This is a genomic window from Geodermatophilus sp. FMUSA9-8 (assembly GCF_037034165.1).
GTDB lineage: Bacteria > Actinomycetota > Actinomycetes > Mycobacteriales > Geodermatophilaceae > Geodermatophilus > Geodermatophilus nigrescens.
In genome coordinates this window covers 57,672-511,374 of sequence record NZ_JBAGKE010000001.1, presented here as the reverse complement: position 1 = coordinate 511,374, position 453,703 = coordinate 57,672, and the positions used below count along the sequence as shown (strand labels likewise).

At 75.6% G+C, this 453,703-nt stretch carries 448 protein-coding genes, 1 tRNA gene, 4 pseudogenes and 1 riboswitch (2 of these 454 only partly in view); of the genes and pseudogenes, 232 read left to right on the top strand and 221 right to left on the bottom strand.

Features of this window, described 5'->3' with window-relative positions; genetic code table 11:
• Window positions 1-294: the beginning of an ATP-binding protein gene (locus tag WA616_RS02490; protein WP_336027021.1), read on the bottom strand. The gene continues 2,277 nt to the left of window position 1, outside the view; 294 of the gene's 2,571 nt are visible here — the first part of the coding sequence; it begins with the start codon at window positions 292-294; its stop codon lies off the left edge, out of view.
• 203 nt (window positions 295-497) lie between these two features.
• On the opposite strand from WA616_RS02490, the gene WA616_RS02485 reads away from it, so the two are divergent.
• From WA616_RS02485 to WA616_RS02470, 4 genes are all read left to right on the top strand, one after another.
• Entirely contained in the window at window positions 498-656 is a 159-nt protein-coding gene (locus tag WA616_RS02485; protein ID WP_336027019.1) for a hypothetical protein, read from the top strand.
• A 63-nt stretch (window positions 657-719) separates the two neighbouring features.
• Window positions 720-1,379, top strand: coding sequence for a hypothetical protein (locus WA616_RS02480; RefSeq protein ID WP_336027016.1), 660 nt, complete (start codon window positions 720-722; stop codon window positions 1,377-1,379).
• Window positions 1,376-1,651, top strand: coding sequence for a hypothetical protein (locus WA616_RS02475; protein WP_336027015.1), 276 nt, complete (start codon window positions 1,376-1,378; stop codon window positions 1,649-1,651). Before WA616_RS02480 ends, WA616_RS02475 begins: the two co-directional genes overlap by 4 nt.
• Before the next feature lie 117 nt (window positions 1,652-1,768).
• On the top strand, window positions 1,769-3,103 hold the full coding sequence (locus tag WA616_RS02470) for an NAD(P)/FAD-dependent oxidoreductase (RefSeq protein ID WP_336027013.1): 1,335 nt from the start codon (window positions 1,769-1,771) through the stop codon (window positions 3,101-3,103).
• On the opposite strand, the gene WA616_RS02465 is transcribed toward WA616_RS02470, so the two are convergent.
• Window positions 3,078-3,371 (bottom strand): hypothetical protein, encoded by a 294-nt coding sequence (locus WA616_RS02465; RefSeq protein WP_336027011.1) that lies wholly within the window; start codon window positions 3,369-3,371, stop codon window positions 3,078-3,080. The genes WA616_RS02470 and WA616_RS02465 overlap by 26 nt on opposite strands.
• Before the next feature lie 60 nt (window positions 3,372-3,431).
• Between WA616_RS02465 and WA616_RS02460 the strand changes: the two genes are divergently transcribed.
• The gene (locus WA616_RS02460; protein WP_336027008.1) at window positions 3,432-5,084 is read left to right on the top strand and encodes a bifunctional 3'-5' exonuclease/DNA polymerase; all 1,653 of its coding nucleotides are present in this window, start codon (window positions 3,432-3,434) and stop codon (window positions 5,082-5,084) included.
• Between the two features lie 57 nt (window positions 5,085-5,141).
• Complete coding sequence (locus WA616_RS02455; protein WP_336027007.1) at window positions 5,142-6,254, top strand: serine hydrolase domain-containing protein; 1,113 nt, start codon at window positions 5,142-5,144, stop codon at window positions 6,252-6,254.
• Between the two features lie 34 nt (window positions 6,255-6,288).
• Here the strand turns inward: WA616_RS02455 and WA616_RS02450 are convergent, their stop codons facing one another.
• From WA616_RS02450 to WA616_RS02440, 3 genes are read right to left on the bottom strand one after another with little or no spacing between them, the layout of a single operon-like run.
• Entirely contained in the window at window positions 6,289-7,140 is an 852-nt protein-coding gene (locus WA616_RS02450) for an SDR family NAD(P)-dependent oxidoreductase (protein WP_336027005.1), read from the bottom strand.
• Window positions 7,137-8,102 carry an alpha/beta fold hydrolase gene (locus WA616_RS02445; RefSeq protein ID WP_336027004.1) on the bottom strand — a complete coding sequence of 322 codons (966 nt, stop codon included), beginning with the start codon at window positions 8,100-8,102 and terminating at the stop codon, window positions 7,137-7,139. Before WA616_RS02445 ends, WA616_RS02450 begins: the two co-directional genes overlap by 4 nt.
• Window positions 8,099-9,622 (bottom strand): flavin-containing monooxygenase, encoded by a 1,524-nt coding sequence (locus tag WA616_RS02440; protein WP_336027001.1) that lies wholly within the window; start codon window positions 9,620-9,622, stop codon window positions 8,099-8,101. The genes WA616_RS02445 and WA616_RS02440 overlap by 4 nt, the downstream gene beginning before the upstream one ends.
• Window positions 9,623-9,738: 116 nt before the next feature.
• On the opposite strand from WA616_RS02440, the gene WA616_RS02435 reads away from it, so the two are divergent.
• A complete protein-coding gene (locus tag WA616_RS02435) occupies window positions 9,739-10,971 on the top strand; it encodes a PucR family transcriptional regulator (RefSeq protein WP_336027000.1) in 1,233 nt (410 codons plus the stop codon).
• 4 nt (window positions 10,972-10,975) lie between these two features.
• Here WA616_RS02435 and WA616_RS02430 read toward each other — a convergent pair whose 3' ends face one another.
• Entirely contained in the window at window positions 10,976-11,854 is an 879-nt protein-coding gene (locus WA616_RS02430) for a bile acid:sodium symporter family protein (protein ID WP_336026998.1), read from the bottom strand.
• Between the two features lie 264 nt (window positions 11,855-12,118).
• On the opposite strand from WA616_RS02430, the gene WA616_RS02425 reads away from it, so the two are divergent.
• The 3 genes from WA616_RS02425 to WA616_RS02415 all read left to right on the top strand — a co-directional run bounded on the left by WA616_RS02425 (window position 12,119) and on the right by WA616_RS02415 (window position 16,123).
• A complete protein-coding gene (locus tag WA616_RS02425; protein ID WP_336026997.1) occupies window positions 12,119-13,915 on the top strand; it encodes a serine/threonine-protein kinase in 1,797 nt (598 codons plus the stop codon).
• Window positions 13,916-13,940: 25 nt separating this feature from the next.
• Window positions 13,941-14,543, top strand: a complete 603-nt coding sequence (locus WA616_RS02420; protein ID WP_336026995.1) for a DNA-directed RNA polymerase subunit alpha C-terminal domain-containing protein — start codon at window positions 13,941-13,943, stop codon at window positions 14,541-14,543.
• A 176-nt stretch (window positions 14,544-14,719) separates the two neighbouring features.
• Window positions 14,720-14,861, top strand: a riboswitch (cyclic di-AMP (ydaO/yuaA leader).
• 251 nt (window positions 14,862-15,112) lie between these two features.
• Window positions 15,113-16,123: a hypothetical protein gene (locus tag WA616_RS02415; protein WP_336026994.1), complete on the top strand. Its 1,011-nt coding sequence runs from the start codon at window positions 15,113-15,115 to the stop codon at window positions 16,121-16,123.
• 18 nt (window positions 16,124-16,141) lie between these two features.
• Here WA616_RS02415 and WA616_RS02410 read toward each other — a convergent pair whose 3' ends face one another.
• Window positions 16,142-17,344, bottom strand: a complete 1,203-nt coding sequence (locus WA616_RS02410; RefSeq protein WP_336026993.1) for an ROK family transcriptional regulator — start codon at window positions 17,342-17,344, stop codon at window positions 16,142-16,144.
• Window positions 17,345-17,446: 102 nt separating this feature from the next.
• Between WA616_RS02410 and xylA the strand changes: the two genes are divergently transcribed.
• The 3 genes from xylA to WA616_RS02395 all read left to right on the top strand — a co-directional run bounded on the left by xylA (window position 17,447) and on the right by WA616_RS02395 (window position 20,865).
• The gene (gene xylA / locus WA616_RS02405) at window positions 17,447-18,634 is read left to right on the top strand and encodes a xylose isomerase (RefSeq protein WP_336026991.1); all 1,188 of its coding nucleotides are present in this window, start codon (window positions 17,447-17,449) and stop codon (window positions 18,632-18,634) included.
• Complete coding sequence (locus WA616_RS02400) at window positions 18,634-20,067, top strand: xylulokinase (protein WP_336026990.1); 1,434 nt, start codon at window positions 18,634-18,636, stop codon at window positions 20,065-20,067. Before xylA ends, WA616_RS02400 begins: the two co-directional genes overlap by 1 nt.
• Before the next feature lie 87 nt (window positions 20,068-20,154).
• Window positions 20,155-20,865, top strand: a complete 711-nt coding sequence (locus tag WA616_RS02395) for a sulfite exporter TauE/SafE family protein (RefSeq protein ID WP_336026989.1) — start codon at window positions 20,155-20,157, stop codon at window positions 20,863-20,865.
• A 40-nt stretch (window positions 20,866-20,905) separates the two neighbouring features.
• On the opposite strand, the gene WA616_RS02390 is transcribed toward WA616_RS02395, so the two are convergent.
• Both WA616_RS02390 and WA616_RS02385 read right to left on the bottom strand, forming a co-directional pair.
• Window positions 20,906-22,555, bottom strand: a complete 1,650-nt coding sequence (locus WA616_RS02390; RefSeq protein WP_336026987.1) for an AMP-binding protein — start codon at window positions 22,553-22,555, stop codon at window positions 20,906-20,908.
• Between the two features lie 7 nt (window positions 22,556-22,562).
• Window positions 22,563-23,531 (bottom strand): cyclase family protein, encoded by a 969-nt coding sequence (locus WA616_RS02385; RefSeq protein ID WP_336026985.1) that lies wholly within the window; start codon window positions 23,529-23,531, stop codon window positions 22,563-22,565.
• Window positions 23,532-23,667: 136 nt separating this feature from the next.
• On the opposite strand from WA616_RS02385, the gene WA616_RS02380 reads away from it, so the two are divergent.
• Window positions 23,668-24,942, top strand: coding sequence for a hydroxyacid-oxoacid transhydrogenase (locus WA616_RS02380; protein WP_336026983.1), 1,275 nt, complete (start codon window positions 23,668-23,670; stop codon window positions 24,940-24,942).
• Window positions 24,943-25,033: 91 nt separating this feature from the next.
• Here WA616_RS02380 and WA616_RS02375 read toward each other — a convergent pair whose 3' ends face one another.
• From WA616_RS02375 to WA616_RS24435, 3 genes are read right to left on the bottom strand one after another with little or no spacing between them, the layout of a single operon-like run.
• On the bottom strand, window positions 25,034-25,450 hold the full coding sequence (locus WA616_RS02375) for a PaaI family thioesterase (RefSeq protein WP_336026981.1): 417 nt from the start codon (window positions 25,448-25,450) through the stop codon (window positions 25,034-25,036).
• Window positions 25,447-26,016: a dienelactone hydrolase family protein gene (locus WA616_RS02370; RefSeq protein ID WP_336026979.1), complete on the bottom strand. Its 570-nt coding sequence runs from the start codon at window positions 26,014-26,016 to the stop codon at window positions 25,447-25,449. The genes WA616_RS02375 and WA616_RS02370 overlap by 4 nt, the downstream gene beginning before the upstream one ends.
• Before the next feature lie 55 nt (window positions 26,017-26,071).
• Window positions 26,072-26,482: a WhiB family transcriptional regulator gene (locus WA616_RS24435; protein WP_442901963.1), complete on the bottom strand. Its 411-nt coding sequence runs from the start codon at window positions 26,480-26,482 to the stop codon at window positions 26,072-26,074.
• Between the two features lie 310 nt (window positions 26,483-26,792).
• On the opposite strand from WA616_RS24435, the gene WA616_RS02360 reads away from it, so the two are divergent.
• Together WA616_RS02360 and WA616_RS02355 are read left to right on the top strand one after the other, a co-directional pair.
• Window positions 26,793-27,134: a YciI family protein gene (locus tag WA616_RS02360; protein WP_336026977.1), complete on the top strand. Its 342-nt coding sequence runs from the start codon at window positions 26,793-26,795 to the stop codon at window positions 27,132-27,134.
• Between the two features lie 10 nt (window positions 27,135-27,144).
• A complete protein-coding gene (locus tag WA616_RS02355; protein WP_336026975.1) occupies window positions 27,145-28,389 on the top strand; it encodes an RNA polymerase sigma factor in 1,245 nt (414 codons plus the stop codon).
• A 36-nt stretch (window positions 28,390-28,425) separates the two neighbouring features.
• Here the strand turns inward: WA616_RS02355 and WA616_RS02350 are convergent, their stop codons facing one another.
• Genes WA616_RS02350 through WA616_RS02330 form a run of 5 tightly spaced genes read right to left on the bottom strand, consistent with a single transcriptional unit; the run spans window position 28,426 to window position 31,771 of the window.
• Window positions 28,426-29,697: a D-arabinono-1,4-lactone oxidase gene (locus WA616_RS02350; protein ID WP_336026973.1), complete on the bottom strand. Its 1,272-nt coding sequence runs from the start codon at window positions 29,695-29,697 to the stop codon at window positions 28,426-28,428.
• Window positions 29,694-30,731, bottom strand: a complete 1,038-nt coding sequence (locus WA616_RS02345; RefSeq protein WP_336026971.1) for an App1 family protein — start codon at window positions 30,729-30,731, stop codon at window positions 29,694-29,696. Before WA616_RS02345 ends, WA616_RS02350 begins: the two co-directional genes overlap by 4 nt.
• Window positions 30,728-31,195 (bottom strand): heme-degrading domain-containing protein, encoded by a 468-nt coding sequence (locus WA616_RS02340; RefSeq protein ID WP_336026968.1) that lies wholly within the window; start codon window positions 31,193-31,195, stop codon window positions 30,728-30,730. The genes WA616_RS02345 and WA616_RS02340 overlap by 4 nt, the downstream gene beginning before the upstream one ends.
• A complete protein-coding gene (locus tag WA616_RS02335) occupies window positions 31,192-31,473 on the bottom strand; it encodes a YciI-like protein (RefSeq protein WP_336026966.1) in 282 nt (93 codons plus the stop codon). The genes WA616_RS02340 and WA616_RS02335 overlap by 4 nt, the downstream gene beginning before the upstream one ends.
• Before the next feature lie 19 nt (window positions 31,474-31,492).
• A complete protein-coding gene (locus WA616_RS02330; RefSeq protein ID WP_336026963.1) occupies window positions 31,493-31,771 on the bottom strand; it encodes a helix-turn-helix domain-containing protein in 279 nt (92 codons plus the stop codon).
• 65 nt (window positions 31,772-31,836) lie between these two features.
• Between WA616_RS02330 and map the strand changes: the two genes are divergently transcribed.
• The gene (map, locus tag WA616_RS02325) at window positions 31,837-32,607 is read left to right on the top strand and encodes a type I methionyl aminopeptidase (protein ID WP_336026960.1); all 771 of its coding nucleotides are present in this window, start codon (window positions 31,837-31,839) and stop codon (window positions 32,605-32,607) included.
• A 19-nt stretch (window positions 32,608-32,626) separates the two neighbouring features.
• Here map and WA616_RS02320 read toward each other — a convergent pair whose 3' ends face one another.
• Complete coding sequence (locus WA616_RS02320) at window positions 32,627-33,808, bottom strand: MFS transporter (protein ID WP_336026958.1); 1,182 nt, start codon at window positions 33,806-33,808, stop codon at window positions 32,627-32,629.
• 103 nt (window positions 33,809-33,911) lie between these two features.
• Between WA616_RS02320 and WA616_RS02315 the strand changes: the two genes are divergently transcribed.
• Together WA616_RS02315 and WA616_RS02310 are read left to right on the top strand one after the other, a co-directional pair.
• The gene (locus tag WA616_RS02315) at window positions 33,912-34,922 is read left to right on the top strand and encodes a hypothetical protein (protein ID WP_336026957.1); all 1,011 of its coding nucleotides are present in this window, start codon (window positions 33,912-33,914) and stop codon (window positions 34,920-34,922) included.
• A gap of 53 nt (window positions 34,923-34,975) precedes the next feature.
• The gene (locus WA616_RS02310) at window positions 34,976-35,461 is read left to right on the top strand and encodes a cupin domain-containing protein (RefSeq protein WP_336026956.1); all 486 of its coding nucleotides are present in this window, start codon (window positions 34,976-34,978) and stop codon (window positions 35,459-35,461) included.
• 43 nt (window positions 35,462-35,504) lie between these two features.
• Here WA616_RS02310 and WA616_RS02305 read toward each other — a convergent pair whose 3' ends face one another.
• The 3 genes from WA616_RS02305 to WA616_RS02295 all read right to left on the bottom strand — a co-directional run bounded on the left by WA616_RS02305 (window position 35,505) and on the right by WA616_RS02295 (window position 39,555).
• Window positions 35,505-36,443, bottom strand: a complete 939-nt coding sequence (locus tag WA616_RS02305) for an alpha/beta hydrolase (RefSeq protein ID WP_336026954.1) — start codon at window positions 36,441-36,443, stop codon at window positions 35,505-35,507.
• A gap of 31 nt (window positions 36,444-36,474) precedes the next feature.
• Complete coding sequence (locus WA616_RS02300; protein WP_336026952.1) at window positions 36,475-37,992, bottom strand: flavin-containing monooxygenase; 1,518 nt, start codon at window positions 37,990-37,992, stop codon at window positions 36,475-36,477.
• Window positions 37,993-38,196: 204 nt separating this feature from the next.
• A complete protein-coding gene (locus WA616_RS02295) occupies window positions 38,197-39,555 on the bottom strand; it encodes a cytochrome P450 (protein ID WP_336026951.1) in 1,359 nt (452 codons plus the stop codon).
• A 178-nt stretch (window positions 39,556-39,733) separates the two neighbouring features.
• On the opposite strand from WA616_RS02295, the gene WA616_RS02290 reads away from it, so the two are divergent.
• Window positions 39,734-40,762 carry an aldo/keto reductase gene (locus WA616_RS02290; RefSeq protein WP_336026949.1) on the top strand — a complete coding sequence of 343 codons (1,029 nt, stop codon included), beginning with the start codon at window positions 39,734-39,736 and terminating at the stop codon, window positions 40,760-40,762.
• A gap of 38 nt (window positions 40,763-40,800) precedes the next feature.
• Complete coding sequence (locus WA616_RS02285) at window positions 40,801-41,151, top strand: hypothetical protein (protein ID WP_336026947.1); 351 nt, start codon at window positions 40,801-40,803, stop codon at window positions 41,149-41,151.
• Window positions 41,152-41,155: 4 nt separating this feature from the next.
• Here the strand turns inward: WA616_RS02285 and WA616_RS02280 are convergent, their stop codons facing one another.
• On the bottom strand, window positions 41,156-41,323 hold the full coding sequence (locus tag WA616_RS02280) for a hypothetical protein (RefSeq protein ID WP_336026945.1): 168 nt from the start codon (window positions 41,321-41,323) through the stop codon (window positions 41,156-41,158).
• A gap of 71 nt (window positions 41,324-41,394) precedes the next feature.
• Window positions 41,395-42,000, bottom strand: a complete 606-nt coding sequence (locus WA616_RS02275) for a TetR/AcrR family transcriptional regulator (protein ID WP_336026944.1) — start codon at window positions 41,998-42,000, stop codon at window positions 41,395-41,397.
• Window positions 42,001-42,079: 79 nt separating this feature from the next.
• On the opposite strand from WA616_RS02275, the gene WA616_RS02270 reads away from it, so the two are divergent.
• Genes WA616_RS02270 through WA616_RS02245 form a run of 6 tightly spaced genes read left to right on the top strand, consistent with a single transcriptional unit; the run spans window position 42,080 to window position 46,259 of the window.
• Window positions 42,080-43,219 (top strand): acyl-CoA dehydrogenase family protein, encoded by a 1,140-nt coding sequence (locus tag WA616_RS02270; RefSeq protein WP_336026942.1) that lies wholly within the window; start codon window positions 42,080-42,082, stop codon window positions 43,217-43,219.
• Between the two features lie 4 nt (window positions 43,220-43,223).
• Window positions 43,224-43,592 carry a YidH family protein gene (locus tag WA616_RS02265; RefSeq protein WP_336026940.1) on the top strand — a complete coding sequence of 123 codons (369 nt, stop codon included), beginning with the start codon at window positions 43,224-43,226 and terminating at the stop codon, window positions 43,590-43,592.
• On the top strand, window positions 43,589-43,936 hold the full coding sequence (locus WA616_RS02260; RefSeq protein WP_336026938.1) for a DUF202 domain-containing protein: 348 nt from the start codon (window positions 43,589-43,591) through the stop codon (window positions 43,934-43,936). The genes WA616_RS02265 and WA616_RS02260 overlap by 4 nt, the downstream gene beginning before the upstream one ends.
• 51 nt (window positions 43,937-43,987) lie before the next feature.
• On the top strand, window positions 43,988-44,428 hold the full coding sequence (locus tag WA616_RS02255) for a universal stress protein (RefSeq protein ID WP_073419986.1): 441 nt from the start codon (window positions 43,988-43,990) through the stop codon (window positions 44,426-44,428).
• The gene (locus WA616_RS02250) at window positions 44,425-45,456 is read left to right on the top strand and encodes a zinc-dependent alcohol dehydrogenase (RefSeq protein WP_336026937.1); all 1,032 of its coding nucleotides are present in this window, start codon (window positions 44,425-44,427) and stop codon (window positions 45,454-45,456) included. The genes WA616_RS02255 and WA616_RS02250 overlap by 4 nt, the downstream gene beginning before the upstream one ends.
• Before the next feature lie 50 nt (window positions 45,457-45,506).
• Complete coding sequence (locus WA616_RS02245) at window positions 45,507-46,259, top strand: HpcH/HpaI aldolase family protein (RefSeq protein WP_336026935.1); 753 nt, start codon at window positions 45,507-45,509, stop codon at window positions 46,257-46,259.
• Window positions 46,260-46,265: 6 nt separating this feature from the next.
• Here WA616_RS02245 and WA616_RS02240 read toward each other — a convergent pair whose 3' ends face one another.
• Window positions 46,266-47,468: a hypothetical protein gene (locus tag WA616_RS02240; protein ID WP_336026933.1), complete on the bottom strand. Its 1,203-nt coding sequence runs from the start codon at window positions 47,466-47,468 to the stop codon at window positions 46,266-46,268.
• A gap of 132 nt (window positions 47,469-47,600) precedes the next feature.
• Here WA616_RS02240 and WA616_RS02235 point away from each other — a divergent pair, with 132 nt between their 5' ends.
• Complete coding sequence (locus tag WA616_RS02235; RefSeq protein WP_336026932.1) at window positions 47,601-48,578, top strand: site-specific integrase; 978 nt, start codon at window positions 47,601-47,603, stop codon at window positions 48,576-48,578.
• Window positions 48,579-48,679: 101 nt separating this feature from the next.
• The gene (gene serA, locus WA616_RS02230; protein ID WP_336026931.1) at window positions 48,680-49,888 is read left to right on the top strand and encodes a phosphoglycerate dehydrogenase; all 1,209 of its coding nucleotides are present in this window, start codon (window positions 48,680-48,682) and stop codon (window positions 49,886-49,888) included.
• Between the two features lie 55 nt (window positions 49,889-49,943).
• On the opposite strand, the gene WA616_RS02225 is transcribed toward serA, so the two are convergent.
• A complete protein-coding gene (locus WA616_RS02225) occupies window positions 49,944-50,813 on the bottom strand; it encodes an alpha/beta fold hydrolase (protein ID WP_336026928.1) in 870 nt (289 codons plus the stop codon).
• Between the two features lie 463 nt (window positions 50,814-51,276).
• Between WA616_RS02225 and WA616_RS02220 the strand changes: the two genes are divergently transcribed.
• The 3 genes from WA616_RS02220 (at window position 51,277) to WA616_RS02210 (ending at window position 54,184) form a co-directional block, all read left to right on the top strand.
• Window positions 51,277-52,188: a sugar phosphate isomerase/epimerase family protein gene (locus tag WA616_RS02220; RefSeq protein WP_336026925.1), complete on the top strand. Its 912-nt coding sequence runs from the start codon at window positions 51,277-51,279 to the stop codon at window positions 52,186-52,188.
• A gap of 87 nt (window positions 52,189-52,275) precedes the next feature.
• A complete protein-coding gene (locus WA616_RS02215; protein WP_336026923.1) occupies window positions 52,276-53,145 on the top strand; it encodes a patatin-like phospholipase family protein in 870 nt (289 codons plus the stop codon).
• 1 nt (window position 53,146) lies between these two features.
• Entirely contained in the window at window positions 53,147-54,184 is a 1,038-nt protein-coding gene (locus WA616_RS02210; RefSeq protein WP_336026921.1) for a lysophospholipid acyltransferase family protein, read from the top strand.
• 36 nt (window positions 54,185-54,220) lie between these two features.
• On the opposite strand, the gene WA616_RS02205 is transcribed toward WA616_RS02210, so the two are convergent.
• The gene (locus WA616_RS02205; protein ID WP_336026919.1) at window positions 54,221-56,359 is read right to left on the bottom strand and encodes an MMPL family transporter; all 2,139 of its coding nucleotides are present in this window, start codon (window positions 56,357-56,359) and stop codon (window positions 54,221-54,223) included.
• A gap of 312 nt (window positions 56,360-56,671) precedes the next feature.
• Between WA616_RS02205 and WA616_RS02200 the strand changes: the two genes are divergently transcribed.
• Genes WA616_RS02200 through WA616_RS02170 form a run of 7 tightly spaced genes read left to right on the top strand, consistent with a single transcriptional unit; the run spans window position 56,672 to window position 62,830 of the window.
• The gene (locus WA616_RS02200; protein WP_073419977.1) at window positions 56,672-57,730 is read left to right on the top strand and encodes an ABC transporter substrate-binding protein; all 1,059 of its coding nucleotides are present in this window, start codon (window positions 56,672-56,674) and stop codon (window positions 57,728-57,730) included.
• A gap of 23 nt (window positions 57,731-57,753) precedes the next feature.
• Window positions 57,754-58,587 (top strand): ABC transporter ATP-binding protein, encoded by an 834-nt coding sequence (locus WA616_RS02195; protein ID WP_073419976.1) that lies wholly within the window; start codon window positions 57,754-57,756, stop codon window positions 58,585-58,587.
• A complete protein-coding gene (locus WA616_RS02190) occupies window positions 58,584-59,378 on the top strand; it encodes an ABC transporter permease (protein WP_336026915.1) in 795 nt (264 codons plus the stop codon). Before WA616_RS02195 ends, WA616_RS02190 begins: the two co-directional genes overlap by 4 nt.
• Window positions 59,375-60,220, top strand: a complete 846-nt coding sequence (locus tag WA616_RS02185) for an ABC transporter permease (protein ID WP_336026912.1) — start codon at window positions 59,375-59,377, stop codon at window positions 60,218-60,220. Before WA616_RS02190 ends, WA616_RS02185 begins: the two co-directional genes overlap by 4 nt.
• A complete protein-coding gene (gene add / locus WA616_RS02180; protein ID WP_336026910.1) occupies window positions 60,217-61,302 on the top strand; it encodes an adenosine deaminase in 1,086 nt (361 codons plus the stop codon). The genes WA616_RS02185 and add overlap by 4 nt, the downstream gene beginning before the upstream one ends.
• Window positions 61,299-62,345: an isopenicillin N synthase family dioxygenase gene (locus WA616_RS02175; protein ID WP_073419974.1), complete on the top strand. Its 1,047-nt coding sequence runs from the start codon at window positions 61,299-61,301 to the stop codon at window positions 62,343-62,345. Before add ends, WA616_RS02175 begins: the two co-directional genes overlap by 4 nt.
• A gap of 29 nt (window positions 62,346-62,374) precedes the next feature.
• Complete coding sequence (locus tag WA616_RS02170) at window positions 62,375-62,830, top strand: hypothetical protein (protein WP_336026907.1); 456 nt, start codon at window positions 62,375-62,377, stop codon at window positions 62,828-62,830.
• On the opposite strand, the gene WA616_RS02165 is transcribed toward WA616_RS02170, so the two are convergent.
• The gene (locus WA616_RS02165) at window positions 62,790-63,992 is read right to left on the bottom strand and encodes an acyl-CoA dehydrogenase family protein (RefSeq protein WP_336026905.1); all 1,203 of its coding nucleotides are present in this window, start codon (window positions 63,990-63,992) and stop codon (window positions 62,790-62,792) included. The genes WA616_RS02170 and WA616_RS02165 overlap by 41 nt on opposite strands.
• Window positions 63,993-64,151: 159 nt before the next feature.
• On the opposite strand from WA616_RS02165, the gene WA616_RS02160 reads away from it, so the two are divergent.
• Window positions 64,152-64,781, top strand: coding sequence for a hypothetical protein (locus tag WA616_RS02160; RefSeq protein ID WP_336026903.1), 630 nt, complete (start codon window positions 64,152-64,154; stop codon window positions 64,779-64,781).
• Window positions 64,782-64,856: 75 nt separating this feature from the next.
• Here WA616_RS02160 and gndA read toward each other — a convergent pair whose 3' ends face one another.
• Window positions 64,857-66,308, bottom strand: a complete 1,452-nt coding sequence (gene gndA / locus WA616_RS02155; protein WP_336026901.1) for an NADP-dependent phosphogluconate dehydrogenase — start codon at window positions 66,306-66,308, stop codon at window positions 64,857-64,859.
• Window positions 66,309-66,447: 139 nt separating this feature from the next.
• Complete coding sequence (locus WA616_RS02150) at window positions 66,448-67,488, bottom strand: NAD(P)-dependent alcohol dehydrogenase (protein WP_336026900.1); 1,041 nt, start codon at window positions 67,486-67,488, stop codon at window positions 66,448-66,450.
• Between the two features lie 178 nt (window positions 67,489-67,666).
• Here WA616_RS02150 and WA616_RS02145 point away from each other — a divergent pair, with 178 nt between their 5' ends.
• A complete protein-coding gene (locus WA616_RS02145; protein ID WP_336026899.1) occupies window positions 67,667-68,449 on the top strand; it encodes a helix-turn-helix transcriptional regulator in 783 nt (260 codons plus the stop codon).
• Window positions 68,450-68,599: 150 nt separating this feature from the next.
• Here the strand turns inward: WA616_RS02145 and WA616_RS02140 are convergent, their stop codons facing one another.
• Window positions 68,600-69,481 carry a nucleoside hydrolase gene (locus WA616_RS02140; RefSeq protein ID WP_336026897.1) on the bottom strand — a complete coding sequence of 294 codons (882 nt, stop codon included), beginning with the start codon at window positions 69,479-69,481 and terminating at the stop codon, window positions 68,600-68,602.
• A gap of 379 nt (window positions 69,482-69,860) precedes the next feature.
• Between WA616_RS02140 and WA616_RS02135 the strand changes: the two genes are divergently transcribed.
• Both WA616_RS02135 and WA616_RS02130 read left to right on the top strand, forming a co-directional pair.
• Window positions 69,861-71,939: a DEAD/DEAH box helicase gene (locus WA616_RS02135; RefSeq protein WP_336026896.1), complete on the top strand. Its 2,079-nt coding sequence runs from the start codon at window positions 69,861-69,863 to the stop codon at window positions 71,937-71,939.
• 134 nt (window positions 71,940-72,073) lie between these two features.
• Window positions 72,074-73,363 carry an acyl-CoA dehydrogenase family protein gene (locus tag WA616_RS02130; protein WP_336026894.1) on the top strand — a complete coding sequence of 430 codons (1,290 nt, stop codon included), beginning with the start codon at window positions 72,074-72,076 and terminating at the stop codon, window positions 73,361-73,363.
• A 32-nt stretch (window positions 73,364-73,395) separates the two neighbouring features.
• On the opposite strand, the gene WA616_RS02125 is transcribed toward WA616_RS02130, so the two are convergent.
• Window positions 73,396-73,968, bottom strand: a complete 573-nt coding sequence (locus WA616_RS02125; protein WP_336026892.1) for a TetR family transcriptional regulator — start codon at window positions 73,966-73,968, stop codon at window positions 73,396-73,398.
• 44 nt (window positions 73,969-74,012) lie between these two features.
• Here WA616_RS02125 and WA616_RS02120 point away from each other — a divergent pair, with 44 nt between their 5' ends.
• Window positions 74,013-74,978, top strand: a complete 966-nt coding sequence (locus tag WA616_RS02120; RefSeq protein ID WP_336026890.1) for an SDR family NAD(P)-dependent oxidoreductase — start codon at window positions 74,013-74,015, stop codon at window positions 74,976-74,978.
• A 2-nt stretch (window positions 74,979-74,980) separates the two neighbouring features.
• On the opposite strand, the gene WA616_RS02115 is transcribed toward WA616_RS02120, so the two are convergent.
• Window positions 74,981-75,955 carry a zinc-binding dehydrogenase gene (locus tag WA616_RS02115; RefSeq protein WP_336026889.1) on the bottom strand — a complete coding sequence of 325 codons (975 nt, stop codon included), beginning with the start codon at window positions 75,953-75,955 and terminating at the stop codon, window positions 74,981-74,983.
• Between the two features lie 188 nt (window positions 75,956-76,143).
• Between WA616_RS02115 and WA616_RS02110 the strand changes: the two genes are divergently transcribed.
• Window positions 76,144-78,477 carry a glycoside hydrolase family 65 protein gene (locus tag WA616_RS02110; RefSeq protein ID WP_336026887.1) on the top strand — a complete coding sequence of 778 codons (2,334 nt, stop codon included), beginning with the start codon at window positions 76,144-76,146 and terminating at the stop codon, window positions 78,475-78,477.
• A gap of 6 nt (window positions 78,478-78,483) precedes the next feature.
• Here the strand turns inward: WA616_RS02110 and WA616_RS02105 are convergent, their stop codons facing one another.
• Window positions 78,484-78,723 (bottom strand): hypothetical protein, encoded by a 240-nt coding sequence (locus WA616_RS02105; RefSeq protein WP_336026885.1) that lies wholly within the window; start codon window positions 78,721-78,723, stop codon window positions 78,484-78,486.
• Window positions 78,724-78,855: 132 nt separating this feature from the next.
• Here WA616_RS02105 and WA616_RS02100 point away from each other — a divergent pair, with 132 nt between their 5' ends.
• Both WA616_RS02100 and WA616_RS02095 read left to right on the top strand, forming a co-directional pair.
• Entirely contained in the window at window positions 78,856-80,004 is a 1,149-nt protein-coding gene (locus WA616_RS02100; RefSeq protein WP_336026883.1) for an EAL domain-containing protein, read from the top strand.
• A gap of 80 nt (window positions 80,005-80,084) precedes the next feature.
• Window positions 80,085-80,258 carry a DUF1059 domain-containing protein gene (locus WA616_RS02095; RefSeq protein ID WP_336026881.1) on the top strand — a complete coding sequence of 58 codons (174 nt, stop codon included), beginning with the start codon at window positions 80,085-80,087 and terminating at the stop codon, window positions 80,256-80,258.
• Between the two features lie 114 nt (window positions 80,259-80,372).
• Here the strand turns inward: WA616_RS02095 and WA616_RS02090 are convergent, their stop codons facing one another.
• Window positions 80,373-81,215 carry an NmrA family NAD(P)-binding protein gene (locus WA616_RS02090; RefSeq protein ID WP_336026879.1) on the bottom strand — a complete coding sequence of 281 codons (843 nt, stop codon included), beginning with the start codon at window positions 81,213-81,215 and terminating at the stop codon, window positions 80,373-80,375.
• Window positions 81,216-81,301: 86 nt separating this feature from the next.
• Here WA616_RS02090 and WA616_RS02085 point away from each other — a divergent pair, with 86 nt between their 5' ends.
• Window positions 81,302-81,718: a MarR family winged helix-turn-helix transcriptional regulator gene (locus WA616_RS02085; protein ID WP_336026878.1), complete on the top strand. Its 417-nt coding sequence runs from the start codon at window positions 81,302-81,304 to the stop codon at window positions 81,716-81,718.
• Window positions 81,719-81,737: 19 nt separating this feature from the next.
• Here the strand turns inward: WA616_RS02085 and WA616_RS02080 are convergent, their stop codons facing one another.
• The 5 genes from WA616_RS02080 to WA616_RS02060 form a co-directional block, all read right to left on the bottom strand.
• The gene (locus tag WA616_RS02080; RefSeq protein WP_336026876.1) at window positions 81,738-81,941 is read right to left on the bottom strand and encodes a hypothetical protein; all 204 of its coding nucleotides are present in this window, start codon (window positions 81,939-81,941) and stop codon (window positions 81,738-81,740) included.
• Between the two features lie 64 nt (window positions 81,942-82,005).
• Window positions 82,006-82,281, bottom strand: a complete 276-nt coding sequence (locus WA616_RS02075) for an STAS domain-containing protein (protein WP_336026874.1) — start codon at window positions 82,279-82,281, stop codon at window positions 82,006-82,008.
• A 79-nt stretch (window positions 82,282-82,360) separates the two neighbouring features.
• Complete coding sequence (locus WA616_RS02070) at window positions 82,361-82,969, bottom strand: GerMN domain-containing protein (RefSeq protein WP_336026873.1); 609 nt, start codon at window positions 82,967-82,969, stop codon at window positions 82,361-82,363.
• Window positions 82,966-84,336, bottom strand: coding sequence for a sensor histidine kinase (locus WA616_RS02065; protein ID WP_336026872.1), 1,371 nt, complete (start codon window positions 84,334-84,336; stop codon window positions 82,966-82,968). Before WA616_RS02065 ends, WA616_RS02070 begins: the two co-directional genes overlap by 4 nt.
• A complete protein-coding gene (locus WA616_RS02060) occupies window positions 84,333-85,040 on the bottom strand; it encodes a response regulator transcription factor (RefSeq protein ID WP_336026871.1) in 708 nt (235 codons plus the stop codon). The genes WA616_RS02065 and WA616_RS02060 overlap by 4 nt, the downstream gene beginning before the upstream one ends.
• A 144-nt stretch (window positions 85,041-85,184) precedes the next feature.
• Here WA616_RS02060 and WA616_RS02055 point away from each other — a divergent pair, with 144 nt between their 5' ends.
• Complete coding sequence (locus WA616_RS02055) at window positions 85,185-85,541, top strand: STAS domain-containing protein (RefSeq protein WP_336026869.1); 357 nt, start codon at window positions 85,185-85,187, stop codon at window positions 85,539-85,541.
• A 59-nt stretch (window positions 85,542-85,600) separates the two neighbouring features.
• On the opposite strand, the gene WA616_RS02050 is transcribed toward WA616_RS02055, so the two are convergent.
• From WA616_RS02050 to WA616_RS02020, 7 genes are all read right to left on the bottom strand, one after another.
• Window positions 85,601-85,864, bottom strand: coding sequence for a GlsB/YeaQ/YmgE family stress response membrane protein (locus WA616_RS02050; RefSeq protein WP_336026867.1), 264 nt, complete (start codon window positions 85,862-85,864; stop codon window positions 85,601-85,603).
• A 131-nt stretch (window positions 85,865-85,995) separates the two neighbouring features.
• Entirely contained in the window at window positions 85,996-86,166 is a 171-nt protein-coding gene (locus WA616_RS02045; RefSeq protein ID WP_073419950.1) for a CsbD family protein, read from the bottom strand.
• Between the two features lie 62 nt (window positions 86,167-86,228).
• Window positions 86,229-86,675 (bottom strand): DUF5313 family protein, encoded by a 447-nt coding sequence (locus WA616_RS02040; RefSeq protein WP_336026865.1) that lies wholly within the window; start codon window positions 86,673-86,675, stop codon window positions 86,229-86,231.
• On the bottom strand, window positions 86,672-87,151 hold the full coding sequence (locus WA616_RS02035; RefSeq protein WP_336026863.1) for a MarR family winged helix-turn-helix transcriptional regulator: 480 nt from the start codon (window positions 87,149-87,151) through the stop codon (window positions 86,672-86,674). The genes WA616_RS02040 and WA616_RS02035 overlap by 4 nt, the downstream gene beginning before the upstream one ends.
• 55 nt (window positions 87,152-87,206) lie before the next feature.
• On the bottom strand, window positions 87,207-87,599 hold the full coding sequence (locus WA616_RS02030) for a DUF4326 domain-containing protein (protein ID WP_336026861.1): 393 nt from the start codon (window positions 87,597-87,599) through the stop codon (window positions 87,207-87,209).
• Window positions 87,600-87,667: 68 nt separating this feature from the next.
• Window positions 87,668-89,026 (bottom strand): circularly permuted type 2 ATP-grasp protein, encoded by a 1,359-nt coding sequence (locus tag WA616_RS02025; RefSeq protein WP_336026860.1) that lies wholly within the window; start codon window positions 89,024-89,026, stop codon window positions 87,668-87,670.
• Window positions 89,023-89,910: an ATP-grasp domain-containing protein gene (locus tag WA616_RS02020; protein WP_336026857.1), complete on the bottom strand. Its 888-nt coding sequence runs from the start codon at window positions 89,908-89,910 to the stop codon at window positions 89,023-89,025. Before WA616_RS02020 ends, WA616_RS02025 begins: the two co-directional genes overlap by 4 nt.
• A gap of 112 nt (window positions 89,911-90,022) precedes the next feature.
• On the opposite strand from WA616_RS02020, the gene WA616_RS02015 reads away from it, so the two are divergent.
• The 4 genes from WA616_RS02015 to WA616_RS02000 are packed head-to-tail and all read left to right on the top strand — an operon-like array spanning window position 90,023 to window position 94,513.
• Complete coding sequence (locus WA616_RS02015) at window positions 90,023-91,987, top strand: glucuronyl esterase domain-containing protein (protein ID WP_336026855.1); 1,965 nt, start codon at window positions 90,023-90,025, stop codon at window positions 91,985-91,987.
• A 50-nt stretch (window positions 91,988-92,037) separates the two neighbouring features.
• Window positions 92,038-92,436 (top strand): nuclear transport factor 2 family protein, encoded by a 399-nt coding sequence (locus WA616_RS02010; protein ID WP_336026853.1) that lies wholly within the window; start codon window positions 92,038-92,040, stop codon window positions 92,434-92,436.
• Between the two features lie 52 nt (window positions 92,437-92,488).
• Entirely contained in the window at window positions 92,489-93,520 is a 1,032-nt protein-coding gene (locus WA616_RS02005; RefSeq protein WP_336026851.1) for an AAA family ATPase, read from the top strand.
• A 6-nt stretch (window positions 93,521-93,526) separates the two neighbouring features.
• Window positions 93,527-94,513, top strand: a complete 987-nt coding sequence (locus WA616_RS02000) for a VWA domain-containing protein (RefSeq protein WP_336026849.1) — start codon at window positions 93,527-93,529, stop codon at window positions 94,511-94,513.
• A gap of 30 nt (window positions 94,514-94,543) precedes the next feature.
• On the opposite strand, the gene WA616_RS01995 is transcribed toward WA616_RS02000, so the two are convergent.
• Entirely contained in the window at window positions 94,544-95,749 is a 1,206-nt protein-coding gene (locus WA616_RS01995) for a homogentisate 1,2-dioxygenase (RefSeq protein WP_336026847.1), read from the bottom strand.
• A gap of 46 nt (window positions 95,750-95,795) precedes the next feature.
• Window positions 95,796-96,311: an Lrp/AsnC family transcriptional regulator gene (locus WA616_RS01990; RefSeq protein ID WP_073419938.1), complete on the bottom strand. Its 516-nt coding sequence runs from the start codon at window positions 96,309-96,311 to the stop codon at window positions 95,796-95,798.
• A gap of 162 nt (window positions 96,312-96,473) precedes the next feature.
• On the opposite strand from WA616_RS01990, the gene hppD reads away from it, so the two are divergent.
• Together hppD and WA616_RS01980 are read left to right on the top strand one after the other, a co-directional pair.
• The gene (gene hppD / locus WA616_RS01985; protein ID WP_336026846.1) at window positions 96,474-97,679 is read left to right on the top strand and encodes a 4-hydroxyphenylpyruvate dioxygenase; all 1,206 of its coding nucleotides are present in this window, start codon (window positions 96,474-96,476) and stop codon (window positions 97,677-97,679) included.
• Between the two features lie 161 nt (window positions 97,680-97,840).
• Window positions 97,841-99,517, top strand: a complete 1,677-nt coding sequence (locus tag WA616_RS01980) for a CocE/NonD family hydrolase (RefSeq protein WP_336026844.1) — start codon at window positions 97,841-97,843, stop codon at window positions 99,515-99,517.
• 4 nt (window positions 99,518-99,521) lie between these two features.
• Here the strand turns inward: WA616_RS01980 and WA616_RS01975 are convergent, their stop codons facing one another.
• Window positions 99,522-100,049: a CBS domain-containing protein gene (locus WA616_RS01975; protein WP_336026843.1), complete on the bottom strand. Its 528-nt coding sequence runs from the start codon at window positions 100,047-100,049 to the stop codon at window positions 99,522-99,524.
• Complete coding sequence (locus WA616_RS01970; protein WP_336026841.1) at window positions 100,046-102,187, bottom strand: molybdopterin-containing oxidoreductase family protein; 2,142 nt, start codon at window positions 102,185-102,187, stop codon at window positions 100,046-100,048. Before WA616_RS01970 ends, WA616_RS01975 begins: the two co-directional genes overlap by 4 nt.
• Before the next feature lie 140 nt (window positions 102,188-102,327).
• Between WA616_RS01970 and WA616_RS01965 the strand changes: the two genes are divergently transcribed.
• The 3 genes from WA616_RS01965 to WA616_RS01955 all read left to right on the top strand — a co-directional run bounded on the left by WA616_RS01965 (window position 102,328) and on the right by WA616_RS01955 (window position 105,074).
• Window positions 102,328-103,251, top strand: a complete 924-nt coding sequence (locus WA616_RS01965) for a helix-turn-helix domain-containing protein (RefSeq protein WP_336026839.1) — start codon at window positions 102,328-102,330, stop codon at window positions 103,249-103,251.
• A gap of 78 nt (window positions 103,252-103,329) precedes the next feature.
• Window positions 103,330-104,052 (top strand): HEAT repeat domain-containing protein, encoded by a 723-nt coding sequence (locus tag WA616_RS01960; protein WP_336026837.1) that lies wholly within the window; start codon window positions 103,330-103,332, stop codon window positions 104,050-104,052.
• Window positions 104,046-105,074 (top strand): MerR family DNA-binding transcriptional regulator, encoded by a 1,029-nt coding sequence (locus WA616_RS01955; RefSeq protein WP_336026835.1) that lies wholly within the window; start codon window positions 104,046-104,048, stop codon window positions 105,072-105,074. The genes WA616_RS01960 and WA616_RS01955 overlap by 7 nt, the downstream gene beginning before the upstream one ends.
• A gap of 1 nt (window position 105,075) precedes the next feature.
• On the opposite strand, the gene WA616_RS01950 is transcribed toward WA616_RS01955, so the two are convergent.
• Window positions 105,076-105,477 (bottom strand): RidA family protein, encoded by a 402-nt coding sequence (locus tag WA616_RS01950; protein ID WP_336026833.1) that lies wholly within the window; start codon window positions 105,475-105,477, stop codon window positions 105,076-105,078.
• 102 nt (window positions 105,478-105,579) lie between these two features.
• On the opposite strand from WA616_RS01950, the gene WA616_RS01945 reads away from it, so the two are divergent.
• Both WA616_RS01945 and WA616_RS01940 read left to right on the top strand, forming a co-directional pair.
• On the top strand, window positions 105,580-106,545 hold the full coding sequence (locus WA616_RS01945; protein ID WP_336026831.1) for a helix-turn-helix transcriptional regulator: 966 nt from the start codon (window positions 105,580-105,582) through the stop codon (window positions 106,543-106,545).
• 188 nt (window positions 106,546-106,733) lie between these two features.
• Window positions 106,734-107,957, top strand: coding sequence for a hypothetical protein (locus tag WA616_RS01940; protein ID WP_336026829.1), 1,224 nt, complete (start codon window positions 106,734-106,736; stop codon window positions 107,955-107,957).
• A gap of 85 nt (window positions 107,958-108,042) precedes the next feature.
• On the opposite strand, the gene WA616_RS01935 is transcribed toward WA616_RS01940, so the two are convergent.
• Both WA616_RS01935 and WA616_RS01930 read right to left on the bottom strand, forming a co-directional pair.
• On the bottom strand, window positions 108,043-108,363 hold the full coding sequence (locus tag WA616_RS01935) for a hypothetical protein (protein ID WP_336026827.1): 321 nt from the start codon (window positions 108,361-108,363) through the stop codon (window positions 108,043-108,045).
• Window positions 108,364-108,949: 586 nt separating this feature from the next.
• Window positions 108,950-109,270: a hypothetical protein gene (locus WA616_RS01930; protein WP_336026824.1), complete on the bottom strand. Its 321-nt coding sequence runs from the start codon at window positions 109,268-109,270 to the stop codon at window positions 108,950-108,952.
• Between the two features lie 57 nt (window positions 109,271-109,327).
• Between WA616_RS01930 and WA616_RS01925 the strand changes: the two genes are divergently transcribed.
• From WA616_RS01925 to WA616_RS01910, 4 genes are read left to right on the top strand one after another with little or no spacing between them, the layout of a single operon-like run.
• A complete protein-coding gene (locus WA616_RS01925; RefSeq protein ID WP_336026822.1) occupies window positions 109,328-110,269 on the top strand; it encodes an NAD(P)H-binding protein in 942 nt (313 codons plus the stop codon).
• Entirely contained in the window at window positions 110,266-111,042 is a 777-nt protein-coding gene (locus WA616_RS01920) for a CPBP family intramembrane glutamic endopeptidase (RefSeq protein WP_336026819.1), read from the top strand. Before WA616_RS01925 ends, WA616_RS01920 begins: the two co-directional genes overlap by 4 nt.
• A gap of 42 nt (window positions 111,043-111,084) precedes the next feature.
• Window positions 111,085-111,579, top strand: coding sequence for a MarR family transcriptional regulator (locus tag WA616_RS01915; protein WP_336026817.1), 495 nt, complete (start codon window positions 111,085-111,087; stop codon window positions 111,577-111,579).
• Entirely contained in the window at window positions 111,576-112,208 is a 633-nt protein-coding gene (locus tag WA616_RS01910) for a maleylpyruvate isomerase family mycothiol-dependent enzyme (protein ID WP_336026814.1), read from the top strand. Before WA616_RS01915 ends, WA616_RS01910 begins: the two co-directional genes overlap by 4 nt.
• Window positions 112,209-112,246: 38 nt before the next feature.
• On the opposite strand, the gene WA616_RS01905 is transcribed toward WA616_RS01910, so the two are convergent.
• The gene (locus tag WA616_RS01905) at window positions 112,247-113,044 is read right to left on the bottom strand and encodes a MerR family transcriptional regulator (RefSeq protein ID WP_336026812.1); all 798 of its coding nucleotides are present in this window, start codon (window positions 113,042-113,044) and stop codon (window positions 112,247-112,249) included.
• A 78-nt stretch (window positions 113,045-113,122) separates the two neighbouring features.
• Here WA616_RS01905 and WA616_RS01900 point away from each other — a divergent pair, with 78 nt between their 5' ends.
• Window positions 113,123-113,476, top strand: coding sequence for a nuclear transport factor 2 family protein (locus tag WA616_RS01900; protein ID WP_336026809.1), 354 nt, complete (start codon window positions 113,123-113,125; stop codon window positions 113,474-113,476).
• A 17-nt stretch (window positions 113,477-113,493) separates the two neighbouring features.
• Here the strand turns inward: WA616_RS01900 and WA616_RS01895 are convergent, their stop codons facing one another.
• Entirely contained in the window at window positions 113,494-114,144 is a 651-nt protein-coding gene (locus WA616_RS01895; RefSeq protein WP_336026807.1) for a GntR family transcriptional regulator, read from the bottom strand.
• A gap of 145 nt (window positions 114,145-114,289) precedes the next feature.
• On the opposite strand from WA616_RS01895, the gene WA616_RS01890 reads away from it, so the two are divergent.
• Entirely contained in the window at window positions 114,290-115,036 is a 747-nt protein-coding gene (locus tag WA616_RS01890) for an alpha/beta fold hydrolase (protein ID WP_336026805.1), read from the top strand.
• 64 nt (window positions 115,037-115,100) lie between these two features.
• Here the strand turns inward: WA616_RS01890 and WA616_RS01885 are convergent, their stop codons facing one another.
• Genes WA616_RS01885 through WA616_RS01875 form a run of 3 tightly spaced genes read right to left on the bottom strand, consistent with a single transcriptional unit; the run spans window position 115,101 to window position 119,688 of the window.
• The gene (locus WA616_RS01885; RefSeq protein WP_336026802.1) at window positions 115,101-116,075 is read right to left on the bottom strand and encodes an NAD-dependent epimerase/dehydratase family protein; all 975 of its coding nucleotides are present in this window, start codon (window positions 116,073-116,075) and stop codon (window positions 115,101-115,103) included.
• Window positions 116,072-118,705 (bottom strand): alpha/beta fold hydrolase, encoded by a 2,634-nt coding sequence (locus WA616_RS01880; protein WP_336026801.1) that lies wholly within the window; start codon window positions 118,703-118,705, stop codon window positions 116,072-116,074. The genes WA616_RS01885 and WA616_RS01880 overlap by 4 nt, the downstream gene beginning before the upstream one ends.
• Window positions 118,702-119,688, bottom strand: coding sequence for a 3-oxoacyl-ACP synthase III (locus tag WA616_RS01875; RefSeq protein WP_336026799.1), 987 nt, complete (start codon window positions 119,686-119,688; stop codon window positions 118,702-118,704). Before WA616_RS01875 ends, WA616_RS01880 begins: the two co-directional genes overlap by 4 nt.
• Before the next feature lie 186 nt (window positions 119,689-119,874).
• Between WA616_RS01875 and WA616_RS01870 the strand changes: the two genes are divergently transcribed.
• Window positions 119,875-120,783 carry an NAD-dependent epimerase/dehydratase family protein gene (locus tag WA616_RS01870; protein ID WP_336026798.1) on the top strand — a complete coding sequence of 303 codons (909 nt, stop codon included), beginning with the start codon at window positions 119,875-119,877 and terminating at the stop codon, window positions 120,781-120,783.
• Between the two features lie 7 nt (window positions 120,784-120,790).
• Here the strand turns inward: WA616_RS01870 and WA616_RS01865 are convergent, their stop codons facing one another.
• Both WA616_RS01865 and WA616_RS01860 read right to left on the bottom strand, forming a co-directional pair.
• Complete coding sequence (locus tag WA616_RS01865; protein WP_336026796.1) at window positions 120,791-121,123, bottom strand: hypothetical protein; 333 nt, start codon at window positions 121,121-121,123, stop codon at window positions 120,791-120,793.
• 230 nt (window positions 121,124-121,353) lie between these two features.
• On the bottom strand, window positions 121,354-121,872 hold the full coding sequence (locus WA616_RS01860; protein WP_336026793.1) for a single-stranded DNA-binding protein: 519 nt from the start codon (window positions 121,870-121,872) through the stop codon (window positions 121,354-121,356).
• Window positions 121,873-122,038: 166 nt separating this feature from the next.
• On the opposite strand from WA616_RS01860, the gene recD2 reads away from it, so the two are divergent.
• The 5 genes from recD2 (at window position 122,039) to WA616_RS01835 (ending at window position 127,229) form a co-directional block, all read left to right on the top strand.
• Complete coding sequence (gene recD2 / locus WA616_RS01855) at window positions 122,039-124,303, top strand: SF1B family DNA helicase RecD2 (protein ID WP_336026792.1); 2,265 nt, start codon at window positions 122,039-122,041, stop codon at window positions 124,301-124,303.
• 112 nt (window positions 124,304-124,415) lie between these two features.
• Window positions 124,416-124,907: a hypothetical protein gene (locus WA616_RS01850; protein ID WP_336026790.1), complete on the top strand. Its 492-nt coding sequence runs from the start codon at window positions 124,416-124,418 to the stop codon at window positions 124,905-124,907.
• 20 nt (window positions 124,908-124,927) lie between these two features.
• Window positions 124,928-125,887, top strand: a complete 960-nt coding sequence (locus WA616_RS01845; RefSeq protein WP_336026788.1) for a hypothetical protein — start codon at window positions 124,928-124,930, stop codon at window positions 125,885-125,887.
• Window positions 125,884-126,948, top strand: a complete 1,065-nt coding sequence (locus WA616_RS01840) for a PD-(D/E)XK nuclease family protein (RefSeq protein WP_336026787.1) — start codon at window positions 125,884-125,886, stop codon at window positions 126,946-126,948. Before WA616_RS01845 ends, WA616_RS01840 begins: the two co-directional genes overlap by 4 nt.
• The gene (locus WA616_RS01835) at window positions 126,945-127,229 is read left to right on the top strand and encodes a hypothetical protein (protein ID WP_336026786.1); all 285 of its coding nucleotides are present in this window, start codon (window positions 126,945-126,947) and stop codon (window positions 127,227-127,229) included. Before WA616_RS01840 ends, WA616_RS01835 begins: the two co-directional genes overlap by 4 nt.
• A gap of 10 nt (window positions 127,230-127,239) precedes the next feature.
• On the opposite strand, the gene WA616_RS01830 is transcribed toward WA616_RS01835, so the two are convergent.
• Window positions 127,240-127,785, bottom strand: coding sequence for a hypothetical protein (locus WA616_RS01830; RefSeq protein ID WP_336026785.1), 546 nt, complete (start codon window positions 127,783-127,785; stop codon window positions 127,240-127,242).
• A 158-nt stretch (window positions 127,786-127,943) separates the two neighbouring features.
• Here WA616_RS01830 and WA616_RS01825 point away from each other — a divergent pair, with 158 nt between their 5' ends.
• Window positions 127,944-129,131, top strand: coding sequence for a YncE family protein (locus tag WA616_RS01825; RefSeq protein WP_336026782.1), 1,188 nt, complete (start codon window positions 127,944-127,946; stop codon window positions 129,129-129,131).
• Between the two features lie 18 nt (window positions 129,132-129,149).
• On the opposite strand, the gene WA616_RS01820 is transcribed toward WA616_RS01825, so the two are convergent.
• Together WA616_RS01820 and WA616_RS01815 are read right to left on the bottom strand one after the other, a co-directional pair.
• Window positions 129,150-130,004, bottom strand: a complete 855-nt coding sequence (locus WA616_RS01820) for an enoyl-CoA hydratase (protein WP_336026781.1) — start codon at window positions 130,002-130,004, stop codon at window positions 129,150-129,152.
• A complete protein-coding gene (locus tag WA616_RS01815; RefSeq protein ID WP_336026778.1) occupies window positions 130,001-130,720 on the bottom strand; it encodes a hypothetical protein in 720 nt (239 codons plus the stop codon). The genes WA616_RS01820 and WA616_RS01815 overlap by 4 nt, the downstream gene beginning before the upstream one ends.
• 155 nt (window positions 130,721-130,875) lie before the next feature.
• Between WA616_RS01815 and WA616_RS01810 the strand changes: the two genes are divergently transcribed.
• Together WA616_RS01810 and WA616_RS01805 are read left to right on the top strand one after the other, a co-directional pair.
• Complete coding sequence (locus WA616_RS01810) at window positions 130,876-131,652, top strand: cyclase family protein (RefSeq protein ID WP_336026775.1); 777 nt, start codon at window positions 130,876-130,878, stop codon at window positions 131,650-131,652.
• Window positions 131,649-133,310 carry a thiamine pyrophosphate-binding protein gene (locus WA616_RS01805; RefSeq protein WP_336026773.1) on the top strand — a complete coding sequence of 554 codons (1,662 nt, stop codon included), beginning with the start codon at window positions 131,649-131,651 and terminating at the stop codon, window positions 133,308-133,310. Before WA616_RS01810 ends, WA616_RS01805 begins: the two co-directional genes overlap by 4 nt.
• Before the next feature lie 8 nt (window positions 133,311-133,318).
• Here the strand turns inward: WA616_RS01805 and WA616_RS01800 are convergent, their stop codons facing one another.
• Complete coding sequence (locus WA616_RS01800; protein WP_336026771.1) at window positions 133,319-134,560, bottom strand: MFS transporter; 1,242 nt, start codon at window positions 134,558-134,560, stop codon at window positions 133,319-133,321.
• Between the two features lie 151 nt (window positions 134,561-134,711).
• A complete protein-coding gene (locus tag WA616_RS01795) occupies window positions 134,712-135,053 on the bottom strand; it encodes a hypothetical protein (RefSeq protein WP_336026770.1) in 342 nt (113 codons plus the stop codon).
• Window positions 135,054-135,439: 386 nt separating this feature from the next.
• On the opposite strand from WA616_RS01795, the gene WA616_RS01790 reads away from it, so the two are divergent.
• Both WA616_RS01790 and WA616_RS01785 read left to right on the top strand, forming a co-directional pair.
• A complete protein-coding gene (locus tag WA616_RS01790; RefSeq protein WP_336026769.1) occupies window positions 135,440-135,775 on the top strand; it encodes a TraR/DksA family transcriptional regulator in 336 nt (111 codons plus the stop codon).
• A gap of 177 nt (window positions 135,776-135,952) precedes the next feature.
• Window positions 135,953-137,164 carry a PucR family transcriptional regulator gene (locus WA616_RS01785; protein WP_336026767.1) on the top strand — a complete coding sequence of 404 codons (1,212 nt, stop codon included), beginning with the start codon at window positions 135,953-135,955 and terminating at the stop codon, window positions 137,162-137,164.
• 16 nt (window positions 137,165-137,180) lie between these two features.
• Here WA616_RS01785 and WA616_RS01780 read toward each other — a convergent pair whose 3' ends face one another.
• The 3 genes from WA616_RS01780 to WA616_RS01770 form a co-directional block, all read right to left on the bottom strand.
• Complete coding sequence (locus WA616_RS01780; RefSeq protein WP_336026765.1) at window positions 137,181-137,507, bottom strand: hypothetical protein; 327 nt, start codon at window positions 137,505-137,507, stop codon at window positions 137,181-137,183.
• Between the two features lie 149 nt (window positions 137,508-137,656).
• Entirely contained in the window at window positions 137,657-138,424 is a 768-nt protein-coding gene (locus tag WA616_RS01775) for an SDR family NAD(P)-dependent oxidoreductase (protein WP_336026762.1), read from the bottom strand.
• Window positions 138,421-139,200: a crotonase/enoyl-CoA hydratase family protein gene (locus WA616_RS01770; protein ID WP_336026760.1), complete on the bottom strand. Its 780-nt coding sequence runs from the start codon at window positions 139,198-139,200 to the stop codon at window positions 138,421-138,423. The genes WA616_RS01775 and WA616_RS01770 overlap by 4 nt, the downstream gene beginning before the upstream one ends.
• A 291-nt stretch (window positions 139,201-139,491) precedes the next feature.
• On the opposite strand from WA616_RS01770, the gene WA616_RS01765 reads away from it, so the two are divergent.
• The gene (locus WA616_RS01765; protein ID WP_336026759.1) at window positions 139,492-139,710 is read left to right on the top strand and encodes a hypothetical protein; all 219 of its coding nucleotides are present in this window, start codon (window positions 139,492-139,494) and stop codon (window positions 139,708-139,710) included.
• Window positions 139,711-139,973: 263 nt separating this feature from the next.
• Here WA616_RS01765 and WA616_RS01760 read toward each other — a convergent pair whose 3' ends face one another.
• The 4 genes and pseudogenes from WA616_RS01760 to WA616_RS01750 all read right to left on the bottom strand — a co-directional run bounded on the left by WA616_RS01760 (window position 139,974) and on the right by WA616_RS01750 (window position 142,528).
• Window positions 139,974-140,900 (bottom strand): NAD(P)/FAD-dependent oxidoreductase, encoded by a 927-nt coding sequence (locus WA616_RS01760; RefSeq protein ID WP_442901968.1) that lies wholly within the window; start codon window positions 140,898-140,900, stop codon window positions 139,974-139,976.
• A 44-nt stretch (window positions 140,901-140,944) separates the two neighbouring features.
• Window positions 140,945-141,046, bottom strand: a pseudogene (locus tag WA616_RS24430) (NAD(P)-binding protein); the annotation flags it as partial.
• 136 nt (window positions 141,047-141,182) lie between these two features.
• Window positions 141,183-141,539 (bottom strand): hypothetical protein, encoded by a 357-nt coding sequence (locus tag WA616_RS01755; RefSeq protein ID WP_336026755.1) that lies wholly within the window; start codon window positions 141,537-141,539, stop codon window positions 141,183-141,185.
• A gap of 44 nt (window positions 141,540-141,583) precedes the next feature.
• Window positions 141,584-142,528 carry a helix-turn-helix transcriptional regulator gene (locus tag WA616_RS01750; RefSeq protein WP_336026754.1) on the bottom strand — a complete coding sequence of 315 codons (945 nt, stop codon included), beginning with the start codon at window positions 142,526-142,528 and terminating at the stop codon, window positions 141,584-141,586.
• A 559-nt stretch (window positions 142,529-143,087) separates the two neighbouring features.
• Here WA616_RS01750 and WA616_RS01745 point away from each other — a divergent pair.
• The 12 genes from WA616_RS01745 to WA616_RS01690 all read left to right on the top strand — a co-directional run bounded on the left by WA616_RS01745 (window position 143,088) and on the right by WA616_RS01690 (window position 152,880).
• Window positions 143,088-143,924 (top strand): AfsR/SARP family transcriptional regulator, encoded by an 837-nt coding sequence (locus WA616_RS01745; protein ID WP_336026753.1) that lies wholly within the window; start codon window positions 143,088-143,090, stop codon window positions 143,922-143,924.
• Between the two features lie 188 nt (window positions 143,925-144,112).
• Window positions 144,113-144,397: a hypothetical protein gene (locus WA616_RS01740; protein ID WP_336026751.1), complete on the top strand. Its 285-nt coding sequence runs from the start codon at window positions 144,113-144,115 to the stop codon at window positions 144,395-144,397.
• Window positions 144,398-144,536: 139 nt separating this feature from the next.
• A complete protein-coding gene (locus tag WA616_RS01735) occupies window positions 144,537-145,244 on the top strand; it encodes an AfsR/SARP family transcriptional regulator (protein ID WP_336026749.1) in 708 nt (235 codons plus the stop codon).
• A gap of 99 nt (window positions 145,245-145,343) precedes the next feature.
• Complete coding sequence (locus tag WA616_RS01730) at window positions 145,344-146,162, top strand: AfsR/SARP family transcriptional regulator (RefSeq protein ID WP_336026748.1); 819 nt, start codon at window positions 145,344-145,346, stop codon at window positions 146,160-146,162.
• A gap of 94 nt (window positions 146,163-146,256) precedes the next feature.
• Entirely contained in the window at window positions 146,257-147,384 is a 1,128-nt protein-coding gene (locus WA616_RS01725; RefSeq protein ID WP_336026745.1) for a DUF2235 domain-containing protein, read from the top strand.
• Window positions 147,385-147,508: 124 nt separating this feature from the next.
• Complete coding sequence (locus WA616_RS01720) at window positions 147,509-149,188, top strand: hypothetical protein (protein ID WP_336026743.1); 1,680 nt, start codon at window positions 147,509-147,511, stop codon at window positions 149,186-149,188.
• Between the two features lie 9 nt (window positions 149,189-149,197).
• On the top strand, window positions 149,198-149,908 hold the full coding sequence (locus WA616_RS01715; RefSeq protein ID WP_336026741.1) for a peptidoglycan-binding domain-containing protein: 711 nt from the start codon (window positions 149,198-149,200) through the stop codon (window positions 149,906-149,908).
• A 70-nt stretch (window positions 149,909-149,978) separates the two neighbouring features.
• A complete protein-coding gene (locus WA616_RS01710; RefSeq protein ID WP_336026740.1) occupies window positions 149,979-150,719 on the top strand; it encodes a peptidase in 741 nt (246 codons plus the stop codon).
• Entirely contained in the window at window positions 150,647-150,835 is a 189-nt protein-coding gene (locus tag WA616_RS01705; RefSeq protein WP_336026739.1) for a hypothetical protein, read from the top strand. The genes WA616_RS01710 and WA616_RS01705 overlap by 73 nt, the downstream gene beginning before the upstream one ends.
• A 15-nt stretch (window positions 150,836-150,850) precedes the next feature.
• Window positions 150,851-151,195 (top strand): hypothetical protein, encoded by a 345-nt coding sequence (locus WA616_RS01700; protein WP_336026738.1) that lies wholly within the window; start codon window positions 150,851-150,853, stop codon window positions 151,193-151,195.
• Window positions 151,196-151,537: 342 nt separating this feature from the next.
• Window positions 151,538-152,353, top strand: coding sequence for a DNA/RNA non-specific endonuclease (locus WA616_RS01695; protein ID WP_336026737.1), 816 nt, complete (start codon window positions 151,538-151,540; stop codon window positions 152,351-152,353).
• 128 nt (window positions 152,354-152,481) lie between these two features.
• Window positions 152,482-152,880, top strand: coding sequence for a hypothetical protein (locus WA616_RS01690; RefSeq protein ID WP_336026735.1), 399 nt, complete (start codon window positions 152,482-152,484; stop codon window positions 152,878-152,880).
• Between the two features lie 41 nt (window positions 152,881-152,921).
• On the opposite strand, the gene WA616_RS01685 is transcribed toward WA616_RS01690, so the two are convergent.
• The gene (locus WA616_RS01685) at window positions 152,922-153,248 is read right to left on the bottom strand and encodes a protealysin inhibitor emfourin (protein WP_336026733.1); all 327 of its coding nucleotides are present in this window, start codon (window positions 153,246-153,248) and stop codon (window positions 152,922-152,924) included.
• On the bottom strand, window positions 153,226-154,311 hold the full coding sequence (locus WA616_RS01680) for a M4 family metallopeptidase (RefSeq protein WP_336026731.1): 1,086 nt from the start codon (window positions 154,309-154,311) through the stop codon (window positions 153,226-153,228). Before WA616_RS01680 ends, WA616_RS01685 begins: the two co-directional genes overlap by 23 nt.
• 256 nt (window positions 154,312-154,567) lie before the next feature.
• Between WA616_RS01680 and WA616_RS01675 the strand changes: the two genes are divergently transcribed.
• On the top strand, window positions 154,568-155,611 hold the full coding sequence (locus WA616_RS01675) for a toll/interleukin-1 receptor domain-containing protein (protein ID WP_336026729.1): 1,044 nt from the start codon (window positions 154,568-154,570) through the stop codon (window positions 155,609-155,611).
• A 23-nt stretch (window positions 155,612-155,634) separates the two neighbouring features.
• Here WA616_RS01675 and WA616_RS01670 read toward each other — a convergent pair whose 3' ends face one another.
• Window positions 155,635-157,317, bottom strand: coding sequence for a patatin-like phospholipase family protein (locus WA616_RS01670; RefSeq protein ID WP_336026727.1), 1,683 nt, complete (start codon window positions 157,315-157,317; stop codon window positions 155,635-155,637).
• 204 nt (window positions 157,318-157,521) lie between these two features.
• On the opposite strand from WA616_RS01670, the gene WA616_RS01665 reads away from it, so the two are divergent.
• Window positions 157,522-158,931, top strand: coding sequence for a TRAFs-binding domain-containing protein (locus WA616_RS01665; RefSeq protein ID WP_336026724.1), 1,410 nt, complete (start codon window positions 157,522-157,524; stop codon window positions 158,929-158,931).
• Window positions 158,932-159,099: 168 nt separating this feature from the next.
• Complete coding sequence (locus WA616_RS01660; protein ID WP_336026723.1) at window positions 159,100-160,668, top strand: SH3 domain-containing protein; 1,569 nt, start codon at window positions 159,100-159,102, stop codon at window positions 160,666-160,668.
• A 19-nt stretch (window positions 160,669-160,687) separates the two neighbouring features.
• Here the strand turns inward: WA616_RS01660 and WA616_RS01655 are convergent, their stop codons facing one another.
• On the bottom strand, window positions 160,688-161,476 hold the full coding sequence (locus WA616_RS01655) for a toll/interleukin-1 receptor domain-containing protein (RefSeq protein ID WP_336026721.1): 789 nt from the start codon (window positions 161,474-161,476) through the stop codon (window positions 160,688-160,690).
• Window positions 161,477-162,089: 613 nt separating this feature from the next.
• Between WA616_RS01655 and WA616_RS01650 the strand changes: the two genes are divergently transcribed.
• Window positions 162,090-164,096, top strand: coding sequence for a cytochrome b5 domain-containing protein (locus WA616_RS01650; RefSeq protein WP_336026719.1), 2,007 nt, complete (start codon window positions 162,090-162,092; stop codon window positions 164,094-164,096).
• Window positions 164,097-164,146: 50 nt separating this feature from the next.
• On the opposite strand, the gene WA616_RS01645 is transcribed toward WA616_RS01650, so the two are convergent.
• The gene (locus WA616_RS01645) at window positions 164,147-165,544 is read right to left on the bottom strand and encodes a S8 family peptidase (RefSeq protein WP_336026716.1); all 1,398 of its coding nucleotides are present in this window, start codon (window positions 165,542-165,544) and stop codon (window positions 164,147-164,149) included.
• 47 nt (window positions 165,545-165,591) lie between these two features.
• Between WA616_RS01645 and WA616_RS01640 the strand changes: the two genes are divergently transcribed.
• Complete coding sequence (locus WA616_RS01640) at window positions 165,592-168,219, top strand: CHAT domain-containing protein (RefSeq protein WP_336026714.1); 2,628 nt, start codon at window positions 165,592-165,594, stop codon at window positions 168,217-168,219.
• A 130-nt stretch (window positions 168,220-168,349) separates the two neighbouring features.
• Window positions 168,350-168,802 (top strand): hypothetical protein, encoded by a 453-nt coding sequence (locus WA616_RS01635; protein WP_336026713.1) that lies wholly within the window; start codon window positions 168,350-168,352, stop codon window positions 168,800-168,802.
• 10 nt (window positions 168,803-168,812) lie between these two features.
• Here the strand turns inward: WA616_RS01635 and WA616_RS01630 are convergent, their stop codons facing one another.
• Window positions 168,813-169,385, bottom strand: a complete 573-nt coding sequence (locus WA616_RS01630; RefSeq protein WP_336026710.1) for an RNA polymerase sigma factor — start codon at window positions 169,383-169,385, stop codon at window positions 168,813-168,815.
• A gap of 163 nt (window positions 169,386-169,548) precedes the next feature.
• On the opposite strand from WA616_RS01630, the gene WA616_RS01625 reads away from it, so the two are divergent.
• The 4 genes from WA616_RS01625 to WA616_RS01610 all read left to right on the top strand — a co-directional run bounded on the left by WA616_RS01625 (window position 169,549) and on the right by WA616_RS01610 (window position 175,500).
• A complete protein-coding gene (locus WA616_RS01625) occupies window positions 169,549-171,531 on the top strand; it encodes an RICIN domain-containing protein (RefSeq protein ID WP_336026707.1) in 1,983 nt (660 codons plus the stop codon).
• Window positions 171,503-171,823 (top strand): hypothetical protein, encoded by a 321-nt coding sequence (locus WA616_RS01620; RefSeq protein ID WP_336026706.1) that lies wholly within the window; start codon window positions 171,503-171,505, stop codon window positions 171,821-171,823. The genes WA616_RS01625 and WA616_RS01620 overlap by 29 nt, the downstream gene beginning before the upstream one ends.
• A gap of 43 nt (window positions 171,824-171,866) precedes the next feature.
• Window positions 171,867-172,907: an alcohol dehydrogenase catalytic domain-containing protein gene (locus tag WA616_RS01615; RefSeq protein WP_336026705.1), complete on the top strand. Its 1,041-nt coding sequence runs from the start codon at window positions 171,867-171,869 to the stop codon at window positions 172,905-172,907.
• A gap of 70 nt (window positions 172,908-172,977) precedes the next feature.
• The gene (locus tag WA616_RS01610) at window positions 172,978-175,500 is read left to right on the top strand and encodes an excinuclease ABC subunit UvrA (protein WP_336026703.1); all 2,523 of its coding nucleotides are present in this window, start codon (window positions 172,978-172,980) and stop codon (window positions 175,498-175,500) included.
• Between the two features lie 16 nt (window positions 175,501-175,516).
• On the opposite strand, the gene WA616_RS01605 is transcribed toward WA616_RS01610, so the two are convergent.
• From WA616_RS01605 to WA616_RS01580, 6 genes are all read right to left on the bottom strand, one after another.
• Window positions 175,517-176,263, bottom strand: coding sequence for an alpha/beta fold hydrolase (locus WA616_RS01605; protein ID WP_336026702.1), 747 nt, complete (start codon window positions 176,261-176,263; stop codon window positions 175,517-175,519).
• Between the two features lie 127 nt (window positions 176,264-176,390).
• The gene (locus tag WA616_RS01600) at window positions 176,391-178,061 is read right to left on the bottom strand and encodes a helix-turn-helix domain-containing protein (RefSeq protein WP_336026700.1); all 1,671 of its coding nucleotides are present in this window, start codon (window positions 178,059-178,061) and stop codon (window positions 176,391-176,393) included.
• A gap of 79 nt (window positions 178,062-178,140) precedes the next feature.
• Complete coding sequence (locus tag WA616_RS01595) at window positions 178,141-179,427, bottom strand: MFS transporter (RefSeq protein WP_336026697.1); 1,287 nt, start codon at window positions 179,425-179,427, stop codon at window positions 178,141-178,143.
• Between the two features lie 188 nt (window positions 179,428-179,615).
• The gene (locus tag WA616_RS01590) at window positions 179,616-180,494 is read right to left on the bottom strand and encodes an alpha/beta fold hydrolase (RefSeq protein ID WP_336026695.1); all 879 of its coding nucleotides are present in this window, start codon (window positions 180,492-180,494) and stop codon (window positions 179,616-179,618) included.
• Window positions 180,491-181,966, bottom strand: a complete 1,476-nt coding sequence (locus tag WA616_RS01585) for an FAD-binding oxidoreductase (RefSeq protein ID WP_336026694.1) — start codon at window positions 181,964-181,966, stop codon at window positions 180,491-180,493. Before WA616_RS01585 ends, WA616_RS01590 begins: the two co-directional genes overlap by 4 nt.
• Before the next feature lie 212 nt (window positions 181,967-182,178).
• A tRNA-Leu gene (locus tag WA616_RS01580) sits at window positions 182,179-182,263 on the bottom strand.
• 112 nt (window positions 182,264-182,375) lie between these two features.
• On the opposite strand from WA616_RS01580, the gene WA616_RS01575 reads away from it, so the two are divergent.
• Entirely contained in the window at window positions 182,376-183,074 is a 699-nt protein-coding gene (locus WA616_RS01575) for an SHOCT domain-containing protein (protein WP_336026691.1), read from the top strand.
• Window positions 183,075-183,189: 115 nt separating this feature from the next.
• Entirely contained in the window at window positions 183,190-184,506 is a 1,317-nt protein-coding gene (locus tag WA616_RS01570; protein WP_336026690.1) for a M20/M25/M40 family metallo-hydrolase, read from the top strand.
• A gap of 3 nt (window positions 184,507-184,509) precedes the next feature.
• Here WA616_RS01570 and WA616_RS01565 read toward each other — a convergent pair whose 3' ends face one another.
• Window positions 184,510-185,382 carry a LysR family transcriptional regulator gene (locus WA616_RS01565; protein WP_336026689.1) on the bottom strand — a complete coding sequence of 291 codons (873 nt, stop codon included), beginning with the start codon at window positions 185,380-185,382 and terminating at the stop codon, window positions 184,510-184,512.
• Window positions 185,383-185,464: 82 nt separating this feature from the next.
• Between WA616_RS01565 and WA616_RS01560 the strand changes: the two genes are divergently transcribed.
• Genes WA616_RS01560 through WA616_RS01550 form a run of 3 tightly spaced genes read left to right on the top strand, consistent with a single transcriptional unit; the run spans window position 185,465 to window position 187,975 of the window.
• Complete coding sequence (locus WA616_RS01560) at window positions 185,465-186,199, top strand: aspartate/glutamate racemase family protein (RefSeq protein ID WP_336026687.1); 735 nt, start codon at window positions 185,465-185,467, stop codon at window positions 186,197-186,199.
• A 7-nt stretch (window positions 186,200-186,206) separates the two neighbouring features.
• Window positions 186,207-187,013: an SDR family oxidoreductase gene (locus tag WA616_RS01555; RefSeq protein WP_336026684.1), complete on the top strand. Its 807-nt coding sequence runs from the start codon at window positions 186,207-186,209 to the stop codon at window positions 187,011-187,013.
• A complete protein-coding gene (locus WA616_RS01550; protein ID WP_336026682.1) occupies window positions 187,010-187,975 on the top strand; it encodes an NADPH:quinone oxidoreductase family protein in 966 nt (321 codons plus the stop codon). The genes WA616_RS01555 and WA616_RS01550 overlap by 4 nt, the downstream gene beginning before the upstream one ends.
• Window positions 187,976-187,979: 4 nt before the next feature.
• Here WA616_RS01550 and WA616_RS01545 read toward each other — a convergent pair whose 3' ends face one another.
• A complete protein-coding gene (locus WA616_RS01545) occupies window positions 187,980-188,183 on the bottom strand; it encodes a DUF5703 family protein (protein ID WP_073419896.1) in 204 nt (67 codons plus the stop codon).
• 114 nt (window positions 188,184-188,297) lie between these two features.
• Here WA616_RS01545 and WA616_RS01540 point away from each other — a divergent pair, with 114 nt between their 5' ends.
• From WA616_RS01540 to WA616_RS01525, 4 genes are read left to right on the top strand one after another with little or no spacing between them, the layout of a single operon-like run.
• Window positions 188,298-188,558 (top strand): hypothetical protein, encoded by a 261-nt coding sequence (locus WA616_RS01540; protein WP_336026678.1) that lies wholly within the window; start codon window positions 188,298-188,300, stop codon window positions 188,556-188,558.
• 55 nt (window positions 188,559-188,613) lie between these two features.
• Window positions 188,614-189,492, top strand: a complete 879-nt coding sequence (locus WA616_RS01535) for an NmrA family NAD(P)-binding protein (RefSeq protein WP_336026675.1) — start codon at window positions 188,614-188,616, stop codon at window positions 189,490-189,492.
• Window positions 189,493-189,531: 39 nt separating this feature from the next.
• On the top strand, window positions 189,532-190,020 hold the full coding sequence (locus tag WA616_RS01530; protein WP_336026673.1) for a hypothetical protein: 489 nt from the start codon (window positions 189,532-189,534) through the stop codon (window positions 190,018-190,020).
• Window positions 190,021-190,080: 60 nt separating this feature from the next.
• Window positions 190,081-190,866, top strand: a complete 786-nt coding sequence (locus tag WA616_RS01525; RefSeq protein ID WP_336026672.1) for a DUF2470 domain-containing protein — start codon at window positions 190,081-190,083, stop codon at window positions 190,864-190,866.
• A 55-nt stretch (window positions 190,867-190,921) separates the two neighbouring features.
• Here the strand turns inward: WA616_RS01525 and WA616_RS01520 are convergent, their stop codons facing one another.
• Both WA616_RS01520 and WA616_RS01515 read right to left on the bottom strand, forming a co-directional pair.
• Window positions 190,922-192,925 (bottom strand): AAA family ATPase, encoded by a 2,004-nt coding sequence (locus WA616_RS01520; protein ID WP_336026671.1) that lies wholly within the window; start codon window positions 192,923-192,925, stop codon window positions 190,922-190,924.
• On the bottom strand, window positions 192,922-193,902 hold the full coding sequence (locus WA616_RS01515; RefSeq protein ID WP_336026669.1) for an aldo/keto reductase: 981 nt from the start codon (window positions 193,900-193,902) through the stop codon (window positions 192,922-192,924). Before WA616_RS01515 ends, WA616_RS01520 begins: the two co-directional genes overlap by 4 nt.
• A gap of 181 nt (window positions 193,903-194,083) precedes the next feature.
• Between WA616_RS01515 and WA616_RS01510 the strand changes: the two genes are divergently transcribed.
• The 5 genes from WA616_RS01510 to WA616_RS01490 all read left to right on the top strand — a co-directional run bounded on the left by WA616_RS01510 (window position 194,084) and on the right by WA616_RS01490 (window position 197,751).
• The gene (locus tag WA616_RS01510) at window positions 194,084-194,917 is read left to right on the top strand and encodes an undecaprenyl-diphosphate phosphatase (RefSeq protein ID WP_073419889.1); all 834 of its coding nucleotides are present in this window, start codon (window positions 194,084-194,086) and stop codon (window positions 194,915-194,917) included.
• Window positions 194,918-194,958: 41 nt separating this feature from the next.
• Window positions 194,959-195,663 carry a histidine phosphatase family protein gene (locus tag WA616_RS01505; protein ID WP_073419888.1) on the top strand — a complete coding sequence of 235 codons (705 nt, stop codon included), beginning with the start codon at window positions 194,959-194,961 and terminating at the stop codon, window positions 195,661-195,663.
• 40 nt (window positions 195,664-195,703) lie between these two features.
• Window positions 195,704-196,255, top strand: a complete 552-nt coding sequence (locus WA616_RS01500) for a DUF3090 family protein (RefSeq protein WP_336026665.1) — start codon at window positions 195,704-195,706, stop codon at window positions 196,253-196,255.
• A 16-nt stretch (window positions 196,256-196,271) separates the two neighbouring features.
• Window positions 196,272-197,018 (top strand): SCO1664 family protein, encoded by a 747-nt coding sequence (locus WA616_RS01495; protein WP_073419886.1) that lies wholly within the window; start codon window positions 196,272-196,274, stop codon window positions 197,016-197,018.
• Between the two features lie 325 nt (window positions 197,019-197,343).
• The gene (locus tag WA616_RS01490) at window positions 197,344-197,751 is read left to right on the top strand and encodes a VOC family protein (RefSeq protein WP_336026661.1); all 408 of its coding nucleotides are present in this window, start codon (window positions 197,344-197,346) and stop codon (window positions 197,749-197,751) included.
• On the opposite strand, the gene WA616_RS01485 is transcribed toward WA616_RS01490, so the two are convergent.
• Window positions 197,748-198,464 carry a maleylpyruvate isomerase family mycothiol-dependent enzyme gene (locus tag WA616_RS01485; protein WP_336026660.1) on the bottom strand — a complete coding sequence of 239 codons (717 nt, stop codon included), beginning with the start codon at window positions 198,462-198,464 and terminating at the stop codon, window positions 197,748-197,750. The genes WA616_RS01490 and WA616_RS01485 overlap by 4 nt on opposite strands.
• 121 nt (window positions 198,465-198,585) lie before the next feature.
• Between WA616_RS01485 and WA616_RS01480 the strand changes: the two genes are divergently transcribed.
• The 4 genes from WA616_RS01480 (at window position 198,586) to WA616_RS01465 (ending at window position 204,257) form a co-directional block, all read left to right on the top strand.
• Complete coding sequence (locus WA616_RS01480) at window positions 198,586-200,331, top strand: glycerol-3-phosphate dehydrogenase/oxidase (protein WP_336026658.1); 1,746 nt, start codon at window positions 198,586-198,588, stop codon at window positions 200,329-200,331.
• Window positions 200,332-200,357: 26 nt separating this feature from the next.
• Window positions 200,358-201,872 carry a glycerol kinase GlpK gene (gene glpK / locus WA616_RS01475; RefSeq protein WP_336026657.1) on the top strand — a complete coding sequence of 505 codons (1,515 nt, stop codon included), beginning with the start codon at window positions 200,358-200,360 and terminating at the stop codon, window positions 201,870-201,872.
• A gap of 61 nt (window positions 201,873-201,933) precedes the next feature.
• Complete coding sequence (gene mshC / locus WA616_RS01470) at window positions 201,934-203,196, top strand: cysteine--1-D-myo-inosityl 2-amino-2-deoxy-alpha-D-glucopyranoside ligase (protein WP_336026654.1); 1,263 nt, start codon at window positions 201,934-201,936, stop codon at window positions 203,194-203,196.
• The gene (locus WA616_RS01465; RefSeq protein WP_336026652.1) at window positions 203,196-204,257 is read left to right on the top strand and encodes an HD domain-containing protein; all 1,062 of its coding nucleotides are present in this window, start codon (window positions 203,196-203,198) and stop codon (window positions 204,255-204,257) included. Before mshC ends, WA616_RS01465 begins: the two co-directional genes overlap by 1 nt.
• A 452-nt stretch (window positions 204,258-204,709) precedes the next feature.
• Here the strand turns inward: WA616_RS01465 and WA616_RS01460 are convergent, their stop codons facing one another.
• On the bottom strand, window positions 204,710-205,573 hold the full coding sequence (locus WA616_RS01460) for a PAC2 family protein (RefSeq protein WP_336026650.1): 864 nt from the start codon (window positions 205,571-205,573) through the stop codon (window positions 204,710-204,712).
• 151 nt (window positions 205,574-205,724) lie between these two features.
• Here WA616_RS01460 and metH point away from each other — a divergent pair, with 151 nt between their 5' ends.
• A complete protein-coding gene (gene metH, locus WA616_RS01455) occupies window positions 205,725-209,525 on the top strand; it encodes a methionine synthase (RefSeq protein WP_336026647.1) in 3,801 nt (1,266 codons plus the stop codon).
• Between the two features lie 53 nt (window positions 209,526-209,578).
• On the opposite strand, the gene WA616_RS01450 is transcribed toward metH, so the two are convergent.
• The 3 genes from WA616_RS01450 to WA616_RS01440 all read right to left on the bottom strand — a co-directional run bounded on the left by WA616_RS01450 (window position 209,579) and on the right by WA616_RS01440 (window position 214,462).
• Complete coding sequence (locus WA616_RS01450; RefSeq protein ID WP_336026645.1) at window positions 209,579-210,778, bottom strand: acetate/propionate family kinase; 1,200 nt, start codon at window positions 210,776-210,778, stop codon at window positions 209,579-209,581.
• The gene (gene pta, locus WA616_RS01445) at window positions 210,775-212,892 is read right to left on the bottom strand and encodes a phosphate acetyltransferase (RefSeq protein ID WP_336026644.1); all 2,118 of its coding nucleotides are present in this window, start codon (window positions 212,890-212,892) and stop codon (window positions 210,775-210,777) included. The genes WA616_RS01450 and pta overlap by 4 nt, the downstream gene beginning before the upstream one ends.
• A gap of 97 nt (window positions 212,893-212,989) precedes the next feature.
• Window positions 212,990-214,462 carry a helix-turn-helix domain-containing protein gene (locus WA616_RS01440; protein ID WP_336026641.1) on the bottom strand — a complete coding sequence of 491 codons (1,473 nt, stop codon included), beginning with the start codon at window positions 214,460-214,462 and terminating at the stop codon, window positions 212,990-212,992.
• A gap of 166 nt (window positions 214,463-214,628) precedes the next feature.
• Here WA616_RS01440 and WA616_RS01435 point away from each other — a divergent pair, with 166 nt between their 5' ends.
• The 3 genes from WA616_RS01435 to WA616_RS01425 are packed head-to-tail and all read left to right on the top strand — an operon-like array spanning window position 214,629 to window position 217,465.
• Window positions 214,629-215,675 carry an amidohydrolase family protein gene (locus WA616_RS01435; RefSeq protein WP_336026640.1) on the top strand — a complete coding sequence of 349 codons (1,047 nt, stop codon included), beginning with the start codon at window positions 214,629-214,631 and terminating at the stop codon, window positions 215,673-215,675.
• Entirely contained in the window at window positions 215,675-216,439 is a 765-nt protein-coding gene (locus tag WA616_RS01430; protein WP_336026637.1) for a metal-sulfur cluster assembly factor, read from the top strand. Before WA616_RS01435 ends, WA616_RS01430 begins: the two co-directional genes overlap by 1 nt.
• Window positions 216,440-217,465 (top strand): NAD(P)-dependent alcohol dehydrogenase, encoded by a 1,026-nt coding sequence (locus WA616_RS01425; protein ID WP_336026634.1) that lies wholly within the window; start codon window positions 216,440-216,442, stop codon window positions 217,463-217,465.
• Window positions 217,466-217,501: 36 nt separating this feature from the next.
• On the opposite strand, the gene WA616_RS01420 is transcribed toward WA616_RS01425, so the two are convergent.
• Window positions 217,502-217,873: a nuclear transport factor 2 family protein gene (locus tag WA616_RS01420; RefSeq protein WP_336026632.1), complete on the bottom strand. Its 372-nt coding sequence runs from the start codon at window positions 217,871-217,873 to the stop codon at window positions 217,502-217,504.
• 87 nt (window positions 217,874-217,960) lie between these two features.
• Here WA616_RS01420 and WA616_RS01415 point away from each other — a divergent pair, with 87 nt between their 5' ends.
• From WA616_RS01415 to WA616_RS01405, 3 genes are all read left to right on the top strand, one after another.
• Window positions 217,961-220,285, top strand: coding sequence for a transketolase-like TK C-terminal-containing protein (locus WA616_RS01415; protein ID WP_336026630.1), 2,325 nt, complete (start codon window positions 217,961-217,963; stop codon window positions 220,283-220,285).
• A gap of 268 nt (window positions 220,286-220,553) precedes the next feature.
• Window positions 220,554-221,876, top strand: coding sequence for an ATP-dependent 6-phosphofructokinase (locus WA616_RS01410; RefSeq protein WP_336026629.1), 1,323 nt, complete (start codon window positions 220,554-220,556; stop codon window positions 221,874-221,876).
• A gap of 106 nt (window positions 221,877-221,982) precedes the next feature.
• Window positions 221,983-222,522: a hypothetical protein gene (locus tag WA616_RS01405; protein WP_336026628.1), complete on the top strand. Its 540-nt coding sequence runs from the start codon at window positions 221,983-221,985 to the stop codon at window positions 222,520-222,522.
• Between the two features lie 53 nt (window positions 222,523-222,575).
• On the opposite strand, the gene WA616_RS01400 is transcribed toward WA616_RS01405, so the two are convergent.
• On the bottom strand, window positions 222,576-224,603 hold the full coding sequence (locus tag WA616_RS01400) for an ATP-binding protein (protein ID WP_336026626.1): 2,028 nt from the start codon (window positions 224,601-224,603) through the stop codon (window positions 222,576-222,578).
• 184 nt (window positions 224,604-224,787) lie between these two features.
• Here WA616_RS01400 and WA616_RS01395 point away from each other — a divergent pair, with 184 nt between their 5' ends.
• Together WA616_RS01395 and WA616_RS01390 are read left to right on the top strand one after the other, a co-directional pair.
• On the top strand, window positions 224,788-225,255 hold the full coding sequence (locus tag WA616_RS01395) for a cupin domain-containing protein (RefSeq protein WP_336026624.1): 468 nt from the start codon (window positions 224,788-224,790) through the stop codon (window positions 225,253-225,255).
• 25 nt (window positions 225,256-225,280) lie between these two features.
• Window positions 225,281-226,222 (top strand): NADP-dependent oxidoreductase, encoded by a 942-nt coding sequence (locus WA616_RS01390; protein WP_336026622.1) that lies wholly within the window; start codon window positions 225,281-225,283, stop codon window positions 226,220-226,222.
• Between the two features lie 536 nt (window positions 226,223-226,758).
• Here WA616_RS01390 and WA616_RS01385 read toward each other — a convergent pair.
• Window positions 226,759-228,048: a glycosyltransferase gene (locus WA616_RS01385; RefSeq protein WP_336026620.1), complete on the bottom strand. Its 1,290-nt coding sequence runs from the start codon at window positions 228,046-228,048 to the stop codon at window positions 226,759-226,761.
• A 115-nt stretch (window positions 228,049-228,163) separates the two neighbouring features.
• Here WA616_RS01385 and WA616_RS24425 point away from each other — a divergent pair, with 115 nt between their 5' ends.
• Both WA616_RS24425 and WA616_RS01380 read left to right on the top strand, forming a co-directional pair.
• On the top strand, window positions 228,164-228,442 hold the full coding sequence (locus tag WA616_RS24425; protein ID WP_442901962.1) for a GntR family transcriptional regulator: 279 nt from the start codon (window positions 228,164-228,166) through the stop codon (window positions 228,440-228,442).
• The gene (locus tag WA616_RS01380; RefSeq protein WP_336026617.1) at window positions 228,439-228,924 is read left to right on the top strand and encodes an FCD domain-containing protein; all 486 of its coding nucleotides are present in this window, start codon (window positions 228,439-228,441) and stop codon (window positions 228,922-228,924) included. Before WA616_RS24425 ends, WA616_RS01380 begins: the two co-directional genes overlap by 4 nt.
• Window positions 228,925-229,146: 222 nt before the next feature.
• On the opposite strand, the gene WA616_RS01375 is transcribed toward WA616_RS01380, so the two are convergent.
• From WA616_RS01375 to WA616_RS01350, 7 genes are all read right to left on the bottom strand, one after another.
• A complete protein-coding gene (locus WA616_RS01375) occupies window positions 229,147-229,602 on the bottom strand; it encodes a hypothetical protein (protein WP_336026616.1) in 456 nt (151 codons plus the stop codon).
• A gap of 50 nt (window positions 229,603-229,652) precedes the next feature.
• A complete protein-coding gene (locus WA616_RS01370; RefSeq protein ID WP_336026614.1) occupies window positions 229,653-229,904 on the bottom strand; it encodes a hypothetical protein in 252 nt (83 codons plus the stop codon).
• Window positions 229,901-230,113: a hypothetical protein gene (locus WA616_RS01365; RefSeq protein WP_336026612.1), complete on the bottom strand. Its 213-nt coding sequence runs from the start codon at window positions 230,111-230,113 to the stop codon at window positions 229,901-229,903. The genes WA616_RS01370 and WA616_RS01365 overlap by 4 nt, the downstream gene beginning before the upstream one ends.
• A gap of 892 nt (window positions 230,114-231,005) precedes the next feature.
• Window positions 231,006-231,866 carry a sensor domain-containing diguanylate cyclase gene (locus WA616_RS01360; RefSeq protein WP_336026610.1) on the bottom strand — a complete coding sequence of 287 codons (861 nt, stop codon included), beginning with the start codon at window positions 231,864-231,866 and terminating at the stop codon, window positions 231,006-231,008.
• 444 nt (window positions 231,867-232,310) lie between these two features.
• The gene (locus tag WA616_RS24420; RefSeq protein ID WP_442901961.1) at window positions 232,311-232,625 is read right to left on the bottom strand and encodes an STAS domain-containing protein; all 315 of its coding nucleotides are present in this window, start codon (window positions 232,623-232,625) and stop codon (window positions 232,311-232,313) included.
• Between the two features lie 395 nt (window positions 232,626-233,020).
• The gene (locus WA616_RS01355) at window positions 233,021-234,487 is read right to left on the bottom strand and encodes a putative bifunctional diguanylate cyclase/phosphodiesterase (protein WP_336026608.1); all 1,467 of its coding nucleotides are present in this window, start codon (window positions 234,485-234,487) and stop codon (window positions 233,021-233,023) included.
• 67 nt (window positions 234,488-234,554) lie between these two features.
• Complete coding sequence (locus tag WA616_RS01350; protein WP_336026606.1) at window positions 234,555-234,944, bottom strand: hypothetical protein; 390 nt, start codon at window positions 234,942-234,944, stop codon at window positions 234,555-234,557.
• A 118-nt stretch (window positions 234,945-235,062) separates the two neighbouring features.
• On the opposite strand from WA616_RS01350, the gene WA616_RS01345 reads away from it, so the two are divergent.
• Window positions 235,063-235,620 (top strand): GGDEF domain-containing protein, encoded by a 558-nt coding sequence (locus tag WA616_RS01345; protein ID WP_336026604.1) that lies wholly within the window; start codon window positions 235,063-235,065, stop codon window positions 235,618-235,620.
• 156 nt (window positions 235,621-235,776) lie between these two features.
• Here the strand turns inward: WA616_RS01345 and WA616_RS01340 are convergent, their stop codons facing one another.
• Window positions 235,777-236,433: a TetR/AcrR family transcriptional regulator gene (locus WA616_RS01340; RefSeq protein WP_336026602.1), complete on the bottom strand. Its 657-nt coding sequence runs from the start codon at window positions 236,431-236,433 to the stop codon at window positions 235,777-235,779.
• Between the two features lie 68 nt (window positions 236,434-236,501).
• Here WA616_RS01340 and WA616_RS01335 point away from each other — a divergent pair, with 68 nt between their 5' ends.
• The 3 genes from WA616_RS01335 to WA616_RS01325 all read left to right on the top strand — a co-directional run bounded on the left by WA616_RS01335 (window position 236,502) and on the right by WA616_RS01325 (window position 239,727).
• Window positions 236,502-237,131 (top strand): QsdR family transcriptional regulator, encoded by a 630-nt coding sequence (locus tag WA616_RS01335; RefSeq protein ID WP_336026600.1) that lies wholly within the window; start codon window positions 236,502-236,504, stop codon window positions 237,129-237,131.
• Window positions 237,132-237,314: 183 nt separating this feature from the next.
• Window positions 237,315-238,871 (top strand): GAF domain-containing protein, encoded by a 1,557-nt coding sequence (locus WA616_RS01330; protein ID WP_336026598.1) that lies wholly within the window; start codon window positions 237,315-237,317, stop codon window positions 238,869-238,871.
• Window positions 238,872-239,424: 553 nt separating this feature from the next.
• On the top strand, window positions 239,425-239,727 hold the full coding sequence (locus WA616_RS01325; RefSeq protein ID WP_336026595.1) for a hypothetical protein: 303 nt from the start codon (window positions 239,425-239,427) through the stop codon (window positions 239,725-239,727).
• Between the two features lie 153 nt (window positions 239,728-239,880).
• Here WA616_RS01325 and WA616_RS01320 read toward each other — a convergent pair whose 3' ends face one another.
• The 3 genes from WA616_RS01320 to WA616_RS01315 all read right to left on the bottom strand — a co-directional run bounded on the left by WA616_RS01320 (window position 239,881) and on the right by WA616_RS01315 (window position 242,253).
• Window positions 239,881-241,164: a type II toxin-antitoxin system HipA family toxin gene (locus WA616_RS01320; protein WP_336026593.1), complete on the bottom strand. Its 1,284-nt coding sequence runs from the start codon at window positions 241,162-241,164 to the stop codon at window positions 239,881-239,883.
• Between the two features lie 76 nt (window positions 241,165-241,240).
• Complete coding sequence (locus tag WA616_RS24415) at window positions 241,241-241,534, bottom strand: helix-turn-helix transcriptional regulator (RefSeq protein WP_442901960.1); 294 nt, start codon at window positions 241,532-241,534, stop codon at window positions 241,241-241,243.
• Between the two features lie 506 nt (window positions 241,535-242,040).
• Window positions 242,041-242,253, bottom strand: a complete 213-nt coding sequence (locus WA616_RS01315; protein ID WP_336026592.1) for a hypothetical protein — start codon at window positions 242,251-242,253, stop codon at window positions 242,041-242,043.
• Window positions 242,254-242,331: 78 nt separating this feature from the next.
• Here WA616_RS01315 and WA616_RS01310 point away from each other — a divergent pair, with 78 nt between their 5' ends.
• The 3 genes from WA616_RS01310 to WA616_RS01300 all read left to right on the top strand — a co-directional run bounded on the left by WA616_RS01310 (window position 242,332) and on the right by WA616_RS01300 (window position 244,727).
• Window positions 242,332-242,940 carry a SigE family RNA polymerase sigma factor gene (locus WA616_RS01310; protein WP_336027569.1) on the top strand — a complete coding sequence of 203 codons (609 nt, stop codon included), beginning with the start codon at window positions 242,332-242,334 and terminating at the stop codon, window positions 242,938-242,940.
• On the top strand, window positions 242,892-243,638 hold the full coding sequence (locus WA616_RS01305; protein ID WP_336026591.1) for a hypothetical protein: 747 nt from the start codon (window positions 242,892-242,894) through the stop codon (window positions 243,636-243,638). The genes WA616_RS01310 and WA616_RS01305 overlap by 49 nt, the downstream gene beginning before the upstream one ends.
• Before the next feature lie 942 nt (window positions 243,639-244,580).
• On the top strand, window positions 244,581-244,727 hold the full coding sequence (locus WA616_RS01300; RefSeq protein ID WP_336026590.1) for a hypothetical protein: 147 nt from the start codon (window positions 244,581-244,583) through the stop codon (window positions 244,725-244,727).
• 104 nt (window positions 244,728-244,831) lie between these two features.
• On the opposite strand, the gene WA616_RS01295 is transcribed toward WA616_RS01300, so the two are convergent.
• The 3 genes from WA616_RS01295 to WA616_RS01285 are packed head-to-tail and all read right to left on the bottom strand — an operon-like array spanning window position 244,832 to window position 246,473.
• The gene (locus tag WA616_RS01295) at window positions 244,832-245,071 is read right to left on the bottom strand and encodes a hypothetical protein (protein WP_336026588.1); all 240 of its coding nucleotides are present in this window, start codon (window positions 245,069-245,071) and stop codon (window positions 244,832-244,834) included.
• Window positions 245,068-245,631: an RNA polymerase sigma factor gene (locus WA616_RS01290; RefSeq protein WP_336026587.1), complete on the bottom strand. Its 564-nt coding sequence runs from the start codon at window positions 245,629-245,631 to the stop codon at window positions 245,068-245,070. The genes WA616_RS01295 and WA616_RS01290 overlap by 4 nt, the downstream gene beginning before the upstream one ends.
• A complete protein-coding gene (locus WA616_RS01285; protein ID WP_336026585.1) occupies window positions 245,628-246,473 on the bottom strand; it encodes a hypothetical protein in 846 nt (281 codons plus the stop codon). The genes WA616_RS01290 and WA616_RS01285 overlap by 4 nt, the downstream gene beginning before the upstream one ends.
• A 593-nt stretch (window positions 246,474-247,066) precedes the next feature.
• On the opposite strand from WA616_RS01285, the gene WA616_RS01280 reads away from it, so the two are divergent.
• The 3 genes from WA616_RS01280 (at window position 247,067) to WA616_RS01270 (ending at window position 249,566) form a co-directional block, all read left to right on the top strand.
• Window positions 247,067-247,594 (top strand): SigE family RNA polymerase sigma factor, encoded by a 528-nt coding sequence (locus WA616_RS01280; protein ID WP_336026583.1) that lies wholly within the window; start codon window positions 247,067-247,069, stop codon window positions 247,592-247,594.
• Window positions 247,591-248,523 (top strand): hypothetical protein, encoded by a 933-nt coding sequence (locus WA616_RS01275; RefSeq protein ID WP_336026582.1) that lies wholly within the window; start codon window positions 247,591-247,593, stop codon window positions 248,521-248,523. Before WA616_RS01280 ends, WA616_RS01275 begins: the two co-directional genes overlap by 4 nt.
• Before the next feature lie 407 nt (window positions 248,524-248,930).
• Complete coding sequence (locus WA616_RS01270; RefSeq protein WP_336026580.1) at window positions 248,931-249,566, top strand: hypothetical protein; 636 nt, start codon at window positions 248,931-248,933, stop codon at window positions 249,564-249,566.
• A 154-nt stretch (window positions 249,567-249,720) separates the two neighbouring features.
• Here WA616_RS01270 and WA616_RS01265 read toward each other — a convergent pair whose 3' ends face one another.
• The 5 genes from WA616_RS01265 to WA616_RS01245 all read right to left on the bottom strand — a co-directional run bounded on the left by WA616_RS01265 (window position 249,721) and on the right by WA616_RS01245 (window position 254,183).
• Window positions 249,721-250,404 carry an O-methyltransferase gene (locus WA616_RS01265; protein WP_336026577.1) on the bottom strand — a complete coding sequence of 228 codons (684 nt, stop codon included), beginning with the start codon at window positions 250,402-250,404 and terminating at the stop codon, window positions 249,721-249,723.
• Between the two features lie 215 nt (window positions 250,405-250,619).
• A complete protein-coding gene (locus WA616_RS01260; protein ID WP_336026576.1) occupies window positions 250,620-251,525 on the bottom strand; it encodes a hypothetical protein in 906 nt (301 codons plus the stop codon).
• Window positions 251,522-252,928, bottom strand: a complete 1,407-nt coding sequence (locus WA616_RS01255; RefSeq protein WP_336026574.1) for a hypothetical protein — start codon at window positions 252,926-252,928, stop codon at window positions 251,522-251,524. Before WA616_RS01255 ends, WA616_RS01260 begins: the two co-directional genes overlap by 4 nt.
• A gap of 32 nt (window positions 252,929-252,960) precedes the next feature.
• The gene (locus WA616_RS01250) at window positions 252,961-253,635 is read right to left on the bottom strand and encodes an ABC transporter ATP-binding protein (RefSeq protein ID WP_336026572.1); all 675 of its coding nucleotides are present in this window, start codon (window positions 253,633-253,635) and stop codon (window positions 252,961-252,963) included.
• Window positions 253,632-254,183 carry a PadR family transcriptional regulator gene (locus WA616_RS01245; protein ID WP_336026570.1) on the bottom strand — a complete coding sequence of 184 codons (552 nt, stop codon included), beginning with the start codon at window positions 254,181-254,183 and terminating at the stop codon, window positions 253,632-253,634. The genes WA616_RS01250 and WA616_RS01245 overlap by 4 nt, the downstream gene beginning before the upstream one ends.
• 374 nt (window positions 254,184-254,557) lie before the next feature.
• Between WA616_RS01245 and WA616_RS01240 the strand changes: the two genes are divergently transcribed.
• Window positions 254,558-254,776, top strand: a complete 219-nt coding sequence (locus WA616_RS01240) for a hypothetical protein (protein WP_336026566.1) — start codon at window positions 254,558-254,560, stop codon at window positions 254,774-254,776.
• Between the two features lie 669 nt (window positions 254,777-255,445).
• Here WA616_RS01240 and WA616_RS01235 read toward each other — a convergent pair.
• From WA616_RS01235 to WA616_RS01225, 3 genes are all read right to left on the bottom strand, one after another.
• The gene (locus tag WA616_RS01235) at window positions 255,446-255,982 is read right to left on the bottom strand and encodes a hypothetical protein (protein WP_336026565.1); all 537 of its coding nucleotides are present in this window, start codon (window positions 255,980-255,982) and stop codon (window positions 255,446-255,448) included.
• Window positions 255,983-256,604: 622 nt separating this feature from the next.
• Window positions 256,605-257,180: a hypothetical protein gene (locus tag WA616_RS01230; RefSeq protein WP_336026564.1), complete on the bottom strand. Its 576-nt coding sequence runs from the start codon at window positions 257,178-257,180 to the stop codon at window positions 256,605-256,607.
• Window positions 257,181-257,327: 147 nt separating this feature from the next.
• A complete protein-coding gene (locus WA616_RS01225; RefSeq protein ID WP_336026563.1) occupies window positions 257,328-257,852 on the bottom strand; it encodes a hypothetical protein in 525 nt (174 codons plus the stop codon).
• 343 nt (window positions 257,853-258,195) lie between these two features.
• Here WA616_RS01225 and WA616_RS01220 point away from each other — a divergent pair, with 343 nt between their 5' ends.
• Entirely contained in the window at window positions 258,196-258,321 is a 126-nt protein-coding gene (locus WA616_RS01220; RefSeq protein WP_336026561.1) for a hypothetical protein, read from the top strand.
• A 700-nt stretch (window positions 258,322-259,021) separates the two neighbouring features.
• Here the strand turns inward: WA616_RS01220 and WA616_RS01215 are convergent.
• Complete coding sequence (locus WA616_RS01215) at window positions 259,022-260,041, bottom strand: sugar-binding transcriptional regulator (protein WP_336026559.1); 1,020 nt, start codon at window positions 260,039-260,041, stop codon at window positions 259,022-259,024.
• A gap of 165 nt (window positions 260,042-260,206) precedes the next feature.
• Between WA616_RS01215 and WA616_RS01210 the strand changes: the two genes are divergently transcribed.
• From WA616_RS01210 to glpK (WA616_RS01200), 3 genes are all read left to right on the top strand, one after another.
• Window positions 260,207-261,952, top strand: coding sequence for a glycerol-3-phosphate dehydrogenase/oxidase (locus WA616_RS01210; RefSeq protein ID WP_336026557.1), 1,746 nt, complete (start codon window positions 260,207-260,209; stop codon window positions 261,950-261,952).
• A 160-nt stretch (window positions 261,953-262,112) separates the two neighbouring features.
• On the top strand, window positions 262,113-262,838 hold the full coding sequence (locus WA616_RS01205; RefSeq protein WP_336026556.1) for an MIP/aquaporin family protein: 726 nt from the start codon (window positions 262,113-262,115) through the stop codon (window positions 262,836-262,838).
• A 38-nt stretch (window positions 262,839-262,876) separates the two neighbouring features.
• A complete protein-coding gene (gene glpK, locus WA616_RS01200) occupies window positions 262,877-264,391 on the top strand; it encodes a glycerol kinase GlpK (RefSeq protein WP_336026553.1) in 1,515 nt (504 codons plus the stop codon).
• A 16-nt stretch (window positions 264,392-264,407) separates the two neighbouring features.
• On the opposite strand, the gene lepB is transcribed toward glpK (WA616_RS01200), so the two are convergent.
• A complete protein-coding gene (lepB, locus tag WA616_RS01195) occupies window positions 264,408-265,199 on the bottom strand; it encodes a signal peptidase I (RefSeq protein WP_336026550.1) in 792 nt (263 codons plus the stop codon).
• Window positions 265,200-265,434: 235 nt separating this feature from the next.
• On the opposite strand from lepB, the gene WA616_RS01190 reads away from it, so the two are divergent.
• From WA616_RS01190 to WA616_RS01180, 3 genes are all read left to right on the top strand, one after another.
• Entirely contained in the window at window positions 265,435-266,043 is a 609-nt protein-coding gene (locus tag WA616_RS01190) for a DUF6461 domain-containing protein (RefSeq protein ID WP_336026547.1), read from the top strand.
• Between the two features lie 215 nt (window positions 266,044-266,258).
• Window positions 266,259-266,768, top strand: coding sequence for a TlpA family protein disulfide reductase (locus WA616_RS01185; protein ID WP_336027567.1), 510 nt, complete (start codon window positions 266,259-266,261; stop codon window positions 266,766-266,768).
• A 34-nt stretch (window positions 266,769-266,802) separates the two neighbouring features.
• Entirely contained in the window at window positions 266,803-267,255 is a 453-nt protein-coding gene (locus WA616_RS01180) for a hypothetical protein (RefSeq protein WP_336026544.1), read from the top strand.
• 100 nt (window positions 267,256-267,355) lie between these two features.
• On the opposite strand, the gene WA616_RS01175 is transcribed toward WA616_RS01180, so the two are convergent.
• Complete coding sequence (locus tag WA616_RS01175) at window positions 267,356-267,730, bottom strand: GntR family transcriptional regulator (RefSeq protein WP_336026542.1); 375 nt, start codon at window positions 267,728-267,730, stop codon at window positions 267,356-267,358.
• Window positions 267,731-267,734: 4 nt separating this feature from the next.
• Entirely contained in the window at window positions 267,735-268,616 is an 882-nt protein-coding gene (locus tag WA616_RS01170) for a hypothetical protein (protein WP_336026540.1), read from the bottom strand.
• Window positions 268,617-268,834: 218 nt separating this feature from the next.
• Between WA616_RS01170 and WA616_RS01165 the strand changes: the two genes are divergently transcribed.
• The 4 genes from WA616_RS01165 (at window position 268,835) to WA616_RS01150 (ending at window position 271,958) form a co-directional block, all read left to right on the top strand.
• Window positions 268,835-269,404: a SigE family RNA polymerase sigma factor gene (locus tag WA616_RS01165; RefSeq protein WP_336026539.1), complete on the top strand. Its 570-nt coding sequence runs from the start codon at window positions 268,835-268,837 to the stop codon at window positions 269,402-269,404.
• The gene (locus WA616_RS01160) at window positions 269,401-270,816 is read left to right on the top strand and encodes a hypothetical protein (RefSeq protein WP_336026538.1); all 1,416 of its coding nucleotides are present in this window, start codon (window positions 269,401-269,403) and stop codon (window positions 270,814-270,816) included. The genes WA616_RS01165 and WA616_RS01160 overlap by 4 nt, the downstream gene beginning before the upstream one ends.
• A 100-nt stretch (window positions 270,817-270,916) precedes the next feature.
• Window positions 270,917-271,165, top strand: a complete 249-nt coding sequence (locus WA616_RS01155; protein WP_336026537.1) for a hypothetical protein — start codon at window positions 270,917-270,919, stop codon at window positions 271,163-271,165.
• A 517-nt stretch (window positions 271,166-271,682) separates the two neighbouring features.
• On the top strand, window positions 271,683-271,958 hold the full coding sequence (locus tag WA616_RS01150; protein WP_336026536.1) for a hypothetical protein: 276 nt from the start codon (window positions 271,683-271,685) through the stop codon (window positions 271,956-271,958).
• A 394-nt stretch (window positions 271,959-272,352) separates the two neighbouring features.
• On the opposite strand, the gene WA616_RS01145 is transcribed toward WA616_RS01150, so the two are convergent.
• Complete coding sequence (locus tag WA616_RS01145) at window positions 272,353-272,646, bottom strand: hypothetical protein (protein ID WP_336026534.1); 294 nt, start codon at window positions 272,644-272,646, stop codon at window positions 272,353-272,355.
• Window positions 272,647-272,947: 301 nt separating this feature from the next.
• Here WA616_RS01145 and WA616_RS01140 point away from each other — a divergent pair, with 301 nt between their 5' ends.
• Complete coding sequence (locus tag WA616_RS01140; protein WP_336026532.1) at window positions 272,948-273,532, top strand: hypothetical protein; 585 nt, start codon at window positions 272,948-272,950, stop codon at window positions 273,530-273,532.
• Between the two features lie 187 nt (window positions 273,533-273,719).
• Here WA616_RS01140 and WA616_RS01135 read toward each other — a convergent pair whose 3' ends face one another.
• Window positions 273,720-275,207, bottom strand: a complete 1,488-nt coding sequence (locus WA616_RS01135; RefSeq protein ID WP_336026531.1) for a hypothetical protein — start codon at window positions 275,205-275,207, stop codon at window positions 273,720-273,722.
• Entirely contained in the window at window positions 275,204-275,815 is a 612-nt protein-coding gene (locus tag WA616_RS01130) for a SigE family RNA polymerase sigma factor (RefSeq protein WP_336026529.1), read from the bottom strand. The genes WA616_RS01135 and WA616_RS01130 overlap by 4 nt, the downstream gene beginning before the upstream one ends.
• 116 nt (window positions 275,816-275,931) lie before the next feature.
• Here WA616_RS01130 and WA616_RS01125 point away from each other — a divergent pair, with 116 nt between their 5' ends.
• The 5 genes from WA616_RS01125 (at window position 275,932) to WA616_RS01105 (ending at window position 279,990) form a co-directional block, all read left to right on the top strand.
• Window positions 275,932-276,225 (top strand): hypothetical protein, encoded by a 294-nt coding sequence (locus WA616_RS01125; RefSeq protein WP_336026527.1) that lies wholly within the window; start codon window positions 275,932-275,934, stop codon window positions 276,223-276,225.
• A gap of 487 nt (window positions 276,226-276,712) precedes the next feature.
• Entirely contained in the window at window positions 276,713-276,931 is a 219-nt protein-coding gene (locus tag WA616_RS01120; RefSeq protein ID WP_336026525.1) for a hypothetical protein, read from the top strand.
• A gap of 212 nt (window positions 276,932-277,143) precedes the next feature.
• Window positions 277,144-277,686 carry a dihydrofolate reductase family protein gene (locus WA616_RS01115; RefSeq protein WP_336026523.1) on the top strand — a complete coding sequence of 181 codons (543 nt, stop codon included), beginning with the start codon at window positions 277,144-277,146 and terminating at the stop codon, window positions 277,684-277,686.
• Between the two features lie 408 nt (window positions 277,687-278,094).
• On the top strand, window positions 278,095-278,982 hold the full coding sequence (locus tag WA616_RS01110; RefSeq protein WP_336026521.1) for an alpha/beta hydrolase: 888 nt from the start codon (window positions 278,095-278,097) through the stop codon (window positions 278,980-278,982).
• Window positions 278,983-279,552: 570 nt separating this feature from the next.
• Entirely contained in the window at window positions 279,553-279,990 is a 438-nt protein-coding gene (locus WA616_RS01105; protein WP_336026520.1) for a hypothetical protein, read from the top strand.
• A gap of 240 nt (window positions 279,991-280,230) precedes the next feature.
• On the opposite strand, the gene WA616_RS01100 is transcribed toward WA616_RS01105, so the two are convergent.
• The gene (locus WA616_RS01100) at window positions 280,231-281,289 is read right to left on the bottom strand and encodes a bacteriorhodopsin (protein WP_336026517.1); all 1,059 of its coding nucleotides are present in this window, start codon (window positions 281,287-281,289) and stop codon (window positions 280,231-280,233) included.
• A gap of 230 nt (window positions 281,290-281,519) precedes the next feature.
• Here WA616_RS01100 and WA616_RS01095 point away from each other — a divergent pair, with 230 nt between their 5' ends.
• A complete protein-coding gene (locus tag WA616_RS01095) occupies window positions 281,520-282,380 on the top strand; it encodes a hypothetical protein (RefSeq protein ID WP_336026515.1) in 861 nt (286 codons plus the stop codon).
• Window positions 282,381-282,470: 90 nt separating this feature from the next.
• On the opposite strand, the gene WA616_RS01090 is transcribed toward WA616_RS01095, so the two are convergent.
• A complete protein-coding gene (locus tag WA616_RS01090; protein ID WP_442901959.1) occupies window positions 282,471-283,148 on the bottom strand; it encodes an HPP family protein in 678 nt (225 codons plus the stop codon).
• The gene (locus tag WA616_RS01085) at window positions 283,145-284,017 is read right to left on the bottom strand and encodes a phosphatidylserine decarboxylase (RefSeq protein WP_336026512.1); all 873 of its coding nucleotides are present in this window, start codon (window positions 284,015-284,017) and stop codon (window positions 283,145-283,147) included. Before WA616_RS01085 ends, WA616_RS01090 begins: the two co-directional genes overlap by 4 nt.
• Here WA616_RS01085 and WA616_RS01080 point away from each other — a divergent pair.
• The 6 genes and pseudogenes from WA616_RS01080 to WA616_RS01060 all read left to right on the top strand — a co-directional run bounded on the left by WA616_RS01080 (window position 283,951) and on the right by WA616_RS01060 (window position 290,093).
• Window positions 283,951-284,517: a hypothetical protein gene (locus WA616_RS01080; protein ID WP_336027584.1), complete on the top strand. Its 567-nt coding sequence runs from the start codon at window positions 283,951-283,953 to the stop codon at window positions 284,515-284,517. The genes WA616_RS01085 and WA616_RS01080 overlap by 67 nt on opposite strands.
• Before the next feature lie 186 nt (window positions 284,518-284,703).
• Window positions 284,704-285,825: pseudogene (locus WA616_RS24410) on the top strand (molybdopterin-dependent oxidoreductase); the annotation flags it as partial.
• Between the two features lie 49 nt (window positions 285,826-285,874).
• Window positions 285,875-287,281: a molybdopterin oxidoreductase family protein gene (locus tag WA616_RS01075; protein ID WP_336027564.1), complete on the top strand. Its 1,407-nt coding sequence runs from the start codon at window positions 285,875-285,877 to the stop codon at window positions 287,279-287,281.
• Window positions 287,278-287,739 carry a hypothetical protein gene (locus tag WA616_RS01070; protein WP_336026510.1) on the top strand — a complete coding sequence of 154 codons (462 nt, stop codon included), beginning with the start codon at window positions 287,278-287,280 and terminating at the stop codon, window positions 287,737-287,739. The genes WA616_RS01075 and WA616_RS01070 overlap by 4 nt, the downstream gene beginning before the upstream one ends.
• Window positions 287,740-288,273: 534 nt before the next feature.
• A complete protein-coding gene (locus WA616_RS01065) occupies window positions 288,274-289,383 on the top strand; it encodes a tyrosine-type recombinase/integrase (protein ID WP_336026508.1) in 1,110 nt (369 codons plus the stop codon).
• Window positions 289,384-289,400: 17 nt separating this feature from the next.
• Window positions 289,401-290,093, top strand: a complete 693-nt coding sequence (locus WA616_RS01060) for an HAD family hydrolase (protein WP_336026506.1) — start codon at window positions 289,401-289,403, stop codon at window positions 290,091-290,093.
• A gap of 4 nt (window positions 290,094-290,097) precedes the next feature.
• Here WA616_RS01060 and WA616_RS01055 read toward each other — a convergent pair whose 3' ends face one another.
• On the bottom strand, window positions 290,098-290,853 hold the full coding sequence (locus tag WA616_RS01055) for an amidohydrolase family protein (RefSeq protein WP_336026504.1): 756 nt from the start codon (window positions 290,851-290,853) through the stop codon (window positions 290,098-290,100).
• Window positions 290,854-290,938: 85 nt separating this feature from the next.
• A pseudogene (locus WA616_RS24405) lies at window positions 290,939-291,091 on the bottom strand (hypothetical protein); the annotation flags it as partial.
• Window positions 291,092-291,095: 4 nt separating this feature from the next.
• Between WA616_RS24405 and WA616_RS01050 the strand changes: the two are divergent.
• Window positions 291,096-291,266 carry a hypothetical protein gene (locus WA616_RS01050; RefSeq protein ID WP_336026502.1) on the top strand — a complete coding sequence of 57 codons (171 nt, stop codon included), beginning with the start codon at window positions 291,096-291,098 and terminating at the stop codon, window positions 291,264-291,266.
• A 183-nt stretch (window positions 291,267-291,449) separates the two neighbouring features.
• Here the strand turns inward: WA616_RS01050 and WA616_RS01045 are convergent, their stop codons facing one another.
• Entirely contained in the window at window positions 291,450-292,046 is a 597-nt protein-coding gene (locus tag WA616_RS01045) for an ArsR/SmtB family transcription factor (RefSeq protein WP_336026500.1), read from the bottom strand.
• A gap of 64 nt (window positions 292,047-292,110) precedes the next feature.
• Here WA616_RS01045 and WA616_RS01040 point away from each other — a divergent pair, with 64 nt between their 5' ends.
• The gene (locus WA616_RS01040; RefSeq protein WP_336026497.1) at window positions 292,111-292,755 is read left to right on the top strand and encodes a hypothetical protein; all 645 of its coding nucleotides are present in this window, start codon (window positions 292,111-292,113) and stop codon (window positions 292,753-292,755) included.
• Window positions 292,752-293,537 carry an isocitrate lyase/PEP mutase family protein gene (locus tag WA616_RS01035; RefSeq protein ID WP_336026495.1) on the top strand — a complete coding sequence of 262 codons (786 nt, stop codon included), beginning with the start codon at window positions 292,752-292,754 and terminating at the stop codon, window positions 293,535-293,537. The genes WA616_RS01040 and WA616_RS01035 overlap by 4 nt, the downstream gene beginning before the upstream one ends.
• A 60-nt stretch (window positions 293,538-293,597) precedes the next feature.
• On the opposite strand, the gene WA616_RS01030 is transcribed toward WA616_RS01035, so the two are convergent.
• Window positions 293,598-294,542 carry a RecB family exonuclease gene (locus tag WA616_RS01030; protein ID WP_336026493.1) on the bottom strand — a complete coding sequence of 315 codons (945 nt, stop codon included), beginning with the start codon at window positions 294,540-294,542 and terminating at the stop codon, window positions 293,598-293,600.
• Window positions 294,543-294,628: 86 nt separating this feature from the next.
• Between WA616_RS01030 and WA616_RS01025 the strand changes: the two genes are divergently transcribed.
• The 7 genes from WA616_RS01025 (at window position 294,629) to WA616_RS00995 (ending at window position 301,959) form a co-directional block, all read left to right on the top strand.
• Complete coding sequence (locus tag WA616_RS01025) at window positions 294,629-295,564, top strand: tRNA (adenine-N1)-methyltransferase (protein WP_442901958.1); 936 nt, start codon at window positions 294,629-294,631, stop codon at window positions 295,562-295,564.
• Between the two features lie 109 nt (window positions 295,565-295,673).
• Window positions 295,674-297,455, top strand: a complete 1,782-nt coding sequence (gene arc / locus WA616_RS01020; protein WP_336026492.1) for a proteasome ATPase — start codon at window positions 295,674-295,676, stop codon at window positions 297,453-297,455.
• A 107-nt stretch (window positions 297,456-297,562) separates the two neighbouring features.
• Window positions 297,563-298,453: a septum formation family protein gene (locus WA616_RS01015; protein WP_336026490.1), complete on the top strand. Its 891-nt coding sequence runs from the start codon at window positions 297,563-297,565 to the stop codon at window positions 298,451-298,453.
• 64 nt (window positions 298,454-298,517) lie between these two features.
• The gene (gene dop, locus WA616_RS01010; RefSeq protein ID WP_336026488.1) at window positions 298,518-300,023 is read left to right on the top strand and encodes a depupylase/deamidase Dop; all 1,506 of its coding nucleotides are present in this window, start codon (window positions 298,518-298,520) and stop codon (window positions 300,021-300,023) included.
• The gene (locus WA616_RS01005; protein WP_336026487.1) at window positions 300,024-301,007 is read left to right on the top strand and encodes an acyl-CoA dehydrogenase family protein; all 984 of its coding nucleotides are present in this window, start codon (window positions 300,024-300,026) and stop codon (window positions 301,005-301,007) included.
• An 84-nt stretch (window positions 301,008-301,091) separates the two neighbouring features.
• Window positions 301,092-301,301 (top strand): ubiquitin-like protein Pup, encoded by a 210-nt coding sequence (locus WA616_RS01000; protein WP_073419843.1) that lies wholly within the window; start codon window positions 301,092-301,094, stop codon window positions 301,299-301,301.
• A gap of 337 nt (window positions 301,302-301,638) precedes the next feature.
• Window positions 301,639-301,959: an endonuclease domain-containing protein gene (locus WA616_RS00995; protein ID WP_336026483.1), complete on the top strand. Its 321-nt coding sequence runs from the start codon at window positions 301,639-301,641 to the stop codon at window positions 301,957-301,959.
• Between the two features lie 8 nt (window positions 301,960-301,967).
• On the opposite strand, the gene WA616_RS00990 is transcribed toward WA616_RS00995, so the two are convergent.
• Window positions 301,968-302,594, bottom strand: a complete 627-nt coding sequence (locus WA616_RS00990; RefSeq protein ID WP_336026482.1) for a hypothetical protein — start codon at window positions 302,592-302,594, stop codon at window positions 301,968-301,970.
• Between the two features lie 179 nt (window positions 302,595-302,773).
• Here WA616_RS00990 and prcB point away from each other — a divergent pair, with 179 nt between their 5' ends.
• Together prcB and prcA are read left to right on the top strand one after the other, a co-directional pair.
• Window positions 302,774-303,631: a proteasome subunit beta gene (prcB, locus tag WA616_RS00985; protein ID WP_336026480.1), complete on the top strand. Its 858-nt coding sequence runs from the start codon at window positions 302,774-302,776 to the stop codon at window positions 303,629-303,631.
• Between the two features lie 10 nt (window positions 303,632-303,641).
• Window positions 303,642-304,490: a proteasome subunit alpha gene (gene prcA / locus WA616_RS00980; protein WP_336027561.1), complete on the top strand. Its 849-nt coding sequence runs from the start codon at window positions 303,642-303,644 to the stop codon at window positions 304,488-304,490.
• A 21-nt stretch (window positions 304,491-304,511) separates the two neighbouring features.
• Here the strand turns inward: prcA and WA616_RS00975 are convergent, their stop codons facing one another.
• Window positions 304,512-305,753 carry an FAD-binding domain-containing protein gene (locus WA616_RS00975; protein WP_336026478.1) on the bottom strand — a complete coding sequence of 414 codons (1,242 nt, stop codon included), beginning with the start codon at window positions 305,751-305,753 and terminating at the stop codon, window positions 304,512-304,514.
• Window positions 305,754-305,846: 93 nt separating this feature from the next.
• On the opposite strand from WA616_RS00975, the gene pafA reads away from it, so the two are divergent.
• Complete coding sequence (gene pafA, locus WA616_RS00970; protein WP_073419838.1) at window positions 305,847-307,205, top strand: Pup--protein ligase; 1,359 nt, start codon at window positions 305,847-305,849, stop codon at window positions 307,203-307,205.
• Between the two features lie 72 nt (window positions 307,206-307,277).
• On the opposite strand, the gene WA616_RS00965 is transcribed toward pafA, so the two are convergent.
• Window positions 307,278-308,330: a DUF3866 family protein gene (locus WA616_RS00965; RefSeq protein WP_336026474.1), complete on the bottom strand. Its 1,053-nt coding sequence runs from the start codon at window positions 308,328-308,330 to the stop codon at window positions 307,278-307,280.
• A gap of 186 nt (window positions 308,331-308,516) precedes the next feature.
• On the opposite strand from WA616_RS00965, the gene WA616_RS00960 reads away from it, so the two are divergent.
• The 8 genes from WA616_RS00960 (at window position 308,517) to WA616_RS00925 (ending at window position 316,874) form a co-directional block, all read left to right on the top strand.
• Window positions 308,517-309,500, top strand: a complete 984-nt coding sequence (locus tag WA616_RS00960) for a helix-turn-helix transcriptional regulator (RefSeq protein WP_336026473.1) — start codon at window positions 308,517-308,519, stop codon at window positions 309,498-309,500.
• Window positions 309,497-310,462, top strand: coding sequence for a helix-turn-helix transcriptional regulator (locus WA616_RS00955; RefSeq protein ID WP_336026472.1), 966 nt, complete (start codon window positions 309,497-309,499; stop codon window positions 310,460-310,462). The genes WA616_RS00960 and WA616_RS00955 overlap by 4 nt, the downstream gene beginning before the upstream one ends.
• Before the next feature lie 99 nt (window positions 310,463-310,561).
• Entirely contained in the window at window positions 310,562-310,768 is a 207-nt protein-coding gene (locus tag WA616_RS00950) for a hypothetical protein (RefSeq protein WP_336026471.1), read from the top strand.
• Between the two features lie 85 nt (window positions 310,769-310,853).
• The gene (gene tatA / locus WA616_RS00945) at window positions 310,854-311,159 is read left to right on the top strand and encodes a Sec-independent protein translocase subunit TatA (protein ID WP_073419833.1); all 306 of its coding nucleotides are present in this window, start codon (window positions 310,854-310,856) and stop codon (window positions 311,157-311,159) included.
• Between the two features lie 83 nt (window positions 311,160-311,242).
• Window positions 311,243-312,106 carry a twin-arginine translocase subunit TatC gene (gene tatC, locus WA616_RS00940; RefSeq protein ID WP_083628502.1) on the top strand — a complete coding sequence of 288 codons (864 nt, stop codon included), beginning with the start codon at window positions 311,243-311,245 and terminating at the stop codon, window positions 312,104-312,106.
• 7 nt (window positions 312,107-312,113) lie between these two features.
• Window positions 312,114-313,001, top strand: coding sequence for a diacylglycerol kinase family protein (locus WA616_RS00935; protein WP_336026465.1), 888 nt, complete (start codon window positions 312,114-312,116; stop codon window positions 312,999-313,001).
• 215 nt (window positions 313,002-313,216) lie between these two features.
• Window positions 313,217-316,063, top strand: a complete 2,847-nt coding sequence (locus WA616_RS00930; protein WP_336026463.1) for a DEAD/DEAH box helicase — start codon at window positions 313,217-313,219, stop codon at window positions 316,061-316,063.
• A 118-nt stretch (window positions 316,064-316,181) separates the two neighbouring features.
• The gene (locus WA616_RS00925; RefSeq protein WP_336026461.1) at window positions 316,182-316,874 is read left to right on the top strand and encodes a DUF4333 domain-containing protein; all 693 of its coding nucleotides are present in this window, start codon (window positions 316,182-316,184) and stop codon (window positions 316,872-316,874) included.
• Between the two features lie 24 nt (window positions 316,875-316,898).
• Here WA616_RS00925 and WA616_RS00920 read toward each other — a convergent pair whose 3' ends face one another.
• The gene (locus WA616_RS00920; RefSeq protein WP_336027560.1) at window positions 316,899-317,816 is read right to left on the bottom strand and encodes a 5'-3' exonuclease; all 918 of its coding nucleotides are present in this window, start codon (window positions 317,814-317,816) and stop codon (window positions 316,899-316,901) included.
• A gap of 76 nt (window positions 317,817-317,892) precedes the next feature.
• Here WA616_RS00920 and WA616_RS00915 point away from each other — a divergent pair, with 76 nt between their 5' ends.
• From WA616_RS00915 to WA616_RS00905, 3 genes are all read left to right on the top strand, one after another.
• Window positions 317,893-319,032, top strand: a complete 1,140-nt coding sequence (locus WA616_RS00915) for a M24 family metallopeptidase (RefSeq protein ID WP_336026459.1) — start codon at window positions 317,893-317,895, stop codon at window positions 319,030-319,032.
• Window positions 319,007-319,486 (top strand): Lrp/AsnC family transcriptional regulator, encoded by a 480-nt coding sequence (locus tag WA616_RS00910; protein WP_073419827.1) that lies wholly within the window; start codon window positions 319,007-319,009, stop codon window positions 319,484-319,486. The genes WA616_RS00915 and WA616_RS00910 overlap by 26 nt, the downstream gene beginning before the upstream one ends.
• 153 nt (window positions 319,487-319,639) lie before the next feature.
• A complete protein-coding gene (locus tag WA616_RS00905) occupies window positions 319,640-321,826 on the top strand; it encodes an intein-containing Rv2578c family radical SAM protein (protein WP_336026456.1) in 2,187 nt (728 codons plus the stop codon).
• Between the two features lie 13 nt (window positions 321,827-321,839).
• On the opposite strand, the gene WA616_RS00900 is transcribed toward WA616_RS00905, so the two are convergent.
• On the bottom strand, window positions 321,840-322,700 hold the full coding sequence (locus tag WA616_RS00900) for a hypothetical protein (protein WP_336026455.1): 861 nt from the start codon (window positions 322,698-322,700) through the stop codon (window positions 321,840-321,842).
• A gap of 134 nt (window positions 322,701-322,834) precedes the next feature.
• Here WA616_RS00900 and WA616_RS00895 point away from each other — a divergent pair, with 134 nt between their 5' ends.
• Window positions 322,835-323,968 (top strand): carboxylate-amine ligase, encoded by a 1,134-nt coding sequence (locus tag WA616_RS00895; protein WP_336026452.1) that lies wholly within the window; start codon window positions 322,835-322,837, stop codon window positions 323,966-323,968.
• Between the two features lie 41 nt (window positions 323,969-324,009).
• The gene (locus WA616_RS00890) at window positions 324,010-324,936 is read left to right on the top strand and encodes a lysophospholipid acyltransferase family protein (RefSeq protein WP_336026450.1); all 927 of its coding nucleotides are present in this window, start codon (window positions 324,010-324,012) and stop codon (window positions 324,934-324,936) included.
• Window positions 324,937-324,940: 4 nt separating this feature from the next.
• Here the strand turns inward: WA616_RS00890 and WA616_RS00885 are convergent, their stop codons facing one another.
• Window positions 324,941-325,468 (bottom strand): GNAT family N-acetyltransferase, encoded by a 528-nt coding sequence (locus tag WA616_RS00885; RefSeq protein WP_336026449.1) that lies wholly within the window; start codon window positions 325,466-325,468, stop codon window positions 324,941-324,943.
• A gap of 100 nt (window positions 325,469-325,568) precedes the next feature.
• On the opposite strand from WA616_RS00885, the gene WA616_RS00880 reads away from it, so the two are divergent.
• The 4 genes from WA616_RS00880 (at window position 325,569) to WA616_RS00865 (ending at window position 330,218) form a co-directional block, all read left to right on the top strand.
• Window positions 325,569-327,026: an amidohydrolase gene (locus WA616_RS00880; protein ID WP_336026447.1), complete on the top strand. Its 1,458-nt coding sequence runs from the start codon at window positions 325,569-325,571 to the stop codon at window positions 327,024-327,026.
• A 186-nt stretch (window positions 327,027-327,212) separates the two neighbouring features.
• On the top strand, window positions 327,213-328,874 hold the full coding sequence (gene lnt, locus WA616_RS00875) for an apolipoprotein N-acyltransferase (RefSeq protein ID WP_336026445.1): 1,662 nt from the start codon (window positions 327,213-327,215) through the stop codon (window positions 328,872-328,874).
• Complete coding sequence (locus WA616_RS00870; RefSeq protein ID WP_336026442.1) at window positions 328,871-329,665, top strand: polyprenol monophosphomannose synthase; 795 nt, start codon at window positions 328,871-328,873, stop codon at window positions 329,663-329,665. The genes lnt and WA616_RS00870 overlap by 4 nt, the downstream gene beginning before the upstream one ends.
• A gap of 40 nt (window positions 329,666-329,705) precedes the next feature.
• A complete protein-coding gene (locus tag WA616_RS00865; protein ID WP_336026440.1) occupies window positions 329,706-330,218 on the top strand; it encodes an FxsA family protein in 513 nt (170 codons plus the stop codon).
• 87 nt (window positions 330,219-330,305) lie between these two features.
• Here WA616_RS00865 and WA616_RS00860 read toward each other — a convergent pair whose 3' ends face one another.
• From WA616_RS00860 to WA616_RS00840, 5 genes are all read right to left on the bottom strand, one after another.
• Window positions 330,306-330,650: an RNA polymerase-binding protein RbpA gene (locus WA616_RS00860; RefSeq protein WP_073419820.1), complete on the bottom strand. Its 345-nt coding sequence runs from the start codon at window positions 330,648-330,650 to the stop codon at window positions 330,306-330,308.
• A 201-nt stretch (window positions 330,651-330,851) separates the two neighbouring features.
• The gene (locus WA616_RS00855; RefSeq protein ID WP_336026437.1) at window positions 330,852-331,589 is read right to left on the bottom strand and encodes a thymidine kinase; all 738 of its coding nucleotides are present in this window, start codon (window positions 331,587-331,589) and stop codon (window positions 330,852-330,854) included.
• Window positions 331,586-332,935, bottom strand: a complete 1,350-nt coding sequence (locus WA616_RS00850; RefSeq protein WP_336026436.1) for an MFS transporter — start codon at window positions 332,933-332,935, stop codon at window positions 331,586-331,588. Before WA616_RS00850 ends, WA616_RS00855 begins: the two co-directional genes overlap by 4 nt.
• A gap of 46 nt (window positions 332,936-332,981) precedes the next feature.
• Window positions 332,982-333,869, bottom strand: a complete 888-nt coding sequence (locus tag WA616_RS00845) for a lysophospholipid acyltransferase family protein (protein ID WP_336026435.1) — start codon at window positions 333,867-333,869, stop codon at window positions 332,982-332,984.
• A complete protein-coding gene (locus WA616_RS00840; protein WP_336026433.1) occupies window positions 333,866-334,642 on the bottom strand; it encodes a glycerophosphodiester phosphodiesterase in 777 nt (258 codons plus the stop codon). Before WA616_RS00840 ends, WA616_RS00845 begins: the two co-directional genes overlap by 4 nt.
• Before the next feature lie 107 nt (window positions 334,643-334,749).
• On the opposite strand from WA616_RS00840, the gene WA616_RS00835 reads away from it, so the two are divergent.
• Window positions 334,750-335,181, top strand: coding sequence for a hypothetical protein (locus WA616_RS00835; protein ID WP_336026431.1), 432 nt, complete (start codon window positions 334,750-334,752; stop codon window positions 335,179-335,181).
• A gap of 73 nt (window positions 335,182-335,254) precedes the next feature.
• On the opposite strand, the gene WA616_RS00830 is transcribed toward WA616_RS00835, so the two are convergent.
• Window positions 335,255-335,494: a hypothetical protein gene (locus tag WA616_RS00830; RefSeq protein WP_336026430.1), complete on the bottom strand. Its 240-nt coding sequence runs from the start codon at window positions 335,492-335,494 to the stop codon at window positions 335,255-335,257.
• Between the two features lie 594 nt (window positions 335,495-336,088).
• Window positions 336,089-337,036 carry an ABC transporter permease gene (locus tag WA616_RS00825; RefSeq protein WP_336026429.1) on the bottom strand — a complete coding sequence of 316 codons (948 nt, stop codon included), beginning with the start codon at window positions 337,034-337,036 and terminating at the stop codon, window positions 336,089-336,091.
• A 70-nt stretch (window positions 337,037-337,106) separates the two neighbouring features.
• Here WA616_RS00825 and WA616_RS00820 point away from each other — a divergent pair, with 70 nt between their 5' ends.
• Window positions 337,107-337,949, top strand: coding sequence for an ABC transporter permease (locus WA616_RS00820; RefSeq protein WP_336026427.1), 843 nt, complete (start codon window positions 337,107-337,109; stop codon window positions 337,947-337,949).
• Window positions 337,950-338,038: 89 nt separating this feature from the next.
• Window positions 338,039-338,272, top strand: coding sequence for a VOC family protein (locus WA616_RS00815; RefSeq protein ID WP_336027559.1), 234 nt, complete (start codon window positions 338,039-338,041; stop codon window positions 338,270-338,272).
• 536 nt (window positions 338,273-338,808) lie between these two features.
• On the opposite strand, the gene WA616_RS00810 is transcribed toward WA616_RS00815, so the two are convergent.
• Window positions 338,809-339,405, bottom strand: a complete 597-nt coding sequence (locus WA616_RS00810) for an antibiotic biosynthesis monooxygenase (protein ID WP_336026425.1) — start codon at window positions 339,403-339,405, stop codon at window positions 338,809-338,811.
• A 185-nt stretch (window positions 339,406-339,590) separates the two neighbouring features.
• On the opposite strand from WA616_RS00810, the gene WA616_RS00805 reads away from it, so the two are divergent.
• Window positions 339,591-340,295 (top strand): M50 family metallopeptidase, encoded by a 705-nt coding sequence (locus tag WA616_RS00805; RefSeq protein WP_336026423.1) that lies wholly within the window; start codon window positions 339,591-339,593, stop codon window positions 340,293-340,295.
• Here WA616_RS00805 and WA616_RS00800 read toward each other — a convergent pair.
• Window positions 340,201-341,235, bottom strand: coding sequence for a DMT family transporter (locus WA616_RS00800; protein ID WP_336026421.1), 1,035 nt, complete (start codon window positions 341,233-341,235; stop codon window positions 340,201-340,203). The genes WA616_RS00805 and WA616_RS00800 overlap by 95 nt on opposite strands.
• 57 nt (window positions 341,236-341,292) lie before the next feature.
• On the opposite strand from WA616_RS00800, the gene pdxR reads away from it, so the two are divergent.
• Window positions 341,293-342,741: a MocR-like pyridoxine biosynthesis transcription factor PdxR gene (gene pdxR / locus WA616_RS00795; protein WP_336026417.1), complete on the top strand. Its 1,449-nt coding sequence runs from the start codon at window positions 341,293-341,295 to the stop codon at window positions 342,739-342,741.
• A gap of 3 nt (window positions 342,742-342,744) precedes the next feature.
• Here pdxR and WA616_RS00790 read toward each other — a convergent pair whose 3' ends face one another.
• Both WA616_RS00790 and WA616_RS00785 read right to left on the bottom strand, forming a co-directional pair.
• Window positions 342,745-345,117: a glycoside hydrolase family 65 protein gene (locus tag WA616_RS00790; RefSeq protein ID WP_336026415.1), complete on the bottom strand. Its 2,373-nt coding sequence runs from the start codon at window positions 345,115-345,117 to the stop codon at window positions 342,745-342,747.
• Window positions 345,114-345,848, bottom strand: coding sequence for an HAD family hydrolase (locus tag WA616_RS00785; RefSeq protein WP_336026413.1), 735 nt, complete (start codon window positions 345,846-345,848; stop codon window positions 345,114-345,116). The genes WA616_RS00790 and WA616_RS00785 overlap by 4 nt, the downstream gene beginning before the upstream one ends.
• A gap of 164 nt (window positions 345,849-346,012) precedes the next feature.
• On the opposite strand from WA616_RS00785, the gene WA616_RS00780 reads away from it, so the two are divergent.
• The gene (locus tag WA616_RS00780) at window positions 346,013-346,558 is read left to right on the top strand and encodes a YbhB/YbcL family Raf kinase inhibitor-like protein (RefSeq protein WP_336026412.1); all 546 of its coding nucleotides are present in this window, start codon (window positions 346,013-346,015) and stop codon (window positions 346,556-346,558) included.
• 75 nt (window positions 346,559-346,633) lie between these two features.
• Window positions 346,634-347,527 carry a serine hydrolase gene (locus WA616_RS00775; RefSeq protein ID WP_336026410.1) on the top strand — a complete coding sequence of 298 codons (894 nt, stop codon included), beginning with the start codon at window positions 346,634-346,636 and terminating at the stop codon, window positions 347,525-347,527.
• Window positions 347,528-347,552: 25 nt separating this feature from the next.
• Here the strand turns inward: WA616_RS00775 and WA616_RS00770 are convergent, their stop codons facing one another.
• Window positions 347,553-348,353: a GNAT family N-acetyltransferase gene (locus WA616_RS00770; protein WP_336026408.1), complete on the bottom strand. Its 801-nt coding sequence runs from the start codon at window positions 348,351-348,353 to the stop codon at window positions 347,553-347,555.
• Window positions 348,354-348,466: 113 nt separating this feature from the next.
• Here WA616_RS00770 and coaA point away from each other — a divergent pair, with 113 nt between their 5' ends.
• On the top strand, window positions 348,467-349,429 hold the full coding sequence (gene coaA / locus WA616_RS00765) for a type I pantothenate kinase (RefSeq protein WP_073420659.1): 963 nt from the start codon (window positions 348,467-348,469) through the stop codon (window positions 349,427-349,429).
• Between the two features lie 247 nt (window positions 349,430-349,676).
• Window positions 349,677-349,880: a DUF5999 family protein gene (locus tag WA616_RS00760; RefSeq protein WP_073419803.1), complete on the top strand. Its 204-nt coding sequence runs from the start codon at window positions 349,677-349,679 to the stop codon at window positions 349,878-349,880.
• Window positions 349,881-349,907: 27 nt separating this feature from the next.
• On the opposite strand, the gene WA616_RS00755 is transcribed toward WA616_RS00760, so the two are convergent.
• On the bottom strand, window positions 349,908-350,855 hold the full coding sequence (locus tag WA616_RS00755) for a hypothetical protein (RefSeq protein WP_336026406.1): 948 nt from the start codon (window positions 350,853-350,855) through the stop codon (window positions 349,908-349,910).
• Between the two features lie 113 nt (window positions 350,856-350,968).
• Between WA616_RS00755 and WA616_RS00750 the strand changes: the two genes are divergently transcribed.
• Window positions 350,969-351,622: a DUF5701 family protein gene (locus tag WA616_RS00750; protein WP_336026405.1), complete on the top strand. Its 654-nt coding sequence runs from the start codon at window positions 350,969-350,971 to the stop codon at window positions 351,620-351,622.
• Between the two features lie 67 nt (window positions 351,623-351,689).
• Here the strand turns inward: WA616_RS00750 and gcvP are convergent, their stop codons facing one another.
• The 15 genes from gcvP to WA616_RS00675 all read right to left on the bottom strand — a co-directional run bounded on the left by gcvP (window position 351,690) and on the right by WA616_RS00675 (window position 367,302).
• Complete coding sequence (gcvP, locus tag WA616_RS00745) at window positions 351,690-354,692, bottom strand: aminomethyl-transferring glycine dehydrogenase (protein ID WP_336026404.1); 3,003 nt, start codon at window positions 354,690-354,692, stop codon at window positions 351,690-351,692.
• Between the two features lie 408 nt (window positions 354,693-355,100).
• The gene (locus WA616_RS00740) at window positions 355,101-355,676 is read right to left on the bottom strand and encodes a MerR family transcriptional regulator (protein ID WP_073419799.1); all 576 of its coding nucleotides are present in this window, start codon (window positions 355,674-355,676) and stop codon (window positions 355,101-355,103) included.
• 274 nt (window positions 355,677-355,950) lie between these two features.
• Window positions 355,951-356,430 (bottom strand): bifunctional nuclease family protein, encoded by a 480-nt coding sequence (locus WA616_RS00735; RefSeq protein WP_073419798.1) that lies wholly within the window; start codon window positions 356,428-356,430, stop codon window positions 355,951-355,953.
• 90 nt (window positions 356,431-356,520) lie between these two features.
• Window positions 356,521-357,330, bottom strand: coding sequence for a transcriptional regulator FtsR (gene ftsR / locus WA616_RS00730; RefSeq protein WP_336026401.1), 810 nt, complete (start codon window positions 357,328-357,330; stop codon window positions 356,521-356,523).
• Between the two features lie 5 nt (window positions 357,331-357,335).
• The gene (odhI, locus tag WA616_RS00725; protein ID WP_175562821.1) at window positions 357,336-357,854 is read right to left on the bottom strand and encodes an oxoglutarate dehydrogenase inhibitor Odhl; all 519 of its coding nucleotides are present in this window, start codon (window positions 357,852-357,854) and stop codon (window positions 357,336-357,338) included.
• A 257-nt stretch (window positions 357,855-358,111) separates the two neighbouring features.
• On the bottom strand, window positions 358,112-358,507 hold the full coding sequence (gcvH, locus tag WA616_RS00720) for a glycine cleavage system protein GcvH (protein WP_073419796.1): 396 nt from the start codon (window positions 358,505-358,507) through the stop codon (window positions 358,112-358,114).
• Between the two features lie 42 nt (window positions 358,508-358,549).
• Complete coding sequence (locus tag WA616_RS00715; protein ID WP_336026397.1) at window positions 358,550-359,578, bottom strand: DUF881 domain-containing protein; 1,029 nt, start codon at window positions 359,576-359,578, stop codon at window positions 358,550-358,552.
• A complete protein-coding gene (locus WA616_RS00710; protein ID WP_073419795.1) occupies window positions 359,575-359,907 on the bottom strand; it encodes a small basic family protein in 333 nt (110 codons plus the stop codon). The genes WA616_RS00715 and WA616_RS00710 overlap by 4 nt, the downstream gene beginning before the upstream one ends.
• A gap of 3 nt (window positions 359,908-359,910) precedes the next feature.
• Window positions 359,911-360,843, bottom strand: a complete 933-nt coding sequence (locus WA616_RS00705; RefSeq protein WP_336026395.1) for a DUF881 domain-containing protein — start codon at window positions 360,841-360,843, stop codon at window positions 359,911-359,913.
• The gene (locus tag WA616_RS00700) at window positions 360,840-361,457 is read right to left on the bottom strand and encodes a CDP-alcohol phosphatidyltransferase family protein (protein ID WP_073420655.1); all 618 of its coding nucleotides are present in this window, start codon (window positions 361,455-361,457) and stop codon (window positions 360,840-360,842) included. Before WA616_RS00700 ends, WA616_RS00705 begins: the two co-directional genes overlap by 4 nt.
• A gap of 214 nt (window positions 361,458-361,671) precedes the next feature.
• A complete protein-coding gene (locus WA616_RS00695; protein ID WP_336026394.1) occupies window positions 361,672-362,016 on the bottom strand; it encodes a TfoX/Sxy family protein in 345 nt (114 codons plus the stop codon).
• Window positions 362,017-362,086: 70 nt separating this feature from the next.
• A complete protein-coding gene (locus tag WA616_RS00690) occupies window positions 362,087-364,153 on the bottom strand; it encodes an elongation factor G-like protein EF-G2 (RefSeq protein ID WP_336026392.1) in 2,067 nt (688 codons plus the stop codon).
• A gap of 125 nt (window positions 364,154-364,278) precedes the next feature.
• The gene (locus WA616_RS00685; protein WP_336026390.1) at window positions 364,279-365,157 is read right to left on the bottom strand and encodes a PP2C family protein-serine/threonine phosphatase; all 879 of its coding nucleotides are present in this window, start codon (window positions 365,155-365,157) and stop codon (window positions 364,279-364,281) included.
• A 99-nt stretch (window positions 365,158-365,256) separates the two neighbouring features.
• Entirely contained in the window at window positions 365,257-366,249 is a 993-nt protein-coding gene (locus WA616_RS00680; RefSeq protein WP_336026388.1) for a zinc metalloprotease, read from the bottom strand.
• A 177-nt stretch (window positions 366,250-366,426) separates the two neighbouring features.
• Window positions 366,427-367,302, bottom strand: a complete 876-nt coding sequence (locus WA616_RS00675) for an alpha/beta fold hydrolase (protein WP_336026386.1) — start codon at window positions 367,300-367,302, stop codon at window positions 366,427-366,429.
• Between the two features lie 180 nt (window positions 367,303-367,482).
• On the opposite strand from WA616_RS00675, the gene WA616_RS00670 reads away from it, so the two are divergent.
• Window positions 367,483-367,692, top strand: a complete 210-nt coding sequence (locus tag WA616_RS00670; RefSeq protein WP_336026385.1) for a hypothetical protein — start codon at window positions 367,483-367,485, stop codon at window positions 367,690-367,692.
• 91 nt (window positions 367,693-367,783) lie between these two features.
• Here the strand turns inward: WA616_RS00670 and WA616_RS00665 are convergent, their stop codons facing one another.
• Complete coding sequence (locus WA616_RS00665) at window positions 367,784-369,391, bottom strand: sensor histidine kinase (protein WP_336026382.1); 1,608 nt, start codon at window positions 369,389-369,391, stop codon at window positions 367,784-367,786.
• Between the two features lie 123 nt (window positions 369,392-369,514).
• On the opposite strand from WA616_RS00665, the gene WA616_RS00660 reads away from it, so the two are divergent.
• Window positions 369,515-372,061, top strand: a complete 2,547-nt coding sequence (locus tag WA616_RS00660; protein ID WP_336026380.1) for an HAD-IC family P-type ATPase — start codon at window positions 369,515-369,517, stop codon at window positions 372,059-372,061.
• On the opposite strand, the gene WA616_RS00655 is transcribed toward WA616_RS00660, so the two are convergent.
• From WA616_RS00655 to WA616_RS00645, 3 genes are all read right to left on the bottom strand, one after another.
• On the bottom strand, window positions 372,024-372,614 hold the full coding sequence (locus WA616_RS00655; RefSeq protein ID WP_336026378.1) for an AAA family ATPase: 591 nt from the start codon (window positions 372,612-372,614) through the stop codon (window positions 372,024-372,026). The genes WA616_RS00660 and WA616_RS00655 overlap by 38 nt on opposite strands.
• Window positions 372,615-372,806: 192 nt before the next feature.
• The gene (locus WA616_RS00650; protein WP_336026376.1) at window positions 372,807-373,406 is read right to left on the bottom strand and encodes a hypothetical protein; all 600 of its coding nucleotides are present in this window, start codon (window positions 373,404-373,406) and stop codon (window positions 372,807-372,809) included.
• 77 nt (window positions 373,407-373,483) lie between these two features.
• The gene (locus tag WA616_RS00645; protein ID WP_442901957.1) at window positions 373,484-374,377 is read right to left on the bottom strand and encodes an EamA family transporter; all 894 of its coding nucleotides are present in this window, start codon (window positions 374,375-374,377) and stop codon (window positions 373,484-373,486) included.
• A 61-nt stretch (window positions 374,378-374,438) separates the two neighbouring features.
• Between WA616_RS00645 and WA616_RS00640 the strand changes: the two genes are divergently transcribed.
• Window positions 374,439-375,296, top strand: coding sequence for a LysR family transcriptional regulator (locus tag WA616_RS00640; RefSeq protein ID WP_336026371.1), 858 nt, complete (start codon window positions 374,439-374,441; stop codon window positions 375,294-375,296).
• Between the two features lie 35 nt (window positions 375,297-375,331).
• On the opposite strand, the gene WA616_RS00635 is transcribed toward WA616_RS00640, so the two are convergent.
• Complete coding sequence (locus WA616_RS00635; RefSeq protein ID WP_073419784.1) at window positions 375,332-375,529, bottom strand: DUF1918 domain-containing protein; 198 nt, start codon at window positions 375,527-375,529, stop codon at window positions 375,332-375,334.
• A gap of 136 nt (window positions 375,530-375,665) precedes the next feature.
• Between WA616_RS00635 and WA616_RS00630 the strand changes: the two genes are divergently transcribed.
• The 3 genes from WA616_RS00630 (at window position 375,666) to WA616_RS00620 (ending at window position 378,032) form a co-directional block, all read left to right on the top strand.
• Window positions 375,666-376,646 carry a serine hydrolase gene (locus WA616_RS00630; RefSeq protein ID WP_336026368.1) on the top strand — a complete coding sequence of 327 codons (981 nt, stop codon included), beginning with the start codon at window positions 375,666-375,668 and terminating at the stop codon, window positions 376,644-376,646.
• Between the two features lie 64 nt (window positions 376,647-376,710).
• On the top strand, window positions 376,711-377,184 hold the full coding sequence (locus WA616_RS00625) for a hypothetical protein (protein WP_336026366.1): 474 nt from the start codon (window positions 376,711-376,713) through the stop codon (window positions 377,182-377,184).
• 41 nt (window positions 377,185-377,225) lie between these two features.
• A complete protein-coding gene (locus WA616_RS00620) occupies window positions 377,226-378,032 on the top strand; it encodes a PadR family transcriptional regulator (RefSeq protein WP_336026364.1) in 807 nt (268 codons plus the stop codon).
• Window positions 378,033-378,128: 96 nt separating this feature from the next.
• Here the strand turns inward: WA616_RS00620 and WA616_RS00615 are convergent, their stop codons facing one another.
• Complete coding sequence (locus WA616_RS00615) at window positions 378,129-379,016, bottom strand: alpha/beta fold hydrolase (protein ID WP_336026362.1); 888 nt, start codon at window positions 379,014-379,016, stop codon at window positions 378,129-378,131.
• Window positions 379,017-379,145: 129 nt separating this feature from the next.
• Here WA616_RS00615 and WA616_RS00610 point away from each other — a divergent pair, with 129 nt between their 5' ends.
• Window positions 379,146-379,349, top strand: a complete 204-nt coding sequence (locus WA616_RS00610; protein ID WP_336026360.1) for a hypothetical protein — start codon at window positions 379,146-379,148, stop codon at window positions 379,347-379,349.
• A 370-nt stretch (window positions 379,350-379,719) separates the two neighbouring features.
• Window positions 379,720-381,381: a CocE/NonD family hydrolase gene (locus WA616_RS00605; protein ID WP_336026358.1), complete on the top strand. Its 1,662-nt coding sequence runs from the start codon at window positions 379,720-379,722 to the stop codon at window positions 381,379-381,381.
• A gap of 130 nt (window positions 381,382-381,511) precedes the next feature.
• Here WA616_RS00605 and WA616_RS00600 read toward each other — a convergent pair whose 3' ends face one another.
• Genes WA616_RS00600 through WA616_RS00580 form a run of 5 tightly spaced genes read right to left on the bottom strand, consistent with a single transcriptional unit; the run spans window position 381,512 to window position 386,531 of the window.
• Window positions 381,512-382,759, bottom strand: a complete 1,248-nt coding sequence (locus WA616_RS00600) for an ABC transporter substrate-binding protein (RefSeq protein WP_336026356.1) — start codon at window positions 382,757-382,759, stop codon at window positions 381,512-381,514.
• On the bottom strand, window positions 382,756-383,994 hold the full coding sequence (locus WA616_RS00595; protein ID WP_336026354.1) for a branched-chain amino acid ABC transporter permease: 1,239 nt from the start codon (window positions 383,992-383,994) through the stop codon (window positions 382,756-382,758). The genes WA616_RS00600 and WA616_RS00595 overlap by 4 nt, the downstream gene beginning before the upstream one ends.
• A complete protein-coding gene (locus WA616_RS00590; RefSeq protein ID WP_336026352.1) occupies window positions 383,987-384,877 on the bottom strand; it encodes a branched-chain amino acid ABC transporter permease in 891 nt (296 codons plus the stop codon). The genes WA616_RS00595 and WA616_RS00590 overlap by 8 nt, the downstream gene beginning before the upstream one ends.
• Entirely contained in the window at window positions 384,874-385,755 is an 882-nt protein-coding gene (locus WA616_RS00585; RefSeq protein WP_336026350.1) for an ABC transporter ATP-binding protein, read from the bottom strand. Before WA616_RS00585 ends, WA616_RS00590 begins: the two co-directional genes overlap by 4 nt.
• Window positions 385,743-386,531, bottom strand: a complete 789-nt coding sequence (locus tag WA616_RS00580; protein ID WP_336026349.1) for an ABC transporter ATP-binding protein — start codon at window positions 386,529-386,531, stop codon at window positions 385,743-385,745. Before WA616_RS00580 ends, WA616_RS00585 begins: the two co-directional genes overlap by 13 nt.
• Before the next feature lie 308 nt (window positions 386,532-386,839).
• On the opposite strand from WA616_RS00580, the gene WA616_RS00575 reads away from it, so the two are divergent.
• On the top strand, window positions 386,840-388,432 hold the full coding sequence (locus WA616_RS00575; RefSeq protein ID WP_336026348.1) for an acyl-CoA synthetase: 1,593 nt from the start codon (window positions 386,840-386,842) through the stop codon (window positions 388,430-388,432).
• Between the two features lie 28 nt (window positions 388,433-388,460).
• Entirely contained in the window at window positions 388,461-388,841 is a 381-nt protein-coding gene (locus WA616_RS00570) for a hypothetical protein (protein WP_336026345.1), read from the top strand.
• Window positions 388,842-388,845: 4 nt separating this feature from the next.
• On the opposite strand, the gene WA616_RS00565 is transcribed toward WA616_RS00570, so the two are convergent.
• Window positions 388,846-389,055 (bottom strand): dodecin, encoded by a 210-nt coding sequence (locus WA616_RS00565; RefSeq protein ID WP_073420648.1) that lies wholly within the window; start codon window positions 389,053-389,055, stop codon window positions 388,846-388,848.
• Between the two features lie 207 nt (window positions 389,056-389,262).
• On the opposite strand from WA616_RS00565, the gene WA616_RS00560 reads away from it, so the two are divergent.
• From WA616_RS00560 to WA616_RS00540, 5 genes are all read left to right on the top strand, one after another.
• A complete protein-coding gene (locus WA616_RS00560) occupies window positions 389,263-389,775 on the top strand; it encodes an RNA polymerase sigma factor (RefSeq protein WP_217651188.1) in 513 nt (170 codons plus the stop codon).
• Entirely contained in the window at window positions 389,759-390,868 is a 1,110-nt protein-coding gene (locus WA616_RS00555) for a hypothetical protein (RefSeq protein WP_336026341.1), read from the top strand. Before WA616_RS00560 ends, WA616_RS00555 begins: the two co-directional genes overlap by 17 nt.
• Window positions 390,869-390,933: 65 nt before the next feature.
• Complete coding sequence (locus WA616_RS00550) at window positions 390,934-391,830, top strand: ABC transporter ATP-binding protein (RefSeq protein WP_245794443.1); 897 nt, start codon at window positions 390,934-390,936, stop codon at window positions 391,828-391,830.
• Window positions 391,827-392,672: an ABC transporter permease gene (locus tag WA616_RS00545; RefSeq protein ID WP_336026336.1), complete on the top strand. Its 846-nt coding sequence runs from the start codon at window positions 391,827-391,829 to the stop codon at window positions 392,670-392,672. The genes WA616_RS00550 and WA616_RS00545 overlap by 4 nt, the downstream gene beginning before the upstream one ends.
• A gap of 61 nt (window positions 392,673-392,733) precedes the next feature.
• Entirely contained in the window at window positions 392,734-394,047 is a 1,314-nt protein-coding gene (locus WA616_RS00540; protein WP_336026334.1) for an alpha-amylase family glycosyl hydrolase, read from the top strand.
• Here the strand turns inward: WA616_RS00540 and cydC are convergent.
• From cydC to WA616_RS00520, 4 genes are read right to left on the bottom strand one after another with little or no spacing between them, the layout of a single operon-like run.
• Entirely contained in the window at window positions 394,037-395,668 is a 1,632-nt protein-coding gene (cydC, locus tag WA616_RS00535) for a thiol reductant ABC exporter subunit CydC (protein WP_336026331.1), read from the bottom strand. The two genes, WA616_RS00540 and cydC, sit on opposite strands and share 11 nt — an antisense overlap.
• Window positions 395,665-397,326: a thiol reductant ABC exporter subunit CydD gene (gene cydD, locus WA616_RS00530; protein ID WP_336026330.1), complete on the bottom strand. Its 1,662-nt coding sequence runs from the start codon at window positions 397,324-397,326 to the stop codon at window positions 395,665-395,667. Before cydD ends, cydC begins: the two co-directional genes overlap by 4 nt.
• A 10-nt stretch (window positions 397,327-397,336) precedes the next feature.
• A complete protein-coding gene (cydB, locus tag WA616_RS00525; protein WP_336026328.1) occupies window positions 397,337-398,371 on the bottom strand; it encodes a cytochrome d ubiquinol oxidase subunit II in 1,035 nt (344 codons plus the stop codon).
• Between the two features lie 2 nt (window positions 398,372-398,373).
• A complete protein-coding gene (locus tag WA616_RS00520; protein WP_336026326.1) occupies window positions 398,374-399,798 on the bottom strand; it encodes a cytochrome ubiquinol oxidase subunit I in 1,425 nt (474 codons plus the stop codon).
• Window positions 399,799-400,049: 251 nt separating this feature from the next.
• Between WA616_RS00520 and WA616_RS00515 the strand changes: the two genes are divergently transcribed.
• Both WA616_RS00515 and WA616_RS00510 read left to right on the top strand, forming a co-directional pair.
• Window positions 400,050-401,045, top strand: a complete 996-nt coding sequence (locus WA616_RS00515; RefSeq protein ID WP_336026324.1) for an ATP-binding cassette domain-containing protein — start codon at window positions 400,050-400,052, stop codon at window positions 401,043-401,045.
• Window positions 401,042-401,884 (top strand): ABC transporter permease, encoded by an 843-nt coding sequence (locus WA616_RS00510; protein ID WP_336026321.1) that lies wholly within the window; start codon window positions 401,042-401,044, stop codon window positions 401,882-401,884. Before WA616_RS00515 ends, WA616_RS00510 begins: the two co-directional genes overlap by 4 nt.
• 8 nt (window positions 401,885-401,892) lie before the next feature.
• Here WA616_RS00510 and WA616_RS00505 read toward each other — a convergent pair whose 3' ends face one another.
• The 4 genes from WA616_RS00505 to WA616_RS00490 all read right to left on the bottom strand — a co-directional run bounded on the left by WA616_RS00505 (window position 401,893) and on the right by WA616_RS00490 (window position 404,796).
• Window positions 401,893-402,165 carry a hypothetical protein gene (locus WA616_RS00505; protein WP_336026319.1) on the bottom strand — a complete coding sequence of 91 codons (273 nt, stop codon included), beginning with the start codon at window positions 402,163-402,165 and terminating at the stop codon, window positions 401,893-401,895.
• A 26-nt stretch (window positions 402,166-402,191) separates the two neighbouring features.
• Window positions 402,192-403,157, bottom strand: coding sequence for an NADPH:quinone oxidoreductase family protein (locus WA616_RS00500; RefSeq protein ID WP_336026318.1), 966 nt, complete (start codon window positions 403,155-403,157; stop codon window positions 402,192-402,194).
• Window positions 403,158-403,249: 92 nt separating this feature from the next.
• Window positions 403,250-404,035 carry an alpha/beta hydrolase gene (locus WA616_RS00495; protein ID WP_336026315.1) on the bottom strand — a complete coding sequence of 262 codons (786 nt, stop codon included), beginning with the start codon at window positions 404,033-404,035 and terminating at the stop codon, window positions 403,250-403,252.
• Window positions 404,032-404,796 (bottom strand): GNAT family N-acetyltransferase, encoded by a 765-nt coding sequence (locus WA616_RS00490; protein WP_336026313.1) that lies wholly within the window; start codon window positions 404,794-404,796, stop codon window positions 404,032-404,034. The genes WA616_RS00495 and WA616_RS00490 overlap by 4 nt, the downstream gene beginning before the upstream one ends.
• 18 nt (window positions 404,797-404,814) lie before the next feature.
• Between WA616_RS00490 and WA616_RS00485 the strand changes: the two genes are divergently transcribed.
• The gene (locus WA616_RS00485; protein ID WP_336026311.1) at window positions 404,815-405,954 is read left to right on the top strand and encodes a glycerate kinase; all 1,140 of its coding nucleotides are present in this window, start codon (window positions 404,815-404,817) and stop codon (window positions 405,952-405,954) included.
• Here WA616_RS00485 and WA616_RS00480 read toward each other — a convergent pair.
• A complete protein-coding gene (locus tag WA616_RS00480; protein WP_336026309.1) occupies window positions 405,927-406,589 on the bottom strand; it encodes a TetR/AcrR family transcriptional regulator in 663 nt (220 codons plus the stop codon). The genes WA616_RS00485 and WA616_RS00480 overlap by 28 nt on opposite strands.
• 125 nt (window positions 406,590-406,714) lie before the next feature.
• On the opposite strand from WA616_RS00480, the gene WA616_RS00475 reads away from it, so the two are divergent.
• Window positions 406,715-407,911, top strand: coding sequence for an FAD-dependent oxidoreductase (locus tag WA616_RS00475; RefSeq protein ID WP_336026307.1), 1,197 nt, complete (start codon window positions 406,715-406,717; stop codon window positions 407,909-407,911).
• A 36-nt stretch (window positions 407,912-407,947) separates the two neighbouring features.
• Here the strand turns inward: WA616_RS00475 and WA616_RS00470 are convergent, their stop codons facing one another.
• The 12 genes from WA616_RS00470 to WA616_RS00415 all read right to left on the bottom strand — a co-directional run bounded on the left by WA616_RS00470 (window position 407,948) and on the right by WA616_RS00415 (window position 422,584).
• A complete protein-coding gene (locus WA616_RS00470) occupies window positions 407,948-409,126 on the bottom strand; it encodes an MFS transporter (protein WP_336026305.1) in 1,179 nt (392 codons plus the stop codon).
• A 94-nt stretch (window positions 409,127-409,220) separates the two neighbouring features.
• A complete protein-coding gene (locus WA616_RS00465) occupies window positions 409,221-410,159 on the bottom strand; it encodes an alpha/beta hydrolase (RefSeq protein ID WP_336026302.1) in 939 nt (312 codons plus the stop codon).
• Entirely contained in the window at window positions 410,156-411,037 is an 882-nt protein-coding gene (locus tag WA616_RS00460; protein ID WP_336026300.1) for a Gfo/Idh/MocA family protein, read from the bottom strand. The genes WA616_RS00465 and WA616_RS00460 overlap by 4 nt, the downstream gene beginning before the upstream one ends.
• Entirely contained in the window at window positions 411,034-412,539 is a 1,506-nt protein-coding gene (locus WA616_RS00455) for a glycoside hydrolase family 43 protein (RefSeq protein ID WP_336026298.1), read from the bottom strand. The genes WA616_RS00460 and WA616_RS00455 overlap by 4 nt, the downstream gene beginning before the upstream one ends.
• Window positions 412,536-413,828 (bottom strand): C-glycoside deglycosidase beta subunit domain-containing protein, encoded by a 1,293-nt coding sequence (locus WA616_RS00450; RefSeq protein ID WP_336026295.1) that lies wholly within the window; start codon window positions 413,826-413,828, stop codon window positions 412,536-412,538. Before WA616_RS00450 ends, WA616_RS00455 begins: the two co-directional genes overlap by 4 nt.
• Window positions 413,829-413,830: 2 nt before the next feature.
• A complete protein-coding gene (locus WA616_RS00445; RefSeq protein ID WP_336026293.1) occupies window positions 413,831-415,378 on the bottom strand; it encodes a GMC oxidoreductase in 1,548 nt (515 codons plus the stop codon).
• A gap of 23 nt (window positions 415,379-415,401) precedes the next feature.
• Window positions 415,402-416,481 (bottom strand): Gfo/Idh/MocA family protein, encoded by a 1,080-nt coding sequence (locus WA616_RS00440; RefSeq protein WP_336026291.1) that lies wholly within the window; start codon window positions 416,479-416,481, stop codon window positions 415,402-415,404.
• Between the two features lie 111 nt (window positions 416,482-416,592).
• Window positions 416,593-417,450, bottom strand: a complete 858-nt coding sequence (locus WA616_RS00435) for an ATP-binding cassette domain-containing protein (protein WP_336026290.1) — start codon at window positions 417,448-417,450, stop codon at window positions 416,593-416,595.
• Entirely contained in the window at window positions 417,447-419,303 is a 1,857-nt protein-coding gene (locus WA616_RS00430; protein WP_336026287.1) for a dipeptide/oligopeptide/nickel ABC transporter permease/ATP-binding protein, read from the bottom strand. Before WA616_RS00430 ends, WA616_RS00435 begins: the two co-directional genes overlap by 4 nt.
• Window positions 419,300-420,241 (bottom strand): ABC transporter permease, encoded by a 942-nt coding sequence (locus WA616_RS00425; protein ID WP_336026285.1) that lies wholly within the window; start codon window positions 420,239-420,241, stop codon window positions 419,300-419,302. The genes WA616_RS00430 and WA616_RS00425 overlap by 4 nt, the downstream gene beginning before the upstream one ends.
• A gap of 76 nt (window positions 420,242-420,317) precedes the next feature.
• Window positions 420,318-421,142 (bottom strand): hypothetical protein, encoded by an 825-nt coding sequence (locus WA616_RS00420; RefSeq protein WP_336026284.1) that lies wholly within the window; start codon window positions 421,140-421,142, stop codon window positions 420,318-420,320.
• A gap of 179 nt (window positions 421,143-421,321) precedes the next feature.
• Window positions 421,322-422,584: an ROK family protein gene (locus tag WA616_RS00415; protein ID WP_336026283.1), complete on the bottom strand. Its 1,263-nt coding sequence runs from the start codon at window positions 422,582-422,584 to the stop codon at window positions 421,322-421,324.
• 173 nt (window positions 422,585-422,757) lie between these two features.
• Between WA616_RS00415 and WA616_RS00410 the strand changes: the two genes are divergently transcribed.
• The 3 genes from WA616_RS00410 (at window position 422,758) to WA616_RS00400 (ending at window position 428,031) form a co-directional block, all read left to right on the top strand.
• A complete protein-coding gene (locus tag WA616_RS00410; protein WP_336026281.1) occupies window positions 422,758-425,649 on the top strand; it encodes an alpha-L-rhamnosidase in 2,892 nt (963 codons plus the stop codon).
• Entirely contained in the window at window positions 425,646-427,097 is a 1,452-nt protein-coding gene (locus WA616_RS00405) for an MFS transporter (protein ID WP_336026279.1), read from the top strand. The genes WA616_RS00410 and WA616_RS00405 overlap by 4 nt, the downstream gene beginning before the upstream one ends.
• Window positions 427,098-427,170: 73 nt before the next feature.
• Window positions 427,171-428,031 (top strand): helix-turn-helix transcriptional regulator, encoded by an 861-nt coding sequence (locus WA616_RS00400; RefSeq protein WP_336026277.1) that lies wholly within the window; start codon window positions 427,171-427,173, stop codon window positions 428,029-428,031.
• Between the two features lie 17 nt (window positions 428,032-428,048).
• Here WA616_RS00400 and WA616_RS00395 read toward each other — a convergent pair whose 3' ends face one another.
• Window positions 428,049-429,029, bottom strand: coding sequence for an EamA family transporter (locus tag WA616_RS00395; protein WP_336026275.1), 981 nt, complete (start codon window positions 429,027-429,029; stop codon window positions 428,049-428,051).
• Window positions 429,030-429,102: 73 nt separating this feature from the next.
• Between WA616_RS00395 and WA616_RS00390 the strand changes: the two genes are divergently transcribed.
• On the top strand, window positions 429,103-429,642 hold the full coding sequence (locus tag WA616_RS00390; protein WP_073419723.1) for a CGNR zinc finger domain-containing protein: 540 nt from the start codon (window positions 429,103-429,105) through the stop codon (window positions 429,640-429,642).
• A gap of 110 nt (window positions 429,643-429,752) precedes the next feature.
• On the opposite strand, the gene WA616_RS00385 is transcribed toward WA616_RS00390, so the two are convergent.
• The gene (locus tag WA616_RS00385) at window positions 429,753-430,511 is read right to left on the bottom strand and encodes an IclR family transcriptional regulator (RefSeq protein ID WP_336026272.1); all 759 of its coding nucleotides are present in this window, start codon (window positions 430,509-430,511) and stop codon (window positions 429,753-429,755) included.
• Window positions 430,512-430,639: 128 nt separating this feature from the next.
• Here WA616_RS00385 and WA616_RS00380 point away from each other — a divergent pair.
• Window positions 430,640-431,572: pseudogene (locus WA616_RS00380) on the top strand (PDR/VanB family oxidoreductase); the annotation flags it as partial.
• 26 nt (window positions 431,573-431,598) lie between these two features.
• Entirely contained in the window at window positions 431,599-432,804 is a 1,206-nt protein-coding gene (locus WA616_RS00375) for a cytochrome P450 (RefSeq protein WP_336026268.1), read from the top strand.
• A gap of 24 nt (window positions 432,805-432,828) precedes the next feature.
• Here the strand turns inward: WA616_RS00375 and purU are convergent, their stop codons facing one another.
• Window positions 432,829-433,701 (bottom strand): formyltetrahydrofolate deformylase, encoded by an 873-nt coding sequence (gene purU, locus WA616_RS00370; protein ID WP_073419719.1) that lies wholly within the window; start codon window positions 433,699-433,701, stop codon window positions 432,829-432,831.
• Window positions 433,702-433,951: 250 nt separating this feature from the next.
• On the opposite strand from purU, the gene WA616_RS00365 reads away from it, so the two are divergent.
• Entirely contained in the window at window positions 433,952-434,581 is a 630-nt protein-coding gene (locus WA616_RS00365; RefSeq protein ID WP_336026266.1) for a putative quinol monooxygenase, read from the top strand.
• Between the two features lie 19 nt (window positions 434,582-434,600).
• Here WA616_RS00365 and WA616_RS00360 read toward each other — a convergent pair whose 3' ends face one another.
• The 13 genes from WA616_RS00360 to WA616_RS00300 form a co-directional block, all read right to left on the bottom strand.
• Window positions 434,601-435,632 carry an amidohydrolase family protein gene (locus WA616_RS00360; protein WP_336026265.1) on the bottom strand — a complete coding sequence of 344 codons (1,032 nt, stop codon included), beginning with the start codon at window positions 435,630-435,632 and terminating at the stop codon, window positions 434,601-434,603.
• Entirely contained in the window at window positions 435,629-436,411 is a 783-nt protein-coding gene (locus WA616_RS00355; RefSeq protein WP_336026263.1) for a DUF1932 domain-containing protein, read from the bottom strand. Before WA616_RS00355 ends, WA616_RS00360 begins: the two co-directional genes overlap by 4 nt.
• Window positions 436,408-437,358 (bottom strand): VOC family protein, encoded by a 951-nt coding sequence (locus WA616_RS00350; protein WP_336026262.1) that lies wholly within the window; start codon window positions 437,356-437,358, stop codon window positions 436,408-436,410. The genes WA616_RS00355 and WA616_RS00350 overlap by 4 nt, the downstream gene beginning before the upstream one ends.
• A 41-nt stretch (window positions 437,359-437,399) precedes the next feature.
• Window positions 437,400-438,494, bottom strand: a complete 1,095-nt coding sequence (locus WA616_RS00345) for a 4-oxalomesaconate tautomerase (RefSeq protein WP_336026261.1) — start codon at window positions 438,492-438,494, stop codon at window positions 437,400-437,402.
• The gene (locus WA616_RS00340) at window positions 438,491-439,204 is read right to left on the bottom strand and encodes a 4-carboxy-4-hydroxy-2-oxoadipate aldolase/oxaloacetate decarboxylase (protein ID WP_336026260.1); all 714 of its coding nucleotides are present in this window, start codon (window positions 439,202-439,204) and stop codon (window positions 438,491-438,493) included. The genes WA616_RS00345 and WA616_RS00340 overlap by 4 nt, the downstream gene beginning before the upstream one ends.
• On the bottom strand, window positions 439,201-439,872 hold the full coding sequence (locus tag WA616_RS00335; protein ID WP_336026257.1) for a GntR family transcriptional regulator: 672 nt from the start codon (window positions 439,870-439,872) through the stop codon (window positions 439,201-439,203). The genes WA616_RS00340 and WA616_RS00335 overlap by 4 nt, the downstream gene beginning before the upstream one ends.
• A 71-nt stretch (window positions 439,873-439,943) precedes the next feature.
• Window positions 439,944-440,621, bottom strand: a complete 678-nt coding sequence (locus WA616_RS00330; protein WP_336026254.1) for a GntR family transcriptional regulator — start codon at window positions 440,619-440,621, stop codon at window positions 439,944-439,946.
• Between the two features lie 148 nt (window positions 440,622-440,769).
• A complete protein-coding gene (locus tag WA616_RS00325) occupies window positions 440,770-442,032 on the bottom strand; it encodes an ABC transporter substrate-binding protein (protein WP_073419711.1) in 1,263 nt (420 codons plus the stop codon).
• The gene (locus tag WA616_RS00320; protein ID WP_336026251.1) at window positions 442,029-443,135 is read right to left on the bottom strand and encodes a branched-chain amino acid ABC transporter permease; all 1,107 of its coding nucleotides are present in this window, start codon (window positions 443,133-443,135) and stop codon (window positions 442,029-442,031) included. Before WA616_RS00320 ends, WA616_RS00325 begins: the two co-directional genes overlap by 4 nt.
• Window positions 443,135-444,016: a branched-chain amino acid ABC transporter permease gene (locus tag WA616_RS00315; RefSeq protein ID WP_073419710.1), complete on the bottom strand. Its 882-nt coding sequence runs from the start codon at window positions 444,014-444,016 to the stop codon at window positions 443,135-443,137. The genes WA616_RS00320 and WA616_RS00315 overlap by 1 nt, the downstream gene beginning before the upstream one ends.
• Window position 444,017: 1 nt before the next feature.
• On the bottom strand, window positions 444,018-444,728 hold the full coding sequence (locus WA616_RS00310; protein ID WP_073419709.1) for an ABC transporter ATP-binding protein: 711 nt from the start codon (window positions 444,726-444,728) through the stop codon (window positions 444,018-444,020).
• Complete coding sequence (locus WA616_RS00305) at window positions 444,715-445,473, bottom strand: ABC transporter ATP-binding protein (protein ID WP_245794435.1); 759 nt, start codon at window positions 445,471-445,473, stop codon at window positions 444,715-444,717. Before WA616_RS00305 ends, WA616_RS00310 begins: the two co-directional genes overlap by 14 nt.
• 189 nt (window positions 445,474-445,662) lie before the next feature.
• Window positions 445,663-446,883, bottom strand: coding sequence for an MFS transporter (locus WA616_RS00300; RefSeq protein WP_336026246.1), 1,221 nt, complete (start codon window positions 446,881-446,883; stop codon window positions 445,663-445,665).
• A 349-nt stretch (window positions 446,884-447,232) separates the two neighbouring features.
• On the opposite strand from WA616_RS00300, the gene ligM reads away from it, so the two are divergent.
• Together ligM and WA616_RS00290 are read left to right on the top strand one after the other, a co-directional pair.
• A complete protein-coding gene (gene ligM, locus WA616_RS00295) occupies window positions 447,233-448,633 on the top strand; it encodes a vanillate/3-O-methylgallate O-demethylase (RefSeq protein WP_073419706.1) in 1,401 nt (466 codons plus the stop codon).
• A gap of 289 nt (window positions 448,634-448,922) precedes the next feature.
• Window positions 448,923-450,281 carry an aminomethyl transferase family protein gene (locus WA616_RS00290; RefSeq protein ID WP_336026244.1) on the top strand — a complete coding sequence of 453 codons (1,359 nt, stop codon included), beginning with the start codon at window positions 448,923-448,925 and terminating at the stop codon, window positions 450,279-450,281.
• A gap of 76 nt (window positions 450,282-450,357) precedes the next feature.
• Here the strand turns inward: WA616_RS00290 and WA616_RS00285 are convergent, their stop codons facing one another.
• From WA616_RS00285 to WA616_RS00260, 6 genes are all read right to left on the bottom strand, one after another.
• The gene (locus WA616_RS00285; protein WP_336026242.1) at window positions 450,358-451,215 is read right to left on the bottom strand and encodes a class III extradiol dioxygenase family protein; all 858 of its coding nucleotides are present in this window, start codon (window positions 451,213-451,215) and stop codon (window positions 450,358-450,360) included.
• Window positions 451,208-451,576 carry a protocatechuate 4,5-dioxygenase subunit alpha gene (ligA, locus tag WA616_RS00280; RefSeq protein WP_336026241.1) on the bottom strand — a complete coding sequence of 123 codons (369 nt, stop codon included), beginning with the start codon at window positions 451,574-451,576 and terminating at the stop codon, window positions 451,208-451,210. The genes WA616_RS00285 and ligA overlap by 8 nt, the downstream gene beginning before the upstream one ends.
• Window positions 451,577-451,626: 50 nt before the next feature.
• Complete coding sequence (locus WA616_RS00275; protein WP_179711352.1) at window positions 451,627-451,905, bottom strand: muconolactone Delta-isomerase family protein; 279 nt, start codon at window positions 451,903-451,905, stop codon at window positions 451,627-451,629.
• Between the two features lies 1 nt (window position 451,906).
• Window positions 451,907-452,638 carry an alpha/beta fold hydrolase gene (locus tag WA616_RS00270; RefSeq protein ID WP_336026238.1) on the bottom strand — a complete coding sequence of 244 codons (732 nt, stop codon included), beginning with the start codon at window positions 452,636-452,638 and terminating at the stop codon, window positions 451,907-451,909.
• A 177-nt stretch (window positions 452,639-452,815) separates the two neighbouring features.
• The gene (locus WA616_RS00265) at window positions 452,816-453,478 is read right to left on the bottom strand and encodes a response regulator (protein WP_073419700.1); all 663 of its coding nucleotides are present in this window, start codon (window positions 453,476-453,478) and stop codon (window positions 452,816-452,818) included.
• A protein-coding gene (locus WA616_RS00260; protein ID WP_336026234.1) for an ATP-binding protein crosses the window boundary here: on the bottom strand, window positions 453,475-453,703 show its 3' end. 1,373 nt of this gene lie beyond the right edge of the window; only the last 229 of its 1,602 coding nucleotides appear in the window; its start codon lies beyond the right edge, outside the window; it ends in the stop codon at window positions 453,475-453,477. The genes WA616_RS00265 and WA616_RS00260 overlap by 4 nt, the downstream gene beginning before the upstream one ends.

Here is a 453,703-nt window from a genome sequence, read left to right as displayed (position 1 = left end):
GAACTCGTCCTCGATCCCCGACACCGCCATCCCGGGCGCCACCCAGCCGTAGCTGTCGCCGTACAGGCCGACGAAGACGTCGCTCTGCCGCAGGTAGGCGCGGTAGAGGTCGCGCGGTGGATGCGGGCGGGCGCCCAGCTCGAACATCACCGGGGTCAGCCGCAGCGAGGTGACCGCGGCCCGGACGGCGGCCCGCTCGGCGGCGAGCTCGGTGAGCGTCGAGGACACGAAGACCCGCAGCCGGCGGTCCGGCGTGCCGATCGGTGCGGCCGGGTCGGGACCGGGCCCGGTCATGGCGCCTCCCGCGACGGGCGGCCCCGCGGCCGCTCCCGGGACCCGGAGCCTAGGGCCGGGGGCGGTCGCGCCGACAGGCCCGGCGGGGTCGCGCGTGTCCGCCCCGGCGTGGCGCGGGCGGGCGTCCGGAATGCCGGTGACAGCCGCGCGCGGCGGTGCTCCAATGGGCGCCGCACGGGGAGGCACCGACGTCGGAGGTCCTGGTGGACCCAGCCACCACCACCGTGCGCCCGGCGGCCGACCGCCGCCGCGAGCTGCTCCCCGCCATGCGCGCCCTGCTCCGGGTGTTCTGCGTGCTGACCGCGCTGGCCGTCCTCGCATTGCTCGTCCAGCCCGGCCGGACGGCGGACGTGTTCGCCTAGACCATCGCCCCGCCGGCCACCGCCGCCTTCCTCGGTGCGGGCTACGCCGCCGGGTTCACCCTGGTGCTGCTGTCGCTGCGCGACCCGGTGTGGGCGCGCAGCCGGGTGGCGGTGCTGACGATCCTGGTCTTCACGCTGCTGACCCTCGTCGCCACGCTCGTGCACCTCGACCGCCTGCACCTGCAGCCGGAGTTCGCCGACGCGCCGCTGCTCGCCCGCGGCGCCGCCTGGTTCTGGACCGGCGTCTACGTCCTCATCCCGGTGGCGATGGCCGTCGTCCTCGTGCTGCAGGAGCGCGCGCCGGGCACCGACCCGCCGCGCCGCGCGCCGGTCCCGGTCCCGCTTCGGGCCGCCCTCGGCGCGGAGTCGGTCGTGCTGCTCGCCGTGGGTGCGCTGCTGTCGGTCGCCCCCGCCGACACCACGGCGCTGTGGCCCTGGCCGCTGACCCCGTTCACCGCGCGGGTGGTCGGCGCCTGGCTGATCGCCTTCGGCGTCGCCACCGCGCTGGCCGCGCTCGCCGGCGACCTCGAGCGGCTGCGGACCGCCGCCGTCGCCTACACCGTCTTCGGCGTCCTGGTCCTGGCGGTCGTGGCGGTGCACGCCGGCGACGTCGGGTGGGACCGGCCCTCGGCGTGGGCGCTGGTCGCCGTCGCCGCCGCCATCGCGGGGACCGGCGCCGCCGGCTGGCGCCTGGCGCCCGCACCGGGGAGGCACCGGCCGTGAGCGGCGAGCGCGAGGCCTGCCTGCTCGTCGTCACCCGCGACGACGACGTCCGCGGCACCACCACCGCCGAGCTGACCCGGCGCTACGGCGGCGACTACGAGGTGCGCTCCTGCGCCTCCCCGGAGGAGGCCGCCGCGACGCTGACCGGCGACGGGCCGCCGGTCGCCGTCCTCCTCGGCGGGTTCGGCGACGCCGACCCCGACGGCCTCGCCGAGCTGCGCGCCCTGCACACGCGCACGCCGGGCGCGGTGTCGGTCGCGCTCGTCCGCTAGGGGGCGTGGGACACCGCGCGGCCGATCTTCGACGCGCTGACCGTCGGGCAGCTCGACCGCTGGCTCACCGCGCCGCAGGTCCGCGGCGACGAGGAGTTCCACCGGCTGGTCACCGAGGTGCTCGAGGAGTGGTCCTCGCGCCGGTCCGGCGGGTTCCAGGCGGTGCGGGTGATCGGCGAGCAGTGGTCGCCGCGCTCGCAGCAGCTGCGGGACAGCTTCTCCCGCAACCGCATCCCGCTCGGCTTCCTCGACGCCGGCTCCCGGGCCGGCGCCGAGGCGCTGGCCGCGCTCGGTCTCACCGAGCCGAGGCTGCCGGTGGTGAGCATCCGGTTCACCCGCGAGCCGGTCGTCCTGCAGGACCCCACCGACCTCGAGATCGCCGACGCCTTCGGCCTGTTCACGCCGCTGGACGCCGACGTCGTCTCCGACGTCCTCGTGCTCGGCTCCGGCCCGGCCGGCCTCGGCGCGAGCGTGTACGCCGCCTCGGAGGGCCTGTCGACGCTGGTGGTGGAGGGCGAGGCGATCGGCGGGCAGGCCGGCACCAGCTCGCTGATCCGCAACTACCCCGGGTTCCCCACCGGGATCAGCGGCAGCCGGCTGGCCTTCAGCGCCTACCAGCAGGCGTGGGCCTTCGGCGCCCGGTTCCACTTCATGCGCCAGGGCAGCGGGCTGGAGACCACCGCCGACGGGCTGCACCGCGTCGCGCTCAGCGACGGGACGACGGCGTGCGCGCGCACCGTGGTGGTGGCCACCGGCGCGAGCTGGCGCCGGCTCGGAGTGCCCGAGCTCGAGGCGCTCACCGGGCGGGGCGTGTTCTACGGCGCGGCGGTCACCGAGGCGCCGGCGATGCGCGGCCGGCACGTGTTCGTCGTCGGCGGGGGCAACTCCGCCGGGCAGGCGGCGGTCTACCTGGCCGGCTACGCGGACCGGGTCACCGTGCTCGTCCGGCGGGCCACGCTGACCGAGACGATGTCGGACTACCTGATCCGCGAGCTGGAGGCGCTGCCCCGCGTCGACATCCGCTACCGGGTGCAGGTGACCGGCGGCAGCGGCACCGACTTCCTCGAGTCGGTGGTGCTGCGCGACCTCGACACCGGCGAGGAGACGACGGAGGAGGGCGTGCTGTTCGTCCTCATCGGCAGCGAGCCGCGCACGGACTGGCTCGCCGGCACGCTCGCCCGGGACCGCTGGGGCTTCCTGCTCACCGGCAGCGCGCTGCTCGCCGACGGCGTCACGCCCGCCTGGCCGCTCGAGCGCCCGCCCGCGCCGCTGGAGACCAGCACGCCCGGGGTGTTCGCCGCCGGCGACGTGCGGGCCGGCTCGGTCAAGCGGGTGGCCTCGGCGGTGGGCGAGGGCGCCCTGGTGGTGACGCTCGTGCACGCGCACCTGGCGGCGATGCGGGCCGCGGAGGGGTCCGGCGCGCAGGTCAGCGCGCCGGCAGGGCGCGGCTGACCACGGGGGAGGGGCGCAGCGCCACCGGCCGGCCGGTCCACTCCGCCCGGTCGAGGGTGTCGGTGAGCAGCTCGCGGCCCGACGGCGACAGCGCGGTCACCGAGCGGGCGTCGACGACGTCGACCCGCACCGGCTCCCGGCCGTAGCAGCGCCAGAACGCCTCGACGGCGGCGGCGTCGACCTCGCCGGCGAGCACCAGGACCCGCCCGCCGGAGGTGTTGAGGAGGCGCACCACACCCCGGCGCAGGGCGGCGGGGACGGCGGGCACGCCTCCCAGTGTGCCCGCCGCCTCCCCGGCGGCGTCGGTGTCCTCGGCGAGACTGGGGCGGTGGACCGGGTGCTGCTGCGCCGCGACGGCGGGGACGCCGTCGCCGCCGACTGCGCGCCCGACGGAACCCCCGGCCACGCGACCCAGGTGCCCGCCGACGAGCTGCCGTCCTGGGTCGCCGCCCGGGAGGGCGGGGGCACGGTCCGCTGGGTCTGGGACGACACGACGCGCTGGTACCCCGCGCTGCTCGACGCCGGCGTGCGGGTGGAGCGCTGCACCGACCTGCGGCTGACCGGCGCCCTGCTGCGCCGCTCGCCGCTGGCCGACCCGGCGCTGCTCGCCGGCGACGACGCGGCGGGCTGGGCGGCGCTGGAGCCCCGCGCCGGCGGCGACCCGGCGCTGTTCCCGCTCGAGGACCCGGCCGACCGGCTCGACCCGGCCGCCGAGCTGCGCCGCCAGTCCGCCGCCCTCGCCGCGTCGGCGCACGGGGGCCGGCTCGGCCTGCTCGTCGCCGCCGAGTCCTCCGGCGCGCTGGCCGCCGCGGAGATGACCTGGGCCGGCCTGCCCTGGCGCGCCGACGAGCACGCCCGGCTGCTCACCGGCCTGCTCGGCGACCGCCCGCCGGCCGGGCTGCGGCCGCCGGTGCTGGAGCGGCTGGCCGGCGAGGTGCGCGCCGCGCTGCGCGCCCCCGACCTCAACCCCGACTCCCCGGCCGCGGTGCTGCGCGCGCTGCAGACGGCCGGCCTGCCCGTCGAGGACACCCGCTCCTGGACGCTGGAGCGCATCGACCACCCCGTGGTGCCGCCGCTGCTCGAGTACAAGCGGCTGGCCCGGCTGCTCGCGGCCAACGGCTGGGCGTGGCTGGACACCTGGGTGCGCGACGGGCGGTTCCGGCCGGTGTTCCTGCCCGGCGGGGTGGTCACCGGCCGCTGGGCCTCGCACGGCGGGGGCGCCCTGTCGGTGCCGGTGCAGGTGCGCCCCGCGGCCGTGGCCGACGACGGGTGGTCGCTGGTCGTGGCCGACGTCGCCCAGCTCGAGCCGCGGGTGCTCGCCGGGATGAGTCGCGACGCCGCGCTCGCCGAGGCGGCCCGCGACCGCGACCTCTACGCCGGGATGGTCGCCGCCGGCGTGGTCGCCACCCGCGCCGAGGCGAAGGTCGGGGTGCTCGGCGCGCTGTACGGCGGCACCCGCGGCGAGAGCGGGCGGATGATGCCGCGGCTGGCCCGCCGCTACCCGCGGGCGATCGGCCTGGTGGAGGACGCGGCGCGGGCCGGCGAGCGCGGCGCGGTCGTGCAGACGCTGCTCGGCCGCGGCTCCCCGCTGCCCGGCGCCGCGTGGGCGGAGCGCTCGGCCGACCTCGGCGAGGCGCCCGAGCCCGGCGGCCGCGACTCCGACCGGGCCCGCCGCGCGTGGGGCCGGTTCACCCGCAACTTCGTCGTCCAGGGCACCGGCGCGGAGTGGGCGCTGTGCTGGCTCGCCGACCTGCGCAACCGGCTGTGGCGCCTGGGGGAGGGGCAGGTGCACCAGCGCCCCCACCTGGTGTTCTTCCTGCACGACGAGGTGGTCGTGCACACGCCGGCGGACCTCGCCGACCGGGTGGCCGGCGAGGTCCGCGCCGCCGCGGCAACGGCCGGGCGGCTGCTGTTCGGGGACTTCCCCCTGGACTTCCCGCTCGACGTCGCGGTCGTGCGGTCCTGGGCCGACGCGGGCTGAGCCGCACCGGGTCGTCCGGCCCTCCCCGGAGGCGGCCGGCGGTCCTACCCTCGCCGCGTGCTCCGTCGAGCCGTCGCCCTGACGGCCGCGGCCGTGGTCCTCGCGGGCTGCACACCGGCGACCGGGACGCCCGAGGACGGGGCCGCGGCGACGGTCGCGTCCGGCCCGGACGACCGGCTCGCCCGGAGCGAGGCGCTGCTCGCCGACGTGCTGGACCCCGGCGAGCCGGGGTGCTCGGTGGCGGTCGGGGTCGACGGCGAGGTGGTCTGGGCGGCGGCCCGCGGCCTGGCCGACGTGCGCACGGGGCGCCCGCTCACCACCGACACCTCCTTCGACGTGGTCTCGGTGGGCAAGCAGTTCACCGCCACGGCGGTCCTCCTGCTGGAGCAGGACGGCGTCCTGGCGCTCGCGGACCCCGTGTCCCGGTGGCTGCCGGGCCTGCCGGCCTGGGCGCAGGAGGTGACGCTCGACCACCTGGTGCACCACACCAGCGGCATCCCCGACTACCTCGCCGACCTCGAGGCCGCCGGGTTCGCGGCCACGGACGTGACCACGCAGGAGCAGGCGCTGCAGGCGATCGCCGGCCACGCGGAGCTGCCGGAGGCGGAGGGCTTCGCGTACTCGAACTCGAACTACGTGCTGCTGGCCGAGGTGGTGCGCGCGGCGTCCGGGCAGTCCCTCGCGGACTTCCTCGCCGGGCGGGTGTTCGAGCCGCTCGGCCTCGCCATGGCGGTCGACCCCACCGCGGCCGCCCCCGACGCCGCGGACCCGTCGTCGGCGCGCGGCCACGTCAAGGACACCGCCACCGGGCCGTGGCGGGTCGCCGGCTCGCGGTGGCAGCAGGTGGGCGACGGCGCCGTGCGGGCGACGGCGTCGGACCTGGTGCGCTGGGCCGACGAGTACCGCACCTCCCGGCTGGGCGGTGAGGAGCTGCTGGCCGCGCGGCTCGCCGACCCCGCCCCGGTCAACGGGGAACGCGACTACGCCGCCGGCATCACCGTCACCAGCGGTGGGGCGCTCGAGCACCGCGGCGGCTGGGCCGGGTTCGCCAGCGCCTTCCGCGTCTCGGCCGACCGGCACACGGCGGTGGCCGTCACCTGCAACGGCGACGAGCCGGGGGTGGCCGACGTCGAACGCCTGTGGCGGGTCCTACCGGGCCTGTGGCTGTGAGCCCCGGCCGCCGCACGGCGGCCGGGCCCCCGGCTCAGCGGCTGCCGAACAGCTTGCGGTCGTACCAAGCCGCCAGCACCGGGTAGCGCGCCGGCAGCAGGCGCACCAGCCGGTCGACGAGCACGGCGTCCCTGCCCACCCGCACCCGCGGCTTCCCGGCCTCGACGCCGTCGACGACGATCCGCGCCGCCTGCTCGGCCGGCATCTTCAGCAGCTTCTCGTCGTACACCCGCTGGCGGGCGACCTCGGCGGCCGACAGCTCGATGCCCTGCGCCTGCGCCTCCCGGGCCGTCGACGAGGCGATGTTGGTCTTCACCCCGCCCGGGTGCACCACGGTCACCTGCACCGGGTGGCCGCCGGCGACCATCTCGGTGCGCACCACCTCGGTGAACCCGCGCACGGCGAACTTGCTCGCGCAGTACGCCGACAGCGTCGGCTGCGCCATGAACCCGTTGAGGCTCGACACGTTCACCACATGCCCGTCGCCGGACGCGACGAGGTGCGGCAGGAACGCCTTCGTGCCGTGGACGACGCCGAACAGGTTGACCCCGAGCGTGCGGTCGTAGGTCTCCCAGTCGGTGTCGAGCACCGAGCGGCCGCCGCCGGAGATGCCGGCGTTGTTGTAGACCTGGTGCACCACGCCGAAGTGGGCGGCCACCGCGTCGGCGTACGCGACCACGGCGTCCCGGTCGCTGACGTCGACGCGGGCGGTGTGCACCTCGGCGCCCAGCGCCTTCGCCCGGTCGGCGGTCTGGCCGAGGCCGAGCTCGTCGACGTCGGACAGCGCGAGGCGCGCGCCCCGCTTCGCCAGCTCGAAGGCCAGCTGCCGGCCGATGCCGGACCCGGCGCCGGTGACGACGGCGACCTTGCCGCGCACGCTGCTCATCGGTTCTCTCCCGTTCGCTGGGCGCCCGCACTCCGGGCGGTGTCGGTGCGGCCCGCTCCGCGGGCGAGGTCGGTGGTGAGCTCGACGAGCCGGTCGACGACCCCGGGCGCCAGGTGGTGGCCCATGCCGGGGATCTCCACGTGCCGGGCGCCGGCGATGGCGTCGGCGGTGGCCCGCCCGCCGCTGGGGTGGACCATCCGGTCGACGTCGCCGTGCACCACCAGCGTCGGGGCGGTGATGCCGGCGAGCTCCGGCGTGCGATCGCCGGAGGCCTGGATGGCGCCGATCTGGCGGGCCACCTCCTGCGACCGGGCGCCGCCGACGCGCTCCCACACCTCGGTGGCCCAGGCGCGCTCGAGGTCGTCGTCGGGCGGGAAGCCGGGGCCGCCGATGTGGCCCAGCATCGCCAGGTGCCGCTCGACGGACTCCTCGACGGTGCGCGGCGCGGACTTCGCGAGCCGCAGGATCGTCGAGCGGGCCGGCTGGCCCACCCGGCGGTGCCCGGTGGTGGAGAAGATCGACGTCAGGCTGGCCACCCGGTGCGGGTGCCGGGCCGCGACCACCTGGCTGATCATCCCGCCCATCGACATGCCGACCAGGTGCACACGGGCGATGCCGAGGGCGTCGAGCAGGCCGACGGTGTCGGCGGCCATGTCGGTGAGGTCGTAGGCGTCGGGTCGCGGGCGGGCCAGCAACTGGCGGGTGCGCCCGGGCGGCGGGGTGGCGATCCGGCTCGACCGGCCGGCGTCGCGGTTGTCCAGCCGGACCACGCGGAAGCCGCGGGCGGCGAACCCGTCGACCATCCGCCGCGGCCACGAGGTGAGGTCCAGCCCGAGGCCCGCGACCAGCAGCAGCGGCTCGCCGTCCTCGGGGCCGTCGAGGCGGTAGCAGATCCGCGGGCCGGCCGGCAGGTCGGCGAAGCGGTCCTCCTCGGTGGCGCGGGGCGCCTCGGTGGCGGTCACGCGCCCACCGCCGCGGCCGGCCGCGGCAGGCGGTCGCGCGAGGAGGTGAGCCGGAGCTCCGGGTCGACCACGCTGTCGGCCCGGAGCAGCTTGACGTCGTCGGAGTAGTCCATCGAGGTCAGCCACGGCATGCGGTCCCCCTGGCGGGGCAGCTGGGCGACCGCGCGCTGGATGTAGCCGGCGGCGAAGTCGAGGAAGGGCCGGGTGGGCATGCCCGGGTCGGCGAGGACCGGCCGTGCGGTGTCGAGGCCGCGCTCGTCCATGTGGCGCAGCAGCCGGACGAAGTGCTCGCAGAGCAGCCCGATCTTCAGCGTCCAGGACGAGTTGGTGTAGCCGATCGCGAAGGCCAGGTTGGGCACCCCGGACAGCATCATGCCCTTGTAGGCGACGGTGTCCGACAGCGTCACCGGCTCGCCGTCGACCGTGATCGCGACCCCGCCGAACGCCTGCACCGACAGGCCGGTCGCGGTGACGATCACGTCGGCGTCGAGGTGCCCGCCCGAGGCGAGCCGGATGCCGGTCTCGTCGAAGGTCGCGATCCGGTCGGTGACGACGTCCGCCTGCCCCTCGCGGATCGCGCGGAACAGGTCGCCGTTGGGGACGGCGCACAGCCGCTGGTCCCACGGGTCGTAGGGCGGGTTGAAGTGCGTGTCGACGTCGAAGCCCGCGGGGAGCTGCTTGGTGTTGACCCACCGGATCGCCTTGCGGGCGGCCTTCGGGTGCTTCTGCGCGAACCGGTAGATGGCGCGCTGCTGGGCGATGTTCTTGCGGCGGACGAGCGCGTGCGCGCGCTCGTCGCCGAACCAGCGCCGCAGCCGCGCCGCGATCGGGTCCTCGCGGGGGACGGGCAGCACGTAGGTGGGCGTGCGCTGCAGCATCGTCACGTGCGCGGCGGTGCCCGCGATGGCCGGCACGATCGTCACGGCGGTCGCGCCGCTGCCGACGACGACGACCCGCTTGCCGGTCAGGTCGAGGTCCTCGGGCCAGAACTGCGGGTGCACGATCTCGCCGCGGAACCGGTCCCGGCCCTCGAACACCGGCGTGAAGCCCTCGTCGTAGCGGTAGTAGCCGCCGGCGCAGAACACCCAGCCGGCGGTCAGCCGCAGCCGCTCGCCGGTGTCGGTGCGCTCGACGTCGACCGTCCACCGGGCGTCGGCGCTCGACCAGGACACCGCCAGCACCCGGTGGTGGTAGCGGATCCGCTCGTCGAGGCCGTTCTCGGTGGCCGTCTCGCGCAGGTAGGCGAGGATCTTGGGGGCGTCGGCGATCGACTGCCGGTCGCGCCACGGCTTGAACTCGTATCCGAACGTCGACAGGTCGGAGTCCGAGCGGATGCCGGGGTAGCGGAACAGGTCCCAGGTGCCGCCCGAGGCGCCGCGCGCCTCCAGGATCGCGAAGCTCTTCGCCGGCAGCTCCGTGGTCAGGTACCGGCCGGCGCCGATCCCGGAGATCCCGGCGCCGACGATCAGCACGTCGAGGTGCTCGACCGGCGTCTGCAGCGGTGGCTGGCTGGTGGTCATGCGGTGGCTCTCCCCGGGGACGGTCGTGTGCCTGTCCCCGACGATCCGTGGCGCAGGCCACTGCCCGCTAGGACGACGTGCACCCTGTCACTACCCGCGTGGTGCACGATGCACCGGTGAGCGACGACTGGCCCCGGGTGTCCGAGCGCACCCGGGAGCTCTTCCGGCGGGGCGCGGAGGCGGCGCTGGACCCCCGGGCCGAGTGGATCGAGGAGCTGCACGCGGCGGCGCTGGGCAGCGACCGGATGCGCCCGGTGGCCGAGGACCCGGTGCTCGCCGAGGCGACCCGGCGGGCGAACCTGGCCAACCTGCTGCACTGGGCGGCGGCCAACGTGCAGCACCCGGGCCGCCGGGTGCCGGCCAACCTCGGCCCGGAGGTGCTCGAGGCCTCCCGCGACCTGGTGCGCCGCGGGCTGGACCAGAGCGGGCTGGACGCCTACCGGACCGCCCAGGGGGTGGCCTGGCGGCGGTGGATGGAGATCTGCTTCCAGCTCACCGCCGACCCCGCGGAGCTGCGCGAGCTGCTCGACGTCTCGGCGCTGTCGATCACCGCGTTCATCGACGACACGGTCGCCGCCGTCTCCGAGCGGATGGTCGCCGAGCGCGCCGAGCTCACCCGCGGCGGGCACGCCGAGCGCCGGGCCACGGTGGCGCTGCTGCTGGAGGGCGCCCCGATCGCCCGCGCCCGCGCGGAGGCCCAGCTCGGCTACGGGCTCACCGGCCCGCACACCGCCGCCGTCGTCTGGTCGGGATCCGGCACCGCCGGGCCCGAGGACCTGGAGGCCGCGGCCGAGGCGCTCACCCGCGCGGCCGGGGCGCCGCGGCGGCTGACGGTGGTGGCCAGCGCCGCGGCGCTGTGGGTGTGGCTGCCGGTGGGCACAGCGCCGCGGGTGGCCGACCTGACGGCGTCGCTGGCGGGGACGCCGGGCGTGCGGGTCGCCGTCGGCCGGCCCGGCCGCGACGTCGAGGGCTTCCGGCGCAGCCACCTCGACGCCGCGACCACCCAGCGGATGCTCGCCCGGCTGACCTCGCCGCAGCAGGCCGCCCGCTACGAGGACGTGCAGCTCGTCGCGCTGCTCACCGCCGAGCCGGCCGCCGTCGACGAGTTCCTCGCCGACACCCTCGGCGGGCTGCTCACCGCCGACGCCGAGGTGCGCCGGACGGTGCACACCTACGTGCAGGAGCTGGGCAACGCCTCCCGCACCGCCGAGCGGCTGTGGACCCACCGCAACACCGTGCTGCGCCGGCTGGCGCGCGCCGAGGAGCTCCTGCCCCGCCCGCTGGCCGACAACGTCCTCGGCGTCGCGGCGGCGCTGGAGGTGCTGCGCTGGCGCGGCCCGGGGGGCTGACCGCTCAGGCCGGCTGCGCCTCCCGGTCGGGTACCCGTCGGCTGACCAGCCAGCCGACCAGCGCCGCCACCGGGAACATCAGCACCCCGTAGACGGCGGCCGGGATCGCCAGCTCCACGCTGCCCAGCACGCTGATCGCCACCGCGATGGCCAGCGTGCTGTTGTGCACGCCGATCTCGAAGCAGCACGCGACCGCCTGGCGGTGGCCGATGCCCAGCGCCCGCGGCACGGCGAACCCGAGCAGCAGGCTCAGCAGGCAGAAGGCGAGCGCCACGAGGCCGACCTGGCGCAGGTAGTCCGCGACGTCCTCCCGCTCGGCCAGCACGGTGCCGACGATGACGAGGGCGAGCACCACGGCCGACAGGACGCGCACCAGGCGGTCCATGCGGTCGGCGAAGGCCGGGGCGGCGCGCCGCACGAGCATGCCCAGCGCCACCGGCACCAGGACGACGGCGAACACCTGCAGCGTCTTGCCGAACTGCAGGCCGATCGAGTCCGCGCCGGCCGGGTCGAAGACGGTGACCGCGAGGTTGGTCAGCAGCGGCAGCGTGACGACGGCGAGCAGCGAGTTGACCGCCGTCAGCGAGACGTTGAGCGCGACGTCGCCGCGGAACAGGTGGCTGAACAGGTTGGCCGTCGTGCCGCCGGGGGAGGCGGCGAGCAGCACCATGCCGACGGCGAGCACCGGCTCCAGCCCGGCGAGCGCCACCAGCCCGAAGCACAGCGCGGGCAGCACGACCACCTGCAGCCCCAGGGCGACGACGGCCGCCTTCGGGCGGCGGGTGACCCGGGCGAAGTCGTCGACGGTCAGCGACAGCCCGAGGCCGAACATGATCACCGCCAGCGCGGCGGGCAGGGCGACGGTGCCGAGTGCCGAGTCCATGGGCGACCTCCGGGACGGCCGCGGCGCCGTTGCCGCGGAACTGTGCGGATCGTGGCCGACGGGAGGCCCTGAGGCGAGCCCCCTCCCGTTCGGGCCACCCGGGTGGTCGAGGCCTGTGACCGGGGTCGGTGGTTGGGGACGGTGCCGTCCGGGCACCCCTGCTGGAGCGCTCGCGGCGGCTCAGCCGTCGCCGGGCCGCTCCCGGGGGGAGTCGACGGAGGCGGGCAGCCGGCCCGCGCACGCGGACGGGACGGAGCACGGGACGTGACCTCGCTGGGCACCGGGCGGCAGACGCTGGGGGACCGCTACCAGCTGCAGGAGCCGATCGCCAGCGGCGGCATGGGCCAGGTGTGGCGCGGCCGCGACGTGCTGCTGGAGCGGCCGGTCGCGGTCAAGGTCCTGCGCAGCGAGTACGCCGACGACCCGGTGTTCCTCGAGCGCTTCCGCTGCGAGGCCCGGCACGCCGCCGCGCTGAGCCACCCGAACATCGCCGCGGTCCTCGACTACGGGGAGACCCGCGACGCCGACACCGGCGAGTCCCTCGCCTACCTGGTGATGGAGCTGGTCGAGGGGGCGCCGCTGTCGGCGCTGCTGTCGGCCGACGGCCCGCTGGAGCCCGGCGCCGCCCTGTCGGTGCTCGAGCAGACGGCGGCCGGTCTCGCCGAGGCGCACCGCGCGGGCCTCGTGCACCGCGACGTCAAGCCGGCCAACATCCTCGTGCGCCCCGACGGCGGGGTGAAGCTCACCGACTTCGGCATCGCCTGGTCGGCCGAGAGCGTGCCGCTCACCGGCACCGGGCAGGTCATCGGCACCGCGCGCTACATGTCGCCGGAGCAGGCCGCCGGCGGGCGGGTGAGCCCGGCCAGCGACGTCTACGCGCTCGGCCTGGTCGGCTACGAGTCGCTCACCGGCCACGCGCCCTTCGAGGGCACCAACCCGGTCGCCGTGGCGCTCAAGCAGGTGCGCGAGCAGCCCGAGCCGCTGCCCGAGGACGTGCCGCCGGTCGTGCGCTCCCTCATCGGCGCGGCGCTGGTGAAGGACCCTGCCGAGCGGCCGGCCGACGCCGACGCCTTCCTCACCGCGGTCCAGGAGACCATCGAGGAGACCTCCGGCCCGACCGCCGTCGGGGCGGGCCCGCCGACCGGCCCGGTGCCCGCCCTCCTGCCGGTCGGCGACGACGTGCGGGAGCCGCCCGCCCGGCGCCGCGGCGTCCTGCTGCTGGCGCCGGTCCTCGCGCTGGTGCTCGCCGGCCTGCTCGCCGTGGTGCTGTGGCCCGGCGGCTCGGGCGGCGGGCAGGCCCCGGCGCAGGCCGCCGAGTCCTCGACGCCGTCGGGCGGGAGCGCCGCCGCGGCGTCGTCCGTCGTGCTGACCGCCGGCGACCACGTGGGCCGGCCGGTCGAGGACGTCGCCGCCGACCTCGCCGCCCTCGGCCTCACCGTCGCCCGGGAGACCGAGCAGACGACGGCGGTCGCGCCGGGCACCGTCGCGGCGCTCGACCCCGTCGGCGTCCCGCTGCGGGCCGGCGACCGCGTGACCCTGTCCGTCGCGGCCGCGCCGCCCGCCGCCGGGTCCCCGGCCGGGCCGGTGCCCGCCGAGGACACCGCACCGGCGCGGGAGCCGGCGCCGTCGGACACCGCCGCCCCGGGCAGCGGGTCGGCGACCGCGCCGGCCGCCCCGTCCGCGACCACGCCGCCGGGGCCCGCCCCGTCACAGCCGGCGGACACCGGGGCCGCGCCGTCGGGGGCGGGTGAGTCCGCGCCGGCCGGGTCGGCGCCGGGGGAGTCGGCGCCCGCGCCGGAGGAGTCCGCTCCCGCGCCCTCGGACCCGGTGGAGCCCTCGCCGACGGAGCCGGAGGACTCGGCACCGACGGCCCCGGAGTCGTCCGAGCCGGTGGAGCCCGAGCCGGTGGAGCCCGCGCCGTCGGAGCCCGCGCCGTCGGAGCCGGAGGCCCCCGCGTCGGGGTCGCCGGGGTCCCCGGGCTCGTCGTCCGCCCCGTCGGCGGGCTCGTCCGGTCCGGCGTCGGCGGGTGCGCCCGGCCCGGACGCCGGTGCGGGCGGCTGACCGGCGCCGACTAGGGTCCTCCGCCATGCCGACCAGGTCGCCGGGCGCGCCGGCGGGGACGATCGCGACGCTGGACCTGCCCACCCGCGCGGTCACCGCGCTGACCCGCGCCGGCATCACCGACGTCGTCGCGCTCGCCGGCCTGTCCCGCCGGGAACTGGCCGCCGTCCCGGGCCTCGGGCCGGGACTGGTGACGGCCATCCGCCGGGTCGTGCCCGAGCCGCCGGCGCAGCTGCCGCTGCCCTCCGAGGACGACGGCGGGCCCGCCTCGCCGGAGATCCCGTCCTTCGCCTCGCTGCGCGACCCCCGCCGGCGCACCGCCTTCGACCTGCTGGTGCCCGAGGCCCAGGTCGAGGCCCCGGCCGAGGCCCTCCTCGCGACCGGGGAGGACGCCGGGGCCGCGGGCGCCCCGGAGGACGACGCGGACCCCGGCGACGACGAGCCCGAGCCGGCCCCCGCGTCCCCGCGCGCGACGACCCCCCGGGCGACGGCGCCCCGCCCGGCCGAGTACGCCGACCTGCTCGCCTTTGGCGTCCGGGTGGCCCGGTCCGCCGTCACGCTGCCCGCCCGGCTGGCCGTCTGGTCGGTGCGCACCCAGGCCGACCTCCTGCGCCGCCTGCTGGGCTGACCCGGCACGGCGCGGGCCCACGGCGCAGTCGCACGGGGAACCGGCGACACGCCGACGGCGCGCGCGACGCTCGTCACGCCGGACCGGCGCGAGATTGTCACGGGGCGATAACGACGTCTACCGTGGCGCCGTCCGACCGGTCGTCACGTCCCCGTCCGGGGAGTCCGGGCGGACGCCGCCGAGTCGCCCTCCGGGGCGAGCCGGGGACCCACCGCACCACTGGGGTGAATCCCGCGGGGCCGGACACCGTCCGCCCGCAGGTAGGGCTGCTTCCCGCCCGAACCCGTCAGCTGACCCGGTAGGCGGCCATCGGGAGAACGGAGAGCCGCCGGATGGCGCGCGCCCTCAGCACGACCGCACCACCCCCGCGCCGGCTCCGCCGCACCGGGGTGCGCCCCCGGATCTGACCGCCCCGGCCGTCCCCGACGCCGGTCCCGCGACCGCCCGGCCCCGCCCGGACGCCGGTCGCCGGCCGACCGCGTCCCGCGGACCGCCGGAGCCGCCCGCACATCCGCCCCGCCGTGCCCGCCACCGGGCCGCGAGGCCGCACCCCTGGAGCACAGCCCCGCATGGACGCCCCCACCGCCGAGATCCGCACGCCGGAGCCGGCCGCCCCCACCGCGGAGATCGCCGTCCCCGCCGCGCCCCGCGGCGCCGCCCGGACCGCCCGCCGCGCCGCCCGCCCCGCCCGACCGGCCGCCCGCCGCTCCGCCGTCCGCCGCCCCGGGCTGCTGCTCGGCGTCGCCGCGGCCGGCGCGCTGGCCGCCAACCTGCTGCTCACGCCCGACCCGGCCGCCGAGGCGCAGGCCGGCACGTCGGAGTCGTTGAGCGTCGCCCAGGCGCTGGGGCTGTCGGCCGCGACCGGTCCCGCCGCCACCGAGCCGCAGGCGGTGCAGCCGCAGGACATCGCGGAGCTCGGCCAGGTCGCCGCGAGCCGCGGCAGCCGCGAGGCCGCCGAGACCGCCGCCCAGCAGGCGCAGGCCGGCGCCGACCAGGCCGTCCGCGACGCCCAGGCCGCCGAGGCCGCCCGGCTCGCCGCCGAGGCCGAGGCCGCCCGCGTCGCCGCCGAGGCCGCCGCCGCCGCGGAGGCCGCGGCTGCCGAGGCGGCCGCCGCCGCGGAGGCAGAGCAGGAGTCCGCCGCCGCGTCGTCGTCCGGGTCCTCGTCGTCCGCCTCGTCGTCGGCGTCGTCGTCCGCCACCGGGACGACGGCCTCCCGGGTGGCCCGGATCAGCAACACCTCCGGCCCGGTGCGCTCGGTGGTGCAGGCCGCGGCCGACGCCGTGGTGAGCAACGTGCCCGGCGCCGCCTCGATCACCCTCGGCGGCACCCGGCCCAGCGCGGCCGACCCGGGCGGGCACCCGTCGGGCCTGGCGCTGGACTACATGGTCCTGTCCGACGCCGCCCTCGGCGACGCGATCGTGCAGTACCACATCGACCACTGGTCCGAGCTCGGCGTCGACTACCTCATCTGGGAGCAGCGGATGCTGTCCTCGCCGGGCGGCTCGTGGTCGCGCATGGAGGACCGCGGCGGCGTGACCGCCAACCACTACGACCACGTGCACGTCAACTACCAGGGCTGAGACCCGGAGCCGGTCCGCTCAGGCCGGCAGCCAGCGCACCGGGTCCTCGAGCACCGCGTCGAGGGCCCGGAGCGCCGCGCCCGTGGCCCCCGCGGCCGGCACCGCACCGCCGGCGTCGACCACCGGCCGCCGCCAGCGGGCCGACAGCACCCGGCGGGCCAGGTGCTCCTCCAGGCGCGGGCGCAGCAGGCCGGTGAGCTCGGCGAGGTGCCCGCCGAGCACGACGGTCGGGATGTCGAGGACGTTCACCACCCCGGCCAGGGCCACGCCCAGCGCCCACGCGGCGCCGTCGACCGCCGCCCGCGCGGCCGGGTCGCCGGCCTCCGCGCGGGTGCGCAGCTCGCCGGGGCCGGCGTCGGCGGGCACCCCGGCCGCGGCGAGCAGCGCCAGCCGGCCGGCGTAGCGCTCCAGGCAGCCGGTGGACCCGCACGGGCACGCCGGTCCGGCGGGGTCGACGCAGACGTGCCCGATCTCGCCGGCCCAGCCCGAGCTGCCGGTCATCACCCGCCCACCCAGCACCGCGGCGCCGCCGATGCCGATCTGGCCAGACAGGTAGACGAAGTCGCGGTGCGGCCCGGGGCGCCCCGGCGCGTCCTCGGCGACGCTGCGCGCGGCCAGGTCGGCCTCGTTGCCCAGCGCCGGCACCAGGTCCGCGGGGAGGGCGCCGGCCAGCAGCTCGGCCGGGCACACCCGCGACCAGCGCAGGTTCGGCGCGCGCAGCAGCAGCCCGCGGCCGGCGTCGACCAGGCCGGGCAGCGCCAGCCCCGCCCCGACGACGCGGGTGCCTGCGGGCAGCGCGCCCAGCACGTCGGCGGCCAGCCCGCCCAGCAGCGACAGCGCGGCGGCCGGGTCGCTGTCGCGCAGGTCCTCCTCGCGCAGCCGCTCCGCGAGCACCCGGCCGCGCAGGTCGAGCACCCGGACGGCGACCAGGCCGGCGTCGACCTGCATGCCCAGGCCCGCCGGCCGCGAGCCGGGCGCCAGCGGGGTGGCGGGGCGGCCGCGGCGGGCGGCGGGCCCGCGCTCCACCTCGTCGAGCAGGCCGCCGGCGACGAGGTCGTCGACCAGCCGGGCCGCCGTCCCGCGGGTGGCGCCGAGTGCCGCGGCGACGCCGGCCCGGGACAGCTCGCCGGGGTCCGCGCAGACGGCGCGCAGGACCAGCCCCAGGTTGGTCGCGCGCAGGGTCGACTGCCGGGCACCGCTGGGGGTACGGCCGTCGGACACGGGTTGAGGCTAGCGGCGTCCGTCGTTTATGTTCTACGGCAGCACAAAAGCGGTGGCCCACGTCACCCGGACGAGCACCCCGTGCCCAGCGGAAGGAACCCCATGGCGAACCAGCCCACCCGCGAGGACAAGTTCAGCTTCGGTCTGTGGACCGTGGGCTGGAATGCCCGCGACCCGTTCGGCGAGGCCACCCGCCCGGCGATCGACCCGGTGGAGAGCGTCGAGAAGCTGGCCGAGATGGGCGCCTACGGCGTCACCTTCCACGACGACGACCTGATCCCCTTCGGCACCGGCGACGCCGAGCGCACGAAGATCATCGAGCGGTTCAAGCAGGCGCTGGCCGACACCGGCCTCGTCGTGCCGATGGCCACCACCAACCTGTTCACCCACCCGGTGTTCAAGGAGGGCGGCCTCACCGCCAACGACCGCGGCGTCCGCCGGTTCGCGCTGCGCAAGATCATGCGCAACATGGACCTGGCCGCCGAGCTCGGCGCCAAGACCTACGTCCTGTGGGGCGGTCGCGAGGGCGCCGAGGTCGACGGGGCCAAGGACCTGTCGGCGGCGCTGGACCGCTACCGCGAGGGCATCGACACCCTGGCCCAGTACTCCGAGGACCGCGGCTACGGCCTGCGCTTCGCCCTGGAGCCCAAGCCCAACGAGCCCCGCGGCGACATCTTCCTGCCCACCATCGGGCACGCGATCGCCTTCATCACCACCCTGCAGCACGCCGACCTGGTGGGTGTGAACCCCGAGGTCGGGCACGAGCAGATGGCCGGCCTGAACTACACGCACGGCATCGCGCAGGCGCTGTGGCAGGGCAAGCTCTTCCACATCGACCTCAACGGCCAGCACGGCATCAAGTACGACCAGGACCTGGTCTTCGGCCACGGCGACGTGCTCAGCGCCTTCGCCACCGTCGACCTGCTCGAGCACGGCGGCCCGAACGGCGGCCCTGCCTACGACGGCCCCCGCCACTTCGACTACAAGCCGCTGCGCACCGAGGACCTCACGGGCGTCTGGGAGTCGGCCGCGGCCAACATGCGCACCTACCTGCTGCTCAAGGAGCGGGCCGCCGCGTTCCGCGCCGACCCGGAGGTGCAGGAGGCCCTCGCCGACGCCGCCGTGCCGGAGCTCGCGCAGCCGACCCTCGGCGACGGCGAGTCCTACGAGCAGCTGCTCGCCGACCGCTCGGCGTTCGAGGACTTCGACGCCGACGCCGCCGGTGCGCGCCGCGGCGGCCAGGTCCGCCTGTCGCAGCTGGCCGTCGAGCACCTCCTCGGCGCCCGCTGATGCCTCTGGTCGCGGGGGTCGACACCTCGACCCAGGCCTGCAAGGTCGTCGTCCGGGACGCCGACTCCGGCACCCTCGTCCGCGAGGGCCGGGCGCCGCACCCCGAGGGCACCGAGGTGGCCCCCGCGGCCTGGGCGGCCGCGCTGGAGCAGGCGGTGGCGCAGGCCGGCGGTCTCGACGACGTCGCCGCGGTCGCCGTCGGCGGCCAGCAGCACGGCATGGTCTGCCTCGACGAGGACGGCTCGGTCGTGCGGGACGCCCTGCTCTGGAACGACACCCGCTCCGCCGGCGCGGCCGCCGACCTCACCCGTGAGCTCGGCGGCCCGCAGGCGTGGGCCGACGCCGTCGGCCTTGTGCCGGTGGCGTCGTTCACCGTCACCAAGCTGCGCTGGCTGGCCGAGCACGAGCCGGCCAACGCGGAGCGCACCGCCGCGGTCTGCCTGCCGCACGACTGGCTGACCTGGGTGCTGGCCGGGGGGCAGTGGGGCGGGTCGGCGGGTGGCAGGCAGAGCCTCGACGCCCTGGTCACCGACCGCGGCGACGCGAGCGGCACCGGCTACTGGTCGGCGGCGACGGGGGAGTACCGCCCCGACCTGCTGGAGCGCGCCTTCGGCCGCACCCCGGCGCTGCCGCGGGTGCTCGGGCCCGCGGAGTCCGCGGGCACGTCCACCACCGGCGCGCAGCTCGGCCCGGGTACCGGCGACAACGCCGCCGCGGCCCTCGGTCTCGCCGCCGAGCCCGGCGACGTCGTCCTGTCGGTGGGCACCTCCGGCGTCGTGTCGATCGTGTCGGAGGTCCCCGCCGCCGACGCGACCGGCGCGGTCGCCGGGTTCGCCGACGCCACCGGCCGCTACCTGCCGCTGGTGGCCACGCTCAACGCCGCCCGCGTCCTCGACGCCACCGCGCGGCTGCTCGGCGTCGGCCACGACGAGCTGTCCCGGCTCGCCCTGTCGGCCCCGGCCGGCGCCGGCGGGCTGACGCTGGTGCCCTACCTGGAGGGCGAGCGCACGCCCGACCGCCCGACGTCGACCGGCGCCCTGCACGGCCTGACGCTCGGCACCTCCACCCCGGCGCACCTCGCGCGCGCCGCGGTCGAGGGGCTGCTGTGCGGCCTGGCCGACGGACTCGACGCCGTCCGCGCCACCGGGGCGGAGGTCCGCCGGGTGCTGCTGGTCGGCGGCGGCGCCCGCTCGGAGGCGGTGCGGGCGATCGCCCCGGCCGTCCTCGGGGTGCCGGTGCTCGTGCCGCCGCCGGGGGAGTACGTGGCCGACGGCGCCGCCCGCCAGGCGGCCTGGGTGCTGTCGGGCGCCGACGCGCCGCCGGAGTGGGCGCGGCCGGGCACCGAGGTGCACGAGGCCGACGCGACGCCGGGGGTGCGCGAGCGCTACGCCGAGGTGCGGGAGATGACCGCCGAGCGCCTGCGCGCCGGGTGAGCGGGGGGTTCCTCCCGGACGGGCTGACGCCGTCGCTGCTGGCCCTGGTGCTGGTGGCGGCGCTGGCCGGGGTGGGTCGACGCCGTCGTGGGCGGCGGGGGCCTCATCCAGCTGCCGGCGCTGCTGCTGGTGCCGGGGCTGGCGCCGGTGCAGGCGCTGGCCACCAACAAGCTCGCCTCGGTGTTCGGCACCACCACCAGCGCGATCACCTACCAGCGCCGGGTGCACCCCGACCTGCGCACCGCGCTGCCCATGGCCGCGGTCGCGCTCGCCGGCTCGTTCGGCGGCGCGTCGGTGGCGGCGCTGCTGCCGGCGAGCGTGTTCAAGCCGGTGATCGTCGTCGCGCTGGTCGGGATCGCGCTGTTCACCGCGTTCCGGCCCGCGCTCGGCGAGGTGACGGGGCTGCGGCACACCGGCCGCCGGCACACCGGCACCGCGCTCGCGATCGGCGCGGTCATCGGGTTCTACGACGGCGTGCTGGGCCCCGGCACCGGGTCGTTCCTCGTCTTCGCCCTGGTCTCGCTGCTGGGCTACGACTTCCTGAACGCCAGCGCCAAGGCGAAGATCGTCAACGTCGCCACGAACCTCGGCGCGCTGGCGTTCTTCGTGCCGCACGGGTCGGTGGTGTGGGGGCTGGGCCTGTCGCTGGCAGCGGCCAACGTGGTCGGCGGCTACCTCGGCTCGCGGACGGCCACCAGCCGCGGCACCGGGTTCATCCGCGCCGTCTTCCTCGTCGTGGTCACCGCGCTGATCGTGCGGCTGGGCTGGGACGTGTGGACGGAGAACGTGCGCGGCTGACCGGGTCCCCGCGGGCGCGCCGCGGGGACCCGGCCGCACCTCACGTCCCGCGCAGCTCGCGGCGCAGGATCTTGCCGGTGACCGTCTTCGGCAGCTCGTCGAGGAGCACGACGCTGCGCGGGTACTTGTAGGCGGCCATCCGCTCCTTGCAGTGCGCGATCAGCTCGTCGGGCGTCGCGCTCGCGCCCGGCTTGAGGCTGACGAACGCCTTGACCGTCTCCCCGCGCTTCTCGTCCGGGACGCCGACGACGGCGGACTCCCGGACGGCGGGGTGCTCGGCCAGGACGTCCTCGACCTCGCGCGGCCACACCTTGTAGCCCGACGCGTTGATCATGTCCTTCTTGCGGTCGACGATGAACACCCAGCCCTGCGGGTCCATGAAGCCGACGTCGCCGCTCTTCAGCGCCCCGCCGGGCAGGTTGGCCGCCGTCTCGTCGGGCTTGCCCCAGTAGCCGGCCACCACCTGCGGGCCGTCGGCCACGATCTCGCCGACCTCGCCCAGCGGCACGTCCTCCCCGTCGTCGTCCTGGATCCGCACGATCGTGTTCGGCGCCGGGACGCCCACCGACAGCGCGCCCGACGTCGGGTCCACCGGCGACGGCGACCCGAACGGCGTCACCGTCATCGGCGACGTCGTCTCCGTGAGGCCGTAGGCGTTGTGCACCTGCTTGCCCGTGGCCTGCAGGAACCCCTTCTCCGCGGTCGGGGAGATGGCCGCCCCGCCCGAGTAGATCGACGTGAACGACGCGAAGTGGTCCTTGGTGAACCCCGGCGCGTTGAGCAGCGCGCTGAACGCGGTGATCGCCCCGATGGTGAACGCCGGCCGGTGCTCGAGGAAGGCGTCGAGCACGACCTGCGGCTCGAAACGGTAGGCGAGCACAAGCGTCTGCGGCACCAGCATGCTCACCGCGACGTGCCCGATCAGGCCGGTGATGTGGAACAGCGGCGCGATCCCGAAGATCGAGCCGTCGCGGCCGGCGTGGGTCCAGTCGCGGTAGACCTGCGCGGTGAAGCAGACGTTGCGGTGGGTGTTCATCGCGCCCTTGGGCACGCCCGTCGTCCCCGACGTGTAGGTCAGGAACGCGACGTCGTCGGGCCCGAGCGTCGCCGCGGGCGGGGTCTGCCCGCGGTGCTGCTCGACGAACTTCAGCAGGTCGGTGGTGCCCTCGTGCCGCTGCCGGGTGACCCCGGCGAACAGCCGCTCGTCGTCGCGGGTCTGCAGGTCCAGCCCGCTGGTGGTCAGCACCAGCCGGACGTCGGTGCCCGGGACGACGTCGCGCGCGACCTCGTCGTAGAGGGTGTCCAGGCACAGCAGCACCGTCGCCCCGGAGTCGGCGAGCAGGTAGGACAGCTCCCGCGTCCGGCTCATGGGGTTGATCGACACCATGACGCCGCCGGCCTTCCAGGTGGCCACCATCGCCATCACGAACTGCGGCACGTTCTGCAGGTAGACCGCCAGCCGGTCGCCGGGGGAGAACCCGTTCGCCAGCAGGCCGGCCGCCATCGCGTCGGTCGTCTCGTCGAGCTCCCGGCGGGGAACGGCGCCGTCGAAGTACTGCAGGGCGACGCCGTCGGGGTCGCGTTCCACGCCCGCGCGGAACATCGACAGCGCGTCGGCGAACTCGATGTCGTAGTCGGCCGGCTGCCCGCCGTACAGGGACAGCCAGGGCCGGTCGTCGTAGCCGCTCACGACGGGCTCACTTGAGGACGACGGGGTTGACCGGGGAGCCGCTGCCCTGGTGCACCTTGAGGGGGGCGGCGACGTAGAGGCCGTCGTACTGGCCGTCCTCGGCGCAGTCGGCGGCGAGCGCCTCGAGGTCGGCGATCTCGGTGAGGGTGACGCCGAGGTTGCGCATGAGCGCGTTGTGCAGCACCAGCGCGACGCCGTTGTTCGGGTCGGTGGTGACCTCGTTGGCGATCGTGTCGGTGACCAGGTTCGGGATCTCCATGTCCTGGAACCACTGCACGAGCTCGGGGCTGTAGACCAGGCCCGGCTCGTTGAAGCCCTCGTAGAAGCCCTCGCCCTGCTCGAAGAACAGCTGCAGGAAGTTGGTGCGGATGACCAGGATGTCCCGCTTGCGGATCTCGGTGCCCTGCGCCTGCGCGCAGGCCACGAGGTCCTCGTGGGTGAAGGTCTCGCCCTTGTCGAGCGTGGGCTTGCCGCGGAAGCGGGCCATGTCGAGCAGCACCGCCCGGCCGACGACGCCGCGCTGGGCGATCGGCTCGACGCTGGCCTTGTCCAGGCCGCCGATCGTCGTCCGCGCGTCGTAGCCGTTCCAGATCTTGCCGCCGTACCAGACGTGGCCGAGCCCGTCGTACTGCGTGGAGCCCTGCAGGAACGCGTTGATCTTGTCGTCGGCGTAGTGGAGGCCGCCGGGGTACTGCGGCGCGTCGGGGGAGTCCCAGGTGGACTCGTCGAGGATCTGGGTGCGCTCGGCCGGGGTGCGGCCGGGCCAGACCGGGTCGCCCTTCGGGTCGCCGATCAGCCGCTGCAGCGTGAAGACCTTGCCCTGCCGGACGAGCCCGACGGCGGCGAGCACCTGCTCGGGGCCGAGGTAGTTCAGCGAGCCGACCTCGTCGTCGTCGCCCCACTTGCCCCAGTTGGTGGGCGAGTCGGCGAGGAGCTCCTCGAGGGAGGGGACGGGGGTCTCGGGCTCTGCGGTCACGGCTGGCCTCCACGGGCAGACGGGGGAACGGTTGCGGGGTGCACCCGACCCCGACCCTGCCGCGCTGTGGTCCCGGCCACAAGGCGGGTGCAACGATCCCTGCAACCGGATCCGCCGCCCAGCCGAGGAGCGCGTCATGACCAGCCCCGAGTCCGTCTTCACCTACGGCGCGCCGCAGCTCAAGTTCGGCAGCGGGGCGTCCGACGAGATCGGCTACGACCTCAGCCGCTACGGCGTGCGGCGGGTGCTGGTGGTGACCGACCCGGGGGTGGCGGCGACCGGCCTACCGCAGCGGGTGGCCGACCAGATGGGCCGCTTCGGCATCGAGGCGCGGGTCTACGACGGCGTGCACGTCGAGCCCACCGACGTCAGCCTCACCCAGGCCATCGAGGACGCCCGCTCGTCCGGGCCGTGGGACGCGTTCGTGGCGGTCGGCGGTGGCTCGAGCATCGACACCGCCAAGGCGATCAACCTGCTCACCACCAACCCCGGCGAGCTCATGGACTACGTCAACGTGCCGGTCGGCAAGGGGCAGGCGCCGAGCGAGCCGCTGCGGCCGCTGGTCGCCGTCCCGACGACGACCGGCACCGGGTCGGAGAGCACGACGATCTGCGTGATGGACGTGATCGCCCAGCGGGTGAAGACCGGCATCAGCCACGCGCGGCTGCGGCCCACCCTCGCCGTCATCGACCCCGACCTGACGCTCACCCAGCCGGCCGGCGTCACGGCGGCGTCGGGGATGGACATCCTCTGCCACGCGCTGGAGAGCTACACCGCGCGCTGGTACACGACCTACGACCGCAAGTCGCCCGAGCAGCGGGTGCCCTACTGCGGGTCCAACCCGATCTCGGACATGTGGTCGGAGAAGGCCCTGTCGCTGCTGGCCGGCTCGTTCCGGCGGGCGGTGCGGCACGGCGACGACACGCAGGCCCGCGCGGACATGGCGATGGCGGCCACCTTCGCCGGCATGGGCTTCGGCAACGCCGGCGTGCACATCCCGCACGCCAACGCCTACCCGATCGCCGGGCAGGTGAAGGACTTCCACCCCAAGGACTACCCGGCCGACGAGCCGATGGTGCCGCACGGGATGTCGGTGGCGCTGACCGCGCCGGAGGCCTTCCGGTTCACCTTCGACGCGTCGCCCGAGCGGCACGTGCGCGCCGCGCAGCTGCTCGCGCCGAACGCCGGGCAGCCCGACGACCCCTCGGAGTTCCTGCCCACCGTGCTCACCGACCTGATGCGCGACATCGACATCCCGAACGGGGTGGGCGCGGTCGGCTTCGGTGACGGCGACGTCGGCGACCTCGTCGAGGGCACGATGAAGCAGCAGCGGCTGCTGGCCACCTGCCCGAAGGAGGTCACCGAGGACGACGTCGCGGGGATCTTCCGCCGCTCGATGTCGCTGTGGTGACCGCGGGCCCGCTGACCGGACCTCGCGCCGCGGTGCCCGGCCTCGCCCCGCGGCGCGAGGTCGGGCACCGCGCGGCGAGGCCGGGGCGGGCTCAGCCGGCCGGGACGACCGACTTGGTGACCTGCGCCGAGGCGACGAGGACGCCGTCGACGGTCGCCTCGGACCGCAGGAACGCCACCGCCCGCCCGCGGCGCAGCACCGTGCCGGTGACGTCGACGCGCGCGCCCGCCGGCACCGGCCGCAGCAGCGAGGCGGTGAGGTCGTGGGTGACGGCGTGCTCGGTGTCGGCCAGCTGCGGCAGCAGCGCGAGGAACGCCGCGACGTCGAGGAAGGTGTAGACGACGCCGCCGTGCAGCAGCGCGGCCTGGTTCTGCGCGGCGGCGTCGACGGGGAACCAGATGCCGGCGGTCGGGTCGGCCGGGTCGCGCAGCCGCATGCCCAGGTGCCGGTGCAGCGGGATGCCGAGGACCGCCCGCACCCGCGCGGCGGTCGCCTCCGGGGAGGTCACCGCGCCAGCAGGTCGAGGACCCGGCGCAGGAGCAGCGTCGCGGCCTCCGGGTCGTAGGAGGGCAGCGTGCGGTCGGCGAAGTAGTGCTGGTCGCCGGGGTAGGTGAACAGCTCGGCGTCGGCCGTGGACGCGGCCAGTGCGCGGGCGGCGTCGAGGTCGCCGTCGTCGACGAACAGCGGGTCGGCGTCCATGCCGTGCACCTGCACGGGGACGCCGGCCGGCCACGCGCCGAACTCCTCGGCCGGGAGGCAGGAGTAGAGGAGCACCGCGCCACGGGCGCCGGGGCGGGTCTGCGCCAGGCTCTGCGCGGGGAGCACCCCGAGCGACATGCCGGCGTAGACGAGTTCCGTCGGGAGGTCCGCGACGGCGGCCGCCCCGCGGTCCAGCAGTTCGTCGAAGCCGGTCTCGCGGGCGTGCCCGACGCCGGCGTCGACCGTGTCGAAGGTGGCACCGGCGTACAGGTCGGGCGTGTGCACCGTGTGCCCGGCGGCCCGCAGGTCGTCGGCGAACGCGGTGACGCCGGGGGTCAGCCCGAGCGCGTGGTGGAACAGGACGACCTCGGCCATGCGGGCATCATGCCGAGCGCCCGCTCCGGGCGCCCGGCGGTCGGGCGGCGGACCGTCAGGCGCTGAGCCGCTCGCGGCGCTCGAGGCGCACCCGGCGGCGCTCGCGCTCGGACAGGCCGCCCCAGATGCCGAAGCGCTCGTCGTTGGCGAGGGCGAACTCCAGGCACTCGGCGCGCACGGTGCAGCCGGTGCACACGCGCTTGGCCTCGCGGGTGGAGCCGCCCTTCTCCGGGAAGAAGGCCTCGGGGTCGGTCTCGGCGCACAGGGCGTCGAGGCGCCAGGCGGCCGAGCCGCCCTCGGTGGTGTCGGCCCAGAAGGACAGCGGGGACTGCTCGGCGGGGGCGTCCGCCGCGATCTCGTAGTCGTCGTACACGTCCTCGGCGTCGTAGCCGAAGTCGGCCTCGTCGTAGGCGAGGGCGGGGCCGTCGGCGACGAGGCTGAGGTGGGGGCGCGAGAAGGAGTACACGGGAAGCTCCTCGGGAGTCGGGGGTGAGGCGTCGTCCGCTGTGACGGACGGGTACGCCCTGGCTGCTGACAGTGACGTTACGGAGACCCGTCCCGTGAGCGCACTGGCAGAAAACTGCGGAACGTCGGCGTCCGCTTGTCGTTACCTGCCCTCGACCTGACCGTCCGGGGTGTCGCCGACCCTCCGGGCCGCCCGTCCGCTAGAGGCGGCCCGGGAAGATCTTCCGGGCGGCCTGTCGATCTGGTGCGGTGCTGCGTGTCGGAGAGGTGGAGGGCCCGAGAGGCGGGTCCCCGGAGCGCAGGAGGTCCCGATGAGCCGCTACATGATCCTGATCTACGAGGACGAGGCGTCCTACGCCACGGCGACCCCCGAGGTCATGGGCGAGATCTACCAGGAGCACGACCGCTTCTCCGCCGGCGTCGAGCAGCTCGGCGCCAAGATCCTCGGCGGCGAGGCGCTGGAGCCGACGCCCACCGCCACGAGCGTCCGCGGCGGCGACGTCACCGACGGGCCCTTCGTGGAGACCAAGGAGGCGCTCGGCGGCTACTACATCGTCGACGCCCCCGACCTCGACACCGCGCTCGCCGTCGCTCGCACGGTGCCGGCCCGCTTCGGCGGCGTCGAGGTCCGGCCCGTCATGGTGTTCGACTGAGCCGACGACCGTGACCGCCGACCCGGACGCCGTCGCCGCCGCGGTCGCCGACGCGCACCGTCGCGAGTGGGCCTTCGTGCTCGCCGCGACGGTGCGCGTCACCCGCGACCTCGACGTCGCCGAGGAGTGCGTGCAAGAGGCCTTCGCCGCCGCGCTCACGGAGTGGCGCACCGCGGGGGTGCCCGCCCGGCCGGGCGCCTGGCTCACCACCGTCGCCCGCCGCCGGGCGCTCAACGTGCTGCGGCACTCCGGCGTCGAGCGCCGGCACCTGCCGCTGCTGGTCGAGGAGGAGGTCGCCCCCGACCCCCGCGACGACGGCGCGCACGGCTACCCCGACGACCGGTTGCGGCTCGTCGTCACCTGCTGCCACCCCGCGCTCGACCGGCCGGCGCAGGTGGCGCTCACGCTGCGGCTGCTGTGCGGCCTGTCCACCGCCGAGGTGGCCCGCGCCTTCCTCGTCAGCGAGCCGACTATGGCCGCCCGGCTCACCCGCGCCAAGAAGAAGATCGCCGTCGCGCGCATCCCCTACCGGGTGCCCCCGCCGGCCGAGCTGCCCGCCCGGGTCGACGCCGTCCTCGCCGTCGTCCACCTGCTCTTCACCACCGGGCACACCGTCCCGGCCGGCGAGGAGCTCGTGCGCCGCGACCTGGTCGAGCGGGCGCTGCAGCTGTGCCGGATGCTGCGCGGCCTGCTGCCCGGCGACCCCGCGGTGGCGGGCCTGCTGGCGCTGCTGCTGCTCACCGACGCCCGCCGTGACACCCGCACCGCCGACGACGGCCGGCTGCTGCTGCTCGAGGATCAGGACCGCGCCCGGTGGGACGGCGCCGCGATCACCGCGGGCGTGGCGCTGGTGCGGGAGGCGCTGCGGGCCCGCCCGCCGTCGCGGTACGCGCTGCAGGCCGCGATCGCCGCCGTGCACGCCGAGGCGCCCACCTGGGCCGACACCGACTGGCGCGAGATCGTGGCGCTCTACGGTGTGCTCACCTCGGTGTGGCCCTCGCCGGTGGTGGCGCTCAACCGCGCGGTCGCCGTCGGCTTCGCCTCGGGGCCGGCGGCGGGGCTCGCCGCCCTCGACGCGCTCGCCGCCGAGCCGCAGCTGGCCGGCTACGGCTACCTCCCCGCCGCCCGCGCCGACCTGCTCCGCCGCCTCGGGCGGGTCGCCGAGGCGCGCGAGGCCTACGGGGAGGCGCTGCTGCTCACCGGCAACGCCGTCGAGCGGGACTTCCTCGCCCGGCGGCTGGCCGAGCTCGGCTGAGCCCGGCCGGGGCGTCGCGGCCGGGTGGGCCCGCGCTCAGCCGAGGACCGTGCGCTCCAGGTAGGCGTTGCGGAACGCGCCGCGCGGGTCGAGGCGGCCCACCAGGTCGCGGAAGTCGCCCATCCGCGGGTAGCGCTCGGCCAGCTCGGCGGCGCCGGTGGTGAACAGCTTCCCCCAGTGCGGGCGGGCGCCGAACGGGCGCAGCGCCGCCTCGATCTCCGGCAGCAGCGCGGTGACGGCCGGCTCGTCGGGCAGCCAGGTGAAGTGCAGCGCCAGGACGTCGCCGCCGGTGGCCGGGCTCAGCCAGAGGTCGTCGCCGGCGATCGTGCGGATCTCGCTGACCTGCAGCAGCGGCGCGACCCGGTCGGCGAGGGCCCGCATCGCCTCGCAGGCGGCCCGCCCGTGCTCGGCCGGCACGAAGTACTCGCTCTGCAGCTCGTCGCCGTGGCTCGGGGTGAACTCGGCGCGGAAGTGCGGCAGCCGCTCGTGCCACTCGCCGGGCAGGTCGAGCTGGTCGGTGAGGTTCTCGATCGGGGTGTCGCGCAGCATGTGCGTCGGCTCGGTGGCCGCCCGCGCGCCGAAGAAGTCCTCGGGAGCGGCGGCGTCGAGCTCGTCGGTGCGCGACTTGACCCACACCGAGGTGACCCGGTGCCAGTCGGTGAACACGCTGACGCTGTAGGCGGCGCCGGTGACCCCGGGGAGGTCGGCGAACAGCCGGTCCCAGGTGAGGTCGAGGTAGACGTTGGTGCGCACGGAGAAGGTCGGCTGGAAGCGCAGCGCCACCCGGGTGACCACGCCGAGCGCGCCGAGGTGCACCACCGCGCCCGGCAGGTCGGGCGAGTCCTCGCCGAGGACGACGACCTCGCCGTCGGAGCGCACCAGTTCCAGGCCGGCGACCGAGGTGGCCAGGGACCCGTTGCGGCTGCCCGAGCCGTGGGTGCCGGTGGCGGTGGCCCCGGCGATGGTGATGTGCGGCAGCGAGGCCAGGTTGTGCAGCGCCCGCCCGTGCCGGGCGAGCTCGGGCACCAGCCGGCTGTAGGGCATGCCGCCGGGCACCCACAGGACGCCGGAGCCGTCGGGCTCGGCCCGCGCGAGCTCGACGGGGACGTCGAGGTCGTCGAGCACCACCAGGTCGGCATCGGTGTCGGCGATGTCGTTGAAGCAGTGCCGCGAGCCCAGCGCCTTCACCCGCGGGGCGCCGGCGACGGCCTCCTGCAGCTCGTCGAGGGTGCGCGGCCGGTGCACCCGGGCGGCGCGGTAGGTGAGGTTGCCCGCCCAGTTGCGCAGCGGGGTGTCGAGGGCGGTCACCGGACTCCGATCGGGGGGAGGACGCCGGCCCGCTCGAGCAGGCCGGCCAGGGCGCGGCCGTCGCCGGCGCGCACGACGGGGACGTCACCGGCCTGCTCGCCGGCCGGCTCGCCGGTCTCCGGCGACGGCGCGCCGGCGGGGGCGGTGGTGCGCAGCGCGATCGCCACGACGCGGCCGGGATGGGCGGTGGCGAAGTCGCGGTAGATCTCCGGGTCGTGCTCGCCGTCGTCGCCGACGAGGAACCAGCGCACGCCCGGCAGGTCGGCGGCCACCCGCTCCAGGGAGCCGCGCTTGTGCGCCCGGCCGCTGCGGAACCACGCGCGCGGGCCGATGCCCCAGTCGGTGAGCAGCAGCGCCGCGGCGGGGAAGCCGTTGCGCTCCATGAACGCGGTGATCGCGCCGGCCAGGTTCCACGGGCCGTTGCTCAGGTAGACGACCGGGGAGTGCGGGTGCTCCCGGGCGACCCGGGTGAGCAGCGCCGCCATCCCGGCGACGGGCCGTCGGGTCGCGCTGTTGCCGGCGAAGGTGCGCCAGGCCGCGCGGAGGGGGTGCCGGATGCCGGTGATCCAGACGGTGTCGTCGATGTCGCAGACGATCCCACGACCGGCGTCGGGGGCGGCGACGTACACGGGCGCGGCCACCGGCGGGCGCCCGCCGACGTGCAGCAGCGCGTCCGCGCGGCCGGGCGGCAGCACGGCGGGGAGCGCGACGTCGAGCAGGCCCGCCTCGTCGGCGCGGGCGCGCACCCGGCCGCCGGCGAGCTCGACGTCGATCTCGCCGAAGGGCTGCTCGAGGGTGAACAGGCGCCGCCAGCCGGGCAGGTCGCGCCGGGCCTCGGGGGCGGTGCGGGCCGGGGCGAGCAGCAGCCGCCCGCGCACCCGCGCCCGGCCGCCGGCCGCGTAGCCGGGGTAGCCGAGCGCCGTCGTCGTCCAGCCCCGGTCGCGGGCCCACGCCGACAGCGCCCGGTTGCCGCGCAGCTTGACCGCGTGCAGGGCGCCGACCAGCCGTCCCGAGGGGTCGCCCGGCGCGGTCACCGGCCGAGGTGGGCGCGCAGCGCGGCGACCACCATCCGGTGGTCCTCCAGCTGCGGCAGCCCCGACACGACGACGACGCCGACCGGGCCGACCCCGCGGACGACGAGCGGGACGGCGCCGCCGTGCGCGGCGTAGAGGCGCGGGTCGAGGCCCGAGGACTCCTCGAACGTGGTGCCGCGCTCGATCCAGGTCTGCCGGACGTACAGCGAGGCGTGCCCGAACCGGTGCACCACCCGGGCCTTGCGCTCGATCCAGTCGGCGTTGTCCGGCGTCGCGCCGGTCAGCGCGGCGGAGAACAGCCGGTGCCCGTTGCGGGCGACCTCGACGGCGACCGGCGCGTCGGCGCGGCGGGCCGCGGCCACCAGCGCCGACCCGAGCTCCCACGCGTCGTCGTTGGTGAACCGGTCCAGCTGCAGCTCGTCCTCCTCCGCCGCGAGCTCCGCGACGGTCGGGAAGCCGCTCACGCCCCGGCCCCGCCGACGACGACGTTCCACGGCCGCACCGACCACGAGGTCACCAGGCCCCGCAGCACGTAGGGGTCGCTCGCGGCGAAGCGCTCGACGGTCTCCCGGTCGGCGTCCCACACCAGCAAAGCGCGGTCGTAGGGGTCGGGCAGCGCGCCGGCCAGCAGGAGCTCGCCGCGCTCGTGGGCCGCCCGGGCCAGCGCGAGGTGCTCCTCGCGCAGCGCTGCCCGGCGTTCCAGGTAGTCCTCGGCGAGGGTGTACTCGAGCAGCAGGTGCATGCCGCCACTCTCACACGCCTCAGGCGGACAGGGCGCTCCCGCGGTCCGGGACCAGCTCCCCGGCCAGCGCGGCGGCGAGCTCGTCGAGCGGCAGGCCGACCGCGCCGGCGAGCGCGGCGACGGTGAAGAACGCCGGGGTGGGCACCCGCCCGGACTCGATCTTGCGCAGCGCCTCCAGGCTCACCCCGGACGCCGCGGCGACCTCGGCCGGCGGGCGGCTGCCGCGGGCGGCGCGCAGCAGGGCGCCCAGCCGGCGGCCGCGCTCGCGCTCCTCGGGGCTCAGCGGGGGGCGGACCACGGCGTGATACTAATACCGGGATAGTCATACCGGCGGTCGCCGGGGCCCCGACGGAGGAGAGAACCGTGATCGAGCTGCGCACCCCCGGCGAGCTGGAGGCGATGCGCGCCGCGGGCGCGGTGGTGGCCGACATGCTCGCCGCCGTCCGGGCCGCCGCCGCCCCCGGCGTCCGCCTCACCCAGCTCGACCAGGTGGCCCGCGACGTGCTCGCCGACGCCGGCGCCACCTCGCCGTTCCTCGGCTACGCGCCGCTGCCGACGACCCCGCCGTTCCCCGGGGTGGTGTGCCTGTCGGTCAACGACGTCGCGCTGCACGGCATCCCGACGACGCTGCCGCTGGAGGACGGCGACCTGCTCAGCGTGGACGCCGGCGCCACCCTCGACGGCTGGGTGGGCGACGCGGCCATCACCTTCCCCGTGGGCACGCCCCGGCCGGAGGACCTCGCGCTGGTCGCCACCGCGGAGCGGGCGCTGGCCGCCGGGATCGCCGCGGCGGTGGTCGGCAACCGGGTCGGCGACGTCTCGGCCGCGATCGGCGCCGTCGGGCGGGCCGGCGGCGTCGGCATCAACACCGACCAGGGCGGCCACGGCGTCGGGCGCACCATGCACGAGGCGCCGCACGTGCCCAACGAGGGTCGCGCCGGGCGCGGGGTGCGGCTCGCGGCCGGGCTGGTCATCGCCATCGAGCCGTGGTTCCTCGGCGGCGGCAGCGACGACTACCGGGTCGACGCCGACGGCTGGACGCTGCGCAGCGCCGACGGCAGCCGCGCCGCGCACGTGGAGCACACGGTGGCGGTCACCGCGGACGGCCCGCGCGTCCTCACCGCTCCCCGCTGACCGCCCGGGCGGTCCCCGCTCACGGCTGCCGTCGCAGCTCCCGCCACAGCCAGGCGGCGATCGCCGCCGGCACGACGGCGAACGCCGACACCGCCGCGACGTCACCGATCCCCGCGCCCACCCACGCCAGCAGCAGCGGGGTGCCGAACCCCGCGTAGGCGAAGGCGTAGAAGGCGCTGTTCATCGCCCCGCGGGTCTGCGGCGGGGCGAGCCGGGCGGTCAGCGTCAGCCCGGCGGTCAGGCACAGGCCCGCCCCGGCGCCCAGCAGCACCGACGCCGGCAGCAGCAGCGGCTCGGAACGGGTGACGATCGCGAGCACGCTCACCGCGAGCCCGGCCGAGCCCATCGCCATGCCCAGCGGCCCGCCGCGCGCGATCCCGCGCCCCACCCGGGCGGCCACCGCGCTCGCGCCCAGCGCCAGCCCGCCGATCAGTCCCGCGTAGGCCGGGCCGACGCCGCCGGGCACCACCAGCAGCGGCAGCAGGGTCGCCGCGACCGCGGGGAAGGCGAACACCCCGACGGCGGTCGGCGCGAGCAGCGCCCGGAAGGGCCGGCGCGCCTCCGGCGGCAGCCCGAGGGTCATCAGCCGGCCGGGGCGCCGCTCGGTCACCGTCTCCGGCACGGTGAGCAGCGCGGCCAGGCCGACGGCGACCACGGCCACGTGCACCAGGTAGGGCAGCGTCGTCGGGGCGGGGCCGTACTGGGCGAGCACGCCGCTCATCGCGGGGGCGATCGCGAAGCCCAGCGACGTCGACACCGCCCCGCGGGTGGCCGCCGACTGCTGCCCCTCCGGCCCGGCGAGCTCCTGAAGCCAGGCGTTGGCCACCGAGAAGACGACGCCGGAGACCACGCCCTGCAGCAGCCGGGCCAGGTAGAGCAGCGGCAGGGACCCGGCGGCGGGCAGGAACAGCAGCGACACCAGCCCGGCGACGACGGCGAACGGCAGCACCAGCGCGCGGCGCCCGAAGCGGTCCGACGCCGCGCCGGACACGGTCAGCGCGGCGATCAGGCCGATCGCGTAGCAGCCGAAGACGGCGGTCAGGTCGGCGTCGGACAGGCCCAGCGTGCGGCGGTAGACCAGCAGCAGCGGGGTCGGGATGTTCGTGCCGAGGGCGACGGTGAACAGGCCGAAGGTCAGGGCGTCGAGTCGGCGGCGGGTGTCCCGCCGCGACCCGGCCCGCTGCGTCGCGGGGTCCGGCACCCGGCGGACGCTACCGCTCCGCGGGTTCCCGGGGAGGTGTGCCGCCCCGCGACGGGGTAGTCGCCGGGGCGTGGGCCGTCCGGCCCGGTCGGGAGGTGGGTCCGTGCGGTTCCTGGTGCTCGGCGGGGGCGGGTTCCTCGGTGCGGCGGTGGTCGACGCCGCCGTGGCGGCGGGCGACTCCGTGACGGTGTTCTCGCGGTCGGGCCGCCCGCCGGCCGACGGCGTCGAGGTGCTGACCGGCGACCGCCGCGGCGACCTCGGCGTGCTCGCCGGCCGGCGGTGGGACGCCGTCCTCGACACGTTCACCGACGACGAGCCGGGGGCGCCCGCCGTGGCCGCGACGGCGCGGCTGCTGTCCGGGTCGGTGGGCGCCTACGGCTACGTGTCCGGGATGAGCGTCTACGCACCGGACGGGCCGGCCGTGCCCGACGAGACCGCACCCGTGCGCGCCGCCGGGCAGCAGCCCGACGACGACCCGCTGCAGCAGCGCTCGCTGGCGAAGCTCGCGGCCGAGCGGGCGCTCGCCGAGCACTTCGACGGGCCGGTGCTCGTCCCGCGGGTGGGGATCATGGTCGGGCCGCGCGACCCCTCCGACCGGTTCACCTGGTGGCCGGTCCGGATCGCAGAGGCACTGGCGGACCGGCGCGACCGCCGGGTGTGCGTGCCGGGCGACCCGGCCCGCCCGGTGCAGTTCTCCGACGCCCGCGACGTCGCCGGCTGGGTGGTCGCGATGCTGCGCGCCGGCCGCGGCGGGGTGTTCGACACCGTGGGCCCCGGGCGGCGGCAGACCCTGGCGAGCGTGCTCGACGCCTGCCTCGCCGCGGCGGGCGGCGGCCCCGGCGACGTGGAGTTCCTGCCGGTCGGGGAGGAGGCGCTGCGCCGCGGCCTGGCCGGCGTCGAGGAGGAGCGCCGCCCGCTGTGGTTCCCGGAGGACCAGATCCCGCAGGAGGCCGTCGACTCCTCGGCCGCCCTGGCCGCCGGCCTGACCTTCCGGCCGGTGGAGGACACCGCCCGCGACACCCTGCACTGGGTGCGGCGGGACCGCGGCACCTGGCCGGACCTCGACGTCGACCTCGACGCCGACCGCGAGCGCGCCCTGCTCGCCGCGGACTGAGCCCGGCCGCCGCGGCCGCTGCCAGGATGGGCCGGCGACGGAAGGAGGGACCCGTGTCCCTGCACCGGCACTACCCGCCCGACCTGTACCGCGGCACCACCGGCGAGGCCAGCGCCTGGCTGCGGCCGGCGGACCGCCCGCCGGACACCGTCTCCGCGGCCGGCGTGACCTGCGAGTTCCTGGCCACCGGTGAGCAGACGGCCGGCCGCTTCGGGCTCTACCGGTGGACCTTCGGCGAGGAGGCGTCCGGGCCCGGGCCGCACTTCCACCGGTCGATCTCCGAGCAGTTCTACGTGCTGTCCGGCTCGGTGGAGGTCTTCGACGGCCGCTCCTGGGTCGCCGCCGGGCCGGGTGACTTCGTGTACGTGCCCGAGGGCGGCGTGCACGGGTTCCGCGGCGGGGACCGCGCCTCGATGCTGCTGATGTTCGCGCCGGGCGGCCCCCGGGAGGAGTACTTCGAGACGCTGGCGCGCGGCGAGTGGATGACGCCGGAGGAGCGGGCGGAGTTCATGCTCCGCCACGACACGTACTGGGTGTGACGCGCGGCCGGCCCGGGCCGGTGCGGCCCGGGCCGGCCGGCGGTCAGCGGTGCAGCAGCTCCCCGAAGCGGGCGCAGCTCTCCTCGATCGCGGCCTGCGCTGCGGGGGAGACGGCGCCCATGTCGAAGAAGCCGTGGATCATCCCGTCGTAGCGCAGCACGTGCGCGGTGCCGCCGGCGGCCTCCAGCGCCTTCCCGTACGCCTCGCCCTCGTCGCGCAGCGGGTCGTACTCCGCGGTGACCACGACCGCCGGCGGCAGGCCGGCCAGATCGGCGTGGTGCAGCGGGGACAGCCGGGCGTCCCGGGCGTCCTCCCACGCGCCGCGGTAGTGGCCGTAGAACCAGTCCATCGTGTCCTTCTCGAGGAAGTAGCCCTTCGCGTTCTCCACGCGCGAGGGGTAGTCGCCCTCGGCGTCGACGGCCGGGTAGACGAGGAACTGGGCCAGCAGCGGCGTCCCGTCGTCGCGCAGCGCCTGGGCGACGACGGCGGCGAGGTTGCCGCCGGCGCTGTCCCCGGCGACGGCGAGGCGCTGGTCCCCGCCGAACTCGTCGAGGTGCTGGGCGATCCAGCGTGCGGAGGCGACGGCGTCCTCGGCGGCGGCCGGGAAGGGGTGCTCGGGAGCGAGCCGGTAGTCGACGGCGACGACCACCGCGCGGGCGTGCCGGCAGACGTTGCGGGCCATGTCGTCGTGGGTGTCGAGGTCGCCGATCACCCAGCCGCCGCCGTGCAGGAACACGACGGTCGGCAGTGGGCCGTCGGCGCCCTCGGGGCGGTACACGCGGGCGGGCAGGTCACCCGCGGCGCCGGGGACGGTGCGGTCCTCGACGGCGCCCACCGGCACGACGGCCTCGGGCGCGCGGGCGTCGCGGGTGAGCGAGAGGTAGTAGGCGCGCCCGGCCTCGGGCGTGCCCTCGTTCAGCGGCGGTGCGCCGGACTGCTCCAGCATCGTGAGCAGGGCGGCGATGGACGGGTCGACCGGCACGGGGGTCCTCCTGGTCGCGGGGGTGTCGGGGTCAGCGGTAGACGAGCGAGCCGTCGTCGAGGTCGGCCTTCGGCAGCGCCTCGGCCTCCTCCGCGTGCTCGAGCATGTGGATCCACGGCTCCCGGTCGCCCTGCTTGAACAGGAGGTGCTGGGAGCGCAGCACGTAGCCGGCGTTGAAGTTCTCCGGGTCCGACCACGGGCGGATCTGCATGCCGGCGTCCTCAGGCCGCAGCTCCGGGACGACGCTGCGGGCGCCCCTCTCCCGCATCCGCTCGAACACCCGGGTGACCAGGTCGCACACCAGGTCCACCCGCAGCGTCCAGCTGTGCCGGAAGTAGCCGAAGACGTAGGCCATGTTCGGGACGCCGCTGATCATCACGCCGCGCCAGGTGACCCGCTCCGGGAACTCGACCCGCTCGCCGTCCACGGTGAAGGCGACGTCGCCGAACGCCGACAGGTCGAAGCCGGTCGCCGTCACCACGACGTCGGCCTCGAGCTCCTCGCCGGAGGCGAGCCGGATGCCCTTCTCGGTGAAGGTCTCGATGGTGTCGGTGACGATCGACGCCCGCCCCTCGCGGAGGGCGGCGAACAGGTCGCCCTCCGGGACGATCGCGATGCGCTGCTGCCACGGCCGGTACCGCGGCGTCAGGTGCTTGTCGACGTCGAAGCCCTCCGGCAGCAGCGGCTTCACCGACTCCATGAGGAAGGCGTGCAGCTCGTCGGGCGCCTCGTGGGACAGCCGCGCCAGCTCGTTGAACTGGGCGGAGTAGGCGCGGCGGAGGATCTCGTGCGTCCAGTCCTCGGGGATGTCCAGCGCCCGCAGGGTCACCGCCAGCTCGTGGGTGAGGGGCGGCGCGAGGAAGTAGGACGGCGAGCGCTGCAGCATGGTCACGTGCGCGGCGTCCTGCGCGATGGCCGGGATGAGGGTCGCGGCGGTGGAGCCGGAGCCGATGACCACGACGCGCTTGCCGGTGACGTCGAGGTCCTCCGGCCACGACTGCGGGTGGACCAGCAGGCCGGCGTAGGCGTCGAGGCCGGGCCAGTCGGGTCGGTAGGGCTCGGCGTGGTTGTAGTAGCCCTGGCACATCCACAGGAAGTCGGTCGTCATCCGCACCGTCCCGCCGGCGTCCTCGCGGCTCACCTCGACCGTCCACCGGGCGTCCTCGCTCGACCAGGAGGCGGCGGTGACCCGGTGCCGGTAGCGGATGTGCGGGGCGAGGCCGTCCTCCTCGATGACCTCGTCGAGGTAGGCGAGGATCTCCCCGCCGGCGGCGATCGAGGGGCCGCGCCAGGGCTTGTGCCGGTAGCCGTAGGTGAACAGGTCGCTGTCGGAGCGCACGCCGGGGTAGCGGTGGGTCCACCAGGTGCCGCCGCGCGCGTCCTGGGTGTCCAGGAGCACGAAGCTGCGGTCGGGGAACCGCTCGCGCAGGCTGTGCGCGGCCCCTATCCCGGAGACCCCGGCGCCCACGATGAGGACGTCGACGTGCTCGACGTCCTCATGTGGAGCCTGCGGGGCCTCCTGGGTCGCCGTCGGAGTCGTCGTGGTCATGCGATGACCTCCCCCAGGAGCTGTGATCCAGGTCACGGACGCTACCGGGGGTGTGCCCGACTGCGGAACGGGGAGGACGAGCAGCCGCGCGCGCCGCGACCAGCAGCCGGGCGCGTCGGGACAGCTGGCGGGGGAGCGGCGGGCGCGCCTCGGCGGCGAGCTGTCGGGCGGCGACCACCGACGCCGGCTCCCGCGCCTCGCCGGTCATCGCGCCCGCCGGCCGAGGTCGAGCGGAAGCGCGTCCAGGCCGTGCACGAACGACAGCCGGCGGAACGCCAGCCGCTCCGGCGGGACGGCGAGGGAGAGGTCGGGGAAGCGCCGCAGCAGCGCCGGCAGCACCGTGGTGAGCTCCAGGCGGGCGAGCTCGGCGCCCACGCAGCGGTGGATGCCGTGCCCGAAGGCGAGGTGCCCGCCGCGGGGAGCGCGGTGCGGGTCGAGGCGATCCGGGGCGTCCCCGGCCCAGCGCGGGTCGCGGCCGGCGGCGGCGAGGGAGACCAGGACGACGTCGCCCGGCGCCACGGCGGTGCCCCCGACGACGGTGGCGCGGCGGGCGAAGCGCGGGAAGGCCACCGAGACGGCCGCGATCAGCCGCAGCAGCTCCTCGACCACCGCCGCGACGTCGGCGGGCGAACCCTCGCGGACCAGCGCGGCCGCGGCGGGGTCGCGCAGCAGCACGACCGTGCCGAGGGCGATGGTCGACGCTGTGGTCTCGAAGCCGCCGGTCACCAGCCCGTCGGCGAGGCCGGCCAGCTCGTCGTCGGTGATCGCCTCCCCCTGCTCCCGGACGATCCGGCCGATCAGCCCGTCGCCGGGGGAGCGCCGCTGGGCGGCGACCGCCTCGGCCAGCAGGCGCCGCTGGGCCGACACCGCGCCGAAGGCGCCGGCCGGGCCGCCGGTGGCGTCGAAGCGGCGGGTGGCCAGCCGGGCGAGCACCTGCTCGTCGGCGCCCTCGAGGCCGAGCAGGCCGGCGATCACCGACATCGGCACCGGGGTGGCGACGTGCCGGACGAGGTCGGCGGGGGACCCGGCGGCCTCCAGGGCGTCGAGCGCGCGGTCGACGGTGCCCTCGACCACCGGGACGAGGCGCTGCAGCCGGGCGCGGGTGAACTCCGGGGCGACGAGCCGGCGCAGCCGGGTGTGGTCCGGCGGGTCGGTGAACCCCAGCCCGCCGACGTCGGCGCCGGTGACGGGGCCGTCGCCGCTGAACAGGCGGCGGACGTCGGTGCTGTAGCCGTCGGCGTCGGCCAGCACGGCGCGGGCCTCGGCCGCCCCGGTGACCAGGTGGACGGCGACGTCGAGGGGCAGCTCGAGCCGGTGCACCGGGCCGCGCGCCGCCAGGGCGGTGAGAGCGGACGCCGGGCCGACGCCGTCGCGGCGCAGGGGCACGGTCGCCGCGCGGGGCAGCACCCGCAGGGTGGCCAGGTCGATGCCGCGCCGGCGCACCCGGCGGGCCAGTAGCGCGCCCAGCCACCGGCGCACCCGCCGGGGCCGCGGCGGAGGCGGTGCGGGCGCCCGGTCCTCGGGACGGGGGCACTCGGGGAGGACCAGCTCGGCAGTGCTCATTCCGCCTTCTCTCGGGTCCGCGTCTCTCGGGGACCCGAGCCTCCCGACGGCGCCCGCCGGCGGACATCAGGTGGAACCCCCGAACCGGCCCCCGTCTGTGCGGCGGCGCGGTGGGGGACTCCCCCGAGGGGCCCGGCGGCGAGGTGCGGCGCCCGCCCGCGTGTGGCTTGCTGGGGAGGTGGAACTGCGCACCCTCGGCCGCAGCGGCTGTGCCGTCTCGGCCCTCGCCCTGGGCACGATGACCTTCGGCGCCGAGACCGACGAGGCCGGCGCCCACGAGCAGCTCGACGTCTTCACCGAGGCCGGCGGCACGCTCGTCGACACCGCCGACGTCTACTCGGCCGGCGCCTCGGAGGAGATCGTCGGGCGCTGGCTGGCCGCCCGGCCCGCCGACGTCCGGGACCGGGTCGTGCTCGCCACCAAGGGCCGCTTCCCGATGGGCGAGGACGCCAACGCGCTCGGCACCTCCCGCCGGCACCTGCGCCGCGCGCTCAACGACTCGCTGCGCCGGCTCGGCGTCGACCACGTCGACCTCTACCAGCTGCACGCCTGGGATCCGCTCACGCCGCTGGAGGAGACGCTGCGCTTCCTCGACGACGCGGTGCGCGCGGGGAAGGTCGGCTACCCGGGGCTCTCGAACTTCACCGGCTGGCAGGTGCAGCGCGCCGTCGACGTCGCCGAGCGCGAGCACCTCGCCGTCCCGGTCACCCTGCAGCCCTCCTACAGCCTGCTGGTGCGCGGCATCGAGGCCGAGATCGTGCCGGCCTGCCGCTACAACGGGCTGGGCCTGCTGCCGTGGGGACCGCTGGGCGGCGGCTGGCTCTCGGGCAAGTACACCCGCGACCAGCGGCCCGAGGGCGCCACCCGGCTCGGCGAGGACCCCGGCCGCGGCATGGAGGCCTACGACCGGGTGGCGGCGAAGGCGCGCACCTGGGACGTGCTCGAGGCGGTGCAGGACGTCGCCGAGGCGCGCGGGGCGACCATGCCGCAGGTGGCGCTGGCCTGGTTGCTCGCCCGACCGGCCGTGAGCTCGGTGATCCTGGGCGCGCGCACGACCGACCAGCTGCGCGGGAACCTCGGCGCCGCCGGCCTCGCGCTGTCGGCGGAGGAGACGGCGCGCCTGGACGCCGTCAGCGACCCCGCCGAGCCCGACTACCCCTACGGCGAGGTCGGCACGGAGCAGCGCAGCCGGGACCTCGCCGGCTGACCGTGCGCCGGGCGCTGCGGGTGCCGCGGGCGCTCTGAGTGCCGCGGGCGCTCTGGGCGGCGCTGGCCGTCGCCGTCGTGTGTGCTCTGGTCGTGGGGCTGCTCTGGGCGTTCCAGCGCCGGCTGGTGTACCTGCCCGACGACGGCCCGGTGCCCGCGGCGGCCGGCGGGGTCCCCGGCGGCCGCGACGTCGAGCTGACCACCGCCGACGGGCTGACGCTGGGCGCCTGGTTCGTACCGGGCCGGGCAGGCGCGGCCACCGTGCTGGTGGCGAGCGGCAACGGCGGGCGCCGCGGCAGGCGCGCGCCGCTGGCCCGGGCGCTGTCCTCGGCGGGCCTCGCGGTGCTGCTGGTGGCCGCCGTCGTCGAGCTGGCGGAGCTTGCTGGCTGAGCGGTCAGGGGCCGGGGAGGACCGACCCGCGCAGCCGCCGGCCCGCCCAGTGCAGCGGCTCCCCGCCGGGGTGCCGGGGCGGCCACGGGTCCGCCGACAGGTACACCTCCCACAGGTGCACCTGCGCCCGCCAGTACGCGCCCACCGCCCGGGGGACTCGTGCGAGGTCCATGCCCCACGGTGGGCCCCCGCGCGGCGCGGCGACAGCCCTGCGACCGCCGCGGACCGCAACGCGGCTGCCACTCAGCCGGCGCCCGGCTCCTTCGCCAGCCCGCGCAGCAGGAGGCCGGTGAGCTGCTCGTAGGCGGCGGCGTCGTCGAGGCCGGTGCTCGCGGCCACCTGCCGCTGCTGGATGCGCACCATGACGGCGGTGACGACGTCGGCGGCGAAGGCGGCGTCGACCTCGCGGAAGGCGCCCTCGGCCACGCCGTCGCGGATGATCCCCTGCACCCGCGCGGCGGCCGCCCGGGTGTTGCGCTCGTAGATCTCCCGGGCCGGCGGGAAGGCGGCGACGTCGTCGTAGAAGCGGGCCGACGCCGGCGCGAGCTCCTCGGCCACCGCCCGGAGGTAGGCGACCAGCCGGTCGGCGGGCGGGCGCGGGGGCGCCAGCGCGGCCTCCACCCGGGCGGTGGCGGCGCGGAAGAAGTGCACGACCGCCACCCGCACCAGCTCGTCCCTGCTGCCGGCCAGCGCGTAGAGGGTGCGCTTGGAGCAGTGCAGCCGGGCCGCGAGGTCGTCGAGGGTGAGCGAGGCGAAGCCCTCGGCGAGCAGCACCTGCACGAGCTGGCCGAGGAGCTCCTCGTGCCGCGCGGCGCCGCGGCGCACCGGCACCCGCGCCTCCACCGACATGCCCCGATCCTCCCGCACGCCCGAACGGCCCCGCAGCGGTACCGTGGACACCGCCGCCAGTACCGATGAGGGGATCGCCGTGGCCGTCGACCGTCTGCTGCCCACCGACGAGGCGCAGGACCTGATCGAGCTCGTCCGGGACGTCGCCGACAAGGAGCTCGCGACGCGGGTCACCGAGCACGAGCGCGCCGAGACCTATCCCGAGGGCCTGTTCGCCACCCTCGGCGGGCTGGGGCTGCTCGGCCTGCCCTACCCGGAGGAGATGGGCGGGGGCGGCCAGCCCTACGAGGTCTACCTGCAGGTGCTCGAGGAGCTCGGTGCCCGCTGGGCCGCCGTCGCCGTCGCCGTCTCGGTGCACGGGCTGTCCTGCCACCCGCTGGCCACCTTCGGCACCGACGCCCAGCGCGAGCGGTGGCTGCCGGCGATGCTCGCCGGCGAGCAGATCGGCGGCTACTCGCTGTCCGAGCCCCAGGCCGGCTCCGACGCCGCCGCGCTCGCCTGCCGGGCGGAGCGCACCGAGCAGGGCTACCGGGTCACCGGCACCAAGGCGTGGATCACGCACGGCGGGAAGGCCGACTTCTACGCGCTGTTCGCCCGCACCGGCGAGGGCTCCCGCGGCATCTCCTGCTTCCTCGCGCCCGGGCAGGTGGAGGGCCTGAGCTTCGGCCGGCCCGAGGAGAAGATGGGCCTCACCGCCATCCCGACCACCTCGGCGCACTGGGACGGCGCCCTGCTGGAGGCCGACCGGCTGCTCGGCGCCGAGGGCCAGGGCCTGTCGATCGCCTTCTCCGCGCTGGACTCCGGCCGCCTGGGCATCGCCGCCGTCGCCACCGGCCTCGCGCAGGCCGCCCTCGACGCCGCCGTCGGCTACGCCCAGGAGCGGACGACGTTCGGGCGCAAGATCGCCGACCACCAGGGGCTGGGCTTCCTGCTCGCCGACATGGCCGCCGCCGTCGACTCCGCCCGCGCCACGTACCTCGACGCCGCCCGCCGCCGCGACCTCGGCCGCCCCTACGGCCGGCAGGCCAGCGTGGCCAAGCTCGTCGCCACCGACGCGGCGATGAAGGTGACCACCGACGCCGTCCAGGTGCTCGGCGGCTACGGCTACACCCGCGACTTCCCGGTCGAGCGGTACATGCGGGAGGCGAAGATCATGCAGATCTTCGAGGGCACCAACCAGATCCAGCGCCTGGTGATCAGCCGCTCGCTGGCACCCTGACCCGGTGACCGCCCCCGCGCCCCGGCGCCCGCGCTCGGTCTACGGCGTGGGGGAGGAGCCGGACGCGCGGTTCAGCCTGGCCAACGAGCGCACGGCACTGGCCTGGATCCGGACGTCGCTGGCGCTGTCGGCGGCGGGCGTCGCGCTGGAGGCCCTCGACGTGCCGATCGCCGAGGGGCTGCGGCTGGCCTGCGCGCTGCTACTCGTCGGCCTCGGCGTCCTCGCGCCGGTGCAGGCGTGGTGGGGGTGGGTGGCGACCGAGCGGGCGATGCGGCTGGGCCGTCCGCTGCCGTCCCCCGTGTTCACCCCGGTGCTCGCGGCGGGGACCGCCGCGGCCGGCGTGCTGCTCGTGCTGGGCCTGCTGCTGCGGTGAGCACCGTCCCCGGGCCGGTGCCCGACGGCGGGCTGCAGGCCGAGCGCACGGCGCTGGCCTGGCGGCGGACGGCGCTGGCGATGGCCGTGGCCGCGGTCGGCGCCGGGCGCCTGGCCGCCCCCGTGCTCGGCGCGCTCGCCCTCGTGCTGGCCGGGGCCGGCCTGCTGCAGGCGGTGGCGGCCGGGGCCGGGGCGCGGCGCCGCCACCGCGAGGTCCGCGCCTCGCTGCTCACCCGCGGCGACCTCTCCGGCGTGCCCGGCGGCGGGCTCCCGGTCGCGGCGCTCGCCGCCGCCGGCGTGCTCACGGGGCTGCTCGCGCTCGCGTTCGTCCTCGGGCCGGGCTGACCCCCGGTCCGCACCCGGTGGGAGGCTGACCGCCGGCAGGAGGGGGACGGGATGCGCGGGGACGGGCCCGGGGCGGTGGTGGTCGGCGTCGACGAGTCACCGACCTCGCTGCGCGCGCTCGACTACGCCGCCGGCCTCGCCCGCCGCCAGTCCGGCCGGCTCGTCGTCGTCCACGTCCGCTCGCTGCGCCCGGTCGGCCCCGGCCTGGACGCGCTCGCCCCCGTCGCCGTGCAGGCCGCGCTCGAGGCGCGGCAGGCGACGGAGGACGACCTGCGCGCGGAGGCGCGGCGGATCGCCGAGCAGGGCGACGTCGAGGTGACCTTCGTGCTGCGGGTGGGCGAGCCGATGCGCGAGCTGTCCGCCGTCGCCGACCAGCAGCACGCCGACGTCGTCGTCGTGGGCGCCTCCACCCGCCCGGCGCACCGGCTGGCCGGCTCGCTGGCCGCCCGTCTGGTCCGCAGCTGCGGCTGGCCGGTCACCGTGGTGCCGTGACCGGTCCGACCATGCGCGCGCACGTGCTCTCCGGGCCCGGCGAGAGCGCGGTGCGGGAGGTGCCGGTGCCGGTCGCCGTGCCCGGCGAGGTGGTGGTCGACGTCGAGCGGGTCGGCGTCTGCGGCACCGACGTCGAGTTCGCCACCGGTGAGATGGCCTATCTGCACCAGGGGCACGCCGCCTACCCGATGCGGCTGGGCCACGAGTGGTGCGGCCGGGTGACGGCGGTCGGCGCGGGCGTGGACCCGGCCTGGCTCGGCCGCCGGGTCACCGGCGACACCATGCTCGGCGACGGCACCTGCCGCCGCTGCCGGCGCGGGCAGCAGCACGTGTGCGAGCGGCGCCAGGAGGTCGGCATCCGCGGCGGGCGGCCCGGCGCGCTGGCCGAGCAGCTCGCCGTCCCGGCGTCCTCGCTGCACCCCCTGCCCGACGCCGTCGACCCCGTCCTCGGCGCGCTCGTGGAGCCCGGCGGCAACGCGCTGCGCGCGGCCCGGGCGGCGGCCGCCGGGCCGGGGGACCGGGCGCTGGTCCTCGGGCCGGGGACGATCGGGCTGCTCACCGCGATGTTCCTGCGCGCCGCCGGCGCCGAGGTGCACCTGCTCGGGGTGGACCCCGCGTCGCTGGCCTTCGCCCGCGCGCTCGGCTTCCCGCACACCTGGACGGCGGGCACGCTGCCGGACCTGCCGTTCGACGCCGTGGTCGACGCCTCGACCGCCGCCGCCCTGCCGGCCCTCGCCCTCGAGCGGGTGGAGCCCGCGGGCCGCGTGGTGTACATCGGCCTGGCCGGGACGCCGAGCCGGATCGACACCCGCGACCTGGCGCTCGGGGACGTCACCGCCGTCGGCGTGCTGTCGGCCTCTCCGGGGCTGGCCGCCACCGTCGCCGCCTACGCGGTGGGCGAGGTCGACCCGCGCCCGCTGGTGGCCGCGACCGTCGGGCTGTCGCAGGTGGGCGCGGTGCTGGCGGGGGAGCGGCCGCCCGGCGCCGGGCCGGGGCCCAAGGTGCACGTGGACCCGCGGCTGCCCTGAGCGGCGGGCAGGATCGGCCCCGGCGGACGCGGCACGACGGGAGGACCGGGATGGCGAGCGAGGCGGACCTGCGGGCGCGGTGGGCGGAGGGCCGGGCCAGCCACGGGCTCTGGAGCCTGCTGCCCGGCGCGGTGACCGGCGAGGTGCTGGCGCGCACCGGCGCCGACCACGTCGTCGTCGACCTCCAGCACGGCGCCGGGACCGAGGCCGACCTGCCCGGGGTGGCCGCGGCCGTGACGGCGGCGGGCGCGGTCCCGCTGGTGCGCACCCGCAGCCCGCACTTCGCCGACGTCGGCCGCCCGCTCGACCTCGGCGCGCGCGGCGTGATCGTCCCCAACGTCCGCGACGCCGCGCACGCCCGCGAGGTGGTCGCCGCCTGCCGGTACGCCCCGGCCGGGGGCCGGTCGATCGGGCGGCTGTCCGGCGGGGCCGACGAGCCGCTGGTCGTCGTCATGGTGGAGGCCGCGAGCGCCCTCGACGACCTCGACGCGCTGCTCGCCGTCGACGGCCTCGACGGGGTCTACGTGGGCCCGGGCGACCTCGGGCTCTCGCTCGGCCTGGCGGGGGAGGAGCACCGGGCGGAGCTGCGCGGGGTGCTGTCGTCGATCGTCGCGCGGGCCGTGGCCGCCGGGGTGCCGGTGGGCGTGCACGCCTACAGCGGCGAGGAGGCGGCCGGGTACGCGGCGGAGGGCGCCACGATCGTCACGGTCGCCGTCGACGTCGCGGTGCTCGGCGCGGCGGCGGCCGGGCACCTGGCCGCGGCCCGGAGGTCGGCGCGGGGAGCGGGCGCCGGGGAGGCCTGACCCGCCTCAGCCGGCCGGCTCGCCGTCCGGCGGGTCCGGCTCCGCCGGCCGCGCGCGGAGGCCCTCGACCTCGGCGGTGAGCGCGGCGGCCCGCTCGCCCGCCCGCCGGGCGCCCGCCTCGGCGTCGGTGGCCCGGCGGGCGGCGTCCTCGGCGCGCCGCGCGGCCGCGGCGGCCTCCGCCAGCGCGTCACGGAGGTCGCGCTCGGCGGCGGCCGCCCGCGTCGTCGCCTCCGCCGCGCGGTCGCGGGCCTCGCGCTCCCCGCGCCGGGCGGCGTCCCGCTCGCGCTCCGCGTCGCGGGCCCGCTCGCCCGCGCGGGCCGCGTCGGCGAGTGCCGCGTCGCGGGCGGCGGCCGCCTCGTCCCGCTCGCCCGTCCGCTCCCGCAGGGCGGCGGTGAGGGTCTGCTCGGTGACGCCCCACCGGGCGCGGGCCTCGACCAGCTCGTCGTGCTCCCGGGCGGCCTGCGCCCGGGCCTCCTCGGCGTCCCGCCGCGCCCGCGCCGTCTCCCGCTCGGCGTCCCGGGCGGCCGACCCGGCGTCCTCGGCGCGCTGCTCCGCCGCCGTCCGCTCCTCCTCGGCCGCCCGGCGCGCGGCCTCCGCCCGGTCCCGCTGCTCCTCGGCCGCCTCGCGGGCGGCGTCGGCGGCGGCGACCCGGCCGGCGGCGTCCTCGCGGGCGGCGGTGACCGCCTCCTCGGCGGCGACCCGGGCGGCCTCGGCCGCGCTCTCGGCTGCGCGGCGGCCCTCCTCGGCCTCCGCCCGCAGCTGCTCGTCGCGGCGGGCCTGCTCCTCGGCGCGCAGCCGGGCCGCGTGCGCGCCGTCGACGTCGGCCCGCGCCTGGGCGAGCCGCGCCTCGACGGTGGCCTCGTCCCGGTACTGCGCGAGGGCCTCGGCGGCGGCGGTGAGCAGCGCGGCCTGCGCCTCCGCGGCCTCGGCGGCCTCGCGGGTCGCCTCGGCCCACCGGCCCACGAGGTGCCGGACCCGGCCCTCGGGCGGCAGCTCCTCGGCCAGCGCCGTGGCGGTCGCGGTGAGCCGGCCGTTCCGCCGCCCGGCGGCGCGGGCGCGCGCGGTGCGCGCCGTCTCGGGGTTGTGGTCGGGCCGGTCGCAGAACCGGGGCGACGGTCCGCTGCGCCCGGGGACGCGCGGCCGCGGGGGAGCGGGACAGCCCGGGAAGGCGCACCGGGTTCCGTCCTGCGCGTCGTCCTGCTCCGTCATGCCGGACGACGATAGACGGATGTGCGGTCCATGTATCCATCCGTGCGGATCACAAGGGCGTCCTGATGGGCGGTCGCTTCCGAGAAGCACCTACTCTACGAAGTGATGACGGAGGACCCGACGACGCGAGCGGTGACCCCTCGGACGGGCGGGGGACCGCTGCTGCCGGGCGACCTCAGCGCGGTCGGCGCCTACCTCGACGCGTCGCACGCCGACTCGACGCGGGACGCCTACGCGCGCGACGTCGCCGCCTGGGAGGCGTGGTGCCGGGGCCGCTCGCTGCCCGTGGCGCCGCCTGCCGATCCCCTGGCGGTCGCGGCCTGGCTGGCCGGGATGGCCGACGAGGGGCGCAGCCCGCGATACGTCGCCCGCCGGCTGTCCGCGCTCAACGACCTGCACCGCCGCGCCGGGCTGACCCCGCCGGGGGACAGCGAGGGCGTGCGCCGGACGCTCACCGGCATCCGCCGCACCGCCGTCCGCAGCGGCTACCGGCCGCGGCGGGCGCGGGCGGTCGACACCGCCACCGTCCGCGCGCTCGTCGAGGACCTGCCGGACACCCTCGCCGGCACCCGCGACCGCGCCCTGGTGCTCGTCGGCTTCGCCCTGGGGCTGCGGGCGTCGGACCTGTGCGGGCTGCGCGTGGACGACGTCGTCCCGGCCGGCCACGGCGGCCTCGACGTGCTGATCCGGTACTCCAAGACCGACCAGGAGGGCGCCGGGGAGACGCTCGCGCTGGCCGAGGGGGTCCGCGCCACCACCTGCCCGGTCCGCGCCGTGCGGGCCTGGCTGGCCGCCCTCGCCGGCCAGGGCGTCACGTCCGGGCCGCTGTTCCGGTCGGTGGGCAAGGGGCGCGCGCCGCGGCTGGGGGAGGCACCCCTGACCACGCGCAGCGTCGACCTCGTGCTGCGGCGCGCCGCCGAGCGGGCCGGCGTCCCCGTCGAGGGACTCTCGCCGCACTCGCTGCGCCGCGGCTTCGCCACCACCGCCTACGCGCAGGGTGTGCCGGAGAAGGAGATCAGCCGGACCGGGCGGTGGCGGTCGCTCGTCGTCCGCTCGTACGACGCCTCCAGCAGGTGGGCCGACCCGGCCTCGGGCTCCCTCGGCCTCTGACCCCACCCGCCCGACCCCGCCGACCCGGCCCCCGCGGCGACGGCGGGATACTCGTGCCGACGGAGTCCGCCGGCGGCCCCGCGTCGAGGAGGTCCCTGCACGTGCCGAGAGCCCTGCTGCTGGAGAACATCGACCCGGTGGCGGCCGACCTGCTCGGCTCGGCCGGGTACGAGGTCGAGTCGCTGCGCGGCGCGCTGGACGAGGACGACCTCGTCGCCGCCCTCGACGGCGTGGACCTCCTCGGCATCCGCTCGAAGACGCAGGTGACCGCGCGGGTGTTCGCCGCCCGCCCGTCCCTGGTCGGCCTCGGGGCCTTCTGCATCGGCACCAACCAGATCGACCTGCGCGCCGCCGCCGGCGCCGGGGTGGCGGTGTTCAACGCGCCGTACTCCAACACCCGCAGCGTGGTGGAGATGGCGATCGCGGAGATCATCATCCTGGCCCGCCGGCTGGTCGACCGGGACCGCGCGCTGCACGCCGGCTCCTGGGACAAGTCGGCGTCGGGCAGCCACGAGGTGCGCGGCCGGACGCTCGGCATCGTCGGCTACGGCAACATCGGCAGCCAGCTGTCGGTGCTGGCCGAGGCGCTGGGCATGCGGGTGGTCTTCTACGACCTCGAGGACAAGCTGGCGCTGGGCAACGCCGAGCGCTGCGACACCCTCGAGGAGCTGCTCGAGCGGGCCGAGACCGTGACGCTGCACGTCGACGGACGGGCCGGGAACGCCGGCATGTTCGGCGCCGAGCAGTTCGCGCGCATGCGCCGGCGGAGCCTGTTCCTCAACCTGTCCCGCGGCTTCGTCGTCGACCACGAGGCGCTGCGCGAGCACATCCTCAGCGGCCACATCGCCGGTGCCGCCGTCGACGTCTTCCCCGACGAGCCGCGCGAGCAGGGCGACCCGTTCACCTCGGTGCTGCGCGGGCTGCCCAACGTGATCCTCACGCCGCACGTCGGCGGGTCGACCCAGGAGGCGCAGCACGACATCGGGCGGTTCGTGGCCGGCAAGCTCGTCGACTACACCGGCGCCGGCACGACGACGCTGAGCGTCAACCTGCCCACCGTGGCCCTGCACGGCTCCTCGGCCGACCGGTTCGCGCTGCTGCACCGCAACGTGCCCGGCGTGCTGGCGCGGGTCGACGCGCTCGTCGGCGAGCACGGGCTCAACGTCGATGGCCAGGTGCTGGCCACCCGCGGAGAGCTGGGGTACGCGGTCACCGACGTCAGCGCGCAACTGCCGGAGGAGCTCGTCAAGGCGCTCGAGGCGCTGCCGGAGAGCGTCCGGCTGACCACCTTCCGGCACAGCGGGGCCTGACCGCGCCAGGACGTCGGTCCGGCGCAGGTCACCACCTACTGCCTGGACTGAGCCCTCAGGCGGGGCGCGGCCAGAACGCGAGCAGGGTCCGGATCCCGGTGACCAGCGCGAGCGGGCGGTCGAGCATCGGGTGGTGCCCGGCGTCGGGCAGGTCGACGACCGGCAGGCCGCCGGGCACCAGGGCCGCCATCTCGGCGGCCATCCGCGGGTCCACGAGCCCCTTCTCGCAGCGGAACAGCGCCGCCGGGACCGTCAGCCGCGGCAGCAGCTCGGTGAGCAGCGGCGGGGAGCCCCACAGCTGCGGGTCGAACTTCCAGGTCCACCCGTCGCCGTCCCGGCGCAGCGAGTCGGCCGCGACGTGCTCGCGGACGTAGGGGAGCAGCACGTCCTGCGCCGGGACGGTGCGGAACCGCCCGACGGCCTCCTCGACGGTCGGGTAGGTGCGGTGCGGCCGGCGCCGGTCGCGCAGCTGCTCCTCCTCCGGCGGCCGGCGCACCAGGGGTGAGTCGATGACCGCGACGCCGGCGACGGCGTCCGGGTGCTCCACGCCGACCACGAGGGACACCCAGCCGCCCATGCTGTGCCCGAGGACGACGGGCCGGGAGAGGCGCTCGGCGTCCGCTACGGCCACGACCTCGCGCGCCCACGTGCCCATGTCGTAGGCGGCGCGGCGGCCGCTGTCGCCGTGCCCGCTGAGGTCCAGGGCCACCACCCGGTGCGAGTGCAGCTGCGGGGCCACGTGGTCCCACCAGCCGGAGTGGGCCGCGCCGCCGTGCACCAGCACCAGCCCGGGACGCCCGGCCTCGCCCCACACCCGGTAGCGCACGGGCGTGCCGTCGACCTCGACCTCCCGCCGCTCGGGTGCCTGCGCGAGCGCGGCCGCGAACCAGGCGGGGGCGGCGCCGGTCTCGGTGGCGGCGGACATCGGCGGCTCCTCGGGGTGCGGCGGTCGGCCCGCCGATCATCCGGGGGGCCGCCGTCAGCCGAGCAGCCGCCCCCGCTCGGCGGCGTCGGGCACCGCGACGGCGGTGCGCAGCGCGTGCCGCGGCATCGACCCGCGGTGCTCGGTGATGAAGGTGGCCACGGCCTCCGGTCGTCGCGGATCGACACCGGGAACGACCCCGCCAGGACCCCGGACCCATCGGCGCAGCCTGGTTGTGCGCACCCATGACGGACTTCTGCTTTCGCGAGCGCACAAGTGGCTAGGTTAGGTGACGTGGGGCACAGCCCCACTCGCGGACGGGGACGACACCCCGCCGCCCGGGCGCCTCGGCCGAGGTGCCCGGGTGCGCGGGACGTCGGCTCCGCGAGCGACGACGTGCACCGCTGCACCCGTCGAGAGGGATCCACCCGAGGTGAAGAGAAGTCTCCGGTCCACGGCCCGCGCCGTGCTCCTGGCCGCCCTGTCCGCCGTGCTGTTCATCGGCCTGGCCGGCACCGCCACCGCCGCGCCACCGACGACGTCGCCCGGCGCGTCCGACTGCGCCGGCCGCGGCGTGCCGCTGAGCAAGATCTCCGTCCAGCTCTACACGTTCGCCGAGTACATCGGCGGGGGCGCCGGAGAGCAGGCGCGGCACGAGGAGGTCCTGCGGCGGCTGGCCGAGATGGGCTACCGCAACGTCGAGCCGTTCACCCTGAGCGGCTGGACCGCCGAGGAGTACCGGGCCCTGCTCGACGAGTACGGGCTGAAGGCCTCTGCTCGCCACGTCGACGTCGGCACGCACACCGCCCCGGCCGACATCGCGCGGATCATCGAGGACAACCGCGTCCTGGGCATCAAGTACTTCGGGTCCGGCAGCAGCGCCGGCGCTCCGTGGATGCAGCCGCTCCCCACCGAGGCCGACTGGGTCGCCTACGCGCGGTACCTCGACGCCGTGGGTGAGCAGGCCCGCAAGGCCGGCCAGACGCTGATGATCCACAACCACGACTTCGAGTTCACGCGCGTCTTCGGCGACCGCACCGCCTTCGACATCCTGATGGCGAACACGCAGAAGAAGAACGTCGTCTCCCAGCTCGACCTCTACTGGGTGTCCCGCGCCGGCCTCGACCCGGTCGACGTGCTCGAGGAGTACGGGAACCGCATCCAGCTGTTCCACGTCAAGGACCTCAACCCGGCGCTGGGCAACCGGATCGAGATCGTCGGCCGCGGGACCATCGACTTCCCGGAGGTCTTCGCGGCGGGCGGCGGCAGCACCCGCTACTTCGTCGTCGAGCACGACCCGCGCTTCGGTGACCCGACCTTCGACCCGTTCGAGGCGGCCGAGGAGGGCCTGGCCTACCTCACCTGCACCACCTACTGACACATCGCACTCCCGCTCGTCGGGGGCGGTCCCGGGTCTCCCGGGGCCGCCCCCTCGCGCGTCCGGCGCCGGTGGCAGCATGCGGCCGTGCACCCTCCCGAGTCGCCGTCCGAGCTCCCCGGCGAGCGGGGCGGCACCGCGTTCGTCCTGGGCGGCGGGGGAGTGCTCGGCGCCGCCGAGGTCGGCATGCTGCAGGCCCTGTTCGACGCCGGCATCCGGCCCGACCTGGTCGTCGGCACCTCGGTGGGCGCGGTCAACGGCGCGTTCGTGGCCGCCGACCCCACGCCGGACGCCGTCGGCCGGCTGCGCGCCGTCTGGGAGGAGCTGGCCTCGAAGCGCGTGTTCGCCGGGTCGGTGGTCGCCCGCGTCGGCACGCTGGTGCGCACCCGCACCCACCTGCACCCGCGCGAGCCGCTGCGCGAGCTGCTCGAGTCCTCCCTGCCGGCCGACTTCGCCGCGCTGCGGGTGCCGTTCCAGTGCGTCGCGGCCAGCATCGAGCGGGCCGCCGAGCGGTGGTTCACCGACGGCCCGCTGGTCGACGCCGTCCTCGCCTCCTGCGCCGTGCCCGGCCTGCTGCCGCCGGTGGAGATCGACGGCGAGCACCACCTCGACGGCGGGCTGGTGCACAGCATCCCGGTCGGCCGGGCCGTCGCCCTCGGCGCGCGGACGGTCTACGTGCTGCACGTCGGCCGGGTCGACCGCCCGCTGCGCCCGCCCACACGGCCCTGGGAGGTGGCCACGGTGGCCTTCGAGATCGCCCGCCGGCACCGCTACTCCGCCGACCTCGCCGCCCTGCCGCCCGGGGTGACGGTGCACGTGCTGCCCGCCGGCGACGACGCCCCGCCCGGCGCGGCCAACCTGCGCTACCGCGACTTCTCGGCGGTGCCCGACCGCATCGAGCGGGCCCGCGCCGCCGCGGCGGGGTCCCTCGCGCGCGCCACCCCCGGGCAGGCCTGACGTGCTGCCGCCGCGCCCCGTGCGCCGGGTGGCCGGCCCGGTCCTGCTCGGCCTGCTCGTCGCGGGCGTCGTCCTGCTGCCGGTGCTCGCCGTCGTCGCGCTGGTGGCCTCGTTCTTCCTGCCCGGCCGGCTGCGCGCGCTGCGGCTGCTCGCGTTCGCGCTGGTCTACCTGGCGATGGAGGTGGCCGGCCTGGTCGCCGCCGCGGTGCTGTGGGTGGCCGGTGGCGCCGGCCGGGCCGTGCGCGCCCGGCGGTGGCGGGCGGCGCACTACACCGTGCTGCGGGTCCTCCTCGACGTCGTCATGCGCGCCGCGCAGCGGCTGTTCGCCCTGCGGCTGGTCACCGACGGCGAGTCCTGGTCACCTCTCGACGACGGTATGCCCGGCTCCACCAACGCCATGGTCGTGCTGTCCCGCCACGCCGGGCCGGGCGACTCGTTCCTGCTGGTCAACACGCTGATGAACCGCGACCACCTGCGCCAGCCGCGGATCGTCCTCAAGGACACCCTCCAGCTCGACCCGCTCATCGACACCTTCCTCAACCGGCTGCCCAACTCCTTCGTCTCCGCGGGGCCGGGGGCCGGCGAGCGCGCGGAGCGGGCGATCGCCGACCTCGCCCGCGACCTCGGCGAGGAGGACGCGCTGCTGATCTTCCCGGAGGGCGCGAACGCCACCCCGCGGCGGCGGCTGCGGGCCATCCAGCGGCTGCGCGACCGCGGGCTGGTGGCGGCGGCGCGCCGTGCGGAGGCCATGCGGCACGTGCTGCCGCCGCGTCCCGGCGGTGTCGTCGCGGCGCTGCAGGCGGCACCGCACGCCGACGTCGTCCTGGTCGCGCACACCGGGCTGGAGCACCTCGACAGCGTCCGCGACGTCTGGCGCGAGCTGCCCATGGACAAGACGCTGCACCTGCGCTGGTGGTTCGTCCCGGCCGCGGAGGTGCCGCGCGGGGAGGCCGAGCTCACCGACTGGCTCTACCGCTGGTGGGAGACGATCGACGCCTGGATCACCACCACCTCGGCGGCCGAGGACACCGGCCGCTGACCGGCCGGCGGGGGAGTCCCGCCGCCCGCCCGGGCGTCAGGTGCGCACCGGTGTGCCCGGCTCGGCCGGCACCGCCGCACCGCCGGGCGGCACGTCGGCCCCGTCCGGGCGCTCGTCGGGCCGCCGGGCCAGCCGGGAGGGCCACCACATCCACCGGCCGACGTCGAGCGTGAGCGCCGTGACGAGCACCGAGCGCACGATGATCGTGTCCAGCAGCACGCCCAGCGCGACGGCGATGCCCAGCTGGGTGAGGAACGTCAGCGGCAGGGTGCCGAGCACCGCGAACGTCGCCGCCAGCACCAGCCCGGCCGAGGTGATCACCCCGCCGGTGGCCGCGAGGCCGACGAGCGCGGCGCGCCGGGTGCCGTGGTCGACGGCCTCCTCCCGCACCCGGGTCATCAGGAAGATGTTGTAGTCGATCCCGAGCGCGACGAGGAACACGAACACGAACAGCGGGAACGAGCTGTCGGTGTCGGTGACGCCGAGGACCGCGTCGAACAGCAGCGCGCTCAGGCCGAGCGCCGCGCTGAAGCTCAGCACCACGGTGGCGATGAGCAGCAGCGGCGCCACGACCGCCCGCAGCAGCACCCCGAGCACGGCGAGCACCACGAGCATGATCAGCGGGATGACCACCCGGTTGTCCCGCTGGGAGGCGGTCTGCACGTCGAGGTTGAGCGCGGTGTTGCCGCCGACGACAGCCTGCCCGTCGCCGGCGTCGTCCAGCGACACCCGCAGCCGCTCGACGGTGTCCGCGGCCGCCGGGCTGTCGAACGGATCGGCCAGCGACGCCTCGACCAGTGCGTCGTCCCCGACGACCTGCGGCTCGCGCACCTCGGCGATGCCGTCGTCGGCCGCGACGGTCTCCGCGACCTCCGGGGCGGAGTCCGCCGTCGTCACGACGTAGACGGAGTTGCCCGCGACGGCGGGGAAGTGGCGGGCGGCCGCCGCGTCGCCCTGCACCGACTCCGGCTCGCCGCGGAAGCCCTCGGCCTGGGTGAGGCCGCTGGGGTCCAGGCGGAACACGGCGGTGCAGGCGAGCAGGAGCAGCAGGCTCGTGACCACCCAGGTGACCCGCGGCCGCGGCCGGAGCGCCGCGCCCACCCGCGCCCAGAACCCGGTCGCGCTCGGCTCGGCACTGCCGAAGGCGGGTCGCACCGGCCAGAACACCCACCGCCCGCAGATGACCAGGAGCGCCGGCAGCAGCGTCATGAGCACCACGAGGGTGACCGCGACGCCGATGGCTGCCACCGGGCCGAGGCCCGCGGTGGAGTTCATCTCCGCCGCGACCAGGCACAGCATCCCGAGGACGACGGTCCCGCCGCTCGCCAGCACCGCGGGGCCGGCCCGGTGCACGGCCTCGGTCATCGCCTCGTGCCGGTCGGCGTGCAGCCGCAGCTCCTCGCGGTAGCGGGCGACCAGCAGCAGCGCGTAGTCGGTGCCCGCGCCGACCACCAGGACGGTGAGGATGCTCGCGCTCTGCGCGTTGACCGTCAGGTCGGCGTACCGGGCGAGCAGGTAGACCACGGCCTGCGAGCAGAACAGCGCGATCACCGCGGAGAAGATCGGCAGCACCCACAGCACCGGGCTGCGGTAGGTGAGCAGCAGGATCAGGACGACGACGCCGAGGGCCGCGAACAGCAGCGTCCCGTCGATGCCGGCGAAGGCCTCCGACGAGTCGGCCGCGCTGCCGGCGGGGCCGGTGACGTAGGCGTCGAGCCCGGACGGGCCGTCGGAGACCTCGGCGCGGATGCCGTCGACGACCGGCGCGATCGCCTCCCAGCCGTCGGGCCCGACGTTCAGCGGCACGACCAGCTGCAGCGCCTGCCCGTCCTCGGACGGGACCGGGCCGACCACCTCGCCGTCGAGCGCCTCGAGCCCGCCGAGAACCTCGACGTCGGCCTGCACGGCGGCGGCGTCCTCGGCGGTGAGCCCCGCGGCCCGCTCGTAGACGACGACGGCCGGGATGAGGTCGGGGTCCGAGCCGAGCTCGGTCTGCAGCTCCAGCGCCCGGGTCGACTCGGCCTCGGCGGGCAGCCAGGCCGCGACGTCGTTCTCCTGCTGGTCGGGGAGCCGGCCGGCCAGCGGCGCCGACACCGCGGCGAGGACCAGCCAGACGACGAGCACGACCCACTTGAGGCGCGGGTGGCTGACACGGGACGCGAACGACCTGCCCACGGGGACCCCTCCGGGAGAGCCGGGGGCCCCCGCGACCCCGGACGGCGACGGTGCGGCCCGGACGCTAGCGACGGCCGCTCCCGCCCGGCACCCGGTCCCCCCGCGGTTCGCGGCGTCCGCCGGGCGCGTGTCACGGGGCGTGACCGCACCGCCGCCGGACGGTGGCCGGTCGGCCGGGCCGGCGCCGCAGGCGGGGTGGTGCGCGTCTTAACCGTCTCGAAACGCTCCGCGCCCGGCCGCGAAACGACCCGTTCCTAGCGTCCGTCGCGAGCGGGCGCCGGACCGGCGCCCGGCCGAGAGACGGAGAGCCGCATGCCCCTTCCCCGCCGCGCCGCGCGCGCCGGAGCCCTGCTGACCGCCGCCGTCCTGGCGCTCACCGCCTGCGGGTCCGGCGACGAGCCCGCCGCGGCCGCCGGCGAGGGAGGCGGGGACCTCGGCGAGCTGACCCTGCAGCTGTCCTGGATCAAGAACGCCGAGTTCGCCGGCGAGTTCTTCGCCGACACCAACGGCCACTACACCGACGCGGGGTTCACCTCGGTGACGATGGACCCCGGCCCCGGCGCGATCGAGACCCTGGTGGCCACCGAGGACGCCGACTTCGGCCTGAGCAACGCCGTCTCCACCGCCCAGGTGATCGCCGAGGAGGACGCGCCGCTCAAGATCGTCGGCACCAAGTTCCAGAAGAACCCGTTCACCATCCTGTCGCTGGCCGACGGGGGGAACATCGCGACGCCGCAGGACCTCGTCGGCAAGCGGATCGGCGTGCAGGCCGGCGGCAACGAGACGCTGTTCGACGCCCTGCTCGAGGTCAACGGCATCGACCCGGCCGACGTCGAGAAGGTGCCGGTCGAGTACGACCCGGCCCCGCTCATCGACGGCGAGGTCGACGGCTTCCTCGCCTACCTGACCAACGAGTCGATCACCGTGCAGTCGCAGGGCATCGAGGTCACCAACCTGCCCTTCGCCGACAACGGGCTGCCCTTCGTCGCCGAGTCGGTCATCACCACCGACCGGATGATCGCCGAGGAGCCGGAGCGGGTGATGGCCTTCCTGGAGGCCGAGATCCGCGGCTGGCAGGACGCGCTGGCCGACCCGGCCGAGGGTGCCCGCCTGGCGGTCGAGGAGTACGGCGCGGACCTGCAGCTCGACATGGCCAAGGAGCTCGAGCAGTCCGAGGTCCAGGCGGGGCTGATCGTCACGCCCGACGTCGAGGCCAACGGCCTGTTCACGATCACCGACGAACTCATCGAGCAGAACATGGCCACGCTCGAGGCCGCCGGCATCGACATCGCGGCCGAGGACCTCTTCGACCTCTCGCTCCTGGAGCAGCTGCTCGAGGAGAAGCCCGAGCTCACCGAGCTGCCCGCCTGACCGACCCGTCCGGGAGACCCGACATGACCGACGTCGTCACGACGTCGACGGGCGCCGGTGCCGGTGGGGCCGCGGGCTCCACCGGCACCGGCGTGCGGATCGACCACCTGACCAAGACGTTCCGGACCGGCCGCCGCACGGTGCAGGCCCTGGAGGACGCCACCCTGTGGACCGACCGGGGCAGCTTCCTGTCCCTGCTCGGGCCGTCGGGCTGCGGCAAGTCCACGATCCTGCGGATCCTCGCCGGCCTGGAGGAGCCGACGTCGGGCTCGGCGCTGGTCGACGGCCGCACGCCGCAGCAGCTGCGCCGCGACCACGACCTGGGCATCGCGTTCCAGGACTCCGCGCTGCTGCCCTGGCGGTCGGTGGTGTCCAACATCCGGCTGCCGTTCGAGGTCTCGGGGCAGCGGCCCGACGACGCGCTCGTCGCCGAGCTGATCCGGCTGGTCGGCCTCGAGGGGTTCGAGAAGGCCAAGCCCGCGCAGCTGTCCGGCGGCATGCGGCAGCGGGTGTCGATCGCCCGCGCGCTGGTGGTCCGGCCGTCGGTGCTGCTGCTCGACGAGCCGTTCGGGGCGCTGGACGACATGACCCGGCAGCGGCTGAACGTCGAGCTGCTGCGGATCTGGACGGAGAAGCCGGCGACCACGCTCATGGTCACCCACGGCATCTCCGAGGCGGTCTTCCTGTCCGACCGGGTCGCGGTGATGAGCGCGCGGCCCGGCCGGGTCCAGGAGGTCATCGACGTCGACCTGCCGCGCCCGCGGACGCCGGACATGATGCGCACGCCGGAGTTCCACGCCCTGCACGACCGGGCGTCCGAGCTGCTGTTCGGCGGCGCCGCGGCGGCGGGCGAGTGAGCGTGGGCCTCGCCCGCGGGCCGGCGCGCTCCCTGGTGACCGGAGCGGCCGGCATCGCCGCGCTGCTCGCGGTCTGGTGGCTGGCGGCGGTCACCGTGCTGTCGGGCGCCCGCGTGCCCACGCCCGGCGGGGTGGCCGGCGCGGCGGTCGACGGCGGCTGGCGGTTCTGGTCGCTGCACTTCGGCATGACGCTGCAGGAGGCCGCGGTCGGCTTCAGCTACGGAACGCTCGCCGGCCTCGTCGTCGCCTCGCTCGTGCTGCTGCTGCCGGTCGCCGAGGCGGTGCTCATGCAGGTCGCCGTCATGAGCTACTGCGTGCCGCTGGTGGCGGTGGCGCCGGTGCTGTTCATCGTCATCGGCAACCCCGACGAGGGGCAGCGCTCGGGCACCGCCACCGCGCTCGCGGCCCTCTCGGTCTTCTTCACGACCGTGGTCGGGGCGGTTCTCGGCCTGCGCTCGGCCGACCGCGCCAGCCTCGACGTGGTCCGCGTGTTCGGCGGCGGGCGGGTGCGCCAGCTGGTGGAGGTGCAGGCGGTCGCCGCGCTGCCGTCGCTGCTGGCCGCGCTGCGGATCGGGGCGCCGGCGGCCTTCCTCGGCGCGATCCTCGGCGAGTACGTCGGGGGCGTGCAGCGGGGCGTCGCGCTGGTGCTCAAGATCGCCCAGCAGAACGTCGACGTCGAGCAGGCGTGGGCGGTGGGCATCGGCTGCGCGCTGGTGGCCGGCGCCTTCTACGCCGCCTTCGGGCTGGTCGGCCGGCTGGTCACCCCGTGGTCGCGAGGGGCGGCGACGTGACCGCGGTGCTGCCCGGCGCCGGCCAGGCGCCCGCGCCCGGGCGGGCCGGCTCGCTGCTGCGCGCGGTGCTGCGCCAGGTGGGCACCGCGGTGCTGGTGCTCGCCGTCGTCGTGCTGCTGTGGACGGTGCTGCTGCGGGTCTTCGACGTCTCGCCCTACGTCGGCAAGACGCCGGCGGAGGTGTGGACGACGCTGTTCGGCGAGGACGACTCCGCCGAGCTGCGCGCCGAGATCGGCGCCCTGCTCGGGCAGACCCTGCTCGACGCCGGCGTCGGCTTCGGAGCGGGGCTGCTGTCCGCCGTCGTGCTGGCCGCGGTCGTGGTGCGCTACCGGCTGCTGGAGGGCGCGGTCATGCCGGTGGCGCTGGTGCTGCAGACCGTCCCGCTCATCGCGCTGGCGCCGATCCTCATCCTCGCCGTGGGCCGCGGGTACGTCCTCGTCGCCACGATGAGCGCGATCGTGGTGCTGTTCCCGGCGCTGGTGAACATCGTGCTGGGCCTGCGCTCGGTCACCCCGCAGATGCGCGACCTGGTGCTGGTCTACGGGGGGTCGCCGTCCACGGTGCTGCGCCGGGTCGGCTTCCCCTCCGCGCTGCCGGCGCTGTTCGCCTCGGTGCGGATCGCCGTGCCCGGCGCGCTCACCGGCGCCCTGCTCGCCGAGTGGCTGGCCACCGGCAAGGGCATCGGCTACGCCGTCGTCTCGGCGGCCGGCCGCTCGCAGAACGCCCGGGTGTGGGCGCTGGTCGTCGTCGTCACGGTCACCGCGCTGGTGCTCTACCTGCTGGCGCAGCTCGTGGAGGCCGCCGTGCTCAGCCGGTTCGGCCGCGCGGAGGCCGCCCGGTGACCCTGACCGTGCACTCCACCCCGACGCCGGCCGACCCGGCGATCGACGCCATGGTGGCCGCGCTGCCCAAGGTCAGCCTGCACTGCCACCTCATCGGCAGCGTCGCACCGGGCACCGTGCTCGACCTCGCCCGGAAGCACGGCGTGCGGCTGGGCCGCTCGGCCGAGGAGCTCTACGAGCACGACAGCTACGAGGACCTCGGGGAGTTCCTCCGCGTCCTCGACGTCGTCGGCTCGCTCATCCGTGACCCCGACGACTTCGCCCGGGTGACCTACGAGTCGCTCACCGCCGGCGGCGCCGCGCACGGCGTCCTCCACCGCGAGGTGCACCTGAGCCCGCCCGGCCACCCCGGCGTGCCCTACCCGACGATCCTCGAGGGCGTCCTCGCCGGCGCCCGCGACGCCGAGGCCGACACCGGCATCCAGGCCCGCTTCCTGGTCGGCATCTGCCGGGAGCGGTCGGGTGCCGCGGCCGTGGAACTGGTCGAGCAGGTGGTCGCGCACCGCGTGGACGAGGTCCTCGGCATCGGCCTGGACTACGCGGAGGTCAACGGGCCGCCCGGGCGGTTCGTCGAGGCCTACCGGCTCGCCGCGCGCTCGGGCCTGCGCCGCACCGCGCACTCGGAGTCCGGGCCGCCGGACCACGTCCGGGTGCTGCTCGACGAGCTCGGCTGCAGCCGGGTCGACCACGGCTACCACGTCGTCGACGACCCGGAGCTCACCGCCCGATGCGTCGAGGAGCGGGTGCCGTTCACCTGCACCCCGGTCAGCTCCGACATCGGCCGCTACTCCGGCAGCGGCGACGGCAGCCACCGCCGGATCGCCGAGATGGTCGACGCCGGGCTGCTCGTGACGATCGACAGCGACGACCCGCCGATGTTCGGCACCGACCCGACGCACGACCACCGCGTCCTCGCGCACGCGCTCGGCTGGCGCCGCGACCGGCTGGCCGACCTCACCCGCAACGCCGTCGAGGCCTGCTGGCTCGACGACACCGACAAGGCCGCCCTCCTCGCCCGCGTCGAGGCGCAGGTGGCGGCCACCCCCGACGCGCCCCCGGCACCCCAGGAGGACCCCGCATGAGCACGCCGTTCACCGTCCCGACCGTCGACGTCTCGCCCTACGTGCGCGGCGGCACCGCGGAGGAGCGCGCCGCCGCGGCCGCCGCCTTCGACGAGGCCGCCCGCACCGTGGGCTTCGTGCAGGTGGTCGGCCACGGCGTGCCCGAGGCGGTCACCGACGCCTTCGCCGCTGCGCTCGACGAGTTCTTCGGCCTGCCGCTGGAGGTGAAGAAGCGCCACCGGACGCCGCCGGAGGTCAACCGCGGCTACGCCCCGCCCAAGACGGAGTCGCTGAGCCTGAGCCTGGGCCTGGCGCCCGCCAACCGGATGCACGACTTCTTCGAGGCGTTCAACGTGGGCGCCGCGGTCTCGGACTTCCCGGGGCTGGACCTGCCCGAGGCCGACTACCCGGAGAACGTGTGGCCCGCCGAGGCGCCGTCGTTCCGCCCGGCGGTGGAGGCGTACTGCGCCGAGGCCGCCCGGGTGGCCCGCACGCTCACCACGCTGTTCGCCGACGCCCTCGGCCTGCCGGCCGGCTTCTTCGCCGGCTACACCGGCCACAGCCTCGACGTCCTCCGGATGAACAACTACGCCCTGGAGCCCGGCGCGCTCGAGCTCGACGGCGACCTGACCGGCATGGGGGAGCACACCGACTACGGCATCGTCACGGTGCTGTGGGCCGACCAGGTGGCCGGCCTGCAGGTGCTCGGGCGCGACGGCGGCTGGCACGACGTCATGCCCGCCGACGGCGCCCTGCTGATCAACCTCGGCGACCTCATGGCGCGCTGGACCAACGACCGCTGGATGTCCACCCTGCACCGGGTCAAGCCGCCGATCGTCGACGGCACGATCGCCCGCCGGCGCAGCGCCGCCTTCTTCCACGACGGCGACGTCGACGCGGTCATCGAGACGCTGCCCACCTGCGTCGGCGACGGGTCGCCCTACCCGCCGATCACGGTCGGCGAGCACATCCGCGCCAAGCTGGCCGGCTCGCGGGCCGGCGTGGCCAACCCGGAGGCCGCGCGCGAGGCGGCGCGGGTGCTCGCGGCGCAGGGCGGCGCCTGACCGGCCGGGAGGCCCTACGGTCCGGCGGCATGGCGCAGCCGGTCCCGCTCCTCGTCGTCACCGCGGTGCAGCTCGCCGCCCAGGCGGCCGGGCACGCCGTCGCGCTGCGGCGCGGGCGCGCCTTCGACGTCCCGTTCCTGACCGGCAGCCCGGAGCACCTGGTGCGCGACTGGCTGTGGTTCGGCACCGCCTACAGCGCGCCGCCGTACCTGCTCGTGCCGCAGGCGTGGGCGCTCGCCCGGTTGCTGCGCGGGCCGGACGACCGGGCGCGCTGGGTGCTGCGCCGGATCGGGGCCGGCCTGACGGTCGGCTACCTGAGCGAGCGGTCCGTGCGCGCCCGCGTCCGCCCGGGCGGCCTGGACCCGGTCGAGACGCCCGTCGTCGTGGCCGGCTGGGGCTGCGCGGCGGCGATGGCGCTGCTCGCCGGGCGCCCGGGTCCGGCGGTCAGCGCAGCGGGGAGCGGCGGACCAGCTCGCGGGCGATGACGGTCCGCTGGATCTCGTTGGTGCCCTCGCCGACGATCATCAGCGGGGCGTCGCGGAAGTAGCGCTCGACGTCGAACTCGGTGGAGTAGCCGTAGCCGCCGTGCACCCGGACGGCGTCGAGCGCCACCTGCATCGCGGTCTCCGACGCGAACAGCTTGGCCATCCCGGCCTCCATGTCGGCGCGCTCGCCGGCCTCGTAACGGCGGGCGGCGTGGAGCACCAACTGCCGGGCGGCGGTGAGCCGGGTGACCATGTCGGCGAGCAGGTTACCCACCGACTGGTGCTCCCAGATCGGCCGGCCGAAGCTCTCCCGCTCCTGCGCGTAGCGCACCGAGTCCTCCAGCGCGGCGCGGCCCACCCCGAGCGCGCGGGCGGCCACCTGGATCCGGCCGATCTCCAGCCCGCGCATCATCTGGGCGAACCCGCGGCCGGGCTCGCCGCCGAGGACCGCGTCGCGGGGCACCCGCATGCCGTCGAAGGACAGCTCGCAGCTCTCGACGCCCTTGTAGCCGAGCTTGGGCAGGTCCCGGGAGACGGTGAACCCCGGGCCCTTCTCCACCAGCAGCACGCTGATGCCGCGGTGCGCCGGGCGCGCGTCCGGGTCGGTGCGGCACAGCAGCGCGACCAGCCCGGACCGGCGGGCGTTGGTGATCCACGTCTTCGACCCGGTGACCACCCACTCGTCGCCGTCGGGGCGCGCGGTGGTGCGCATCGCCTGCAGGTCCGAGCCGCCGCCGGGCTCGGTGAGCGCCATCGTGGCCCGCAGCTCGCCGGTCGCCATCCGCGGCAGGTACCGCGCCCGCTGCTCGTCGGTGCCGTGCGCGAGCAGCAGCCGGGCGACGACGGTGTGCCCGCCCATCGCGCCGGCCAGGCTCATCCACCCGCGGGCGAGCTCCTCGGTGACCGCCGCGAAGCACGGCACCGACACGTCGGACCCGCCGTGCTCCTCCGGGACGAGGAGACCGAAGACGCCGAGCTCCCGCATCCGCCCGATCAGCGCCTCCGGGTAGGTGTCGGAGTGCTCGAGCTCGCGGACGACGGGGCGCACCTCCCGGTCGACGAACCGGCGGACCACCTCCACCACCGCCGTCTCCTCGGCGTCGAGGTCGTGCAGGGCGGCGGGGTCGGGCACGGCGTCCTCCAGGTCGGCGGGCTCGGGCACATCCTGTCGGGTCGCCCGGCGCGTCGCGGAACCCTCGCCGCCGCCGGGCCCGTTGTCCGGGTGCCGGGGTGCGCCGGCGCGGGCGCGGGGGCCCCGCCGCTCGCGTCCCCCGGCCCCTCCGGGCGGCCGTCCGGGGGACCCGACGGAGAACGGAGCACCATGCCGGTCGACCTGTCCACCGCCGAGCCCGCCGACGTCCGCACCGCGCCCACCCCGCAGGGCCATGAGGCGCTGGTCCGCGAGGTGGCCCTGGTGCACGCCCGGGCGCGCGCCGCCGAGTACCTGGTGCGCGAGGACCCGGTGGCGGCCGCGCGGGCGCTGCGCGGGCTGACCGTCTCCAGCGGCGCGGTGTGGGACGCGCTGCGCACCGGGGCGCCCGCGCCACGGACCGGCGCGGTGGTCGTCACCGACCTGCTCGGCGCCTTCCGCGCCGCCGGCGGGTCGGTGCACCTCGTCGCCACCGGCCCGGAGCGGCGGCTGACGCCGGACGGCGCGGCCGCGGTGCGCGCGCTGGTCGAGGAGGTGCTGGCGGCGGGCGTCGACGCGGCCGGCTCGCTGTCGGTGGCGCTCACCTGGTCGACGGCGCACCTGGACGTGCTCCTCGTGCTCGGGCCCTCCGCCGACCCGTCCGCCGCGGAGCCGGTGACCGCGGCCGACCTGCTGCGCTCGGCCGGGGCGGTGCTGGCCGCCGGCGGGACGCTGCGGGTGGAGACGCCCGCGGCCGGCGGGACCGTCGTCGCGGCGTCCCTGCCGGTGCCCGCGCCGGCCCGGGCGGCGATCGCCGGCTGATGACCACCGGCTGACGACCACCGGCTGACGACCACCGGCTGACGACCGCCGCCTGATGACCACCGCCCCGCCCGGTCAGTGGGTGGAGGGCTCCTGCGCGACCTCGCGGCGGTCCTGCGACCACAGCGTGTGGAAGGTGCCCTCCCGGTCGATGCGCCGGTAGGTGTGCGCGCCGAAGAAGTCCCGCTGCCCCTGGATGAGCGACGCCGGCAGCCGGTCGGAGGCGAGCGAGTCGAAGTAGGCGAGCGCGGAGGAGAAGCCCGGGGCGGGGACGCCGGAGGCGGCGGCGATCCCGACGATCCGCCGCCAGGCGGCCTCGCCCCGCGCCACCGCGTCGGCGAAGTACGGGTCGACCAGCAGCGTCGGCAGCTGCGGGTCGCGCTGGTAGGCCTCCACGATCCGGTTGAGGAACTGCGCGCGGATGATGCAGCCGCCGCGCCAGATGCGGGCGATCGCGCCGAGGTCGATGTCCCAGTCGTAGGCGAGGCCGCCGGCCACGATGAGGTCGAAGCCCTGCGCGTAGGCGACCACCTTCGACGCGTAGAGCGCCGCGCGAACGTCGTCCTCGAAGCCCTCCGGCGCCGGGGCCGGGGCCGGGCGCTCGCCGACGCTGCGCTGCACCGCCGCCCGCTGCACCGGCTTGGACGACACGGCCCGCGCGAAGACCGCCTCGCCGATGCCGGAGACCGGGACCCCGAGGCCGACGGCGTTCTGCACGGTCCACACGCCGGTGCCCTTGGAGCCGGCCTCGTCGCGGATGACGTCGACCAGCGGGCGGCCGGTCTCGGCGTCCCGCTGCTTCAGGACCTCCGCGGTGATGTCGATCAGGTAGGACTCGAGGTCGCCGCGGTTCCACTCCTCGAAGACGCCGACGAGCGCGTCGGGCTCGTGCCCGCCGACCCGGCGCAGCAGGTCGTAGGACTCGGCGATGAGCTGCATGTCGGCGTACTCGATGCCGTTGTGGACCATCTTCACGAAGTGCCCGGCGCCGTCGGTGCCCACGTGGGTCACGCACGGCTCGCCCTCGGCGACAGCGGCGATCGACCGGAGGATCGGCCCCAGCGTCTCCCACGCCTCGTCGGAGCCGCCCGGCATGATCGACGGCCCGTTCAGGGCGCCCTCCTCGCCGCCGGAGATGCCGGTGCCGACGAAGTGCAGCCCCCGCTCCCGCAGCGCGTGCTCGCGGCGGATGGTGTCGTGGAAGTCGGCGTTGCCGCCGTCGACGATGATGTCGCCGGGCTCGAACCGCTGCGCCAGCTGCTCGATGACGGCGTCGGTGCCGCGGCCGGCCTGCACCATGACGATCGCCGTGCGCGGCCGCGCGAGGGAGGCGACGAAGGCGTCCATGTCGTGCGCCGCGACGAAGCCGAGGTCCTCGTGCTCGCTGAGCAGCTGGTCGGTGCGGGCGGTGGTGCGGTTGTAGACCGCCACGGTGTTGCCCTCGCGCGAGGCGAGGTTGCGGGCCAGGTTCGACCCCATCACGGCGAGGCCGACCACCCCGATGTTCGCCACTGCCTGCTCGGTCATCGCGCTCTCCTCGGGTGCGTCGGCTGCTCGGCGTCCGCGGTGATCCTCAGCCGTGCCGGGAGCGGTGTCCACGCCCTGCCGGTCCCCGGCTCGGGGACCGGCGGGGCGGGCACCGGCCGGGATGCGGACGTGCCGGCGGTCAGGCCAGCGTGGCGGCGTCGATGACGAAGCGGTACCGGACGTCGGAGGCCAGCACCCGCGCGTAGGCCTCGTTGACCCGGTCGGCGGGGACGACCTCCACCTCGGCGCCGATGCCGCGCTCGGCGCAGAAGTCGAGCATCTCCTGGGTGGCGGCGATGCCGCCGATCATGGAGCCCGCGAAGGTGCGCCGGCCGCCGATCAGCGACATCGCGTTCAGGCTCAGCGGGTCGGCGGGCGCGCCGACGTTGACCAGCGCGCCGTCGACGGCGAGCAGCGAGAGGTACGCGTCGACGTCGACGGCGGCGCTGACGGTGTTCAGGACCAGGTCGAACCGCCCGGCCAGGTGGCTGAAGGTCTCCGGGTCGCTCGTGGCGAAGTAGGCGTCGGCGCCCAGGCGCAGGCCGTCCTCCTGCTTCTTGAGCGACTGCGACAGCACGGTCACCTCCGCGCCCAGGGCGTGGGCGAGCTTGACGGCCATGTGGCCCAGCCCGCCGAGGCCGACGACGGCGACCCGCCGGCCCGGGCCGGCGCCCCAGCGGCGCAGCGGCGACCAGGTGGTGATGCCGGCGCACAGCAGCGGCGCGGCGGCCGCGGGGTCGAGACCGCCGGGCACGCGCAGCACGTAGCCGGCGTCGACGACGACGTGGGTGGAGTAGCCGCCCTGGGTCGTGGTGCCGTCGCGGTCGGTGCCGGCGTAGGTGGGGACCATGCCCTGCAGGCAGTACTGCTCGTCGCCGGCGCGGCAGTTCGCGCACTCGCCGCAGCTGTCGACCATGCAGCCGACGCCGACCCGGTCGCCGACGCGGTGGCCGGTCACGCCGGCCCCGACCTCGGCGACGACGCCGACGATCTCGTGGCCCGGGACGACCGGGAAGGGCTGCGGGCCCCAGTCGCCGTTGACGGTGTGGATGTCGGAGTGGCAGATGCCGGCGTACTCGATGGCGATGAGGACGTCGTTCGCGCCGACGTCGCGGCGCTCGATGGTGGTCGGGGCCAGGGGCTGCCCGGCGGCGGGGGCGGCGTAGGCGTTGACGCGCATGGGTCGGAGTGCTCCTCGGGGTGGTGCGGGTAGGTCGGTCGCCGGCGGGGGTGGCGGTGTGGGCCCGTCGGGGACGTCCACCACGGAACGCCGTCCCGCGCGGGCGTGGGAGGTCGGATCTGTGGGGGGTGGAGGCTCGACCCCCCTCCGCGGGCGGCGCGGCCTACCGTCGGCGGGCGTGGACAACCGCTCCGACATCCGCGAGTTCCTCGCCACCCGGCGCGCCCGGATCACGCCCGAGCGGGCCGGCCTGCTGCCCGGCGGCGGGCGGCGGCGGGTGCCCGGGCTGCGCCGCGAGGAGGTCGCCGTCCTCGCCGGGGTGAGCACCGACTGGTACACCCGGCTGGAGAAGGGCCACATCGCCGGCGTCTCGGAGGACGTGCTGGAGGCCGTCGCCCGCGCGCTGCAGCTCGACGAGGCCGAGCGCACCCACCTGTTCAACCTGGCGCGCGCCGCCGCGCGGCCGGCCCGCACGCCGCAGCGCCGCTCCCGGCCGCGGATCGCCCCCCGGGTGCAGTGGATGCTCGACGCGATGACGGGCTCGGCCGCGCTCGTCGCGAACGGCCGGCTGGACGTCCTGGCGACCAACGCCCTCGGCGCGGCGCTGCACGCCCCGCTGTTCGACAGCCCCCGCGGGCCGGCGAACTTCGCCCGCTTCCAGTTCCTCGACCCACGGGCGGGCGACTTCTACACCGACTGGGCCGGCGCGGCCAACACCACCGTGGCGCTGCTGCGGGGGGAGGCCGGGCGCCGCCCGCACGACGCGCAGCTGCGGGAGCTGGTCGGGGAGCTGTCCACGGTCAGCGAGGAGTTCCGCGTCCGCTGGGCCGCGCACGACGTGCGCATCCACCACAACGGGGCCAAGCAGTTCCGCCACCCCGTCGTCGGCACGCTCGAGCTGGGCTACCACACGTTCGACCTGCCGGCCGAGGACGCCGCGGACCTGCGCATGACGATCTAGACCGCCGAGCCCGGCACGCCGTCGGCGGACGCGATGGCGTTGCTGGCCAGCTGGGCGGCGACCCGGGCGGTGCCCGCGTCCGGTCCTGCCCCCGCCCCGACCGACCGCTCCTGACGGCGCGGTCGGAAGAGCGCGGTCGGGAGCGCTCGGTCAGGCGCCCGCGGCCCGCCGGCGCTCGTGCAGGCGGAGGCGGGCCATCAGGTCGCCGAACAGCAGCCGCGTGTCGACGTCGGTGTAGACCCGCCGTGCCGCGCCGCCCGGCGCGGCCGTGCTCTCCGTCCACGTGCTCGACGCGTCGTCCAGTGCGGTGACCAGCACCGGCGGGCTGTCGCCGAGCGGCCAGACCCCGCCGAGCCGGATCCAGTCCGGCAGCGGCAGCTCCAGGAAGCGGGTCCACAGCCACCGGCCCACCGCGCCGCTGCCGCCGAGGTCCTGCTCGAGCTCGGCCACCGAGTACGCGCAGCGCCGGTAGGTCTCCAGCGGGAACGAGCGGACGGCGAGCTCCGACCGGCCCAGCACGGCCGCGGCGGCCGCCGGGTCGGTGTCGCGGTTGTACTCGGCGGCCGCCTCGGCCAGCGCCCCGCCGACCCAGACCAGCGTCAGCCGGGTCGCGATGTCGGGCGCCTCGGCGAGCGCGGCGGCCACGTTGGTCAGCGGCCCGGCGCACACGAGGACCAGCGGCAGGTCGTCGTCGCGTCGCGCCTCCTCGACGATCGCCCGCGACGCGGCCGAGGCCGCCGACAGCGGCGCCCCGGCGTCGAACGGGTGTTCCGCCCCGGTGTGCACCGGCGGCCGGGACGGCCCGCCGACGAGGTCGACCAGCTCCCGGGCCAGCGCCGAGCCGCGCTCCGCCGTCGACCCCAGCGGGCCGAACACCGGGTTGAGCAGCGAGCTCGTGACGGCGACGACCCGGTTGGTGGGGGAGAGCAGGTGGTGGGCGAGGGCGACCAGCCCGTCGGGATCGCCGGCCCAGTCGTTGTCGACGACGACCCGGCACTGCTCGGCCAGACGCAGCTGCTCGGTGTGCTCCACGGTCGGAGGGTGGCGCTGCGGCCGCCGCCGCTGCCAGCCCGTTGCCGATGAGCGGCACCCGGGGTGGGCGCGCGGGGGGAATGCCGTGCCGGGCCAGGCGTTAGCATGAGCGGGCACCCGTCCCGGGACCGCGGCGGCCGTCCCCACGGCGGATCCGCCCCCGCGGGACCGCCCCCGTCGTCGCTCCCGCGACCGGCTCCGGCGGCCTCCGACGCTCCCGGCGCTGTCCGGCCGTCCGGTCCGGGCGAGCCCGGTCCGCGGGCGGTGCGGCTCGACGCCGCGGCTCCCGTGCCGCGGAATCACGGAGGAGTGGTCAGTGGCCCGACCCGGCCGGCGCCAGACGGGCGCTCGCCGCCCCGCCCCGCGCGACGCACGGCGCGTGCGCGAGGGCGGCGACGTCATCGCCGTGCTCGCGCGCGCCGTCCGCGGCCTGGAGGCCGCCGTCGGGCGCGGGCGGATGACGCCTGCCCTGCGCACGGAGTTCCAGGCCGTGGCTCTGCTGGTGCGCGAGCAGCACGCCCGGGTGCGCGCCGACGAGGGGCTCACCCCCGCCGCCCGCGCCGAGCAGCTCAAGCGCCTCGACGGCATCGGCACCATCCTCGCCAAGACCGCCGTCCGGGCCCCGGCCCTGCTCACCCTGCTCGCCGAGGACGCCGTCGTCTCCGACGCCGCGCGCTCCGCCGCGCGCGAGATCCTGCGCGAGGCCCGCGTCGAGACGCCCGAGCCGGCCGCCGAGCCCGAGCCGGAGCCCGTCGCCGCCCCGTCCGCGCCCGAGCGCCGGGTGGTCCCGCAGTCGGTGGTCTCCCGGCAGCTGGCCAACCCGTTCCTCGCCCCCGACTACTCGGCCGTGCAGCAGCGGCCGGCCCGGCCCTCGCGGCTGGCCGGCTGGGAGCTGATCGGCCCGCTGCTCACCTCCTTCGAGCGCGCCGGCAGCGGCGACGCCGCCTGCATGCCGCTGCCCCCGCCGTCGCCGGTGCGGGTGCCGGCCGGGCGCGAGCTCATGCCGCACCAGGCGCAGGTGGTCGCCGCGGCCGCCGAGGGCCACCGCACCTTCCTGCTCGCCGACGAGCCGGGCCTGGGCAAGACCGCGCAGGCGCTGCTGGCCGCCGAGGCGGCCGACGCCTACCCGCTGCTCGTCGTCGTCCCCAACGTGGTGAAGACCAACTGGGCGCGCGAGGCCGGCCTCTGGGTGCCGCGCCGCCCCGCGACCGTGGTGCAGGGCGACGGCGAGACCGTCGACGGGTTCGCCGACGTCGTCGTCGTGAACTACGACGTCCTCGACCGGCACGTCGGCTGGCTCGGCGACTTCGGGTTCCGCGGGATGGTCGTCGACGAGGCGCACTTCATCAAGAACAAGACCTCGCAGCGCTCGCAGCACGTGCTGCGGCTGTCGTCGCGGATCCGGGAGCGCACCGCTCGGGCCCTGCTCATGGCGCTGACCGGCACCCCGCTGATCAACGACATCGACGACTTCCGGGCCATCTGGCAGTTCCTCGGCTGGATCGACGACACCCAGCCGCTCGGCGACCTCGTCGAGGCGCTGGAGGCGACCGGGCTGACCCCCGCCGACCGCGGCTTCTACCCGGCCGCCCGGCGCTGCGTGGTCGACCTCGGCATCGTCCGGCGCCGCAAGGTCGACGTCGCCGCCGACATCCCCGCCCGCCGGATCGCCGACCTGCCCGTCGAGCTCGACGGCGCCGCCGGCCGCTCGATCCGGGCTGCCGAGGCCGACCTCGCCCGCCGGATGGTCGCCCGCTACGAGACGGCGCTGGCCGCCCGCTCCGACGTCGAGGAGCCGGCCGGCGGCATCGACCCGGCGCTGGTGCGCCGGGTGGCGCGCGCCGAGCTCAAGGACGCGACCGCGGGGGAGTCCGGCGAGAACGTCTTCAGCATGATGCGGCGGATCGGCCGGGCGAAGGCGGGGCTCGCCGCCGACTACGCCGCCCAGCTGGCCCGCAGCGCCGGCAAGGTCGTGTTCTTCGCCAAGCACGTCGACGTGATGGACGCCGCCGAGGAGACCTTCGAGCGGCAGGGCGTGCGGTTCACGTCGATCCGCGGCGACCAGACGCCGCGGGCGCGCCAGCAGGCGGTCGACGCGTTCGTGCAGGACCCCGACGTCGCGGTGGTGGTCTGCTCGCTGACCGCGGCCGGCGTGGGCCTGAACCTGCAGGTGGCGTCCAACGTGGTGCTGGCCGAGCTGTCGTGGACCGACGCCGAGCAGACGCAGGCGATCGACCGCAGCCACCGGATCGGGCAGACCGAGCCGGTGACCGCCTGGCGGATCATCGCCGCGCAGACCCTCGACGCCCGCATCGCCGAGCTCATCGACAGCAAGGCGGGCCTCGCCGCCCGGGCGCTCGACGGGTCCGACCAGGAGGTCTCCTCCTCGCCGGACGTGCAGCTCGAGGCGCTCGTCGCGCTGCTCACCGACGCGCTCGCCGCCCGCGCCGCCGCCTGACGGCCCCCCGGCCCCCGCGCCCGTCCCACCCCGCTCCGGCGGCCGTCCCCCGGGCGGCCGCCGGCCGCGTGGCCGGCGTCACTATGGTCGGCCGGGGCGGCCCGGAGGGGGCCCAGGAGCCGGGGAGAGCGATCGTGCAGTTCAGCGAGCAGGGGACGGCGGCCCTCGCGGAGGTCCGCCGGTTCATGGACGACCACGTGTACCCGAACGAGCAGCTCTACGCCGAGCAGCTCGAGGAGGTCGGACCGACGGGCTACCCGCCGGTGATGGACAAGCTGAAGGCGGCCGCGCGCGAGCGGGGGCTGTGGAACCTCTTCCTGCCGCACCTCGAGCCCGACCACCCCGGCACGAAGCTGACCAACCTCGACTACGCGCCGATCTCCGAGGAGCTGGGCAAGGTGCCCTTCGCCTCCGAGGCGCTCAACTGCAACGCGCCCGACACCGGCAACATGGAGGTGCTCAACCTCTACGGCTCGCCGGAGGTCAAGCAGCGCTGGCTGCTGCCGCTGCTGGAGGGCGAGATCCGCTCGGCGTTCTGCATGACCGAGCCGGACTCCGCGTCCTCCGACGCCACGAACATCGGCCTGCGGATCGAGCGCGACGGCGACGACTACGTGCTCAACGGCCGCAAGTGGTTCAGCTCCGGCGCGCTGGGCGAGCGCTGCCGGGTGTTCGTCGTCATGGGCAAGACCGACCCGACGGCGCCCCGGCACACCCAGCAGTCGATGATCGTCGTCCCCAAGGACACCCCCGGCGTCTCCTTCGGCCGCAGCCCCATGGTGTTCGGCTACCACGACCGCGGCGGGCACCCCGAGGTCGTCTTCGAGGACGTGCGCGTGCCGGCGGACAACCTGCTCGGGCAGGAGGGCAGCGGCTTCGCCATCTCCCAGGCGCGGCTGGGCCCCGGCCGCATCCACCACTGCATGCGCTCGATCGGCGCGGCCGAGCGGGCGCTGTCGCTGATGGTGGCGCGGGCCCTGCAGCGGGAGACCTTCGGCTCGTCGGTGGCGCACAAGGGCCTGGTGCAGGACTGGATCGCCGAGTCGCGCATCGAGATCGACATGGCCCGCCGCTACGTCCTGCACACCGCGCACCTCATGGACACGGTGGGCAACAAGGCCGCCGCCACCGAGATCTCCGGCATCAAGGTGGCCGTGCCCAACATCGTGCTCAAGGTGATCGACCGGGCCATCCAGGTGCACGGCGCGGCCGGGGTCACCCAGTACACGCCGCTGGCCGAGATGTACGCCCACCAGCGGACGCTGCGCATCGCCGACGGCCCCGACGAGGTGCACAAGATGACGATCGCGCGCCGCGAGATCCTCAAGCACGACCCGGACTTCCGGATGTCGGGCAGCGGCACCGCCAAGCCGTGGACGGTCACCGACCAGCGCGACGACGTCCAGGTGTTCCAGCGCCCGTAGCCGGCCCGTCGCCGTCCGGCGGGCCGGGGCCCCTAGGGGACCAGGGCCCGCCGGACGACCAGGCGCAGCGCCGCCCGCCGGCGCTCGTGCTCGGCCTCGTCCTCGGCGGCCGACGCCGTGTACGTGCCGCTGACCGGCGACCACGTGCCCGCCAGCGCGATGACGATCGAGTAGACCTCGTCCGGGCGGATGCCGCCGACGATCCGCCCCTCGGCCTGGGCCCGGGCGATCGCCTCGTGCTTGGGCCGCGCCAGCGCCGCGTGCCCGGCCAGCAGGTCGCCGGCCGGCACCCGCTCCAGCCGGTTCCAGCTGGTCAGCCGGATCAGCTCGGGGGAGGCGAGGTAGGAGTCGTAGAGGCGGACGGCGTAGCCGGGCAGGTCGTCGGCGTCGAGGGGCACCGTGTCGACGATGCGGTGCAGCTGCGCGTCGAAGACGGCGTCGAAGAGCCCGTCCTTGCTGCCGTACCAGGCGTACATCTGCGCCTTGTTCACCCCGGCCGACGCGGCGATCCGGTCCACCCGCGCGCCGGCGATGCCGTACTCGGCGAACTCCGCCGTCGCGGCCGCCAGCACCCGCTCCCGGCTGCGCTCCCCGTCCCGTCCCACGGCTCCACCCTACGAGTAACCAACCAGTTGGTTAGTCTCGGGGCATGGCACGCATCGAGAGCCGCTTCGGCAGCACCAGCACCGCCCGCGAGGTCGTCGAGGGCATCGACCTGACCGGCCGCCGCGCCGTGGTCACCGGCGCCTCCTCCGGGATCGGCGTCGAGACCGCGCGGGCCCTGGCCACCGCGGGGGCCGAGGTCGTCCTCGCCGTCCGCGACGTCGCCGCCGGCGAGCGCACCGCCGCCGACATCGCCCGCACCAGCGGCCGCGACGACGTGACCGTCGCCCGGCTCGACCTCGCCGACCTCGCCTCGGTCGACGCGTTCACCGCCGCCTGGTCCGGGCCGCTGCACGTCCTGGTCGCCAACGCCGGCGTCATGGACACCCCGTTCGGCCGCACCCGCCAGGGCTTCGAGACGCAGTTCGGCACCAACCACCTCGGCCACTTCGCGCTGGCCACCGGCCTGCACGGCGCCCTCGCGGCGGCCGGCGACGCGCGGGTCGTCGTCGTCTCCTCCAGCGGGCACGCCGCCTCGCCGGTGGTCTTCGACGACCTGTTCTTCGAGCGCCGCCCCTACGACCCGGGCCTGGCCTACGGGCAGTCGAAGACCGCCAACGTCCTGTTCGCCGTGGAGGCGACGCGGCGCTGGGCGGCCGACGGCGTCACCGCCAACGCGCTCATGCCCGGCGGCATCTGGACCCCGCTGCAGCGGCACTGGAGCCCCGAGCAGCGCGCGGCCGCCGAGGAGCAGGCGCGCCGGGCCGAGGGCGCGGGTCTGTTCGCCATGAAGACGCCGGAGCAGGGCGCCGCGACGTCGGTGTTCCTCGCCACCGCCCCGGAGGTCGCCGGCATCGGCGGGCGCTACTTCGAGGACTGCCGCGAGGCCGAGGTGGTCGACCGCCTGCAGGGCCTGCACGGCGTCGTGCCGCACGCGCTCGACCCGGTCGCCGCCCGCCGCCTGTGGGACGTCAGCCAGGAGCTGGTCGACGCCGCGCGGGCCGCCGCCTGACCTCAGGTCATGTCCACCGCGATCTTCAGCTGCCCCGGCCGGGGGCTGATCGCGGCGGTGAAGGCGGCCTCGACGTCGGCGACCGGGTGCACGTGCGTGACGTACCCCTCGCGCAGCTCGGGGTGCGCGGCGAGGAACTCACCGGCGTCGGCGAGCACCCGGCGCCGCTCGAGGGTCACCCCCGAGCGCAGCGTCAGGTTCTTCCGGAGGAAGGTCATCATGTCGAACGGGTAGACCGGGTCGTCCGGGACGCCGAAGTAGAAGACCTGCCCGCCGGGCGCGGCGGCGTCCAGCGCCGGCTGCAGCGTGGACACCTGGTGGCCCACCGCCTCCACGACGACCGACGGGCGGTCGGCGTCCGCCAGCCCGGCCGACCACCGCTCCGCCCGCGCGGTGACGGTCTCGTCCACGCCGAAGACGCCCGCGACGTCGCCGCGGTCGACCGGGTCGACGCCGGTCACCCGCGCGGCGCCGCGGGCCTTCAGCACCGAGCTGAACAGCAGCCCGATCGGGCCCTGGCCGATGACGGCGACCGACTGGCCGGTGACGTCGCCGAGCTGCTCGACGGCGTAGAGCACGCAGGCCAGGGGCTGCAGCAGCACGGCGGTCGACGGCGCGAGCGAGGGGTCGTGCGGAGCCAGCCCCTCGCCGTCGGTGACCACCAGCTCGGCGATCGCGTCGAACATCGACGCCCAGCCGACGACGAGGTCGCCGGGGGAGTGGTCGGGGTGCCGGCTGGCGACCACCTCACCGGCGACCTCGTGCATCGGGAAGCCCGGCGCGCGGGTGGCGCCCCAGCCGTCCTCGGCCGCCGGGTGCGGCCACACGCCGCCGCGGAAGTTGGGCAGGTCGCTGCCGCAGATCGCCCCGGCCCGCGGGGCGAGCAGCACGTGCCCGGGCGGCAGCGCGGCCGGGTCGGGCGCGGCCACCTCCACCTGCTCGAAGCGGAACGGGCCGCGCAGCGTCTGCGCCCACATGGGTCCTCCTCCGTCCTGGCCGGCGGGAGCGGGCCGCCGTCCACCGGTCTGCAGGATGTCCGGGGCCGGCCGCGGCGGCCACCCCGGCGGCCACCCCGGGCCCCGGATCGCGCCGCCACCCGCCGACCGGTAGGACGGGGGGCGGGGCGCCCCTCCCGCCCACCCCTCCGAGCCCCGCGAGGCCCCCGATGAGCGCCCCCGAGCTGGACGTCGACCCGTGGCAGGTCCGCGAGCCGCGCGTGGACCCCGAGACGCTCGACGTCACCGAGTCCCTGTTCACCCTCACCAACGGCTACGTCGGCACCCGCGGCACCCTCGACGAGGTCGAGCCGCACGGCAGCCGCGGCACCTACCTGTCCGGCGTCTTCGAGACCCACCCGCTGTCCTATCCCGAGGGCGGCTACGGGCACCCGGAGGAGGGCCAGGCGCTCATCCCGGTCGCCGACGGCACGCCGCTGCGGCTGCTCGTCGACGGCGTGCCCCTCGACGTCCGGGAGGCCCGGCCGGAGGTGCACGAGCGCACGCTGGACCTGCGCGCGGGCACCCTCGACCGCCGGGTCCGCTGGGCGACGGCGTCGGGCACGACGGTGGAGGTCACCTCCCGCCGGCTGGTGTCCCTCGCCGAGCGGGCCGTCTGCGCGGTGCGCTACGAGGTGCGCGCCGTCGACGGGCCCGCGCACGTCGTCGTGCGCTCCGAGCTGGTCGACGGCGAGGTGACGCCCACCGGCGTGGACAACGACGACCCGCGGGTCGGGGAGGTGCTGCGCGACGCCTTCAGGCCGCTCATGCGCGACACCACCGGCCGCGGCGGCGCGCTCGCCGCGCGGACGCGGCGCTCGGGCATCACCGTCGCGGCCGCGGTGGGCCACGTGGTGGAGGGCGGCCGCGTCGACGGCGGGACCGACCGGCGGCAGGCGGTCACCACGGTGACCGCCGACCTCCGGGCGGGGGAGTGCGTGACGGTCGTCAAGGCCATCGCCCACACCTGGTCGCTGGACGCCACGGCCGACTCCCTGGTCGGGCAGGCCGAGGCGGCCATCGACTCGGCGCTCGACCTCGGCTGGGACGGGCTGCTCGCCGCGCAGCGCGCCGCGCTCGACGACCTGTGGGACAGCGCCGACGTCGAGGTCGACGGCGACCCGGAGCTGCAGCAGGCGCTGCGCTACGCCGTCTTCCAGCTCACCTGCTCGGCCGCGTGCATCTCCGGGGCGCCGATCGGCGCCAAGGGACTGACCGGCATCGGCTACAGCGGGCACACCTTCTGGGACGTCGAGGGCTTCGTGCTGCCGGCGCTCACGCTGCTGCGGCCGGGGTCGGCCGAGCGGCTGCTGCGCTGGCGCGCGAGCACCCTCGACCTCGCCCGCGAGCGGGCGCGGGTGCTGGGGCTCGCGGGCGCGTCCTTCCCCTGGCGCACCATCGACGGGCGCGAGACGTCGGCGTACTGGCCCGCGAGCACCGCCGCGATGCACGTCAACGCCGACGTCTCCCGCGCCTTCTGGCTGTTCCGCAACGTCACCGGCCGCGACCACGACGGCCTCGGTGGGCTGGCGGTGCTGGTGGAGACGGCGCGGCTGTGGATGTCGCTCGGCCACGAGGACGCCGCCGGCGGCTGGCACCTGTTCGGCCTGACCGGCCCGGACGAGTACACCGGCGTCGTCGACGACAACGTCTTCACCAACCTCATGGCCAAGCGCAACCTGCTCCGCGCGGCCGAGGAGTGCGCCCGCCTGGAGACCCGGGCCGCCGAGCTCGGCGTCGACCACGCCGAGACCGCCGCGTGGCGCGCGGCGGCCGCGGCGGTGCACGTCCCGTGGGACGAGGGGCTGCGCGTGCACCCGAGCAACCAGAACTTCACCGCCTACCGGGAGTGGCCGTTCGAGGACGTGCCCGAGGACACCCCGGTGCAGGAGTACGCGCACTACGCGACCTTCTACCGGCGGCAGGTGGTCAAGCAGGCCGACCTCGTCCAGGCGCTGTGGTGGTGCCGCGAGGACTTCACCGCCGAGCAGGTGGCCCGCGACGTCGACTACTACGAGGCGCGCACCGTGCGGGACTCCTCGCTGTCCGCCGCCGTGCAGGCCGTCGGCTGCGCCGCGGCGCAGCACCCCGACCTGGCGCTGCGCTACCTGCGCGAGTCGGCGCTGGTCGACCTGCGGGACGTGCAGGGCGACACCGCCAAGGGCCTGCACATGGCCTCGGTCGCCGGCACGTGGCTCGCCCTCACCGCCGGGCTCGGCGGCCTGCGGGAGGACGGCGCGGAGCTCGAGCTAACGCCGCTGCTGCCGTCGTCGCTGTCGCGCACCGCGTGGTCGGTGACCTGGCGCGGCCGGCAGCTGCGGGTGGAGACCACGCGGGAGGGCACCACCGTGACGCTCGTGCGCGGCGAGGGGCCGGTGACCGTCGTCGTCGACGGCCGCCCGCTGGAGGTGACGGCGCAGGCGCCGGCGACCGCCCCGCTGCGCGCCCCCGACCCGCTGCTCGCCGAGCCGCGGCAGCCTGCCCACCGGGAGCCCCGGGTCTGAGCCGCGTCAGCCGGGTGCGTCCGCCCCGGCGGCCGTCAGCCGGTCGAGCACCTCGAACCACGCGGCCCGGACGGCGGCCGGGTGGTCCCCCACCATGGCGCCGAGCCGGCCGGGCGCGGGTGCCCGGCCGCTGACGACGCCGTCGAAGGCCAGCCCGACGACGAGGGCGGCGATCTCGGCGTCGGGGAGGCCGGCGTCGACCAGGGGCTGCAGGAGCCAACGTCGGCGGGCCGGGGAGACGCTCACGACGGGGGTTCGTCTCCGCCCCCGGTCGCGGATGCGGGCAGTGGCGGGCGCCACGGTCCGGCCCGGCCCCTCCGGGTGAGACGGCCGGACCCGGAGGTGCGGCGGGACGCGGGCGGTGCCGATGGCGGGAGGGTGACCGCGACGACGCCGCTCCCGGCCTCCTTCGGCTGGACCGAGGAGCTGGCCCGCCTGCGGGACCGCCCCGACACCCTGCGCCTGGTGTTCCAGCCCATCGTCGACGTCGCCCGCGGCGTGGTGGCCGGCTACGAGGCGCTGGCGCGGTTCACCGCCGCCGACGGGTCGCCGAGCGCCGCGACGCCCGACCGCTGGTTCGCCGCGGCCGACGCCGCCGGCATCGGCGCCCGCGCGAGGGCCATGGTGGTGGAACGCTGCCTGCAGCTGCGGCACGAGCTGCCCCCGAACTGCTTCCTGACCGTCAACGTCAGCCCGCACCTGCTGACCGACCCGGCGCTCGCCGACCTGCTGCTGGGCGCCGGGGACCTGACCCCGCTGGTGCTCGAGTTCACCGAGCACCAGGACGTGGCCGACCTGCGGCCGCTGCTCGACCTCCGGGACCGGCTGCGCGACCGGGGCGCGCTCGTCGCCCTCGACGACGCGGGCTCGGGCTACTCCGGCCTGCAGCAGCTGACCGCCGTCCGGCCGCAGCTGATCAAGCTCGACCGCGCGCTGGTGGCCGGCGCCGACACCGACGACGTGAAGCTCGCGCTCGCCCAGCTGCTGGGGGAGTTCGGCGGCCGCATCGACGCCTGGCTGCTGGCCGAGGGCATCGAGACGTGGGCCGAGATGGAGGCCTTCGCCCGGCTCGGCGTCCCGCTGGCCCAGGGGTACCTGCTCGGCCGCCCGGCCGAGCCGTGGGCCGTCCTCGACCCGGAGGTCGGGGAGCGACTGCGCCGGTCGGCGCTGCGCGGGCGCCTCGTCGAGCACGTCGCCAGCCTGGTCGAGCCGGCCGAGCGGGTCGCCGAGGGCGCGACACCGGTCGGGGCCGGCAGCGCCGTGCGGGTCGACCGGTTCGGCCACCCCACCGGCCTGCTGCTCGCCCATCGCCGCGACGGCGACCCCGCCGGTCACCGCGAGGCGCCGGTCAGCCTGCGCGTGCCGGCCTCCACCGCGGTCGCCGAGGTGGCGCAGCGCGTCGTCACCCGGCCCGAGGCCAGCCGGTTCGACCCGGTCGTCGTCGTCGACGACGTCGGCGCCGTCACCGGTCTGGTGCGCGTCGAGTCCCTGCTGTCCCGTCTGGCCGAGACGCAGCCGCGCGCCTGACGCACCGAGACCCCCCCGACGCGGACCGACCGCGGCGGGTCGTGCACTCCCCGAGCTCTCCCCGATCCGGAGGTCCACCCATGAAGAGCTTCGCCTGCGGCGACGTCGTCCCCGGCTGCGGCCGCTCGTTCACCGCCGCCGACGAGTCCGGCATCCTCGCCCAGGTCGCCGGCCACGCGGCCGCCGAGCACGGGCTGACGGACGTGCCGCCCGCGCTGGTCGAGCAGGTCCGCGCGCGCATCGTCCCGGCCTGACGGCCCGTCCTCCCGGGCCCGCTCACAGCGCGGCGATCGAGCGGGCGAGCCACTCCGCGAGGAGCGCCCGCTCGGCGCCGGTGAGCTCCGGCAGGTCGGGGAGCTCGTCGCCGCTCAGCGCTGAGCGGCCGGCCGCAGCTCCGGTGCGGCGTCGGCGAGGAACTCCTCCAGCGACCGTGCCGGCCGGCCGGTCACCCGCTCGACCGTGTCGGTGACGGCGGCGAAGACCCCGGCCCGCACGCGGTCGAAGGTCAGTGCGGTGAGGTCCCGCTCGAAGCCCTCGAGGCCGGCGAGAGCCTCCTCGGCCGGGACGTCGCGGTGGGTGACCGGATGCCCGGTGGCGCGGGTGAGCAGCTCCGCCGTGCGCGGCAGCGAGACCGCCTCCGGGCCGGTGATCTCGTGCACCGCGCCGTCGTGGCCCGAGTCCAGCAGGGCGGCGGCCGCCACCGCGGCGATGTCGCGGGCGTCGACCCACGCGACCCGCGCGCCGGCGCTGGGGAAGGGGAGGTCGCCGCCGGCGACCGCGTCGCGGTAGAAGCGCCGGTCGGTGAGGACCTGCATGAACCAGCTCGGCCGCAGCACCGTCCAGCTGTGTCCGCTCTCGCGCACCGCCCGCTCCCCGGTGGGCGACCACCCGTCGGGACCCACCTGGTCGGCCGCCTGCTCCGACAGCAGCACGACGTGCGTGCCGTCCGCCAGGGTCGCCATCAGGTCCGTGAGCAGGCCGGGGGCGTCGGCGCGGTCGGGCCGGACGACGTACACCGCGTCGACGCCGGCCGTCGCGGCCGGCCAGCCCGACGGGTCGTCCCACGAGAAGGCGGTGGGCCGCACGCCGTCGAGGGTCACCGTCGACGGGTCGCTGCTGCCGCCGAGCACCTCCACGCCCCGGGCGGCGAGCAGCCCCGCCAGCGGCACGCCGGTCTTGCCGCGGACCCCGGTCACCAGCACACGCGTCACGTCGTATCCCCAATCGCTTGAGTGCATAAAGTACCCGTGCCACCATCGAAGCACGGACACTTGATCGCCTCAAGTAGTCTCGGGGGGTGCCCGACAGCCCCGTCCCGCTCGACCGGCAGCTGTGGGACCTGGTCCACGCCCACGACGCCGCCTGGGACCGGGCGGCCCGCACGGCCGGCCTGAGCGCGGCCCAGGCCTGCCTGCTCGACGCGCTGACCGACGGCGGCCGGTCGATGGGCGAGCTCGCCGAGCTGCTGCTGTGCGACGCCTCGAACGTCACCCAGCTGGTCGCGCGGCTGGAGGCCGGCGGGCTGGTGGCGCGCCGGGCCGACGCCGACGACCGGCGGGTCAAGCGAGTGACGATCACCCCGGCCGGCCGCCGGGTGCGCCGCGCCGTCCGGCGGGCCTTCGACTTCGCCGACGATCGGCTCGGCCGGCTCACCGAGGCGGAGCGGCTCCGGCTGTCGGGCCTGCTGGGCAAGCTGCTCGCCCCGCCGTCCTGACGGCGGCGTGGCCCCGTGCTCAGGCCGGCGCGGGGAACAGCTCGCGGCCGCAGACGGGGCAGGCCCACTCGGCCTCGGGGCCGGGCACCAGCACGCAGCCGCCGAGGACCACCTCCCCGCGCTCGGCCGCGGCGAGGTCCTCCGGCGAGGGCAGACCGACCACGAGCGGGACGCCCCGCGGAGAGTCCGGGCAGGCGGGGCAGCGGGGGGCGCGGCGGCTCACGGTCGCGATGGTGGGGCTTCCTCCCGACAGGACCGCCGCGCCGCGGCCGCGTGGCCGGTCGCCGTCACCCGACGGAGGGACGGTCCTCCGCCGGTGGCCGGACGACGAGCGCGGCGCCGTCGGCGGCGAGGGACTCCTCCACGTCGCGCAGGACGAGCAGGCCCTCGGCGTCGGTCGAGCGCACGTCCCGCAGGTCCACGAGCACGCGCCGGTGGCCGTCGCGGACCAGCGTCTCCACCGTGCCGCGCAGCAGGTCGGCGCCCTGCGCGGTCAGGTCGCCGGTCACGCGGACGGCGCCCAGGCGGACGTTGACGACCTCGGTCGTGGTGGCTCGGCTCATGCTCCCAGCCTGACAGCGCCGGGCCGCCGGTCGGGCCCGCGAGCGCAGAACGTCACGGGGTCGTCATCCGCCGGTGGCCTCACCGCGGGGGAGCGGCGAGCAGCGGGCCGTAGTCCTCCGCGGTGAGCGGCCGGTCGGTCAGCTCCCCGGTGGGCAGCGGCGCCTCCAGCGGCTCGCCGTCGCGGGTGAGCCGGACGGCCTCGACGCCGGACAGGCTGGTGGCGGTCAGCACGATCTGCGCGACGGCCAGCCGGCTCTCCTCGCCGTCGGGCACCTCGCCGGGGCCGGTCAGGTCGACGGTGGCCGTGCCGTCCTCGACCGCCGTCACCGTGAGCCGGGTGCCCGGCGGAAGCACGGTCGTGAGGGCCGCGGCCCGCTCGCCGGCGTCGGGCCCGGCCGCGAGCCGGCCGAGCAGGTCGTCGAGGCGGGCGGGCAGGTCGGCGCCGGACACCGGCCGCTCGCGCGGCGTCAGCAGGTCGCCGGGCCCGAGGAGGTGGATGCGCGCCCCGTCGTCCCCCGTGGGTGCGGTCTCCGCCGCCGGCGGCGTGCCCGACGCCGACAGCAGCCCGTAGGGCACCTCGGCGTCGGGGATGGCCTCGGCCGCGCCGCCGGGCAGGCCGCAGCCGGTGAGCAGGACGACGCCGACGGCGACGGCGAGTCCCGCGGACCTGCGGGCGGCGCGCCTCACGCCGGCCCCGCGGGCAGCGACAGGCTCATCCGGGCGCCCCCGAGTGGGCTGCCCGAGCACCACGCGGCGCCCCCGTGCCGGGCGGCGACGTCGGCCACGATGGCCAGGCCGAGGCCCGCCCCGGGCAGCGACCCGCGGGCCGCGCGCGGGCCGCGGGCGAAGCGCTCGAACACCCGCTCGCGGTCCTCCGGCGGGATGCCGGGTCCCGCGTCGTCGACGGTGAGGACGACGCTGGCGCCGCGGCGGGCCACCCGCACGGCTCGGGCGCCGCCCGCGTGCCGGTCGGCGTTGTCCAGCAGGTTGCGCACCGCCCGCTCCAGCCACGCCTTGTCGCCGCGCACCACGGTGTCCTCCTCCGGGTCGGTCTCCAGCAGGCCCGCCGGGCGCCCGCTCGCGGCCAGCACCTCGCGCACCAGGCCGCCGAGCGCCACCGGCTCGTCGCCGCCGGCGCCGGGGTCGTTGTCGAGCCGGACGAGCTGCAGCAGGTCGTCGAGCGTGGCCCGGAAGCGGGCCAGCTGCTGCTCGACGAGCGTCAGCGCCTGCCGCGAGCGGTCGTCGAGGTCGCCGCGCCGGGCGCCCATCACCTCGACGGCCGTGGTCAGGCTGGTCAGCGGGCTGCGCAGCTCGTGGCTCACGTCGCCGACGAACCGGGCGTCGCGGTCGATGCGGGCCGCGAGCGCGTCGACCATGGTGTTGAAGCTGCCGACGATGGCCACGAGGTCGGGGTCGTCGGTGGCCGGCAGGCGGGTGGTGAGCTCACCGGCGGCGATGCGGGTGGCCGCGCCGGCCACCTGGTCGAGCGGCTGCACCACGCGCCGGCTGGCCCACAGGCCCACCCCGGCGCCGGCGGCGCTCGCCGCGAGGGCGGCCGCGCCGAGCACCCACCCGAGCGTGGTGAGCACCGACCGCAGCTCGCCGAGCGGGGCGACCTCGTAGACGTCCAGGTCCGCCCCGGCGACGGGGACGCCCACCACCAGTCGCGGCCCGGCCGCCGAGTCGACCCGCTCCCGGCCCGCCGAGCCGGATTCCACGATCGCGCGCAGCCCCGCCGGCACGTCCCGCGCGCCCACCTCCAGGCTCGTCGAGTACCAGGAGTCGCCGCGGCGCACGACGACGTCGCCGCCCTCGGTGGACAGCTCCGCGAGGACGTCGTCGACGCCGGTGCCCGCGGTGGCCAGCCGGCTGCGCAGGAAGTCGGCGTCGACGAACGCGGCGGCCGTGGCGGCGCTCTCGCGCTGGTCGAGGAGGTACCCGCGGGCGAGCAGGAACGTCGACCCGGCGAGGACGGCGGACACGAGCAGCGCGCCCAGGCCGAAGGCGGCGGCGACGCGGGCGCGCAGGCCGGTGGGCCGCGGCCCTGCCCTCACTGGGGGTCCAGCCGGTACCCCAGGCCCCGGACGGTCACGACGACGCGCGGGGCGCCGGGGTCGAGCTCGACCTTCGTGCGCAGCCGGCGGATGTGGACGTCGACGAGCCGCTCGTCGCCGAAGAAGCCGTGCTGCCACACCCGCTCGAGCAGCTCGGCCCGGCTGAGCACCCGCCCGGGCACGGAGGCGAGCTCGCACAGCAGCCGGAACTCCGTGACGGTCAGCGGGAGCGGGCGCTCGCCGCGCGACACCGTGCCGGCGGCCGGCCGCAGGACCAGCGGCTCGTCCGGGTGCCGGTCCAGGACCACCTCGCGCCGCCGGCCGGCGTCGGCGGGGGTGCCGCCCGCGCGGCGGCGCAGCGCCCGCAGCCGCGCGGTGATCTCCTTGACCGCGAACGGCTTGGTCACGTAGTCGTCGGCGCCGGCCTCGAGCGCCGCGACGATGTCGTGGGTGTCGGCCCGCGCGCTCACCACGATGATCGGCAGGTCGTGTGCCCGCCGGACGTGGCGGACGACGGTGTAGCCGTCGGTGCGGCCGAGCATCAGGTCCAGGACCATCACGTCGGGCGGGTCGCGGTCGACGAGCGCGCAGGCCCGGTCGCCGTCGACGGCCTCGTCCACGGTGTAGCCCTCGTCCTCCAGGGCCCACCGGAGGGCGGTGCGGATGGGGTCGTCGTCCTCGACGAGGAGCAGGCGCGGCGACACGCCCGTCCATGCTGCCACCCCGGCGCCCGCCGGCCGGCGGTGCCCGCGGATCGTCACGGGACCGCAAAGCTCCCGCACCGCGGACCGCAACGCGCCGTGGGCAGGGTGGCGGGTGCACGCCGACCGCGCCGGACGGGGGAGCCCATGACCAGCGGAGTACCCGCGGGGGAGGACGACGAGGTCGTCGTCGTGCTCGACCCGGAGGTGCTCGCCGACGGCCTGGCCGACGCCCGCTGGCTGCTGCACGACGCGCTGCTGCGCGGCGCCCGGCGGATCGTCGTCGACCTCGCCCGGGTCGACTCCCTCGCCAGCCCGGCCCTCGCCACGTTCCTGTGGGCGCACCGGATCTGCCGCGCCCGGGGCGGCGGGGTCGTGTTGCGGGGCGCCGACGGGCGGACCTCGGACATGCTGCGCCGGACCGGCCTGTGGCGGGTGCTGCAGGTGCAGGGCGGCCGGGGCCGGCGGGGCGGGGTGCGCGGGCGGGGCGCGCCGGTGTCCTGACCCGGACACGACGGCGGCCGGGCCCCGAGGGACCCGGCCGCGGAGGGGAGGGGGAGGGGTCAGCGCACCGAGCGGGAGCGGGAGCCGGCGATGCCCTCGGCGACGCCGATCAGCAGCACCGCGGCGATCACGGCGACGACGAAGCCGAGGACGTTGAGCTCGAAGACGTCGCCGGTGCCCAGCAGGTTGGCGATCGTGCCGCCGATGACGGAGCCGGCGAGGCCCAGCAGCAGGGTGGCGAGGATGCCGAGCCGCTGGCGGCCGGGCGTGACGAGGCGGGCGAGGGCGCCGATGACGAGGCCGGCGACGAGGAAACCGATCATGGCCGGGGCGGGTACCTGCCGGCCCGGGGCGGGGAACGGCCCGTCACGGGACCGTCATGTGGCCCCCGGACACGCGACGGGCGCCGGCCCCCGAGGGGAGCCGGCGCCCGTCGCGCAGGGGTGTGTCGGGCCTACTTGAAGGCGTCCTTGATCTTCTCGCCGGCCTGCTTGAGGTTCCCCTTCGCCTGCTGGCCCTGACCCTCGGCCTGCAGGTCGCGGTCGCCCGTCGCGTTGCCCACGGTCTCCTTGCCGCGGCCGGCCAGCTCGTCCACCTTGTTGCTGATCTTGTCGTCGTTGCTCATGTACCGGGGGTACCCGGGGCCCGCGGCGGCACCCGTGCCGTCACGGGACCGTCATGTGCCGCTCAGCGGCCGGCGCGGTCGCGGTAGCGGGCCGCCCGCTTCGCCGCGGCCTCGCGGCGCCGCCGGCGGTCGCGCTCCTCGCGCTCCTCCCACCGGGCCTCGCGGATGGCGCCCGCGGTGCCGACGGGGTAGCCGGCCTTGACCACGCGGTTCTCGGTGGCCTCGACCATGTAGGCGAGGGAGTAGACGAGGCCGAGGGCGACGCCGCCGCCGGCGACGGCGACGCGCAATCCCCACGGGGCCGGGAGCACCACCATCACCAGGGCGATCGGCACGGCCATCTGCACGAGGCTCCGCACGACGTGGCGCGCCCACCAGGTGCCGGTGGTGGTGTCGTGCAGCACCCAGCCGCGGGAGCGCGCGGGAAGCCCGCCGCCGAGGGCGTACCAGAGCCAGCGGTGCGGGGCGGGCCGGACGACCGGCTCGCCGGAGGTGCGGGGCGCGGTCACGACGCGGCCGCCGTCCCGAGGGCCTGCTGCGACGCGGCGATGACGCGGGCGAGCGCGCCGTGCAGTGCGGTGAGCTCCTCCAGCGGCATCCCGAGGCGCTCGACGATCCCCCCGGGGATCCGCTCCGCCTGCTCGCGCAGCTCCCGGCCGCGGTCGGTCAGGGTGAGGGCGAGGGTGCGCTGGTCGCCCGGGTCGCGTTCGCGGCGCAGCAGGCCGGCGGCCTCGAGCCGCTTGAGCAGCGGGGAGAGCGTGCCCGGGTCGAGCTGGAGCAGCCCGGACAGCCGGGTCGCCGACAGGGACCCGTGCTGCCACAGCGCCAGCATCACGAGGTACTGGGGGTGGGTGAGCCCCATCGGCTCCAGCACGGGGCGGTAGACGGCGACGACGTTGCGCGCGGCCACCGACAGGGCAAAGCAGACCTGGCGGTCGAGGGCCAGCACGTCCTCGGGGAGCGCGGGGGACCCGGCGGCTGTCATGCCTCCACGGTAGGCGCTTGGTGCCCCAATGGTTGGTGTACCAACGAGTCGTCGGTCACGTCCGGGGACGGACGGGGTTCGCCATCTCGAGGAGCACGTCGGCGTGGCACGGCTCGTCGACCGGGCACCAGCAGGCGAGGGAGCGGCCGCGCAGCAGCCGGCGGGCCTGCTCGCGGTGTGCCTCGCCGGCCCAGCGGCGGTACCACTCGACGGCGGTGGCCCGGTCGGGGCAGCGGACGACGCGGGCGCCGTCGTCGGAGAGGCCCGGCTCGCGGTGCGTGGGCACCGGCCAGGCCGCCGGGTCGGAGGGGTCGCCGGCGGGGAACAGGTAGGTCTCGCCGACGCGGAACGGGTTGCCCCAGCGGGAGGGGCGCGCGACGACCACGGTGCCGGCCGGCTTGCGCCAGCCGCGCGCCCGGGACAGCTGCACACGACGCGGTGCGGTCATGCGTCCATGCTGGTCAGGAGGACTGACAGGTCCGGGTGCGGCGTCCCCCGTCCGGGTGACCGGTGCCGTCAGCCGACCACCCACGTGTCCTTGCCGCCGCCGCCCTGCGAGGCGTTGACGACCAGCTCGCCCTCGGTGAGCGACACCCGGGTGAAGCCGCCCGGCAGCACGACCGTCCCGCCGTCGGTGCAGAAGGCGTAGGGCCGGTAGTCCACGTGCCGGGGCGCGAGCGCGCCGTCGACGACGGTCGGGTGGGTGGACAGCGCCACCGGCTCCTGGGCGATCCACTCCCCGGGCGCGGCCAGCACCTCGGCGCGCACGCGCTCGAGCTGCGCGGCGGTGGCCCGCGGGCCGATGAGCACGCCGTGCCCGCCCGAGCCCGACCGCGGCTTGAGCACCAGCTCGGGCAGCCGGGCCAGCGCCTCCCGGCACTGCGCCGGGTCGCCGAGGTCGTAGGCCGGCTGGGAGCGCAGCAGCGGCTCCTCGCCGGTGAAGAAGCGGACCAGGTCCTCGACGTAGGGGAAGGTGCGCTTGTCGTCGGCGACGCCGGTGCCGAAGGCGTTGACGACGGTCACCGTGCCGGCGCGCAGCGGGCCCAGCAGCAGCTCGCCGAGCTCGTTGGGCCGGCCGTCGTCGTCGGTGAGCCGCTCCTCGCTGGTGCGCCGCCACAGCAGGTCCACCCGGCGCCCGTCGGGCAGGAGCAGGTCGTCGCCGCGGGCGGTCAGCTGCGAGGGCAGCACCACCGGGGCGCCGACCATCTCGCCGAACCGGTCGATCTCCCACGGCACCGAGCTGCGCGGCCCGTCGCCCAGCACGGCCAGGACCGGGTCGGGCAGGCCGGTGGCGTCGGCGAGCATCCGCCGCATCGCGGCCTCCGCGGCCTCGCGCACCGGGGCGGGGCCCGGCTCCACGCCCAGCCGCGGGGCCACCAGGTCCCGCGCGGCCAGGGCGAAGGCCAGCAGCGAGGGCGTGCGCACGTTGTCCTCGAGGACGACGAGCCGCCCGTCGGCGCCGCGGACGAGGTCGGGGCCGGCCATGCCGATCCAGCGCCGCGGCGTCGCCAGGCCGGGCGCCAGGTACCGGTTGGTGTCGACCACCTCGGCCGGCAGCACGCCGGCGCGCAGGGCCTCGCGGGGGCCGTGCGCGTCGGCGACGAACGCCTCCAACGCCCGCAGCCGCTGGTCGAGCCCCGCGGCCAGCTCCGCCCACTCCGAGCGCTCGAGCACCCGCGGCACGGGGTCGACGGCGAACAGGTGCGCCTCGCCCTCCGGGCCGTGCTCCATGCCCAGCGCGGCGACCGCCCGGGCGACGTCGGCGGCCAGCGCGGCCGGACCGTACCGGCGGACGGCGGCCAGCGCCGCGGCCGCGTGCGCCCGGTCGGAGCCGTCGGGCAGCAGCGCCTCGTCCAGGCTCGTCCCGCCGCTCACGCGGCGGCCGTCCGGCGCGCCGCGGCCGCCCGCTCGGCGACGGCGAGCGCCGCGCGGGCCACCCACCGCCCCTGCTCCGGGTCGGTGACGTCGAAGCCGAACGGCGCGTTGGCCTCCAGCGCCACGAGCCGGCCGCCGGGCTCGATCAGCACGTCGACGCCCATGAGGCCCCCGCCCAGCGCGGCGACCATCCGCTGCGCGAGGCGCGCCATCTCCGGCGGCGCCTCGTAGACCGTCGGGTAGACGGTGCCGTGGGTGACCAGGGCGCCCTCCTCCCGCGACTTCTCGTAGACCAGCGAGGTGCCGGTGGGCGTGGCGAACACCCGCGCGCACGCGGGCTCGGCGATCCACTCCTGCAGCAGCGAGGTGCCGCGCCGGTGCCCGCCCGCCGCCTCGTCGGCCCGCCAGCCCTCCTCGACCCGGCGGGCGGCGTCGAGGTCGCCCACCAGCTCGATGTAGCGGGCGCCGTCGCCGAGCGAGGGCTTGAGCACCATCTGCCGCCCGGGCATCGGCCACTCGCGCAGCCGGGCCAGGTCCCAGGCGGCCGGCTGCGGCACCCCGGCGGCGGCCCAGACGGCGTGCGTCACCAGCTTGTCGGCCGACGCGACGATCGAGGTGACCGGGTTGAGCAGCGGCACGCCCGCGGCCTCGAGCAGCGTGGCCAGGGCGAAGGTCGGCGCGTAGGCCACGACCTCCTCGACCAGCACGTGCGCGACCGCCAGGTCGTAGCGGCCGGCCGGCGGGCCGGAGACCGGCCAGTCGTCGGGCACCCGGGCCAGCCGCTCGACCTCCGCGCCCTCCTCCTCCAGCGCCCGCACCCACGCCGCGGCGTAGCCGGCGTCCTCGTACCAGTCCTCGTCGGTGATCACCAGCAGCACGCGCACGCGGCCCTGATGCCCCCGCGCCGGGCCGCTCGAACCCCGTGCGCCCGATGCAGCACAGACGCAACACCGCGGACACCCGCGCGGGCGCCCCGCGGTCCTACGGTGCGGGTGCATGACGCAGGTGATGCCGGGCCGGTCCCGGGACGCGCGCACGGCCGCGGCTCGCCGCCGTCGCTACACCGCGGAGCTCGCCGGCGCGCTGCCGCCCAGCGGGCCGTTCGAGGCGTGGCGGGCCGCCGGTGGCGAGCCGGCGCCGGACTTCGCCCGCCTGCCGGCGCGCACCGGCCTGTGGTCGCCGGCCGAGGGCCTCCCGGGCGGCCGCGCCGGGGCCGCGGCGTGGCCGGCCCGCCGCGCCGTGCTGCGCGCCCGATGGCGGCGGTGGCTGACCGGCGACCTGCCGCCCGCGCCGCGCCGCACGTCCGCCCGGGTCGCCTCGGTGCGCACCGACGGCGGCGTCGAGGCGCGCGAGATCGGAGTCGGCGACGGCTGGTCGGTGCGGGCGCGCCTGCTGCTGCCGGTGCCCGCGGCCGGCGTGCGCCGCGACGTCCCGGTCTACCTGCTGCAGTCCAGCCACGGCCCGTGGGCGGAGGCGGCGCTGGCCCGCGGCTGGGGCGCGTGCCTGGTCTCGGCCGCCGACGGCGACGACGACACCGCCGACGTCGAGCGGGCGCACCCCTCCGTCGTCGCCGGCCGCCTGGCGTGGCGGGCGTGGGCGCTGTCGCGGGTGCTCGACGCGCTGCAGGACCAGCCCGGGGTGGACGCGCGGCGGGTGCTCGTCGGCGGGCACAGCCGCAACGGCAAGACGGCGCTGCTGGCCGCTGCCTTCGACGACCGGTTCGCCGGCGTCGTCTCCAGCTCCAGCGGGGTGCTCGGGGCGATCCCCGCGCGGCTGTGCACCGACCGGCACTTCGGCGAGGGCGTGGAGCTGCTCACCCGGCACTACCCGGACTGGTACCACCCGCGGCTGCGCTGGTTCGCCGGCCGCGAGCACCGGCTGCCCACCGACGCCCACGAGCTGCTCGCGCTGGCCGCGCCGCGGCCCGTGCTGGTGTCGGTCGCCGTCGAGGACCCGGTCGAGCGCGTGCCGGCCGCCCGCGCCGCCGTCGACGCCGCGCGCGACGCGTGGGCCCTCCTCGGACGGCCGGGCGGGCTGGAGCTGGCGCTGCGCCCCGGCGGGCACCGCGCCGACGAGTCCGCCGTCGCCGCCCAGTTGGACTGGGCGCAGTCCGTGCTCGGCGGCCCGCCCCGGCGCGCCGCGCGCCCGCCGGTGGCGTCGTCGCCGGTGCCGTGGCCCTCCGACCGGGTGCGCCCGGGGCCGCGCCCGGTGCGCGGGGAGGAGCTGCGCGCCGCCGTCCGCGCCGCCCTCGGGTCGCCCGGGACGACGGCGGGCGCTCCGGGCGCTCCGGGCGCGGGGGAGCTGCGCACCCCGGACGGCGTCGCGGTCACCCTGCTGACCCCGCCCGGCGGGGGCGGCGGCCGCGGGCTGGTGCTCTGGCTCGGCCCGCCGTGCGCGGCGACCGGCTGGCGGGCCGGCTACGAGCAGGCCGAGCCGCTGCCCGCCCAGCTCGCCGAGTCCGGCTGGGTGGTGGCCTGCCACGACCCGGTGGGCAGCGGCGCCCGGCACGCCGAGCGGCCCGCGCCGGGCTCCTCGCCGCTGGCCCGGATGACCGCCGACGCGGCCGCGGTGGCTGCCGTGGCCGCGGCCGCCACCGGGCACGACCGGCCGTGGGTGGCCGCCTACGGAACCGGGGCCCTGGTGGCGCTGCACCTGTCCGCGCTGGGCGAGGTGACGACGGCGGGCACGGTCCTGGTAGCGCCCAGCTGCGGCGAGCCGCTGCTGCGCGCCCGGCCCGGCTACGCGCTGGCCGACCTGCTCGCGACGACGGCCGGCCGCCCCGCGGTGGTGCTCGACCCCGCCTGGGACCCGGAGGCCCCGCCCGGCGCGGTGGCCGCCGCCTGCCGCGCGGCCGGTGTACCGCGGGTGCCGCTGGCCGACTGGCACCGGCTGTCGGCCGCCACCCGCACCGCGGTGGTCGGCTGGCTCGACGCGGAGGGACCGCAGCGCGCCCGGGTGTGACGGGGCAGGATCGCGGCACCCGACATCCCGCGAGACGCCTGGAGGCACCCGTGATCGACGACGTCGTCGCCCGCTGGCACCGCTACATGGACGAGCGGCCGCCGGGCGCGCTGGACGAGCTGCTCGCCGACGACGTCGTCTTCCTCTCCCCGGTGGTGTTCACGCCGCAGGAGGGCAAGGCGGTCACGACCCGGTACCTGGAGGCGGCGGCGGTCGCGCTGGCCGGCGAGGGCCCGGGCGCCTTCCGCTACACGAAGGAGGTCGCCGCGGGGGACACCGCGGTGCTGGAGTTCGAGACCAGCGTGGGCGGCCGGTACGTCAACGGCGTCGACATCATCCGCTGCGACGACGCCGGGAGGATCGTGGAGTTCCGCGTGATGGTCCGCCCGCTGCAGGCGATCCAGGCCGTGCACGAGGCGATGGGCCGGCAGCTCACCGCCGGCTCCTGAGTCGCCGCTCCTCGGTTGCCCGGTGGCACCGGGTGTCACTAGCGTCCGCTCGATGGCGCCCCCGTCCTCGCCCGACGTCCCCGGCCCTGGTCCGTCTCCCGCCTCTGGTCCCGACGACGACCCGGTGGTGACCGGCTCGCGGGTGCGGCACGACGCCGGCGCCTCGGTGCGCGAGGTGCGCCGCCGGGTGGCCGCCCACCTGGTGGGCCGGGCGCACGAACTGGACCTGCTGCTGGCCGCCGTCGCCGCCGGGCGCGACGTGGTGCTGGAGGGCCCGCCGGGGACGTCGAAGTCGACGCTGCTGCGGGCGATCACCGCCGAGTGGGGGGTGCCGCTGGTGTTCGTGGAGGGCAACGCCGACCTCACGCCCACCCGGCTGGTCGGGCACCACGACCCGGCGCGGGTGCTGCGCGAGGACTACCGGCCGGAGAACTTCGTGCCCGGCCCGCTGGTGCAGGCGATGCGCGCGGGCGGCTTCCTGTACCTGGAGGAGTTCAACCGGGCGCCGGAGGACACGCTCAACACGCTGCTCACCGCGATGGCCGAGCGGCGGCTGGCGGTGCCGCACGTCGGCGTCGTCGAGGCGCTGCCCACCTTCCGGGTGGTCGCCTCGATGAACCCCTACGACGCGATCGGCACCACGCGGCTGTCCTCGTCGATCTCCGACCGGCTGGTGCGGCTGGCCGTCGGCTACCAGGACGCCGAGGCCGAGCGGGGCATCGTCGCCCGCCGCACCGGCCTGGGCTCGCCGCGGCTGGTGGCCGACGCGGTCGCGCTGACCCGGGCCACCCGGGGCCGGGAGGACGTGCGGCAGGGCAGCAGCGTGCGCGGCGCGATCGACCTCGCGCTGGTCGCCGCCCAGCTGGCCGACATGCGCGAGGTCGCGCTGCCCGCCGAGCCGTCGGTGGCTCCGCCGCGCGGCCTGCCGGAGGACTACACGGGCACGGTGCTCGACGCGCTGCTGCTCGCCCTGTCGGGGCGGATCGCCGTCGACGAGACGGTCGAGTCCACGCCCGAGGCGGTGCTGCGCGAGATCTGGGAGGACCACTTCCTGCTCGCCCCCGCCGCCGCCGGCCCCGGTTGAAGGACGGTGGCGGCGGACTCGCCGCTGACGCGCCGCCGGGACCGGTCCGGCGCGCCGCGGGGCACCCGGCCGCTGCGCCGGCGGCCCAAGCAGCTCACCGAGGCGCCCTCGCTGTACCGCCCCGCGCCGGGCGGCAACGGGCTGGCGCTGTCCTCCGGGGACCGGCGGCGCACCCGCACGCCCGGCCCGGCCGGCGGCTCGGCGCCGGGCACCACCGACGAGCCGGCCGATCTGGTGCCGCTGGCCCACCTGACGGCCGACGGTGCCGCGGACCAGCGGACCCGCGCCCGGGCCCGGGCCATCGCCCGCCGGCTCGCGGTGCCCCGCCCGCCGGCCGACCGGCGGCCCCGCCGCGGGGTCGGGGAGCTGCGCACCCTGCCGTGGAGCGGCGGCTCCGACGAGCTCGACCTGGAGCGCACCCTCGACGCGGTCGCCGGGAACCCGTTCCCGGGCGAGCGGGACGTGCTGGTGCGCGAGCGGGTGCGCCGCCGCCGGTCGGTGGTGCTCGTCGTCGACGTGTCCGGGTCGATGAAGGGCGAGCGGGTGCGCACGGCGGCGGCCGCGGTGGGCGCGCTGGCCGGCGAGCTGACCCGCGACCGGGTCGGCGTCGTCGCGTTCTGGTCCGACGCCGCCGTGCTGGTGCGGCCGGGGGAGACGGTCGCCCCGCTCGCCGTCCTCGACCTGCTGCTGCGGGTGCCCACCCAGGGGCTGACCAACGTGTCCTTCGCGCTGGAGACCGCGGCCCGGCAGCTGGCCGGGGTGCCCGCCCGGGACGCGCGGGTGCTGCTGCTGTCGGACTGCGTGCACAACGCGGGGCCCGACCCGCGGCTGACCGCCGCCCGGCTGCCGCGGCTGGACGTGCTCCTCGACGTCTCCGGCGAGAAGGACGTCGACCTCGGCCGCGACCTCGCCCGGCTCGGGCGCGGCCGGGTGCGGCTGGTGCGCAGCCACGCCGACGTCGCCGCCGCACTGGGCGCGCTGTTCGCCGAGTGACCCCGGCCGCGCCGGACCGCCCGGGATGGGTCAGGCGCCCGGCCCGCGGCCCGACCAGGTCCAGGCGTACTCCCCGTCGTCGGCGGCGAGGCCGGCCTCGCCGAGGTCGAGCGGGCGGAAGGTGTCGACCATGACGGCCAGCTCGTCGAACGCCTCGGCGCCCAGGGAGCGCTCGACCGCGCCGGGCTGCGGGCCGTGGGAGTGCCCGCCGGGGTGCACCGACACCGAGCCGCGGCCGATGCCCGACCCCTTGCGGGCCTCGTAGTCGCCGTCGACGTAGAACATGATCTCGTCGCTGTCGACGTTGGAGTGGTAGTAGGGCACCGGCACCGCGAGCGGGTGGTAGTCGACCTTCCGCGGCACGAAGTTGCAGATCACGAAGCCGCTGCCCTCGAACACCTGGTGCACCGGCGGCGGCTGGTGCACGCGGCCGGTGATCGGCTCGAAGTCCGCGACGTCGAACGCGTAGGGGTAGAGGCAGCCGTCCCACCCGACGACGTCGAAGGGGTGCTCGGGCAGGACGTGCACGGTGCCGGCCAGGCCGCCGGGGCCGGCACCGCGGTGCTTGACGTACACCTCGACGTCGGTGCCCTCGGCCAGCAGCGGCGCCTCCGTGGCGCGCAGGTCGCGCTCGCAGTAGGGCGCGTGCTCGAGGAACTGCCCGTACCGCGAGAGGTACCGCTTCGGCGGGGCGATGTGGGAGTTCGCCTCGATGGCGTAGGTGCGCAGCGGCTCGTCGCCCGTGGGCACCCAGCGGTGCGTGGTCGTGCGCGGGAGGACGACGTAGTCGCCCTGCCCGACCTCCAGCGCGCCGAAGGTCGTCTCCACGGTGGCGGTGCCGCGCTCGACGAAGACGCACTCGTCGCCGGTGGCGTTGCGGTAGTACGGGCTGGTCCGCGAGGAGACGGCGTAGGAGATGCGGACGTCGGCGTTGCCCAGGACCAGCCGCCGGCCGGTGACCGGGTCGGTGTCCTCGTGCGCCGCGCCGGAGAACAGGTCGTGCAGCCGCAGGTGCCGGGGGACGAGCGGCGCGTTCGGGGTGAGGGTCTGGTCGGGCAGCTCCCACGGGCGGGCGTCGACGATCGCCGACGGGATGCCGCGGTGGTAGAGCAGCGCGGAGTCGGAGCTGAACCCCTCCTCGCCCACCAGCTCCTCGAAGTAGAGCCCCCCGTCGGGACGGCGGAACTGCGTGTGCCGCTTGGGCGGGACCTCGCCCACCTGTCGGTAGAACGCCATGACGGAGACTCCTTCGGCTCGGTCGGGTCGGGGGAGGGCGGGCCCGTCAGCCGGGCGGCGGGCGCATGGCCGAGCGGCCCGCGTGCGCGGCCGCGCCGGAGCGCAGCAGCGGCAGGGTGCGCCGGGGCACGAGCGTGGACAGCACGACGACGCTGGTCGAGCGGACCACCGCTGCCGACCGGTTGAGCTCGACCAGCGTGTGCTGCAGCGCCTCGTGGGAGGCCGCGGCCACCCGGCACAGGACGTCGCCGCTGCCGGTGGTCGCGTGCGCCTCGAGGACGCCGGGGATGGCCTCGAGGTCGGCCCGGACGGCGTCGATCGCGCCCTGGGCGATCTCGAGGGTGACGAACGCCTGCACCTCGAAGCCCGCGGCGGCCGGGTCGACGTCGACCCGGTAGCCGCCGATGACGCCGGCCTCCTCGAGCCGCCGCAGCCGCGCGCTCACCGTCGCCCGCGCGACGCCGGCGAGACGCGACAGCTCGAGGGCACCGGTGCGCGCGTCGCCGTCCAGCGCGGTGAGCAGGGCGAGGTCGAGGGCGTCCAGCGGCGTCCGGGGCTCCACGGGCGGCTCTCCCTCGCGAGGTGTGCACGCGGACCAGCCGGATGCAGGTCCCGCTCGGCAGATCGTGCCGTCTGCTCACCTCTCGCGCTACCGGTTGCGCAGCCGACCGAGCGGGTCGTGGGATCCCTGCACAGGAGCCGACGACGAGCAGGAGGAGCCGCCATGTCCCTCGACCGGACGCTCACCGACGAGGAGCGCCTCGCCCGGCTCGACCTCGACCAGCTCCGGCAGCTGGTCGGCCTGGTCGAGTACGACGACTCGGCCGACCCGTTCCCGGTCTCGGGCTGGGACGCGCTGGTCTGGGTGGCCGGCAACGCCCTGCAGACGGCGCACTTCCTCCAGTCGGCTCTCGGCATGGAGCTCGTCGCCTACACCGGCCCCGAGACCGGCAACCGCGACCACCGCGGCTACGTGCTGCGGTCGGGCGCGGCCCGCTTCGTCGTCACCGGGGCGTACTCGCCGTCCAGCGAGCTCGCCGACCACCACCGCCGGCACGGCGACGGCGTCCGCGACGTCGCGCTCACCGTGCCCGACGTCGACCGGTGCGTGGCGCACGCCCGCGCGCAGGGCGCCGCCGTGCTGGAGGAGCCGCACGACCTCTCCGACGAGCACGGCACCGTCCGGCTGGCCGCGATCGCCACCTACGGCGAGACCCGCCACACGCTCGTCGACCGCAGCCGGTACACCGGCCCGTACCTGCCCGGGTACGTCGCGCGGACGTCGTCCTACGTCAAGCGGCCCGGCGCTCCGCGGCGGTTGTTCCAGGCCGTCGACCACGTCGTCGGCAACGTGGAGCTCGGTGCCATGGACACCTGGGTCGGCTTCTACAACCGGGTCATGGGCTTCACCAACATGGCCGAGTTCATCGGTGACGACATCGCCACCGACTACTCGGCGCTGATGAGCAAGGTCGTGGCCAACGGCAACCACCGGGTGAAGTTCCCGCTCAACGAGCCGGCGGTGGGCAAGAAGCGGTCGCAGATCGACGAGTACCTCGAGTACCACGGCGGGCCCGGCGTGCAGCACGTCGCGCTGGCGACCAACGACATCGTCGGCACGGTCGACGCCATGGTCGCCGAGGGCGTGGAGTTCCTGCCCACCCCGGACTCCTACTACGAGGACCCGGAGCTGCGGGCCCGCATCGGCGAGGTGCGCGTGCCGGTGGCGGAGCTGCAGCGGCGCGGCATCCTGGTCGACCGCGACGAGGACGGCTACCTGCTGCAGATCTTCACCCGGCCGACCGGCGACCGGCCGACCGTCTTCTTCGAGCTCATCGAGCGGCACGGCTCGCTCGGCTTCGGCAAGGGCAACTTCAAGGCGCTGTTCGAGGCGATCGAGCGCGAGCAGGAGCGCCGCGGCAACTCCTGAGCGGGCCGGCCGCGTCGACCGGCCGCGTCGACCGGCCGCGTCGACCGGCCGCGTTGACCGGCTGCGGACCGGCGTGTACCGGTAGGGGGGAGCACAGCGGGCGTCCCGGCCCCGGGCGGTCCGCCGCCCGGCCGGGCGCCCGCCGACGGAGGGAGCGCCCCGTGACGGGGTCCGGGTACCTGTTCCGCCCACCGCGCAGCACGCCGGAGTCCCGGGCCGGCCGCCCGCCCCGGCACCGCGTGGAGCGCCGCCCCGGCATGGTGGTCGAGCGGGACGTCGCCGTCCCCTTCGGCGACGAGGGCCACGTGCTCTACGTCGACGTCTACCGGCCCGACACCGACGTGCCGGCCGCGCCCCTGGTCAGCTGGTCGCCCTACGGCAAGCACAACCCGGCGCCCATCGACCAGATCTACCCCGCCGCCGGCGTGCGCCCGGAGTGGACCTCGGACCTGACGACGTTCGAGGCGCCCGACCCGGAGTACTGGCTGCCCCACGGCTACGCGCTGGTGCTCGCCGACTGCCCGGGCACCTGGTACTCCGAGGGCCGGGCCACCTACCACTCGCCGGAGGAGGCCCGGGCCTTCGCCGACCTCGTCGAGTGGGCCGGGACGCAGCCGTGGAGCGCCGGCAAGGTGGGGCTCTCCGGCGTCTCCTACCTGGCCAGCCTGCAGTGGCGGGTGGCCGCGCTCGACCCGCCGCACCTGGCCGCCATCAACCCGTGGGAGGGGTGGAACGACACCTACCGCGAGGTCGCCCGGCACGGCGGGATCCCGGAGACCTCGTTCTGGCCCTACATCTGGGAGCGGTGGGGGGCGAGCACCACCGAGATCGAGGACCTGGAGGCCGAGACCGCCGCCCACCCCTTCTTCGACGACTTCTGGGCTTCCAAGGTCCCGCCGCTGGAGGACGTCCGGGTGCCCGCCTACGTGGTCGCCAGCTGGGCCGACCAGGGGCTGCACTCGCGCGGCACGCTCGAGGGCTTCCGCCGGATCTCCTCGGAGCAGAAGTGGCTCGACGTCCACGGGCGCAAGAAGTGGGCCTACTACTACGAGCCGGAGATGGTCGAGCGCCAGCGCGCCTTCTTCGACCACTTCCTGCTGGACCGGCCCGGCACCGGGATCGAGTCCTGGCCGCGGGTGCGCGCCGAGGTGCGCAGTGCGTACGACGAGGGGACCTGGCGGGACGCCCGGGAGTGGCCGCTGGAGGACGTCGGGTACCGCCGGCTGTTCCTGCGGGCCGGCGACGCCTCGCTGGGCTGGGCGGCGCCCGGCGACGAGGAGGAGGCCGGCTACGACGGGCTGGGCAGCGGGCTCGCCCCCCGCCGGGCGACCTTCGAGATCACCTTCGAGGAGGCGACCGAGATCGTCGGCCACGTCAAGGCGGCCCTGTGGGTCTCCGCCGACGAGGCCGACGACATGGACGTCTTCGTCGCGCTGTTCAAGCTCGACGCCCAGGGCCGGCAGGTCGGCTTCGCCTACTACGGGCAGTTCGAGGACGGGCCGGTCGCCAACGGCTGGCTGCGCGCCTCGCACCGGGAGCTGGACCCCGAGCGGTCGACCGAGTCCATGCCGGTGCTGGCCCACCGGCGGGCGCTGCCGCTCACCCCGGGGGAGCCGGCCCGGCTCGACGTCGAGGTGTGGCCCTCGGGCACCCGCTTCGAGGCGGGGGAGCGGCTGCTGCTCGTCGTCCAGGGCAGCGACGTGATGCGCTATCCGGAGCACCTCACCTTCGCCCGGCACCGGGAGACGGTGAACCGCGGCCGGCAGGTGGTGCACACCGGCGGGCGCTTCGACTCGCACCTGCTCGTCCCGGTGCTGCCGCCGCTCCCCGACTCCTGACGGCTCATCCCGCGGGCCGGCCCCGGCGGGCGGCGGCCCGCGCGCGGACGTCGCGGTCGGAGCAGAAGCCCCGGCCGGTGCGCTTCAGGCACAGCAGCCCGCGGAGGCGGCCGTCGGCGCCGACCACGGCCAGGCGGCGCCTGCCGGTCGCGAGCATCCGGTCGCGGGCGGCCGCGAGGCGCGCGTCCGGGGCGACGGTCCGCGCGCGGAGGCGGCCGAGCGGGAGCGCGGCGTCGAGGTCGGCCGCGCCGTCGAGGTCGGCCGGGTCGACGACGGCGAGCAGGACGCCGTCCTCGACGAGCAGCGCGGCGTGCACGTGCCCGCCGGCGAACAGGACGCGCAGCTCGGCGACCGTGGCGCCCCGCCCGCTGAGCCGGACGCCGGTGACCATCGCGTCGGAGACCGTGGGGACGCAGCCGGAGGGAGGGGCCGGACCGCGGCCGGGGAGGGGGCGCATCGGCCGCGGTCCGGCGGCCTCGTCCCGGGCCGCCGTCGACGGGGAGGCGGCGGCCGCGGGCGCTCCGGGGGTCACACGGCGTCGACCTCCACCCGGGAGTCGGAGAAGGTCGGGGCGTTGCCGAGGTCGGCGAAGACGACCGGGTTGACGGCGTTGACCGTCGACCCGCCCTCGGCGTTCTTGAGCCACGTCCCCATGGGCGACAGGACCACGCCGGGCGCGATGTCCGCGCTGACCTGCGCGCGGGCGGTGAAGCTCCCGCGGTCGTTGTGGACGCGGACCCGCTGCCCGTCGGTGATCCCGCGCGCCTCCGCGTCCCGCGGGTGGACCACCACCGTCTGCTCGCCCTGCACCCGGAGCTGCCGCGGCCGGTCGCCCGCGCTGGAGTTGACGAAGGCGTGCGACTTCGGCGAGATCAGGCTGAGCCGGTAGCCGGTGCCGTCGTCCTCCCGCGGCGGGACGTAGTGCGGCAGCGGGTCCACCCGGCCGCCGGGCTGGGCGCCGTCGTAGCCCTGCCGGAACAGCGGCACCATGAAGTTGCCCGCGGCCTCCGCCACCGAGGAGCGGAACTCCGTCCTGCCCGACGGCGTCGGGAAGCCGCCCTCGGCGTGCGGGGCGTACACGTCCGGCCCGGGCAGGTTCAGCCGCGCCCAGCCGGTCTCGCGCAGCGAGTCGAGGGTGATGCCCTCCATGGCCGGCGCCGACCAGTCGAACGCCTCGGCGAGCATCTCCTCGTCGGTGCGGCGGAAGACGGGGTCGGTGAGGCCCATCCGCGCCGCGAGCCGGCGGAACAGCTCGGTGTTGGACACCGCCTCGCCCAGCGGCGCGATCGCCGGAGTGTTGAGGGCGACGTAGAGGTGGCCCCAGCTGAACATCAGGTCGGCCTGCTCGAGCTGGGTGGTCGCGGGCAGCACGACGTCGGCGTACCGGGCGGTGTCGGTGAGGAAGTGGTCGCTCACGACGGTGAACAGGTCCTCGCGCTCCAGCCCGGCGCGCAGCCGGTCCTGGTCGGGGCACACCACCAGCGGGTTGGAGTTGTAGACCATGAGCGCGGTGATCGGCGGGTCGAGCTGCATGTCGCCGGTCAGCGCCCGGCCCAGCTCGAACTGGTTGACCACGCGCGTGCCCGGCGTCGCCAGCTCGGGGTGCATGAGCGCACCCCAGTTCACCGGGAACGCCCACAGCGGCAGCTGCAGCAGCCCGCCACCCACCTGCCGCCAGGCGCCCACGAGCGCCGGCAGGCAGGCGATCGACCGGACCGTCTGCCCGCCGCCGGCGTGCCGCTCGATGGCCACGCCGATCCGGATCATCGACGGCTGCGACGTCGCGTACTCGCGGGCGAGGGTGCGGATGTCGCCGGCCGGGACGCCGGTCTCGCCCTCGGCCCACTCCGGCGTGTACAGCTGCACCCGCTCGGCCAGCTCGTCGAAGCCCACGGTGTGGTCGCGGACGTAGGCCTCGTCGGTCAGCCCCTCGGTGATGATCACGTGCATCATCGCCAGCGCCAGGGCGCCGTCGGTGCCGGGCCGGATGGGGATGTGCCAGTCGGCGCGCTTCGCCGTCGCGTGCCGCATGGGGTCGATGACGACGACCTTCGCCCCGCGCCGCTGTGCCTCGGCGACGAACGGCCACAGGTGCAGGTTGGTCGAGACCATGTTGCAGGCCCAGATCAGGATGTAGCGGGAGTGCACGAGGCTCTCCGGGTCGACGCCGGCGGTGGCGCCGATGGTCATCGTGTACGCCGTGCAGGCGCCGGAGTCGCAGTAGGTGCGCTCGGTGATCGTCGCGCCGAGCGCGTTGAAGAACGGGTCGCCGACGTTGAGCCCGTTGAGGATCCCCTGGGTGCCGAGGTAGCTGACCGGCATCACGGTCTCGGGGCCGTGGCGGTCGATCGACTCCCGGAACCGGCCGGCGATCTCGTCGAGCGCGTCGTCCCAGCTGATCCTGGTGAACTCCCCGCTGCCCTTCGGGCCGCTGCGGCGCATCGGGTACAGCAGCCGGTCGGGGCTGTAGACCTTGTCCTGGTAGTCGTTCACCTTGACGCACAGGCCGCCGCGGGTGAACGGGTGCTCGGGGTCGCCGCGGACGCCGGTCGCCCGGCCGTCCTCGACCGTCACCAGCATCGCGCAGGTGTCCGGGCAGTCGTGCGCGCAGGCGGCGCGCACCGTGGTGGTGGACACGTCGGTCACGGGGATGTCGCCCAGCGCGGTCATCGCCCGAGTCTCGACCCGGCGCTGACCTGCCGTTTGGCGGTGCGCGACAGGCTGGTTGTCGCTGCGTGACACGCGGGTCCCGGCGTTGACCGCGGGCGCGGCTGCCTCGCTAATGGTCACCAGCGTCCGCGGAGGTGCCCATGGGGGAGACGGCGACGGCCGACCGGCTGGAGGCGTGGCGCGACCTCATCCGTGACCACTTCGTCGCCCTCGACATCGCCGCCGACCGGCGGGACGCCTTCCGCGGGCAGGTCCGCTCCGCCGGGCTCGGCGCGCTCGACCTGGCGACCGTCGTGTCGGGGCCGCAGACCTTCACCCGCACCGCGAGGCTGGCCCGCTCGGACGGCGAGGTCTACCTACAGGTCGGGCTGCTGACCCGGGGCGCCGCCGTCGTCGCGCAGGACGGCCGGGAGGCCGTGCTCGGGCCGGGCGACTTCGTCCTCTACGAGAGCGACCGGCCTTTCCGGTGGGCGATGACGCGCGAGTGGGAGCTGCTCGTCCTCACCTGGCCGCGCGCCTGCGTCCGGGTGCCCGACACGGTCTCCCGCGAGCTGACCGCGCACCGCCTCGACGGCGGCACCGGGCTCGGCGCGATCGTCGGCCGGGTGCTGCGCGACCTGGTGGCCGCGCCTCCCGACCTCAGTGCCGACGGGCGGGTGCGGCTCGGCGACGAGGTGCTCGACCTGGTCACCACCGTCGCCGGGGAGCGGGCCCGCCCGCCCGAGCCCGACCGGCCCGGCGAGGCGCTGCTGCGCCGCGTCGACGGCTACATCCGCGAGCACGTGGCCGACCCGGGCCTCGGCCCGGCCGCCATCGCGGCCGCGCACTACGTCTCCACCCGCCACCTGCACCGGCTGTTCGCCGCGCGCGGGACGACGGTCACCCGGCAGGTGCAGCAGCTGCGGCTGGAGCGCGCCCGCCTCGACCTGCGCCGCCCCGGCGACCGGTCGATCACCGACATCGCCTGCGCCTGGGGCTTCGCCGACCTCGCGACCTTCAGCCGCGCGTTCCGCGCCGCCTACGGCACGACGCCGTCGCGGTACCGGGCCGGGCACGCCGGCTGAGCCGGCCCTCTGCGCCGCACGCCGGGCTTGACCCTGACACCGTGACAGGGTGTCGGCTGGGCCCCGGAGGTGGTCCCGATGTCCACGACGAACCCGCCCGCCGGCCCGTCCGCGAACCCGTCCGCCGGCCTGTCCGCCGGCCTGGCCGGGGCCCTCGGCGCCCCGGACCCGTCGGTCCGGCTGCGCGCGGCCCTGGCCGCCGGCTCCTCGCCCGGCCCCGGGTTGCTGGAGGTGCTCGTGCGGCGGTGCGCGGCCGAGCCCGACCCGTTCGTGCGCGACATGCTGACCTGGGCGCTGACCCGGCTGCCGGCCGGAGAGACCCTGCCCCGGCTGCGCCGCGAGCTCGGCTCCCCGGTGCCGCGCGCCCGCGCGCAGGCGCTGCACACCCTGTCCAAGCTCGGCGACGCCCGCGCCTGGTCCTGGATGTCCGGCGACCTGCTGCGCGACCCCGACGACGACGTCGCGCGCACCGCCTGGCGGACGGCGGTCGCGCTCGCGCCCGACGGCGAGCGGGCCGGGCTCGCCGCCGCGCTCGCGTCGCAGCTCGGCCGGGGCGGCCGCGACGTGCGGCTGAGCCTCAGCCGGGCGCTGGTCGCCCTCGGCGACGCCGCCGCGTCCGCGCTCGCCGCCGCCGCGGCCGGGCCCGACCCGGAGGCGGCCGCGCACGCCCGCGCCACCGAGGCGCTCGCGCGCGACCCGGAGGCCGGGTTCGACGCGGCGCTCGCCGACGCCCGGCGCGCGGCCGCGCTGGGGCCCGGGCGGGCGGCGGCCGTGGCCGCGGGGCAGGGAGCCGTGTGCTGATCGGGGAGGTGGCGCGCCGGTCGGGGGTGAGCGCGCGGATGCTGCGGCACTACGACGCCCTCGGGCTGGTCTCGCCGAGCGGGCGCACCGTGGGCGGCTACCGCGAGTACTCCGCCGGCGACGTCCGCCGGATCTTCGCCGTCGAGGGGCTGCGCTCGCTCGGGCTGTCGCTCGAGCAGGTCGGCCGGGCGCTCGCCGACCCGCACTTCGCGCCCGCCGCCCTGGTGGCCGAGCTGGTCCGGGCGGCCGAGGAGCGCCTCGCGCGGGAGCGCGAGCTGCTCGAGCGGCTGCGCGCCGTCGAGGGGTCCGCGCCGGCCGACTGGCCGGACGTGCTGCGCGTCGTCGGGCTGCTGCAGGAGCTCGCCGCGCCCAGCGCCGCGCGCCGGCAGCGGGCGGCCCTCGCCGACGACCTGCCGGTGCCCGCCGGGGTGCTCGCCGGCGCGGTGCTCGCCGAGGACGACCCGAACGTGGCGGGGGCGCTGCGCTGGGCGCTGGCCCGGTCCGGGGATGGCGGCCTCTCGGCCCTCGCCGTCGGCCTGCGCTCCGGCGACGCCGCGGTGCGCCGGCGCGCGGTGCGGGCGGTCGCCGCGCAGGCCGGGACGCCGGGCGCCGACGACCTCCTGCGCGGGGCGCTCGCCGACCCGGACGCGGCGGTCCGCGGGGACGCGGCCCTGGTGCTCGGCCGGCGCGGCGAGACCGCCGCCGTGCCGGTGCTCGTCGCCATGGTGGTCGCGGGCACCGCCGATGTCGACGCCGCGGAGGCGCTCGGGGCGCTGTCGCGGGACCCCGCGGACGCCGGGGCGGTGCTCACCGCCCTCGTCGCCGAGCTCGGGGCCCCGGGCGCTGGCCCGGCGGTGCGCATCCGGCTGGCCCAGGCGCTGGTCGAGGTGCCCGGGCCGGCCGCCCGGGAGGCGCTGCGGCGCCTGGCCACCGACGCCGACCCCGGCGTCGCCCTCGTCGCCGCGGCCCTGGCCGGGATGCCGGAGCGGCCCGCCGGGGACCCCGGCGACGAGGGCGGCTGAGTCACCCGACGGCCGTGGCCTGCAGCTCCACGAGCAGCTCGGGCATCGCCAGCCGGCTCACCCCGAGCATCGTCGTGGCCGGCGCGACCCCGGCCGCGCCGAGCCGTCCGGCCAGCACGCCGTAGGACTCGAGCAGCCGGTCGACGTCGGTGGTGAGGACCTCCAGCCGGACGACGTCGGCCAGCGCCATGCCGGCCCCGCCGAGCACGGCCTCGAGGTTGTCCAGCGCCAGCGCCAGCTGCGCGGCCACGTCGTCCGGGTGCTGCGGCTTGCCCTCGCCGTCGGTCGCCGTCTGCCCGCTGCACCACAGCGTCCGGGCGTGCCCGGAGACCACCACGCCCTGCGAGAACCCCAGTGCCGCCGACCACGTCCACGGGTCGACCGCCGTCCTCTGCACCGCCATCGCTGCTCCTCCTCGTCCGGGCGGACCGGTGCCCGCCCCGTGCCGGGGAGCCTGGCGGAGAAAGACGACACCTCCTGTCGTGTATCCGGCAGGATCCCGCGTGTGCGCGCCGACCGGCTGGTCTCCCTGGTGCTGCTGCTGCGGTCGCGCGGCCGGCTGACGGCGGCCGAGCTCGCCCGCGAGCTGGAGGTGTCGACGCGCACGGTGCTGCGCGACGTCGAGGCGCTGTCGACGGCGGGGGTCCCGGTCTACGCCGAGCGCGGGCGGAACGGCGGGTTCGCGCTGCTGCCCGGGTTCCGCACCGAGCTGACCGGGCTCACCCCCGACGAGGCGCTCGGCCTGCTCGTCGGCGGGCGCGGGTTCGGCCTCGGCCCCGCGCGGGCGGCGGCGCTGCGCAAGGTGGTCGACGCGCTGCCCGAGGCTCATCGGGCCACCGCCGGGGACGCGGTGCGCCGGCTGCTGGCCGACCCGGCGGAGGACATGGTCGCCCAGCGACCGGTCGCCGACGAGGTGCCGGGACCCGCGGTCGCCGTCGTGCGCCGCGCGGTGCTGGCCGGCCGCCGGCTGCGCCTGCACTACGCGCCGCCCGCGGGCGACCCCGGCTGGCGCACCGTCGACCCGATCGGCCTGGTCACCGTGCGCGGCCGCGGCTACCTGCTGGCCACCCGCGGCGGCGAGGACCGCACCTACCGGCTGGTCCGGGTACTCGGCGCCGAGGCACTGCCCGAGCCGGCGCAGCGGCCCGCCGACGTCGACCTCGACCGGCTGTGGCGCGAGCGCGTCGCGCGGTTCCGGAGCGGCGGCGAGCAGGTCGCCGTCCGGGTGCGGGTGGACCCCGGGCGGCAGGAGGACCTGGTGGCCACCGCGCTCGCCGCCCGCCCGTGCGCCGACGACGGACCCGGCGCGGACGGCCGGCCGCTGCTGGAGGTCACCTTCCAGGACCGACGGCACGCGGAGTGGGCGCTGTGGCGGGCCGGGGCGGCCGCCGAGGTGCTGTCCCCGGACTGGCTGCGCACCGCCCTGCACGACCGGGCCGCCGCGATCGCAGCCCGCTACGTCCGGTCCTGACCGCGTCCTTGCGCCTATCCTGCGGAATCTGCTTGCCGCCACCCCTGTCCCTGAAGGCGGCTTCAGGGACACGCTCGCCTGGCTGCACCCCGTTGGGGCGATGCCGGGTGGAGGACGGTCGCCCGTGCGTGACTGGCATCGCATGCTGGTGATGTCCGGTGGCGAAGGCGGGGAATCTGGTTGTGGCGGTGTCGGTCGACGTCAAACGCCTCAAGCGGGCGCTGAGGGACGAGGATGGGCCGTGGTTGCTGGTCAGCGCCTCGCCGCCGGGTGCGCTGGGTGATGTGCTGGCGTCATGGGTGGCCGAAGCGGAGCCGCGACTGGGTCAGCTTCCGGACCTGATGGGTGTGCAACTGCTGGGTCCGCTGGCGCTGCCTGACGGGGTGTACCTGCTACGCCCGGTCACCTACGCCGATTCCAAGCGCCTGGTGACGGTGGTCACCGATCTGTCCGCGACACTGCAGGCTGCCGGGCTCGATGCCCGCATCGACGTGGCGCCGACGAAGTGGAGTCCGCTGGGAGACAGTCAGCTGGGAGACATTCCCGGGGGCCATCGGCTGACTGCGGTGTCGGTGACGCTGCCGTGGCGTCCCGGCTCGCTCGGCCGGCGGGAGGAGCGCAGGGCCGCCGGACCTCCGAACATGCTGCGAGGGTGGTATCGCAGCGACCTGCAGGAGGAGGCGTGGGCAGCCGTCGTGGACACCGCGCTGGCGTGGTGTCAGGAACTGGGCAGCGGCGCGACCGGGGACCGGTACGTGGTGCACGGACTGTCCAGTCTGCGAACCGCGCCGGCGCAGTGGGAGGCCACCGCACGCCTGGCGTTGCGCAGTACGAACATGCCCGTTCGGGCGAGCGTCGAGGACTGGCCGGGCGAAGCGCGCCAAGTCGGCTTCGAGCACACGTCTCACCGAGTGCTCTTCCAGCTCGACGAGGAGGCCTTCGGCTCGGCGGAGTCGACCGTGGCCCGGGTTCGCGAGCTGATCGAACGCCTAACGCCGCACATCACCTCGGCGTTCGTGATGCGCGCCGCGCACGCCCCAACGATTCAGACTAGGTTGCTGCTGCGAGGATGGGCCAGGACGGCGGCACCAGCGGCGCCGGTGACCCAGATCCACGCGCTGGCGCCGATGGATGACCGGCGGATCATCGACGCCTTCGGTGTCATGTACCTCGGTCCCGGCTTCCGCGGCCTGGCCGCCGATCCGCAGCTGTACCGCGTCGAGCAGCTCGGCGCCGGCCGGTTGCTGACCGCGACTGATCCCGACGCCTGGTTCCGGCCCGACGGGCGGACTCCCCAGTCTGAGGTGTTGGAGGCCGCCCGCGCCGACATCGCCGACGCCATCGTCACCTACGACGAGTACTACCGAGCCAAGCGCTCAGACGGGCAAGACATCCCCCCACTTCTCGACTAACCCGCGGTCCTAAGCCAGTTGTCCCTTAGTGGGCCGCTTAGAGACGTTGTCCTCCCCACCAGCAGTGACGTGTCGGTGAGTCCCCTCAGCGCCGGCGCAGCAAAGAGCGCATCCGGGCTCGCAGCGTGACAGGCCGGCGATGCCATCCGTCATGAGCCACGTCGTCGCATCGGCCGGCCCACCAGCCGCGTGGAAGATCCGCTAGCGACGCCAGTGACGGGGCCATCTCGACAAGGTGTGCGAGGTGGACGATTCGTGCGTCCTCGGTCGCGAGTGTGGTGCCGCAGAGGATCTGCCAGTCGCCGTCTTCGTCGTGGTGCACGTCGCGAATGCGCGCACCGTCCAGTACCGACTGGGTGGTGAAGACCGCGGTGTCCGGAGGCTCAGCGAAGGGCCAGTTGCTCATCCCAGGCATCGTGGCAGCCCGCTGAGGCTTGGCTCATCAGGCGCGGCTGCGGTCCGTCCCATAGTGGCCGCTCAGGGACACCGCCCGCTCGCCGGCAGGCGAGCTGCCGACTGAAGAGTTAGGCAGCTACTTCGCCGGCTTTCCGTGCGGCGGATTGCGGGACCGGTCGTGCCAGTAGATGACCTGGACATTCTCGCCGTTCCGCTCGGCTTCCGACTGCACGAGTCGGGCAAGCTCGGCGCCTTCGTCCAGCCACTGAGCTTCGCTCTCCCTTAAGCCCTCGAGAGCTGAGGCCCACTGCTGCTCCCAGGCGTTCAGCCTGTCAACAAGACCCCCCGACAAGGGCACCTTTCCCGCCAAGGAGTCGCCGAGCGGAACGCCGTGCCCGGCGATGACAGCCAGGTGCCGCGGCCCCGGTCGGACTGTCTTGTCGGCACGGCGTGCCCTGCGTCGTGCCACGCTCGCCAGTCTGGCGGGCGCCGCCCTGGGTTGTCCCATCCATTGCCGTGTCCCTGAATGGGCCGCTCAGGGACACGGGAGCGCGCTGCCGTACATGGTCCCCAGGACAGGTCTCAGCTCGCAGCCCTCACGGCAGCCGGGTGAGCAGCGCCCGGGCGAACGCCTCCGCCGCCGGGTTGCCCGGCTCCCGCGCCGCCGCACGCAGCCACGCCGCGAGCGGCGCCGCCAGCGCAGGGGACAGCGCCGCGATCCAGGCACCGGTGCCGGCCCGGGCCTCGGCCACGTGCTCGGTGCCGCCGCCGGGGGCGTGCGCGACCACCTCGGGCCGGGTGGCCAGCAGCCCGGTTAGGCGCCAGTCGCCGGGCGTCGTCCGGGCCGCGAGCGCCTCCAGCCGCCCGGCCGCGGTCCGCAGCAGGTCCGCGCCGTCCGAGGGAGGTGCGCCGTCCACGGGTCGATGGTGCCCGACCGGGTCGCGCCCGGCGCCCGGCCGGGCGAGGCTGGGGGCGTGAGAGTCCTGGTCACCGGTGCGTCGGGGTTCGTGGGCGGCCGGCTGGCCACCGCGCTGGAGGAGGAGGGCCACGAGGTCCGGGGGATGACCCGCCACCCGGAGCGCTACGACGGGGCCGGCACGCCCGTCGCCGGCGACGTGGGCGACGAGGCGTCGCTGCGCGAGGCGCTCGCGGGCTGCGAGGCCGCCTACTACCTCGTGCACTCCCTCGGCGACGAGGACTTCGAGCGCAAGGACGCCGACGCGGCGAGGGCCTTCGCCCGCGCCGCCGCCGCGGCCGGGGTGCGCCGGATCGTCTACCTCGGCGGGCTGGGCCGCGACGGCGACCAGCTCTCGCGGCACCTGCGCAGCCGCCGCGAGGTCGAGCGGCTGCTGGGGGAGACCGGCGTGCCGGTGACCGTGCTGCGCGCCGGGATCGTCGTCGGGCACGGCGGGGTGTCGTGGGAGATGACCCGCCAGCTGGTGGCGCACCTGCCGGCGATGGTCACCCCGCGTTGGGTGAACACGCGGACCCAGCCGATCGCCGTCGCCGATGTCGTCCGGTACCTCGTCGGCGTCCTCGAGGCGCCGGAGGCCGAGGGGCGGGTGTTCGAGGTCGGCGGCCCCGAGGTGCTCACCTACCTGCAGATGCTCACCCGCGTCGCCGACATCCAGAACCGGCACCTGTTCGTCGTCCCCGTGCCGCTGCTCAGCCCGCAGCTGTCCTCCCGCTGGCTGTCGCTCGTCACCGACGTCGACATCACCACCGGCCGCTCGCTCATCGACTCGATGACCAACGAGGTCGTCGTCACAGACGACGCGATCCGCCGGGTGGTCCCCTTCGACCCGATGGATTACGACCAGATGGTGCTCACCGCCCTCCTGGAACGCGCCCGCGAACGCCGGCGAGCGGCCGGGGAGCGGCGCGGCGGGTGGCTCGCCCGGGGAGCCCGGCGGTGACCCGGGGGCGGGCCGCCCGCGCGCTGGAGGCCCGGGTCCGGCGGGTCGCCGGGCCGCTGCTGCGCAGCGTGCCCCGTGACCACTGGGAGACCGACGCGGCGTTCCGGCGCCGGCGGCGGGTCACCGGCGTCGTCGCGGTGGCCGGGGCGTCGCTGCTCGGGGTGTCCCTGTCGACGCCGCCGGGCTCGCCCCGCTTCTACGGGCTGACCCTCGGCGTCGCCGGCACCTGGGTGGCCGGGGGACTGGCCTCCGGCCCGCTGCACCTGGGGCGGATGTTCGGCCCCGGCGACCGGCTGCAGCGGCCGCTGCTCACCCCGATCGTCTCGGGCGTCGGCGCCTTCGGGGCGTTCTACGCCGCGGCGCTGGTGGCCCGCCGGATCCCGGTGCTCGAGCGGGCGATCGGCTCGGTGCTGCGCTACGCCGACCAGGGCTCGGCGCCGCTGGTCGCCGCCACGACGCTCGCCAACGGGGTGGCCGAGGAGGTCTTCTTCCGCGGCGCGCTGTACGCGGCGGCGGGGACGCAGCGGCCGGTGGTGGTGTCGACGGCGGTGTACGGCCTGGCCACCGTGGCCACCCGCAACCCGGCGCTGGTGCTCGCCAGCCTGCCGATGGGGCTGATGTTCGGCATCCAGCGGAAGATGACCGGCGGCATCCAGGCGCCGGTGCTCACCCACGTGATGTGGTCGAGCCTGATGCTGCGCTTCCTCCCGCCGCTGTTCGCCGACCGCCTCGAGGTCGAGGAGCGCCGGGCGCCGGAGCAGCCGGGGAGCTGACCGGCTGGTGCCGCCGCACCCGGACATGACATCGTTGATGTCATGTCGCGGGGTGAGGCGGTCTACGAGGTCCTGCGCCGGGCGCGCCCGCTGGTGCTCGACTCGGCACGGGTGGTCGAGACACGCGTCCGCGACCGAGGCTGGACCGTCGGGTCCCGGGCCGTGGTCGAGGTCCTCGCCGAGAGCGGGCCCGCCACGGTCCCGCAGGTCGCCCGCGCGCTGTCCCTGGCGCGCCAGAACGTGCAGCGCCACGTCGACGACCTCCTCCGGCTCGGCCACGCCCGCCGCAGCGCCAACCCCGGGCACCGGCGGTCGGTGCTGGTCGAGCTCACCGAGGAGGGGCGGCGGGCGTTCGAGGACCTGCGGGCCGGCGAGCTCGCCGACCTCGGCCGCCTCGCCCCGGGGTGCTCCGCCGCCGACCTGGCGACCGCTGCCGCCGTGCTGACGGCGCTCGGGCGCGACGTGCGCGCCCGGGCGGCGTCGGCGGAGGGGGAGACCGAGCGGGAGGCCGAGGACGCCGAGGGGGCCCGGCCGTGACCCGCGACGACGTGCAGGCCCGCACGGCCCGCGGGCGGCGGCTGGCGGACGTGCTCGAGGGCCTGGGGCCCGCGCAGTGGGAGGCCGGGACCCTCTGCGAGGGCTGGACGGTCCGGGTCCTGGCCGGGCACCTGCTGCAGCCGATGGTGGTCGGCTTCGGCCGCTTCCTCCTCGCCTCGCTCCGCCACCGCGGCGACACCGCCGCGACCGTCGACTCCCTCGCCCGGCGGCTGGCCCGGCCCGGGCCCGCCGAGCTCGTCGCGCTCCTGCGCCGGCACGCCGGCGACCGCGTCGACCCGCCGCGGGTGGGCCCGATGGGGCCCTTCGCCGAGACCTGCGTGCACCTGAGGGACCTCGCCCGCCCCCTCGGCCTGGACGCCGACGTCCCGCGCGAGGACTGGGTGCTGCTGCTGGACCACCTCGTGTCACCGGGCGTCGCGCCGGGGCTTATGACGCCGGCCCGCGCCGGCGGCCTGACCCTCCGCGCCAGCGACGCCGGGTGGCGGCACGGCACCGGCCCCGCGGTGAGCGGGACGGCGGAGGCCCTCGCGATGGCCCTCACCGGCCGCCGGGCCGCGCTCGCCGACCTCGACGGCCCGGGACGCGAGGTGCTGGCCCGGCGGCTCTGAGCCGGGGCCGGCCCCCGGCGGAACCGGCCCGCCGGGTGTCAGCGCGCGGCCATCGGGAAGACCGGCCAGCCGATCCCGGTGCGCCAGGCCGACGGGTCGTCGGTGTCCCGCGGGCCCACCGGGTAGCTCTCCCGCACCGGCCCGGCCACCGCGAGCCCGTTGGCGACCACCCAGGCGCCCAGCTCGCCGTAGGTGACGTCGATGTCGTCGTGCGGGCCGGCGTGGGTGGTCACCGCCAACTCCACCGCCGGCAGCGTCACCGGGTGCACCCGCCCGCCGGACGCGGGCTCTGCCGTCCGCCGGTACACGAGCACGTGCCCGCGGCCGGTCTCGAAGAGCGCGTTGTCGTAGAGCCCGCCCGGCGGCCCCTCCGGCTCGGCGACGACCGCGTCGAGCTCGGCCATGGCGCCCGCGTACCAGGCGAGGACGCCGTCGAGGTCCACGACGCCCGCGACCGCGGCCACCGGCGTCGCCGGCACCGCCCGCAGCCGCACCTGCAGCGGGGGCGGGTCGGGGTGCAGCAGGCGGCGCAGCGAGGCCACGGCCTCCCGGGTGGCGGCCAGCTGGTCCTCCAGCCTCCGCAGGTGGCCGGCCACGAGCTCGGCGCGGTCGCCGGGGTCGGGGGAGCGCACGATGCGGGCGACGTCGGGCAGCGGGACGTCGAGCTCGCGCAGGCGGTGGATCACCTGGGCGGTCGGGATCTGGTCGGCGCTGTAGTACCGGTAGCCGCTCGCCGGGTCGACGGTCGCGGGCTCGAGCAGGCCCGCGTCGTGGTACCGGCGCAGCGTGCGCACGCTCAGGTGGGTCAGCCGGGAGAACTCGCCGATCGCCAGCACGGGCGCACTCTGCACCCTCCCCCCGGGGGAGGGTCCAGCGGTGGACCCTCCCGGCCGCGGACGGCGCACGGTGGCGGCATGAGCGCACCGACCGTCATCGATCCCGCCGAGCTCCCCGCCCCCGTCCGCGGCTACCTCGCCGCGCACACCGCCCGCGACGTCGAGACCGCCGTCCGGGCCTTCACCCCCGACGCCGTCGTCACCGACGAGGGCCACACCCACCGCGGCACCGAGGAGGTCCGCCGGTGGCTGGCCGAGGCCGGCACCGCCTTCACGTTCACGACCGAGCTGGTCGGCGCTCGGCGCGTCGACCCGACGCGGTGGATCGCCGTCCAGCGGCTGGAGGGCGACTTCCCCGGCGGCGTCGTCGAGCTGCAGTACCGGTTCACGATGGCCGGCGACCTGGTCGCCGAGCTCGTGATCGCTCCCTGAGACCCGGGCGCCGGGCGTCACGGCTCCTCGCTCGGCAGGCTGTGCCAGGTGTCGTAGGCGACGCCGGCGGCGCCCTCGGCGTCGCCGGTGGCGCACAGCCGGATCAGCTCGTCGTGCCGGGTGACCGACGTCCGGCCGCGCAACGAGCCGAAGCGCAGCCGTTCCGCGCGCCGCACGGTGGGCGTGAACTGCTCCAGCACCGTGGCGAGCGCGCGGTTGCCGCAGACGCGCACCGGCACGTCGTGCAGCTCGTCGTCGACGCGGAGGGCCGTCTCGACGTCGCCGGCTGCCACGGCGTCGGCGAACCGCCGGTTGGCGTCCCTCATGGCGGCCAGGTCCGCCTCGCCGAGGACCGGCACGGCCTCGCGGACGGCGACCTCGTGCATGGCCGCCACGACGTCGCGGGCGTCGCGCACGTCCCGGGCGTCGAGCGTGCTGACCACCGTGGACCGCCCCGGCCGGGCGGAGACCAGCCCCCCGTGCGCGAGGCGCAGCAGTGCCTCACGCACGGGGGTCCGGCTCACCCCCAGCCAGGCCGCGAGCTCGAGGTCCCGCAGCTGCTCGCCAGGGGCGAAGGTGCCGTCGACGATCGCGTCGCGCAGGCGGCGGTAGACGTCGTCGCGCAGCAGGCTGCGGTCGACGCCGGGGGACGTCGGGGGGATCGGCACGGGTGGACCTCGTCTCGGTGCGGGCGGCGGCCGGGACGGGCTTCCCCGGGAGCGTCGGTGCTATGCAATATATCGCATACCGGGGGCGTTCGAGGGACATCCGGGCGGACCGACCGGCCCGTCCGCCGATCGAGAGGGAGATCCGATGACCGAGAGCACGCAGCAGGACCGCACCGACGCCGGGCCCACGGTGGTGCTGGTGCACGGGGCCTTCGCCGACTCGTCGAGCTGGAACGGCGTCGTCGCCCGGCTCCTCCGCGACGGCCACCCGGTGGTGGCGATGGCCAACCCGCTCCGCAGCCTGTCCGGCGACGCCGACCTCCTGCGCGACCTCCTCGACGGGCTGGACGGGCCGATCGTCCTGGCCGGCCACTCCTACGGCGGCAGCGTGATGAGCGAGGCGGCCGAGGGGCACCCGCGGGTCCGGGCGCTGGTCTACGTCGCCAGCTTCCTGCTCGAGGAGGGCGAGAGCACCGGCGAGCTGGCCGGCCGCTTCCCGGGCAACGAGCTCGGCGGGGCGCTGCGCCCGGTGCCCGTGCGCGGGCCCGGCGGGCAGCCCGTCGACGACCTCTACATCGAGCAGGAGCGGTTCGGGCCGGTCTTCGCCGCCGACGTGCCGGCCGACGCCGCCGCCCTGATGGCCGTCACCCAGCGGCCGATCATCGGTGACGCCCTGGCCGACAAGGCGACGCGGGCGGCCTGGCGGTCCATCCCGTCCTGGACCCTCGTCACCCGCCAGGACCTGGCGGTGCCGGCCGAGGCTCAGCGGTTCATGGCCGAGCGGGCCGGGTCGCACGTCGTCGAGGTCGACGCGTCCCACGCCGTGACCGTGTCGCAGCCGGACGTCGTCGCCGAGCTCATCGAGGAGGCCGTGCGGGCCACCGCCAGCTGACGGCGGCTCGGCCGTCAGGCCGCCCCGGCGGCTCGGTCCCCAGGCCGCCCCGGCGGCTCGGTCCTCAGGCCGCCCCGGCGGCGTACCAGGCGGCCAGGCGGGCGAAGCCCTCCTCCAGGCGCACCCGCGGGGCCCAGCCCAGGGCCTCGCGGGTGCGGCGCTGGTCGAACCAGTGCGCGGTGGCCAGCTGCTCGGCGAGGAAGCGGGTCACCGGCGGGGTCGAGCGGCGGCCGGTGACCGCCCAGGCACCCTCGACGACGGCACCGGCGAGCCAGGCCGCCCGGAAGGGGACCCGCCGCCGCGGGCCGGGCGCGCCCGCCGCACGGCACAGCCGGTCGATCACCTCGCCGACCGGGCGCGGCTCGCCGTTGGACACGACCAGCGCCTCGCCGTGCACCGGCCCGCACGCGTCGACCGCGGCGACGAGCGCGGCCGCGGCGTTGTCGACGTAGGTGGTGTCGACCAGTGCCGCGCCGGACCCGATGGTCGGCAGCCGCCCGGCGCGGGCGCGGGCGACGATCCGCCCGACGAGCTGCGTGTCGCCCGGGCCCCACACGAGGTGCGGCCGAACGGCGAGGACGGCCAGGGACGCCGAGTCCGCCGCCAGCGCGTCGAGCTCGGCGACGGCCTTGGTCCGCGAGTAGTGCCCGCGGGCGTGCGCCGGGTCGGCCGGCTCGGCGCCGACCCCGGCCAGCGCCGCGCCGGCGTGGGCGACCGACGGAGAGGAGACGTGCACCAGGCGGCCGACGCCCTGCACGCGGCAGGCGTCGACGACCGCGCGGGTGCCCGCGACGTTGGCCCGCTCGTACTCGGCCCGGGGGCCGGTGACGTCGACCTTCGCCGCCAGGTGCACGACGGCGTCCTGCCCGCGGGCGGCCCGCGCGACGGCGTCCGGGTCGGCGACGTCGCCCAGCACCTCCGCGCAGGGCAGCCCCGCGGGCCGGCGCTGCAGCACGGTGACGTCGTCCCCGCGGGCGAGCAGCGCCTCCGCCGTCGCCCGCCCGAGCATGCCGCTGGCCCCGGTGACCAGGACCCTCACGAGCGGCGCCCGCCCGGCCGCCCGGCGAGGAACCGGGCCGCCCGCGCGGCCACCTGCCGGCGGTCGACCTTGGACTGGTGGCGGATGTCGACGGGCAGCCGGGCAGCGGTGAGCACCGCCGCCACCTCGACGCCGGCCGCGGCCCGGACGGCGTCGGCCAGGTCCGGCCCGGCGACCCGCAGGCGCCGCGACCGGCCCCCGCCGCCCTCCGGGACGACGACCACGACGACGACCTGGCCGCCGGCGGGACCGACCCCGACGGCCGCGGCCGCCGCCACGCCGGGCACCCGCTCGGCCCGCTGCTCGATCCCGACGGGCGTGACGGGTCCCGCGGCGGTGGTCACCACGTGCGGGAGCCGACCCTCGATCCAGAGCCGCCCCCCGGCGTCGAGGTGCCCGACGTCGCCGGTGCGGTGCCAGCCGGGCGGGCGGGAGGCCGCCCGGTCGGTCTCCCACAGGGCGTCGTAGCGGTCCCGCACGTGGGCGGCGCGCACGCACACCTCCCCGGTCACCCCGGGTGCGCCGGTCAGGTCGCCGTCGGCTCCGCCGTCCGCGTGGAGCGGGCTGATCCGCACGTCCACCCCAGCCAGCGGCCGCCCCACGCAGACGCCCTCGCCCTCCCCGGCGGCGGCCACCTCGGCGGCCGACACGTCGGTGACCGGCAGGGCCTCGGTCATCCCGTAGGGCGTGTGGGCCTCCGCCGAGGGCAGGACGTCGCGCAGCGCCTCGAGCAGGGCGGCGGGCACGGGCGCGCCGGCGGACATGAGCAGCCGGACGCCGCCGAGCGCCGTCCGCTGCTCGGCGGTGAGGTCGGCGGCGGTGGCCACGACCCGGCGCAGCGCGGCGGGGGAGGCGAACACGACCGTGGCGCCGACGGCGGAGACCGCCTCCGCCAGGTCGCGCGCGGTGAGGGAGCCGGGGGCGGTGATGTCGATGTCGGGCACCGCGGTGCCGATGCCCAGCGCCGGGCCGAGCAGCGCGAAGGGCGCGAACGCGGCGACCAGCCGGTCCTCCGGGGTGAGCCGGTAGGTGCCGCGCACCAGCGCGAGCTGCGCGGCGGCCTGGCGCCGGGTGTAGACGACGCCCTTGGCCGGCCCGGTGGCGCCGGAGGTGAACAGCACCGCGCAGTCGGCGTCGCCGGGCGGGACCACCGGGGCCGGGGCACCGCGGCCGGCGTCCTCGACCTCCGCCAGCGTGCGGACCGCGCCGAGCGCCCGCCGGGGGAGCGCGGGCACCGAGCCGGTGGCGATGCGGGAGGCGGGCAGGCCCATGAGGCGGGCGGCGGCGAGCCCCGCGGTGCTGCAGACGACGTGGTCGACCGCGGCGCTGCGCAGCGCCCGCCGCATGCCGCGCAGGCCCAGGCCCTTGTCGGCGACGACGATGACCGCTCCCGCCCGCCACACGGCGTAGACCGCGGCCGTGAGATCGGCGGACGGCTCGACGAGCAGGCCCACCCGCTGACCGGGCCGGACGCCGGACGCGGCGAGTCCCGCGGCGAGGTGCTCGACCCGCCGGTGCAGCTGCGCCCAGCTCACCGTCTCCCCGCCGACCTCCACGACGGCGGGGGACTCGTCGCCGGCCCGCTCGGTCAGCGACGCCCACAGCGGGGGCGGGTCGTCGTCGGAGGATGCGGGCTCCGGCGTCGGGGCCGGCTCGGCGGTGCCGGAGCCGGGGAGCTCGGTGACCCACTGCGCGACGGCGTCGGCGTACTGCGGGGCGTCCTCGGGGAGCAGGTGCGAGGCGCCCTCGTAGCGGTGCAGCGCGGCGTGCGGCAGCCGCTCGCGCAGGTCGGCCAGGTACCGCTCGCCGAACACCGGGTCGCGGGGCCCCCACAGCAGCAGCGCCGGCACGTCGAGCGTGCGGACGCCCTCCGCGATCGCCTCCTGCACCGGCCGCGAGGGGTGGCCGGGGGAGAAGGGGATGTCGGCGACGAAGTCACCGACCGCGCGCCGGCGCGCCGCCGTGGCGTAGGGGGCGGCGAACGCGTCGCGCACCGCGCGCGGCAGCGGCGGGCGGGAGAGCGCCGTCGTCGCCCGGACGAAGACCGGGGTGCCGACGGTGACGGCCGTGCGGACGCCGGGGGCGTCGGCGGCGCGGATGAGGACCGGGCCCCAGTCGCCCTCGGGCATCGCGACGGCGGTGTTGCACAGCACGACGCCGCGCAGGTCCGCCCGGTGCCCGAGCGCCCAGCCGAGCGAGATGACGCCGCCCCAGTCGTGCCCCACGGTGACGACGGGGCCGCTGACGCCCAGCGCCGCGGTCAGGTCGCCGAGGTCGGCGACCCGCTGCTCCAGCGTGCGGGGCGCGTCCAGCCGCTGCGACCAGCCCATGCCGAGGTGGTCGGGGGCGACCACCCGCCACCCGGGCGGCGCGGCGGCGACCAGCCGGCGCCACAGGTAGGACCACGTGGGGTTGCCGTGGACGCACAGGAGCGTGCCGACGGGGTCGGCGACGCCGTTGTCGAGCACGTGCCACTCGTGCCGCGTGCCGGTGGAGTCGGCGACGGTCACGGTGCGCGACCATGCCGGGTCCAGGCCGGGGAACGCGCGCAGCGCCGGGATGCGGGCCGCCGTGCCGGCGCCCGTGCCCGTGTCCGGAGCCGCCCCGGTGTCCGTCCGGGTGGCGGTCACCAGGCGATCTCGAGGCAGGACACGTTCAGGCCCGAGCCGACGCCCATGAGCAGCACCCGGTCGCCGTCGGCGAGGGTGTCCTGCTGGCCGGCGAGGGTGAACGGGACCGACGCCGGCCCGAGGTTGCCACGGGTCGGGAACGTCGTCGGCACCAGCGCGGGGTCGATGGAGAACCGGTCGCACATCGCCTTGGTGTGCACCCTGGACACCTGGTGGACGATGTACCGGTCCATGCCGCCGGCCCAGTCGAACTCCTCGGCGGCGTCGGCCCACATGTCCTCGGACAGCGCGAGGCCCGCGTCGAGGAGCCCCTTGAGGTCGGTGCGCATCATCTCGTTGTCGCCGACGCACAGCTCGTGGTGCTCCGAGCCCGACCGGCTCACCGACCCGACGAGGCGGTGGCCCTCCGGGTGCAGGTCGGAGCGGCCCAGCAGCATCGCGACCGCGCCCGACCCGAGGGTCAGCGTGGCGAACTGCGCCAGCACGTCCTTGGACACCGTCTCGGGCCGGTTGAGCTGGTCGATGGTGCGCTCCTGGACGATCCGGGAGTCCTCGCCGTTGACGACCAGCGCGTGGTCGACCATGCCCGACTCGATCATCGCGGCGGCCAGCTCCATGCCGTTGACGAAGCCGAGGCAGGCGTTGGTCACGTCGAAGTTCTGGCACGACCGCGGCAGGCCGAGCTCGTGGTGCACCGCCACCGCGGTCGAGGGCTCGAGGTAGCGGCGGCTGACCGAGGTGTTGATCATGACGCCGATGCGCGCGGGGTCGACCCCGCTCTCGCTGATCGCCTTGGCCCCCGCGGTGGCGGCGCCGTTGACGAACGTCGTCCCCTCGGCCCACCACCGGCGTTCCCGGATGCCGGCCAGCCGCTCGAGCAGGCCGGTGCGCAGGCCCACCCGCTGATAGGTGTCGCGCAGCCGCTCGTCGATCTCGTCGGAGGTGACGACCTGGGACGCGTCCGCCGTCTCGATGGACAGCACGGACGTGTTGGTGAAGCGGTGTGTCGTGTTGCCCGTCATGTGCGCCGTACCCAGCTCTGAGTCGGGCCGACGCTCCACTGGCCGCCCGGTTCCGGTCGCCCTACCCCCGAACCTCCCCGCCCTACCCATCCGTGACCGGCGGCACCTCCCGGGGCGGGGCCGGGGAGCCGCTGGCAGGGTGGGGGCATGGCCGCCTCCCCTCCCGTCGTCGTGGTGACCGGTGCGAACGGACTGGTGGGCGCCGCGGTGTGCCGGGCGCTCGTCGCGCGCTCGGCGCGGGTGCGCGCCGTCGTCCGCCGGGCCGGCAGCGCGCCCGCGCTCGACGGCGTGACCGAGCACGTCGGCGAGTTCGCCGAGGACGCCGTCGCCCGCGAGGTCACCGCCGGCGCCGACGCGGTGGTGACGACGGTCCACCCGATGGGCTCGCCGCGGGAGGCCCAGCTCCGGGTGGCCGTCGAGGAGACCCCGGCCCTCGCCCGCGCCGCGCGCGACGCCGGCGTCACCCGGTTCGTGCACCTGTCCACGGCCGGGGTCTACGACCGCTCGCCCGGCGTCGGGGACATCGCCGAGGACGGCCCGCTCCTGCCCGAGGGCAGCGGCGCCTACCCGGACACCAAGAACGCCGCCGACGCCGCGCTCGCGGAGGTGGGCGAGCTCACGACGGTGCTGGTCCGCCCGCCGGCCGTCCTCGGCGCCGGGGAGACATCGGTGTGGAACACGCTGCGCCCGCGCGCGATCGCCGACGGGGACCGCCGCACCAACCCGGCGCAGACCTGGGCCTGGGTGCACGTCGACGACCTGGCCGCCTTCGTGGCCGACGTCGCCACCGGCGCGGTCGCCACCGCCGACGACCCGGAGCAGGGGCCCGTGCCCGGCCGCGCGACCCCGGTGAACGTGGCCGGGGAGCCGGCGACCTGGCGGGACTACCTGGGCACGGTCACCGGCGCGCTGGGCGTCGAGCCGGAGTGGACCGACGAGCCGGTGTGGACCGGCCGGCTGCTGACCGACCGCGCGCGCCGCTGGGGCTGGGCGCCGCGGGTGTCCCTCGCCGAGGCGCTGGAGGAGCTGCGGGAGGGCCTCGCCCCGCGCGGCTGACCCGCCGTCAGAGCTGCAGGACCCGCGCGGCGGACAGGTAGGCCGCCGCGACCGCCTCCCGGTCGGACAGGTCGCCCGGGTCGTCGCCGGCCGCCCGCGCGAGCGCACGCACCGCCGCGCCCGGGTCCGGGTCGGCGAGCGCCGCGCACAGCCCCTCGACGACGGCCGCGGTGTCCGCGTCGTCCAGGTCGTCGAGCACGAGCCCGTCGTGCAGCAGTCCGGCCGCCTCGGCGAACACCTCCCGCGCTGCGTTGGGGTCGACGTCGGGCCTCTCCCGGGCGACCGCCTCCGCGGCGGCCCGGAAGCGGGCGGACAGGCGCTCCCGCGTCAGCCCGGGCACGTCACCGCTCCGTCCGGGGCGCGTCCCGGCCTCGCCTCCCGGCGGCGCTGCTCCCGCCGCGCGACCGCCGGCGTGCTCCTCTCCGGGCGGGTCCATGCGCCGAGCGTCCCGCCGGCGGGACCGGGGGACAAGGGCCCGGTCGCCGACCCCGGAGGTGGGCCGCAGGAGGGCCACCCCGGGGCCACCGCGCGTGGCCGCGACCCCGGACCGGAGCGCCGTCGGTGCCGCCGTCAGAAGGGCGGCTCCTCGTCGCGGCCGCCACCGACGGCGGCCGTCGCCCACGGGTCGGCCGGGGCGTCCTGCCCCGCGCCGCCGGCACCGCTCCGGCTCCCGGAGCCGTTCGCGGCGCCGTTCGCGGAGCCGAAACCGCCGGAGCTCCCGGAGCGGGAGACCTTCGCGACCGTCGCGGTCGCGTACCGGAGCGAGGCGCCGATCTCGTCGACGTCGAGTTCCACGACGGTGCGCTTCTCGCCCTCCTTCGTCTCGAAGGAGCGCTGCTTGAGGCGGCCCTGCGCCACCACGCGCGACCCCCGCGTCAGCGACTCCGCGACGTTCCCCGCCGCCTCCCGCCACACGCTGCAGCGCAGGAACAGCGACTCGCCGTCCTTCCACTCCTGGGTCTGGCGGTCCAGCGTGCGCGGCGTGGACGCGATGGTGAAGGTGGCAACCGCAGCGCCCGAGGGCGTCCAGCGCAGCTCGGGCTCGCTGGTCAGGTTGCCGATGACGGTGATGACAGTGTCGCCGGCCATGATCCGGTCCTCCGTGTTGTCGGTGCGTCGCTCAGGTGAGCACCCGGAGGCTAGGGAGACCGGCCGACAGTTCCGGGCCCGCGGCGGCCGGCAGCGCGGACTGTCCCCGCCCGCTGGGACGCTCGGTCGTCGGAGGACGGACGACGCGCGAGCGGGGGGACGGCAGGTGGGGGAGACGCGGGCGGGCCAGGTCCTGGAGGCCACCCTGGAGCGGATCACCTACGCGAACCCGCAGACCGGCTACACGGTGGCCCGCGTGGACACCGGCCGCGGCGGCGACCTGGTCACCGTCGTCGGCCCGCTGCTCGGCGCGCAGCCGGGGGAGACGCTGCGCCTGCGCGGGCGCTGGGGCGCCCACCCGCAGCACGGCCGGCAGTTCCACGTCGAGGACCACACGACCGTGCTGCCGGCCACGGTGCAGGGGATCCGCCGCTACCTCGGCTCGGGCCTGGTCCCGGGCATCGGCCCGCGCCTGGCCGAGCGGATCGTCGACCACCTCGGCGCCGACGCGCTGCGGGTGATCGAGGAGGAGCCGGGGCGGCTGACCGAGGTCCCGGGCCTGGGTCCGCAGCGGGCCGGCCGGATCACCGCCGCCTGGGCGGAGCAGCGCGCCGTCAAGGAGGTGGTGCTGCTCCTGCAGGAGCTGGGCGTGTCGACCTCGCTGGCCGTCCGCGTCCACCGCGAGTACGGCGACGCCTCCGTCGGCGTCGTCCGGACCCAGCCGTACCGCCTGGCCGCGGAGGTGTCGGGCATCGGCTTCCGGACGGCCGACACCGTCGCCGCCGCCGTCGGCATCCCGCACGACAGCACCGAGCGGGTCGAGGCCGGCCTGCGGCACGTGCTGTCCGAGGCCACCGGGCAGGGCCACTGCTTCCTGCCCGAGGCCGACCTGGTGGCCCGCGCCGTCGAGCTGCTGGAGGTCCCGGCCCGGCTGGTCACCATCTGCCTCACCCTGCTGGTCGCCGACGCCGCCGTCGTCCGCGAGGAGTACCCCGCCGCCGACGGCGGGCCGCCCACGGTGGGCTACCACCTCGTCCCCCTGCACCGCGCGGAGGTGTCGCTGGCCGCGGGCGTGCGGAGGCTCATGGCCGCCGACGCCGACCGGCTGCCGGCCTTCGCGGACGCCGACTGGGACGACGCGACGTCCTGGCTGCAGCGGCACACCGGCATGGCGCTGGCGCCCGGCCAGCGCGAGGCCGTGCGCCTGGCGCTCACCGAGAAGGTCGCCGTCCTCACCGGCGGCCCGGGGTGCGGCAAGAGCAGCGCGGTCCGCTCGATCGTCGCGCTGGCGGCGGCCGAGGGCGCCCGCGTCGTCCTGGCGGCGCCCACCGGCCGGGCGGCCCGGCGGCTCACCGAGCTGACCGGCACCCAGGCGGTCACCGTGCACCGGCTCCTGCAGCTGCGGCCCGGTGGCGACGCCGGCTTCGACCGCGACCGGCCGCTGGACGCCGACCTGGTCGTCGTCGACGAGGCCTCGATGCTGGACCTGCTGCTGGCCAACAAGCTGGTGCGGGCCGTGCCGCCGGGGGCGCACCTGCTGCTGGTCGGCGACGCCGACCAGCTGCCCTCGGTCGGCCCCGGCGAGGTGCTGCGCGACCTGCTCGCCGAGGGCTCGCCGGTGCCGTCGGTGCGCCTGACGCAGGTCTTCCGCCAGGCCAGCCGGTCGGGGGTGGTCGCCAACGCGCACCGGATCAACGCCGGCACCCCGCCGCAGGTGCAGGGCCACGACGACTTCTTCCTGTTCGCCACCGAGGACGCCGAGGAGACCGCGCGGCTCACCGTCGACGTCGTCGCCCGCCGCATCCCGGCCCGGTTCGGCCTCGACCCCCGCCGCGACGTGCAGGTGCTCACCCCCGTGCACGGCGGGCCCGCCGGCGCCGCCGCGCTCAACCAGCTGCTGCAGGAGGCGCTCACGCCGGCGCGTCCCGACGGCGCCGAGAAGCGCCACGGCGGGCGGGTGTTCCGCGTCGGCGACAAGGTCAGCCAGGTCCGCAACGACTACGACAAGGGCCGCACCGGCGTCTTCAACGGCACCCAGGGCGTCGTCACCGCCGTCGACCCGGCCGCGCAGGTGCTCACCGTGATCACCGACGAGGACGAGACGATCCCCTACGGCTTCGCGGAGCTCGACGAGCTCGTGCACGCCTACGCCGTCACCGTGCACCGCGCGCAGGGCAGCGAGTACCCGTGCGTCGTCGTCCCGCTGACCACCGGCGCCTGGTCGATGCTGCAGCGCAACCTGCTCTACACCGCGGTCACCCGGGCGAAGCGGCTCGTCGTCCTCGTCGGCTCGCCGCGGGCGCTGGCCCAGGCCGTGCGCACCACGGGGTCCGGACGGCGGCACACCGGCCTCGCCGCCCGGCTCCGCGGCCGGCCGCAGCGGGACGGTTACGCCGACGGCGAACGTCGACACGCCGAGCCGGCCGCCTGACCTGCGCGTTCCCACCGAGCGGGTGAAGGGCTTGCGGAACGGCCCCGGATGTGTCAGACCCCGCTCGTAGCGTCCGGGTCGACATCTTCCCCGTGTCGGCAAGGAGCACACCATGGCCATCTCCGGCCTCCCCACCCGCAAGCCCACCGGCCGCGTCCCGTGGCCGTGCGTCCTCCTCGAGGGCGAGGAGAAGGCGGGCAAGAGCTGGGCGCTGGCCCAGCTGAGCACCAGCGACCGGATCGGTCCGCTCTACTGGATCGACCTCAACGAGGGCGCCGGCGACGAGTACGGCGCCATCCCCGGCGCCCGCTACGAGCTCGTCGAGCACGACGGCTCGTACGCCCAGGTGCTGGCCGCCGTCCAGGCGGTCAAGGCCGAGGCGCGGCGCGCGGCCGACGCCGGCGAGAAGCCGGTCGTCCTCGGCATCGACACACCGGCTCGGCCATCTGGGACGGGCTCAAGGACTGGGCGAGCGCGCGCGCCGCGAGGTCGTCCCGCAACCGCGAGCTGCTCAAGCGCGACCCCAACGCCGAGATCACCATCAGCCAGAACCTGTGGAACGACGCCGGCTCCCGCTGGCGCAAGCTGCAGACCGAGCTGCTGACCTTCCCGGGCATCGTCGTGGTGACCGCCCGCGGCAAGGAGGTCACCGAGGTCGACGCCAACGGCCGTCCCATCGAGGGCCAGAAGACCTGGTCGGTGCAGATGCACCGGGAGTTCCCCTACGCCGCCAGCGTGTGGGTGCGGCTGCGCCGGGGGCGCCGTCCGCTGATCGTCGGCGCGCGCAGCGTGCACGTCGGCATCAAGCCCAACGACGACCCGGCCCGCGAGGTCACCGACGAGAAGGCCGACGGTCGGCTGCTCGAGTGGCTGGTCTTCGACGCGCTCCGGTGCGACCCGGGCACCGCGCACGTGCGCGACCTCGTCGCCTTCCACGGCGGCGGGCTGCTCGAGCACGAGCGGGAGGACGAGGCGCGCACCGCCCGGGCAGAGCGCCGCACCGGTGCCGGCGCCGAGCCGGACGTCGCCGCGCTGGTGTCCCGCATCGAGGACGCCGAGGACGACGACGCCCTGCGCGACGTGTGGGGCGAGGCCAACCGGGCCGCGCTGCTCGGCGTCGAGGTCCCGACCGACGGCGGCTCCTACACCGTCGCCGAGCTGATCCAGGCGCGCCACGAGCAGTTCCTCGAGGCGTCGATGGCCAAGCACCCCGCCGGCCGCCGCCGGGTCGCCGCGCAGGCGCACACGACGCCGGCCCCGACCACGCCGGCCGCGGTGGTCGAGGCCGCCCGGGCCGCCGCCGCGGCGATGGCGCCGCGCACCGAGGAGGCCCCCGCGCCGGTCAACCCGCTGCTGGAGCCCTCGCCGACCCCGGACGAGCCGGGCGAGCGCCGGCTCACCGCCGCCCGCCGCGGCGTGCTCGCCAGCCTGGAGAGCCTGGGCGTCACCGACGGGCAGATCGCCGAGCGGTTCGGCCGGCCGGTCGAGCACGTGGCCACCAAGCGGCTGACCGCGCTGGTCCGCGACGTCATCGCCACCCAGCGCAGCGGCCAGTCGGTGGGGCAGCAGGAGATCCCCGCATGACGGCGGTGCTGCCCGCCCGCCCCAGCACGGCCGAGCGGCGGGCGGCCCCGAGCCTGGCGGCGGCGGTCCGCGACCTCGACCGCCGCCGGGCCCGGTCCCGCCAGCGGATGATCGGCGCCTCCGAGCTCGGTGAGTGCCGGCGCCGGGCGGCCTACCGGGTCGCCCGGCGGCGGCCCACCAACACCCGCACCGGCCTGCAGGCGTTCCTCGGCACCGAGCTGCACCGCGGGGTGCTCCGGGCGCTGCGCCGCCAGTACGGCGGGCTGACCGAGGTGGCGCTGCGCGGCGAGCAGGTCAAGGGCCGCTGCGACTGGTGGCACGCCCCGGTGGTCGAGGACCTCAAGACCACCTCCCGCTTCGGCTTCGAGCGGGTGCTCACGCGGGGCGTGCCCACCAAGCACTGGTTCCAGGTCGCCGTCTACGCCTGGCTGCTGCGCACCGGCCAGACCGCCGACCGGCGGCTGGAGGCCGGCACCGGGCAGGACGTCGACGGGCTCCGGGTGCGGTACCTGTCCCGCGACTCCGGCGAGGACGTCGTCTTCGAGGCCGAGCACGACCCGACGCTCACCGCCGAGGCCATCGTGTGGCTCAGCGACGTCTACGCCACCGTCGAGGACGAGGGCGTCGACGCCGTCCCGCGCGACGGGTTCGGCCCCGGCGTGGACACCATGTGCGACTGGTGCCCGTTTCTCGACGCCTGCTGGGGCCCGCCGGTCGACCCGGACACCGAGGGCGAGGTCTCCCGCCAGTCGCGGCTGACGGTCACCGACCGCGACTACGTCGAGGCCGTGCACGACTACGACGCCTGGCGGGCGGCGGAGAACGAGGCCCGGCGGCACAAGGAGTACGCACGCGAGCGGCTGCGCGGCCGGTCCGGGCCGGCCGACGACCTGCACTGCGAGTGGTCCGGGGGCGTCCTGCGCGAGCAGGTCGACAAGGACGCCGCCGTCGAGCGGCTGGCCGAGCTCGGCGAGGTCGTGCCCACCCGCCGGGTCCGCAGCCCGCGCACCATCCGGGTCACCCGCGACCCCACCCGGCCGGAGCAGGAGGCGCGACCGTGACCACCGTCCCGACGAACGCCCTGGCCGCCGGCGAGGCGGTCCTCACCGGCGACGTCGTCGGCACCGACTTCGGCCTGCCCCTGGTCCGGCCGGCCCGGAGCGGGCGCGAGGGCCGGGTGCGCGTCGTGCGGGCGCGCTGCCGGACCTCCGGCGGGGTCGTCGTCTGGTTCACCGACGGCACCAAGACCCCGCCGCTGCACGGCCGGACCGGCTGGGTCCCCGCCGACGCGAGCGCCGGCCCGGGAACCCATCCGGGAGCGGCCACCCGCCGCGGCGGGTGACCGGGCGAGGTCAGGACGCCCCGCGGCGCTCCTGCCGGTCCTCCTCGGCCACGGAGCGGTGGAGCTCCTCCGCAGCCTGGGCCTCCACGTCGAGCCCGTCGAGGGTCGCCTCGACCTCCTCCAACCGCTCCCACCAGACGCGCACCGCGTCGAGGTCGGCCAGGTCCGCCGGCTCGAGGGCCAGCAGCCCCCGGATCGACACGTCGGCCGCCTGGAGGACGCCGGAGTCGTCGTCGGGCGAGCGGGCCCGCGAGGCCCAGAACACCTCCGCCCACAGCGAGGCGATGCCCGAGGCGCCGGCCGGCGGCACCTGGAGCGGGAACGCCCGGCGCCGGGCCCGGGCGACGGCGACCAGGCGCAGGGTGAGCAGCTGCCGCACCGGCCGCAGGAAACCCGGCGCCAGCGCCACGCGGTCCCGCGCCGAGCGGGCGGCCACGAGACGCTCGCCGGCCGCGGTCACCCGCTGACCCGCCCGCCGGGTGCGTTCCCACAGCTCGTACGCCGTCAGCTGCGCGGGATCGCCGGGCGGGTCCTCGGCGTCCGGCCCGTCGCTCACGCCCAGGGAGGGTAGAGCGTCCCGCCGACAGGTCGCGGCAGCCGCGCTCCGCCGGCACCGGGGTCGCGCCCGTCGCACCCGCCGGGGGCCGACCTCTTGCCGCGGACCCCGGGCGCGCCCACCATGCTCTCCCGGGAAGCGGACGGGAACGAGTCGGAATGGACCTCCACCACACGGTCGCCCACGGACGGCACCGCCGCAGGCGCACCCGCCTGCGGGGCGCCGCGATCGGCCTCGCGCTCGCGCTCCTCACCGGGATCGCCGTCGCCGTGTTCCTCTGGCCCAGCGGCCCGGCCTCCCCGGGGCAGGCGGAGGCTGCCCCCACCTCGGCCGGCACGGGCGGCGCCGGGCACGAGGGGCACGAGGGCCACACCTCCGCCCCGTCGGACCCGGCCGGCGCGTCCTCCCTCGGCGCCCCGGCACCGGCGTCGAGCGCCGCGAGCCCCGGCGCGGGTCGCGCGGTCCCCGTCGGCCGCGCGCCGCACCACGCGGCCATCGCGCCCGACGGCCGCTTCGCCTACGTCGCCGATCCCGCCGCCCGTGCGGTCATCCGCTTCGACACCGCCCTGGGCGCGGCCGTCGGGGCGATCCCCGTCCCCGAGGCGCCGCCGCAGCTGGTGACCTTCGCCCCGGACGGCTCGCGGGCCTACGTGTCCGCCTACGACGAGGGCTTCACCGTCAACGCCGTCGTCACCATCGACACCCGCAGCGACACCAGGGTCGGCGCCGTGCCGGTCGGGCGGGGCCCGTACGCCGCCGCCACCACCTCCGACGGGCGGCTCCTCTACGTGCCGTACTTCGACGAGGACCACCTCGACGTCCTCGACACGACGACGGGCGAGCTGGTCGACCGCATCGAGGTCCCGCCGTCCCCGCACTGGGTCGCCTTCCCCCCGGACCGGCGGTCCGCCTACGTCACGAACCACTTCTCCGACGTGGTCACGGTGCTGGAGCTCGGGAGCAACCGGGTGGTGACGTCGATCCCGGTGGGCGACGGCCCGCACAGCCTGGAGGTCTCCCCGGACGGGACGCGCATCGCGCTGGTCGACTACATCAGCGACGACGTCGTGCTCATCGACCCCGCCACGAACACCGTGGTCGGCACCGTGCCCGCGGTGGGCGCCGGGCCGCAGGACGTGACCTGGGCCCCGGACGGCCGCCACCTCTACACGGCCAACGTCGACGACGGCACCGTCGCGGTCGTGGACGTGCGCGCCGGCGTCGTCACCGCGCGGATCCCGACCGGCGCCGACCCGACGAGCGTGTCGGTCACCCCCGACGGGCGCCGGCTGCTCGTCACCAACTTCGGCGACGGGACCGTCCGGCTGCTCGACGCCGCGGGCTGACGGGGCGCCGCCCCGTGCCTAGGCGGGAGCGCCCCCGCCGAACACCGGGTCGCGCTTCTCGACGAAGGCGCGGGCGGCCTCCGCGTGGTCGGCCGTGGCGAAGGTGGCGAGGTGGTGGGTCACCTCCACGTCCATGTACTCGTCGAGCGGGGCGGTCAGCGCCAGCGCGACGTTCTCCTTCATCGACGCCAGCGCCGTGCGCGGGCCGCCCGCCAGCCGGCGCGCCACCGCCATCGCCTCGCGCTCGAGCGCGTCCGGCGGCAGCACGGCGTTGACCAGCCCGAGGCGCAGGGCCTCGTCGGCCGACAGCCGCGGCGAGAGGTACAGCAGCTCGCGGGCGCGCGCCGGGCCCACGAGCCGCACGAGGAACCACGCGCTGCCGTAGTCGCCGGCCAGCGCCACCTTGGCGAACGCCGTGGTGAGCACCGCCGACGACGCCGCGTAGCGCAGGTCGCAGGCCAGCGCGAGCGACAGGCCCGCCCCCGCCGCGGGCCCGGGCAGCACCGCCACGGTGGGCTTGGGCATCCGCCACAGGCGCCCGCTGGTGGCGCGCTGGCTCGTGCGCTGCCGCCGCTCCGCCGCCGCGCCGGGCGCACCGGGGGAGCGCTCGGCGAAGCCCTTGACGTCCCCGCCCGCGCAGAACGCGCCGCCCGCGCCGGTGAGCACCACGGCGCCGACCGCGTCGTCCTCCTCGACCCGCGCGAGCGTCGCGGCGAGGGCGGTGAGCATCTCCTCGGACAGCGCGTTCCGCCGCTCGGGGCGGTTGAGCGTGAGGACGGCGACCCCGTTCTCCACCCGGGCGAGCAGGTGGTCGGTCCCGGTCTCGATGCCGGTCTCGATGCCGGTCCCGGTGTCCGCTCCGGTGTCCGTCACGTCTCCTCCTCCAGCGGGACGACCTCGAGGCGCACGCCGCCGAGGTCGGTGGTGCGGGGTGTGGCGCCCCGCAGTGCCAGGCGCGCCGCGGTCACCGCGGCGACGTCGCCCGCCCCGGCGACGAAGACCAACTGCTGGCGGCCGCCGTCGAGCCGCAGCCGGGCGCCGTCGTCCGCGGGCACCTCCAGCAGGTCCGCCCAGCGGCGGGCCACCGCGGCCGGGTCGGAGTCGGGGACGGCGACGGTGACCTCGCGCAGCCCGCCCGCGCACGCCGGGCTCCGCCCGGTCCAGGCGGGGCCGGCCCACCGCCACGACCTCGCCGGGTCGACGGTGTCGAGGGCGAGCAGCACGCCGCCGGTGTCCCGGGGGTGCAGGTGCACGTCGATGGCGTCGGGCAGCTCGGCGCGGTGCACCTCCCGCACGCCCAGCGCGGCCAGGCGCGCGGCGGCCGGGAGCGCCGGCGGGCCGTCGGCCATGAGCATGTAGCCGCCGTCGCCGCCGTGGCGCGCGAGCCACCGGCCGGCCGCCGTGCCGGGTTCCGCGGGCGAGACCACCTCGACGAAGTCGCAGCCGGCCGCGAGGACGGCGTTGGTGAGGCCGAACGCGCCGACGTCGGGGTCGGAGTGCGGCTCGGGTGCGGCGAGCAGCTCGCGCAGCGCCCGCTCCAGCGGTGCCCGCTCCGCGGCGGCGAGCACGAGCTGGCGCAGGCGGACCACGCGGCCAGTCCAGCACGCGGGGGAACCGGCGACAAACCCGACGACTCGGCGGCGACCAGCGGCGGCGACCAGCGGCGGAGACCAGCGGCGACGCGCCGCCGCCGTCCGGCGTCCCGGGTGGTTGGCTGGGCCCCCACCTGCGAGAAGGGTCCGCGATGTCGCTCCTGTCCAGCTTCGCCGAGGCACTGGCCTCCGGCTCCCTCGAGGTCGTCGACCTCACCGCGCCGCTGTCGTCGACGACGCCGGTCATCCAGCTGCCGCCGCCGTTCGCGCAGACGGCGCGGTTCGAGCTGGAGGAGCTCAGCCGCTACGACGACCGCGGCCCGGCCTGGTACTGGAACAACTTCCGCACGGGCGAGCACACCGGCACCCACTTCGACGCGCCCAACCACTGGGTCACCGGCCGCGACGGCGACGACGTCGCCTCGGTGCCGGTGCGCCGGCTCGTGGGCCCCGCCGCCGTCCTGGACTTCTCCGACCGGGTGGCGCAGGACCCCGACTTCCTCCTCGAGGTCGAGCACGTGCGCGAGTGGGAGGCGGCGCACGGGCCGCTGCCCGAGGGCGGCTGGCTGCTGTACCGCACCGGCTGGGACACCCGTGCCTTCTCGCAGGAGGACTTCCTGAACGCCGACGAGAGCGGCCCGCACACCCCCGGGATCTCGCCCGCGTGCGCCCGGTGGCTGGCCGAGGAGGCGCCGGTGATCGGCCTCGGGGTGGAGACCGTCGGCACCGACGCCGGCGCCGCGCACTCCTTCGACCCGCCGTTCCCCTGCCACGCGGCGCTCATGGGCAGCGGCAAGTACGGGCTGACGCAGCTGCAGAACCTCGACCGGCTGCCGCCGACCGGGGCGCTGCTGGTGGCCGCGCCGCTGCCCATCGTGTCGGGATCCGGCTCGCCGGCGCGGGTGCTGGCCCTGGTCGAGCGCGGGTGAACGTCGCGCAGGCGGTCGGGGAGACGCTCGTCCGCTGCGGCGTCGGCACGGTCGTCGGCGTGGTGGGGTCGGGCAACTTCCACGCCACCAACGCGATGGTCGCGGCCGGCGCCCGCTACGTCGCGGCCCGGCACGAGGGCGGCGCGGCCACGATCGCCGACGCGTACGCCCGGATGAGCGGCACCGTGGCGGCGCTGAGCCTGCACCAGGGCTGCGGGCTCACCAACGCGCTGACGGGCATCACCGAGGCGGCCAAGAGCCGCACCCCGCTGGTGGTGGTGACGGCGGAGGCGACCTCGCCGCGGTCGAACTTCGCCGTCGACCAGACGGCGCTCGCCGAGGCGGTCGGGGCGGTGCCGATGCGGGTGACCGCGGCGCGGGACGCGGTCGCGGTGGCGACCCGGGCGTTCACCACCGCGCGGGACGACCGCCGCGTCGTCGTGCTCAACCTCCCGCTGGACGTGCAGGCGGAGGAGGCCCCCGCCGGGCCGGGGACCGCGCCGGAGGTCACGGCCGTGCCCGCGCCGGCGCCGGCCGACGTCGCGGCCCTGGCCGAGGCCCTCGGGCGGGCACGCCGCCCGGTCTTCGTCGCCGGCCGCGGCGCGCGCGGGTACCGGGCCGAGCTGGCCGAACTGGCCGGCCGCTGCGGCGCCCTGCTCGCCACGTCGGCGGTGGCCCGCGGGTTGTTCCGCGGCGACCCGTGGGACCTCGACGTCTCCGGCGGGTTCGCCACCCCGCTCGCCGCCGAGCTGGTCGCCGGGGCCGACCTGGTCGTCGGCTGGGGCTGCGCGCTGAACATGTGGACCACGCGGCACGGCCGGCTGATCGCCGACGGCGCCGTCGTCGCCCAGGTGGACCTCGAGGCCGGGGCGCTCGGGGCGCAGCGCCCGGTCGACCTCGGGGTCGTCGGCGACGTCGGGGCGGTGGCCCGGGCGGTGGGCGCCGCCATCGCTGGCGGCGGAGTCGGCCGGGGAGTCGGCGGGGGAACCGGCGGAGGAGCCGGGTACCGCACCGACGACGTGCGCCGGACGCTGGCCGCGCGCCGCCGGTGGCGCGACGAGCCGTACGACGACGCCGGCGGCGACGGCCTGGTCGACCCGCGGACGTTCACCGCCGCCCTCGACGACCTGCTGCCGGCCGAGCGCGTCGTCGCCGTCGACTCCGGCAACTTCATGGGCTACCCGAGCATGTTCCTCGACGTCCCCGACGAGTCCGGGTTCTGCTTCACCCAGGCGTTCCAGTCGGTGGGGCTGGGCCTGGCCACCGCGATCGGCGCGGCGCTGGCCCGGCCCGACCGGCTGCCGGTCGCCGCCCTCGGCGACGGCGGCGCGCTCATGGGCGCCTCGGAGCTGGAGACCGTCGCCCGGCTCGGCCTGCCCATGGTCGTCGTCGTGTACGACGACGCCGGCTACGGGGCCGAGGTGCACCACTTCGGGCCCGACGGGCACCCCCTGGACACCGTGCGGTTCCCCGAGACCGACTTCGCCGCGATCGCCCGCGGGCACGGCTTCACGGCGGTGACCGTCCGGGACCCCGGCGACCTCGCGAGGGTGGGGGAGTGGCTCGCCGGGCCGCGGGACACCCCGCTGCTGGTCGACGCGAAGGTGACCCGGGACCGGCCGTCGTGGTGGCTGGAGGAGGCCTTCCGCGGCCACTGACCCCGGCGTCAGGCCGGGAGGGGCTCCGGCCGCAGCACCCGCCGCGCCGCCGCGGCGGAGGCCAGCGCGCTGCCGAGCACGACGGCGGCGGCGAGCGCGGGCAGCGCCAGCGCGGCCTGCGCGCCGAACCGCTCGACGACGCCGCCGGTGAGCGCCGACGCGGTGGCCTGCCCGACGACGACCGCCGAGCCGAGCATCGTCATCGTGGTGGTCGACCGGCCGGCCGGGCTCAGCTGCGCGGCGAGGCTGTACTGGCTGACCAGGGTGGGGCCGACGCCGAGGCCGAGCACCGCCAGCGCGGCGAGCAGCACGGGCACCGAGTCCGCGGAGGCGTAGAGCAGCGTGCCGGCCAGCAGCAGCCCGCCGAACACGAGCCACCGGGCCCGCAGCGAGAAGCGCGCCGGCAGGGCGGCGGAGCCGAGCGCCAGCGCGGCCGAGCCGATGCCCATGACGCCGTAGAGCAGCCCCGCGCGGTCGCCGTCGCCGTCGGCGGCGAGGAAGCCGGTGAGCGAGGTGAGCGTCGCGCCGAAGAACAGGCCGATGCCGAGCGCGCCGGCGACGACGGTGACCAGCGGGACGCGGGCCAGCTCGCGGGCGGGCGCCGGGGCGACCGCCGTCTCCCGCGCGGCGTCGTCGACCCGGCCGGTGGGGTGCAGCGCGAACCAGGTGACGAAGACCAGCGTCAGCACCGCCGCGGCGGTGACGGCCAGCGACGGCGCCACCGCGGTGGCCAGCAGGCCGACGACGAAGGGCCCGACGATGAAGACGACCTCGTCGGCCGCGGACTCGTAGGCCATCGTGCCGGTGAGCACCTTCTCGCGGCGGCTCGCCGCGACGGCCCGCCGGATGATGGCGACCAGGCGGGTGCGCGACATCGGCGCGACCTGGGGCGCGGAGACGCCGATCAGCACCGCGAGCGCGAGGACGGCGGCGTCCGGGGCGCTGCCGCCGACGACCGGCGGGAGGACCGCGAGCAGGGCCGCGTTGACGACCCCGACGGGGACGAGCACCCGGCGCTGCCCGAAGCGGTCGGCGGCCGCGCCCAGCAGCGGGCCGGCCAGCGCGGTGCCGAGGCCGGCGACGGCGGAGGTGAGACCGCCGAGGACGACCGAGCCGCGCTCGGCGACGACCAGGGTGAGCAGGCCGACGGTGATCATCGCGAACGGCAGCCGGGCGGCGAACGCGACGGGGAAGTAGGAGACGCCGGCGTGCTGGAGCAGCGTGCTGCCGGGACGGCGGGTGTGGAACATGACCTCTGCTGGGTGTTCGAGCGCGCCGCCTTGCTCGAACAGCAGGTAGTTGCACGGGTCCCCGGGGGGACCGCTCCACGATACCGGCACGCCGCTCGGTGCATCGACCGACCGCCGTCGACGAGCGCCCCGTCCGGGTGCAGCCCCACGGTCAGCGGCCGGCCCCGGGCGGGCCCGACCGGGGCCCGACGGACGTGTCCGGACCCGGGGGGTCCTCCGGGACCCACCCGGACATCGGCACGAGCGCGGACGTGCACGACTCGCCGACCTCCCGCCACCACCGGGCCAGAGGCCACGCCAGCAGCGCGGCCACGAGGGCCGGCCCCGCCCACGGGGCGCCGACGACGACGCCGGCGACGGACACGGTGACGACCGTGGCGACCGCCACGGCCACCACGTGGGCGCGCGCCCGGGGACGTCCGCCCCGGCGCGCGTCCCGGGCCCACGCCCGCTCGATCTCCTGCCAGGCCTGCTGTTCCCGATCGTCGAGCACGGCCACCACCTCCTGTCCCGACCCTGGCCGCACGGCCCGGGTCGGACCAGGGGCGCGGCCGGACGTCCCGGGCCGGCCGTCCCTTCCGGGGACCGGCAACGACGGCACCCCTGGCGCGACCTTGCCGGGCGCCGGCAACGCAGGGGGTGACCGGTTCGCCGGGCGGAGCCCTTCTCCCCGCCGGGACGGGGCGCGACGGTGGGGTCGCGGCCCGGACGTGCCCGGCCGCGGAGGAGTGCCGGGGACGGCGGGCGACGCCACGTCGCGGTGCCGGACGCACCGGGGACCTCCGCGGACGGGCCGGCTCTCCGGGCCGTCCACGCACCTGTCCGGGCGCGCCTCCCTCGGTGGGAGGCGCGCCTGCCGTCTCGTCGAAGGAGTCGACCATGTCCGTCACCCTCCCCTCGCCGGCTCCGGCTCCCGCGGCTCCGGGGACCCGCTGGGAGCCCTTCCGGCACCTGCTCACCGACCAGCGCGCCGACTGCCTCCGGCAGCGGGAGCTGGCTCTCTCCGAGGCGGCCACGGCCGTGCCGGACCCGGTCGCGGTCCGCCGCGCCGCGACCCTGCAGCGCACGGTCGAGGAGATCGACGCGGCGCTGCAGCGGATCGCCGACGGCAGCTACGGCGTGTGCACGGACTGCCATGGGGACATCTCGTCGGAGCGGCTGGAGTTCCGGCCGCACGCCGCGACCTGCGTCGCCTGCCCGCAGCCGGCCTCCTGACGGCGGGTGCGCCGCCAGGGGGACCGGCACCGGTGGGCGTGGCCCGTCCCGCCGGGGGAGGGCCACGATGGCAGCCGCCGGGGACGTGTACCGGTCACACGCACCGGCGACGTGTCCCGGCGACGTGTCCCGGCGACGTGTTCCGACGATGTGTCCCGATGAGGTGGAGGAGGGGTCGTGACCCGCAGCCGTCCGACGGAGCACGAGCCGGTCCTCGCCGAGTGGCTGAGCTCGGTCGGGACGTCGGCGGCGGCGGCCGTCCGCGTCCCGGCCGACCTGCTCGGCGGGTACCTGCCGCTGCTGGCCGACGCCGCGATCGACGGCCGCCGTCCCGACCCGTTCGAGCTCGACGCCGTCCGCGAGCTGGGCCGTCAGGCCGCCGCGGAGGGCGTCAGCGCGCGCCGCGCCGTCGACCTCTACCTGTCCGCCGCGTGGCGGCTGTGGCGGCAGCTGCCCGCCGTCGCGCGCTCGTCGGACGCGGAGGAGGTGCGCCGGGCCGCCGAGGCGGTCCTGCGGGTGCTCGACGACGCCGTCGGCGTGCTGGTCGACGGTCACCAGGCGGAGCGCCGCGCGATGATCCGGCAGGAGGAGGCGTTGCGGGTCGAGTTCGTCGACGACCTGCTCCGGGGGGACGCCGACGTCTCGCGGATGGTCGAGCGCGCCGAGCCGTTCGGCATCGACCTGGGCAGGGCGCACCAGGTCGCGCTCGTGGCCCCCCGGGACGGCGAGGGCACGCTCGACCGTGCGGCGATCGCGCTGGAGCGTGCGGTAGTCGACCGGATCGGTGACCGCGAGGTGCTGGTGGCTCCCAAGGACGGCCGGGTGGTCGTCGTCGTCCCGGGGACCGGTGCGCCGGCGCCGGCCATCGAGGAGCAGGCCGACCTGGGCGCGGCGCTGCAGCAGGACCTGTCCCGGCGTGCGGTGCCCGGGCGATGGCGGGTGGCGACGGGGCGTGCCTTCGCCGGCGCCTACGGCGTCGCTCGCTCCTACGAGGAGGCGCGGGAGGCGCTGACCGTGGCCGGGAGGCTCGGTCTGGACGGCGACGTCGTCCACGCCCGTGACCTGCTCGTTCACCGGGTGCTCGGGCGCGACCAGGCGGCGATGGTCGACCTGGTCCGGGACGTGCTGACGCCGCTGGACCGGGTGCGGGGCGGCGCGGAGGTGCTGCTGGAGACGCTGCGGGCGTACTTCGACGCCGGGGACGTCGCCACCGAGACCGCCCGCCGGCTGCACGTCTCCGTCCGCACGGTGACCTACCGGCTGGCCCGCGTCGCCCAGCTCACCGGCCACTCCGTCGCGCGGCCCGACCAGCGGTTCGCGCTGCACGCGGCGGTGCTGGGCGCCCGGCTGCTCGACTGGCCGGCGGCGCCCCTCCCTCCCGAGCCCTGAGCGCCCGCTCCCGCGGTCACCGGCCGGCGGACGCGCCGGTCCGGCGGCTCGCCGGGACGCCGCCCGAGCGCGGGACCCGGCCGGTCCTCGCCGGCCGGCGGCGCCACAGCGCCCAACCGAGCACGGTCGCGATCCCGAGCGCCACGCCGGAGACCACGGCACCGAAGAGCACGAGGAAGATCGCGAGCCACGCGCCCGCGACCACCCAGCCCGGCGCGTCCTCCCACTCCGGTAGTGAGCGCGTCGCGGTCGCGCCCGCCCGCCGGGCGGCGGGTCCCGGGGCGGTCTCGTCCCAGGAACGCTGGACGTCGGCCCAGACCCGTCTCTCCTGGCTGCTCAGCACGGGGCACCTCCTGTGGTCCCCTCGACCATCCCGCGCCCCGGCGGCGACCCACCACGGGTCCGGTCGGTCGACCGGGACGGCGTGTCGTTGCCGACCGTCGGCAGGTGCCGTCCCGGGCGGCCGCGGGGCCCGCGCGGTGCACCCGGGGCTCAGAAGACCGCGTAGCCGCCGTCGACGAGGACCGTGGTGCCGGTCTGGTAGCTGGAGGCGTCCGCGGCGAGGTAGACGGCGATCCCGCCGAACTCCTCGGGCCGGCCCCAGCGGCCCATCGGCACGCGGGAGATGACCCGGTCGGTGAACACCTGGGAGGACTGGGCGGCGGCGGTCATGTCGGTGGCGGTCCACCCGGGCAGGACGCCGTTGACGCGGATGCCGTGCCGGGCGAGCTCCACGGCGGCCGAGCGCACGAACGCCGTCAGCCCCGCCTTGCTCGCGCCGTAGGCGTGGTTGCGGGCGGTGCCGCTGATGGCGGCGAGGCTCGCCACCGCGATGACCGACCCGCCGGTGCCCTGCTTCACCATCGCCCGGGCGGTCTCGCGCAGCGTCCAGAAGGCGCCGTCGAGGTTGGTGTCCATGACGGTCCGGTAGTCGGCGGCCGTCGTCTCGACCAAGGGCGTGAGGGGGACGCCGAGCCCGGCGTTGACCACGACGACGTCGAGGCCGCCGAGCAGCGCCACCGTCTCCCGCACGCCCGCCGCGACGGCCGCCTCGTCGGAGACGTCGACCTGCTGGGCGTGCGCCACGGCGCCGTCGGCGGCGAGCGCGTCGGCCGCGGCCCGCACCCGCTCGGCCCGCCGTCCCCAGAGCGCCACCGACGCCCCGTGGCCGGCGAGCGCCCGGGCCATGGCCAGCCCGATGCCGGACCCGCCGCCGGTGACCAGCACGCGGCGGCCGGTCAGGTCGAACAGGGCGCTCACGCGAGCCGTCGCCGGACGACCGCCACCTGCTCCGGCGAGCCGATCAGCGCGCCGATCTCGTCCTGCTCGGCCTGCAGCCCCTCGGCCAGCGGCACCCGGCCGGCCAGGTCGAGCAGCCGCTTGGTGGCCCGGGTGGCGCTGCGGCTGTGCCCGGCGATCTCCGCGGCGAGGGCCTGCGCCTCGGCGAGCGGGTCGGCCGCCTCGCGGGTGGCCAGGCCCAGCCGCGCCGCCTCGCTGCCGCTCACCCGGCGCCCGGTGAGCGCGAGCTCCTTGGCGACGTCGCGGCCGACCAGCTCGGGCAGCAGCTGGGTGCCGCACATGTCGGGCACCAGGCCCCACTGCACCTCCATCACCGACAGCTGCGCGTCGGGGGCGACGAGGCGGATGTCGGCGCCGAGCGCGACCTGCAGGCCGCCGCCGAAGGCGAACCCGTGCACCGCGGCGATCACGGGGGCGGGCACCAGCGACCAGACGTGCACGGCCTGCTGGCCCAGGGCCCGCGCGGCGCCGAGCGGCTCACGGGGGACGACGACCCGGCTGCCGTCGGCCATCGCGGCGAAGGAGGCGAGGTCCAGGCCGGCGCAGAACGCCCGGCCGGCGCCGGTGAGCACGACCGCGCCGACGTCGTCGCGGTCGACGAGCGAGGTCCCGACGGCGACCAGCGCCTCGAACATCGCCGGGTCCAGGGCGTTGAGCTTGTCCGGCCGGTCCAGCCGGACGGTCGCCACGCCGTCGGCCACCTCGAGCGCCACCCGGCGCGAGACGTCGTCGTCCACCCGACCTGTCTAGGGTCCGGGTGAGACGGGTGTCAACGCGACGGCGCGGGCACGCAGGCCGGCCCGGATCCGCCGGGACACCGAGCGCCGGGTCACCGGGCGGGTCACCGGGCGGGTCACCCGGGGCGGCCTGGCCGGGGTCCGAGGTCGCTGGTCGACCGCACGGCTCCGGTGGACCCGGTCGGTCCTCGACGGCTCGTCCCGAGGGGCGGACGTGCACATGTCGGTGTCGACTACCGGCTCACCGGGGCCGCGACCTGCGTCGAGCAGCTCGCCCCCGCCTTCGCCGCGGTGCCGGGCCTGCTGATCGAGATCTGGCTGACGTCGGCCGACGGCCACCTCGACGGCGTCCACGTGTGGGCCGACGAGGAGGACCACGGGGCTCTCCTGGCGGGCGACCTCGCCGCAGCCCTGGCCACGGACCCCCGCATCGTGGACCCGACCGTGCGGGGCTGGTCGGTCGACGCAGCTCCCCCGGCCATCACGCCGGTCCGGCTGCCGCCCACCTGACGGCGACCGCGGGATCGGGGACGGCCCGGTGGCGGGCGCCTCGGTGGAGCGGTCCGCACCGAGGCGCCGCGCGTCCTGCCGAGCGGCCGCGCCGGCGGCTCGTTCCCGCAGGGAGGCCTCCAGCTGGACCCGTGCGCTGCGCGCGATCCTGGCGGGGCTGAGGAAGCGCCAGGGCGTGATCAGCCTCCCGCCGTAAGGGGCGAGGTCGGCCGCCAGTTGGTCGTCGCGCGCGGCGGCCGCGAACATCAGGCGCTCGAGCGGGTTCACGGTCCGCCCGCCCGCGAGGTCCGCGATGAAGAAGTGGTGCGCGGCGAGGGCGCGGTGGTGCCGGTCGGCGTAGCGCCGGAGCGCCCGGTCGACCGCGCGGAGGTGTCAGGGGCCGGTCCGCTCAGCACCGGGCCGATCCCGTCGGCGAGCCACACGGCGGACTCCAGCGCCCATCCGCAGCCGACTCCCCACTGGTAGTCGGTCGTGGGCGCCGCGTCGCCGACGAGGGCCAGGCCCGGCGCGGCCGCTCTCCTGCTCACGTCCGGGTGGTGCGGGACACCGACGTAGTCCGACACCCGCCGTGCCCGGCTGAGATCGGGCGCATCCGGGAGGCCTGCGACGAGGCGGCGGAGGTTGCCGTCGACGTCCCGGCGGAAGTCGGCCAGCTCGTCGGCCGTGAGCATGACCGCGACGACGGTGGTCCCGCCGTCGTTGGGGAACACGTAGGCGACGTCGGGGTCCGTGAACCACATCAGCGAGCGTGGTCCCCGGGGGAGGGGGACGTCCTCGAAGGAAGCGAAGTAGATGAAGCGCCCGTGCTTCCTCTTCTTCACGGGCACCCCGGCCCACGACGCCACGGGGAAGTGCCTCCCGTCCGCACCGACGACGACGCGGCCGGGGAACCGCTGCTCCTCACCCGTGTGGTCGGTCGCCTGCACACCCTCCACGCGACCGCCTCGCCGGATGAGCCCGGTGGCCTTCACCCCGAGCCGGAGGTCGACCCCGGGCGTCCCGGCCGCCGCATCCCGCAGCATCGGGTCCAGGACACTCCGCCGGACGTTGTACCCGTACAGCCCCTCGTCGGGCGGCCGGATCCACCCGTAGCGGGTCCAGAGGTCGATGCCGTTGGGGACCGCACCGGCGGCCTCCAGGCGGGACGTGAGCCCCAGTCGCCCGAAGACCGTCGTGGCGCCGGGCTGGATGTAGTGGGTGCAGGCACGCTTGTAGAAGGCCGGGTCGGCGGCTGCTCGAGCACCGTGATCCGCAGGCCCTGACGGGCCAGCAGCATCGCCGATGCGCAGCCGCTGAGGCTGCCACCGACGACGAGGACGTCGGATGTCCTCTGCACGACGACCAGCCCTTCCCCAGGTGTCGCCGGGGCCCTCCGGGGGACGGGGCGCGCCGGCCCGGTGCTGAGAGGATGCGGAGCGGCGCCTCACCGTGGCGTCACCGGCGCTGGCGGGCCACGCCCGCCCGGTACCCGCCTACTGCCCCGGGGCCGTGCCGGCCAGCGAGTCGGGTGCGGAGGCGTCCTCGTCCGTCGCGCCGATGACGAGCGGCAGGACCGAGCGGTAGGCCTCCGGGAACACGAGCACGACCACGGTCGGTGCCTCGAGACCTGCCGCGGCCGAGTCCAGGGGCAGCTCGTCGAGGTACCGGCGCGCCGCGTCGTCGTCGCCCCACACCTCGACGCCGTGCAGCTCGGACCCCGATGACCACGTGCGGCGGTGCAGGCACGGCCCCCCGGGCGCCAGGCGGACCGGCGGCAGCAGCCGCCGCAGCCGGGCCAGGTGCTCGGGTCCGGCGTCGGTCCAGTGGAGGTGGATGACCAGCTGCGACATGGCGTCCTCCCGGGGAACCGCATCCGGCGTCGGCGTCCGAGACGCTAGGGAGGGCCGGGGACGAGCGTCTGTACGTACTCCTCCCCACGGACGGCGCCCTGCCGGCCGTGGAGGCGGGCGGGACCGCTCGCGGGTGCCGGCGCGGTGGTGCGGTGGCCTCCACGGTGCAGGGAGGGGACCGGTGGCGGGGGACGGGTGGCCCCGGTCCGTCCGCCGGGTTCGGCGGGCGCGGCGAGCAGGCCGGCGTCGCGGGCCCGCTGGACCGCCATCAACCGGTCCCGCACGCCCAGCTTCCGGTACAGGTGCTCGAGGTGCTTGTGCACCGTGCGGGGCGAGGTGTGCAGGCGGTGGGCGATCGCCTGTGCGGTGAGGCCCGCCCCGAGCAGGCGCAGGACGGCGAACTCGCGGTCGGTCAGGCCCAGGTCGCGGCCGGGGGCGTGCTGCTCCTCCGGCAGGCCGTGGAGGGCCCGGTGCTGGGCGAGCAGCACGGCGAGGGCGGGGAGGACCAGCTCGGCCAGCTCGAGGTCGGCGTCGTCGAAGTCGTCGTCGGGACGGCTGACCACGTAGGCCTCGATCCCGTGGCCCACCCACAGCGGCAGCGAGAGCTGGTGGGTGATCCCGAAGTGGCGGGCGAACGCCGACCACTCGCCTGCCATGCCGGGTGGCGCCACCTCGCGGGGCACCCGGCTCAGGACCTGTGCGGCGGAACCGCCCGTGGCGGCGTACCAGCGGATGAGCGGGTGGGTCGTGGCGTCGGGGAGGATCCCGAGCGCGGGCACCGCGGGCAGGTAGTCCTCGGGCCAGCCGCCGACGACGTGGTCCACCCACCGGCGGTCCACGACGTTGCGCGAACAACAGGCAGCGTCGAAGGACTCCCGGAGCAGCGCCGCCACGCGCACATGAGGGAACTCCCGGACGCGCGACTGCCCCTGCAGGATCTCGCCGACGAGGGCGAGCCACGCTGCGTGACACGTCGTCGTGCGCGACACCTTGCTGAGCGTAGTGCGCTGGTCGCCGATCGTGGAGGGACCTTCGGCCCGTCGTGGCCGGTCGGACGCGGTGCCGTGACCGGCCACTACGCAGACCTGCGTACGGCTCCCGAGCCGCCCCCTGCCGGGGTCGGCCACTCACTAGCGTGGCCCTCCCGCAGCTGTCATGCGTGCGTCCAGGGGGAGCCATGCCGGTCGGAGTCGTGCACCCGCGTGTGAGGACCGCTCGTCCCGAGGAGGCCGGCCGGGCCGGTCCGCCGCGCCTCGCGCGCGACACCTGATCCACCGGTCCGCCGGGCAGCACGCAGAGGGCGGTCCCCGCTGCGGCCTCCGCCCACCGGGCGGGACCGGCTGGACGGCCACGGCCTCCCGACGGCCGGGGCCGGGCCACGGACGTCCCGTCGACGGGGCACGTGTCCCCTCCTGCGGCGGTCCGGTGCCGTCCTCGACCGGCAGCCGGCGTGGTCCCGGGGCCGGGGCCCTCCCATGTGGGGGCCGGGGCCCTCCCGCGCGCCACCGTCGTCCGCCGTCGGCCGTCCATGTAGGGAGGAGCTGGCCCGTGGAACGTCCGTCCCGTCCACACGTCACGCTGCTCGACGGCTTCGGGCTGGACCTGTCCGGATCCGCCCGGGGGCCGGCTCCCGACGACCTGCCCCGCGCGGTGCAGCGGCTCCTGGCGCACCTGTGTCTCCAGCGCCGGGCGACCCGCGCGGCGACGGCCGTCCGCCTGTGGCCGGGCGCACCCGAGGATCATGCACACGGCAGCCTGCGATCTGCGTTGTGGCGGCTCAACAGGGCGGCTCCCGGCCTGGTCGAGGGGACGGGCGGGTCGCTGCACCTGACGGCTGCCGCCCGGGTCGACGTGCACGACCTCGAGGCCTGGGCGCGGCGGTCCACCGCGCCGGGCACCCGCGCCGGGGACGTCGGCCTGCCGGAGCCGGTGCTCCTCGGGGACCTCCTCCCCGGCTGGTACGACGACTGGGTGCTCCTCGAGCGGGAGCGCCTGCGTCAGGTCCGCGTCCGTGCGCTCGAGGCCGTCGCCGTCCGGCTCGCCTGCGCCGGCCGGCACGGGGAGGCGCTGCAGGCGGCACACGCCGCCGTCCGCGACGAGCCGCTGCGCGAGAGCGCCCACCGGGTGGTGGTCGGTGTCCACCTGGCCGAGGGGAACGTGGCCGAGGCGGTCCGTGCCTACGAGCTCTTCCGGGCCATGCTGGCCGACGAGCTGGACGTCGCCCCGAGCGAGCAGCTGACCGGGCTCGTGCGGCACGTGCCCCGCGTCCGCCGCATCGCGTGCACGGCGCCGGAGCGGGCCGGCGCGCCGCGGCCCGGCCGCGCGCCGCTTGCGAGCGCGGTCCGGCCGCCCGAGCGCCGGTCCCTGTCGTTGACGTCCCGGTGACGGGGAGGCGCGAGTCTCCGGTGACAGGACGCGACGACGCCGCCGGAGGGCGGCCGGAGAGGGACCACCGTGACGGACGCCGGGGTGCACCACGAGAGCACGGGGCGGCCGGAGGACGACGGCTCACGCCGCCCGGGGACCGCCCGCTCCGCGACGGGACCGGCCGGCCCGGCCGGGGGTGCGCGGCCGTGACCCCCCGTCGGTCACGGGTGTCCGGCCGCCACGGCCCGCGCCTCCGTCGGGCGACGACGACCGACCGGAGCGCCGCGCTGGTCGTCCGCGTGTGGTTCGAGGACGACGCGCAGGCCTTCCGCGGACGCCTGACGGCCGTGGAGACCTGGCCCGGCGGACCGGATGCGGAGGAGGTCAGCGTGGCCGTCGCCGCCTGCCCGGGGGACGTCGTCGACGCCGTCCGCGACTGGTTGGACCGGTTCGTGGACGACGTGCCCGGCCGGGGGGACGGCGGTGGATGAGGGACCGGCGGGCGGCGGCACCCCGCCTCCTCCCCGGCACGGTGTCCGACGGGGATGCCCCGTCAGTCCGGCACCGCTCGCCCGGGTCACGCTCCTGGACGGCTTCGCGCTCCGGCTCGGCCAGGACACGCACCCACCGGTGCGGGACCTGCCGCGGGCGATCCAACGTCTCGTCGCCCACCTCGCCCTCTCGCGCTGCCCGCACCGCGACGCCGTCGCCGGCGCACTCTGGCCCGACGTGCCCGAGGAGCACGCGCACGGCAGCCTGCGGTCGGCCCTGTGGCGGCTGCGGCGGCTGGCGCCGGGGATGGTCGAGACACCCGGGGACTCGCTGCGCCTCGGGGCGGACGTGCGCGTGGACGTCCGGGAGCTGGAGACCTGGGCGTCACGGGTCCTCGACCTCCGCGTCCGCGGCGGCGACGTCGTCGTGCCCGAGGAGGCGCTGCGCGGCGAGCTCCTCCCCGGATGGCACGAGGACTGGGTCGCGCTCGAGCGGGAGCGCGTGCGCCAGCTCCGGGTGCACGCGCTCGAGGCCGTGGCCGACGAGCTCATCCGTATCGGTCGGCCCGGCGCGGCGGCCGAGGCCGCCCGCGCCGCCGCCCGCGGGCACCCGCTCCGGGAGAGCGCCCACCGCGTCCTCGTGCGTGCCCACCTGGCGGCGGGCGAGGTGGCCGAGGCGCGCCGCGCCTACGAGTCGTTCCGCGAGGCGCTCGCGGACACGCTCGGGATCGCGCCGACCCCGTCGATGACCGCCCTGCTCACCGATCCCCGGCTCTTCGACGGTCGGCCCGCGCCGGGGCCCGACGTCCTCCGGGAGGTGCCCGGGGCCGGACACGGGAGCGGCTGAACCGCTCGCCGGCCGCCGTCCCCCTCCCGGTCAGGTATCAGCGACGTCCGGGTGCGCCTCCTCCGGTCGAGGACTCCCACTCGTGATCGGGGAACGCGCATGGACCGGACACCGCGCGCGGCTGCGGCCGGCGGATCGCACGTCACGCTGCTCGGCGGGTTCTCCGTCCGGGACGCCCGCGCCGTCGGCCGGCCGGTCGTGGAGGACCTGCCGCGGTCGGTGCAGCGCCTCGTGGCACACCTGTGTCTGGCCGGCCGGCCCTCCCGTGCCGCGGTCGCCGGCTGCCTGTGGCCCGACGTCCCGGACGAGAGGGCCCAGGCCAGCCTGCGGTCCACGCTGTGGCGGCTGCGCCGGTCCGCCCCTGGGCTCGTCGCCGCGACGCCCGACACCCTCCGCCTGGGCGCGGGCGTCCGGGTCGACGTGCACGAGCTCGACGCGTGGGCCGACGAGGTGGGCGATACCAGCACCGGGACGGACCGGCTCGTGCTGCCGCCCCCGGCGCTCCTCGGCGACCTCCTCCCGGGCTGGTACGACGACTGGGTGCTCCTGGAGCGCGACCGCCTGCAGCAACGGCGGCTGCACGCCCTGGAGACCGCGGCGGGCCGCCTCTGCACCGCGGGCCGGCACGCCGAGGCGATCGAGGTCGCGTACCTGGCCATCCGCGCCGAACCGCTGAGGGAGAGCGCCCACCGCACCCTCGTCCGGGTGCACCTCGCCGAGGGCAACCTCGCCGAGGCCCTGCGGGCCTCCGCCGCCTTCCGGGACCTGCTCTGGCGGGAGCTCGCCGTCCCGCCGTCCCGCCGGATGCAGGAGCTGGTGTCCCGGTGGCAGGTGCCCGTTCCCGCCCGTGACCCGCGCACCACCCGCCTGCCGCGGCCGCTGCTCGCCGCCGCGACGGCCGGGGCGCTCCGGCCGTGACGGGGCGCCCGCCGGTGACGGCGCGGTGACGCTGCCCGCCCTACGGTGCGCCGCGACCGCCGGCAGGGACCGGCCCGCGGAGGAGGAGGTCGTCATGCCGAAGCGCCTGGTGCTCTGCTGCGACGGCACGTGGAACACGGCCGGTCAGGAGCGCGACGGCCGCCCGTGCCCCACGAACGTCGCCAAGGTCGCCCTGGGGGTCGACCGCCGGGGCGAGGACGGCGTCGAGCAGCGGGTGTACTACCAGCAGGGGGTCGGCACCCGGCCGGGCGAGCGCCTCCGGGGCGGGGCCTTCGGCGTGGGCCTGTCGCGGAACGTGCAGGACGCCTACCGCTTCGTCGTCGAGCACTACGACCCCGGCGACGAGCTCTTCCTCTTCGGATTCAGCCGCGGCGCCTACACCGCGCGCAGCACCGTCGGGCTCATTCGCAACTGCGGCGTCCTCCGGCGCGAGCACGTGGACCGGCTGGGGGAGGCGTACGCCCTGTACCGGTCGCGGGCCACGGGTCCGCGCGACCTCGAGGCGCAGCTGTTCCAGCACGCCTACAGCCATACCCCGCGGATCCGGTTCCTGGGGGTCTGGGACACGGTGGGCTCGCTCGGCATCCCGTCGGTCGGGCTCGGCCTGTCGCGGCTGCTCAACCGCCGCTGGGAGTTCCACGACACCCGGCTCAGCAGCACCGTCGACACCGCCTGTCAGGCGCTCGCCGTCGACGAGCGGCGGGCGCCGTTCGCGCCCACGCTGTGGGACCGGCGCTCGGTGGCCGGGCGCCCGGGGGTCGAGCAGGTCTGGTTCAGCGGCGACCACTACGACGTCGGCGGAGGGCATGCACGGTCGGAGCTGGCCGACATCGCGCTCCTGTGGATGGTGGACCGCGCCCGCTCCTGCGGACTCGCGTTCCGCGACGACGCCTACCGTTCGCCGGCCGACGGCGCCCCGCGGGTCTTCGACGGCCGGACCTTCCCCGTGGACCCGGATCCCCTGGGCGTCCTGCACGACTCGCGGAGGTGGTTCTTCCGCCTGCTGCGGCCTCACGCGCGGCCGATCGGTGCGGAGGACGCGTCCTCCGAGTCCGTGGCCTCGACCGCGGTCCGGCGGCACGAGGACCCCCGGGCGCGGTACGCCCCGCGCCAGCTCGTCGCCTACCTCGAGGGCAGCCCGCAGGTCACGCAGGTCCTCGGCACCGGGGCGCGCCCGGGCGCGCCCGCACTCACCGGCTGACCGGCCCGGTGAGGGACCCCACCGGACGGGCCCACGAGAGGGAGGGCGCCGTGACCGCCCCGGACCACCCGGCCCCCGTCCCGGTGACCTGCGCCGGACCCGCTGCCGACCGGTCCGCACCGCCATGACGAGGGACACCCGACCGCGCACGGGCCGGGTCGACGCCCTCGCCGCCCACCTCGAGCCGGCCTTCCGCCTGCTCGCCCCGGCCGGTGACGCCTCCGGGGCCGACGACCTGCCCCGACGGCTGGCCCGGGTGCTCGAGCAGCGGCCCGCGGACGTCGACGCCCTCTACGACCGCTACCTCGGCACCCCACCGCACGACGCCGAGGCCGGGCAGCAGCCGCCGGCCGAGCCGTCGACCGTCCACTGGGTCCGCGAGCACGTCTGGAACGCGCCGGGCTCGGTCTTCCTGGTCGTCACGGGGCTGGCGACCGCGTCCTACGTGGCCTTCCGTACTCACCCGCTCTGGCAGGTCCCGGCCGCCCAGGCGTTCGCCGTGCTGCTCCTGGGGCTGTTGCCCGGCTTCCTCTACCTGCGGTTCATCCGCTTCCGCATCGGACCCCTCTGCGACGAGTACGTCCAGGTCCTGCACCGGCTCGGTGTCGACGAGCCCCGTTTCCTGCCCGAGCCCTCGCGCTCCTCCGCGGCCTGGCGCCGGTGGTACGAGTCCGGCGGACCGGGCTACCGGTGCCGGCCGAGCAGCTACCAGAGCAGGTTCGTCGGGCAGTACGGGCGCTGGCCCGCCTCTGACGACGACCTGCACAGGGACACCCTCAGCCGGCTCGCCTCGGTCTATCTCTGCGTCGCCACCCTCACCGTGTGCTGGGCGTTCGTCGTCTGGTCCGCTCCCGTGGCCGACACACTGCCCCGGTCGGTCGACGCGCTCCGGGCCGGCTTCCTCGGGGCCTACTTCTTCCTGCTGTCGCTGCTCATCCGCCGCTACTTCCAGAACGACCTCCGTCCCGGTGCCTACCTCGCCGGCGTCGTGCGGGTGGTGACGGTGCTGGTCCTCGTGGCGGGCATCGACCAGGTCTTCGCCCTGAGCGGTGCCGCGGCCGGGGGGCCGGATCCCCTGGAGAACGTCGTGGCCTTCGCGGTGGGCGTCTTCCCGACGGTCGGGATCCAGTTGCTGCGCCGCGTGGCGGGGAAGCTGACCGGGCCGTTCCGCGGCGGCCTGGAGCCCCCGTTCCCCCTGTCGCAGCTGGACGGCATGGACATCTGGAGCGAGTCCCGTCTGGCCGAGGTCGGCATCGAGGACGTCCAGCACCTGGCCACGGCCGACCTGGGCGACGTCGCGCTCGTCGCACGCATCCCGATGCAACGCATCGTGGACTGGGTGGACCAGTCCCTGCTCCTGCTCCGGACGGGTCGGCCTCGGATCGACAACCTCGACGACCCGTGCACGACCTATGCCGGGCTGCGCGCCCTCGGCGTCCGGACGAGCACCGACCTGCTCGAGCTGGTCGACGCCCTCCGCCTCGACCTGCGGCCCGGCGGCTGCTGGCCCGGCCCCGACTCCCCGGTCGCCCCACTGGCCCTGCCGACCGGGTGTCGTCCGGGGCCGGAGGGCGCCACGGCCGCGGACGGGACACCGGAGCTGTCCCTGCTCACCCGCATGGCGCTGGCTGCGGTGACGCTGCGCAACGAACCGAACCTCCGCCTGCTGGTCAACTGGCACCGCACGGCTCCGGAGGGTCAGCCGCCCGTCGGGCTCCCGGCGACGCATCTCCGCCGTCCCGGAGAGCCCCAGGTCCCGCCCCTGGTCGGAGCGGATGCGGCCCCGGTGACGGCCGCCGGGTGAGGTGGCGCCATGACCGACGTGCTGCCAGGGGCGACGCCCGACGAGATGCTGCCGGGGGCCGCCGACGACGTGGCGCCCGGGGTCCCGCGTGCGGAGGCCGGGCTCCCGGCCCGGCTGCGCAGGATCCGGGCTGGGCGGAACACGGCCTTCGACCGTCTGGTCCTCGACCTCGACGGTCCCGTCCCGGGCGTGCGGGTGCAGTACGTCGACGTGCTGCGCCACCAGGGGAGAGGGGACGAGATCCCGCTGCGCGGCCGCGCCGTCGTCCAGGTCGACGTCCACCCGGCGACCGCGCACACCGACGACGGGCGCCCGACCCTCGAGGGCCCGCTCCCGGGGCTCGCCGGGTCAGCCGCCTTCCGGGACCTCGCGGACGCCGGGGACCTCGAGGCGCAGCTCACCTGGGGGATCGGCGTCGCGGCCCGCACGGGCGTCCGGGCATCCACGCTCACCGGCCCGACCCGGGTCGTCGTCGATGTGTGGCACGCCGAACCGGGCACCGGCACCCGGCTGCTGCGCCGCGGGGACAGCGGCGCCGCCGTCGCCACCTGGCAGTGGCGGCTGGTGCTGGCGCTGGGCCGGGCTCTCGACGTCGACGAGCACTTCGGCTCCCGCACGGAGGCGTCGACCCGTGACTTCCAGCGGGCGCACGGCCTCGCCGCCGACGGCGTGGTCGGGCCCGCCTCCCGGGCGGCCATGCGGCACGCCCTCGGGCTCTGAGCTCTCGGCGCAGCACCCAGGACGTCCCGCGCCGCGGTGGCGACGGGCACCACGAACAGGAGGACCAGCCGTGGCCGACCACGAGACCCACCTCGCGCGCGCCGACGCCGGGCGCGCCCGGGCGCTCGCGAAGACCGACTCGCCGTTCACCATCGAGGTCCGCTTCCTCGGCGGTCTCACCGACGCCCAGCGGGACGCGTTCGCCGCGGCGGCCGACCGCTGGGCGCGGGTCATCGTCGGTGACCTCCCCGACGTGCTGGTGGACGGCGAGGTGGTCGACGACCTGCTCGTCCTGGCGCAGGGCGTGCCCATCGACGGCCCCGGGCGGATCCTCGGGCAGGCCGGCCCGACGCACGTCCGCCCGGAGGCCGCCGGGAACGCGGCGTTCCTCCCGGTGAAGGGGATCATGTCCTTCGACACGGCCGACCTCGCGCGGATGGAGTCCGACGGCACCCTGCACGACGTGATCGCGCACGAGATGGGGCACGTGCTCGGCATCGGCACCATCTGGGACCTCAAGGGCCTCCTGCAGGGCGCCGGGACGGCCGACCCCACGTTCACCGGCGCCGGCGCCCAGGAGGAGTTCGGCGCGCTGCTGGGCGGCGGCCCGCAGCCGGTACCCGTGGAGAACACCGGGGGTCCGGGCACGCGCGACGGCCACTGGCGGGAGAGCGTGTTCCGCGACGAGCTCATGACCGGCTTCGTCGGCGCCGCGGGCAACCCGCTCAGCCGCCGACCGTGGCCAGCTTCGGCGACCTCGGCTACCAGGTCGACGTCGACGCTGCCGAGGCCTACGAGCTCCCGGACCTGATGGCCCTGGCCGTCAGCGGCGGGCTGGTGCCGCACGCGGCACCGATCGACGACGGGATCGTGCTGCCGTCGATCCCGGTCGTGCTGCCCGGCGGCAGCCTGCAGCCGGCCGGCTGACCGGACGAGGCGCCGGTGAGCGACGGCGGGAGCCGCGGGCGCGGGCGACCGGGGGACGGCGCCCGCGAGGAGCCCGCCGTCCGCCGGCCCGGGTTCGTCGTGCTCGGGGCGGAGGCGCTGCCCCCGGCGACGAACGTCGTCCGGCCGGTGCCGCAGCCCCTGACCCACGAGCTGGTCGTCGACCAGCCGTTCACGCTCGACCGGCCCGGCGGGGACCGCGGCCCCGATGGTGTGCTGCCGGCGGGGACGCGGGTCGCCGTGCTGCACGCGGGCGACGACCGCTGCCGTGCCGTCACCTCGTCGGGACTGGCCGTCGACGTGCCCCGCGCGGCCCTGCGGGAGCTGCCGCCCGGGGCCTGAGGAACAGCGTCGCCGCAGCGGTCCGTCCAGCCCATCGGCGCGGAGGAGGCCCCGGTGTCCACCCACACGACAGACGTCCGCGAGGACGGCGGGACCGACCCGGTCCCGGTGCCGCCCGGAGAGCTGCTCGCCGCCCTCCGGCGGTTGCTCCGGGCCGGAGGTCCGGCGTCCCTGGATGACCTCCACCTCACCTCCCTGGGGATCGGGTACGGCACCGTCGGGGCTCGCCGTGTGCCGGAGGTGTCGATCCGGTTCCTCCTCGACCGGGAGCCCGTCGACCCTCGCGGGCCGCTCCAGGGGCACGCGGTTCCACGGGATGCCGTCCGGGGCGACGGCGCGACCGTGCGGGCCGGCGTCGGGTACGACCCCGGTTTCCTCGGCGTCGCGGTGCCGGCCCCCGCTCCCGGTGCCGCGGTCCTCGCCGACGTGGCCCCGACGACGGACGGGGGCACCGTCGTGGAGCACGTGCACTTCTCCCTGCAGATGAGCGCCTCCCGCCGGTTCGCGCTGTGGGTCGCCTGGAACGTCGACGGCGGCGCCCTGAAGGCCCTCAGCCGCCGGGGTCTCCGCTTCGCCCGGGACCCGCAGGTCGCCGGGCACCTGCAGGTGGGCGACGAGCTGTACGCGGGCAACCGCCTGGACCGGGGGCACATCGCGCGCCGGGCCGACCTGGTCTGGGGCGACCTGCCCATCGCCGAGGCGGCGAACCGCGACTCGTTCTACTTCACCAACATCGCGCCGCAACTCGACGACTTCAACCAGAGCCGGCGCGACGGCGTCTGGGGCCGGCTCGAGGACGCCGTCTTCGCGGACGTCGACGTCGAGGACCTGCGGGTCAGCGTCTTCGGCGGGCCGGTCCTCGCCGCCGATGACCGCCTGTACCGCGGGGTGCGGTTGCCGCGCGAGTACTGGAAGGTGCTGGCCTTCCGCGCGGACGGGGAGCTGCGGGCGCGGGCCTTCCTGCTGACGCAGGCACTCGACCCCATCGCGCTGCTCGACCTCGACGAGTTCCGGGTGTTCCAGGTGGCGCTCCCGGAGATCGAGGCCCGCACCGGGCTGCGTTTCCCCGACGTGCTGCGGGCGGCCGACCTGCCCGTGCTGCCCGGGCTGGTGGGGGAGCGCGAGCCGGTGGACGGCCTCCCCGACATCCGGTGGTGACCGGCCCCTCGCCGTGCCTCCGCCGTATCACCGCGGTGCGGCGCCACCTCCTCCTGACGTCGGCCGCTCAGCCCCGAGGGGCCGGCGCGAGCGGGGACCACGGTCCGACGAGGTGTCCGGAGGCAGTCATGACCACCAGCGAGCACGTCCCGTCGACACCTCTCCTGCGCGCCCTGGAGGCCGCGCTGGCCCTGGGGCGCGCCGACGGCCGCCTCGCGGCGGAGATCGAGCCGGCCGGGGAGCCGGCCGCCGTGGGTCCGTGGTGCCGCGGTCTCGACCCCGAGCGGTTCGCCGCCCTCGTGTGGGACGCGGCGGCGGGCGCCGCACCCGCCGGGGTCGTGCTCAACGCCCCCCGCTGGTACGAGCGGGGTTTCCGTGAGGCCCTGGCACGCGTCCGGGGCCCGCAGGACCACGCGGTGCCTGCCGGACCGCACGACGCGGAGGCCGCCGGCCCCCGGGCCGCCGGCCGGCCCTCCCGGGGGTCCGCGTGCCGCGCCCTGCCGCCGCGGCGGTCCCGTCCCGCCTGAGGGCCCGGCGCCCCTGCTCCGGGGCGGCCCGGCCGGGAGGATCAGCCCCGCTCGTCGCGGGCCCGCTGCTCGAGCGCGTCGACCAGCGGGACGAGCTCGGGAGGAAGCTCCAGCTCACCGAGGCGCAGGGAGACGACCTCCTGCCCGCCGCGGCGGACCGTGAGGTCGTAGCGGTAGCCGTCGGCCGTCCCGCCCGGAGCGGGCGGGACGGCCGGGCGGGCACCGGCGAGCAGCCGGTCGAGCGCCGCGACGCCGGCCGGGTCGAGGTCGTCCCGGCCGGCCTCGACCTCGAGCCGGGCACCCGCGAACAGGCCCCCGGTGCGGCGCAGGTGCACGCGCACCGCCTCAGAGCTGGACCCCGACGCCATCCCAGGCCTCCTCGACCGCCGACACCTGCGGGCTGCCGGCGCCGAAGACGGTGGAGGCCACGACGCGCGTGATGCGGGCGAACTGGCGGAACGTGGCGGTGGGCAGCAGCCGTTCGTGTCCCAGCGAGGCATACCAGATCCGCCCGGCGTCCTCCCAGGCCCGGCCGCCCAGCCGCTGGGCGAGGAGGACGAAGGCGCGGTTGGGGATGCCCGAGTTGACGTGCACCCCGCCGTTGTCCTCGTCGGTCTCGACGTAGTCGTCCATGTGGCCCGGCTGCGGGTCGCGACCGAGCACGTCGTCGTCGTAGGCGGTGCCGGGCGCCACCAGGGACCGCAGGGCCTTGCCGGTGACCCCCGGGGCGAGGATCTCGCGGCCGACGAGCCAGTCCGCCTGCTCGACGGGCTGCCCGAGCGACCACTGCTCCACGAGGACGCCGAGCACGTCGGCCATCGACTCGTTGAGCGCGCCGGACTGGCCCTGGTAGACCAGCGGCCCGTCGTACTGCACGACCCCGTGGCTCAGCTCGTGGGCGCACACCGTCAGCGAGTGGGCGAGGCGCGTGAACAGGCGACCGCTGCCGTCGCCGAAGATCATCTGCGAGCCGTTCCACAGCGCGTTGTCGTAGTCGCGGCGGTAGTGGACGACGCCCTCGATCGGCATCCCGGCCTTGTCGATCGAGTTGCGCGCGAAGACCTGGAAGAAGAAGTCCCACGTGGCGCCGAGGCGTTCGAATGCCGCCTCGGCCGTCTCGTCGGCGCTCGCCGGTCCGGCCTCGGTCCGGATGATCGGGCCCCGCAGGTCCGGCGTGCTCCGGGCGTCCCGGACGATCCGCTCCTTCGTCGGCGGCGCGAGCGCGGTGGTGATCTCCGGCATCGCCGACCGCGGCAGGACGGACCTGCGGGCCTCGGCCTGGGTGCGCAGGGAACGCATCGTCGTCGAGGCGGCCAGGGCCCGGAGCGCCTCGCGGCGCTGCTCGGGGCTCCCGCGCTCGGCGACGGCGCGGAGGACGTGGTCGGGGATGAACGAGCAGACGGCGGCCGGCGCCGCGGGCGTGCGAGTCATCGGGATCGGACTCCGGCAGAAGTGGTGGGCGACCCGCTCCGGGTCGCCGCTCAGCGTCGCCGGGGCACCGTCACCGCGCCGTCACGCAGGTGTCACGGCGTCGTCCGCCGCAGCCTCGGGCACGCGCCGTGCTGCGTCGTCCGGGCCGGAACGCGGACCCGCGCGGTGACGGACCGGTGACGCCGGATGCCCAGCATGGCCAGCGCCGCTGTCCACCACGTCCGCTGACCGCGGAGCACCGTCCGGAGGTCGACCGGTGAGGATCGTCATCTCCTACGCCCGCGAGGACCGAGCGGTCGTGGATGAGCTCTGCGACACACTCCGATCACTGGGGCACGAGCCCTGGACGGATGCCGGCGCACACTCCGGAGGGCGGTGGTGGGACGAGATCATCGGACGCATCCAGCAGTGCGACGTCCTGCTCGCCGTGACCTCACCGGCGTCACTGGCGTCGAAGGCGTGCACGCTGGAACGTCAGTACGCGCTCGCCCTGGACAGGCAGTTGTTCCCGGTCCTGGTGGCCCCGGTCAGCATGCAGGGGTTGCCCTCGGCGTCCGCGCAGGTCCACTTCTTCGACTACACGGTCCGGGACGGCCCCGCGACCGCACGGCTCGCACAATCACTCGGTCAGCTGCCGCGGTCGCGACCGCTTCCCCACCCGCTCCCGCCGCCACCACCGCCACCGCTGTCGTACCTGAACCTCATCGCGGACAGGATCGCGACGCTGGTCGCCGACCCCCACCTGCAGGAGCGCATGGTCACCGACCTGACCACGGGCCTGCGGGCGAGCGATCCCGAGGAGAAGGCGACCGCGGCCGACCTCCTCCGGCGCTTCATCGAGCACGAGAACAGCCTGCAGGGCCCGGCCGAGCGTGCCCGACATGCGCTGTCCGGAGCCCCCCGGCAGAGGCCGGCCTGGCAAGGATGGCAGGCCGGACCGCCTCAGCCCGGACGTGTCGCACGGTCCAGGGTCACCAAGGTGCTCGCGTGGATCGGGGGTGCGACCGTCGGCCTGGTCGCGCTGGGCGTCTGGGCGGCCGTGTCGCTCGGCGGGGACACCCCAGGGGGGAACGGGGGCGGAGGCTCGGGTGTCGTCCCGGCGGCCACCGTCTCGCGGAGCGTCCACGACGACCTGGTGTCGCGTGGGCACCAGCCGGGAACGGTCACCTGCGGCGATCTGGAGGCGACCGTCGGCGCGACGACCTACTGCTCCGCCACGGGCCTGCCGAACGGCGGGACGAACGTGCGCGTCACGGTGGTCCAGGGCGGCAACGTGGTCGGCTGGGACTACCCGAACTGAGGCTCCGGTGCCCGTGGCGCTCCTCAGAGAAAGCCCGCGAACTGTGTCTCGAGGTCGATCCCGCGGGCGACGTGCCGGCCGACCGTTCGGAGGTGGGACATGGCGCCGACGGCGTCGAGCTTGCGCAGTCGCCCCCGGTCACGGGCCGGGATGGCGAGCGCCCCCACGGCGTCGTCGCCCAGGTCGGCGTCGTAGCGCAGGTAGGTGAACAGGTTCCGGCCACCCGGCGCGACCGCGCCCAGCCGCCCGCCGAACTCGCGGTCCAGGGCCGATCCGGCCCGGGTCCGCCCCAGCGACCGGCACACGAGGTCCTGGCCCACGGAGGCTCCCCGCATGAAGACGGACGGGAAGTTGGACGCGTTGAACAGCAGCCCGACCCGTCGGAGGTGGAGCCCGGGATGCACGGACGCCGCCGACCCCGTACCCACGGACACCACGAGCAACTCGTCCTCGCCGGCCGGCCAGCACAGGCCGTACTCCGGCAGCGTCGCCATGAGGAAGAGCAACAAGGCGGCGTTGTTGAACGGCGTCATCCCGCCGTCCTGGAAGACGTACTCGTGTCTGCCCACTCGCAGTCTCTGTGGCGGGAAGTAGACGGGGGCTGCGGTGCTGCCGCGCACGAGGGTGCTCAACGGGAGGTCGAGGTTGCGGTCCGGCTCGTCGTACAGGTAACGGTCGGCCTGGTTGTACCGGGCCCGCGTGCAGTTGCTCAGCGGCCATGGTGAGTCCGTGACCGTGTTGTGCAGGACGACGAGGAGCAGGGACCGGAACTCCCGGTCGCCCAGGGTGGTCCCCGCTCCGAAGAACCTCTCGAGTTCCTCGGTCAACGGTCCGTCCCGGTAGAGCGACCGGAGACGCATCGGGAGGAAGCGCCTCCGGAAGACCTTGCGACCGAGGGCGGCGTACCGCTCCTGCACCTCGGTCACGGTCTTCCCCATCGCCAGGGCCGCAGCGATGATCGCGCCGGTGCTGGTCCCACCGATGTAGTCGAAGTAGTCCGACAGGACGAGATCGGGTTCACCGCGGCGCCGCCGCAGCTGCTGCTCCAGCTCGGCGAGCACCTCCAGCGTCAGGACGCCTCTGATCCCACCGCCGTCGAGGGCCAGCAGCTTCTTCGCGCCCGGAGCGTCCTGGCGCTCCTCGTAGCGGCGGGGCGTCGGGTCGATGACCCGGACGCGAGGGCCGGGGCCGGTGAAGCCGAGCCGGCGGACGAAGTCGGCGGTTCCCCCGGGGCCGTCGCCACGTCGCCCGTTCCAGACGAGCAGCGCGTGCGGGGACTCGGTCATCGAGCGGGCCACCGCAACCAGACGGGCGTTCGCCCGGGCGAAGGGGTCCCCGCCGTCGGCCGTCGCCTCGCCCGCCGAGGGCGCCTCGACCTCGCTCCGTTGCAGGAGCGCGCGGAACCGGGTGACCCAGTCGGTATCCGGGAGGTCGACGGAGCGTCTCTCGAACTCGCCGGGTGGCAGGGCCAGGCACAGGCGGACCCGGGCGCCTCGACGGAGCCCGGCCTCGGCAGCGAGGAGGTCGGCGCCACGTGCCCCCCCGCAGACGATCGTCGTCCCGGGGCCGACACCCCAGGTGTCGAACGCCTCGTCGACCTCGCGCGCCACGCGCGCGACCTGTCCGGCGGGAAAGCGTGGTTCCTCGCGGTCGGGGGTGTCCACCATGTGTCCACTGACAGCGACCACGACGGGGGAGTCGGACATCGGAGGCCCTCCTTGCGCTCGGTGGCGAGCGACACGCAGCACCCTGGCTGATGTGCGTCCGGACGTCATCAGGGTGTCGTCCCTCAACCGCGATCGCGGGGACCGGACCACTCCGGTCCTCTCCGGTGCAGGCTGGGACCCGGGCGGCCAGAGGCGGCCGCGGCGCCGTGACCCGGTCCGTCCGGCGCAGGAGGTGAGCCGGCGATGTCCGACCGTCCGTTGTGCTTCGTCCTCATGCCCTTCGGTAAGAAGCCCGATCCGGCCGGCGGGGCGGCGATCGACTTCGACGCCGTCTACCGGCGGGCTCTGCGACCGGGGATCGAGGACGCGGGGATGACCCCGATACGAGCCGACGAGGAGAAGCTCGGCGGGATCATCCACCAGGCCATGTACGAGCGGCTGCTGCTCTGCGACTTCGCGGTGGCCGACCTGACCACGGCCAACCCGAACGTCCTCTACGAGCTGGGGATCCGTCACGCCGCACGGCCACGCACCACCCTCACGGTGTACGCCGCTCAGAAGCCGCTGCCCTTCGATGTCGCCCTGCTCCGCACACAGCGCTATCAGTTGACGACTAAGAACAAGCTGACGGGGAAGGCGGCCGAGCGGCTGCGCGCGAGCACCGCCGCGCACCTGACCTCGCTCCAGGAGCTGGCGCGCCAGGACGAGGCGCCCGACAGCCCCCTCTTCCAGCTGGTCTCGGCGTGGCGCCCGCAGCAGCTGCCGGCCGAGGCGGCCAGCAGTTTCCGCGGGCAGGTGCGGGAGGGTGAGGCGCTGAAGCGTCGGCTCGACACCGTCCGGCGGATGGCCGGCACCGCGGACGCGGAGGCTCGCGCCGTCCTGGACGAGGTCCACGCGAGCATGCGCCGGAGCGACACGGTCGACCTCGGCGTGTGGATCGACCTCGTCCTGGCCTACCGGGCCCTGGACGACTGGCGCTCCATGCTCGAGGTGTACGACGACATGCCCCGGCACCTGCGCCGCCAGGCCGCCGTCAGGCAACTCGTGGCCTTCGCCCACAACCGGTTGGCGGAGGACCCGACGAACCCAGAGCGCGACGAGCGACGCGCCACCGCTCTCTCCATGCTCGACGAGCTCGAGCGGGAGTGGGGGCCATCGTCCGAGACGTACGGGCTGCGCGGGCGGGTGTACAAGGCGCACTGGGCCGAGGTCGCCGCTGCAGGGGAGGACCTGTTGGCCGCGGTCCTCCTGGAGAAGGCGGTGGACCAGTACGTCCGCGGCTTCGAGGCGGACTGGCGCGACTACTACCCGGGCGTGAACGCCGTGACGCTGCTCGACGTGCAGGGAACACCGGCGAGCCTGGACCGCAAGGACGACTTGCTGCCCGTGGTCCGCTTCGCCCTCGAGCAGCGGGCCCGGGCAGAGGCGGCCGACTACTGGGTGTCCGCGACTCGCCTGGAGCTCGCCGTACTGGACGACGACGGGGATCGAGCCCGGCGCGCACTCGGCGAGTGCCAGGGCCACGCACCGGAGCGGTGGCAGCGCAGGACGACGGCCGGCAACCTCCGCCTCATCCGCGATGCGCGGGCCGCCCGAGGCATCGACGTGGCATGGCTCGATGGCCTCATCGACCGCCTCGACCCCACGGCCTGAGCGGGGTCGCGCCCCTCCCGAGCAGGCTCGCCGGTCCGGCCGACGCGGGGACCGCCGCTGGTGACGGGGCCGTGACGCCCGTCCTCCTACCGTCGCCGGCGCTGGTGCTCCCCACTCGGCCCGCGGGGAGCAGGTCCGAACGGAGTCCCCATGTCAGGACGTGCAGGCATGCTCCAACGCGGGGTCCACTACATCGAGCCCAGCCGGGCCGTCGCGACCGTGGTCCACGGACTGCTGGCGGTGGGCCTGATCGGCGCCGTCGGGGCCGGCCTCCTCCTGCGGAGCGACTACTGGCCGCCCGCGGTGCCGCGTCCGTCCTCCATGGTGCCCGACTGGGCGATCCTGGGGGGCACCGGCCTCGCCGTCCTCCTCATCGCCTCCGCGGTGGTCAACGGCCGCCGATGGCGGACCATGCGGCGGATCGTGCGGCTCTCCCGGGACCCGGCCCTGGGCCCCGCTCTACCGCCGGGACAGGTGGTCACCGGCGGCCCCTTCGTCTCGACACCGCCACCCCTCCGGGTGCAGATCGTTCGTCCGCCGCGCTTCCGGCAGCGGCCGGGTCCCCTCCGGCGGGTCACGGAGACGAGCAACGTGCTGGGACGCCCGCCCCTGTCCATCGTGTATCTCCGGGTCTTCGAGAACCAGCCACGCGCCCGTACGTTCGTCCGTGGTGCCTGGCGGGAGTTCGGTCACGTACACCTCCTGCGCAGCGCGGCGGCGATGAGCCCAGCACAGTTCCGGGCGGTCAGGCGGGCCGGGGCGCTCGGCCCGCTCTTCGTCAGCTCGCCGGAGGACCTCAGGAGGCGGCTCGACCGGGCGCTGACCGAACCGCAACGGCCGGGATGGCACACGCTCGACACCGTCGCGGGCTCCACGGTCTGGACCTTCGACCGGTTCGGCGCCTACCCGGTGGACTCGATCTTCTGCCATGCCGACTCCTGGCAGACCGCGCTGGACCACCTGCTGGCACGTGCCGATCTCGTCGTGCTCGACCTCTCGGGGTACCGGACGAAGAACAAGGGGACCCAGTACGAGCTGCAGCGGATCGTCGACACCTTCCCGGTGTCACGGGTGGTCCTCCTGGCCGATCCCTGGAGCAACGTGCGCTACCTCGAGGGGGAGGTGCGCGCAGCGTGGCAGCGCATGGACGTCCGGTCCCCGAACGCGCGACTCGGGTCGCAGACCGTCCCGCTGGCCCTCACCGACTACTACCTGGAGGTCGAGACGCAGCCGGCCGGGAGGGGCGGCCCGGCCCCCACGCAGACCCTGCTCAAGGCCAGCCGGGCACAGAGCCGGTGGCTGCTGGCGCGGGCACACCGTGTACTCGAGCACGCGCCCCAGCACCTGGCACCAGCGCCGACGGTGGCACCCCTGAGCGCCCCGCCGCCGTACGCCGGGTCGGACCACGGGCACACGGGGGAGGAGGTGGATCCCGTGCGCCACGTCCCGTGGCGCGGCGGACTCGCGGCGGTCACGGTGGTCGGTGCGACGGCCCTCGCCGTCTGGCTGGCGGCCCCCGCTCTCCTCTCGAGTGGGGTCCCGGCCTCCGTGGCAGGGCTGTACAACGTCCGCGAGGGGCCGTCGACGAGCACCGCGGACATCGGTGACGTGGGGCCCGGCGACCGACTCGTCGTCGCGTGCGTGACGGATGACTGGGCGCGGCTCGAGCAGCCGCTGCCGGGCGGCTTCGTGTCGACCGAGCGGATGACCTTCGCGGAGAGCCCGCCGCACTGCTGACGAGGACCGCACGGCCGCCCTAGAGCTCGAGCATCCGCTGGGCGCGGAAGCGCCGACCACCGGTGGTCCCCCCGAAGACGTTGGGCCCGTAGCTGCCGTCGATCTGGAGGACCTTGAGGTGGCTCCGGCTCTCGACGAGAGTGACGCGCTGCAGGCGGGGGTCGTATCCCCAGGACCCGATCTGACGGCTCAGGCGTCCCAGCAGGCGGCCGGTCACACGCTCCTCGAAGCGGTTGTTCGACTGGAGGACGAGCACCGCGTCCGGGATGACGGCGGCTCGCTCACCCGGGCGGAGGTCACGGGTGACCAGCCAACGGCCGACGAAGACCCCGCCGTCAGGTACGACCGGGCCAGCCGCGGCACGCCACAGCACCTCGGGCACCACCTGCCGAGCGGCTCCGTGGCGGACGACGCGGTCGACCTCCCGCACCAGCGTGCGCAGTCCCTCGTCGGGATCGCGCACGAGGTCCACCCAGACCACCTGGGGTAGGACGAAGCGCGGGTAGAGGGTGACGTCGCCGTCCACCCGGACGGGGACGACCGGCACACCCTCGCGTTGAGCGACGATGCACTCGGTGCGGCACTGCGAGTCATCGCGGAGTGCGTCCTCCGTCATCACGAGGAGGACGGCATCGATCGTCCGGAACGCCTGCGCGACCTGCTGGAACCAGCTGTGGCCCAGTCGCAGTTCCTGCGTCGGTGACCAGATCGCGCAGTCCGGAGTGCGAACGGCCAGGTCCTCCGCGATGCGTTCGGCCGCGTCGCGGCCATCGGCGAAGGAGTGGCTGAGGAAGAGGCGAGCCGTCATGGCCCCTCCCGATCGTGGAGGCCGAAGAGGTGTCGATCGAATCGGTCCTGGACACGGCGGGACAGGTCTCTTCGCGCGGATCCGGCGCGGTCGACGTCCGTGTCGTCGCGGCGGCATCGGTGAGCCACCCCGCGTGGACTCGCGGTGAACGCGGATCAGACGTCGCGGGGGCGGTTCCGCCAGTCCCACAGGGCGGAGGGGACGACCGAGTCCCGGCCGACAGGACGTCCCTCGAGCGTCGCGGCGACGTCGTCGAGGGAACCGGCTGCGAACGCTTCTCCTAGGCCCGGAGTGCCGGCCAGGCCGCCGGTCTGAGCCCGCTCGGCGGGATGGCCAGCAGGCCTGCCCCGGCGGCGAGGACACCCGTGTTCGCGGAGCGGAACTCCACGACGACGCACGCCTCGCCTGGTCCCTGCGCCGTCGGCCAGTACCGGGATCAGAGCGACACCGGTGTCAGGGCCGTCTCCTGGGTGGTGAGGCCGGGCAACGCCGCACCGGGGTCGGGCCCGGCCGTATCAGCGGCGGCGGCCCCGGCCTCTGCTCCGGGAGAGCACGGATCCGCCGGTCGCCGTGGCCTCCCGGCCGCCGGCGGGCCGCACCCCGAGGAGCCGCCATGGACGCGCACCGGACCGCACCCGCGGCGCGGGTCCTCGCCTCCGCAGGGGGCGACGGCAGCGCGGGGCAGGAGCACCTGGGCCCGCTGTCGGCCGGCCGGGGCTTCCTGCCCACCCGCCCGCCGCTGCTGCGCCTGCCCGCGAGCCACGCCGCCTGGGACGAGGCGGCGGCGCAACTGCCGGACCTCTTCCGCGACCTCGCCGTCCGCCCGGCGTTCGACGGGATGCCGGTCCTGCCCGCCGGCCCCGACGCGCTGCCCGACGCGGCCCTGCAGCGCGCGGCCACGGTGCTCGGCCTCCTCGGGCACAGCTACTGGCACTGCCACGCACCCCGGCCCACCGCCCTCCCCGCGAGCGTCGCTGAGCCGTGGGCGGAGGTCCGCCGCCGGCTCGGGCGGGCGCCGGACCCGGTGCTGACCTATCCCGACCTGATCGTGCACAACTGGCGGTTCGCCGACGGCCGGGACGCCCTCCCGCTCGTGTCGGACGACCTCCGCCTGCTCGTCCCCGCCGTGCGCAACGAGGAGGAGCGCGTCTTCTACCTCGCACAGGTGGAGATCCTGGCGCGGTGCGCGCCGGTCGTCGGAGCGGCGGCCGACGCCCAGCAGGCGGTGCTCGACGACGACGCCGAGGCGCTGCGCGACGCCCTCGACCGGGTGTCCGCCGCCGTCCGCGCCGCGACCCGGGCGCTGCGGCTCATCGACCCGCGCCCGGACGGCCGCACCTGCGTCGACCCCGTCGTCTGGGCGAAGACGGTGGCCCCGCTGGCGGTGCCGCTCGCCCCCGGCGTCCTCGGGCCGAGCGGCACGGCGTCGCCGGTGTTCACCCTGCTCGACGCCCTCCTCGGCAGGCAGCGCCACGACAGCCAGCTGGGCCGGGAGATCCTGCTGCACCGCCGCAGCTCCCCGCCGCACTGGCGCCGGCTCCTCGACGCCGTCGAGGAGGTCCCCGTCGCCGGGTACGTCGCCTCCCGGTCCGCGCCGGGCGTCGTCGCCTCGTTCGAGGCGGTGCGGGAGGCGTACGCCGGGGCGGACGGCTTCCTCGGCCGGCACCGGCGCCGGGTGTCGGGCTACCTGTCCGTCGCCTTCATGGTCGGCCGGGGCCTGACCATCGGCGGGTTCGCCGGGTCACCGCGGGAGCTCACCTGGCAGACCGTCGACAGCGCCCTCACCGCGTCCCGCGACGAGCGGGGTCCCTCGCCGGGGACGCGCGCTCCGGCAGGCGTCCCCCCGCGCCCGGCCGGCCGGGGGATCTCGGTGGCCGACCTCGCGGAGCACAACGACGACGGGCACGGCTGGTGGCTGGCGATCGGCGGCCGCGTGCACGACGTCGCCGGCTTCGTGCGCCGCCACCCCGGCGGCGCGGCGGTGCTGCGAGGCCATGCCGGCCTCGACGCCACCGCCGCCTTCGACCGGGCCCACGCCGGCCGCTCGGGGCTGACGCACCTGCTCGCGGCCACCGACGTCGGGCCGCTCGTGCGTCCCGCCGTCACCCGGGTCCGCGCACTCCACGACGCCTGGCTCGGCGCCCTCGCCGAGGTGGTCCACCTGCAGAACGCCTTCCGGCTCGACCGGTCGTTCGGGCGGGAGACCGACCTGTGCGGTGCCGACGGCGGGCGACCCTCCGCTCTGCAGGAGGACCGGGCCGCGGACACCGCGTCGCGTTTCGCGGACGAGTACCTGCCCCGGTTCGCCGCCGAGGTCCTCGCGCCGCTGGCCGGCCGGGTCCTGCGTGAGCGGCGGATGCCCCTCGGCGGGCTCAGGACGCTCCCCGGCGGGCCCGGCGGCGGACTGCCGCCGGGCTGCTCGACCCGGCGCCGGCTCGACCTGGTCGAGCAGCGGATCGCGGCGACCAAGGCGCTGCTCGTCGCCGGCGCACGGTGCTTCGACACGTGGGGCGACGCCGTCCTCGACCGGGGGGACCTGTGGCGCCTGGTGGCGGAGGCGGTCCCGCTGTGTGCCGGCGCGGCGACCGTCGCCGTGCACCGCACCCGTCCCGCGCGGTGAGGGCCGGTCCCCCGGGAGGCGTCCCGGGGGACCGGCCCTCGGCCGTGAGCTCAGACGGGCAGGATCCGGACGGAGACCCCGTAGCCGGGGAACAGTCGCCGGCCGTGGCCCATCAGCCGGTCGCACGCCTCCTTGGCCGTGGAGACCTCCGGATGCTCCTGCATCAGCCGGACGATCGCCCCGGTGACCTGCGGTGCGGCGAAGGAGGTGCCGCTCCACGTCGCCCACGCGTCGGCGCCGAAGGTCTCCGGGCCCTGGGGGTCGTACTCCCGTGACTCCGTCCCCATCACGTACGTCGACACGACGCCCTGCCCGAGCGTGGAGCAGGTCACCCAGTCACCGCGGGTGGACCAGCGCGCGTCGATGACCTGGGTCTCGTCGCGGTAGTCGAGGCGCAGGGCCGCGACGGAGACGACGTGCTCCGGGAAGTAGGACCTCCCCGAGAGGGCAGCGGGCCAGCACGGCCGGTCATCGCCGCCGTTGCCGGCGGCGCAGACCAGCAGGAGGTGGGTCCCCCGCCTCCTCGCGATCTCGATGGCCTCACCGACCGCGTCCAGGAGGGCAAACGGGGGCTTGCCGTCGGGGGTGACGAGGCCGAGCGACAGGTTGACGACCTCGGCGCCGTCCTCGGCCGCTCGCACGATGTGCTCCCCGACCTCGACGTCCTCCCCGACCCCCTCCGTGTCGAGCGCGCGTCGCACGTCGAGGTCCGCGCCGGGAGCCACCTGCTGGACGATGCCGCAGACGAAGGTGCCGTGGCCCGCGCCTCGGTCGAGGAACTCGTCGCGGGGGACGACGTCGAGCAGGTCGAGGTTGTCGGTGCGGGCCAGGCCCTGCAACCAGCCGTCTGCGCGCTGCTCGGCGCTGAGTCCGTTGTCGATGACCACCACGCGGGGGCCGCGGACCTCCTGCCCGGGCCGTGACCACCGCCCGCCCTCCGGCGGACCGGAGAGCTCGGGGCCGCCGACGGCCTTCCGGATCGCCCCCAGCATGACGGCGTAGCTCGGCTGCGCCGTGGCCCCGCACAGTCGGAGCGCGGCGGAGCTGTACGCCTGCGCCGTACGACGGGGGCCGGCGCAGACGTCCTGGAGCACGCGGAGGTCCGGGAGCCGGGGTGACCGCACCGGCACCGGGTGCGGCGCGTATCCGGCCCCCAGGCCGCGCAGGTCACGCGTCGCCTGGTCTGCGTCGCCGGAGCGCACCAGCACTCGGTCCGGGTCCACGGGGAACTCGTCGTCGTGGAGCAGCAGCTGCGTCATCGCCAGGCCGCACCGGCGGTCCCGGAGGTCCTCGGCGGCTGCGACCTGCTGCTTCCTGCGCGCGGCGTCGTCCTGCAGCGCTGCCTCCCAGGCGGCGATCTGCCTGCGCACCACGTCGCGCTGGGTCCTGATCTGCTCGTCGTCCCGCAGGTCCGCCGGTGCGTGGGGATAGGGCTCCAGGGCCGCCATCGGAAATCTCCTCCTCGCTGCGCCGGATCCGGAGCAGAATGGTCCCGGTGACCGGCGTCACACGGGAAGAGCCGAGCGGCTCCCTCCTGATACGTGCGCAGCAGGCCTACGACGGCGTCGTGGGGGACCCGCGGCGCTTCGACCGGACCGCCGCCGACGTCGTCGAGACCGCCCGCCGCACCGCCGACAGCGAGGCGCTCGTGGTCGGCCTGCGGGCGGTGGCGTGGGCGGCCCGGGCCCGTCGCGAGAACCGGCGGGCGCTGCAGCTGCTCGACGAGGCGGTCCGGCTGGCCCGGCGGGCGGGGCTCATGCACCGGCTCGCGGAGCTCCTGGTCACCCGGGCGGCGGTCGTCCTCGAGCTCGGCCAGGTCGCCGTCGCCCTGCGGGACCTGGACCGGGCCGTGGCCGGGGCGGACCGGTCGGTCCCCGAGGCCGAGTTCATGCGCGCCGTGCTGCTGCACAACCTCGGGCGCCTGGAGCCGGCGGCCGCGTCCTACCGCCGCGTCGTGGACGACCCGGCCGCGACGCTGGACAACCGGGGGAGCGCGGCCAACAACCTCGCCCTGGTGGCCGCCTCCCGGGGACGGTTCGACGAGAGCCTGCGCCACCTCGACCGCGCCGAGGAGTTGGCCGCCGGCATCGGGCCCTCGATGTACGCGTTCGTGGCGCACAACCGTGGCCTGGTCCTGGCGCAGAGCGGACGGCTCGCGGAGGCGCTGTCCCAGCTCGACCGCGCGACGGAGCTGTTCGCGGAGACCGGCGTGCCGCTGGGCGAGTACCACATGGAGTACGCCGACGTCCTGGCCGAGCTGCGGCTGCTGCCGGAGGCGCGGGACCTGGCCGGCCGCGCCGCCGCCGACCTCGAGGCCCAGGGCGTCCTGCTCCTCGCCGCCGAGGCCCGGCTGACGGTGGCCCAGACCGCGCTGCTCGCCGGGGACGCCGGGACGGCACGGGCGGCCGCCGACGACGCTGAGCGGCTGTTCCGCCGGCAGCGGCGCACCGCCTGGGCCGCCCGGGCCACCGTGCTCGCCGCCGAGGCGGCCCTCCTCGACGGCGCCGCCGACGTCCACGTGGTGCGGCGCGCGGCGCGGGCTGCGGGGTACCTCGACCGGTCGGGCATGCCGACGGCCGCCGCGGCCGCGCATCTGGCCGCAGGCCGGCTGGCCGCGCGGCTGGAGCGCCCCCGGGTCGCCCGGCGCTGCCTGGAGGTGGCGCGGGACCGCAGCCGGCGCGGCCCGGTGCTGCTGCGGCTGCGCGGGCACCTGGCCGGCGCCACCGCCGAGCGGCTGGCCGGGCGGGACGAGGCCGCCCTGCGGCACTGCCGGGCCGGGCTGGCCGACCTGGCCCGGCACCGCGCCGCGCTCGGGTCGACCGAGCTGCGTGCGCTCGCCTCGGGCCACGGGGTCGAGCTCGGGCGCATCGGGCTCGAGGCGCTGCTGCACACCGGCTCGCCGCTGCGCGTGCTCGGCTGGATGGAGCGGACGCGGGCCGCGGCCCTGGTGAACGTCGAGCCTCCGGCACCGGCTGGGCTGCAGGACGAGCTCGCCGAGCTCCGGCTCGTCCACGCCGAGCTGGCGCAGGCGTTGCGGGAGACCGGCGAGGAGCCGGCGGAGCTGCGCGCCCGCCAAGCCGCCGCGGAGGCCCGGGTGCGGCGCAGCACCTGGCGGCGGTCCGGGTCGGGAGCCGTCCGGGCACCCGGGTGCACGCCCGGTGAGCTGCGCCGGCGGCTCGACGGCCGCGCGCTGGCCTCGTTCGCCACGGTGGAGGACGACCTGGTCGCCGTCGTGCTGCACGGCCGACGCAGCCGCCTGGTCCACCTGGGCCCGGCCCGGGCCGTGCGGGCCGAGTGCGACGGCCTGCTGTTCGCGCTCCGGCGCCTCGTCCGCCCCGGCCGCGCGACCGCGCTCGCCGCCGCTCGGGCGAGCGCCGACGAGGGCCTGCGGCGCCTGGCGGGCCTGCTGCTGGAGCCGTTGGAGGTGCCCGCGGACGTCCCGCTGGTCGTCGTCCCCGACGGGCGGACGCACCGCGTGCCCTGGGCGGCGCTGCACGGCGCACCGGTGACCGCCACGCCGTCGGCCGCGCTGTTCGCCCGTCCGGAGCCGGCCGCGCCGCGGGACGCCGGTACGGTGGTGCTCGTGGCCGGCCCCCGGCTGCCGGGTGCGGTCGCCGAGGTCGAGGCCGTGGGCCGGTGCCACGCGCGGCCCGCCGTCCTCAGCGGGGAGGCGGCCACGGTGGCCGCGACCACCGACGCGCTGGCCGGTGCGGGGCTGGCCCACCTGGCCTGCCACGGCCGGCTGCGCGCGGACAACCCGACCTTCTCCTCCCTGGAGCTGGCCGACGGCCGGCTGACCGTCCACGAGCTCGACCGCCGGGGGATCGCGCCCCGGCGGGTCGTGCTCGCCGCCTGCGACTCCGCCGCGGACGTCGCCTACGCCGGTGACGAGCTGCTCGGCTTCGTCAGCGCGCTCCTGGCCCGGGGGACGACCGGGGTCCTGGCGAGCACGGTCGCCGTCGGCGACGTCGAGTCGGTGGACCTGATGGCGGAGGTGCACCGCGGGCTCGCCGACGGCCGGACCGTGGCCGACGCGCTGCACGCCGCCCGCGGCCGGCTGGACGTCGCCGACCCGCGCCAGTTCGTCCACTGGTGCGCCTTCGGTGCCTACGGGGCCGGCTGAGCAGGTATCAGGAGCTCGCGTCCGGCCTCTGATGAGGAGCGGCACGGCCGCGGCCGGTGCTGGCCGCCCACCGCGCCGCGGGGCACCATGCCCCTGCGGGACCACCGCGGTGGCGAGGGAGGCGGGGGACGTGGCGGCACCGGGAACGGATGGGGACGACGACCTGCTCGACGAGCTGCGTGCGGCGGTCCGCGGGGCGGGCACGCCCACGGCGTCGATGACCGACGCCGCCCGCGCCGCCTTCTCGTGGCGGACCGTCGACGCCGAGCTCGCCGCCCTGGCGTCGGACTCGCTCGTCGACGAGGCGGCGGGCGTGCGTGGGAGCTCCGCCGGTCCCCGCGACCTGGTCTTCGAGGGGCGGACGGCGTCCGTCGAGGTGGCGCGGGACGAGGACTGCCTGGTCGGCCAGCTGGTCCCGGCCGGTCCCGGGCAGGTGTCGCTGCTACATCCCGACGGCGAGGTGGACCGCACCGAGGCCGACGAGTTCGGCCGGTTCCGGTTCGACCGGACGGTGACCGGGCCGGCGCGGCTGCGCTGCACCACGCCGTCGGGGGACGTCGTCACCGAGTGGGTGCGCTTCTGAGGTGGTCGCCTCAGACCTCCAGCAGGGCCCGCACCGCGGCGTGGGCGCGGATCCGTGCGATCGCCCGGGCGCGTGTCGGCCCGATGCTGCCGATCGGCATGCCGAGACGCCGGCTGACCTCCTCGTAGGGGACGGGCGGGTCCTCGATCAGGAGCAGCAGCAGCCGGCGCTGCCGCTCGGGCAGCTCGGAGAGCGCGGCGAGGAGGGCCTCGTGCCGCTCGCCCTCGAGGAGGTCCCGGTCCGGGCCGGGCGAGCCGTCGGCCGGCCCGTGGGCGTCGAGGTCGGCGGAGGGGACCGGCGGCCGGCCCCGGGTGACGTGGGAGCACTCGTTGCGGGCGGTGGTCGCGATCCAGCCGGGGAGCGCCCGGGGCTCGCGGACGGCGCCGAGGTGCTCGACCAGGCGCAGCCACACCGTCTGGACGACGTCCTGCGCCTCGGCGTCCTGCAGCCGGTTACGGCGCACGATCGACAGCACGAGGGGCGTGAACCGCTCGACCAGGCGGTCCCAGGCGGAGGAGTCACCCGCCAGGGCCCGGGCGACGAGCGCGGCGACGGCGTCGTCCCCGTCCGCTTCGGGCTCCACGGACGTCCCCCTCACTGCCGGGTGGCACGGCCGGGCCCAGCGTAGTGACGCGGGCACCGGGCGCGGGACGAGACGGATCGCGGGAGCGGACGCGCTCGTGACGGGGCGGTGACGGGCTCCCGGCGACCCTCGACCGGTCCGCACAGCCCACGAGGAGGAAGACATGGCTGGTGACCTGCCCCTGGAGGAGCGACTCGTCGTCGTCGACGCAGACCAGCCCGGAGCCGCGGCAGCCGCGGTACCGACCGGGCGCGTCCTGCACGAGTACGGCGACCGCATCCGCGTGGAGACGCCGTCCCCCGATCCCAGCGGAGCGCCTGCCGCTCCGCCTGCGGAGGTGCCCGCCGAGCTGCTGGCGCAGCTCAGCGAGACCGAGGCGCTCGGGCTGCGCGCCCTCCAGCTCCGCCTGTCGGACGAGTACGCCTCGGCCAAGGCGCAGCGACCGCGGCAGGGTGAGCCGTGGGACATGGACTACAGCTGCACGGACGAGGGCGAGGCGGCCGCGCCGGAGGACGCCGGCGCACCCGTCCCGCCCGGCGCCCCCACCAGCGCCTACCTGGAGGGCCGGGTCGCCGTGGGCGTGATCATGGTCGAGGGCCCGAGCGCCGACCTCCAGTTCAGCGCCGCCGAGCGCGCCAAGGTCGTGGCCGAGGTGCAGAACGGGCTCAGCTACCTCGCCACCGCCAACCCGGCCGCCGGCGTCAGCTTCGTCTACGACGTCCGGGTCGTCCGGGTCGGCGTCTCGGCGGACCCCGCCGACCCCGACCTCGAGGGACGCTGGCGCAACCCGGCGATGGCGGCCCTGGGCTTCGCCGCCGACTTCGGCGGGGTCGGCGCCTACGTCCGCGACCTCCGCACCCGCGTGAACAGCCGGTGGGCCTACTGCGCCTTCTTCGTGAAGTACCCGGTGCGGCACTTCGCCTACGCGTCCATCGGCGGCCCGCGGGTGGTCATGCACTACGACAACGACGGCTGGGGCCCGGACAACATCGACCGCGTCTTCGCCCACGAGACCGGGCACGTCTTCGGCTGCCCCGACGAGTACGCCGGCAGCGGCTGCGACTGCGGCGGGTCCTGGGGCCGGTTCGGCAAGCCCAACCTCAACTGCGAGCGGTGCGCGCCGGGCGGCGGGATCCCGTGCCTCATGAAGGGCAACGACTTCACCATGTGCCCGGTCACCCCGGCCCACCTCGGCTGGATGCCGTCCCGGATCGTCGCCAAGCACAGCGTCAAGGTGGCCGACGTCAACGGTGCGTCGGCCGCGAACGGCGCGCTGCTGATCCAGTGGCCCTACCACGGTGGCGAGAACCAGGCGTTCCGTGCCGACCACCTCGGGGACGGCTGGTACCGGCTGGTGGCGCTGCACAGCACGAAGGTGCTCGACGTCGAGGGGGCGTCGACGGCGAACGGTGCCCGGCTGCTGCAGTGGCCCTGGCACGGCGGGAACAACCAGCAGTTCCGGATCGAGGGCGTCGGGGACGGCTACGCGCGGATCACCGCCCGGCACAGCGGGCGGGCGCTCGACGTCACCGGGTCCTCCACCGCCAACGGCGCGCAGCTGATCCAGTGGGACTACCACGGTGGCGACAACCAGCGCTGGTTGCTGACCTCCCCGGTCCCCGCGGCCCACAGCGGCCAGGTCCTCGACGTCTCGGGTGGGTCCACCACCCGGGGCGCTCTGGTGGTCGCCTGGCCGTACCACGGCGGGGCGAACCAGGCCTTCCGCTTCGAGCGGCTCGCGGGCGGCTGGTACCGGATCGTCGCCCAGCACAGCGGCCTCGTGCTCGACGTCGAGGGCTCGTCGACGGCGAACGGTGCCCGGCTGCTGCAGTGGCCGTGGCACGGCGGGCCCAACCAGCAGTTCGCGGTGAACGCGCTCGGCGACGGCAACGTCCGGATCACCGCCCGGCACAGCGGACGGGCCCTGGACGTGGCCGGGGCGTCGCAGGGGAACGGCGCGCAGATCCTGCAGTGGGACTGGCACGGCGGGCCGAACCAGCGCTGGCTGGTGCCCCAGGTCGTCACGGTGGCCGGCGCGCCGGAGCCGCCCGGGGCGGAGGCGGAGGCCGGGCCGGTCGGGATCCCGCAGCCCCGCGCCGACGAGGAGACCCTGACCGGTGCCGATGCTGCTGGTGGTCGCGGATGACGTGGGGCAGGTGCTGGACCGGATGGGCCGTGCGGTCACCTTGGTCCAGCACCTGCCCCCGCGGCTCGCGGTCGTCGAGTGCGACGACGACGCCCGGGCGGCGCTCCCGACCGCGCCGGGCGTCCTCGGCATCGGAGAGCCGGAGCTGCCCGACGACGTCCGGGACCGGCTGACGGGGACCGAGCGGCTCTTCGCCGACGCCTGGGTCCTGGGCCGCCGGCCGAAGACGCGCCCCGGTGACGGGCTGGCCTGGGACGCGCCCGGCTTCGACCCACCCGACGCGCCGCGCTGACGGACCCGTCGGGGGCCCGGCGGCGGGCTGGCAGCCTGGGGCGGTGCGCGCGGTGGTCGTCGAGTCGGTCCGAGCCCTGCCCGAGGTCCGGGAGGTGCCCGAGCCTCCAGCCCCGCCGGGCGGGGTGGTGCTGCAGGTGACGGCCACGGGGGTGTGTCGCAGCGACTGGCACGCCTGGGCGGGGCACGACGACGACGTCGTCTTCCCGCACGTGCCCGGTCATGAGCTCGCCGGCGTGGTGGCCGAGGTCGGTGCGGGGGTCACCCGCTGGCGCGCCGGCGACCGGGTGACCGTCCCGTTCGTCTGCGGCTGCGGGCGCTGCGCGTGGTGCCGCGCCGGGGACGCCCAGGTCTGCCCGGACCAGCAGCAGCCGGGGTTCACGCACTGGGGCTCCTTCGCCGAGTACGTGGCCCTGCACGCGGCCGACGCGAACCTGGTGCGCATCCCGGACGCCGTCGACGACACCGCCGCGGCCGCGCTCGGCTGCCGGTTCGCCACCGCGTACCGCGCCCTGGTCGGCCGCGCGCGGGTCCGCGAGGGGGAGTGGGTCACCGTGGTGGGCGCCGGCGGGGTGGGGCTGAGCGCGGTCATGATCGCCCGCTCGCTGGGAGCGCGGGTGGTGGCGGTGGACCGCAACCCCGGGGCCCTCGCCGTGGCCGCCGGCCTCGGCGCCGAGCACACGGTGCCCGCCGACGGCCGCGACGTCCCGGCCGCCGTCGCGGACCTGACCGGCGGCGGGAGCTCCGTCGCCGTCGACGCGGTGGGCAGCGAGCAGACCTGCGCCGACTCGATCCTCAGCCTGCGCCGGCGGGGGCGGCACGTGCAGGTCGGGCTGCTGCCGCCGGTCGACGGGCACCCGCGGGTGCCGATGGCGCGGGCGATCGGCTGGGAGCTGGACCTGCTCGGTAGCCACGGGATGGCCGCGGCGGACTACCCCGAGATGCTGGCGCTGGTCGAGCGCGGGGTGCTGCAGCCCCAGCGGCTCGTCGAGCGCACGATCGGCCTCGAGGAGGCGGCCGCGCTGCTGCCGGTGTTCGACCGCGCGCCGGTCGCCGGGATGACGGTGGTCGACCCCGCCCGCTGACGCCGGCCGGCCCGGCCGGGCTGGGTGCCCCGCGTGCCTCTCCCGCCCGGGCGCAGGTCAGGCTGGAGCCGTGATCGACGAACCGGGCCGCGCGTCCTCGCCGACGGACCCGTTCGTCCGGGTGCGCGGCGCCCGCGAGCACAACTTGCGCGACGTCGACGTCCACGTCCCGCGGGACGCCCTGTTCGTCTTCACCGGCGTCTCCGGATCCGGGAAGTCCTCGTTGGCCTTCGGCACGATCTACGCGGAGGCGCAACGCCGGTACCTCGAGTCCGTGGCCCCGTACGCCCGGCGGCTCATCCACCAGGTCGGCGCACCCGCCGTCGACGAGATCACCGGACTGCCGCCGGCGGTGGCGCTGCAGCAGAGCCGGGGCACTCCCAGCAGCCGGTCCACCGTCGGCACCGTGACGACGCTGTCCAACTCGCTGCGGATGCTGTTCTCACGCGCCGGCATCCACCCGCCGGGGTCGACCGGCCGGCTGGACTCCGACGCCTTCTCGCCCAACACCGCCGCCGGCGCCTGCCCCGAGTGCTCCGGTCTGGGCAGGGTGCACCTGGTGACCGAGGACAGCCTGGTCCCCGACGCGTCGCTCAGCATCCGGGACGGCGCGATCGCCGCCTGGCCGGGCGCCTGGCACGGCAAGAACCTGCGCGACATCCTGGTCGAGCTCGGCCACGACATCGACCGGCCCTGGCGGGACCTGCCGCGAGCCGAGCGCGACTGGATCCTGTTCACCGACGAGCAGCCGGAGGTCACCGTGCGCCCCGTCCGCGGGGTGGGTCAGATCCAGCGCGACTACCAGGGCCGGTACACCGGCGCGCGGGCCTACGTGCTGCACACCCTGGCCACCACCAAGAGCGCGACCATCCGGCAGCGGGTCCTGCGGTTCGTGCAGACCTCGACCTGCCCGGTCTGCTCGGGCAGCCGGCTGCGGCCCGAGTCCCTGGCCGTCACCGTCGGTGGCCGCAACATCGCCGAACTGGCAGCCCTGCCGCTGACCGCGCTCGTCGAGACGCTCCGCCGGGCACCGCGGGCGACCGACGTCGCTGCGCGGATCACGGCGGACCTCCTCGGCCGCATCGAGGTCCTCACCACGTTGGGCCTCGGCTACCTCAGCCTGGACCGCACGACCCCGACCCTGTCACCGGGCGAGCTGCAACGGCTGCGGATCGCGACCCAGCTGCGGTCGGGGCTGTTCGGCGTGGTGTACGTCCTGGACGAGCCGTCCGCGGGGCTGCACCCGGCCGACGCCGAACCGCTGCTGGAGGTCCTGGACCAGCTGGTCGCGGCCGGCAACTCGTTGTTCGTCATCGAGCACGACATGGCGCTGGCCCGCCGCGCCGACTGGATCGTCGACGTCGGCCCGCTGGCAGGGCAGCAGGGCGGCCGCGTCCTCTACAGCGGGCCCGTCGCCGGCCTGTCCCGGATCGAGGACTCGGTGACCCGGCGCTTCCTCGTCGACCGGGAGCCGCCGGTCGGGCGGCCGCGACGGCAGCCCACGGGGCACCTGCGGCTGGGTGGCATCGACCGGCACAACCTGCGCGACGTCGAGGCGGGCTTCCCGCTCGGGGTCCTCACCGCGGTCACCGGCGTCTCCGGCTCGGGCAAGTCGACGCTGGTCAGCCAGGTGCTGGCCGACGTCGTCTCCCGGCGGCTCGGCTTCCCCGCGACGGCCACGGACGGCGCCGACGACGCCGGGAACGACCCGACCGCCGATGCGGACGAGCTCGTCCAGGACACCGCGGGGGTGACGGTGCAGGTCGAGGGGCCCGCGGCCGTCGACCGTCTGGTGCGCGTCGACCAGAGGGCCATCGGCCGGACCCCCCGGTCCAACCTGGCCACCTACACCGGGCTCTTCGACGCGGTGCGCAAGCTCTTCGCGGCCACCGAGGAGGCCCGCAGGCGCGGCTACGGCGCCGGGCGGTTCTCCTTCAACGTGGCCGAGGGGCGCTGCCCCACGTGCCAGGGCGAGGGCTTCGTGACCGTGGAGCTGCTCTTCCTCCCCGGGACGTACTCGCCCTGCCCGACCTGCCACGGTGCGCGGTACGACCCCGAGACGCTGGAGGTCACGCACCGCGGCAAGAACATCGCCGAGGTGCTCGACCTGACCGTCGACGCGGCCACGGAGTTCCTCGCCGACCTCGCGCCGGTGGCCAGGAGCCTGCGCGTGCTGCAGGAGGTCGGTCTGGGCTACCTGCGCCTCGGACAGCCGGCGACGGAGCTGTCCGGCGGCGAGGCGCAGCGGGTGAAGCTGGCCAGCGAGCTGCAACGGGCCCGGCGGGGGCACACGCTGTACGTCCTCGACGAGCCGACCACCGGGCTGCACCCCGCTGACGTGGAGCTGCTGGTGCGCCAGCTCCACCAGCTCGTCGACGCGGGCAACACCGTGGTGGTGGTGGAACACGACATGGACGTCGTCGCCGACGCCGACTGGGTCATCGACCTCGGGCCCGGTGCCGGTGACCAGGGCGGCAGGATCGTGGCCGCCGGCACGCCGGAACGGGTGGCCACCGCGCCGGGGAGCCGGACCGCCCGCTTCCTCGCTCCCCGGCTCCCGCGGGCGGAGGTCCCTCCGTCGTCCCCGGCGTGAGCTGCACCCCGGACCGTCAGCGGGCCCCGTCGCCGAGCAGCACGTCGCGCACCGACGCGTAGGTGCGGTCGGCGTCCTCGAGCCAGAAGTCGTGACCGACCCCCGTCACCCGCCGGACGTCCCAGCCGAGCGCCTCCAGGCGCGCCGCCGTCGCGTCCGGCAGCACGGCGCGGGAGTCGTCCGACAGCACGATCGTCGAGGGGACCGCGGGCGGGGCGACCGGCGCCGGCTCGTGGGCGACGTCGCGGAAGACGCGGAGGGCCATCCCGCGGTCGAACCGCGAGGTGGCAGCCTCGCGCAGCCGCGCGTCCTGGGGGGACGGGGCAGGACGGCCACGGCTGCGCCACTTCTGGGCGAGCGCGGCCACCGTCAGACCCACCGGTGCGGTGGCCCAGAACAGCCGGCCGGTCAGGCCCCCGGTCGGGAGCCCGAGCCGGAAGCCGGGATCGAGGTAGACCGCGCGCGCCGGTGCCAGCCGCCCGACCGCACGCTCGAGCACCGAGCCCCCCAGGGAGTGGCCGACGACGACGTCCAGCCCGACCGGGAGGGTCTCGACGAGGTCGTCGGCGAACGCGCGGACGGAGTACTCGTCGGCCCGGTCGCTCGCCCCGTGTCCGCGCAGGTCGACCGTGGTGACGGTGACGCCGCCCGCGGCGACGAGGCGGTCGGTGAGCCCGCGCCACGTCGCGCCGTCACCGCCCAGCCCGTGGACCAGGGCCACCCGGCGCGCACCCGCACCCTGGACCTGCGTCGCCAGCTTCACCGCGCCTGCCTCTCCTGGTCCGGGCGTCGCTCCGGACGCTAACCGGGCCCGGTGCCGGCACGGGATGGGGACTTCCTCCCCACCGTGGCGGCCCGGGTGGAGACCCTCGACGTCCGGCGAGGAGCGGTCAGCGGGACCGCCCGGCCATCAGGCGGTGCAGGCGCAGGGCCACCTGGAGCTCGAGGGCCCGCCCCGGCTCCTTCCACCGCGACCCGAGGACCTCGGTGATCCGGTCGAGCCGCTGGTACAGCGTGTTCGCGTGGATGTGGAGCGCCTCGCAGGTCCGCGCGTGGTGGCGGGCCTGCTCGAGGTAGGTCTCGAGCGTCACCGCCAGGTCCCGCTGCCTCTCGCCGTCGTAGTCGAGGAGGGGGCCGACCGTGGCGCGGACGAACGCCGTGAGGTCGGCGCGACCGGAGCGGCTGAACAGCGACCGGTACATCCCCAGGTCGTCGCTCGTGGCGCAGGAGCCGGCCCGGTCGAGGGCGATCAGCAGAGCAGCGGTCTGCCGGGCCTCCTCGTGGCCCGCCCGGACCCCCGCGGGACCGCCCGCGCCGGCGGCCAGCCCCGTGGTCGGCGTCGCGACGTCCGCCGCGGACAACCGCGCCACGGCAGCACGTGCCTGCTCGACGGGTGCGGGGAGGAGCACGACGACCTGTCCGGCGTGGGGGGCGGACCACCCGCGCAGCTCGGCGGCGAGCCGGGCGGCGAAGACCCCGGCCGCGGCGGCTCCGGCCGGCTCTGCGTCGACGACGGCCACGGTGACGACCGCGTGGAGGTCGATGCCGATGGCGCGGGCCCGGCGCAGCAGGCTGGCCTCGTCGGCGCCGGAGGAGAGCAGGGCGTGGACGAACTCGCCGCGCGTGCGCAGCTCGGCCTCGGCGACGGAACGCTCCGACGCCAGCAGCACCGCCACCGTGGTGGCCCCGATCCGGAGCAGGCGCACGGCCTCCTCGTCGGGCACGGTGGTCGGGGCCGCGACCAGGTCGCCGCCGTGCCCCCACGGCAGCTCGACGGGGACGACGAGCCCGCCGTCGGGAACCGGCTCGCCCGCCAGGGTGCGGCCGTCGTGGTCGCGGATCGCCACGACGAGGCCGGCCGACCGGTCGAGCGCCGCCACGACCGCCGGGAGCCCCCCGCCGTGGAGCACGACCTCGTTGAGCACGTCACGCAGGTCGCTGGCGCGCTCGCGGCTCGCGCTCACCTCGCGCAGCGTCGCGTTGGCCGCCCGGAGCTCGGCCGCCGCGGCCCGCTCCCGCTCGAAGAGGTCGGCCGTGCGCAGGGCCAGCGCCGCGTGGGCCGCGAGCCCGGCGAGGAGCTCGACGTCGTGCGCGGCGAAGGCCCGGGCCCGGCGCTCCGCGGCGAGCAGGACGCCGAGCGTGTCGTCCCCGACGACGAGGGGGACCCCCAGGATCCCGCCGAGCTGCTCGCTGCTCGCGGCCGAGTCGACGCCGTCGGTGTGCGGGAAGCGTCCGTCCTCGAGGTAGCTCTCGCTCCACAGCGGGCGACCCGAGGCCAGGACCTGACCGCCGAGGCCCTGTCCGCGCTCGAGCTCGATGCCGCGCATCGCCGAGCCCATGGCGCCGTCCACGACCTCGATCCGCAGCACGTCGCCGCGCAGCAGCATGATGTAGGCGACGTCGACGCCGAGCAGTCGCCGGGCCTGCCGCGCCACCTCGTCGAGCACGTCCCGGGTGTCGTGCAGCGCGGCGAGCCGACGAGCGAGGTCGTTGAGGACGACCAGCTCGTCGGCTCGGCGGCGCAGCTCGGCGACCGGCGGCGCGGCGTCGTGGGCACCCATGACCTCATCCTCGCCCGCGCGGGCCGGACCGGGGGGTCACGCTGCCGGGCGCCCCATCAGCGGCGGAACCGCCGCCGCGTCACCGCACGGCCTTGACCGGGCGGATGGCGGCCGCGCCGAGCATGACGAAGACGATGCCGGAGACGAAGAGGACGGGGTACCCACCGGTGAGCGTCACGAGGCCGGCGGCGATCGAGGGGCTCAGAGCCTGCGGGACGGTCGTGGCGAGACCGAGGATGGCCAGGTCGCGCCCGGCGCTGCCCCCGCCGATGCGGGCGGGCAGCACCTCGGTCATGAGGGCGAGGTCGATGGAGATGTAGGTCCCGAACCCCAGGCCCAGCAGGAAGGCGTAGACCAGGATGCCGGTCGTCGTCGGCACGACGAGGGGGACGGCCAGGGCGATCGCCATCACGACCGAGGACCAGACGATGAAGGGCTTGCGCCGGCCGACGCGGTCCGAGAGCCAGCCACTGACGGACGCCGAGACCAGGACCCCCACGAGCAGGACGACGCCCATCGTGGCGGCGAAGGAGTTGGACTCCTCGTCACCGAGGCCGATGTAGTCGCGCAGGATGTACAGGCCGTAGGTCTGGGCGCCGTAGAACCCGATCACCATGAGGAAGCGGGAGAAGAAGGCCCAGGCGAAGTCGGGGTGCCGGCGGGGGCTGACCCAGAACCCGCGCAGGAACTCCCGGGCACCGGTGCGCTCGCGGGGCAGGTGCGTGCTCGGCTCGTCGCGGTTGACCACGACGAAGGCGCCGACGATGACGAGGACGAGGCCGGCCAGGACGACGTAGGGGAGGGCGCCCCGGGTGGCGGTGCTGCCGGCCACGGCCACGCCGACCGCGTTGCCGATGATGATGCCGACCCCGATCATCGCGGAGACGCCGCCGCGGCGGGCCGCGGGGTAGCGGTCGGGCACGACGGCCGTCGCGGCCGCCTGCAGGGCGTTGACGCCGACCTGGACGACGAGCCACACCAGCGCGACGGTGAGCACCGACTGCGCCATCGGCAGGCCCACGAGGAACCCGCTCGTCAGCAGGGCGCCACCCACCATCCACGGCGTGCGGCGGCCGAAGCGCGACCGGGTGGCGTCGGACAGGGCGCCGGCCACCGGCTGGGCGAAGATGTTGGCCACGAAGGCGACGGTGGTGACGATCGCGAGGTTGCCGATCTTCCCGGCCTCGTCGATCCCCGCCACGATGTTCGGCAGCAGGATCCCGTTGCCCCCCGAGTTGACCGCGAGGATCGCGACGTAGACCAGCAGGAGCCCGAACGACATCCGGCGCATCCGGGTCGCGGGTGCCGGGGCCGCCTCGGTCGGCTCGCCCGGCAGGACGGTGGTGGGGAACTCGCTCGTCGTCATGTCGTGGGTGATCTCCTGGTCCGGGCCGGCTCGTCGCCGCCTCCGCTGTGACGCTAGGCACCTCGACCCGGCGGCACGATGGGGAACCTCTCCACGGAACCCACCTCCGGACGGGGGAGACGTCCATCCATCAGTGCGGGCGGACCGCCGTCAGCCGTGCGCGGCCGCCCGACGCCTTCCCGCCCGGCTCACGACCCCAGGTTGGCGCGCAGGGCCGCGACACAGGCCGACGCGCCGTGGTCGGTCATGACGATCGCCGCGTGATCGACCCCGTCCACCAGCTCGGCGGAGACGAGGGACGGGGTCGTGGCCACCAGGCGGGCCACGTGCGCGGACGCGTACATCGGCGCCGAACCGGCCCCGGTGCTCCACGGCGCGTGGACCAGCCTGATCGGCGCCCGCACGGCGGCGAGAGCCTCGGCCGGAGCCCCGGAGGCGAAGACCGAGACCGCGTCGTCGACCACCGTCTCGAGGTCGCGGTGCACCGCCAGCCCGCCGTCGACCGCCGCGAGGTCGTGCGCCACCAGGGCTCGCATGCGCGGGTCGTCGGCCCCTGTCAGCGGTGCGACGCTGCCCCGGTAGTGCTCGAGGTACGCCGCCTCGTCCGCCCAGACCCGGTCGGCGGCGTACTGCGCGCGCACCCTCGGCGCCAGTGCTCCCGCCGGCGGGGGTCCCTGCTCGCCGAACTCCAGCGGCAGCCCACCGTCGACCAGGGTGACGGTGCGGACGCGGTCGGGGTGCCGGGCGGCGAGCTCGGTGACGACGAAGCCGCCCAGCGACATGCCGAGGAGGTGGACCCGGTCGAGCCCCAGCGCGTCCAGCAGGGCCACGAGCTGCTCGGCGCGCGCGGGCACCGAGGACGGGCCGGGCCGCGCCGGCGTCCCGCCGCGGCCGGCGAGGTCGGGGGCCACCACGCTCACCTCCGGCGCGGCGTCGAGGACCCACGACCACAGCCGGTTGTTGCTGGACACGCCGTGCACCGCGAGCACCGGCTCGGTCGTGCCGGGCCGGGTCAGCACCTCGAACGGCCCGGCCGCGGTCTCGACCACCTCGGACGTGGCGCTCACGACGCGCTTCCCGGCGAGGCCGGGGACGAGGAGAAGACCTTGCCGGGGTTGAGCAGGTGGGCGGGGTCGAGGGCGGCCTTGACGGCGCGGTGCATCGCGAGGACCTCGGGGGACAGCTCGGCGGCGAGGCCGTCGCGCTTGAGCAGACCGACGCCGTGCTCGCCGGTCACGGTGCCCCCGAGCGCGAGGGCGTCGGCGATGATGTCGTCGAAGGCCGCCTCGGCGCGGACCCGGGCGTCCTCGTCGCCCGGGGGCGTCACCAGCAGCGGGTGCAGGTTCCCGTCGCCGGCGTGGGCGATGTTCGCGATGACGACGTCCCGTCGGACCGCGGTGCGCTCGATGCGCGCCAGCATCTCGGGCACCTGCTCCTTGGGGACGCACACGTCCTCGGTGAGGACCGGCCCCAGGCGTTCGAGCGCGGGGTAGGCGAGGCGCCGCGCGGCGAACAGCGCCTCGGCCTCGGCCTCGTCGGTGGAGCGTTCGGCCCAGGTGGCGCCGGCGGTGCGCAAGCAGCCGACCATCTGCTCGGCGAGGCCCTCGCCGAGCTCGCCCGGCTCGTCGAACCGACCCAGCAGGACGACCTCGGCCTCGGTGGCCAGGCCCATGTTCTTCCACTCGTCGACGGCGCGCAGGCAGTGCCGGTCGACCAGCTCCAACGCGGACGGCACCAGGCCGGCCTCGCCCACGGCCCGCACGGCGGCGCCGGCAGCGACGACGGAGGAGAAGAAGCCGGCGACCGTCACGGCCGGGGCGGGCAGGGGGCGCAGGCGGACGGTGACCTCGGTGACGATGCCGAGCGTGCCCTCGGACCCGATGACGAGGCCCATCAGGTCGTAGCCCGCCACGCCCTTGGCGGTGCGCCGGCCGAGCCGGACGACCTCGCCGCGGCCGGTGACGACCTCGAGCTGGAGGACGTAGTCGCGGGTGACGCCGTACTTGACGCAGCACAGGCCCCCGGCGTTGGTCGCCACGTTGCCGCCGATCGTCGACCAGGGGGAGCTCGCCGGGTCCGGGGGGTACCAGAGGCCGTGCCCGGCCACCGTCTCGCGCAGCACGTCGTTGACGACACCGGGCTGCACGACGGCGAGGCGTTCCAGGGGGTTGACCTCGAGCACCCGGTCCATCCGCTCGAGCGACACGACGACGCAGCCGTCGACCGCGTTCGCCCCGCCGGAGAGCCCGGTGCCGGCACCACGGGCGACGACCGGGACCCCGTGGCGCAGGCACGTCCGCACCACGTGGACGACCTCGTCGGTGCAGGTGGCGCGGACCACCGCAGCGGGCCGCCCGTGGGGCGCCCACGCCGCCTGGTCGTGGCTCATGCTCGCGACGACCTCGGGGTCGGTCAGCACGGCGCCGGCCGGCAGCCGGGCGGCGAGCTCGTCGGCGAGCGCGGCGTCCGAGACGTCGCGGGTGGCCGACGAGGTCGATGTGGTCGTCCGTGTCGCCGCCACCGGGGTTGTCATCGTCATCAGGGAACCAGATCAGGGACGTCGCCCCGACGCCGTGGAGACCGTCCACGTCGTCACGGGGTCCCGATGGAGGTTCCGACCCTGGGGAAGGCCTCCGTGGCAGCCGGCGGTCAGGAACGCGGCCGGGCGTCTCAGCCGGCTGTACGGCCGCGTTCCGAGGGGAACGAGAACGCCCCGGGCTCCTGACGTGCAGGAACACCGGGGCGGTGCTGTGTCCGAGGGGGGACTTGAACCCCCACGCCCGATAAAGGGCACTAGCACCTCAAGCTAGCGCGTCTGCCATTCCGCCACCCGGACGAGTGCGAGACAGAGACTACCCGACGGGTCGCGCCGGCCCGCAGGGGTACCCCGCCGTGTCGGGGGCCCGACCCCCTCCCGCAGGGACGCCCGCGCCCCTAGCCTGCCCGCCGTGCCCCCGCCGGACGCCCCGCCCGCCTGGTCCGCGCGCCGCGTCACCGGGGCCGTCGTCCTCGGGGTCGGCGTCGCCGCCGGGGCCGCGGCGGTCACCCTGCTCTGGCGCCTCATGCGGTCGGTCACCGCCGTCGGCGGGTCGTGCGCCGACGGCGGCCCCTACGTCTCCGCCCAGCCCTGCCCCGACGGCACCGGCGCCACGATCGGCCTGCTGTTCGTCCTCGTGCCGCTGTTCCTCGGCGGCACCTGGTGGGGCGCCCTGCGCGCGCAGGCGCCGAACCCGGTCCTGCTCGGCTGGCCGGCGCTGTTCCTCACCCTCGGCTGGCAGTTCCTCCGCGACGGCGCCGACCCGCCCGCGGGCGCCGGCGACATCAGCCTCGGCTACCTGATCTGCGGCGTCGTCTTCGTCCTCATGGGCGCCGCGCCGCTGCTCCTCCTGCTGAGCGCCTGGCGCGGGTCCCGCCGCACCCGCCGCGCACAGGCCGGGCCGCCGCCCGTCGTCACGACGTTCCCGCACCTGCGGGACCACCGCCCGTCCCGGGGAAGCAGCGCGCCCGACCTGCCCGGCGGCGACGACCCCCGAGACCTCACCGGACGGCTCGAGCGCCTCGCCGCCCTGCACGCCTCCGGCGCGCTCACCGACGCCGAGTTCCGTGCGGCGAAGGCCGCCACCCTGGGCGAGGGGGCCGGCCGGTGACCCGCCGGGCGTGGTGGTGGGCGGGCTACGCCGTCTGCGCGGCCGCGGGCGTGCTCGGCGGCAACGCCCTGTTCGACCTGCTCGCCGGCTGAGCCGGGCCCGTAGGCTCGCGCGGGTGGAGCGAGGACCCGAGCAGGCGCAGTCCGAGGTCGCCGAGCTGCTCGGCGAGCTGATCCGGATCGACACCACCAACACCGGCGACACCTCGACCAGCGCCGGCGAGCGCGCGGCCGCGGAGTGGGTCGCCGGCAAGCTCGACGAGGTCGGGATCGGCTCGCAGATCCTCGAGTCCGAGCGGGGGAGGGCCAGCCTGGTCGCCCGCATCCCGGGCAGCGACAGCAGCCGCCCGCCGCTGCTGGTGCACGGCCACCTCGACGTCGTCCCCGCCGACCCCGCCGAGTGGAGCGTGCACCCGTTCTCCGGCGAGGAGCGCGACGGCTACGTCTGGGGCCGGGGCGCGGTCGACATGAAGGACATGGACGCGATGGTCCTGGCGCTGGTGCGCGACTGGGCCCGCACCGGCGTGCAGCCGCCGCGCGACATCGTGCTCGCCTTCGTCGCCGACGAGGAGGCCGGCGGCAAGCTCGGCGCCCGCTGGCTGGTCGACGAGCACCCCGACCTGTTCGCCGACTGCACCGAGGCGATCAGCGAGGTCGGCGGGTTCTCCATCACCGTCCGCGACGACCTGCGCCTCTACCTCGTGCAGACCGCCGAGAAGGGCCTCGCCTGGATGCGGCTGACCGCCGGCGGGAAGCCCGGGCACGGCTCGTTCGTCCACGACGACAACGCCGTCACCCGCCTGTGCCAGGCCGTCGCGCGCCTGGGCTCGGCCCGGCTGCCCACCGTGCTGACGCCGCCGATGCGCCAGTTCCTCGCCGCCGTCGAGGACGCCTACGGCATCGAGATCGACCCCGACTCACCGGAGGAGGCGCTCGCCCGGCTGGGCAGCATCAGCCGGATGATCGGCGCGGCGCTGCGCAACACCGCCAACCCCACGATGCTCGACGCCGGCTACAAGACCAACGTCATCCCCGGCACCGCCAGCGCCACCGTCGACGGCCGCTTCCTGCACGGGCAGGAGGAGGAGTTCGAGCGCCAGCTCGCGGGCCTCATCGGCGAGGGCATCCAGCGGGAGTGGATCGTCCACGACCAGGCCGTGGAGACGACGTTCGACGGCCCGCTCGTCGACCTCATGGTCACCGCCCTCAAGGCCGAGGACGACGGCGCCCGCCCCGTCCCGTTCACCATGAGCGGCGGCACCGACGCCAAGAGCTTCGAGCGCCTCGGCATGCGCTGTTTTGGCTTCTCCCCGCTGCGGCTGCCCGCCGACCTCGACTTCGCCTCGCTCTTCCACGGCATCGACGAGCGGGTGCCGGTGGAGTCGCTGCGGTTCGGCGTCCGGGTGCTCGACCGGTTCCTGCGCGGCGCCTGACCCTCAGCAGGCCGCCCGCAGCGCCTCCAGCGCCGCGGCGACGGCGGGCACCCGCCGGGCGTCGGGCCGCACCAGGGTCTCCACCACCCGCCCGTCGACGTCGGGGAGGTCGACGGCGGCCACGCCCGGCTGCGCGCTGACCGCCAGCGCCCAGCTCGGCAGCAGCGCCACCCCGAGCCCGCGCGCGACCAGCCGCTGCACCACCACGTGGTCGTCGGTGGCGAACCGGACGTCGGGGGCGAACCCGGCCCGCCGCGCGCACCGCAGCAGGTGCCGGCGGCAGCGCGCGCAGCCGGCGATCCACGGCTCCTCCCGCAGGTCGGCCAGCGACGCCGGCACCGGCGACCCGGCCGGGACGACGGCCTGCACCGGGTGGCGGGTGAGCGGCTCGCGCAGCAGGTCGCCGGGGACGTCGTCGCCGTCGTCCTCGTGCCGGAAGACGACGGCGAGGTCGGCGGCGCCCTCGCGTACCGCGGCCTCGGCCTCCGGCGGCTCGAGCTCGGCGAAGTGCACCTCCAGGGCGGGCGCCCGCTCGCGCAGCGCGGCCAGCGCCGGCGGCACGAGCACCGCGGCCGCCGTGGGGAACGCGGCGACCCGCACCGTCCCGCCGGCCAGCCCGGTGAGCGCGGCTATGTCCTGCTCGGCGGCCGCCAGCCGGTCGGCGATCGCCTCGGCGTGCCGCAGCAGCCGCCGCCCGGCCTCGGTGAGCGCCACGCCGCGGCCCTCGCGCACCACCAGCGGCGTGCCGGTCTCGGCCTCCAGCCGCCTCACCTGCTGGCTCACCGCCGGCTGGGTCCAGCCCAGCGCCCGGGCGGCGCCGGACAGGGAGCCCGCGTGCGCGACCTCGCGGAACACGAGCAGGCGGCGGGAGTCCACGGCCGACATCCAAGCAGCGCTTGGGTCCGGTGGTCGATCCCGCGGTCTGGTGAGGGAGGTCGCCGGCCGCCAGCCTGGGCGCATGGAGACGATCGGACTGCTCGGCGGGATGAGCTGGGAGTCGACGACGCTGTACTACCGGGTGGCCAACGAGCTGGTCCGCGACCGGCTCGGCGGCCTGGCCAGCGCCTCGCTGCTGGTGCGCAGCCTCGACTTCCGCGCCGTGCGCGCCTGCCAGGTGGAGGACCGCTGGGACGACGCCGCGGCGCTGCTGGCCGCCGAGGCGCGGGCGCTGCAGGACGCCGGCGCCGACCTGGTGCTGCTGTGCACGAACTACATGCACAAGGTGGCCCCGGCGATCGAGGCTGCGCTCACCGTGCCGTTCCTGCACATCGCCGACGCGGTGGCCGACGCCGCCCCCGGGCCGGTGGTCGGCCTGCTCGGCGCCGCCGGCACGGTGCGCGAGCCCTTCTACCGCGACCGGCTGGCCGCGCGCGGGCTCACCGTGCTCACCCCGCCGGACGACGACGTCGAGCGGGTCGACGCCGCGATCTTCGGCGAGCTGTGCCGCGGCGTGCTGTCCGACGGCACCCGGGCCGAGCTGCGCGCGGTGGTGGCGCGGCTCGCCGACCGCGGCGCGCAGGCCGTGGCGCTGAGCTGCACCGAGCTGGAGCTGCTGCTGGGCCCCGACGACTCCCCGGTGCCGCTGCTGCCCTCCGCCCGGCTGCACGTCACCGCCGCCGTCGACCGGGCGCTGGCCGTCCCGGCGGGCGTCCCGGGAGGCGTCGGAGGAGGCATCCGGGAAGGCATGGTGTGATGCCGGGGTGACCTCTCCCACACCTCCCGGCCCGGGTTCCGTCGCGCTGATCACCGGGGGCACCGGCGGCTTCGGCCGCGCCCTCACGACCAAGCTGCGCGACCGCGGCGTCACCGTCGTCGCCGCCGACCTCGACACCGAGCGCAACCGGTCGGTGGCGCAGGAGCTGGGCGCGTCCTTCGTCGCCCTCGACGTCGCCGACCGCGCGGCCAACGAGGCCGTCGTCGCCCAGGTGGAGGCCGAGCACGGCCGGCTCGACGCCGCCTACCTCAACGCCGGCATCTCCGCGGCCAAGAGCGACGACGCCCTCGACCTCGACGAGTTCATGCGCGTGGTGGAGATCGACCTGTTCGGCGTCGTCTACGGCGTGCAGGCCGCCCGCCCGGCGATCGCGCGCGCCGGCGGCGGCGCCATCGTGGTGACCGCCTCGCTCGCCGGCCTCTCGCCCATGGCCACCGACCCCGGCTACAGCGTGGCCAAGGGCGGGGCGATCGCCTTCGTCCGCTCGATGGCGCCGCGGCTGACCCGCGACGGCATCACCATCACCGCGATCTGTCCCGGCTTCGCCGACACCGCGATCATCGACCGCATCCGCCACGAGTTCGAGGCCGCGAGCTTCCCGGTGATCCCCGCCGCCGAGGTCGCCGACGCGATGGTCATGGCCTGGACCGGCGGGGAGCCCGGCGCCGCCTACGTCATCCAGCCCGGCGTCGGCACGGTGCCCTACAAGTTCAAGGGCGTGCCCAGCGCGAGGACGCCGACCGGTGACACCGCCGTCGTCCCGGAGGCCCTCCGGCCGCCGTCGATGCGGTGACCGGGCGCATGCGCGCCTGGCGGGTGCACGAGCTCGGCGAGCCCGCCGACGTGCTGCGGCTGGAGGACGTCGAGCGGCCGGTGCCGGGCGAGGGGCAGCTGCTGGTCCGCGTCCGCGCCGCCGCCGTGAACTTCCCCGACGTCCTCATGGCGCAGGGGAGGTACCAGGAGCGCCCGCCGCTGCCGTACACGGCGGGCATGGAGCTGTGCGGGGAGACCGAGGACGGACGGCGGGTGATCGGCCCGCCGGCCGGCGGCCCGGGCGCCTTCGCGAAGTACGCGCTCATGGACGCCCGCGACGCGCTGCCGGTGCCCGACGCGCTGTCGGACGAGAAGGCCGCGGCGATGTGGATCACCTACCAGACCGGGCACGTCGGCCTGCACCACCGCGCGCACCTGCAGCCGGGCGAGGTGCTCCTCGTGCACGCCGGCGCGGGCGGCGTCGGGTCCGCGGCGATCCAGCTCGGCAAGGCGGCCGGGGCCACGGTCATCGCCACCGCGGGCGGCGCCCACAAGGCCGAGGTGTGCCGCGAGCTCGGCGCCGACCACGTGGTCGACTACACCGCCGAGGACTTCGTCGCGGTCGTCAAGGAGCTCACCGGCGGTGAGGGCGCCGACGTCGTCTACGACCCGGTGGGCGGCGACGTGTTCGACCGGTCGCGGCGCTGCATCGCCTTCGAGGGACGGCTGCTCGTCGTCGGGTTCACCAGCGGCCGCATCCCCGAGGCGCCGGCCAACCACGCCCTGGTCAAGAACTACAGCGTCGTCGGCCTGCACTGGGCGCTGTACCGGCGGAGGGCCCCGGCGGTCGTCGCCCACGCCCACGACGAGCTGGTGCGGCTCGTCGGCGAGGGCGCCGTCGACCCGCTGGTCGGGCAGGTGCTGCCGCTGGAGGAGGCGCCGCGGGCGCTCGCCGCCATCGCCTCCCGCGGCACGGTCGGCAAGGTGGTGCTGGTGCCCTGAGGGCTCAGGTGACCGGCATCGGCAGGTAGGACAGCCGGGCGCGGCGCCGCAGCACGGCCTGGCGGGTGCCGTCGGCGTGCAGCTGCAGGCGCGCGAGCTCCCACCCGCCGACGTCGGCCTGGAGGCTCAGCATGGTCGCCGCTGCGGAACGGGACGTGCCCGGCGGGATCCGCAGCGGCGCGTACTCCCAGTCGGCGACCGCGCTCACCCGACCGATGTTGCCACGCCGACACCTGCCGGTCACCCGCTCGCCGCCGGGGCTGCCGCTCCGGGTGGCGCGCGGCAGGATGGGCGGCGACCCACCCGGAACCGAGGAGGACCCGTGACCGACCCCGGCAGCGCCAGCGACGCCGACCGCGCCGAGCAGGAGGCCCTCCTCGAGCCGGCGGGCCCCGCGGGCGCGGGCGACGCCGGACCGGTGGGCGACGTCGACGCGAACGAGGCCGACGCGCTCGAGCAGCAGCTGGCCACCGCGCCCGGCCAGGCGGGCAGCCCCCGCTCGGTGGGCGACCTCGACGCCAACGAGGCCGACGTGCTCGAGCAGGAGGCCGACGTCCCCTTCGACGACGACGACCGCGTCTGACGGCGTCCGTTCCCGGCCGCGCCGACCTGTCGGTGCCGCCCGGTAGACCCCGGTCATGACGATCGTGGTGACCACGCCCACCGGGAACGTCGGCGCGCACGTGACCCGGCTGCTCGTGCAGGCCGGCGTCCGCCCGCGGGTGCTGCTGCGCGACCCCGCCCGCCTGCCCGGGGGCCTGCGGCCGCTGGTCGACGCCGTCCCCATCGACCTCGCCGAGCCCGGCGCCCTGCTGCGCGGCACCGAGGGCGCCACCGCGCTGTACCTCGTCGTCCCGCCCACCGGCGCGGACGACCCGGTGGCCGCGGCCGCCGCGCTGGGCGAGGAGGCCGCCCGCGCGGTCCGGGAGCACGGGATCGGGCGCACGGTCTTCCAGAGCAGCGTCGGCGCCGAGCTGCGCGGCGGGGCGGGCGACATCGACGGCCTCGCCCGCGTCGAGCAGGCGCTCGACGCCACCGGCGCGCCCGTCCTGCACCTGCGCTGCGGCTACTTCACCACCAACCTGCTCATGGACGTCGACGCGCTGTGCGACGGAGGGGTGCTGACGACGCCGTTCCCGCTCGACCGCCCGATGCCCTGGGTCGACCCGCGCGACGTCGCCGAGGTCGCCGCCGCCCGCGTGCTCGCCGGCGGCTGGACCGGGCGCCAGGTGCAGGCCGTGCACGGCCCGGCCGACCTCACCTGGACCGAGGTGGCGGCGGTCGTCGGCGCGGCGGTCGGCCGGGAGGTCCGCGCCGAGCACGTGGCCGCCGACGACCTGCGCGGGATGCTGCTCGGCGCCGGGCTGACGCCCCGGCAGGCCGACGCCGTCGTCGGGATGTCACAGGGCCTGGCCGGCGGCTTCGTGCCCGAGCAGCCGCGCACCGCGCTCACCACCACGCCCGGCACCCTCGCCGGCTGGGCGCACGCGCACCTGCGCCCGCTGCTCGCCGGCTGACCGGGCCGGGCGGCGCCGGACACCCGTCATGATCGTCGGGTGCCCCTCGCCCTCGTGCTGCTCCTGCTCGTCGCGCTCGCCCTGCCGCTGCTGGCCTGGTCGCTGGCCGGGCGCCGGTTCTGGGCGGACCTGCGCGGGCCGGCCGGCCGCGACCTGCGCGCCGAGGTGGTCGCCCGCCACCGGCTCGCCCCGGCCGACGCCGACGCGGTGCAGCAGGCGGTGACCCGCGGACGGCCCGCGCCGGCGCCGCTGCGCCCGGCCGCCGCCGACTGGGCCGGCAGCACCCTCGCCACCGTCGACGAGCAGCACGCCCGCCACGCCGGCCGCGACCGCGCCGCCGCCGTCGTCCTGGCGCTGGCCGGGCTGTGCGTGCTGGCCGGCGTCGTCCTCGCGCTGGTGCTCGACGCCGGGCCCGTGTCGTTCCTGCTCCTGCTGCTGGCCGCCGGCGCGGTGGGCAACGTGGCGCTGCTCCCGCTGCTCGTGCGCCGCAACCTCCGGCGGGCGGTGGCGGTGAACTCCCGCGGGTGACGGCTGTCCACGCGGGTGCGGATGTGGTTAGGCTGCCCTAACTCGACCCGAGGGGGAGCCATGACCACCACGCACGGTCCGCAGGCGCCGTCGCTCGCCGCCGCTCCCGAGCGCGCCCGCACGGTGGCCACCCGCGCCGCGGCCGCCGTGTGCGTGGCCGGTCGCGACCCGAGCCGCCCGATCGCGCACGCCACCACCGCCGCCGGGCAGGTGCTCGTGCTCGTGCCGGGCGACGGCGAGGTCGCCGCGGCGCTCGAGGCCGCCCCCGACCGCGACGTCAGCGCGCTGCTCATGGTCAGCGACCGGTCGCCGGTGCCGCTGCGCGACCCGGTGCGCGCGACCCTGTGGCTCTCGGGCTGGTTGACCCCCGTTCCCGAGGCCGACCGGCGCGCGGCCGCCGTCTCCTTCGCCGACGTGCGCCCCGAGGAGGCGCTGCTCGACGTCGGCGGCGCGGCCACCCTGCTGCGGCTCGACCTCGCCGAGGTGGTGCTGCGTGAGGGCGGCGGGTGCGCCGAGATCTCGCCCGCCGACTACGTCGCGGCGCGCCCCGACCCGGTGGCCGCCGTCGAGGACCGGATGCTGCGCCACCTCGACGTCGACCACCCGGAGGTGCTGGCCCTGCTCGGCAGCGCCGTCGCCCGCAGCGGCGTGCCGGTCGCGGCGGGGGAGCGGGTGCGGCCGCTGGGCCTCGACCGCTTCGGCTACCGGCTGCGCATCGAGGGCGCGTCCGGGCACCGCGACCTCCGGGTGCCCTTCCCGCGCCCGCTGACCTGCGCCGGGCAGGTGCAGCCGGCCACCGCGCAGCTCCTCTGCGCGCTGCGCGCGGGCCTCACCCGCCGCGACTGACGAGGCATGGGAAGCTCTCCCCACGTCCTGGCGGCCAGGACGTGGGGATTGCTTCCTATGCCTGGCCGAGGTTCTCCTGGAGCAGCGAGGCCAGGCGGGTGCGGCGCGGGCGGACGTCGACCTCCCGCACGGCCCGGGCCAGCGCCGCGCCGGAGGCGTGCACGATCGACAGGTGCGACTGCGCGCGGGTGAGCGCGGTGTAGACCAGCGGCCGCGACAGCATCCCGCCGGCCTCCGGCGGCAGCACCACGACGACGCCCGGCCACTCCGACCCCTGCGCCCGGTGCACCGTGATCGCCCAGCCGTGCTTGAGGTCGGGCAGCGCGTCGCCGGTGACGGTGACCGGCCCGGAGGAGAAGTCGACGGTCAGCGAGCCCTCGCCGGTGCCGGTGACCACGCCGACCTCGCCGTTGGCGAACCCGATCGGCTCGAGGTCCAGGTGGTTGGCGGTGGCCACCACGCGGTCGCCGACGTCGAAGCCGAGCACCGTGCCGTCGCCGGGGTTGAGCCGCTCCTTGAGGGCGCGGTTGAGCTCGATCGTGCCGGCCGGCCCGCGGTGCACCGGTGTCACCACCTGCACGTTGCGGGGGTCGATGCCCAGCGCCCGGGGGATCGAGTCGGTGACCAGCTGCACCACCCGCCGGGCCGCCTCGCCGCTGCCCGACGCCGGCACGACGACGACCTCGCGGTCGGGGGAGTCGACCGGCGGCAGCTCGCCCGTGCGCACCGCCGAGGCCAGCCGGGCGATCGCGCCGCCCTCGGCCTGCCGGTACAGCGTCGTCAGCTCGGTGACCGGGACGACGCCGGAGTCGATGAGGTCGCCGAGCACGTGGCCGGGCCCGATCGAGGGGAGCTGCGCCGGGTCGCCGACCAGCAGCAGGTGCGTGCCGTCGGGGCAGGCCTCCAGCAGCGCGGCGGTGAGCTCGACGTCGAGCATCGAGGCCTCGTCGACCACGATGACGTCGGCGTCGAGCGGCCACTCCTCGTTGCGGGCGAAACCGCCGCCGAAGCCCTGCGCCCCCAGCAGCCGGTGCACCGTCACCGCCGGGTGGTCGGTGAGCTCCTCGAGCCGCTTGGCCGCGCGTCCGGTGGGGGCGGCCAGCGCGACCTCGGTGCCCTTGGCCCGCAGCAGCTTCACGACGGCGGCCACGGTGCGGCTCTTGCCGGTGCCCGGGCCGCCGGTGAGCAGCGAGACGCCGGCGCCGAGCACCTGCGCCACGGCCTGCTTCTGCGCCTCGTCGAGGCCCTTGCTCACCGAGCGGACGGCGGCCGGGTCGGCGATCCGCTCGGCGGTGGCCGCCAGCCGCGCCACGCCCTCGGCCACGGCCTCCTCGGCCATGCCGAAGCGGCCCAGCGACAGCATCCGCAGCGCGGGGTCGGGCTCCGGCGGCTCAGCGTCAGGATCACCGTCGGACTCCTCGTCCCACTCGGGCTCCGGCGGCTCGTGGTCGAGCACGTCGCCGCTCTCGACCGCCGCGACGATCGCCGCCGCCGGGTCGGCCACGCCCTCGGCCCGCAGCGACGCGACGACGAGGTCGGCCGGCAGCACGGTGTGCCCGTCGCGCGACGCCGTCCGCAGGGTCATGACGACGATCGCCCGGCCGCGGCGGGAGTCCTGCCGGTCGGCGCCGGGGAGCAGAGAGATCGCCAGCCGGTCGGCGTCGTGCAGCTTGACCCCGTGCAGGCCCAGCAGCGCCCACGGGTCGTCGCGCAGCCGGCGGGCCGCGTCGTCGCCCAGCGCGTCGGCGGCCGAGGACGCGAGCTTGGCGTCCAGGCCCGCCGTCACCAGCAGCTCCACGACGGAGTAGGTGGGCTGCGCGGACAGGAACGAGGAGAACAGCCGCTCGGCGCGCTGCTTGCCGACCCGCGGCATCTTCAGCAGCTTCGCGGCGGTGACGTCGTCGGGGGAGGTGATGCCGGCGCCGGGCAGCTCGGCCACGGCCCGCTTGCCCAGGCCCGGCCAGAGGCCGGCGGTGCAGAAGGCGCCGAAGACGGGGTCGGGCCAGGCGGGGGCGGCGGGGGCGGCGTTGGTCGCGGCGTTCGGAGCGGGGGAGGTCACCGGGCGGCTCGCTGGTCGGGGTAGGAGAAGTGCGGCGCCGAGACGTCCTCGAGCGCGGTGCGGATGGCGGCGGGCAGCCGGACGGCGTCGGCGTCGAGGGACTCCTGCAGCTGGGCGGCGGTGCGGGCACCCACCACGGGGGCGACGACGCCCGGCCGGTCGCGCACCCAGGCCAGCGCCACCGCCAGCGGGGTGGTGCCCAGGCCGTCGGCGGCGGTGACCACGGCCTCCACGATGCGGTCGGCGGTGGCCGAGCGCAGGTCGTCGATGAAGCCGGCCCACTGCGGGGAGGCGCCGCGGGAGCCCTCCGGCGTCGCCGTGCGGTACTTGCCGGTGAGCAGCCCGCGGCCCAGCGGCGACCACGGCAGCACGCCGAGTCCCAGCGCCTCGGCGGCCGGCACGACCTCCCGCTCCACGCCGCGCTGCAGCAGCGAGTACTCGACCTGCGTGCTCACCAGCGGCGTGCGGCCGGGCCAGGCGCGCTGCCAGGTGGCGGCCTGTGCGGTCTGCCAGCCGGTGTAGTTGCTCACCCCGACGTAGCGGACCCGCCCCGAGGCGACGGCGGCGTCGCAGGCGGCGAGCGTCTCCTCCAGCGGCGTGACGTCGTCCCACGCGTGCAGCTGCCACAGGTCGACGTGGTCGACGCCGAGGCGGCGCAGCGACCCGTCCAGGGCGGCGAGCAGGTGCCCGCGGGAGGCGCCGCGGCCGAGCGGGCCCGGGCCGGTGCGGCCGACGGCCTTGGTGGCCAGCAGCACCTCCGACCGCGGCACGACGTCGGACAGCAGCCGGCCCAGCAGGCGCTCGCTGTCGCCGTCGCAGTAGACGTCGGCCGTGTCGACCAGGGTGCCGCCGGCGTCGACGAAGGCGGTGAGCTGCATCGCGGCCTCGTCCTCGTCGGTGTCCCGGCCCCAGGTCATGGTGCCCAGCGCCAGCCGGGAGACGACCAGGCCGCTGCGCCCCAGCGCCCGTTGTTCCACGACCGGCCAACCTACCGCCGGACACCGACAGCGGCCGGGGGCGCACGGGGTGTCGCGGGTGTGTGGCGGAGCGCTCGCGGGTCGCAGCCCGGGCCCGGAGGGGGCCGGACCTAGGCTGTCCTCCCGTGCCGCCGCTTCCTTCCGCCGCCCGCCGTCCCTCCGGATCCCGGGGCTAGCGGCCGTGGGGTGGTTCGAGGCGATCGTCCTGGGGCTGGTGCAGGGGCTCACGGAGTTCCTGCCGATCTCCTCCAGCGCGCACCTGCGCGTCGTCGGCGAGGCCGCCGGCTGGGGTGACCCGGGCGCGGCGTTCACCGCGATCACGCAGATCGGCACCGAGGCCGCGGTGCTCCTCTACTTCCGCAGGGACATCGCGCGGATCGTCGTCGCCTGGGTCAAGGCGCTGTTCGACCGGTCGCTGCGCAGCGACCCCGACGCCCGCATGGGCTGGCTGATCATCGTCGGCAGCATCCCGATCGTCGTCCTCGGCCTGCTGTTCCAGGACGACATCGAGACGACGTTCCGCGACCTGCGGATCGTCGCGATCATGCTGGTCGCCTTCTCCCTCGTCCTCTACGCGGCCGACCGGGTGGGCCGCAAGCAGCGGGAGCTGCGCCAGCTCACCGTCCGCGACGGGCTGCTGTTCGGCCTCGCGCAGGCCATGGCGCTCGTGCCCGGCGTCTCCCGCTCCGGCGGCACGATCACCATGGGCCTGTTCCTCGGCTACACGCGCGCCGCGGCCGCCCGGTACTCGTTCCTGCTGGCCATCCCGGCGGTGCTCGGCTCGGGCTTCTTCCAGGTCTACGAGACGCTGACCGGCGACGTCGCCGGGGAGACGATCTCCTGGGGGCCGACGCTGCTCGCCACGGTCATCGCCTTCGGCGTCGGCCTGTCGGTGATCGCCTGGCTGCTGCGCTACCTCGACCGCGGCACCTTCACGCCGTTCGTCGTCTACCGGGTGGTGCTGGGCCTCGCGCTGCTCGCGCTGGTCGGCGCCGGGGTGCTCGCCGCCAACTGAGGGGACGGCGTCGTCCGCGGACCCCGCCTAGTCTCGGCGCCGTGACCACCGTCATCCTCCTCCGGCACGGCCGGACGACGGCCAACGCCGGCGGCGTCCTCGCCGGCTGGAGCCCCGGCGTCGAGCTGGACGAGACCGGGCGGTCGCAGGCGGCCGCCGTCGCCCAGCGGCTGGCGCCCGTGCCGCTCGCGGCGGTGGTCAGCAGCCCGCTGGAGCGCTGCCGGCAGACGGCCGGCGCGGTGCTCGACGGGCGCGACGCCGAGCTGCAGACCGACGACCGGCTCGGCGAGGCCCGCTACGGCGACTGGACCGGGCGCCCGCTCAAGGAGCTGGTCAAGGAGCCGCTGTGGAAGGTGGTGCAGCAGCACCCTTCCGCCGCGGTGTTCCCGGGCCCCGAGGGCGAGGGCCTGGCGCAGACCCAGGCACGCGCGGTGGCCGCCGTCCGTGAGTGGAACGCCCGCCTCGGCCCCGACGCCGTGTGGCTGGCCTGTTCGCACGGCGACGTCATCAAGGCCGTCCTCGCCGACGCGCTCGGCCTGCACCTGGACGCCTTCCAGCGCATCGTCGTCGACCCGGCGTCGATCTCGGTGGTCACCTACACCGAGACCCGGCCGTTCGTCGTGCGGATGAACGACACCGGCGGCGACGTCGCCGCGCTCGTCCCGCCGAAGAAGCGGCCCCGGCGGCGGAAGGGGCGGGACTCCGACGCCGTCGTGGGCGGCGGCGCGGGCGCGGCGTCCTCCTGACGGCGGCGCCGCCGTCCGTACCGCCGCGTAACCTGGCAGCGTGCCGCGCCAGGTCTTCCGTTTCGAGCGTCCGACCCGGTTCGTCGCCGGCACGGTGGGCCAGCCGGGGGACCGCACGTTCTTCCTGCAGGCCTCCGACGACGACGGCCGGGTGGTGAGCGTCGCCCTGGAGAAGTCGCAGGTGCAGGTGCTCGCCGAGCGCATGGACGAGCTGCTCGACGAGATCGCCACGCGCCCGGGCACCGTCGTGCCGGCGACCGCCGACGTCGACGACCTCGAGCCGCTCACCGCGCCCGTCGACGAGGAGTTCCGCGTCGCGGCCATGGGCCTGGCGTGGGACGGCGAGGCGCAGGCCGTCGTCGTGGAGGCCGTGGCCGCCACCGACGAGCCGGTCGACGAGGAGGCGATCCTCTCCGACGCCGAGGAGGGCCCCGACGCGCTGCGCGTGACGATCACCCCCGGCGCCGCCCGCTCGTTCGTCGCCCGCGCCCGCCGCGTCGTCGCCGCCGGCCGGCCCTCGTGCCCGCTGTGCTCGCTGCCGCTGGACCCGACCGGGCACGTCTGCCCCCGGCAGAACGGCTACCGCCGCTGACCGCCGGCCCGCTGCGATGAGCGAGCAGCCCGCGGGGGAGCTGCGCGCGCCGGCCACCGACGCCGAGACGCGCGCGCTGCTGCTCGAGGGGGAGATCGACCTCGAGGGCCGGATGCTCGACGCCAGCAACGTGACGCTGGTCGGCACGATCCGCACGCCCGAGCTCGAGGCCGAGTGCGTGTACAAGCCGGTCGCCGGCGAGCGCCCGCTGTGGGACTTCCCCGACGGCACGCTGGCGGGGCGCGAGGTGTCCGCGGCGCTGGTCTCGGAGGCCACCGGCTGGGACGTCGTGCCGCCCACCGTGCTGCGCGAGGGCCCGTTCGGCCCCGGCATGGTGCAGCTGTGGATCGACGGCGACCCCGACGTCGACCTGGTCGCCTTCGTCCGCTCGAACGACCCGGGCCTGCGGCGGATGGCGGTGTTCGACGCGGTGGTGAACAACGCCGACCGCAAGGGCGGGCACATCATCCCGACGACGTCGGGGCACGTGTACGGCGTCGACCACGGGATCTGCTTCTCGCCCGACCCGAAGCTGCGCACGCTGCTGTGGCGCTGGGCCGGCAAGCCGCTGCCCCTGGAGGCGCTGGCGGTGCTGGAGCGGCTCGCCGACGACCTGCGCGGCGACCTCGGCGAGGCCCTGCACGAGCACCTGACGCGGCGCGAGGTCCGGTGCACGCAGCAGCGGGTGGCCGAGCTGCTGCGCACGCAGCTGCACCCCGAGCCGTCGGGGGAGTGGCCGGCCCTGCCCTGGCCGCCGTTCTGAGCCGAGCCGGCGCTCGCGGCGGACCGGTGGACCCCGGTGGCCCGGAACCGGCGCCGGAGCGGGCCGCCGGGGTACGAACGTGTGCGCCGGCGCCGCAGTCCGGCCCCCGGGACGCGGCGCCGGCGCACACACCCGGCGGCGCCGCGGTGATGTGCGGCCGCGGTGCCTTCCCGCGGCGGAGTGCGCCGGGAGCGCACATCACCGCGGACCGGTGGACCCCGGTGGCCCGGAACTGGCGCCGGAGTGGGCCGCCGGGGTCCGAGTGTGTGCGCCGGCGCCGCAGGACGGCCCCCGGAACGCGGCGCCGGCGCACACACTCGGCGCCATGCCGCACCGCAGCCGCCTCGCCGTCCTGCTGCTCGACCTGCCGCCGGAGGTGCACGCCGCCGGCACCGACTTCTGGTCGGCGGCCACGGGCAACCCCGTCGAGCCGGACATGACGGACCCCGCCTGGCACCGCCTCGGCATGCTCGGCGGCCGCCTGTCGTTCGAGGTGCAGCGCACGGGCGAGGGGACGCCGCCGCGCTGGCACGTCGACGTCGAGACCGACGACATCCCCGCCGAGGTCGCCCGCCTCGAGGCGCTCGGTGCCCGGCGGCTGCGCCACGTCGAGGCCGCCGACCCGCAGGGCCGGGGCCTGTGTCAGATGACCGACCCGGCCGGGCTGGTCTTCTGCGTGGTCGCCGTCCAGGACGACGAGGCGTTCGGGCGCTCCGCCCGCACCTGGCCCTAGGACAGGTCGACCGCTGCCAGCATCGCCGCCGCCTGGAGCCCGTCGCCGTCGACGGTGAGCACCTCCAGCGGCACCCGCCGCCAGCAGGCGAGCAGCAGGTCGCCGGCCGTGCCGCGCAGCGTGGCCACCGGGTGCGGGCGGCTCCCGGCGAACAGCGTCCGCTCCACCCCGGCGTCGACCGCGTGCAGCACCACCGGGTGCGCGTCCGGCGGCGGGCCGGACGGCAGCGCCCCGGGCACCATGACCTCCAGCCACTCGTCGAGGCCGTCGAGGCCGACGTCGGCGGGGATCGGGCGCACGTCGCCGAGCACCTGCTCGACGTCGACGGTGTGCACCACCGCCTCGTGGCACTGCCGGCGGGCGACGAAGGCGACGTCGCGCTGCGGCGCCCACGTCCACACCGCCTCGCCCGGGTCGGCGGCGGCCAGCACGGTCTCCAGCTCCGCCGACTGCCCGGCCGACCAGCCCAGCAGCTCGTCGTCGGGACGGCGGGCGGGCTCGACGTAGCCCTCCGGCGACGTCGCGCGGGTGCGGACCACCCACGACCAGAAGTGCTGGACCTCGCCGAGGTGCCAGACCAGGTCGGCGAGCGTCCAGCCGGGGCAGCCGGGCACCGGGGTACGCCATCCGGCGGCCAGGACGGCCTCGGCGGCGGCGTCGGCGAAGCGGGCGTCGGTGCGGCGCAGCGCCGCGAGGTGCGCGGACGGGTCCACGGGCGGCCTCCTCCCGGTCGGGCGCGACGCTAGCGGAACGCGCGGGTCGCGGACCGTCGTCCCGGCAGGGGAAGCTTGCGGTGTCGCCCGGCCGGTCCCGTCCCCGCAGGAGTGCTCCCCGGTGTCCACCGCCCTCTCGCCCGAGGTCCGCACGGCCGCCCTGGCCCGCATGTCCGCCGACGTGCTCGACGTCCTGGTCATCGGCGGCGGGGTCACCGGCGCGGGCGCCGCCCTCGACGCGGCCAGCCGCGGCCTGTCGGTGGGCCTGGTCGAGCAGCGCGACTGGGCCTCGGGCACCTCCAGCCGGGCCAGCAAGCTGGTCCACGGCGGGCTGCGCTACCTGGAGATGCTCGACTTCGCCCTGGTCCGCGAGGCGCTGCACGAGCGCGGCCTGCTCGTCGGCCGGCTCGCCCCGCACCTGGTGCACCCGGTGCCGTTCCTCTACCCGCTGCGCCACCGGGTGTGGGAGCGCGCCTACACCGGCGCTGGCATCGCCCTCTACGACACCCTCGGCGGGCTGCTCGGCCGCGTCGGGGGGCACGGCGTCCCGCTGCACCGGCACGTGTCGAAGAAGGAGCTGCGCCGCATCGCGCCGTCGCTGAAGGACGACGTCGCCGTCGGCGCCATCCGCTACTGGGACGCCAAGGTCGACGACGCCCGGCTCGTGCAGGTGCTCGTGCGCACCGCCGTCGGCCACGGGGCGCTGGCCGCCAGCCGCACCCAGGTCGTCGGCTACCTGGAGGAGGACGGGCGGGTCGCGGGCGTGCGCGCGGTCGACCTGGAGACCGGCCGGGAGCTGGAGATCCGCGCCCGCCACGTCGTCGGCGCCACCGGCGTGTGGACCGACCAGACCCAGGAGCTGTTCGCCGCCCGGGGCCTCACCGTGCGGGCCTCGAAGGGCGTGCACATCGCCGTCCCGCGCGAGGTGATCGCCGGCGAGGACGGGTTCATCCTGCGCACCGAGAAGAGCGTGCTGTTCATCATCCCGTGGCCCACCCACTGGGTGATCGGCACGACCGACACCCCCTGGGACCTCGCGAAGGACCACCCGGTGGCCTCCGCCGCCGACGTCGACTACCTGCTGGAGCACGCCAACGAGGTGCTCGAGCGGCCGCTCACCCGCGACGACGTCCTCGGCGTCTACACCGGCCTGCGCCCGCTGCTGCAGCCCGTGGGGGAGGACGGCGAGGCGACGACGCGGGTGTCGCGCGAGCACACCGTCGCCACCGTGCGCCCGGGCCTCACCGTGATCGCCGGCGGCAAGTACACGACCTACCGCGTCATGGCCCGCGACGTCGTCGACATGGCGCTGGCCGACCGGGCGCCCGGTGAGGACCCCGACGCGCCGGTCCCGGCCTCGCTCACCGAGGAGCTGCCGCTGGCCGGCGCCGACGGCTACCGGGTGCGGTGGAACCGCAAGGCCCACCTCGCCCGCGCGCACGGCTGGACCGAGACGCGCGTGGAGCACCTGCTCGACCGCTACGGCAGCCTCGTCGACGAGCTGCTCGCCCTCGTCGACGCCGACCCCGAGCTCGGCCGGCCGCTGGAGGGCGCGCCGGACTACGTCCGCGCCGAGGTCGTCTACGCCGTCACCGCCGAGGGCGCGCTGCACCTGGAGGACGTGCTCACCCGCCGCACCCGGCTGTCCTACGAGCAGTCCAACCGGGGGACGGCGTCGGCCCGCCCGGCCGCCGAGCTCATGGCGGGGCTGCTCGGGTGGGACGCCGCGCAGACCGAGCGCGAGGTCGCCACCTACCTGGCCCGCGTGGAGGCCGAGCGGGCCGCGGAGGCCATGCCCGACGACACCTCCGCCGAGCGCGCCCGCCTGCAGGCCCCCGAGATCCGGCCGTTCGCGCCGGTCGCCTGAGCCGTCCCCCGACTGGAAGGTCACCGTTGACCCGGTACGTCGCCGCCATCGACCAGGGCACCACCAGCACCCGCTGCATCCTCTTCGACTCCGCCGGCGCGGTGGTCGCGAGCGCCCAGGAGGAGCACCGGCAGCTGTTCCCGCGCGCCGGCTGGGTGGAGCACGACCCGGTGGAGATCTGGACCAACACCCGCGAGGTCGTCGGGCTGGCGCTGGCCCGGGCGAACGCCGTCGCCGGCGACCTGGCCGCCGTCGGGCTGACCAACCAGCGCGAGACCGCCGTCGTCTGGGACCGGCACACCGGCGAGCCGGTCCACAACGCGATCGTCTGGCAGGACACCCGTACCGACGCGATCTGCCAGCAGCTCGGCGAGCTCGGCGGCGGCGCCGACCGCTACAAGGACCGCACCGGCCTGCCGCTGGCCACCTACTTCGCGGGTCCCAAGGTCACCTGGGTGCTCGACAACGTCGACGGCGCCCGCGAGCGGGCCGAGCGCGGCGACCTGCTCATGGGCACGATCGACAGCTGGCTGCTGTGGAACCTCACCGGCGGCCCCGACGGCGGCCTGCATCTCACCGACGTCACCAACGCCTCGCGCACCCTGCTCATGGACCTGCACACCCTGCAGTGGGACGAGTCGATCGCCGCCGACCTGCGCATCCCGACGTCGATGCTGCCGGAGATCCGCTCCAACTCCGAGGTGTACGGCGAGGGCCGGAAGGCCGGCGCGCTGGCCGGGGTGCCCGTGGCCGGCTCGCTCGGCGACCAGCAGGCGGCCACCTTCGGGCAGGTCTGCTTCACCCCCGGGACGGCGAAGAACACCTACGGCACCGGCAACTTCCTGCTGCTCAACACCGGGGAGACGGCGGTCCGCTCGGAGAACGGCCTGCTCACCACCGTCTGCTACCGGCTGGGCGAGGAGCAGCCGGTGTACGCGCTGGAGGGGTCGATCGCGGTCACCGGCTCGCTGGTGCAGTGGCTGCGCGACAACCTGCGGGTCATCGGCGGCGCCGGCGAGATCGAGGCGGTCGCCCGCTCGGTGGACGACAACGGCGGCGCCTACTTCGTGCCCGCCTTCTCCGGCCTGTTCGCCCCGCACTGGCGCTCCGACGCCCGCGGCGCGCTCGTCGGGCTCACCCGCTACGTCGACCGCGGCCACCTCGCGCGCGCGGTGCTGGAGTCCACCGCCTACCAGACCCGCGAGGTGGTGGAGGCCATGGACGCCGACAGCGGGGTGCCGCTGCGCGAGCTGCGGGTCGACGGCGGGATGGTGGTCAACGAGCTGCTCATGCAGTTCCAGGCCGACGTGCTCGGCGTCGACGTCGTCCGGCCGCGGATCGCCGAGACCACCGCGCTGGGCGCCGCCTACGCCGCGGGCCTCGCCGTCGGCTTCTGGTCCGGCCTCGACGAGCTCACCGCCCAGTGGGCCGAGGACCGCCGGTGGACGCCGTCGATGCCGGTCGAGCAGCGCGAGCGCTACTACCGCAAGTGGCAGAAGGCGGTCGCCCGCACGCTGGACTGGGTGGACGAGGACGACTGACGGCGTCCACAGGCAGGTCGCCGGCGGGGGTGAGGGCGGGCACGCAACTAGGCTCGACGTCGTGCTCGCCTGGCCCGCCCCGCTCCTCCCGACCATCCCGGGCCCCGGCCCCGTCCTGCGGCTGTTCGACACCGCCCGCGGGGAGGTCGTGACCACCGAGCCCGGCCCGGTCGCGCGGATGTACGTCTGCGGCATCACGCCCTACGACGCCACCCACCTCGGGCACGCGGCCACCTACCTGGCCTTCGACCTGGTGAACCGGCTCTGGCGCGACGCCGGGCACGCCGTCCACTACGTGCAGAACGTCACCGACATCGACGACCCGCTGCTCGAGCGCGCGGACCGCGACGGCGAGGACTGGATCGTGCTCGGCATGCGGGAGACCGCGCTGTTCCGCGAGGACATGACGGCGCTGCGGGTGCTCCCGCCCGACAACTACGTGGGCGCGGTGGCCGCCATCCCGCTGATCGTCGCCCACGTGGAGACGCTGCTCGACGAGGGCCTGGCCTACGTCCTCGACGACGGCACCGGCGACGTCTACCACGACGTCGCGCAGGCGTCCGGCTTCGGCGAGGAGTCCGGCTACGACGAGACGACGATGCTGGCGCTGTCGGCCGAGCGCGGCGGCGACCCCGACCGCCCGGGCAAGCGCAACCGGCTCGACCCGCTGCTGTGGCGCGGCGCCCGCGAGGGCGAGCCGTCCTGGGCGGGGCCGCGCGGCACCGCCGGCCGCCCCGGCTGGCACATCGAGTGCGCCGCGATCGCGCTGGACACCATCGGCATGGGCTTCGACGTCCAGGGCGGCGGCAGCGACCTGGTCTTCCCGCACCACGAGTACTCCGCCGTGCACGCCGAGGCGCTCACCGCGACCAAGCCGTTCGCCCGGGCCTACGTGCACGCGGCGATGATCGGCCTCGACGGCGAGAAGATGAGCAAGAGCCGCGGCAACCTGGTCTTCGTCTCCAAGCTGCGCGGCGAGGGCGTCGACCCGATGGCGATCCGCCTGGCGCTGCTGTCCGGCCACTACCGCACCGACCGCGCCTGGACGCCGGACCTGCTCGCCGACGCCGAGCAGCGGCTGGCCACCTGGCGCCGCGCGGTGGCCCGCGCCGCCGGTGCCCCCGCCGCGCCGCTGCTCTCGGCGCTGCGCGAGCGGCTCGCCGACGACCTCGACAGCCCCGGCGCCATCGCCGCCGTCGACGCCTGGGCGGCCGCCACGCTGGCCGGGGAGGCCGAGTCCGACGACGGCGCCCCCGCGGTGGTGGCCGACGCCGTCGACGCGCTCCTCGGCATCGAGGTCGACCCCGCGCTGCAGGACGGCTGATGGCCGGGGGCGGGTCCCCGGGTGGCCCCGCCGCCGGGGGGTTCATGCTCACCGACCGCGCCGCGCGCGAGGCGGAGGAGTCCGGGCTCGCCCCGGCGGCCACCCGGTCGGCGGCCACCCGCGGCCGCGCCGTCGCCGAGCCCGAGGACGCGCTGCGCACCGCCTTCGAGCGCGACCGCGACCGGATCCTGCACGCCAAGGCCTTCCGCCGGCTCAAGCACAAGACGCAGGTCTTCCTGAACCCCGACGGCGACCACTTCGTCACCCGGCTCACCCACACGCTGCAGGTCACGCAGGTGGCCCGGGCGATCGCCCGCGCGCTCGGGCTCAACGAGACGCTGGCGGAGGCGATCGCGCTCGGCCACGACGTCGGCCACTCGCCGTTCGGGCACATCGGCGAGGACGCCTTCGACCCCTACGTCCCCGGCGGCTGGCACCACGCGGCGCAGGGCGTGCGCATCGTGGAGGTGCTCGAGCACCTCAACCTCACGTGGGAGGTGCGCGACGGGATCCGCGCGCACAGCTGGAAGATCGCCCCGCCGCCGGCCACGCGCGAGGGGGAGTGCGTGCGGTACGCCGACCGGATCGCCTACCTCTCGCACGACGCGCTCGACGCCGTCCGCGCCGGGGTGCTGCAGCCCGGCGACCTGCCCGCCGTCGCGCGGGCCGCGTTCGGGGAGCCCGGCAGCGCGATGGTCGGGGCGATGGTCGACGCCGTCGTCGAGGGGGCCCTGGCCGACGGCGGCGCGGTGGTGATGGCCCCGGAGGCCCTGGGCGCGATGCACGAGCTGCGGGCGTTCATGTTCCAGCGGGTGTACCTCTCGGAGACCGCGGCCGGGCAGAAGCAGCTCGCCGTCGACGTCATCCGCCGGCTCGTCGACCACCACCTCGCGCACCCGGAGCTCATCCCGGCCACCTACCGCGACACCGAGGCCGACCTGGTCACCCAGGTCGTCGACCACGTCTCCGGGATGACCGACCGGTTCGCGCTGCGCCTGCACGATCGGCTCTTCGACGACGACGCCGCCGCGCGGATGGCCCCGCTCCTGCGCCAGCAGTAGCCGGAGTCGAGTGGTCGCCCCGGTGCGCCGTGCCGGGGGGAGCGTTCGACCTCGAGGTGGAGGCCGACGTGCAGGCCGCGTCGATGGCGGCCAGCGGAGCGGGCGGTTCCCAGCCCGACGGCGCCCTGCTCGGCCCCGGTGACGAGGTCAGGCCCACGGCACGTCACCTCGGCGTGCGCCGGCGGCTGACCAGCTGGATCACCGAGGACGACCGCTCGGTCCGCTCCGTCGACGAGCAGGTGCGCGGGCCGTTGCTCCCGGCACGCCTCCGCCGGGTGCTGCTCCGGCGGGCTCCCCAGGAGTGGGGGAATGCCGGGGTTCCTCGTGCACCGCCGGTCCTGCAGCACCGGCAACTCACGAGGAACGCCGTCAGTGCCGCCGTCCCGACCGTTATCCCCAACTCGCGCGTGAACCGGTGTCCGCCTCCCGCGGCGGGGAGGCGGAGCGGGCCCTCAGTTGGGGGAGGAGCCCCGCCGGCGCAGGTAGCGCTCGAACTCGCGGGCGATCTGGTCGCCGTTGGCCTGCGAGAGGTCGCTCTCGGTGGCGCGCTCCTCCAGCGAGCGCACGTACTCGACCACCTCGGCGTCCTCCTGGGCCATCTCGTCGACCGTCTTGACCCACTCGTCGGCCTGCTGGGGGAGGCCGCCGAGCGGCACCGTCAGCTCGAGCACCTCCTCCACCCGCTGCAGCAGCGCGACGGTGGCGCGCGGCGACGGCGGCTGCGAGACGTAGTGGGGGACGGCGGCCCAGAAGCTGATCGCCGGCAGCCCGGCCTGCACGCACGCGTCCTGGAAGATCCCGAGGATGCCGGTGGGCCCCTCGTAGCGGGAGGTCTCCAGGCCCCAGCGCTCGGCGGACTCGGCGTCGTAGGCCGAGCCGGTCACCGGGGTGGGCCGGGTGTGCGGCGTGTCGGCGAGCAGGGCGCCGAGCGCGACGACGGTCTCCACCTCGAGCTCCTGGCACAGCTCGATCAGCTCGGCGCAGAACCCGCGCCAGCGCATGTTCGGCTCGATGCCGCGGATCAGCACGACGTCGCGGTCGCTGCCGGGCGGGCGGGCCACCGAGACGCGCGTGGTGGGCCACTCGACGCGCCGGCTCACGCCCCCGACCAGGGAGACCGACGGCCGGTTGACCTGGAAGTCGTAGTAGTCCTCGGGGTCCAGCGCCGCGAGCGGGGTGGCGTCCCAGATCAGCTCGAGGTGCTCGAGCGCGCCCGTGGCGGCGTCCCCGGCGTCGTTCCAGCCCTCGAAGGCGACCACCGCCACCGGCCGGTTCAGCTGGGGCAGGTCGTCGGGAGCGGACTGCGGGTCGGTCACTCTCCGAGCCTACGTCGGTCGCGCTCCCCGTCCGGGTGGATCGGGGATGGGAGGATGGCGTCGGCCCGCCGGGACGTCCCGGGAACACCGGCGCGCCGGCGGCTGCTGCTGCAGCACAGGCCCCGCCCGCCCCGCGACCCCGAGGACGCCCGTGACCGAGACCCCGCAGCTCCGCCCCGACGCCACCGCGGAGCTCACCGCCCTGCTCGAGCAGCGGATCCTCGTGCTCGACGGCGCGATGGGGACGGCCATCCAGCGCGACCGGCCCAGCGAGGCCGGCTACCGCGGCGAGCGGTTCGCCGACTGGCCGAGCGACCTGCAGGGCAACAACGACCTGCTGGTGCTCACCCGGCCCGAGATCATCGCCGGCATCCACCGCGAGTACCTCGACGCCGGCGCCGACGTCATCGAGACCAACACCTTCAACGCCAATGCCGTGTCCCTCGCCGACTACGGCATGGCCGAGCTGTCCCGGGAGATCAACGAGGCGGCCGCCCGGCTGGCCCGCCGCGAGGCCGACGCCGCCACCGCGCGCACCCCGGACAGGCCGCGCTACGTCGCCGGCGCGATCGGCCCCACCACCCGGACGGCGTCGATCTCGCCCGACGTGAACGACCCGGGCGCCCGCAACGTCAGCTTCGACGAGCTGGTCGAGGCCTACCTGGAGCAGGCGAACGGGCTGGTGGACGGCGGCGCGGACGCGCTGATGGTCGAGACGGTCTTCGACACGCTCAACGCCAAGGCGGCGATCTTCGCCCTGGAGACGCTGTTCGAGGAGCGGGGCCGCCGCTGGCCGGTGATCGTCTCCGGCACCATCACCGACGCGTCGGGGCGCACGCTGTCCGGCCAGGTCACCGAGGCCTTCTGGAACTCGATCCGGCACGTCCGGCCGCTGCTCGTGGGCCTCAACTGCGCCCTCGGCGCGAGGGAGATGCGGCCCTACGTCGCCGAGATGGCGCGGGTGGCCGACACGTTCGTGTCCTGCTACCCGAACGCCGGCCTGCCCAACGCCTTCGGCGAGTACGACGAGTCGCCCGAGGAGACCGCGGCGGTGCTCGAGGAGTTCGCCGACAGCGGGTTCGTCAACCTCGTCGGCGGCTGCTGCGGCACCACCCCGGCGCACATCGCCGCGATCGCCGCCGCGGTGGAGGGCAAGCGCCCGCGCACGCCGGTCGAGGCGCGGCCCGCGCTGCGGCTGTCGGGTCTCGAGCCGCTCGTCGTCACCGAGGACTCGCTGTTCGTCAACGTCGGCGAGCGCACCAACATCACCGGCTCCGCGCGCTTCCGCAACCTCATCAAGGCCGGTGACTACCCGGCGGCCCTGGCCGTGGCGCGCCAGCAGGTCGAGGCCGGCGCGCAGGTCATCGACGTCAACATGGACGAGGGGATGATCGACGGCGTCGCGGCGATGGACCGCTTCACCAAGCTGATCGCCTCCGAGCCCGACATCTCCCGCGTGCCCGTCATGGTCGACTCCTCCAAGTGGGAGGTCATGGAGGCCGGCCTCAAGAACATCCAGGGCAAGGCCATCGTCAACTCCATCTCGCTGAAGAACGGCGAGGAGGAGTTCGTCCACCACGCGCGGCTGTGCCGCAAGTACGGCGCCGCGGTCGTCGTCATGGCCTTCGACGAGGACGGGCAGGGCGACGACCTCGAGCGGCGCACGCAGATCTGCAAGCGCGCCTACGACGTCCTCGTGGAGAAGGTGGGGTTCCCGGCCGAGGACGTCATCTTCGACCCGAACATCTTCGCCGTCGCCACGGGCATCGAGGAGCACGCGAACTACGGGCTGGACTTCATCGAGTCGACCCGCTGGATCAAGCAGAACCTGCCCGGCGCGCTGGTCTCCGGCGGCGTCTCCAACGTGTCGTTCTCCTTCCGGGGCAACAACCCCGTGCGGGAGGCCATCCACTCGGTCTTCCTCTACCACGCGATCGCCGCGGGGCTGGACATGGCGATCGTCAACGCCGGCCAGCTCGAGGTGTACAGCGAGGTGCCCGAGCTGCTCCGCGAGCGCATCGAGGACGTCATCCTCAACCGCCGTCCCGACAGCACCGAGCGCCTGCTCGAGATCGCCGGCGACTACGCCGGCGACGGCGCGGTGAAGGAGGTCGCCACCGAGGAGTGGCGGTCCCTGCCGGCGGGGGAGCGGATCACCCACGCCCTGGTGAAGGGCATCGACGCGTTCGTCGAGGACGACACGGAGGAGCTGCGCGTCGAGATCGCCGCGCGCGGCGGCCGGCCCATCGAGGTCATCGAGGGCCCGCTCATGGACGGCATGAACGTCGTCGGCGACCTGTTCGGCGCCGGCAAGATGTTCCTGCCGCAGGTGGTCAAGTCCGCCCGTGTGATGAAGAAGGCCGTCGCCCACCTGATCCCGCACATCGAGGCCGAGAAGCAGCCCGGGGACGCCGAGCGGACCAACGGCAAGGTCGTCATGGCGACGGCGAAGGGCGACGTCCACGACATCGGCAAGAACATCGTCGGCGTCGTGCTGCAGTGCAACAACTACGACGTCGTCGACCTCGGCGTGATGGTGCCGCCGCAGAAGATCCTCGACGCCGCCAAGGCCGAGGGCGCCGACGTCATCGGCCTGTCCGGGCTGATCACGCCGTCCCTGGACGAGATGGTCACGCTGGCCTCGGAGATGGAGCGGCAGGGCTTCGAGGTCCCGCTGCTCATCGGCGGCGCGACGACGTCCCGGGCGCACACCGCCGTCAAGATCGCGCAGCGGTACCACGGGCCGGTCATCTGGGTGAAGGACGCCTCGCGGTCGGTGCCCGTCGTCGCGGCGCTGCTGTCCGACGAGCAGCGGCCGGCGCTGCTGGCCCGGACCGACGCGGAGTACGCGGCGCTGCGCGAGCGGCACGCCGCCCGCCAGGACACCCGGGCGCTGCTGCCCATCGAGGCCGCGCGCGCCGCGGCCACGCCGATCGACTGGAGCGCCTACACCCCGCCGCGCCCCCGCATGCTGCAGCAGCAGGCGATGGACGCCTGCGCCGGACCGGCGTGCGACCACGTCCGGCACGTGGCCACCCAGTTCGTCCGCACCCTGCCCGACTACCCGCTCGAGGAGCTGCGCGGCTACATCGACTGGCAGCCGTTCTTCAACGCCTGGGAGATGCGCGGCCGGTTCCCCGACATCCTGCACAACCCGACCACCGGGGAGGCCGCGCGCCGGCTCTACGAGGACGCGCAGGAGATGCTCGACCGGATCGTCGGGGAGCGGTGGCTGACCGCCAACGGGGTCTTCGGCCTGTTCCCGGCCAACCAGGTCGGCGGTGACGACCTGGAGGTCTACACCGACGAGTCACGCCGCGAGGTCCTGACGACGCTGCACCAGCTGCGCCAGCAGACGGAGGGGCGGGACGGGTCTCCCCGCAAGTCGCTGGCCGACTTCGTCGCGCCCCGCTCGACCGGCCTGCGCGACTACGTCGGGGCCTTCGCGGTGACCGCCGGCATCGGCTCGGCGGAGCGGGTCATGGCGTTCAAGAAGGCGAACGACGACTACAGCGCGATCATGCTGGAGGCGCTCGCCGACCGGCTCGCCGAGGCCTTCGCCGAGCGGCTGCACGAGCGGGTGCGCACGGAGTACTGGGGCTACGCCCCCGACGAGCACCTCGACGCCGACGCCCTCATCGCGGAGAGGTACCACGGCATCCGCCCGGCGCCGGGCTACCCCGCCTGCCCGGAGCACACCGAGAAGCTCACGATCTGGTCGCTGCTCGACGTCGAGTCCACCGCCGGCATCCAGCTCACCGAGAGCATGGCCATGTGGCCGGGCGCGGCGGTGAGCGGGCTGTACTTCTCCCACCCCGCGTCGCGGTACTTCAACCTGGGCCGGGTCGGCCGCGACCAGGTCGAGGACTACGCCCGCCGCAAGGGCTGGACGCTCGCGGAGGCCGAGCGCTGGCTCGCGCCGAACCTGGGCTACCGCACCGACGACGACTGAGTGACCCGGCTCCGCCGTCCCCCGGGACGGCGGACCCGTGGGCGTTCATAGCGCTAATGGCCCTCCAGGAGGGCGACGGCCTGGCGGGCCATCTCCAGCTCCTCGTCGGTGGGGACCACCAGGACGGCGACCGGGCCGTCCCCGGCCGAGATCCGCCGGGCGCCCGGGACCCGCTCGGCGTTGGCCTCCTCGTCGAGCCGGATGCCCAGCGGCTCCAACCCGGCCAGGGACCGCGACCGCACCACCGGGTCGTTCTCGCCGATGCCCCCGGTGAACGCGATCGCGTCGGTGCGGCCCAGCACCGCCAGGTAGGCGCCGACGTACTTGCGCACCCGGTGGCAGAACACGTCGAGCGCCAGGGCGGCGGAGGCGTCGCCCTCGGCGATGCGGCGGTGCACCTCGCGCAGGTCGTTGGTGCCGGCCAGCGCCAGCATGCCGCTGGAGGAGTTGAGCGCCCGGTCGACGTCGTCGGGCCCGAGCCCGGCCACCCGGTGCAGGTGCGCCACGACGGCGGGGTCGACGTCGCCGGAGCGGGTGCCCATCACCAGTCCCTCCAGCGGCGTCATGCCCATCGAGGTGTCCACGCTGCGGCCGCCGGCGACGGCGGTGGCGCTCGCCCCGTTGCCCAGGTGCAGCACGACGGTGTTCACCTCCTCCGGCGGGCGCCCGAGCAGTTCCGCGGCGGCGCGGGAGACGTAGGCGTGCGAGGTGCCGTGGAACCCGTAGCGCCGCACGCCGTGGTCCCGCGCCCACTGCGGCGGGACGGCGTAGGTGTAGGCCTCCGGCGGCAGCGTGGCGTGGAAGGCGGTGTCGAAGACCGCCACGTGCGGCAGGCCCGGGAAGGCGCGGCGCGCCACCTCGATGCCGGTGGCGTTGACCGGGTTGTGCAGCGGCGCCAGGGTGGCGAGCTCGCGGACCGCCCGCAGCACGTCGTCGTCCACCCGCACCGGCGCGGAGAACCGGTCGCCGCCGTGCACCACCCGGTGCGCGACGGCGACGAGCCCGGCGTCGGCCAGCCGGGGACCCGAGCGGTCGAACGCCTCCAGCGCCGCGCCCAGCGCCACCCCGTGGTCGGGCAGCGGCCGCTCCACCTCGTCGGGCGCCCGGCCGGGCAGGGAGTGGGTGAGCCGCCCGGAGGGCTGCCCCACCCGCTCGGCCAGCCCCCACGCCAGCGCCTCCCCGGCGGCGACGTCGACCAGCCGGTACTTCAGCGACGACGAGCCGGCGTTGACCACGAGCACCCGCCCGCTCACGCGTCCCCCTGCGCCGTGTCCTCGTGCGCCGGGTCCTGCGCGGTGCCGTCGAGCGCCGGGTCCTGCGCCTGGATGGCGGTGATCGCGACGGTGTTCACGATGTCCTGCACCGTGGCGCCGCGGGACAGGTCGTTGACCGGCTTGCGCAGGCCCTGCAGCACCGGGCCGACCGCCACCGCGCCGGCGCTGCGCTGCACCGCCTTGTAGGTGTTGTTGCCGGTGTTCAGGTCGGGGAAGACGAACACCGTCGCCCGGCCGGCCACCGCGCTGCCGGGCAGCTTGGTGCGCGCCACCCCGGCGTCGACGGCGGCGTCGTACTGGATCGGCCCCTCCACCGACAGGTCCGGCGCCCGCCCGCGCACCAGCTCGGTGGCCGCGCGCACCCGGTCGACGTCGGCGCCGCTGCCGGACTCCCCGGTGGAGTAGGACAGCATCGCCACCCGCGGCTCGACGCCGAAGCGGGCCGCCGTGTCCGCCGAGGTCACCGCGATCTCGGCCAGCTGCTCGGCGTCCGGGTGCACGTTGACCGCGCAGTCGCCGTAGACCAGCACCCGGTCGGCCAGGCACATGAAGAACACGCTGGACACGATCGACACGCCTTCGGTGGTGCGGATCAGCTCCAGCGCCGGGCGGATCGTCTGCGCGGTCGTGTGCGTCGCCCCGGACACCATGCCGTCGGCCATGCCGAGCGCCACCATCAGCGTGCCCGCGTAGGACACGTCGACGACGACGTCGCGGGCGGCGTCCATGGTCACGCCGCGGTGCGCGCGCCGGCGGGCGTACTCGACGGCGAGCTCCTCGCGCAGCGCCGGGTCGCAGGGGTCGAGCACCCGCGCCGCGGACACGTCGGCCCCGGCGCGGACGGCGGCGGCCCGCACCTCGGCGGGGTCGCCGAGCAGGGTCAGGTCGACGACGCCGCGCCGCAGCAGCCGGTCGGCGGCCTGCAGCACCCGCTCGTCGGTGCCCTCGGGCAGCACGACGTGCCGGCGGTCGGCGCGCGCCCGGTCCAGCAGCCCGTGCTCGAACATCAGCGGCGTGGTCACCCGGGCGCGGTGCACCTCGGCGCGGTCGAGCAGCGCCGCGCCGTCGACGTGCTCCTCGAACAGCGCCAGCGCGACGTCGACCTTGCGCGGCGCCTCGGCGTTCAGCCACCCGGGCACGGTGTCGGCCACCGTCGTCGTCGCGTGGGTGTCGAGGTCGGTGAGCACCACAGGCACGACCGTGGGCAGGCGCCGCACCAGTTCCAGCACGCTCGCCGCGGGTTCCAGGCCGCCGGTGAGCACCAGGCCCGCGGGTTGCGGCAGGGCGTCGGACAGGTGGGCGGCGAGGACGCCGAGCAGCACGTCGGCTCGGTCGCCCGGGGTGATCACCACGACGTCGTCGGCGAGCCGGTCGAGCAGGTTGGGCACCGTCATCGCGGCCACCAGCACGCCGGAGGTCTCCCGGCGCAGGGCCGCGGCGTCGCCGACGAGCACCCGGGCGTCGCAGGCGCGGGCGATCTCGGCCATCGTCGGCGCGGTCAGCGCGGGCACGTCGGGCAGCGCCCAGGCGGCGGGCTCCCGCCCGGCCAGGGACTCCCGGACGGCGGCGTGCTCGCCGGCGGCGACCCGGTTGACGACCACCGCCACGACGTCGCAGCCGGCCCGGCGCAGCGCGTCGGTGCCCACGTCGACGGCGCGGTCCACCTCGGCGGCGTCGCGGCCGTGCCCGGAGACCGTGCACACCACCGGCAGGCCGAGGTTCACCGCGATCCGCGCGTTGAGGGAGAGCTCGCGGGCCGCGCCCGCCTCGCCGAAGTCGGTGCCGACGACCAGCACCCGGTCGCACCGGGCCGCCAGCGCGCGGTACCGGGCGACCACCTCCGACAGCGCCCGGTCCTCGTCGGCGAGCACCTCGGCGTAGGTGACGCCCAGCGAGGCCTCGTACGGCGGGGACCCCGGCGCCCGGGGGAGCAGCAGGTCGACCACCCGGTCGGGTTCGTCGCGGCTGCGCACCACCGGCCGGAAGACCCCGAGCCGGCCCACGCGCCGCGCCAGCAGGTCGAACAGGCCGAGGGCGACCGCCGACTTCCCCGTCGCCGGCTCGCTGCCCGTGATGTAGAGCCCGTCCGACACCGCCCCACCTCCTGCGCCCGACCCTAGGGCGGCCGGGACGCCACGGCCCCCGGAGCGGGACGACGGACGGGCCGAGCGGCCGGCCCGGCGGGCGGCCTCAGCGGTCGGGGACGGTGATCCGGTACTGGGCGATCTTGCGGTAGAGGGTGGCCCGGCCGATGCCGAGCTCCTCGGCCACGCGGGTCATCGTCGTCCCGGGCTCGGTCAGGCACCGCACGATCTCGTCGCGCTCGAGCCGCTCCAGGCGGGTCAGCGCCCGGCCGCCGCCGTCGAGCACCTCCGGCGCCAGGTGGGACACGTCGACGACGTCGGCCCGGGTCACCGCCTCGCGCACCACGCGGCGCAGCTGCGCGACGTTGCCCGGCCACGCGTAGCCGGTCAGCGCCCGCGCGGCGCGGGGGGTGAAGGCCACCTCGCGGTGCCGCTCCCGGCGCGCGGTCCACGAGGCCAGCGGCAGCACGTCGTCGGCCCGGTCGCGCAGCGCGGGCGCCTCGACGACGGCGTCGACCAGCCGGGCCACCGGGTCCGGCAGCGCGCCGTAGTCCGGCGCGGTGAGCACGAACGGCTGCGGCCGCCCGGCGCGGCGCACGGTGGCGAGCACGTGCGCGAGCTCCCCGGCCGCCCACGCCGGCAGCCGGTGCAGCCCGGAGACGATCACGCAGGTGTCGGCGTCGCGCAGCTCCGGCGTCCACAGCTCCAGCCACGGCGCGACGTCGCCGGCCTCCGGCGCGCGGGCGTGCAGCAGCCGCTGCCGTCCGGCCAGGCGCCGCCGGGCGAGCGCCGCCAGGGTCGCCTTGCCGGCGCCGGGCTCGCCGACGACGACCGTCCCGGCCCCGGAGGAGACCGCGACCGCGGCCCGGTCGACGGCGGTGCGCCAGGCGGGGGTGACGCACGGGTCGCCGTCGTCGGGGGCCAGCGACCCGCCGACCACGCGGAACACCTCGCCGCGCGGCGCCGGGCGCACGAGGCGGCCGCCGCTGCGCACCGCCATGAGCGCGCTGGTGGCGCTGGCCGCCGTCTGCGCGAGGCCCAGCAGCAGCTCGGAGGAGGAGTCCGACCAGGTGGTGAGGTTGATGCTGCCCGCGAGCTCCCCGGTGCCGGGCTCGAGCACGGGCGCCGCGGCGCAGGTGTAGCCGCGCAGGTCGGTCACCCAGTGGTCGGCGGCGCGCACCAGCGTCGGGGCCCGGTCGGCCAGCGACAGCCCCAGGCCGTTGGTGCCGGCGTTGCGTTCGGCGTAGGAGAACCCCGGCGCCAGGTGCACCCGGTCCAGCGCCCGGTGGATGGAGGCGTCGTCGCCGAGGCGGGCCAGCACGAACCCGGCGGGGTCGGCGACCATCAGGCTCACCGGCTCGTTGGCGATCGTCGTCTGCAGGTCGCTGAGCACCCGGTGGGCGCACTCGTAGAGCAGGGAGCCGGTGTCCGGGGACCCGGTGAACACCGGCACCACCTCGTCCGGCGGCACCCCGTACCCCTGGCTGCGCCGCCAGGACGCGCGCACCCGGGGCGCCGTCCCGCGGCGCCGCGCGAGGGCGGGGTCGGGCAGCGGCGCTGGTCCGGCCGGCTCGTCCACGGTCGCCTCCCGCTGTGGCCTATGTCACGGCAATGTACGCGGCGAGGCGGGTGCCGAGGTGTCTCAGAGTGAGACGGCCGGAGGGGGCTCACGGCGGCGCGGCCGCCCTAGCGTCGGCGGCGAGCACGTGACCCAGCTCACGACCGGAGCCGACGGAGGCCGACGGATGTACACCAAGGACGGCGAGCAGTACTACGTGGTGGACGCGCACATCGCGCTGTGGGACGCGCGGCCGGAGAACCAGCGCAACGTCCACGGCAAGCAGTTCATCGACTGCTTCTACGACTACCACCGCAACCTGTCCCCGGAGTCCGAGGTCTGGGGCTACGAGGAGTACCTCTACCAGGGCGGCGAGCGGCTGATGCGCGACGTGTTCGCCGACGGCATCGTCGACCACGCCATCTTCCAGCCAGCCCGGCTCGCGGAGTTCTACCACCGGGGCTTCGGCCAGACCGAGGAGGCGTTCGCCCTCGCGCAGGCCCACCCGGACGAGCTCACCTACAACCACTACTGGGACCCGCGCGACGGCGAGAACGGCCTCGACGCGCTGCGCGCCGCCGCCGAGCGCATGCACCTCACCGGCGTGAAGCTCTACACCGCCGACTGGCACGGCGAGTCCCGCGGCTGGAAGCTCACCGACCCGATGGCCCAGCGCTACCTGGAGCTGTCGCAGGAACTCGGCATCAGGAACATCCACATCCACAAGGGCCCGACGATCCGCCCGCTGGACCGGGACGCCTTCGACGTGGCCGACGTCGACCACGTGGCCACCGACTTCCCGGACCTGACCTTCGTCGTCGAGCACTGCGGCCTGCCGCGCCTCGAGGACTTCTGCTGGATCGCCACCCAGGAGCCCAACGTCGTCGCCGGCCTCGCGGTCGCCATCCCGTTCATCCACACCCGCCCGCGGTACTTCGCGCAGATCATGGGCGAGCTCCTCTACTGGCTCGGCGAGGACCGGATCCTGTTCTCCAGCGACTACGCGCTCTGGACGCCGAAGTGGCTGGTCGAGAAGTTCGTGGACTTCCAGATCCCCGAGGACATGAGCCCGGAGTACGCGCCGATCACCGTCGACCAGAAGAAGAAGGTGCTCGGGCTCAACGCCGCCCGCCTCTACGACCTCCCCGTGCCCGAGCACCTGCGGCTGCCGGAGGCCGACGAGACGGAGACGGGCCCGCGGGAGCCGGCCGCGGCCGACCTGGCGAGCGTCTGATGACGGCGGTCCTGCCCCGCGCCGCCACCCGGGTCGACGAGGCGGCGGTGCGCGCGGCGCTGGGCACCGTCGTCGACCCCGAGCTCGACGAGCCGATCACCGACCTGGGGTTCGTCCGCTCGGTCACCGTGGACGACTCCCCGGACGGCGGCGCCGTCGAGGTGCACCTGCGGCTGCCCACCTCGTTCTGCGCGCCGAACTTCGCCTGGCTCATGGTGTCCGACGCGCACGACGCCGTCTCCGCCGTCCCGGGGGTCGGGCGGGTGGTGGTGGAGCTCGACGACCACTCCGACTCCGACCTGATCAACCGCGGGCTGGCCGCCGGGCTCGGCTACCGCGGCACCTTCGGGCACGAGGCCGAGGAGTCGCTGGACGGGCTGCGGGCGACGTTCGTCCGCAAGGCGCACACCGCCGCCATGGAGCGGGCGCTCACCGCGCTGCTGCGCACCGACCCGTCGGCCGACGTCCGGGCGGTCACCCTCGGCGACCTGCCGGCCGACGCCGCCGAGGGCCTGCGCCGCCGGCGGGTCGCCCTCGGGCTCCCGGCCGGCGACGCCGACCCGGTGCTGCTCCGCGAGGACGGCACCCGCCCCGGCGCCGCCGACGCGCCGATGGTGCTGCGGCGGGCCCGCTCGGTGCGCATCTCGGTCGACGGCAACGCGCACTTCTGCCGCGGCCTGCTCACCACCCGCTACCCGGGGTCGGAGGCCGACCAGACCCCCCGCCCCGACGACCGCCCGCTCATCCCCCTGGAGGTGCGCTAGATGAAGGCCGTGCGCGTGCACGAGTACCACGCCGACCCCTCGCTCGACGACATCCCCGAGCCGCAGCTGCGGGGGCCCCTCGACGTGATCGTGAAGATCGGCGGCGCCGGGGTGTGCCGCACCGACCTGCACATCCTCGAGGGCCAGTGGGCCGACCTCCAGAACCCGGACCTGCCCTACGTCATCGGCCACGAGAACGCCGGCTGGGTGCACGCGGTGGGGGAGGGGGTCACCAACGTCGCCGTCGGCGACACGGTGATCCTGCACCCGCAGCCCAGCTGCGGTCTCTGCTCCGCCTGCCGCGCCGGGCGGGACATGCAGTGCGAGAACGCCTTCTTCCCGGGGCTCTCGAACGACGACGGCGGGATGGCGGAGTACCTGCGCACCACGGCCCGCGCCTGCGTGAAGCTCGACCCGTCGACCAACCCGGCCGACGTCGCCGCGCTCGCCGACGCCGGGATCACCGCCTACCACGCCGTCCGCAAGGCGCTGCCACTGCTGCACCCCGGGACGACGGCCGTCGTGCAGGGCGCCGGCGGGCTCGGGCACATCGGCGTCCAGTGCCTGGCGGCGCTGTCGGGCACCCGCGTCGTCGTGGTGGACCGCAACCCCGAGGCGCTGGAGCTCGCCCGGCAGATCGGCGCCGACGAGACCGTGGTGGCCGACGGCGACCAGGTGCGGGCGGTGCAGGAGCTCACCGGCGGCGGCGCCGACGTCGTCTTCGACTTCGTCGCCGAGCAGGGCGCGGAGATGGACGGCTGGCGGATGACCGGCCCGGCTGGCTCGCTCTACGTCATCGGCTACGGCGGCGAGCTGCGCATCCCGACGCTGGAGTTCGTCGCCGGCGAGAAGAACGTCGTCGGCAACATCGTCGGCACCTACACCGACCTCGCCGAGCTCATGGTGCTCGCGCAGGCCGGGAAGGTCACCCTGCACACCCAGCAGTACCCGCTCGACCGCGCCGTGGACGCCATCCGCGACCTCGACGCCGGCAAGGTGCGTGGGCGCGCGATCCTCGTCCCCTGACCCGGGAGGTGCCCCCGGCTCCCCGGCCGGGGGCGCCTACCGCTCGGGACCGGCCGGCTCGACGTCCATCCGGGTCAGCAGGCCGTCGCCGTCGAACCGGTACACGTGCCGCACCGTCTCCCGGGACAGCACCGCCCCGCCCGGGTCGCGGACGGTGAGGGCCACGCTCACCGCGACCGAGCCGTCCGGCCGGACGTCGAACCCGGTCGGGCGCACCAGTGGCCGGATCTGCGCCCACTGGCGCTCCCAGTAGCCGCGGACGCCGTCGTGGCCGTGCACGCGGCCGCCCTCCCAGCCGTTGGGCCAGTCGACGGCGGGGGACATGGCGGCCAGCACCGCGTCGATCTCGCGGGCGTTGAACGCGGCGTACAGCGAGCGCAGCAGGGCCGTGCGGTCGGGGGCGGTCACGGGGGAGCACGCTGGCACACCGGGCCGCGCGGTGGGGGACCCCCGGTCCCGCGTCATGCTGGCCCTCCACCCACCGACGGGAGACCCATGACGCTCGCCGCCCCGCGCCCGCCCGCCACCGGCGCCGACGACGCCGCCCTGCGCGAGATCGAGCAGCGCGTGCTGTGGCTCGCCACGGCGGTCGTCGACCACGCCAACCGGGTGCGCCCCAACCCGACCGGCCTCAAGGTGGGCGGCCACCAGGCCTCCAGCGCCTCGATGGTCACCATCATGACCGCGCTGTGGCTGGAGCAGCTGTCCGCCGAGGACCGCGTGTCGGTGAAGCCGCACGCCTCCCCGGTGCTGCACGCGCTGGAGTTCCTGCTCGGGCAGCTCGACGCCTCCTGGCTGACGACGCTGCGCGAGTTCGGCGGGCTGCAGTCCTACCCGTCGCGCCTGAAGGACCCCGTCCCGGCCGACTACTCCACCGGCTCGGTCGGCATCGGCGCCACCGCGCCGATCTGGGGCGCGCTGGCCCGCCGCTACGTCAACACCCAGTTCGGCGCCGGGGGCACCGGGCGGCAGTGGTCGCTCGTCGGTGACGCCGAGCTCGACGAGGGCGCGGTCTGGGAGGCCGTGCTCGACCCGATGGTGGCCGAGCTCGGCGAGGTGAACTGGATCGTCGACCTCAACCGGCAGTCGCTGGACCGCGTCGTCCCCACCCTGGGCGCCACCCGGCTGCAGGGCATGTTCACCGCGGCCGGCTGGCAGGTGCTCACCGTCAAGTACGGCGCGCTGCTCGAGGAGCTCTACACCCGCCCCGGCGGCCCGGAGCTGCGCGACCGCATCGACGGCATGAGCAACGCCGAGTACCAGCGGCTGCTGCGCCGCACCGCCGAGGAGGTGCGCCGCGAGCTGCCGGGGGACGGGCCGGGGGCGGCCGCGATCGCCGGCCTGGTCGACGGGGTGGCCGACGCCGACCTGCTCGCCGCGGTGCGCAACCTCGGCGGACACGACCTCAGCGCGCTGCGGACGGCGTTCGCGCAGATCGACGACACCCGCCCCACCGTCGTCATCGCCTACACGCTCAAGGGCTACGGCCTGGCCACCGAGGGCCACCCGCAGAACCACTCCGCGCTGCTCACCGAGGCCCAGCTGCACGAGCTCGCCGCGCGCGTCGGCGTCGACCCGGCGCAGCCGTGGGCCGGCTTCCCGGCCAGCAGCCGGCCCGCGGAGCTGCTGGCCGCCGCGGCCGCCCGGCTCGCCCGCCCGGCGGCCGGCAGCGCGCCCGCGCCCGACGTCCCCGCCGACCTCGGCCGCACCCCCTCGGGCACGGCCACCACGCAGGCGGCGCTCGGCCGCACCCTGCTCGACCTCAACCGCGCCGCGCCCGAGGTGGGCCGCCGGGTGGTCACCGTCAGCCCCGACGTGTCGAGCTCGACCAACCTCGGCGGCTGGGTGAACAAGGTCGGCGTCTGGTCGCACGAGGACCGCCGCGACTGGTTCGCCGACGACGCCGAGACGATCCTGCACTGGCGCGAGCGGCCCTCGGGCCAGCACGTCGAGCTCGGCATCGCCGAGACCAACCTGGTGGGCGCGATCGGCGAGCTCGGCGCCACCTGGTCGCGCTGGGGCCAGCCGCTGCTGCCCATCGGCGTCCTCTACGACCCGTTCGTCGAGCGGGCGCTGGAGCCGTGGTCGTTCACCATCTACGCCGGCGGGCAGTCGCTGCTGGTGGGGACGCCGTCGGGCGTGACGCTCGCCCCGGAGGGCGGGGCGCACCAGTCGATCACCACGCCGTCGATCGGCCTGGAGCAGCCCGGCTGCCTGACCTACGAACCGGCCTTCGCCCTCGACACCGAGTGGTGCCTGCTCGCCGCGCTCGGGCAGATGGGCCGCCCGGGCGGGCAGTCGGCCTACCTGCGGCTGTCCACCCGGCCGGTGGACCAGGCGCTGGCCGCGGTCCCGGTCGACGGCGCGGCCCGCGAGCGGCGCCGCCGCCAGGTCGTGGCGGGGGCCTACCCGCTGCGGCGGGTGCCGCGCCCGGCGGTCACGCTGGCCGCGATGGGGGCGCTGGTCCCCGAGGCGCTGGCCGCCGCCGAGCGGCTCGACGGGCTCGGGTTCGGGGCCGACGTCGTCGTGGTGACCAGCCCCGGGCTGCTGTTCCGCGCCGCCCAGGCGCGCCGGGGTCTCGACGACGCCTCGCCGTGGGTGCTCGACAGCGTCTTCCCGGCCGACCGGGCCACCCCGCTGGTCACCGTCCTCGACGGCCACCCGCACACGCTGGCGTTCCTCGCCGGCCTGCGCGAGGTGCCGGCCGCGCACCTGGGCGTGACGCGCTTCGGGCAGAGCGGCGACCTCGACAGCGTGTACCGGTACCACGGCCTCGACGTCGACTCGGTGGTCGGCGCGGCCCTCGACCTCGTCGACTGAGGAAGGACCCCCTCGCCCCCGCTCCTCGCCGACGCCCGGTGCGGGCCCCTGCGAGGGGGCCGGTGCAGCACCGCACCGCCCTCGCGGCGTGGTGCCCGACCTCGCCCCGCAGCGCGAGGTCGGGCACCACGGGCCGCGGTCGGTGGGCTCGGCGTGCGGCGCGCCGCGATCGGCGCCGCCGCGCCCCGGACGGGCGAATCGACATGACGTCCTGATGACCGGGGTGCCGCGCGCGGTGCGGGCGCCCCGGTGTGGGAGCGTTCTCCCCGTGATCGGACACGAGGACCTCGCGGTGCGGACGCTCGGCCCGTGCCGCATCGACTCGCCCCTGGCCGAGCGGCTCGCGGCCCGCGAGACGACGCAGCACTCGGTGCAGGAGGGGGACCGGGTCCTCTTCGACGACACCCTGTCGATGGCCGGCGCGCGCGACGTGCCGGTCGGCGAGCTGCCGAGCCTGGAGCCCGGCGGGCCGCGTCAGCGCATCTACTTCGACCCGGCCAAGACCCGCGTCGGCATCGTCACCTGCGGCGGGCTGTGCCCCGGCCTCAACGACGTCATCCGCGGGCTGGTGCTCGAGCTGTGCCGCCACTACGGGGTGCGCCGGATCGTCGGGTTCCGCAACGGCTACCGGGGGTTCATCCCGCGCTACGGCGAGGACGTCGTCGACCTGTCGCCGGACGTCGTGCAGCACATCGACGACGAGGGCGGCACCATCCTCGGCACCTCGCGCGGCATGCAGGACCCCGAGGAGATCGTCGACGCCCTCGAGCGGCTGGCGATCAACATCCTGTTCGTCATCGGCGGCGACGGCACGATCCGCGGCGCGATGGAGGTCGTCCGCGTGGTCCAGGAGCGCGGCCTGAAGATCGCCGTCGTCGGCGTGCCGAAGACGATCGACAACGACATCCCCTACATCGACCAGAGCTTCGGCTTCCAGACGGCGATGTCGGAGGCCACCAAGTCCATCCACGCCGCGAGCGTCGAGGCGCGCTCGGCACCCGGCGGGGTCGGGCTGGTCAAGCTCATGGGCCGGCACTCGGGCTTCATCGCCTGCTACTCCACGCTGGCCAAGGACGACGCCGACTACGTGCTCATCCCGGAGGTGCCCTTCGCGCTGCACGGGGAGGGCGGCTTCCTCGAGCACCTGCGCCGCCGGGTGGAGGACCGCGGGCACGCCGTCGTCGTGGTCGCCGAGGGCGCCGGGCAGGAGCACATCGAGGAGCACGAGCCCGGCCGGGACGCCTCGGGCAACGTCCGCCTCGGCGACATCGGCCGGCTGATGCGGCGGCTGATCAGCGAGCACCTGGACAAGGCCGGGGTGGAGAACAACGTCCGCTACTTCGACCCGAGCTACGCCATCCGCAGCGTGCCGGCGAACCCCTACGACAGCGCCTACTGCCTGCGGCTGGCGCACGCGGCGGTGCACGCGGCGATGGCCGGGCGCACCGAGGTGATCGTGGCGCGGCGCCGGCGACGGTTCGTGCACATCCCGATGGCGCTGGCCGTCAGCCGGCGCAACCACGTCGACCCGCTGGGCGACCTGTGGATGTCGGTGCTCGAGGCGACGGGCCAGCCGGTCCGCTTCGGCTGAGCCACCCGCGCGGGTGAGGGGCGGCGGTCCGGCTGCAGGACCGCCGCCGTCCTGCCGATGCCGTCTGCGTCAGGTGGAACAGCCGGCCAGACGACGGGACACCGCCATGCCGCGGCACGGACGCAGGACCTCCTCGCGGACCCCGGTCCGCCTGCTGGCGACGGCGGCGGTCGCCGCCCTGGTCGCCCTCCTGGTGGCGCTCGTGCCCGGCACCGCCGCGGCCGCGCCGAACCGCTCCGACCCGCCCGACGTCGTCCCCGTCCTGGACTGCGTCCTCACCCGCGCCGACGGCAGCTGGACGGCGGTCTTCGGCTACGACAACCGGACCGGCGCGACCGTGACCATCCCGGTCGGCCCGGCCAACCAGGTCACGCCGACCCGGTACGGCACACCCCAGCCCACGACCTTCGAGCCCGGCCTGCGGCGGGGCGTGTTCGCGGTGACCGTGACCGGCGGCGGACCCATGTGGCACCTGGGCAGCACCAACCTGGCCGCGCGCCAGGGCGACGCGGCGTGCCCGCCGTCCACCCAGATGCCCGCCGACGGCAACGGCGCCGGCCTGCCGATCGTGCTCGCCGCGGCCGGGGGAGCCGCCGCGCTCCTGCTCGCCCGCGCCCGCCGGAGGGCCGTCGCGCCGAGCGCCTGAGCGGCCCGCGCGCGGCTCGTGAGCGGCTCGCGCCCGGCGCCCCGGCGGCGCGCTCAGGAGCGGGGCGCCCCGATACGGCGGCGCAGCTCCGCGACCAGCCGCTCGCGGCCCAGCGCGAGGTGGCGCCGGTAGGTGCCGTAGGGCACCCCGAGCCGGCGGGCGGCCGCCTTGTGGGTGCGGGACGCCGAGATGAACGTGGTGGTGAGCGCCTCGTGCGCGCGTACGCCGGCCGGGTCGCTGGGCAGCGCGTCGAGAGCGGCGCTGAGCGCGGCGCGCAGGTCGGCGACGGGGTCGGCCGAGTCCGCCGGCACCAGGGGCGAGCCGAGCAGGGGGTTGGTGGCGAACTCGCGCGGCGCGTGCCAGGTGGACAGCGCCTCCAGGACGGCCGCCTCGAACGCGGCGCCGGCCAGGACGTCGCCGTCGTCCCCCGGTGGGCGCCCCGCCGGTGCGGAGGCCACCGGCGCCGCCGCCCGGGCCCGCAGCTCCACCCACCGCTCGACCGGCTCGCGGCGCCAGTCGCGGCCGAACACGTGCTGGCGGCGGCCGCCGACGTCCACGGCCGCCACCTCCGCCAGCCGGGCGGCGGCCAGGTAGGCACCCCACCGGCCGGCGTCCTCGAAGACGGTGGCGGTCACCGCCCGCCCGCGCGCCCGCATCTCGTCGGCGATCGTCCGCCGGCTGATGAGGTCCATGACCGGCGAGGGCTGCTGGTGCCAGGCCGGCTGCACCGCGAACCGGCGGATCGCCAGGTGCTCGCCGGGCCCCAGGGGCGCGGTGTCCGCGACGTGCGCCCAGAGCGCGGCGACCACCGGGTCGGCCGCGAGGTCCTCCGGGTCGGGCTCCTCCATCCGCAGCACCGCCATGAAGGCGACGGGCCGCGCGGAGCCGGCGTACCGGTAGACGCGGAACCCGCCCGGCCGGCGCCGCAGCCAGTGCTCCGCGATGCGCGCGGACTCCGGGCCCTCCGCCTCCGCGGCCATGCGCAGCACCTCGGGGACGTCGGCGGGGGACAGCGTGCTGTCCTCGACGTGCGGGTGGGCGCGCCAGTCGTAGAGCTCGTCGACGCCGGTCTGGTCGCGGAACAGGAACATCCACTCGGCGACGCGGAGCAGGGCGTCGCCGTCGGAGGCCGCGCGCACCGCCTCCAGGGCGGCGGCCGAGACGCGCACCCGGACGTCGTCGTAGCGCGCCGGGTCCCGCCAGCGCAGGTCGGCCTCCAGGGTGGCCCGCACGGCGTCGTGCGGGTGCAGGCCCTCGGCGGTGGCCTCGACGTAGGGGAGCTGGCGCAGCCACGCGAACAGCTCCGCGGTGTCCTCCCCGCCCAGTACCGCCCGCAGCAGCGACTCCCGCGTCACGTACGCCTGGGCGACCACCTCCAGCGCCCGCCGGTGCGCGGGCCCCGGCACGTCGCCCACCAGCCGCTCGACCAGCGTGGTGAGCACGTCGCCGGTGGGCTCCCACGGCGCGCCCGTCGCGGGGCTCCCGGCGGACACGGTGGCCGCGAGCGACAGGGCCAGCGGGCTGCCGCCGGCGAACGCGGTCAACCGGGACCGCTGCGCCGGGGCGACGCCACGGGAGGCGAGCAGGGCGGAGGACTCGGCAGGGTCGAGCGGACGCACGGCCAGCTCGCAGAACAGCGGCGACCAGCCCGGGTCCAGCGACCACTCCGGATCGGGGGCGCCCCGCCCGGCGATGACCACGAGCGCGTCGTCGGCCAGCCGGAGCAGGAAGGTGTCGCGCAGCCACGGCTCCAGCGGCCGGCAGTGCTCGAAGGAGTCCAGCAGCAGGACGGTGCCCGGCTGCACGCACGCCAGGGCGGCGGCCTCCTCGAAGCGCCGCGGCTCGGCGTCGAGGAAGCGGACGTCGAGGTGCACCACCGGGCGCCCGGCCCGCTCCGCCTGGCGGGCGGCGTGGCGCAGCAGCGTCGACTTGCCGATGCCGCCGGGGCCGTGCAGGTAGACGACGACCGGGGCGCCGTCGCTGCCGGCCACCGCGGCGTCGATCACGGCGCGCTCGCGCTCCCGGCCCACGAGCGCCTCCGCCCGCGCCGCGGCCAGCCTGCTACCCAGTCCCGTGCTCACCCGGCTCCTCTCACCGCGCTCCATGATCGCGCGCCGGCGGCCCGCCCCGGGAGGACGCACCCCGACGGGGTGGACACCGGTGGGCACGGGTGGGCACCCGCGGGCGTGGCGACCGGGCAGCGGCGCGGCGCAGGGTCGGTCCCAGCAGGACGGCGCCGCCGTCCTCCCGACCCGGGGAGCACCCGTGACCGTCCCGTTCCTCGCCCCGCGGCAGGACCAGCAGCAGCTCGAGTGGATCGGCGGCAGCACCGTGAGCGTGCTGCTCGACGCCGCGGCGACCGGCGGCGCGCTCACCGTCGCCCGCCTCGACGTCGAGCGGGACGACGCCTCGCCGTTCCACCTGCACACCCGCGAGGACGAGGTGTTCGTCGTCGTCTCCGGCGAGGCCCTGGTGTGGGCCGGCGAGGAGCGGCACGAGCTGGGGGAGGGCGGCGCGGTCTTCCTGCCGCGCGGCATCCCGCACGGCTACCGGATCACCTCCGACTCCGCCGACCTGCTGCTCGTCGCCACCCCCGGCGGGCTGGAGCGGATGTTCCGCCACGCCGGCCGCGACCGGCGCGGGCCCCGCCCCGACGGCTTCGCCATCCCCCCGGAGCTGCTCGCCGAGGCCGCCGACCTGAGCGGCAACGTCGTCCTCGGCCCGCCCCGCTGACCTCGTCCGACCCGAGAGGAAGACCATGAAGGCAGTCCGTTTCCACGAGTTCGGCGGTCCCGGCGTGCTCCGCTACGAGGACGCCGAGCAGCCCGTCCCCGGCCCGGGGCAGGTGCGCATCCGGGTCGCCGGCACGTCGTTCAACGGCGTCGACGCGAACATCCGCGGCGGGAACATGCAGGGCCCCATCCCGGTGGCGCTCCCGCACACGCCGGGCATCGACGTCGCCGGCACCGTCGACGCGCTCGGCGAGGGGGTGACCGGCCCCGCCGTCGGCGACGCCGTCGTCGGGTTCCTGCCCATGACCGAGGACGGCGCCGCCGCCGAGTACGTCCTGGCCCCGGCCGACGTGCTCGCCGCCGCACCGACGGCGGTCCCGCTCGCCGACGCCGCCGCGCTGCCCATCGTCGGGCTCACCGCGTACCAGGCGCTGTTCGAGCACGCCGGCCTGCAGCCGGGGCAGCGGGTGCTGGTCAACGGCGCGGGCGGGGCGGTCGGCGGCTACGCCGTGCAGCTCGCCCGGGCGGCCGGGGCGCACGTGATCGCCACGGCGAGCCCGCGCAGCGCTGACCGGGTGCGGGCCGACGGCGCCTCCGAGGTCGTCGACCACACCGCCGGCGACGTGGCCTCGGCGGTGACCGAGCCGGTCGACGTGGTGCTCAACCTGGCGCCGGTGGAGCCGGAGCAGCTCGCCGCGCTCGCCGGCCTGGTCCGCAACGGCGGCGTCCTGGTCAACACGACCGTCTGGATGCCGGCGCCGTCGGACGAGGCGCGCGGGGTGCGCGGGATCGACCTGTTCGTCCGCAGCGACCCCGCCCAGCTGGCCGAGCTGGTCGCCCGGGTCGATCGCGGCGAGCTGCGGATCGCCGTCGCCGAGCGGGTGCCGCTGGCTCGGCTCGCCGACCTGCACGCCCGGGCCGCCGACGGCGGGATCAGCGGCAAGGCCGTCGTCGTCCCGGGCTCCTGAGGCGGGCCGGCCGGGCGCGCGTGCCCCGTCTCACGAGGCGACCGCGGGGGTGCGCGCCCGGCCGGCTGGGACACTCGTCGGGAGACGCCCAGCCCGAGGAGAGCCGCACACCCCATGCCCACCGACCTCGCCGCCGTCCTGTTCGACATGAACGGCACAAGGCGTGTCGGTTCTTGATGGCGGCCGATGAAACTGCAGGTCATCGGCTACTTCTGGCGTTGGCTCGGGCGTGTCGCTGGGGGTCGTCTGTGGTCCTGATGTGTACCCGATGTGTACCCAAGATCCTTCTGGGGGAGCCACCCTCCCGACTATGACGGCCGCGGGTCGATGCAGATGTGAGCGGCCCGAGCTGCCCAAGCGAGGAGCCAGGCGAGGACGAGAGGGTGACCTCACCGGCAGTTGGTCATGTCGAATTGGAACCAACAAGAGCGGTTTTGGCACGGCCAAGGGCGACGGCAAAAGGGTCACCGCAGCCACCCGGTCGTGAAGCCAAGTCGGACCCCACCTGAGTCGTAGCCGCTCCGGCTCACGGTTAGTTACACGGAGCGCGTGGGCCGATCGGTGGTGAGACCGAACAGAGCGTCGACCGCGCGATCTGCCCCGCCCTCGGAGCCCACCAGCTGGGCGATCTCGGTGGCCCGACGGGTCATCGCGCTGTCGGACGTCGCTGCCCCGACCGCAGCGATGAGGCCGCCGGCGGTGAGGTGCCGCTGCGGGACCGGCGCCGGGGAGACCCCGAGAGCTCGCATGCGTTCGGACCAGAACGGCTGGTCGCCGGTGAAGGGACAGACCACCTGGGGCCGTCCCGCGAGCAGTGCGCCGGCCGTCGTCCCTGCTCCGCCGTGGTGGACGACCGCTGCTACGCGGGGGAACAGCCAGCCGTGCGGGACCTCGTCGACGACGTGGACCGAGTCGGTGTCCGCGTCTCTCATCGCGATCCCGCCGCCGCCGGTCGCAACCACAGCTCGCAGTCCGGTTGCCCGGGCCATCTCTCTCACCATGTCCCCTACGGCCTCGGGGTCCTGGCCACGCATGCTGCCGAATCCGACGTAGACCGGCGGTGCCCCGGCGTCGAGAAACCGGGCGAGTGCCGGCGACGGATCCCGGTCTCGAGTGGCCGAGGTCCAGTACCCCGTGACGGGCGCGTGTGCGGGCCAGTCGGACGGCTGCGGCAGGACGTGGCGGCTGAACGCCTGCAGCACGAAGGCGGGGCCTCCGTCGGGACGGCGGAACGGGTTCCCGGAGCCGCGGCGGGGCTCCACCCCGAGTCGTGCCCGCCACCGGCGGCCCGCCGCTCCGAGGAGTGCCCGGGGTGCGAGGGCGGCCGGTCGGTAGCTCAGGCGGTTCCAGCGTCGGGGCAGCCAGGACGGAGCCCAGAGCGGACACGGGAAGCCGTCGGTCGGCACCCAGTTCGGCTGCAGTGCCACCGGGACCGACGGGACGCGTAGCGCCTCGGCGAGGTGCTGGCCGGGCAGCAGCGTGTGGTGCACGACGACGTCGGTACCCGGCGGAACTGCCGCGGTGATGTCGTCGAGGGCGGCGGTGACGTACTCCCGGGTTCGGCGCACCACCTGGACGGCCGTCCGTTTCGCTCCTGGCCCGCGGTAGTTGGTCGCGAGCGCCTGCTGGACGTGGGGCTCCTCCGTGAGTCGGTTCCACCGGTCGTCGACGGGTGCGAAGGGGACGCCGTGGGCGACGGCCAGCGCCTGGTAGCACGCGGGTCCGGCCACCACGGCCTCGTGCCCGGTGTCGGTGAGCGCACGCCCCAGAGCCAGGAACGGCTGTACATCGCCACGGGTACCGAACGTGAGCGCGAACACCTTCATCCTGCGGAGCTCCTCGCCGCCGACTTGGCATCCAGGGCCGTCAAGCGCGCTTTTGCCCGCACTGAAATTTCACGCTGAGCTTGTCGTCAGCCGGTCGAGTGGTCAAGCCCAACCCATGAGACAAGCGACGTCGCCCAAGTCGACCGGTGCGACAGACGGGCTAGATTTCTGTCGTGACCGGCCCGGGCGCACGGGAGGGGCTTCGCTGACGCAGCAGGCCTACGCGGCTCTGCGCACCCGCATCGTGACCTGCGAGCTCCCGCCGGGCTCGTCGATCACCGAACGTGAGCTGGCCCGCTCGACGCCGTACGGATTGACGCCAATCCGCCGTGCGCTCGCGCGCCTGGATTGCGATGGTCTGGTCGTCACGGTGCCCGCTCCGGCTACATCGTGAGCCCGCTCGACGCCGAGGCGGTGTCGCAGCTGGTCGAAGCGTGGGACCTCATCGGTCCCGAACTCGTCCGCCTGGGCCTCGCGCGCCTCTCCGATGCCGAGGCCGAGGAACTCACCGCGCTCCTGGCCCGCTGGTCTCCACCCATCGCCGACAACGACCGCCGACTAGACGAAGTCCTGCGCTTCTCCGAGCTGTCGATGCTCGTTTTCCACCTCTTGGCCACCGCCAGCGCGAACCCCTGGCTGCGGGCGAGCTTCGACCAGTTGTCCGACCAGATGTCGCGTCTGTGGGTCACCTTGCTCAGAGGCCGCGAAGTGCCGGAGCAGCTACAACAGCTGATGAACCGTTGGAACCAAGACATCGCTGGTCGGCGACCCGATGAGATCGCCGAATCCCTGCCGCTCCTGATCAGGGAGAGTGGCCAGACGGCACAGGACCTCTTTCGCCGGCTCGGGGTGACGCACGCCAGCCCCCGAACCTGACTGGCTGGTGACGGGAATACCGCCCGCGGACAACGGCTTGTCGAGCCACTCCCGTCGCTGGTGCCCGAGCGTCGGACCCGGACCACGAACCCGTCCAACGAATTAACGGACGCCGAGTGCATGAGGTGTGTCGGCTCACCGATTGCGCTTCTCCAGGCGCGAAGTTCCGCTGGCTGTCGCGCCTCAGCTGGTGTGCAGTGACCAGGCGGAGGCGGGGCCGACCTAGCGTTCGTAGACCGGGGTGACGGAGTACTGCACGCGGCCGAGGTTGACCAGGGCGATGTCGGTGCAGGCGAAGGTGCTTGCGGACAGGATGGGTCGGGCGAGGCTGATGCCGCCGAGGATGGTGCCGCCGGTGCAGGTGCCGTCCCCGATGAGCCCGGCACCGAGCAGGTCGCTGATGCGGCTGACCCGGTAGCCGGTGATGGGGACCGGGCCGGGCGGCGGTGCGGTCCAGGTGACGGTGAAGGTGCGGGCCAGCAGCGATCCCGAGCCGGTGACGGTGGGCGTGGAGGGCGCGGGGATGGATGCCGCTCCGGCCCGGGCGGCGCCGGTGCCGGTGGGGATGGTCCAGGCGGCCTGGGCCGGGGAGGAGACGGCGAACTGCCCGGCGAGTAGCGCGGCCAGCAGTAGCGGGACCAGCGCCAGCCTGGACATCACGTGGCGGATGGGGGTCATCGTCGTCTCCTCTCCCGGCGTCTCAGGTCGTCAGCGGTGGTCGGGCCGGGTCAGGCGAGGGCGCCGGAGACGGTGAGGGAGGCGCGGAAGGTGGCGCCCTGGCAGCCGTCCTCGGCGGTGGAGGACATCTCCAGTGCACCGGGCACGGTGATCTGCACGCCGGTGGCGTTGGCGGGGATGAGCACGGCCGGGGACAGCGTCCTCGTCGTCGGCGCGGCGGGGACAATAAGGCCGGCGGCGCACGTCTTGTTCGGCTGCGGAGTGACGGAGACGGTGCCGATCGAGGCGGCGCTCAGGTTCACCGGAACGGGTTAGGGTTGTCCACGGTCGCGACCACCGTGCCGGTGGCCGGGTTGCTGTAGCCGCCGGCCGGCTTGGGGTACAGCGTGGCGGTCGGAGCGGCGGTGGACACGACCAGGTTCTGCACCGTGGTCGCCGCAGCCGAGGCGGCGCCGGTGCCGGTGGCCAGCCACGAGGCGGTGGCGACCCCGCCGCCGATGAGTAGCAGCACGACCAGAGCGACGACGCCGAAACGGCGGCCAGTGCGTCCGCGACGAGCGGCGTGTGGGGCGGTGGGCTCGCCGGCGCTGCAGGGGCAAGTGCAGGTGGTCATGGCGGGCTCCGGTTGCGTTCGCTGGTGGGCCGGAATTCGCCCCGTTGCGCACAACCATCGGGTGTCCCGCAGGATCGCTCAGACCTGATCTTGGGCAATCTCACTCGAACGGAGGAGACGCTCTGCTGCTGGAGATGCGACGTCGCGAAGTGTCTGGGTGCTCCTGCGGAGGATGTAGCTCGCCCGGGGGAGACGAGTCGCCTCGCCGGCACGAGGGGACCCCGCCGCCTCGCGCCTGCCATGCCCGTCCTCCCGGTCGGCGGGAACGCTCGTCGCGGCCCGCGTGGCGCGTGAGGCGGACGAGGTCGCCATCAGGTCTCGGCGCAGGACACGCCGCTCCCCACGTCGGCCCAGTCGCCCCGCGGGGCAAGGCAGCACCACGTGACGTCCAGCGGTCTGGTGACCGGGTACGAGGTGGGCGCGGTCCTGGTCAGGCATGCCAGCGGGCAGACCTTCCTTCCGATCCGGGTGCCGCACGCCATCCGGGCGGGACAGTCGGTCGTCGACGGGACGTGCACGCGCTGTGCGGCGCGCCGGTGCGGCAGCTGACGATGACGGCGTGGCCGCCGGCTCGGCAGCTGAGGTTCATGTCGCTGCCCTGCTCGTTCTGCGGCGTCGACGAATCCGCCTAACGCCACGGTGACGGTGGCCGGAGGTCGCCCGTGGACTGACCGCCGCCGACATCGACCGGCGAGCAGCCACCCCACGGGAGGTGACGCGGGCCGTGGGCGCCCCCTTGGCAGTCGGCTGTAGGTTCTAGTGTGACGCCTTGGGCCTACTCGTGGCGCGGTCAGCGCCGCTTGTTGGCGTACATCCGCTGATCGGCTTCGGCCAGGACCGCTGCTGGTGACGTCCGGATGCGTCCGGGCACGTGCGCCAGCCCCACGGAGAACCCGAGGAGCACGTCGCCGTCGCTGAGCTCAATGGGGACTTCGAGCGCGAGACGTATCCGGGCGATGAGTGCGTGGGCGTCTGCTGGGTGGGTGTCCTCGCAGAGGAGCACGAACTCGTCTCCACCCAGCCGGGCGGCGGTGTCGCTGGCCCGCAGGGCGTGGGTCAGGCGCGCTGCGAAGGTCGTGAGGGCGGCATCGCCTGCGGCGTGGCCGAGCCGGTCGTTGATCTCCTTGAAGCCGTCGAGGTCGATCAGCAGCAGGCACAGTGACGTGCCGTCGCGTTCGGCCCGCCGCAGGGCGTGCTCGAGACGGTCGTTGAACAGGTGCCGGTTGGGCAGACCCGTCAGGGCGTCATGGCCGACTCGGTGCCGCAGCCGGTCTTCGATCCGCTTCCGGTCGCTGATGTCCTCGATGACCATCACCAGCTGCCCGTCGGTGGTGGCGTCGTCGATCCACGAGGTGAGCACCTGCACCGGGCGCGGCGCCCCGTTTGCGTCGAGCAGTCGGCACTCGTGCCGCCAGCCTCGACTGCGGGTCTCCTGCACCGCCTTGCACGCCGCGATCGCACCTGCCAGGTCCTCGGGATGGGTGAAGTCCAGCAGTGGCCGGCCGAGCAGGGCGGTCTCCGGCAGCCCCAGCAGCTCGCACAGGGTGTCGTTGACGTGCAGCAGCACTCCCGTGCTGGTGGCCAGTGCGATGCCCAGCGGTGCATGCCGGAAGGCGGTCTCGTACGCCGCAGCGAGCCCGTCCGGCGCCATGCGCAGCCTCCTCAGTCCGATGTCCCAGCGTTCTACCCGTGTCGCGATCCCGGCAGCGGACTGTCCGACCGTCCCGGCATCGGCTGGTGCAGAGGTCGCCGGCGGTTCCCGCGGTCTCCGCGTGCTCACAGGCTCTGCCAGCCGTTGTCACTTGCCCGCTTCGCCGGTGGACGGGACCTGTGGTGCCTCGGCCACCCGGTGTTCCGTGGCACGTCAGCGGGGGAGGGGAGAGCCCGCCGCGTGCGACTGGATGGTCACGGTGTCCGCGGACGGAGCCGGCCTAGGGATCGACAGCACTGAAGCACGCCTGTGCCGGACCGAGCGGCTGTTCGGGGAGCGATCGCGTCGGCGACGGCTCGTCGGAGAACTCGACCGCAGGAGGTCGCGGACGGCCTGCATCAGAGCTGCCTGACTCGGGTGCGCGACGCGGTTCGGGGTGAGGCATCAGCGACCTCCTTGAGGAGAGGGTGGCGGATCGAGACGATGCCGCGGGGTCGTGGAGGCGCTGAGGTGGTCCGCGAGCCCGACCCAGCTGAAGACCAGGGACAGGGAGGGGCGGGCATCGAGGAGGACGAGGTCCGTGCTCCGTCGTTGGGCGCGATGCTGCATCGCCAGGAAGAAGCGCACCCCGGGGACGTCGCAGAACGAGACATCCGCAAGGTCCACGGTCCAGGTCTGGGGCCGGGCGGCACTCAGGGCCGTCAGGCTGGCGTGCAGGTAAGGCCGAAGCCGTGCGTCGAGATCTCCGTGCAGGGACATCGCACCGGTCCGCAGGTCGAGGACGCACCGTCCGGCGACGGGAGGAGCCGAACCGCGCACTGAGATCCGCCTGACGGGGAGCCGAAGTGGTCGTCGGCCGTCCTTGGGATCCGGCTGTGGCCACCATGTGGATTGATTCCACTTTCGGACCGAGACGGTAGCAGCCTGTTCCGGATCGGGGAGGTCCTGTTGGTGACGGTGCTCCAGCAGGGTCAGGCGGAGGCCGATGCGCTCAGGCCGGACGCGGGGTCACGGCATGGGCGTACAGCGCAGGCATCCACGTCTCACGACGCCACCAGCACGTCGGCGGTGTGCCGGCGGCCCACCTGGCGAGCGAAGTCCTCGCTGGTGAGTGGCGGGGCGAAGGCATATCCCTAGCCGAGGGTGACCCCCAGTTAATGGAGTCGGGACTGTTGCGCCGGAGTCTCGATGCCTTCGGCGAGTACCTCGATGCCGAGGCAGCCGGCGAGTAGGACCACTCCGCGCAGTAGATCCGAGGTCTCGTCTTTCTGCAGGCTCACGACCAGCGACCGGTCGACCTTGAGCGTCGTGATCGGGTAGCGCCGGACGTAGTCCAGCGAGGTGTAGCCGATGCCGAAGTCGTCGAGGCTCACCTTGACGCCGCTGCGCGCCAACCGGGACAGCGGCTCCACGCCCGCCGCGGCAGGCAGTTCGTCGTGTTCGGTGATCTCCAAGTGCAGGCGGTCGGCGTCGACTCCCGAGTCCCGGAGTGCGGCACGCACGACGACGTCGAGGTCCGGGTCGAGCATGCTCGCCCGGCCCAGGTTGACGCTCACGAACATCCGGGAGGTGCCGATGGCGTCCCACCGAGCCACGTGGTCGAGCGCTTCCCGCAGGACCCACGCGTCGATCTGGGCCGCGAGGTCGTACTCCTCGGCCAGGCCGAGGAAGGCGTCGGGCGCGAGGAGTCCCCGGTGGGGATGCCACCAGCGCACCAGTGCCTCGCAGCCGACCACGTCTCCATCGGCGACGGTGACCAGTGGCTGGAAGCGCAACTCCAGATGTCCGGACTCGTCGTCTCCGGTCAGCAGGCGACGCAGGTCCTCGGCGATGGACAGCCGGCCCAGGACGTCTTCTCGGAGGGCGTCGTGGAAGCCGGCGACGGTGCCCTTGCCGGCCGCCTTGGACGCGTACAGCGCGACGTCAGCGTCGGCGAGCGACTGCGAGAGCCGGCTGCGCTGCTTCAACGTCGTCCAGCCGGCACTCACCTGCACGACGTGGGACCGGTGCGCCAAGGGCGTCTCGAGGGTGAACGGATCAGCGAAGGCCCCGCTGATCAGTTCGGCGGGCGCGGGCGCGGTGGGGGTCAGGAGGACGACGAACTCGTCACCACCGGATCGGGCCACCGTTCCGAGCGCCCCCACGGCGGACTGCAGCCGCAGTCCCACCGCCGTCAGCAGGCGGTCGCCGGTCTCGTGCCCGAAGACGTCGTTGACGTGATTGAAGTCGTCGAGATCGAGGAGATAGACCTTGCCCGGTGAACCGTCCACCGTGCCGGGCGTGGCCATGGGCGCGTCGAAGGCCCGGGCGAGACCGCGCCGGTTGGCCAGGCCGGTGAGGGGGTCCTGCGTCGCGCGGCGCTCCGAGCGCCGGACCGCCTGTGCGCCCCGGACGATCGCGAGCAGGCTCACGAGCGCTGCGAGCAGGAGGTAGGCGGGGGTCGGCAAGCGCTGCCCGAGGCCGGTACCGCCGATGACGTAGAGGCCGACGGGTGCCAGCACGAGCGGCGTCAGCCCGAGGAGTCGAGCGGACTCCGTTCGGCGGCTCTGCAACAGGGCGGGCGTGAACAGGTCCACCATCGACGGGTGGACGGTCGCGCCGGCGAACACGAGTGCGGCCACGGTCCAGAGGATGGCGAGGGTGTCGGTCGGGAGGAGGTCCCGTTGCCCGTCGGCCGTCGCCAGGGCGTCACAGAGCGCGGCGGCCGAGCGCCTCACGACGGCTTAACCGGCGCAGCGGCTCTCGGGTCAGGCGGCGACCGCGGACGAAGATGGCCGTCACGACGGCCGTGGCGACTCCCGCTCCGGCCTGGGTCAGCGCGCCGGCCACGGCACCGGCCGACGGATCGACGGCCACGACGAGCATGCCGATCGCCCACAACGTGAGCATGAGCCACATCGCCAGCCAGGGCAGTCGCCAGCCGGGGCGGTGGAGATACAGCCCGATGCCCGGAGCGAGGACGGCCGCCAAGGCCGCGACGACCATGGCCTCGCGGGTGACCGGGAGGCGGACCAGCGCGCCGGCCGTGGAGAGGACGGCTGTTGCGATGTGGAGGTCGCGGCGCCGGAGCAGGTCCATGCGGTGATGTCGGCTCTGATCGGTCGGCCCTTGACATCTGCGGTCGCTAGCCCCTCGAACGGAGCGGGTGGGGCGGGCCCTTGTCTTGAGCAGCGCATCCTCGGGTGCGGCCCACTGGTTGGCCTCCGCCGACCTGGACGCTCGCGGTGACGCGGTCATCGACGAGCTCACCGGCCTCTTCAACCGCAAGGCACTGGCCCGGCGCTTCCCGGACATCCGAGCCCAGGCTGCCGTGTCCGACGCCCACCTCTCCCTGCTGCTCTGCGACGTCGACCGCTTCAAGACCGTCAACGACACGTGGGGTCACGACCGGGGTGATCAGGTGCTGCGCGACCTGGCCACCAGGATCCGCGAGGTCCTGCGCACGTCCGACCTCGTCTTCCGGTTCGGCGGTGAGGAGATCGCCATCCTGTTGCCCGGCCACGGATTGCAGCACGCCGTCCTCACGGCGGAACGTCTGCGGTCGAGCATCGGCACGTCGCCCCTGGCTGGTCTCCACATCACCCTCTCGGTGGGCGTGGCGTCAGCTCGCGGGGACGCGGTCGACCTGAGCGATCTCCTGTCCCGGGCTGATAGGGCCCTGTATTCCGCCAAGGCCACCGGGCGCGACCGGGTCTGCTCCGCCGGCGCCATTTCCGGCACCATCACCGCCGGCGCAGGAGCTCGCGGGCGCTAGTCCCCGGCGGCACGTCGAGACCGAGTCGACTCTGCAGTGCCGCGGTGATCGCCGTTGCCGCGGGAACCAGCGCCCCAGCTCGTCCGGCCGATGCTGTGGAGCTCGGGATGCCCGGGGGAGATCAGTCATCGGCCGTGCCGTGTTCGCCGGGCTCGATCACGAGGCCGCCTGCACGGCGATGCCCACAAGTCGGGCCACCCCTGCGCGCAGGGTCTCCAGGACCATCCGGGAGACCATCGTGACCCCGTCGGCCAGTTGCTCAGGATCGAGCTCCGGTCGGGCGACGCCCCCCTCGACGGCGAGCAGGCTCCGGGTGATGGCCAACCAGGCGGCCGCGATCACGGCGGCCTCCGTGCGGGCCTCCGCGGCCTCCGCCGGCCACGCCTCTGCCAGGGCCACACGTAGGCGCGATTCAGCCTCGAGGACGAGGACGCGTTCGTGCGCTCGCAGGGCCGGAGACGCCTCGACCACCTCGAGGAAGCGTGCCCGGTCGCTGTCGTCGCTGGACCGGAGGTAGCCGCGGACCGAGGCCAGCAGATGGTCACGCAGTGCATCGAGCGGATCTGCGCCCCCGGGGCGTCCTCGGACGGCGGCAGCGGGCCCGTCGACCCAGGGCGTCCTGCCGTCGAAGAACAGCTCCTCCTTGGAGGAGAAGTTGTTGAAGATCGTCTGGATTGCGACCCCGGCATCACGGGCGATGTCGGCCATCGTCACGGCGGCGTATCCGTGCTGGTCGAACAGGCGGTGCGCATGATCGCGGATCCGAGCGCGCGTCCGCGCGCGTCGGCCCTTGTCTCCCTCCGATTCGTGCACGCCGTCCACTGTAGGAACTTCCGGCCGGTCCGGTCCGGATATCGGGCCCTCGTGCCACGATGTGGGCCGTGGACGAGGCGGCGGCACCGCGATCTCGCACGCACGCGACGGCTTCGGACGCCATCGGGGTCGCCGCACGCTGGTTGTTCGAGGGCCGGCGCATCGACATGCAAGGAGTGGCGTCCGAACTCGGGATCACGCGCATGACGCTGCACCGTCGCTCGGGGGGCCGTGAGCGGCTCATCGGTGAGGCGATGTGGAGCCTCGCTGAGCAGGCGTGGATACGCTGCGTGTCCGCGGCGGAGGTCGATGACGATCCGTCGGGCCACGAGTTGTACAGCGTCCGGGTCATCCGGTCCTACAACGCCGTCCTGGTGAGTAGCCGCGGCGTGCGGCAACTGTTCGACGCGGAACCTGATCTGGCCCTGCGCCTCCTGACCGACGCCGCGGGGCCGATCGAACCGCGGATGGTGGCGGTCACCAGTGAGGTCATCGCACGCGACGAAGCGCACGGGTGCCTGAGCCCGATCATCGACCGTATGGACCTGGCCTATGCCTTGGTCAAGCTCGCCGAAGCATTCCTCTTCGGCGACCTGGTGGCGGGGCGACCGGTTGATGTCGAGGCGGCGAACCGGGTGCAGACCGCCCTTCTCGAGGCAGGTCGGGTGGCGTCACGGCCAGACGCCTCGTCCCGCTAGCTCCGGTAGCGGGCCATGGCCAGCTGAGCGACCCCTGTCGACATCCCGAATCGGTGCTCGACCTTGTGCGGTCGATCCAGTTCTGTTACATCTTCGTCAGATGTCAACTGTAGTCGTTCCACTCTGAGCCGAAGAGGACTGAGAGACGCCCCCGACGAGAAGGGCGTACGTCGAGGGAGAGCCATGCGTCGCTCGCACCGCCCCGCTCTGCAGACAGTCACCGCCGCGCTCACCGAGGCGCGGTCCGACCTGGCGGCCGTCACGGCGGTGCTCACCGCGCTGGAGGCAGCCAAGACGGTCGATGACATCACCGCTGCGGCACTGGAGACCGTCCGCGGGTCCTTCGGTTGGACGTACGGCTCCTTCTGGCGCATCGATCCCTCCGACCATCAGCTGCACTTCGTGGCCGAGTCGGGCAGTGCGGGTGAGGAGTTCCGCCGGGTCACCGCACAAGCCACCTTTGCCAAGGGAGTTGGTCTGGCAGGGCGCACATGGCAGGCCGCTGAACTGGTCTTCGTGCCTGACATCGGCGCCGTCCGGGACTGCGTCCGTGCACCGGCAGCTCAGCGGGCCGGCGTACGCAGCGGCGTCTGCCTGCCCATCGTCCGCAGGGGCGAGGTGGTGGGCACCATGGACTTCTTTACCACCGAGAGGCTCGAGCCCTCACCGGAGCGCCTTGCTGCACTCCGCGGCGTGGGACTGCTGGTGTCCCAGGCGGTGGACCGGGTGGCCGAGGCCGAGGACCAGCGGCGGGCGGCAGGTGATGTGGCGGCCATGAACAGCCTGCTGCGCGACCTGACCATGGCGCGCACTGCCGACGGGGCCGTGACCACGGCATTGGAGACGATCCGCCGCGAGTTCGACTGGACCTACGGCTCCTTCTGGCGGCTGGACGCCGACCGGCGTGTCCTCGCCTTCGGCCTCGAGTCCGGTACCGCCGGGGAGGAGTTCCGTCGGGTGACCTCGTCAGCGACCTTCGCCGAGGGCGTGGGGCTAGCGGGTCGGGCGTGGAGGGCCCGGGACCTCGTCTTCGTGGAGGACCTCGGCGAGGTCACCGACTGCGTCCGGGCGCCGGCGGCGCGGGCTGCCGGGGTGAAGTCCGGCGTCTGCCTCCCCGTCCTCCAAGACGGTCGGGTCATCGGGACGATGGACTTCTTCGCGACCCGGACACTGGTGATGAGCGACAGCCGGCGCGACGCGCTGCGGAACACGGCCTTCCTGCTCTCCCAGACCATGGAGCGCCTGGCCGCCGCCGAGCGGCTCGCGTCCGCCGGCCGCGAGATGGTCACCTCGATCGACGAGGTGGAGCGCAACGTCTCCGAGGCCACCACGGTGGCGGTGACCGGTCAGCACTTGACCGAGGAGGCGAACACGGTGGTCACCCGGCTCGGGGACTCCAGCGCGGCCATCGGCAAGGTGGTCGCCACGATCACCGGCATCGCGGAACAGACCAACCTGCTGGCGCTCAACGCGACCATCGAAGCCGCACGTGCGGGTGAGGCCGGCAAGGGCTTCGCCGTCGTCGCCGGCGAAGTAAAGGAGCTGGCGCGGGAGACGGCGCGGGCCACCGAGGAGGTCGGCGGCAAAGTGTCGGTGATCCAGCAGGACGTCGACGCCGTGGTCGCGGCGCTTGAATCCATCCGGCACATCGTCGAGCGGATCAACGAGACGCAGGCACTCATCGGCGGCGTCCTCACCGAACAGTCGGCCGTGACCCGCAGCATCCTCGAGATCGCCTGACCGGCGCGCCCCGGCTGAGTGCAGGCCGGTCCGCACTCGGCCTTGGCAGCGGAGTGCCCAAGCGGACTTCGTCGGCACGGTCGGCATGAGGGAGGAGCAGTCACGGCAGGGACCACGTCGTCGTGGTCGACCCATCGATCCCGAGCCCACCGCTCGCGCGTCGACGGTGACCATCGACTCACTCGCCGGTCGCGGATGGCGGGCGTCGAGCGCCGACGCCGTCGGTCGCGAGGCTCGCGCCGGCACGGCAGGCATCTAACGCCGCCGGAGCAACGTCGCGCTGCTCACCGCAGAAGCGTTGATCGCATGCGCGGCAGTTGAGCAGTGTCCCGACACCGGCTCGTTGGGCGGAGATGTTGAGGCGCTGCTGGTGCGGTGGCAGCGTCCGCTCTCACGTTGCGAACGGGCGGCCGCCGCGGTGCTAGGGGCAGCGCCCTTGGACAGGAAACTGCAACGCGGCTTCGAGATGCGTGGACGCTCAGGTGCAGGTGCCACTGCAGGCGATGACGGATCAAGCGCATCGCCGGAGTGACGGGTCGACACGTAGCCCTCGGTGTTCATCGACGGCATCGCCTACGCCGTGGTGGGCGTGGTCGCCTCGCTCGACGCCCGCGCGGAGCTGCTCGGCGCGGTCATCCTCCCCACCGGGACGGCCCGTGCCGACTTCGGGCTGGCCGCGCCCGGCGACGCGCAGGCCCGCATCGCAGTGGGCGCCGGCCCCCAGCTGCGCGGCCAGGCCGCGCTGGCGCTGTCGCCCGATGACCCGGAGAGCCTGGAGGTGGACGCCCCGGACGGCCGGTCCGAGCTCGGGCGCGACGTGCAGGCCGACCTGAACGAGGTATTCCTCGTCCTGTAGGTGATGGTCGTCGGTCGGCCGGGAGGGCGCGGACGTGCTCGTCGAAAATCTCCGGCAGGCGATCGCCGCGAGCGGCTGACTGCGGCCGGGCGCCGACGGGCGGGCCGCGAGGATCCGCACCGGCCAGGTGGAGGCCGTGTCTTGCCGTGGCGGTCAGGACTCGGGGTAGAAGGCGTATGGGTTGAGAATTTCTCTACCCCACAGCTGAGCACGTTCCGCGCGCGTCAAGTGGGCCTCGTCGCACACTTCGTCCCAGGACCCGCGGATGGTCGTAACGACATGGTCGATGACCTCCTGTCCCTGCGCCTTCGTCAACCCGAAGTCGATTGCAGCCTCCTCGGCCACCCAAAACTGGCTGTACCGGTTGTCCCGGGCGGTCAGCGCGATGGCATGGGTGGCGACCTGGGTCGACCGTGGTTGAGGGGAGACGTCGTACGCGGGCGTCAATTGCAGAGTGTGGCCGTCCCAGAACGCCGCGTGGTTGCGGAGGTGGTCGTCGGTGTTGGAGATGGCGATGTTCACGACCATCCGGGTGTACAGCTCCTGCAGCTGTGACCGGACTTCGCTCCAGCCGGCACTGCGGATCGACTGCACCAGGTCCGGATACCCGGCGTACCTAGCTTCTTGCGCGCGGAGTCCCAGGACGGTCAGTGCAGACACCATCATCCGTCGTCCGCCGTTGGCGGTGCGGTCAAAGCGGTCAACCAGTAAGACATCCTTGCCTGCCGCATGGACGACCTGGACGCGCGGCACATCGATGCCGACTCGGCCGGCCAGCAGCATGCCGACGGCCTCGGCCTTGACGACTGGTCGGGTGTCGGTGGAGGAGGAGAACTTCGCGATCACGCCAGGGCCATGGTCGGACAGGATGGCCTTGGGGCGGGCGCCACCGATCGACGTTCCGTGTCCGGCCGCCGCAGCCAGCTCCTCGGGGATCGGCTCGCCAGCCTCGACGAGTGCTGCGGCGTTGATGAGCTGCTCCAAGGTCGCCGATTCCCCACGAGGCTCGTACACCGACGGGGAGGACTGGAAATCCAGTGCCCCGATCCGGTCGCTGGACGACGACTGGAGGTAAGTCATCTCCGTCAAGTAGGCCTCCGGATCGGCGGCCAGGCGTAGGTTGATGACCCGCCGTCCCCAGGCGTCGGGGGCCGCATCCCGAAGACAGCCGGCCAGCGGAACGGCGGAACGGTCCTGCGCTCGGGGCAATCCCAGCCACGGGTCGCCACGTAGGTCCCGGACCGTCCCACCTGGCCGGGTTGGGTCGATCGTGCCTGCTCCCAAGGGCAGCTCCGGTGGGAAGAGTGCAATGGCGTCCTTCCGCTCCCGGTAGCTGCGCGCATAGGTGAACGCGATGACCGGCTCGCCTTCCAGGCTGGCGCCGGTAGGTTGGATCGCCCCGGCGGGAACGGGGTCCGAGGCGCCAGGGAGCCACACCCAGACATACAGGCGTGCCGGAGAGCCGGACGCCGATCCTTGTTGTGGAGCCTGGGTGGCCGGTGCAGCCGTGGCGTTAGAAGTCATCGTCGATCTGGACGGAGTGCTGACGCACGCGGGTCGGCAGCAGGGCAACACGGTCGCGTTCGGCTTGAGCCAGATCTCGGAGTGCTGCCGGGTTCGAGGGGTCGCGTCCGAACAAGGGCACACCGCACAAGACGGCGGCCTCCAAGACAGTGCCGATCTGAGTGGTCGGATGTCCCCTCTCCAGCCGGGAGATCACCGGGGCACTGACACCCACGCGTTCGGCCAGCTCGGCTGCAGTCCACCCGAGCTTCCGTCGGGCGGCCGCGATCTGGGATCCGAGCACCGACGCAGCCTCCAGGGTGGCAGGCAGGTACCGTCGTCCACGACGAGCCACGGCTCCTCCGTAACATAAAACGTCGGTAAGCGCTCTAAATGTCGTTTTATGTTATCCCCTGCTGGGTGGGCCAGGCAACGGCATCCCCTCTAGCAGGGCGCTCTGGTGCAGCCAGGGAGCGCAGGGCCGATCGAGCCGAGCGCGTCATAGCCGGAGGCGGCCGAGGCGGCCGTCCGGGTGCCGTTGAGTTGATCGAGCCAAGGGGCGTCAGCCGTATGGCCATGAGCATGTCTGGTCCCGTAGATCCGAGCGAGATCCGCCAACTACCGACACCGCGGCCCGGATCAGCTCCCGAGGCACTGCGTCGAGCACTCCGCGGCGGACAAGCGCTGCGCGCTGGACGTCCCCGCCAGGGCGCGGCCACGCCAGCTCGCCGAGGGCCAGCACGACCGCATGCGCGATGCCGCCGGCCAACGGCATCGGCAGCAGCACGCGGCCGAACAGCCCGAGTCCGGTCAGCAGCAACAAGGCAGACGACCCCACACCCCAACACGACGACGCCCCGCGACAATCGCGAACGCGGAGGCGCCGCGAGCATGACGGTGAGCGTCGATCACCGCGAGCTCCCGACCGGACGGCGAGCGGTCGATGGCCGTTGTCCCGCCGCCGACGACCACGGCTACCAGGTCCACCAGCAGCCAGGGCAGCAGTGTCACAACACGCTCCACTAGATGATTGTGCTGACTTGTTGATACAACGACGCCGCTCGTTCATTCGCCGAGTTCGTCGTCGCCGAGCAGGTCGGCCTGCTCCGGCTGGCGACGCTGCTGGCCGGTGACAGCGGGCACGGTGAGGACTTGATGCAGACCGCGCTGCTGAAGCTGTACCGCCGGTGGGCGCGGGTGTCCCGGCTGGAGCACCCTGCGGCCTACGCCCGCCGAGTGCTGGTGACCACGCACACCAGCTGGCGGCGACGGCTGTCGACCTCGGAGCAGATCATGGAGAGCTTGCCCGACCGTGCCGCCCCAGACCGCGCGGGCGAGGTCGACCACGACCTGCGGATGGCGCTGCAGACGTTGCCGCCACGGATGCGGGCGGCGCTGGTGCTGCGGTACTTCGCCGACCTGACCGAGGAACAGACCGCACAGGTCATGGGCTGCACGACCAGCACCGTCGACACCCAGGTCGTCCGAAGGGATAGGAACGCCTCACGTAGGCGCCTAAGCGCCCGCCTAGCGAACTGGCGGCGCGCCGACGTGTTTCAGTCGGGGGTGGCCATAAGACTCGTCTTATGGTGCCGACTCCACCGCTCGACCCCGCCGACGTTATGCGCGGGGTTCACCTCAAGCTCGCCCGGGCCCGGGAGGTGCTCGACCTGCTGCTGGGCGCCGTCGACCGGTCCCTCACCACCATGACCACGGGTGGGGCCCGGCGGAACGCCGACGTCTCCTTCTCCTCGTTCTTCACCCTGGGGGAGCACCCGTCACCGGTCTGGGGCGTGTGGCTGGGCGACATCGCGCACAACTTGCGCTCCGCGCTCGACAACGTCGTCACTGCGCTCCTGGCGCGCGAGGACAAGCGTCCCGGTGGCCGAGCCGGATTTCCGCTCTACTTGATGAAGGACGACTGGCTGGCGAAGGTTGCGGAGCCCTGGCCGAGGGGCGGCCCGCTGGCGGGCGTGGCCCGCGAGGACTTCGACGTCATTGAGTCGGCGCAGCCCTTCATGCACCAGTCGGCTGAGGAGAAGTCCGGACACCCTCTGGCGACGCTCGCGCGCGTCAACAACCGGGACAAGCACGCGGCACTGCACGCCACGCTGACCATGCTTGCCAGCGAGCCGCAGCGGGTCCTCGGCACGGATCCCCCAGCCCGTGTGGAGATCCTCTGGAGCGCTTCCCCCCTCACGCCGCTGGAGAGCGGGATGGAGATCACCAGGTGGCGGGTGCTGGACCCGGTGCAGCGCGGCCGAGTGTTCCTCAACTGGCCGCTCAAGGTGATCTTCATGGACCACAAGGGCCAGAGCGTCGGCTTCTGGGAGCTGGAGGGCATCCACTCGGCGGTGAGTGACCTGGTAAACCGCTGGGACGGCGACGGGCGCCTCAGGACGACCTGACCCGACCTTGTGTCCATCGCCGCGCCAGGCGCTCCGGCACAGCTATCCGGCTTAGCGATGTCCCGGAGTGGGCCGCTCAGAGACGCACTAATGGCGAAAGGCCTCACCCGGGCTGGCGCTAGTTGATCGACGGGATGGTCAAGCTGCTGAGGACGCCCAGGTCGACGGCGGCGCCCTCGCCCTGGACGCTGTCGAAGATCTCCAGCTCGGCCACTCGGCCAGCAATGACGTGCAGGACGACATTGACGCCGGCGTGGTGCGGACCCGGGCCGGAGGCCTCAACTGCGAAGTAGTCGGGACGATGCTGGCCTGAGAGCTCGGCGACTCTTCTGCGAGGGATGGCCGCCTGATCACTTCGCAGCCGCACGGATGCGCATCCGCACCGGCACACCGCATTGATCAGGACCGACGAGACTTGCGATCGCAGTAGCGGCTCAGGAACGGCGCTCGCCAGCGAGATGAGCAGTCGGTGTTCATGCTTAGTGAGAGCGCGTGGCGCATCTAGGGTTCGCCAGACGTGCTCGTTTGCGCCCACGGCGGCATTGTCGCGGCCATCCGAAGTGGCCGCCGCTGAGCTTCCCAACGGCGTCCGGCCGGTGTCCCATAGTGGGCCGCTCAGGGACACCGGCCAGAGCCGCGAGGGTGATTGCAGGACCAGGCCGACTACTTCCTGCCTCCGCGGATCCACACGGTGATAGCGAAGACCATCGCGCCGAGTGCTGCAACGACGAGTAGCGCCACCCAAGTAGGGACCAGGCCCCCCCTGTCCTGGAGCTCGATCATGACCTCAAGATGAGTAGACCTGCGGCTGGCCAGTTTTGCGTCAGGGTGGCGGCCGATGGCCGAGCTGCGGGCCCGAGATCGGGAGGAGCCCCGATGTGCATCCGGTGCGAGATCAACGACTTGGGTACCGACGGTGCCTGGGATCGGTTGGCCGGACTCGTGGACGACCTGCGCCACGGCCGCCGGATTTTCCTCTCGGGGGAGGACCTGCACGTGCTGGACCCTGCCCAGAACGGGAGCGTGATGATCGTGCCGGACCGGGACCCGCCCGAGATCGGCGACCTGTGGGAAGGTCACCGGCGGTGAGACGTTCCGCTGGGACGGGTCAGTGTGGGGGCACTCCAAACCGCCGCCCTGAGTGGCCGCTCAGAGACAGTGGCGCTAGCTCACGACGGGGGCGCGACTACGCCTCAGCGGTCCAGGCTGGGTGTCGTGTCGCCATCCACTCGCCAGTCGACCGGTGGGATCAGTCCGGTCGTCACATCGGTGAGCCACCGCGTGGCGTCGGGAGTCCAGCCGCTCAGCACGGTGGCGACCTGACCGCCGAGGGAAGGAGCGCGGACGGGCAGAGCGCGGCCGGCGGTGGACAGGTAGCCGTCGACGGACGGGTGCACGCCGTCGAAGTCCGCAGCCACCGCGGCCCGGGTCACCGAGCTGAGGCGGCTTCTACTGGCGGGCTTATAGCGGCGTCGGCCGCCGGATGGCTGGTGTCGTCATCAAGTAGCGCTTGAAGCGCAGGGTGGCGTCCAAGCCGTGCTCGCGCACGATGCAGCCGGACTCGGGCTGTGTTGGCGGATATGCCCACAACACGAGCCGCTTCGGCCGGGCTGAGACGTTCCCACACGGTGAGCGTGACCAATTCGCGGTCGACGTCGTTAAGCGAGTCGAGCGCGCGATGCACGGCAGTGTCTCGAGCGCTGATCGGCGGGGACTGCGGCCGGTTCACGGCGTCGCCAGCCTCGTGCTCGGCATCCGCCCGCGTCCCCGACGTCCGGTAGTGCTCAGCGACCAAGCGGCGAGCGACGCCGTAGAGCCACAGCCGTTGCTCGTCACCGGCAGGTAAGTCCGCCCGCCGCCGCCACGCGACGAGGTAGACCTCGGCGAGCAGGTCGGCCGCGTCATCGGCCGGCGCTCGGCGCGAAAGATAGGCCAACAGCGGCGTCCGGGTGTCGCGGTAGAGCTCCTCGAAGCGGGTGCGGTCGTCGCTCACCGGACACCATGCCAGGCATAGGCAGGGTCGGCGTCAATGACTGGGATGACCTCGTGGCGACAGGTGGCACTGTCGGCAACGGTGTCCAACACCGCCTGGCGGTCGTCGGCTGCGGCCGCCTCGGCGAGCGGACGCAGCCACCAGCGGTAGGAAACACCTTCGGCCGAGTCGGCTGGGATCGGCTCGCCATGATCGGCGGCGAAGGTGAGAAAGGGCTCCCAGGAGACAGCACCAGCAAGCGTCCGCGTCGCATCCTCTCGTGCGGCGGCGTCTCCGGCGTTGTCTGCGGCCACCCAGGCATCCGCCCAGGTGCATACCGCGTAACCGGCCACGGTGGAGCGCAGGTGGGACTCGGTGACCGCGGAGCCGGGGTCCGGTTGACCCTCGTTGTCCAAAATCCAAGTGCGCTGGGCCTCGTAACCCAGCGGAAATGGGATGTCGGCGGTCGCCTCCGCGACCACCTGGCGCAGGTCGGTACCGGCCTTATCGAGCACCTCGCCCGACCCACCGGCGCCGATCTCCCAGCCGGTCAGCTCCTCACCGGTTCGGGTGGCGATGTACGCCGCGGCCGCCGTTCCGCTCCCGGCAACGGCAACTACCAGTGTGACCGACGCTAGCCGCGCGACCCGGCGCCGACGCCGCGCGGCTACCTCCCGGTCGCCGATCATGTTGAGCCGCTGTTGCTGCAGTCTGTCGACCGCGTCCACTTCGCCCTTATCGGCGGTTGCCTGCACGCGTGCCCACACGTCGGAGAAGATTCGCTCCTCCTCTGCTGCGGTGCGCTGAACCGTGGCTGGGCGGCGCAGCAGCGCGTCCAGCTCGGCGTCGTCCGGAGTCCTCATGAAGTTGCCCTTCGTGGGGGAGGGGGCTGCAAGCTGCGGCCTTCACCCATCACATGTCCGACCATTACAGAGGGGAGGCGACACCTGACTGAGAGCAGCCGCCTTCCTGGACGCGACGCCGGTGATCGGCGACGCCGTGGGGCCGCGTGCGGCCAGGTCGCGTCTCGTCACGCGGAGACGCTGCCTGCCGCCGTCGAGGGGCCTCAGCCTTCGACCGTGCAGACGTCGCGTCCGGCTAGGCGAAACCCAGCCCCGGTGGCCTACTCGACCGCGCAGGACCGACGCGCGAGAGACCGTCAGTCGGCCGACCTGCTCAATCCGGATATGCCAACTGCCGCGCGTAAGCCCTGACAAGTCCTCTCGGTCGTCGATCTAACTGTGAACAAGCAGGCATCGACAACATCACTTCCGTCGCTCAAGGCTCTAGTTCAGGGGTTCGGCATGGACGGCAGGGCACCCGCCTCCTGTCCGCCGCTCCGGGGCCCGGCTCCGTGGCCGCGGCGAGCGTTGCAGGATCGTGACAATCCGGATTGGGGCGACTGCAGGCCGCGGGAGCGTCCTTGTAACTGGTGACAGCCAACCGAGGGGGGCGAGTGACCAATCCGCGAGACGACGAGTTCACCGAGTTCGTCATCGACAACAGCGGCCAGTTCCTGCGCACGGCTTGGCTGCTGACCGGAGACCTCGGGCACGCCGAGGATCTAGTGCAGACGGCGTTGGCGAAGGCCTACAGCCGGTGGCCGCAGGTGCAGCGGGCGGACCACCCCGCCGCTTTCGTGCGCCGGCTCATGGTCAACAGCCACCTCAGCTGGCGCCGACGGCTGACCAACAGCGAGCAGGTCATCGAGGTGCTGCCCGACGCGGCAAGCGGTGACCTGCAGGCCGCCCACGCCGACAGCGACGAGACGCGCCGAGCGCTGGCCCAGCTGTCCACCCGGGTGCGCACCGCCATCGTGCTGCGCTTCTTCGACGACCTGAGCGAGGCCACCACCGCCGAACTCATGGGCTGCTCGGTCAGCACCGTCAACAACCACGTCACCCGCGGCCTGGCCACGCTGCGCGCGCTGCTGTCCGCCGATGCCCACAGCTCCCTGACGCCTGTCTCGAGGAGGCGGCCGTGAACGACATTGAGTCCACCGTGCGGACCCGGCTGCACCAGCTGTCCGCGGACCTGCCCTCCGGCGACGCGACCGCGCGCGCCCAGGCCGCGCGGGCCCGGTACCGCCACCAGCGCCGGCTGCGGCTAGGCATGGTCGCGGTCGCCGTCGCCGTCCTCGCCATCGTGGCGACACCAACCGCCTTGAGCGCACTATCGGCGTCGGCACCGTCCGGTGAGGCCGCGACACCGGTCACCGACGAGGAACAGCCCACCGACCCTGCCGTCGACGCAGAGACGGACGCCGCTGAGGCAGAGGCCGCCGCCCGGGTCGCTGCCGAGGCCGCGGCGGCAGCTGAGGCGGCGGAGGCGGCCGCCAGCGCGGCGGAGCAACTGCCGGTCGCCGAGGACGCCGGCTACGTCGACGCGGTGGCGACCTTCGGCGCCGACGCGGTGCAGGCGGCACTCGCCGCTGATGCCCGCATCGCCCGTATCGCGCTGGCCGACTGCCACCTGTGGCAGACCGGCGAGATCGACCCGGCGATGCGCGACCTGGTCGACCCCGACCTCCTCGCCGAGGTCGAGGCCGAGCTGGCGCGACCTGACGGGTATCCGCGGACACTGCTGGCGCCGCTGCCTGCCGACGACGGCAACGGGCACGCGCTCGCGGCCGCCGTCCGCGGCGGCTGTGATGCGAGCGCGCCGCTGCGGAGCTATCCGGGCTCGTTCAACCTGGGTGGTCCGCAGCTGATTGTGAGCGTCGACCGCACCGGCGGCGAGCCGGCGCTGGTGGTTGCCGGCCAGTTCCTCATGAACGTCACCCTCGGCGACGTTCGCGTCTCCGCCGGGCAGGACTGGCGGTTCACCTCCGTTCGGGGCGCCATCGGGTGGCGGCTGACGGACGTGCAGACCGGCGGGGCGCACGTGAACTGGGCGCCACCACTGGCCTCCTGACCGACGGGCTCGTCCCTCCCGGCACGACGCCCGTACCGCAAGCCGGGCCGTGTCGCCGACGGATGGACGGCCGACAGCGGCAAAAGCAGTCGAGCCGGATGCAGCACCAGCCTGTGCCCGGCACGGTCCCCGCCCCGAAGGGGCGCAGCGGCGCCCGTGAAGGGGCGGGAAGGATGAGGGAACGACCGATGAGGCACCGACGACGCGCAGCTGCTCCGCAGACCGCGCTGCCGGCTGACCGGCCGGCCGGCGTGGCCGTCCCGGCGTGCAGCGGCGGTCGTCGGCATCGGCTCAGGACGAGCACGGCTCTGCTGCCCGCTGTTTCCGGGCCGGGGCCGGACGCGTGAACGAGGCAGCGGCAGCGGCAGCAACCACTCCTGGCAGCGGCCGACGATCAGGACGCGCGCATGCGTGACCGTCGCGGCCGGTGGATCCCGCTCGCGGTGCTCGCCACGATCACCGTGACCGTGGTACTGGTACTCCGGTACGTTTTCGGCGACGAGGACCCCTACGAAGTCGCCGAGCGCTACGGCGGCGAGGAGGCCCGCGCTGCGGCTCACCAGCGGATGGCCGACACGGTGGCGGCCGTGGTGGGCAACGAGCAGCCGCTGGCGGACCGCGCCACGGAGCGCTGTGTCATCGGCCGAGGGGTCAACGACACCGGCGTCTTCCACGACAGCGAGGGCTCGCTCAGCTGCATCATCGGGCGCGATGTCGTCCTGACGCTGTCCGGCAGCGACGCAGCTGCCCGGGCCGCAGCCCGGCAGCTACTGGGTGACCGCTGTCCGCCGGAGCCGGACGTCCTCGGACAGTGGGTGTGCGCCGATGGGTTCGTGTACGAGGTCTTCGCAGTGCGGGACCAGGCCGTCGACGACGAGCTCGCCGAGTGGCTGGCGAGCTCCTCGGATGGTCGCTACGAATCCGTGGACGTCGGTGACCTCATCGAGCACGCCGGCGAGCAGGCCGCCAGCCACCTGCTGGCACTCCGCTTCCATGACACCTACCTCGACGTGTCGCTGGATTGCCCGCGACCGGGATGTTGAGCAGCGGCCGGCTCTGACCGCAACAACTGTTGCCGGCGGTCTTCCCACCGACTCGCGGTTGCGCTAGTTGTGATGTGTCAGGAGGTTGTTGACACGCTGCTTCTCATGTGGCCGGTGTAGAAGGACAGTGCTTGGTGACGCATATCGAATGTTGTTAAGGCGTCCGAACAACAGCGATGGCGAAGCCGTCCCAGCCCTTCGACCCGACGGTCTGCAAAGCCGTTGCGTCAAGACGAGGATCGGAGCCGAGCATTGCAAGAAACGTTCGAACGCCCTGAACGCGGTCGTCCTGAGACGCCGCGTCTGCGACCTCCCCGTCGCGCACGACGTTATCTCCGATAATTAGGCTTCCTCTGCGCGTCAGGGCTAGTGCTGCCTCGAGGTAACCAGGATTGTTCGGCTTGTCGGCGTCGATGAACACGAGATCGAACGGTTCGACACCCTTCCGAACAAGGGTGGCGAGAGAGTTGAGCGCTGGGCCTACGCGGAGGTCAACCACCTGCGACACACCAGCTCGCCGCAAGTTTTCCTGCGCGATCGCAGCGTATTGGGGTTCGACTTCCAGCGTCGTAACGTGCCCATTGTCTCCAACCGCGCGTGCTAGCCAGATGGTCGAGTACCCGGCGAGAGTGCCTATCTCCAGCACACGACGCGCACCCACAGCCCGAGTGAGAAGTCCTAGGAAAGCGCCCTGGTTTGCAGCAACCTCATGCGGGGGCAGGTGGTGAAGCCGGGCACTCTCGCGCGCCGTAATCAGGGCATCGTCTTCCGCAATTAGGACCTGCGAGAAGTAGGAGTCGACCTCCTTCCACATCGAAGTTGACTCGTACACGCTCACCCCTCCATTTGGACGCCTACCGCCATAATCGTTGCAGTCCTGGACGGCCGATGCCCGTCCAGGGTCTCGGTCGCCGTCAACAACGTCATGAACTGCTGCAGCTAGTCGGCATCGCCGCGCGCGGGCCACCGTCCGCGGGAGGGGTGTGGCGACCGGCGTGACGTATCGGGTTGCCGTGTTGCCCAGCAACTGCCGCCTCGGTCCCTGCGGTCGCGCTACTGCTCGAGGCCTTGCGTCGCGCGGAGGGTCAGGTCGGCGACATAGTCACGACGCAGGACGCGCCGGCACCGGGGCCGCTTGCCGGCGTTGATGTCGGCGACGTAAGTGGCCAGCCGCTGCGGGTTGCTGCCCGTCCATCCGTGCGCGAGTACCCACCCCTGTATCGCCTTGCCGTCCAAGCCGATGCCGGCGTCGTGCAGCGCGAGCAGGACGGTGACGACGTCGTCCTTCTCGTAGCCGCTGGTGATGGTGTTGCTGTGGTTGATCCTCGCGGTGAGGTCGGCCAGCGCGAGCGCGACGACCGGGTCGAGCTCGGGTGTGCGCTGCTGCCACGGTGCGCCGTCGCCGAGGATCTCTGGCTGCACCGCGGACACCCACGGCTGGATGGCGTCGGCGTGCCAGGTGATCACGCACAGCGCCTGCAGCGTTTGGCCGCTGAAGCGGGTGAGCTTGCCGATGTTGTCCATGTCCGGCCACGCCATCAGCAGCGGGCCGCGCCGGTGGGCGCTGCCGCCGCCGCGGCCGGTGATGTGGTCGACGTCGGCGTGGCGGCGGACCAGCTGCTCGAGTCGGGCGCAGGCGCTGAGGTTGGACTTCTGGGGAGTCCAGATCGTCAGGCTGTCACCGGCGGCCATGTGCTGCCGGCACCAGGCGACGGCGGCGTCGACGCCGGCGTCATCGGAGCTGGCTACTGCCGTCGGGTCAGGACTGTCGCTCCTGTCGAGCATCCGCCGCTCCCTGCGGTCGGTGATGGCGAGGGGACCGTAGGTGACCCCACCGACAGGTGTCGGTCGAAGACGTCGCTTCCTGCCACACTTCGGGCCGGCGCGGCCGCGTTGTGCGTGCGCATCGGCGGCGAGTTGGCGGGCGGCGATGACGCTGGCGGGCTCGTCGGTGCTCATGCGGCGCGGAGGTGGACCGGATCAATGGCGGTGACAGTGCGGCCGGCAAGCAGTCGCACGATCGCCCTGTTCGCGAGCACCAGCAGGACGACCTCGACCGGGCCGATGACGAGCAGCGGCCACATGTCCGTGGCAGGTCCCGCCGCGGCCGCAGTCAGGGCGCCGTAACCGAGGCCGCCCAAGAGTAGGCCGCAGATCAGCGGTGCGACGGTGACTGCCCGCAGCCGTCGACGCTGCAGCGCCTGCAAAGTGGCCAGGTCGGCGCCGACGGCGGCCATCGCGGCCAGGCTCCGGCGGGTGGTGAGTAGGTCGTCGACCGCCGCCAGGGCGATCGTCGCGAGAGCGGAGAGTCCGGCCAGGGCGGCGGCGACGGCGGTCAGGACGATGCCGGGAAGGGCGCCGCCGGAACCAAACGCCGAGCTCTGGCGCAGAGTATTGCCGAGCAGCACGGTTGCGACGCCGGTGGTCAGGCCAGCACCGAGCAGCACGCCGGCGGCCCGGCCGGCGGGCCCGGCCAGGGCGCGCAGTCCCGCGGTGGCGAGCACGTCGGCGGCGCTGGCGCGGCGGCTCATCCTGCTCGCCTTGAGCCGGACCCACGGGGTGCCGGCGGCCAGGGCGGCGAGCAGCAGCACGGCCACCGCGGCCGACATCAGAGCCACCTGCACCTGCCGGTCGGCGACCCCGCCCAGCCGCGAAAGGATGAGCACGGCGGCGAGCGCCACGCCCGCGAGCACGAGCCACCACCATTTGCGGTGTGACCGCCGCGTCCGTGCAGCGCCGGAGCAGGCGCCGGCGGCGGCGGCCAGGGCCGCGGACACCGGCACCAGGCACGCCCAGGCGAGCAGGTCGGCCGCCGCGAGCGCGGGCAGCAGGCGGCTGGCCGCCGGCTGCGCCGGCCCGAGCAGGAGCCACAGCAGCAGGTAGACCGGCCCGGCCAGCAGCCCGCCCGCTGCGCCGGCGACCGCGGTCTCGGCCGCCCCGAGCCGCCGGAGGTCCCCGGGGGTGGCGCCCGCGATCACCAGAGCCCGGTCGCGGCGGTGCCGGCGGGCGCTGCCGGCCGAGACGGCCTGCCAGGCCAGGACCAGCGCGGTGGCGGCGACCAGCAGCACGGCGGTGACCACGCCGATGCGGGTCTCGGCGCTGGTGACGATGGCGGCGAAGCGAGAATCGTAGGAGACCTCGTAGGACCCGGTGGTGTCACGCGGAGGAAGCGCGAAAGCCGGTACCCGGAACAGGGCTGCGGTGATTAGGACCAGTCCGCCTGCCGCGCCGGTGCCGCCGGCCACCAGCGCCGCCCGGGTGCGGGACGCGCGCAGGCTCGGGGCGGCCAGCAGCCACAGGGTGCCGGGCCGCAGGCCCGGCCGCCGCGCCGAGGTGGTGAGGGAGCCGGGGGCCGCCCTCATGACGGGGGGCGTGACAGGGCTGGTGCCTGCGCTCATGACAGCGCCACCTGGTGCGCGATGGCGCCGCGGCGCAGCCGGACCTCGCGGTCGGCGCGGGCGGCGACCGCATTGTCGTGACTGACCAGCACCACCGACCCGCCGGCCTGCACCGTAGTGCCCACCAGCAGGTCCAACAGGACCCGCCCGGCCGCGGGATCCAGGCTGGCGGTCGGCTCGTCGGCCAGCAGCAACCGCGGACCGGTGACCAGCGCACGGGCCCCGGCGGCCAGCTGCGCCTGCCCGCCGGACAGGTCCGCCGGCATCGTGCCGGGATCAACAGGCAGCCCGACACGGTCGAGCCAGCCGTCGGCCGCGGCGCGGGCCTCGGCCGGCCGGTGCCCCTCCAGTAGCAGCGGCAGCGCGACGTTGTCCCGCACCGAGAGGTCCTCGACCAGCTGCCCGAACTGCAGCACCAGCCCGATCTGCCGGCGGCGGAACCGGGCGCGCGCGGCGTCGTCGGCCCCGGACAGCTCGGTGCCGGCGACCACGACCCGGCCCGACTGGGCGCGCAGCACCCCCGCGGTCAGCAGAAGCAGCGTCGACTTCCCGCAGCCGCTGGGCCCGGTCACCGCGACGACCTCCTCGGGCTCGACGCTCAGCGACACGTCGCTGAGCGCCTGCGTGCGGCCGTAGGCGTGACTGACACCGGACAGCTCGACCGTGCTCATCCGCGGTTCTCCTCCTGGTCGGGACGGGGGGTCTGTCGGCCAGCGGGCGCCGGCAGCAGGTCGGTGGCCAGCTCGAGCCAGCGCAGGTCGGCGTCGAGGTGGGCGATGAGGTGCTCCCGCACCAGCCGCTCGGCCGCGCCGGCGCCCGGGGGTGTGGCCTGCAGCTCGCGGATGCGCCGCAGATGCGCGGCACGCTGGCGGGCGACGAACCCGGCGACGTCGATGCCGGTGTGCAGTGCGGCCACGGTCTTGCGGACGATCTCCTCCGCGCCGGCGCCGGTCGGCGCGGCCGGCTCGGCCAGCCAGCCGCGCAGCCGCGTCTCGCCCTCGGCGGTCAGCGCGTACACCGTCCGCTCGGGACCGCTCTCGACGCGGGTCTCCACGACCTCGGCCAGCCCGTCGCGCTGCAGCCGCGCCAACGTCGCGTACACCTGCCCGTAGGGCAATGGGCGGGTGTCGGGGAACCACGAGTCGTGCTCCTGCTTGATGTCGTAGCCATGCCGCGGTGCGCCCGCGAGCAGGGCCAGGTGCAGCTCGGTCAACGACATGCGAGGTGTCTACACCACAAGTAGACACCCAGTGAATAGACGCGCGCGTCCCGAAGGCGGCTGTGCCGTTGACAGCCGACTGTCACGGCAACAGCTCGCGCCGCCGCGATGTCGGCGGGCACCGTCGGCGTCCGCCGGCACGCGATGCGCGCCGCGCGGGACGTCCTGCTGGGCGCGGCCGGGTGAGCTCGTAGCTGTCGGCCCGAACACGTTCCCATGGACGGGCACGGCGCCGTCCGGCGCGCGCGATACTCGGGCTCGCGCGGCCCCTAACGTCCCTGCTTGACCTCACCGCCGGGCTGGACGACGAGCCGCCGTCACATCGGGGATGTCCGCAGTGGGGCGCTGGCGTCACAGCCGCCGCGGACGGCAGCGTGGTGCAGCCATTCCGCCGCCCACTAGCGGTGAATGCCTGTACGGAGGTGGCGCTCGCCGATGAGCGCCTTGTCGGTGGCGACCTGTTGCCGACGGTGCCGTCTGGACCGCTGGCTCCGTTGATGACCGAGATTGCGCCGAACGGCACGGTTGTGGTGGTGGGCGTGATGGTGACTGGCTCTTCGGTCTGGGAGGACAGCGGACCGGTCGTTGACTAGCGCGGCTGCACCTCCGCTTCGAAAGTCATTGCCGCCGCCCACTGGCTGCTGCTGTGGGCGCCTATCGGCCGAGGACCCGTGACACACTCGACAGCCGCTTCCATCGAACCGATGCGGTCGGATTTCCGCGGGAGAGCACCGGCGGGGCGAGGCTCGTCGTCACGGCCGACACGTCAGTAGACTTCGGCCGCCGGCAGGTCGGAATCCGACTCGGTAGCGGTGGATTCGAGAACTGTCGTCGCCCACCGGCTGTGGGTGGCCGACGAGCAGTCGCCGCAGGCGCGGACCTGCACTTAGCAGCGCCCGGTTGCGGTACAGCGCCGCGCTACGTCCACCGAGCGAGGCGGACGATGACGGCGACGCCCGATCGTCGATCTGATCTTGAACTTGATCCGGTTCCCCTGTGCTGAGGGAGCGCCGAGCCCGAAGGAAGTCCGACGCCCTTGCCAGCAGATAAGCCCGTGGTAGGCATCACTGCTGACAAGGGCGCCCGACTCCCACGAAGCGCTAGCCACGCTGACAGGCGGATCGGTGCTCAGTAGTGCTCAAGGCGCCGATCTACGGAGCTCATCGCCTTCCGGCGCGCTCGCGACTGCCGACTTGCGCCATCGCCGCTTGGTGAAGGACCTGCGCGACAGCCCTTCAAGAGCAGCCCTGAACCCGTTCAACTCAACATTTTCCGCAGTAGACAATGCGGACGACGTCCACATTGTCATTGTACCTAGCGGGGAGGACGTTAACCGGCGTGGTCTGGCCGAAGTCGCTCACCCCTGCGTAATTCGTGAGGTAAACGTTGTTGCAGTTGCCGTTGCCCTGGATGGACGAGACGCTGTGTCCGACGTCCCAATAGTTCCGCAGGCGGTAGCCGGCGGAGTCGCAAGTTCCGTAGGCTCCGTAGTAGGAGTAGAGCACTCCTCCGCCCAGATACGAGTCGCGGTACTCGTTCATCAACAGAGTGCTGGCGGCGGCGGCTGATTCCTGGGGCGCGAGGGCGCTGTTGTCGGCTTCGGCATCCGCGGTGCTCAACGCCGCCTCGGGTGAGGTGGAGCAGGAGGTCCCGAGGACGATGGAAAAGCCCTGCGCATCCACCTCGTTCGAGAGGATCTCTGCGCAGTAAGTGGTCGAAGGCGGTGCTGCGCTGGCCGTGGATGCCCCGGCCACGACGAACGCAGCCGCTGTGATCGTCAGAAGGGGAGAACGCTTCATTGAGAACTCCTTCTTGGGGTGGTGAACTCGACGGTCGGACCCGCTGGCGCATGTGCTCACGGTGACGCCGAGTTTGCGGTGCGTGATGTCTAGCGACCCGCAGGATGCCCGTCAATACGACACCGGCGTGTTAACGAAATTACCTTGCGGAGCCGTGCTCGGATTTGCGTTGACCGTGAGAGTGGGCTGGCCACTCAGGGTTCAAGGCATGGAGAATCGTTAGGGCGTGTCGTAAGCAAGTCCGCCACCCTCCCATGAACGGGGCGGGGACCCGTGATGTCGCATGCGCGCGGGGTTGTAGGTGTCGAGGCCACCCATGTGCTGGTGCTCGCCCCATCGGTTCAACCCGCGTATCGGCCTTAAGCGAGGTCAGGAGTGACCACGTAGCTCCATGCCGCCTGCTGCTGCCGATTGACGTGAACGCCTAGGAGACGTCACGTTGATTACCTTCTCAACGAGTGCCACCACGCCAGCCTCGGGCAAAGGCGCCAGAACGGCCTCACCGCACAGCGCACAGCTTGGGCCTACTTGGGACCGCGGATCAGCCGGCCGGATCAGTGGGGCCGTGAAGTCAACGCCTGGAGCAGCACATTGACGCCCGAAGAGCCGAGGCCGAGGGCCGCTAGTAGACCTGGGTGAGTACCGCGTAGAAGACATCCTCCGCGTAGCCCATCAACATGCCGATCGTCGCGCCTAGCAAGAAGCAAGCAAGATAGACGCCGAAATTTCGTTGGCTCCTCAACTTCTTGATCGCAAAGACGAGAGTGCCGATGGAGGAGATCGTCGCGATAACGACCAGAAGGTCCAAGCCTCCGGGTGCGCTCAGATCGACCGAACCCTTCGTCCGGTACACATCCATGAGTGGAAAAGCGAAGATGATGCCGAAGGCCGTTCCCGAGAGATAGGGGACGGTTGAGGCCGCCCCCAGCCTCAACGACACCAGGAGGCCGCTGGCCACAGGCGACACCAGCACCCACGCCAGGATCAGAGGTGGATAGAACTTTCCAACGATATTCTGGTCGCTCACCGACCAGGCAAAGAAAAAGATCGGTACGGCTAGCGCGAGACAGGTGCAGCAAAGACAGAAGGCCTGCCACGCTTGCGCTCCCCGTACGTCGGCTGCCACCAAGCCCAGAAGGAACCAAAGGGTCAACCCATGGGCCAGGGAGAACCCGGCCTGCGGCCAGAAGACTTGCACCCATCCAGCGAAGGCAGAGGCCACGCATGACGCGAGGACGATGGCCACACTTCGCCGCCAGTCGTGGCCCGCACGTTTCGATGAGAGGAGCGGAGTGGGCTGAATCATCAAACCTGCTCTCAGCTATCGCGGATTCTTGGTTCCCTCTCAGCCGCGCTTGATCCTGACAATCTCCGTGTTGTTGTCGAACGAACCCATCGCGTTGAGCGGAAGGTACCAGGAGACATCGACATCGGAATCGTACTTCTGAAGCGTCACAAAGTTGCAGTTGCCGTTGCCCTGGATGGACGAGACGCTGTGTCCGACGTCCCAATAGTTCCGCAGGCGGTAGCCGGCGGAGTCGCAAGTTCCGTAGGCTCCGTAGTAGGAGTAGAGCACTCCTCCGCCCAGATACGAGTCGCGGTACTCGTTCATCAACAGAGTGCTGGCGGCGGCGGCTGATTCCTGGGGCGCGAGGGCGCTGTTGTCGGCTTCGGCATCCGCGGTGCTCAACGCCGCCTCGGGTGAGGTGGAGCAGGAGGTCCCGAGGACGATGGAAAAGCCCTGCGCATCCACCTCGTTCGAGAGGATCTCTGCGCAGTAAGTGGTCGAAGGCGGTGCTGCGCTGGCCGTGGATGCCCCGGCCACGACGAACGCAGCCGCTGTGATCGTCAGAAGGGGAGAACGCTTCATTGAGAACTCCTTCTTGGGGTGGTGAACTCGACGGTCGGACCCGCTGGCGCATGTGCTCACGGTGACGCCGAGTTTGCGGTGCGTGATGTCTAGCGACCCGCAGGATGCCCGTCAATACGACACCGGCGTGTTTCGCACGGAGGTGTCGGACGTCAGTTCAAGGCCTCGCTCCGGGGACGCCAACGTGCAGCGGCGCTGCCCCCTGGTCGGCTACGGGGCCACGCCGGCTAGTCGCGGCCCAAGGCTCGCCTCCGGCGCCCTGTGCACCTTCCGTGGCTCTCTACGAGGCCGGAGCGGAGCGCGTCGCGCTAGTCGTGGAACCGGACAAACCCGCCTCATCCGCGTGGCCGAACCAGCCACGATCCTGGTCAAGGAACGGCTTTGGCAGCGCGCGCTGCAGTGCGCACTGCAGCGCGGCTGCCGGATCAACGTCCTTGCCTGTCCACGGAAGGCCGATGATCTCGACTGAACCGGCAGCTAGAGGGGGTAAGGGCGGATCAGCCGACGTAAGGTGCTTGGGAGGGGTCGGCAGCGGGTCAGTGACGAGCCTGGCACCCGCGGTGCCACTCCGGCTGACCAACATGCTCCCTCGGAGGCTTCTTCAGGGTGTCTTTGGCCTGGGCCCACTTCAGCGGCGAGGCACACCGAGGCACTGATCCGAGGACGCTCACCTGGCCGCGACGGTCAGGGCCCGCTCCTCGTGGGACGTGTTTAGACCGGGTCGAGGGCCTGCTGGGGACCTCGTGCAGCTCGAGGTGATCGAGTCAAAGGGGTGGACTTCGCCGCCGACGGCAGCGACACCCATCCTGCCGGCCTTGCGCAGGAGCGATCCGTCGGAGCCGCGATGGACGACCGGTCGTAAAAACTCGGACCGAAGAGCACGGATCTGCACGCACGGGTTGCGCAGTCTGGTTACTTCGATGACGGCCGTTGAGTCGATCCGCAGCAGAGTGTGGCAAGGCAGTCCTAAGAGATTGACCGCGCGCGTCATGGTGTTTTCGCCGAGCTGGCCCGCGCGTACGACTCGACGTCGCTCGGTGGGCCGGCGCGGTGGCCCTTCTCGAGGAGGCAGGCGCACGGCGAGGAGGGCCCCGGCGGCGACGTCGGCAACGCGGGCGTCGGTGCGGCGCAGCGAGGTGGGCGGAGGGGCCATCGGCGCCTCTCGGCGATCAGGCGCCCCGGGCGCCCGAGATGGCGCCCGGTCCCTCCGTCGGCCGCCACAGCGGCACCGGGCGGGCGAGCGTGCGGTGGGTGAGCAGTTCATGCGCGGTGCGCTGGTCGAGTACCAGGTCGGTCAGCAGGTCGCCGGCTAGCGCGGCGATTAGCCCGGGCACCTTCGTGCCGCCGGCGACCGCGCACACCCGCCGCGGTATTCGGCGCAGCGCCGGCGGGAGCAGGCCGCTAGTGCGGGCGTTGAGCGGGATGCCCTCCCACGAGCCGTCGGCGCGCAGGAAGACCGTGCACACGTCGCCGACGACATGCGCGGCGGTGAGGTCGGCGCGGTCCCCGGGTGTCAAGTAGCCCTCGGTGTGCACCCGTGAGGGCACCGTCCCGGCCATCGCGCCGATGCCGAACAGCGCGACGTCGGCGGCCTGCTGCAGGCCGAGGACCCGGCGCACGCTGCGTTCCCGCCACATGGCCTGCCGGGTCTCTGGCCGGTCGAAGAACGCCGGCACCGGAAAGTGGTGCACCTGGGCATCCCACGCGTTGCCGAAGCGGCCCAGCACGTCGCTGCCGTAGCCCACCCCGCTGCTGTGGGTGTTCATCGCCCCGTTGAGCTGGACGACGCCGATGTCGCGCAGCGGCCGCGCCCGCAGGTGCTGGCCCACCGCGCTCGTCGTGGTGCCCCACGCCAGGCCTAGCGTCGTGCCGGAGTCGACCACCTCATCGAGCAGCGCGGCCGTCTCGGCGGCGACTGCCTGCAGTCGCGCCAGGTCGGAGGCGTCGTCCGGGACGGCGACGACGCGGGTTGCAATCCCGTACCGGCGGCCCAGTTCCGCGCCCATCGCCGCTGCACGTCCGTGCACGGGGTTCACGCTCACCGAGACGACGCCGGTCGCCCGCGCGGTGTCCAGCAGCCGCGAGATCGTCGACCGGGAGACGCCCTCCTCGTGCGCGATCGTCTCCATCGTGGCCCTGTCCAGCCAGAACCGTCGACTGACCCGTTCGATGCGGTCGTCCGGTGTCACGACAGCGACTCCTCTCGCGGGGTCTCGGGCGGGGGCCACGCTAGCCCCGACCGTGCACGAACGTGCAATGCGCTGCTGAGACCACCCCGTGGCGAGCAAGGTCATGTCCGTTCAAGGAACCAGCGGACCTCCGCTGGCGAACCAGCGCACCACCCAGGAGTGCCAATGCCCACCGCCCTGTCCCCGAAGAACCGTTCCGACGCCCTCGACCGCATGGCGGGCGACGTCCTCGACGTCCTGGTCATCGGAGGCGGGGTGACCGGGGCCGGAGCTGCCCTGGACGCGGCTAGCCGCGGCCTCACCGTCGGCCTGCTGGAGCAGCGCGACTGGGCCTCGGGCACCTCCAGCCGGGCCAGCAAGCTCGTCCACGGCGGGCTGCGCTACCTGGAGATGCTCGACTTCGCGCTGGTCCGCGAGGCGCTGCACGAGCGTGGCCTGCTCGTCGGCCGGCTCGCCCCGCACCTGGTGCACCCGGTGCCGTTCCTCTACCCGATCCGGCACCGGGTGTGGGAGCGCGCCTACATCGGCGCGGGCATCGCCCTCTACGACACCCTCGGCGGGCTGCTCGGCCGGGTCGGCGGCCGCGGCGTCCCGTTGCACCGGCACCTGTCGAAGAAGGCCCTCCGGCGGGTCGCGCCGTCGCTGCGCGAGGACGTCGCCGTGGGGGCCATCCGCTACTGGGACGCCAAGGTCGACGACGCCCGGCTCGTGCAGGTGCTGGTGCGCACCGCCGTCGGCCACGGGGCGCTGGCCGCCAGCCGCACCCAGGTGACCGGCTACCTGGAGGAGGACGGGCGGGTCGCGGGCGTGCGCGCGGTCGACCTGGAGACCGGCCGCGAGCTCGAGGTGCGCGCCCGCCACGTCATCGGCGCCACCGGCGTGTGGACCGACCAGACCCAGGAGCTCTTCCGCGCGCAGGGCCTGACCGTCCGGGCCTCGAAGGGCGTGCACATCGCCGTCCCGCGCGAGGTGATCGCTGGCGAGGACGGGTTCATCCTGCGCACCGAGAAGAGCGTGCTGTTCATCATCCCGTGGCCCACCCACTGGGTGATCGGCACGACCGACACCCCCTGGGACCTCGCCAAGGACCACCCGGTCGCCTCCGCCGCCGACGTCGACTACCTCCTCGAGCAGGCCAACACCGTGCTTCAGCGGCCGCTCACCCGCAACGATGTCCTCGGCGTCTACACCGGCCTGCGCCCGCTGCTACAGCCGGTCGGGGAGGAAGCCGGCGGCACCACGCGCGTCTCCCGCGAGCACACCGTGGCCACCGTCCGGCCGGGCCTGACCGTGATCGCCGGCGGCAAGTACACGACCTATCGCGTCATGGCCCGCGACGTCGTCGCCATGGCGCTGGCCGACCGGGCGCCCGGCGAGGACCCGGACGCGCCGATCCCCGCCTCGCTCACCGAGGAGCTGCCGCTGGCCGGCGCTGACGGCTACCTCGTGCGCCGCAACCGCAAGGCGCACCTGGCCGCCGCGCACGGCTGGACCGAGACGCGCGTGGAGCACCTGCTCGACCGCTACGGCTCCCTCGTCGACGAGGTGATGGCCCTCGTCGACCGCGACTCCGACCTGGGTCGCCCGCTGGAGGGGGCGCCGGACTACCTGCGCGCCGAGGTCGTCTACGCCGTTGAGGCCGAGGGCGCGCTGCATCTGGAGGACGTGCTCACCCGCCGCACCCGGCTGTCCTACGAGCAGTCCGACCGGGGAACGGCGTCGGCCCGCCCAGCCGCCGAGCTCATGGCCGGACTGCTTGGCTGGGACGAAGCGCAGGTGGAGCGCGAGATCAGCACCTACCTCGCCCGCGTGGAAGCCGAGCGCGCCGCGGAGGCCATGCCCGACGACACCTCCGCCGAGCGGGCCCGGCTGCAGGCCCCCGAGATCACTCCCTTCGCCAGCGCCTCCTGACCCGTCGGGCCGGCGGGGACGCCCCCGCCGGCCCGCACCCTGACGACCACCACACCGACGATCCCGGCCAGAGGAGGGCAGGACAGGGATCCCGCACGACCCGCCCGGACCGGGCGGGACCCCATCCCGGCACAATCCGGACACAGAGGAGTCTCTGGACGTGTCACTGTCTTCCGTCTTCTTCTCCGAGGTACTCGGCACGGGCATCCTGCTCCTGCTAGGCGTCGGCGTCGTGGCGAACGTGCTGCTCACCGAGTCGAAAGGCCGGGGTGCCGACTGGCTCCTCATCAGCTTCGGCTGGGGCCTGGCGGTCTTCGTCGGCGTGTACGCCGCTTACCGCAGCGGCGCACACCTGAACCCGGCAGTCACCGTGGGCCTGTGGGTATCGGGGGCCGATGAGTACGCCCCCGGTGTCGACATCACGATCGGCAGCACCTTGGTCTACTTCGCCGGTGAACTTGTCGGGGCCTTTCTAGGTGCCGTCGTGGCCTGGCTGGCGTACCGCGACCACTACGACGCTCACCCCGACGCCGGTGAGGTGCTCGGCACTTTTGCTACCGGCCCGGCCATCCGTCGCCCCGCCTCAAACGTCGTCACCGAGGTGATCGGCACCTTCGTGCTGATCTACGTCATCCTCGCCTTCGGCAACACGCCGACCCAGATCGGCCCGCTCGCCGTCGCTCTGCTCGTCGTCGGCATCGGCGCCTCACTCGGCGGGCCCACCGGCTACGCCATCAACCCCGCCCGTGACCTCGGCCCGCGCATCGCGCACGCCGTCCTGCCCATCCGCGGCAAGGGCGGCAGCGACTGGGGCTACTCATGGGTCCCGGTCGTCGGCCCGATCATCGGCGCAGTCCTGGCCGGTCTGCTCGCCCGGGTCTTCTGACCCGCCTACCCCGCTGCAACGACGCACCAGGAGGAACAGTGACCAGCTACATCGCCGCCATCGACCAGGGGACCACGAGCACCCGGTGCATGGTCTTCGACCACGACGGCGCCGTGGTGGCCGTCGGCCAGAAGGAGCACGCCCAGATCTTCCCGAGGGCCGGCTGGGTTGAGCACGACGCCAACGAGATTTGGGTCAACGTCCGTGAAGTGGTTGGCCAGGCGCTGGCCCGCGCGGACATCACCGGCTCCGACCTCGCCGCCGTCGGCCTGACCAATCAGCGCGAAACGACGGTCGTCTGGGACCGGACGACCGGTGAACCGGTTTACAACGCCATCGTCTGGCAGGACACCCGCACCGACCGCATCGTCACCGAACTCGGCGAGCTCGGCGGGGGAGCCGAGCGCTACAAGGACAAGGTGGGCCTGCCGCTGGCCACCTACTTCGCCGGGCCCAAGGTCACCTGGATCCTCGACAACGTCGAGGGCGCCCGCGAGCGTGCCGAGCGCGGCGAGCTGCTCATGGGCACGATCGACAGCTGGCTGCTGTGGAACATGACCGGCGGCATCGACGGCGGGCAGCACCTCACCGACGTCAGCAACGCCTCGCGCACGATGCTCATGGACTACAAGACCCTGCAGTGGGACGAGTCCATCGCCGCCGACATGCGCATCCCGGTCTCGATGCTGCCGGAGATCCGGTCCAACTCCGAGGTCTACGGCGAGGGCCGCAAGGCCGGCGCCCTGGCGGGCGTCAAGATCGCCGGCTCCCTCGGCGACCAGCAGGCGGCCACCTTCGGGCAGGTCTGCTTCTCGCCCGGCATGGCCAAGAACACCTACGGCACCGGCAACTTCCTCCTGCTCAACACCGGCAAGGAAGCGGTGGCGTCGAAGAACGGCCTGCTGACGACGGTCTGTTACAAGATCGGCGACCGCAAGCCCGTCTACGCCCTCGAGGGGTCCATCGCCGTCACCGGGTCGCTGGTGCAGTGGGTGCGTGACAACCTGCGGCTCATCGGCGGCGCGGCGGAGATCGAGGCGGTGGCCCGCTCGGTGGAGGACAACGGCGGTGCCTACTTCGTGCCGGCGTTCTCCGGCCTGTTCGCTCCGCACTGGCGCTCCGACGCCCGTGGCGCGCTCGTCGGGCTCACCCGCTACGTCAACCGCGGCCACCTCGCCCGCGCGGTGCTGGAGGCCACGGCCTACCAGACCCGCGAGGTCGTCGAGGCAATGAACGCCGACTCCGGCGTCGACCTCACCGAGCTGCGTGTCGACGGCGGCATGGTGGTCAACGAGCTGCTCATGCAGTTCCAGGCCGACATCCTCGGCGTCGACGTCGTCCGGCCCAAGATCGCCGAGACGACGGCGCTCGGCGCGGCGTACGCGGCGGGCCTGGCGGTCGGCTTCTGGGCCGACGAGGACGAGTTGACCAGTCAATGGGCTGAGGACAAGCGGTGGAGCCCAGCCATGGAGCCGGGCGCCCGCGACCGCTACTACCGCAAGTGGACCAAGGCGGTGCAGCGCACTCTCGACTGGGTCGACGACGAGGATTAAGCAGGGCCCCCTCGCCTCATCGCCTACTGGACCGCCGTAGGCCCCGGCGAGGGGCACCCGACACTGAGCGCCCGCGGGCGCCGTCCCCGGACGGGGCGGCGCCCGCGGGCCAGTGGGGGAGGGCATCGACAGGGGCGTGCCGACCTCGCCGATGGTCGACAGCGCGGCCGCGGCGGACCTCGTGCGCCGGGGAGTCGACGGTGTCGAACCGGCCGAGCGGCCACACGATCAGCGTCACCTTGCCGATGACGTCGTCGACGGCGATCGTCCCGCCGTACTGGTCGCCGATGTGCGCGGTCGAGTCCGCCGATGCCGACCGGTGGTCGCCCATCACGAACAGCCGGCCCTCCGGCACGGTCACCGGCCCGAACGGGCGGCTCTCGAGCGGCTCGGGCTCGTGGATGTAGGGCTCCTCCAGCGGCTGCCCGTTCACTGTCACCCGGCCCAGCGGGTCGCAGCAGGCCACCGTCTGCCCTGCCACGGCGATGACCCGCTTGACGAAGTCGTCCTCGGCCGGTGGGGCGACCCCGACCTGCCGGCCGACCCAGGTCAAGGCGGCGAGGAACCCGTTCGACGGTTCTGCGACCTGCACCTCCGGCGCCCACGTGTCCGGGCCGGTGAACACCACGACGTCACCGGGCTGCGGGTCGGTGAACCAGTACGAGGGCTTGAGGACCAGCACCCGGTCACCGGTGCAGCCCGGACAGCCGTGCAGCGTCTGCTCCATCGATCCCGACGGGATGAAGAACGCCTGCGCGAGGAACGTCTTGACCAGCAGCGCCAGTACGACCGCGACTACCAGCAGCACCGGCAGCTCCCGGACCAGCGACCCGCCGCCGTTCCGCTGCCGCCGCCCGAGGTCTCCTGCGGCCCGGCGCCGGCAGCCGCCCCTGCCCCGGCAGCGGCGGGGTTGAGCTGGTCGCGGCAGCTGTCACCTCGCCCGTCCGGGACGCGGTCCTGGGACCGCGGCACAGGAGGCCTTACGGTCTCGCGAGGAGCTGCCGCCACAGCGGCGGCCGACACGAAGGACGACGGACCGGGCCGTGAGCGACTACAGCTTTATCGAGCGGTTCGAAGCGCTGACGGTCACGTTCGTCCGCGGCTCGGACCTGGACCGTTGCGGGGAGGTGCTGCGGTTCCGGTGGCCGACGGAGTCGCAGGCCACCCTCGCCGACGCGGAGATGGCGCAGTTCGACGCGCTCGCCGATACCGGCGGCGCTCAAGCGGTCCTGCAGGTCGACGAGCTGGCCGGGTGGCTGGTCTTCGTCGAACCAGGCGGCTGGTTGACCACCGACCACGCCCTACTCGGTGCCCTGTCGGCCGGCGGGCAGGCGGTGTCGGTGTTCTGGAACGTCGAGGCCGACACCCAGTTCGCCTACGCGCGGCAGGGAGCCGTCGTCCGCAGCTTCGAGGCCGTGCTGTTCGAGCAGAGCGCGGTCGGGGAGCCTCTACCGCAGGAGGCCGGCCTCGGGTTTGGGCAGCCGCGCATCCCGGTGCGGGCCCTGATGATGGAGCTGGCCGAGCGGATCACCGGCGTCACGCTCGACGAGGAGTGGCTGCTGGATCGGTCCCGCCGGACGTGGCGGGCCACGGTGTACGAGCTCACCGACGCCAACCTCCCCTGGTACATGCGGACGCCCGAGCAGCAGTGATGCGCGTGGGGCGGTATGCGCACGGCGCGGACCAGACGCCGCCACCGGAGCGCGACTGCACGGTCCGGCACGTCGGCGGCGACGGCGCCGTGCCCGGTGTGCGACCGCACGCCGCGGCGGGCGCTGCCCCAGGGCTCCAGCACACTGTCGGTGCAGCGCGGCGGCCAGCCCGCCTGCCGGCTCGTCGCCACCGGCTCCTCGCGGCGGTGCTGCTGATGATCGGAGCAGTGGCTGGCTGCGGCGATCCGGGGGTCGACCCGACGCCGCACGGGCAGCTCATCCCCGTCGCCGACCGTGGACCGGCCCCGGCCATCTCGGGGGCGTTGGTCGGCGGTGGCACCTTCGACGCGCAGTCGCTGGACGGGCGGGTGTCCGTGGTCAACTTCTGGGGCAGCTGGTGTGGTCCCTGTCGGGTCGAGGTGCCGGAGCTGCAGGCCTTCGACGCGGCGATGCCTGATGAGCAGGTCGCCGTCCTCGGCGTGAACGTCCGCGATCAGGAGGACCTCGCGCAGGCGTTCCTCGACGGCCGTGGGGTGTCTTATCCGTCGTTGTTCGACCCGGACGGCGAGATCGCCCTCGCCTTCGCCGAGTACCCAATCACGCAGACACCGTCAACCGTCGTCGTCGATGACACGGGGCGGGTGGCGGCTGTCTACCTCGGAGCGGTGCCGGTCGAGGACCTCACGCATGCCACGGAGGCGCTGCTCGACGAGACGTCCGACTGAGGGCGACGCCTCGGGCGTGCGGATGGATGGTGCGGTGCGCCGCGCCGGTGACACGCTGACAGGCGTGGACGTCCTGGTGTGCTCGGCCTGCGGCACGGCGCTGACCCGGCCGGTGCAGCGGCTGCTGCAGCTGCCGGCGCGGCAGCCGCTGGCTGGCCCGGCGTACGCGGCGACCGTCGCGCCCGGGCAGTGGGCGGTCGATCCTGAACCTGCGTTCCGCACCGGCCGAGGGGAGCCTGTCGGCAGCGGCGGGTGCTTCGTCGTGCATCCCGACGAGCTGCTCGCGCTGCCCCCACATGCAGATCCGCGGCGCAGCAGCGGCTGCTGCGGCAGGGATGGTTTGGATGGTCCCAACGTCGTGTGCCCGGGCTGTGGTGCGGCGGTGGCCACGGTGCTCGATGACTGCTGGACCTACCGCGAGGCTCGGCTTGAACCGCAGCTGGTCACCGTGCGGACGGCGGTCGCCGGTGACGCGGACAGCGGCTGATCACACGGGCAGGCGACGGACGGCCGGACGGTACGGAGGGCCAGCTATGGGGCGGCCCGAGCACAACCAGCACTCGCCGCTCCCAACCCCAGTGGACGTGTCAGGGGAGCCGGGCCAGGGCTGCGCGCAGCACCGCGACGGCGGCGTCCTCGTCCAAGCCGTCGGCTCGGACGCGCTGCGCCAGCACCGCAGCCGCGTCGTGCACCGCAGTCCCGACCGGCGCCCGCCCCGGGTTCTCGGCGATGACCGTGCCGGTGCGTCGCCGGCTGACCACGACGCCGGCCGCCTCGAGCTCGGTGTAGGCCCGGGCCACGGTGCCCGCGGCCACGCCCAGGTCGGCGGCCAGCGCCCGGATGGTGGGCAGCTTGCTGCCCGGCGGCAGCAGCCCGGCGTCGACGACCGTCGCGATCTGGCGGCGGATCTGCTCGAACGGCGGCACGGCGCTGCGCACGTCCACGGTGATGTCCAGTGTCACGGCGTCAGCTCGCGCTGACGCGGCCATCGGCGGGCACCGTCGGCGCCTGCCAGCACGCGACGGCGACCGCGGCGGCCCCCGCAACGGCTGCAGCGATGAGAACGGCCACTCCGGTGACGCCGATCCCGGCGGGTGCGGCCGGGCCGGTGAGCGCGACGGCCTCGCGCAGCGTGCTGCCGACCATCAGCAGCAGCTCGGCGGCCAGCGCCAGGACCGCGGCGGTAGTGCCGCGCAGCACCCGATGCGCGGACGCCCGGCGCAGAACCGTCTCCACCTCCGGTTCCGCGGTGGCCACCGCCGCCCGCTGCGCGACGACGTGCAGCGCCACGGCCGTCGTCAACACCAGGACCAGCAGCCCGGCGGCGACCGGACCGCCGTAGTGCAGGCCGGGGAACGGGCCCAGCCGCGCCGCGAGTCCTCCTACCGTGAGGGTGCGCCCTGTGTGATCGGCGGCCAGCGCACCGAGGAACAGCACGGCCACGGTGACGCCCAGGCCCGCTGCGGCAGCCCGGACCAGCCCCCGGGGTGCTGCGTCGAACAGGCCGCGGCGGACGAGCGCGGCGCGCCTTATGTCCCCGCCGGGGCGTGGCCACGCCAGCTCGCCCAGGGCCAGCACGACCGCGTGCGCGACGCCGGCGGCCAGCGGGATCAGCAGCAGCACGCGGCCAAACACCCCGGGGCCGGTCAGCAGCGACAAGCAGACGACCCCGCAGCCCAACGCGGCGATGAGGCCCGCGAGCACCGCGAAGGCGGAGGTTCTGCGGGCATGACGGGCGGCGTTGATCACCGCGGGCTCCCGCCCGGGCGGCGTGCGGCCGATGACCGTGGTCACGCCGCCGACGACCACGGCTACCAGCGCCATCAACAGCCAGAGCGGCAGCGTCACACCGCACCCCGTTCCGTCATTGTACTGGGTCATTGACACAATGACGTGGCATCGGCCCCCGCGCAAGCCGCGTGGAGCCTTCATCGGTCACGGGCGCTCAGCCGAGGGCCCCTCGTGCGGCCGCCCACGGTGATCGTGACGTCTTCGTGACCGTCGGCTGTCGGTGCTCGGCGACGCTCGACGCGTTCAGAGGACGGCGGTCAGCGAAGGGAGCGTGGGTGGGCAGCGACGATGCAGGCTTCGCCGAGTTCGTCGTCGCCCAGCAGGCCGGCCTGCTCCGGCTGGCGACACTGCTGGCCGGGGACACCGGGCACGGTGAGGATCTGTTGCAGACCGCGCTGCTGAAGGTGTACCGCCGCTGGGGTCGGGTGTCCCGGCTGGAGCACCCGGCGGCCTACGCCCGCCGGGTGCTGGTGACCACGCACACCAGCTGGTGTCGCCGGCTGTCCACATCGGAGCAGGTCATGGAGAGCCTGCCCGACCACGCCGACCCGGCCGCTTCGGTCGAGGTCGACCACGACCTGCGGGTGGCGCTGCAGGCGCTGCCACCACGGATGCGGGCGGCGCTGGTGCTGCGGTACTTCGCCGACCTGACCGAGGAACAGACCGCGCAGGTCATGGGCTGCGCGACCAGCACCGTCAACACCCAGGTCGTGCGCGGGTTGGCGCGGCTGCGCACCGTCCTGGCCGCCCCGCAGGACGCGCTGGCGCCCGCCCCGCCGACCCCCACCCCGCGGAACACCGACGCCGCCCCCTACACCTGGATCGTGCGGGAGGACCTGCCGTGACCGACGTGACCGAGCTGCGCAGCCGTCTGCACGCGCTGGCGGACGCGACGACCGCCGCACCGCGCCTCGACCTGCCCGAGGCGCTGATCGGCGAGGGGCACCGGCGCCGCCGCCGGCGGCGGCGCACCCTGACCGCGGTGGCCGCCGCGGCCGCCGTCGTCCTGGTCGCGACTCCTGTCGTGCTCGACCGGCTGCCGAGCAGCGCTGCGCCGGCGCCCGGCGTCGGGGTCGCCGAGCCGGGCGAGCCGACGATCCCGGAGGGGCAGGCGCCAGCGGCGGTCCTGCCCGACGCCGACGTGTACTCCGGCCCGACGCGCGGGTCGCTTGCCGGGGACGCCGCCTTCCTCGCCGGAGTGGCGGAGCTGCCGTGGCCGGAGCTACCGCCCGGGTTCGAGCCGGTCCCCGACGGGCCGCGCACGGTCGTCTACGCCACCGAGCAGTCCGGGCGGCGGTGGGCGCTCGTGGCCGTCGACGCGAGCCCCGAGCAGGTGGTGGTCACCTGGTTCGCCGGGCCGCCCGGTGCGTCGCCGGAGCAGATGGGGGTGCCCACCTTCCCGAAGCGGCTGCCGCGGTCCACGCCCGCCGCCGTCATGGACGCCGACACCGGCACGGTGCTCGTCGTCGCCGCCCCCGGCGACCGCCTGGCGGCGTCAGCCCGGCCCGAGGTCGACGCCGCGGGCACTGTCGGTCGCACCTTCGAGGCGGTGCCGGCCACCGATGGCACCGGGGCGGCCGTCGTCGGCGCCCGGCCGACCTGGTCGGACTGGTCCGTGCGCGTCCGGGTGCAGCGCGGCGACGACACCGCCACCTTCGTGCCCGTGCCGGCCACGCGCGGCGGCTACGTCCCCGCGCCTACTCCGGTGACGTCGCTGCGGCCGGCGCCGGAGCCGTCCCCGGCCGACACCACTCTCGACGCGCAGCCCGACGAGATCCTCGGTCAGGCCGGCCTGCCCGCCGACGAGGTCACCTTCACCGCCTTGTGGACCGGTGACGTTCCGGCCACACGCGGCCTGACGGCCCGTGTCCGGCTGCTCGCCGCCACGCTGCCCTCGGGCGCGGTCTACGTCACCGCGTCCGCCGGCGTCGCACTCGGCGGGACATCGTTCAGCGGCTTCACCTGCGGCGCCGGAGTGCTCCCGGCCGGCGCGCCGGTCGTCGAACGCACCGTCGCACTGCGGTGCACCCATCCCGACCTCGCCGGCGACCAGCTGCTGGTCGCCGGTCCTCTGCAGGGCGCCACCGTGCAGCTGATCACCGCGGACGGCGCCGTCACCGGCGAGCACCCGCTGCCGGGCGGCGCGGCCGCCATCCCCGTCACCGGAGCCGTGTCGGCGGTTGCGGTCCTCGACGCCGCCGGCACCGTCATCGCCGGGTCCGGTGTGGTCGTCCCGCAGTCGCTTGAGGACCGATGAGGGTGCGTGGCGGACTTGGTCCACCGCGCGGCCGCCATTTCTCCGGCGGCTCATCGCTACACCTCAAGCACCGACGGTCCAGTATGCGAGCCACGAGGGGGTGGAGATCGTGCGTTACGTGCCTGCGCGGGAGATCCTCGGCGATGACCCAGAACTTGTTTACGTCGTCGAGGTCAAGGTGCCGGTTCGAGCAGGAGAGGCGTTCCTTGATGAGCTGCTCATGGTCGTCGGAGACGCGGTGGGCAAGTTCGAGCAGACGGTCCCTGACCGCACCTGGGTCTCGACCGTCACGGGCTACGGCCCACCCGGTTACGGTGCACCGGACGACGCCGCACCAAGCACGGACTGACCCCGGCGCATCCGCGGTTGACCATCACCGTCGACGGCGCGGTGTTGATCTCATCGGAGTCGTTGCGATCACGTGTGGTGCGCCGTGGCAGGTCGTCGACGACGATGACGCGCCGCTGTCCGTGCGCCTGACCGATGAACGAGGGACCGTTCCCTTGCGGCGGTCCTGAGTCCGTCGACGGTGCTGGTGCGGTGCGCGACGTTCGGGGGTGGGTCGGCTGACCCCGAGGGGGTGTCGTACTCGCCGTTGCGCACGCCGGCTGCCACGCTGGCGAGCTGCCCGGCACGGGCGGCGCGTGCTGACGGCCGCCGGCTCGCAGGCGTGCACGCTGCGGCTGTCCCACCGGCTTACCCGCCGACCGTTCGGAGGAACGATGACCGGCACCCAGACGGACCCGAGTGTGCAGGTGAGCCGGACAGCCGCGGGCTCCGCCGTCGGACGGAGCTGCCTGGTCGCAGCCGTCGTCGGGGTGGTCGTCGGCCCCGTGGGCCTAGAGGGGTTCGCCTGAGGTGCACGGTTGTTCTACGGCACCCTCGGAGGGCTGATCGCAGGTGCCGCCATCGGCGCTGCGAGTGGCGCACTCGGACTGGCCGGAGCGCTGCTCGCAACTCGGCTGGGTGCGGACCGGACCTCGCGGCGCTCGACCTTCGTCGGGGTCGGCGCAGCGGCGGCGCTGGGGATGGCCTGGTGGGGTCGCCCCGTGTGGGATGCCCTGGCCACGCTCGCGCTCTTCGCCGGTCTGGCCGGCATCACCGTGCTCTCCGGCGCCCTGATCGCCCGCCGGTCGTTCTGAACGGGCCGCGGCCGGCCGGCCTGCGACTCGAGCAGTGGGTCGGCAGGGGCGCCGCAGCGCCACGGAGTGACACGGGGAGGAGGGTGACCGGGTGAGCGGGCGCGTTGAGCGGCTCCTGATGGGCCCGCGTGGCCGGGCGTTGTGTCTGCGGCTGGTCCTCGACACCGTCGCGCGCGCCTGGCCGCCGCTGTCCTGGGCCCCGGAGCGGCCGGTTACCCGTCGGGCGGATCGACCTCCAGGTAGCACGGCGGCCCCTGGCGGACGCGGTGGCCGAGGTGGACCTGGCGGCGGTGGCCGCCACCGACAGCGGGCTGGCCCGGCAGGTCGCCGGTTGCCTCCGATGAGCTCGCGGCGCAGTCCAGCGGTGCTGGCGCGTGCTGTGGCGCGGCGGCAGTCAGTCAGGCTGTTGTGCGCGGCGTGCGTGCCGCTCCTGCAGCGCCTTGAGCATGGCGAGACCAGCCAGGATGCACATGCCGCCGACGAGCATCCAGTCCGCCCATCCCCGCTGCCAAGCGACGTTGGCCAGGGCGGAAATGACCGCGGCGGCAAGAAGTACCCACGCCAGGCCCATCGGCCACCGCGCACGATCCCTCGGGGTCACGGACGTGACCGTAGGGCGCACCTGCTGCGCCTGCGCGGTCACCACCGCGCCCGACCCGATGGGTGCTCGCGCGGACAGCCGTTTCATCGGTTGCAGCGAAGGCGCGGGCGTCGCAGTCGACTGGGACCGGACGAACCTGCGGCTGCAACTTCCCCGACAACCTGGGGGAGCGACACCCGGGCCGAGACCTACAGGGCCGCGGCGAGTAGCCGGTAGCGGCGCCGGAAGCCTCAGTCGTGCCCGGGCAGCCTGGAGGCGGCTATCTGCGGTGCCGCTGTCGGAGCACTGCCCTACCGTCCGCGCCGTAACCGAGGAGGAGCCCCGCGGGCGCCGGAAGCGCACGGTCGACCCGGTGGTGGGGCCTGCGCAGCGGCTGTGGCACGGGCCGGTGCGCAGCCTGCTCCTGCACCATGTCGTCGCCGGCAAGGTCGTCGTCGACCCGGACGGCATGAGGGCGTTGGCCCGGGACAACCTGACCCGGTTGCAAGCCCAGCGAGCTCCTGCCGCGGCAGCGCCGCTGGACGAGTGGGCACGGCTGCTCGACGGCCCACTGCTGGACCTCCTTGAGGTGCTCACCTCCCGGTCCGAGCACGCTCAGCGCCTCCGTCAGTACAGCCCCTTCGCTGGCGCGCTCACCGACACCGAGCGGGAAGCGGCGCTGGCGGCATCTCGCGTCGAGCGGTCGGCCGGAGATGGCCCCCAGCCTGCGCCGCGCGCCACGCTCCCGGTCGCGGGTCCGGAGGTGCAGGTGCGGATCGACCTGCCGCTGGATGTGCAGAGCACGTCCGAGCGCGGGTGGCCGTGGGCGTTCGTCGATGAGGCCCCCGATCCGGCCGTCGTCGTACCCGGCGCTCACCTCGTCGCCGGCGACGACAGCGAGCCGGTTCTGGTGCGGGTAGTCGAGGTCGACGCCGACGGACGAGCCCACGTTGAAGTTCTCGGCCGACTGCGTTCGCGGACCTCCACCTCGTAGACGACGACCGGGTGCTCGCACGGATGCCTCCCGTGGGCGCCCGACCGTCGGCGACACCGACTTCGGGACGCTGCCGGCGTCACGCAGCTCGGCTGACCGGCGCCGAGCCCCCGCCGCGTCGACCGTCCACGGGTCACGATGGGATGCGGTCAAGGCGAGGCGCAGTGGGACCGGCTCGGCCGTCGGGTCAGTCGGCTGTCAGTAGTCCGGTGCGGCCCAGCGACCGCCCGTCGGCGGTGAACGCCTCCACGGAGGTGACGGTGTCGACGACCGTCTCGGGGTCGGTGGTGACCAGCGTGCCGTCGGTGAGGGGCTGCTCGTCGATGAGGCGCCCGTCGGCGTCGAGGAGTTGGACGGTGGCGGCGGTGGTGGGGGCGATGACGACCAGGCTGGTGTTCGGCGTGCCGGTCATGTCGGCGGTGGTGCACAGCAGCGCGAAGGTGCGGTCGGCGACCGGCGGGCCGGCGGGCAGGGTGAGGGTGAGCCAGTCCTGGCCGCAGTCACTGCTGCCGGCGCTGCCGTCGGCGAACCACTGGGTCGGCATCGCGGTGATCAGGACCGCGCCGGAGGGCACCGTGGCGGTGGTCAGGGTCATGGTGACCGGCTCGTCGGTGTCTGCGGGCAGTGGCCCGGTCCAGGGGCTGGTCAGCTGCAGCTGGTCGGCGGGGAGGCCGGTCTGCTGGACGAGCAGGTTGGCGCCGAAGCCGTCGGAGGGGTCGGCGCCGGGTGGCAGGCCGGTGGGCTCGCGCAAGGTGAGGACCTTGAGCTCGCCCTCGGTGGGCGGAGCGGTCGAGGTGGCGTCGGGGGCTTCGCTGGTGTTGACCTGCACGCCCGAGCGCAGCACCCGGTAGGCCATCGCGGACCCGTTGTCGATCTCGAACGCGGCGGTTCCGTCCGGGGTCTCGACCGCCTGCCAGGTGCGGGACTCGGTGCCGTCGGCGGCGTAGTCGGGGCGCGCGGAGATCTCGACGACGTCGCCGGGCGCGGCCAGCACAACGGTGGCGCCGGTCGCGGTCTCGCGGAAGGCGAACGGCTCGCCGTCCATCCGGCCGTGAGGGGTGGTGGTCATCTGCAGCTGGTCGGGTGCTGCGCCGGCGGGGCCGGTGAACACCGCCACCGCGGTGGAGCCCAGGGCGCCGAGGTCGGTCTGGCGTTCGGGGTCGGTCACGGTGGGGACGGCGTTGTTGGCGCCGGCCACGAGAACCAGGCGCGTTCCGCCGGGCACGTCGCCGGCCCACAGCACGCGGCGGGTGTCGGCCGGTGCGTCGGGGATGCCGGAGGCCTGCGGATCCCGCCCGGCCAGGGCCGCGTCGCTGACCCACGGCAGCGCGGTGTACTGCGCGAGCAGCGCCGGGTCGGCGGCCAGCGGCCCGCGCGGGGGCAGGGCGAGGATGTCCACGGCCGGGGCGGCGGGTGCGGTCGGGCTGGGCGCGGCGGCGCGTTCGGGCGCCTGGTTGCGCAGCTGCATCAGCCCGATGGGCACGGCGGCGACCACGAGCGCGGCGGCGGCCGCGGCGGCCAGCACCGCCGCCCGGTGCCGCAGCCGCCGGTGGTGCAGTGCGGTGAACGCGGCCGCGGACAGGTCCCGGCCGGTGTCGGCGGCGCCCTCGTCGGCCCAGGTGCGTAGCTCGGCGCGCAGTTGGTGCTCGGTGCTCTGGAGGTCCTCGGTGCTCATCGGTGGTCCTCCTCGACGGTGTGGCGGAACGCGGACAGGGACCGCACGGCGGGGGAGCCGGGGTTGGAGCCGGGGCCGGGGTGCGGTGAGGGTGGGCCGGTGTCAGCGAGGGCCTCCCGCAGCCGCGCCAGGCCACGGAAAGCGGTGGACTTCACGGTGCCGACCGAGCAGCCCAGCAACCCGGCGGTGTCGGCCTCGGTCAGGTCGTCGAAGTAGCGCAGCACCAGCACCGCCCGCATCCGCGGCGGCAGACCGAGCAGCGCGGCACGGAGCAGCAGCCGGTCAGGCACGCCGTCGTGGTCGGCGACGCCCACCTTCTCGACTGCACCCGGGCCGGCGGACAGGTCGATGGGAACCTCACGCCAGGACCGGCGCCGGACGCTGTCGATGTGCCGGGACACCAGCGTCTTGCGGGTGTAGCCGATCGGGTCCGTGCGCTGATGCAGCCGCGGCCAGCGGCGGAAGGTCTCCAGCAGCGCCGCCTGCACCAGGTCCTCCGCGCGGCCCAGGTCACCGGTCAGCAGGAACGCCGTGCGCAGCAGCGACTCCCGTCGCTGCTTGACGAACGCGTCGAACGCCGCCGCCTCGCCTTCGCTCAGTCGCGCCATCCGCCCCCGCCTCGTCGCATCCCCACCACCACCGACGCGACGAGGCCCTGGAATGGTTGCTCACGTGCCGGCGGCGGCAGTCGGACTGGGCCCATTTGGGCTGCCAGACTCCGCGCGTGACGAGCTACCGGGTGACGATCGAGTACACCGTCGACGTCGTCGACGAAGCCGCCCTCACCGCCGCCGCCACCACGGCGTGGGCGTTGCCGGTCGAGCCCGCCTGGTATGTCCGTTTCGACGACGACGGCACGGTGGGCCACACCCCGCCGAAGGAACCGGCACAGGTAACCCTCGGGGCGCCGGCCGCAATCTGCCTCCTGCTCAGCCAAACGCAATATCCGACGATCGCCGGTCTGCAGTTCACCTCCAGTGGCATCAACGCCGAGGAGTACCAGCCGACCACGGACTGACCCCGGCGGGCCGACGCCGACCGGTGAGACAGCGGACGCCACGCCCGACCGCGTGGGCGTCAGTCAACAGCCAGTCAACAAGACTTCTGATTCTTTCCGCTGTCGACCAACTACGTCCGTCAAGGAGAGTCCTGGTCAACCGCGACTTTCCAGAGTGGCCAACAACGATCCCGCACGCTCACAACGTTCCGCTTCTTCGCCCACCCGGCGGTGCAGGGCCGCGGACGCCGGCTGTTCCCCGACGGCCACGAGATCCCGCGGCTGCGACTGACCGACTCGCGAGCGTTCGTCAGCGGCATCACCCTGCAGCGCTACGCCGCCCGCTGACCACCGAGGTGAGCAACCTGGACGGCGAGCGCATGGCGCCCCTGCGCCCGCTCATCGGGCAGTGGCGGACCTCGGGGATCGTCCTCGACGAGCACGGCACCGAGACGGCCATCATCGCCGCACCGACACCTACCGCTGGCTGCCCGGCGGGCGATGGATCGTGCACGAGGTCGACGTGCTGATGGGCGACGAGCGCACCCAGGCCCTCAAGCTCATCGGCGGTCGGGACGAGGCGACCGGCGGCTGGCAGATGCACGCCTTCGACACCGGCGACGACCCCGGCCGCATGTCCCTGTCGGTCCACGACGAGGGCCGTTGCTCCTGCAGGGCGACGGCGTCCGCAGCTGGTTGCGACCGACCGCGGGCCCTGACCTCATGACGACCCGCTGGGAACGCGAGGTGGGCGGCGCCTGCTGCCGTGGATGGACATGCGCTTCCAGCGTCGACCGGCTTCCTGACCACGAGCCGGATCCGGTAAACCGCTCGGGCCGCTGGGTCGGTTCGGCGCCGACTCGTCTCCCCGTCGGCGATGAGTCGGTGCGGCCCGATCGGTCACCATCTCGAGTGGGATGACGAGAAGGAAGCCATGCCATGGAGCTGACCACCACGACGTTCGTCTCCGTCGATGGCGTCATGCAGGGGATCGGGGCGCCTGACGAGGACCGCCGCGGGGGGTTGGAGCGCGGTGGGTGGACCACGCCGCTGTTCGACGCCGAGACGGGCGCGTACCTGACCGGGAGCTACCAGGGCGCTGACGCATTCCTGTTCGGTCGCCGCACCTTCGAGATCTTCGCCGCATCCTGGGGAGCGGTGGCGGATCCGGGCATCAACGAGGTGGCGCGATCGCTGCACGAGCGGCCGAAGTACGTGGCTTCCGCGACACTCACCGCGACGACGTGGACGAACACCACCGTCCTCGCCGGCGATCTGGTGGCGGCCGTCACTGAGCTCAAGGCGCGGCCCGGGAGCCAGGTGCTGGTCCCCGGCAGCGGCGCCCTGATCCGGTGGCTGCTCGCTCACGACCTCGTCGACCGGTGGACCTCGTCGTCTTCCCCGTCATCGTCGGCCAGGGCGTGCGCCTGTTCCCCTACAGCGGCCCCACCCGGGTGCTCGAACTCGTCGGATCTCATGTGACGGCCCGTGGTGTCTGGATCCAGTCCTACCGCCCCGCCGGACGCCTGCAGTTCGGTACGTCGACCGCCGACCTACGTCACGTGGACCGGGGCCCGCAGCCGGGCCGAGGGGGTGCGTCGCGGCACAGCAGCCGGCAGTGAGGTACGGCCAGACCGCGGTCCGCAGGACCGATGCGGTGGCATCGTCGGCGACGAGGTGCACGAGCGTGCAGCAGCGGTCGAGAGGGCCGTCCTCCAGCGGAGGCGGCGAGCACTGCTGCACCGCCCCGAGGCCGCAGCCGCAATCGCCGCAGTGGGTGCGTCGGAACGAGAGCGGGGTAGGTCGGGGACCATGCCGTTGCATCCGCAAGCCGCCGCCGTCCTCGACCGACAGCGCCGCGACGGAGTCCGGCCTGACCACGAGCTGACAGTGGCCGAGGCGCGTGCGGCGGCCGACCGGCCGGCGAGCGCCGTCGAGGCCATCGAGGCCGTCGCCGAGGTCACCGAGACGACCGTGCCCGGCGTGGCCGGGCCGGTGCCGGTGCGCATCCACCGGCCGGTCGAACCCCCGGGCGGAGTTGTCGTGTACCTGCACGGCGGCGGACACGTCACCGGCACGCTGGACAGCTACGACGGGCTGACCCGGAGGCTGGCCAACCGCGTCCCGGCGACGGTGGTGTCGGTCGGCTACCGGCGGGCTCCGGAGCACCGCTGCCCGGCCGCGGTCGAGGACGCCCAGGCCGTCTACCGCTGGGTGCTCGGGCGGACCGCGGCGCTGGCGCCGGGCAGCGAGGGCAGGGTGGTGGTGGCCGGGGACAGTGCCGGTGGCAACAACGCCGCGGTGCTCGTCCGGTGGCTGCGGGACGCGGGGACACCGCCGCCGGCGGCGCAGGTGCTGGTCTATCCGCCGGTGGACGCTGTCGCCTACCGCGAGCGCGCGTACGCCAGCCACACCGAGTGCGGCGAGGGCTCTGGCCTGCTGAACGCCGACGGGCTGGCCTACTGGGACTACTACCTGGGGCCCGATGGCGATCCGGCGTCCCCGGACGCGTCCCCGATGCGGGCGGCGTCCCTGGCGGGGCTGCCGCCGGCGTACGTGCTCACCGTCGAGTTTGACGTGCTGCGCGACGAGGGGGAGGCCTACGCCGCGGCGCTGGCCGCCGCGGGCGTGCCCGTGCGGACCCGCCGCTGGGACGGCCACCTCCACGGCCTCCTGGGCGACCCGGCCACCTACGACGACGCCGAGCCCGCCTTGTCCGAAATCGCCGACGCCATCCGGTCCGCTTTGACGGTCCATGGGGCTCCAGTGCAGATCTAGTGCACATCCGGTGCACAACAAGCCGTGTCGTAGTTCGTGGCGACCTACATCAGACAACTGCAACGAACCAGCTCAGAAGCTTGTGTCATCACCAACCGGTGCATGCCGGAGGTCCGGCGCGGGATGTAGGAATCTGGTCACCGTGCCTAGACGGCGCCGCGCCTACCAGGCGCCCGTGCCACCGCTGATCCGGTCAGGCGGACCCGGTCCCTGTCAGAGCTGGTCGGGTGAACCAGCTGGCCACGCAAATACAGTGCTCCGCGTCGGCGCGGTCCACCGTGAACGAGATACGGCGCAGCTCCCGCCGCCTCGGGTGGGGGAGTGAACGCCCACGCGCGACGGCCGCGCTGCCATCAGGGGCGTCGAAGGTCGAGAGAACCAAGTCGTGTGTCGAGAGCAGCCGGCAACTGGACATCGCTGCAGAGCGTGTAGACGGTCCCGTCCCATGTCGGACGTCCCGGCTTCGCACGTCGGCTTCCGGGCGCCCAGCCCCTGGACACTGCCCTAGTGCAGGGCGACCGTGGACGGTCACATCCTCACGCCGAGCTCAGGAGAGCGGGAAGTGACTGCATGCGATCCGAGGAGGCCATGATGCTGCGCGCCCGCGAGCTCGCCGTGCACGCCCACTTCGGCCAGGTCGACAAGGCCGGCCACGACTACTTCAAGACCCATGTTGCCGACGTCGCCCGCAGGGTCGGCAGCGACCCCGTCCTGCAGACCATCGCCTACCTGCACGACATCGTCGAGGACACCTCCGTGTCCCTCGCCGACCTGCGCCAGCTGCGCTTCTCGACCGCGGTGGTCAGCGCCGTCGACGCCTTGACCCACCGGCCCTTCGAAGGCCGGATCGACTACTACGGCCGTGTCCGCGTCGATCCGCTCGCCCTGCAGGTGAAGCTGGCCGACATCGCGTCCAACACGGACCCCGACCGCATGCACCAGCTCGACGAGCCGACACGGGCCCGCCTCCGCCAGAAGTACTCCGCCGCGCTGGACCTACTCCGGTGACCGCCGGCGAGGCCGCTCTGGCGCCACGGTCCTTCGCGACCGCGTAGTTCGGCGCGAGCGGTCCTGCCTCGAGACTCGCGGGTGGCGCGGAGCGGCCCTCAGCGTCGAGTGGCGGGGCGGACCCTTCGAGGTCACGTCGGCTCGGTTGGCAGTTCGACGGCATAGGACGTGATCGCGGTGATGCTCCCGTCCACGAACTCATAGATGTCGCACGACGACACGAGGAGAGCAGGGCCACGGTCAGCTCCGGTCGGTCGCCGTCCGGGTGGCGCCGTGGCGGACGCCGTCGGCCCGGGCGTGGTCGGAGTGCCCGTGCTCGCGCTCGCGCAGGTGCTCGGTCTCGTGGTGCTCGTGCGGGCGGCGCGGGTGGTCGGCGAAGACGGGGGCGGCGTCGACGGTGTTGCCGGTGAACTCGGTGCTGCGGACCTCGGTTTGGGAGCTGGGCATGACGGCCTCGCTCTGGTGGACGCTGGACACCCACACCGACTCGGGGTGGGTGTCCACGCCGGCGGCGACGTCCTCGGCGGTGCGCAGCTTGGCCACCTTGTGGATCAGCACGCCGAAGCCGACCTTCGCCAGCACGTCGGCGGCGGAGTAGGACACCTGCATGCCCGCGAGCCAGGCGGGGGTGACGTCGACGAACACCGGGACGGCGTAGACCAGCGGGTACACGCCGAAGGTGCCGAGCAGCACGAGGGTGGCGTTGCGCAGGCTCCGCCCGGCCTCGACGGACATGGACGACGTCGAGGACCGGACGGCGCCGATCAGCGCGACGTACAGGTAGGCGTAGAAAGCGGTGCTGATCAGGCCCCACACGACGAGTGCGGTGACGTCGCGGCCCTGGGCGAGCACCTGGGAGCCCAGGAAGCCGGTGAGGATCATCAGGAACGCCGCGGTCATGGTGGAGAACCGCAGGCTGCGGGCCTTGGCGCCGGCCAGCGAGCAGACGGCGAGCAGTTCGGCGGTCAGCAGCGGGACGGTGACCGTCCAGTCGATGTACCGGGGGTAGAGGGTGGCGCGGGCCTCGGCGTTGGGCTCGTACACCCCGCCGACGAGGTCGTAGCCGGTGTCCCACTTGATGGCCAGCACTAGGTAGGACAGCGAGGCCACGCCGGCGATGCACAGCCCGGCGAGCACGGCGGGGCGGTAGCGCACGCCGACCTCGCTCTTGCTGTTCCAGGAGTAGACGAAGTAGGCGAACAGCGCGAACCCGGCCGCGACGATCGAGTAGAAGACCAGGTCGTAGAGCCCGAGTGGCATCGTCTGCAACTCGGGCGTGGGCGTGTCGAACACATCCATGGAGACTCCTGCGGGGAGCGGAGGCGGGACCGTGTGATGACACGTCCGGTCCCAGGGCCACTGCTCGACCCAGCCGTGCGCGACCCGGTGGTCCGCAGCCGAACCGGCCCAAACCGGCTGTTGACGTCGCCGTGCCCGATCCCGACCGATGTACCTGCGGGGCCGGGCGTCATCCGCGCGCTGACCGGGTAGCCGCATGCAGCGGCCGTCGCGGTCGAGGACGGAGATCCGTGGACACCGAGTTGAGCACCGGGCAGAGCGTCATCGGCGCCCTCGTCATTGCCGTGTTGCTGGCTGCGCTGCACCTGGCCGCGCCCCGGATCCGGAAGCTTCCGTTGGTGCCCGAACGCGCGACAGGGTCCTTCGCCGGCGGTCTCGCCGTCGCCTACGTCTTCCTCCACCTGCTGCCCGAGATCGCCGAAGGCAACGAGTCGATCGGGGAGGCGCTGTCCGCCGTCCTGCGGCCCACCCCGCTGATGGACCTCGGCATCTTCTTGGTGGCCCTGGTGGGCTTCACGGTCTTCTACGGGCTCGAACGTCTCGCCGACCGTCAGCACCAGCGCGCCCCTGCCCCCGCTGTCCGCCGGGCGGTGAGACACGGCGGTCCGGCCACCTCGGGCGCCAGCAGCGTCCTCCACGAGGACGACCGTCGGTCCGGCAGTGAGCCCGGCCGCGGCGTCTACCTGCTGCACGTGGCGTCGTTCATGGTCTACAACGCCCTCATTACGTACACCATGGCGCTCCGGCTGCGTACCGGTATCGCCTTCGCCCTCTTGTTCACCGTCGCGATGGGCCTGCACTTCGTGCTGACCGACCGGGGCCTGGAGGAGCACTATCCGACCCGCTTCACCGCCCGAGGCCGGATGGCACTGGCCATCGCTCTGCTCCTGGGCTGGGCGGTCGCCGCTGTCTTCGCTCCGTCCAGCGCGCTCGTGGTGGCGCTGCTGACGGCACTGCTGGGCGGTTCCATCCTGCTCAACGTGTTCAAGGAGGAGCTCCCGTCCTCCCGCAGGTCGAGCTTCGGCTGGTTCCTCACCGGGCTCACCCTCTATGCCGCCCTGCTGACCGTGGTCACCGCGCTGAGCGGATGACGGAGGACCGGGAGCCCCGGACGCTCCAGGCCCTCCTGTGCATTCGGCAGCCGTTCGCCGCATCCGGTCCGCAGCGGACGCGTGGAACGGTCAGTGACGTCTGCGCGGCCGCCGCCAGGTCACCGATGCCGGGGGCGGGAGGCCGTCCTCGCGGTGCCGGGCCACTGCGGAGGACGAGCGGGGCTGACTCCTCCGCGCGCCACCCGGGAGTGACCACCAGAGCGACATCGGCGCTCCGGACGCCCGGTTGTAGAGCCAGCACGAGGCCGTCACCACGCAAACCGACGCCAGGGCGATCCCCAGTGACGTCGGGGTGTTCAGCAGCCCGAGGCTGACGATCAGGGTGGTTGCCCCGGCCGGAGGGTGTGGCCGGTCGAGGAGTGCCAGCACCCCGGCGGTGAGCCCCAGCGACACGGCTGCGGCCCCGACCCGGGGCAGGTCCACACCGGTGCTGAGCGCCGGTCCCGCGGTGGTCAACCCGAACGCCAGCAGCGCCAGGTACCCAGCGGCCAGCGCCACGGCGTGCCCGATCACCGTGTTGCGGGGGCTGGAGCTCTCCGCTGTCGGCTGCTCGGTCTGCAACACCGCCGTGGGGCCTAGGCTGGGGAACAACCACGGCTGACCGGTGAGCAGCGCGATCCCCCCGGCGACGACCATCGCGAAGGCGCAACCGACCAGCGCGTGCAGGACCGCCGTCCGGGACCTGCCCGCCCGGCGGGCCGTCGGCCGCTCCGGTACCAGCCGGTGTGACCCCGGCGGCCGCCTCACATCACCGTCACCGTGTGCGACCCGCCCACGCCGGCCTGCCTCCGCACCTGGTCAGGTCCCGCGCCCCGCGGATGGCAGGTGGCCACGGGTCTGCCCACCTTGCGGAGTCCCTCGCTGGTGTCGATCCGGGCCCCGGCGCGCCGTTGGAACAGGATGACGATGTCCGAGCCGCCGAACTGAAAGAAACCGAACTCGTCGCCCTTGGCCACGTGCGTGCCGACGACGGTGGTCAGTGTGACCGAGTCGACGTGCGACATGCCGACCGGCACGACGGCCACCAGGCCGATGTCCGGGCCGTCGGACCCCGCGGTGTCGAGGACGACAACCCCGCGTTCCTGGGTGAACTCGTAGCCGGTCTGCGCGCTGTCCTTGGACTCCAGCTGTCCACCCTCCAGCTCGACCTGCATATAGGCCTTCCCGCTGACGAGGAACGACTCCCGCACCGTCCCGGACACGGGCACGTGGTAGCGGTGGTAGGACGACGGCGGCAGCATGAAGTGCACGAACGTGCCGCCAGCGAAGGCGTCGGCGTGCTCGCTGCCCTCCAGCAGCCGGCTGATGGCCGCATACTCGTGGGTCTTCTTAATCCTGATCCCGGGGACCCGCGAGTCGTCGTCGATGTCGAACGTGTGCCGGTACATGCAGTCGGCGGGGGAGGTGACCACCCGGTTGCTGCCCGGCTCGGTGATCGGCCGTAGCCGGCGTTGAGCTCGCGGGCGAAGAACTGGTTGAACGTCAGCCAGCCGCTGGGGGTGTTGGGCGCCCTGTCGACGAGCGACTCCTCGACTGTGTACTCCGGGGCGTGATCGATGAAGGTCTGCAGGATCTCCGCGCTGAAGGACTCCGGGGTGTCCAGGAAGCTGCCCCACTGCCGCGCGAACCCGGTGAGCCAGTCGCGGAAGCGGTCGGAGCTCTCGCCGATCGCCGTCCCGTCGTCGTCCACCGGCTGGTCGACGAGCCAGAAGAAGTGCGACAGTCGGTCGCTGACCTTCCGGGAGCCGGACTCCTCCGGCGCGTGCTGGCGCCAGGCTTCGTCGCCGGACTGCTGCGGGATCCACCGGAGGAAGCGCGCCAGGTACGCCTCGTACCCGGCGAGGTCCTCGGGCCATTCCAGCGCCGCGTACAACGTCGGGTGGAGGTCGGACCGGGCGCGCTCGCCGGCCATGGTGAGCGAGCGCTCGAGCCGGGCGGTCAGGGTGTCGTCCTCGCCGAGGACCGCGCGCAGATCGTCAGTGACAGCGTCGGGCTGGGGCATGGTGTCGTCTCCAGAGGGATCGATGAGCGCGTCGTACGCGGTACCGCACCCGCGAGGGGACTGGCGTTCCGCCGAGACCTCGCCGTCGACACGCTGGCGGTCGGGACGACGTGACCCGGGGATCCGCTACCCGGCGTGAGCCCGGCTACCCGCCGACGAGGCGGGATGCCGGCGTACGGGGGCCGGTGAGGGGGTAGGTCCCGGCGGCCGGGGCCGACGACGTGGCTCCGGACCGGTCCGAGGAGACGCCGCGGCCACGGGTGCCGGGCCGGACCGCTCGGCAGCAGCCCTGGAGGATCCGTGGACGAGGTCGACCGCATCGCCGACATTTGGGGGCCGCGAACGCCCCACGGCCGGGGGACGGTGTGGCCCGCACGGGTCGACATCGCCCTGCGGGACGGGATCCGCGAGGAGGACGTCGAGCGCTGGGTGCGATCCTCCTGCACCCTGTGCAGCAACGGCTGCGGCTGCGACCTGGGGGTGACCGACGGCCGGCTGGTCGGGATCCGGGGCCGGGCCACCGACGTGGTCAACCACGGCCGGCTGGGCCCCAAGGGCCTGTTCGGGCACTGGACCTGGCAGGACGACCCCGACCGGCTGCGCCGCCCACTCGTGCGCGAGGGCGGTCAGCTGGTGGAGACCGACTGGGACACCGCGATGGGGCGGGTCGTGGCCGAGTCCTCGCGGCTGCTGCGCGAACGGGGACCCCTGTCTCACGCCTTCTACACCAGCGGTCAGCTGACGCTGGAGGAGTACTACACGCTCGGTGTGATCGGCAAGGCCGGCATCGGCACCCCGCACATGGACGGCAACACCCGCCTGTGCACGGCGACCAGCGGAGCGGCCTTCAAGGAGAGCTTCGGCAGCGACGGGCAGCCCGGGTCCTACACCGACATCGAGCACGCCGACGCGATCTTCCTGTTCGGGCACAACATGTCCGAGACGCAGACGGTGCTGTGGATGCGGGTCCTCGACCGCACCCGCGGTGAGGACCCGCCGGTGGTCGTGTGCGTCGACCCGCGGCAGACCCCGGTGGCCGACGAGGCGGAGCGCACCGGGGGTGTCCACCTCGCCGTCCGCCCGGGCACGAACCAGGCGGTGCTCAACGGCCTGACCCGGGAGCTGTTCGTCAACGGCTGGATCGACGAGGAGTGGGTGGCCGGGCACACGATCGGCCGCGACGAGCTGTGGGCCGCCGTGCAGCCCTGGACGCCGGAGCGCACCGGCGAGGTCTGCGGTGTCGACCCCGACGACGTCCGCCGGGCAGCGCGCATCTTCGGCACCAGCGAACGGGTCCTGTCGACCGTGCTGCAGGGCTTCTACCAGTCGCACCAGGCGACCTCGGCGTCCTGCGGGGTGCACAACCTGCACCTGCTGCGGGGGCTGATCGGCAAGGTGGGCAGCGGGGTGCTGCAGATGAACGGCCAGCCGACCGCGCAGAACACCCGGGGAGACCGGAGCCGACGGCGACCTGCCCGGCTTCCGCAACTGGGCCAACCCCGACCACATCGAGGACCTGGCCCGGCTGTGGGACGTCGACGCCGACACCATCCCGCACTGGTCCCCGCCGACGCACGCCATGCAGATCATGCGCTACGTCGAGCAGGGCTCCGTCAACTTCCTCTGGATTCAAGCCACGAACCCGGCGGTGTCGATGCCCGACTCCGCGAGAGTCCGGCGGGCGTTGGCCGCGGACTCCTGCTTCCTGGTCGTGTCCGACCTGTACCTCACCGAGACGGCCCGGTTCGCCGACGTCGTCCTCCCCGCGGCCGGGTGGGCGGAGAAGACCGGGTGCAGCACCAACGTCAACCGGACCGTGCACCTGGCGGAGAAGGCGGTCGAGCCGCCGGGGGAGGCCCGCCCCGACCTCGACATGTTCCTCGACTACGCCCGCCGGATGGACTTCCGCGACCGGTCCGGACGCCCGATCCCGCGGTGGGACACCCCCGAGGCCGCCTTCGACGCATGGGCGGAAGCGACGCGCGGACGGCCGGTGGACTACAGCGGGCTGTCCTACGCCACGCTGCGGGCCAGCGACACCGGCATCCCGTGGCCGTGCAACGTCGAGGCGCCCGAGGGCACCGACCGGCTCTACGTCGACGGGATCTTCGCCACCCACAGCGACTACTGCGAGACGTACGGGCACGACGCGGTGACCGGTGCCGCCCGCACCCCGCAGGCCCACCGGGCCCTGCGGCCCGACGGCCGGGCGTTCCTGATCGCCGCGCCCTACGTCCCCCAGCACGAGCCGCCCGACGAGGAGTTCCCGCTGCTGGTCTCGACGGGACGCACGGTCTACCAGTTCCACACCCGCACCAAGACCGCCCGCTCCCGGCAGCTGCGCGAGGCCGCCCCGGAGCCGTGGGTCGAGATCTCCGTGCCCGACGCCGAGGACCTGGGGATCGCCGAGGGCGACCTGGTGCGGGTGGACTCCCGACGGGGGCGCATCGACGTCCGGGCCCGGGTGGGCGACGTGCGCGAGGGGACGGCGTTCGCCCCGTTCCACTACGGCTACTGGGACCTCGACGCCGACGAGCCCGGGTCCGGCGTGCCGCCCCGGGCGGCCAACGAGCTGACCTTCACGCTCTGGGACGTCATCTCCAAGCAGCCCGTGCTCAAGACCGCCGCCGTGCGCCTCACCAAGCTCGAGGACGGCGGCGGCCGCCCCTCCGCCGCCCCCACGACGGCCGCCTCCCACCCGGCGCGGTCGCGGCGCGGCGGACCGCCGGTGCCCCCGACCCCCGGCGGGCCGGCCGCGACGGTGGGCAGCGAGGTGCTCGCCGACACACCGCACTACCCCCTGGACCCCGCGCAGGGCGCCGAGTCGGTCAGGCCGACCCGGACCCTGGCCGGGCCGGCCGCCGAGGACCGGTCGTGAAGGGCCTCGCGGTCTACGTCGGTCTCGCTGAGCACACGGAGTCCGTGCTCGCCGCTGGGCTGCGCGAGTTCGCGCGGGCGCACGCCGCCGAGGGTGAGCTGCCGGCGACGGCTGAGCTGCTAGCCGGGTGGAGCGAAGAGCACGTCCGGCGCCTGGCGCCGGTCCGGTCCCGATACGGGGACGAGCCCGACAGCGAACCCGACCAGCTCCGCGCCGCCGGCATGGGGGCGGCCCGTACCGGTCCCGTCGGGCTGCTCCGTGACCTCCAGGACCTGTACACGCTCGCCGCCCTGACCGACACCACTTGGACGGTGCTGCTGCAGGCCGGCCTCGGTGCACGTGATCGGGAGCTGCAGGGCGTGGCCCGGTCCTGCCAGGACGAGACCAGCCGCCAACTCGCCTGGCTCGTGACCCACCTCAAGCAGGTTGCACCTCAGGCCTTGCTCGCCGCCAGCTGAGACCGCTTGGGTGTGCCTCGAGCGGACACCCCGACAGGGCGCCCCTGAGCCGCCCCGTCGTCCCGAGTCCGGCGCACGGCGAGTCCTCCACCATGTCCGCTTCTCTACCGAGCGCAGGGCCGGAGGGGTCCCCGACTCAGTTGAGCCATAACGACGCCCTCCGCCAACCTGCTGCCGACCGATGAGTTCTGGCGGGACAACGTCAACAGCCAGACGGCGCCGTTGAGCCGGGTGGTCCGCGCCGAGACCGTCGTGCTGGACTGGCGCCAGCTCGACGCCGTCATCAGCGTGCCGAGAGCGGCACCGTGCGGTTGCACCGGCGCGTCCTGCGCGCCCGATGACTGGGAAGCCAGGCAACCGACGGATCCCCGCGGTCCGTGACATCAGCGCCGCCCAGCTGCGCGGCGACCTCGGACAGCGCCCCTGCAGCCGTGCGACCGTTCGACTGGTGCCCGACCGGAGAAACCCTCGAGCCGTGCCGGAGGTGTCCGCGCTCGGTGGGATGGTGACCGGACGCGCTCCCCGGGAGGACAGGTGGCGAGTCTCGAACGGCGATCTCGTAACGGCAGGGTGCGTTGGTACGCCCGCTTCCGTGACCCGTCCGGTGTCCAGGTGGTGAAGGTGTTCGACCGGAAGGTCGACGCGGAGCGCCATCTCGCCACCGTCGAGGCTTCGAAGCTCACCGGCAGCTACATCGACGCCAAACGGGCCGCGGTCACCTTCGCGGAGTTCGCCGAGGAGCACTGGGAAGCGCACGCGCCGCTTCTGGCCGCGGACTCCACGAGGCTGGTCAAGCGGTCCCGGCTGGACCGGCATGTCCTCCCGGCCTTGGGACGCCATCCGGTAGGTGCCATCCGGCCGAGCAACGTCGCGGCCGCGGTGGCGCGCTGGTCACGGACTCTGGCGCCGGGCACGGTCGGGCAGTTGCTGCGTCAGGTCCGGCAAGTCCTCGACGCCGCCGTCGCCGATGGCCTGCTCGCCTCCAATCCCGCGAAGGCCGTCAAGGCCCCGCCGGCGCCGCGCCGGCGGGAGGTCCACTTGACCGACGAGGATGTCGCTGCGGTGCTCGCCGCGACCCCGGACCACTACCGGCCGCTGGTCATCGCGCTCGTCGGGCTGGGGCTGCGGATCAGTGAGGCGTGTGGGCTGCGGGTGGAGGACGTCGACTTCCTGCGCCGCACGGTGCGGGTCCGTCAGCAGCGCCGCCCCGGAGGTGAGCTCGGGCAGCTCAAGACCGGCTCGTCCCGGCGGGACGTCCCCGCCGACGACGTCGTCCTGCAGGCGCTGGCGGAGCGGATCCGCCGGCACCCCCGCGCCGACGGTCTCGTGTTCGGCAGCAGCACTGGAGGAGCGCTCACGAAGTCCGTGGCCGGCCATGTCTTCGATGACATCGAGCGGGCTGTCGGGTTCACCGTCTCGCCGCATTCCCTGCGCCACTACTTCGGCGCGAGCCTCGTCTCTCGAGGGGTCTCCGTCGTCGCCGTCTCCCGCTGGCTGGGACACTCGGGACCGGAGATCACCTACCGCGTGTACGCCTACTTAAAGCCCGACGACGAGCTCGCGACGCGCGCGGCGATGGCCGACATCCTGTCCAAGATCAATCCTGATGTGTACCCGTTGTGTACCCGGGAGCCGTCCAACTAGGGAAAACCGCAGGTCAGATGCCGAATAGCCTTGCTGCAGTCCTGTTCGACATGGACGGCACGCTCGTGGAGACCGAGCAGCACTGGGGGGCGGCGCTGTTCGACCTCGCCCGCCGCCTGGGCGGGCGGCTCAGCCCCGCCGCCCGCGAGGCCACCGTGGGCACCAGCATGCGCACCGCTCTGGGCATCCTCTACGCCGACCTCGGCGTCGACCGCGAGCACGTGTGGGAGACCGACGCCGCCGACGTCGAGGCGACCGTCGCGGGGCTGCTCGCCGAGGACGTGCCGTGGCGGCCGGGGGCCCGCGAGCTGCTCGCCGAGGTCCGCGCCGCCGCGCTGCCCACCGCGCTGGTGACGACGACGCCGCGCGCGCTGGCCGACCTGGTCCTCACCCGGATCTCCGCCGACCTGGACGTGCCGCCCTTCGACCTCACCGTCTGCGGCGACGAGGTGCCCGCCCGCAAGCCCGACCCGGCGCCCTACCTGCAGGCCACCGCGGCGCTCGGCGTCGACCCGGCCGCGTGCGTCGTCGTCGAGGACTCCGCGGCCGGGGTGGCGGCCGGGCTCGCCGCCGGCGCCGCCGTGCTCGGCGTGCCCTCGCTGCAGCCCCTGGCCCCGGCCGACGGCCTGGTCCTGCGCGACACCCTCGCCGGCGTCGGGCTCGCCGACCTCGAGCGCCTGGTGCTCGACCGGGACGCCGCCCGCCGCTGACCGCTCAGGCCGGGACCGGCTCCCGGCCGCGCGAGACGACCAGGCGCACCCGCGCCAGCGCCGCCACGTCGCGGACCGGGTCGCCGTCGACGAGCAGCAGGTCGGCGTCCAGCCCCGGCGCGAGCCGCCCGGTGCGGTGCTCCAGCCCGCAGGCGCGGGCGGCGCCGGCGGTCGCCGTCGCCAGCGCGTCGGCGGCCGGGACCCCGGCGGCGGCCAGCGCGGCGACCGCCCGCGCCACGATCCCGTGCGGCTTGCCCGGTGCGATGCCGGAGTCGACGCCGCTGACCAGCCGGACGCCGGCCGCGTGCAGCCGCGCCGCCTCGGCCGCCCGCGCCTGCTCGGTCAGGCCGAGGCGGTCGATCAGCGCCTGCACCCGGGGCGGCGGCACGGCGCCCTCGGCCAGCCCGAGCGTGGGGCCGACGACGACGCCCGCCCGGGCCAGCTGCCCGGCCAGCCCCGGCGGGGCGCCCCAGCCGGTCGCCGTCAGGCAGGTGCAGTGCTCGATGCCGTCGACGCCGGCGGCCAGCACCTGCCGGACGGCGGGCAGGGCGTGCGCGTGCGCGGTCACCGGGAGGCCCAGCCGGTGCGCCTCCTCGACGACGGCGCGCACCTCGGCGGCGGTGAACTGGCAGGCGGCCATGTCGGTGCCCGGCGTCATCGCCCCGCCGCTGGCCATCAGCTTGACCACCCCGGCGCCCCGCCCGGCCCGCTCGCGCACCGCGTCCCGCAGCGGCCCGGCGCCCCGCACCTGCCCGCCCATGCCGGCGCACCTGCCCGCCCACCGAGGTGAGCGGCGGCCCCGAGGCCACCACGGTCGGCCCGTCGTCCGGCGCCCGCTCCACCACCGCCCAGCCGACGTCGCCCAGGTCGCGCACCGCCGTCACCCCGGCGGCGAGGTGCCGCCGCAGGGAGTCGGCCACGGTGGCGTCGACCTCGGCCGGGGAGAGCTCCGGCAGCCGGTCGAGCGCGCGCGGGCCGCTGTCGCCGCACAGGTGCACGTGGGTGTCCACCAGGCCGGGCAGCAGCGTCGTCCCGGGCAGCGCGGTGACCGGCACGCCGTCGGGCGCGGCCGCCGACGCGGGCTGCACGGCCACGATGCGGCCGTCGTCGACCAGCACCAGCGCGCCGTCGCGCAGCACGCGCTCGCCGTCGAAGGCGCGGTCGGCCCGGTAGCCCCGCATGGCGGCTCCCTCCGGAGGAGGCGGCCGACGCTAGGGCCGGGGGAGCGCCGCCGTCGACGGGACCCGGCGCGTCTCGGTCGCGCGCCCGGTCAGCCTGCGACGGCGGCCGGGCCGGTCAGCGCGAGCACGCCCGCCGGCGTCACGGCCAGCGCGCGGGGGAGGCTCGGCACCGGCGTCACCCACCGCTCCTCGAGGGCCGTGCGCAGCAGCGCCGCGCCGAGGGCGCCACCGAGGTGGGGGCGCCGCTCGGTCCAGTCGAGGCAGGCCCGCACGGGCGGGCGGCTCCCCGACGGCGCGGCGCCGCAGACCTCGGCGAACCAGCGCCGCCCGGCCGGGGTGACCGCCAGGCCGGCGGTGGTGTCCAGCAGCCCCGTGAGGCCAGCGACCCGAGGACCGCGACGCCGAGGCGCCCGGCGAGGTGGTCGTAGCAGGTGCGCGCCTCGGCCAGGCGGGCGTCGGCCCGGACGGTCCGCAGCGACGTCGGGCGCTCCCGCTCGCCGGCCAGCGCCCCCAGGTCCTCCAGGGCCGCGGCCACCTCCGGGCCGGCCAGCTCGACGTAGCGGGCCCGCCCCTGCCGGCGCTCGGTGAGCACGCCCGCGCCCACGAGGACGGTGAGGTGCTCGCTGGCGGTGGACCGGGCGACGCCGGCGTGCCGGGCCAGCTCGCCCGCCGTCCAGGCCCGGCCGTCGAGCAGGGCCAGGCACATCGCCGCCCGGCTGCGGTCGGCGAGCAGCCCGGCGAAGCGGGCGAGGGAGGCGGCGGACACCGGCACGCGGCCATCCTCGCGCACCGACGGTTCGGTCCCCGCCGAACACCGGCGCGGCCAGGCTCGCCCCGTGCTGACCCCTGTGGTGACCCCCGCCGTCCTCGAGGACCTCCGCTACCGCGTCCCGGCCGCGCCGCCCGCCGCGTCCGGACTGGCCTGGCTGCGCTCGCGGGTGCCGCGCTTCTGCGACGGGCCCGAGCACACCCGCCGGCGAGCCGTGCTCGACGACCTGCTCGCCACGATGACCGTTATCCCCAACCTTGTTGTCGATCCGGTGGTGGTGCTGCTCGAGGGGCTCGGCCTCCCGGCCGAGCGGGCGGGTGACGTCGCCCGAGTGGCCGCCGCCTACCAGCCGCACGCGCCGCAGTCCGCCGGGGCCGACGCCGCGCTGGAGCGGCTCGTCGCGGCCTGCGGCGGGCGCACCGACGCCACGGCCGCCCGGCTGTGCCTGCTCGTGCAGGCGCACGCCGGCCTCTCCGCGCTGGCCCGGCAGCGCCGGGAGGGGAGGACGGGGCCCCCGGTGCCGACCACCCGGCGGGTCGCGCCGGACGGCGCCGAGGTGGAGGTGGACCTGACCGACGCGCCGTTCGGCCGGGGCCCGCACTCCTGCCCGGGCCGGGCGCTGGCCGAGGCGTGGTCGGCGGCGTGGCGGGAGGGGTGGCCGGCGGCGTGGTCAGCGGAGTGGCCGGCAGAGTGGCCGGCGGTGCTCCCGTGACCGCCGACCCGCACGGCCGCGCCGCGTTCCGCGCCCTGCACGCCGGCCCCGCGCCGCTGCTGCTGCCCAACGCCTGGGACGTCGCCTCGGCGCTCGCACTCGTGGCCGACGGGCACCCCGCGGTCGGCACGACGAGCCTCGGCGTCGCGGCCGCCGCCGGGCTCCCCGACGCCACGCGGGCGGCCCGCGCCGCGACCGTCGGGCTCGCCGGGCGGCTGGCCGGGCTGCCGGTCCCGGTCACCGTCGACCTCGAGGACGGGTACTCCGACGACCCGGCGGAGGTGGCCGCCCTCGCCGCCGCGCTGCCCGCCGCCGGGGTGAACCTGGAGGACTCGACCGGCGGGCGCCTGGCCGACCCCGGGCGGCACGCGGACAGGGTCGCCGCCGTCGCGGCCGCGGCGCCCGGGCTGTTCGTCAACGCCCGGGTGGACACGTACTGGCTGGGGGAGCGCGCCGACCTGGCGACCACGCTGGCGCGGGCGCGGCGCTACGTGGCCGCGGGCGCCGACGGGGTCTTCGTGCCCGGCCGGCTCACCGCAGCCGAGATCGCCGTCCTCGCCGCGGAGCTGCCCGTGCCGCTCACCGTGCTCGCCGGGGCCGGCCACCCGCTGCCCCGGCTGGCCGAGCTGGGGGTGCGCCGGGTGAGCACCGGCTCGCTGCTGTTCCGCGCGGCGCTCGACGCCGCCGTCGCGGGGGCCCGGCGCCTGCGCGACGGCGAGCCCGCCCCGCCGGCCACGCCGTACGCCGAGGTGGACGCCCGCACCGGCGCCCTCCGCGCCTGAGGACGCGCCACCCCGGGCGGGTGAGGGCGGGTCCGCCCGGACCGCGGACGCCGTCGGGCGTCAGTCGCGCTCGACGACGGGCAGCGTGCTCCAGCCCGCGGCGGCCGCGGCCTCGGCCGGGAACGGCGGCGGAGTGCCGCCGAAGGAGGGGCACAGCGCCTGGTGGTCGCACCAGCCGCACAGCCGGGTGCGGTTGGGCCGGAAGTCGCCGGTGGCCACCGCCCGCTCGATCGCCGCCCAGATGGCCAGCAGCGTCCGCTCGAAGCGCAGCAGCTCGGCCTCCTCGGGGGCGTAGGTGAGCGCGTCGCCGTCGCCGAGGTAGATGAGCTTGAGCTGGGAGGCCACCACGCCGCGGGTGCGCCACAGCACCAGCGCGTAGAACTTCATCTGGAACAGCGCCTTGGACTCGAACGCCTCGCGCGGCATCGAGCCGGTCTTGTAGTCGACCACCCGCAGCGCGCCGTTGCGGGCGACGTCGAGCCGGTCGACGTACCCGCGCAGCAGCAGCCCGTCGGGCAGCGTCACCTCGACCAGCTGCTCGCGGCCCTCGGGCTGGATGCGGGTCGGGTCCTCCAGGCGGAAGTAGGTCTCCACCAGCTCCCCGGCCGAAGCCAGCCAGGAGTCCAGCGACGGCGGCTCGGCGCCGTCCTCGCCCGGGGCGAAGAGCGCGGCCACCTCCGGGTCGGCCTGCAGCTCCTCCCACGCCGGCCCCACCAGCCCGCGCGCGGCCTCCACGGTGCGCTCGGCCTGCGGCAGGTCGTAGAGCCGCTCGAGGACGGCGTGCACCAGCGTGCCGCGCACCGCCGCCGCGCTCTTCTTCTCCGGCAGCCGGTCGATGGTGCGGAAGCGGTAGAGCAGCGGGCAGGTCTTGAAGTCGGCCGCGCGGCTGGGCGACAGCGACGGGCGGCGCGGCGCCCGCGCCGCCCCGGGAGCCTGCTCGGCGCCGTCGGACGGGGTGCCGGACGGGGCGCCGGACGCGGTGTCGGGGGAGAACACGGCCGTCATGTCATCGAGGCTAGGTCGCCCCACCGACAGTCCCGCGTCCCCGCGCCGGGACGGGTGCCCGCGGCGCTCGCCTAGGCTGGCCGCCCGTGACCGAGCAGCCCGAGCCCAGCCAGACCGCCGACAGCGCCGCCCCGGCACCCGCCGCCGAGCCGGCGGCCGCGGGGGAGGAGCAGCGGGCGCCGGTGGAGCGGACCCCGGTCCCGGGCGCGTTCGCCGTCGGCGACCGGGTGCAGCTCACCGACCCCAAGGGCCGGCTGCACACCGTCGTCCTCGAGCCCGGCAAGCAGTTCCACACCCACCGCGGCGCCATCGCCCACGACGACCTCATCGGCGCTCCCGAGGGCTCGGTGGTGCACTCCACCGCCAACACCGGCTACCTGGCGCTGCGCCCGCTGCTCGCCGACTTCGTCCTCTCCATGCCGCGCGGCGCTCAGGTCATCTACCCCAAGGACGCCGCCCAGATCGTCGGCAGCGGCGACGTCGGCCCCGGCATGCGGGTGCTGGAGGCCGGCGCCGGCTCCGGCGCGCTCACCTGCTCGCTGCTGCGCGCCGTCGGAGAGAACGGGCGCGTCACCAGCTACGAGCGGCGCGAGGACTTCGCCGACGTCGCCCGCGGCAACGTCGGCGCCTTCTTCGGCGGGGTGCCCGCCAACTGGGACCTGCGCCTGGGCGACCTCGCCGACCACCCCGCCGAGGAGGTCGTCGACCGCGTCGTCCTGGACATGCTCGAGCCCTGGGCGGTGCTGCCGACCGTGGCCGCCGCGCTGCGCCCGGGCGGCGTGCTGGTCGGCTACGTCGCCACCGTCACGCAGCTGTCCACGTACGTCGAGGCGCTGCGCGCGCAGGGCTGCTGGACCGAGCCCTACGCCTGGGAGTCGCTGGTCCGCCCGTGGCACGCGGTCGGCCTCGCCGTGCGCCCGGAGCACCGGATGGTGGCCCACACGGCCTTCCTGGTGACCGCCCGCCGGCTCGCCGAGGGCGTCGTCGCGCCGGTGCGCCAGCGCCGCGCGCAGAAGGGCTGAGCGCCGGTCCCTACACCACCCGGAGGCCCCCCGCGAGCCACGGGCAGGACGTCGGCAGGCGTGTATAGATTTGCGTCCTGGCTCCCCCTGATGTGTGCGGAGGTGCGCGATGGGCCCCGGCCTTGGCAATGGTCCCGACGAGTTCCGAGCGCGGCGCGAGCGTGACGTCTCCGCCCTGCTCGCCCAGATCTCCTACCTCGAGGAGGAGATCGGCCTGCTGCGCCGCAAGGTGTCCGAGAGCCCGCGCCAGGTGCGTGCGCTGGAGGAGCGGATCGCCGAGGCGGAGGGCCGCGCGGCCTTCCTCTCCGACCGCAACGACAAGCTGGCCGGCACCCTGCGCGACGCCCGCGAGCAGCTGGTCACGCTCAAGGAGGAGATCGACCGGCTCGGCCAGCCGCCGTCGGGCTACGGCGTCTTCCTGGGCCGGCACGACGACGGCAGCGTCGACGTCTTCACGGGCGGCCGCAAGCTCCGGGTGTCGGTGTCGCCGGCCGTCGAGCTCGACGGCCTGCGCCCCGGCCAGGAGGTCATGCTCAACGAGGCGATGAACGTCGTCGAGGCGCTCGGCTACGAGAAGCAGGGTGACGTCGTCATGCTCAAGGAGCTGCTCGAGCCCGTCGACGGCGTCACCCAGCGCGCGCTGGTCATCGGCCACACCGACGAGGAGCGGGTCGTCTACCTGGCCGACTCCCTCACCGGGCAGCCGCTGCGGGTCGGCGACTCGCTGCTGCTGGAGTCGCGGTCGGGCTACGTGTACGAGCGGATCCCCAAGAGCGAGGTCGAGGAGCTCGTCCTCGAGGAGGTCCCCGACATCGACTACTCCGACATCGGCGGCCTCTCCCGGCAGATCGAGCAGATCCGCGACGCCGTGGAGCTGCCGTTCCTGCACGCCGACCTGTTCCGCGAGTACGAGCTCCGCCCGCCGAAGGGCATCCTGCTCTACGGACCGCCCGGCTGCGGCAAGACGCTGATCGCCAAGGCGGTCGCCAACTCCCTGGCCAAGAAGGTGTCCGCGGTGAAGGGGGAGGGGCAGGCCAAGTCCTACTTCCTCAACATCAAGGGCCCCGAGCTGCTCAACAAGTACGTCGGCGAGACCGAGCGGCACATCCGGCTGGTGTTCCAGCGCGCCCGCGAGAAGGCGAGCGAGGGCACGCCGGTCATCGTCTTCTTCGACGAGATGGACTCGATCTTCCGCACCCGCGGGTCCGGCGTGAGCTCCGACGTCGAGTCGACGATCGTCCCGCAGCTGCTCAGCGAGATCGACGGCGTCGAGGGGCTGGAGAACGTCATCGTCATCGGCGCCTCCAACCGCGAGGACATGATCGACCCGGCGATCCTGCGACCCGGCCGGCTCGACGTGAAGATCAAGATCGAGCGCCCGGACGCCGAGGCCGCGCGCGACATCTTCAGCAAGTACCTGCGGCCCTCGCTGCCGATCCACCCCGACGACCTCGCCGAGAACGGCGGCAGCCGCGAGGCCACCATCCAGGGGATGATCCAGCGCACCGTCGAGCGGATGTACACCGAGAGCGAGGAGAACCGCTTCCTCGAGGTGACCTACGCCAACGGTGACAAGGAGGTCCTGTACTTCAAGGACTTCAACTCCGGGGCGATGCTGCAGAACATCGTCGACCGCGCCAAGAAGATGGCCATCAAGGACAGCCTGGACTTCGGGTCCAGCGGGCTGCGGGTCGGTCACCTGATGCAGGCCTGCGTCGACGAGTTCAAGGAGAACGAGGACCTGCCCAACACGACCAACCCCGACGACTGGGCGCGGATCTCGGGCAAGAAGGGCGAGCGGATCGTCTACATCCGCACGCTCATCAGCGGCAAGGGCAGCGACTCCGGCCGCGCCATCGACACCGCCACCAACACCGGCCAGTACCTCTGAGCCGGCCCCGGCCGTCCCGTCCGCGGACGGGACGGCCGGGACCCGCGGGCCTCTACCCTGTGCCCGGACGCGCCCCGGACGGGGCCGCCGGACGGGAGGGCGGGCTCATGCGCACCGGGCACCGCGCCGGCCGTTGGGTGCCGGTCGCCCTGGTGGCCGCGCTCGCGCTCGCCGGGTGCAGCAGCACCGTCGACGGCGAGGCGTTCTACGCCGGCCTCGAGGTCGCCAAGCCCACCGTGCCGCCCGCCGAGGGCACCCTCGACCCCGCCGAGGCGCCGGTCGTGGGCACCTGCTCGACGATCGCCGAGGGGCAGCAGAGCGCCCCGCTCGACCCGCCGCCGCCGGTCGAGTGCTCCGGCGACCACAACGCCGAGACCGCGGTCGTCGGCGACAGCGGCCTCGCCGACGACGCGCCGCACCCGGCCCAGGCCGACCTCGACGACCCCGACAGCCGGATCAGCGCGGCGCTGGCCGACCTGTGCGACCTCGACGTCGTCCGCGAGTACCTCGGCGGGGACTCCCTCGACGACCCCTACGCCTGGTACGCCGCCTACCTGCCGACGGCGGAGCAGTGGGCAGCGGGCGCCCGGTGGATCCGCTGCGACGTCTTCTACGGCTACCTGGTGCCCGAGCCCGCGCCCGGGATCCTCGCCGGCGCGCTGGCCGGGTCCGACCCGGCGCGGCACCGCACCTGCTTCGTCGGGTCGCCCGCCGACTACGGCGTCGCGCCCTGCTCGGAGCCGCACGAGGCCGAGCCGGTGGGCACCGAGGTGGCCGCGCTGCCCGAGGGCGCGCCGTACCCGGACGAGCCGACCCGCCGGTCGGTGGTCGGCTCGTGCACGAACGTCGCGCAGGACTACGGCGGCGGCGAGGTGCCCAACGGCTACGTCGTCGACGTGTGGGTGGACACCGCCGAGGAGTGGCCGGACTACTCCTACGGCCGGTGCGTGCTCGTGCCCGCCGGGGGCGGCCGGACGACCACGACGGTGCGCGGCTGACCGGCCCGCGCGCCCTCCCGCCGGTCCGGGGAGCCCGTCCGCGGCGGGGCCTAGTCTCGGTCGCATGAGCGTCAGGCGGGTGATGGGGACCGAGGTCGAGTACGGCATCTCGGTCCCCGGGCAGCCCACGGCCAACCCGACCACCCTGTCCAGCCAGGTGGTGAACGCCTGGGCGGTGGCCGACGCGCCGACCCGCCGCCGCCCGCGGTGGGACTTCGAGGAGGAGTCCCCGCTGCGCGACGCCCGCGGCTTCGACCTCTCCCCGGCGCAGGCCCTGGACCACAACGACCTCGACGAGGACTCGGGGATGGCCAACGTCATCCTCACCAACGGCGCCCGGCTCTACGTCGACCACGCCCACCCGGAGTACTCGACGCCGGAGGTCACCAACCCGCGCGACATCGTGCTATGGGACAAGGCCGGCGAGCGGGTGATGGCCGAGGCCGCCCGGCGGGCCGCCCGCATCCCCGGCACCCAGCCGATCCAGCTCTACAAGAACAACACCGACGGCAAGGGCGCCAGCTACGGCGCGCACGAGAACTACCTGATGGACCGGCGGACGCCGTTCATCGAGATCATCCGCGGGCTCGTCCCGTTCTTCGTCACCCGGCAGGTGTTCGCCGGCGCCGGCCGCGTCGGCATCGGCACCGAGGGCCGCACCCAGGGCTTCCAGATCTCCCAGCGCGCCGACTTCTTCGAGGTCGAGGTGGGCCTGGAGACGACGCTCAAGCGGCCGATCATCAACACCCGCGACGAGCCGCACGCCAATCCCGACGAGTACCGCCGGCTGCACGTGATCATCGGCGACGCCAACCTCGCCGAGCTGTCCACCTACCTGAAGGTCGGGACGACGGCGCTCGTGCTCGACATGATCGAGGCGCGGGCGCTCACCGAGGACCTGTCGATCGAGGAGCCGGTGGCGGCGCTGCAGGCGGTCAGCCACGACCCCTCGCTCACCCACCTGGTGCGGCTGCGCGACGGCCGCCGGATGACCGCCGTCGACGTGCAGCGCTCCTACCTCGACCAGGCGGTGGCCTTCGTCGAGCGCTCCGGCGGCGCCGACGAGCAGACCGCCGACGTGCTGCGCCGCTGGGCGGAGGTGCTCGACGACCTCGCCGTCGACCCGATGCGCCTGGCCGACCGCCTCGACTGGCCGGCCAAGCTGCGCCTGCTGGAGGGCTACCGGTCCCGCGACGGGCTGGGCTGGGGCGACTCGCGGCTGCACCTGGTCGACCTGCAGTACTCCGACGTGCGCCCGGACAAGGGGCTGTACCACCGGCTGGTGGCCCGCGGGTCGATGCAGCGGCTGCTCACCGACGACGAGGTGACGCGGGCGATGGTGACCCCGCCGAGCGACACCCGGGCGTTCTTCCGCGGCGAGTGCCTCCGGCGCTTCCCGGCGCAGGTGGCGGCCGCGTCGTGGGACTCGGTGGTGTTCGACCTGGGCCGGGAGAACCTGGTGCGGATCCCCACGATGGAGCCGCTCAAGGGCACCCGCGACCACGTCGGGCTGCTGTTCGAGTCGACGTCGAGCGCGCAGGAACTGGTCGACACGATCACCGGGGGCTGAGTGCCCGCGCCGGTGGAGGCCGCCCGGGCGCTGGCGGCCGACGTGCTGGCGCCCGCGGCCGCCGGGGTCGACGCCACCGGCGTGCTGCCGCGCACGCACCTCGACGCGCTGGCCGCGGCCGGGCTGTACGGCGTGGTCGGGCCGGCGTCCGCCGGGGGTCTGGACGGCGACGGCGCGACGCTGGCGGCGGTGGTGGAGGAGCTGGCCGCCGGCGACCTCGCGACAGCGTTCGTGTACCTGAAGCACCACGGCGTCGTCGGGCGGCTGGCCGCGTCCGGGGAGCATCCGGGGCTGCTGGCGGACCTGTGCGCCGGGCGGGTGCGGGCGGGCATCGCCCTGCAGGCCGCGACCCGGCCGGACGCCGAGCCGGTGACGCTGCGGCGCGACGGTGGGGAGCTGGTGCTCGACGGCGCCGTGCCGTGGGTGACCGGGTGGGGCCTGGTCGACGTGCTGGTGGTGGCCGCCCGCGACGGCGAGGACGTCGCGTTCGTGCTCGCCGACGCGGTGGAGGGCCCGACGCTGGAGGCGGTGCCGCAGCCGCTGGTGGCCGTGCAGGCGAGCGCCACGGTGGAGCTGCGGTTCTCCGGCCATCGCGTGCCGGCCGGCCGGCGGCTGGGCACGACGCCGCTGGCGCAGGTCCGGGCGGGCGACGCGGCCGGGCTGCGGGTCAACGGCTCGCTGGCGCTGGGCCTGGTCCGGCGGTGCGCGGCGCTGGTGAGGCCCTCGCCGCTGGATTCCGCGCTGGAGGCGGCGCGGGCGCGGCTGGACGCCGCCGGGCCGGAGGACCTGCCCGCCGCGCGGGCGGAGGCGGCGGCGCTGGCCCACCGGGCGGCGGGCGCGCTGGTGGTGGCCTCCGGGAGCGCCGCGGCCCGGGCCGGCAGCGTGGCCGAGCGGACGGCGCGCGAGGCGGTGTTCCTGCTCGTCTTCGGCTCGCGGCCGGCCATCCGCGCGCACCTGCTCGACGGGTTCGGCGCGGCCGGCTGAGGCCCGTGTTCGGCCGCCCGCATGTCGGTACCTGCGGGTAGTTTCGGCAGCAGCACGCACTCGGCGCGCACCAGGGGAGGGCACATGGCCACCAGGGACACCGGCGGGCAGCAGCGCGCCACGCGCTCGCGCGAGGAGACCGACGAGGTCGAGGCCTCGGCGGACACCGAGGTCGCCGAGCGCCACAAGGAGATGTCCGAGGACGTCGACGCCATCCTCGACGAGATCGACGACGTCCTCGAGGAGAACGCCGAGGAGTTCGTGAGATCGTACGTGCAGAAGGGCGGAGAGTGACGGCCTCGTCGCTCTGAGTAATGAGGCCTGGCGGATGTCCAAGCGTTGTCCGTCATGCGACGAGGTCAAGCCGCTGTCTGCTTATGGGCGGAACAGGTCGCTGCCTGACGGGCTGTCCTTCTACTGCCTCGCGTGCAACCGGGAGCGCAACGGCCGCTGGTATCGGGAGAGTCGGCGTCGACAGGGAAGAGAGGTCCGCGACCACTCCTGGGTACCCGACGGGTTTCGATGGTGCCCGTCGTGCCAGCAGGCCGTGGCGCACGAGGACTACACCCGGTCGAAGAGGAAGTCCTCGGGATTCGGTAGTCAGTGCAAGGCCTGCAAGCGCTCCGCGGACATGGACCGCTACTACGCCAGTCGTTACGGACTCGACCGCGCCGGCATCGCTGAACTGCGCGCGAGGCAGTGCGACATGTGCGCCGTCTGCGGGGAGCCGAGCCCTGGGCACATCGACCACGACCACGCGACGGACCTCGTCCGGGCGCTGCTCTGCGAGCGGTGCAACCTGGCGCTGGGCCTCCTGCGGGACGACCCGTCCCTGATGCGGGCCGCGGCGGACTACGTCGAGGTGCACCGGCTCCGCTACGCCAAGGCGCAGGGGACGCTCGACCCGGCCGACCCGACTCTGCGCCGGATCCTCAGCGGTGGCACTCCCTGAGCCAGGATTCAGGCCAGCAGGATGCCCGCCGCCACCGCGGCGGCCGAGCCCGCGTGCGTGAGGCCCGCCAGCACCCGCTCGACGCGGTCGCGGGGGAGCGGCCCCGTCGCGTCGGCGCCGGGCAGGGCGGGGAGGTCCCAGGCCGCGCAGACCGGCGCCGGCAGCACGAGCGCCCCCTGCTCCTGGCGCAGCACCAGCAGCCGGCGCATCTCCGCCAGGTCGGGCATCGCCTGCAGCTGCGACCACGGCACCACCGCGCACCCGCCGTCGTCGGCCAGCCCCAGGGCCACGACGCGGCGCGACTCGGCGTCCCAGGACACGGCCGCGGCGTGCACCCGGGCGAGGTCCATGCCGTGCCGCCCGAGCGGCGTCCGCCCGGTCAGCACGGTCCCCTCGAGCACGGGCCGCGCCACCACCTCGCGCCGCACCCGGCTCCACAGCCGCGGCGCGACCACGAGCAGCACCGCGGAGACGGCCGCGGCGACCGCCACGCCGTCGGTGTCCAGGGTCGCCCGGCCCCAGGCCGCGGCCAGCCCGCACACCGCCACCAGCAGCAGCCCCGCGCCCGCGGTGACCAGCCGCCGCCGGCCGGCGGGCACGCGCGGCACCCCGCCCGGGTGGAGTCGGTCGGTCACGGGGTCCCCCTCGGTCGGTCGCGGCCGGCGCACGCTAGCCACGACCGGCCCCGCCCACCAGGCCTCCCGGCGCCCCGGGTGGGGGACCGGCCCCGCCGGTAGGGTCGACGGCGAGCTGCCGCGGGTCGCCCGCGGCACGTCGATGAGCACCCCGGAGGGGCGCGGAGAGGGTGGACGGGTTGACCCAGTCGCACACCGGCCGGAGCGGCTTCCCGCCCGCCTACCTGGACCGCGTGGGCTCCTCGTTCACCGACTTCCTCGCCGCGGCGGCGCCCGACCTGCTGCCCAGCAGGCGCCAGGTGCCGTCGGTGAACGCCGGCGACCTCACCCCGCACGGCACCACGATCGTCGCCGTCACCTACGCCGGCGGCGTCCTCATGGGCGGCGACCGCCGCGCCACCATGGGCAACCTGATCTCCAGCCGCGACATCGAGAAGGTGTACCCGGCCGACACCTGGTCGGTCATCGGCATCGCGGGCGCGGCCGGCATCGCGATCGAGATGGTCAAGCTCTACCAGGTCGAGCTCGAGCACTACGAGAAGATCGAGGGCCTCACCCTCAGCCTCGACGGCAAGGCCAACCGCCTCGCGCAGATGATCCGCGGCAACCTCGGCGCCGCCCTGCAGGGCCTCGCCGTCGTCCCGCTGTTCGCGGGCTTCGACCTCGACGCCGCCGCCGGCACCACCCCGGGCCGGATCTTCAGCTACGACGTCACCGGCGGGAACTACGAGGAGCGCGGTTACGCCGCCGTCGGCTCGGGCTCGCTATTCGCCAAGAACTCGCTGAAGAAGACCTGGCGCTCGGGCCTCGACGGCGACGCCGCCACCCGCACCGTCGTCGAGGCGCTCTACGACGCCGCCGACGACGACTCCGCCACCGGCGGCCCCGACCCGGTGCGGCGGCTGTACCCGATCGTCTACCGCGTCGACGCCGAGGGCGCGGTGCGCCTGACCGACGCCGAGGTGGCCGGGATCGCCGACACCATCGTCGGCGAGCGCGCCGCCGCCGACCGCGAGAACGTCGACCGGGGGTTCTGACGCCGTGACCATGCCCTACTACGCCTCGGCCGAGCAGGTCATGCGCGACCGCTCGGAGTACGCCCGCAAGGGCATCTCCCGCGGCCGCAGCGTCGCCGTCCTCACCTACGCCGACGGCGTCCTGTTCATCGCCGAGAACCCCAGCTCCACGCTGCACAAGGTCGGCGAGATCTACGACCGCATCGGCTTCGCCGCCGTCGGCCGGTACAGCGAGTTCGAGAGCCTGCGGGTGGCCGGGGTGCGCCTGGCCGACGTCCGCGGCTACTCCTACAACCGCCGCGACGTCACGGGCCGGGTCATCGCCAACGCCTACGCGCAGACCCTCGGCGCGATCTTCACCGAGCAGATGAAGCCCTACGAGGTCGAGCTGTGCGTGGCCGAGGTGGGCGACAGCAGCGAGTCCGACCAGCTCTACCGGCTGACCTTCGACGGCTCGGTCGTCGACGAGCCGGACTTCGTCGTCATGGGCGGGCAGGCCGAGGCGGTCACCGCCCGGCTGCGGGAGGACTTCCGCGCCGGCCTGCCGCTGTCCGAGGCGCTGATGGTCGGCGTGCGGGCCCTGTCGGCGTCCAGCCCGGCCATGCCGGGCAACGGGAGCGGCGACGGGCTGCTGCCGGCCGCGCAGCTGGAGGTCGCCGTGCTCGACCGGCGGCGCCCCAAGCGGGCCTTCCGCCGGGTGGTCGGCGCGGCGCTGGGCAGCCTGCTCGGCGACGGCGGCGGGCCCGCCCCGGAGGCCGCTCCCCACGCGCACGCGCCGAGCGCCCCGCAGCCGGGCACCCCGGCGGGCCTGGGCGACCCGGCCGCGCCGGACACCGCCGGCGGCGCCGTCGACGGGCCCGCGGACGCCGGCGAGAGCTGACCGCCGGGCGGTGCCGGGCGCCTAGCCCGGCACTGCGCGGCCGGCGTCCCGCCGCCAGGAGCTGAACGAGCGCACCGACGTGGTGCCGGGCCGCACGAGCCAGGGCCACGGGTGCCGCTCGACGACGTCGAGCCGCGCGGCCCGCTGGCGCCAGCCGGGGACCGGCGTCCACGTCGCGGCCAGCCGGCGGCCGGCCAGCTCAGCGGGCACCGCGCCGCGGCGCACCTCCAGCGGCCGGGTGGCCGCGAGCTCCCCGAGCGTCTCGGCGAGGAACACCAGCCGCTTGCCCGACAGCCGCAGCCGGGCCAGCAGCGGCTCGTCGAAGACGAACACCGCCGGGCGGTCCGGATCGGCGGCCAGCGCCGGGTCGGCCGAGCCGAGGGACTCCGCGGTCAGCCACACGAGCTCGCCCCCGCCCGTCCCCTCGGGCTCCGCCGGGCCGGCCGGCACCGGGCCCCGGCCCAGGTCGGGGCCGTCCACCCGCGGGCCGGACGACGCCTCCGGCCACTGCTGCACCGGGCAGGCGCGGCGCAGGGCGCATCCGGCGCACAGCTCCGGCGCCCGCTTCTCCACCTGCCAGCGGCTGAACCCGTACGGCTTGCCGCTGCCGGTGCCCACCGTCCACTGCCAGCCGAGCCCGTTGGCCGCCCGCGACCCGTCGAGCAGGTGCCGGTAGGTCTCGGCCTCGCCGTCGCGCCAGTCGGCCCCCGCGCGCACCGCCCACTGCGAGGCCAGCCACATGCGGGTCTGGTTGACCAGCCACCCGTCGCGGTGCAGCTCCGTCACGACGGTGTCCATGCAGTTCATCCGCCGCGGCCACGGCTCGCCGTCCCAGGGCTCCGCGCGGGGCTGGTCGAAGCGCAGCGGCCGCCGGATCCCGCCGCCCACGCGGGCGTAGAGGTGCCGCGCGTACTCCTGCCAGAGCAGCTCGTCGCGGTAGCGGCCCCGGTCGCGGGACGGCGCGCCCGCGACGGCCTCCCACAGGCGCGGCAGCGGGAGCAGGCCGTGCCGCACGTAGGGCGAGACCCGGGTGGCGCCGCGCCGGTCGACCGGCAGCACGGTGCTGCGGTCGCGCGCGTAGCCGGTGACGTCCAGCCCGGCGAGGGCCGCGTCGGCCGCGGACTGGCCACCGCGGGCCACCCCGGGGGCGACGCCGTCCGGGCCCTCCAGCGTCAGGTCGCCCAGGTGGGCGGCCACCCAGGAGGCGGCGTCGGCCGGTGTGGCGCCGTCGGCGGGGGAGGGCGGCGGGGGCAGGAGGGGCACCTCCCCACTGTGCGGGCGGGGGAGGACAGCACGCGCGTCGGCGCGGGCCGCCGGGAACCGGCCGGAGTCGCATCCGGCGCCTAGGCTCGGTCCGTGGACCGACGGATCTTCGGGATCGAGACCGAGTACGGCGTCACGTGCACCTTCCGCGGGCAGCGCCGGCTGTCCCCGGACGAGGTCGCCCGCTACCTGTTCCGCCGGGTGGTGTCCTGGGGGCGCAGCTCCAACGTGTTCCTGCGCAACGGGTCGCGGCTCTACCTCGACGTCGGCAGCCACCCGGAGTACGCCACCGCCGAGTGCGACGACCTGACCGAGCTGGTCGTCCACGACAAGGCCGGGGAGCGGATCCTGGAGGGCCTGCTGGTCGACGCCGAGCAGCGGCTGGCCGAGGAGGGCGTCACCGGCGACATCTACCTGTTCAAGAACAACACCGACTCGGCGGGCAACAGCTACGGCTGCCACGAGAACTACCTGGTGGGCCGGCACGGGGAGTTCTCCCGGCTGGCCGACGTGCTGATCCCGTTCCTGGTCAGCCGCCAGCTGGTGGTGGGCGCGGGGAAGGTGCTGCAGACCCCGCGCGGGGCGATCTACTGCGTCAGCCAGCGCGCCGAGCACATCTGGGAGGGCGTCTCCAGCGCCACCACCCGTTCCCGGCCGATCATCAACACCCGCGACGAGCCGCACGCCGACGCCGAGCGCTACCGGCGGCTGCACGTGATCGTCGGCGACTCGAACATGAACGAGACGACGACGCTGCTCAAGGTCACCATCACCGACCTGGTGCTGCGGATGATCGAGGCCGGCGTGCCGATCCGGGACATGGCGCTGGAGAACCCGATCCGCGCGATCCGGGAGATCAGCCACGACATCACCGGCCGCCGCAAGGTGCGCCTGGCCAGCGGCCGGGAGATGAGCGCGCTGGAGATCCAGGCCGAGTACCACTCGCGCGCCGCGGAGTTCGTCGACCGGGAGGGCTTCGGCCCGGTGCACCGGCAGATGCTCGAGCTGTGGGGGCGGGTGCTCAAGGCCGTCGACACCGAGGACCTCTCGCTGATCGACCGCGAGATCGACTGGGCCACCAAGCTCAACCTGCTGGAGCGCTACCGGGCCAAGCACGACCTGACGATGTCCAGCCCGCGGATCGCCCAGATGGACCTCGCCTACCACGACATCTCCCGCAAGCGGGGCCTGTACTACCTGCTGGAGCGCCGCGGGCAGGTGCAGCGGGTGGCCCACGAGCCGCGGGTGTTCGAGGCCAAGAACGTGCCGCCGCAGACCACCCGCGCCAAGCTGCGCGGGGAGTTCATCCGCAAGGCCCAGGAGAAGCGGCGTGACTTCACCGTCGACTGGGTGCACCTCAAGCTCAACGACCAGGCCCAGCGCACCGTGCTGTGCAAGGACCCGTTCAAGAGCGTCGACGAGCGCGTCGAGAAGCTGATCGCCTCGATGTGAGTCCGCGCATCTCCGCGGATCTGCCCGGTGCAGATCCGCGGAGATGCGCGGAACGGGTCGCCGTCGCGCGGGTCAGTCGGGGAGGGGCACCCGCAGGGCGGCGTAGCGGCCGGCGGCCGCGGCGGCCAGGAAGTAGGCCCGCTCCTCGGGCCAGCCGCGGCCCATCGTCGACAGCGTCACCGGCGAGAGCTGCAGCGCCTCGTCGAGGCCGTCGACGTCGACCCACACCACCCGGTTGCGCTCGGGCTGCCCGGCCAGGTCCTCCTCCACCTGCTGCCCGAGCTCCGACCCCAGCCCGCGCGGCGCCACCAGGGCCACCCCGGCCAGCGCCACCCGGCCGAATGCGGTCAGCGAGTGGTGGGAGACCCCGCGGTGGCGGGGACGCGGATCGGCGTCGGAGATCCGCAGCGCCCCGATCGGCTCGCCGCCCAGCACGCTGACGGCGTTGCACGCCTCCCCGGCGGCCACCCCGGAGAAGCCCCACGGGGTGCCGGTGCCGAGGTTGCCGGGGCCCTGGGTGACGACGGCGACGTCGGCGCCGAGCACGTGCTTCGCCGCGAGCAGCCCGGTGTGCAGCGTGACCGCCTCCAGGTCCCCGCCGAACGCCTGCCCCACGGTGACCACCCCGGTCAGCGACGGCGCCAGGGTGTGCAGCGTGCGGGAGAAGCCGGCCACCAGCGCGCCGCCGTCGGTCATGACGTAGGCGACCTTGAGGTCGGGGTCGGTGGCGAACACCCCGATCAGCGCCGCCGGCAGGGCCGAGTGCAGGTCGGCGACGACGACCGGCATCCCGCCCAGGTCCTCGGCCTCGGCGATCGCGTCGTGGTGCTCGGTGTCCTGCTCGTCGACGCCCTGCACGCTCACCTGCAGCGGCGTGTACCGCGCCTTGACCAGGTGTCCCGGGCCGGTCGGGTCCGGCGGCAGCCGGTCGGGGACGGCGACGACGAGCGCGTAGCCGCCGGTGCCCAGTCGCTGCGCCCAGGCGGTGGTGTTGAGCAGGACGTCGTCGCCGACCTCGGGCACGCCGACCAGCGACGGGTGGGCCAGCGAGCGCACCTCGCCGTCGCCGGGCACGTCGACGGTGAGCTCCAGGGCGTCCCGCCAGCTGCGCCCCGTCGCGGTCACCCGCCCGCGTCGCCAGCGGATGCGTTGCTGCGTCGTCCGTTGCTCCCCCACAGGGCGAGAGTAAGGACCCCGGTGCCCCCCGCGCCTCGCAAGCTCGGTGCGGGTCCCTGCACCGGGGCCGGGGGCGAGCGCCGGTCCGCGGCCCGGACGGGGTGCCGCGGGCCCGGGCTGGCTAGCCTGTGCGGCGTGTCGGCGAAGCGGGCGGAACGACTGGTCAACCTGGTCATCGCGCTGCTGGGCACCCGCCAGTACGTGACGGCGGCCCGCATCCGCGCCATCGTGCCCGGCTACGAGCCCGACGACGGCACCGCCCGTGCCGACGAGGCGTTCAAGCGGATGTTCGAGCGCGACAAGGCCGAGCTGCGCGAGATGGGCGTGCCGCTGGAGACCGGCCGCACCAGCGTCTTCGACACCGAGGACGGCTACCGCATCGCCCGCGCCGACTACGAGCTGCCCGAGATCACGCTCACCGGCGAGGAGGCCGCCGCGGTGGGCCTGGCGCTGCGGCTGTGGGAGTCCGCGCAGCTGGCCGGGGCCGCGCAGAGCGCGCTGGTGAAGCTGCGCGCCGCGGGCGTCGACGTCGACCCCGGCCGCACGCTGCCGGTGCAGCCGCGGCTGGACTCCAACGAGCCGGCCTTCGAGCCCTGCTACGCGGCGGCCCGCGACCGGCGGGTGCTCACCTTCGGCTACCGCCGCCCCGACGAGGACACCCCCGCCCGGCGCCGGGTGCAGCCGTGGGGCGTCGTCGCCTGGCACGGCCGCTGGTACCTCGTCGGCCTCGACCTCGACCGGCAGGCCCCGCGGGTGTTCCGGCTGTCCCGGGTGGTCGGCACCCCGAAGGCCACCGGCCCGGAGAACGCGTTCGAGCCGCCGCCGGACGTCGACCTCGCGGGGATCGTCGCCCGCCAGTCCGGCGGCGGGGGAGAGGAGCACCTCGTGGTGGTGCGCGCCCGCCCGGGCACCGCCGTCGGCCTGCGCCGCTGGGCCACCCCGCTGGGCGCCGGCCCCGACGGGGACGACCGGCTGCAGCTGCGCACCACCGACCCCGGGCGGCTGGCCGACCAGCTCGCCGCGCTCGGCCCCGACGTGCTCGTGGAGTCGCCGCAGTCCGTGCGCGACGCCGTCGTCGAGCGGCTGCGCCGGCTGGCCGCGATGGGAGCCCGCTCGTGACCACGCCCGCCACCAACGAGCGGATGACGCGGCTGCTGTCGCTCGTCCCGTACCTCACCGCCCGCCCCGACGGCGTGCCGCTGCCGGAGGTGGCGCGCGACTTCGGGGTCCCCGAGCGGCAGCTGCGCCGCGACCTCGAGCTGCTGTGGATGTGCGGGCTGCCCGGCTACGGCCCCGGCGACCTCATCGACCTGTCCTTCGAGGGCGACCGGGTGCGGGTCACCTTCACCGCCGGCATGGTCCGCCCGCTGCGGCTGACCACCGACGAGGCGGTCGCGCTGGTCGTCGCGCTGCGCACCCTGCTGGACCTGCCCGGCCTCGCCGAGCAGGAGGCGGTCAGCCGCGCGCTGGCCAAGGTGTCGGCCGCCGCCGGGCACGCCGCCGAGCGGGTCACCCCGGTGGCGGTCAGCGTCGACGCCCGCGAGCAGGCCCTCGCCGTCGTCCGGCAGGCCCTCGAGGACCGGCGGGCGCTGCACCTGCACTACTACGTCCCCACCCGCGACGAGCGCACCGAGCGCACCGTCGACCCGATGCGGCTGCTGCTCGTCGACGGCCGCTGGTACCTGGAGGCGTGGTCGCGGGAGGTGGCCGGCGTCCGGCTGTTCCGCCTGGACCGCATCGACGACGTCGAGGTGCTCGACGAGGCCGCCGCCCCGCCGCCGCAGGCCGCGCCGCGCGACCTCGACCAGGGCCTCTACCAGCCGGCGCCCGGCTCGCCGGTGGTCCGGCTGCGGCTGGCCCGCACCGCCCGCTGGGTGGCCGAGTACTACCCGGTCGAGGACGTCCGCGAGGTCGACGAGCCCTCCGGCGGGCTGCTGGTGACCCTGCGCACCGGCGACCCGGCCTGGGCGCGCCGGCTGGTCGCCTCCCTCGGCGGGGCGGCGACCGTCGACGGGCCGGCCGAGCTCGCCGACGCGGTGGCCGCCGACGCCCGCGCGGCACTGGCCCGCTACGGCGCCTGAACCGGCGCCCGGACCGGCGCCTGGACCGGCGCCTGAGCCGCGGCGCCTGGACCGGCGCCTGAGCCGCGGGGTCCGGGTCCCGGCGCATAGGGTCTGCCCGTGCTGTGGGTCGTGTGGATCGCCGTCGTCGTGCTGTCCCTGGTCGTGCTCGGCGCGGTCGTGTTCGGCCTGCTGGGCGCCCGGCAGCGGCTGGTCCGCGAGCTCGAGGCCGCCGAGCGCGACGTGCGGCCCTTCCTCGAGCAGGCGCAGGCCACCGCCGCGCGGGCCGCCGCGCTCGCGGAGGAACGCCGCTCCAACGACGGGTGAACGCCGCCGGTACGTCCGCTGCGGCCCCGGGGGACGAACACCCCCCGGCGTAGCATCGGCCCCGCCCCCGCGACCTGGAGGACGCATGAACCTCGGCCCGCTCGAGATCGGCCTGATCATCCTGGCCGTCCTGCTGCTGTTCGGCTACAAGAAGCTGCCCGACGCCTCGCGCTCGCTCGGCCGCTCGCTGCGCATCTTCAAGGGCGAGATGAAGGGCATGAAGGACGACGACCGCGGCCCCGGCGCGGCCCCCGCCGCCGGCCCGGCCGCGCTCGACGCCGCCGACCGCGACCGCCGGGCCCAGCTGGAGGCCGAGGCGGCCGCCGCCGAGGCCCGCGCCGCCGAGCTGCGGGCGCGCGCCGCCCGGCCCGGCGTCGCCGACCCCCGCTGAGCACCTCCCGGAGCAGCGACGTGGCCGGACCCGTCGCACGCAGGGGACGCCGCCGCCGGCCGCCGCGGGACGCCGAGGCGACGATGACCCTCGTCGCCCACCTGACCGAGCTGCGCAACCGCGTCGCCAAGGCGCTGCTCGCGCTGCTGGTGGCCTCCGCCGTCGCGTTCTGGTGGTACGAGCACGGCCTTGGGGACTTCATCCGCGCGCCGTACTGCGGCCTGCCCGGTGAGCTGCGCTACGGCGGCAGCGTCGACGGCGGCTGCGGGCTGCTCATCACCGACGTCTTCGGCGGGGTGTTCATCCGCCTGAAGGTGAGCCTGCTGGCCGGCGCGGTGCTGTCGGCGCCGGTGTGGCTCTACCAGCTGTGGGCGTTCATCACCCCGGGGCTCCGGCGCAACGAGAAGCGCTACGGCATCACGTTCGTGCTGGTGTCCACGACGCTGTTCGCCCTCGGCGCGGTGCTCGCCTACGTCTCCCTGTCGGCGGGCCTGGAGCTGCTGCTGTCCCTCGCCGGCGACGGCGTGGTGATCGCGCTGACCGCGCAGGACTACATCGGCTTCGTGCTCTCGCTGCTGGTGGCCTTCGGCGTCAGCTTCGAGGTGCCGCTGGTGGCGGTGGCGCTCAACGCCGTCGGGGTCCTGTCCTACGACGTCCTGCGGCGCAGCCGGCGGTGGATCTTCTTCCTCACCATCGTCTTCGCCGCGTTCGTCACGCCGACGCAGGACCCGTTCACCATGCTGCTCATGGCCGGGCCCATGATCGTGCTGTTCGAGCTGGCCATCCAGATCGCCCGGGTGGTCGACAAGCGGCGGGCCAGGCGCGACGCCGCCGAGCACTTCCACGCGCTCTCCGACGACGAGGCGTCGCCGCTGGACGCCGGTCCCTCGGCGCTCGACACCACCCCCTCCCGGCTCGACGGCGACCGCGCGCCCACCCGCGGCTGAGCCCGGGGTGGACGTCGCCGTCCTGGTCAGCGCCGCCGCCGGCCGCGGGCGGGCCCGCACCGCCGCGGCCGCCGTCCTCGACGCGCTGCGCGCCGGCGGGCTGACCCCGCAGGTGCTCGCCGCTCCGACCCGGGCGGACGCCGAGCGGGCCGCGGCGCGCGCCGTCGCCGCCGGCACCGGAGCCGTGGTGGCCGTCGGCGGGGACGGCGCCGCGCACGCCGGGCTGCAGGCCGTCGCGGGCACCGGCACCCCGCTGGCCGTCGTCCCGGCGGGCACCGGCAACGACCTGGCCCTCGCCCTCGGCGTGCCGCCCGAGCCGGTCGCCGCCGCCACCGCGGCCGCCGCCGACCTGCGGGAGGGGGCGCTGCGCCCGGTCGACGCCGGCCGCACCGCCGGGCGCTGGTGGGCGACCGTGCTGTGCTGCGGCTTCGACTCCGCCGTCACCGACCGGGCCAACCGGCTGCGCTGGCCCCGCGGGCCGCGCCGCTACGACGTCGCCATCCTCGCCGAGCTCGCCCGGCTGCGGCCCCGCGAGGTGGTGCTCACCCTCGATGGCGAGGCGCGGACGCTGCCGGTCACGCTGGTCGCCGTCGGCAACACGCCCTGGTACGGCGGGGGCATGCGGGTCTGCCCGGCCGCCGACCCCGCCGACGGCCTGCTCGACGTCACCGTTGTCGGGCCGGTGACCCGCCGCGAGCTGGTGCGCACCCGGCCGCGGCTGACCGAGGGCACCCACGTGGCGCACCCGGCCGTGACGGTGCACCGCGCCGCCCGGGTGGAGCTCGCCGGCGCCGAACTCACCACCTACGCCGACGGCGAGCCGGTGGCGGCGCTGCCGGTGGTCGCCGAGGCGGTGCCGGGCGCGCTGCGCGTGGTGGGCTCGGCCCGCACCTGAGAGCGCCGGGATCAGGGGACCTGATCGTGGCGCGTCCTCCCTCACGGTGGGCGGGAAGGGAGGAGGCGCTGCGGGAAGGCAGGACGGCCGCATGCCGCTCCTCCGACCGTTATCCCCAACTTGTCATCGCCACGGCCTGGTGGCCACCCGCCGCGGAGGAGGAGCACCGACGCGCCGATCTGAGCCCCGCCGCGCGAGCGCCTAACGTGGATCGCATGTCCAGTCCCGCCGAGCGGTACGCGGCTGCCCGGCGGCGCAGCGCGCACCCGACCCTCGCCGACTTCACCGCCGAACTCGGCTTCTCCCTGGATCCCTTCCAGGTCGAGGCGTGCGAGGCGCTCGACGAGGGCTCCGGCGTGCTGGTGTGCGCGCCCACCGGCGCCGGCAAGACCGTCGTCGGCGAGTTCGCGGTGCACAAGGCGCTGGCCGAGGGCCGCAAGGCCTTCTACACGACGCCGATCAAGGCGCTGTCGAACCAGAAGTACAACGACCTCGTCGACCGCTACGGCGAGGACCGGGTCGGCCTGCTCACCGGCGACAACGCCATCAACGGCGACGCGCCGGTGGTCGTGATGACCACCGAGGTGCTGCGCAACATGCTCTACGCCGAGTCCCCGGCCATCGCCGGCCTCGGCTACGTCGTCATGGACGAGGTGCACTACCTGGCCGACCGGTTCCGCGGCGCGGTCTGGGAGGAGGTGATCATCCACCTCCCGCCGTCGGTGACCCTGGTGTCGCTGTCGGCGACGGTGAGCAATGCCGAGGAGTTCGGCGACTGGCTGGTCACCGTCCGCGGGCACACGAGGGTCGTCGTCAGCGAGGTGCGCCCGATCCCGCTGTGGCAGCACATGCTCGTCGGCAGCCGGGTGTTCGACCTGTTCAGCCTGCGCCCGGCCGCGCACGCCGCCGAGCAGGGCGAGACGCCCCGCACGCTGTCCACCCGCGACCGCGGCGCCAGCGTCGTCGACCCCGAGCTGGTGCGCTACGTCCGCGAGCACGAGCGGCGCCTGGACAGCTGGGGCGGCGGCAACGGCGGCTCGCGCCGCGAGCGGGACTGGCACAAGCCGCGGTACCGCCCGCCGGCCCGGCCCGAGGTGGTCGAGCGGCTCGACCGCGCCGGGCTGCTGCCGGCGATCACGTTCATCTTCAGCCGCAACGGCTGCGACGCCGCCGTCGCCCAGTGCCTGCAGTCGGGCCTGCGGCTCACCGACGAGGCCGAGCGCGCGGAGATCGCCCGCATCGTCGACGAGCGCACCGGCAGCCTGCCGGACGAGGACCTGCACGTCCTCGGCTTCTGGGAGTGGCGCGAGGGCCTTCTCGCCGGCATCGCCGCCCACCACGCCGGGCTCGTGCCGGCGTTCAAGGAGACCGTCGAGGAGTGCTTCGTCCGCGGCCTGGTGAAGGCGGTGTTCGCCACCGAGACCCTGGCCCTGGGCATCAACATGCCCGCCCGCACCGTGGTGCTCGAGCGGCTGGTCAAGTGGAACGGCGAGGCGCACGTCGACGTGACGCCGGGGGAGTACACCCAGCTCACCGGCCGCGCCGGCCGCCGCGGGATCGACGTCGAGGGGCACGCCGTCGTCGTCTGGGCCCCCGGGGTGGACCCGGCCGTGGTCGCCGGGCTGGCCAGCACCCGCACCTACCCGCTGCGCTCGAGCTTCCGGCCCAGCTACAACATGGCCGTCAACCTCGTCGGCTCCTTCGGCCGGGCCCGCGCCCGTGAGCTGCTCGCCTCCTCCTTCGCCCAGTTCCAGGCCGACCGGTCGGTCGTGGGGCTGGCCCGGCAGGCGGCCCGCTCCGAGCGGGACGCCGAGCAGTTCGCCGCGGAGATGAGCACCGAGGGCGGCGACGTGCTCGCCTACGCCCGGCTGCGCCGCGAGATCGCCGACCGCGAGAAGGAGCTCTCCCGCGACTCGGCGGCCAAGCGCCGGATCGAGGCCGCCGACGCGCTCGGCGCACTGCGGCCCGGCGACGTCATCCGGGTGCCCTCCGGGCGGCGCCAGGGCCTCGCCGTCGTCCTCGACCCCGGCGTCACCGACCTCGCCGACCCGCGGCCGCTGGTGCTCACCGAGGACAAGTGGGCCGGCCGGCTGGCCAGCATCGACTTCCCGACGCCGGTCACCGCGCTGGCGCGGGTGCGGGTGCCCAAGAACTTCAACCACCGCAGTCCGCACGCCCGCCGCGACCTCGCCGCGACGCTGCGCACCGCCCGGCTGGAGAACGACCTGGGCGCCCGGCGCACGAAGCAGCGCTCCGCCGCCGCCGACGACCCGGTGCTGCACGACCTGCGCCGCGCGGTGCGCAACCACCCGGTGCACGGCCTGCCCGACCGGGAGGAGCGGGTGCGCTTCGCCGAGCGGTACCTGCGCGCGGTCGCCGACGCCGAGGCCACCCACCGCAAGATGGCCGAGCGCACGGGCTCGCTCACCCGCCAGTTCGACCGCACCTGCGACGTCCTCGAGGAGCTGGGTTACCTGGTGCCGGAGGTCGTGCCGCTGGTGCCGGCCGACACCGAGGAGCCCACGCCCGTCGACGACGTCCCGCGGGTCACCGACGAGGGACGCCGGCTGGCGCGGATCTGGTCGGAGGGCGACCTGCTCATCGCCGAGTGCCTGCGCGCCGGCGCCTGGCGCGGGCTCACCCCGCCCGAGCTCGCCGCGGTGGTGTCCACGCTGGTGTTCGAGGCGCGGCGGGAGACCCCCGGACAGCCGGCGGTCCCGGCCGGGCAGGTGGCCGCGGCGATCGGCGAGATGCGCCGGATCCGCGCCCGCCTGCAGGACGTCGAGCTCGACCGCGGCATCCCCGCCACCCGCGACCTGGACCTCGGCTTCGCGTGGGCGGCCTACCGGTGGGCCGACGGGCAGACCCTCGACCGGGTGCTCGCCGGCGCCGAGCAGGCCGGCACGGAGCTCTCCGGCGGCGACTTCGTCCGCTGGGCGCGGCAGCTCCTCGACGTCCTGGACCAGCTGGCCAAGGTCGCCGACGAGGCGGTGGCCGGGGTGGCCCGGGCGGCGGTGGGCCGCATCCGCCGCGGCGTGGTGGCCGTCGCGGTCAGCGGGTGACCCGGGCGGGGCGCGCGCACGGCGCGCGCGGGCCGCGACCGGGCCGGGGTGGTGCACAATCGCCCCGCTCCCGTGACGCACGGTCAGGGGAACGGCGCGCGATCGACCAGGAGCGACGATGACCAACCCACCGCAGGGTGGCCAGCCGGGGCAGTACGGGCAGCCGGGGCAGTACGGCGGCCAGCAGCCCGGTCAGCCGGGCCAGTACGGGCAGCCCGGCCAGTACGGCCAGCCGGGTGGGCAGTACGGCCAGCCGGGCCAGTACGGCGGCCAGCAGCCCGGGCAGCCGGGCCAGTACGGGCAGCCGGGGCAGTACGGCGGCCAGCCGCAGGGGCAGCCGGGCCAGTACGGCCAGCCCGGGCAGTACGGCCAGCCGGGGCAGTACGGCGGTCAGCAGTACGGGCAGCAGCAGCCCTACGGTCAGCAGTACGGCCAGCAGGGCCAGTACGGGCAGCCGGGGCCCTACGGTCAGCCCGGCGGGTTCGGCCAGCCGCCGGCGAAGAAGTCCCGTACCGGGCTCGTCATCGGCCTGGTGGCGCTCGCCGTCGTCGTCATCGCCGCGGCGATCGTCCTGCCGCTGGTCCTGGGCAAGGACGTCCTCGACGCCGGCCGCGCCGAGCGCGACATCGCCGAGCAGTTCACCGAGACCTTCGGCGTCGGCATCGAGGTCACCTGCGACCAGGAGATGGTCGTGGAGAACGGCGCCACCTACGAGTGCAGCGGCGTCACCGAGGACGACGAGGACGTGACGCTGCAGGTCGCGATCACCGACGCCGACTCCGCCGCCTACACCTGGGACGTCACGTCCTGACCGGCTGAGGGCCGGCCGGCGTCCTCAGTCGAGGACGTCGGCCGGCCAGCCCAGCGCCGCGCCCAGCCGGCCCAGCGACGAGCGCAGCCCGTGCGCGTCGGCCAGCGACGCCAGCGCCGCCGGGTCGGCGGGCCGGGAGGGCAGGGTCCCCTCGACGGCGGGCATGTCGATGTCCCGGGCCACCGCCACCACCACGGGCGCCGCGTCGAGGTAGTCCGCGCCCGCGGCCAGCCGCTTGAGCACCGCCGCCGTCAGCGGCGCCTTCGCCACCACCGTGCGGGCCGCGGCCGCGCGGATGCCGGCCAGGTCGCCGAACTCCGTCACCAGCGCCGCCGCCGTCTTCGCGCCGACCCCGGCCACCCCGGGCAGCCCGTCGCTCGGGTCGCCGCGCAGCACCGCGAAGTCGGCGTAGGCCCGCCCCGGGATGCCGTACCTCGCCGTCACCGCCGCCTCGTCGACCACCTCGATGTCGGCGATGCCCCGGGCGGTGTAGAGGACCCGCACGCCGCGGGCGTCGTCGACGAGCTGGAACAGGTCGCGGTCGCCGGTGACCACGTCGACCGGGCCGCGGGCGCGGGTGGCCAGCGTGCCGATCACGTCGTCGGCCTCGTAGCCCGGCGCCCCGACCCGGGCGATGCCGGCCGCGGCCAGCACGTCGACCAGCACAGGCACCTGCGGGCCGAGCTCGTCGGGCGTCTCCTCCCCGCCCTCGGGGGACAGCCGGTGCGCCTTGTACGACGGCAGCGCCGCCACGCGGAACGCCGGCCGCCAGTCGTCGTCCCAGCAGGCCACCAGCCGGCTGGGGGAGTGCGCGGTCAGCAGCCGGGCGGTCATGTCGAGGAACCCGCGGACGGCGTTGACCGGCCGCCCGTCGGGTGCGGTCACGCTGGTCGGGACGCCGTAGAACGCGCGGAAGTAGAGGCTCGCGGCGTCGAGCAGCATCGTCGTCACGGCCGGGACGGTAACGGTCCGGGAAACCCCGACCGGTCCTGCCGGTGCCCGGGGTTAGTGTCCGGACGTGGGAGACAGCACGGGGGCCCTCGTCAGCATCGACCGCGTGCACGCCGCGCGCGCCGTCGCGGAGGAGCTCGGCATCGACGCCGTGGTGCTCACCCCCGGGTCGGACCTGCGCTACCTGTGCGGCTACGCCGCGCACGCCATGGAGCGGCTGACCGCCCTGGTCGTGCCCCGCGCCGGGGAGCCGCTGCTGGTCGTGCCGCGCCTGGAGGCGCCCATGGTCGACGCGTCGCCGGCCGGCGCGCTGGGCCTGGAGGTGCACGCCTGGGACGAGACCGACGACCCGTTCGCCGTCGTCGCCCGGGAGGTCACCGCCCGGCTGGGGACGGCGCCCACCCGGGTCGCCGTCGGCGCCCGCACCTGGGCCGAGCACGCCCTCGGGGTGCACCGGGCGCTGCCCGGGTCGGCGCTGGAGCTCGCGACGCCGGTGCTCGACCGGCTGCGCATGGTCAAGACGCCGGCCGAGGTGGAGGAGCTCGCCCTCGCCGGCGCCGCCATCGACCGGGTGCACGCGCGGATGGGGGAGTGGCTGCGGGTGGGCCGCACCGAGGCCGCCGTCGGCGCCGACATCGCCGCGGCGATCCTCGCCGACGGCCACGTGGGCGTCGACTTCACCATCGTCGGCTCGGGCCCCAACGGCGCGAGCCCGCACCACGAGCTCTCCGATCGCGTGGTGCAGGCCGGCGACGTCGTCGTCGTCGACATCGGCGGGGAGACACCCACCGGCTACCGGTCGGACTGCACCCGCACCTACGTCGTCGGCGGCGAGCCCGACGCGGAGACCGCCGGCTGGTACGCCGTGCTGCAGGACGCGCAGGAGGCCGCCGTGGCCGCCGTCCGCCCCGGCGTGACCGCCGAGCAGGTCGACGCCGTCGCCCGCGACCGGATCGCCGCGGCCGGCTGGGGCGAGCACTTCATCCACCGCACCGGGCACGGCATCGGCCTGGACACCCACGAGGCGCCCTACATCGTCGCCGGCAACGACCTGCCGCTGGAGGCCGGCATGGCGTTCTCCGTGGAGCCCGGCATCTACCTCGCCGGGCGCGCGGGCGCGCGCATCGAGGACATCGTGGTCTGCACCGACGAGGGCGTCCGCGTCCTGAACAACGGTCCCCGTGGGCTCGTCGTCCTCCCCGGCTGAGGCGGGCGGGGAGCCGGCCCCCGACGTCGACCGCCGGCTGCTCGCCGCCCTCGCCCGCGACGGGCGCGCCAGCTACACCGAGCTGGCCGAGCGGGTGGGCCTGTCGGTGTCCGCGGTGCACCAGCGCGTGCGCCGCCTGGAGCAGCGCGGGCTGATCACCGGCTACCGCGCCACCGTCGACGCGCGGCTGCTCGGGCGGGGGCTGACGGCGTTCGTGGCGATCACCCCGCTGGACCAGGCGCAGGCCGACGACGCCCCGGGGAAGCTGGTGCACCTCGACGCGATCGAGGCCTGCTACTCGGTGGCGGGGGTGGAGAGCTACCTGCTCAAGGTGCGGGTGGCCTCGCCGGAGGCGCTGGAGCAGCTGCTGCGCGACATCCGCACGACGGCGAACGTCAGCACCCGCACCACCGTCGTGCTGTCCACCTTCTACGAGGACCGCCCGCCCGTCTGAGCTCCCCGTGTCGACCCTGGAGTCCGCTGCCCTCCGTTCGACCGTTATCCCCAACTTTCCGCTGCTCACACCGATTCGAGGGAAAACGCCCCTGCCCGGGGGAGGGGCGCGCCGACTGGACACCTGCGTCGAACGTGTGTTCGCATGGGTCCCGTGCGGTGGGAGGGACAGCGGCTCGACGCCGACGACGGCGGGCTCCTCCCGGGGATGCCGAGCGCCCGGGGCCTGCTGCGCAGCGTGCAGGTGCCGGAGTTCCCGGGTGTGACGCTGCACGAGGTGCTGTCCCGGTCGGCGCTGAACAAGGTGCCCGACGGTTCGCGGATGCCCTTCGGCTACACGATCAACCCGTACCGGGGCTGCCTCCACCAGTGCGTGTACTGCCTGGCCGGCGACACCCTGGTCCTGATGGCCGACGGCAGCCAGCGCCCCATCGCCGATCTCCGGGTGGGGGACCGCATCATCGGCACGGAGCGGCGCGGCACGTACCGCCACTACGTCGAGACCGAGGTCCTCGCGCACTGGAGCACGGTGAAGCCGGCGCACCGCGTCACCCTCGGTGACGGGACCCGGATCGTCGCGAGCGGCGACCACCGCTTCCTGAGCGCGCGGGGCTGGAAGTACGTCACGGGCGCGATGGCCGGGCGGGAGCGGCGGCCGCACCTGACGACCAACGACGAGTTGCTCGGCTTCGGCCGCTCCGGGCCCACTCCTGTCGCCTGTGCCGACTACCGCCGCGGCTACCTCACCGGGATGGTCCGCGGAGACGGTCACCTCGGCGTCTACCGGTATCCGCGGGTGAACGGTGGAGGTGGCGTCCAGCACCGCTTCCGGCTGGCACTGGCCGACGTCGAGGGTCTCGACCGCAGCCAGGCCTACCTGGCCGAGGAGGGCATCCGCACCGACCGGTTCGCCTACTCGGCGGCCACGCCCGAGCGGCGCGCCATGACGGCGATCCGGACGTCCTCGGCGGGCGCCGTCGCCCGCATCACCGCCCTCGTCGCCTGGCCGGAGGCACCGGGCGAGGCCTGGCAACGCGGCTTCCTCGCCGGCATCTTCGACGCCGAGGGCAGCCGGAGCGGCGGCGCCCTCCGGATCGCCAACACCGACGTCGAGATCCTCGGACGGACGCGCTCGGCACTCGCCGTGCTCGGTTTCGACTCGGTGCTCGAGGACCGGGCGCGGCCCAACGGCCTCGCCACCGTGCGGGTTCGTGGCGGACTGCGCGAGCACATGCGCTTCTTCCACCTCGTCGACCCCGCCATCCGCCGCAGGTGCTCGGTGGACGGCGTGGCGGTCAAGAGCGATGCGGATCTGCGGGTCGTCGAGTTGTCCGACCTCGGCGTCGAGATGCCCATGTTCGACATCACCACCGGCACCGGTGACTTCGTCGCCAACGGGGTCATCAGCCACAACTGCTTCGCCCGCAAGACGCACGAGTGGCTGGACCTGGACAGCGGCCGCGACTTCGACACCCAGATCGTCGTCAAGACCAACCTCGTCGAGGTGCTGCGCCGGGAACTGGCGAAGCCCTCGTGGCGGCGCGAACACGTGGCGCTGGGCACCAACACCGACCCCTACCAGCGGGCCGAGGGCCGCTACCGGCTGATGCCCGGGGTCATCCGGGCGCTGGCCGACTCCGGGACGCCGTTCTCGGTGCTCACGAAGGGCACGCTGGCGCGCCGCGACGTCCCGCTGCTGGCCTCCGCCGCGCGGGACGTTCCCGTGGGCTTCGGCGTCTCGCTGGCCATCTGGGACGACGACCTGCACGCGAGCCTCGAGCCGGGCGTCCCCTCGCCACGGGCTCGCCTCGACCTGGTCCGCGCCGTCACCGACGCCGGCCTGCCGTGCGGGGTGTTCCTCGCCCCGGTGCTGCCCGGCCTCACCGACCGGCTGGCCGACCTCGACGCCGCCCTGGAGGCCGTGGCCGCCGCCGGCGCCACCGGGGTGACCGTCGTGCCGCTGCACCTGCGCCCCGGCGCCCGGGAGTGGTTCTCCGCCTGGCTGGCCCGCGAGCACCCCGCCCTCGTCCCGCGCTACCGGCAGCTCTACCGCGGCGGCGCCTACGTGCCCGCGGAGTACCGGGCGTGGCTGGCCGAGCGGGTGGCGCCGCTGCTGCGCCGGCACGGCCTCGACGGGCACTCCGGCGGCCGGGCGCGCGGCGTGCCGGGGGAAGCGCCGTCAGGGGAGGCTGCGTCCGGGGTCCCGGGCGACGACGAGGCGAGCTTCCCGGCCGGCAGCCTGCCCGCCACCCGTCCCGCGGCACCCGCGCCCGCCCGGCGGGGGAGGGGACGCGCGCCCGCCCGCGACGACGCCGTCCCCGGGCAGCTCGCCCTGATCTGAGCCCCGGCGCGGCTCAGCGCCCGGGTGCCGCCGGGGCCGCGGCCTTGTTCGCCCGCGCGGCCCGCTCGGCGCGCACCGCGCCGCGGGCGGCCACCGGCTCGGCGCCGCCGGCGAGCGCCAGGCGGCGGAAGGAGTCGTAGGACAGCGTCTCGTAGACGGCGGCCAGCGCGTCGGCCCGTGCGCGCCCGCCGCCCGTCGTCGTCCCGCGCAGGTGCAGCGCGGTCCGGACGGCGTGCTTGGCGAAGGTCACCTGCAGCGCCTGGCTGGACAGCCGGCCGCCCACCTCGGAGGTGAAACCGGGGCCACGGCGCAGGGCCGGCAGCACCCACGGGCTGCGCTCCAGGGCCGGGAACCGGTTGCGGACGTCCTCCCAGGCGTGCCAGGCCCGCAGCGCCCCGGGCACCGACCACTCGCCGTCCTCGGTGCGCACCAGCAGCCGGCGGGCGGTCGGGTGCACCTGCTCGCGGCGCAGGTCGCGGAAGGTGCCCACCGGGGCCGGCCAGTGCAGGGCGATCGCGCACCAGACGACCGAACGCAGGTGCTCGGGCTGCTCGCCGCGGACCTCGCAGAGCGGCCGCAGGTCGAGCGTGCGCGGGTCGGGCTCCGGCGTCGGCGGGGTGGGCAGCGGGACGCCGCCGTAGCGGGCCACCTTGCTGTACAGCGTCACGGTCGCCGGCTTCCACCCGCGCGCCGCGGCCACGTCGTCCATGCCGCCGGTGGCAAGCTCCTCGGGTCCCAGTCCCAGCTCCAGCGCGGCGTCCACCAGGCGCCGCCACTGGACGGCGTAGCCCTCGGGCGGCACCAGCCGCTGCCAGGCGCGGGCCGCCGGGACCGACGGCATCTCCGGGAGCGGTCCCTGCCAGGTGCGGCTCACGACGACCACCCTACTCCGTTATCCCCAACAACATCGGCTTTTTACCAGTAGCCGGGACGGCTGCGGCGGCTCCGGCGCCGGGAACACCGACGTCCCGGGACGCGGAGGCTGCCGGGCGCGGTGAGGATGTCCCGGTGCGCACGGTCGGGGTCGAGGAGGAGCTGCTGGTCGTCGACCCGTCGGGGAGGCCGGTGCCGCGGGGGCCCGAGGCGCTCGCGGTGGCCTCCCGCCGGGGGGAGGGGCAGACGCCGGAGGAGCACGACCGCGACGACGGCCCGGGGGAGCGGCCCGGCCACCTGGTGCCCGAGCTCAAGCAGGAGCAGGTGGAGCTCGGCACCCGGGTGTGCGCCGGCCTGGACGAGGTGACGCGGGAGCTGCGGTTGTGGCGCGGCCGGGCCGACGCGGCGGCGCGCGCGGTGGGCGCCCGGGTGGCGGCGCTGGCGAGCTCCCCGGTCGCCGTCGACCCCGAGCCGACGCCGGGTGAGCGCTACGCCGAGATGGAGGAGCGCTTCGGGCTCATCGCCACCGACCAGCTCACCTGCGGCTGCCACGTGCACGTGTCGGTCGACGGGGACGAGGAGGGTGTCGCCGTCCTCGACCGGATCCGGGTGTGGCTGCCGGTGCTCACGGCGCTCACCGCCAACTCCCCGTTCTGGCTGGGCCGCGACAGCGGCTACGCCAGCTACCGCTCGCAGGCCTGGGACCGGTGGCCGTCCTCGGGTCCCACGGAGCTGTTCGGGGACGCCGCCACCTACGCCCGTGTCGTCGACGACCTGGTGGCCACCCGCACGATCGTCGACGCCGGCCAGGTGTACTTCGCCGCCCGCCTCTCCCGCAGCTGGCCCACGGTGGAGGTCCGGGTCGCCGACGTGGCGCTGCGGGTGGAGGACGCCGTCACGCACGCCGGGCTGGTGCGGGCGCTGGTGGACACCGCCGCGGCCGAGTGGCGGGAGGGCCGGCCGGCCCCGGCGGTGCGCGGCGAGGTGCTGCGGGTGGCGGCCTGGCGGGCCGGCCGATCGGGCACCACCGGCGAGCTGGTCTCCCCGCTCACCGGGCGGCCCGCGCCCGCCGCGGACGTCGTCGCCGCGCTGCTGGCGCACGTCGGGGAGGCCCTCGATGCCTCCGGGGACCGGCGGCGGGTGGAGGAGGGCGTGCGTGCGGTGCTGGAGCGCGGGACCGGCGCCGACCTGCAGCGCCGCGTCCACCGCGAGACCGGGGACCTGGCCGCGGTGGTGCGCGCGGCGGCGGACCTGACCGTCGTCCGCTGACCGCCCAGGGACCGCCCAGGCGCGCCGGTTATCGTCCCGCCATGTACACCGCGAGCTGGCGTGACGTCGTCCGGCGCGACCTGTTCGGTCCCCGGCCGGAGCGCGGCGACGGGCCCTACCGCCTGGTCGTCCGCGTCACCCTGGTGATCTTCCGGCTGCTGCGGCTGCGGTTCGACGTCCGGGGTTCCGAGCACGTGCCCACCTCCGGCGGCGCGGTGATCTGCAGCAACCACGTCAGCTACCTCGACTTCACCTTCCTCGGCCTCGGCGCGCTGCCGCGGCACCGGCTGGTGCGCTTCATGGCCAAGTCGTCGGTGTTCGGCCACTGGTTCGCCGGGCCGTTCATGCGCGCCATGCGGCACATCCCGGTCGACCGCAAGGCCGGGGCCGCGGCCTTCGACGCCGCCGTCCGGGCGCTCCGGGACGGCCAGGTGGTCGGTGTCTTCCCGGAGGCCACGATCAGCCAGAGCTTCACCGTCAAGGAGCTCAAGGCCGGCGCCGCCCGCATGGCCCTGGACGCGCAGGTGCCGATCCTCCCGGCCGCGGTGTGGGGCGGGCACCGCGTGGCCACCAAGAAGCGCCCCGTCGACCTCACCCGCGGCCGCGCGGTCACCGTGCTCTTCGGCGAGCCGGTGGTGCCCCAGCCCGGGGAGACGGCCCCGGCGCTGCTCGCCCGCACCAGGGGTGCCATGGAGGCGCTGCTGGACGAGGCGCAGCGCACCTATCCGCAGCAGCCCGAGGGCCCCGACGACACCTGGTGGGTGCCGGCGCACCTGGGCGGCACCGCGCCCACGCCCCAGGAGGCCGCCGAGCGGGACAGCGCCGACGCCGCCGGCGCCCGGGTGCGGGCCCGCACGTCGCGCCGGGCCCGGCTGCTGGCCCGCCTGCCCGGGCGCCGCCGGCCGCGCGCCGCGGGTTCGCCGGCGCCCGGGCGCCCGTCGCCGGAGCGGCCGGACCGGGCCGCCTGAGCGGCTAGTCGACCACCGGCGGGGCCATGAGCCGGAAGGCCTCGAGCTCGACGTCGTACCAGCGGCGCATCCGGCCCAGCGGCGCCATGCCGAGCCGGCGGCACACCGCCAGCGACGGCTCGTTGCCGGGCCGGACGACGGCGTAGACCTCGGGCAGCCCGGCGCCGAAGGCCCGCTCGACGACGGCGCGCGCGGCCTCGGTGGCGTACCCGTGGCCCCAGCACTCGGGGTGCAGGTGCCAGCCGACCTCCACCTCACCCACGCCGTCGGGCAGCGGCTTGAGCAGCACGGTGCCGGCGACGACGGGCGGGTCGGCGCGCACCTCCACCGCCCAGCACCCGAAGCGCGGGTCGGCGCGGCTGACCTGCGCCCACCGGGCGACCAGCTCCACCGGCCCCACCGACGGGCTGCCGCCGAGCCAGCGGGTCACCTCGGGGCGGCCGTAGATGTCGGTGAGCCGGGCCAGGTCGTCGCGGCGGGTGGTCCAGGCGCGCAGCCGCAGCCGGGGGGTGAGCAGCTCCCCGTCCGCCATCGGTCCTGCCTACCGTCGCGGCCGGTGCCCGGCCACCCGGGAACGGGCGGGCCGGGGGGCCTCGTCATGCTGCACCGTCGGCGACCGCCCCGGCCGCGCGGTGGCCGTCACCGACGGCGCGGTCGCCTGGCTCGGCGACGCCGGCGACGCGCCGCGGGCCGACCGGGTGCTCCCCGGGGACGGCGCGCTGCTGACCCCGGCGTTCGTCGACGCGCACGTGCACGCGACGGCGACCGGCCTGGCGCTCACCGGTCTCGACCTCCACTCGAGGTCGAGCGTCGCGGAGGCGGTCGACGCCGTCGCCGCCGCGCACCGCACCGCCCCGCCCGGGGTGCTGCTCGGCACCGGCTGGGACGAGACCGGCTGGCCGGAGGGCCGGAGGCTGACCCGCGCCGACCTGGACGCCGTCGTCGGCGACCGCCCGGTGTACCTGGCGCGGGTCGACGTCCACTCGGCCACGGTGTCCACCGCGCTGCTCGACCGGGTGCCCGGCGTCCGCGGCCTGCCCGGCTTCTCCGCCGACGGGCAGCTGCGCCTCGACGCCCACCACGCCGCCCGGCAGGCCGCCTACGGCGCGGTGGCCGCCCCGCAGCGGGCGGCGGCGCAGGCCGCCACCCTGGACGCGGCCGCCCGCCTGGGCATCGGCACGGTGCACGAGATGGCCGGGCCGGAGGTGTCGGGTGCCGAGGACCTGCGCGCCCTGCTCGCGCTGGCCGCCGGGCGGCCCGGCCCGCGGGTGCTCGGCTACTGGGGGGAGCTGGCCGAGCGCGGGGGGCTGGACCTGGTGCGGGAGCTGGGGCTGGCCGGGGCCGGCGGGGACCTGTTCTGCGACGGCGCCCTCGGCTCGCACACCGCCGCGCTGTCGGCGCCCTATCTCGACCGGCCCGACACCGCCGGGGCGCTGCGCTTCGAGACCGCGCAGCTGGTCGACCACGTGCGCGCCTGCACCGCCGCCGGGATCCAGGCCGGGTTCCACGTCATCGGCGACGCCGCCGTCGACCAGGTGCTCGACGCCGTCGGCGTGGTCGTCGGCGAGCTCGGCGTCGCCGCCGTGCGGGCGTGCCGGCACCGCCTGGAGCACGTGGAGATGACCGGGCCGGAGGCGGTCGAGCGGATGCGCGCCTGGGGGATGGTGGCCAGCGTGCAGCCGGCCTTCGACGCCGCCTGGGGCGGGGACGCCGGGATGTACGCCGAGCGGCTGGGCGTCGAGCGGGCCCTGGGCGCCAACCCGTTCGCCGACCTCGCCGACGCCGGGGTGGCCCTGGCGCTGGGCAGCGACGCCCCGGTGACGCCGATGGACCCGTGGGGCGGGGTGCACGCCGCCGTCGACCACCACGAGCGCGCCTCGGGGCTGCGCCCCTTCGACGCCTTCGACGCGGCCACCCACGGCGGCTGGCACGCCGTCCGGGCCGAGCACCCGGCCGGCCCGCTGGCACCGGGCGCGCCGGCCGACCTCGCGCTGTGGGCCACCGCGGACACCCTCTCGGCCGTGCTGGCCGGCCGCGCCCGGCCCGGCTGCTCCGGCCTGGTGGTGGCCGGGCGGGTGCTGCCGCTGTAACGGGCCGACGCCCGCACGGGTACCGCCGCCGCACCGGCGGGGGACACCACGGGCGGGGCGGCCGGTCCCGCCCGCGGGGGTGGGAGACTGTCCGGCGGGCCACGTCGTGGCCCGCGCACGCACAGCCGCGGGCGCCCACTGCAGCCCGGACCCGGTCCGCGGCGCGACGTCGCGGGGAGGCCGGCGGTGCCACCAGCAGCCGCGACGGACACGCTCGACGCGGCCCCCGACGCCGCCGGGCGGCCGTCCGGGAGCCGGTCCCGGCCGTGGTCCCGGCCGTGGTCCCGGCGGCTGCCCTGGCGGACGGCGCTGGCCGCCGCGGGCGGGGTCGCGCTGCTGTTCGCCTTCCCCGGGTGGTCGCTGACCGGGCTGGCCGTCCTCGGCCCCGCCGCCCTCGCCCTCGCCGTCCACGGTCAGCGCGCCCGCTCCGGGGCGTGGCTGGGGCTGGTGCTCGGCCTGGCGTTCTTCGTGCCGCTGCTGTCGTGGAGCGGCACCTACGTCGGCGCGTTCCCGTGGCTGGCGCTGGCGGTCTCCCAGGCGCTGTTCCTCGCCGCCCTCGGCGCGGCCACCGCCGCGGTCTCCCGGCTGCGCCTGTGGCCGCTGTGGACCGCGGCGCTGTGGGTGCTCGACGAGGCGCTGCGCGGCCGGCTGCCGCTGGGCGGGTTCCCGTGGGGCCGGCTGGGGTTCAGCCAGACCGACGGGCCGTTCCTGTCGCTGGCCGCCTACGGCGGGGTGCCGCTGGTCGGCTTCGCCGTCGCCCTCACCGGCGCGCTGCTGGCCGCCGCCGTCCTCGCGCTCGCGCGGGCCCGGCGGTCGGCGTCCCCGGAGGCAGCGTCCCCCAGGGCGGCGTCCCCGAGGGCGGCGGCCGCGCTGGTCGCCGGCGCGCTCGCCGTCCCGCTGGCCGGCGCCGCCGCGTGGCTGCCCCTGCCGGGGTCCTCGCTCACCGACGGCGGGCCGGCCGTCACCGTCGCCGTCGTGCAGGGCGACGTCCCCGAGGCGGGCCTGGAGTTCAACGCCCGCCGCCGCGCGGTCCTGGACAACCACGTGCAGCAGACCCTCGACCTGGCCGCCCGGGTGGCGGCCGGCGACGAGGCGCAGCCGGACCTGGTGGTGTGGCCGGAGAACAGCTCCGACATCGACCCCTACACCAACGACGACGCCGCCCGGGCGATCAGCCGGGCCGCCGGGGCGATCGCCGCGCCGATCCTGGTGGGCGCCGTGGTCGAGGGGCCCGGGGAGTACCTGAGCAACACCGGCATCGTCTGGGACCCCGAGAGCGGCCCCGGCGACACCTACGTCAAGCGCCACCCCGTGCCGCTGGCCGAGTACGTGCCGGCGCGCGCCTTCTTCCGGTTCTTCAGCGACAAGGTCGACCTCGTCCGCCGCGACTTCACCCACGGCACCGAGGTCGGCGTGCTCGACATGGGCGGCGCCCGGGTCGGCGACGTCATCTGCTTCGAGGTGGTCTACGACTCCCTGGTGGCCGACACCGTCGACGCCGGCGCGGAGCTGCTCGTGGTGCAGACCAACAACGCCACCTTCGGCTACACCGACGAGAGCGCCCAGCAGGTGGCCGCCGCCCAGGTGCGCGCGGTCGAGTTCGGCCGGTCGGTGGCGCTGGCCTCCACCAGCGGCATCTCCGCCGTCATCGCCCCCGACGGCTCCCTGGTGCGCTCCTCGGGGCTGTTCACCTCCGCGGTGTTCGTCGAGGACATCGCCCGGCGCGACGGCACCACCCTCGCCCAGCGGCTGGGCGCCGGCCCCGAGTGGGCGCTGTCCGCCCTGGGCGCCGGTGCCGTGCTCGCCGTCGTCGTCCCCTCCCTGCGCGCCCGCCGGAGCCGGCGGTGAGCGCGGGGCAGCGGGTCCTCGTCGTCATCCCCACCTACGACGAGGTGGAGAACCTCGAGCCGATCCTCGACCGGCTGCACGCCGCCGTCCCCGACGCGCACGCCCTGGTGGTCGACGACGGCTCCCCGGACGGCACCGGCGAGCTGGCCGAGAAGATCGCCGCCCAGGACCAGCGGGTGCACGTGCTGCGGCGCACGGAGAAGTCCGGCCTGGGCCCCGCGTACGTCGCCGGGTTCCGCTGGGGCCGCGCGCACGGCTACGACGTGCTGGTCGAGATGGACGCCGACGGCTCGCACCACCCCGAGCAGCTGCCGCTGCTGCTGGCCGGGCTCGAGGACGCCGACCTGGTGCTCGGGTCGCGGTGGGTGCCCGGCGGCCGGGTGGAGGACTGGCCGCGGCGCCGGCTGCTGCTGTCCCGCCTGGGCAACCGGTACACCCGGTGGGCGCTGCGGCTGCCCCTGGCCGACGCCACCGGCGGGTTCCGGGCCGTCCGCGGGGAGCTGGTCGACCAGCTGCCCTTCGACGAGGTGGCCAGCCAGGGCTACTGCTTCCAGGTCGACTGGGCCTGGCGGGCGGTCCGCGCCGGCGCCCGGGTGGCCGAGGTGCCGATCACCTTCAGCGAACGCGAGTTCGGCAGGAGCAAGATGACCGCCTCGATCGTTGAAGAGGCGTTGGTGCGGGTCACGTGGTGGGGCCTGCAGGACCGGCTGGCCGACCGCCTGCCGGGCCGGGTCCCCCGCGCCGTGCCAGGACGGGTCCGCGACGGCGGGCGGTCCAGCGAGGTCCGGTAGGCGGACCCGGGCCGCCCGCGTGGCCGGACCGGGGAGAGCTGTGGGTCGACGCATCCGGGTGCTGGCGGGACTGTGGGCCCTCGCCGAGATCGCCGTGTTCGTGCTGGTGGCGAGCTGGATCGGCGTGGGTGCCACCGTGCTGGCGGCGCTGGCCACCACCGTGCTGGGCTGGGCGCTGATGGCGCGCCAGGGCACGCGCGCGCTGGAGGCGCTGCGGGAGCGGGCCGTGGCGCACCGGCCGCCGGGGCGCGCCGCGTCCGACGCGGGCCTGGTCGCGGTCGGCGGGGCGCTGATGGTGCTGCCGGGCTTCGTGTCCGACGCCGTCGGGCTGCTGTGCCTGCTGCCGCCCACCCGGCCGCTGGTGCGCGCCGCCGTGGGCCGCGGGCTGGCCGCCCGGCTGGGGCTCTCGGCCGCCGGCCCGGTGCGGGTGCGCAGCACCCGGGTGCCCGGCGCGTCCGGTGCCACCGCGTCCGGGGCCTTCGGCGCCCCGGTGCGGGTCATCGAGGGCGAGGTGGCCGGCGACGTGGTCGACAGCGGCCCGCGCCCGTCCTGAGGCGCCCCGGGGCCGGCGTCCCGGCCCCGGACGCGGAACGGCCCCGGTGGGGGAGTCCCACCGGGGCCGTCCTGCTGCGTGCTGGGGTCAGCTGGCGCGGGTGCGCCGGCCGCGGAGCACCTCGAGGCGCTCGGCCAGGACCTCCTCGAGGTCCTCGACGGAGCGGCGCTCCAGGAGCATGTCCCAGTGCGTCCGCGGGGGCTTCACCTTCTTGGGAGCCGGCTCGGCGCCGCCGACCAGCTTCGCCGCCGCGCCGTCGAACTTGCACTCCCAGGTGTCGGGCACCTCGGCGTCGTCCGCGAACGGCACGGTGAACTGGTGACCCGAGGGGCACTTGTACTCGACGTACTGCCGCTCGATCGGCGCGGTGTTCCGCTCGGTCTCGTAGCTCACGCTGCCCAGTCGGCTGCCGCGCAGGGAACGCTCGCCCATGGCACACCGTCCTCTCGTGCTGGTGGTGTCGGTCAGGACTCCTCGCTGCAGGGGGTACCCACTGCAGGAGGGAGTCAAGGAGACCAACGGCGGATTTCGCGGAGAGATTCCGCTGAGTCGGTTCCCCATCATCGCATGGAGTGGTATCGGGGCGCCCGCCGCCCCTCCCAGGGGTGAGCGACGCCACCCCGGCGGGGGAGGTCAGGGCAGGGCGAGCTGCCCGGGACCGGCCGCCCCGGGGCCGAGCAGGCCCAGGACGTGGTGCCGCCGGCACAGCACCTGGTAGTGCGTCTCCGGCACCGTCGTCGACGCGTCGGGGGCGACGCTGTCCGGTGCGGGGGTGGGGGCGGTGTCGGCGACGACGACGGTGGCGCCCTCGCGCACCATCTGCCCGTCGACGACGCGGGCGTTGAGCAGCCCGGGCGCCCCGCACCAGCACAGCACCTCCACCTGGATGCGCTGCACGTCGTCGGCGACCTCCAGCAGCCGCTGGGTGCCCGGGAACAGGCGGGCGCGGAAGTCGGTGGTCAGCCCGAAGGCGTAGACGTCGACGTGCGAGGCGTCGACGAGCTCGGCGAGCTGGTCGACCTGGCCCGGGGTGAGGAACTGCGCCTCGTCGACGATCAGGTAGTCCACCCGGGTGCCGTCGGCCCACCGGGTGCGCACCAGCAGCAGCAGGTCGGTGCCGGCGTCGACCTCCACCGCCTCGCGGGCCAGCCCGACGCGGGAGGTGATCCGCGGCCGGGCCGACCGGTCGCCCTGGGTGAGCAGCAGCCCCGAGCGGCCCTGCCGGCTCTGGTTGTGGTCGACCTGCAGCGCCAGCGTGGACTTGCCGCAGTCCATCGGGCCGTGGAAGAAGCGCAGGTGCGCCGGTGCCGGGGCGCGGCGCCGGTCGCCGGCCGCGGGCACCGACGCCGGCAGCCCCTCCACGTCGCTCACAGCCGCTCCGGCGGGGTGTTGCCGGCCGCGACCACCGCCCGCCGCATGGGCAGGCGCAGCAGCAGCAGGAACCCGGCGACGAAGAACACGACCAGGCTGATGATCGCGTACCGGTAGGAACCGGTGAGCTGGTAGGTCAGGCCGAAGGCCAGCGGCCCGAGCCAGCTGGTCCCGCGGTCGCTGATCTCGTAGAAGCTGTAGTACTCCGCCTCCCGGCCGGCCGGGATGAGGTGGCTGAACAGCGACCGCGACAGCGCCTGGGTGCCGCCCTGCACCAGGCCGATGACAGCGGCCAGCGCGTAGAACTGCGCGACGGCGCCCTCCTGCAGCGTGTAGGCGGCCACGAGCACCGCCGTCCAGGCCACCAGGCAGCCGAGCACGGTGCGCCTGGCGCCGTAGCGGGCGGCCACCCGGCCCAGCCCCAGGGCGCCGAAGACGGCGACCACCTGGACCATGAGGATCGCGCCGGTGAGCACCGACTGCTCCAGGCCCAGCTCCTCGCTGGCGTAGGTGGCCGACAGCGAGATGACGGTCTGCACGCCGTCGTTGAACAGCAGGTAGGCGCCGAGGAACCACAGCGTCAGCGGGAACGCCCGCATCCCCGTGAGCGTCGACCACAGCTGCCGGAACCCGCTCGTGCCGGCGCCGTGCGCGGCCACCGGCGGCCGGTCGCGCAGCAGCGTGACCGTGACCAGGGTGAACAGGCCCCACCACAGGCCCGCCGTCGCCAGGCAGATGCGCACCGCCTCGCCCTCGGTGAGCCCCAGGGACTCCGCCCCGAGGAACAGCCCCAGGTGGACGGCGAGCAGCAGCGCGCCGCCGACGTAGCCGAAGGCCCACCCGCGGCTGGAGACGGCGTCGCGCTCGTCGGGGCCGGCGAGGTCGGGCAGCCAGGAGTAGTAGACGACGGTGGCCGCGCCGAAGGCCACGTTCGCGACGACGAACAGCGCCGCGCCGAGCAGGTACCGGCCGTCGGCGACGAAGAACAGGCATGTGGCGGCCAGCGCGCCGAGCAGCGCGAGCGCCCCGAGCAGCTGCTTCTTGCGCCCGCTGCGGTCGGCCACGGCGCCGGTGAGCGGCAGCACGACGACCTGCACGATCACCGAGAACGACAGGACGTAGGAGAACCAGCTGCCCGGCGGGATCGACAGGCCGAGGAACGGCAGCCGGCCGTCGGCGCCGGCGGCGTCCTGGGCGACGCTGGTCAGGTAGGGCCCGAGGAAGACCGTGGTGACGCTGGTGTTGAACACCGACATCGCCCAGTCGTAGGAGTACCAGCCGAAGCGCTCGCGGCGCAGCGCGCGGTCGGCGGGGCCGGGGGCGGCCTGGAGGTCGGGCGCAGTCACGGCCGCAGGGTGCCAGCCGCGGGTCGGCACTTCCAGCACCGGCCCGTCACGGGATGTCCTCGGGCACCACGCCGCCGGGGAACGCCGCTGCGCCCGTCGTCGGCCGGGTGGGGTCGGGACGCAGCGGGGCGGCGGCCGCGCGCAGCGGCACCAGCCCGCGGGTGATCGCCGCGGCGATCCGCATCCGCGCCCGGTTGGCGTCGCCGACCCGGCCCAGCCGCAGGTCCTCCAGGTACACCGGCGGGCCGACGTGCACCCTCAGCACCGGCCGCCGCAGCAGGGAGCGGGCGAGGGTGCGCAGCTTGCCCCAGTCGTTGCCGTACTGCAGCACGTCCTGGGCGCCCCACTGGCTGACCGGGATCACCGGCACGCCGACGCCGAGCGCCAGCCGGGCCAGCCCGGTGCGGCCGCGCTCGGGCCACCAGTCCGGTGACAGCCCGACCCGCCCCTCGGGGTAGGCGACGACGTGGCCGCCGTGCACCAGGGCCACCTCGGTCACCCGCACCGCGTGCCGGGCGACCTCGGTGCCCCGCTCCACCCGGATGCCGCCGGCGCGCTCGAGCACCGGCCCGACGACCGGCGCGGACATGATCCCGCCGGTGGCCATGATCCGCGGGACGACGCCGAGGCGGTGCAGGGCGACGGCGATGAGGAACGGGTCGAAGTCGCCGACGTGGTTGGCCGCCAGCAGCAGCGGGCCGCGGCGCAGCTCGTCGGGGATCCCGCCGGTGATCTCCACCCGGCCGAACAGGTCGACCAGCCAGGACAGCCGCCGCAGCGCGAGCAGCCAGCCGTCCCACGGCGGCGCCGCGGCGATCGCCAGCTCGCGGGCGAACCACTCGGGGTCGGTGTCGCGCAGCACCGGCTCGAGGTGGTCGGGCAGCGGCGGGGGAGCCGGCCGCCACTCCCGCAGCCGCCGTACCCGGTCGCTCACCGGCCGGCCCACTGGCCCCGGGCCTCGAGGATCTCCTTCAGCATCGCCGGGCGGTCGGTCATGATGCCGTCCACGCCGAGGTCGAGCATCGCCGTCGCCTCCTCGGCCGTGTCGACGGTCCACACGTGCACCTGCAGCCCGCGGGCGTGCGCGGCGGTGACGAACCGTTCGTCGACCAGCGCGCGGCCACCCAGCTGCAGCGGCACCTGCGCGCAGCCGGCCTGCATCCGCACCAGGCCGGCCGCCCGCGGCGAGTACGACGACAGCCGCAGCGCCGCCACCCCGCGCGGCCCCAGCGAGGTGCACACCGTGGGGCCGAGCAGCCGGCGGGCGGCGGCGACCCGGGCGTCGGAGAACGAGCCGAGGCAGACCCGGTCCAGGACGTCCAGGCGGCGCAGCACCCGCACCAGCGGCGCGAGGACGCCGGCGGCCTTGATGTCGAGGTTGAACCGGACGTCGGGCCAGGCGCCGAGCAGCTCCTCCAGCCGCAGGACCGGCTCGCGCCCGCCGATGCGCGCCTCGGCGACCTCCGCCCACGGCAGCTGCTCGATCCGCCCGGTGCGGTCGGTGACCCGGTCGAGGGTGGGGTCGTGGAAGACGACCGGCACGCCGTCGGCGGTCACCCGCACGTCGGTCTCCAGGTAGCGGTAACCCATCGCCACGCAGGCCGCGAAGGCCGGCATGGTGTTCTCCAGGTGCTCGATCGCGCCGCCCCGGTGTGCCATCGCGAGCGGGGTCGGCCCCTCGAGGAAGGCGAACCGGGCGGGGAGCACGGGCGACACGCTAGTGCGGGCTCCCGACACGCCGACCGGCCCCGTCACGAGGCGCCTCCCGGGCGTGTCTCGCCGGACTGTCGGTGGGGGCGTCTAGCGTCGCGGCCGTGGCAGAGCAGCAGGTCCGCGGCGCCGCCGCGGGAACGGTCGAGAGGGCGGTCAGGACGTCGGGGACGCGCGACACCGGCGAGCAGGGGAGCGGCACCGAGCGCCGGTGCGGCTGGTGCCGGCGGGTGCTCCCGCAGGCCGGGTCCGTCGGCCGTCCGCGCCTGTACTGCGGTCAGGCGTGCCGGCAGCGCGCCTACGAGCAACGCTCGGCGACGGCCAAGGCCGGCCTGTCCGACGACGTCGTCCTCGTCAAGCGCGCCGAGCTCGACGGGCTGCAGGACCGGCTGTTCCAGCTGCGCTGTGCCCTCGAGGACGTGCAGACGCTGCTCGGCGAACGGCACACCAAGGCCGAGCTCGAGCAGATGCTGGCCGACGTGGTGCGCTCGACGGGGCGGCTCGACCGGCTCTGGGTCACCGAGCGCGCCGGCTGACGCGTGCGCCGGGCCCGGTCGCCGTCCCCGGGTCCCGGCGCCCGGCTCGCGCTGTCCGGTCCCGGGCGGGAGGTCAGTCCGGGTCCTGCGTGTCGTCGTCTTGGTCCTCGGGCGCGCCCGGGTCCGGGTTGCTGTTGTCCGGCAGGTTGTCCTGCGACTCCTCCGACGGGTCGTTGCCGCTGGAGTTCTCGCTGTCGTCGGTCGTGCCGTCGTTCTGGGTGTCGCCGGCCGCGTTGCAGGCCGTGAGCGTGGCGCCGCCTCCGAACAGCGCCAGCGCGGTCATGAGTGCTGCGATCGGACGTCGGAGTTCCATGCGTCGACCCTAGGCAGGCACCGGGCGGGCCGCCCGTCGAAGCACGGACATCACCGATCTAACGTCACAGTGACGGAAAGGCGGTGGTGTCGCGGGCCCCGGGGAGGGGCGGGTGGTCGGCGGCAGGAGCGGCTCGGCGCCTGGCCCGACGTCGATGATCATCGGGATCCGGGGGACAGTCGGGCGGGGCGAGCCGGGCGGCGTCCGGGCGGCGATGTGGCGGGAGCCTGGTGGGCGGAGACCGGCGACCGGGTGCCGGGCCGGCCGGCGGAGATCGCCGGTGGACCGAGGAGACGTCGAACGGATCGGGCGCGCGGGAACGTCAAGATCGGCGCACCGGGGTCGGCGGACGGACCGAGGAGCGCGGCGACGACCTGCCGCGCATCGTCGGCACCCGGCGCGTGCGTCGTCGTCGAGGTGACGTCGTCGAACGGTCCGAGGTGGTCGTCGGGCACCGACCTGCGGGACCCGGTGGCGAGCCGGATCAGCCCCTTCCCACGCCCGGATCCGCTGCGCCGATAATGAACATTATGTCAACTAGTCTGGAGAGGACCCGCTCCCCGCACCCCTGACAGGTCCCTCGCGGGTTCGCCTTCAGGTCCGCACCCGCACCCTCGGGTCGACCGCCGCGGCCGCGACGTCGGCGAGCGCGTTGGCCACGATGACCGCCGCGATGACGACCGTCGTCAGGCCGACCAGCATCGCCCGGTCCCGCCCCTGGATCGCCCCGAGGATCGCACCGCCGACGCCCGGCATGCCGAAGACGCCCTCGACGACGATCAGCCCCACGAACAGCTGCCCCAGGTTCGCCGCCACGTAGGTCACCACCGGCGTCAGCGCCGGCCGCAGCGCGTGCACGCCGACCACCCGCCACGGCGGCAGGCCGCGGCCCCGCGCGGCCAGCACGAACGGCGAGCGCAGCGTCTCCCCCACCTCCACCCGCGAGATGAGCGCGACGTAGCCGGTCGACAGGGCGGCCAGGGCCAGCACCGGCAGCAGGTAGGCCGCCGGCTCCCCGGTGCGCCCGTTGACCGGCGCCCACCCGAGCTCGGAGACGAAGACGAACCGCAGCAGGTAGGCCGCCACCACCACCGGCGTGCCCACCAGCAGCGTCGCGACGGCGTACACGCCCGTCCCGGTCCACCGCCCGCCCGTGGCGAGCGCGCCGGCCACCACGCCGACGACCAGCTGCACCAGCACCGCGCCGCCGAGCAGGACCGCGCTCACCGGGGCGGTGACCGCGACGACGTCCAGGACTGCCGGCCCGGGCACCACAACCTCCCCGCGCAGGCTCGGCAGGCCGCGGCCCCAGTCGCCGGTGAGCAGGTCGCGCAGGTACCGCCCGTACTGGACGGCCACGGGCTCGTCGAGGGAGTAGTCGCTACGGATGCGGGCGTAGAGCTCCGGGGGCGGCGGGCGGAAGCCGAACAGCGCCCGCACCGGATCGCCCGGCAGTTGCGTCACGGCGACGAAGACCAGGGTCACCGCCGCCCAGAGGCTGACCAGCGCCTGCCCGGACCGGCGGACGGCGAAGGCGAGCACGCGGCCCATCGTGGCAGGACGGTGATCACTCCGGTCGACGGCGCCGTCCGGCCTCGGGCACACTCCGCCCGTGCCACCGCCCCAGCCGTCCGCGGACACGGCGACCGGGCGGCGCCGGTGGAACGCCCCGCTTCTCATGGCCACGCTGCTGCTCGCCCTGTTCGCGGCGATGGCGCTGGTGCCGGCCGCGCTCGCCCCGGCCGACCCCCGCGCCTGCGACCTGGCCGACTCGCTCGTCCCGCCGTCGTGGGCGCACCCGCTGGGCTTCGACCTCTTCGGCTGCGACCTGGCCGCCAAGGTCGTGTACGGCGCCCGGACCTCCCTGCTGCTCGTCGTGGCCGTCGTCGCGATCGCCGGGCCCGCCGCACTGCTGCTCGGCACCCTCGCGGCCTACGCCGGCGGCTGGGTGGACGCGCTGGTCACCCGGGCCACCGACGTCTGGTCGGGCATCCCGCTGGTCCTCGGCGGCGTCATCCTGCTCAGCGCCACCGACCGCCGCGGCGTCGCGCAGGTGGCCGCCTTCAGCTGGCCGCCCATGGTGCGGATCGTCCGGGCGAGCACCCGCCAGGTGCTGGCCCTCGACCACGTGACGGCGGCCCGGGCGCTGGGCGCCGGCCCCGTGCGGCTGCTCTGGCGCCACGTCCTGCCGTCGGCGGTGCGACCGCTGCTCGTGTTCACCAGCGCCTACGCGGGCTTCCTGGTCTCCGCCGAGGCCATCCTGACCTTCGCCGGCGTCGGCCTGCAGCGCCCCACCGACTCCTGGGGGATCCTGCTCGAGCAGGGCGGCGACGCGGCCGCGCGGGCGCCCCATGCGCTCGTGGCGCCGAGCGTCGTGCTGGTCGTGGCGGTGGCCGCCTTCGTCCTCCTCGGCGAGGGCCTGCGCGCCGCCGGCCGCGACGACGGGTCCCGATGAGTCCCGGCCGCCCGGCCGGTCAGGAGGACGTCGCCGGCGCCGTCCCCACCCTGCGCGTGCCCGACGACGGTCCCGTCTAGTTCCAGGGCCTGCGGATCGGCGACTCCGACCTCGGGATCGTCGCCGACGACGGCGTCGCGCCCGGCTCCCCCGGCCGGGTCCTGGTGAGCATCGAGGTCGACGACGTCGACGCCGCCCTCCCCCGCGTCGAGGAGCTGGGCGGCACGGCGACCGGCGCGGCCAACGACATGCCCTGGGGGCAGCGGGTGGCCCACGTCCGTGATCCCGACGGCAACCCGGTGAACCTGACCCTCACCCGGTAACCGTCGTTCTCCCACCGTGGAAGGTGACCATCGATTTACGATCAGCTTGTTGGGGATAACGGACACACGAGATCCGGAGGGACAGGGCCTCCGTACCGCCCGGCGTCAGTTCGTACCGTGCCCGCCGTGCCTGGCGAGTGCCGCCACGCCGTCCCGGCGGCGGCCCGGTGCGCGGACAGAGTCGGGCCGGCCGCGCCGGGGCTTCCGACACCCCCATCGCCCACGAGCCGGGCGTCGGGCCGGGTCGATCACCGCGACGAGCGCGCGCCCGGCCGCCGGGGCGGGCGCTCACGCTGGTCGTCGAGACGGCGCCCGAGCTGCCCACCGGGCAGCCGGTCGGCTCCGCCCGCGGCCGCCCGGTCGGACGGGTCCCTCGCCGTCGCCGTGGCAGCCGAGCGCACCGCCGCCACGTCCGACCACCCGCTCCTCCGGGCACGCGGGGCGGGGTGCCCGCGTGCCCCACCCTCCCCTGCTGCTGCTGTTCTTCCGTTCGGTTCCGGTGTTGAAAGCTGTTCGGGATAACGGAGAAGCGGAGGTCAGCGGTCCCGCCAGGAGCGGCCGGCGAGCCACCACTGCAGGCGCCGGGTGATCCACGGCAGCAGCAGGTAGGTCATCAGGGGTGTGAGGGTGAGCGTCACGACCGCCACCCGCAGGGCGACGGGCAGGCCGTCCAGCCACACCCCCAGCGTCACCGTGGCCAGCAGGTTGAGCGGGTAGAAGACCAGCCAGATCGTCGTCGCCTGCTTCCACCGCGGCGGCGCGGCCGGCCCCGCCGCGCTGACCACCTCGGTCGCGGCCGGCTCGTCGAACCAGCCCTCGATGCCGGTGCGCCGCTCGGTGCGGGTCACCTCGGCCAGACCCTCGGCCGAGCGCAGCCACCAGGCCCGCTCCGCCGACGCCTCCCACGCCTCGAGCGCCGCCTGGTCGGTGAACCGGCAGAGCATGTGCCACTCGTCGGAGCCGCCGCGCGGGCGCACCCACCCCGCGCCGAGGAAGCCGGGGAACGACTCGGCCATCGTCAGGCCGGCGCGGATCCAGGCGGTCATCTCGCGGGTGTGCGCGGGGTCGGCGCGCCGGGTGAAGGAGACCGTGACCGGCAGCTCCCGGGCGTCGACAGCGGGCGTCGTCGTCACGCCGTCCAGGATGGGCGGGCGGCCCGGGCCTCCGCAGCCGCGGGCGGCGTGATCCTCCCCGCTCTCGCTGCTCCCCTCCCCCGTGGTGCGCCAACGGTCGTATCGAAAAAGGTTGGGGATAACGGACGACACGGTGTCCTCCCGCATCCGGGCCGCTCCCAGACGCGTGCGGTTGACTCGCGGCGATGGACGTCGTGGAGCGCCTCTGGACCCGGGCCACCGCCGAGGCCCCGCTGCCGCCGGGCGTGCTCGCCGGAGCTGCCGTCGTCGCCCTGCTCGTGGTGGCCACCCCTGCGCTGTGGCGGCCGGCCCGCACGGTGGTGACGATCGCCCACGAGGGCGCCCACGGGCTCGCGGCGCTCGCCGCGGGACGCCGGTTGTCGGGCATCCGGCTGCACTCGGACACCTCCGGCCTGACCGTCTCCCGGGGCCGCCCCACCGGGCCGGGCATGGTCCTCACCTGCGCGGCGGGCTATCCCGGCCCGGCCCTGTTCGGGCTCGGAGCCGCGGCACTGCTGGCGACCGGGCACGCCGCCGGGGTGCTGTGGGCGGTGCTCGCGCTGCTGGCGCTGCTGCTCCTGCAGATCCGCAACTTCTACGGACTCTGGGCGGTGCTGGTCACCGGCGCCGTGGTCGCGGGCGTCACCGCCTGGCTGCCCCCGGCCGGGCAGGCCGCCTTCGCCGCGGCCGTCACCTGGTTCCTGCTGCTCGCCGCCCCGCGGACGGTGCTCGAGCTGCAGCGGGCCCGCCGGCGGCGGTCGGCACCGGACTCCGACGCCGACCAGCTGGCCCGGCTCACCGGCCTGCCGGCACTCGGCTGGGTCGGGCTGTTCCTGCTGCTGGACGCCGGCGCACTGGCCCTCGCCGCGTCCTGGCTGCTGCTCCCCTGAGCCCCGGACCCCCCGTCCCGCCGGCGGTCCCGCCCGTCATGCCGCACGCCAGCCCGGCGGCCACCGTGGCGATGCCCGCCCAGACCCCCGGCGCCGGTGGCGGGCCGCCCAGCGCGACGCCGGCCGCGGCCGCCGCCACGGGGGCGAGGCCGGTGAGCAGCCCGGCCCGCCCGGGCCCCATCCGGCCGACGGTGGCGTACCAGAGGACGAACGCGGCGGCGGTGACCGCCAGCGCGAGGTAGGCGACGGCCAGCAGGTCGCCGGCGTCCAGCCGCAGGAGGGTGCCGGGCCCCTCGGTGGTCAGGCCGAGGACGGCGAACCCGGCGGCGGCCAGCCAGGTGGTGTGCACCGAGACGCCCCACGCCCCGTGCCGGGCGAGCACGGGGACGGCGAGCAGCGTGAAGGCCGCCTCGCAGACCAGCACCACGAGCGCCCACAGCAGCCCGGTGCCGTCGGTGCGCCCCAGCCCCTGCACCGCCGCGGCGCCCGCGGTGACCACGACCGCGGCCAGCAGCACCCGCGGCGCCGGGCGCTGCCCCTGCAGCAGCGGGCCGGCGGTGGCCAGCAGCAGGGGGACGCTCGCGACGGCGACCCCCAGCACCGCGGGCTCGGCGTGCGCGGCGCCCTCGACCAGGGCCACGTTGAACAGCACCAGCCCGGCGCCGGCGACGCCCGCGAGCCACGCCCACTCGGCGCCGCGGGGCCGCAGCACCGGCCGCCCGCCGGCCCGCGCCAGCAGCACCAGGACGGCGCAGGCGGCGGTGTAGCGCAGGGCCTGCGCGGTGGCGTCCGCGCCGCCGGGGAGCAGGCCGGAGACGGCGACGCTGCCGCCGACGAACACCATCGCCAGGGCCCCGGGCAGGGCGGTCCGCAGCGCGCCGGGGGCGACGGCGGGCGGGACGGCGGGCGGGGGGACGGGGGTGGCGGGTCCGGCGGGCACGGTGCGACCCTGACCGCCGAGCGGACCGGTGGACAGGTCCGATGAGGAGCAGATCCAGTGGACCGATCCGGCGGGGCCGACTTCCTGCAGCTGCGCCGCGACGAGGCGCCGCCGCACGGCCTGACCGCGTGGCTGGTCGAGCGGGTGCGCGCGGCGGTCGCCGAGGGCCGCCTGGCGCCCGGCGCGGCGCTGCCCCCGACCCGGGTGCTCGCCCGCGACCTCGGCGCCTCCCGGGGCGTCGTCGTCGAGGCGTGGCGGCGGCTGGCCGACGAGGGGCTGGTGGTCGCCCGTACCGGCGCGGGCACGGTGGTCGCCGGCACGGTGCCGGCCTCCCCCGCGCCGCGCCCGGCCCCCCTCGTGGCGGTGAGCCCGCTGCCGCCGGTCGACGTCCCCCGGCTGCCCGCGCCGGTGCCCGAGGGCGTCGACCTCGACCTCTCCCCCGGCGTCCCCGACCTCGCCGCGTTCCCACGGGCCGCCTGGGTGCGGGCCGAGCGGGCGGTGCTGGCCGGCGCGAGCGACGCCGACCTCGGCTACGGCGACCCGCGCGGCCACCCGCGGCTGCGGACGGTGCTCGCCGCCTGGCTGGCCCGCACCCGCGGGCTGCGCGCCGACGCCGACGCCCTGGTGGTCGTGGCCGGGGTGGCCCAGACGCTGGCGCTGCTCGGCCCGCTGCTCGACGCGGCGTCCGGCGCCGGGACCGCGGTCGCCGTCGAGGACCCCGGGTCGCGCGGCGCCCGCGAGGCGCTGGCCTACCGGGGCGTCCCGACCGTCCCGGTCCCGGTCGACGCCGAGGGCCTGGTCGCCGCCGAGCTGCCCGCCAGCGGCGCCGGCGCGGTGCTGCTCACCCCGGCGCACCAGTTCCCCACCGGCGTCGTCCTTTCCCCCGCGCGGCGCCGCGCGGTGCTCGCCTGGGCCCGGGACACCGGCGGGCTGGTGGTGGAGGACGACTACGACGCCGAGCACCGCTACGACCGGCCGCCGGTGGCCGCGCTGCAGGCCGCCGCGCCCGGGTCGGTGCTGCACACCGGGAGCGTCTCCAAGAGCCTGGCGCCGGGGCTGCGGCTGGGCTGGGCGGTGCCGCCGCCGCACCTGCACGCCGAGCTGGTCGCCGCCCGGCACGCCGCCGACCTCGGCGGCCCGGTGCTGCCCCAGCTGGTGCTGGCCGAGCTGCTGGCCTCCGGCGCGCACGACCGGCACCTGCGCCGCGTGCGCACCCGCCAGCGGGCCCGCCGCGACGCCGTCGTCGCCGCCGTGCGGGCGCACCTGCCCGGGGCGCGGGTCGAGGGGGTGGCGGCGGGCCTGCACCTGCTGCTCACCTTCCCCGGCCGGCCGGGGCTCGACGACACCGTGCTGGCCCGCCGGGCGCGGGAGGCCGGGGTGCTGGTGCACCCGCTGTCCTGGCACCGGGTGCGCCCCGGCCCGGCCGGGCTGGTGCTCGGCTACGCCGCCTCCCCGCCCGGCCGGCTCCAGGAGGCGGTCGCCCGCCTGGGCCGGGTGCTCGGCTGACCGCTAGTCGCGCCGGCCGTTGCCGCGGCGGCGGGGGGACGCGCCCGGCGGCTGGCGCACCGGCTCCACCTCCGGCGCGGGCGGGTTGTCCAGCGTCAGCTCGGCCTCGTCGACGGTGACCCGGCGGCCGTGGTGGTGCACGTCGAGCGGCTCGCCGTCGAGCAGCCGGTAGGTGGTGCGCTCCTTCTCGATCGCCACCTCCACGGTGCGCCCCTGGTAGGCCAGCCGGAACCGCAGCCGGCTGATCCGGGAGGGCAGCCGCGGAGCGAACAGCAGCCGGCCGTCGTGGTCGCGCATGCCGCCGAACCCGGCGACGGCGACCGTCCAGCCACCGGCCAGCGAGGCGATGTGCAGCCCGTGGCCGGCGTTGCCGTGCAGGTTCTGCAGGTCGGTGAGCGCGGCCTCGCCCCAGTAGTCGTAGGCGAGCTCGAGGTGCCCGGTCTCGGCGGCGACGACGGCCTGCTGCGCCGCCGACAGCGACGAGTCGCGCACCGTGCGGGCCTCGTAGTAGGCGAAGTCGGCGACCTTCTCCTCGTGGGTGAAGGCGTCCCCGCGCAGGTGCAGCGCCATCACCAGGTCGGCCTGCTTGACCACCTGCTTGCGGTAGATCTCGAAGTACGGGTAGTGCAGCAGCAGCGGGTAGTGCGAGGCCGGCGTCCCGGCGAAGTCCCACTCCTCGTGGTGGGTGAACGCCTCGGACTGCATGTGCACCCCGAGCCGGGAGTCCCACGGCACCCGCATGAGCCGCGCGGCCCGGTGCCAGTACGCGACCTCCTCCTCGGTGACCTGCAGCCGCCCGGCGACGTCGGGCTGCCGCTCGACCGCCCGCGCCGCCTCGCGCAGGTTCCGCTGCGCCATCAGGTTCGTGTAGACGTTGTTGTCGACCACCGCGGTGTACTCGTCGGGGCCGGTCACCCCGTCGATGCGGAAGCCGTCCTCGGCGTCGAAGTGCCCGAGCGAGGCCCACAGCCGGGCGGTCTCGATGAGCAGCTCGGTGCCGAAGTCGCGGTCGAACTCGTCGTCGCCGGTGGCGTGCCAGTAGCGGACGACGGCGTCGGCGATGTCGGCGTTGATGTGGAAGGCCGCCGTCCCCGCCGGCCAGTAGCCGCTGGTCTCCTCGCCGCGGATGGTCCGCCACGGGAACGCCGCGCCCTGCCGGCCGAGCTCGCTGGCCCGCGCCCGGGCCAGGTCGAGGGTGGAGTGCCGCCAGCGCAGCGCGTCGCGGACTGCGTCGGGCGCGATGTAGGTGAGCACGGGGAGCACGTAGGTCTCGGTGTCCCAGAAGGTGTGCCCGTCGTAGCCGGGGCCGGTGAGCCCCTTGGCCGGGACGGGCTGGCGCTCGGCGCGCAGCGAGGCCTGCAGCACGTGGAAGACGCCGACGCGGACCGCCTGCTGCAGCTCGTCGTCGCCCTCGATCTCGACGTCGGCCAGCGCCCAGTGCGAGTCGAGGACCTCCCTCTGCTCGCGCAGCAGACGCTCGAAGCCGGCGAGCTTCGCCGTCGCCAGGGCGCCCTCCACCTGGTCGCGCAGCGCGGCGGCCGAGCGGCGGGAGCTCCAGCCGTAGGCGAGGTACTTGACCAGCTTCAGCGACGAGCCCTGGGGAAGCCGGGCGGCGAGGGTGAAGCGGGCGAGGTCCTCGCCGGCCTCCATGTCCTCGGTGGCGGTGTCGGGGACGTCGACGACGTGGTCCATGCCGGCGGCCATGAGCAGCTTGCTGCGGCGGGTGCGGTGCACGAGGACCGCCCGCTGGCCGCGGCCGACGGCGAGCTCGTTGACCAGCGGGCGGCGCAGCGCGGCGGCGGCGCGCGGGTCGTCGCCCTCGGTGCCGCTGTCGACCGGCTCGTTGGCCAGGAGGTCCGACTGCAGCGCCACGTACAGGTCGCCGCGGTTGTCGGTGCACTCGACGGAGTATTCGATGGCGGCGATCGAGCGGCGCCGCAGCGACACCAGCCGGGTGCTGGTGACCTTGACCGTGCGCCCGTTGGGCGAGCGCCACTCGGTGACCCGCCGCAGCACGCCGCGGCGCAGGTCGAGGGTGCGCCGGTGCTCGACGATCTCGCCGTAGTCGAGGTCGAGCGGGGTGTCGCCGACCAGCAGCCGCACCAGCTTGCCGTCGGTGACGTTGACGACCGTCTGCCCCTGCTCGGGGAAGCCGTAGCCGGCCTCGGCGTAGGGCAGCGGCCGCTCCTCGAAGAAGCCGTTGAGGTAGGTGCCGGGGACGACGATCGGCTCGCCCTCCTCGAACGAGCCGCGCATGCCGATGTGCCCGTTGGCGAGGGCGAACACCGACTCGTGCACGCCGAGGGAGGCGTGGTCCAGGCCGATCTCGGTGAGCGCCCAGGGCTCGACCGGGAAGTCCGGCCGCCCCTCGGTCACCGGGCCTCCCCGCCCAGCAGCTGGTCCAGGTCGGTGACGACGACGTCGGCGCCGTGCTCGCGCAGCGCGTCGGCCTGCCCCACCCGGTCGACGCCGACGACGAGGCCGAAGTCGCCCGCCCGCCCGGCGGCCACACCGGCCAGCGCGTCCTCGAAGACGGCGGCCTCGCTCGGCTCCACGCCGAGCGCGCGGGCGCCGGCGAGGAAGGTGTCGGGCGCGGGCTTGCCGCGCAGGCCCTGCGCGGCGGTGACCACGCCGTCGACCCGGGCGTCGATGAGGTCGGCGAACCCGCCGGCGGCGATCACCTGCTCGCCGTTGGCCGAGGCCGTGACGACGGCGGTGGCCAGGCCCGCCTCCTTCACCGCGCGCAGGTAGGTCATCGACGCCGGGTAGACCTCGACGCCGTTCTCCGCCAGCTCGGCGAGCAGCAGCTCGTTCTTGCGGCTGCCGATGCCGTGCACCGTGGCGGCGTTGGGCGGGTCCTCCGGCGTGCCCTCGGGCAGGGTGATGCCGCGGCTGGCGAGGAAGTCGCGCACGCCGTCGGCGCGGGGCTTGCCGTCGACGTAGCGGTTGTAGTCGAGCTGGGTGAACTCGACGGCCCGCGGGTCGGTGGAGCGCAGGTACTCGTCGAAGGTGCGCTTCCAGGCGGCCATGTGCACCGTCGCCGTCCGGGTGAGGACGCCGTCCATGTCGAAGAGGCAGGCGCGGATGCGGTCCGGGAGTCCGAGCACGCGACGACGCTACCCACGGCGGCGGCGGACCGGCGCGTCGAGTTCACCCGCGCGATCACCCACGCGGTGGTCGCAGGGCGCCGGGGACGGCGGCTGCCTAGGGTCGGCGCGGGGTGGCGCGTCCGCGCGCCCCGCCCGCCCGAGCGCCCGAGGAGAGGACCGCCATGGCCGACCGGCCCGTCCCGCCGAACCCGTACGACTTCCTGCCGCCCGTGCCGTCGTTCACGGTGACGAGCGCCGACCTCACCGACGGCGAGGTCATGCCGATGCCGCACGTCAGCGGCGTGATGGGCGCCGGCGGCGAGGACCGCTCGCCCCAGCTGTCGTGGTCGGGCGCGCCCGAGGGGACGCGGGGCTACGCCGTCACCGTCTACGACCCCGACGCCCCCACCGGCAGCGGCTTCTGGCACTGGGTCGTCACCGGCATCCCCGGGTCGGTCACCGAGCTGCCCTCGGGCGCCGGCGACCAGGAGGGGTCGGGCCTGCCCGGGGGCGCCCGCCAGCTGCGCAACGACGGCGGCTTCCCGGGCTACGTCGGTGCCGCTCCCCCGGCCGGGCACGGCCCGCACCGCTACTTCGTCGTGGTGCACGCGCTCGACACCGAGGACATGGGCGTGCCGGCCGACGCCACCCCGGCCTTCCACGGCTTCAACCTCTTCGGGCACACCCTCGCCCGGGCGACGCTGGTGGTCACCTACACGCAGGAGTAGCCCGCGCGCACAGCCGGAACGACACCGTCCGCCCCGGACGGGTGCGCGCGGCCCGGCGCCGGGTATCCCGGGTCCATGAGCGCTCAAGCAGTGGCGCCACCCCGTGCCGGCCGGCCGGCACGCGCGCTGCTGGTCCCGGCCGCCGTCCTGCTCCTCCTGGGGTCGCTGCTGGGCGCCCCGGGGCGGGCGGCGGCCGGGCCGCCGGCGGCCGAGGTCATCCCCGTGGTCGCCGGCGCGTGGACGGTGCCCGGCACGCTGGCGGTCGCGCTGGCCGTCCAGGCCGAGCCCTCGGCGGGCCTGACCCGGCGCGCCCTGGACGCCGGGGACGCCCGGACGGGCCGGCGCACCGCCGACAACGGCGCGGCCGCGGACCGCCCGTTCCCCACCGCCTCGATGGTCAAGCTGTTCCTCGCCGAGGACATGCTGCACCGCGCCCGCGCCGGCACCGTGGCCCTCGACGGCCGCGACTGGCGGCTGCTGCAGGAGATGATCCGCAGCTCCGACGACCCCGCCGCCTCCGAGCTGTGGGTGCGCTTCGACGGCCCGCGCATGGTGCGCGACGTCGCCGCCCGCTACGGCCTGACCGGCACCGCCCCGCCGGCCGACCCGTCGCAGTGGGGCGAGACGACGACCACCGCCCGCGACCTCGCCCATTTCCTCGCCGAGCTGCCCCGGGTGGCCGCCCCCGCCGACGCGGCCACCCTGCTCGCCTGGATGCGCACCGCCACACCGCTGGCGGCCGACGGCTTCGACCAGCGCTTCGGCGCCTTCGGCACGCTGCCCGGGATGCCCGCGGTCAAGCAGGGCTGGATGTGCTGCGTGGACGGCAACCGGCACCTGCACTCGGTCGCGGTGAGCGGCGACCGGGTGGTGGTGCTGCTCAGCGAGGTGCCGCGGTCGGTGTCCTACGACCAGGCCCGCGCGGCGCTGTCGGCGGCCGCGGCCGCGCTGCCGCCGCCCCGCGCCTGAGCTCCCCCACCCGGGACCCGGCGGCTCAGGGACCCGGCGGGCGGGCCGCGACGCCGGTGGCGCCGAGCCAGGCGAAGCCGACCCGCTCGTACACCCGCGCGACGTCGTCGTCCCCGGCGGTGAGGAAGACCAGCTCGGCGGTCTCCCGGGCCTGCGCGACCAGCGCGGAGGCCAGCGCCGCGCCCACGCCCCGGCCGCGGCGGCGGGGGGAGCTCGCCACCCCGACGATCTCGGTGATCTCGCTGCCGTCGACGTCGACCGGCGAGTGCGAGCCCACCCCCACCGGCTGCCCGTCCTCCAGGGCCACCATCACGACGGTGCGGCCGGTGGCCACCCGCTCGCGCAGCACCTCGGCCCGCGCGGCCGAGGGGCCCTCGAGGTCGTCGGGGTGGGCGTCGTCGGCGTGCGGGGCGAAGCCGGTCTCCAGCAGGTGCTGGTAGTGCGGCAGCGCCGGGTCCTCGGACCCCACGAGGTAGAGCCGCACCCCGGGGGGCAGCAGCAGCTCCACCGGGTCGTCGACCACCAGCAGCGGGAACTCCGACACCACGAGGCCCGCCTCACGGGCGGCGGCCCCGAGCGACGGCGTCCGCTGGGTCACCCACTCGACGGCGGCCGGCAGCCCGGCCTCCTCCTGCAGCTCGACGGCGGCGCGCACGTCGGCGGCGGTCACCCGGCCGGCGCCGCGGCGCGGGCGGGCCGGGTGGGGCCAGGCCGCCGAGCCCACCGGCACGTCGAGCCCGCCGACCGGGACGACGCGCGTGTCGGGCAGCGGCGCGGCGGCGGCGTACCGCTCGACGCAGTCGAGCAGCCCTCGGCGGGTCGGCACACCGGAACCCTAGACGCGGCGGCCCGTCCCGGCCCCCGGCGGACCCGGGATCACACCCCGGTGCGCCCGGGCGGGTGACCCGCCGGTCGGGGCACCGGCCCCCGGGCGGCACGATGGGCCGCGTGACGGCAGGGACCCGGCCCCAGATCTCGCCCTACGCGGCGTTCGACCGCGAGGCGTGGCGCGCCCTCGCCGGCTCCGGCACCCTCCCGCTCGACGAGGCCGAGCTGCGCGCGCTGCGCAGCCTCGGCGACCGCATCGACCTCGACGAGGTCGCCACCGTCTACCTGCCGCTGGCCGAGCTCCTGCGCCTGCACGTCACCGCCAGCCAGCGCCTGTGGGCCGCGCAGAGCCGGTTCCTCGGCGACACCACGGCCAAGGTCCCCTACGTCATCGCCGTCGCCGGCAGCGTCGCCGTCGGCAAGTCCACCACCGCCCGGCTGCTGCAGACCCTGCTCGCCGCCGGGCCGGACTCCCCGCGCGTCGACCTGGTGACCACCGACGGGTTCCTCTGGCCCAACGCCGTCCTCGAGCAGCGCGGGCTGATGTCGCGCAAGGGCTTCCCGGAGAGCTACGACCGGCGGGCGCTGATCCGCTTCCTCGCCGACCTCAAGTCCGGCCGCGGCGAGGTGAGCGCGCCGGTCTACAGCCACCAGTCCTACGACGTGCTGCCCGGGCAGCGGCAGCTGGTCGACCGGCCCGACATCCTCGTGCTCGAGGGGCTCAACGTGCTGCAGGCCGGCCGCCGCGACGACGGCCGGGTGCCGGAGGTGTTCCTGTCGGACTTCTTCGACTTCTCCGTCTACGTCGACGCCGGCGAGTCCGACATCCAGCAGTGGTACGTCGAGCGGTTCCTCGCCCTGCGGCGCACCGCCTTCGCCGACACCTCGGCCTACTTCCACCGCTACGCCGACCTCAGCGACGACGACGCCCGCGCCACCGCGCTGTCGATCTGGGCGGCGGTGAACGGGCCGAACCTGCGGCAGAACATCGCGCCGACGCGCTCGCGGGCCCGGCTGGTGCTGCAGAAGTCCGCCGACCACTCGGTGCGGCGCATCCTGCTCCGCAAGCTCTGACCCCTCCCCCTCGTTGCCCGTCCCGTGCTCGCGGCGGGCGCGGTCACATGTTGGGGATAACGGGTCGAGCGGGACGTCGGCGGGGCGTGCGGGCATGGCGAGGTATGACGACCCGGGCGGGTGACGTCGTGAGTTCCGTCACCTGACGGGCGGCAGGAGCGGGCGCACACTCGGAGACGTCCGGTGACCGGACGACCACGAACCGTCACACCGCCGCCGTCCGCGGCGGACAGATCGGGAGCCTCCGATGTGCGTACACCCCACCCCCTGCCCCGACGCGACCAGCGACGCCCGTGACCTCGCGGCCGTCGTGAGCGGCCACCCCGAGCAGGGCTGGAGCCTGCTGTGCAACGGCGTCGTCCTCTTCGACGACGACGGCGAGCTGCTGCCCGACGGCCGCGCGGTCGCCGACCACCACCAGTGGCGGACGGCGGGCCTCGTCAGCGCCTGACCCTCCGCCGGGGGCCGGCGCGGGAGGTCAGTCGAACGCCGCGCCGGCCGCGTCGGTCAGCAGGGCGGTGAACGCCGCGGGGTCGGGATCGGCCGCGTCCGGCGCCGCCGACTGGGCCAGCAGCAGCCCCCGCGTGCCGTCGAGGACGACGCCGACGAGCACGCTGCGCGGGTCCCGGCCCTCCGCGTCGACCGTCACCCGGACGGCGGCGCTCTGCTCTCCCAGCGCGGGCGCGTCGAGGGCGGCCACCTCGGCCGTCGCGCTCCAGCCCCACGGCCCGCTGGTGGTGACCGACGCGCAGTCGGCCAGCAGCCGGTCGAGCGGGAGCTGCAGGTCCGCCAGGGCCGGGGACTCCCCGATCGCCTCCACCGTCTGCGTCGACGGCGTCCGGGCCACCTGGGCGGCCACGCTGAGGGAGTCCTGGAGGCCGTCGAGCGCGGGCAGCGCGTCCAGGGCGGCGGCGCACTCCGGCGGCTCCACGGTCACCGCGTCGGACCACTCGTCCCACCGGTCGCCGTCGCCGTCGCCGTCGCCGTCCCCGTCGGTGTCGTCGTCGTGCCAGGGGCCGTACCAGCCGCCGTACCAGCCGCCGCCCCAGCCTCCCCACCCTCCCCAGCCGCCGCCGGCGGTGCCGAGCTGGTCGGTGGTGACGGTGACGACGGTGGCGTCCGCGCCGAACGCCTCCGCCGGGAGCAGCCGGTCGCGCAGCTCGCCGCCGCCGCCCGGCTCCTCGGCCGGGCTCGGGGACGGCGTCGGTGAGGGGGCGGTCTCGGACGGCGTCGGGGAGGTCGTCGCGGACGGTGTCGCGGACGGTGTCGCGGAGGGTGTCGGCTCCTCGGTGGCCGCCGCCGGGGCGAGCGGCCCCGGGTCCCGGGCGCCGACGCCGGCGCAGCCCGCCGTCAGCAGGGCACCCGCGGCCAGCGCCGCCCCCGCCGCCCGGACCCGCCGCCTGCTGCTCGACCGCGACACTCCCATGGGCCGATGGTCCTCCCGGCCGACAGCGGCGTCACCGGCCACAGGTCGGAACCGGACCGCGCCTCTGGTCGTTGCCGGACGGTCCGCCGCCGCTCCCTCCCCCGGAGGTCCCCGTGCCGACCACCTCGCTCACCCTCCCCCCGGCTCCCGCCCAGGCCGACCGGCTGGTCGCCCTCGGCCTGCACGAGCGCGCCGGGCTCACGGCCGCCGAGCTGCGGTCGGCGGCCGGGGCCGCTGCCTCGGCCGTGACGGACGACGCGCTGCTGGTGCTCGACCCCGCGCTGGTGCCGCCGTCGGCGCTGGTGCCGGGGGTGCGCTGGCGGGACCGGCCGGCGTTCGTCGTGGTCGACATGACCGACCTCGACGACTTCGCGCCGGTCCCGGGCGCCGAGCCACCGCCGGGCCCCGCCTACCTGCTGTGCGGGCCCGACCGCGGCGACGAGTACCTGAACGTGACACCGGACGAGGCGCTGCCGCGGATCCGGGCGGGCGGGCGCTCGCCGCTCACGCTGGCGGAGGGCCTCACCTGGCTGCTGCAGTGCCCGGACGTGCTGGAGCGCAGCGCCTGCACGATGACCGTCGGCTCGCGGCTGCGGCGGGCGAACGGCTCCCTCGACGCGCGCACCCCGGCGCTGTGGATCAGCAACGGCACCGGCCGCGACGGCCGGGAGCGCCGCAACGCGCCCAAGGTCGGCTGGTGCTGGGCGGGCAACCGGCACACCTGGCTCGGCATCGCCTCGGCGTCCGGACGGGTCCCCGTGACGTGAGGGAACGGCCCCGCTGCACGGGCCCTCCGCCTGCGCATGCGAGGCGTGAGGGCAGCGGGGCCCTCCGTCAGGCCGGGGCGCCCACCACGTCGGCGGCGGTGCCGAGGTCGTCGGGGGCGCCCTCACCGCGGTCGGGCACGTGCGTCCGCGGGACGGAGGCGGGCTCCGGCTCGGCGAACGCCTCCGGCGGCGGGCAGGAGCAGACCAGGTTGCGGTCGCCGAAGGCCTGGTCGATCCGGCGCACCGGCGCCAGGTAGCCACGGGTGGTCAGCGAGGACACCGGGAACACCGCCGTCGACCGCGGGTAGGGCCGCGCCCACTCCCCGGCCAGCATCTTCAGCGTGTGCGGCGCGTTGCGCAGCGGGTTGTCCTCGCGGTCGTACTCCCCGCTGGCGACCCGCTCGATCTCGCCGCGGATGGTCACCATCGCCGCGACGAACCGGTCGAGCTCGTCCTTGTCCTCGCTCTCGGTGGGCTCGACCATCAGCGTGCCGGCCACCGGGAAGCTCATCGTCGGGGCGTGGAAGCCGAAGTCGACCAGCCGCTTGGCGACGTCGTCGTTGGTGATCCCGGTGGCCCGGGTGAGCGACCGGATGTCGAGGATGCACTCGTGGGCGACCAGCCCGTTCTCCCCGGCGTAGAGCACCGGGAAGTGCTCGCGCAGCCGGGCGGCGAGGTAGTTGGCGCCCAGCACCGCGTGCTCGGTGGCGCGCTGGAGCCCATCGGGGCCCATCAGCCGCAGATACGCCCAGGAGATCGGCAGGATCCCGGCCGACCCGAACGGCGCCCCCGAGACCGCCGGGCCCTGCCCGCCGGTCTCCACCAGCGGGTGCCCGGGGAGGAAGGGCACCAGGTGCTCCCGGACGCCGATCGGGCCGACACCGGGCCCGCCGCCGCCGTGCGGGATGCAGAACGTCTTGTGGAGGTTGAGGTGGCTGACGTCGGAGCCGAACCGGCCCGGCCGCGCCAGCCCCACCATCGCGTTGAGGTTGGCGCCGTCGACGTAGACCTGGCCGCCGGCGTCGTGCACCGCGGCGCAGATCTCCCGGATCTCGGTCTCGAACACCCCGTGCGTCGACGGGTAGGTGATCATGATCGCCGCGAGCCGGTCGGCGTGCTGGTCGATCTTCGCGCGCAGGTCGGCGACGTCGACGTTGCCGGCCTCGTCGCAGGCCACCACGACCACCCGCATCCCGGCCATGACGGCGCTGGCGGCGTTCGTGCCGTGCGCCGAGCTCGGGATGAGGCAGACGTCGCGGTGCGCCTCGCCGCGGGAGGCGTGGTAGCCGCGGATGGCCAGCAGGCCGGCGAACTCCCCCTGCGAGCCGGCGTTGGGCTGCACGCTGACCGCGGCGTAGCCGGTGATCTCCGCGAGCCAGGTGCACAGCTCGTCGATCAGCTGCCGGTAGCCGCGGGCCCGGTCGGCCGGGGCGAAGGGGTGCAGCCCGGCGAACCCCGGCCAGGTGATCGCGGCCATCTCGACGGCGGAGTTGAGCTTCATCGTGCACGAGCCCAGCGGGATCATCGTGCGGTCCAGCGCGAGGTCCTTGTCCGACAGCGAGCGCAGGTAGCGCATCATCGCCGTCTCCGAGCGGTGCGCGGAGAAGACCGGGTGCGTGAGGAACGGGGTGCGCCGGCGCAGCTCGTCGGGCAGCGCGTCGGGGCCGTCGTCGTCCAGGGCCGCGTCCACGTCGACGAGGTCCGCCGCCACCCCGAAGGCCTCGGCGACCAGGCGCAGCACGTCCGGCGTCGTCGTCTCGTCGCAGGCGACGGCGACCGTGTCGGCGTCGACCAGGCGCAGGTCCACGTCGCGCTCGGCGGCCGCGGCGACCACCTCGGCGGCGCGGCCGGGGACGCGGGCCTGCACGGTGTCGAAGAACGACCCGTGCACGACCTCGACGCCGCCGGCGCGCAGCCACGAGGCCAGCGCCAGGGCGCTGCGGTGCACGCGGGCGGCGATCGCGGTCAGCCCCTCCGGCCCGTGGTAGACGGCGTAGGCGCCGGCCATCACGGCCAGCAGCACCTGCGCGGTGCAGATGTTGCTCGTCGCCTTCTCGCGGCGGATGTGCTGCTCGCGGGTCTGCAGCGCCAGCCGGTAGGCGACGTCGCCGTCGGCGTCGACCGAGACGCCGACCAGCCGGCCGGGCAGCTGGCGGGCCAGGCCCTCGCGGACCGACAGGTAGCCGGCGTGCGGGCCGCCGTAGCCGAGGGGGACGCCGAAGCGCTGGGTGCTGCCGCAGGCGACGTCGGCGCCCCACTCGCCCGGCGCCTCCAGGAGGGTGAGGGCGAGGACGTCGGCGGCGACGACGACCGACGCGCCGGCGGCGTGCGCGGCCTCGGCCAGGGCGCGGTGGTCGCGGACGGCGCCGCTGGCCCCGGGGTAGGACACGAGGACGCCGAACGCGCCGGCCTCGGGCAGGTCGGCAGGCCAGCCCCGACTGAGGTCGGCGACGTGCAGGCCGATGCCGAGGGGCTCCGCGCGGGTCTCGAGGACGGCGAGGGTCTGCGGCAGCGTGTCGGCGTCGACGACGAAGACCGCGCCCGCCTTGGCCCGGCCGGCGCGGCGGACCAGCGTCATCGCCTCGGCGGCGGCCGTGGCCTCGTCGAGCATCGAGGCGCCGGCGACGGGCAGGCCGGTGAGGTCGGCGACCATCGTCTGGAAGTTCAGCAGCGCCTCGAGCCGGCCCTGGCTGATCTCGGGCTGGTAGGGCGTGTAGGCGGTGTACCAGGCGGGGTTCTCGAGGATGTTCCGCTGGATGACCGCCGGGGTGACGGTGCCGGAGTAGCCGAGGCCGATCATCGGGACGGTCACCCGGTTGGCCGCGGCCCGCTCGCGGAGCTCGGCGAGGACGGCGGCCTCGTCGGCGGCGGCGGGGAGGCTCAGCGCGTCGCGGTCGCGGACGGTCTCGGGGACGGTCGCGTCGACCAGCGACTGCAGCGAGTCGTACCCGACCGCCTCGAGCATCGCGGCGGTCTCGTCGGCGCGTGGGCCGATGTGACGGGCCGCGAACGAGCCCGCGGGGCTCAGCGACCGGAGTGACGGGAGAGGGCCAGCGACTGCGTCCGCCATTGTCACGACGCTACCAGCGGCTCTCGGACACCCGTCCCGCCGTGGCCGCGACGCATGTCGCATGGCGGGGTCCCCGGCCCGGGCCCCTGGGGCGTCGTCCGGGCTCCCGGGGTCCTGCAGCCCTCCCGGAGTCCGCGGAACACCCCAGGACCGGGACCGGACCCGCCTCTCGCGCGCGAGGGGCGGTCCACCGGAGCCGGGGCGCCATCAGTGCGCCTGGGAGGCGCTCACCGTCCGACCCCTCGGGTGTCCTCCGGACTCCTGGGGTCTCGCAGCCCTCCCGGAGTCCGCAGGACACCCCAGGACCGGGACCGGATCCGCCTTCCCGCGCGGGAGCGGTCCACCAGGGCCGGGACGCACGCGAGGGACGCCCCGCGGATGCGGGGCGTCCCTCGCGGGTGCGGTGTCCTACGCGGGCTGGGCGCGGCGCCGGCGACGCATCGCCAGCTCGTCGTCGGCGGCCACCAGCGGGGCGCCGTCGAGCCGCTCGGCCGGGAGCTCGGCGAGCTCCCCCGACAGCTCGCGCAGCGCGCCGGAGACGGCGATGCCGAAGACGCCCTGCCCGCCGGCGAGCAGGTCGACGACCTCCTCGGCGGAGGTGCACTCGTAGACCGTGGCCCCGTCGCTGAACAGCGTGACGTTGGCGAGGTCCTTGATGCCGCGGTTGCGCAGGTGGTCGACGGCCTTGCGGATGTTCTGCAGCGACACCCCGGTGTCGAGCAGCCGCTTGACCACCTTCAGCACCAGGATGTCCCGGAACGAGTACAGCCGCTGCGTCCCCGAGCCGGTCGCACTGCGGACCGACGGGGCGACCAGGCCGGTACGGGCCCAGTAGTCCAACTGGCGGTAGGTGATCCCGGCGGCGGCACACGCCGTCGGGCCGCGGTACCCGACGAGGTCGGTGTCGACCTCGTCGTAGTCCGTCACCCCCACGGCGGCGTCGCTGAAGAGCTGACCCTGGGAGCCCTCGCTCTGGTCGCTCACGACAGCGGTCCTCCTTCGCGTGCCGTCGCGGGCGCGACGGCCACTCCGGTCCGATCCGCTTCCCCTCGGATCACACCGGTGTCGTCCGCGACCGTAAGCCGGGCCACCAGGGCGGTCAACTGACGCGGGCGGCGTGTCGCCGCAACCACCCCGGTCGAGGGGTATCGGCAGGTGCGTGCGGCTGCTGTAGCCGGCGTGGTGCGGGTGGGACCCGTGTGACGGGCGAGGCGCCCGGGGTCCCACCCGTCCCGTGCGCTCGGGCCGACCCGTGCCCTCAGGCCGACCCGGAGCCGGCGCCGAAGTCCTCGGGCGAGATCTGGTCGAGGAACTCGCGGAACTTCTCGACCTCGTCCTCCTGCTCGTCGGGGATCTCGATCCCCACCTCGTCGAGCAGGTCCTCGGCCCCGTAGATGGGCGCGCCGGTGCGGACGGCGAGGGCGACGGCGTCCGACGGGCGGGCGCTGACGACGCGGTCGTCGCCGAAGACCAGCTCGGCGATGTAGATGCCGTCGCGCATCTCGGTGATGTTGACCGCCTCGAGGGTGGCGCCCAGCGTGCGGACGACCTCGCGGAGCAGGTCGTGGGTCATCGGCCGCGCCGGCCGCACACCCTGCTGCTCGAACGCGATGGCCGCGGCCTCGACGGCGCCGATCCAGATGGGCAGGTAGCGCTCGCCCTGCGTCTCCTTGAGCAGCAGGATCGGCTGGTTGCCGGGCAGCTCGACCCGGACCCCGACGACTCTGAGTTCCTGCACGGTGGGGCTCCCTCAGCTGCGGCGGTACGGGTGGTCACCGGTGCGGCGCGGACGGGCGGGCCTCCCGGGCCTGTCCACCGTACGCCGGACTCAAGAGGGCAGGAGACCCCGGAGGCGCGCCTCCAGGAGCCCCCGGTGCAGCTGCACGGACAGCGCCGAGAGCTCCGCCAGCTTGGCCGCCGCGCGGTCGCGGGCGTCCTCCGCGCGGGAGCGCAGGACGGGGGCGAGCAGCTGCTCGACGAGGTCCGCCTCGCGCTCCGCGGCGGTGCGGAAGAAGCGCAGGTGACGGGCCTCGATGCCGTGCCGGGCGAGGCCCGCGGCGGCGCGCGCGACCGGCAGGTCGGCCGCCGGGTGGCGGCCGTCGGCGTCGGGCACGAGCAGGCCGTACTGGACGCAGTCGGCGAGCTGGCCCGGGTCGAGTCCGGCCGCCGCGGCGAAGGCGTCGGCGTCCATCGGGCCGGACACGCCGCCGTCACCCACCGGGCCGGCCGCCTGCGAGGGCGACGGCGCGGGCGACGGGCCGGGCGACGGGCCAGGTGAGGGAGCGGGCGACGAGGCCGCGGCCCCGGGGGCGGCCGCCGGCGGGCTGCCGGCACCGGGTACCGGCAGCCCGCGGTCGAGCGCCTCGAGGTGCTCCTTGATGACCTTGAGCGGCAGGTAATGGTCCCGCTGGGCGGTGAGCACGTACCGCAGCCGCTCGACGTCGGCGCGGGAGAACTTCCGGTACCCCGAGGCGGTGCGCTCCGGGGACACCAGGCCCTCCGCCTCGAGGAACCGGATCTTGCTGATGGTGACGTCGGGGAAGGCGTCGCGCAGCGCGGTCAGCACCGCCCCGATGGCCAGGCGCGGCGTGCGCGCGTCGGCGCCGTCCCCGGACGCACCGGCGGGCGCTCCGGGCACGGGGGTCAGCGGGCCGCGGGCTCGCCGGTGCGCGGGCCGGTGAGGTAGACGAGGCGGAACTTGCCGATCTGCACCTCGTCACCCCCGGCCAGGGTCGCGACGTCCACCGGCTCGCGGTTGACGTAGGTGCCGTTGAGGCTGCCGACGTCGTGCACCGAGAAGCCGCCGCCCTCGCGGTGGAACTCGACGTGCCGGCGGCTGACGGTCACGTCGTCGAGGAAGATGTCGCTGTCGGGGTGCCGGCCGGCGGTGGTGACGTCCTGGTCGAGCAGGAACCGGCTGCCGGCGTTCGGGCCGCGCTTGACGACCAGCAGCGCCGACCCGGCGGGCAGCGACTCGACGGCGCCCGCGTGGGCGTCCGCGGCGGGCTCGCTCACCTCGGGGACGTCGGTGGTGTCCTCGCCGCCGACCTTCGGGATGACGCTGGTCGACTCGCCGACGCGCTCCTGGGAGAGGGCGGCGCCGCACTGCGCGCAGAAGCGACTGCCCTCGGGGTTGTCGTGGCCACAGCGAGTGCAGTGCACGTCTGTTCTCCTCCGGTGCAGGGGGCACCGCCGCGAGCGAGTCCGCGGGCGGCCGGCGGACGACGGTCCGGTCGGTGCCGTCGTGGGTCGGCTGCCGTGCGGCGCACGGCGGGCCGTTGGTCATGGAACCAGCGGTCGGACCGAGGGTCAACCGGACGTCGGGGCGACGTCACACCTGTCCCAGCGGCCCGGCCGAGGGCCGGTTCCCGGGGGCAGCATAGTGATCGTCCCGGGGAGGCCGGCCTCGGCGGGGGCGGTCAGGACGCGTCGACCAGCGCCTGGTAGGCGGCCGCGTCGAGCAGGTCCGCGGTGGCGTCGGCGGCGTCGCCGGCCACGGTGATCTCGACCAGCCAGCCCGCCCCGTAGGGGTCGGCGTTGATGGTCTCGGGCGCGTCGCCGAGCGCCTCGTTGACCGCCGAGACGGTGCCGGGCACCGGCGAGTAGACGTCGGAGACCGACTTGGTCGACTCCACCTCGCCGATCGGGTTGCCGGGGCCGACCTCCTCCCCCACCTCGGGCAGCTGGACGAACACTATGTCGCCGAGCGCGTCCTGCGCGTGGTCGGTGATGCCCACGCGGACGACGGTGCCGTCCTGGACCAGCGCCCACTCGTGCTGGTCGGTGTAGCGGCGGTCGTCCGGTGTGGTCGTCATGCGGCGGGTCTCCTGGGGTCGGTGCGGAACGGGACCACCGGCCTAGTCGCCGGGGTCCGGCTGAGCGTATTGAGGCTCGTCGAGCGGCCGCAACGCGTCCACCACGACCCGGTCGCGCTGCTCGATGTCGACGCTGCCTCCCTGCCGGCCGACCCGGTCGACGACGCCGCCGGGGATGCTCATCGCCGTCCGCAGGTCCTGCGCCGAGCCGATGACGACCACCTCGTAGGGCGCCTCCACGGGCCGCCCGTCGATCCGCAGGGCGCCGGGGGTGCCGGTGACGGCGGTGGAGACGCCGATCCGGACGCCGTCGATCTGCATGGTCTCCGCGCCGGCGCCGCGCAGCTCCTGGACGGCGTCGAGCAGGTCGGCGACGCGCACCTGGCCCTCGGGGTCGCGGATGGTGACCACCAGTCCGGGCCCCTCCGCGGCGACGGTGCCGTTGAGGATCGCGAGGGAGTCGGCGCGGGAGGTGGCGTCCTCCAGCGCCGCGGCCGCCTGGCTGTCGCTGTCGGACAGCTCGCGCAGGTCGGCCCGCTGGTCGGCGATCTGGGCGCGCAGCCGCTCCTCCTGCGCGTCGAGGTCGTCGAGGATGCCGATCAGGTCCTCCTCGCGCACGCCCTCGAGCGCCTCGCCGGTGTCGGTGCTGCGCACCTGGACGGCGATCGCGAAGCCGAGCAGCACGGTGAGCACCGCGATGAGGGAGGCGGCCACCAGCGACGAGCGCCGTCGCCGGGGCGGCGCCGCCCGTGCCGCGACGGGCTCCCCCACGGGTTCCACGGCGGAACCCTCCGCCGTCCCGGCCTCGGGATCCTCCGCGGGCTCCGCCGGGGGCTCCGGCACCTCGTCGCGGGGCTCCGGCGCCGTCTCCTCCGGCACGGTCTCCTCCGGCACGGTCTCCTCCGGCACGGTCTCCTCCGGCACGGTCTCCTCCGGCACGGTCTCCTCCGGCACGGTCTCCTCCGGCACGGTCTCCTCCGGCACGGTCTCCTCCGGCACCGTCTCCTCCGGCACCGTCTCCTCCGGCACCGCGTCCTCCGGCCGGTCGCCGGGACGCCCGTCGCCGCTCATGCCCGGAACAGGTGCCGGCGGATGGCCGCGGCGTTGCCGAAGATGCGGATGCCGAGGACCACGACGACGGCCGTGGACAGCTGCGCGCCGACGCCGAGCTGGTCGCCGAGGAACACGATCAGGCCGGCGACGACGACGTTGGACACGAACGAGATCACGAAGACCTTCGCGTCGAAGACGCCGTCGAGCCGGGCGCGGGCGCCGCCGAACACCGCGTCGAGCGCGGCGACGACGGCGATGGGGAGGTAGGGCTGCAGCCACAGCGGGACGGTGGGGTCGAGGACGAGGCCGAGCGCGATGCCGACGGCCAGGCCGATCACGGGGATCACGGCTCAGCCCCCCGTCCCGCCGGCGGCGGCCTCGGCCGGCACCCCGGTGTAGGGGTCGGCGGATCGCAGTTCGGGGACTCCCCCGGCGGGCACGGACAGCTCGTCCTCCTGGGCGAACTCGAAACGCAGGCCGAACGACTCGGAGATGACCGCCAGGGCGTTCACCTCGGGGCTGCCCAGGAACCGGGGCCGGAGCTCGTCCGGGTCGCCGATCGCGCTGACGAGGTAGGGGTTGGTGACGGGGCGGAAGTCGACGAGGACCGCCTCGCCGGCGAAGCGGATCGCGGTGGTGGGGCCCAGGCGCTGGCCGTTGATGCTGACCGCCTCGGCGCCGGCGGCCCACAGGGCGTTGACCACCAGCTGCAGGTCGCCGTCCTGGACGCGGCCGCGCTCGTCCTCGGTGGCCGAGCCCCCGACCGGGTCGGCGTCGGCGTCGGGCTCGGCGTTGGCGAGGGTGACCACCAGGCCCGGTCCGCTCACCGCGTCGAGGCCGGCGGCGAGCTCCGCGGCGTCGAGGTCGTCGAGGGCGCGCTGGCCGACGGCGCTGGCCGCCAGCGCGTCGTCGCGGGCGCCGGTGACCTCACCGCGCAGGCGTTCGAGCTCGGCGGCGAGCTCGTCGGTGGAGGCCGAGCGGGCCTGGATGTCTTCGATGAGCGCCGCCCGCCGCTCCTCCCGGCCCTCGGCGCCGGACGCGGCCTGGTCGTAGGTGACGGAGAACAGCAGGCCGGCCGCGGCCATCGTCGCGGCGACGGCGAGCGGCCCGAGCCGGCGCCGCCACGGCGGGCGGTCGGGCGCGCCGTCGGCGGCGCGGGCGGCCCGCGCGGCGGCGGCCTGCGCGTAGGCGGGGTCGAGGGTCTCGGCGAGGACCTGGTCGAGCAGCGAGGCGCCCATCGACCGCGGCCCGCTGCCGCGGGGCCGGGGCCCAGGCGCGCTCACGGCCCCGGGCGGGGTCCGGTGCCCGCGGGGGACGCCCCGGCGCGCTCGGCGCGCAGCAGGCCGACGACCTGGACGACGTAGAGCAGCCCGGCGAGCACGTACAGGGCGCTGCCCCAGATCGTCAGCGCCCAGGCGAACGGCGCCACCCACGACCAGCCGCCGCCCCCGCTGGCCAGCAGCAGCAGCGGGAAGGCGTAGAGCAGCAGGAAGGTGGCCGCCTTGCCGAGGTAGTGCACCTGCAGCGGCGGGTAGCCGGCGCGGCGCAGCAGCACCAGCATCCCCCCGAGGACGAGCTCCCGGCCGACGAGCACCGCGACCAGCCACAGCGGGACGACGTCGCGCAGCACGAAGGCGACCAGCGTCGCGACGATGTAGAGGCGGTCGGCGGCCGGGTCGAGCAGGGCGCCGAGCCGGCTGGACTGGCCGAGCAGGCGGGCGAGCTTGCCGTCGGCCCAGTCGGTGACGCCGGAGACCATGAGGACGACGACCGCCCAGCCGTCCTCCTCCGGGCCGAGCAGCAGCCACAGGAACAGCGGCACGCCGAGCAGCCGCAGCACCGACAGCGCGTTGGGGACGGTCCACACCCGGTCGGGCAGCTCGTTGCGGTCGGACACCGTGGAGCCCGCCCCGGCGTCCGGGACGGGACGGCCCGGGGACGCCGGGACTGCGGCCGACGGCCCCTGCGACGACGTCACTGCTCCTCCACCCCGCTGCACACCGTTGCCGAGGCTAGTGTCCCGCGCCGACATCCCCGGACGCGGCGCACCGGCGGTCCCGCCGCCCCTGCCCGGCCGGGAGGCCCGCCGGGGGGCTCGGCGGTCGTCCCGGTCAGCGGCGCCGGCCGCTCCCGGCGTCGCGCTCCAGGACGGCGTCGACCCAGGAGCGCAGGTCCTCCTCGGTGGCCAGCGCGGCGTCGTCGACGGCGATCCACCCCTCCCCCATCGACCGGCCCGCGCCCATCTCCGCCCGCCGCGCCCCCGGCCGGGCGAGGTACTCGGCGTCGCGCTCCGCGGGGACCCGCGCCAGCAGGGCGCCCCCGCCGGTCGAGACGCAGGCGGCCATGGCGCCGTCGACCATGAACGCGAGACCGCCGAACATGGCGACCTCCCGGACCTCCCGCCCCTCCGGGAGGGCACGGCGGACGCGCTCGGCCAGCTCGGCGTCGTGGGGCATGCGCCGTCTCCTCCGTGCGGGACCGGGTCCGCCGCCGATCATGGCGGAACCGGCCCCGGACGGGGAGGGGTCAGGCCGGGACGAGCAGCGACGCCGGGGCCGGCTCGTGGCCCAGCGGCCGGCGCGTGAACGAGCCGGTGCCGTGGCTGACCGAGCGCAGGGCGCCCGCGTAGCCGAGCAGCTCGATCTCGGGCACCTCGGCGCGGACGGTGGTGCGGTCGCGCTCGGGGTCGGCGTCGCTGCCGGTGACCCGGGCCCGCCGGGAGGACAGGTCGCTCATCACCGCGCCGACGTGCTCGCCCGGCACGACGACGGCCACCTCGCACCACGGCTCGAGCACCCGGGTGCCGGCCGCGGCGGCGAGCTCGCGCACGGCCAGCGCGCCCGCGGACTGGAACGCCGCGTCGGAGGAGTCGACCGAGTGCGCCTTGCCGTCGACGAGCACGAAGCGGACGTCGACCAGCGGCCGGTCGCCCTCGATGCCCTTGGCGCACTGCGCGCGGATCCCCTTCTCCACGCTGCCGTGGTACTGGTTCGGCACCGCCCCGCCCACGACGCGCTGCTCGAAGGAGATGCCCGAGCCCGGCTCCCCGGGCTCGGCCTCCACCACGACGACGGCGTACTGCCCGTGCCCGCCGGACTGCTTGACCAGCCGCCCGGTGGCCCGCGCCGGCCCGGCGAGGGTCTCCACCATCGGCACGCGCACCGGGACGGTGGTGACCGCGACGCCGTGCCGGGTGCGCAGCCGCTCGAGCAGCACCTCGCCGTGCGCCTCGCCGACGCACCACAGCAGCAGCTGCCCGGTGTCGCGGGAGCGCTCCACCCGCAGCGTCGGGTCCTCGGCGGCCAGCCGGGTCAGCGCCGGGCCGAGCCGGTCCTCGTCGGCGCGGGAGGCGGCCTCGACGGCGACGGGGTGCTGGGGCACCGGCAGCGTCCAGGGCGGCACCAGGCGGGGGTCGCCGGGTGAGGACAGGGTGTCGCCGGTCTCGGCGGAGGCGAGCCGGGTGACCGCGCAGACGTCGCCGGCCGGGCAGGCGGGCACCGGGCGCAGCGCGGCGCCCAGCGGGGAGGAGATGGCGCCGACCCGCTCGTCGGCGTCGTGGTCGGGGTGGCCGCGGTCGGCGCCGCCGTGCCCGGAGACGTGCACGGGGGTGTCGGGGGTGAGCGTCCCGGAGAACACCCGCAGCAGCGAGACCCGGCCGAGGTAGGGGTCGGTCGTCGTCTTGACCACCTCGGCCACCAGCGGGCCGTCGGGGTCGCAGGCCAGCGCGGGCGCCGGGCGGCCGTCGGGCCGGGTGACCGGCGGGCAGCCGTGCTCGAACGGGCACGGGAAGGCGTTGACCAGCAGGTAGAGCAGGGCGTCGAGGCCGATGCCCTGCAGCGGTGCCGCGCACAGCACGGGGTGGAAGTGCGCGCGGGCGACGGCGGTCTCCAGGTCGCTGATCAGGTCGCCCTGCACCAGCTCGTCGCCGGCGAGGTAGCGCTCCATGAGCGCCTCGTCCTCGCTCTCGCCGATGATCCCCTCGATCAGCTCGCCGCGGAGGCGGTCGGCGTCGGGGGCCTGCGCGCCGGGCTGCAGGAGGTTGACCACGCCCTGCACGGCGCCGTCGGGGCCCCGGTCGACCAGGTGCACGGGGTAGACGCCGTCGCCGAGCAGCGTCTGGCACAGCCGGACGGTCTCCTCGACGTCGGCGCGCGCCCGGTCGAGCTGAGTGACCACGACCGCGCGCGGCATGCCGACGGCGGCGCACTCCTCCCACAGCTGCACGGTGGTGGCGTCGACGCCGCCGACGGCGGAGACGACGAACAGGGCGGAGTCGGCGGCGCGCAGGCCGGCCCGCAGCTCGCCGACGAAGTCGGGGCTGCCCGGGGTGTCGAGCAGCGTGATGCGGGTGCCGTCGTGCTCGACGGTGGCGACGCCCAGGGTGACCGAGCGCTGCTGGCGGACCTCGACCTCGTCGCTGTCCAGGCAGGTGGTCCCGTCCTCGACCCGCCCGGCGCGCGGCACCGCGCCGGTGGCGGCGAGCAGCGCCTCGGCGAGGGTGGTCTTGCCGGCGCCGGCGTGGCCGACGAGCGCCACGTTGCGCACCCGGGCGGCCTCGCGCGGGGCGGGCGCCGCGGCGACGTCCCTACCCACGGGGGCCCCCGGGCCGGTCGCCGTCCTGGTCGGTGTCGGGCACGGTGACCTCCCGGGGTCGGCAGGGTGTGGTCTGGGTCACAACCCTGCCCCGGAGAGGCGCCGCCGGGCAAGACCCCCGGAGCTCAGCCGGGGACGGCGGCCCCGACCAGGACCGGGCCGGCGGTGGTGGACCAGCCGGCGGGGGTGACGTCGGCGACGGCGGCGGTCACGTCGTCGCGGGTGCCGGCGGCCAGGGCGGCCAGCACCAGCCGGGAGGCGGCGGCCGCCGGGCGCCGCTCGGCGGCCAGCACCCGGGTCAGCGTGGCGGCGGGGACGACGCCGGACAGGCCGTCGGAGCAGACCAGCAGCCGGTCACCGGGCCGGGCGGCGACGGCGATGAGGTCCGCCGGCCCCGGGTCCTGCGAGCCGCCGAGGGCGCGCAGCAGGATCGAGCGCATCGGGGAGGCCGCGGCCTCCTCCGGCGTCAGGTCCCCGGAGGCCACCAGCGACTGCACGAGGCTGTGGTCGGTGGTGAGCCGGGTGAGCACGCCGTCGCGGAACAGGTGCGCGCGGCTGTCGCCGACGTGCGCGACGACGACCCGGCCGTCGCGGGTGAGCACCGCGGCGGTGCAGGTGGTGGCCATGCCGCGCAGCGCGGGGTCGGCCGCGGCGGCGGCCCGCACGGCGGCGTCGGCCGCGGCGAGCGCGGCGGCGAGGCCGGCGTCGGGCAGCGCGTCCTCCCCCGCCGCGCGGCCCGCGGCGAGGCGTGCGGTGACCTCGGCGACGGCCAGCCGCGCGGCGGTGGCGCCGCCGTTGCCGCCGCCGACGCCGTCGGCCACCACCAGGGCGTCGGGGCCGGCGTACCCGGCGTCCTGGTCCTCGCCCCGGGGACCGGCCAGCGAGGCGGCGGCCGGGTCGAGCACGAGCCGGTCGAGCCCGGGGCCCGCGGGCCGCGGGGCGGGCGGGCCGCCCGGCGCCTGCGCCGCGGGGAACCACGGCAGCGGCACGGAGGGGGCGGTCACGGGCGACAGCATGGACCGCCGCGGTCGCCCGGGGACAGGAACGGCACGCGCCGCCCGCGGGGTGCGTCCCCGCGGGCGGCGCGACCTGCACGGGAGAGGTCAGACCACCGGGGCCCGGTAGGCCTCCCACGCGTTGCTCATCCGGGCGACCTGGCCGGCCGAGAACGTGTTCATGCAGAAGTCCTCGGTGTAGTCCATGAAGTTGGTGATCGGGTCGGGGCCCGGGTCGCGGGGGCAGCTGTCGCGGCCGGCGTCGGCCTCGCACTCGAACGCCGGGCCGGCCTCGGCCGGGGTGTCGGGCACGTAGTCGCCGGGGCCGGTGCAGCCGCCCTGGAAGGTGTGGAACAGCCCGAGCCAGTGGCCGACCTCGTGGGTGCCGGTGTCGCCCTCGTTGTACGGCGCGGCGGTGCCGCCCGGCATCGACTCGTCGAGGATGACGACGCCGTCGCGCCACAGCTGGCCCCCCTTGGCCGACTGCGGGAACGTCGCGTAGCCGAGCAGCCCGCCGCCGATCGGGGCGACGTAGACGTTGAGGGTGGCCGGGCCGCCCTCGCGCAGCGCCGTCTTCGCGGCCCGCTCCTCCCGGCTGCCCGGCTCCAGCGCCGCCCAGGCCGGGTCCGCGACGTAGTCGGTGTCGGCGGGGTCGTACACGAAGCGGAACGGGCTGTCGGGGGACGGCGCGGCGGCGCCGGTGCCCGCGTAGGCGTCGTTGAGCACGGCGACCTGGGCGGCGATCTGCCGATCGCGCAGCGCCTTCTGCTCCGGGGACAGCGGCGCGGGGCTGATCACGTGGAAGACGGTCTCGATCGTCACCGAGCCCGCCGGCAGGACCGGGCGGGTCTTCGGCTTGCCGAGGGCGGCGGCCTGGTCGGCGGAGACGGCGTTGGGCTCGCCGCGGGTGGCGCCGGGACGGACCCGCGCCTCCTCGGGACCGTGCGAGACGTCGTCGGCGTGCACGTCCCCGGCGTGCGGGTCGGCGCACGGGGCGACGTCGGCGGGCAGGGCGGCGACCGTGCCGGCCGCCGGAGCGGTCGTCAGGGCCAGCGCCACCGCGGCGCCGAGGGTGAGGGCGGTCCGGCGCAACCGGGTCATGGGTTCCTCCGCAGGGGGTGGGACGGGTGCGCGGAGCCAAGCACAGGCGGAACCGGTCGGTTCCGCCGGGCGTGTCGCAGATCACCCGATCCGTCACCGCGGGTGACGGTCGTGGCTCCCCGTCGTCAGTTCGCGTCGTCAGTCCGCGTCGTCAGCCCGCGTCGTCAGCCCGCCTCGTCAGCCCGCGTCGGCGGCCGCGGTGTGCGCGGCGATCGCCGCGGCCAGCGGTCCGTGCACCGCCGGCGGCAGCGCGTGCCCCATCCCGGGCACCGTGACCAGCCCGGCACCGCCGACCACCGCGGCGAGGTGCGCGGCGTGCGGCGGCGGGTTGACCGGGTCCTCGGGCGCCTCGACGACGAGGGTGGGCACCCGGACGGCGGCGAGCTCGGCGCCGCGGTCGAGGCCGGACTGGTCGGCCAGCGCGTGCGCCACCGGCCCGCGGACGCTGCCGGCGTGGTCCATCGCCCGCTCCTCCAGGGCGCGGAACCAGCCGGCGTCGAAGGGCAGCACGCCGCCGTCCAGCAGGCGCCAGTGCTCCACCCGCCAGTCGAGCTCGGCCGCCCGGTCGCGGTCGCTCCCCATGGTCTGCCAGTACTCGAGCAGCTCGGGCGCGGGACCGGGGAGCTCCCCCGTCCCGGCGACGTCGGCGAGGCCGGCGCCGAGGGCGGAGGTGCAGAACACGGTGGCGCTGCGGAGCCGCTGCGGGGCGTCGAGCAGGAGCAGCTGGACGAGGGTGCCGCCCATCGACATGCCCGCGACGTGCGCCCGCTCGATCCCGAGGGCGTCGAGGACGGCGACGGCGTCGCGCGCGAGGTCGGCGATCGCGTAGAGCGCCCGGTCGAACACGGCGGAGCTGCGGCCGGTGTCGCGGTGGTCGTAGCGGATGACCCGGTGCCCGGCGGCCAGCAGGTCGACCAGTTCCTCGGGCCACAGGACGCCGCTGGCGTTGGCGCCCATGACCAGCAGCAGCGGCGGCGCGGCCGGGTCGCCGCGCTCCTCGGCCCACAGCTGCACGCCCTCACCTGCGGTCACCCGGTGCTCCGTCGTCCTCACGGCCTGCAGCGTGCCCCGGGACGTGCGCCTCTGTCGCGCCGATTCGGCGGCCAAGTTCGGGATAACGGTCGCGTGTCCGTGTACCGCCCGGGAGTCCGCCCTCGCCGCGCGTTGCCCGACCTCGCGCTGCGGGGCGAGGTCGGGCACCGCGGGGTGCGGCCGGGCCGGGAGACTGGGCCGGTGACGAGCGCGGGGAGCGGCCACGCGGCCGGCCGGGACCAGGAGAGCAGCACGGCGCACGCCGTCCCGCGGGAGGCCGCCGACGGCCCGCCGCCGTGGGTGGCGGTGTGCGGCACCCCGGTCGCCGTCGTCCAGGGCGCCTGGGGCGGACGGCGCGGGCTCGGCTCCGGCGACGTCTGCCCCCGCTGCCGCGAGCTCGCCCTCATCTGAGGGACGTTCTGAGGGACGTCCTGGCTCACCGCCGCGCGTCCTGGCTCACCGCCGGCCGTGAGCCAGGACGCCGCACGATCAGGCGGCCTGGTCATGCGCGGGCGGGCGCCGGCTCCTCGTCGTCGTCCAGCTCGGCCACCGTGGCGCCGGGCAGCCGGACGGTGAACACCGTCGTCCCCGGGCGGCTGGCCACCGACACCGTCCCGCCGTGCCCCTCCACCACCGCGGCCACGATCGCCAGCCCCAGCCCCGTGCTGCCGGCGGCGCGCGAGCGGGAGGAGTCGCCGCGCGCGAACCGCTCGAACACCCCGGCCTGCAGGCCCTCGGGGACGCCCGGGCCGTCGTCGGCCACCTCGAGCACCGCGTCGGTCCCCTCCGTGCGCAGCCGGGTCGTCGCCGTCGTACCGGGCGGGGTGTGGGTGCGCACGTTGGCCAGCAGGTTGGCGAGCACCTGGTGCAGCCGCGCGGCGTCGCCCGGCACCAGCACCGCCCCCGGCGGCAGGTCCACCCGCCAGCGGCGCCCCGGCCCCGCGGCGTGGGCGTCGCTGACGACGTCGAGGACCAGCCCGGTCAGGTCGACGTCGTCCCGGGCGAGCTCCCGGCCGGCACCGGCGCCCGCGCCGGCGTCGAGGCGGGCGAGCAGCAGCAGGTCGTCGACCAGGCCCGACATCCGCACCGCCTCGGCCTCCACCCGGCGCAGCGAGGCGTCGACCTCCTCGGGCAGTCCCCCGCGGCGGCGCACCAGCTCGGTGTAGCCGCGGATCGAGGTGACCGGCGTGCGCAGCTCGTGGCTCGCGTCGGCGGCGAAGCGGCGCAGCCGGGTCTCCGACGCCTGCCGGGCGGCGATGCCGGACTCCACCGAGTCGAGCAGCCGGTTGAGCGCGGCGCCGACCCGGCCGACCTCGGTGCGCGGGTCGGTGTCGGCGGCCGGCACCCGGTCGGGCAGCCGCACCTCGCCGCTGGACAGGGGCAGCTGCGCCACCCGCCCGGCGGTGGCCGCCACCCTGTGCAGCGGCCGCAGCGTCCGGCCGATCACCGCCGAGCCGACGACGCCGGCCGCCAGCAGCCCGAGCAGGCCCGCGGCCACCTCGACGACGACCAGCCGCAGCAGCGCCGCCCGCACCGAGGCCAGCGGCAGGCCGGTGACGAGCACCTCGCCGGCCACCTCCCCGGCATCCCCGGTGGCCACGACGCGGTAGGCGCCGAGCGGGCCGAGGTCGACCGTGCGCGGCTCGCCGTCGGCGGGGACGCCGGCCAGCGCGTCGGCCTCGGCGGCGGTCAGCGCCTCGCCGTCGCCCTCCTTGCCGATGACGGCGGCCTCGGTGACCACGCCGTCGACGACCCGGGCGCCGAGCGTGCCGTCGCCCTGGCCGGGGGTGAGCAGGAACCCGGGCCCGGTCCCGCCCCAGCCGGGCCCGTCCCCGGGGTCGTCGTCGGCCTGGCTGTCGTCGGCCTGGCTGTCGTCGGCCTGGCTGTCGTCGGCCTGGCTGTCGTCGGCCTGGCTGTCGTCGGCCTGGGTGTCGTCGGCCTGGGTGGAGCGGGCGACGGCGGCGGCGAGCCGGTCGTCGACCTGCCCGAGCAGCTCCCCGCGCACCGCGGCGGTGGCCGCGACCCCGACGACGGCCAGCACCACCGCGAGCGGGAGCAGGAAGGCGCACAGCAGCCGGGTGCGCAGCGACCGCGGCCGACGGAGGTCCATGGCGGCCACGGTGCGCGCCGATCCTGCACGCCGGCTGGGCGCCGGGCGGGAGTCGGCTGGACGGCGGCCGCTCCGACCCGGCGGCGGGCTGCCGGGTGCCCGGCCGGGTGTCATCGTCGGGCCGTGCAGACGGAGACGGAGGCCGGGACCGCGCCCGGCGACACCCCCGCCGGCCTGACCGCCGCCGAGGCCCGGGAGCGGCACCGGCGCGGCGAGGGCAACGTCGCGGTCAGGGCGTCCGCCCGGGGCTACGCCCGCATCCTGCGGACCAACGTCCTCTCCTTCTTCAACGTCGTGCTGTTCACCATCGGCGCGGCACTGCTGGCGCTGGGCCGCTACAGCGACGCGTTCACCAGCGTCGGCCTGGGCCTGGTCAACGCCGCGATCAGCGCGGTCCAGGAGATCCGGGCCAAGCGCAAGCTCGACCGGCTTCAGCTGCTGGCCCGCGGCACGGTCACCGTGGTCCGCGACGGCGCCGACGCCGAGGTGCCGCCGGAGGAGGTGGTGCGCGGCGACGTGCTGCGGCTGCGCCCGGGCGCGCAGGTCGTCGTCGACGGGCCGGTGCTCGCCGGCCGGCTGGAGGTCGACGAGTCGCTGCTCACCGGCGAGTCCGAGGCGCTGCCGAAGGAGCCCGGGGACGCGCTGCTGTCGGGCTCGTTCGTCGTCGGCGGGAAGGGGACGATGCTCGCCCGTGACGTCGGCGCGGCCTCCTACGCGGGCCGGCTGACCGCCGAGGCGCGGCGGGAGTCCACCGACCGCACGCCCCTGCAGCGGCGCATCGGCTTCGTCGTCCGGCTCGTCATGCTCCTGGTGGCGCTGATGAGCGTGACGATCCTGGCGCAGGCGGCGCTGGAGGGCTTCACGCTGGTGCGCACCGTGCAGACCACCGCCGTGCTCTCGGGCCTGGTGCCCTACGGGCTGTTCTTCCTCGTCGCGGTCGCGTACACCGTCGGGGCCGCGCGCAGCGCCGGGCGCGGGGCTCTGGTGCAGCAGGTGAACGCGGTGGAGTCGGTGAGCAACGTCGACGTCGTCTGCACCGACAAGACCGGCACCCTCACCACCGGCCGGCTCTCGCTCGCGGAGGTGCGCCCGGCCGGCCCGCTCGACGACGCCGCCGTCCGCCGGGTGCTCGGCACGCTCGCCGCCAGCACCCCGGCCCCCAACCTGACGACGACGGCGCTGGCCGCGGCGCTGCCCGGGCAGCCGGTGCCGGTGACGGAGGACGTGCCGTTCTCCTCGGCGCTGCGGTGGAGCGCGCTGCGCACCGCCGACGCCGTGCTGGTGCTCGGCGCGCCGGACACCCTGGCCCCGCGGCTGTCGGGACCGCCGCTGGGCGGGCCGGTGCGCGAGCTCGCCGGCCGGGGCCTGCGGGTGCTGGTGCTCGCCCGCGCCGCCGCGGACGCGCCGCTGCGCGACGGCGCCGGCCGCCCGCGGCTGCCGGCGCTGGAGCCGCTGGCCGTGCTGGCACTGGCCGACGAGCTGCGCCCCGGCGTGCCGGAGACCCTCGCCCGGCTCACCGCCGACGGGATCGCGGTGAAGGTGGTGTCCGGGGACGACCCGCGCACCGTCGCCGCCCTCGCCCGCCAGGCCGGCCTCGAGCCCGGCGAGCCGGTGGCCGGCCCCGCGCTGGACGGGCTGTCGGAGGCGCAGCTCGACGACGTCGTCGCCCGCACCACCGTCTTCGGCCGGGTGGCGCCGGAGCAGAAGGAGCGGCTGGTCGACGCGCTGCGCCGGCGGGGCCGCTACGTGGCGATGGTCGGCGACGGGGTCAACGACGCGCGGGCGCTCAAGCGAGCGCAGGTCGGGGTGGCGATGGCCAGCGGCAGCGCCGTCACCCGCGACGTCGCCGACATCGTGCTCACCGGCGACTCCCTCGCCGCGCTGCTGCCCGCGGCGCACGAGGGCCGGCGGATCATCGCCGGCATCGGCACCTCGATGCAGGTGTTCCTCGCCCGGGTCGGCACGCAGGGGCTGGTGATCCTCGCCGTCACGATGCTCGGCCTGGGGTTCCCCTACTCCCCCGCCAACGTCGGGCTGACGCTGCTCACCGTCGGCCTGCCCACGCTGTTCCTCACCGCCTGGGCGCGCCCGGCGCGGCCGGACCCGCACCTGCTCACCACGCTGTGGCGGTTCGTGGTCCCGGCGATGCTCGTGACGGCGGCCGGCGGCGTCGCCGTGTACGCCCGGCACTACCGGCAGCTGCTCACCGACTTCACGGAGTCGACGCCGCCGTCGTCCGTCGTCGCCGCGTTCGAGGACTACACGGGCCTGTCCTCCGACGACGTCGGCTTCGCCGAGGCCGTCGCGACGATCGGGGCGCAGACCGCGCTGTCGACGTTCGTGTCCTACGCGGCGTTCCTGCTGATCCTGTTCATCGCGCCGCCGAACCGCTGGTTCGCCGCCTGGACCGAGCCCTCGGGCGACCGCCGCCCGGCGCTGCTGGTGCTCGCGCTGGTCCTCGTCTTCTCCGCGGGGCTCTTCTGGCCGGCGTTCACCGACTACTTCGGGCTCACCGACGCCGCCGAGCCGGTGTTCCAGACGGTGCTGCCGGCGCTGCTGCTGTGGTTCGCCGTGCTCACCGCGGTCTACCGGCTGCGGCTGCTCGAGCGGGCACTGGGCCTGACCGGCGCGCTCAGCCCGCCGGGCGCCCCAGCAGATCGGCGAGCGTGAGGCGGCCGGCCCGCGCGCGGTCGACGACGAGCACGTCCCCGGTGCCGGCGCCGGGCAGGTAGCGCTCCCAGCGGCCGGCGTGTCGCCGCATCCGGCCCTCGGGGATGCGGCGGCCGCGGATGCGCTGGCCGTCGGCGGCGTCGGCGGCCGACACGTCGAGCAGGACCAGCCGCACCCCGCGGCCGGCCAGGGCGGCGGCCCGCAGCACGACCGGCCGCCACGAGCGGCTGGTCCACGGGTCGGTGAGCACGACCGCCGGCGCCGGGCCGACGACCGCCGCGAGGACCCGCAGGCGGTGCGCGGCGTGCACCAGCGGCCGCACGTAGCGGTAGGGCACCAGCTGACCGGTGCGCCAGCGGGCGGCGACGTCCTCGGAGTCGACGGCGGTGACGCCGTCCACCCCCGGGCCGAGCAGGCGGCGGACCAGCGTGGTCTTGCCGCTGCCGGGCAGCCCGCCGACGACGACGAGCGTGCGGGCGGGCGGCGCGGCGAGCGCCCCGGGGCCGGGAGCGGTCCCGGGAGCGGGCACGGGGGCGGTCATGGCGGTGGTCACGGGTCCCTCCTCGGGCGCCGGCGTCGGGCGCGGCCCGTCCGGCGTGGCGGGGGACGGTACCGCCGCGGCCCGGCCGGCAGCCGGTCCGCGGACGCGGCGACTGCCTGCGTCAACGCGCAGCGGGGCCCGCGCGTCCCCGGGGACGCCGCGGCGCCGCCCCCCGGGGGAGGACGGCGCCGCGGACGGTGCGGGTCAGTCGTCGGTGTCGTCCGCGCCCGGTCCGCCCGGTCCGCCGCGGCCGCCGAACCCGCCGGGGCCGCCGCGGTCGCCGAGGTCGGTGGACTCGACCAGCTCGGCGATGCGGCTCTCCAGGTCGGCGGCGCGCTCGTCGGCCTCCTCCTGGGTGAGCCGGCCGTCGGCGACGGCCTCGTCGAGCCGCTCCTGCGCGGCCTGCACGAGGGCGGCGGTGAGGTCCTCGACGGCGACGCCCTGGTCGGCGGCGACGGTGGCCAGGCTCGCGTCGTCTGCCTCCAGCGCGGTGCGCAGCTCGTCCTCGGACAGGCCGAGGGTCTCCGCGGCGACGGACAGGCCGGCGCCGGCGCCGGGGCCGCCGGGACCGCCCCGCCCGCCGATGCCGGCGTCGCTGAGCGTCGTGGCCACCTCGTCGGCCTGCTCGGCGGTGATCGAGCCGTCGTCGACCAGGCCGGTGAGCGCGTCGCGGATGCGCTCCTCGGCGGAGGTGACGGCGGCCGTCGGGGTGTCGTCGTCGGCGGCCATGGCGGGGGCGGCGAGGCCCAGGCCGCCGACGGCCAGGGCGCCGGCCGCGGTGGCGAGCACGATCTTCTTGCGCACGGGGAGCTCCTCGGGCGGGTGGCCGGCAGGTCCGGCCCTCGTCGTCGAGGCTCGGCGCGGTTCCTGTGCCGGACCTGTCAGGCGCCCGTGGCGGGACTGTGGACCCTCGAGCCGAGCACGGCCGCGGTGTTGGCCAGCACGACCACCCCGATGCCCGCCCACTCGTGCAGGTGCAGGGCCTGGCCGAGCAGCGCGGTGCCGGCGAGGGCGGCCCACACCGGGTGGGCACTGCACAGCACGGCGAAGGCGCGCGGCGTCACCCAGCGCAGCGCCACCAGGTCGGCGGCGTAGGGCACCGCCGAGGCGAGCACCCCGGCGGCGACGGCGTAGGCCAGCGGCGCGCCGGTCAGCCGTTCCTGGACGACGAGCACGACGACGACGGGCGTGACCGCCAGCGCGCACAGCGCCGTGGCCACCGCGGGTGCCTGCAGGCCGGGCAGCCGGGCGCCGGCGACCCGGTTGAGCAGGATGTAGGCCGCCCAGCAGGCCGCGGCCGTGAGCCCCAGGCCGATGCCGGTCCAGTCGCTGGCGCCGCCGGGCAGCACGAGCAGCCAGACGCCGGCGGCCGCGGTGAGCGCCACCGCCAGGTCGCGGCGGGAGCGCGAGGCGGCCAGCGCGACGGCGAGCGGGCCGAGGAACTCCAGCGTCACCGCCAGGCCCAGGCCGATCCGCTCGATCGCCGAGTACAGCGCCAGGTTCATGCCACCGAAGACGGCCGCGAGCGCCAGCACCGGCCACCACTGCGCCCAGGTCATCCGGTGCAGGGCGGGGCGGGCCAGCGGCACCAGCACCGCCGCGGCCACCCACTGCCGCACCGCGACGACGCCCGCCGGGCCGACCGCCGGGAAGGCGGACGCGCCGAGCGCCGCGCCGACCTGGTTGCTCAGCGAGCTGGCGAGCAGCGTGGCGGTGCCGCGGGCGGTACGGGCGCGCGGGGCGGCGGTCGGGGCGGGCGCGGTCACCTGCCCCATCCTGGGCACGCCGCCGGCCCGGGGGAAATGCCGGTGTCGCGCCCGGCGATACGGTCCGCGTATGGATCCGGAGGTGCGGCAGCTGAGGGCGCTGCTCGCCGTCGTCGACACCGGGACCTTCACCGCGGCCGCCGACGCGCTGTCCACCACGCAGGCGTCGGTGTCGCGCACGGTGGCCGCGCTGGAGCGCGCGCTGGGCGTGCGGGTGCTGCACCGCACCACCCGCGAGGTCGCGCTCACCCCCGCCGGGCACGGCGTCGTCGCGCACGCCCGCCGGGTGCTCGAGGAGGTCGCGGCCATCCGCCGGGCGGCCGAGCGGGCGCGCGGCGAGCTGCGGGTGGGCTACGCCTGGGCGGCGCTGGGCCGGCACACCACGGCCGTGCAGCGGGCCTGGGCCGCCGCCTCGCCCGGGGCCGCGCTGGTGTTCGTGCAGTCCAACACCCCCACCGCCGGGCTCACCGAGGGCCTGGCCGACGTCGCGGTGCTGCGCCGTCCGGCGGCCGACCCGCGGCTGCGCACCGCCCGGCTCGGCGAGGAGCGGCGGTTCGCCGCGCTCGCCGCCGACGACCCGCTGGCCCGCCGCCGCAGCCTGCTGCTCGCCGACCTCGCCGGCCGGGTGCTCGCCTCCGACGGCACCACCGGCACGACGACGGCGTCGCTGTGGACCGCGCCGCACGAGCCGGCCGCCATCCGCGACATCCGCGGCGTCGACCCGTGGCTCACCGCGATCGCCGCCGGCCAGGTGGCCGGGGTGACCGCCGAGGCCACCGCCCGCCAGCACCCGCGGCCCGGGGTGGCCTACCGGCCGCTGCGCGACGCGCCCCCGGTGCCGGTGGACCTCGCGTGGTGGGCCGACGCGCCGCCGCCGGGGCTGCCGCGGCTGCTGGAGCTCGCCCGCGGCCGCTACGCCCGGGGCTGACCGCCCAGCCGGCCGCCACGCCCGCGGCTGACCGCTCAGCCGGCCGCGGGCTCGGGCAGCACCGTGCACGTGCCCGCCGGGACGAACACGGCGGTGTGCCCGTCGGCGTCCCAGCGGACGACGTAGGGCGGCCCGCCCCGCTCCCCGCGGACCTCGAGCACGGTGCCGGTGCGCTCCGGCTCTCCCTGGTGGGTGGACCGGACGCAGATCCGGTCCCCGACGCGTGCCTCCACGGCGACCTCCAGCGGTGCGGACCAGCCGTGTCCCGAGCGTGCTCCCGCCGCCGCGGACGGGCAAGGCCCGCCGCCGCGACCCGTCCGGCACCACGGCGTTCACGCAACTGCCAGGAACGCGGCGCAGGCTGCGGCCGTGAGCGCCGTCCGCCGCCCCCGGCCGGGCGCCCGCGCGCGCCGGCCGGCCGCGCCGCTGGTGGCCCTGCTGGTCGCGCTGCCGGTCGTCGTGGCGCTGCTCGGCGGCAGCACGGCGACCCTCGTGGACACCGCCTCGTCCTCCCCCGCCGGGACCACGACGGCGACGACCAGCACGACGACCAGCAGCACGACCAGCGCGGCGACGGCACCCGATCCGGCCGGGCCGCCGACGCGGGCCGCCGTCCAGGACCGGGTGGTCCCCGTGGACACCGGCGCCGTGCTCGCGGCGGTCGACGCGGCGGCCGCGGGGGCGCGTGGCTCGGTGGCCCTGGCCGTCGTCGGCCCCGGCGGCGAGGACGTCGTCGCCGGGCCCGCGGCCGGCGAGGCCGTGCCCACCGCCTCGCTGGTCAAGCTCCTCGTCGTCGGCCGGCTGCTGCAGCTCGGCGCCGAGGGCGCGGTGACGCTGACCGGCACCGACCTCGGCCGCATGGAGCGGGCGGTCGTGCGCTCCGACGACACCGCGATGAGCCTGCTGTGGGACCGCTTCGGCGGCGCAGCGCTCGTGACCGACGCCGCCGCGGCGGCCGGCCTGTCCGCCACCGCTCCCCCGGCCGAGGCCGGGCAGTGGGGCGAGGCGACCACCAGCGCGGCCGACGTCGCCCGGCTGCTGGCCGGCCTCGAGACCACCGTCGGCGCCGGGCCGGCGGAGACGCTGCTCGGCTGGATGCGGGCCACCTCGGCGACCGCGGCCGACGGCTTCTCCCAGGCGTTCGGGCTGCTCGCCGGGACCTCCGGGGTGGCGGCCAAGCAGGGGTGGATGTGCTGCGTCGGCGGCACCCACCAGCTGCACTCGGCCGGCGTGCTCGCCGACGGCACCGTCGTCGTGCTGCTCGGCGACTTCCCGGCCTCGACGTCGTGGGCCCGCGCCCGCGCCGCCCTGGACACCGCCGCCGCGGCGGTGCTCGCCGCGCTCGCCTGACCGGCAGGCGGTTCCCCGCCGGCACCCAGGTCGCCCCCAGGGACGGCGGCGAGGGTGCGGGGGCATGGACGCGGACCGGCCCGCCTGGCTCTTCGACCCCTCCGCCACGCGCACCCTCGTGCTCACCCGGCGCCCGCCCGGCGGCCGCGCCGTCGACGACGTGGTGTCCGACCTCGTGTGGACCGAGGTGGTGCGCCTGCTGCGCTGGGCGACCGCCGGGTCCACCGGGCCGAAGCACCTGCGCACCGGCGCGCTGTGGCGGCTGGCGGCCGAGGGCGCGGCGCTGCTGCGCCGGATGCCGGCGCTGTGCGCGGAGACCGGGCAACCCTGGTCGGTGCTGCCGCCCGCCCCGCCGGCCCCGGGCACCCCGCCGGCGCGGCAGGTCGAGGTGGTCGCCGACCGCCTGGCCAGGCTGCTCGCCTCCGGCCCGGCCCCGGTGCCGCTGCCCGCGCTGGCCGCGGAGGTGGACGCGCTGGGCGAGGCGGCCGTGCAGGCGGTCGCGGCATCCTCCTTCGGCACTGGCGATGACGTCATATAGCGATGTATCGTTACCGTCATCCGATACGTCAGGAGGACGCCATGAACTCGCATTCCTTCGAGCCCCCCGAGGGCTCCGCTCCCTGGCCCGGCCGGCATCCCGGCTGGGGCGGTCGCCGGCGCGGCCGCGAGGACTGGGCCGCCCGCTGGGCCGGCATGCCGGCCGGCGGCCCGTTCGGGTTCGGCCCCGGCGGGCCGGGCCGGGGCGGTGACCCCGAGGCCGGCCCCGGCCCCCGCCACGGGCACGGCCGCGGACACCGCGGCGGGCCCGGCTTCGGCTTCGGCGGTCCCGAGGGCCCCGGCTTCGGCCCGGGCTTCGGTCCCGGTTTCGGGCCCGGTTTCGGGCCGGGCGGTCGCGGCCGGCGGGGACGCGCCCCGCGCGGCGACGTCCGCGCCGCCGTGCTCATCCTGCTCGCCGAGCAGCCGATGCACGGCTACCAGCTGATGCAGGCCATCGGCGAGCGCAGCGGCGGGCGCTGGACCCCCAGCCCCGGCGCGATCTACCCGACGCTCGCCCAGCTGGAGGACGAGGGACTGGTCAGCGTGACCGCCGACGCCGGCCGCAAGCTCGCCACCCTCACCGACACCGGCCGCGCGGCGGTCGAGCAGCTGCGCGGCACCGGCGCCGACCCGTTCGCCGGTGTCCAGGCCGCCGCCCCCGGCACCGACCTGCGCGGGCTGCTCGAGCAGGTGCACGGCGCGGTCCGGCAGGTCACCCGCACCGGTAGCGAGGCCCAGCTCGCCGCCGCGGCCGACGTCCTGGCCCAGGCCCGCCGCGCGCTGTACCTGCTGCTCGCCGAGGGACCGGAGACCGCGGGCGACGACGACCCGCAGGCGCCCGACGCCTGACCCGCCCGGTCCCCGCCGCCCCGGGCGCGCCGTGTGCACGCACCGCGCCCGGGGCGCCCCTCCCGCCCGCGCCGTGTGCACACGGCGCGGGCGGGGTCACGCGGCGCCGGCGAGGACCTCGCGCAGCCGGGCCGCGAAGGCCTCCGGCTCGCCGGTCTGGCCGTACTCGCCGCCGAGGAACCCCGCGTGCCCGCCGGGGAAGACCACCGGCTCGGTGCCCAGCCGCGCGGCCATGCCCTCGCCGCCCCGGTGCGCGAGCTCCCCGGCCGACTCCTCCCCCACCGCCAGCACGATCCGCACGGGCGCCGCGCGCAGCGCCTGGACATCGTGCTCGTGGTGCGTGCAGGGAAGGAGGTTCTGGCCGAGCATGACGTCGTCGCGCGAGCCGTCGTCGCCGGCCGGCAGGCCGAACGCGGCCGGGTCGGGCACCGGCCCGAGGTCGGCCGGCACCGGGCCGCGGTGCGAGACCAGCCGGATGAACCCCGTCATGCCGGCGCCGAAGCCGTCGCGGGCGTAGGCGTCGGCCACCGCGTGGGTGGCCGCCGAGGCCTCCGCGCGGTCGGGCAGCACCGGGATCGACGGCGGTTCGTGCGCCACCAGCGTGCGCACCAGCTCCGGGTGGTGGACGACGAGCTCGAGGGCGTTGACTGCGCCGCCGCTGCTGGCGAAGACGTCGACCGGACCGCCGCCGGCCGCCTCGATGACGGCGGCGAGGTCGCCGGCGTGCTCCTGCGGCGTGCTGGTCGTGGCGCCGTCGGTGCGGCGGCTGCGCTCGGAGCCGCGCGGGTCGTAGGTGAGCACGGTGCGGTCGGGGAAGGAGCCGGACAGCGTGCCGAAGCCGGCGGCCGCCATCGGGGAGCCCACGAGCAGCAGCGGCGGGGCGGGCGGGCTGCCGGGGGCGGCGGGGCGCACGTCCCAGGCGCGCTCGGCGCCGGGGACGGTCAGGGTCGCGCTGCGGATCTCGCGGGCCGGGGTGGTGGTCACGGGGGCCTCCGGGTGCCGGGACGTGGGGTGGTGCAGCAGAGACGCCCGTCGCGGCCGCATCTCATCGGTCCCGCGCCTCATCGGTCCGTGCGGACCTGCCGCGCCGCGGTCGCCGTGCCACGCTCCGGCATGGCCTTCGACCTCCACCGCGCCGACGGCGAGGTGCTCCGCTTCGACGACGCCGCCCGCTTCAGCTTCACCGCCACCGGCCACCTCGTCGTCTACGACTCGCACGGCAACAAGACGCTGTTCAGCCACCACAGCTGGAACTGGCTGGAGGAGCCGGTGGCGCCGCGGCTGAGCCCGCCGGCGCACACCGTCGGACCCGGGTGACCCGTCCCGGCGCCCGTTCCGGGCCACCGGCGTCCACCGGTCCCCGGTGGTGTGCGGTTCCGGCGCATCCGCGCACCGGAACGCGCCCCGAGCGCACATCACCCCGCCCCGCGGGCCGAGCGGTGCGCGGACGCCGCGTTCCCGGCCGCGGGATGCGGCGCAGGCGCACACCGTCGGACCTCCGCGGCCCGTTACGGCGCCCGTACAGGCCACCGGCGTGCACCGGTCCCCTGGCGATGTGCGGTTGCGGCGCATCCGGCCGCCGGAACGCGCCGCGACCGCACACCACCCGGCCCGGGACCGGGACGCGGCGCGGCGCGGGGTCCGGCAGAGTGGCCCGCGTCGGGTCGGCGACCGGGAGGACGGCGGGATGAGCGCAGCGGCACGCCTGGGCGGGCTCCTCGCGGACGCGGCCCTGGGGCTGCCGCTGCGGGCCACCCGCTACACCGTCGAGCGCGGCGTCGCCGTCCCCATGCCCGACGGCGTGACGCTGCTCGGCGACCACTACCGCCCCGCCGCGGCGTCCGGCCCGCTGCCGGTCGTGCTCATCCGGCTGCCCTACGGCCGCGCCGGGCTGCTGGCGCACGCCCTGGCCGCGCCCTTCGCCCGGCGCGGGTTCCAGGTCTTCGTGCAGTCGACCCGCGGCACCTTCGGCTCCGGCGGGCACTTCCGGCCGTTCACCACCGAGCACGACGACGGCCTGGCCACCCTGGCGTGGCTGCGCGCGCAGGACTGGTGCGACGGCCGGGTGGCCATGACCGGCGCCAGCTACTTCGGCCACACCCAGTGGGCGGTGGCCCCCTACGCCGACCCGCCGCTGGTCGCGGTCTCCCCGCACGTGACCGCCGCCCGGATCACCACCGCCTTCTACGACCACGGGGCGCCCGGCCTGGAGAACGCGCTGCGCTGGTCGGTGGCCATCGGGCGGCAGGAGGCCGGCGGGCTGCCCGGGCCGCTGAACCCGGGCCTGCGGGCGCGGGTGGACCGGGCGCTGCGGCTGCTGCCGCTGCAGGCCGCCGACACCGCCGCCGCCGGCGCGCCCGTGCCGTTCTGGCGCGACTTCACCAGCCACGCCGCCCCCGGCGACCCGTTCTGGGCCGTCGCCGACCACGACGGCGCCGACCTCTCCCGCATGCCGCCGGCCAACATGGTCACCGGCTGGTGGGACCTGTTCGCCGCCGCCCAGCTCACCGACGTCACCCGCCTGCAGGCCGCGGGCGTCCCGGTCCGCCTCACCGTCGGCCCCTGGCTGCACGGCGACCCGGCGGAGCTGCGGGAGGCGGTGCGCACCGACGTCGCCTGGCTCCGCCACCACCTCCAGGGCGGCCCGGCACCCTCGGGCGCGCCGGTGCGGCTGTACCTGCAGCAGGCCGGCACCTGGCTGGAGACGACGTCGTGGCCGCCGCCGGGCACCCGCGCCGAGGTGCTGCACCTGCGCGCCGACGGCACCCTCACCGGCGACGCCGGGACGCCGGGCGAGGCGCCGCGCACCTTCACCCACGACCCCGCCGACCCGACGCCGACCGTCGGCGGCCCGCTGCTGGAGCGGCCGGGCAAGCAGGCCGACAACGCCGCCGTCGAGGCCCGCGACGACGTGCTCGTGTGGACCGGGCCGGTGCTCGAACGGGACCTCGACGTCGTCGGGCACGTCCGCGCGCGGGTCTCGGTGCGCCCGGAGCTGGCGCACGCCGACCTGTTCGTGCGGCTGTGCGACGTCGACCCGGCCGGGGTGTCGCGCAACGTCGTCGACGGCATCCGGCGGCTGGACCCGCGCACGGTGCCGGCCGCCGACGTCGCCGTGGGCGCCGACGGGGCGCTCGCCGTCGACGTGGAGCTCTTCCCCACCGCCTACCGGTTCCGCGCGGGGCACCGGCTGCGGGTGCAGGTGGCCGGCGGCGCGTTCCCGCGGTTCGCCCGCAACCTCGGCACCGGCGACCCGTTCGCGGTGCCGGCGTCGGGCCGCCCGTGCCGGTTCGAGGTCCTCGGCGACGCCGCGCACCCCTCGCGGATCGAGCTGCCCGTCCTGGGCTGAGCGGCCCCGGACACGCCACCGGCGCCCCCTCCCGTGTCGGGAGGGGGCGCCAGGTGACGTGCTGGAACGGCCCCCGTGCAGGGGCCCGGCCCGAGCGTCAGCGAGGGCCGGGGGGCACGGGGGTCCTTCCTCAGCCGGCCAGCTCGCCGGCCACCTCGCCCTCGAACGCGTCCTGCACGACCTCGGCGCCGCCGGGGACGTCGGCCGGCCGCAGGATGAAGCTCTGCGTGCTCGGCGAGACGCCGGTCTCGAAGGCGTCGATCGGCACCAGCAGGCCGCTGGTGTCCACGTCGCTCAGCTCGCCGAACGCGGCGGTGACGCCCTCGCGGGTGAGGTCCCCGCTCTCGCAGGCCGCGGTCAGCACCTGGTTCATCACGTCGCCCATCGCGTACCCGAAGACCGCGCCGAGGCTCGGCGTCGTGTTCGGGTAGGCCGCCTGGTACTGCTCGAGCAGCTCGGGCTGGGCGTCCCACGCGGTGATCGGCGAGGCCACGTACAGGTGGTCCTTGAGCCACTGCGCCGACGGGCCCTGCAGCAGGCCCGGCGCGAACACCGGGTTGCTGCCGAGGATCGGCACGTCGAGCCCGGCCGCCTGCGCCACCGCGGCCGCCGAGGCGGTCTGCGCCGGCGCGACGGTCAGCACGATCGCGTTGACGCCCTCGGAGGCGAACTGCGTGATCTGCGCCGACATGTCCTGGTCGGAGGACTTGATCTGCGCCTCGACCACCTCCAGGCCGCGGGCCTCGGCCACCGCGCGGGTGCCGGCGAGGCCGTTCTCGCCGTACTCGCCCTCGAAGTAGATGTGGCCGACCTTGTCGCCGTCGGCCAGCAGGCCCTGGTCGAACAGGTACTGGTAGCCGTTGGCCAGCTCGACGTCGTAGGTGGCGCCGAGGACGCCGGTGCCCGGGATCTCGGTGAGGGTCCGCGCCCACGCCGACGGGAAGTTGACGATCGAGTCGGCCTCGTACTCCGGCGCCAGCGCGGTGTTGATCGGCGAGCCGATCGTCTGCTGCATGGCCAGGACGTTGTCCTTCATGCCGCTGTAGAGCTGCACGCCCTGCTGCGGCACGTAGCCGGTGTCCTGGACGTCGAGCTCGACGTCGTAGGTGTCGCAGACCTGGTTGTCCTCCCAGTACAGCGTGTTGCCGTTGGTGATGTCGGTGCCGAGCGCGGCGAACACACCGGTCAGGTCGGTGAGGACGCCGAGGCGGATGGTGGTGCCCTCGACGCCGACGTCGGTGGTCACCTCGCTGGCCTCACCGCCGCCACCGCCGCCGCCCCCGCCGCTGTCCGGCGCCTTGGTGCTGCAGCCGGTGACGGCGACGACCGCCGCCGCCGTCAGGACGGTGGCCCCCCGCAGACGCGTACCTGCTCTCATCTGGTGCTGCTCCCTTGCGCTGGTGGATCGGACGGGTCGGTGTCGGTGGGACGGTCGGCCGCCGAGGCCGGGGAGGCGCTCGGGGATCCGCGGCCGGGGGCTCGCCCTCGGCGGCGGAAGCGGTTGGCGAAGCCGGCGAGGCCGCCGGGCTCGAAGAGGACGACGAGGATGACCGCGGCGCCGAAGAGGTAGCGGGCGGCGATGCCCGCGGCGATCCCGCCCTCGCCCGGGGAGCTGACCAGCGGCAGCACGTCGGCGAACTGCTGGAACACCAGCGGCAGGGCGGTGACGAACGCCGCGCCGAGGGCCGCGCCGGCCACCGAGCCGAGCCCGCCCAGCACGATCATCGCCAGGTACAGGATCGACACGGTCAGGCCGAAGGACTCCGGCGCGATGCTGCCGATGCTCAGCGCGTACATCACCCCGGACAGCCCGGCGTACATCGAGCTGACCAGGAACACCCGCGCCTTGTAGGCCTGGACGTTGACGCCCATGACCGACGCCGCGACCTCGCTGTCGCGCAGCGTCTGCAGCGCCCGGCCGGGCCGGCTGCGCAGCAGGTTGCGGGCGAAGACGTAGGCGGCGAGCGCGAGGACCAGGCCGAGGTACCAGAGGCGCTCGGCCTCGCGGAACGGCACGCCCAGGACGAACAGCTGCGGGTCGTCGTTGCCGAAGCTGAACCCGAACAGGGAGAACTCCGGCACCGAGCGGCCGTTGAACCCGCCGGTCACCGGCGTCCAGGTGTTGAGGACGTGGACGCCGATGAAGACCAGGCCGAGCGAGGCGACGCCCAGGTAGATGCCGCGCAGCCGGGCCGCGATGGGGCTGAACAGCAGCCCCGCGAGGCCGGCGAGCAGCACGCCGACGACCATGCCGACGATCGGCGGCAGCCCGAGCCCGCGCAGCACCGCGCGGGTGCCGAGGCCGCCGGACTCCCCGGAGATGAACGTGTAGCTGACCGCGCCGACCGCCAGGAAGAACGCGTGCGCCAGCGACAGCTGGCCGGTGGTGCCCACCAGCAGGTTCAGCCCGATCGCGCCCACGATCGCCCCGGCGACGGCGAAGCCGGTGCGCAGCCAGAACTCCTCGACGTACAGCGGGAGGACCAGCAGGAGGGCGAGCAGCGCGAGCAGCAGCAGCGGCGTGAGGAACCGCATCGGCGAGCGGCCCGCGCGGGCCGGCGCCGCCGCGCCGGTGCGGGTGGCGCCGGCCGGGGCGGAGAGGGTGTCAGACACGTGTCAGCTCCTTGGTCCCGAACAGGCCGGAGGGGCGGACCAGCAGCACGATGATCATCACGACGTAGGGGGCGACCTCGCCGAAGCCGCGGCCGAGGAAGGACAGCTGCTCCTGGTAGCCCGCGGCCATCGCCTCGGTGATCCCGATGAGCAGCCCGCCGACCAGCGCGCCGCCGGTGGAGTCCAGGCCGCCGAGGATCGCCGCGGGGAAGGCGCGCAGCGCCACCGTGTAGGCCGCGGCGCTCACGCCGGGCGTCGGGGCGCCGACGAGGAACAGGGCCGCCACCGCGGCGAGCACGCCGGCGACGATCCAGGCCAGCGCCGAGACCCGGCCCTGGCGGATGCCCATGAGCGCGGCCGCCTCGCCGTCCTCGGCCGAGGCGCGCATCGCCACGCCCCAGCTGGAGTACTTGAAGGCGACGAAGAAGGCGACGATGAGGATGCCGGCGACGCCCATGGCGATGAGCCGGTTCTCACTGATGCCGACGCCGCCGATGCGCACGGAGTCCCCGCCCCACGGGTGGGGCACGTTGAGGATGTCCGGGCCGATCTGCCGGATGAGCTCGGTGAGCAGGATGATGTCGACGCCGATGGTGACGATGGCGAGGCTGATCACCGGGGCGCCGCGCAGCCGGTTGATGATCAGCCGCTCCACCAGGAACGCCGCGAACGCGGTGATCGGCACGCCGACGAGCACGGCGGGCAGGAAGCCGAGGGGCTCCGACAGCCGGGCGATCGAGTAGGCGCCGAGCAGCAGCAGCGACCCGTGGGTGAAGCTGACGACCTCGCTGGCCTTGAAGATGATCACGAAGCCGAGCGCGATGAGCGCGTAGATGGCGCCCAGCGAGATGCCGTTGAGCAGCAGGGACAGGAACTGGGTCACGCCGGGCTCCCCGTGGCGTCGGTGGTGTGGGCGGCGGCCGCCTCGGCCGGGTCGGTCTCGGTGCCGGAGCCCAGGTAGGCGCGGATGACCTCGGGGTCGGACTGGACCTGCGCGGGGGTGCCGTCGGCGATGCGCCGGCCGAAGTCGAGGACGGTCACCCGGTCGGCCAGCGACATGACCATCCCCATGTCGTGCTCGACGAGGATCACCGAGATGCCCAGCGCCGCCCGGATCTCGCGGATCGCCCCGGCCATCCGCTCGGTCTCCTGGGCGTTCATGCCGGCCACCGGCTCGTCGAGCAGCAGCAGCCGCGGCTCGATGCACAGCGCGCGGGCCACCTCGACCCGCTTCTGGTCGCCGTAGGAGAGCACACCGACGGGGGTGTGCAGCTTGTCGCCGAGGTCGAGGAACTCGGCGATCTCCCGGATCCGCTCGCCGTGCACCCGGCCCTCCCGGGTGGCGCGCGGCAGCCGCAGCCCGGAGGAGAGGAAGCCCGCCTTCGTCAGGTGGTGGCGGCCGAGCATGAGGTTCTCGGCGACGGTCTGCGCCCCCGACAGCGCGATGTTCTGGAAGGCGCGGGCCACGCCGACGCCGGCGATCTGGAACGGCCGCATGGAGCTGAGCACCGCGTCGCCGAAGCGCACCTCGCCGGAGGTGGCCCGGTAGACGCCGGACAGGACGTTGAACAGCGTCGACTTGCCGGCGCCGTTGGGGCCGATGACGGCGTGGATGGAGCCGGGCGCGACGGTGAAGGAGACGTCGTTCAGCGCCTTGATCGCGCCGAAGGCGACGCTGACGCCGTCGACCTCGACCGGCGGGACGTCGTCGCGGGTGGTGTCCCGGGTGCTCCCGGGCGCGGCGGTGCTCACGCCGTCCACCGCGAGAGGGTGCGGCGCGGGGCGGTGTCCTCCCGGCGGACCGGGGCGTCGCCGGTGTGGCCGAGGTAGAGGCGCTGCACCTCGTCGGTGGCGGCGAGCTCGCGGGCGTCGCCGGACAGCGAGACCCGGCCGACGTCGAGGACGTAGGCGCGGTCGGCGACGCCGAGGGCCATGGTGGCGTTCTGCTCGACCAGCAGCACCGCCGTCCCCTGGCGGTTGATCTCGGCGATGACCTCGCCGATCTGGCCGATGACGCGCGGCGCGAGGCCGAGCGAGGGCTCGTCGAGCAGCAGCAGGCGGGGGCTGGCCATCAGCGCGCGGCCGATGGCGAGCATCTGCTGCTCGCCGCCGGACAGCAGGCCGGCCCGCTGCCCGGCGCGCTCGCGCAGCACCGGGAACAGGTCGTGCACGCGGGCGACGGCCGTGGCCTTGGCGGCGCGGTCGCGGTTGCCCATACCGCCGGCGCGCAGGTTCTCCTCGACGGTGAGCCGGCCGAAGATGCGCCGCCCCTCGGGCACCTGCACCACGCCGCGGCGCACGATCTGGCCGGCGTCGCGCCGGGTGAGGTCGGTGTCCTCGAAGCGCACCGTGCCGGCGTCGACCCGGCCGCGGTGCAGCCGCAGCGTGCCGGAGATGGTCCGCAGCAGCGTGCTCTTGCCGGCGCCGTTGCTGCCCAGCACCGCGACGACGGAGCGGTCGGGCACCTCCATCGAGACGCCGCGGACGGCCTCGACGGCACCGCCGTAGGTCACGCGCAGCGAGTCGACGGTCAGCACGGCGCCTCCGCGGGCGGCTGTCCCGGACGTGAGATGGGCCACATGGCGCGGAACGATAGGGCGCGGGTCAAGGCGCGTCGGGCAGGAACGACAGGACTGTGACCTGTCGGTGATACGGCTCCGCCCAGTTCCTCTGGGGATCGCGCCGGAGTGTGCCGCGGCACCACATCCGGTGCCGGTGATGCGGCGGCCGGCGACATTGCCGGGCGCCCGCGGGCGTGTCAGTGCCGTCGGCTCCCTCGACGCCGGGTGTCCGCTGCTGCTACACCCGGCGGGTCCCGGGACCGACGGCGGCGGAGGAGCCCCCAGTGTTCGACGAGCAGCTCACCGCGACCACCACGAGAGCGCGCCGGCACGCCCTCGCCGACCTGCTGCGCCGCTCCGCCGCCCGCGCCCCGGGCCGCACGGCGCTGCGCTTCCGCGACCGCTCCCACACCTACGCCGAGCTAGACGCCGTCGTCGACCGGACCGCGAACGCGCTCGCCGCCCGCGGGGTGACGCGGGGCGACCGGGTGGCGCTGCTGTCGCACAACGACGACGGCTACGTGGTTCTCACCTTCGCCCTCGCCCGCCTCGGCGCGATCGCCGTCCCGGTCAACTTCATGCTCCAGGCCGGCGAGGTCGCCTACATCCTCGAGCACTCCGGGGCCACCGGCGTCGTCGCCGAGGCCGCCCTGCTGCCGGTGGCGCAGGAGGCGCTGGCCCTGTCCGGCCGCGACGGCGACGTCGTGCTGCGCGGCGTGCTCGGCGACGGGGGCAGCGCGCCCGAGGGGTGGGAGCCCTACGAGGCGTGGGCCGCGCACGGGGACGCCACCCCCGTCGACGTCCCCGTCGCCGACGACGACGTGCTGCAGCTGATGTACACCAGCGGCACCGAGTCGCGGCCCAAGGGCGTGATGATGACCAGCCGCAGCCTGGTCACCCAGTACGTGAGCTGCATCGTCGACGGCCGCTACTCCCCCGACGACGTCGCCCTGCACGCGCTGCCGCTGTTCCACGTCGCCGCCCAGCACGTGTTCCTCATGCCGGCGCTCTACCTCGGCGGCACCAACGTCGTCCTCGACGCGCCCGACCCCGCCCGGGTGCTGGAGACCATCGAGCGGGAGCGGATCACCAGCCTGTTCTGCCCGCCGACGGTGTGGATCGGCCTGCTGCGGCACCCCGACTTCGACCGGCGCGACCTGTCGTCGCTGGCCAAGGGCTACTACGGCGCCTCGATCATGCCGGTGGCCACCGTGGAGGAGCTGTCCCGCCGGCTGCCGGGGATGGCGCTGTTCAACTTCTACGGGCAGACCGAGATGTCGGCGCTGGCGCTCGTCCTGTCGCCGGAGGACCAGCTGCGCAAGCCGGGCTCCGCCGGCACCGCCTGCCTCAACGGCGAGACCCGCCTGGTCGACGACCTCGGGCAGCCGGTCGGGCCCGGCGTCGAGGGCGAGATCGTGCACCGCAGCCCGCACGCCACGGCCGGCTACTGGAACGACCCGGAGAAGACCGCCGAGGCGTTCCGCGACGGCTGGTTCCACAGCGGCGACCTCGGCGTCATGGACGCCGACGGCTACATCACCGTCGTCGACCGCAAGAAGGACGTCATCAAGACCGGCGGGGAGAACGTGGCCAGCCGCGAGGTCGAGGAGGTGCTCTACCAGCACCCGGCCGTGGCCGAGGTCGCCGTCTTCGGCATCCCGCACCCGCGCTGGATCGAGGCGGTCACCGCCGTCGTCGTCCCCCGGGACGGGCAGCCGGTCGACCCCGGCGAGCTGGTCGCCTTCTGCCGGGAGCGGCTGGCCGGGTTCAAGACGCCGCGGCACGTGGCGCTCGCCGACGCGCTGCCGAAGAACGCCAGCGGCAAGATCCTCAAGCGCGAGCTGCGCACCACCTACGCCGGGCTCGCGGACGGGTGATGTCGGTGGTGCTGGGGAGGATGCCGGCGTGCCGACGTTCTTCCTCCCCCGCGCCACCGACGACGACCAGGCCGAGCGGCTCTACGAGGCCCTCGCGGAGTTCGCCGGGGTCGAGCCCGCCCCGCCGGGCGAGCGGGTCCGCTCGGTCACCTGGACCCACGAGGGCGCGCGCTGGGTGGCCGAGGTGGGCGCGGAGCTGCGCGGGGAGCGGACGACGTCGTTCCTCCGCCGCGGGGAGCTCGTCGAGCACACCGAGACGCTGACCGACCCGGCCCGCGTGCTGGCCGTCTACCCGGGCACGCCGCACACCGTCGTCACCGACGCGCAGCCCATCACCGGCACCGCCTCGCAGTGGCCCAACCCGATCCCGGTCCGGCCCGACGCGGTGGTGCCGTTCGACCCCCGCTGAGCCGTCAGTCCTCCACGCGGAAGCCGATCTTCATCGCGACCTGGAAGTAGGCGACCTCGCCGTCGACGACCTGGCCGCGCACCTGGGTGACCTCGAACCACTCGACGTTGCGCACCGTCTGCGCCGCCTTGGCGATGCCGGTGCGGATGGCGTCGTCGACGCCGGCGGGGCTGCTGCCGACGATCTCGCTGAGCCGGTAGACGTGGTTGCTCACGGCGACCTCCTGGACCCGGGCCCGGCGGGCGCCGGGACGCCCGCCCATCCTGTCGCCTCGTGCTCCCGTCCGGGCGGCGTGTCACATCCGCGGCGCCGGCGGTGCTGTAGGGATGTGGACGTCGTGAGGCAGGCACCGGCCGCCGCCCTCCGGACCGCGTCGGTACGGGGCGCCGTGCGGGAGCGAGGCAGGCGGGGGGACGCAGCCGTGGCAGGAGCGCCGGGCGCCGTCCGGGCCGACCTGGAGCAGGTCTTCCGCACCGGGTACCCGGCGGTCGTCTCCGTCGCGGCCCGGGTGCTCGGCTCGCGGGACGAGGCGGAGGACGTCGCCCAGGAGGTCTTCCTGTCCTTCGCCCGCTCGGCGGTGCCCGCCGCCGAGGCGCCCGGCTGGCTGGCCGTCGCCGCCGCCCACACCGCCCTCAACCACCTCCGCTCGGGCCGCCGCCGCGCCGCCCGGGAGGAGGCGGCCGCCGACGGTCCCCTGTCCGCCCCCGACGTCGCCGACACCGTCGTCTCACGCGAGGAGTCCGGCCGCGTCCGCGCCGCCCTCGCCCGGCTGCCGCGCAAGCAGGCCGTGGCCCTGGTGCTGCGGCACAGCGGCCTGAGCTACGCCGACGTCGCCGCCGCCCTCGGCCTGTCCCCCGGCAGCGTCGGCACCACCGTCCGACGCGCCGAGTCCGCCCTTCGCGAGGAGTTGACCTCTCATGCGCCTGTTCGCTGACCGCCACCCGACCGACGGCACCCTGCGCCGCCTCGTCGACGAGCCGGCCGGCGTGGCCGACGCCGACCGCGCGCACGTCGCCGGCTGTGACGTCTGCCTGGCCGGCCTGGCCCGCGCCCGCACCGACGCCGACGCCGTCGGGGCAGCGCTCTCCGCCGCGCCCACCGGGATCGCCGGCACCGACGCCGCCTGGCACCGGCTGTCGGCCGCCGTCGCCGCGCAGGCCCGCCCGGCCCCGGTCCCGGCCCCGGCGCCGGCCCGGGCGAGCCGCTGGCGCGGCGCGCTGCGCAGTCCCGTCGTCGCCGCCGTGGGCGTGGTCGTCGTCCTCGGCGGCGCCGGTGCCGCGGCCGCCGCCGACTGGCTGCAGGTGTTCCGCACCGAGGAGGTGGCCGCGGTCCCGGTGAGCACCACCGACCTGGTCGGCCTGCCCGACCTCACCGCCTACGGCGACGTGACGTTCGTGTCCGAGCCCGACGTGCGTGAGGTGGCCGACGCCGCCGCCGCGGAGGACGCCACCGGTCTCGAGGCCCCGGAGGTCGCCGAGCTGCCCACCGGCGTCACCGGCGAGCCGGCCTGGACCGTCGGCGGCCGGGCGGTCGCGGAGTTCACCTTCTCCGCCGACCGGGCCGCGCAGGCCGCCGCGGCGGCCGGCGAGACGCTGCCCCCGCCCCCGGCCGGGCTCGACGGCGCCACCTTCCGGCTGGAGGCCGGCCCCGGCATCGCCGCCGTGTGGTCGGAGGCCCGCGGGGTGCCGGCGCTGGTGGTCGGCCGGGTCACCGCGCCGGTCGCCTACTCCTCGGGCGTCCCGTTCGAGACCGCGCGGGACTACCTGCTCGGCCTGCCGGGCCTGCCCGACGAGCTCGCCGCGCAGCTGCGCACCTTTGCCGGTGACGGCACCACGCTGCCGCTGCCGGTCCCGGCCGAGCTCGCCACCGTCTCCACCGCCGACGTCGACGGCACCGAGGCCACGGTGCTCGCCACCCGCGACGGCACCCTGCACGGCGTCGTCTGGGTCGAGGACGGCGTGGTCACCGGCGTGGCCGGGTCGCTGTCCGAGGACGAGGTCCTCGCCGTCGCCCGGGACCTCGGCTGACCGCCGGTCGCACCGCCGCCGGGGACGCCGCAGCACTGCTCGAGCAGCTGCCGCCGTCCCCGGCGGTGTGGTGCTCGGGGCTGCGCAAGCGGTACGGGAAGCGCACCGCCGTCGACGGCGTCTCCTTCAGCGTGGGCCGCGGCGAGGTGGTCGGCCTGCTCGGCCCCAACGGCGCCGGCAAGACCAGCGTCATCAAGATGCTGCTCGGCCTGGTGCGGCCCGACGACGGCGAGGTGCTGCTGCTCGGGCGCCCCGGCCGCGACCCCCGCGCCCGCGAGCGGGTCGGGTACCTGCCCGAGCTCTTCCGGTACCAGCCGTGGCTGACCGCCGCGGAGGTGCTCACCCTGCACGTGCGCCTGTCCGGGGCGCGGGTGCCGGCCGCCGAGCAGGCCGACGTGCTGGCCCGGGTCGGGCTGGCCGCGCGCAGCGGCGACCGGGTGGGCGGGTTCTCCAAGGGCATGCAGCAGCGCCTCGGCCTGGCCGTCGCGCTGGTGGCCCGCCCGGAGCTGGTCGTCCTCGACGAACCCACCAGCGCGCTGGACCCGCTCGGCCGGGTCGACGTCCGCGACGTCGTGCTCGACCTGCGCGAGCGCGGCGTGGCCGTGCTGCTCAACTCGCACCTGATCGGCGAGGTGGAGCGGGTCTGCGACCGGGTGGTCATCCTCGACCGCGGCCGCGTCGCCGCCTCCGGCACGCTCGCCGAGCTGCTCGGCCAGCGCGAGCTGCGGCTGCGGCTGGACGGGCTCACCCCCGCCGCCGAGGCACGCATGGCGGCGGTCGGCGCGGTCACCCGCACCGGCCGCGAGGTCACCGTGGCGCTGCCGGCCGGCGAGGAGGACGCCGTCGTGCCCGCGCTGGTGGCCGACCTGGTGGGCCTGGGCGTGCGGGTGCACGCCGTCGAGCCGGTGCGGATCAGCCTCGAGGAGCGGCTGCTCGGCATCCTGCGGGAGGAGCACGCATGAGCACCGCGCTGACCTTCGCCGCGCTGACCCTGCGCGAGGCCGCCCGCCGCAAGGTGCTGCGGGCCCTGGGCCTGCTCACCCTCGCGCTGCTGGGCCTGTCGGCGTGGGGCTTCGCCAAGCTCGCCACGGTCGACCCGGAGTTCGGCGCGCTCACCAGCGGCGAGGCCCGGCTGTTCGCCTCCCAGCTGCTCAACCTCGTGATGTTCGGCTACAGCCTCATCGCGGCGCTGGGCACCGCCTTCCTCGCCGGGCCCACGCTGTCCGGGGAGGTCGAGTCGGGGCAGGCGCTGTCGATCCTGGCCCGGCCGGTGCGCCGCGCCACCGTGCTCGCCGGCAAGTGGCTCGGGCTGGTCGCCTTCGGCACCGGGTACGTCTTCGCCGCGGGGCTCGCGCAGTTCGCCGTCGTGTACTGGGCGGTGGGCTTCTGGCCGCCGGACCCGGTGGTCGGGCTGCTGCTGCTCGCCGCGCAGACGACGGTGCTCATGACGCTGGCGCTGCTGCTGGCCACCGCTGTCTCCCCCATGGCCTCGGGCATCGTCGCCGTCGGCCTGTTCGGCGCCACCTGGGTGGCCGGGGTCGTCGGCAGCGTCGGCGAGCTGATCGGCAACGACGGCGTGGCGCGGGTCGGCGAGGTCTCGCGGATGCTGCTGCCGACCGACGGGCTGTGGCGCGGGGCCATGCACGCCTTCCAGGACACGACGTCGCTGGCGGCGGCCGGCTTCGAGGGATCGCCGTTCCTGGCGATCGCCCCGCTCAGCGGCGGCTACCTGGTGTGGGTGGCCGTCTGGCTGGTGCTCATCGGCGGGCTGGCCGCGCTGTCCTTCGGCCGCCGCGACGTCTGAGGCGGCCGCCGGGGAGACTGTCCCGGCGGCCGGCCGGTCGCGCGCGAGCGAGAGGGGACCCGTGCCGACCTGGGCGTCCGACGCGATCTGGTGGCAGGTGCACCCCCTGTCCTTCACCGGCGCCGAGCGGGAGGCCCTGCCGCCCGGGGAGGTCCGGCACCGGCTGCCGCACCTGCAGCGGTGGCTGGACCACCTGCTCGCCCTCGGCTGCAACGGCCTGGCGCTCGGCCCGATCGCGGCCAGCTCCACCCACGGCTACGACACCGTCGACCACTTCCGGGTCGACCCGCGCCTGGGCGACGACGCCGACGTCGACGCGCTGTTCGCCGCCGCCCGCGAGCGGGGCATCCGGGTGCTGCTCGACGGGGTGTTCAACCACGTCGGCCGCGAGCACCCCGCCTTCCGCGCCGTGGTCGAGCAGGGCCCGGGCGCCCCGACGGCGGAGCTGTTCCGGCTGTCCTGGCCGGAGGGCTGGGCGCCGGGCACCGCGCCGCGCGCCGACGTCTTCGAGGGCCACGACATCCTCGTCGAGCTCGACCACTCCTCCCCCGCCGTCGCCGACCTGGTCACCCGGGTGATGACGCACTGGCTCGACCGCGGCGCCGACGGGTGGCGCCTGGACGCCGCCTACGCCGTGCCGCCGTCGTTCTGGGCGCGGGTGCTGCCCGCCGTGCGCGCCGCGCACCCCGGCGCCTACGTCGTCGGCGAGGTCATCCACGGCGACTACCCGCGGATCGTCGCCGAGGGCGGGCTGGACTCGGTCACCCAGTACGAGCTGTGGCAGGCGGTCTGGCACGGGCTCGCCGAGCGGAACCTGTTCGAGCTGGCCTGGTCGCTGCAGCGGCACGGGGAGTTCCTGCGCTCCTTCGTCCCGTGGACGTTCGTGGGCAACCACGACGTCACCCGCATCGCCAGCGCCGTCGGCGACCCGCGGCACCTGCCGCACGCGCTGGCGGTGCTGTTCACCGTGGGCGGCACCCCGGCGGTGTGGGCCGGCGACGACCACGCGTTCACCGGCGTCAAGGAGCACCGCGCCGGGGGCGACGACGCCGTCCGGCCGCCGTTCCCGGCCGACCCCACCGGGCTGTCCCCGCTCGGCGCCCCGACGTTCGCCGTGCACCAGGAGCTGATCGGGCTGCGCCGCCGGCACCGCTGGCTGCACACCGCCGCGCCCGAGCAGGTGCACGTGGCCAACGAGCAGCTGGTCTACGCGGTCGCCGGCGACGGGCAGCGGCTGCTGGTGGCGCTCAACCTCGGCGACGCCGCGGCCCGCGTGCCCGCGCCCCGCGCGGGGACGGTCCTCGTCGGGGCCGCCACGGTCCGGCGCGACGCCGTCGAGCTGCCGCCGCACGGCTGGGCGGTGCTCACCGGCTGAGCGGCGCGGGCGCGCCGAGCCCGACGATCCGCCAGCGGTCGTCGAGGGCAGCGGCGTCGTGCGTGACCAGCAGCACGGCGCGCGGGTCGCGGGCCAGCAGGCCGAGCACCCGCTCCGCGGTGGCCGGGTCGAGGTGCGCGGTGGGCTCGTCGAGCAGCAGCACGTCGGCCCGGCTCAGCAGCACGCGCGCCAGCGCCACCCGGGCCCGCTCCCCCGCCGACAGCCGCGACCCGCCCTCGCCCACCCAGCCGCCCAGGCCCGGCGACACCGCGAGCGCGCCCAGCCCGAGGTCGGCGAGGACGGCGAGCAGCTCGTCGTCGGTCGCGTCCTGCCGGCCGAGGCGCAGGTTGGCCGCCAGGGTGCTGCCGAGCACCTGCGGTTCCTGCGCGCTCCACAGCACCCGCGACCGGACGCCGTCGAGCGGGAGCCGGCGCAGGTCGGTGCCGCCGAGGGCGACCCGGCCGGCGTCGGGGTCGCGGACGCGGGCGGCCAGCGCGAGCACCGTGCTCTTGCCCGCCCCGCTCGGGCCGGTGAGCGCGACCTTCGCGCCCGCGGGGAGGTCGAGGTCCAGCCCGGCGAGGACCGGGGCGGGCGCGCCCGGGTGGCGCACCGTCACGTCCTCGAGGCGCAGGACGGAGCCGGCCGGCGGGGGCAGCGGGTCCAGCGGGTCGGCCACCGCCGGACGGCGGTTCCCCAGCTCGGCCACCCGCCGCGCGGCCGCCGTGATGCCGCCGGCCGCGCTCCAGGCGGCGCCCAGGCCGCCGACCGCCTCGAAGGCGCCGAGCACGCCGAGCGCGCAGGCGGCCAGGAGCGGCGCGCCGGTGTCCCCGCGGGCGACGTCCTGCCCGACGATCCACAGCGCCGCCACCAGGCCGAGGCCGGGGACGCCCTCCCGGCACAGGGTGGTGACGGCGGCCAGCCGCGCGGCCGCCCGCTCGGCCTCCTCCTGCCGCTGCAGGTGCCCGTCGAGCGCGCGCAGGGCCGTGGCGCCGCCGTCGGCGGTGAGGTGGTCGGTCAGGCCCCGGACCAGGTCGAGGGTGTCGGCGGTGACGTCGGCGTCGGCCCGGGCGGCGGCGACCGCGGCGCGGCGCCCGGCCCGCGCGGCGGCCGCCGGGACGGCGGTGCCGAGGACGAGCAGCAGTCCCGCGAGGACGGCCGCGGTGGGCGGGGACACGAGGGCGGTGAGCGTGACGGCGGCCCCGCCGGCCAGCACGGCGACGCCGGCCGGCGCGAGCAGCCGGACGACGACGCCCTGCAGCTGGTCGACGTCGGCGCGCACCCGGGCCAGCAGCTCCCCGCCGCGGACCCCGACGAGGGCCGCGGGCGCCAGCGGCACGAGGCGCTCGAGCACGCGCTCGCGCACCGCGGCGACCGCCCGCAGCGTGACGTCGTGGGTGACCAGCCGCTCGGCGTAGCGCAGCGCGGCCCGCGCGACGCCGAACAGCCGCACGCCGGTGATCAGCGGCATGAGCACCAGCAGGGTGCGGGGGCGCTGCGCCGCCCCGGTGATGAGCGCGCCGGAGGTGGCCAGCAGGGCCGCCCCGGCGAGGACGGTGAGCGCGCCGAGGACGACGGCCAGGCCGGCGCGGGGCCCGCGGACCAGCGCCAGGACCTCCCTCACCGGGGCACCGCCGGCTCCCGGAGCCGCCCGCCGTCGAGGCCGACCACGCGGTCGTGCAGGGCCAGCGGGGCGGCGCGGTGCGTGACGGTGACCAGGGTGCGGCCGCGGGCGAGCTCGTCGACGGCGGCGAGCACCTGCTGCTCGGTGGCGGCGTCGAGCTGGCCTGTCGGCTCGTCGAGGACCAGCAGCGCGGCGTCGGCGACGAGGGCGCGGGCGATCGCCAGCCGGACCCGCTCGCCGCCGGACAGCCGCGCCCCGTCCTCCCCCAGCGGGGTGTCCGCGCCCCGGGGCAGACCGCGCACGAGGGCGGTGAGCCCGGCCCGGTCGAGCGCCCGGGCGACGTCGGCGCCGGAGGCGCCGGGGCGGCCGAGCCGCACGTTGTCGGCGACGGTGCCCGGCAGCAGCCACGGCCGCTCCGGGACGTACGCCACGCGGGCGCGCCAGGACGCGGGGTCGAGCTCGGCGAGCGGGACGCCGTCGACCAGCACGGTGCCGGCGTCGGGCTGCGCGAGGCCGAGCAGCAGCCGCACCAGCGTGGTCTTGCCGGCGCCGCTGGGCCCGACGAGCGCGGTGCGGGAGCCCGGCGGCAGGTCGAGGTCGACGCCGTCGAGCGCGGTGCGGGTGCCGTACCGGACGGTGACGCCGCGCAGCACCAGCGCCGGGACGCCGGCGGGCGCGGGGCGGGTGCCGCGGGCGGGCGCCGGGCTGTCGAGCAGCGCGAGGACGCGCTCGGCCGCCGGGCGGCCCTCCAGGCTCGCGTGCCGGTCGGCGCCCAGGGCCCGCAGCGGCGCGAAGAACTCGGGGGTCAGCAGCAGCACCAGCAGCGCCCGCTCGAGCTGCAGGTCGCCCTCGAACAGCCGCACGCCGACGGTGACGGCCACCAGCGCCGTGCACAGCACCGCGCCGAACTCGAGCACGAAGCCGGACAGGAAGGCGGTGCGCAGCAGCCGCATCGTGCCCGCGCGGTGCACCTCGCTCACGCCGGCGAGCCACCGGGTGCTGCCGCGGGCCCGGCCGTGCGCGACGAGCGTGGGCAGCACGCGCACGGTGTCGGCCAGCACCGCGCCGAGCCGGCCGAGGGTCTCCCACGACGAGCGGGCGGCCCGCGCGGCGAAGGTGCCGGTGAGCCACAGGAAGAACACCAGCAGCGGGCCGGTGAGCAGCAGCAGGCCGCCGCTGGCCGGGTCGAGGACCAGCACGGTGACCGCGACCAGCGGCGGGACGACCGCCGCGGCCGCAGCGCCCGGCGCCAGCCGGCCGACGACGCCGTCGAGCTTCGCCACGCCCTCGGTGACGGTGGTGGCCAGCTCACCGGCGCGCTCGCCGGCGGCGTGGGCGGGGCCGAGGTCGAGCAGCCGGCGCAGCAGCGCGGCGCGCAGCTCCCGGCGCACGCGGGCCGAGGTGCGGGCGGCCGCGCGGTCGCGCAGGCCGAGCAGCGCGGCGCGCGCCAGCCAGGCGGCGAGCACGCCGGCCAGGGCGCCGGTGAGCTCCGCGGGGGCCGCGCGGCCGAGGGCCACCCGGGAGACGACGGCGGCCACGAGCGCCCACTGCACGACCAGCAGGGCCCAGGTGAGCACCCCCGCGGCCGCGCAGCCGGCCAGCAGCCGGCGGGGGCCGGGCAGGGCGAGCAGCCGCCTCGTCGGGCCCGGGTCGCTCACGGGCGGCGCGTCAGTAGCCGTGGGTCAGGGCGCCCTCGTCGGGCCGCACCCGCTCCCGGAACACGTAGTAGTTCCAGATCTGATAGCCGATGATCAGCGGCAGGAAGATCCCGCCCACCCAGGTCATGAGCACCAGCGTGTACTGCTGGCTGGCCGACTCCCGCAGCGTGAGCCCGTAGGCGGGGTCGAGCGTGGAGGGCAGCACCTCGCCGCGGGTGAACAGGGCGAGGAACACCGTGACGGTGGCGAACAGGATGGTCAGCCCGCTCATGGTGAACGCCAGGGTGTCGCGGCGCCGCGACAGCGCCAGCCAGATGGTGGCCAGGGTGAGGAACGCCAGCACCGGGAACACCCACGGCACGACGCCGAAGCTCTCGAACAGGCCCTCGGTCACGTAGCCCATGACGACGAACGCCACGATCGCCACGGTGGCCAGCGCGCCCCAGCGCAGCGCCGCGGTGCGCGCCCTGTTGTAGAGCACGGTGTCGGTGTGCAGGCGCAGGAGCAGGAAGTTCGCCCCGTGCAGCATGAACAGCAGCAGCGTCGTCACCCCGCCCACCAGGGAGAACGGGGTGAACATCGCGGCGAACCCGCCCTCGACGCGGGACTCGGCGTTCACCGGCAGGCCCTCGATGAGCTTGGCCATGATCACGCCCCACAGGAACGAGGGGACGACGCTGCCGCCGAAGGACATCCAGTCCCAGAACGCCCGCCAGCGCGCGCTGTCGACCTGGTTGCGGTACTCGAAGGAGACCCCGCGCAGCAGCAGCGCCAGCAGGATCAGCACGAACAGCGGGTACATGCCGCTGAACACCGCGCCGTACCAGACGGGGAACGTCGAGAACATCAGCCCGGCGGCGGCGATGACCCACACCTCGTTGCCGTCCCAGAACGGGCCGATGGTGCCGGTGAGCGCGCGCTCCTCGGCCTCGGTGCGGGCCAGCGTCGGCCGCAGGATGTCGACGCCGAAGTCGAAGCCCTCGAGGAAGAAGTAGAGGGTGAACGTCAGCGCGATGAGCCAGAACCAGAGCGTGACGAGGTCCACCGTCAGTTCCGCCTCTCGTACCCCTGGAAGCCGGCGTCCTCGTAGTCCGGCGCGGGCGCGGCGACCAGCTGGGCCTCCGGCTTGCGGTGGATGCCGGCCCGGGCGGTCACGCTGAGCAGGTAGACGTCCAGGCCGATCAGGGCGAGGTACACCGCCCACAGCCCCACCAGGCCGGCGAGGACCTCCCCGGCGGTGTTGGCGCTGACGCCCTCGGTGACGGTGAGCTCGCCGTAGACCATGAACGGCTGGCGGCCCATCTCGGTGACCATCCAGCCGGTGAAGTTGGCGATCCACGGCAGCGGGATGAACCAGACCAGCGCGCGCAGGAACCAGCGGGTGGTGTCCAGCCCGCCCTTGCGCCGCCACCAGAGGAACAGGCCGAGGAACGCCGTCGCCAGCAGCAGCGAGCCGATGGCGACCATGATCCGGAAGGACCAGTACACCCAGGCCACCGGCGGGCTGTAGTCGTCCTCGCCGTAGGCGGCGTCGTACTGCTCCTCGATCTGGTTGATGCCGTCGTAGCGGCCCTCGAGGCTGTTGTAGGCGAGGATCGAGCCCACGTAGGGGATCTCGATGCTCCACCGGTTCTCCCGGGCGTCCTGGTCGATGAGCGCGACCAGCGACCACGGGGCGGGTGACTCCGAGGTCTCCCACTGCGCCTCCATCGCCGCGAACTTCATCGGCTGGTCCTCGCGGGCGACCTGGGCCTCGGTGTGCCCGCTGACCACGGAGAAGACGGTGCCGACGGCGGCGAAGACCAGACCGATGCGCAGCGACCGGGAGTAGACGTCGGTGTCCTGCCGGCGCAGGAGGTGGAAGGCGCTGATGCCGAGGACGAAGAACGCGGCGACCACCCAGGCGCTGCCCTGGACGTGGGCGAAGTACAGCCAGGCCTTGTAGTTGAAGACGACGGCGCCGAAGTCGGTGAGCCGCGCTTGGCCGTCGACCACCTCGTAGCCGACCGGGTGGTGCATCCAGGCGTTGGCCAGCACGATCCAGAACGCACTGATCTGCGTGCCGATGGCGACCAGCCAGATGCTGGCCAGGCGCATCCACGGCTTGAGCCGGTCCTTCCCGAACCACCACAGCCCGATGAAGGTGCTCTCGAGGAAGAACGCCATGAGCACCTCGAGCGCCAGCGGGACGCCGAAGATGTTGCCGACGAAATCGGAGTACTCGCTCCAGTTCATCCCGAACTGGAACTCCTGCACGATCCCGGTCACGACGCCGACGGCGAAGTTGATGAGGAACAGGTGACCGAAGAAGTTGGTCATCTTCCCGTACACCTCGCGCCGCTCCGAGCGGCGGTGGGCGATCGTCTCCATGACCGCGATGAGGAAGGCCAGTCCCACGGTCAGCGAGACGAAGAAGAAGTGGAAGATGCTGGTCGAGGCGAACTGGAACCGGCTGAGGTCGACCACGTCCACGGAGACCACCTGGGGCTGAGGAGAACGGTCGGGCACGACCGGGCGGCACCCGATCCTGTTCACCCGTCCGGGTGAGCGTGGCACGGCTCCGGGACGGCGGCAGGTCGAGGCCGGGCTCCCCCGGCGCGGCGTCCGGCGACCCGCGGGGCGGCCCCGGAGGAGGCGCGGAAAAGGCGTTGCCCTCACGTGCACGTGAGGTCCCATGCTCGCCCCATGACACCGCCTGCAGGCCCCATCCCCGGGAGGACGGCGTGACCGCGCCCCCGGCGGTGGAGGCCGTCGACCTGTCCAAGCACTTCGGGGAGCACCGCGCCGTCGACGGCGTGAGCTTCGTCGTCCCCACCGGCACCGTGCTGGGCCTGCTCGGGCCCAACGGCGCCGGCAAGACCACGCTGGTGCGGATGCTGACCACCCTCAGCGTGCCGACCGCCGGCACCGGCCGGGTGGCCGGCTTCGACGTCCGCGAGCAGCCCGACCAGGTGCGCCGCAGCATCGGCCTCACCGGCCAGGCCGCCACCGTGGACGAGATCCTCACCGGCCGGGAGAACCTGCGGCTGATCGGCGGCCTGTACGGCCTGTCCCGCGCCCACGTGCGGCGGGCCGGCGACGAGCTGCTGGAGCGCTTCGACCTCGCCGACGCCGCCGACCGCCCGGTCAAGGGCTACTCCGGCGGCATGCGCCGCCGGCTCGACCTCGCGGTCAGCCTGCTCGCCGTCCCGCCGATCCTGTTCCTCGACGAGCCGACCACCGGGCTGGACCCGAAGAGCCGCTCGGGTCTGTGGGACGTGCTGCGCGACCTCGTCGCCGAGGGCACCACGCTGGTGCTCACCACCCAGTACCTGGAGGAGGCCGACCACCTCGCCGACGAGATCGTCGTCGTCGACCGGGGGCGGGTGATCGCCGCCGGCACGCCCACGCAGCTCAAGGACCGCGCCGGGCGGGCCAGCGTCGTCGTCACCCTGACGCACGCCGCCGACGTCGACGCCGCGGCCGCGCTGATGCGCGACCACTCCCCCGAGGTGCACGTCGAGCCGGGCAGCCGGCGGCTCACGGCGCAGGCCGGCGGGCTGCGCGACATGACCCGGATCGCCGCCGTGTTCGACGACAGCGGCATCGCCCTCGACGACCTGGGCCTGGCCCGGCCCAGCCTCGACGACGTCTTCCTGCACCTGACCGGGCACCGGGCCGAGCCCGGCACCGGGACCGACCCCGCCACCGACCCCGCGACCGAGGGAGCCGCGCCGTGACCGCCACCCAGAGCCCGCCCCGGGCACCCGTCCGGCCGGAGATCCGCCCGCCGTCGCTGCTGCGGGCGTCGTCGGTGATCGTCTGGCGCAACCTGGTGCACATCCGGCGGATGCCGGAGATGCTGCTCGACGTCACGGTGCAGTCGGTGATGTTCGTGCTGCTGTTCGCCTACGTCTTCGGCGGCGCGATCGCGGTGGCCGGCACGAGCTACCGGGAGTTCCTGCTCCCCGGGATCATGGTGCAGACGATGGTCTTCGCCTCCGCCGTCGTGGCGATGGGGCTGACCAGCGACCTGCAGAAGGGCATCGTCGACCGGTTCCGCTCGCTGCCGGTGCCCCGCTCGTCGGTGCTGGTCGGGCGGAGCATCTCCAGCCTGATCCACTCGAGCATCGGCGTCGCGGTCATGGCCGTCACCGGGCTGCTCATCGGCTGGCGGGTCCGCAACGGCGTCGTCGACGGCGTCCTCGCGTTCGCGCTCCTGCTGCTGTTCGGCTTCGCGATGATCTGGCTGGGCATCTGGGTCGGCTCGCTCATGCGGACCGTCGAGGCCGTGCAGGGGTTCATGTTCACCGTCATGTTCCCGCTGACGTTCGTGGCCAACACGTTCGCGCCGCCGGAGAGCATGCCCGCCTGGTTGCGGACCATCGCCGAGTGGAACCCGGTCTCGGCGCTCACCCAGGCCTGCCGGGAGCTGTGGGGCAACGGGCTGCCGGCACCGGCCGACGCCGCGTGGCCGCTGCAGCACCCGGTGCTGGTGTCAGTGGGCTGGTCGCTGCTGCTGACGGCGGTGTTCGCGCCGCTCGCCGTCGCCGCGTTCCGCCGCCGCTCGCGGGACTGACCGCCCCCTCAGGCGCCGGGGGTGCCCTCCAGGTCGGTGCGGCGGTGCACCCGCACCGCCCGCACCGGCAGGCCGTGCGCGCCGGGGGTGGCCCACTCGACGGTGACCACCTGCCCGGCCCGCAGCGGCTCGCCCTCGACGACGGCCGCGTCGGCCCAGCAGTCGCCGGGCGCGCCGGGCACCTCGAGGACCGCGCCGGCACCGTCGTCCACCCGGACGACGGTGCCGGCCGCGGTCCCGCCGTCGGCGCCGCTGCCGCTGTCGCGCGGGGTGCCGGTCATGCCCCGAGGCTGCCGGACCGCGCGGGTCAGCGCACCCGCAGCAGCACCTTGCCGGTGGCGCGGCGCTCGTCGAGCTCGGTGACGGCGGCCGCGGCGTCGGCCAGGTCGTGCACCGTGCCGAGGACCGGCTGCAGGGCGCCCCGCTCCAGCAGCGGCAGCAGGTCGGCCCACTGCTCCTGCACGAAGGACGGCTCGCCGGACCAGAAGGCGCCCCAGCCGACGCCGACCACCGACACGTTGTTGAGCAGCAGCCGGTTGACCTTCACGGTCGGGATCTCGCCGCCGGTGAATCCGAGCACCAGCAGCCGGCCCTCGCGGGCGAGGCTGCGCAGCGAGTCGGTGAACCGGTCGCCGCCCACCGGGTCGGCGACGACGTCGACGCCGCGGCCCCCGGTGAGCTCCTTGACCCGCTCGCGGAAGCCCTCGGCGAGGACGACGTCGTCGGCGCCGGCGGCGCGGGCCGCCTCGGCCTTGTCCTCGCTGGAGACCACGCCGATGACCCGGGCGCCGTAGGCCTTGGCGAGCTGGATGCCCGCGGTGCCGAGGCCGCCGGCCGCGCCGTGCACGAGCACCGTCTCGCCCTCGCGGAGCTGGCCGCGGCGGCGCAGCGCGAAGTGCATCGTCAGGTAGTTCATCGGCAGCGCGGCGCCCTGCTCGAAGGAGACGGCGTCGGGCAGCGGGAAGACGAAGCCCGGGTCGGCCGCGGCCACCTCGGCGAAGCCGCCGAAGCCGGGGAAGGCGGCCACGCGCTGGCCGGCGGTGAACCCGCTGCCCTCGGGGGCGCTGCGCACCACGCCGGCCACCTCGCTGCCGGGCACGAACGGCGGCTGCGGCTTGAGCTGGTACTCGCCGCGGCTGAGCAGCACCTCGGGGAAGGTCACCCCGGCCACGTGCACGTCGACGACGACCTTCCCCGCGCCGTCGGGCTCGGGGACGTCGACGACGGCGATGGCCGAGGGGCCGTCGAGGGTGGCGATCTGGGCGGCGCGCACGGGTCCTCCTGGACGCTCGGGGACGGTCCGGCCGAGTCTGTCAGTGCAGGTGACCGGGGTCGCACGGCGGTCCCGGGGGCCCGGGCCCGGCCTCAGCGGCCGGGCGGGAACCCCGCCAGCAGGTCGGCCATCGCCCGGGGCTCCCAGGTGTGCTGCCCGCCGTCGACCTCGGCGCGCTCGGCCCGCGGCAGCGCGGCGGCCAGCGAGTCGGCCGCCGCCGGCATCTCGTCGAGCGCGTCGCGGCCGACGACGAGCAGCACCGGCAGGTCCAGTCCGCCGAACAGCTCGGCGTGCGGCGCGGACATCGCCCACTCCAGCGCCTGCGCGTCGGCCCGCAGGCTCTCGGCGTGCCGGACGAACGGCTCCCACAGCGGGGACTCCCGCAGGCCGGCGAGCACGTCGAGCGGGATGTCGCGCATGTAGTGGTCCACCGCGCCGGGGCGGTCGCCGGCGTCGAGGAGGCGGTACAGCTCAGTTGTCCACTGCGCCACCCCGGGGGTGCGCGGGTCGAGCGGGGCCTCGAAGAGCACCAGCCCGTCGACCGGCAGGCCCTCGGCGGCCGCCCGCAGCGCGATGGCGCAGCCGGAGGAGTGGCCGCACAGCACCGCCCGGCCGCCAGCGGCGTCGACCAGCGCGGCGACCGCGGCGAGCTCGTCGTCGAGGTCGACCCGGCCCGCGCGCCGGGAGTCGCCGCGGCCGACGCGGTCGTGCACCACGGTGGTGCGCCCCCGAACGGCCAGCAGCTCGGCGGTCGCGGTGGTCTGCGGGTCGACGGCCCGGAACGGCCCGGCCCCCGCGATGAACACGACGGCCGGGCCGCTGCCCCGGAGGTCGAAGCCGATCCGGTCGCCGGCCGCCGTCGTTCCGTACTCGGTCATGTCCGCCCGTCCTCCCCGGAGTGGTGTTCGAGGAGGTGACTGCCGCCGGGCGCTCGGCTCGTCGGGACCCGGGCGCCGGTGAACCGCACGCGCCGGCGCTCGGTGAACCCGAGGCGTGCGTACAGGCGCAGCGCCGCGTCGTTGTCGTCGGCGACGTGGAGGAACGGGCGTTCGCCGCGGGCGGTGATGCGGTGCTGGAGCGTGCGGACCAGCGCCGCCGCGTGGCCGCGGCCCCGCGCTTCCGGCGCCGTGCAGACGGCGCTGATCTCCGTCCAGCCCGGCGGCCGCAACCGCTCGCCGGCCATGGCCACCAGGACACCCCCGGCGCGGATGCCGAGGTAGGTGCCGAGCTCGACGGTCCGCGGGCCGAAGGGGCCGGGCCGGGTACGGGCCACCAGTTCGAGGACCTCCGGGACGTCGGCCGCCCCGAGCTCGACGACGCCGTCGGGGTCGGGGTCGGGCCCGCCCGTCCGCACGGGCCCGACCAGCTGGAGTCCGTCGAGGGCGAAGACCGGCGACCAGTCCGCCGGCGGGATCGCCGGCGCGCTGAACAGGTCGGCCAGAGCGCCAGGGCCCAGCAGGGCGGCGAGGTCGGCCCAGTCGCCGGGCGCCGGGTCGGACGGCACGGCGGCGAAGGTGGCCACGCCCGGCAGGTAGGTGGCGGTGCGGCCGCGGCGACGGGCGAGGCCGGCGTGCGCCCCGCGCAGCGACCGCCCGACGGGGTCGTCGAGGACGGTGTCGGCGGCCTGCGGGGTGTCCACCCGGTGCATGATCCCGTCATGCCTCCGCCGGGACCGCGGCGCGTGCTCGTCGCACCGGACTCGTTCAAGGGGACGGCGACCGCCGCCGAGGTCGCGGCAGCGATCCGTGACGGCTGGCTGGCCGCGCGGCCCGCCGACCGGGTGACCCTCGCGCCCATGGCCGACGGCGGCGAGGGCACGCTCGACGCCTTCGCCGCGGCGGTGCCCGGTGCCCGGCGGGTGCCGGTGGAGGTCGACGGGCCCGACGGCCGCCGCGTGCCCGCTGCGTGGGTGCTGCTGCCCGACGGCACCGGCGTCGTGGAGCTGGCGGCGTGCTCCGGGCTGCCGCTGATGGGCCGCCCGGCGCCGTTCGCCGCGCACACCCTCGGCCTCGGGCAGGCGGTCGCGGCCGCGCTGGACGCCGGGGTGGACCGGCTGCTGCTCGGCATCGGCGGCAGCGCGAGCACCGACGGCGGCACCGGGCTGCTCACCGCGCTCGGCGCCCGGTTCCTCGACGCCGCGGGGCGGCCGGTCCCCCTCGGCGCCGCGGGGCTGGCCGCGCTCGACCGGGTCGACCTCGCCGCGCTGCGGCCGCCGCCCCCGGGCGGCGCGACCGTGCTCTCCGACGTCGACGCGCCGCTGCTCGGGCCGCGGGGGCCGGCCGCCGTCTTCGGCCCGCAGAAGGGCGCCGGCCCGGACGACGTGCCCGCGCTGGAGGCCGGTCTTCGTCGGCTGGCCGCGCTGGCCGGCGGCGACCCCGGCGAGCCCGGGGCGGGGGCGGCCGGCGGGACCGGCTTCGGCCTGCGGCTCTGGGGCGCCGCGCTGTCGCCCGGCGCGGCCGCGGTGGCCGCGGCGCTGGACCTGGCGCGGCTGGTGGCCGGGGCCGACGTCGTCGTCACCGGCGAGGGCCGCTACGACGACCAGACCGCCGGCGGCAAGGTGCCCGCGCACGTGCTGGCGCTGGCCCGCGCCGCCGGCGTCCCGGTGCTGCTCGTCGCCGGGAGCGTGGCGGCCCCGGCGACGCCGTTCGCCGACGCGGTCGCGCTGGTCGACGTCGCGGGCGGCGCGGAGCCCGCGCTCGCCGACCCGGTCCGCTGGCTGCGGGTCGCCGCCGGCCTCCTGGCCCGGCGGCTGCCGGACGCCGCGGCGGGTCAGGCCGGGACGGCACCGAGCAGGTAGCGCACCGCCGTCTCGCCGAGGCCCGCGACGAAGGCCTCGTCGTCCACCGGCACCGGCGTGGCGAAGCCGGGGCCGTAGGCGACCCGGATGACCGACGCGGCGAACACCGTGCCGAAGCAGGAGCGGACGGCGGCCTCCGCGTCGTCGTGACGGATCGCGTCGCGGACGCGCAGGACCACGCGGGCGAAGCCCTCGCCCAGCTCCCGGCTGTAGCGCGAGCCGCGGCGGCGCACCTCCGCGTGCGCGGCCGAGATCAGCACGACCGCGCCCAGGAAACGCTGGTGCCGCAGGGAGATGCCGACCGTCTCGGCCACGGCGGCCCGGACGAGGTCGGCCGGTGCGAGCCCGGCCCAACGGGCGTCGTCGGCGAGCACCTCCTGGTCGGCGCGCAGGCGGCCGATGCCGTGCTCGTAGACGGCGAGGAACAGCGCCTCCTTGGTGTCGACCCGCGCGTACAGCGCCCGCGGGGCCACGCCCGCGCGCTCGCACACCGCGGCGATCGTGAAGGCGTCGAGGCCGCCGTCCTCCAGCAGGGCCACGCCGGCGTCGAGCACGCGTCCCCACGCCTCCCGGCTGCGCCGCTGCAGCGGCGGCCGCACCTCCAGCGAGGCGTGTCCGTCCCCGCTGGTGTCCACCCGCACATCCTCCCCGAGCGCTCGGCCGGCTCCCTTGACACGCCGGTGACCGGCGCCACATCCTGTCGTCGCCCAACCGTAGTGATCGCTACGGTTCACCGCCTCATCCTCCCGGAGGACCCCGCATGACCACTTCCCCGCGCGGCCGTGTCGCCGTCCTCGGTGCCGGCCCCGCCGGCATGGCCGCCGCCCTCGGCGCGCTGAAGGCCGGCCACGACGTCGTCGTCTACGAGCGCTACCGGGAGGCCCGGCCGGCGGGCAACATCCTCAACCTCTGGCCGCCGCCGCTGAAGGCGCTGCGCTCGCTGGGCGTCGACACCGACGACCTCGGCGCGCCCACCGACTCGGAGTTCCGCAACCTGCGCGGCCGGGTGCGGGTGCGCGTGAGGCTGGACGACGAGGTCAAGCGCGAGTACGGCGGCGGCTTCATCGGGCTGCTGCGCCCCGAGCTCTACGAGCGGATGCTCGCCGCGATCCCGGGCGGGGTGATCCGCTTCGGCCAGCAGGTCGAGCGCATCGAGCAGGACGACCGCGCCGTCACCCTCACGTTCGCCGACGGCAGCACCGCCGAGCACGACGTCCTCGTCGGCGCCGACGGCATCGACTCGCTCGTCCGCCGCACGCTGTGGGGCGACGCGCCCAAGCGCGAGCACCGGCTGCACATCTTCGGTGGCTTCACCTTCGCCGACGTGCCCGGCACCGAGCCCCACCGCTGCGTGCTCACCCACGGCCCGACCGTGCAGGGCTCCTGGACCTCGATCCGCCACCACAGCCGGGACGGGCACCAGTGGTGGGTGCTCACGTCCACCGACCCGGACGCCCCCGCGCCGGCCGACCTCCGGGCGGCCGCCGCAGAACTCGCCGACGGGTTCCCCGCTCCCCTGCCCGGGCTGATCGCGGCCACCGGGCCGGGCGACGTGCAGCGCTGGGTGCTGCGCGACCGGCCCGCGCTCCCGCAGTGGTCGAGGGGGCGGATCACCCTGGTCGGCGACGCCGCCCACCCCACCTCGCCGTACGCGGCCTACGGCGCCGGGATGTCGATCGAGGACGGCTACTTCCTCGGCCGGGCGCTCACCGGCGTCGACCTCACCGACGCCGCCGCCGTGGCGCGGGCACTGCAGTCCTACGAGGACCCGCGCAGGCCGCACACCGCGCGGCAGGTGCAGCAGGCCTACCTGCTCGGGAAGGTGTTCCACCACTGCCCGGCGCCGCTGCGGCCGCTGCGCGACCTCGTCTTCGACCGGACGCCGTTCCTGCAGAAGGTCGCCGGCGACACCAACCCGCGCGAGATCGGCAAGCAGCTGGCGCTGATGACCGACTGACGGTCTCCCCGCGGTCGCCGTCCACCGGGCCGTCGCTCACCGGCGGGCGGCGACCCGGGGACGGCGGACGACGTCGACGCTCAGCGCCGCCCCGGCGGCCGCCACCGCGCCGGCGAGCACGAACGGCAGCAGGAACCCGCCCGCCGTCTCGGCGAGCCAGCCGCCCAGCGGCGGGCCGGCGAGCTGGGCGAGGCCGAAGGCGAGCGTGCACCGGCCGAAGGCGCCGGCGAACTCCCGCGGGGTGAGGGTGTCCGACAGGTGCGCGGCGATGACCGCGGGCAGGCCGGACATCGTCAGCCCGAACAGCAGCGCCGACGCCGAGGCCAGCGGCTCGGTGCCCAGCGGCACGAGCAGGATCGCCGCGGCCATCAGGGCGTAGCCGCCGACCAGCGTCGGTCCGCGGCCCCACCGGTCCGACAGCGGGCCGAACACGATGCCGCCGGCGACCAGGCCGATCCCGACGAGCGTGTAGACCGCCGACGCGTGCCCGGCGGAGAACCCGGCGTCGTCCTCGAGCGCGGTGACCAGGTAGCTGGTGTAGATCGAGTAGGCGAGTCCGTAGGCGGCGTAGCCGCCGGTCAGGCCGATCCAGCCGGGTACGCGGCGCAGGGCGCCGGTGCGCACGGGGGCGTCGTCGTCGCGGCGCGGGGCCGGGCGGAGCAGCAGCACGCACGCCACGAGGACGGCGACGGCGACCGCCGTCTCCACCAGGTAGACGGTGCGCCAGGACGCGTCCCCGGCCTGCGCGTGCAGCGTCCAGGTCAGCGCGCTGGCCAGCACGATGCCGCCGCCGATGCCGGAGCCCGCGACGCCGATCGCGGCCCCCCGGCGGGAGGGGCGGACGACGGAGCCGGCGAGCCCCGGCGCCGGCACCCAGATGAACGCCCCGCCCACGCCGGTGAGGGTGAGCCCGGCGGCCAGGCTGCCGGCGCCCGCGGCGGCCGACAGCAGGCCGAGCCCCAGCGCGCTGCAGGCCAGGCCGGCCTTGATCAGCGCGGCCGGCCGGGCGCGGCGGGACAGCGCGCTGACCGCCACGGTGCCGAGCAGGTAGGCGGCGACGTTGGCCGTGGCGACCAGACCGGCCAGCGCGTAGGAGCCGAGCAGGTCCCGGTCGATCGAGGGCAGCAGCAGCGCGTAGGAGAACCGGCCGAACGCCTGCGCGACGGCGGAGGCCAGCGCCACGAGCAGGACCAGCCCGCGTGGACGCACCCGCACGCCGCCACCTCCGCACCGCCGACGGACGGCGCCCGACGGCGCCGGGGCGAGTCCACCACCCCGGCGCCCCCGGCGGCGACCCGCCCGGCCGTGCTCAGCCGGGGGCGCCGGCCCGCAGCCCGTCCGCCAGGTACCGCACCGTGGCCGCGACGACGGCGTCCGGGTCGGCGCACCCGTCCCACCCGTGGCCGGCGCCCGGGATGCTCTCCAGCCGGACGTCGGCGCCCGCACCGCGCAGTGCGGCCGCCAGCCGCTCGCTCTGCTCGTGCGGGACGACGGCATCGGCGGTGCCGTGCAGCAGCAGGAACGGCGGCGCGCCGGCGTGCACGGAGGCCAGCGGGCTGACCGCCTCGCTAGTGGCCGCGTCGACCCCGTCGAGGAGCACCTCGAGGGGTGGGACGAGGTCCTCCGGCGGCAGCGCCGCCGCCACGTGCGGCGGGATCTCCAGCTCGGGCATGGTGGCCGCGTCGGCGACCCCGTACCAGTCCACGACGACGTCGACGTGGCTCGACGGGCCACGGACGCCGACGTCCCCCTCGAGGTCCGTGCGGTCCGCGGTCAGGCCCACCAGTGCGGCCAGGTGGCCGCCGGCCGACTCGCCGGCGATCCCGACCCGACCGGGGTCGATGCCGGTGGCGGCGGCGTGGTGCCGCAGCCAGCGGACCGCCGCCTTGACGTCGTGCAGCTGCGCGGGGAACCGGGCCTCACGGGCGTGCCGGTACTCCACGGACGCGACGGCCAGCCCGGCGGCCAGCAGCTCGTCGACGAGCTGACCGGGTCGCAGCACACCCGGCAGGGCGTGCCGGTTGCCGACCATCCAGGCCCCGCCGTGCACCCAGACCACCACCGGCGGCCGTGCCGCGGTCGCCGGGACCCAGAGGTCCAGCTCCAGGGCCCGGTAGCCGGAGACGGCCGCGTAGACCACGCCGGGGTGGTGCCGCGTCCCGTCGGCCCGGTGGTACGGGGTCGGCGGCGGCAGCAGGTGCGGGGTGAGGAACCCGTCGGGCGCGGGGGCGGTGGTCGCGTCGGTCATCGGGTCCTCCCGGTGTGGGCGTCGACGGCGGCCAGCAGGCGCTGCAGCCGGAGGCCGTGCCGCACGTCGGTCGCCGGCGACCGCCCGGCGGCCACGGCGGAGGCGAACTCGTCGGTGATCCGCCGCCGCACGAGCCGACGGTCCTCCGCGCCGGGGTCGGCGAGCACCACCCGGCCGTCGTCGGTGACCGCCTCACAGCGCAGCGGCCCCCGCGCGCCGGGGGTCGCGATCGACAGGGTGGCGGAGCTGACCGCACCACCCTCGTGCTCGAGCGTCACCGCGGTCACCGCGCCGGCGGTCACCGCGTGCACCACCGACGCGGGACCGGCGGCGGCCTCCAGGAGGTCGAGCACGTGCGGGCCGACGTCGTACAGCGCCCGGTCCGGACGGCGCCACGCCGTGGCGAAGGGCGAGCCGGGGCACGCCGAACTGCCGACGAACTCCGCGGTGAGCACACGCGGCCGGGCCCGCGGCACCTCCGACAGGAAGGCGTCCACCGCCGTCGTCCACCGGTTCGTCAGCAGCAGCTGGGTCACCACCCCGGCGGCGTCGGCCGCGGCGGCGACGCGCTCGGCGTCCTCGACGGTGAACGCCAGCGGCTTCTCCAGCACCAGGTGCCTGCCCGCCCCGGCGGCCACCGGAGCGAGGTGCGCCTGCACGTCCGGCGGTACCGCGAAGGCGACGGCGTCGCAGGCGTCCAGCAGCGCCCCGAACCCGTCGAACGCCGGGACGCCGAGCCGGCCGGCCAGCTCCCGCGCCGCCGCCGGGCGGCGGGCCCAGACCCCCGCGAGGGTGGTGGCCGGGCCGGCCGCCAGCATGGGCCCGGTCGACATCGCGGCCCACGGCCCCGCGCCGACCAGGCCGACCCGGAGGGTCACCGGGCCCAGGGCTCCGGTCCCGCGGGTCCGCCGCCGACCACCGCCGGGTCGTCGGACCCCGCGTACTCGAACGAGCGCAGGACGACGGCGCCCCGGGCGCACCAGACGCCGACCAGCCGCCCGGTCATGCCGCCGGCGACCTCCGTCGACACGTACCGGCCGTCGACCTCGCCGAGCACCTCCAGCCCGTCGGGACCCTCGACGCCGGCCAGCACCCGGTCCGGTCCGCGGGCCGTGGAGAACTCGTGGCCCTCGGTCGGCGCCATGCGGAAGCCCAGCTCGACCTCCCCGTCCACGGGGCGCTCGCCCAGCACGTGCCGGACGTCGCCGACCGCCCACACCGCCCGCACGACGCCGCCGTCGACCTCGAGGTCGAGGGCGTGCCGCGGGTCGATGCGGACCGACAGCCCGCCGACCCCGTCGACGGACACCCGCGCCCGGGCCCGGGCGTACAGGTGCTCCTGGCGCCGCCCCGCGAAGCCGGGCCGGTCCCCGACCGGCCGGACGAGCCGGCCGCCCTCGGCGTGGGAGAGGACCTCCTCGGGGAAGGCCGAGGCCGCCACCCAGGACGGCGGCAGCTCACGCCCGGACAGCTCCTCCCGCACGACGGCGTCGGCGGCCGTGGCCGGCTCGACGTGCCCGGTCACCACCGGCCAGCCGTCGCGCCACCCGATCTCGTCGGCGAAGGTCTCCCGGCCGAGGACGTGCCACTCGGGGCTCGACCCGCGGGGGCGCACGCCGTGGTAGACGAGCGCCCAGCTGCCGTCCGGGCGCTGGACCAGGTCGGCGTGCCCGGTGTTCTGCACCGGCAGGTCGGTGCCGCGGTGCGTGACCAGCGGGCCGTTCGGCGACGCCTCGAAGGGGCCCTGCGGCGAGGGGCCGCGGGCGATCGTGACGGCGTGGCCGCGCTCGGTGCCACCCTCGGCGATCAGCAGGTACCACCAGTCGCCGATGCGGTACAGGTGCGGGCCCTCGGGGAACTTGCCGCCAGTCCCCGACCATATCCAGCGGCGCTCGGTGAGCACCTCGCCGGTCAGCGGGTCGATCGCCGACTGCACGATGCCCTCCCCACCGTTCGGGCCGAAGCCGGCGTAGGTCATCAGGCAGGTGCCGGCGTCGTCCCAGGCGAGGTCGGGGTCGATGCCGATCGCGCCGGGGATGCGGACGGGCTCGGACCAGGGACCGGCGGGGTCGTCGGCCCACACGAGGAGCTGGCCGCCCTCGTCGGACCAGTTGGTCGTGATCATCCAGAAGCGGCCGTCGTGGTACCGGAGGGTCGGCGCGAAGACGCCGCCGGAGGGCCCCGCCGCGGACACGTCCAGCTGGGACGGCCGGTCCAGCACGTGCCCGGCCTGCTCCCAGGAGCGCAGGTCGTCGGAGCGGAACAGCGGGACCCCGGGCGCGTACTCGAAGCTCGAGGTCACGAGCCAGTAGGTGTCCCCCACCCGGCAGATCGACGGGTCCGGGTGGAACCCGGGGACGACCGGACGCTGGCCGCTCACCGGGCGGCCAGGGTGCGCAGGAGCGCGTGCTGGCGGCGGACCTGGTCGGCGCCGCGGTACGGCTCGCGCCGGCCCTCGTACTCGCTCGACAGCCAACCCGACCAGCCGTGCTCCTGCAGCGTCGGGACGATCTGCTCCCACGGCACGTGCAGGTCGCGCAGGTCGTCGTCGACCTCGGCGAACTTCGCCTGGATGAAGTGCACGTGCGGGAGCACCTCGACGAGGTCGGCCATCGGCACGGCCAGCGGCCGCAGGTGCTCGGGCACGTCGCCGCCGTCGCCGGCGCCGATCTCCTCCGAGAGGTCGAGCACCGGCGCGGTGTTGAAGATGCCGGTGTCGATGAGCAGCTTGAAGTGCTTGCTGCCGGTGCGCTCGATCAGGTCGAGGTAGCCCTGGGTGACCGGGTGGCGGATCGGCGTCGGCGCGTGGATCTCCGGGCAGATGACGACGTCGAGGTCGGCGGCGAGGTCCAGGGAGCGGAGCACGGCCTCCTCCCACACCGGGTGCGGGTCGAGCTGCCATGAGGTGACGCCGAACTTCGGCCGGACCGAGGTGAAGCCGAGCCGGTGCGCCAGGCGCAGGTCCAGCTGCAGCTGCGCGGCGGCCTCCTCGGCGGTCAGGGCCCGATCGGACCACATCTCGGTGTCCACCCACGACCCGTAGTTGGTGGCGGTGAGCCCGTACCGCGCCAGCAGCCCGTGCCAGGTGTCGATCCACGCGGCGTCGGGCGAGGGGTAGCCGGGCACGTTGCCCTCGCCGAGGATCTCGATCCCGGTGGCCCCGAGGTCGGCGACGTCGGCCAGGACGTCCTCCAGCGTCATCAGCGTGTAGACGTCCCCGGAGTAGCTGTAGGTGGAGACGCCGAAGCGCAGGCCGCCCTCCGGCGCCGGCGGCACGACGACGGCCTTCGCCTCGGCGGTGAACGTCGTCCGCGAGACCATCGGCGGGAAGTAGGGCCGGCGCAGGTAGACCACGACGCGGACGTCGTGCACGCCGGGCGCGAGCCCGCCCGGCCTCGGGACGGTGATCGTGGCCGGCTCGTCGAGCTGCCAGCGGACGTCGGTGGTGGCCCGCAGCTCGTCGAGGGTGTACGTGCGGCCCTGCAGCGTCCACAGCGGGACGGAGTCGGGCACCGTCTCGCCGTCGACGGTGACCTCGACACCGTCGAGGAGGCTCGCGGCGACCCCGCGGTAGTTGGGGTTGCGCAGGACGAGCTGGAAGCCGGTGACCCTGCCGTCCTCGACGACGTTGCGGAACCCGCGGCCCTGGATGACGTTGCGGTCGAGCACGGTCAGTTCTCCTCTGCGGTCAGCGCGTCGGCGATGTCGCGGGCCCCGCCGACGGCGAGGGCGACCGCGGTGAGGGTCGGGTTGCAGGCGATCGGGGTCGGGATGACGCCGTTGCCGGCCACGTAGAGGCCCTCGACGTCCCAGACGCGGGAGGTGGGCGAGCACACCGACGTCCCGTCGTCGGTCTCGCCCATGCGGACCGTGCCCTGGTAGTGCAGCGAGGCGCCGGGCGGGAAGGTCAGCGGGTCGCGGTCGTCGAGCGGCTCGCCGAGCGCGGCGGCGGCCCGCCGGACGGCGTCCCGGGCGGCCGCGATGGAGGCGTGGTCGGCGTCGGTGAGCCGGTAGTGGATGCGCATCGCCGGCATGCCGTAGGGGTCGGCCTCGGTGTCGGAGAACTCGACCCGGTCGGACTCCTGCAGGTCCTTGGCGCAGAACCAGCCGAGCCCGACGATCGTGCCCGGCTCGGGCTCGTCGTCGTCGGCCAGCGGCACCGGGGAGGCGTCGAGCTGCATCACCTGGCCGTGGAAGGGGTCCTCGTCGGTGTAGGGCACCCAGCTGACGCCGCTCTGCGCGACGATCCGGGGCTGCTCGCGCGGGTCGACGTCGGCCTCGGGCCCGGAGTCCACGTCCCGGAGCCGGACGGCGTAGACGGTCTGCGGCTGGTCGTTGAGCCAGCGGCCGAGCGCCCGCGGGCGGACGCCGGAGGCCCACAGCAGCTGCGGGGTGCGCAGCGCGTCGGCCGCCACGACGACGAAGCGCGCGGCGACCTCGTGCTGCGCGCCGTCCTGCAGGTCCTGCACGCGGACGCCGCGCGCCCGGCCGCCGGCGACGACGACCCCGGTGACCAGCGCCTCGGGCACCAGGGTGAAGTCGGGGTTGGCGCGGGTGGCGTCGCCGAAGACGACGTCGGAGCCCGACCAGGTGACCCGCCCGTCCTCGTGCCGGACGACCGCGAGCGGCATCGGCCGCACCCGGCGGTCCTCGGCGCGCTCGGGGTCGAGCGCGGTGCCCAGGCGCTTGCGCACCTCGGAGGCGAAGGGGGCGTCGTCGAAGGCGTGGGCGTCGACGCTGAGCAGCCGCTCGCCCTCGGAGAGCAGGTCGTCGAGATCGGGCAGGAAGCCGATGCGCTCCCGGCCGCCCGGGCGCGGGCAGGCGCCGGTCCAGTGCGCGCCCATGCCGCCGACGTTGCTCGACATCGCCGCCCCGGGCAGCCCGTCCTCCCCCGGCTGCCGGTAGCCGGACGCGAGGAGGAAGGTGCCGGGGCGCACCAGGCGGGGGGCCTCGCTGGCGTAGCCCTCGTTCGTGTCGGTCGGGGTGTCGGCGGCCAGCGGCGCCGGGCCCTCGCTGCGCCGTTGCGCCTGCGCCCGCTCCCCCGGGTCGGGGATGTTCTTGACGTGCACACCGGGTGGGTCGGCCAGCAGCGGCCCGACCTCGAAGACGGCGATCGTCGCGCCCGGCGCCCGCTCGCTGAGCACGCGCGCGTACGCCGCCCCGCTGGGACCGCTGCCGACGATGGCGACGTCGACGCGTTCGGGGAAGGTCCTGGTCATGGCTGTTCTCTCTCCGGTGCGGATCAGGCGGGGACGTCGATCCACCGCGCGGACGCGGCGGACTCGAGGACGGCGGCGGTGATGCGAGCGGCGCGGACGCCGTCGGCGAAGGTGGGCAGGCCGTCGGGCGCGGTACCGGCGACGGCGGCGTGGGTGTCGGCGACGAAGGCGTCGAAGCAGTCCTGGTAGCCCTGCGGGTGGCCGGCCGGGACGACGGAGTAGCGCTCGGCGGCCGGGTGCCCGCTGCTGCCGCGCAGCAGCTGCCGGTTGACCTCGCGCCCGCCGATCCACAGCGAGTCGGGGTTCTCCTGGTCGAAGCACAGGCTCTCGGCCGCGCCGTCGACGGAGAACCAGAGCCGGTTCTTCCGGCCGGGGGTCACCTGGCTGACGGTCAGGTTGCCCACGGCACCGCGGTCGGTCTCGAAGAGCACGACGGCGGCGTCCTCGGTCGTCACCGGCCGGCCGCCGCGCTCCGGGTGCACGGTGAGCGTGCGGGCGGCCAGCCGGGTGATGCGGTGGCCGGAGACGAACTCGACGAGGTCGCACCAGTGCACGCCGATGTCGGCGAAGGCGCGGGACGCCCCGCCGGTGGCGGCGTCGACCCGCCAGTCGTCGTCGGAGCCCTCGGCCAGCCAGTCCTGCAGGTAGGAACCGTGCAGGAGGCGCACCGGGCCGGCGGTGCCCTCGGCGACGCGGGCGCGGACCTCGCGCACCGTCGGGTAGAAGCGGTAGACGAAGGGCACGGTCGCCGTCACGCCGGCGGCGGTGGCGAGGTCGAGCAGCTCCTGCGCCTCGGCGACGTCGACGGCGAGGGGCTTCTCGCACACGACGTGCTTGCCGGCGGCGACGGCCGCCCGGACGAGCGGCGCGTGCGACGCGTTGGGCGTGCAGACGTGCACGACGTCGACGTCGTCGGCGGCCAGCAGCTCCTCGACGGTGTCGGTGGCCGACTCCGCGCCGATCCGCTCGCGGCCGGCCCGCGAGGACTCCGGCGTCGAGCCGGCGACGCGGGTGACCACGCCCCCGTGCCGGCGGACCGCGCGGGCGTGCACGGTCCCCATGAAGCCGACACCGACGATGCCGGCCCGGATGCGATCGGTCACGGATCCGTCCTCCTGTGCGTGCTGTGGGCCCGGTCGAGGGCGCGGTCGGGTACGCGGGCGGCCCCCGGCCGCTCGCTGGTCTCGTGTGCGGGGTGCTGTGGGTGTGGCCGATCAGCCGGGAACGGCTGCCTGGGCCGCGGCGAAGCGGTGCCGCTCGGCGCGGCGCTGTGCCTGCCGCGCGGGGTCGGGCACCGGCGCCGCGAGGAGCAGGCGCCGGGTGTAGGGGTGGTCGGGAGCCCGGGTCACCGCGGCGGCGTCGCCGGTCTCGACGAGTTCGCCCCGGTACATCACCGCGACGCGGTGGCTGATGTGCCGGACGACGGACAGGTCGTGGGTGACGAAGAGGTAGGCGACGCCGGTGCGCTCCTGGATCTCGATGAAGAGGTCGAGGACGCGGGCTTGGGTGGACAGGTCCAGCGCGCTCACCGGCTCGTCGCAGACGACGAGCTTCGGGTCGCGGGTCAGGGCGCGGGCGATGGCGATCCGCTGCCGCTGGCCGCCGGAGAACTCGCGGGGCAGGCGGGACGCGGCGTCGGCCGGGAGGTGCACCTGGTCGAGCAGGTCGCGCACGCGGCGCCGGGCGTCGGCCCGGGAGGACCCGGTCACCAGCAGCGGCTCGGTGAGGATGTCGCCGACGGTCATGGCCGGGTTGAGCGACGTGTACGGGTCCTGGAACACCACCTGCACGTCCCGGCTGAGCGCCCGGCGCTGCCGCTTGCCCAGGTTCGAGACCACGCGGCCGTCGAGCCGGATCTCGCCCCCGGTGACCGGCGTGAGCCCGAGGATGGCCCGGCCGAGCGTGGTCTTGCCCGAGCCGGACTCCCCGACCAGGCCGAGCGTCTCGCCGGCACCGATCCGGAGCGAGATGCCCTTCAGCACCCGGACCGGGGGCCGGCGCCAGCCCTTGACGGGGTAGTCGACGACCAGGCCGTCGACCTCGAGCAGCGGGGTGGGGGACGCGGTGCTCATCGGGGACCTCCGGACGGCATCGGCTGCGGCTCCGGTGTGGCCGCGATGTCCTCGGGGTGCAGGTCGGCCACCGTGAGGCTGCCCCGGGCCGGGGTGTCCTCCAGCGTGGACCCGAGCAGCATCCGCGTGTACTCGTGCTGCGGGTCGGCGAACAGGTGCTCCGCCGGGGCGGACTCGACGATCCGGCCGTCGCGCATGACGGCGACGGTGTCGCAGACGTCGGCGACGACGCCGAAGTCGTGGGTGACCAGGACGACGCCCATCTGCCGCTCGGCCTGCAGCTCGCGGACGAGGTCCAGCACCTCGGCCTGGACCGTGACGTCGAGGGCCGTCGTCGGCTCGTCGGCGATCAGCAGGTCGGGGTCGCAGGAGACGGCACCGGCGATGAGGACGCGCTGCGCCATGCCGCCGGACACCTGGTGCGGGTAGGAGGCGAAGACCCGGGCCGGGTCGGGGATGCCCACCCGGTCGAGGAGCGCGAGCGCCCGGGTGCGCGCCTCGGCCGCGGAGATGCCGAGGTGGTGGCGCATCGGCTCGGTCAGCTGGGACCCGATGGTGAACGACGGGTCGAGGTTGCTCATCGGCTCCTGCGGGATGTAGCCGATGCGCCGGCCGCGCAGCCGGTTCATCGCCGCGGGCGGGAGGCCGCGCAGGTCGGTGCCGTCGAAGGTCATCCGCGCCGCGGAGGTGCGGGCTTGCGGCGGCAGGAGCCCCAGCACGGCGAAGGCCGTCTGCGACTTGCCCGACCCGGACTCACCGACCAGCCCGAGGACCTCGCCGCGCCGGACGGTCAGCGAGATCCCGTGCACGACCTCCCGCTCGCCGCCGTCGGGCGTGGGGTAGGCGACCCGCAGGCCGTCGAGCACGAGGAGCGTGTCCGGATCGGCGGGAGCCGCCGGGGCGGCCCCGTCCGCCGCGGCCACGGGCGGCGCGTCCGTCCGCTGCCGGCGGCGGACCCGCGGGACGCGGCCGGAGACACCGAGCGCGTCGCGGAGCGCGTTGCCCAGCAGGCTGAAGGCGGTGACGGTCACCACGATGGCGAGCGCCGGCCACAGGAGCAGGCGCGGCTCGGCGTAGATGTTCTGGAAGGCGTCGCTCAGCATGCCGCCCCAGCTGGCCTGGTTGGCCGACCCGAGGCCGAGGAACTCCAGCCCCGCCTGGATGACGATGGCGATCCCGAGCAGCTGTGACACCTGGATGACCGTCGGCGGGATGACGACGGGGAGCACGTGGCGGCGCATGATCCGGGCGTCGGAGAGCCCGGACACCCGGGCGGCGTCGACGAACAGCTCCTCCCGGACGGCGATCACCGAGGACCGGACCAGCCGGAACACCCCCGGCGCGATGATCACGCCGAAGACGGCCATCGCCAGCGCCGTGCTGCGGCCGAACTGGGCCAGCACCACGAGCAGCACGATGATCGCCGGCAGCGCCATCAGGAGGTTGGCCACCCAGCTGGCCACCGCGTCGAAGCGGCCGCGGTAGTACCCGGCCAGCACACCGGCCGGGAGGCCCAGCAGCAGCGACACGGCGACGACGATCAGCGAGCCGACGAGGCTGGTGCGCGCGCCGTACAGCAGCTGCGCGAGGACGTCGCGGCCCACGCCGTCCGTGCCGAGCGGGTGGTCCCCGCCGAACGGGGCCAGGGCCTCGGTGATCTTCGAGGCGGTCGGGCTCTGCGAGGTGAGCAGCGGAGCGGCCAGGGCGAGCACGGCGACGGCGACGAGCCAGACCAGCGCGCCGACGGCGACCGGGTTGCGCAGCAGCCGGCGGACCGCGCCGGCCCGGGCGGGCGCGGCGTTCGCGTCGACGGGGGCGGCTCCGGCCGGACCGGAGTCGGACAGGATGCTCATGCGATCCGCACCTTCGGGTTGAGCCAGCCCAGCGCGAGGTCGACCACCAGGTTGACGACCACCACGACCACGACGGCCACCACGACGATCCCGAGGACGAGGGGCACGTCGCCCTGGCCGGCGGCGGACGTCGCGCGCTCGCCGAGGCCGTTGAGGCCGAACACCTTCTCGATGACGACCGCACCGCTGATCAGCGCGATGAACTGGAGGGACAGGACGGTGAGAGAGGCCGGGGCGGCGTTGCGCAGGGCGTGCTTGAGCAGCACGCTGCGGGCCGGCAGGCCGCGGCTGCGCAGCGTCCGGACGTAGTCCTGCTGGAGGACGTCGATCATCGAGCCGCGGGTCTGCGTGGCCACGGTGGCGATGGCCCCGATGGCCAGGGCGATGGCCGGGAGGGCGATGGAGGCCAGCCATGCCCCGGGGTCCTCGGCGAGCGGCGTGTAGCCGAGTGCCGGGAAGAGTCCCAGCTCGACGGCGAAGACCAGCGAGAGCAGCAACCCGACCAGGAAGTTCGGGACGGCGAAGGCCACGGTCGAGATCGTCTGCAGGAGACCGTCGAGCCAGCCCCCGCGCACCGCGGCGACCACACCCAGCGCGATGCTGACCGCGGCGGTGAGCACCGTCGCGGCGATCACCAGCGACAGGGACACCGGCAGCGCGTCCCCGATCAGCCCGCCGACCGGCGCGTTGGTGAACCAGGACGTCCCGAGGTCACCGCGCACGGCACCGGTCAGCCAGTCCCAGTAGCGCTCGAGGACGGGCCGGTCCAGGCCGAGCTCGGCCGTCTTGGCCGCGACCTGGTCGAGGCCCGCGGTGGGCCCGAGGATGCGGCGGGCCGGGTCGGAGCCGGTGAGGCTGGTGAGGAAGAAGGTCAGCGTCGCGATGACCCAGACCAGCACCACGCCGGCGCCGAGGCGGCGGAGCAGGAAGAGGAGCACGGTCGGCCTCCGGGGCGGGAGAGGGGACGGACCGCCCGTGCCGGCGGGAGGAGGCCCCGCCGGCACGGGCGTCTGGTCAGCTGCCGGCGGGCTCGAAGCCGGTCAGCGGCGGGACGCTCACGCCGGGCACCGCGGTCACCGCGACGTCGGTCGTGGTGATGAACGTGCCCTCCGCGGCGTCCCAGGGCGCGAACCACGCCTGCTCGACGAGGTGGCGGTTGAGCTCCTGCAGCGCGGCGGCCTGCTCGTCCCCGCTCGCCGCCTGCGCCTGCTGCACGAGGCGGTCCACCTCGGGGTCGGCGCTCTTGAAGGGGTTGAACGGCGACTGCTGGGTGAGCGTCAGCCCGATCATCTCGAACGGCGAGCCGGCGGTGAGGTTGAAGAAGTTGGCCGGCCACTGGCCGCCGATGATGCTGCCGACGACCTGGTCCCCGGTGATCGGCGCGTAGGTCACCTCGATGCCCAGGGACGAGAACGCCTCGGTCATGGCGGCCTGCTCGTCGGGGTAGACCGGGGAGAAGTCCGGCAGGGTCATGGAGAAGCCGTCGGCGTACCCGGCGTCGAACGGCGTCCCGTCGCTGAAGATGACGTCGTCGCGCAGGGTGAGGCTCAGTCGCGTGTTGCTGTCGTCGTAGGACCACTCGGTGACCAGGTTCTCGACCGGCTGCCCGTCCTCGTCGAGCTCGAGGAGCGTGTCGTAGACGGCCTGGTAGTAGTGGTCCTCCGGACCGCTCTGGGCCATCTCGCCGATCGCGAACGAGCTCGGCGGCGTCACCGCGGCCAGGGTGAGCCGGTCGCCACCCTCGGCGCCGGAGCCGGAGCCCCCGCCGGAGGACCCGCCGCAGGCGGCGGTGAGGAGCAGGACGGACGCGGCCGTGGCCGCGACGAGGGACCTTCGCATGGGTTCTCCCGGAGGGGCGGGACCGGGGACGGTCCCGGGCGGCGGGCGGCCGCAGTGGCAGAGGAGGCGGTGCACGGAGGCGGTGCGGGGCGGCGATCCGGTCGGACGCGCCGTGGTGACCTGTGGGGCGGGTCACGCCCTGCCGCAGACTTTAGTGCCGTCGGCACATATGTCAACCCTCACTGCCCGGCGACGCGCTGGAGCGGGACCGCGTGCCCCAACGGCGACCCGTTCTCCACCCAGAGACCCACCGACGACGGGTCGAAGAGCTGCTCGACCGCCAGCAGGGCGGCACCGGTCACGCCCTCGCGGAAGTCCAGGGACGCCGGCCGGATCGCGAGGCGCTGCCCGGCGAGCCGGGTGACCCGGCGGCGCACGGTCTCCTCCAGCGTGCGGACGACCGCGTCGCCCACGCGCAGCGCGCCGCCGCCGACGACCACCGTCCCCGGGTTGACGAAGTTGACCAGGTTGGCGACGGTCATGCCGATCACCCGGGTGGCGCGCTGCACCAGCTCGGAGGCCAGCGGGTCCCCGTCGCGGGCCGCCATGCCGACGTCCTGCGCGGTCAGCTGCCCCCGCTCGGCCAGGCGGGCGGCGAGCGCGGGGCTCTCGTCCAGCCGCGCCGCGGCCTGCCGGACGAGGCCCCAGCCGGAGGTGATCGCCTCGAGGCACCCGGTCTGCCCGCACCGGCAGGTCAGCGAGGGGTCGTCGGTGACCTGGACGTGCCCGATGTCGCCGGCGGCGCCGGTGTCGCCGCGGAACACCGCCCCCCGGGACACCAGCCCGGCCCCCACGCCCTCGTCGGCCAGGACGTAGAGCAGGTCGCGCCCGTCGCGCGGCTCCCCCCGGTGCCACTCGCCCAGGGCCATGAGGTTGACGTCGTTGTCGACCCACACGGGCGCGTCGTAGCGCTCGCGCAGCCACGACCGGACGCTGAACCCGTCCCAGCCGGGCAGGATCGGCGGGTCGACGAGCCGGCCGGTGGCGAAGTCGACCGGCCCGGCCACGCCGATCCCGAAGGCCCAGGGCTCGGTGCGCGTCCGGCGGGAGAGCCGGGTGAACAGCCGGTCGAGCACCTCGAGGGTCTCCTCCGGGCGGGAGGCGGCGTCCCAGTCCTCGTGCAGGGTGGCGAGGAGGGTGCCGTCGAGCGTGGCGACGCTGGCGTTCATCTCCGTGGCGCCGACCATGCCGGCGTAGACGTGCCCGGCCTCGGACCGGAAGCGCAACAGCCGGGAGGGCCTCCCCCCGGCCGACGGGGCGAGGTCGCCGTCCTCGAGCAGCCCGACGTCGATGGCCTGCTGGACGCGCTGGGTGACCACCTTGCGGCCGAGGCCCGTCTGCTGCTCCAGCGCGGGGCGCGTGAGCGCCCGGCCGGTCCGCACGAGGTTGATCAGCCGCCCGTGGACGTAGGCGTCCTGGGGTGACGGGGACGAACTGCTCATGACCGACCTCCTGGAGACGCCTCCTCGCGAGGCATATGCTCCGATGGAACAAAACTACGTCGTTTCGACGCCGCCGGGAACCGTGCGGCGGGAGGCCATCCTCCCGTCCGGGATCCCGGGTCCGCCCGTCACCGCCGGGTCGTGTCCGGCCCTCACCTCCGGGAGCACCCGCGATGCCCTCTCCCACCGTGCCCTCCCTCGCCGTGCCCTCCCCCGCCGTGCCCTCCCCCGCCGTGCCCTCCCCCGCCGTGGTCGACCTCCGCGCCGGCCGCCGCCGCGACGGGGTCCCGTGGACCGACTCGCCCGCACCCGTCCTGTCCTGGCGGACGGAGACGGCGGCGCCGTCCTGGGACCAGGCGTCGGCGTCGGTCGCCGTCACGTGGCTCGACCGCGGCGGCGCCCGGGAGTCCGTCGAGCTGGCGGGACCGGACTCGGTGTGCGTCCCCTGGCCCTTCGCGCCGCTGCGCTCGCGCGAGCGGGTGGAGGTCGAGGTGGCCACCACGGGCACGGACGGGGTCGTGTCGGCGGCGGCGCGGATCGGGGTGGAGGCCCCGCTCCTCGACGGCGGGGACTGGACCGCGTCGTGGGTGTCCCTGCCGGACGCGCCCGAGGACGCCCCCGGGCAGCTGCGGACGCGGTTCTCCGCCGCCGCCGCGCCCGTGCGGGCCCGGCTGTACGTGACGGCGCTCGGCTCCTACGAGGTCGAGCTCAACGGCGTCCGGGTGGGCGACGAGGTGCTGGCGCCGGGGTGGACGAGCTACCGCGACCGCGTCCTGGTGCAGACGCACGACGTCACGGACCTGGTCCGGCCGGGCACCAACGTGCTCGGCGCCTGGCTGGCCGGGGCGTGGTTCACCGAGCGCTACGGCTTCTTCGGCCGCGCCACCCGGGCCTACGCGGGACCGGCCGCGCTCCTGGCCCAGCTGGAGCTCACCCACGCCGACGGGACGCGGCAGGTCGTCGCGACCGGCCCGGGCTGGGAGGGGTCCATCGCGGGGCCGCTGCGGTCGAGCGGCATCTACGCCGGAGAGGAGTTCGACGCGACGCGGCACGACCCGGCGTGGTCCACGGCGTCCGGCGCGGCCGACGGGTGGGCGCCGGCCGCCGTCGGGGACCTCGACCCCGCGGTCCTCTCCCCCGCCGGCGCCGAGCCGGTCCGCCGGGTGCTGGAGGTCGCCCCCGTCGCGGTGACCACCTCACCGTCGGGTGCGACGGTCGTCGACTTCGGCCAGGTGCTGGTCGGCCGGGTCCGCATCCGGGTCCGCGGTCCCCGGGGGCACACGGTCACGCTGCGGCACGCGGAGGTGCTCGAGGACGGCGAGCTCGCCACCCGCCAGCTCCGGTACGCCTGGTCGGTCGACCGGTACACCCTCGCGGGCGGCGAGCAGGAGACGTGGGAGCCGCGCTCCACCTTCCACGGCTTCCGGTACCTGCAGGTGGACGACTGGCCGGGCGCGCTCGACCCGGCCGACGTGACCGCCGTCGTCTGCTCCTCCGACACCCGGCGCACCGGCTCGTTCACCAGCTCGTCCCCGGTGCTGGACCGCCTGCACGAGAACGTCGTCTGGAGCACCCGCGGGAACTTCCTGTCCATCCCCACCGACTGCCCGCAGCGCGACGAGCGGCTCGGCTGGACCGGCGACCTGCAGGTGTTCTCCGGAGCGGCCGCGACACTGGTCGACTGCGACGCCTTCCTGGCCTCCTGGCTCACCGACCTCGCCCTCGAGCAGCGCCGCAACGGCGGCGTGGTGCCGATCATCGTGCCCACGGCGATGGCCGAGGACTCCGAGGGCGTCGTCGCCGCCTGGGGCGACGCGGCCACCGTCGTGCCCTGGACGCTGTACGAGCGCTTCGGCGACCGCGACCTGCTGGCGCGCCAGTACCCGAGCATGCGGGCCTGGGTGGAGGTGGAGCTCGCGCAGGCCGACGACGACGGGCTGTGGACCCGCGGCTACCAGCTCGGCGACTGGCTCGACCCGCGGGCGCCGGCCGACCGCCCGCGGGAGGGCCGCACGCACCCGTCGCTCGTGGCGTCGGCGTACCTGTTCCGGTCCCTGGACCTCGTCGCCCGGACGGCCGGCGTCCTCGGGCACGGGGAGGACGCCGCGCGCTACGCGGGGCTGGCCGAGCGCACCCGCCGGTCCTTCACCGACACCTACGTCACCCCGCGCGGGCGGATGGTCTCCGAGGGCCCGACGACGTACGCGATGGCCCTGGTGTTCGGCCTCGTCCGCGACCCGGACCTGCGGGCAGCGCTCGGCCGCCGGCTGGCCGGGATCGTGCGAGAGGACGGCTACCGCATCGGCACCGGCTTCGTCGGCACGCCGCTGGTGATGGACGCGCTGTGCGCGGCCGGGCAGACGCACGCCGCCGGGCGGCTGTTGCTGCAGACCGAGGCGCCCTCGTGGCTCTACCCGGTCACCGTCGGCGCCACGACCGTGTGGGAGCGCTGGGACGCGCTGCTGCCCGACGGCTCGGTCAACCCCCACGAGATGACCTCGTTCAACCACTACGCCTTCGGCGCCGTGGTCGACTGGCTGCACCGGGGGCTGGCGGGCCTCGCGCCCGCCGCGCCGGCGTACCGGCGCATCCGGGTGGCGCCCACGGTCCTGGACGGCCTGACCTCGGCGCGCAGCGAGCTGTTGACCCCGTACGGGCCGGCGTCGGCCGGCTGGGTGCTCGACGGCGGCCGGGTGACCGTGACGGCCGTCGTCCCGCCGGGCGCGACCGCGGAGGTGGTCCTGCCCGACGGCTCCACCGACGACGTGGGCTCCGGCGAGCACTCCTGGACGGTCCCGTGGTCCCCGCAGCGGCCGGAGCCGGTGCTCGCCGGGCTCGACACCGACCTCGCCGACCTCGTCGACGACCCCGAGGCGCTGACCCTCGTGCGCGAGGTCCTCGCCACGCACGACCCGGGACGGGCACGGGCGTTCGACGGCGGCCTCCGCTACGAGGCCGGCTCGACGCTGCGCACCGCCCTGCTCTTCGCCGACCCGGCCGCGCTGGACGCCGTCGGGGAGGCGCTCACCGGCCTCGTCCGGGAGCGCTCCGGGATGGCCCGGTGAGCGGTCCGGCTCCGGTCGGTGCCGCGGTCGAGGAGGCCCCGCCCCTCGACCCCCGGCGGTGGAGGGCGCTCTCGATCCTGGCGCTCGTGCAGCTCATGCTGATCCTGGACACCACGGTGGTGAACGTGGCGCTCCCGACGATCCGGGACGGCCTCGGCTTCACGACCGCGGGTCTCGCCTGGGTGGTCAACGGCTACGCCCTGGCCTCCGGCGGCCTCCTGGTCCTGGGTGGCCGGCTCGGCGACCTGCTCGGGCGGCGACGGGTCTTCCTCGCCGGCGTGACGCTGTTCGCCCTCGCCAGCCTGGCTTGCGGCCTGGCCGTCGAGCCGTGGCAGCTGGTGGCCGGGCGGTTCGCCCAGGGTGCCGGCGGGGCGCTGGCCGCCCCGTCGGCGCTCGCGCTGGTCGCGCTCCTCTTCCCGGACGCCCGCGAGCGGTCCCGGGCGCTGGCGGTGTGGGGCGGGCTCACGGGGATCGGCGGCACGGCCGGCGTCCTGCTCTCGGGGGTCCTCACGGACCTCGCGAGCTGGCGGTGGGTGTTCCTGCTCAACCTCCCGATCGCGGCCGCGGCGCTGCTCCTCGTGCCGCGTCTGGTGCCCTCCCGCGCCCCGGCCGGGTCCCGCCCGCTGGACCTCACCGGCGCGGTCCTGGTCACCGCCGGCCTGGTCCTGCTCATCGACGGGCTGCTGCAGCTCGGGGACGGCGCCTCCTCCGCCCCCGCCGTCGTCCTGCGGCTGGCCGGCGGCGCCGCGCTGGTGCTCGCCTTCCTCGCCGTCGAGGCGCGGGCGGCCGCACCGCTGGTCCCCCTGCCCTTCTTCCGCGACCGCACCCGGGCGACCGCCTACGGCGCCACGGTGGTCTCGGCCACCGCCATGGCGTCGGTGTTCTACCTGCTCACCCTGCACATGCAGGGTGTCCTCGGCTGGTCGCCGCTGCGCATCGGCCTGGCCTGGGTGCCCTTCGGCGGGGCCATGCTGGCCGGGGTGTCCCTCGCGGGAGCGGGGGTTCGTCGGGTGGGCCTGCGCTGGGTGCTGGTCGCCGGGTTCGCCGTGTCCGCGGCCGGGCTGGCGGTGCTCGCACAGATGGGCACCACCGCCACGTTCACCGCCGACGTCCTCCCGGGGACGCTCCTGCTGGCCCTGGGCCTCGGGCTGAGCCTGCCCACCGTCCAGGTCGCGGCCCTGCACGGCACCACCGACCGCGACGCCGGGCTGGCGAGCGGCGTGCACGCGACCGCCTCGCACCTCGGCGGGAGCGTCGGCCTGGCCGTCTTCGTCGCCGTCGCGGTGGCGCGGTCGGACGCCGGGCGCGCCGACGGGGAGCCGCTCGCGGCGGCAGTCGCGGCCGGGCACTCCCTGGCCTGGTGGGTCGCGACGGGCCTGCTGGTGGCCGGTGCCGTGCTCGCCGCGGTGCTCGTCCGCCCGAGGGAGGGACCGGCGGTCCGTGGATGAGCGCCGCCGGCACCGGTAGGAACGACGGCGGGACCCGCCGCGACCCGCGCCGGGACCCGCGAGTGGAGGCGACGTGATCGACCGGGCCGGGCTGGCGGACTTCCTGCGACGACGGCGGGAGGCGCTGCAGCCGGAGGACGTCGGCCTCCCCCGCGGGCAGCGCCGGCGCACGAGCGGGCTGCGGCGCGAGGAGCTCGCCGTCCTCTGCCACATGTCCACCGACTACTACACGCGGCTGGAGCAGGAGCGCGGGCCGCACCCGTCGGAGCAGATGGTCGCCGCCATCGCGCAGGGCCTGCACCTGTCCCTGGACGAGCGCGACCACCTGTTCCGGCTGGCCGGGCACCGGCCGCCCGCCCGCGGCACGGAGGGCGAGCACGTGAGCCCCGGCCTGCTGCGCATCCTCGACCGCCTTGGCGACACCCCGGCGGAGATCGTCACCGAGCTGGGCGAGACGCTGCGGCAGACGCCGCTCGGGGTCGCGCTCACCGGCGACGCCACCGAGCGCACGGGGCCGGCGCGCAGCCTCGGGTACCGCTGGTTCACCGACCCGGCCACCCGTGCGCTCTACGCCCCGGAGGAGCACGCGTTCCTCTCCCGGCTCTACGCCTCGGGCCTGCGCGAGCTGGTCACCCTGCGCGGCCCCCGCTCACGCGCGGCACGGCTCGCCGAGCGGACCCTCGCGGAGAGCGAGGAGCTGCGGCGGCTGTGGGACGCGCACGAGGTCGGCCTCCGCCCGCGCGACGTCAAGCGCTTCGTGCACCCCGTCGTCGGCCCGCTGGAGCTCTCCTGCCAGTCGCTGGTCGACCCCGACCAGTCGCACCGGCTGCTCGTCTACACCGCCGTCCCCGGCAGCGAGACCGCCGAGCGCCTGCAGCTGCTGGCGGTCCTGGGGGCGCAGGCGGCGCCGGAGCAGCGCGCCGTCCCGGGCTGAGCGGCACCGCCACCCGGCTACGGCGCGGCCGGGGCCTCCCGGGTCGCCGGGACCGGGTCCGGGTCCGGGGACGGGTCCGACACCGCGGGCGGCCGCTCGCCCACCCGCACGAGCACGATCCCGGCCAGCACGACGACGCCGCCGACGAGCTGCACCGCCCTGGGCTGCTGGCCCAGCGCCAGCCAGGCGGCCGCGACGGCGAAGAGCACCTCGCTGAGACCGACGAACGACGCCACCCGCGACCCGAGCCGGCGGACGGCGGCGATGCCGGTGACGTAGGCGAGGGCCGCCGCCACGAGCGACAGGCCGAGGACCGGCACGAGCCAGCTGGTGGACCACCCGGCGAGCTCCACCCCGGCGGACGACGTCCGCCACGGCACGACACCGACCAGCGCGGCCGCCCCGACCACCAGTGCCCCCACGGCCAGGCCGGCCCACGCGCTGACCAGCGGCGGGAGCGCGCCCTCGGTGCGGGCGGAGAGCAGGAAGTACGCGGCCAGCCCGCACGCGGCGACGAGGCCCCACAGGACGCCGAGCGGGTCGAGGCGGGCGCCGGAGACGACGTCGAGCACGAGCACCAGGCCGGCCAGCGCGACGACCACGCCGGCGCCGGTCAGCGCGGAGGGCCGCTGGCCGTGCAGGGCCCAGGTCCACAGCACGACGACCACGACGGCCGAGTACTCGAGCAGCAGGGCCACCCCCACCGACAGCCGGCCGACGGCGAGGAAGTAGGCCAGCTGCGGCAGCGCCACGGCGAGCGCGCCGTAGCGCAGGACGCCGAGGACGTCGGCCCGCAGCAGGTGCCAGCGGCCGCGCAGCGCGACGACGGCGGGCACGGTCATGACGAGCGCGGCGATGCCGAGGCGGGCGGTCACCGCCGCCCCGGCGCTCCAGCCGGCGTCCATCAGGGCGGTGGCGAACACCCCGCTCGTGCCGAAGGCGGCCGCCGAGAGCAGCGCCAGCAGCAGTCCGACCGCTCCGGTCCGGCGTCCGGGCACGACGACCTCCTCCCGTCAGGAGCGATCGTCCGTACACTCCTGACGCCGAGACCGTAGCGTAGTCAGGACCGACATGCTCTTCGCTCATGACACGGAGGTGGCGCTCGCCGCCGCCGCCGCGCTGGTGAACACCTCCGCGGACGGCACCGAGCGCCTGCCCGACCCGCCGGCGCTGGCCGCGTTCCTCGACGAGTGGCAGTTCACCGGCAGCCGCGTCGGCGACGACGCGGAGCTCGCCGCGGTGCACCGGCTGCGCGCCGTCCTCGCCGGCGCCTGGACAGCCGGGGAGGACGAGGTGGTCGAGGTGGTCAACCGGCTGCTGCGCGAGGGCCAGGCGCTGCCGCAGCTGGTCCGCCACGACGGCTGGCCCTACCACCTGCACGCGACCGAGCCGACCGCCTCGGTGGCCGACCGCATGGGCGTGGAGGCGGCGCTGGCGGTCGCCGACGTCGTCCGCTCGGGCGCCCTCGACCGGCTGCGCCGCTGCGCGGCCACCGGCTGCGACGACGTCCTGGTCGACCTCACCAAGAACGCCGGCCGGCGCTTCTGCGGCACCGCCTGCGCGAACCGCTCGCACGCGGCCGCCTACCGCGCCCGCCGCGCGACCGGCTGACCGCAGCGGGGACTCCCCTGCGCCGGGTGTCGACCTGTGGTCGCCTCCCGGTGCGGGAGACGACCGCAGGTCGACACCGGGCGGGACGACGGGAGACGCGGCCCGGCGGGTCAGGGCCGGGCGGCCACCGGCAGGGACCGGCCGATGCCGCGCGCGGCGGCGAGCAGCACCGGCACGGCGGACGCCGCCCGGTCGTCGTTCGGGACGATGACCGACAGCGCCGCCACCACCTCCCCGAGCCCGTCGCGCACCGGGACGGCGACCCCCGCGGCGTCGGCGTGCACGAAGCCCGGGAGCAGCGCCCACCCCTGCCGGCGCACCTGCGCCAGCAGTGCGCGCAGCTGCGCCGGGGAGCTCACCGTGGCGGCGGTGAGACGCTCGAGCGGCCGCGCCAGCACGCGCTCCTGCACCTCGGCCGGGGCGTGCGCGAGCAGCACCACCCCCGACGACGAGACGTGCACCGGCAGCCGCCCGGCGATGCGGGAGAAGTTGACCACCGCGTCCCGGGCCGAGAGCCGCTCGACGAACAGCACGTCGTCGCCGTCCCGGACGGCGAGCTGCGCGTGGTGCCCGACGACCGCGTGCAGGTCCTCCAGGTAGGGCATCGCGGCGTCGCGCAGCGAACGCGTCGGCGAGGCGCGGGCCGCCAGCTCCCACATCCGCACGCCGATGCGCACCCGCCGGTCGGGCGTGCGCTCGAGCAGGCCGTGGTCGGCGAGCCGGGCCACGATCCGCGACGCCGTCGCCACGTGCAGCCCGGCGTGGCGGGCCACCTCGGTGACGCCGAGCTCCGGCCGGTCCGGCGTGAAGGCCTCGAGCACCCGGACGGCGCGGTCCAGCGACGACTCACCGGTCGCGACCCGAGGCACGCCCGGACTCTCGTCCATTGAGACGACGTTGTCCACGTCACAGCCGGGCCCGTCACCCTGCCGGTGTGACCGCCGCCGTGTCCGCGCCCGTCCCCGCGCCCGCCTCCGCGCCTGCCTCCGCCGATGTCGCCACGCTGCGCGTCGTCGACAAGCGGGTGCGGGCCGACGGCGTCGTGACCCTCGACCTGGCATCCCCCTCGGGCGGGCGGCTGCGGGACTGGACGCCCGGGGCGCACGTCGACCTGGTGCTGCCCGGCGGCCTGACCCGGCAGTACTCGCTGTGCGGCGACCGCTTCGACCCCGCGACCTACCGGGTCGGGGTGCTGCTGGAGCCGGGCAGCCGGGGCGGGTCGGCGTACGTGCACCGGGAGCTCGCGGTGGGTGACCTCGTGGGCGTCGGCGGCCCGCGCAACAACTTCCCGCTGGTCCCCTCGGAGCGCTACCTGTTCGTGGCCGGCGGCATCGGGATCACCCCGCTGCTGCCGATGGTGCGCCAGGCCGAGGCCCTGGGCGCCGACTGGCGGCTGCTCTACGGCGGGCGGGAGCGGCGCTCGATGGCGTTCCTCGACGAGCTGGCCGCGTTCGGCGACCGCGTGCTGGTCCGGCCGCAGGACGAGACCGGGCTGCTGGACCTCGCCGGCTTCCTCGGACGGCCGCGCCCCGGTGTCCGCGTCTACTCCTGCGGCCCGGCGCCCCTGCTCGCGGCGATGGAGCGGGCCTGCGCCGACTGGCCGCCGTACACGCTGCGCACCGAGCGGTTCGTGGCGGTGGACGGCGGCGCCCCGGCGCGCACCGCGCCGTTCGAGGTCGAGCTCGCCCGCACCGGGACGACGGTCGTCGTCGACCCCGGCAGCACCGTGCTCGACGCCCTGGCCCGGGTCGGCGTGGAGGTGCTGTCCTCCTGCCGCCGCGGCGTCTGCGGCACCTGCGAGACGACGGTCCTGGCCGGGCGGCCCGACCACCGCGACGCCCTGCTCGACGACGACGAGCGCGCCGCGAACGACTGCATGTACGTCTGCGTGTCCCGCTCCCGCGACGAGCGCCTCGTCCTCGACCTCTGAGCACCGATCACCGACCGGAGTCCGCCATGACCGCCACCGTCCCCGCGACGATCCCCACCAGCGACGTCGACCCGTTCGCGCACGAGGTGCTCGAGGACCCGCTGCCGATGCACGCCGCCCTGCGCGAGGCGGGCCCGGTCGTGCACCTGTCCCGCCACGACGTCTACGCGATGGCCCGCTACGCGGAGGTGCACGCGGCTCTCACCGACTGGCAGGACTTCCAGTCCGCCGCCGGCGTGGGCCTGTCCAACTTCCGGTACGAGGAGCCGTGGCGGCCGCCGAGCCTGCTGCTGGAGGCCGACCCGCCCCGGCACGACGCGCCCCGCCGGGTGCTGCAGAAGGTCCTCGGGCCCCGCGCACTGCGCCGGCTGCACGAGCACTGGCGGGCCGACGCCGAGGCCCTCGTCGACGAGGTGCTCGCCGCCGGGACCGAGTTCGACGCCGTCCCCGTGCTCACCGAGGTGTTCCCGCTGCGCGTCTTCCCCGACGCCGTGGGCATCGCGGACGACGGCCGGGAGAACCTGCTGCCCTACGGCGACCACGCCTTCAACGCGTTCGGCCCGGCCAACGACCTGGTCGCGAAGGGCGCGCCCCGGGTGGCCGAGCTGTCGGGGTGGGTCGCCGCGCAGTGCCGCCGCGAGGTGCTCGCCCCCGGCGGGTTCGGCGCCGAGATCTGGGCGGCCGGCGACCGCGGCGAGATCACCCCGGAGCAGGCGCCGCTGGTCGTGCGCTCGCTGCTCACCGCCGGGGTGGACACCACCGTGCACGCGCTGTCGGCGATCCTGCACGCCTTCGCCACCCACCCCGCGCAGTGGGACCGGCTGCGCGCCGAGCCGTCGCTGGCCCGCGTCGCCTTCGACGAAGCGGTGCGCTGGGAGTCCCCGGTGCAGACCTTCTTCCGCACCGCCACCACCGACGTGCGGGTCGGCGACGTCGTCGTCCCCGAGGGCCGCAAGATCCTCATGTTCCTGGCCGCGGCCAACCGCGACCCGCGCCGCTGGGCCGACCCCGACGCCTTCGACCTGTCCCGCGACCCCTCCGGGCACGTCGGGTTCGGCATGGGCATCCACCAGTGCGTGGGCCAGCACGTCGCGCGCCTGGAGGCCGAGGCGCTGCTCACCGCGCTGGCCCGGCGGGTGCGCGCGATCGCGCCCGCCGGCACGCCCGTGCGGCACCACAACAACACGCTGCGCGCGTGGGAGAGCCTCCCGGTCCGGCTGACCCCCGCCTGATCCCGGCGGGGGCGCCGGACCGGCTCACTCGAAGACGACGGTCCGGTTCCCCCGGATCAGCACCCGGTTCTCGGTGTGCCAGCGCACCGCGTGCGCGAGCGCGCGGGTCTCGGCCTCCCGGCCGCGGGCGGCGAGCTCCTCGGGGGTCAGCGCGTGGTCCACGCGCAGCATCTCCTGCTCGATGATCGGGCCCTCGTCGAGGTCGGCGGTGACGTAGTGCGCCGTCGCCCCGATGAACTTGACCCCGCGCGCGTGCGCCTGGTGGTAGGGCCGCGCGCCCTTGAAGCTCGGCAGCATCGAGTGGTGGATGTTGATCGCCCGGCCCTCGAGCTCCTTGCACAGCCCGTCGGACAGGATCTGCATGTAGCGGGCGAGCACCACGAGGTCGATCCGCTCCGCGCGCACCATCTCCAGCAGCGCCGCCTCGGCCTCGGGCTTGGTCTCCGGGGTGACCGGCACGTGCCGGAAGGGGACGCCGTAGAACTCGGCGGTGCCGGCGAGGTCGGGGTGGTTGGAGACGACGGCGACGACGTCGAGGTCGAGCTCGCCGATCGAGTTGCGGAACAGCAGGTCGTTGAGGCAGTGCGCGTACCTGCTGACCAGGATGAGCACCCGCGGCCGCTGCGCGGAGTCCACCATCCGCCAGTCCATCGCGAACCGCTGCGCGGTCTCCTCGAAGGCGGCGCGCAGCGCGTCGACGTCCAGCGGTGAGCCGTCGACGTGGGCGAACTCGACCCGCATGTAGAACATGCCGCTGGTCGGGCTGTCGAACTGGTGGCTCTCCAGGATGGTGCACCGCTCCTGCAGGAGCAGGCCGGACACCGCGTGCACGATGCCGGGCGCGTCCTCGCAGGACAGCACCAGGACGCCGTGCTGGGCGTCGACGGGCCGGGTCATCGGACCTCCTCCGCGAGTGGTGGGCGCCGGCCGGTCACCGGCGGGCGTGCGGCGAACTTATGACCGAGCGCCGGTGTGCCGCACGCCACAGATGACGTCTCTCCGTCGGCGGAAGACCGCACCCCGGGCGCGACGATTGACGCGGTTGCCCAGGCCCGGGCGCGGCGGGCACGCTGGGCCGGCCGGCGCCCGCCCGGGACCGCCGGCCCGGGACAGCCCGGCACGACCGACGACGCCGACAGGAGGCCGCGTGGCCGAGATCCGGGCCCGGTCCACCGAGGTCGAGGGGACCCCCGCGTCGGTCGCGGCGGCGGTCGCGCACGCCCGCGACGAGGTGCTCCCGGCGGTGCAGCGGATGCCCGGGTGCCTCGGCCTGTCGGTGCTCGCCGACCCGCGGGGCGGCCGCTGCATCGTGACGACGTCGTGGCGCGACGGGCAGGCGCTGGCCGACAGCCGCGAGGAGGTCCGCCCCTTCGCCGAGCGGACCGCCGCGCTGCTGGGCGGGGAGCCGGAGGTCCGGGAGTGGGAGGTCGCGGCCATGCACCGCGTCCTGGACGCCGGCGACGGCGCCCGCGCCCGCGTCACCTGGCTCCGCACGCCGCCGGACGCCGTCGACCGCGCCGTGGACGCCGTCCGGCTGTCGCTGATGCCCAAGCTCGACGACCTGCCCGGCTTCTGCAGCGTGAGCGTGCTGGTCCGCCGGGACGAGGGGCTCACCGTGGCCGCGGTGTCCTACGGCAGCCGGGAGGACGCCGAGGCGGCCGCCGACGGCGCGCGGGAGTTCCGCGAGGGCCTCGCCCCGGCGATGGGCCTCGAGGTGCTCGACACCGCCGAGTTCGACGTCGCCGTCGCCCACCTGCGGGTCCCCGAGACGACCTGAGGCCCCGGGGACCCCCGGGTCAGCGCCCGGCGGCCGCCAGCGCCGGCCCGAGCCGCGGGTAGACCCGCCGCACGTTGCCCTCGAACACCGCGGCCCGCGCCTCCCCGGAGAGCGCCCCCCGCGCCGCGGCCGCCTCGACGTAGCGCCGGGTGTCGTCGAAGTGGTGCCCGGTCCGCGGGTCGATGCCGCGGACGGCGCCCACCATCTCCGACCCGAACAGCACGTTGCGGGTGTCGACGACGTCGAGCAGCAGGTCGATGCCGGGCTGGTGGTAGACGCAGGTGTCGAAGAAGACGTTGGTCATCACGGTGGTCTCCACCGGCGGCCGGCCCAGCATGTCCGCCAGCCCCCGGTAGCGGCCCCAGTGGTAGGGCACCGCTCCCCCGCCGTGCGGGATGACCAGCCGCAGGTCCGGCAGGTCGCCGAACAGGTCACCCTGCACGAGCTGCATGAACGCCGTCGTGTCGGCGTTGATGTAGTACGCCCCGGTCGCGTGGAACACCGGGGTCGCCGACGCCGAGACGTGCACCATCGCCGGCACGTCGAGCTCGACCATCGCCTCGTAGACCGGGTACCAGCTGCGGTCGGTCAGCGGTGGGGAGGACCAGGACCCGCCGCTGGGGTCGGGGTTGAGGTTGCAGCCGACGAAGCCGAGTTCCTCCACGCAGCGGCGCAGCTCGGCGACCGAGGCGGTGAGGTCCGCCCCGGGCGACTGGGGCAGCTGGGCGACCGGGACGAAGCGGCCCGGGTACAGGGTGGCCACCCGGTGCACGAGGTCATTGCTGCGGCGGGACCACTCCAGGCTCACGGCCGCGTCGCCCACGTGCGGGGCCATCGCCGAGGCGCGGGGGGAGAACAGCGTGACGTCGATGCCGCGCTCGTCCATCAGCCGCAGCTGGCTGCCCTCGATCGTCTCGCGGATCTCGTCGTCGCTGATCGCCGGGTAGGGCGGCGGCGTCGTCCCGGCCTCCCAGGCCGCCACCTGCTGCTCGCGCCAGGCGGTGTGCGCGGCCGGGGCGGTCGTGTAGTGGCCGTGGCAGTCGATGATCACGCGGTCCCTCCCGGGGCGGCGTCGCGCAGCTCCACGAGCAGGTCGCGGGCGGCCGGGGCGATGCGCGCCGGCACCCCCAGCTCCTCCAGCTGCTCGGTGGCGGCGGCCATCTCGTCGGCCCGACGGCGGGCGTGCACGCGGGTGCCCTCGACCAGCCGGTCGAGCGTGCGCTCGTCGAACCCGGCCAGCTCGGCGGCGACGTTGCCGCGCAGCCAGTCCTCGCAGCCGGCGGCCTCGGCACCCCGCAGCGCCTCGGTGACGGCGGCGGCCAGGCCCTTGTAGAAGACGCTGCGCAGCAGCTTGCGGGAGATGGCGGTGCCGACCGGGCCCTCCTGGACCTGGGCGTCCGCGCCGAGCCCGGTGACGAGCCCGACGTAGCGGCCGGCCGCCTCCCCCGACACCAGCATCGGGGTGCGCAGGCCCTTGCCCGGCACCGGCGACATGAGCGCCACGTCGACGACGTCGACCCCGGCCGGCGCGGCCCGCTCGGCCAGGGCCGCCTTGAGTCCCGGGCTCGCGGTGTTGAGGTCGGCCCACAGGGTGCCGGGCCGCAGCGCAGGCAGCGCGTTGTCCAGGGCGACCGCGGCGTCGTGCGAGCTGTTCACGCTGAGCACCAGGTCGGCGTCGGCCACCGCCTCGGCCTCGCTGTCCCGCGCCGCGACGCCGTCGACGGCGAGGCCCTTCGGGTCGTAGCCGCGCACGTCGGCGCCAGCCGCCACGAGGTCCCGGGCGATCTCCGAGCCCGCCTCGCCGAGGCCCAGGACGGCGATGCGCGTCACTGCTGGACCGGGGGCGTGCCGTGGGTGTGGAAGGTCGAGATGGTCTGCAGGCCCCAGGCCTGCCCCTTGGCCCGCTCGGCCTCCGACCAGTCGACCGGCGCCCAGTCGGGGGCGAACACGAGGCGGGCGGCCGGGTTGTCCAGCTCGATCCGGTTGCCGGCCGGCTCCCAGACGTAGAGGAAGAAGCTCTGCTGGATCGTGTGCTTGTGCGGCCCGGTCTCGATGTGGACGCCGTGCTCCAGGGCGAGGTCGGCCGCGCGGATGATGTCGTCCCGGCTGTCCACGGCGAACGAGACGTGGTGCAGCCGGCCGGAGGTGCCCGTGCGGTCCTTCGTCCAGACCGCGTTGTAGCCCTGGTTGGTGAAGGTGGTCCAGGTGCCGGCGATCTCGCCGCTGTCGAGGACGATCTGCTCGGTGGTCATCGCCCCGAGGGTGTCGACGAAGAAGTCGCGGTTCGCCTGCGGGTCCACGCCGAGGTAGTTGATGTGGTCGATGCGGCGGACGCTGACCCCGCGGCCCGGGTAGGCCTGCGCCTGGTTCTTGAGCGCGGGCACGAGGTCGCCCTGCGGGCGGTACCACTCCGTCTCGTAGTAGACGCCCATCTCGTGGCCGTCGGGGTCGGTGAAGACGTAGACCGGCCCGTAGCCGGGGTCGCCGTCCTGCCAGCCCCGCCCGAGCCCGGTGGCCTCGATGGCGGCCACCCGGCGCTGCAGGGCCTCGGGGGTGGCGGCGCGGAAGTTCGTCCGGCCGACGCCCGGCTGCGCGGCCGCCGTCAGCTTGATCGTGGTGTTCTCGTAGTCGTCCCACGCGCGCAGGAACACCGAGTCCCCGGACGAGCCGTTCTCCGTCATGCCGAGGTAGCGCACGAAGAAGTCGAGGCTCTCCTCCGGCTTGTGGGTGAGCAGCTCGACGTGGGCCAGGTGCGCGATCTCGTGGAGCGGCGGCACGGGACTCTCCTCTGGGGGCGGGGGGGGTTCAGGCGCGGGGTTCAGGCGCGCGGGAAGGCGGTGCCGTCGAAGAGCTTGCGGGCGGTGCGGACGACGCCGGAGCGGACCACCCGCGGCGGCGCGGCGGCGGTGTCGACGACGACGTCGACGAGCAGGTGCCCGGTCGGGTGCTCGACGTCGACCTGCGAGGTGCCCGTGGGCCAGTCCGCGGTGAGCTCGTGGCCGACGGCGCCCGGCAGCAGCATCCCGGTGACGACGCTGACCGCGCCGAGGACGCCGATCGAGGTGTGCGGCTGCACCGGGATGAACGAGCGGGTGCTCACCTGCCCGCCGTCGCGCGCCGGGGCGAGCAGCACCGTCTTGGGCACCGACGACTGCGACACGTCGCCCATGCCCATGAGGTCGGCGGCCTTGCGGCGGAAGGCGTCGACCCGGGCGAGCAGCGCGGCGTCGGCCGCGAGCTCCTCGTGCGTCTCGTACCCGGTGAGCCCGAACGACGAGGCGAGCGCCAGCACGACCGGCATGCCGTTGTCCACGCAGGTGACGTCGACGCCCTCGACCGTGTCGCGGACGTGCCCGGTCGGCAGCAGTGCGCCGGTGGCCGACCCCTCGGTGTCGGCGAAGTCGAGGACGATCCCGGCGGCCCGCCCGGGCACCCCGGCGATCTCGACGTCCCCGCGGTACTCGACCCGCCCGCCGGGCGTGGGGAAGGTGGCGACGGCGACGCTGCCGGAGTTGACCATCCGGATCCGCACGCTGGTCTCTCCGCCGGCGGCGGGCACCAGCCCGCGCTCGACGGCGAACGGCCCGACGCCGGCCAGGATGTTGCCGCAGTTCTGCCGGTCGCTGACGGTGGCCTCGTCGACGCCGAGCTGTAGGAACAGGTAGTCGACGTCGACCTCCGGGTCCTCGGACGGCGAGACGACGGCGACCTTGCTGGTCAGCGTGGTCGCCCCGCCCAGGCCGTCGATCTGCCGGGGGTCGGGGGTGCCCATGAGGCGCAGCAGCAGGTCGTCGCGCTCGGCCGGGTCGGCGGGCAGGTCGCGGGCCTCGAGGTAGAGGCCGCGGGACGTGCCGGACCGCAGCATCGTGGTGCGGACGCCGGTGTCGTCGTAGGTCGTGTCGTCGTGGCTCACCGCTCCCCCGCCTCCTCGGCGTGCTCGTCGGCGTGGCTGACGTACTCGATGCCGAAGGCGGGGAGCCTGTCCCGCAGGCCGTAGCGGTCGAGCCCGAGCTCGCCCCGGCGGAAGGCTTCGCGGGTGGCCTCCTCCTTCTCGGCGCGCGCCCGGGACGCGGTGAGCGCGCGCGGCACGTCGGCGCGCGGCACGACCATCACGCCGTCGTCGTCGGCGACCACCACGTCGCCGGGGCAGATCCGCTGGCCGCCCAGGACGACCGGCACGTTGACCGCCCCGGCGGTGGCCTTCACCGACCCCTGCGCGCTCACCGCGGTCGACCAGGCGGGGAAGCCCATCTCCCGGAGCTCGGCGACGTCGCGCACCCCGCTGCCCAGCACGACCCCGCGGACCCCGCGGTGGGCCAGCGCCGTGGCGAACAGCTCGCCGAACAGGCCGTCGCTGGAGGGCGAGGCGGTGGCGACGACGAGCACGTCGCCGGGCCGGCACTGCTCCACGGCGACGTGGATCATCAGGTTGTCCCCGGGCCAGCACAGCACCGTGACGGCGGTGCCGCCGATGCGCGCCCCGGCCCACGCCGGGCGGAACTGCGGGCCGAGGTAGCCGACCCGCCCCAGCGCCTCGTGCACGGTGGCGACGCCGAACCCCCCGAGCGTCTCGGCGTCGGCCGCGTCGGCGCGCGGCGGGTCGGTGACGACGACGGTCCTCATGCGGGTCCTCCCGGGTCGGGGGTCGGTTCGGAGAGCGCCGCGATCACCCCGCGCAGGTGGGTGGCCACGGCGGCCTCGGCGCGTGCCGGGTCCCGCGCGGTGAGCGCCTCCACGAGCTCGGTGAAGCCGGCGAGGCTCACGCGGGGCCGGCCGGGGCGCAGTGACAGGCGGAACTGGTGGCGGACGAGCTGGGCCTGCAGGCGGCCGACCAGGTCCGCGGCGATGGGGTGCCGGGCGACCTCGCCGACCATGGCGTAGAGCTGCTGGATGAGCTCGGAGTACTTGCGGACGTCGCCGGAGCCGACGGCGTCGGTCATCGTCTCCAGGTGGGCGCGCAGCCGCCCGATCTCGGCGTCGGTGACCCGCTCGGCCGCCTTGCGGGCGAGCAGCGCCTCGAGGGGCAGCCGCACCTCGGTGATCGCGACGGCCTCCTCGGTGGTGACCACCCGCACCCGCGCCCCGCGGTTGGGGATGCGCTCGACCAGGCCCTCGGCGACCAGGGCGTCGATCGCCAGCCGGACGGCGCCGCGGCTCACCCCGGTGCGCGAGACCAGCTCGGCCTCGACCAGCCGGTAGCCGGGCGGCATGTCACCGCGCGCGATGGCGAGGCGCAGGGCGCGCTCGGCCGTCTCCTGCGCGCCGGACACCATGGCGGCACGGTAGCCCACGTCCGCAGGATTGCCAACGATCCTGTGAGCGATCCGGTCCGACGTCCGCGCGGGTCCTCCGCGGGCCAGCGTCAGCCCTCCGGGGACTCCGCGGCGAGGGCGTCGATGCCGCTCTGCACGTGCGCCCGGGCGGCCCGGTCGGCGTCCGCGGGGCGGCCGCCGGCGACGGCGTCGACGACGTCGGCCAGCTCCGCGAGGGCCTGCTGCGCCCGCCCCGGGCGCAGCAGGAGCTGGAACTGCGAGCGCGCCACCCGCCCCTGCAGGCGGGCGACGAGCGAGGAGGCGAGGGGCTGGCGGGCCGCGTCGGCGACCAGCCGGTGGTGCTCCTGGAGGAGGTCCCAGCACTCCAGCAGCTCGTGGTCGGCGACGGCCCGCCGCAACCGCTCGAGCGTCGCGCGCAGGCGCTCCGCCTGGGCACCGGTGGCGTGCTCGGCGGCCTTCGCCGCGAGCAGCCCGTCGAGGACCTGGCGGCACTCCAGCACGGCGACCGCCTCGGCGCCGGACATCACCCGGACCCGCGCCCCGCGGTTGGGGATGCGCTCCACCAGGCCCTCGGCGATGAGGGCGTCGAGCGCCAGCCGGGCGCTGTTGCGGGTGACGCCGTAGCGCTCCCCCAGCTCGGGCTCGACCAGCCGCTGCCCGGGGACGACGACCCCCCGGGTGATCTCCTCGCGCAGGCGCCGCTCGGCGGTGCGCCGGGCCTGCACGCCGGTCAGCAGGCGCGCACCCTCACCGGTCCCCTGGGGCATCCGGTCACCGTAGGCAGCGGCCGGAGCCCGGGTCGAGCGGCCCGGGGGTCCCGGGCGCCGGGATCCCCCGGGAGGGTCACGCCGGGCCCCCGACGCGCGCGGGGGCGGCCCGGGTCGACCCGGACCGCCCCCGCTCGTCATGCCGGGCTCAGCCGAAGGACTCGACGGTGTCGTAGCCCCGGCCGTTGTACTTCTGCACCACGACGCTGGACACCGCGGGCTGCCCGTCCTGCGTGGTGTCGACCGACGTGCCCGGCAGCATCAGCGGCGCCTCGTAGCCCTGGATGCCGCGCAGCGCCTCCATGAAGCTGTCCCGGGTCGGCTCCTCCATCTGCGTGAAGGCCTGCTCGAGGGTGGCGCCGACCATCCAGCTCCACTGGCAGTGCGGGAACGCCGGGGGCTCCGGGTAGTCGCCGTACTCCGCGAGGGCCGACAGGTAGGTCTGCACGTCCTCGTCCTCGGCGAAGGCCGGGCTGGCCGGCGCCTTGGCGAAGGACACCGAGTAGATGCCGGGGAACGCGCCGCCGCCGCCGGGCTCGAGGACCGCGCCGGGGCTGGAGGTGTTCGAGGGCAGGAACCAGCTCGGCGTCCAGCCGAGCTGCTGCGCCTTCTGCAGCGCGCCGACCACGAGCGGCACGAGCGACATGGCGTTGAAGATGACGTCCGCGCCGCTGTTGGCCAGCTCGGTGATCTGCGCGTCGACCGAGGTGTCGGTCGCCTCGTAGGTGAGCTCGTCGACGATCTCGATGTTGTCCGCGCCCTCGACGGCGGCCTTGAAGCCCTCGACGTAGCCCTCGCCGTAGTCGTCGTTCTGGGACAGGATCGCGACCCGGTGCTGCTGCCCGGAGGCGGCCAGCAGCTCGCCGAACGCCTCGCCCTCGTTCTGGTAGATCGGCACGAAGCCCAGCTGCCAGGGGCTCTGCTCGGTGTCGCTGAAGATCGGGTCGCCGGTCATGATCAGCGCCTGCGGCACCTCGTCGGCGATCGCCGCGTCGCGCCAGGCGCGGTTGGTCGGCGTGCCCAGCCCCGCGGTCATCGCGAAGACCTCGTTCTTGAGCTGGTCGTAGTTCGCCGCCGCCTGCTGCGGGTCGTAGGTGTCGTCGAGCGCCTCGATCTCGACCGTGCGGGTCTGCCCGTCACCGAACTCGATCCCGCCCTCGGCGTTGCGCATGCCGAAGTAGGCCCGCACGCCGGCGACCGTGCAGGTGCCCGGGCCGGCCGTCGAGCCGCTGAGCGGGGTGGTGATGCCGAGCGTCACCGAGTCGTCGGTGATCCCCGGGCTGGGCGCCCCCTCGGCGGTGTCGCCACCGCGACCGGCGTCGGTGGCACCGCCACAGGCGCTGAGCGTGACCGCGAGCGCCGACGCCACGGCGATGCCGAGCGTCCTCCGCGACCGGACGTGTCCGTTCATGCGTGCCCTTGCCTCTCTGTCTGGGGTCGCTCCGCCGCGGTGGCCGACCCGGGGGTCGACGACGGAGGGGTCGGTGGCGCGGCGGAGCCGCGGCCGGCGGGAGAGCGCCGCAGCCGGCGCGCGAGCGCACGGGGCAGCGACACGAGGCCACCGGGGAGCAGGAACAGCACCAGCAGCAGGAGCGCGCCCTGCAGCAGCGACGTCAGGCTGGGGTCGACGGCGTTGGTGAGGTCCGGGACGACGACGTAGAACACGCCGCCGAGCAGCGACCCGGCGATGCTGCCGGCGCCGCCGATGACCATCGCGACGAGCAGCTCGATCGAGTGCCCGAAGCTCATGGTCTCCGGCGACGTGTACTGGACGACGACCATGTACAGGAAGCCGCTGACCCCGCCGATGAGCGACGCGATGGTGAACGCGAGCACCTTGTACCGGTAGGGCGAGATCCCCATGGACGACGCCACGTTCTCGTTGTCCTTGACGATGGCGAAGGCCCGGCCGTACTTGCCGCGGACCAGGTAGGCGGTCAGCAGGAACACCACGCCGCCGATGCCGAGCACCAGGTACAGCTGGAACTGGTCGTCGTAGAGGCCGCTGCCCTCGGGCGCGTCGGTGAAGCGCGCGGACAGGCCCTGGGAGCCGCCGGTGAACTCGCTGAGCCGCTTGGCCAGGGGCACGCCGACGATGGGCAGGGCGATCGTGACCATCGCGATGGCCAGGCCGCCCAGGCGGGCGGCGGCCAGCGCCACGAGCAGGCCGGCGACCGCGGGGAGCAGGCAGGCGAGCACGAAGACGAGGACGACGTTCCAGCCCTGCTGGACCCCGTAGGCGGTGACGTAGGCGCCGAGGCCGAGGAAGAAGATCTGCCCCAGCGAGACCTGGCCGGTGTAGCCCATGACCACGTTGAGCCCGAGCACGGCCACGGCGAAGACCCCGATGCGCGCCAGCGTGTCGTTGAACGACTCCGTGCCCACCAGGGGCAGCACGACGAGCGCGGCGAGCAGCAGCAGCGGTGCTCCCCAGCGCACCCACGGCGTCTGCCGGAGGGACCGCGCCGGCGGGGGCGGGGTGGAGGGGGTCGGGGTGTCCAGGACTCGGGCCATCACACACGCACCACGGTCTTCCGGCCGAACAGGCCCTGGGGTCGGACGAGGAGGACGACGAAGATCAGGATGAACGGCACGGCGACCTTGAGGTCGAAGCCGATGAAGCCGACGTAGACCGCGGCGAGGTTCTCGAGGACACCGATGATCCACGCCGCGACGACGACGCCGACCGGGCTCGTGAGACCGCCCAGGATGACGGCGGCCAGCGCGTAGACCAGGGCGTTGTCGAGCATGCCGGGCGTCAGCGTGAGCTGGGGCGCCACGAGGGTTCCGGCGACCGCGCCGAGCGCCGCCGCGAGCCCCCAGCCGACCATGAGCAGGCGGCCGACCGGGAGGCCGCTGAAGGCCGCCGACTGCGGGTTGATCGCGACCGCCCGCAGCGCGAGGCCGATCTTCGTGCGGACGAAGAGGACCTGCAGCAGCACCATCGCCACGACGATCACCGCGGTCGTGCCGAGCGAGCGGATGCTCACCGAGACGCCCAGCAGCGACACCGTGTCGAGGGGGAACAGCGAGGGGAACTGCTGGTTGTTGTAACCCCAGATCCAGCCGGCCACGCCGGTGACCAGGGTGAGCAGGCCGATCGTGACGACCACGGCGGTGTCGGGGTCACCGCGCTCGAAGCGCCGGATGAGGTAGCGCTCCACCACCGCGCCGAGCACGAAGGAGACCAGGATCGCCGCGACGATCGCGAGGCCCACCGGGAGCCCCTGGTTGGTGAGCACCCAGGCCACGTACGCGGCCAGGACGGCCAGGCCGCCCTGCGCGAAGTTGATCAGGCCGGTCGCGGAGTGGACGAGCACGATGGCCAGCGCGAGCGCGGCGTACACCGAGCCGGTCGACAGGCCGTCGACGACGAGCTGGACGAACTTCTCCATGTCAGCCTCCCAGGTAGGCGCGACGGATCTCGTCCATGCCCTTGAGCTCGGCGGACGTGCCCGTGAGGACGGTCCGCCCGGTCTCGAGCACCGCGGCGGTGTCGACGAGGGTGAAGGCGAGGTTGGCGTTCTGCTCGACCACGAGCATCGCGATGCCGGACTCCACGCGCAGGCGCCGGATCGCGTCGTAGACGGTCTTCGCGGTGCTGGGTGCCAGCCCCAGGGACGCCTCGTCGAGCAGCATCAGCCGCGGCTTGGACATGATCGCCCGGCCGACGGCCAGCATCTGCTGCTCGCCGCCGGACAGGGCGGAGGCGTTCGACCGGATCCGCGCCTGCAGGTTGGGGAACAGGTCGAGGCAGTAGTCGATGTCGCGCTCGACGCCCTTGGCGTCCTTGCGCAGGTAGGCGCCGACCCGGAGGTTCTCCCGGACCGTGAGGTCGCCGAGCGTGCCGCGCCCCTCGGGCACGTGCGCGATGCCGAGGGCGGCGACCTGGTCGGGGCGCAGGCCGCGGACGTCGCGGCCGTCGAAGACGATCCGCCCGCCGGCGCGGACGGTGCCGCTGATCGCGCGCAGCGTGGTGGTCTTGCCGGCGCCGTTGGCGCCGAGGATGCCCACGGCGCCGCCGTCCGGGACGGTCAGCGAGACGTCCTCGAGCACCTGCACCGGGCCGTAGGCCGCGGTGACCCCCTCGAGCTCAAGCAGCGTCATCGGCGGCGGCGTCCTTCCCGATGTAGGCCTCGATCACGCGGGGGTCGGACTGCGCCTCGGCGGCCGTGCCCTCCATGAGCTTCGCGCCGTGGTCGAGGACGACGACGCGGTCGGTGAGCGCGGCGATGAGGCCCATGTGGTGCTCGACGACCACGACGGTGATGTCGTCGTCGGTGCGCAGCCGCCGGACGGTGGTGATGAGCTGCTCGACCTCGCCGTGCGAGAGGCCGGCGGCCGGCTCGTCGAGGAGCAGCAGGCTCGGCCGCATCAGCAGCGCCCGGCAGAGCTCCACGCCCTTGTGCAGGCCGTGCGAGAGCTCGTCGGCCGGCAGGTGCGCCGCCCAGCCGAGGCCATTGCGCTCGAGCAGCGCGAGGGCCTCCGCGCGCAGCTCCCGCTCGGCCCGCCGGGTGCGCGGCGTGCGGAAGGCCCACTCCAGCGCCCCGCCGGGCAGCCGCGTGTGCGCCCCCAGCAGCACGTTCTCCAGCACCGTCGCGCGCAGCTGCAGTGCGGGGTGCTGGAACGTGCGGGCCAGGCCGTGCTTGGCCAGCGTGGCCGGGCGCGCGCCCTGCACCTCGGCGCCGTCGATGAGCACCCGCCCCGACGTCGGCCGGTAGTGCCCGCTGATGCAGTTGAACAGCGACGTCTTGCCCGCGCCGTTGGGCCCGACGAGCCCGAGGATCTGGCCCGGCTCGACCGCGAAGCCCACGTCCTGGAGCACCGTGACACCGCCGAACCGCAGGCTCACGTCCTGCAGCGTCAGCCCACCCGCCATACCCGCATCTCCCGCCATTGGGTGTTGCTCCGGTGCGTGCGCCGCAACGTACGGACGGCCTCGGGGGATTGTCAACGATCTGATCTGAAGGTCGTGTCCACGGTCGTGTCGCGCCGGCCCGGCCCCTCCCGCGGGCGCGCGCGGCCCCGCGCGACCCCGCGCTCAGGTCGCGCGCGGGCCCCGCGGCAGCAGGGACGCGCCGGTCGCGACCAGGCCGGACACGCCCACGAGCACCGCCGCCTGGGGCGCGCCGGAGCCCAGGCCCGCCCCCACCGCGACCACCAGCGGCGGCCCCAGCAGCTGCCCCACCGCGGACCCCTGGGTCACCAGGCCGATGGCGGCGCCGGCGGACCGGGTGCCCCCCGACACCGCCGCGAGCCCGGCGAACAGCGCGGCCGGGACCACCCCGGAGACCCCGGAGAAGGCGACCGCCGCGGCGATCCGCACGCCCACCGGCAGCCCCGGGTCGAGCACCCCCCACACGGCCAGCGCCATGCCCGCGCACCCGCCGGCGACCACCCACCGCAGCGGCACGCCCCGGTGCAGCAGGTAGGCGCCGAGGACGTTGGCCGGCGCGTTCACGAGGAAGACCAGCGCCCCCACCCACCCGGCGTCGGCGACCGAGAACCCGGCGTCGGCGACGAGCGCGGCCGGGAACAGCCCGACCACGGCGAGGTACTGGGCGGCGTAGAGGGCGAAAACCGCCGCGATGAGCACCACGGTCGGCGAGCGCAGGGCACCGAGCAGCCCCGCGGACGACGGCCGCCGGCGCTCGCCGACCGACGGCACCCAGCGGGCGACCACCGCGAGCGCGACCGCCGCGACGCACCCGTCGGCCACCGAGGCCCCCCGCCAGCCGACCAGCCCGATCGCGACGGGCACGAGCAGGGCGGCCAGGCCCGACCCGACGGGCATGTACGCGCCCCACGTGCCGGCCACGAGGCGCCGCTGCCCCGGCGCGGAGACCTCCGCGAGCAGCGGCGGCGCGGCCAGGATGACCAGGACCAGCCCGAGGCCCTCCCCCACCCGGGCCACCATCAGCCCCGCCAGCGAGTCGGCCAGCGCGCCGCCGAGGTCGGCGGCGACGATCGCCGCGAGCCCGAGCCGGACCTGCCGGCCGAAGCCCAGGCCCTGGCCGAGCCACCCGAGCAGCGCCCCGCCCGCGGCCCCGAGCGCGCTGACCGTCGACAGGTACCAGGCCGCGGTGCCGGGCCCGAGCCCGAAGGAGTCCGTGAGCACCGGCAGCGCGGCCGCCGCCCCGCCGATCTGGGCGGCGGCGACCACCCCGGCCCCGAGCAGGGCCGCCACGGCGGCCCAGGAGGTCCGGCCGGGACCGGGAGCGGCTCCCGGCGGCTCCCGGCGGCCGAGCGGCCGACGCGTCACGGGCTGCTCCCTCCACGGGCCGGTCCCCTCCGGTCCGGTCCCGCTGCGGTCCGGACCCGCGCCAGCCTCACCCACCACCCGCGCCCGTGCCGGGCCGGGGGCACCGACGCGCGGGCGGGTACGTCAAATGACGCGGCCCCCCGGCCATCCGACGCACGACGCTCCCGCCGGATCGGCCGGGGCCGGGTGACGGATGACTGTGTGCTGGGCCACAGCAGGCGGCCTAGGCTCGACCCGCGACGGTGCCGGGACCGCGGTCCCGCGCGTCCAGGGGCGCCCGCGGGGACACCGGGCACGGCCCGGCCCTCCGCCGGCCCGCGGCAGGAACAACCGACGAGAACGGACCGAGATGACTGCGAAGAACCTCCAGGAGCTCCTGGACCAGAGCGGCGACACCGTGGGCCTGCTGCGCAACTCCCAGCTGGGGGCCTACATCTACCCGGTCGTCCCCTCCGAGTTCACCAACTGGCGGCGGGAGCAGAAGGCGTGGCAGGAGACCGCCGTGCTCTTCGACCAGTCGCACCACATGTTCAACCTGTTCATGCGCGGCCCGGACGCGCTCAAGCTGATCTCCGACAGCGGCATCAACAGCGTGGCCAACTTCCCGGTGGACATGGCCAAGCAGTTCGTGCCCGTGACGCCCGCCGGCAACGTCATCGGCGACGGCATCCTCTTCCACCTGGCCGAGGAGGAGTTCGTCTACGTCGGCCGCGCGCCGGGCGCGAACTGGCTGCAGTTCCGCGGCGAGACCGGCGGCTACGACGTCGAGATCCGCAACGACCCGCGGTCGCCGTCGCGGCCCTACGGCAAGGCCGTCACCCGCGACCTCTGGCGCTTCCAGATCCAGGGGCCCAACGCCTGGCCGATCATCGAGAAGCTGAACGGCGGCACCGTCGAGCAGCTCAAGTTCTTCCGCATGAGCACCATGACGATCGCGGGCGAGACCGTGCGCACGCTGCGCCACGGCATGGCCGGCGCGCCGGGCCTGGAGATCTGGGGCCCGTACGAGAGCTACGACCGGGTCCGGGAGGCCATCCTCGAGGCCGGCCGCGAGTTCGGCATGGAGCCGGTGGGCTCGCGCGCCTACTCGACCAACACCCTCGAGTCGGGCTGGATCCCCTCGCCGCTCCCGGCGATCTACACCGGTGAGGAGCTGCGCCCCTACCGCGAGTGGCTCGGGGCCGACAGCTACGAGGCGACCAACGCCATCGCCGGCAGCTTCGTGTCCTCCGACATCGAGGACTACTACACCAACCCGTGGGAGCTCGGGTACGGCTCCTTCGTCAAGTTCGACCACGACTTCGTCGGCCGGGACGCCCTCGAGGCCCTGGACAAGGACGCGCAGCGCCGCAAGGTCACCCTCGAGTGGAACTCCGAGGACCTGGCCAAGCTGCTCGCCAACCAGGTGGAGGACGCCCGCTACCAGTTCTTCGACCTGCCCAACGCCAACTACGGGTCGTCGAACTTCGACTCCGTCCTCGACGCCGACGGCACCGTCCTCGGGGTCTCGATGTTCACCGGCATCTCGGCCAACGAGAAGAAGGGCCTGTCGCTGGCGACCGTCAGCCCGGACGTCCCGCACGGCGCCGAGGTCCGCGTGGTCTGGGGCGAGCCCGACGGCGGCAGCCGCAAGACCACCGTCGAGCCGCACGAGCAGTTCGAGGTGCGCGCCATCGTCAGCCCGGTCCCCTACGCGAAGATGGCCCGGGAGACCTACCAGGGCGGCTGGCGCACCAGCGGGCGCGCCTGACCCGCACCCCGCACCGACCGGCGTGGCCGGGTGACGATCCCGTCGTCACCCGGCCACGGCCGTCTCCGGACCCCGGCAGGGCGAGGCGGGGCAGGGCGGGGTGACGGCTACGTCACATGTCGCGGCGCGGACGGGCCGGGGTGGACGCCGGACACCGTCATCGGAGTGATCCGCTGCACACCCGCGCTCCCTAGCGTGGGCTGCGCCGCAGGAGGTGGGCCGCAGAGGCTCCGCGGCACCCACCGGGCAGGAGCACTCCTGCCGTCCCACGACGAGAGGGTCCCCCGTCATGTCCACCGAGAGTCTGGCCGCGGCGCTCGCCCGCGCCGGCAGCCCGGTCGAGCTGCTGCGCAACCTGGCCTTCCCGCCGAGCACCTTCCCGGTCCGGCCGGAGTTCACCAACTGGCGGTCCGAGCAGCGGTCCTGGCTGGAGACCTGCGCGCTGCTCGACCAGTCGCACCACATGACCGACCTGTTCATCGAGGGCCCCGACGCGCTGCGGCTGCTCAGCGACCTCGCCGTCAACACGTTCAGCAACTTCGGCGTCGGCCGGGCCAAGCAGTTCGTCGCCGTCGCCCCCGACGGCCACCTCGTCGGCGACGCCATCCTCTTCCACCTCGAGGAGGAGCTGTTCGACCTCGTGGGCCACCCGATGGTCATCGACTGGGTCACCTTCCACGTCGAGCGCGGCGGCTACGACGTGGAGGTCGAGCGCGACGACAACTCGATCGTGCGCCGGTCCGGTCCGCCGCGGTTCTACCGCTACGAGCTGCAGGGCCCGACCGCCCCCGCCCTGATGGAGGCGGTGCTCGGCACCGCGGTGCCGGAGGTGCGGTTCTTCTCGATGACCGAGTTCACCGTCGCCGGCCGGCGCGTCCACGGCCTGCGGCACGGCATGGCCGGCCAGCCCGGCTTCGAGCTCTTCGGCCCCTGGGAGGACGGCGAGGCGGTCCTCGACGCCCTGCTGCGGGCCGGGGAGGACCACGGGCTCGTCCGGGTCGGGTCGAAGGCCTACTCGACCGCCAACCTCGGCTCGGGGTGGGTCCCCGCCCCGCTGCCGGCCGTCTTCGGCGACGACCCGCTGCTCGCCGAGTACCGCGAGTGGCTCCCCGTCACGAGCGTGGGCTCCCTCGGGGGCAGCCTCGACTCCCCCGACATCGCCGACTACTACCTCACGCCCTACGACGTCGGCTACGGCAAGACCGTCAAGTTCGACCACGACTTCGTCGGCCGCGAGGCCCTCGAGCGCCTGGCGGAGGCGGCCCCGCCGCGCACGAAGGTGACGCTGGTCTGGGACGCCGAGGACGTCACCGCGGCGGTCGGCTCGCTCTACCGGCCCGGGCCGGGCGCCAAGTACATCGAGATGCCCAAGGCCCGCTACGCCACCCACCACGAGGACGTGGTGCTCAAGGACGGGCGGCCGGTGGGCATCTCGCTGGACTGCGGCTACCTCGCCAACGAGCGCGAGATGGTCTCCCTGGCCACCGTCGACACCGCGCTCGCCGAGCCGGGCACCGAGGTCGTCGTCGTCTGGGGCGAGCGGCCGGTGTCGGCGAAGCCCGCGGTCGAGGACCACGTGCAGGTCGAGATCCGCGCGACGGTCGCCCCGTGCCCGTACGACGCGCGGGACACCTACCGGTCGCGCTGACCGGGACATGACGGACGGCCCCCGTCCAGGGGCCCGCCGCGAGCGTGCGAGCGGTGGGGAGGACGGGGGTCCTTCGTCAGGCCGGCCGCGGCGCCCGGTTCTCGAACAGCGCGATGCCGGCCGCGGTGTTGGACGCCGGCACGAAGTAGTCCGAGTGGACCTTCGTGATCTGCTCGTCCATCGCCCCGCGCATGACCAGCCACATGATCAGCTCGATGCCCTCGGAGCCCGCCTGCCGGATGAGCTCCTCCCGGGACATGGCCGCCAGCCGCGCCGGGTCGGTCTCGATCGCCTGCATCCACAGCGCGTCGAACTCGGGGTTGATGAACCCCGCCCGGGCGCCGGCCAGCTGGTGGGACATGCCGCCGGTGCCGAGGACGCCGACCGTGAGGTCCTCGGGGAACCTGCGGATGGCCCGCCCGAGCGCCTGGCCGAGCGCGTAGCAGCGGGCCGCCGTCGGCTGCGGGTACTGGATGACGTTGACCAGCAGCGGCACCACCGGGCAGGGCCAGGCGTCGCCCGGGTCGGGGGTCCACACCGACAGCGGCACGGTGAAGCCGTGGTCGACCTGCAGCTCCTGGAAGACGGTGAGGTCGAACTCCTCGTCGACCAGGCTCTCCACCAGGTGCAGCGAGAGCTCGGGGTGCCCGACCACGTCGGGGACCGGGCGCCGGCCGAAGCCCTCGTCGGCGACCTCGTAGCGCTCGGCGGTGCCCAGCCCGAACGTCGGCACGAAGTCGAGGTCGATGCCGTTGGCGTGGTCGTTGTAGACGACGATCGCGACGTCGGGCCGGTGCTCGGCCAGCCACGCCCGCGCCGGGGCGTACCCGTCGAAGAGCGCCTTCCAGTTCGGGTCGTCGGTCTTCCCGCGGTCCATCGCCGCGCCGATCGAGGGCACGTGCGAGGTCGCCAGGCCCCAGATCACCTCAGCCATCGCGGCGGCCTCCCGCGCGCATCGCGGCGAGGAAGTCCTCCTCGCCCATGCCGGTGAACACCCCACCCAGGTACTGCATCGACCGGCCGTCGATCATCGCCAGCTTGTAGACGTAGAAGATGCTGCCGCCGAGGTCGATCATCGCCTGCCAGTCGCGGTCGAGCACGGCCCGCTCCTGCTCGGCGCTCAGACCGAACTCCCGGCAGTAGGCGGCCTCGTCGGCGGCGAACCGCTCCCGCGCCTCGGCGTGGCGCAGGCTCATGAACAGCCGGTTCATGCGCAGTCCCCGCCGGCTGCTGTCGCCGTCGAAGACCGGCGTCCCCGGCAGGTCCCGGCGTCCCGGGCCGGCGGTGGTGCCCATGGCCGTCGTTCCTCTCTCCCGTACCGGTGCCCGCGTCGCGGGCGCCTGCGTCACGTCCGCTCCTGGGGGTGGGTGGCGAGCGCCTCGACGTGCACGTCGAGCCACGGGGCCATCGGCAGCGACATGAGCGCGTCGTGCAGGGCCGCCGGGTCCTCGGCCTCGTACAGGCCGATCGTCGCGTTGCGCCCGGGGACCCGCCACAGCCGCTTGAGGACGCCGGCGGCGCGCAGCTCCATCGCGCGGGCGCGCTCCCCCGCCCGCAGCTCCTCCCGCCGCTGCGCCGGGGTGTCGGCCGGCAGCCGGTTCTCCGACCGGACCAGGAACTCCACGTCAGCCTCCTCCGCTGCCGCCCGGCACGCTGCCGGCGATCTCCGTGAGCACCGCCGCCAGCTCGCCGGGCGCGGTCACCATCGCCTCGTGGCCGGTCGCGATCTCGTGCACCGGCCACCCGAGCGCGCGGGCGCGGTCGGCCTGGGCGGCGAACACGCGCATCCAGTCGGTGCACTCGACGAAGGCCGCGGGCACGGCGTCGGCCGCGCCGGTGAGCCGCAGCGGGTCGGTGTAGGTCTTCCACGGGTGCGGGGTGAGCCGGGGGGTGAGCCAGTCGACGTCGGCCTGCTCGGTCACGCCGAGCACCGACAGCTTCCGGACCGGCACCAGCCAGCCGAAGCCCTGCTCGGCGGCCGACTGCGCCCAGTGGTGCTCGACCGTCTCCGGGAGCAGGTCGCGGGCGGCCTCGCCGTCGGCGCCCACGAAGGCGTCGAGGTGGACGCGCCGCGCGACGGCGTCCGGGCGGCGGTCGGCGACGGCGGTGACGACCTGGCCGGCGTAGCTGTGCCCGACGAGGACGACGTCGGTCAGCCCGAGCACGTCGATCAGCCGGACGACGTCCTCCACGTGCGTCTCCAGCCCCACGAGCGGGGAGAGCAGGTGCGCCCGCTCCGACAGCCCGGTCAGCGTGGGGGCGTGCACCTCGTGGCCGGCCGCGCGCAGCGGGCGGGCCACCCGGTCCCAGCACCAGCCGCCGTGCCAGGCGCCGTGGACGAGCACGAACGTGGCCACGCTGCCCCTCCTCGTCGAGGTCGTCCGGGGGCCGGATGTCCCCTGCCGCGTTCCGGCGGCACCCCACGCTAGGCACCCGGGGGCCGGGACGGATCCGTCCGATGTCACGGCCGCGCCACCGCCGCGGCGGGTGCGCGCTACGTCATCCGTCCCGGTGCTCCCCGACCGGGCCGCGGGTCAGCGCGGCTGGACGAGGCCCTCCTTCACCGCGAGCAGCGCGGCCTGGGTGCGGGAGGTGAGGCCCATCTTGGTGAGCAGGTGGCTGACGTGCGTGCGCGCGGTCCGCTCGCTGATCACCAGGTGCCGGGCGATGTCCTTGTTGGACCGGCCCTCGGCCACGAGGACGAGCACCTCCTTCTCCCGCGAGGTGAGCGCCCCGAGGCCGCTGCGGGGCGCCCGCATCTCCTGGGTGAGCCGGCGGGTGACCGCGGCGTCGAGGAACACCTCGTCGCGGACGGCCGCGCGCAGCGCCGCGTCGACCTCCGCCGGCCCGGCGTCCTTGAGCAGGTAGCCCGAGGCGCCGCTCTCCAGGGCCGCGTGCACGCGCTCGGTCTCCCCGAAGCTGGTCAGGATCACGACCTTGAGCTCGGGGAACCGGCGCAGCACCTCGCCGGTCGCGGTCACGCCGTCCATGCCCGGCATCTGCAGGTCCATGAGGACGACGTGCGGCAGCTCGCCGTGCGCCGCGGCGCGCGCCAGCTGGTCGAGCGCCTCCTGGCCGTCGCCGGCCTCGGCGGCGACCTCGACGTCCTCGAGCGCCTCGAGGTAGGCCACCACGCCGCGGCGCACGACGGCGTGGTCGTCGACGACGAGGACGCGGATGGGGTGCGGCGCGGTCACGGGGCGACCGTACGGTCGCCGGCCGGCGACGCGGGCAGCGAGGTCCGCAGGGGCAGGGTCAGCCGCACGGTCGTGCCCCCGGCCGCGGGGCGGCGCACCCGGACGGCGCCGCCCCACCGGTCCGCGCGCTCGCGCATGACCGTCATGCCGTAGCCGCTCGACGCGGAGTCGCCCGCGCCGGTCGGCACGGCGGCGCCGCCGGCGGCGTCCGCGTCGGTCATCCCC

Bases quoted from the DNA above. Each gene is read 5' to 3' on its own strand.
- WA616_RS02450 (WP_336027005.1), bottom strand. From the start codon at position 7,140: ATGAGCAGCGTGCGCGGCAAGGTCGCCGTCGTCACCGGCGCCGGGTCC.
- WA616_RS02440 (WP_336027001.1), bottom strand. From the start codon at position 9,622: ATGACCACCAGCCAGCCACCGCTGCAGACGCCGGTCGAGCACCTCGAC.
- WA616_RS02430 (WP_336026998.1), bottom strand. From the start codon at position 11,854: ATGGACTCGGCACTCGGCACCGTCGCCCTGCCCGCCGCGCTGGCGGTG.
- WA616_RS02420 (WP_336026995.1), top strand. From the start codon at position 13,941: ATGCCGACCAGGTCGCCGGGCGCGCCGGCGGGGACGATCGCGACGCTG.
- WA616_RS02415 (WP_336026994.1), top strand. From the start codon at position 15,113: ATGGACGCCCCCACCGCCGAGATCCGCACGCCGGAGCCGGCCGCCCCC.
- xylA (WP_336026991.1), top strand. From the start codon at position 17,447: ATGGCGAACCAGCCCACCCGCGAGGACAAGTTCAGCTTCGGTCTGTGG.
- WA616_RS02400 (WP_336026990.1), top strand. From the start codon at position 18,634: ATGCCTCTGGTCGCGGGGGTCGACACCTCGACCCAGGCCTGCAAGGTC.
- WA616_RS02380 (WP_336026983.1), top strand. From the start codon at position 23,668: ATGACCAGCCCCGAGTCCGTCTTCACCTACGGCGCGCCGCAGCTCAAG.
- WA616_RS02370 (WP_336026979.1), bottom strand. From the start codon at position 26,016: ATGGCCGAGGTCGTCCTGTTCCACCACGCGCTCGGGCTGACCCCCGGC.
- WA616_RS02360 (WP_336026977.1), top strand. From the start codon at position 26,793: ATGAGCCGCTACATGATCCTGATCTACGAGGACGAGGCGTCCTACGCC.
- WA616_RS02335 (WP_336026966.1), bottom strand. From the start codon at position 31,473: ATGCACCTGCTGCTCGAGTACACCCTCGCCGAGGACTACCTGGAACGC.
- WA616_RS02300 (WP_336026952.1), bottom strand. From the start codon at position 37,992: ATGACCACGACGACTCCGACGGCGACCCAGGAGGCCCCGCAGGCTCCA.
- WA616_RS02295 (WP_336026951.1), bottom strand. From the start codon at position 39,555: ATGAGCACTGCCGAGCTGGTCCTCCCCGAGTGCCCCCGTCCCGAGGAC.
- WA616_RS02280 (WP_336026945.1), bottom strand. From the start codon at position 41,323: ATGGACCTCGCACGAGTCCCCCGGGCGGTGGGCGCGTACTGGCGGGCG.
- WA616_RS02275 (WP_336026944.1), bottom strand. From the start codon at position 42,000: ATGTCGGTGGAGGCGCGGGTGCCGGTGCGCCGCGGCGCCGCGCGGCAC.
- WA616_RS02255 (WP_073419986.1), top strand. From the start codon at position 43,988: ATGCGCGGGGACGGGCCCGGGGCGGTGGTGGTCGGCGTCGACGAGTCA.
- WA616_RS02245 (WP_336026935.1), top strand. From the start codon at position 45,507: ATGGCGAGCGAGGCGGACCTGCGGGCGCGGTGGGCGGAGGGCCGGGCC.
- WA616_RS02240 (WP_336026933.1), bottom strand. From the start codon at position 47,468: ATGACGGAGCAGGACGACGCGCAGGACGGAACCCGGTGCGCCTTCCCG.
- WA616_RS02225 (WP_336026928.1), bottom strand. From the start codon at position 50,813: ATGTCCGCCGCCACCGAGACCGGCGCCGCCCCCGCCTGGTTCGCGGCC.
- WA616_RS02200 (WP_073419977.1), top strand. From the start codon at position 56,672: ATGCCCCTTCCCCGCCGCGCCGCGCGCGCCGGAGCCCTGCTGACCGCC.
- WA616_RS02195 (WP_073419976.1), top strand. From the start codon at position 57,754: ATGACCGACGTCGTCACGACGTCGACGGGCGCCGGTGCCGGTGGGGCC.
- WA616_RS02175 (WP_073419974.1), top strand. From the start codon at position 61,299: ATGAGCACGCCGTTCACCGTCCCGACCGTCGACGTCTCGCCCTACGTG.
- WA616_RS02170 (WP_336026907.1), top strand. From the start codon at position 62,375: ATGGCGCAGCCGGTCCCGCTCCTCGTCGTCACCGCGGTGCAGCTCGCC.
- WA616_RS02160 (WP_336026903.1), top strand. From the start codon at position 64,152: ATGCCGGTCGACCTGTCCACCGCCGAGCCCGCCGACGTCCGCACCGCG.
- gndA (WP_336026901.1), bottom strand. From the start codon at position 66,308: ATGACCGAGCAGGCAGTGGCGAACATCGGGGTGGTCGGCCTCGCCGTG.
- WA616_RS02150 (WP_336026900.1), bottom strand. From the start codon at position 67,488: ATGCGCGTCAACGCCTACGCCGCCCCCGCCGCCGGGCAGCCCCTGGCC.
- WA616_RS02120 (WP_336026890.1), top strand. From the start codon at position 74,013: ATGGCACGCATCGAGAGCCGCTTCGGCAGCACCAGCACCGCCCGCGAG.
- WA616_RS02115 (WP_336026889.1), bottom strand. From the start codon at position 75,955: ATGTGGGCGCAGACGCTGCGCGGCCCGTTCCGCTTCGAGCAGGTGGAG.
- WA616_RS02110 (WP_336026887.1), top strand. From the start codon at position 76,144: ATGAGCGCCCCCGAGCTGGACGTCGACCCGTGGCAGGTCCGCGAGCCG.
- WA616_RS02095 (WP_336026881.1), top strand. From the start codon at position 80,085: ATGAAGAGCTTCGCCTGCGGCGACGTCGTCCCCGGCTGCGGCCGCTCG.
- WA616_RS02075 (WP_336026874.1), bottom strand. From the start codon at position 82,281: ATGAGCCGAGCCACCACGACCGAGGTCGTCAACGTCCGCCTGGGCGCC.
- WA616_RS02055 (WP_336026869.1), top strand. From the start codon at position 85,185: ATGACCAGCGGAGTACCCGCGGGGGAGGACGACGAGGTCGTCGTCGTG.
- WA616_RS02050 (WP_336026867.1), bottom strand. From the start codon at position 85,864: ATGATCGGTTTCCTCGTCGCCGGCCTCGTCATCGGCGCCCTCGCCCGC.
- WA616_RS02045 (WP_073419950.1), bottom strand. From the start codon at position 86,166: ATGAGCAACGACGACAAGATCAGCAACAAGGTGGACGAGCTGGCCGGC.
- WA616_RS02035 (WP_336026863.1), bottom strand. From the start codon at position 87,151: ATGACAGCCGCCGGGTCCCCCGCGCTCCCCGAGGACGTGCTGGCCCTC.
- WA616_RS02030 (WP_336026861.1), bottom strand. From the start codon at position 87,599: ATGACCGCACCGCGTCGTGTGCAGCTGTCCCGGGCGCGCGGCTGGCGC.
- WA616_RS02015 (WP_336026855.1), top strand. From the start codon at position 90,023: ATGACGCAGGTGATGCCGGGCCGGTCCCGGGACGCGCGCACGGCCGCG.
- WA616_RS02005 (WP_336026851.1), top strand. From the start codon at position 92,489: ATGGCGCCCCCGTCCTCGCCCGACGTCCCCGGCCCTGGTCCGTCTCCC.
- WA616_RS01995 (WP_336026847.1), bottom strand. From the start codon at position 95,749: ATGGCGTTCTACCGACAGGTGGGCGAGGTCCCGCCCAAGCGGCACACG.
- hppD (WP_336026846.1), top strand. From the start codon at position 96,474: ATGTCCCTCGACCGGACGCTCACCGACGAGGAGCGCCTCGCCCGGCTC.
- WA616_RS01970 (WP_336026841.1), bottom strand. From the start codon at position 102,187: ATGACCGCGCTGGGCGACATCCCCGTGACCGACGTGTCCACCACCACG.
- WA616_RS01965 (WP_336026839.1), top strand. From the start codon at position 102,328: ATGGGGGAGACGGCGACGGCCGACCGGCTGGAGGCGTGGCGCGACCTC.
- WA616_RS01960 (WP_336026837.1), top strand. From the start codon at position 103,330: ATGTCCACGACGAACCCGCCCGCCGGCCCGTCCGCGAACCCGTCCGCC.
- WA616_RS01950 (WP_336026833.1), bottom strand. From the start codon at position 105,477: ATGGCGGTGCAGAGGACGGCGGTCGACCCGTGGACGTGGTCGGCGGCA.
- WA616_RS01935 (WP_336026827.1), bottom strand. From the start codon at position 108,363: ATGAGCAACTGGCCCTTCGCTGAGCCTCCGGACACCGCGGTCTTCACC.
- WA616_RS01915 (WP_336026817.1), top strand. From the start codon at position 111,085: ATGTCGCGGGGTGAGGCGGTCTACGAGGTCCTGCGCCGGGCGCGCCCG.
- WA616_RS01900 (WP_336026809.1), top strand. From the start codon at position 113,123: ATGAGCGCACCGACCGTCATCGATCCCGCCGAGCTCCCCGCCCCCGTC.
- WA616_RS01890 (WP_336026805.1), top strand. From the start codon at position 114,290: ATGACCGAGAGCACGCAGCAGGACCGCACCGACGCCGGGCCCACGGTG.
- WA616_RS01870 (WP_336026798.1), top strand. From the start codon at position 119,875: ATGGCCGCCTCCCCTCCCGTCGTCGTGGTGACCGGTGCGAACGGACTG.
- WA616_RS01860 (WP_336026793.1), bottom strand. From the start codon at position 121,872: ATGGCCGGCGACACTGTCATCACCGTCATCGGCAACCTGACCAGCGAG.
- WA616_RS01850 (WP_336026790.1), top strand. From the start codon at position 124,416: ATGGCCATCTCCGGCCTCCCCACCCGCAAGCCCACCGGCCGCGTCCCG.
- WA616_RS01840 (WP_336026787.1), top strand. From the start codon at position 125,884: ATGACGGCGGTGCTGCCCGCCCGCCCCAGCACGGCCGAGCGGCGGGCG.
- WA616_RS01825 (WP_336026782.1), top strand. From the start codon at position 127,944: ATGGACCTCCACCACACGGTCGCCCACGGACGGCACCGCCGCAGGCGC.
- WA616_RS01810 (WP_336026775.1), top strand. From the start codon at position 130,876: ATGTCGCTCCTGTCCAGCTTCGCCGAGGCACTGGCCTCCGGCTCCCTC.
- WA616_RS01800 (WP_336026771.1), bottom strand. From the start codon at position 134,560: ATGTTCCACACCCGCCGTCCCGGCAGCACGCTGCTCCAGCACGCCGGC.
- WA616_RS01790 (WP_336026769.1), top strand. From the start codon at position 135,440: ATGTCCGTCACCCTCCCCTCGCCGGCTCCGGCTCCCGCGGCTCCGGGG.
- WA616_RS01755 (WP_336026755.1), bottom strand. From the start codon at position 141,539: ATGTCGCAGCTGGTCATCCACCTCCACTGGACCGACGCCGGACCCGAG.
- WA616_RS01730 (WP_336026748.1), top strand. From the start codon at position 145,344: ATGGACCGGACACCGCGCGCGGCTGCGGCCGGCGGATCGCACGTCACG.
- WA616_RS01725 (WP_336026745.1), top strand. From the start codon at position 146,257: ATGCCGAAGCGCCTGGTGCTCTGCTGCGACGGCACGTGGAACACGGCC.
- WA616_RS01720 (WP_336026743.1), top strand. From the start codon at position 147,509: ATGACGAGGGACACCCGACCGCGCACGGGCCGGGTCGACGCCCTCGCC.
- WA616_RS01715 (WP_336026741.1), top strand. From the start codon at position 149,198: ATGACCGACGTGCTGCCAGGGGCGACGCCCGACGAGATGCTGCCGGGG.
- WA616_RS01690 (WP_336026735.1), top strand. From the start codon at position 152,482: ATGACCACCAGCGAGCACGTCCCGTCGACACCTCTCCTGCGCGCCCTG.
- WA616_RS01685 (WP_336026733.1), bottom strand. From the start codon at position 153,248: ATGGCGTCGGGGTCCAGCTCTGAGGCGGTGCGCGTGCACCTGCGCCGC.
- WA616_RS01680 (WP_336026731.1), bottom strand. From the start codon at position 154,311: ATGACTCGCACGCCCGCGGCGCCGGCCGCCGTCTGCTCGTTCATCCCC.
- WA616_RS01670 (WP_336026727.1), bottom strand. From the start codon at position 157,317: ATGTCCGACTCCCCCGTCGTGGTCGCTGTCAGTGGACACATGGTGGAC.
- WA616_RS01665 (WP_336026724.1), top strand. From the start codon at position 157,522: ATGTCCGACCGTCCGTTGTGCTTCGTCCTCATGCCCTTCGGTAAGAAG.
- WA616_RS01660 (WP_336026723.1), top strand. From the start codon at position 159,100: ATGCTCCAACGCGGGGTCCACTACATCGAGCCCAGCCGGGCCGTCGCG.
- WA616_RS01655 (WP_336026721.1), bottom strand. From the start codon at position 161,476: ATGACGGCTCGCCTCTTCCTCAGCCACTCCTTCGCCGATGGCCGCGAC.
- WA616_RS01650 (WP_336026719.1), top strand. From the start codon at position 162,090: ATGGACGCGCACCGGACCGCACCCGCGGCGCGGGTCCTCGCCTCCGCA.
- WA616_RS01645 (WP_336026716.1), bottom strand. From the start codon at position 165,544: ATGGCGGCCCTGGAGCCCTATCCCCACGCACCGGCGGACCTGCGGGAC.
- WA616_RS01625 (WP_336026707.1), top strand. From the start codon at position 169,549: ATGGCTGGTGACCTGCCCCTGGAGGAGCGACTCGTCGTCGTCGACGCA.
- WA616_RS01600 (WP_336026700.1), bottom strand. From the start codon at position 178,061: ATGGGTGCCCACGACGCCGCGCCGCCGGTCGCCGAGCTGCGCCGCCGA.
- WA616_RS01595 (WP_336026697.1), bottom strand. From the start codon at position 179,427: ATGACGACGAGCGAGTTCCCCACCACCGTCCTGCCGGGCGAGCCGACC.
- WA616_RS01585 (WP_336026694.1), bottom strand. From the start codon at position 181,966: ATGACGATGACAACCCCGGTGGCGGCGACACGGACGACCACATCGACC.
- WA616_RS01560 (WP_336026687.1), top strand. From the start codon at position 185,465: ATGGAGACGATCGGACTGCTCGGCGGGATGAGCTGGGAGTCGACGACG.
- WA616_RS01535 (WP_336026675.1), top strand. From the start codon at position 188,614: ATGACGATCGTGGTGACCACGCCCACCGGGAACGTCGGCGCGCACGTG.
- WA616_RS01525 (WP_336026672.1), top strand. From the start codon at position 190,081: ATGACCACCACGCACGGTCCGCAGGCGCCGTCGCTCGCCGCCGCTCCC.
- WA616_RS01495 (WP_073419886.1), top strand. From the start codon at position 196,272: ATGAGCGAGCAGCCCGCGGGGGAGCTGCGCGCGCCGGCCACCGACGCC.
- WA616_RS01490 (WP_336026661.1), top strand. From the start codon at position 197,344: ATGCCGCACCGCAGCCGCCTCGCCGTCCTGCTGCTCGACCTGCCGCCG.
- WA616_RS01465 (WP_336026652.1), top strand. From the start codon at position 203,196: ATGGCCGGGGGCGGGTCCCCGGGTGGCCCCGCCGCCGGGGGGTTCATG.
- WA616_RS01435 (WP_336026640.1), top strand. From the start codon at position 214,629: ATGTACACCAAGGACGGCGAGCAGTACTACGTGGTGGACGCGCACATC.
- WA616_RS01430 (WP_336026637.1), top strand. From the start codon at position 215,675: ATGACGGCGGTCCTGCCCCGCGCCGCCACCCGGGTCGACGAGGCGGCG.
- WA616_RS01425 (WP_336026634.1), top strand. From the start codon at position 216,440: ATGAAGGCCGTGCGCGTGCACGAGTACCACGCCGACCCCTCGCTCGAC.
- WA616_RS01415 (WP_336026630.1), top strand. From the start codon at position 217,961: ATGACGCTCGCCGCCCCGCGCCCGCCCGCCACCGGCGCCGACGACGCC.
- WA616_RS01405 (WP_336026628.1), top strand. From the start codon at position 221,983: ATGCCGCGGCACGGACGCAGGACCTCCTCGCGGACCCCGGTCCGCCTG.
- WA616_RS01390 (WP_336026622.1), top strand. From the start codon at position 225,281: ATGAAGGCAGTCCGTTTCCACGAGTTCGGCGGTCCCGGCGTGCTCCGC.
- WA616_RS01385 (WP_336026620.1), bottom strand. From the start codon at position 228,048: ATGAAGGTGTTCGCGCTCACGTTCGGTACCCGTGGCGATGTACAGCCG.
- WA616_RS24425 (WP_442901962.1), top strand. From the start codon at position 228,164: ATGAGACAAGCGACGTCGCCCAAGTCGACCGGTGCGACAGACGGGCTA.
- WA616_RS01375 (WP_336026616.1), bottom strand. From the start codon at position 229,602: ATGACCCCCATCCGCCACGTGATGTCCAGGCTGGCGCTGGTCCCGCTA.
- WA616_RS01360 (WP_336026610.1), bottom strand. From the start codon at position 231,866: ATGGCGCCGGACGGGCTCGCTGCGGCGTACGAGACCGCCTTCCGGCAT.
- WA616_RS24420 (WP_442901961.1), bottom strand. From the start codon at position 232,625: ATGTCCCTGCACGGAGATCTCGACGCACGGCTTCGGCCTTACCTGCAC.
- WA616_RS01350 (WP_336026606.1), bottom strand. From the start codon at position 234,944: ATGGACCTGCTCCGGCGCCGCGACCTCCACATCGCAACAGCCGTCCTC.
- WA616_RS01330 (WP_336026598.1), top strand. From the start codon at position 237,315: ATGCGTCGCTCGCACCGCCCCGCTCTGCAGACAGTCACCGCCGCGCTC.
- WA616_RS01285 (WP_336026585.1), bottom strand. From the start codon at position 246,473: ATGAGGACTCCGGACGACGCCGAGCTGGACGCGCTGCTGCGCCGCCCA.
- WA616_RS01270 (WP_336026580.1), top strand. From the start codon at position 248,931: ATGCGTGACCGTCGCGGCCGGTGGATCCCGCTCGCGGTGCTCGCCACG.
- WA616_RS01260 (WP_336026576.1), bottom strand. From the start codon at position 251,525: ATGAGCACCGACGAGCCCGCCAGCGTCATCGCCGCCCGCCAACTCGCC.
- WA616_RS01255 (WP_336026574.1), bottom strand. From the start codon at position 252,928: ATGAGGGCGGCCCCCGGCTCCCTCACCACCTCGGCGCGGCGGCCGGGC.
- WA616_RS01250 (WP_336026572.1), bottom strand. From the start codon at position 253,635: ATGAGCACGGTCGAGCTGTCCGGTGTCAGTCACGCCTACGGCCGCACG.
- WA616_RS01245 (WP_336026570.1), bottom strand. From the start codon at position 254,183: ATGTCGTTGACCGAGCTGCACCTGGCCCTGCTCGCGGGCGCACCGCGG.
- WA616_RS01235 (WP_336026565.1), bottom strand. From the start codon at position 255,982: ATGAAGCGTTCTCCCCTTCTGACGATCACAGCGGCTGCGTTCGTCGTG.
- WA616_RS01225 (WP_336026563.1), bottom strand. From the start codon at position 257,852: ATGAAGCGTTCTCCCCTTCTGACGATCACAGCGGCTGCGTTCGTCGTG.
- WA616_RS01210 (WP_336026557.1), top strand. From the start codon at position 260,207: ATGCCCACCGCCCTGTCCCCGAAGAACCGTTCCGACGCCCTCGACCGC.
- WA616_RS01185 (WP_336027567.1), top strand. From the start codon at position 266,259: ATGATCGGAGCAGTGGCTGGCTGCGGCGATCCGGGGGTCGACCCGACG.
- WA616_RS01145 (WP_336026534.1), bottom strand. From the start codon at position 272,646: ATGAAACGGCTGTCCGCGCGAGCACCCATCGGGTCGGGCGCGGTGGTG.
- WA616_RS01135 (WP_336026531.1), bottom strand. From the start codon at position 275,207: ATGAGCACCGAGGACCTCCAGAGCACCGAGCACCAACTGCGCGCCGAG.
- WA616_RS01130 (WP_336026529.1), bottom strand. From the start codon at position 275,815: ATGGCGCGACTGAGCGAAGGCGAGGCGGCGGCGTTCGACGCGTTCGTC.
- WA616_RS01115 (WP_336026523.1), top strand. From the start codon at position 277,144: ATGGAGCTGACCACCACGACGTTCGTCTCCGTCGATGGCGTCATGCAG.
- WA616_RS01105 (WP_336026520.1), top strand. From the start codon at position 279,553: ATGCGATCCGAGGAGGCCATGATGCTGCGCGCCCGCGAGCTCGCCGTG.
- WA616_RS01100 (WP_336026517.1), bottom strand. From the start codon at position 281,289: ATGGATGTGTTCGACACGCCCACGCCCGAGTTGCAGACGATGCCACTC.
- WA616_RS01060 (WP_336026506.1), top strand. From the start codon at position 289,401: ATGCCGAATAGCCTTGCTGCAGTCCTGTTCGACATGGACGGCACGCTC.
- WA616_RS01055 (WP_336026504.1), bottom strand. From the start codon at position 290,853: ATGGGCGGGCAGGTGCGGGGCGCCGGGCCGCTGCGGGACGCGGTGCGC.
- WA616_RS01030 (WP_336026493.1), bottom strand. From the start codon at position 294,542: ATGACGGCCGTGTTCTCCCCCGACACCGCGTCCGGCGCCCCGTCCGGC.
- arc (WP_336026492.1), top strand. From the start codon at position 295,674: ATGGGCCCCGGCCTTGGCAATGGTCCCGACGAGTTCCGAGCGCGGCGC.
- WA616_RS01015 (WP_336026490.1), top strand. From the start codon at position 297,563: ATGCGCACCGGGCACCGCGCCGGCCGTTGGGTGCCGGTCGCCCTGGTG.
- dop (WP_336026488.1), top strand. From the start codon at position 298,518: ATGAGCGTCAGGCGGGTGATGGGGACCGAGGTCGAGTACGGCATCTCG.
- WA616_RS01000 (WP_073419843.1), top strand. From the start codon at position 301,092: ATGGCCACCAGGGACACCGGCGGGCAGCAGCGCGCCACGCGCTCGCGC.
- WA616_RS00995 (WP_336026483.1), top strand. From the start codon at position 301,639: ATGGACCGCTACTACGCCAGTCGTTACGGACTCGACCGCGCCGGCATC.
- prcA (WP_336027561.1), top strand. From the start codon at position 303,642: ATGCCCTACTACGCCTCGGCCGAGCAGGTCATGCGCGACCGCTCGGAG.
- tatA (WP_073419833.1), top strand. From the start codon at position 310,854: ATGAACCTCGGCCCGCTCGAGATCGGCCTGATCATCCTGGCCGTCCTG.
- tatC (WP_083628502.1), top strand. From the start codon at position 311,243: ATGACCCTCGTCGCCCACCTGACCGAGCTGCGCAACCGCGTCGCCAAG.
- WA616_RS00930 (WP_336026463.1), top strand. From the start codon at position 313,217: ATGTCCAGTCCCGCCGAGCGGTACGCGGCTGCCCGGCGGCGCAGCGCG.
- WA616_RS00925 (WP_336026461.1), top strand. From the start codon at position 316,182: ATGACCAACCCACCGCAGGGTGGCCAGCCGGGGCAGTACGGGCAGCCG.
- WA616_RS00920 (WP_336027560.1), bottom strand. From the start codon at position 317,816: ATGCTGCTCGACGCCGCGAGCCTCTACTTCCGCGCGTTCTACGGCGTC.
- WA616_RS00890 (WP_336026450.1), top strand. From the start codon at position 324,010: ATGTACACCGCGAGCTGGCGTGACGTCGTCCGGCGCGACCTGTTCGGT.
- WA616_RS00885 (WP_336026449.1), bottom strand. From the start codon at position 325,468: ATGGCGGACGGGGAGCTGCTCACCCCCCGGCTGCGGCTGCGCGCCTGG.
- WA616_RS00860 (WP_073419820.1), bottom strand. From the start codon at position 330,650: ATGGGCGAGCGTTCCCTGCGCGGCAGCCGACTGGGCAGCGTGAGCTAC.
- WA616_RS00830 (WP_336026430.1), bottom strand. From the start codon at position 335,494: ATGGAACTCCGACGTCCGATCGCAGCACTCATGACCGCGCTGGCGCTG.
- WA616_RS00805 (WP_336026423.1), top strand. From the start codon at position 339,591: ATGGACGTCGTGGAGCGCCTCTGGACCCGGGCCACCGCCGAGGCCCCG.
- WA616_RS00780 (WP_336026412.1), top strand. From the start codon at position 346,013: ATGGCCGACCGGCCCGTCCCGCCGAACCCGTACGACTTCCTGCCGCCC.
- WA616_RS00775 (WP_336026410.1), top strand. From the start codon at position 346,634: ATGAGCGCTCAAGCAGTGGCGCCACCCCGTGCCGGCCGGCCGGCACGC.
- coaA (WP_073420659.1), top strand. From the start codon at position 348,467: ATGGGCCGCGTGACGGCAGGGACCCGGCCCCAGATCTCGCCCTACGCG.
- WA616_RS00760 (WP_073419803.1), top strand. From the start codon at position 349,677: ATGTGCGTACACCCCACCCCCTGCCCCGACGCGACCAGCGACGCCCGT.
- WA616_RS00755 (WP_336026406.1), bottom strand. From the start codon at position 350,855: ATGGGAGTGTCGCGGTCGAGCAGCAGGCGGCGGGTCCGGGCGGCGGGG.
- gcvP (WP_336026404.1), bottom strand. From the start codon at position 354,692: ATGGCGGACGCAGTCGCTGGCCCTCTCCCGTCACTCCGGTCGCTGAGC.
- gcvH (WP_073419796.1), bottom strand. From the start codon at position 358,507: ATGACGACCACACCGGACGACCGCCGCTACACCGACCAGCACGAGTGG.
- WA616_RS00715 (WP_336026397.1), bottom strand. From the start codon at position 359,578: ATGAGCGGCGACGGGCGTCCCGGCGACCGGCCGGAGGACGCGGTGCCG.
- WA616_RS00695 (WP_336026394.1), bottom strand. From the start codon at position 362,016: ATGCCCCACGACGCCGAGCTGGCCGAGCGCGTCCGCCGTGCCCTCCCG.
- WA616_RS00680 (WP_336026388.1), bottom strand. From the start codon at position 366,249: ATGACCCGGTTGCGCCGGACCGCCCTCACCCTCGGCGCCGCGGTGGCG.
- WA616_RS00665 (WP_336026382.1), bottom strand. From the start codon at position 369,391: ATGGACCTCCGTCGGCCGCGGTCGCTGCGCACCCGGCTGCTGTGCGCC.
- WA616_RS00645 (WP_442901957.1), bottom strand. From the start codon at position 374,377: ATGGGGCAGGTGACCGCGCCCGCCCCGACCGCCGCCCCGCGCGCCCGT.
- WA616_RS00640 (WP_336026371.1), top strand. From the start codon at position 374,439: ATGGATCCGGAGGTGCGGCAGCTGAGGGCGCTGCTCGCCGTCGTCGAC.
- WA616_RS00625 (WP_336026366.1), top strand. From the start codon at position 376,711: ATGGACGCGGACCGGCCCGCCTGGCTCTTCGACCCCTCCGCCACGCGC.
- WA616_RS00620 (WP_336026364.1), top strand. From the start codon at position 377,226: ATGAACTCGCATTCCTTCGAGCCCCCCGAGGGCTCCGCTCCCTGGCCC.
- WA616_RS00610 (WP_336026360.1), top strand. From the start codon at position 379,146: ATGGCCTTCGACCTCCACCGCGCCGACGGCGAGGTGCTCCGCTTCGAC.
- WA616_RS00605 (WP_336026358.1), top strand. From the start codon at position 379,720: ATGAGCGCAGCGGCACGCCTGGGCGGGCTCCTCGCGGACGCGGCCCTG.
- WA616_RS00600 (WP_336026356.1), bottom strand. From the start codon at position 382,759: ATGAGAGCAGGTACGCGTCTGCGGGGGGCCACCGTCCTGACGGCGGCG.
- WA616_RS00555 (WP_336026341.1), top strand. From the start codon at position 389,759: ATGCGCCTGTTCGCTGACCGCCACCCGACCGACGGCACCCTGCGCCGC.
- WA616_RS00545 (WP_336026336.1), top strand. From the start codon at position 391,827: ATGAGCACCGCGCTGACCTTCGCCGCGCTGACCCTGCGCGAGGCCGCC.
- WA616_RS00505 (WP_336026319.1), bottom strand. From the start codon at position 402,165: ATGACCGGCACCCCGCGCGACAGCGGCAGCGGCGCCGACGGCGGGACC.
- WA616_RS00495 (WP_336026315.1), bottom strand. From the start codon at position 404,035: ATGACCGAGTACGGAACGACGGCGGCCGGCGACCGGATCGGCTTCGAC.
- WA616_RS00485 (WP_336026311.1), top strand. From the start codon at position 404,815: ATGCCTCCGCCGGGACCGCGGCGCGTGCTCGTCGCACCGGACTCGTTC.
- WA616_RS00475 (WP_336026307.1), top strand. From the start codon at position 406,715: ATGACCACTTCCCCGCGCGGCCGTGTCGCCGTCCTCGGTGCCGGCCCC.
- WA616_RS00465 (WP_336026302.1), bottom strand. From the start codon at position 410,159: ATGACCGACGCGACCACCGCCCCCGCGCCCGACGGGTTCCTCACCCCG.
- WA616_RS00445 (WP_336026293.1), bottom strand. From the start codon at position 415,378: ATGACCAGGACCTTCCCCGAACGCGTCGACGTCGCCATCGTCGGCAGC.
- WA616_RS00435 (WP_336026290.1), bottom strand. From the start codon at position 417,450: ATGAGCACCGCGTCCCCCACCCCGCTGCTCGAGGTCGACGGCCTGGTC.
- WA616_RS00430 (WP_336026287.1), bottom strand. From the start codon at position 419,303: ATGAGCATCCTGTCCGACTCCGGTCCGGCCGGAGCCGCCCCCGTCGAC.
- WA616_RS00420 (WP_336026284.1), bottom strand. From the start codon at position 421,142: ATGCGAAGGTCCCTCGTCGCGGCCACGGCCGCGTCCGTCCTGCTCCTC.
- WA616_RS00415 (WP_336026283.1), bottom strand. From the start codon at position 422,584: ATGAGCAGTTCGTCCCCGTCACCCCAGGACGCCTACGTCCACGGGCGG.
- WA616_RS00410 (WP_336026281.1), top strand. From the start codon at position 422,758: ATGCCCTCTCCCACCGTGCCCTCCCTCGCCGTGCCCTCCCCCGCCGTG.
- WA616_RS00390 (WP_073419723.1), top strand. From the start codon at position 429,103: ATGCTCTTCGCTCATGACACGGAGGTGGCGCTCGCCGCCGCCGCCGCG.
- WA616_RS00375 (WP_336026268.1), top strand. From the start codon at position 431,599: ATGACCGCCACCGTCCCCGCGACGATCCCCACCAGCGACGTCGACCCG.
- purU (WP_073419719.1), bottom strand. From the start codon at position 433,701: ATGACCCGGCCCGTCGACGCCCAGCACGGCGTCCTGGTGCTGTCCTGC.
- WA616_RS00340 (WP_336026260.1), bottom strand. From the start codon at position 439,204: ATGAGGACCGTCGTCGTCACCGACCCGCCGCGCGCCGACGCGGCCGAC.
- WA616_RS00330 (WP_336026254.1), bottom strand. From the start codon at position 440,621: ATGCCCCAGGGGACCGGTGAGGGTGCGCGCCTGCTGACCGGCGTGCAG.
- WA616_RS00325 (WP_073419711.1), bottom strand. From the start codon at position 442,032: ATGAACGGACACGTCCGGTCGCGGAGGACGCTCGGCATCGCCGTGGCG.
- WA616_RS00320 (WP_336026251.1), bottom strand. From the start codon at position 443,135: ATGGCCCGAGTCCTGGACACCCCGACCCCCTCCACCCCGCCCCCGCCG.
- WA616_RS00315 (WP_073419710.1), bottom strand. From the start codon at position 444,016: ATGGAGAAGTTCGTCCAGCTCGTCGTCGACGGCCTGTCGACCGGCTCG.
- WA616_RS00310 (WP_073419709.1), bottom strand. From the start codon at position 444,728: ATGACGCTGCTTGAGCTCGAGGGGGTCACCGCGGCCTACGGCCCGGTG.
- ligM (WP_073419706.1), top strand. From the start codon at position 447,233: ATGACTGCGAAGAACCTCCAGGAGCTCCTGGACCAGAGCGGCGACACC.
- WA616_RS00290 (WP_336026244.1), top strand. From the start codon at position 448,923: ATGTCCACCGAGAGTCTGGCCGCGGCGCTCGCCCGCGCCGGCAGCCCG.
- WA616_RS00285 (WP_336026242.1), bottom strand. From the start codon at position 451,215: ATGGCTGAGGTGATCTGGGGCCTGGCGACCTCGCACGTGCCCTCGATC.
- ligA (WP_336026241.1), bottom strand. From the start codon at position 451,576: ATGGGCACCACCGCCGGCCCGGGACGCCGGGACCTGCCGGGGACGCCG.